We start from the raw sequence: 453983 nt of genomic DNA, 5'->3' as shown, positions 1-453983 counted from the left end.
GGGTTTGCATCTCCTGTTTGTCCTCGGCGCTGAGGGCTTGCTTGAGATAGCCGCTGATGTGCTGCAGCACGTTGGAATGGGTGCCACGGGTGGCGCACTTTTTCAGGGCACTCATCAGCTCGCTGAAATAGTCCCTGGCCAAGGCATGCAGGTCGCAGCCCTTGCCCATGCTGCCCAGCAGATGGCCGAGGCTTTTGTAGTGGGCCGGGCTGTGGGCCATCAGCAGGTATTTGTAGCGCGAGTGAAAGGCCAGCAGGCGGTGGCGGGTCAAGCCCTCGGCCAGTAGTTGCTGCCAGCTGGCATACACAAACACCCGGGTGAGGAAATTTTCGCGCAGCACCGGGTCATGCAGGCGGCCATCTTCTTCCACCGGCAGATTGGGGTGGCGGGCACAGAATGCCTGGGCATAGATGCCGCGCCCGCCGCCATCCACCGGGGTGCCGTTGTCGCGGTAGACCTTGACCCGTTCCAGGCCGCACGACGGTGACTTCTGCATGAAGATGTAGCCGCACAGGTCGGTGTGCTCGGCGGCCATGTCCTGGCCGTAGGTGTCCAGCGCGGCGGTCACGTTCAGTTCGCGGTGCACCGTGCCCACGGCCTGCGGTTGCTGCGGGTCGCCCACCAGGCGAATCGGCTCACGGGGGATGCCCAGGCCGATGGCCACTTCCGGGCACAGGGGCACGAAGTCGAAGTAGTCAGCGAGGGTCTGGCTGCACAGAGGGGATTGTTTGTGCCCGCCATTGAAGCGCACGTTCTCGCCGAGCAGGCAGGCGCTGATGGCGATCTTGGGTTTGCCGGTGGCGGACACAGGGGTGGACATGGCAAAACCTCTACAAGATTCCTGTACAGAATGTAATTCCTGTACAACTTAATCTCATCATAGGTCTGAAGCTATACAAGTCAAATTATTTGTACAGGTTTTTACTGCCAGCCGATTTTCCACTGCCCGGCATCTTGCAGGCTTTGCCAGGCCAGGCGCTCTGCGCGACGGGTCAGGACCGCTTGCAGTTCTATCTCCAGCACGCGGCCTTGTTCATCGCGAAACAACTCAGTGACCAGGAAATGCTTTTCCTTGTGCCGAGGCTGGGTGGCGGTCCATTTCGAGAGCAGCAATTTCGCCGGGTTGATGCGCTTCATTGCAGGTGCTCAAGCAGGCGCCGCGCGGCTTCCTGGCCGCTGAGCCATGCACCTTCGACCCTGCCTGACAGGCACCAGTCGCCGCATACGTAGAGGCCCAGGTCGGCATCCGCCAGCACTCCCCATTCATGGCTGCCCGCCGGGCGGGCGTACAGCCAGCGGTGGGCGAGGCTGAAGGAGGGCGCCGGCATGCTGCAATGCAGCAGTTCGGCAAAGGCGCCGTGGAGCAATTCGATGATGGCTTCCTTGGGCAGGTCCAGGTGCCTTTTGCTCCAGGCACTGGTGGCGTGCAGGATCCAGGTGTCTGGCGTGGCGTCACGCCCTGGTTTGCTGCGGTTGCGGGCCAGCCAGTCGAGGGGGCTGTCTTGTACGAAACAGCCTTCCATCGGCGTATCCAGCGGCGTGTCGAAGGCCAGGGCGACAGCCCAGGTCGGGTCCATTTTTACCCCGGCCGCCGTGCTCGCCAGTTTGGGCGCCGCCGCCAGCAATGCCGTGGCCTGGTGGGCCGGGGTGGCGATGATCACATGGCTGAAGGGGCCATGGTTGCCGCCGTCGGCGTCCAGCAGGTTCCAGTGTTGCTGGCCCTGGAACACTTCGGTGATCCGGCAGCCAAACTCCACCGGCAGGTCATCCAGCAATGCACGGGTGATGGCGCTCATGCGCGGGGTGCCGACCCAGCGGGTCTGTTCGTCGGGGGAGGGGCTCAGTTGGCCGGATTGGCAGTTGTAGAGTTGCGGCTCCCACTCGGCGGCCCAGCCATTGGCTTGCCAGCGTTGCACTTCATTGACGAAGCGCCGGTCGCGCGCAGTGAAGTACTGCGCGCCCAGGTCCAGTGCACCGGCCTCGCTGCGCTTGCTGGACATACGCCCGCCACTGCCACGGCTTTTATCGAAGAGTTGTACAACGTGCCCGGCATCTTTTAACGCTCGGGCGGCCGAAAGTCCGGCGATGCCGGTACCGATGATCGCGATGGGAACAGTCATGGGAGGCCTCGTTTTACCGTTGGGTACAGACTACGCCGACACCAATAGCTGTACAATATTGTTTTTTGGTATAAGTTTCGGCATGCCTGAATGTGTCGCGTGACCTATGGTTAAACCCAGGTCGCGGCCGATTAAAAAGATCCCTGTTTATAAAATAGACCAGCGATGCCCGGCCAACGTTACAGGAGGAAGATCTCATGCATATTTTGCTGACCGGCGGTACAGGTCTGATCGGCCGCCAGCTCTGCCAGCACTGGAGCGCCCAGGGGCATCGGTTGACGGTCTGGAGCCGCAACCCCGCGCAGGTCGCCACGTTGTGCGGTGCGCAGGTGCAGGGCGTGGCCCGTTTGCAGGACGTGACGCAGCCGGTGGATGCCGTTATCAACCTGGCCGGCGCGCCGATTGCCGACCGCCTCTGGACCCACAAACGCAAGGCGCTGCTGTGGAGCAGTCGCATCAGCCTGACGGAAACCCTGCTGGCCTGGCTTGAAGGCCTGGCGGTAAAACCTGCGGTATTGATCAGCGGTTCGGCGGTGGGCTGGTACGGCGATGGCGGTGAGCGCGAGCTGACCGAAGCCAGCGGCCCGGTGCAGGACGATTTCCCCAGCCAGTTATGCATTGCCTGGGAAGAAACCGCCCAGCGCGCCGAAGCCTTTGGCCTGCGGGTGGTGCTGGTGCGTACTGGCCTGGTGCTAGCGGCGCAGGGCGGCTTTTTGTCGCGGCTGTTGCTGCCCTTCAAGCTGGCGCTGGGCGGGCCTATCGGCAACGGTCGGCAGTGGATGCCGTGGGTGCATATCAAGGATCAAATCACCCTGATTGATTTTCTTCTGCACAAACCTGACGCCAGCGGTCCTTATAATGCCTGCGCGCCGCAGCCGGTGCGTAACCGCGAGTTCGCCAAGACCCTGGGCCAGGTGCTGCACCGCCCGGCGTTCATGCCGATGCCGGCGTTTGCCTTGCGGGTGGGTTTGGGCGAGTTGTCCGGGCTGTTGCTGGGCGGGCAGAAGGCGTTGCCCGAGCGGTTGTTGGCCGCCGGTTTCACTTTTCAGTTCACTGAGTTGCACGCGGCCCTGGACGACTTGTCCAGCCGCCTCTAGAGATAGGATGTTGCATGACGGATCACGCGTTGTTACTGGTCAACCTGGGCTCACCGGCGTCCACTTCGGTGGCCGATGTGCGCAGCTACCTCAATCAGTTTTTGATGGACCCGTATGTGATTGACCTGCCGTGGCCGGTCCGGCGCTTGCTGGTGTCGCTGATCCTGATCAAGCGTCCCGAGCAGTCGGCCCACGCCTACGCCTCGATCTGGTGGGATGAAGGCTCGCCGCTGGTGGTGCTCAGCCGTCGCCTGCAACAGCAGATGACTGCGCAGTGGACCCAGGGCCCGGTGGAGCTGGCGATGCGCTATGGCGAGCCGTCGATTGAGAGCGTGCTGACTCGCCTTGCTGGCCAAGGTATCCACAAAGTCACGCTGGCGCCGTTGTATCCACAGTTTGCCGACAGCACCGTGACCACGGTGATCGAAGAAGCGCGGCGTGTGGTGCGCGATCAGCAGCTCAACCTGCAGTTCTCGATCCTGCAACCGTTCTACGACCAGCCGGAATACCTCGACGCCCTGGTGGCCAGTGCCAAGCCGCATTTGCAGCAGGATTACGATCACCTGCTGTTCAGCTTCCACGGCCTGCCGGAGCGGCACCTGAACAAGCTCAACCCCGGGCATTCCCTGGAAGGCGCGGGCGACTGTTGCGCCAATGCGTCGCCGCAGGTGCGCACCACCTGTTATCGCGGGCAGTGCTTCAGCGTCGCCCGCGATTTTGCCGCGCGCATGGGCCTGGCGGACGATAAATGGTCGGTGGCGTTCCAGTCGCGCCTGGGCCGGGCGAAGTGGATCGAACCCTATACCGAGGCCCGCCTGGAGGCCTTGGCCCGGCAGGGGGTGAAGAAGTTGCTGGTGATGTGCCCGGCGTTTGTCGCCGATTGCATCGAGACCCTGGAAGAGATTGGTGATCGCGGCCTGGAGCAGTTCCGCGAAGCCGGCGGTGAGGAGTTGGTGCTGGTGCCGTGCCTCAATGATGATCCGCAATGGGCGGCGGCGCTCAATACCTTGTGCGAAAGAGCGCCTGTCAGCCTCTAGTGTGGGGGCTTGTGTAGGAGCTGGCTTGCCTGCGATGCAGGCACCTTGGTGTGTCATTCATACCAAGGTGATGCTATCGCAGGCAAGCCAGCTCCCACACAAGTCAGCCCCAGGCAAGTCCTACACAAGCAGGCTCCCACATGGCTTCAGTGGTGTTCACTCATGATGGGGCTGGCCGAGGAAGGTCAGTGAGCTGAACAGCGCGCGCGCCTGTACCTCGCTGTCACCCTTGACCGGCACTTCTGTCTGCGCCGCAATCACATTCAACGCCTCGTTGCGCACCAGTACCTGGGCCCGGCCATCCTTGTCGGTCTCGGTGCTCAGGGTATTGGGCGCGCTGCGGTAGTCACCAATCAACTTGATCCCGGCGGCAGGCTTGCCGTCGATCAGCACCCGTACGGGCAGCGATTGGCCGGGGCCGACGGTCAGCGGGTCGACCTCGGGCACAATCACCATTCTCAATTGATCCAGCTTGGGCAGCTTGGCCCCGGCCTGATAGATCGCCAGGCTGTACTTCAGGGCCTGGGTGGTTTCGACGGCGCCAGGTACCTGGCTGCGGCCCTTGTTCACCCACTTCTTGTCCGGGGTTTGCGACCACAAGCCGTTATCAAAGGCCACCGCCAGCACGGCAGGCGGCTTGAGCGGTTGCAGGCGCGCCTGATCGTCCAGGCGCTGCACGGTCACCGGGATCATCCGGCCACTGGAGTCGTAGGCCCAGGCGCCGCTGACTTTCCTCGCCTTGAAGGCTTCATCCTCGGCACCGTGGCCGTAGACCACCTCGACATGGCCCCGGCGTTGTTCGGTCCACAGGCCATGGGCCGAGACCTGGGTGGCGAACAGCAGGCCGAGCACGGCCAATGATTTGAGCGCTTGCATGGTGAGGTCCTTTTACAGGTTGAGGGTCAGGCTGACGGTGAAGTTGCGCGGCTCTCCGGGGTTGACCCAGTAGTTGCTGTAGGAGCGCTCGTAATACTTTTCGTCGAACAGGTTGTTGAGGTTCAGGCCCACGGTGACGTTATCGCTGGCCTTGTAATGGGCCAGCAGGTCGACGGTGTGGTAGGCCGGCAACTCGAAGCTTTTACCGGCCTCGCCCGAACGGTCGCCGACGTAGGTAAACGCCGCGCCCAGGTCCGAGCCACGCAGGGCGCCATCCTGGAACTCGTACACGCCCAACAGGCTGCCACTGCGCTTGGCCACGCCGAGAATGCGGCTGCCGGTGGGGATCTCTTTGTCGCCCTGGGTCACTTCGGCATCGATGTAGGCAAACGCGCCAATCACCCGTATGGCATCCGTCAGTTGCCCAGTCAGTTGCAGGTCGAAGCCCTGGCTGCGGGCCTTGCCGATGGCGCGCTTGGTGTCGGTGGTCGGGTCCGTGGCCAGGGTGTTTTCCTTTTCGATATGGAAGGCGGCCAGGGTAGTGCTCAGGCGGTCGTCGAACAGCTCGCTCTTGATCCCCACTTCATAGCCGATGCCTTCCTCGGGCTTGAGGAAATTGCCGGCTGCGTCCAGCTCACTTTGCGGTTTGAACGAGGTGGAGGCGTTGGCAAACAGGCCCACTTGCGGGGTCAGTTGATACAGCAGGCCCGCCCGTTGGGTCATGACATCGTGGGTTTTCTGGCTCTTGGCACCGTTCCGGGTGAAGTCCTCCGAGCGTTGCTCGACATGCTCCAGGCGCACGCCAACCACACCGCGCAGGCGGTCGGTAAAGACGATCTGGTCTTGCAGGTTCAGCGCCTGGCTTTTCACCTGGGTGAAAAAATCACTGCCGGTGCGCTCGCCATTGGGCTTGGGCTGGCCATAGACCGGACGGTAGATATCAATCGGGTAACGGCCGGCGATGGCGGTCACCCGTTCTTTCTTGCGGTAGTCCTCGTACTCGGTGCCGATCAGCAGTTCATGCTGCCAACTGCCCACCTCGAACAGGCCGCGCAACTCCAGTTGGGTGATGCTGTCGTGCCAACCCATGGAGCGTTGGCGGTAGCGGCGGTTGATAGTATGGCCGTCGGCATTCAGCGCGCGGTTTTCCGACGCTTCGCCCCACAGGCTGCCCTGTTTGTAGTGGCTGGCCAGGCGCAGCTTCCAGGCATCATTCAAGTGATGTTCGAGGGTGGCTTGCAGGCGGTTGTTGTGGTTGTCGATATCGCCGTCGTTGGGCTCGCCGAGGAAGGTCGAGCGGGACATGCCGCTCCAGCGGTTGTTGGGGGCGACGAGGCCGCGGTCGAAGGTCGAGCTGTGGCGCACGAACTCACTTTCCACCAGCAGGCTGGTGTCCGGGTCCAGTTGCCAACTGAACGAGGGCGCGACAAACACTCGCTTGCTCTGCACATGGTCGCGGAAGCTGTGGTTGTCCTCCACTGCCAGGTTGACCCGCGACAGCACATTGCCTTCGCTGTCCAGCGGGGTGTTCATGTCGATGGCGGTACGGTAGCGGTCCCAGCTGCCGGCGCTGGCCTGCACGGTGGTGAAGGCTTCGGCTTGGGGCTTCTTGGTGACAATGTTCACCGTGCCGCCGGGATCACCACGGCCATACAGGCTGGCGGCGGGGCCCTTGAGCACTTCGATGCGTTCGATATTGGCCACGTCCGGTGTGCTGGGGTAGCCGCGGTTGGCGCTGAAACCGTCCTGATAGAACTGCGAGGTGGTGAAGCCACGAATGCTGTATTCGTAAAGGGTCAGGCCACCAAAGTTGTTCTGCTTGGACACGCCGCCGGCAAATTCCAGGGCGCGCTCGACGTTGTTGCTGCCCAGGTCCTTGAGCACCGTGGCGGGAATCACACTGATCGATTGTGGGATATCGCGCAGGGCCGTGTCGGTCTTGGTCGCGCTGGCCGAGCGGGTTGCGCGGTAGCCCTTGACCGGGCCGGTGGCGGACTCATAGGCCTCGCCGGTGATGCTGGTGGTGCCCAGTTCAAGGGGGTGGGTGTCTTCGGCAAACACCGGGTCTACCAGCAATCCCAAGGCGAGACCGGCCAGGGGCGCAAACTTTCGAGACGTCATGGTCTAACATTCCAATATCAATATTGAAATAATATAACATGACTATTGAGAGTGTATCTCTTTAAGGATCGTCGTTTATTCCTGCTCTTTCACCGTTGCCGGTGCCGGCGGCGGGCGCAGGCCCACTTCGGCCAGCAGCTTGATTTCCTTGCCGTTGCGCATCACCTGGATCGCGACCTTTTCCGTTGGTTTGATTCGCGCCACCTGGTTCATCGAACGCCGGCCATCGCCCGCCGGTTCGCCGTCGATGCTGAGGATCACATCGCCCACCTGCATACCGGCCTTTTCCGCCGGGCCGCCGCGCAGGATGCCGGCAATCACGATGCCTGGGCGCCCGGTCAGGCCAAAGGACTCCGACAGCTCCTTGGTCAGCGGCTGCACTTCAATCCCCAGCCAGCCGCGAATCACCTGGCCGTGCTCGATGATCGACTTCATCACTTCCATCGCCAGCTTGACCGGGATCGCGAAGCCGATGCCTTGGGAGCCGCCGGATTTGGAGAAGATCGCGGTGTTGATGCCGGTCAGGTTGCCACTGGCATCCACCAGCGCGCCGCCGGAGTTGCCCGGGTTGATCGCCGCGTCGGTCTGGATGAAGTCTTCGTAGCTGTTGAGGCCCAGTTGATTGCGCCCGGTGGCGCTGATGATGCCCATGGTCACGGTCTGGCCAACGCCGAACGGGTTGCCGATCGCCAGCGCCACGTCACCCACGCGCAGGCCCTCGGAGCGGCCGATGGTGATGGATGGCAGGTTCTTCAGGTCGATCTTCAGGACGGCAAGGTCGGTTTCCGGGTCGCTGCCCACCACCCGCGCCAGGGTTTCGCGGCCATCACGCAGGGCCACGACAATCTGGTCGGCGCCGGTGCTCACATGGTTGTTGGTCAGGATGTAGCCTTGCGGGCTCATGATCACCCCGGAACCGAGGCTCGACTCCATGCGGCGCTGCTTGGGCGAGTTGTCGCCGAAAAAGCGCCGGAACTGTGGGTCTTCGAACAGTGGGTGCGCCGGTTTATTGATGACTTTGGTGGTGTACAGGTTGACCACCGCAGGCGCGGCCACCACTACCGCATCGGCGTAGGTCACCGGGCCCTGTTGCACCGCGCTGGTTTGCGGCGCCTGTTGCAGGTTGACGTCCAGGCTTGGCAGGCCGACCCATTGCGGATAACGCTGAATAATCAGCATCGCGATCAGCACGCCGGCCAACAATGGCCATCCAAAATAACGCAGTGCCTTGAGCATCAAGTAAGTCCTGACAGGTTGCAGGGGGCGCGGGAGCGCCCATAATGTCGCGCATTATACGAGGCCGCGAGCGCCTCTGAACGGGATATTTAGGAGTCTTTTATGGCCGTCGCCCTGAGCACCTTGGTTGAAGAAGCGGATCGCTACTTGAACAGCGCGAAAATTGCCGATTACTGCCCCAATGGCCTGCAGGTCGAAGGCCGGCCGCAGGTGTTGCGCATTGTCAGTGGCGTGACCGCCAGCCAAGCGCTGCTCGACGCGGCGGTGGAGGCCAAGGCCGACCTGGTGCTGGTGCATCACGGCTATTTCTGGAAAGGCGAAAGCCCGTGCATCACCGGCATGAAGCAGCGCCGCCTCAAGACCCTGCTCAAGCACGACATCAGCCTCTTGGCCTACCACCTGCCGCTGGACCTGCACCCGGAAGTGGGCAACAACGTGCAATTGGCCCGCCAGTTGGACATTACCGTCGAAGGCCCGCTGGACCCGGACAACCTCAAGGTCGTGGGGCTGGTGGGCTCCCTGGCCGAGCCGCTGTCGGCGCGGGATTTCGCCCGGCGCGTGCAGGAAGCCATGGGCCGCGAGCCGTTGCTGATCGAAGGCAGCGCGATGATCCGCCGCGTGGGCTGGTGCACCGGCGGCGGCCAGGGCTACATCGACCAGGCCGTGCTGGCCGGGGTGGATTTGTACCTCAGCGGCGAAGCCTCGGAGCAGACCTTCCACAGCGCCCGGGAAAACGACATCAGCTTTATCGCCGCCGGCCATCACGCCACCGAGCGTTATGGCGTGCAGGCCCTGGGCGAATACCTGGCCCGGCGCTTTGCCCTGGAACACCTGTTTATCGATTGCCCCAACCCGATCTAAGCCCCCATTGCGTCCACTGTAGGAGCCGGCTTGCCGGCGATGAGGCCCTTGAGTCATGCATTGATTTCAAGGACACCATCGCCGGCAAGCCGGCTCCTACGGGGCGATGTACGGCCAAACGAGGCGGTATATCCATATACCGTTTCGATCTAGCTGGCTCCCTGAATAGAAGAAGGTGCTGTGCTAGCATGCCCCGCTCGAACACGGCCCGCAGGCCGTCCAAAAAGAATCGTTTTTCCGTGAGTAGCCATGGTCGATAAACTGACGCATCTGAAACAGCTGGAGGCGGAGAGCATCCACATCATCCGTGAGGTTGCCGCCGAGTTCGACAACCCGGTGATGCTCTACTCCATCGGCAAAGACTCCGCCGTGATGCTGCATCTGGCGCGCAAGGCATTCTTCCCGGGCAAGCTGCCGTTTCCGGTGATGCATGTGGACACTCAGTGGAAATTCCAGGAAATGTACAAATTCCGCGACCGCATGGTCGAGGAACTGGGCCTGGAGCTGATCACCCACGTCAACCCGGACGGCGTGGCGCAGGGCATCAACCCGTTTACCCACGGCAGCGCCAAGCACACCGACATCATGAAGACCGAAGGCCTGAAACAAGCCTTGGACAAGTATGGTTTCGACGCAGCGTTCGGCGGCGCCCGTCGCGATGAAGAGAAATCCCGCGCCAAAGAGCGCGTGTACTCGTTCCGCGACAGCAAGCACCGCTGGGACCCGAAAAACCAGCGTCCGGAGCTGTGGAACGTCTACAACGGCAACGTCAACAAGGGCGAGTCGATCCGCGTGTTCCCGCTGTCCAACTGGACCGAGCTGGATATCTGGCAGTACATCTACCTGGAAGGTATCCCGATCGTGCCGCTGTACTTCGCCGCCGAACGCGAAGTGATCGAGAAGAACGGCACGCTGATCATGATCGACGACGAGCGCATCCTCGAGCACCTGTCCGACGAAGACAAAGCCCGTATCGTCAAGAAGAAAGTACGTTTCCGTACCCTTGGCTGCTACCCGTTGACGGGCGCGGTGGAGTCCGAAGCCGAGACGCTGACGGACATCATCCAGGAAATGCTCCTGACGCGAACTTCCGAGCGCCAGGGCCGTGTCATCGACCACGATGGCGCCGGCTCGATGGAAGACAAAAAACGTCAGGGTTATTTCTAAGGGGTTGTCATGTCGCACGTATCTGATTTGATCAGCGAGGACATCCTCGCCTACCTGGGCCAGCACGAACGCAAGGAAATGCTGCGCTTTCTGACCTGTGGCAACGTCGACGACGGCAAGAGCACCCTGATCGGGCGCCTGCTGCACGACTCGAAGATGATCTACGAAGACCATCTGGAAGCCATCACCCGCGATTCGAAGAAAGTCGGCACCACCGGTGACGATATCGACCTGGCATTGCTGGTCGACGGCCTGCAGGCCGAGCGTGAGCAGGGCATCACCATTGATGTGGCCTACCGCTATTTCTCCACCGCCAAGCGCAAATTCATCATCGCCGACACCCCCGGCCATGAGCAGTACACCCGCAACATGGCCACCGGTGCGTCCACCTGTGACCTGGCGATCATCCTGGTGGACGCGCGCTACGGCGTGCAGACCCAGACCCGTCGCCACAGCTTTATCGCCTCGCTGTTGGGCATCAAGCACATCGTCATCGCGATCAACAAGATGGACCTCAACGGTTTCGACGAGAGCATTTTCGAGTCGATCAAGGCCGATTACCTGAAGTTCGCCGATGGCATTGCGTTCAAGCCGAGCACCATGGCCTTTGTGCCGATGTCGGCGCTCAAGGGCGACAACGTGGTGAACAAAAGCGAGCGTTCGCCGTGGTACACCGGCCAGTCGCTGATGGAGATTCTCGAAACCGTCGAGATCGCCAACGACCGCAACTACACCGACCTGCGTTTCCCGGTGCAGTACGTCAACCGTCCGAACCTGAACTTCCGTGGTTTTGCCGGCACCCTGGCCAGCGGCATCGTGCACAAGGGCGACGAAGTCGTAGTGCTGCCGTCGGGCAAGAGCAGCCGCGTCAAATCCATCGTCACCTTCGAAGGTGAACTGGAGCACGCAGGCCCAGGCCAGGCCGTGACCCTGACCATGGAAGACGAGATCGACATCTCCCGTGGCGACCTGCTGGTGCATGCCGACAACGTGCCGCAAGTCACCGATGCCTTCGACGCCATGCTGGTGTGGATGGCCGAGGAGCCGATGCTGCCGGGCAAGAAATACGACATCAAGCGCGCCACCAGCTATGTGCCGGGTTCGATCACCAGCATCGTGCATCGTGTGGATGTGAACACCCTCGAGGAAGGCCCGGCCAGTGCCTTGCAGTTGAACGAGATCGGCCGGGTCAAGGTCAGCCTCGATGCGGCCATTGCCCTGGACGGTTACGCCAGCAACCGCACCACCGGCGCCTTTATCGTGATCGACCGTTTGACCAACGGCACCGTGGCTGCGGGCATGATCATCGCCCCGCCGGTCAGCCATGGCAGCGCCGCGCAGCACGGCAAGTTGGCCCATGTGGCCACCGAAGAACGCGCCCAGCGCTTCGGCCAGCAGCCGGCCACCGTGTTGTTCAGCGGCTTGTCGGGCGCTGGCAAGAGCACCCTGGCCTATGCGGTCGAGCGCAAACTGTTCGATATGGGCCGTGCGGTGTTTGTGCTGGATGGGCAGAACCTGCGCCATGACCTGAACAAAGGTCTGCCCCAGGATCGTGCCGGGCGTACCGAGAACTGGCGGCGTGCGGCCCACGTGGCGCGTCAGTTCAACGAAGCCGGCTTGCTGACCCTGGCGGCCTTCGTCGCACCGGATGCCGAAGGCCGGGAACAGGCCAAGGCGTTGATCGGCAGTGACCGTTTGCTGACCGTGTACGTGCAGGCCTCGCCGCTGGTGTGTGCCGAGCGTGACCCGCAAGGCCTGTACGCCGCCGGTGGGGATAACATCCCTGGCGAGTCGTTCCCGTACGACGTGCCGTTGAATGCTGACCTGGTGATCGATACCCAGGCACTGTCGCTGGACGACAGCGTCAAGCAAGTGCTGGAGCTGTTGCGCCAGCGCGGCGCGATCTAAACCTCGCCGCCACAAAAAAGCCCGCCACCGAGCACTCGGTGGCGGGCTTTTTTCACACTCTAAAGGTCAACACCGTCAATGTGGGAGCTGGCTTGCCTGCGATTGCAGGAGGCCAGGCAATGCACTTACCTCTGACAGACCGATGTCGCAGGCAAGCCAGCTCCCACATAGTGATCACCTATTGCCTGGGTACTCGATGTGAAGTCGGCTCAGCAGAGCATCCTTCTCTTCCCATAACTGGTTGATCCAGCCCTGGAACGCCAGCCGATATTCCCCATCCTGCTCATAATTCTTGCCAATGAACTCGGCCGGGATCTGCACCTCTTCAAACTGCACCACCACCTCCTGCACATTGCCGCACAGCAAGTCCCAGAAACCCGGGCGGCCGCCCGGATAGTGGATAGTCACGTTGACCAATGACTTCAACTGCTCACCCATGGCATCCAGCACAAACGCAATGCCACCAGCCTTGGGCTTGAGCAGGTAACGAAACGGCGACTGCTGCTGCGCATGTTTGCCTGGGGTGAAGCGCGTGCCTTCGGCAAAGTTGAAAATACCCACCGGGTTGTCGCGAAACTTCGCACAGGTCTTGCGGGTGGTTTCCAGGTCCTTGCCTTTCTTCTCCGGGTGTTTTTCCAGGTAGGCCTTGGTGTAGCGCTTCATGAAGGGGAAGCCCAGCGCCCACCAGGCCAGGCCAATCACCGGCACCCAGATCAGCTCCTGCTTGAGGAAAAACTTCAGCGGGCGGATCCGCCGATTGAGCACGTACTGCAGCACCATGATATCGACCCAGCTCTGGTGGTTGCTGGTCACCAGGTACGAGTGCTGGTAGTCCAGGCTTTCCAGGCCCTTGAGGTGCCAGCGTGTGCGGCGCACCAGGTTCATCCAGGTGTTGTTATTGCTGATCCAGGCCTCGTGGGTCTGGTTCATCAGCCATTCGCTGAAGCGCTTGGCGAAGGGCAGTGCCTTGAACAGCGCGACGATAAACAGGAATGAACACAGCAGAATTGTGTTCAACGCCAGCAACAGCGAGGCGATTACCCCACGCAGGGGGGCAGGCAGGAATTCCAGCATTTAGGCATCCATAGGTCGGTTGGCGGCTTGAATCGCGGTCAGGGCGATGGTGTAGACGATATCGTCCACCTGGGCCCCACGGGGCAGGTCGTTCACGGGTTTGCGCAGGCCTTGCAGCATGGGGCCGAGGCTGACGCAATCGGCACTGCGTTGCACCGCCTTGTGGGTGGTGTTGCCAGTGTTGAGGTCGGGGAATACAAAGACCGTGGCCTTGCCCGCCACCAGGCTGTTGGGCGCCAGTTGCCGGGCGACGTTTTCGTTGGCGGCGGCGTCGTACTGCAACGGGCCGTCGATCAGCAGCGAGCTTTGTTGCTCGTGGGCCAGCAGGGTGGCTTCGCGGACTTTCTCCACTTCCTCGCCACTGGCCGAGTCACCGCTGGAATAGCTGATCATCGCCACGCGTGGGGTGATGCCGAAGGCGGCGGCCGAGTCGGCGCTTTGCAGGGCGATTTCCGCCAGTTCCGCAGCGCTTGGGTGTGGGTTCATCACGCAGTCGCCGTAGACCAGCACCTGCTCGGGGAACAGCATGAAAAACACCGATGACACCAGGGTGCAGCCCGGCGCCGTTTTAATCAGCTGCAAGGCCGGGCGGATGGTATTGGCGGTGGAGTGGATGACCCCGGAGACCAGGCCGTCTACTTCATCCAGCGCCAGCATCATGGTGGCGATCACCACGGTGTCTTCCAGTTGCTGCTCGGCCATCGGTGCGTTGAGGCTTTTGCTCTTGCGCAGTGCCACCATGGGCTCGACATAGCGCTCGCGGATCAGGTCCGGGTCCAGAATTTCCAGGCCTTCAGGTAGCTCGATGCCATGGGCGCGGGCTACGGCTTGGACATCGGCCGGCTTGGCCAGCAGCACGCAACGGGCAATGCCGCGGGCCTGGCAGATGGCGGCGGCTTGCACGGTCAGCGGCTCGCTGCCTTCGGGCAACACAATGCGCTTGTTGGCGGCCTGGGCGCGCTGGATCAACTGGTAGCGGAACACCGCCGGCGACAGACGCATCTCCCGTGGCGTACCGCAACGCTGGTGCAGCCAGCGCGCATCCAGGTGGCTGGCGACGAAATCGGTGATGATCTCCGCACGTTCGCGGTCATCAATCGGGATTTCCTTGTTCAGGCTGTTGAGCTGGTTGGCGGTGTCATAGGAGCCGGTACTCACCGACAGCACCGGCAACCCGGCCTGGAATGCGCCACGGCACAGGTCCATGATCCGTGGGTCGGGCAGGGTGTCGCTGGTCAGCAGCAGGCCGGCCAGGGGCACGCCATTGATCGCGGCCAGGCTGACAGCGAGGATGATGTCGTCGCGATCCCCCGGCGTCACCACCAGCACGCCGGGCTTGAGCAGCTCCACGGTGTTGCGCATGGTGCGCGCGCAGATGATGATTTTGTTCATGCGCCGGGTTTCATAGTCGCCGGCGTTGAGCACTTGCGCGCCCATCAGGTCGGCCACATCGCGTGTGCGCGGGGCGTTGAGCTCGGGCTGGAACGGGATGCAGCCGAGCAGGCGGAAATCGCCACTGCGCAGCAACGGCGAATGCTCCTTGAGGCGGGCGGCGAAGGCCTCCATGCTCTCGTCGGTCTGCACCTTGTTGAGGATCACCCCCAGCACTTTCGGGTCTTTCGGGCCGCCGAACAGCTGCGCCTGCAATTCCACACGGCCGGACAGTTCGGTCAGCACCTCGTTTTCCGGGGCCGAGACGAGGATGACTTCGGCATCCAGGCTTTTTGCCAGGTGCAGGTTGACCCGTGCCGCATAGCTGGCGCTGCGGGTCGGCACCATGCCCTCGACAATCAGCACGTCCTTGCCCACGGCCGCCTGTTGATAAAGGGTGATGATTTCTTCGAGCAACTCATCGAGCTGGCCATCGCCGAGCATCCGCTCGACATGGGCCAGGCCCAATGGCTGCGGTGGTTTGAGGCCATGGGTACGGGCCACCAGCTCGGTGGAGCGCTCAGGCCCCGTGTCGCCGGGATGGGGCTGGGCAATGGGCTTGAAAAAGCCGACTTTCAGCCCGGCCCGTTCAAGGGTACGCACCAGCCCAAGGCTGATGGAGGTCAGACCCACACCAAAATCGGTGGGCGCGATAAAAAAAGTCTGCATGCGAATTCTCTGAAGGTGCATGGCTTCGGTGGTGCGCTATGGCTGCGCGCCGACCGGGAATCAGCTGCCAAGGGTATCGTTATCCGGGCGCTGCGCACACCAGCCACAGGCAAAGGGCTGGCCTATTTTTGCCAGGCGTTGCGCCGGATCCATCACCCAGCCCCGGGATTGCCAGGGCGGCTGGTGGCGCAGGTGCTGCGTATGGCCGCAGGACAGCGCGGCGACCCAGTGGCCATCTGCATCCTGGTGAAATCCGACGACCGTCGGGTCACCGGATCGACTCCGTCTGTCCGGGTTGTGTTCGCTTTCGGGCAAATCCTTGTTTAGACTTGTCCGTTCTTCATTCTTATGCAAAAGGTCTCGCCCCATGCCGATCGCCGCCAACAAGGCTGTCTCCATTGACTATACCCTGACCAACGACGCTGGTGAGGTCATCGACAGCTCCGCCGGCGGCGCGCCGCTGGTCTACCTGCAAGGCGCAGGTAACATCATCCCTGGCCTGGAAAAGGCCCTGGAAGGCAAAGAGGTTGGTGATGAACTGACCGTTGCCGTAGAACCTGAAGATGCCTACGGCGAGTACTCGGCCGAACTGGTCAGCACCCTGAGCCGCAGCATGTTCGAAGGCGTCGACGAACTGGAAGTGGGCATGCAGTTCCACGCCTCCGCTCCGGACGGCCAGATGCAGATCGTGACCATCCGCGACCTGGACGGCGATGACGTGACCGTCGACGGCAACCACCCGCTGGCAGGCCAGCGCCTGAACTTCCAGGTCAAGATCGTTGCCATCCGCGACGCTTCCCAGGAAGAAGTGGCTCACGGCCACGTACACGGCGAAGGTGGTCACCACCATTGATTGACGGGCCACGTCCAGTCAGTTGAAAAGAGAGGCGCCTTCGGGCGCCTTTTTTGATTGGCGGCTATTCTTGCCGACTTGGCGGCTGTAATCTCGAATGGCCGTTACACAGAATATGGGAAACCTGGAGTTCTTCATGAGTGCTTTCCACGACCTTAAACTCAAAGCCCTGGATGGTCAGGAGCTGCCTCTGGCGCCCTACAAGGGGCAAGTCGTGCTGGTGGTCAATGTCGCCTCCAAATGTGGGCTGACTCCACAATATGCCGCGCTGGAAAACCTCTACCAGCAATACAAGGGCCAGGGTTTCACCGTGCTGGGCCTGCCGTGCAATCAGTTCGCAGGCCAGGAGCCTGGGACCGAAGAAGAGATCCAGGAGTTCTGCAGCCTCAACTATGGCGTGAGCTTTCCCCTGGGCAGCAAGCTTTCGGTGAACGGCCCTGATCGCCATCAGTTGTACCGCCTGCTGGCGGGTGAGGGGGCAGAGTTCCCGGGGGATATCACCTGGAACTTCGAGAAATTTTTGCTGGGCAAGGATGGGCGAGTATTGGCGCGGTTTTCTCCGCGTACCGCGCCTGATGATCCGAGCGTGGTCCAGGCCATCGAAAAAGCCCTGGCCTGACCTGCTGTAGGCGCCGGCTTGCCGGCGACCCGCAGTAACGGCCATCGCCGGCAAGCCGGCTCCTACGGTGTTTTATGTGGCTCACGGCTTTTACCCCTTAATCACCGCAATCAATAGTGCTATCCGGCACTGCCCGCGTTCCATATTATCCGCATCATAAAATCCCTCTCGTGCGGAGTGCTCCCATGCCTGTCCAAGCCTTGTTCAAACCTTTCCAGCTCGGTGCGCTGCAATTGCCGTCCCGTGTGGTCATGGCGCCGATGACCCGTTCGTTTTCCCCGGGTGGCGTACCCAATTCCAAAGTGATCGAGTACTACCGCCGTCGCGCGGCGGCCGGCGTAGGTTTGATCATCACGGAGGGCACAGTGGTGGGCCACCAGGCTTCCAACGGTTATCCGAACGTGCCGCATTTCTACGGTGAAGCGGCATTGGCCGGCTGGAAGAAAGTGGTCGATGCGGTGCATGCCGAAGGCGGCAAGATCGTCCCGCAGTTGTGGCATGTCGGTAGCGTGCGGCGCATTGGCACCGAGCCGGATGCCAGCGTCCCGGCCTATGGCCCGATGGAAAAACTCAAGGATGGCAACGTGCTGGTCCATGGCATGACGGTCGAGGATATCAAGGAGGTGATTGCCGCCTTCGCCCAGGCCGCCAAGGATGCCCAGGCCATCGGCATGGACGGCGTGGAAATCCACGGCGCACACGGTTACCTGGTCGATCAGTTCTTCTGGGAAGGCAGCAACCAGCGTACGGACGAATACGGTGGCAGCCTGGCCAACCGTTCGCGCTTTGCCATTGAGTTGATCCAGGCCGTGCGGGCCGCCACAGGTCCTGGATTTCCGATCATTTTCCGTTTCTCCCAATGGAAGCAGCAGGATTACACCGCGCGCCTGGTGCAAACCCCCGAGGCGTTGGGTGAGTTTCTCAAGCCGTTGTCTGACGCGGGCGTGGATATTTTCCACTGCTCCACGCGGCGTTTCTGGGAGCCTGAGTTTGAGGGGGCCGAGCTGAACCTGGCGGGTTGGACCCGTAAGCTCACCGGCAAGCCGACCATCACCGTGGGCAGTGTCGGCCTGGATGGCGAGTTCCTGCAGTTCATGGTCAACACCGACAAAATCGCACAGCCGGCAAGCCTGGAAAAACTGCTGGAGCGCTTGAATAACGACGAGTTCGACCTGGTGGCCGTGGGGCGTGCGCTGCTGGTCGATCCGGATTGGGCGCTGAAAGTGCGTGAAGGGCGTGAGGGCGATATCTTGCCGTTCAGCCGTGAGGCGTTGACTACCCTGGTTTAAGGGGGGAATTGACGGGCTCTATCGCGGGCAAGCCCGCTCCCACATTGGAATGCAAGCAACCTGTGGGAGCGGGCTTGCCCGCGATAGGGCTCGTCAGGTCAGCTTCGAGCTGCCCGTCTCCAGCAAGTCCTCGCCACACGCCCCGCGCAGTTGATGTTCAAACCGCTCAATAATCGCCGGCCAGCCCTGGCGACTGGCATGCTGGCGCGCATTCAGGCGCACGCGGCGTAAACTCTCCGGCTCTTCCAGCAACCAACTGGCGGCATCGCAGAACGCATCCTCATCCCCCGGCATCGCCACGGCACCGCTGTAGCCGTGGCGGATATGCTGGGTGGCGGCCGCCTGGTCGTAGGCCACCACACCCAGGCCCGATGCCATGGCTTCCAGGACCACGTTGCCAAAGGTCTCGGTGAGGCTGGGGAATAGAAACAAATCCCCGGACGCATAGTGCCGGGCCAGCTCCTCGCCGCGTTGCGTGCCGCAGAACGCTGCTGCAGGGAGGGTCTTCGCCAGGGCTTCGCGCTGCGGCCCGTCGCCGACGACGATCAGCTTCAAGCGACGCTGTGGATAAGTCGCCTGCAACGCCTCGAAGCAACGTTTGAGCAAGCCGAGGTTTTTTTCCGGTGCCAGGCGTCCGACATGCAGGACGGCAATATCTTCATTACCCAGGCCCCATTGCTCACGCAAGTCATTGTCACGCCTGGCCGGGTGGAACAATTGGCTGTCGACGCCGCGTGACAGTAGGTCCAGGCGCTCGAAGTGGCGGCGCTCCAGCTCCAGGCGCTGGCTGACGCTGGGCACCAGGGTCAGGGTGGAGCGGTTGTGGAACCAGCGCAGGTAATGGGTCAGGAAGCGGCTGAGCATGCCCAGGCCGTATTGGCTGGAATACTGCTGGAAGTTGGTATGGAAACCGCTGACCACGCTGATCCCCAGGCGCCGTGCCGCACGCAAGGCGGACAAGCCCAGCGGGCCCTCGGTGGCAATGTACAGCACGTCCGGGCGCTGGCGTTTCCAGCGCCGCAGCAGCTTGTGCATCGAGGACTGGCCCCATTGCAGGCCGGGATAGCCCGGCAAAGGCCAGCCGCGACACAGCAGCAGGCCGTCGTCACTGATGCGACTCAAGTCGCCACCCTGGCGCGGGCGCACCAACTCCACCTGATGCCCACGCGCGCGCAGGCCATCACACAGGCGGCCAAGGGTGTTGGCCACGCCGTTGATTTCCGGTGGGAAGGTTTCGGTAATCAGGGTGATGTTCAGGAAGGCTGTCGTCATGCAGCCAGTGTCGGCGCGGGCCATGTCGCCATTGTGTCATCGCAATGACGGATTTATGACGACAGGGCCCGGCATTGGCTTAGTTGAACGGCGTAGGACGCGGGGTCTTGGCCGAGGACGGCGGCAGGATCGGCAGCTTGAAGTCCGGCTGGTCGCCGGTCAGGGTGTCGAGGAACGCGACAATCTGGCTGACCTCATCGGTGCTCAACTTGCGGCCCAATTGCAGGCGGGCCATGACGTCCACCGCTTCGCTCAGGTTCCAATAGGCACCGTCGTGGAAGTAGGGGTAGGTCAGGGCGACGTTACGCAAGGTCGGCACCTTGAACATCATCCGGTCCTGATCCTTGCCGGTCAGGCCGGCCACGCCCTGGGCCGGGTTCTTGGTGGCGTAGGGTTCGACCATGCCCATTTTCTGGAAGGTGCTGCCACCGACCGCCTCGCCGTTGTGGCAGGCCACGCAGCCGATGTTCTTGAACAGCTGGTAGCCCTGGGCAGCCGTGGCGCTGATGGCTTTTTTGTCGCCCAGCAGCCAGCGGTCGAATGGGGCGTTGGGGGTGACCAGGGTTTCTTCGAAGGCCGCGATGGCGTTGGTCACATCGTCGAACTTGATGCCGTCATCGCCATACACTTTCTTGAACGCGGCCTGGTACTGGGGGATCGAGCGCAGCACGTCCACCGCCAGGTCATGGGTGAAGCCCATTTCGCCCGGGTTGGCGATCGGGCCGCCGGCCTGCTCCTGCAGGGTCGCCGCGCGTCCGTCCCAGAACTGCGCGACGCTCATGCTCGAGTTGAGCACCGTCGGTGAGTTGATCGGCCCCTGGTGCCAGTTATGCCCGATGGAGGTGGGCAGATTGTCGCTGCCGCCCATGCTCAGGTTGTGGCACGAGTTGCAGGAAATGAAGCCGGACTTGGACAAGCGTGGGTCGAAGAACAATTGCTTGCCCAGTTCGACCTTGTCGGCATCGGTGATCTTCGCCGGTTGTACCGGCAATATGGGCTCATTGGCGGCGGCGGCCCCCCAGGCCCCACCGCCCAACATCAATCCGAACATCAGCATCAACGGTCTGTACATGGTGCGCTCCCCACAGGCTTATAGTTTTAATAACCATGTGCTCTGTATGGGCAAATCGCCATGATCCAGGTCAATCGAACAGCCTAGGGGTTTTTCGCCAGCATCGTTTCGGCGCCTTGCTCACGCACCCAGAACAACGTCGCCCCGGCCACCGCTGCTGGCATCATCAGCAGGTTGACTACCGGCACCAGCAGCACCAGGTAGACGATCCCGCCAAAGCTCATGCTCTGCCAGCGCTTCTGGCGCAGCCAGGCGAGCATTTCGTTCCAGCCCAGCTTGTGGTTGTCGGCCGGGTAGTCGATGTATTGGATCGCCATCATCCACACCCCGAACAGCAGCCACAGCGGTGCGGCAATCAGGTTGACCACCGGGATGAACGACAGGATAAACAGGCCGATGGCCCGGGGCAGGAAGTAGCCCAGTTTGCGCATTTCCCGGGCCAGGGTGCGCGGGACCATGGCAAACAGCTCGGCCCAGCTGAAGGCGGGGAAGTCATCGGTGCCGCGCACCACCACTTCGACTTTTTCCGCGAGGAAACCGTTGAAGGGTGCGGCGATGATATTGGCGAGCATGGTGAAGCTGAAAAACACCATAAACGCCACCAGCAGCACGAACAGCGGCCACAGGATGTAGCTGAGGAAACTCAGCCAACTGGGCAGCGTCGGCATCAAGGTGTCGACCCACAGGCTGAACTGATGGCCAGCAAAATAGATCAATCCGACGAACAGTATCAGGTTGATCGCCAGGGGCAGCAGGACGAACAGGCGCAGGCCTGGGCTCAAGACCAGTTTCAGGCCTTCACGCAGGTATTGTGGGCCTGACAGAACGGGGGCGGGCATGGATAACTCCGGGCAAAAGGGCGAACGCGCCGACCTTACCGGCTTTGCCGATACGGTGAAAGCACGGTCAGCAAGCCGACATTAACGGTAACAAACATGTTGATTAATAGGTGCCACGGAATAGAGACCGCCTATGAGCTGGATTGTTAATCCGTATTTCCTTAATCTTGCCCCCCTCTATACGCTGCACCCATTATTTTCAGGGCCTGCGAGTTCAAGCCTTCCCCAAGTGCTTCGCGGTCCTTTTTTATTCCAGCCGCCCTGTAGTCCGGGCGGTCGATAGGAGTGAGTCATGTCTGATACCCGTCATTCGCGAGTGATTATTCTCGGTTCCGGCCCTGCCGGTTACAGCGCTGCGGTCTACGCAGCCCGGGCCAACCTCAAGCCGTTGCTGATCACCGGCATGCAGGCGGGTGGTCAGTTGACCACCACCACTGAAGTCGACAACTGGCCGGGCGACGTCCACGGCCTGACCGGCCCGGTGTTGATGGAGCGCATGAAAGAACACGCCGAGCGTTTCGAGACCGAAATCGTCTTCGACCATATCAATACCGTGGATTTCTCGAAAAAGCCCTACAGCCTGACCGGCGACAGCGGCGTCTACACCTGTGACGCGCTGATCATCGCCACTGGCGCCAGCGCTCGCTACCTGGGCCTGCCATCGGAAGAAGCGTTCATGGGCAAGGGCGTTTCCGCCTGCGCGACCTGTGACGGTTTCTTCTACCGCAACAAGCCCGTGGCTGTGGTCGGTGGTGGTAACACCGCAGTGGAAGAGGCGCTGTACCTGGCCAACATCGCCAGCACCGTGACCCTGGTTCACCGCCGCGAAACTTTCCGCGCCGAGAAGATCCTGATCGACAAGCTGCACGCGCGGGTTGCCGAAGGCAAGATCATCCTCAAGCTCAACGCCACCCTGGATGAAGTCCTGGGCGACAACATGGGCGTGACCGGTGCGCGCTTGAAAAACAACGACGGCAGCTTCGACGAGCTGAAAGTCGACGGCGTGTTCATCGCCATCGGCCACACCCCGAACACCTCCCTGTTCGAAGGCAAGCTGACCGCCAAAGATGGTTACCTGGTGGTGCAGGGCGGCCGTGAAGGCAATGCCACTGCAACCAACATCGAAGGTATCTTTGCCGCTGGCGACGTGGCTGACCATGTCTACCGCCAGGCCATCACCTCGGCCGGCGCCGGTTGCATGGCGGCCCTGGATGCCGAGCGTTACCTCGACGGCTTGAAAGACGCTTCTTTCTAAACCGTTGCCATAAAAAAACCGGCCAAAAGGCCGGTTTTTTTTGTGTGTAACTGGACGAGCAGCGCAATCTCAATCTGGAAATCCAATCAATGTGGGAGCTGGCTTGCCTGCGATGGCGGTGTGACAGCCACTACCGCCATCGCGGGCAAGCCCGGCTCCCACATTGACCGGGTTTGCAAGCTGGATCAGCGGCGGGTCAAAGGCGGCTGGACAAACTTTACTCCCGCCAACCCATGCTCGATCAGCGCGCGGATATTGGCGTGATCTGTGCCCTCAGGTGTCGCCAGCACCGAACGATAATGCTCGCCAAACGCCAGCAAGGCATGCTGGTCGCTCAACCCTTCCAGCAGCGCCAGGCCCAGGGTCTTGCACGAGCCTTCGTTCTGCCCGGCGGCGTTTTCTACGCTGCCATTGGTGAAGGCTTGTGGCTGGTAGTCGTAGCCGGCGGCGATAAAGGCCAGGGTGTCGGCAAAGAGGTGTTCGCCGCTGTCGAGGCGGGTGCGCAGGGTGTTCAGGTCAGTCATGGGGTTTTCCTTTGGCAAACGCCGCTTGTTGTTCGGCGCTAGCTTCTTGCTGGTATTGGGCTTTCCACTCGGCGTACGGCATGCCGTACACCACTTCGCGGGCGTCATCGAGGCTGACCTCGATCTGGCGTTCGTCAGCCTCGGCTTTGTACCACTTGGACAGGCAGTTGCGGCAGAAACCGGCGAGGTTCATCAGGTCGATGTTCTGCACATCCTTGCGGCTGTCCAGGTGCGCTACCAGCCGGCGGAAGGCGGCGGCTTCGAGTTCCAGGCGTTGTTGGTCGGTCATGGGATTCACACAGATTCAGGGGGGTTAACGGCTGGCTGCCAGGGTGATCGACACCGACTCGGCAAAGCGCAGCGCATGGGGCTTGTCGACTTCGACTTCGGCGTACAGCACCGACTCGTTGCTCATCACCAGGTCCAGCAGCTCCTGGGTCAGGCGTTCGAGCAGGGCGAAGCGGTTGCCTTCGACGTGGGCGATGATGGCCTTGGTGATGGTGCGGTAGTTCAAGGCGTGGTCGATATCGTTGTCGCGCACGGCGTCTTGTGCGGCATACAGGATGGTCAGGTTGATCAACACATCCTGCTTGTTGAGGATCTCTTCCTCGTTGATGCCAATAAAGGTACGCAGACACAGGTCCTTGACCCGGATGCGCGCCATACCTGGTTGAAGTTGTGGCATTGCTACTTGCTCCGTCCAATCAGTTGCAGGAACCCCAGGCCGCTGGTGTTCGGGTTTACTTGACATGCCGCCCGCCATTGACGGTCAGGGTGGTGCCGGTCACATAAGGGTTGTCCAGCAGGTAACGCACGCTCTGGTAAATCACCTCGGGCCCGGGTTCGATACCCAGTGCCGACTTGGCCAGGACCTTGGCACGATAAGCCGCGTCGTCGCCGTCGTTGAACATCACCATCGCTGGCGCGATGCCATTGACCTTGATCCGGGGCGCGTATTGGGCGGCGAAGGACAGGGTCAGGCTGTCGAGCCCGGCCTTGGTGGCACAGTAGGCAATATGCTGGCGGCTGCCCTTGCGGGTCACGTCGTCGCTGATGTGCACAATGTCGGCCGGCGTCGAGCGCCGCAACAACTCAGCACAATGCAGGTTGATCAGGTACGGCGCAAGCATGTGCACGCTGAACATATCGATAAAGGCGTTGGCCTCGTCACCGGGTGTTTCTGGGGCCCAGGTCGAAGCATTGTGGATGATCGCCCGCAGGCTGTCGGTATGGGTCTTGAGTTCGCTAATGAACGCCAGGATACCGGCCTCGGACGAGAAGTCGGCAAACACGCCAATCGCCCCGCGCTCGCGCAGGGCCTGCACGCCTGGACGTTCACTGCGATAGCTGAAGATCACCGGTTGCTGTGCATCCAGCAGGCGCTGGGCGCAATGCAGGCCGACACGTTGGCCGGCGCCGGTAATCAGGATCGGTGCGGGAGAGGTCATGGGAGGCTCGGGTCACGGGCAAGCTAAAACTATACCAGCGACCGGCCTGTTGCGGATCGGCTCAAACGGCCGCTTCGGCAGGTTTTACCCGCGGCGGGGTAGGATTGAGCCAGCCTGCCAGCAAATGGGTCGACAGCGGAATGAACAGATAGACCATCAACGGCGTCAGGGCCAGGGTGCTGACCAGCACGCGGCTGAACATGCCCAACTCGGCGAGCAACGGCTCAAGGCCAAAGTTGAACAGCAGTGAAACCGGGAAAAACGCCAGCCAGATCGCCACGGCCTGTTTCCAGCGCGGCGGGCGCTGGCCCACGGCGCCAAACCAGCCCTCCATGCCGCTGACGCGATGCTCCATGGGGTCGGCGAACAATTCGCTGCCACGGCCCAGCCAGGCGCTGCGCGATGCCGAGAACTCCCAGGCATGCAGGGTCTGCTCGTCGGCGAAGCGGAAGATGATCTGGAATTCGCCGCCATCGGCAGGCGGCGCAAGTACGCCTGAACCCAGGTAGCCGGGGAAGTCCGTGGCCAATTGCTCGCCTTCGCGCAGCCAGCTCATCATGTCTTGATAACGGCCTTGGGCAGCACGGCGTGCAACCATCAAGGTGACGGGTTGGGTAGACATTGTGTATCTCCGAATGTGTGGGCGCGTTGCACCGGGTAGGTGGCGTCCCAGGCGAAGCCGCAGGGTAGGGCGGCGACGCAAAAAAACACGCAAGGATTATTCCTGATTTGACGAAATACGCCAGCGGCATTGGACGGCTGGGCAGATCCCTTGAAAAAGACAGGTATAAAAGCGTTAAATGGGATCCAACTACGTGCCAATCTTCGGTCCTTTGATGTCTGTAATCACAGCTCCATCCCCCGGTCTTGAGCAAGGTGCCCTACGCATTGGCGATGAGTTGTTCCCGATTCGTGAAGTCTCAAGATTGACAGGTATCAATCCGGTCACCCTGCGCGCGTGGGAGCGCCGTTATGGGTTGATCCAGCCGGTGCGCACCGAAAGTGGGCATCGCCTGTACACGCAGAAGGACATCGAGACCGTTCATCGCATTCTGGATTGGATCGAGCGTGGTGTGGCGGTCAGCAAAGTCGGCAAGATCCTCGCTCGGGACGATGGGCAATCGTCATCACTGCACCACCTGCAGGAAGGCAGCGACCATCATGAATGGGCCCAGTGGCAGCAGCAGATGCAAACTGCCATTGGTGCGTTTGATGAGCTGCAACTGGAGCGCCTGTACGGCCAGGTCTTTGCTGCGTACCCCGCTGCGGTGGTGTTCCAGGACATCCTGATGCCCCTTTGGCACCAGTTGTTGCGCCATCAGGGACGTTTCGGCCAAGCCAGCGAATGGCTGTTTTTCGACAGCTTCCTGCGTGCGCGGATCTCCCAGCGCCTGCAACTGGCCCGCGCTGGCCGCACGCCGCAGGTATTGCTGGCGGCGATTGCCGGTGAGTGCCGCGAACTGGAACTGCTGGTGGCCGGGCTCATGCTCGGTGGTGATGAACGGGTGGTGCATGTGCTGAGCGTCGGCCAGCCCCTGGATGAGTTGACGCTGATCTGCGAGAAGATCCGCCCGCAGGCCCTGGTGCTGTTCTCCAATCGCGCGCCAACCCACGAACTACCCAAGCGCCTAGGGCGCCTGGCCTTGACCCTGGACTGTCCGCTGCTGCTGGCCGGTGATGCCTCGGACATGGCCCAGCAGCAACTGGCCGGTAGCGTTATCGGTTGCCTGGGCAGTGAAGGAAGGTTGATGCAGCGGCGCTTGCAGCAGTTTCTCAGTGGAACCCTGGATACCTGAGATCAGGCATGCACTTCAGGGTGGGCCAGGCGATGCTGTTGCAGGATGAACTGGCGCAGGCGCTCGGTTTCATCCACATCGCCCTGGTTCAAGCGGTAGGCAAACAGCCCGCGCGCGGTCTCGCGTTCCAGGGTGCCACGCACCGCAATTCGCTCGTAGCCAGAGGGGCTGAACCACATCGAGAACGTCCTGGGTGGTTTGCTACGGCCTCGGGACTGCACCAGCAGGCCCTTGAACGACACTTCATGCACCCACAGTGAACCAGGCTGGCCCCTGACATTCTCCAGGGCCACCGGCTCTTCGAGCACCAGGCGCCACGGCCGGATCATCGGCCCGTCTTCGAAAATGCTCGGCACCCCAAGGCGCAAGTGCAGCGCATGGAACTCGTCTTCCACCAGTTGCAGAGGAAAGGTCATTTGCTGGTTATCGAACTGCGCCTGGATCGTCACCTGCTCATGGGCCGCGAGGCGCGTGAGCAGATCGCGGATCTGCGCGCCGCCGTTGACCGTCAGGCTCGACGACACATCCCGCACATTCAGTTGTGGGTTGTGGTGCATGTTCTGGATGAAGTCCAGTTCGTCCTGGGTCAAAAGGGCGTCGCGTTGCATTGATGTGGCTCAAGGAAATGCGTGATTAAACGGATTATCACCCTAAAGACCGTATTTTCTAAAGTTTGTTAGATCCGCTCGTCGCCCGGAGTGCGGCCAACTCGGCTGTAAGCTGCGCCACCTGGGCTTCCAGCTGGGCAACACGCTGTTGGGCCTTGACCTGAACCGTGACGTCTTTCTGCACGCCGACGAAGTAAGTCTGCCCATCCGCCTGGTTATAAACCGTCGATAATGACAGCTCATTCCAAAAGTGCGTGCCGTCCTTGCGGTAATTGCGCAGGATTTCCCGGCAGGCTCCGCCACTGTCCAGGGCTTCGCGAATGGCCATCAGCGCTGGCTGGTCACGGTCGCCTGACTGCAGGAAGCGGCAATCCTGATAAAGGATGTCGTCCAGGTTATAGCCGGTCATGCGTTCGAAGGCCGGGTTCACGTAAATCAGCGGCTTGTCCTTGCCTTCCCGTTCCGCCACGACAATCCCGTCGTTGGAGGCATTGACCACCATCTGCATCAGCTTGGCGTTGATCATTGAACGATCCATAGCGTGTTTGTGGATTTCTTAGTGTAGGGCAACCGAGCCGGCTGCCAGCTGTTAATATCCCAGGTTTTCACTCAACTACAGGATCAGATTGATGAAAGTCGCCATCCTTTCCGGCTCGGTCTATGGCACGGCAGAAGAAGTTGCACGCCACGCCATGGGTATCCTCAACGCAGCCGGTTTCCAGGCCTGGCATAACCCGCGGGCGACCCTGGCCGACGTGCAGGCCTTCGCCCCGGACGCCTTTCTGGCCGTCACTTCCACCACCGGCATGGGCGAACTGCCGGACAACCTGATGCCGCTGTATTCGACGATCCGCGACCAACTGCCCGCCGCCTGGCGCGGTTTGCCAGGTGCGGTGATCGGCCTGGGCGACGCCAGCTACGGCGACACCTTCTGTGGCGGCGGCGAGCAGATGCGCGAGCTGTTTGGCGAGTTGGGCGTGCGTGAAGTGCTGCCGATGCTGCGCCTGGATGCCAGCGAAAGCGTCACCCCGGAAGCGGATGCCGAGCCTTGGCTGGCGGAGCTGGTCACGGCACTGCGCGGCTGATCGGGTACTCGCGCAAAAGCGCGAGCCAGGCCTGGGCGGCTTTCGACAGATAGGCGCCTTTGCGCCAGATAAAGGCGATGTCCCAGCGTAGGAAATCGGGCGCCCTGAGTGTCAGGCGCACCACACCGGGGCGCCCAAGGCCGCGCGCGACCACACTGGGCAGCAGCACTACGCCCTGGCCTGCGGCCACCAGGGCGACGAGAAAATCCGCCTGGCCGCTGCGCCCACTTTCCCGTGGCGTGAAGCCCAGTTGCTGGCAGGCCTGGAGCAGCCGGTCATTGAGCACAAAGCTGCGCTGGTACATCAAGAACGGCGTGTCGGCCAACTCCTCCAGGCCAATCTGGGCCCGCTGTGCCAACGGGTGGTCCACGGGCAGCAGCGCATCCAGCGGTTCATCACAGAAGGCTTGCCAGGCGAAGGCCGGGTCGGTGGGCAACAGGCTGCCGCCGACGTCCAGTTCACCTGCGAGGATGGCCTGCTCAATATTGCGGCTACCGCCTTCAAGCAACTGGATGCTGACATTGGGGTAGCGCCGGCGATATTCGGCAAACAGCCCGGCAAACAGCGTATCGCCCCCCAGTTGCGGCAGGCCCATGCGCAACTCGCCACGGGTCATTTGATTCAGGTCGTCCAGCTCACTCACCAGCTCGGTCTGCAAGCGCAACATGGCTTCGGCCCGTTGCAGCACCACCTGCCCGGCGGCGGTCAGGTGCACGTGCGAACCGATGCGGTCGAGCAGGGGGGTACCGAGGCTCTGTTCCAGTTGCGCCACTTGCTTGCTCACGGCGGACTGGCTGATATGCAGGGTTTTCCCGGCCTGGGTAAAACCGCCACGGTGCACCACTTCGATAAAACTGCGCAGCTGTTTGAATTCCATTGCACCAATTCCAGTTTGGAATGGCTTGCAGTCTAACAATTCGCTTTGGGGATGCCAGAGGGCTCTTTAAAATGAGGGCCTGCGAGGAACCCATGTCGACTAAACGTTTCACCTTCAAACACCTGGGCCGGCTGCTGGTTGAGCTGCTGGTATTGCTGGCGATCTACCTGCTGGGCTGCCAACTGGCCGTATGGCTGGCCTGGCCGATCCCCGGCGGAGTGATTGGCCTGGGCCTGCTGTTGCTGGTGTTCGCCAGCGGGCTGATCAAGCCGGCGGCCCTGCAATTGGGCGCTGGCATGCTGATGGCAGAAATGCTGTTGTTTTTTATCCCGGCGCTGATGAGCCTGCTCGATTACGGTGGCCTGCTGCGCCATGACGGCTGGCGGATCATGCTGGTGATCGCCCTCAGTACCCTGATGGTGATGCTGGTCACGGCGTTTACCGTCGAACTGGTCTGCCGCTGGAAGCTGCGCCATGAAGCTTGAACTGATGCCGCTGTTCTGGCTGGCCCTGACCCTGCTGGCCTATGGTTTCAGCCGCTGGATCTACCGGCGCACCGGGCGCTACCTGCTGTCACCGCTGATTTTGGTGCCCGCGCTGCTACTGGCGGTGGCCGTACCGCTGAACACCGCCTATGCCGAGTACGCCACCGACACCCATTGGCTGATGCTGGTACTGGGCCCGGTCACGGTGGCATTCGCCATCCCGATCTGGCAGCAGCGCCAATTGTTGATGCGGCACTGGTCGGCGTTGCTCCTGGGGATGCTGGCCGGTAGCGCCGCGTCCATTGGCACCTCCTTTGGCTTGGCCAAGGCGCTGGCCCTGGACAGCGCGGTGACGATGTCGTTGGTGCCACGCTCGATCACCACCCCCTTTGCCATGCCCCTGGCCCACGATCTGGGCGGCGTACCGGAGCTCACGGCGGTGTTTGTGATGTTCACCGGTGTGTTCGGCGCCATGCTCGGCGGGGTCCTGCTCAAGTGGCTGCCGCTGCGCAGTGCCTTGGCGCGGGGCGCGTTGTTTGGGGTGGGCGCCCACGGAGCGGGCGTCAGCCGTGCCCACGAAGTGGGCGGCGAAGAAGGCTCGGTGGCCGGGCTGGTGATGGTCCTGACGGGCTTGCTCAACCTGTTTGCCGCACCTTTACTGGCGTCGCTTCTCTGACACCACATTGTACGAATCCGAACTATCCTCACGGTTGACTCGCTCGGTCATCAAGCTGGCTGCCAACGCAACTACGGCAGGCCTGTGGTCTGACTAGACTGGCCCTTCAGCCCAAAAATAATAAGAACACCACCGCGTCGAGGTCCTTGCCGTGAACCTAGCCCCCGTTCCATCGATACAGAGTGTAAAAGACCAGGTCAGCGCCGCCGAATGGCAGGCACGGATCGACCTGGCCGCCTGCTATCGCCTGGTGGCCATGCATGGCTGGGATGATCTGATTTTCACCCATATCTCGGCCAAGGTGCCGGGCACCGAAGACTTCCTGATCAACCCGTTCGGGCTGATGTTCCACGAAATCACCGCCTCCAGCCTGGTCAAGGTCGACCAGGCCGGCAACAAGCTGATGGACAGCCCCTACGAGATCAACCCGGCGGGCTATACCATCCACAGCGCGGTACACGAAGTACGCCACGACGTGGTCTGCGTGCTGCACACCCACACGGCGGCGGGCGTGGCCGTATCGGCGCAGAAGCAGGGCGTGCTGCCCATCAGCCAGCAGTCGCTGTTCGTGCTCTCGAGCCTGGCCTATCACGCCTACGAAGGTGTGGCGCTGAACCACGAGGAAAAGGCCCGCTTGCAAGCCGACCTGGGGCCGAGCAATTTTTTGATGCTGCACAACCATGGCCTGCTGACCTGCGGCGCGACCATTGCCGATACCTTCCTGATGATGTTCACCTTCCAGCGCGCCTGCGATATCCAGGTGCTGGCGCAAAACGGCGGGGCCGAATTGATCGCCATCGAGCCGCAGATTCTGGCGGGGGCCAAGGCGATGATTGCCGGTGTGACCAAGAGCGCCCAAGGCATGGGCGGCGCGCTGGCCTGGCCGGCGCTGCTGCGCAAGCTTGATCAACAAGACCCTGGATACCGACTCTGATGCCACTGGCCGAGATCCCCCTGAGCGCCTGGCGCAAGCGCGGGCAGAGTTTTGTCTTTCGCGGGCAGACCATCCGTTACTGGGTGGCCGGGCAGGGCGAGCCCTTGCTGCTGATCCACGGTTTCCCCAGCGCCAGTTGGGACTGGCATTACCTCTGGCAGCCGCTGGCCCAGCGCAACCTGGTGATTGCCTGCGACATGCTCGGCTTTGGCGACTCGGCCAAGCCCCTGGACCACACCTATTGCCTGTTGGAACAGGCCGACCTGCAACAGGCGCTGCTGGCCCATCTGCGGATTCAACAGCCGGTGCATGTCATGGCCCATGACTACGGCGACAGCGTGGCCCAGGAACTGCTCGCCCGGCACTATGAGGGGCGGTTCCAGCTGGCCAGTTGCGTGTTTCTCAATGGCGGGCTGTTCCCCGAGACCCACCGCGCGGCGCTGGTGCAAAAACTCTTGCTCAGCCCGTTGGGCTGGATGATCGGCCGCGCATTCGGGCGCAATGCCCTGGCCGACAGCTTCAAGCAGATCTTCGGCCCCGACACCCGCCCCAGCGAAAGTGCCCTGGATGACTTCTGGAGCCTGATCGAAAACAACGATGGCCCACGGATCCTGCACAAACTCATCGCCTACATCCCCCAGCGCCGCCGTCAACGCGAGCGCTGGGTGGCGGCGATGCAGCGCGGCGAAGTGCCGTTGCGGGTGATCGATGGCGAAGTCGACCCGATCTCCGGCGCGCATATGGTCGCGCGCTACCGCGAGCTGATACCGGATGCCGACACGGTGTTACTGGCCAACATCGGCCACTACCCGCAGATTGAAGCGCCGGTGCAGGTGCTCAAGCATTACCTGGCGTTTCGCGAGGGTATCGAGGCCAGCAAAGACCCGCTATGGGAACTGGCTTGTGTGGGAGCTGGCTTGCCTGCGATGGGTACACCTCGGTAAATCAGTTGTACCGAGGTGATGCAATCGCAGGCAAGCCAGCTCCCACACAAGCCAGCTCCTATACGAGCCGATCATCCCCGTGCCTTATTGCGCACCATTCACCCCCGCCCGTATTTATTGTGACCACAAGCCCCGTGCCTGACACTCAACCCATCGTCCACTGTCTTCGCTGGAGTTCCCTATGAGTGAGTCTGTGCAGTTCCAAGATAAAGTCGTGATCGTCACCGGTGCCGGGGGTGGCTTGGGGCGTGCCCATGCGCTGCTGTTCGCCAGGCACGGGGCCAAGGTGCTGGTCAACGACCTTGGCGGCTCGACTCAGGGCGAAGGCGCCAACGCTTCGGCGGCCGACCGTGTGGTGGCCGAGATCCGTGAGGCCGGCGGGATTGCCGAGGCCAACCACGATTCGGTGACCGACGGCGAAAAGATCGTGCAACACGCCCTCGAGGTGTTTGGCCGCATCGACGTGGTGGTGAACAACGCCGGGATCCTGCGTGACAAAACCTTCCACAAAATGGAGGACAGCGACTGGGACCTGGTGTACCGCGTGCATGTCGAAGGTGCCTACAAAGTCACCCGCGCCGCCTGGCCGCATCTGCGCGAGCAAGGCTACGGCCGGGTGATTTTCACCGCCTCCACGTCGGGCATCTACGGCAACTTCGGCCAGTCCAACTACGGCATGGCCAAGCTCGGCCTGTATGGCCTGACCCGCACCCTGGCGCTGGAGGGGCGCAAGCACAACATCCTGGTCAATGCCATCGCACCTACCGGCGGCACGCGCATGACCGAAGGCCTGATCCCGCCGCAGGTGTTCGAAAGGCTCAAGCCTGAACTGGTCAGCCCGCTGGTGGTGTACCTGGGCAGCGAGGCGTGCCAGGAAACTTCTGGGCTGTTTGAAGTGGGCGGCGGCTGGATCGGCAAGACCCGCTGGGAACGCAGCCTGGGCGTTGGGTTTGACCCCGAGGCGGGCTTCTCGCCAGAGGATGTGGCGGCGCATTGGCAGCAGATCTGCGACTTTGAAGGGGCGGCCCATCCCAAGGACAACATCGAAGCCTTGAAAGAGATGATGGACAACCTGCAGAAATACAGCCTGTGATCGTTACCTGAAAAACAGTCAATCCTGCGGGGCGCTTATGGCGTCCCGCTTTGTTTCAGGCATAAAAAAGGCCGCTGCATAAGCAGCGGCCGAAGTAAGACGTTGGATCAAGGAGCTACAAATCAACGTCAGTGAACACCGGTAACAGACTGAAAATACGCTTCAATCCGTCGAAAACTGGCTTTCGTGAAGCAGGCGGTTCGCCTTGAAAGCCCGGTAAGAATAGTCCGTTGTAACAGAATGAAAAACACTGATTCAGGACAAGGACTGTTACCAAAACAACAACAGTGGCGCGCCTGACGGGCGGGGTATCCATTCTCTTGATGGCGCTCCATCCACTGCGTCGATAGCCCCGCCAATACCCACGCTAGAGCCTGCGTTAATCCTTTGGAGCGACACAACGAATACCTCCTTGGTGCGCTTATCGCTCCTGATGGCGGGCAGTAGGGTGGGGCCTTCTGTCACACCACCGGGGAAGACGCATGACAAAAACAACAATGCGCGCCATCTTCAGGCCACAGGCGCTGGCCGCTGCGGTTGCTTTGGGTTGCTGCGTTCAGGCGCAGGCTGTTTCATTCAATATCGGCGAGATCGAGGGGCAGTTCGATTCGTCGCTGTCGGTGGGTGCCAGCTGGGGCATGCGCGATGCCGACCGCAAGCTGGTGGGCACGGTCAACGGCGGCAGTGGCCAGGCTTCCACCGGGGATGACGGGCGGCTGAACTTCAAGAAGGGCGAAACCTACTCGAAAATCTTCAAGGGCCTGCACGACCTGGAGCTCAAGTACGGCGATACCGGGGTGTTTGTACGGGGCAAGTACTGGTACGACTTCGAACTCAAGGACGAAGACCGTGAGTTCAAGCCGATCAGCGACCACAACCGCAAGGAAGGCTCCAAATCCAGCGGTGCACAGATCCTCGATGCCTTCGTCTATCACAACTATTCCCTGGGCGACCTGCCGGGCACCGTGCGTGCCGGCAAGCAGGTGGTCAGTTGGGGCGAAAGTACCTTCATCGGCAACTCCATCAACAGCATCAACCCCGTCGACGTCTCGGCCTTCCGCCGGCCTGGCGCCGAGATCAAGGAAGGCCTGATCCCGGTGAACATGCTGTTTGCCTCCCAGGGCCTGACCAACCAACTGACCGTGGAAGGCTTCTACCAGTTGGAATGGGACCAGACCGTACTGGATAACTGCGGCACCTTCTTTGGTGGCGACGTGGCGGCCGATGGCTGCACCAATAACTACACGGTCGGCAGCCCGGCGATTCGCCCGCTGCAACCTGTGGCCGCTGCGTTCGGCCAAGGCTTTGGCGTGACCAACGAAGGGGTGATCGTGCGCCGCGCTGCCGACCGTGATGCACGGGATTCCGGGCAGTTCGGCATGGCCTTGCGCTGGCTCGGCGATGACACCGAATACGGCCTGTACTTCATGAACTACCACAGCCGCACGCCGACCGTGGGCACCCTCACGGCCAACACTAACCTTGCGACCATCGGCAATATCATCAATACCGCCAACGGCATTGCCCCCGGCAGCGGCGCCGGCCTGGCGCAGAGCGTGATGCTCGGACGCGGCCAGTACTACCTGGATTACCCGGAAGACATCCGCCTGTACGGCGCCAGCTTTTCCACGACCCTGCCCACCGGCACCGCCTGGACCGGGGAAATCAGCTACCGCCCCAACGCCCCGGTGCAACTCAACACCACCGACCTGACCCTGGCCCTGGTCAACCCGATTGCCGGTAACACCGTGTCGCCGATCAAGAGCTCATTCGGCGCTGACAACACCGGCTACCGGCGCAAGGAAATCACCCAGTTCCAAACCACCATGACCCAGTTTTTCGACCAGGTGCTGGGCGCCGAACGCCTGACCGTAGTGGGCGAGGCGGCCATCGTGCGGGTGGGCGGGCTGGAGAACAAAACCAAGCTGCGCTACGGCCGTGATTCGGTCTACGGCCAATACGGTTTTGGCGGTGATACCGACGGCTTCGTCACGGCGACTTCCTGGGGTTATCGCGCCCGGGCGATCCTGGACTACAACAACGTGATCGCCGGGATCAACTTCAAGCCCAACCTGTCCTGGTCCCATGACGTCAAGGGTTACGGCCCCAATGGCCTGTTCAACGAAGGGGCCAAGGCGCTCAGCGTCGGGGTCGATGCGGACTACCGCAACACCTACACCGCGAGCCTGAGTTACACCGACTTTTTTGGCGGTGACTACAACACCCTGACCGACCGTGACTTCCTCGCCCTCAGCTTTGGCGTGAACTTCTGATTCGGCTAAAAAAGAACAAGGACAACAACCATGCGTAAGATGATTTTGCAGTGCGGTGTACTGGCCCTCAGCCTGGTGGCCGCCAACGTGATGGCCGCCGTGTCACCGCAAGAAGCAGCCAAGCTCGGTACGACCTTGACCCCAGTGGGCGCCGAGAAAGCCGGTAACGCCGATGGCTCGATCCCGGCCTGGACCGGTGGCATCCCGAAAAACGCCGGCGCGGTGGACAGCAAGGGCTTTTTGGCCGACCCGTTTGCCAATGAAAAACCGCTGTTCGTGATCACCGCGGCCACGGTCGACAAGTACAAGGACAAACTGTCGGACGGCCAGGTGGCGATGTTCAAGCGCTACCCAGAGACCTACAAAATCCCGGTCTACACCACCCACCGCACGGTCAACCTGCCCGACGATATCTACGAGTCGATCAAGCGCAGCGCGCTCAACGTCAAGTCGATCAACGACGGCAACGGCCTGGAGAATTTCACCGGCAACCGCTACTACGCCTTCCCGATCCCGAAAAATGGCGTCGAGGTGTTGTGGAACCACATCACTCGCTATCACGGCGGCAACCTGCGACGCATCATCACCCAGGCCACACCGCAGACCAACGGCAGCTACACGCCGATCCGCTTTGAAGAAGAAGTGGCAGTGCCACAACTGATCCCGGACATGGACCCGGCCAAGGGCGCCAACGTGCTGACCTTCTTCAAGCAGTCGGTCACCGCGCCCGCCCGCCTGGCGGGTAACGTGCTGCTGGTGCACGAAACCCTCGACCAGGTGAAAGAACCGCGCCTGGCATGGATCTACAACGCCGGCCAACGCCGCGTGCGCCGTGCACCGCAAGTGGCCTACGACGGGCCGGGCACTGCGTCCGACGGCCTGCGCACCTCGGATAACTTCGACATGTTCTCCGGTGCGCCAGACCGCTACGACTGGAAACTGGTGGGCAAGAAGGAAATGTACATTCCCTACAACGCCTACAAGCTCGATTCGCCGTCCCTTAAATATGACGACATCATCAAGGCCGGCCACATCAACCAGGACCTGACCCGCTACGAGCTGCACCGGGTCTGGGAAGTGGTGGGCACGGTGAAACCAAGCGAGCGGCACATCTACGCCAAGCGCCACATGTACATCGACGAAGACAGCTGGCAAGTGGCGCTGGTGGATCACTATGACGGCCGCGGCCAACTGTGGCGCGTTGCCGAAGGTCATGCGCAGTTCTACTACAACCACCAGACCCCGGCCTACACCGTCGAGACCCTGTACGACATCATCGCCGGCCGCTACATCGCCCTGGGCATGAAGAACGAAGAGAAGAGCAGCTTTGTATTCGGCTTCAACGCCAAGGCGGCGGACTACACCCCATCGGCCCTGCGCGCCTCGGGAGTACGCTGACCTAAGGTTGTAAACCCAATCACTGTGGGAGCAGGCAAGCCAGCTCCCACATAGGCTCGGGTTTTAACCTGCCAATCCTGTGCCGGGCTCAAATGAAGCCCGGCTTTTTTATGCCCGGCAATCAGCCCGCTGAATACTTCTTCAACAACGCCCATTGACAGGACTACGGTAGACCGCACGCCGCATAACAATAAAAAAGGGACGTTGTAATGACCGCCATGACCCGTCGCCTGGATCGCCCTGGATTCATGCCACGTCTGTCTTCCCACCATTTGCTGCGCCCACGCCTGGCCGAGCCGTTGCTGGGGGCCGAGGCGCGGGTCCGGTTGCTGTGCGCGCCGGCCGGTAGTGGCAAGAGTGCCTTGTTGGCCGAATGCGCCCTGCAGGCCCCGGCGAGTTGCCAAGTGTATTGGCTGCCCCTCAACGGTGCGGCCCTGGACCCGCTGGATTTCTGTCAGGGCCTGGCCCAAAGCCTGGGCCTGGTGTTTGTCGATCAAGCCAGCTTGTTGCTCGACCTGAGCCGCTGGCAAGCGCCGGCCTGGCTGTTTCTCGATGACTATTGCCGGGTGGCGGCGCCCGCATTGGATGCCTTGCTCGACCGGGTGCTGGCGGCCAGCAGCCCGGCCTTGGTCTGGTGGCTGGGCGCGCGGCGCCGGCCGGCCTGCAATTGGCCACGGCTGTTGCTCGATGATGAGTTGTGGGAGTGCGGCGGTACCGAGTTGGCGTTCGATCAGCGCGAGGTCCAGCAACTGCTCGAACATCACGCCGCGGGCGGGCAGGCCGCTGATAAAGTCCTGCAGTTCAGCGCCGGCTGGTGCGTCGGCGTGCGTATCGCCCTACTCGAAGGCGACAGCCATCCCGACAGCGGTGCCTGGCATGGGCGCTCCCAGACCTTGCTCGATTACCTGCAACACGAACTGTTCAGCACCTTGCCCGAAGAGTTGGAGGAGGCCTGGCGCGTGTTGGCGCACCTGCCGCGTTTCAACCCGGGGCTGTGCGAACACCTGTTCGGGTTTGGCGATGGCGCCGACTACCTGCGCGAGCTCCAGGCCCTCGGCGCGTTTATCGAGCCCTGGGAAGATTCGCCGGAGTGGCTGCAGGTCTTCGCGCCCCTGGCCCAGTTACTGCGCGACGAACCCTGGCCGGCCCGGCGTTCCTGGCACCGGCGCGCCTGCCAATGGTTTACCGCAGCCCAGGACTGGCAGGCGGCGTTTGAGCAGGCGCTGCTGGCTGAAGAGTACGAAGTGGCGGTCAGCCTGTTGGAGCACTTCAGCTTTGAAGACTTGTTCCGCCAGCAAAACGCCGTGCTGTTGTTGCGCCTGCATGAGCAACATGGCGACGAGTTGATGCTCGGCTCGGCGCAACTGGTGGGGCTGGTCACGGCGGCCTTGCTGTTTGCCGGGCGTTTCGACCAGGCCGCGCAATGCATCGATCAACTGGCGCGCTTCACCCCGCAACCCACCGCCGCGCTGCAACGCCATCTGCTGGCGCGCTGGCAGGCGCAGTGGGGTTGGTTATTGCACCTGGGGGGGGAAGCGGTGCCTGCGCGTGGGCATTTTCTGGAGGCATTGAATGACTTGCCGGACAGCGCCTGGACGTCGCGCCTGATGTGCCTGTCCGGGCTGACCCAGCAAGCGCTGTTGCGCGGCGAACTGGACGTGGCCCAGGCGCTCAATCGCGAGGCGCTGTGCCTGGCGCGGGCCCATGGTTCGTTGCTGCTGGAGGCGGTGCTGGAGCTTGATCATGCGCAACTGCTGGAACAGCGGGGCGCACCGTACCGGGCCCAGAGCCTGTTGGAAGGCGTGCAGGCCATGCTGGTGCAGCAGCGCCTCAAGGCCGGGCCGCTGATGGGCCGGATTGCCTTGCGCCGTGGGCACCTGGCACTGCGCCAGGGGCATGACGCGCTGGCCACCGACTGCCTCGAAGCCGGCCTGGGCATGTGCCTGCATAGCCAGGATAAGCGCGTGCTGTACGGCTTCCTCGGGTTGGCGATGCTGGCGGCCAACCGTGGCGACTACGCCCAGGCGTTTATCCAGTTGCGCGACGCCGAGCGCCTGATGCAGCGCCGGCAGGTGCCCGACACGGTGTACCGGGCGGTGTTGTTGTTGCTCAGTGGGCACTTTTGGTTGCAGCAGGGGCGCGCCGAACTGACCCTGGAGGCCGTCAGCCGGGTGCTGCGCCACTATCATGGCCCGCAGGCGAAACAGGCACCGCCGGCGACCCTGGAGCTGATCCCCCGGCTGGAATACTTGCTGGTGCTGGCCCAGGTCAAGCTGCGCCGGGCCGAGCAACCCATCCAGCGGCTCACGGCCTTGCTCGATACGGCCCGCGAGCGTGGCATGCAGTGCCTGGAAGTGGAGTTGCACCTGGTGTTGGGCGAGGTGGCCTGGCAACTGGGCGAGCGCGCGAACGCGGTGCGCGCGCTGCAAACCGGGCTGGCCCTGGCGGCGCGCTGCCAGGTGCAACAGGCGGTGCGCGAACTGCGTCTGCGCCAGCCGGGGTTGCTCAGTGAACTGGGGCTTGAACCTCAGGATGCAGTGGCGGCGCCAGGGGAAAACCCGTTGAGCCAACGGGAACTGGAGGTGCTGCAACTGATCGCGCTGGGTAACTCCAACCTGGAAATTGCCGACTTGTTGTTTATCTCGCTGCACACGGTGAAGACCCACGCGCGGCGGATTCACAGCAAGTTGGGGGTGGAGCGGCGCACCCAGGCCGTGGCCAAGGCCAAGACCCTGGGCCTGATGGCCTGATTACTCCCAGCAATGCCGATCAACAGGTGGGAGCTGGCTTGCCTGCGATGACGGTGTATCAGTCGCAGAATGTATCACCTGACCCACCGCCATCGCGGGCAAGCCCGCTCCCACAGGGGATCTCGGCTGGGCACAGGACTTTGCACACACCACTCACCAACTGTGGGAGCTGGCTTGCCTGCGATGACGGTGTATCAGTCGCAGAATGTATCAACTGACCCACCGCCATCGCGGGCAAGCCCGCTCCCACAGGGGATCTTGGCTGGGCACAGGACTTTGCACACACCACACACCAACTGTGGGAGCTGGCTTGCCTGCGATGGCGGTGTATCAGTAGGCAAATGCATTAACTGACCCACCGCCATCGCAGGCAAGCCAGCTCCCACATTTGCCCACATGCATTCAGTTGCAACGGGTCAGGGCTGGTAACCCATCCGCCAACTCACCGCCTGGCTCGCCGCCAGCAATTGCCGGGCCGCCGGTCCATCTTCATCGGCATGGAACAACGACGTCGGCCCCACCACCGTCATCACCGCCACCACCTGGCCCATGGCATTAAAGACCGGCGCCGACAGCGCATCGACCCCGGGCATCAGCAAGCCATGCACAAAGTGCAGGCCCCGCTGGCGAATCTGCGCACAGGCCTGCCCATACGCCTGGTCGTCCGCCAGCGCATGGGCGGTGCCGGCCTGGATCTCCTGCGTGCGCAGGTCCACGGTTTCGCGCTCTGGCAAAAAGGCGCTGAACACCAGGCCCGTGGATGAGCTGAGCAGCGGCAGCACCGACCCCAGTTGCGTCACCACCGTGACCGCGCGTACCGCCGGTTCGATATGCACCACCGTTGCGCCGTGGTTGCCCCACACCGCGAGAAAGCAGGTTTCATTCAACTCGTCGCGCAGCTGCGCCAGGGGCAGGGTGGCAACTTTCAGCACGTCCATGCTGCCCAGCGCCGCCAACCCCACGCGCAAGGCTTCGCGGCCCAGGCCGTAATGGTTGGTGGCCGTGTTCTGTTCGGCAAAACCCGAGGCAATCAACGCCTGCAAATAGCGGTGGACCTTGCTCGCGGGCATCTGCACATGTTCGGCCAGGCGCGACAGGGACGTGGCCGGCGACAGTTCGGCCAGGGCCTTGAGGATGTCGGTGCCGACTTCGGCCGAGCGGACTTTCTGTTTACCGGTGTCGCGGGGGGCGGGGGGCTTTTCCATGGAGAGCGTGTGTCCGAAAGACGAATGGCGGTCTTTATAGCTTGACGGTCGATACGGAGCAAATTACGTTATGCGTAACTGGATTACGATAAAAACAACTTCCTTACTGAGGACGATCCATGACCCTCGATTACCAATCGGGCTTTGGCAATGAATTCGCCAGCGAAGCCTTGCCAGGTGCACTGCCGGTCGGCCAGAACTCCCCGCAAAAAGCGCCCTACGGGCTGTACACCGAACTGTTCTCCGGCACCGCCTTCACCATGGTGCGCAGCGAAGCGCGGCGTACCTGGATGTATCGCATCCAACCGTCGGCCAATCACCCGGCATTCATCAAGCTGGAACGACAACTGGCCGGTGGCCCGCTGGGCGAGGTGACGCCCAACCGCCTGCGCTGGAACCCGTTGGATGTACCTGCAGAACCCACCGACTTTATCGACGGCCTGGTCGGCATGGTGGCCAACGCCGGCGCCGAGAAACCCTCCGGCATCAGCATCTATCACTACCGCGCCAACTGCTCCATGGAGCGGGTGTTCTTCAACGCCGACGGCGAACTGTTGATCGTTCCCGAGCAAGGCCGCCTGCGCATCGCTACTGAACTTGGGGTGCTGGAGGTCGAGCCGCTGGAAATCGTCGTGCTGCCACGGGGCCTGAAATTTCGCATCGAACTGCTGGATGCCCAGGCTCGCGGCTACGTCGCCGAAAACCATGGCGCGCCGCTGCGCCTGCCGGACCTGGGGCCGATTGGCAGCAATGGCCTGGCCAACCCCCGGGACTTCCTGACCCCGGTCGCCCACTACGAAGACCTTTCACGGCCCACGCCGCTGGTGCAGAAGTTCCTCGGCGAGCTGTGGGGCTGCACCCTCGATCACTCGCCGCTGAACGTGGTGGCCTGGCACGGCAATAACGTGCCGTACAAATATGACCTGCGCCGCTTCAACACTATCGGCACAGTGAGTTTCGATCACCCGGATCCGTCGATCTTTACCGTGTTGACCTCGCCTACCAGCGTCCACGGCCTGGCCAATCTCGACTTCGTGATCTTCCCGCCGCGCTGGATGGTGGCCGAAAACACCTTCCGGCCACCGTGGTTCCACCGCAACCTGATGAACGAATACATGGGCCTGATCCAGGGCGCCTACGACGCCAAGGCCGAAGGTTTCCTGCCCGGCGGCGCGTCGCTGCACAGTTGCATGAGCGCCCACGGCCCGGATGGCGAGACCTGCACCAAGGCCATCGCCGTGGACCTGGCGCCGCACAAAATCGATAACACCATGGCCTTCATGTTCGAGACCAGCCAGGTGCTGCGCCCGACCCGCTTCGCCCTGGACTGCCCGCAACTGCAAAACACTTACGACGCTTGCTGGGCCACGCTGCCGGCAACCTTCAACCCGAATCGGAGATAAACCATGACTCAGTCCACTCTCACCCGTAGTTGGGTGGCCTCGGCCAACGGTCACCCGGATTTCCCCCTGCAGAACCTGCCCCTGGGCATCTTCAGCCTCACCGGTTCGGCACCGCGCAGTGGCGTGGCGATTGGCGAGCATATTTTTGATCTGCAAGCGGCCCGTGACCTGTTTGACGGTGAAGCGCGCCGCGCCATCGATGCCATGGCGGACGGCCAACTGAACGCCTTCTTCGAGCTGGGCCGTGGCCCACGGGTGGCACTGCGCGAACGCCTGCTGGAACTGCTCGCCGAGGGCAGCAGCCAGCAAGCCAAGCTGCAAGCCCTGGGTACCCAAGTGTTGCCACTGGCCGCCGATTGCCAGATGCACCTGCCAGCGAAAATCAACGATTACACCGACTTCTACGTCGGCATCGAGCACGCGCAGAACGTCGGCAAACTGTTCCGCCCGGACAATCCGTTGTTGCCCAACTACAAGTACGTGCCAATTGGCTATCACGGCCGCGCGTCGACGATCCGCCCGTCCGGCACCGAGGTGCGCCGGCCCAAGGGCCAGACCCTGCCAGCCGGCCAGACCGAACCGACCTTCGGCCCGTGCGCACGCCTGGACTACGAACTGGAACTGGGCATCTGGATCGGCCAGGGCAATGCCATGGGCGACTCGATTGCCATTGGCGACGCCGCCGAGCATATCGCTGGCTTCTGCCTGCTCAACGACTGGTCGGCCCGCGATATCCAGGCCTGGGAGTACCAGCCGCTGGGGCCGTTCCTGTCGAAAAGCTTTATCACCAGCGTCTCGCCCTGGGTGGTCACGGCTGAAGCCCTGGAGCCGTTCCGCAAGGCCCAGCCCGCACGCCCGGCTGGCGATCCACAACCGCTGCCGTACCTGCTGGACACCCGCGACCAGGCCGCTGGCGGCTTTGATATCGAACTGGAAGTGCTGCTGACCACCGCCGCGATGCGCGAGCAGAACCTGGCGGCCCATCGCCTGACCCTGAGCAACACCCAACACATGTACTGGACCGTGGCGCAAATGGTCGCGCACCACAGCGTCAACGGCTGCCAGTTGCAGGCCGGCGACCTGTTTGGTTCGGGCACCTTGTCGGGCCCGGAAGCGGGGCAGTTCGGCAGCCTGCTGGAAATCACCGAAGGCGGCAAAAAGCCGATCGAGCTGGCCTCCGGCGAAGTGCGCAAGTTCCTTGAAGACGGCGACGAAATCATCCTGCGCGCCCGCTGCACGCGTGATGGATTTGCCTCCATCGGCTTCGGCGAATGCCGTGGCACTGTGGTCGCCGCGCGCTAAGGGGGCGAGGGGATGGAACTCTATACCTACTACCGTTCCACATCGTCCTACCGGGTGCGCATCGCCCTGGCGCTCAAGGGCCTGGACTTCACCGCGCTGCCGGTCAACCTGCTGGTGCCCAAGGGCGGCGCCAACCGCCAGCCCGAATACCTGGCGATCAACCCCCAGGGCCGTGTCCCGGCCTTGCGTACCGACGAGGGCGAACTGTTGATCCAGTCGCCGGCGATCATCGAGTACCTGGATGAACGTTATCCACAGGTGCCGCTGCTCGCCAAGGATCTGGCAGCCCGCGCCCATGAGCGCGCGGTGGCCTCGATCATCGGCTGTGACATTCACCCGTTGCACAACTCCAGCACCCAGAACCTGTTGCGCCAGTGGGGGCATGACGAGGCGCAATTGCTGGAGTGGATCGGGCACTGGATCAGCCAGGGCCTGGGCGCCGTGGAGCAATTGATCGGCGAGCAGGGTTACTGCCTTGGCGACCAGCCTGGGCTGGCGGATACGTTTCTGATCCCGCAGTTGTACGCGGCAGAGCGCTTCAAGGTGGCACTGGATGGCTACCCACGAATCCTGCGCGTCGCAGCCTTGGCTGCCAAACATCCTGCATTTATCCAGGCCCATCCCTCCAACCAACCTGACACCCCCTAACCCCTGCAGGAGCCGGCTTGCCGTCGATGGCGCTTCACCTGATACACCGCCATCGCCGGCAAGCCAGCTCCTACAGGCGGATATCCAATAAAAAAAACAGGTACCTTGCGATGCACAATCAGATTGCCAGCTTTCGCGCGGCACTCGACGCCCGTCCGGTGTCGCGCTACCAGTGGTTGATTCTCCTGTTGTTGGCGTTGTTGCTGGTCACCGATGGTTACGATGCCCAAGTGTTGGGCTACGTGGTCCCGGCCCTGGCCCAGGACTGGGGCCTGGAAAAAGCCGCCTTCGGCCCGGTGTTCAGTGCCAACCTGCTGGGGCTGACCTTAGGTTCCCTGGCCGTGACGCCCCTGGCGGACCGCTTCGGCGTGCGCCGCATCCTGCTCGCCTGCGTACTGATCTACGCCAGCCTCACGGTGCTGATGGTATTCGCCAATTCCCTGAACACGCTGATGGCCGCACGCTTTATTTGCGGCATTGGCATGGGTGGCGCGATGCCCAGTGCCATGGCCTTGATGTCGGAATATTCGCCACCGCGTATGCGCACGTTGATGGTGACGCTGGCGGCCTGTGGTTTCTCGTTCGGTGGCGCGGCGGGTGGTTTTGTCGCGGCGGGTTTTATCGACAGTTTCGGCTGGCAGGCCGTGTTCCTCGCCGGTGGTGTGACGCCGTTGCTGCTGTTTCCCTTCCTGGTATGGCTGCTGCCTGAATCCTTGCCACGTTTGTTGCGCGATGCGCCGCCCTATGCGCGCCTGCAGAAAGTCACGGCGCGCATGCTGCCTGGTTGGCAGGCGCCGGCGGCCAGCGAAGAACAGAATCGCCAGGAGCAGGGCAGCAAACTGACGGTGGTGGAGTTGTTTCGCAATGGCTATGCCCGGCCAACGCTGCTGATCTGGTCGACCTTTTTCGTCAGCCTGATCCTGCTGTATTTCATGATCAGTTGGTTGCCATCACTGTTGCTGGAAAGTGGCATGGCCTTGAACAAAGCCAACCTGGTGACCTCGATGTTCCTGTTCGCCGGCACGTTGGGCGCGATTGGCATGGCGTGGTTTGCCGACCGCCTGAAAAGCAAGGTCCGCCTGCTCTCCGGTGTGTTGGCGGCCGCGGCGGTGTGCACGATTCTGCTGGGGCTCAATCACGACAACCCGCGTTACCTGGTGGCGTTTGTGTTTGCGGCGGGCTTTTGCATCATCGGTGGCCAGTTGACCCTCAATGCGTTTGCCAGCAACTTTTACCCGGCCCATGTACGTGCGACGGGCACGGGCTGGGCGCTGGGTGTCGGGCGGTTTGGTTCGATCCTCGGGCCGCTGTTTGGCAGCATGTTGCTGGCGATGCAGGTACCGGTGCAGCAGATTTTCTTCTTCTGCGCGATTCCAGCGGTGATCGCCGCGCTGCTGATCATTCAGGTGCGCTCCCCCGAGCCCACGCCGCCGGTTGAGATCCTCCAGCACCCGCTTGAATCCTGAAGGGCAACCCCCTTATTTGTAGGAGCTGTCGAGCCCCGGCGAGGCGGCGATGAGGGCGACGCGGTTCACCGGTCGCCCCCTTTAATGCACCACCGCCCCAGGCGGCAAATGCCCCAGCCGTTCCGTCAGGCGCAGCCGCTGCACCGGGTCTTCACTGAGCAACAGCGCGTGCTCAAGATCGAAGCGCTCGGCATTCGGGCAATCCAGGTGCTTGTACAGACTGGCCCGCGCCAGATAGTCGGCGGCGCTGGCATCGCCCAGTTCCAGCACGCGCTCGGCGTCGATCAGCGCCGCGAGGTGATTGTCATTGGCCAGGTGCAGTTGCCGCAGGTTGCGCGACAGCCGTTGCAGGATCAGCCGTGGCTCGACGCTGCGCAGGTGCTCCGCTTGCAGCTTGAGATTGGGGCCGTACTGGCGTTGCAGCAATTCGCGGCAGTCGTTGGGGTACAGCCGCCGCCCGCCACAGGGGTCGAGCAAATGATCGGCACCGCTTACCCTTAGCAGGAAGTGCCCGGGGAAGTTGACCCCGACCATCGGGATCTCCAGGCGCCGCGCCAACTCCAGGGCAATCAGCCCCAGGGCCAGAGGCTGTCCGCGGCGGCGCTGCAACACCTTGTCCAACAGCGCGGCGGCGGGGCGCAAGGGGGTGAAGTCATCCTGGGCGAACCCCAGGTCGTTCAGTATCCGCAGCAACGGTTGGCCCAGCTCATCGGCCGGCAGCAGCGGCATGCCGAGGCTTACCTGCTGTTGCAGCACCGCGAAGTCAGCCAGGATCGCCCGTGGCTCCACGGCGGGGTCGTGCTCGGCAGCGATCCATAAGGCGGCTTCAAACAGCGCCGCAGGCGAGCGGTGCAGGCAGTCGAAAAAGGCTTGGCGGGGATTCATTGCATTCTCCGTCGGATGTCTCGTTTTAGCCTTGCCGAGAACTTTCGTCCAGCTTCTTGAGAACCAGCCTACTTGTTTATGTCACAAAGCCTGAAATTGCGGTCGGCTTATTCCCGCGTGCTCCGGCAATCTTTTACCGGCGGCCTATACTTGGCGACTACAAGAAGTGATTCGGGAGCTTGACGATGTTTGCTCTCATGCACAGCACCCGCCTTGAATCCCTGCACCTGAGCGTTGACCCGGTGAGCGGGTTGAAGGCGGTCATTGCCATTCACAGCAGTCGCCTGGGGCCGGCCCTGGGCGGCTGTCGCTACCTGGCCTACCCCGACGACGAAAGCGCCGTGGCCGACGCCGCGCGCCTGGCCCGAGGCATGAGCTACAAAGCCGCGCTGGCCGGCTTGCCGGTGGGCGGCGGCAACGCTGTAATCATCCGCCCGGCCCATGTGGAAAGCCGCGCCGCGTTGTTCGAAGCCTTCGGCCGGTGCATCGAGCAACTCGATGGCCGCTACATCACCGCCATCGACAGCGGCACCTCCGTGGCAGACATGGACTGCATCGCCCAGCACACGCGCTTTGTCACCAGCACCACCGCCGCCGGCGATCCGTCTCCCCATGCGGCCATGGGCGTATTCGCCGGCATCCGCACGGCCGCCATGGCCCGCCTGGGCAGCGACAACCTGGAAGGCCTGCGTGTGGCAATCCAGGGCCTGGGCAACGTCGGCTACGCCCTGGCCGAACAACTGCACGCTGCTGGCGCTGAATTGCTGGTGAGCGATATCGACCCTGGCAAAGTGCAACTAGCCATGGAGCAACTGGGCGCCCACCCGATTGCCAACGACGCCCTACTCAGTACCCCATGCGACATTCTCGCGCCGTGCGGCCTGGGCGCTGTCCTCAACCGCCAGAGCGTCGCCCAACTGCGCTGCGCCGCCGTGGCCGGTTCCGCCAGCGCGCAGCTGACCCACCTGCAAGTGGCCGACCAATTGGAAGCGCGCGGCATCCTCTACGCACCGGACTATGTGATCAACTCCGGCGGCCTGATCTACGTCGCCCTCAAGCACGGTGGCGCGGACCTGGCGACCATCACCGCGCACCTGTCCAACATCGGCACACGCCTGACCGAAATCTTCGGCCACGCTCAAGCTGAAAAACGCTCACCCGCCCGAGTGGCCGATGAACTGGCCGAGCGCCTGCTGTACGCCTAGCCCTTATTAAAAAGGCCCTGAATCAACGATCCAGGGCCTGTTCAATTCGGGCTTTATTCCGCCGCCGGGTTCAGCAACTCGGACAACGCATCCGGCTGGCTCTTGAACGCCTTGGCAAACACATCGCGATTCTTCGCCATGTAGATCCCGGCTTCCTCCACCTGCTGCTCGCTCAGGGACGGCACGGCTTTTTGCAACACTTCTGCCAGCAACTCAGCGAGTTCAAGCATCTTGTCATGACGGTCAGCTTCGGCTTTATCCATGAACAAACGCTCCAGATCTCGGCTGCTGCGGTATACCACTTCGACGGCCATTCACCACCTCACATGCCTTCACGATAGTTGTCTATTGCGACTACTGTATTTATATACAGCTAAAAGGATAAGCCAATCCAGGGGGTTTGGGTAGCAGCTTTTTAATGTAGTTGGGAAATGGGGTTTGTCAGATGTCAGTGCCGCAGTCGCAAACCCCAAAAGGCAAGAGTAAGTGTCTCATGTCATTCCACCATCATCTCATTCTGCAATCTCTGGCCTTCTTTCTGCATGCAGAGAAATCGTCATGCCAAACGGGCATTATCCCCCGCGAGTCGAAGCATGGCTTAGGCAGTGGCAAATAGTTGGCTATTTTTTAAACAGTGGTGGTGAGCAATGACAGAAATGAAGTGGGCCGACAAAGTGCGCAAAAGCCTGCACGCGAATGCAGATTCCCTGGGCAATCTGGCGGTGGAGGCGTTTCACTACCTCGCGCTTTTTGGTATCGGTGCAATCACCGCTTATGCGGCAATAATGACCTTTATCGACATGTTGCAAAAAGGCGGCATCAGCGTTGATGACATCCTGCTGCTGTTTATCTACCTGGAGCTGGGCGCCATGGTGGGGATCTATTTCAAGACCAACCACATGCCGATCCGCTTCCTGCTGTACGTGGCGATCACCGCATTGACCCGCCTGCTGATCGGCGACGTGTCCCACCACAATGCCCCGGACCTGGGGATTATTTACCTGTGTGGCGGGATTCTGTTGTTGGCGTTCGCCATCCTAGTGGTGCGTTTTGCCTCGTCGCGTTACCCATCAGTCAAGGAAAAGTCCGACTCCTGAGTCAGAGCCCGGCTGTGATTGGCGGCCGGGTGCTCGGCGGGCGCTGCAACAGCTTGTGACTGTCGCCGTCGGTCATCACTGCCAAAATCTCCATGGCGCTGTGCCCCTGTTCAATGGCAATGCCAAATTGCACGCTTTGCACCAGGCGTTTGAGCCGTTGTGGGTCGTTGCGCTGTTCGGCGCTGATCATGCGTTTGGCAACTACGCCGCTGTCGTCGGACAGGGTCAGCATGATGCTGCCGTCCAGGCGCTGGATGCTCAGGTTGACCCGGTATTGGGGGGTGAACGTGTCGGTGATCAGCTGAAAAGGATTGTCCATGGTGCGTTACCGCCTGATAAGAACATGCACTGATTGACGACCGGTATGGCGATTGGTTCGTGTTGCCTGACCACCGGTCGCAAGCTCCGTTTTCCTTCATGGGGTGTACAGCAAGGGCCGTGCCGTACAGCTATCTTTCTGACAACGAGTTGTCCCTGTGGGAGCGGGCTCGCCCGCGATAGCGGTGGATCAGCCAACCATTGCGTGACTGATGCAGCGCTATCGCGGACAAGCCCACTCCCACAGGTTGATCTGTGCAGTGGGCTGTTTCAGGGCACCAGCGAGAAAATGACCGCAGACAGCGCAATCAGCCCCACCAACACCACAAACACATTCGACACCTGGCCCGAATACTGGCGCAAAGATGGCACGCGCCGGATTGCGTACATCGGCATCAGGAACAGCAAACACGCAATGATCGGCCCGCCGAGGGTTTCGATCATGCCCAGGATGCTTGGGTTGAACGTGGCCACGGCCCAGCAGCTGAGGATCATGAACACCGCGGTGCAGCGTTCCAGCCAGCGCGCCGACAGGGTGCGGTTGCGGCCACGCAGGGATTTGACGATCAGGCCCTGGAAGCCTTCGCTGGCGCCGATGTAGTGGCCGAGGAAGGATTTGGTGATGGCCACCAGCGCGATCAATGGCGCGGCGTAGGCAATAACCGGGGTTTGGAAGTGGTTGGCCAGGTAGGACAGGATCGAAATGTTCTGCGCCTTGGCGGCGGCGAGGTCGGCGGGCGACAGTGCCAGTACGCAACTGAAGCAAAAGAACATCACCGTCAGCACCATCATGCCGTGGGCCATGGCCAGGATGCCGCTGCTCTTGCGTTCGGCTTGGGCGCCGTACACGCGTTTCTGGTCCACGGCGAAGGCCGAGATGATCGGCGAGTGGTTAAACGAAAACACCATCACCGGGATCGCCAGCCATAGGGTCTTGAAGAACACCGGCAGGGGCATGCCCTCGCTGGCCGAGGCGAAGAACGCGCCGTTCCAGTTGGGGATCAGGCTCAGCGCCAGCAGCAGCAAGGCGGCGACGAACGGGTAGACCAGCACGCTCATGGCCTTGACGATCACGCCCTGGCCGCACCGCACAATGGCCATCAGACCGAGGATCAGCACCAGGGACAGGATCGCCCGTGGCGGTGGGGTCATTTGCAGTTGGTGTTCCATGAAGCTGCCGAGGGTGTTGGTCAGCGCGACGCTGTACACCAGCAGGATCGGGAAGATGGCGAAGAAGTACAGCAGGGTGATCAGCTTGCCGGCACCGACGCCGAAATGTTCTTCCACTACGTCAGTGATGTCGCCGGATTTGCCTGACAGCACAAAGCGCGTCAGCCCACGGTGGGCGAAGAAAGTCATGGGGAAGGCCAGCAGCGCCAGCACGATCAGCGGCCAGAAGCCGCCGACCCCGGCGTTGATCGGCAGGAACAGGGTGCCAGCACCGATGGCGGTGCCGTAGAGGCCCAGCATCCAGGTGGTGTCGTGTTTGCTCCAGCCGCTCGTTACGGTTTGTGTGGCAGAAGCGGGATTTTCGGCAGCAGGTGTACGTACATCGGTCATCGTTATTGCCTCGTTATTATTTTTGCGCGGGCTCACGTATGGGGCGGGTAGGCGTGCTCCTCAGCACTCCACCCAGCTGACCGCCAGGCCGCCCCGTGAAGTTTCTTTGTATTTGTCATGCATATCGGCGCCGGTATCGCGCATGGTGCGGATCACCCGGTCGAGGGAAATGAAGTGCTTGCCATCGCCGCGCAGGGCCATTTGCGTGGCGTTGATGGCTTTGACGGCGGCAATGGCGTTGCGCTCGATACAGGGCACCTGGACCAGGCCGCCCACGGGGTCGCAGGTCAGGCCAAGGTTGTGCTCCAGGCCGATTTCGGCGGCGTTTTCCAGTTGCTCGGGGGTGGCGCCAAGGATATCTGCCAGGCCAGCGGCGGCCATGGCACAGGCCGAACCGACTTCACCCTGGCAGCCGACTTCGGCACCGGAGATCGAGGCGTTTTTCTTACACAGGATGCCGACGGCGGCTGCGGCCAGGAAGAAGTTGACTACATCGTCGTCGGACGCGTCGGCATTGAACTTCATGTAGTAGTGCAGCACTGCTGGGATGATCCCGGCCGCGCCGTTGGTCGGTGCGGTGACCATGCGCCCACCGGCGGCGTTTTCTTCGTTGACCGCAAGGGCGAACAGGTTGACCCATTCCATGGCCGACAAGGTCGAGGTGATCACATTCGGTTTGCCGATTTCCAGCAGGCTGCGGTGCAGCTTGGCGGCGCGGCGCGGCACATCCAAACCGCCGGGCAAGATGCCTTCATCGCGCAGGCCTTGCTCGACGCACTCGCGCATCACCGACCAGATATGCAGCAGGCCGCTACGGATTTCTTCGTCGCTGCGCCACGCGCGTTCGTTGGCCATCATCAATTCAGAAACACGCAGGTCATGCTTGTTGCACAGGGCCAGCAGTTCGACGGCGCTGGAAAAGTCGTAGGGCAGTTCTACATCGCTGGTGGGAGCAATACCCGACTCGGCTTCCGCAGCCTCGATAATGAAACCACCGCCCACCGAGTAGTAGGTCTGTTCGCTCAACAGGCCGTTTTTGCCGTAGGCATGCAGGGACATGGCGTTGGGGTGGTAGGGCAGGCTTTCCTCCAGCAGCAGGAGATCGTGCTGCCAGTTGAAGGAGATTTCTTGGGTGCCGGCAAGCAACAAGCGGCCAGATTCGCGCAACTGCTGGATGCGCGGCCCGATGGAGGTAGGGTCCACTCGATCGGGCCATTCTCCCATCAACCCCATTACGCAGGCACGGTCGGTGGCATGGCCCACGCCGGTAGCCGACAGTGAACCGTACAGGCGCACTTCCACGCGCTGGGTTTGCTCCAGCAACTGTTGGTCGGTGAGGGCCTGGGCGAAGGTTGCCGCTGCCCGCATGGGGCCGACGGTATGGGAGCTCGACGGGCCAATGCCCACCTTGAATAGATCAAAAACGCTGATAGCCATGCTAAAGCCTTACAAGCAATGGAGTAGGAATCGCTGCCATGTTTTGTAGGACAAGCGGAAGTGGCGCGATACTGAGCCTCTAGATCGGCACTGACCAACGAATTATCCTAAGACACCCTTTAGCAGGACTAAACTCTATGGCTCGCCCGCTTCATGCCCAGACCTATGTCTGGTTGCACGTATTTGCCTGCGCCGCACGGCATTTGTCCTTCACGCGTTGCGCCGAAGAACTGCACATCACGCCGGGGGCGGTCAGCCAGCAGATTCGCCAATTGGAAGAACGCCTGGGCTTTCGCCTGTTTCATCGCCGGGCGCGTGGCGTGGAGCTGAGTGCCGAGGGGCAGCGGTTGGCGATTACGGTGAGTGAGGCCTACGGCAGCATCGATGCCGAGTTGCAGCGCCTGGATGCGGGGATGATCAGCGGCACCTTGCGCCTGCGCTCGATTCCGTCATTTCTCGGTAAATGGCTGACACCGCGCCTGCCGCGTTTGCAGCAGCGTTTCCCGGATATCCAACTGCGCCTGGTGGCCGAAGACAGCAGCATTGCCCTGCACGAAGGCGACTTCGACCTGGCCATCGACCTTAACGACGGCAGCTATCCGGGTTTGTTATCCACAGCCTTGCTCGATGAGCAGATATTCCCGGTGTGCGCGCCGAGCCTGCTGCGCGGACGGCCGCCGTTGCACGGCCCGGCCGACCTGGCCCACTTCCCGCTGTTGCACGACATCACAGCCTGGCGTGGGAGTTATGAGTACGCCGAGTGGGAGTTTTACCTGAATGCTATCGGCTATCACGACGCCGACGTGCGGCGTGGGCATACCTTCAACCGCAACCACCTGACCATCGAGGCCGCCATTGCCGGCATGGGCGTGGCGATTGCCCGGCGCACCCTGCTCAATGACGAATTGGAGCGCGGCACCCTGATCGTGCCGTTCGGGCTCGCGGTGCCGAATCACAAGCGCTACGTGCTGTTGTATGCGCCAGGCGCGCTGAACCATCCCGGCGTGCGTGCGGTGCATGACTGGCTGGTGGAAGAGGCGGGGATTTTTCGCGGATTGCACCCCTTGGGAGAGGGGCAATTGTGAGGATTTGCCCGGGTGGGCGGGTGTACCCAACTCCCGACCATAACAGCGCTTTGGGCGATTGTCAGACTTAATTTGTAATGTAGGATTTATCTTTGAATAGGGGTTGAATTGTTCCCTCAGGTGCTCAATTGTGTAATCAAGAGGTCATGGTTTCACCGCATCGGTGTTGCAGTTGTGACCTCTGGCGAGCTAGCTGAAATAAGGGAAACACTATGCAAATCCTAGTCAACAGCGATAACCATATTGAAAGCAGCATCCGACTGGAGGAGTGGGTACGTACTACCATTGAGAGCACGCTCGAACGTTATGAAGAAGACTTGACCCGCATCGAAGTCTTTTTGAAGGATGAGAACGGCGACAAGCCGGGCCCACACGATTTAAGTTGCCGCCTGGAAGCGCGGCCAAAGGGTCATCAACCGATTTCGGTCATCCATAAAGCCGACACCCTGGAACAAGCCATCGACGGGGCGGCCACCAAGCTGGATAACGCGCTGGAGCATCTGTTCGGCAGATTGCAAGGCAAGCCGCGTGCAGAGAAACGCACGCCCAACAACCAAGTCGATGAAGCCGGGCTTGAAGAGGAATTCCTGGAAAACGAACAGGCTGCGCTTAACAGCTGATTGCTGAATGTTTTTCAACCCCATACAAAACGGGCCTGCAGATGCAGGCCCGTTTTTTTGTGGCGAATATATATCAAATGTGGGAGCTGTCTCGCCTGCGATGGCGATCTGCCATTTACTGAAGTTGCAGCTGACCCACCGCCATTGCAGGCAAGCCAGCTCCCACATAAGCCAAGAGTGTATTCAGGCTATTCGTCAGAACGCGACCGAGGTCTGCACATACACCGTGCGCGGCTCACCCACGTATTTGCCCTTGTTGTTATCGTCAAACGAACGGGTGAAGTACTGGGTGTTGAAGATGTTCTTCACCCCCACCGCCACATTCAAATCCGACAACTGCGGGCCGAAGTCGTACGCCGCGCGGCTGCTGAACAGCATGTAGCCGGGGATGCGCCCATTGCTGCCATCCACGCTTTCGGCCTGGGTGTTGGCGTTGTCGGCGAACTGGCTGCTCTGGTAGGTGCTGTCCAGGTTCAACTTCCATTGGCCCTCGGTGTAGCCCACGCCCAGGGTGCCTTTGTGCTTGGACGAGAAGGGCACGCGGTTGCCTTTGTTCGGGCCGTCTTCGCGGATGGTTGCATCGACATAGGCGTAGCTTGCGTACACATCAAAGCCGGCCAGCGCGGGGCTCAAGCCGTCGAGGGCGTAGTTGAGGCTGGATTCGATGCCCTGGTGCCGGGTTTCACCCCGGGCGATCACCGAGTCGTTGGTCTGGTTGCTTTCATACTGGTTGTCGAAGTTGATCAGGAACGCGCCGATTTCTGCGCGCAGCGCGCCATTGTCGTAGCGGGTGCCGACTTCCCAGGTGCGGGCCTTTTCCGGCTTGACCGCGCCGCTGCTCACACGGTTGGGCATCTGGCTGTACTGTACGCTGCCGAAGGAGCCTTCGGTGTTGGCGTACAGGTTCCAGTCGTCGGTCAGGTGATACAGCACGTTCAACGCCGGCAGGGCGGTGTTGTAGTCGCCCTTGTATTTGACGTCGGTCAGGTTGTTGGTTTGCTGGGACTTGATCATCTCGTAGCGGATGCCAGGGGTTACGGTCCACTTGCCGATATCGATGCGGTCGTCGATAAAGAATGCGTTGGCTTCGGTGCCGCCGCGGGTGTCGCGGTCGTTGCGGCTGTCGGTATTGGGCAGTTGCTGGTTGGCGCTGATCGGCGTGCGGTAGCGCAATTCGTGGCCAGCTTCGTTGATGTAGCGGTAACCCACGCCAACCTCCTGGCTGGTCGGGCCGAGGTCGAAGCCTTGGGCCAGGCGGGTTTCCAGGCCGCGTACCCAATACTCGCGCGGTGACAGCGAAAGGAAGCTGCCCTGGTCCAGATAGCCGCTGCGCAGGGTCTTGGTAAAGAAGCTGTTGACGGTGAATTCCCGGCGATCTTCCTGGTAGCGATAGCCCACGTTAAACATCGTACGGCGGCCCCAGAATTTGTCGTAGGGGCGGGTGGACTGATACGGGTCGGCCTTGTAGGCCGCCGTGCTCAAGCCACCGGGCATATCGGCCTGACCTTCGTAGTACTGGGCCATGGCATTGAAGCTGTTGGCTTCGTCCAGTTGGTAATTGCCCTTGAGGATCAGGTCGTCGATTTGTGTGTCGCTGTGTTCGCGCCAATCGCCGCCGCGGGTGCCGGAATACAGCAGCGCGCCGCCCAGGCCATTGTCGGCGGTGCCGCCGGCCAGCAGGTTGCCGGTGGTCTTGAAGCCATCGTGGCTGGAAGACGGGCTGGTCTCGGTCTGCAGGCCGCCCTTGACCGTCGGTGCATCGGGAATTGCCCGGGTCACGAAGTTGACCACGCCGCCGACGTTCTGCGGCCCGTAACGCACTGCGCCACCGCCGCGTACCACGTCCACTGCATCCATGTTGCCCATGCTGACCGGCGCGAACGACAACTGCGGCTGGCCATACGGCGCGAAAGGCACCGGAATGCCGTCCATCAATACCGTCGAACGCGACGCCAGGCGCGGGTTGAGCCCGCGAATACCGAAGTTCAGCGCCATATCGTGGCTGCCGGTGCCGTTGTTTTCCGGCGCGTTGACCCCGGGAATACGATTGAGCACGTCACGGGCCTGGGTCGCCCCCTGGCGCTCGAACTCTTCGCGGCGAATCACATCACGGGCGCCGGGGTGTTCGAAGACGTTGGTTTGCGCCGCGTCGCCCAGCCAGTCGCCCACCACATTGGAGGTGCCCAGCTCCAGGGTGGCCGGCGCGTTCAGTGGTTGCAGGCTGTAGGCATTGTTACCTTCGGCGCGGGCTTGCAGGCCGGTGCCCTTGAGCAATGCGTTCAAACCTTGCAAGGTGGTGTAGTTGCCCTGCAGGCCCTGGCTTTGCGCGCCGGCAGTCACTTCGGAGCCAAACGAAATCAGCACGCCGGCCTCGCGGCCAAACTGATTCAGCGCCGCCTCCAGGGATGCCGGGGCGATGTGATAAGGCTTGGCCTCGGCCGCCATGGCGTAGGGCAGGGCGCTGAAACTGAGGCTGGCGCCCAGCAGCAAGTGGCGCAGCGTACGGGCAAGTGGCGTCAGGCGAGTCGGTTGCTGGGGCATGAAGAACGTTCCTCAGAGGTGGGAAACAGGGTGGCTTTCCCTCTCTGTCACGCGAGGTACGGAAAACGGCTCACAGGTGCCTGAAAATAATTCAGGCGCGGGCTTCGACACTGACCCAATAGCGGGTAAAACGCCGAATTTTGACCGGCAGGCTGATTTGCAGCAGGTCGAGGATGCGTTCGCTGTCGTCCAGCGGGTAGCTGCCGGAGATCAGCAGGTTGGCCACCTGCGGATCACACTGCAATTGGCCCCGGCGATAACGGCTCAGTTCCTCTAAGAAATCTGCCAGGCGCATGTGCGACGCCACCAGCATGCCGTCGGCCCAGGCGCCGGTGTTGGCATCAGTGAGGCGCGGCGTATCCCAGCCTTTGCGGGTGAGGTTGGCCTGGCGGGATTTTTCCAGGGTCAGCGGTAAGCCGCTGTAGGACCTGGGTGCAATCTCGACCTGGCCATCCAGCACGGCGACCTGGGTGTGATCATTGAACTGGCGCACATTCACCTGCGCTGCCCGGGCGGTGACGATGCCCTGGCCGGTGATGATCTGCAACGGGGTGCTGGCGCGCAGCAGTATCTCGCCTTCGAGCAGGCGGATCAGGTGCTGTGGGCCATCGAATTGCACATCCACCGCACTGGCGGTGTTGAGTTGCAGTTGGCTGCCGTCGGCCAGTTGGACCTTGCGCCGCTGGCCGAAGGGGCTGCGGTAGTCGGCGGTCAATGGCGCGATCAAGTGCTGCTGGCGCAAGCCCCAGGTCGCTGCCGAGCCGGCGCCGAGGACCAGCAACAGCTTCAGCGCCTGGCGCCGACTGTTCGATTGCGGTGCGTTCAGCGCCGCGTGGGCCAGGGGCGAGGGCATTGCGCGCAAGCGCTGGTTGACCCGCTGTATATGCTCCCACGCCCGTTGATGCTCGCTGTGGGCATCCAGCCAGCGCTGCCAGTTTGCCTGCTGGCGCGGGTTGAGCGGGCCTTGCTGCATTTGCATCAGCCACTGCACCGCCTGTTCGGCGACCTGGGTCGAGAAGTTCGCGGCGCGGTTCATAGGGCGAAATAGCAGCGCATGGCGGCTTTATTCAAATGTCGTTTGACGGTGGCGATGGAGATCCCAAGTTCGGCAGCGATTTGCCCGTAGGTCAGGCCGTCGAGCTGGGCCAGCAGGAAGGCGCGCTTGACCGGCACGGGCAAACCGTCGAGCAACTGGTCGAGTTCCATCAGGGTTTGCAGGATGATCGCCCGCTCTTCTTCCGATGGTGCCGCAAGTTCCGGCATCTGCGCCAAGGCGTCGAGGTAGGCGCGCTCCAGGTCCTGGCGGCGGTAATGGTTGAACAACACGCGCTTGGCGATGGTGGTGAGGAAGGCGCGGGGCTCGATCAGTGTCGGGGTTTCGCGGCCGCTCAACACCCGGATAAACGTGTCCTGGGCCAGGTCGGCGGCGCTGTGCGGGCAGCCGAGCTTGCGTCGCAACCAGCCGGTCAGCCAGTGGTGATGGTCGTGATACAAGACTTCGACGGTATTGGACGGCCGCAACGCGAACACTCCGGCAGCATCAGCGTGCTTTAGATAACGAGAATTGTTCGCATTGTAGGGTGGGCGGGTGGCATTCGGCAATCAGCATAAGACCGATAGCCGCTTTTATCGCCACAGAACCCTGTGGGCTGGCTTGTGTGGGAGCTGGCTTGCCTGCGACAGCATCATCTTGTTCTGCCAGACACACCGAGGTGGCTGCATCGCAGGCAAGCCAGTTCCCACACAAGCCCCACCTCTGTTTTTGGTGCCCGCTTCATCCGTTCTCTTTTGCTTATGAGAATATTTATCATTAGACTCTCGCCCCTGACGAACCAGGCGCCACTGGCATGAAAAGCAAAGCATCACTTCCTCTTTCCTACCGGCTCGGTGTGACGTCGCGGCTGCTGGCGGCTGTTGTCGGCGGCTATGTGCTGGCGTCCCTGGCCAGCGTGTGCCTGACCTTCTGGCTGCCAATCTCCCGCGCCGATGCGGTGGTCAGCGGCATGCTCAGTTCCTTTGTGTTCTACCTGCTGGCGGTGATCTGGTGCTTTGCCTGCCGCAGTGCGGCCCGCGCCTGGTTCGGCGTGCTGGTGCCCTGCGCGATACTGGCCACCCTGGCTGGCCTGGCCTATTGGATGGCACGCCCATGAAAGAGGGTTTCCGTCAGGCCATGGCCTGGTTGCACACCTGGGCCGGGTTGATTTTCGGCTGGTTGCTGTTCGCGATTTTCCTCACCGGCACCCTGTCTTACTTCAAGGGTGAAATCACCCACTGGATGCAGCCCGAAGTGCCAGCCCATGCGGTGGACGATGCGCGCAGCGTGGCCGTGGCGCAAAGCTACCTGGAGCAGCACGCACCCACGGCGGCCCGTTGGTTTATCGGCTTGCCCAACAGCCGCGACCCTGGTTTATCGGTGATGTGGCAAGACAAGATCGACCCTGGCCGGCGCGGCAATTTCATCGAGAAAATGCTCGACCCGGTCTCCGGCGAACAACTCCAGGCCCGGGAAACCATGGGCGGCGAGTTCTTCTACCGGTTCCACTTCCAGTTGCAGATGCCTCATCCGTGGGGCCGCTGGTTGTCGACCATCGCGGCGATGGTGATGTTCGTCGCGCTGATCACCGGGATCATCACCCACAAGAAAATCTTCAAGGACTTCTTCACCTTCCGCCCGCGCAAGGGCCAGCGCTCCTGGCTCGATGGGCACAACGCGGTGGGCGTGCTGGTGTTGCCGTTCCACCTGATGATCACCTACAGCAGCTTGGTGATTTTCATGACCATGGTCATGCCTGCCAGCATCCTCGCGTCTTATGACGGCGACACCCGTGGGTTTTTCAATGAGTTGTTCCCGGCCACCGACAACGCCCCGGCCCTCGGCCAGCCGGGCAAGCTGCTGCCTTTGGCGCCGCTGGTGGAGCAGGCCCGGGCGCAGTGGGGCGGTGGTCATGTGGGGCGGCTGGCGGTGAACAACCCTGGCGATGTGAATGCCTCGGTCAACGTCTCCCGCGCCGGCTCTGACCGGGTGGTGCATGATTTCGGCAGCACCGTGTCCTTTAATGGCAGCACCGGCGAATTGCTGCGGGTCAGTGCCGAGCAGTCGCTGCCGATGGCAATCAGCGGCAGTTTCTACGGCCTGCATATGGGTCACTTCGCCGGCCCGGTGCTGCGGTGGTTGTACTTTATCTGCGGCCTGGCGGGCACGGCGATGATTGGCACCGGCCTGGTGATCTGGCTGGGCAAGCGTCAGCTCAAGCATGCCAAAACCGGGGTGATGCCGTTTGAGTTGCGCCTGGTGGAGGTGTTGAACCTTGCCAGCATGTCCGGGCTGGTCATCGCCATTGCTGTGTTTTTCTGGGCCAACCGCCTGCTGCCGGCGACCTTCGCCGAACGTTCGGACTGGGAGGTGCAGAGCTTCTTTATCGCCTGGGGCCTGACCTTGCTGCACGCCATGCTGCGCCGTGGCCGCCGCGCCTGGGTCGAGCAACTGGGCCTGGGCGCCGTGCTGTTTATGGCGGTGCCGCTGCTCAATGCGCTGACCACTTCCCAGCACCTGGGTGTGTCGCTGGCCAAGGGCGATTGGGCCATGGCCGGCTTTGACCTGACCTGCCTGGGCAGCGGCCTGTTCCTGGCCTGGGCCGCCTGGAAGATGCAGCACCGCAGCGCCGCCCAACCCCGTGCCGAGCGGGCCCGCCCACTGACCCTCAAAGGCGAGGTGCACTGATGTTGCTGGCCTTGTTGCTGTGCTACGCAGGCTTTGTTGCGCTGTGCCTGTCCCTGGACCGTCACCATGGCGAGTTGCTGCACAGCAAACCTTCGCCACGGCGGCGCCTGGGGTTGCGCGTGGGTGGCTGGCTGCTGTTGGGGCTGTCGATCTGGCCGGCGGTGCACCTGGCCGGCTGGAGCCGGGGCCTGGTGGACTGGTGTGCGGTGCTGATGCTCAGTGGGCTGTTGCTGGTGTTGCTGTTGCCGTATCGGCCAAGGCTGGCCTTGATCCTCGCGGGCGTTGGCCTGCTGGCCAGCCCCGTTGCGGCCTTCGCGACCCTCTGAGCACCTTTGATGATCACCACGCCGCCCGAGCCCCAGGATCACCCTCACGCTGAATCGTCGGGCGGGCGCGCACATTTCCTACAGGTGTTTTTGTCCCAGCGCTCACAGATGGAGGCGTTGGTCAGCCGCCGCGTAGGCTGCCGTGCGACGGCGGCGGACCTGGTGCAGGATTTGTTCCTGCGCTTCTGGCGCCGACCCCTGGTGCAGGTCGAAGAACTCAGCACCTACCTGCTGCGCTGCGCCGGCAATATCGCCATCGACCACCTGCGCAGCGAAAACGCGCGGGTGCGCGGCACTGAAGGCTGGTTGCCGGAGCAGCACGACCATCACAGCTCCGAGCCCCAGGCCGCGTTGGAAGCGGGCAACGATCTGCGCCATGTGGAAGCGGCGCTGCGCAGTTTGCCGGAGCGTACGCGGCAGATCTTTTTGCTCAACCGTATCCACGGGCGCAAATACGCAGAAATCGCCAAGGCCATGGGCCTGTCCCAAAGTGCCGTGGAAAAACATATGATGCGTGCCCTCGAAGCCTGCAAAGCCAGCCTTCGGCAAGCCCATCCGCCACGCTCGCCAGGGAAAGCACCGTGAACGTCACCCCGACGCCCGCCCAGGAACAGGCCGCCCTGGCCTGGCTCAGCCTGCTGCACGATGCGCCCAGCAGTGGTGACCAGGCCACTTTCAGCCACTGGTTGCGCGCCGACCCGGCCCACGTCGAGGCGTATGCCCAGGCCCAGGTGCTGTGGGAATTGAGCGAAGTGCCGGCGCGCACCCTGGCCGCCGAAGACGCGTTGGCCCTGCAGCGTTACCTCAAGGCCATGGACGGCGCAAAACGCTCCCGTATGCGCCGCTGGTCGGCGGCACTGGCGATGGCGGCGTGCCTGGTGCTGATGGTGTCGATGGGCGCCGGTTGGCAGCCACAGCGCTGGGTCGATGACCTGGGCGCCGATTACGTCAGTGCGCCGGGTGAGGTCAAAACCGTGACCCTGGCCGATCAAAGCCAAGTCACCCTGGATGCCGACAGCGCGATTGCCGTGGATTTCAGCCACGGCGAGCGGCACATCCAACTGCGCCGTGGCGCCGGCTTTTTCAGCGTGACCCACACCGGGCAAGCCTTTGTAGTGCACGCAGGCAGTGGCGAAGTGCGGGTGTTGGGCACGCAGTTCGAAGTGCGCCTGCAACCGGCGGGCGCCCAGGTGACGGTGTTGTCGGGGCGGGTCGGGGTTACACCCTCGGCCCAGGGTACTCAGCAAATTCTGACGGCCGGCCAGCAAGTGGCCTACGCGGAGGGTGTGGCTGATGAGCGGCACGCGGTGGACAGTGAATCGCGCCTGGGCTGGCGCGACGGCTGGCTCAACTACTACAAGACCCCGCTGGCCGATGTGCTCAAGGACCTTGGCCGTTACTACCCTGGCCGCATCCTGCTGCTTGATGACGACCTCGGCGCCCGCCGGGTCAGCGGCAGCTTCCCGAGCAAGGACCCCGAGGCGGTGCTCAAGGCATTGCAAGCGGTGCTGGGTTTTGAGCAGCACAATGTGTTGGGGCGGTTGATCGTCGTCCGCTGAAAACCAGCCACCCCCTGTGGGAGCGGGCTTGCCCGCGATGGCGTCTGTAAGAGCAGCGCAACCCTTCAGGGGCCATCGCAGCATGAGTATCGACACAACTCGCTCTGTGTACATATCCATTCCTGCGGTCACGGCCACTTAGGGTTCCGCCCTTACGGCGGGTCACTTTTGGGACCCAAAAGTAACCAAAAGGTCCTCGCCCCACCACTCGGTGCCTCGCCTAGGCTCGGCATGCCCGCAGTCAGGCAGTGCTCCGTGGGCCCGCCGCGATCGGCCATCCATGGCCGTGTCGCGGCTACCCCGGCATCCATGTCGGGGTGCCCACTGCGCAATACCTGCCTGCGGCCAGCGTGGTTTAGCGGGGCGCCTGAGATCAAAAGCCAGATCAAAAGCACAGCAACAGCAACAGCAACAGCAGAGCCAGAGCGCGAAGCTGCGTTCCTGTGGGAGCTGGTTTAGGGGATGGTCCGAACAAAGGTTGATAACTATTCTTATTTGCATTTATGATATGTTATTACATCCCTATCAAGGAGCCACCCCATGAAAGTCCTGTCCTCACTCAAAGAAGCCAAGAACCGCCATCGCGACTGTCAGATCGTCAAGCGCCGGGGGCGGATCTATGTGATCTGCAAATCCAACCCACGCTTCAAGGCCCGGCAGGGCGGGGCGAAAAACAAGAACAAAGGCTGAGGGTGAAATTATTTTCAATTTCACCTGAGGTAAAACCCCGCGCCATTCGTGTAGTGCTTGAAACTGCGATCAATTCGCATTAACAGCGTTCTCTACACGGGTTCTCAAGTATGAAGTCCAGGGCAAAGTCGGCGGCAGGCAGTTCGGTTAAACAGTGGCTGGGAGCCTCCCTTCTGGCCGCTTCCGGCCTGGCATTACAGCCCCTGAGCCTGGCGCAAGCGGCGCAGGAGCAGAGCGCAGTCTTCAGTTTTGCACTGCCGGCCAAGCCGTTGCCCCAGGCGCTGAGCGATTTCAGCCGGGTGACCGGCATCAGCGTGGTCTACACCGACGAAGCTCCCTACAACCTCAACGCCCCGGCCGTCAGTGGGCGGATGAGCGCCGCCCAGGCCATGCAGCGCCTGTTGGGTAACTCCGGCTTGACCTTCCGCCAGATCGACGCCCGCACCCTGGCCCTGGAACCGCTGCCTAGCGAAGGCGCGGTCAATCTTGGCGCCACCACCATCAGCGGCGTCAACCAGCAGCAAGCCACCAGCTACCAGCCACCGCCCACCAGCTCGGTCATGCGCTCCCAGGGCCTGCTGCTGGAAACCCCGCAAACCGTGAACATGGTGCCGGCCCAAGTGATGCGCGACCAGGTGCCGCGCAACCTCGACGATGCCTTGGCCAACGTCAGCGGCATCACCCAGGCCAACACCTTGGGCAGTACCCAGGATGCGGTGATGCTGCGGGGCTTTGGCGACAACCGCAATGGCTCGGTCATGCGCGACGGCATGCCTGTGGTGCAGGGCCGGGCGCTGAACGAAACCGCCGAGCGCGTCGAAGTGCTCAAGGGCCCGGCGTCGTTGCTGTATGGCATCCAGGACCCCGGCGGGGTGATCAATATCGTCAGCAAGAAACCCGAGCTGACCCCATCCACCGCCCTGACCGTGCGCGGCTCGACCTATGGCAGCGGTAAGAACGGCAGCGGCGGCAACCTCGACACCACCGGCCCGATTGGCGACAGTGGCCTGGCTTATCGTTTGATTCTCGACCACGAAGATGAGGATTACTGGCGCAATTTCGGCACTTACCGCGAAAGCCTGATCGCGCCATCCCTGGCCTGGTACGGCGACGCCACCAAGGTGTTGCTGGCCTACGAGCACCGCGAGTTTCTCTCGCCGTTCGACCGTGGCACGGCCATCGACCCCACGACCAATCACCCCCTGGATATCCCCGCCACGCGCCGCCTGGATGAGCCGTTCAACAATATGGAAGGCCGCTCCGACCTGTATCGCCTTGAGGTCGACCATGACCTGAACGACGACTGGAAGGCCCACTTCGGCTACAGCTGGAACCGCGAAACCTACGACGCCAGCCAGGTGCGCGTGAGCAAGGTCAACGCCAACGGCGTGCTGACGCGCAATATGGACGGCACCCAGGGCGCGCTGACCACCGACCGCTTCACCACCATCAGCCTCGAAGGCAAGGTGGACGTGGCCGGCATGCGCCATGACCTGGTGTTTGGCCTGGATGACGAATACCGCAAAATCTACCGCGCCGACCTGATCCGCCAGGCCAGCCGCAGCGTGTTCAACTACAACGACCCGGTGTACGGCCGCGAAGTGGCGGGCACCACCGTCAGCGCGCCGGACAGCAACCAGACTGACCTGCTGCGCAGCGACTCGGTGTTTTTCCAGGACGCTATCCACCTGACTGACCAGTGGATCCTGGTCGGCGGTGCGCGTTTCCAGACGTACGACCAGTACGCCGGCAAGGGCCGCCCGTTCACGGCCAACACCGACAGCAACGGCCAGAAGTGGGTGCCCCGCGCCGGCCTGGTGTACCGCTACACCGATGAGCTGTCGTTTTATGGCAGCTACACCGAATCGTTCAAACCCAACTCCACCATTGCGCCGCTGGACAACAAGATGGTGATCGACGGCAGCATCGCCCCGGAACAGTCAAAGTCCTGGGAGCTTGGGGCCAAGTTCGATATGCCGGGGCGCATTACCGCCAACGTGGCCTTGTTTGATATCCACAAACGCAACGTGCTGGTGTCGATCACCGAGGGCGCGACCTCGATCTACAGCGTCGCCGGCAAGGTGCGCTCCCGTGGCCTGGAAATGGACCTGAGCGGGCAGTTGACCGACCAGTGGAGCCTGATTGGCAGCTATGCCTACACCGATGCCGAAGTCACCGAGGACCCGGCCTACAAAGGCAAAGGCCTGCAAAACGTGGCGAAAAATTCCGGCTCTGTTTCAGCCGTGTACGACTTCGGCACTATCGTCGGCGGCGACCAGCTGCGCGTCGGTGCCGGTGCGCGTTACGTCGGCGAGCGGGCCGGCGATGCACTCAATAGCTTCGACCTGCCGGGCTACACCGTGGCCGATGCGTTTGCCACCTATGACACCAAGGTCGACGGGCAGAAGGTCAAGTTCCAGCTCAATGTGAAGAACCTGTTTGACCGCACCTACTACACCTCGGCCGTCAGCCGGTTGTTTGTGTCCATGGGCGATGCGCGCCAGGTGTCGTTGTCCAGCACGTTGGAGTTCTGACCGTCGGCGATGACGCTGGCGGCCTGAGCTGCTAGCGTTGCGCTCTTTGAGGATTGCCGGGACGGTTTGATGCAGTTGGGACGATGGATACACACCAGCGCCATGCTGGTGGGCGTAAGCCTGTTGTTGGGTGGCTGTGCCAGCCCTTCGAAAACCGGCGAGCAGGCGCTGGAGCAATTGCTGGCCGATCCGGCCCTGGCCGGGGCCAGCGTTTCGTTGGTGGTGCGTGACGCCCGCAGCGGCAGCACGCTGTACCAGCACAACCCCCGCACGCGGCTGGTGCCGGCCTCCAGCCTGAAACTGCTGACCACGGCGGCGGCCATGGATGTACTGGGCCCGCAGTATCGGTTTTCTACGCAGTTGCTGAGCACCGGCAGCCGACAAGGCTCGCGCCTGCTGGGCAATCTGTACCTGCGAGGCCTGGGCGACCCGACGATCCAGTGGGCGGATTACCAGGCCCTGGCGGCGAACCTGGCCGCGCAGGGCATCCGGCAGATCGACGGCGACCTGGTGTTCGATGACAGCTGGTTCGACGCCGAACGCCTGGGTGTGGATTGGGCCCACGACGACGAAGACAAGTATTACGGCGCGCAGATTTCCGCACTGACCGTGTCGCCCAATGCTGATTTTGATGCGGGCACCTTGATCGTCACGGCCAAGGCGCCCATGGCGGTCGGCCAACCGCTGGGCGTCACCCTCAGCCCGCCTACTGATTATGTGCAACTGAGCAACCTGGCGCTCAGCGGTCCGGGCAACAGCTATGGGCTCAATCGCCAGCATGGCAGCAACCTGCTGCGCCTCAGTGGCACGCTGACGCCGGGGACGCAAAGCCGGCAATGGGTCAGCGTGTGGGAGCCGACGCAACTGGTGGCCAATCTGTTCGCCCAGGCCTTGGCGCAGCAGGGGATCAGCGTGCAGGGTCGGCGCGTGATCGGTGGTGTCAGCCCGGCCACCGCCACGGTGTTGGCGACGCACCAGTCGGCGCCGTTGCAGGAGCTGATCCGGCCCTTGCTCAAACTGTCCAACAACAGCATGGCCGAAGCGTTGCTCAAGGCCATGGGACGTCAACAGGCCAACGCCGGCACGGCGGCGGCCGGGGTTGCGGCGGTGGCTGACTTTCTCAAGCGCCAGGGCCTGGACCCGGCAACATTAAGCCAGGTGGATGGCTCGGGTTTGTCGCGACGTAATCTGGTGTCGGCGCAGAACTTCACCGACCTGTTGCTGGCCATTAACAAGCAGCCGTGGTTCAACGCCTGGTACGACGCGCTGCCCATCGCCGGTAACCCGGATCGCCTCGGTGGCGGCAGCCTGCGTTACCGCCTGCGCGGGACTGCGGCGCAAAACAACCTGCAGGCCAAGACGGGGTCGATGGGTGGGGTGTCTTCGTTGACGGGCTACATCACCGATGCGGGTGGGCGGCGGTTGGTGTTTTCGATGCTGACCAACAACTATGTGGTGGAGGGGAGTCGGATCAAGGCGTTGGAAGATCGAGTGGCCGTGGTCCTGGCGCAAAGCCGCGATTGAACAATGTGGGAGCAAGCCCGCTCCCACAAAATCCCATGCCCTATTAGTTTTGTGTCAAGGCAACTAGGGTCGGAACGCCTGCCGATATTCCCCCGGTGTCGCTCCCATCGCCTGGCGAAACCGGTTGGTAAAGTGGCTGGCGCTGGAGAACCCGCATGCCAGGGCAATCTCCCCCAGCGGCATTGACCCGCTGCGCAACAGGGCCTGGGCCTGCGCGAGGCGGCGGGTCAGCACATATTGGTGGGGCGGCAGGCCAAAGCTTGTGCGAAACATCCGCGCAAAGTGGTATTCCGACAAGGCGCACAGCCCCGCCAGTTGCCCCAGGCTGATCGGCTCGGCCAGTTGCTGCTCGATGTAGTCCACTAACTGGCGGCGTTGATGCGCCGCCAATCCGCCCTTGAGCCGCAAGCTGTCGCGCAGGCCGACCTGGCTGAGCAGGGTGTGGCTGAGCATTTCATGGGCCAGGCTACTGGTCAGCAGGCGTTCGGCGGGTTCCTGCCAGTTCAGCCCGATGAGTTGGTGAAAGCGCCGGGCTTGCTGCGGGTCTTCCAAAAATGTGCTTTCGCGCAGTTGCAGCGCCCGGGGTTCGCGGTCCAGCAGGGTGATGCAACCCAGGGCAAATTGCTCTGGGCTGAAGTACACGTGGGCCAGGCGGATCTCGCCGTTGATCACCCAGGCCGACTGATGTTCGGCGGGCAGGATGCACAATTTATCGGGGCCGCCCTTGGTGCCGGGCTGGCCACGGCGAAATGTCTCGGTGCCACCGCCCACGTAGCAGGACAGGGTGTGATGGCTGGGCGCTTCGTAGTCCTGGGAGTCGTGGTGGTTGCTCCACAAAGCCGCAGACAAGCCGTCACCGAGCTCGGCGCACAGCTCAAGGCGAGCGTTGGGCGAACTGTTCAGGGCGTTGAAGACTTGTAGGTTTTCCAGTGCAGGCATGGGGTTCTCTCCGACGCCTTGCATCCTACTCCCGGCGGCCGGCGCTGTGATCCCTCGGCCCGACAAAAGCGCAAGAATCTGCAAGTGCCTGGCAGCAAGGCGGGGTGAAACTGTGGCTCAACCACCGGAGTGCGCCATGAACCTATCTTTGTATTTACTGACCGTGCTGATCTGGGGCACGACCTGGATCGCCCTCAAGTGGCAGTTGGGCGTGGTGCAGATTCCGGTCTCGATCGTCTATCGTTTCGGCCTGGCGGCGCTGGTGCTGTTTGTGTTGCTGCTGCTCAGCCGCAAACTGCAGGTGATGAACCGCCGTGGGCACCTGATCTGCCTGGCCCAGGGCTTGTGCCTGTTTTGCGTGAACTTCATGTGCTTCCTCACGGCCAGTCAGTGGATCCCCAGCGGCCTGGTGGCCGTGGTGTTCTCTACCGCGACGTTGTGGAATGCGCTGAATGCCCGGGTGTTCTTCGGCCAGAAAATCGCGCGCAATGTATTGCTGGGCGGTGGCCTTGGTTTGCTGGGCCTGGGGTTTTTGTTCTGGCCCGAACTTGCCGGGCACACCGCCAGCCCCGAGACACTGTTGGGCCTGGGCCTGGCGCTGTTGGGGACCCTGTGTTTCTCGGCGGGCAACATGCTGTCGAGCCTGCAACAGAAAGCCGGGCTCAGGCCGTTGACCACCAACGCCTGGGGCATGGCCTATGGCGCCTCGATGCTGGCGCTGTACTGCGTAGTGCAGGGCATTCCATTTGAGATGGAGTGGAACACCCGCTACATCGGCTCGTTGCTGTACCTGGTGATCCCCGGTTCGGTGATTGGCTTTACCGCCTACCTGACCCTGGTCGGCCGCATGGGCCCGGAGCGGGCGGCGTATTGCACCGTATTGTTCCCGGTGGTGGCGCTGAACGTCTCGGCGCTGGTCGAAGGCTACCAATGGACCGCCCCGGCGCTGGCCGGGTTGGTGCTGGTGATGCTGGGGAATGTGTTGGTGTTTCGTAAGCCCAGGGCGGTTGCAGCTGTGAGCCCACTTTTTCAGCCGAAGCAAACCTAATGTGTAAGAAGATCTAATGTGGGAGCTGGCTTGCCTGCGATAGCGGTGAATCAGCAATGCCTATGCTGACTGACCCACCGCTATCGCAGGCAAGCCAGCTCCCACAGGGTGATCCGCGTTACTTCAGGCCCAGGCGCTTGGCCATGCGCCCCAGGTTGGCGCGGTCCAGGCCCAGTTCGCGGGCGGCGCTGGCCCAGTTGTGCTGGTGGCGCTCCAGGCAAGCGCCGATGACTTGCCTTTGGTAGTGCGCGGTCGCCTGGCGCAGATCGCCGGCCACCGGTGCGAGTTCCACGGGCGCTTCGATCAATGGCGCAGACTCATTGGGTAGGTCGAGGTCCTTGGCACTGAGGCTGAGGATCTTCGGCCGCTCGCGGCAATTGCCCAGGGCCTTCAGCGCGCTGCGGCCAATCAAGTGTTCCAGCTCTCGTACATTCCCGGGCCAGCCATAGGCCAATAACGCCGCCTGGGCATCGCTGGTCAGGCGCAGGCTGCCCAGGCCCATGCGCGAGCGGTTCTGTTCAAGGAAAAAGCCTGCCAGCAGCAACACATCGCGCCCGCGTTCACGCAGGGCCGGCACTTGCAGGGGGTACACGCTCAAGCGGTGATAGAAGTCGGCGCGGTAGCGGCCGTTGCGTACTTCCTCGGCGAGATCGCGGTTGGTGGCGGCGATCAGGCGCACGTCCACTTGGTGCTCCTTATCCGAACCGAGCCGCTGCAACTGCCCGCTTTGCAGGACCCGCAGCAGCTTGGCCTGGACCGTCAGCGACAACTCACCCACTTCATCGAGGAACAGGGTGCCGCCATTGGCCAATTCAAACTTGCCCCGACGCTCATTCAGCGCGCCGGTAAACGCACCGCGCACATGGCCGAACAGCTCGCTTTCCACCAGGGTTTCGGGGAGGGCGGCGCAATTGAGGCTGATCAACGGTTTCTCGGCGCGGGGCGAGGCCGCGTGGATGGCCTGGGCCACCAGCTCCTTGCCAACCCCGGTCTCGCCGGTGATCAACACGGTCAGGTCGCTGCCGCCCACCAGTTTGATTTCTTCCACCAGGCGTTTGTGGGTCTTGCTCTGGCCGATCATTTCCTTGTGCTGCTGGCCGCTGGCCTGGCGATAGATTTCCGCGCGCTGGTGTTCGTCCTCGGCACGCAGGGCCAGGTGTTCCATGCGTTCGGCCACATTGACCGTGGCGGCGGCGAGGCTGGCGAAGGCCTGCAAGGCGTCCAGTTCGACGCGCTCGAAGCGTTCGGTGTCGAGGGCATCCAGGGTCAGCAGGCCCCAGGGATGATCGTCGACAAACAGCGGGCAGCCCATGCAGTCGTGGACTTCCAAGTGCCCGTGCAGGCCATCGACCAGGCCGTCGTAGGGGTCGGGCAGTTCGCTGTCGCTGTCGAAACGGGTCGGGCCGGGGCTGCTCAGCAGCACGGCAAAGCGCGGGTGTTCGCTGATCTTGAAGCGCCGGCCCAGGGTGTCCGGGCTCAGGCCGTCCACGGCCAGCGGCACCAGCCATTCGCCGTCCAGGCGCAACAGCGCGGCGGCGTCGCAGGGCAGCAGGGTGCGCATGGCTTGCAGCAGGCGTCGGTAACGTTCGCTTTCCGGCAGTTCGCGGGACAGGTCAGCCACCAGTGGCAGCAGGGTGGTGAGCAGGGAGTGTGCAGTCATAATGACTCCTTGTAGTCCTAATGACTATAAAGTGTAGGAGGTCATATTGACTACTTCTAAATTAACTCACTGATAAATATAGGTTTATTAGTTGGCACGAATACTGAGTGCTACAGGGTAATCATTCAGAAGCCCCAAAGGCTCAGGAGTCTCCCCATGCTTAGCGTTCAAGACCGTGCCATCGTCAAGTCCACTGTGCCGCTGCTGGAAAGCGGTGGCGAAGCCCTGATCACCCACTTCTACCGCATGATGCTGTCCGAATACCCCGAAGTGCGCCCGCTGTTCAACCAGGCCCACCAGGCCAGCGGCGACCAGCCCCGTGCCCTGGCCAACGGCGTGTTGATGTACGCGCGGCATATCGACCAGTTGGACCAGTTGGGCGACCTGGTGGCCAAGATCATCAACAAGCACGTGGCCCTGCAAATCCTCCCGGAGCACTACCCGATTGTCGGCAACTGCCTGCTGCGGGCGATTTCCGAGGTGCTGGGTGACGAAATCGCGACCCCAGAAGTGATGAGCGCGTGGGGCGCGGCCTATGGTCAGTTGGCCGACATCCTGATCGGCGCAGAAAGCGCGATCTACGACGAAAAAGCCCAGGCCGTTGGCGGCTGGCGTGGGGCGCGCCCGTTTTTGCTGGTCAAGCGTGTGGAGGAGAGCAGTGAAATCATCTCCCTGTACTTTGCCCCGGTGGACAACGGCCCAATCCTCGCTGCCGAGCCCGGCCAGTACATCGGCCTGAAGCTGATCCTCGATGGCGAAGAAGTGCGCCGCAACTATTCATTGTCGGCGCGCACCGACGCGGGCCTGTACCGCATCAGTGTCAAGCGCGAAGCGGGCGGGCGCGTGTCCAACTATCTGCATGATCAGATGCATGTGGGCGCGACCATCGACCTGTTCCCGCCATCGGGAGAATTCACCCTGGTGCCCAGCGACAAGCCCCTGGTGCTGATCAGCGGCGGGGTGGGCATCACTCCCACCCTGCCGATGCTGGAAGCGGCGCTGGCCACCGAGCGCCCGGTGCACTTTATCCACTGCGCGCGTAATGGCGGCGTGCATGCGTTTCGTGATTGGGTCGATGCCCTGGCTGCACGTCATCCGCAATTGCAGCGCTTTTACTGCTATGCCGAAGACGACGGCATCAGCCCGGCGGCGGACAAGCTCGGCATGCTGACCCAGGAGCAACTGGCGGCGTGGTTACCTGAGGAGCGTGATGTGGATGCCTACTTCCTGGGGCCGAAGGGCTTCATGAGTGCGATCAAGCGTCACCTCAAGGCTTTGGGTGTGCCTGAAAAGCAGAGCCGGTATGAGTTCTTCGGGCCGGCGGCGGCGCTGGAATAAGCGGCCGCTCTTCAGCACCGTATTGGCCTCTTCGCGAGCAAGCCCGCTCCCACATTTGATCTGTGAATACATTCAAATGTGGGAGCGGGCTTGCTCGCGAAGAGGCCCGAAAGACCACCACATTAATGTGTCGTTAACCCGCCTGCGCCTAAGATGCCGACGCCTACTGCTAAATTTTCACCTCCTGTGTGTAAACTTGCGGCCATTGGCACACCCATCATTAGGCAAAGGGAAACGGGGATGATTGACGAAATGCGGTTGGGGCGGGAGCGGCGCTTCCTGGTGTTGCTGGGGATCATCTGCCTGGCGCTGATCGGTGGCGCACTCTATATGCAGATAGTGCTGGGCGAAGCGCCATGCCCGCTGTGCATCCTGCAGCGCTATGCCTTGCTGCTGATTGCGCTCTTTGCCTTTATCGGCGCGGCCATGCGTACCCAACGCAGTGTCACGGTCTTTGAAGTGCTGGTCGTGCTCAGCGCCCTCGGCGGTGTCGCTGCCGCCGGGCATCATGTGTACACCCAGTTCTACCCGGCCATCAGTTGCGGCGTCGATGTGCTGCAGCCGATTGTCGATGACCTGCCCCTGGCGAAGATCTTCCCCCTGGGCTTCCAGGTCGATGGTTTCTGCAGCACGCCATACCCGCCGGTGCTGGGCTTGTCCCTGGCGCAGTGGGCGCTGGTGGCGTTCGTGTTGACGGTGATCCTGGTGCCCCTGGGCATTTACCGCAATCGCAAGCACAGCGCTTAAATCGTCCTACAAAACGCCCCGGTCCTGCTGATGCAGGCCGGGGCGTTTTTGTGTGCGGGGATTTTGTGAAAGGACCGTGACGCTGGACAAGATTGGCGGCGCGCAACGTGCGACACGTTGTCACACTGAGGGCGTCGCAGGACGTTTCCCACCCCGCGCCAGGGCGCTTAATCGACCATTGGTCGGGGGCTGCTGCCTGTCACTTTCCACCCCGGCCGACCCCGCGCACGGCGTGCTCTCGAGAACTTCCGGTGATCGGCGAATGCCTTGCTTTTAGCGGGCTTGCCTGGGGTTTGGCGACCCTGAAAGGGGCCTTGAGGTGCGACACATTAGGCAATAACACAGCATTTTTTGTGGTTTTTGTTGAGAATCAAACGCGATAGGATCCCGAACCTTTGCAACAATGGCGCAGGATTATTGCTGGAATCGATAAAAATTATTTCTTTATAAGTCATGGTTTATACATCGCTAGCTAACTACAATCGCCCGCACTGAGTGTCCGGTGCTGCTCAACCCTGAGCAAATAGGGCGGTCGAGAGGCGAAAACATTGCTTCATGCGACCCCAGGTGCCGGCAGCCTTTCAACTATCCGCACCAAATGGAATTGGTCTGTAACAAGGCCTTTGACCAACGAAATCGAATAAGAATTCACCGCCAGACCTGGACGTGTCGATCAGCGCATGAAGCGCCGGGCAGGCCCTTATTCAATCGAAGAGAAATGCCAACCCTTGGCAGGGTGAAGTGTTGGCGATCAAAACCCAACTGCATTGCGCAAGCTGCTTTAGAGGTCGTGAGATGAGTAAAAACAGGTACACCCGATTACTAGGCATAGTGCCGCTTTTCGGCATGTTATTGCTGGGAGGCTGCAACTGGACGCTGCTCGACCCTGTGGGTCAGGTCGGCGTGGAGCAACGTAACCTGATCATCACGGCCACTTTGCTGATGCTGTTGGTCGTGGTGCCGGTGATCGTGATGACCTTCGCGTTCGCCTGGAAATACCGCGCGTCCAACACCAAGGCCACCTACGCGCCGAAGTGGTCGCACTCCACCAAGATCGAGATCGCGGTGTGGCTGGTACCTGTACTTATCATCATCGCCCTGGGTTACATCACCTATAAGTCGACCCACGAGCTGGACCCTTACCGTCCGCTGGAATCCGACGTGCCGCCAATCACTATCGAAGTGGTCGCGCTGGACTGGAAGTGGCTGTTCATCTATCCCGAGCAAGGGATCGCCACCGTCAACAAGATCGTGTTCCCGGCCAACACCCCGATCAACTTCAAAGTGACCTCGGATGCGGTGATGAACTCGTTCTTCATCCCGGGCCTGGGTGGCCAGATCTACGCGATGGCGGGCATGCAGACCAAGCTGCACCTGATTGCCAACCAGAACGCCGAGCTCGACGGTATCTCCGCCAACTACAGTGGCGCGGGCTTTACCGGCATGAAATTCAAAGCAATCGCCACCACCCAGGAAGACTTCAACGCCTGGGTACAAGAAGCCAAGAGCTCACCAAAACAGCTTGAAAAAGCTGAATACGAAGCCCTTGCCAAGCCAAGCCAGAACAACCCTGTAGAGCTGTACTCCTCGTACACGCCGGACCTGTTTCAGAAAATCATCGATAAGTATGAAGGGATGAAGCCAGGCAAGCCGGTCAAGCACGAGAAGAAAGAAGTGGCTGCTGTGGAAGGGACGGACGCAAATTCGCATTCAGCTGCCGGGGCAGAGGAGTAAACGATGTTTGGTAAATTAAGTTGGGAAGCGGTCCCATTCCACGAGCCGATCGTGATGGTGACCATCGCCATGATCGCGCTGGGTGGTCTGGCGCTGTTTGCGGCAATCACCTACTTCAAGAAGTGGACCTACCTGTGGACCGAGTGGCTGACGTCGGTCGACCACAAGAAAATCGGCGTGATGTACATCATCGTCGCCATGGTCATGCTGCTGCGTGGTTTTGCCGACGCCATCATGATGCGTACCCAGTTGGCCATGGCCACCGAGGGTTCGCCTGGCTACCTGCCGCCTGAACACTATGACCAGATCTTCACCGCCCACGGTGTGATCATGATCATCTTCATGGCGATGCCTTTCTTCACCGGCCTGATGAACCTGGCAGTGCCGCTGCAGATCGGTGCGCGTGACGTTGCGTTCCCGTTCCTCAACTCCCTGAGCTTCTGGCTGCTGGTTTCCGGCGTCGTGCTGATCAACCTGTCCCTGGGCGTCGGCGAATTCGCCAAGACCGGTTGGGTTGCCTATCCGCCGTTGTCGGGGCTGCAATACAGTCCGGGCGTGGGGATGGATTACTACATCTGGGCGCTACAGCTATCCGGGCTGGGTACGACGCTGACGGGGGTCAACTTCCTGGCCACCGTGCTGAAAATGCGTACCCCAGGCATGAAGCTGATGGACATGCCGATCTTCACCTGGACCTGCACCTGGGCCAACGTCCTGATCGTGGCTTCGTTCCCGATCCTGACCGCTACCCTGGCCCTGCTGACGCTTGACCGTTACATGGATTTCCACATTTTCACCAATGAACTTGGTGGCAATCCAATGATGTACGTGAACCTGTTCTGGGCATGGGGTCACCCTGAGGTGTACATCCTGATCCTGCCAGCGTTCGGTATCTTCTCCGAAGTGATCTCGACCTTTACCGGCAAGCGCCTGTTCGGTCACCACTCGATGGTCTACGCCTCGGGCGCGATCTCCGTACTGGGCTTCATGGTCTGGCTGCACCACTTCTTCACCATGGGTTCGGGGGCCAGCGTCAACGCCTTCTTCGGCCTGGCGACGATGCTGATTTCGATCCCGACGGGGGTGAAGCTATTCAACTGGTTGTTCACCATCTACCACGGCCGCCTGCGCTTCACCAGCCAGGTTCTGTGGACCCTGGGCTTCATGGTGACCTTCGCCATCGGCGGCATGACCGGCGTACTGCTGGCCATCCCGGGTGCTGACTTCGTGCTGCACAACAGCCTGTTCGTGATCGCGCACTTCCACAACGTGATCATCGGTGGTGCGGTATTCGGCTACATCGCTGGCTTCAGCTTCTACTTCCCGAAAGCGTTCGGCTTCAAGCTGCACGAAGGCTGGGGCAAGGCTGCATTCTGGTTCTGGATCACCGGCTTCTTCGTCGCGTTCATGCCGCTCTATGCACTGGGCTTCATGGGCATGACCCGTCGTCTGAACGCCACTACCAACCCTGAGTGGGTGCCGTACCTGTACGTCGCCATGTTCGGTGCGGTGATGATCGCTGTCGGTATTGCCTGCCAGTTGATCCAGCTGTACGTGAGTATCCGTGACCGCAAGCAAAACGCCTGCGACTCCGGCGACCCATGGAATGCACACACCCTGGAATGGTCGACTTCGTCGCCACCGCCGTTCTACAACTTCGCCGTGCTGCCTAAGGCCGAGACCATCGATCCGTTCACCGAAGCCAAGGAAAACGGTACTGCGTACCAGCGTCCTGTGCGCTACGAGCCGATCCACATGCCGAACAACACCGCCACTGGCGTGGTGATGGGCGCGCTGTTGACGGTCTTCGGTTTCGCGATGATCTGGCACATCTGGTGGCTGGCCATCGCAAGCCTGGCTGGCACCGTGATCTATTTCGTGATCCACGCGGCTCGTGATGATCAAGGCTACATGGTGCCGGTCGACGTGATCGAGCGCATCGAAGCCGAGCAGCACGCTCGCCTGGTAGCCGAGAAGAAGATTCCGGCCAACCGTGTTGAAACCTCGTTGGAACAGGCTTAAACCATGTCGAACTTAGTGACCAATGCTGGACACGCCCATGTCGATGACCATGGGCACGATGACCATCACCACGACTCGGGCGAGATGACCGTATACGGTTTCTGGCTCTACCTGATGACCGACTGCATCCTGTTTGCATCGATCTTCGCGGTATACGCGGTACTGGTAAACAACGTAGCGGGTGGCCCATCGGGCCACGACATCTTCGAACTGAATTACGTACTGGGCGAAACCGCCTTGCTGCTGTTCAGTTCGATCACCTACGGCTTCGCCATGCTGGCGTTCTTCCGTGGCAACAAGGCGGGCGTGCTGAAGTGGCTGGGCCTGACCTTCCTGCTCGGCCTTGGCTTTATCGCCATGGAGATCAACGAGTTCCACCTGCTGATCTCCGAAGGCTACGGCCCTAGCCGTTCCGGCTTCCTGTCGGCGTTCTTCACCCTGGTCGGTACCCACGGTCTGCACGTCACCGCCGGTCTGATCTGGATGGCGATCATGATGTACCAGGTCAACAAGCATGGCCTGACGTCGACCAACAAGACCCGCCTGAGCTGCCTGAGCCTGTTCTGGCACTTCCTGGACGTGGTCTGGATCTGCGTCTTCACCGTTGTCTACTTGATGGGGACTCTGTAATGGCTAATGCACACTCCCATGACAGCCATGATGCGAGCCACGGCAGCGTAAAGTCTTACGCTATCGGCTTCATCCTGTCGGTGATCCTGACGATCATCCCGTTCGGCCTGGTGATGTACCCAACCTTGCCGAAGGCCACGACACTGGCCATCGTGCTGTTGTTCGCGGTGATCCAGGTGGTTGTCCACCTGTATTACTTCCTGCACCTGGATCGCTCCCAGGCCCAGCGCAACAACGTGATTGCGTTTGTGTTCACGGCCATTGTGATCCTGCTGCTGGTCGGCCTGTCGTTGTGGATCATGTTCAGCATCCACACCTACATGATGGCGAAGTGAGGTAAGACCCGATGTCGCTCAAGCACTTTATCCAAATCACCAAACCGGGGATCATTTTCGGTAACGTGCTTTCTGTGGCAGGCGGTTTCTTCCTGGCCTCCAAGGGGCATGTCGATCTGGCCATCTTCCTGGCGGCAATGATCGGCACTTCCCTTGTTGTGGCATCCGGTTGCGTGTTCAACAACTGCATCGACCGTGACATCGATATCAAGATGGAACGCACCAAGAATCGTGTGCTGGTCCAGGGCCTGATCTCCCTGAAACTGGCACTGATCTTCGCGACCGTCCTCGGTGTTGCCGGCGTGGCATTGCTGTACACGGTGGCCAATCCGCTGGCGGCGTTGTTTGCCGTGATCGGCTTTGTCATCTACGTCGGCCTCTACAGCCTGTACCTCAAGCGCAAGTCGGTTCACGGCACGCTGGTGGGCAGCCTGTCGGGGGCGATGCCGCCGGTGATTGGTTATGTCGCTGTGACCAATAGCTTCGACATGGCTGCGCTGGTGCTGCTGGTGATGTTCAGCCTGTGGCAGATGCCGCACTCCTACGCCATTGCGATCTTCCGTTTCAACGATTACCTGGCGGCTTCGATTCCGGTATTGCCGGTCAAGCGCGGCATCCAGGTGGCGAAGAAACACATCCTGCTCTACATCCTGGCCTTCCTTGTGGCGACCTTGATGTTGACCTTCAGTGGCTACGCCGGCATGAGCTACCTCGCCGTCGCCGCGGCCATGGGCATGTACTGGTTGTACATGGCCTGGACCGGCTACAAGGCGGTGGATGACACTGTCTGGGCGCGCAAGTTGTTCGTCTTCTCGATCTTCACCATCACGGCCTTGAGCGTGATGATGTCCCTGGATTTCCAGGTGCCGAAAGAGTTGCTGCTGACTTACGCCCACTGAGTTGGGATGCAATGAAAAGCCCCGCCTTCGAGAGAAGCGCGGGGCTTTTTTGTGGGGGTGGTTTGGTATGAGTACATATCCATTTCTGCGGTAACGGCGGCCTAGGGTTCCGCCCTGACGGCGGCTCACTTTGGAAAAGCCCCAAAGTAAGCAAAGGGCTCTTGCCCCACCACTCGGTGCCTCGCCTAGGCTCGGCATGCCCGCAGTCAGGCATTGCTCCGTGGGCCCGCCGCGATCGGCCATCCATGGCCGTGTCGCGGCTACCCCGGCATCCTGCCGGGGTGCCCACTGCGCAATACCTGCCTGCGGCCATCGTGATTTAACGGGGCGCCTGAGATCAAAAGCAACAGCAAAACCAGAGCGCGGAGCTGCTTACCTGTGGGAGCGGGCTTGCTCGCGAAAGCGGTGTATCAATCAACAAATAAGTGACTGACACTGCGCATTCGCGAGCAAGCCCGCTCCCACATTTAGAGGGGGGTAGGGCTTATTGCTGGGCGATGCTGTAACCGTCAAACGCAGTCTGCTGTTGCAGCGCGGTGACGATGCTCTTGCGCGTCAAAGGCTGCTCGACACCGGAGTTATCCACAAAGCTCTCACTCTCAAGCTCCGCTTCATCCCCTTCGCCCACAAAGCTGAACCCCAAAAACTCCAGCGCCTCGCGGTCAACATTGAGCTTGGAGCGCGGCGTGCGCAGCGGCAGGGTCACGCTGATCCCGTCCTTGCTGATCACAAACACTTCCACTTCCTTCTTCGCCCGGGCGGCCTTGCCCTTGCCGGCGCTCGGGTTGCTGATGGCCTGGTGGGTCTGGTTCAGCACCTTGAGCGCCAGGCCATACACCAGTTCCTGGAACTCGGGGTCGTCCTTGAAGCTGGACAGGATGCGGCTGATCGAAAACTTGCTGCTCAGGTCTTCCAGGGCGGCGTTGTCGGCCGCTTCGGCGTCCTTGAGCTGTTTGAGCTGGCCCATCAGGTCGTAGGCCTGGTCATCGTCGAAGGCGTCGTGGGCCTGGCGGATGGCGATGCGCAATTCGCGGATCTGGTCGCTTTCCTTGGAGGTATGGAACGCGTCCAGCACCATTTCACTGATGTTCTTGGCCGCTGGCACATGCTGTGAAAGATTGATGGCGTTTTCGTATTCAGCTTTGGATTGCAAGGTGACTACGGATTCTTCAGTACGGGAATCGGACATTGAAATTTCACTACTTCTGTAAGCGGGGAGACGAAAAAGCGTCGGGCATTTTCAAGGGCCAGGGTAGCAAGGTCAAGGCGGCACTCTGCCTTCATCGTCATCCGCGTCTACAGGCCCTGTATCTCTTGCAGTTGCGCCTCCAGCCGCTCCCGTAGCTCGCTGCCGCGTCGGGCGATGAACACCAGTTGCGATGAATCCTGCGCATGCTCGCCGCCGGCCAGGGTGAACTGGCTACGGTTGCCCACATGTTGCAACCAGAAGGGTTGGTCGTTGCCCTGTAAATGCACCAGGCCTTTGAGGCGGAACAAATCCTTGGGCAGTTGCCCCAGCCAATCGCGCAGGGCTTTGGCCGGCAGGGCCTGGGTGCCCTGCCAGGTCCAGCTTTCGAACAGTTCGTGGTGCGGCGCCGGCACCGGCGTCAGGCCGTTGCGTGGGTTGCGTTCGCCCAGCAGCAGGGCGTCGGGGATCTGCGCCTGGACGGTACTGATCACCCGCGTACGCGCCCCGATCTCGGCGCGCAGGCGCTGCAGTTCGGCGGCGCTGACCAGGTCGGCCTTGTTCAACAGCACCAGGTCGGCACACGCCACCTGAGCGCGGGACAAGCGCGCGAATTCACCTTCCAGGGTGCTGTAGCCGCTGGCGTCCACCAGGGTGATCACCGTATCCAGGTACAGGTGCGCCTTGAGTTGTGGATAACCCAGGGTTTGTACAATGCGTTGCGGGTCGGACACGCCGCTGCACTCGATCACGATCCGATCCAGGCGTGGGCGCATCTGGCTCAGGCTCACCAGTTGCGCCAGCAGGTCCTCTTGCACGGTGCAGCAGATGCAGCCGTTCTGCAGGCTGAACACGGCGTCGGTGACTTCGGCGATGATCGCCGCATCGATATTCAGCTCGCCGAAGTCATTGACGATCACCGCCATGCGCCCATGTTGCGGCTGCTGGGCGATACGGTTGAGCAGGGTGGTCTTGCCTGCGCCGAGAAAGCCCGAGACTACCGTGACCGCAATACGCTCGCTATTCATTCGATCACCGGCGGCAGGCCTTGCCACACGGCTTGCAGCGCCGTGCCTTCAAAAGTGTTGAGGCGGTCGTACACCGGCCGCCCATCGACCAGGGTCAGCAGCACCTGGGTCTGGTGGATGTAGTTGCGCGCGGGCTGGGCGAACAGGTCGCGGTCGATCACGATCAGGTCGGCGCACTTGCCCACCTCCAGGCTGCCGGTGGAGTGCTCCAGGCCCATGGCGTGGGCGCCGTTGAGGGTCGCCACTTGCAGTGCCTGCTCCAGGGTGATCGGCTCGCCGAAGCAGTCCGGTTCCTGGTTCCAGGGGTTTTGCCGGGTGACCATGGTTTCCAGGGCCAACCACGGGTCAATCGAGGCCACCGGCCAGTCGGTGCCCATCACCGCCAGGCCGCCTTCCGCCAGCACGCCTTTGAAGTCGTAGATGCGCTTGAGGCGCTCGGCGCCGTAACCGGAGCGGGCGCCGCTGGCAAACGGCGTCGGGTACCAGGCCGCCGGGGAGAACTCGGCGATCACATTCAGCGCCTTGAAGCGCTTGAGGTTGCCCGGATGTAGCAGGGTGCTGTGGGCACATTGGTGACGAATGCCGCTGTCACCGTTGACCCGCCGCGCCTCGGCTACCGCATCGAGAAATACATCGGAAGCGCCGTCGCCGGTGCAATGGGCGATCACCCGCAGGCCGCGCCGGTCCATGTCCACCACCATGTCGGTGATATGTTCCGGGGTCAGGTTGAGCTTGCCGCGCCAGGTGGAGTCGGCTGCCCAAGGGGTCATCAGGTACGAAGACTTGGGCTCCACGGTGCCGTCGAAGTGGAACTTCACCGCGTTGGCGTTCAGCCGCGCGCTGCGATAGTAGTGACGCTCGCCGCCGAGCAATTCCCAACGCCGGCGCACCGGGAAGATGTCGTCCTGCCAACTGATCGCGGCTTCCACGCGCAGGCTCAATTCGCCCGCGTCGTCCAGCTCCTTGAGGGCGTCCAGGCGTCGCTCGCAGACGTGAACATACTTGGTCGCGGTAACGCCACGCGAGCTCTGGAAATGCACGCCGTCGCGATAGGCCCGGCGCAGCACCGCCACCGGGGTCGGCGGCATGGCCGCGTGGATCAGCGCGTAGGCGCCGTCGATCATCAGGCCGTTGGGCTCGCCGCTGAGTTCGTCGCGCTCCATATAGCCGTTGCGCGGGTCGGCGGTGTTGCGGTCGATGCCGGCCAGTTTCAAGGCGCAGGAGTTGACCATCATGGTCCCCCACATACGGTCCAGAAGCGCCACCGGGCGGTCCGGCATGATGCTGTCGAGCCACTCGCGCCCTGGGGTCAGGCCGGCTTCGCGGAAGGTATAGCGCACCCAGTACTGGCCGTAGATCCAGCCATCGCCTGGGTGGGCATCGGCGTAGGCGTGGATCGCTGCCGCCAGTTGTTCGGGGGTGGGATCTTCGATGCCCACGTCCAGGTCATCGCTGTAGCGTGGCGCCAGGGCGAGGTCCGGATGGGTGTGCATGTCGTGCAGGCCGGGCATGCAGAATGCGCCCAGCAGGTCATGCTGGCGGGTCTGCGGGCCGATCAGGTGTTGCAGGTCGGCGAGTGTGCCGACTGCGATAAAACGTCCCCCGCGAATCGCCACCGCGTCGGCCCATGGCCGGGCCGGGTCGAGGGTGTAGAAACGGCCGTGGTGCAACACCAGGTCAGCGTGCTCGCCGACAACGGAGTGGGTGGAAGTGAATTGGTCGGAAGCGGTCACGGGGGAAACCTCAATATTCAGAAGCGGCGACGATCAAAGGGTGGGAGCTGGCTTGCCTGCGATGGCATCACCGTGGTGTGCCTGTGGGACCGAGTTGCCCGCATCGCGAGCAAGCTCGCTCCCACATAAAACTCAGCGGTTGGCGCGCAGGCCCTCGACAAACCCGGCAATCCGCTGGCAAGCGTCTTTGAGGGTGTCGTCGGCGACGGTAAAGGAGATGCGCACAAAGCCTTCGGCACTGGCGCCAAACGCCTGGGCATCGAGCACCGACACGCCGGTGGCGCGGAACAGCTGCCAGGCAAAGTCCATGCTCGACAGCCCCGTGCGGCGCACGTCCACCAGCATGAACATCCCGGCCTGCGGTACCCGGCAATCAAGGTCGGCGATGTCACCCAGGCCGGCCACCACCAGGTCACGCCGGCGGCGATACACGGTGCGCGCGTCGCTCACCACCTCGTCATCCAGTTCCAGGGCCTTGATCGCCGCTTCCTGGATAAACCCCGGCAAGCCATAGAGCATGCACAGCAACAGGTTATCCAGATGGCCGACCAATGTGGTCGGCGCCACCACCCAACCCACGCGCCAGCCGGTCATGGCGTGGGTTTTCGACAGGCTGTTGAGCACCACGGTGCGCTCGGCCATGCCCGGCAGCGAGGCGATGCTCAGGTGCGGCTGGTCGTAAGTGATCTGGCCGTAGACCTCATCGGAAATCACCCACAAGTCATGCTCGCGGGCGACTTCCGCCACCAACTCCAGCTCTTCACGGCTGTAGACGTTCCCGGTGGGGTTGCACGGCGTGGCCAGGGCAATGCCCCGGGTCTTGGCGCTAATGGCTTTTTCCAGGGCCGCGCGGGTCAGGCGAAAGCCGTTGGCCGCCGGTTGCTCGATGGTCGCGATGCGCGCACCGGAGGCGTGGATGCATGCCTCGTAGGTCAGGTACATCGGCTCCGGCACCAGCACTTCGTCGCCATGGCTGAACAGGCACAACGAGGTGGCGAACAGGCCGTTTTGCGCACCGGCCACCAGGGCCACGTTATCGGCGTGTACGGCGATGCCTTGCAGACGGCTTTGCTTGGCGGCAATCGCCTCGCGCAGGGCCGGTCGGCCGAGGACGTGGGTGTAATGGGTGTCGCCGGCGCGCAGGGCGTCGACGGCGGTTTCGCAGATGGCACTGGCGGTGGCGAAGTCGGGATCGCCGACGCTCAACACAATCACATCTTCGCCACGGCCACGGGCTTCGACTGCCGCGTAGTGAATATCCCAGGCGCTGACGGACTCGCCACTAATGCGCTCGACAAACGGTGAATAACGCATCCTTGTTCTCCTAAAATTGATTCAAGCCTGGCGCTGCGGGACTTTGCCCCAGCGCGAGAAGACGTGTTCGATCACGAACGCCAGGACAATGTAGATCACCGCCACCGCCAACAGGGGCTCATACACCCGCAGCGTCTGTGCCCGCACCAGGTTGGCGGCGCCGAGCAGGTCGGTGACGGCCACGGTGGAGGCCAGCGCAGTCGCCTTGAGCAGCAGCACGGTTTCGCCCACCAGCGTCGGCTTGACCAACTCCAGGGCCCGTGGCAACCAGACCCGGCGCAGCACCATCAGGCGCTTCATGCCAAACGCCCGCGCCGCTTCCAGTTCGCCCCGTGGCACGGCGCGCAGGGCACCGCGCAGCACTTCGCCGACATACGCACCGACACACAAAATCAGCGCCAGGGCCACGTACCAGAAACCTTCACGCAAGTACGGCCAGAGGAAACTGCCGCGAATCAGCGGGTAGCTGGCAAACACGCTGCCCACGCCGTAATACAGGATGTAGATCTGCACCAGCAGCGGCGTGCCCCGGAATACTGCGGTATAGGCGCGCAACGGCCCGCTGATCAGTGGGTTGGACGACAAGCGCCCCAACGCCACCAGCACCGCCAGCAAGAAGCCAAACACCCCGGACAAGGCCAGCAACTTCAGGGTGATGCCCAGGCCGTGCAGCAGTTCGTTGCCAAAACTGTTGATCCATGAAAAGTCCATCGGCTGCGCTCCTTAGTGCTGCGGCATCCAGCGGTTGATCCGTCGCTCGAACACCCGGAAGGCTCCGTTGGAAATCAGGGTGATGATGAAATACACCGCCGCCACCGCCAGGTAGAACACCAGGTAATGCTTGGTGGAACCGGCCGCCTGTTTGCCCACCGAGAGCAACTCGCTGTAGCCGACGATGCTGATCAGCGCGCTGTCCTTGACCAGCACCAGCCACAGGTTTGACAGGCCGGCCATGGCAAACGGCAACATGCTCGGCAGCAACACCCGGCGCACCAGCAGCCAGCGCTCAATGCCAAAGGCCCGCGCCGCTTCCAGTTGGCCCACGGGAATGGCCTGGATCGCGCCGCGAATGATCTCTGCCGAATACGCGCCCTGGACGATGCCCAGCACCAGCACGGCGGCGATAAAACCGTTGACCGTCACGCTCTCGCGGCCCATGGCGGCCATCGCCATGTTCAGCAGGTCGGTGCCGGCGTAATACAGCAGCAAAATCAGCAGCAGCTCCGGCACCGCGCGGTACAGCGTGGTGTACAGGTTGGCCAGGCGCACCATCCAGCGTGGGCCCTTGAGCTTGATCATGGCCACCAGCAGGCCGATGCCCAGGCCCAGCACAAAGGCCCCGGCGGAAATCTGTAAGGTCACCACCGCCCCCTGGAGCAGGGCGTTGAGCCAGCCATCGGCGACGAACAGCTGGGTGAGTTCGGACAAAGAAATCATGGCGCGTTCCGTTGGACGTTATTGCGCGGAAATATCGACGCTGAAATAGCGGCTGCGAATTTTGTCGTAGGTGCCGTCAGCCTTGAGCGCCGCCAGTGCGGTGTTGAGCTGCTCGCGCAGGCTGTCATCACCCTTGCGCACCGCGGCACCGATGCCGGACCCAAACAGCGGGTCTTTGGGCGCCAGGCCCTTGTCGGCCAGGCCGCTGCCGGCATCAGACTTGAGCATCGGCTCGATGGTCAGGGCGTCGGCGAGCATCACGTCGATCCGCCCGCTTTGCAGGTCGGCGGTCATGTCGTCCTGGGTGTTGTAGTAGCGCAGGGTCGAGCCCTTGGCGTAGTAGGCCTTGAGGTAAGTGGCGTTGGAGGTCGAGCCCTGCACGCCGATCAACTTGCCCTTGAGGCCTTCGGGGGTGGTGACCAGCTCCAGGCTTTTGTCGGCGACCCACATGGCCGGAGTCTGGTAGTACGGGGCGGTAAAGGCGATGACCTTTTCGCGCTCCTCGGTGATGCTCAGGGAGTTGAGGATCACGTCGATCTGGCTCGATTGCAGCGCCGGGATCAAACCGTCCCAGGACACTTCCTTGAGCGGACACTGGGCTTGCAGGCGTTCGCACAGGGCCTTGATCAGGTCCGGCTCGAAGCCGCTCCAGGCGCCATTGCCGGCTTTTTCGGAGAACGGCGGGTAGGGTTCCAGGGCGATGCCGAAGACGATTTTCTCGGCGGCAATTGCACTGTGGGACAGCACGGCGAGCACGCAGCCGGCGGCGAGGGATTTCAGAGAGTTATGCATGGCTTGACCCTTTCGAAGTTATTGTTTTGAAGGATGGAAGCGGCAGTTCAAACGCGATTGTCCTGGGCCATGACGAACTGGCGGCAACGCTCGCTGGTGGGGTTGTGGAAGACTTGCTGGGGCGTGCCTTCTTCTTCAACCAACCCTTGGTGCAAAAACATGACCTTGCTCGATACATCGCGGGCAAACGCCATTTCGTGGGTGACGAGGATCATGGTGCGGCCTTCTTCGGCGATGCCCTGGATCACCTTCAGCACTTCGCCGACCAGTTCCGGGTCGAGGGCCGAGGTGGGTTCATCCATCAGCAACACGCGCGGGCGCATGGCCAGGGCGCGGGCGATGGCCACGCGCTGTTGCTGGCCGCCGGACAGGAAGGCGGGGAAGGTATCGCGCTTGCTGGCCAGGCCGACTTTTTCCAGCAGGTGCTCGGCGTGGGCGATGGCGTCCTTGCGGTCTTCACCCAACACATACACCGGTGCTTCGATGACATTTTCCAGCACGGTGCGGTGGGGCCACAGGTTGAAGCTCTGGAACACCATGCCCAGTTGCGTGCGCAGGCGTGCCACCTGGTCAGGATCGGCGATCAGCGGGTTGCCGGCGCGGTCCTTTTTCAGGCGCACTTCTTCGCCGTTGATGCGCAGGCTGCCGCTGCAGGGTATTTCCAGGAGGTTGATGCAACGCAGCAGGGTGCTTTTGCCCGAACCGCTGGAGCCGATCAGCGACACCACATCGCCTTCATTGGCGCGCAGGGAAATGCCTTTGAGAACATGGTGCGCGGCATAGCTCTTGTGCAAAGCATCGATGGCGACCACCGGGGTGACTGGGTTCAAGGGTTTTCCCTCTTTATTTTTGTAAATTGATCAACCTGGACACCGCCCCCTGTAGGAGCTGGCTTGCCAGCGAAAAACGCCAGAACACCGCATTTATCCAGAATGCCCACGTCATCGCTGACGACCATCGCCGGCCAGTCTGGGAATGCCGTGATGCAGGTCGAGAATAGCCACTGGCCACTTGAGGTCAATCGAGCATTTTTCGCTCGATATTGAAATTTAATTCAACTGTCCCGCGCGCCGGCGGCTATGTCTCAGGCGCGATTGCGGCTATGGTGCGGGTATCTTTGAGCAGGTGAACATCCATGCGTTACCCCTCCATGACCGCCTTGCGCGCGCTGGACGCGGTGGCCCGGCTGGGCAGCGTGTCCGAGGCCGCGACCGAGCTGAACCTCACCCCCAGCGCCATCAGCCACCAGATCAAGAGCCTGGAACAGACCCTGGGTTTTGCCCTGACCGAGCGCACCGGGCGCAATATCCGCATCACCTGGCAGGGCGAGCGCTATGCCCGGGATATCCACGGGCTGCTGGCCAATATCCTCGAGGCCGGGCAGCGTTTCGATGGCCAGCAGGTCAGCGGGCGCCTGTGTATCAGCAGCCCGGCGGGGTTTGCCACCTATTGGTTGTGCACCCATATCGCCGACTTCCAGGCACTTTATCCACAGGTCGAACTGCACCTGATATCACCGCGCACCCCGGACGACACCAGCGACCACGGCGCCGACCTGTTTATCGCCTACGGCATGGGCGACTGGCCCAACCAGCATGTGCAGAAGATCGTCTCGCTGCGCTACTTCCCGGTGTGCAGCCCGCGCCTGGTCAACACCATGGGCGGCCTGAAGAACCCGGAGCACCTGGCCGGTGCGCCGTTGCTGCATATGATCGACTACTCCGACTGGCGCGTTTGGCTGGCCGCCGCCGGTGCACCGAATGTCGATGTGCAGCGCGGCATCGTGTTTGCCGATGCGCACTTTGTGCAGTCGGCGTGCATCGCCAGCCAGGGCATCGCCATGGGCGACAACCTGATCAGCGGCGAGGCCCTGGCCAGGGGCTTGCTGGTGCGGCCGTTCGAGACCGAGATTGAGTCCAACCGTGGCTATTACCTGGTGGCCGATCACCAGAAAGTCGAGCGCCCGGTGGTACAGGCATTTGGCGAGTGGGTGAAATCGCAGCTGGGTGGCGGGCTTTGACGCGCGGCAATCCGTGAATTTTTTTTGCCAATGGCCGGTAAATTTTTTGCTTGTCCGACCTCCGAGCGCGCCCTAAGGTCTGGCCAATCGACACAGAACAATAAGAAGGAAATGAGCAATGACCACCTGCGCCCAGTCCCTGGTTCGCCTGCTGGAAGGTTATGGGGTAGATACCGTGTTCGGCATCCCCGGCGTGCACACCGTCGAGCTCTATCGCGGCCTGCACGGCAGCCGCCTGCGCCATGTCAGCCCGCGCCATGAGCAGGGCGCCGGCTTTATGGCCGACGGCTACGCCCGCGCCAGCGGCAAGCCGGGGGTGTGTTTCATCATCACCGGCCCCGGCATGACCAATATTCTGACCGCCATGGGCCAGGCCTATGCCGACTCGGTGCCGATGCTGGTGATTTCCACCACCAACCGCCGCGAACACCTGCGCCTGGGCCACGGGCACCTGCACGAGCTGCCGGATCAGCGCGCGATGGTCGCTGGTGTGTGTGCGTTCAGCCATACCCTGCAATCGCCGGAGCAATTGCCGGAATTGCTGGCCCGCGCCTTCGCCGTGTTCAAGTGCGCGCGCCCACGTCCGGTGCATCTGGAAATCCCCCTGGATGTGCTGGACATGCCCGCCGTGGACCTCAACCTGATGCCCCGCAGCCTGCCAGGCGCCCCGGCCCCGGCGCCGGCCTCGCTGCGGGCGGCGTTGAGCCTGCTCAATGAGGCGCGGCGGCCGCTGATCCTCGCTGGCGGCGGCGCCCGTGATTGCGCCGAAGTCTTGCAGCAACTGGCCGAACGCCTGCAAGCGCCGGTGGCCCTGACAACCAATGCCCGTGGCTTGCTGCCCATGGGCCACCCGTTGTTGCTGGACGGCGTGCAGTCTTCCAGGCACGGCCGCTCGTTGTTTGACGAGGCCGATGTGATCCTCGCCGTGGGCACTGAACTGGGAGAGACCGACTACGACTTCTTCGGCCTTGGCCCACTGAAATTCAAGGCGCCGCTGATCCGCCTGGATATCGACCCGATGCAAGTCATGGGCGTGCAACGCGCCCATGTCGGGCTGGTGGGCGATGCCCGCGAAGGGTTGCAGGCGCTGCTGGATGAGGTCCGTCCGCCGGCGCCGAGCGGGCGTTGGGCGCAGGACAGCGTGCAGCGCGTCAACCGCCTGGAGCGCGAGACGTGGAATGCCAAGCAGCAGGGGCTGCAAGGCTTGCTGGACCTGCTGCGCGACAGCCTGGTCGACCCGCTGATCGTCGGCGATTCGACCCAGCCGGTGTACCAGGGCGCGGTGGGCTACCAGGCCCCGGCTGCCAACAGTTGGTTTAATGCCGGAACCGGCTACGGCACCCTCGGCTACGGATTGCCAGCGGCAATTGGCGCCAAGCTGGCCAAGCCCGAGCGGCCGGTGGTGGCGCTGGTGGGCGATGGCGGCCTGCAGTTTGCCAGCAACGAACTGATCGCGGCCCGCGAGGCCGGCATCGGCGTGATCCTGGTGGTGTGGAACAACCAGTGCTACGGCGAGATCCGGGACTATATGCAGGCCCGGGAAATCACGCCGCTGGGGGTGGATATCCTGACCCCGGACTTTGCCGCGATGGCCCGCAGTTGCCACGTCGCCCACCACACGGCCGACACGCCACAGGCCTTGCACGCGTTGTTGCAAAGCCTGGCCGCCACCCCTCAACCGGTGATGATCGAACTCGACGCTGCGCACTACCTGCAAAACGCCTGAAGCGCTTCGGCCCTGATCCATGTCAACGGGCCACCATCGAAAATCCGCTACAACACAACCGGGGCTTACCCAGCCCCGGTTATCCGCCTGATGACCTCATAAAAACGAAGACAAAACCTGTACCCAGGGGCCAACCCCCAGGCCAGGTTATTAAAGGAATAATGCGATGGCCCTTTCTCTGTCACGTTTGGCCTTGATGGGGGCGACGCTGTGTCTTGCGCTTCCCCTGCACGCCAACGAACCCGCCAAACCCGATACCGAACTGATCGCCCAGGGCAAATACGTTGCCCAACTGGGTGACTGCATCGCCTGCCACACCGCCAAGCAAGGCGCCGAGATGGCGGGTGGCCTGGAGCTGAACACGCCCATGGGCACCATCTACTCCAGCAACATCACCCCGGACCGTGAGACCGGGATTGGTCAATACAGCTTCGAACAGTTCGACCGCGTGATGCGCGAAGGCGTGACACCGGCCGGTATGAACCTGTACCCGGCGATGCCGTATCCGTCCTACGCGAAGATGAGCGAAGAGGACATGCGGGCCCTGTTCGCCTACCTGATGCAAGCCGTCGAGCCGGTGAAAAAGGCCAACCTTGAGGCAGACATGGGCTTCCCGTTCAACCAGCGCTGGGGCCTGGCGTTGTGGAATTTCATGTTCCTCGACAAACAACCGTTCCAGCCCGACCCGGCCCGGGATGCCGTGCTCAACCGTGGCGCCTATCTGGTCCAGGGCCTCGGCCACTGTGGCTCGTGCCATACCCCACGCGGTATCGCCTTCCAGGAAAAAGCCATGAGCGACGCCGGCAGCAGCGGCGAGCACTACCTGGGCGGGGAAACCGTCGAACACTGGCGTGCCTTGAGCCTGCGTAACCTGTGGACGGTGCCAGACACCGTGCAGTTGCTCAAGACCGGGCAGAACCGCTTTGCCACCGTGTCGGGCAACATGGTGGACGTGATCCGTCACAGCACCCAGCACTTCACGGATGCCGACCTGACGGCCATTGCGACGTATCTCAAATCCCTGCCACCGGGCAAGGACGACTTGCCGATGCCGGCTGTCGCCAAAGGCCCTGTCGAACTGCCCAAGGACTTGTTCACCAGCCGGGGCGGCCTGGGCTATATGCAGTTTTGCAGCGATTGCCACCGCAGCGACGGCGCGGGCGTGAAGGGCCTGTTCCCGGCATTGGCCGGCAACGCCGGCGTGGTGGCCAGCAACCCGACCTCGCTGCTGCACATCACCCTCACTGGTTGGGAAACCGCCGAGACCGCCGCCCATCCCCGGGTCTACACCATGCCGGGCTTCGCACGCCTGGGGAATAACGAAGTAGCGGAAATCCTCACTTTTGTGCGCGCGCGCTGGGGTAACGAAGGCACGCCGATCAGCACCGCCCAGGTGAAGAAAATGCGTGACCAGCTCAACCCGGTCAGCACCGACTCCTCGGCGTTCGAGACGCCGCGCCTGGCCAACCTGCTGGCGGCGCCGAATGCCGACCAGGTGGTACGCGGCATGCGCCTGCACCTGCAAACCAAGGAACTGCTGCCCGAGAATGTCGGCAACTCGCTGAACTGCACCAGTTGCCATCTCAACGCTGGCACTGTGGCTGATGGTTCGCCGTTCGTGGGTGTGTCGGCATTCTTCCCCAGCTACGCCCCGCGTGCTGGCAAGGTGGTGAGCCTGGAAGAGCGCATCAACGGTTGCTTCCGCCGCTCGATGAATGGCAAGCCCGTGCCACCACAATCGGCGGACATGCAGGCGATGGTGGCGTACTTCGACTGGATGAAAAACAACACCAAGCCCGAGGACAAAGTCCCCGGCCGTGGCGTAGGCAAGATCGACCCGGCCATCAAGCCCGACCTGGCCAATGGCGAGCAGGTCTACGCCAAGCAATGCGCGGTGTGCCACGGCAACGACGGCGAGGGCCTGGCCCGCGCCGACGGCAGCCTGGTGTACCCACCGTTGTGGGGCGATCAGTCCTTCAACATCGGCGCCGGCATGGCCCGCACCTACACGGCGGCAGCGTTCGTCAAACGCAACATGCCGATCGGCTTCCACGAGAAATTCCCACTGGGCCAGGGCGGCTTGTCGGACCAGGAAGCGGTAGACGTCGCCGCCTACTTCTCGCAAAAACCACGCCCGGACTTCCCGGACAAGGTGAAGGACTGGCCGAACGGCGGTAAGCCGGTGGACGCGCGTTACTGATCTGGGCTCCTACAGTCTGGTGTAGTGCGGACTGTCGGAGCCTGTGCGCGGTTACTGTGAAACCCGGTCCTTGCCCGCTGCCTTGGACCGGTACAGCGCCTGGTCTGCCCGGGCCATCAGGTTGGTGGGGGGCTCGTCAGGGAGGCGTTGCGCCAGCCCCAGGCTCAAGGTCACCTTGAAATCGCCCACGGGGGGAATGTCGTGAATGGCCTGGCGGATGCGCTCGGCCAGCTTCCTGGCGGTTTCCATGGTGCTTTTGGGCAGGACCACCATGAACTCATCACCTCCCCAACGCGCGAGCAGGTCGCCCTGGCGCACGCAGTGTTCCAGGCGTTCGACCACCCGCAACAGCGTGGCATCACCTACGGCGTGACCGTGCTGGTCGTTGATGGGCTTGAAGTCATCGACATCCATGGCAATCACCGCCAACGGCAGGCGAAACCGCTGGGCGCGCTCGCACTCCTCCAACAGGACTTTTTCCAGGCGATAGCGGTTGGCAATCCGGGTCAGGGTATCGCGCTCGGCCAGGGAGCGGTTTTCGTCCAGTTGCAACTGCAGTTGCTGGTTGACCCGCGACAGTTCGCGGGTGCGTTCGGCTACCAGCGCTTCAAGGGATTGGTTGCGCCGCTCTAGCTGTTCCAGGGAACGTTTGCGTTGATGAATGCTGCGGTGGGCGCCGACCATGCGCCACACCGAGCCATCGGGGTTGTGGGCGATGATGTAGCCTCGGTCTTCGATCCACAACCAGGTGCCGTCTTTTTTGCGACAGCGATATTCGGCCTGATAAAGGGGGGTGCGACTGTTGATGTAGTCGTCGAAGAGTTTCATCACATGGGGGTAATCGTCGGGGTGGATCACGCTTTCCCAGGTGAACACCGTGTTTTCCAGGGAGTGGTGATCGTAGCCCAGCATTTCGTACCAGCCGGGGTTGCGATAGACAAACCCGGTGTTGGCATCCCAGTCCCAGATTCCATCGCTGACCAGTTCCATGATGGCATGGACCAGGTCGGCGTTGACGTCGAAAAGCTCACTTTTCAACGGATCAAAATCGGATGTATCGCCCATCTGCGCGCTCCCTGCGAGGATGCTGGCTCACTGTGGCCAGTCAGGTGTTAACGCCGATACTCCGTGGCTGCGCGTACTGTACAACGAGGTTTGCCGGCTTAGAAGGGGCGATGAAAGTGTGGCTAAACGCCATTATTGGCGCCGGCCGGGCTATTGCGGTTCCAGCATGCGCGTGGGTGGCGTGCCGTTGGCGTTGTGCTGGTAAATCGCCTCGGGCTGGCCCTGCTCGTTGAAAAACACCTGGCCGATGCCCGCACTGTTCCACAGGCGCTCGCCGGCCTCGGCATGTTCCGGGATGTATGGCACCACTTGCATGCGGCGACGGCGGGTGAGCCAGTTCAGGGGCGAACGGGGTGAGTACAGCCAGCGATTGAGGCGATCGAACCATTCCAGCAGGCGGGGCGGGAATTGGTTCTTGATGCCACTGCTGGTGATCTGCCAGATGTGCGGCCCGGCATTGCGCTGGCGGATCAGTACTTTGTAGACGAACGAGTAATGCACATCCCCCGACAGAATCACGTAGTTACCCGGGGTTCGGGAGTGGCGGAAGATATTCAGGATCACCTGCGCGGCGCCACGGTGGGCCATCCAGTTTTCCGCATCGACCAACAGTGGGTAGCCGCACCAACTGAAGACTTTCTGCACCGTCTCGATCAGCTTGACGCCGAAGATCGGCGCGGGCGACACGATGATCGCCGAAGGGTGGTCGAGCAGTTCCTGTTGCAGCTCGCTCAAGGCTTCCCAGTCCAGCAGGCCGGAGGGTTGCTTGAGCGTGGATTCGCTGCGCCAGCGCCGTGTGCGGGTGTCGATGACCACCAGCGCCGGGGTGGTGGGCAGCACGTAGTGCCACTGCTGGAACTTCAGGAGGTCTTCGAGCAACTGGTCCTGGGCGGGCGCGGACAAATGGTTGCCGTGGTCCTGGGCAGTTGCTGCCAGGGCCAGGGTTTTTTCCACGAGTTGGGCGAAGGCATCGGGGTTATTGCCCCAGCCCTGGCAGAGCATATAGGCGAGCAGGGCGTTGCCGATGATGCGCTTGGAGAACGGGTGGCCATAGGCGGTCTGTTCCCATTGGGCGCTGAGGTTCCAGTCATCGGTGATGTCGTGATCATCGAAGATCATCAGGCATGGCACATGGGCGAACACCCGTGCCACTCCACCCAGGCCGTCGCGAAACTTATCCACAGGCACCTGCTCGCGGGCGTAGCGCTCCTGTTCCTTGGGCGTGAGCCCGCTGGGAGGTTGTGCGGCGATCAGGGTCCAGGGTGTCGGCGACCAGGCCAGCAGGTACATCGCCACGAGTTCGGCAAAAGTCACCAGGTGGTTGTCGGCGGTGCTGCTGGTGAAGATCGGCTTTTTCACCCCGCCAAAAAAGCGTTCGCGCAGGGTCTCGTTGCTTTCCAGGGCCGGCAGCAGGTCCGCGCGATGGTAGTAGCTGGCGGGGTGGTCGTAGAGCGTGGTGCTGTCGTCCACCACGGCGCCATCGAGGTGCTCGTCGAACAGGCCCAGGCGTGCAATCAGCCCGTGGATGGCGCGCAGCATCGGCCCGGCCACATCGTCGGCGTACACCTGGTCGCCACTCATCATCAACAGGGCTGGGCGCTGGGCCAGGCTGCGGTCTGCGGCCAGCAGGCGATCGGCACAAAGCAGACCTTCATCGGCGTAATGGTGCGGTTTGCGGCAAGAGCCGTGCAGCAACTGGTGGATACGGCTGTGCAGGATGAAATCCGGGGTCTTGGCACCTGGGTACAGCAGGTGCGGGGCCCACTGGGCGATGCCGGCTCCATCATTGATCAACAGGTCGTAGCTGATGGGTACGTCCTGGGGCAGCGGCGTGGCCAGCGGTACATCGATCAGGTGGATAAAGGCTGCGCGGCCCACGGGGATCACCTGGCAGCGGGTGGCGTCGAGTTCAATATCCAGAACGCATGGGTGCTGGTCCTGGCTGAACTGCAGCCGCAGGGTCAATGCCAGCGCGCGACTGCCCACCAGCCACAACACCAGGCGCCCCGGCTCCAGGCGGCGCAACAGGGGGCCGGCGAGGACGGCGGGCAAAGTCTCGGGTTGCAGCATGAAAACATGGCTCTGTGCGGGATTGGACTGGCTAGGTTAACGCAGTGGATGTCGGTGTTTTGTCAAAGCAACCAACACCTGTAGGAGCCGGCAAGCCGGCGCCTACAAAACGGTCAGCACAAGCCCGCCACCTTGGGTACGGTAAAGCGAAACTCGCTGCCGCGCCCCAGTTCGCTTTCGGCCTCGATCCGCCCGCCGTGGGCCTGGACGATGCCCTGGCTGATGTACAAGCCCAGGCCAGTGCCCGTAGGGTTGTTTTCGCCTTTGGTCCAATAGCGGTCAAACACGTGGGGCAGTTGGTCAGGGGCTATGCCTTCACCGGAGTCGCGCACCGCAAATACAATCTCCTCGCCATTGCTCATCGCCGAAATCCCGATATTGCCCAGGCGTGGGGTGAACTTGATGGCGTTGCCGATCAGGTTCGACAGCACCTGGAACAGGCGCTCCGGGTCGGCATTGATTTGCAGGCCGGGTTCGGCGTTGAACGACAGGTCGACGCCCTTTGCCAGAGCCAGGGGTGCGAGCAGCGCATAGGCCTCTTCAAAGATCTGGCTGACCTCCAGTTGCACGGGCCTGACGGTGTAGCGGCCGGCCTCGATCTTGGAGGTGTCGAGCAAATCTTCGAGCAACACATTCATGCGTCCGGCGGCTTGCTGCATGGTGTCGATGGCCGAGGAAATACGCCGCGAAGAATGGGTGCCATCGGAGCTGAAGGCCTTTTGCATCATGCCGCAGAGCATCGAAATGATGGTCATCGGGTTGCGCAGGTCGTGGGACACCACTGCCACCAATTCATCACGGGCACGCACTGCCTGCTGCTCGCGCAGGACCTGGCGTGACAGGTCGTTTTCCAGGGCTGAACGGCGCAGGTCGTTGGCGGCAAAACGGTCGCCGTGGCTCCACTTGGTGGAGATGCCGGCCATTTCCACTTTCCAGATTTCAAACGAGGTGCGTGGGCGAAGGCGCAGGCCCGTGTCGGATTTTTCCAGGGCCAACGGTTTCTTCGGGTCGCCACTCCACTGGATGTTCTCTTTGACTTCCGGACGGAACCACAGCACGCCATTGTCCACCGGCTTGGGCAGGCTCATGGCGAGGACGCCGCTGGCCACTGGCTGGTAGTCCGCCGCCGGCGGGTAGAGCGCTGACAGGTGGTGGCTGGCAAACACCGGTTGTCCGGTTTCCTGTAGCCATTTGTGCAGCGCGCGGATCTGCGCCGGCTCCGGGCAGTGGCCGTAGCGGTGCAATTGCTGGCCGTCAATGATCGCCACGCCACCGGCCTGCGCCAGGTCCATCAACACTTGCGGGTATTGGGCCAGGCCATCGAACACATTGTCGGTGGCAGCGCTCATCGCCTGGTTGAGCACGCCCAGTGCCGCGACCTTTTCCTCGCGCTGGCGGCTGGTGTCCAGGGCTTCCATGGCGCTGATCTGCAACGACAGCACCTGGCCGATGGTCTGGCAGGTGGTGCGCAAGTCGTTGGGCACGTGCAGTGGCGTGCGGTTGCCGCAACTGATCAGGCCCCACAGCTTGTCGCCCTTCATCAGGGAAATGCTCATGGACGACAGCACGCCCATGTTCTTCATGTATTGGCAGTGGATCGGCGACACGCTGCGCAGGGTCGAGAAACTCAAGTCCAAGGGTTGCCCGGTGTCCGGGCGTAGCTTGGGCAGCAGTGGCACCGGCTCGTAGTCGGCATTGGGGATGATCCGCAGCCAGTTGGTGCGGTACAGCTCGCGGGCCTGCTCCGGGATGTCGGACGCCGGGAAGAACAGGCCGTTGAACAGTTCCATGGACGGCGCGGATGCTTCAGCGATGACCTGGCCGTGGCCTTCCTCTTCGAAGCGATAAATCAGCACCCGGTCGTAGCCCGTCATGGCCTGGATTTCACTGACGCTGATTTCGTACAAGGCTTGCAGGGTTTTCGCCGACTGCAAACGTTGCAACATCTTGCCCAGGTTGCTGGTGCGGCCATTCTGGGGCTTGGGCTGGAAATGCTTGTGCAACGGCTCGAACTCCAGCACCAGCACGCCCTGGTGGCGATGCAGCAGGCCCTCGAACTCGGCACCGTTGAGTGTGACGTGCAGCGCCGGGGCGTCGATGAAACTGGATTGGCTGGCCATCTGCTTCACGAGGTTGGCATTTTCCGCTCCCAGCAGCGTGTCCAGTGTCTGGCCGAGCAAGGCATCGGGCTGGTGATTGAACAGGCTGGCGACGTTGGCACTGACCTGCACGATCTGCAGGTCCGGTTCGCGCAGGGTCAGCAGCACGCCATGGGGCTGGATCGCGCCGGGAAAACGAATGGGCTCGTCGGCGCAGTTGGCAAGTAATTCTTCAAAATCCTGGGGTTTCACAGCAATACCTCCTGGCCGTCGAGCCATTGCTCAAAGCAGCGGAATGTCGAGCAGGCCGCGTCCACCGCCTGCTGACGGCCGAGGTCGTCCAGCGGGACGTGGCCCAAATAGTCGAGAAAATCTTTCCAGCGCCGACCGGTCTCGGCACCGTATACATTGAGAAAGGCCCCGCCGTTGCTGGCGTCCAGCGCCAGGCGTTGGGCCATCTCCCGGCGCAGCACCTGGCCGCCGAGGGTCGCGCCTTCCAGCACATACAGCGCCCCCAGGCAGGCGGCCGGTGTGTCGAGGCGGGGTAGCGCAGGGCAGACGGGCAACCCGGCAATTGCCTGGTTGGCCAAGCCCAAGGCGTTCAGGTCGGTGTGCAAGGTCGGCGTCTTTACCCGCAGGGCCTGGTCGAATCCCACGGGAATCAAGCCACTGTCGTACAGTCGCGATTCCATTGGGCGGTAAAAACCGTAGTAAGCCTCAAGCAATCGCTGATACCAGCCGGCATCCAGTTGTGCAGAAAAGAACGGCAAGCGCTTTTCCAGGGCCACGTGTAGCAAACCTGTGCCTGAACGCAGGGCTTCAAGCAGGGAGGGCACACCAACGTCATGGGCCTGTGGATGCATTCAATAAGCTCGAGCTGGTGGGCCAGGGCAGGCCATGGCTGGCGCGTGGATAAGGGTGGGGCGCAATTCTATACAACCTATAGTCTTTATCTGATGGGATGTATTGATAAATCTGACATTGGCGTCAGAAATATCAAAACTTACCCAAAGAAAGACCTCACGGCTTAGCGCGAAGTTCGATTGTGTAGGTGTCGCGATGCCATTAGTGCAGGGAAGGGCCCTGTTCCAAGGCGGTTTGCACGCAGTGCAGCAGCCTTTCGGTGCTCCATGGCTTGGGCAGGAACTTCACCGTATTGCCCAACTGCGCCGCCATCACCGTATTGCCCGACGTCAGCACGACGGGCAAGGACGGCCAGCGATGGGCCACCACCTTGCTCAGGTCATAGCCATTGAGCAGGCCGGGCATCTGGATATCGCTGACAATCAGGTCCACCGGGTCACTGGTGCGCTCGAGGAAAATCATCCCTTCATCGGCTGAAGAAAAAGACGTCACCACCGCGCCGAACTCCTCCAGCACATCCACCATCAACGAGCGAATGATCTCGTCGTCTTCCAATACCAATATCGATGGCTGAGCCATGATCACTACTCCACCATCCGGGTTGAGTAAGGTGGAGTGGGCTGTCAGCGGATAGGTTCGATTGGATGTTTTTTATTCGATGGGTGGTCATTTGATCGTATTAGAGGGCGCGGTAAACCGCCGTTGCTTGCGGATTACGCGTGGGATAAGCCAGGATGTGCAGCGCGAAAATTCACCGCAAGGGATGCCAGTGTGAAAGAAATGATCGGGGCGTTGATCGTCGTTTCCACCGTTTTGTTCGGGTGTACCGGGGTGTTGGTCGCCGTTGCGTTCGGCACCAAGAAAAGTCGCCTGCAAATACTCAAGACCTTGAGTGGCATGAGCCTTGGTCGCGACCGGTTTATCGGGATCGCCCAGTTGTGGGCCAACCTCTTCCAGCGGGTGTTCGGGAGTACGTTCCTGGCCCGGCGCCAACTGATCAGCATCCCGCTGTACACCTTGCTGGTGTCGCTGGTGTTTTTTGTGGTGTGGCTGCTGGATCTCTACCTGTTTAAAAATCCCGAGCACGTGTTCAATGTGCCGCCGCCGCCGAACGTGCTGCAAGCCATCAAAGACTTCTATGGCAAGGGCCTGCTGGTGGCGATTGTGATCGACTGCGTGACCATCCAGTTGACCAAGTGGAGCATCAACGTGGGTATGCGCCGCGGGTTTGGCTCGTGGCGGTTCCTGTGGTGTTTTTCGGCGACGATTGCCTTGGCCTACGTGCTGTTCAGCGTGGCGGTCTACTGGTTTCGCTGGTCGGACGCGAACGAACTGTACGCCTTGCTGCCCGCTGACGAAGTGCGGCCGACCATAGCCTTCGACCCGTTGCGCAATGTGCTGTATGCGATAGCGCTGTTTCAGCCCGTGACGTTTATCTATGCCACGTCCGAAGGCTTTATCTCCAGTTACTTCATGCCCGAGCCGATCCTGTTTTACTGTGCAGTCACCGGAACACTCTCGCTGCTGACCATCACCGTGGCCTACCAGTTCGCCAGGGGCGCCGACCTGCTGCGACGGTTGTGCATGGGCTTTGTCAGCCACGTCGGCACGCCCCGGACCAACGCCATGAGTGTGGTGTTCATGATGCTGTTGGGGCTGGTGTTGGTGCCGTTGTGTCTGATGGCTATTTATTTGGCCGTCTGAAGATTCGGCTCATTCAGTCAGAAGCGCTCATCCATCAGGGCCGGCAAGGTCAGTTCCTTGACGAAACTGGCCGATGACAGGCTCAACGCCATGCGCACCACCTGCACCACGTCGTGTACCGGGATCAATTGCCCGTCGCCGCGCTGCTCGGCCTCAAGCCGGGAGGTGCTCAATGGATCCTCGGTATTCAGGTAACCCAGGTTCAGGCAGGTCACGCCCAGGCGCTGGTGCCGATAACCTTCGCGCAAGGCATCGGCCATGCCGCGCAAGGCGAACTTCGACGCACCGAACGTCACCTCCGGGCGCCCACTCTGGGGCAGGCCTGAGGTCGAGCCGGTAAAGATGATGCGTGGGTTGGAGCTTTTTAACAGCACGGGTAGCAGGCGCTTGATCAACAGCAGGGGGGCGGTGATGTTGCAACTGACGATGGCTTCCAACTGCGTGTCTTCATCCTTGAGGAAGCTGTAGGCCGCATCGAATGCCTGTTCTTCCCAGATACCCAGGTTATAGATCAGCGTGTCCAGGCCGTCCTGTGCCACTGCCTGCTCGATGAACTGCGCGGCCTGCGCCGGTTGGCCAAGATCGGCTTCTACCCACGACACTTCGGCGCCGGTGCTGGATAGCAGGTCGGTTGGACGGCTGCGCGAGACACCGATCAAGGTATCCCCCACGCCGCCCAGACCCTCCATAAAAGCCCTGCCCAAACCCTTGCTAGCACCGACCACCATGGTTCTCATCGATCTCTCCTGAACTGACGTGCTGATGGAAAGTGCGCATGCAAACAGAGGGCGAGAGTGATGGCAATTGAATGGCTGTATCCAAATGTTTACCGAGAGGCCCTTCAACAACCTGCACGAGGACAAGTAGATCTTAGGCATAATTGCCCCCTCTACTGCCTGAAGCCCCGACCTGGAGCCCCTGATGAAACCCGCTGCCTTACTGACCCTGTTGTTCACTGCCATGCTTTTCAACACTTGGGCGGCGGCAGCAGGCGACGCCGAGGCAGGCGCCAGGCTGTTCACCAAGACCTGTGGCGGTTGCCACAGTGTCGGGCTGAATGCCCGTGGCGGCTTCGGGCCACAGCTCAATGGGGTGATCGGGCGGCTGGCGGGCACCACGGCGGACTATCAGTATTCCGACGCGATGAAAAATTCGGGCGTGGTATGGACTAGGGAAAAGTTCGCGGCCTATATCGAGAACCCAAAGAAAGTGGTGAGTGGCACGCGCATGATTTTCTGGGGGATCAGCGATCAGGAGAAGATCGAGAATCTGCTGGCGTATCTTGAGACCTTCCAGGGGCAGTAGCCGGGTACAGCCAAATCCATTGTAGGAGCCAGCAAGCCGGCTCCTACAGGTCAGGTGTCGATTTCAACTGCCTTGTGGGGTTTCCCCGCGCGCCAGCCGCGCATTGATGTCGTCGATCACCGCCGGCAGGTCGACGATGGTATCGATCAGGTAATGCGGCCGCGACCCTTCAAACATCTGGCTAATACGCTCGCGCTCCTGCGCCAGCTCGGCGGCTGGCAGCGCCTGGTATTGCGCGTAGTTCAGGCCCAGGGCGTTACCGGAGCAGGTCAGCGCCACCGTCCACATGCCGGCACTGCGCCCTTCCAGGATCCCCGGCCAGGTGTCATCGACCTTGACGCACGCCGCCACATCGCTGATGCCCAGGGCAATCACGTTGGCCAGGGCCTGGGCCGGATGCGGGCGGCCATTGGGCACTTCGTCAGTGGCCACGACATGGTCGGCCACGTAGCCATTTTGCCGCGCCAGCTCGACCACCTTGGCCATCACCACCGCCGGGTAACCGGAGCACGAGCCAATCTTCAAGCCCTTGCCTCGCAGGGTTTCAATCGCCTCCAGCGCGCCGGGAATCACCGCCGAGTGCAGGGCGATCTTCTCGATCTGCAGCGGCATGAAGCGCTCATACAGGGCGGTGACGTCGTCGTCGGTCGGCTGGCGGTTGAACACCGCACGATAGCGCTCGGCAATCTGCGGCTGATTGCACAGGGTGCGGATGTGATCCCACTTGCCCATGCCCATCGGCCCGCGCGCTTCCTCCAGGGATACGGCGACGCCGAACTCGGCAAAGGCCTCGACGAAAATCTGCGTGGGCGCAAACGAGCCGAAGTCGACAACGGTGCCGGCCCAGTCCAGGACCACGGCTTGCAGCGTGGAAGGTGGTTGGTAGTTCATGGTGGATCTCCATTTTCGGGTATGAGCAGGCCGTCCCTCGATAAATGAGGTAAGCCGGTTGAGTGCAAAAAGGGTGAAGCCAATCAGGTAGCCGGTATGGGGCTGGCCTCGAACAGTTCGGCGATCATCGGGCGGTTGCGCCGGATGCCCAGGCAACACAGGTGGTAGTCGATGGAAAACGGGTGGTCGACAAAGGTGATCGGTGTGGTGCCCGGTGTTTGGGCATATTCCACCGCCGACACAAAGCCAATGCCGATGCCCTTGGCGATGGCGTGCACGATCGCCTCGCGGCTGTTGAGCTGCATCACGCAGTTGAGGTCCACCCCCAGGCGCTTGCAGCTTTCTTCCACCAGTTGCCGGGTACGCGAGCTGCGTTCACGCATGACCCAGCGCTCCTGGCTGATTTGCGCGACGTGCACCTCTTTCTGCGCTGCCCAGGGATGGTCGTCGCGCACCACGGCGATGATCGGGTAGCGCCGGTACAACTGCGTATCGAAGCGTTGGTCAAACTCCGAGAGGGCCAGGATTGCCACGTCGATATCAAAATTGAACAGGCGGTCGAGGGTCTCCTTCTCTGGGGAAAACGAGGTTTCCAGCTCGATATCCGGATGGCGCTGCATCAACTCGTACGTCAGGTTCATGGCGATCGGCGGCGAGACCGCGCCCAGGCGCAACATCCCGGTCTTGCGTTGCTTGAAGCTGTGCAGCAATTGCATGGCTTCATCCTCCTGGCCGAACAGGCCCTGGGTGATCCCGTAGAGCGCATGGCCGGCCGAACTCATCTCGATAAAGCGCCCACGGCGGTGGAACAACTCCACCGAGAACTGCTTTTCCAGGGCATTCACCTGTTCGCTGATCGTTGGCTGGCCGACGCTCAGATACTCGGCGGCGAGGGTGAAACTGCCGGTCTTCGCCACCGCATGAAAGGAACGTAGCCACTTGTGGTACTGGTACATAACGCATCCTGTTCCAGGGGCATCAACGGCGGATAAACAGGGCCACCACCGCGCTGCACAGGCAGGCCGAGGTGACGACGATGAAGATCAGCGACGTATTGCCGGTACTGTCGAGCATACTGCCGATCAGGGGTTCCGCCAGGCCAGCAAACAGATAAGACGAGAAGTTCATCACACCCGTGGCCGTGCCTGCGCGCTTGGCGCCCACCAGGTCCGGGCACAGCGCCCAGAAGCTGGACGCCGGGCCGTAGACAAAGAACCCGCAGAGAAACAGCGCCACCAGGCCGATCGCGCTATGGGGCGGCAGGCTCCACATCCACAGGCTGGTGGCGGCGCCGAGGAACATATAGAGCATGATCGCCAGGTAGCGTTTGGAGCCGAACAGCTTGTCCGACACCCAGCCATTGCTCAGGGCGCCGACGGCCATGCCCACCGGCAGGGCGACGGTGATCCACTTCGGATCGACCATGCTGTCGCCGCTTTTCCAGTTGGCGCCGAGGAAGTGCACCGGCACCCACACGATCAGGCCGTAGCGCGCAGCGTTCTGGAAACCCAGGGACACGGCGGCAATGATCAGGCGTGCGTTTTTCAGCACGGCTTTATAGCGCTGGGCCGAGGTTTCTTCTGCGCCGTGGGCCACTTCATGGCCCTTGTCCGCGGCGTTGGCCACACCGGTATCGGCCAGGGGTTCGAAGCCCAGGTCCTGCGGGCGTTCGCGGGCCACCAGGTAAAACAGGATGCCGCCGGCCAACATCAGCAGGACCGGCAGGCGGAAGATCCAGCGCCATTCCAGTTGCAGCACCTCCAGCACCACGATGGAGGTCACATAGGACAGCACCGACGCACAGCCCGCGGCGAATACATAGAAGCCATAGACCCGGCCGCGCTCGCTGGCACTCCACCAGTTGGAGATCAGGCGGCTGCCCGGCGCCCAGCCCAGGGCCTGGAAGTAACCGTTGATGCCCCACGGCAAAATCAACCCGGCAAAACCACTGGCAAAACTGGTGACCCAGTTCGCGCCACATGACAGCACGGCGCCCAGGGTCATGATGCGCCGGCCACCGAACTTGTCGGCCAGGTTGCCGTTGATCGCCTGGCCGATGGCATAGGACCAGAGCATGGCGGCCGAGATCCAGCCCAGCACTTCCTTGGTCAGGCCGAACTCGGCTTGTATCCCAGGGATGGCGAAACCAAACGTCTGGCGCCCGGTGTAGAAAAACAGGTAACAAAACATCGCCGCCAGCAGCATGCGCCACTGGGCAACACGGAACGACGCCGAGCGAACGGCAGGGACAGGCAGGGTGTGTGCACGATTCATGATGTTTTCCTTATTGTTATTCGCCCCCGAGGCCGCAGCGACGGGGAGGCACCCTTTACAGGTGCAAGAGGAAAGACTGAATTGCGTTGCCGCCTAGGCGGCTTGGGTACCGATAAAGTTCTTGCCGCGCGCGCCTTGCAGGGCGAAGCGGATCATCGCGGCGGCCTCGGTGGGCGTGACGCCGTAGTCGGCAAACTCGGTTTTTACCTCCAGGCTGTGCAGGAAGTTGCGCAACCGGGTCTGGGCTTTATCCAGGTCATCGCCGAACACCCGTTGCAGGGTGCGATCCCGGGACGCGTCATGCCCCCACGCCAAACCCAGGACCAGCGGCAGGGTGAAGGAGCAGGCGATGCCATGGGGCAGGCCGTGGTGCAGGGTCATCTCGTAGGAAATGGAGTGGGCCAGCGCAGTCTTGGTGTTGGAAAACGCCAGGCCGGCCTTGAGCGCGGCCAGGGCCATGCGTGAGCGTAATTCCTGATTGCTGAGGTCACGCCGCAGTTGCGGCAGGCACTCCAGGATGTCTTCGATGGCCGATACCGCGAAGGTGTCAGAAATCGGATTGGCGTTGATGTTCCAGATCGCCTCCAGGGCGTGGGACAAGGCGTCCAGCCCCGTCGATACCGTGACCCCGGCCGGTACGGTCAGCATTAGCTGTGGGTCGACAATCGCCACCTTCGGCCAGGTGCAATCCAGGTGCAGGGAATATTTCTTGTGGCTGGCCGAATCCCAGATTGTCGCCCAGGGCGTCACCTCACTGCCGGTGCCCGCGGTGGTCGGCGCTGCGATCAGGGTCTTGCAGTGTGCCGGCACAAACGGCTGGCCGGTCGCCAGCAATGCCAGCAACTCATCGAACTGCCCGGACTCGGTGCCGACAATCAGCGCTTTGGCCGTATCAATCGCACTGCCGCCACCGACGGCCAGCACCACATCGCAATCCCCGGCTTGCAGCCAGAAGCGCTCGTAGGTTTCACGCAACTGCGCGACATCGGGATTGGGCTGCACATCCTCGACGACATACACCAGACGCTCGCCCAGCAATGCCTGGATCCGCTCCACCAACCCCAGCCCACGGGCCTCCGGGAAGGTGACAAGGGCGACAGTCTGCTGGGCGGTGATACTGGCCAGGTCTTGCAGGCAGCCCCAGCCGAAGCGGGTGTCTACCGGGTTATGGAATCGGGCGGTCATGGCGGGTTCCTGGTTTTTGTTGTAGGAAGTGGCGCCAATAGTCGGGGAGGGTGGGGGAGAGCTCAAATCGATAGATTGGGGGGATGGATTGGTTGGGCCGATAGTGGGACACACAGCTGCACTGGGGCAGTGCCCAGGTCTTTTTAGCGGTTGACCTTCCAGGGCGGGTTCAAGCGGTTTTCACCTGCCCAATAGAGTTTGATGCAGTTGCCTGACGGGTCATGAAGGATTGCTTCGCGCCACAGGTAGGGCATATCGGTGGGTAGTTGATCGAAGGTTATCCCCTTACTGATCAGGTCACTCACCCAGCGATCCAGCGGTTCATGCTCGAAGTAGATTACCGCGTTGTTACCCCCTGCGGTTTCAACCAGGGATAAGGAAAATGTCGCTCCATTGCCGGGGCACGAAAATCGACAGTAGTGATCGGTGGAGACTATCTGGGTGAAACCCAGCGTTAAATAGAACGCGACGGCGGCCGGCATATCCGTCACGGGCAAGGTCACTTGGTTCATATTCATCGTTGATTCCTCAGGAAACGCTGAAAAGTCCAGCGATGACCGCTGACGACCTGTGTGCTTGCGAAGGTCGTATACCTCAGCTAGCTTGCTCAGCGTCGGTTCGCAATGATCAGGTTACATCAGGAGCTATGAGAGTGCATGGATGCGCAGTGCTTCGTAGAAATACAGGTACCACAAGGTACTGGCCTTCATCCTTCAGTGCACGAAGCAGTGCTGTTTCATCAGTGCAGTTGGCCATAATTCAAAGTCGTATTTATAGCCGTCATTATTAGGAATCCACCAGTGACTGGTCGGGTGATTACTACAATACCTAAGGTGATTATTAAATGGATTTTATTGATGAACTTGTGCGGTTGAATGAGTTGGAAACCCAGGATCAGTGGTTTTCAGCTATCGAAAAAATCAACGACAAGTATGGGTTTACCAAAGTCCTGATCGGGTTACTTCCCAAGTATGATGCCGATTTGAGTGCTGCGATGATTGTCAGTAACTATCCGATGGCCTGGCGAAGTCGTTATGACCAATTGCGTTATGCAACTATTGATCCTGTGGTTGTTTATTCGTTTAAAAATGTCAGGCCCGTTGTCTGGGATGAGTCATTGTATTGCACGCCCCGCCAACGAGAGTTTCGCGAAGAGGCCAACGCTTATGGACTTTCCAGGGGGATCACTTTTCCCCTGCATGGACCTCAGGGACAGTTCGGTACTTTCAGTCTGGCGGTAGACGCTCAAGACATTGCTGGAACGACACGTCATATCAATGCCATGATTCCAAAATTATCCATTCTCAAAGATGTCATTCTGCAAAGCGCTTTGGACGGTGCGGGCAAGTTGACTGGAGCAAGGGTGATTTCCCTGACGACTCGTGAGAAAGAGATTCTCAAGTGGTGCGCTGTCGGGAAAAGCTCCTGGGATATTTCCAGGATCTGTGGCTGTTCGGAAGCCAATATCAATTATCACTTTGCGAGCATCAACACCAAGTTTGGCGTTGCGTCCCGTCGGGCTGCCGCAGTGAAAGCTGTTTCGCTCGGGCTGATCAGCCTCTAGCGCTGCCACAATCTCCTTTCTATATCCAGGCACCCGCTCTGGCTTCACGGTCAGCGGGTTATCTGTGGTTTTTTGAAGGAGGGGCAACCGGCCATCATGCATTGGATCCAAAATCAATGCAACTGGTTACCCTACTAGTATGACCATTCTGTTAAGGCGGATAGATTGAGGTTTAAGTGTTCGTAGGGAAGGGAATCCAGTGCATTTCACAATCGGTCGGCGGGATGAAATAGATAGTGAACAACTGTGCGCCATGCATAGGCTGCGCGCAGATGTTTTTAAAAAGCGTAAGGGCTGGGATGTTGCAATCATTGCCGATATGGAAATTGATGGTTATGACGCACTGGAGCCTCTCTACATGCTGATCAAGGATGGCGGAGACAGTGAGATCAAAGGGTGCTGGCGTTTATTACCTACTACAGGCCCCTACATGCTCAGGGATACTTTCTCCGAATTGCTTGAAGGGCGACCAGCGCCTGTTTCTTCCCAGGTATGGGAACTCAGTCGATTTGCCGTAACCCCTCGATATCCCGGTAACAAGGGGTTTTCCGACTTTACCCTGGAGGCCGTAAAGGCCATCGTTGCCTATGGTGTCGAGCAACATATCCAGGGTTATGTGACGGTTACAACGGTAGCGGTAGAGCGAATGTTGATCAGGGCTGGCCTGGTGATCACCCGGCTTGGGCCGGTACGTGTCATTGGCCAGGAAAAGGCCATTGCCCTGGAAATAGATCTGGGTGCGGTGACTCAACGTGCGCTGTTTGGCGTATCCAGAAGTTGTTGTGGCGCTACGTTGCAGTAGCTAACGATCCGCAGGGTGGCGGCCAGAGCAATCTGTCGGCATCGCTAACCAGAGTACGAAACTTCAAGTCGTTCGAAGTGGTGTGCCCGGATTGGTTTGTCTTCGTAAATGTACTCTTCCTATAAAAAGCTGCAGGGCGAACTGCCTTGCCGAATAACTGTCGTCCAGGGAAACAATAAAATGGCTACGATTATTAAGGAAGTCGATATACCACTCATGTTGGACAGCGAAGTGGTTGCCACTTTCATTTCATTCGATGACTTGAAAGATCCTGTTGAGCATATTGCTATTCGCCTGGGCGGGTTCATGGCCGACGGTCAGAAGTTGCCGTTGGTCAGGTTGCATTCCGAGTGTTTGACCGGTGATATTTTTCACTCCATGAAGTGTGATTGTGGCGACCAACTTTCAGAGTCACTACGCCTGATTAACGAAGTAGGTGGGTATTTGATTTACCTGCGCCAGGAGGGCCGGGGCATCGGTTTGTATAAGAAGCTGGAGGCCTATGCACTGCAGCAGCATTCAGGTGTGGATACATATGAAGCCAACAATATGCTCGGATTTGCCGATGACTTGCGCGATTACTTTGATGCTGCACAGATGCTGCAAGCATTGGGTTGCCCGAAAATAATCTTGCTTACGAATAACCCGGAAAAAGAGTTGCAGCTAAGAAACCTGGGTATCGAAATTATCGAGGTCAAGTCCACTGCCATGCATATTGGCAAGCATAACGAAGGCTATATAAAAGCAAAAATAGAAGTAACCAATCACCAGTTCACTGCCCAGGCAGGGGGTACTCAATGATTCAGCATCAGGCACCTATCAGCGGTCTCTCACTGTTTGAGCAACAGTACATTGCAACGGCAGGCTACGATAACCAGATAATTTTGTGGAATGCACAAACACGCCAACCCCTGCAACGCGGCTGGCATGACCATTTGGCCAACTACTGTGATTTTTCCCCTGACGGCAGCCTGTTGGTGACGGCGAGCAGTGATGGTTCGACCCGGCTTTGGAGCGTGCCTGAGTTTAAATTGCAATGTGTCATGACCAGCCACAGTGATGACGTCATGCAGGCCAAGTTTTCTCCCGATGGTGAGAAAATCGCCAGTTGCTCTTACGACAGTAGTTTGTCGGTGCATCACAAAGATGGAAGTTTCATCTGCAAGATGCAAGGGCATAGTGGCCTGGTAGAGAGCTTCGATTGGACAGCCGACAGCCTGCAACTTTTGTCCTGCGGCACCGATGGGACCATTCGTGCCTGGGACGCGGCCACCGGGGAGTGCCTGGCGATCAAGGAGACGGAAGGCCACGATATGGACGCCTTGGTGACGCTCTCGGCGGGGGTCTTTATCGTTGGCAATAATGACGGTGAACTTCAGGTCATCAATGGCAATACGGTTGTAAATACCTATAAGGGGCACCGCTCCAGCGTCAAGAAGCTGGTGAAGTCAAAGTTCGACAATAGTCTGCTGAGCCTGGGGTATGACGGGATCGCGGTGCTGTGGTCGATCGAGGGGCAGACTCTGGTGGAGTGGAAACGTTCTGAGTATCCGAAGGAGATCTGGGCGCGCTCGGCGGAGTTTCAAAGACGCGACAAAATCTATTTCGCGACGTTTGGTTCTACGTTCGCCATTTGGGATATCGCCCGCAACCATTGGGACCTTGAGGGCTTTGTCCCTTCGGCCAGCTTGAACTCGGTGTATGCGGCAGAAGGCGTTATCTACAGTATTGGCGATGCGGGTCTATTGAAGGCCGATGGCAAAGATATGGGCGGGCCACAATCGCTGTGCAATTTTGTGGTGAAGACCGGACCGGTCCTGGTATGTGGCGGACAGACCGGACAAGTGTTTGATGTCCTGAAAAACCGTGTGGCTTATGCCCATCACGCCCCTCTCAACTGCGGGGTGAACTTTAAGTTGGATGGCGAGCAGCGCCTGGCGGTGGGGAGTTATTCCGGCGATATCATCATCTTCAAGGTTAACGATCGGCACTTGGAGTTTGTGTCCTGCCACAAGATTCATGAAAACGCGATCAAGGGCATTTCGTTGCATGGCAACTGCCTTTATACCGGGTGCGCCGATGGTGAAATCGGCGTAACCGATACCCGCTCCTATGAAGTGGTCAACAAGATCACGCATGCCCATGAGGGCATATTGAATGACCTCTGTTCCTATGCAAGCGGTGTTGCCACGGTGTCCCGGGATCTGACCCTGAAGTTATGGGGTGAGCCGAGGGCGGCGATTCCCAGTCGTCACACTCACTCCATCAAGTGCATCGCGTCGAACGACGACGGCAACTTTATCGCCACTGGCAGTTATGGAGGCACCGTCGATATTTACGACTGCACGGCCCGGGAGTGGTTGGGCAATGTGCGAAAAGTCAGTGCGGCAGGTATTTCCTCCCTCACCTGGGACGACGAAAAACAGCGTTTCCTGGCGTCGTCCTATGACGGGCGTATTTACGCCGTCGAGCTTGGCTGACCTTTAATTTTCAGCGTGGACTTATAACAATGAATGCACGAGAAAAAGTAGTTGTGGCAGAGAAATGTACGGTCACATCACCGCTCGATCCCTGTGAACAACCTGCAGTCTATCAACCTCAAACCGGGTTGCTTGAAACGTTGGAGCGGATGAACCGTTTCCGGGAAACGCCAGAAGCCGCTGCATTACTGCGCAGTTTCGAGGAGTCGACCGACTTGTCCCGGCGTTTGCAATTGGGCACGGAGTTGGCGATCAAGGGCGATCCCCGGATCATCGCGGGCGCGCTGAATAATCTGGTGTCGATTCCTGCGGGCGAGGCACATATTGGTATCGATGAGTCGAAAATCGATGCAGTCGTGCGTGAATATGCCGATGTGGGGGTTATTCGCGACTGGATTCTCAAGGAAGTACCTCGGCATACGGTGTCCCTGGCGGGCTTCAATATTTCGAAGTATCCGGTGACCAACCTGGAGTACCTGGCGTTTTTACGGGATTGCCCCAACGCTGAGGTGCCGACCTCCTGGCCTTTGCGGGCGTTTCCTCTGCACTACGCCAACCATCCGGTGTACTCGGTGAGTGCGGGCGCGGCGGATGCGTTCTGCGCCTGGCTTTCGGCCAGGACCGGCAGGACCGTGCGCTTGCCTGACGAGGCGCAATGGGAATACGCCGCCGGTGCCGGCGAGTTTGAGTACCCATGGGGCAACGAGGCCAGGACCGAAAACGCCAATACCGCCGAGCTTGGTCTGTTATCCACGACGCCGGTCGGTGTTTTCCCTCAGGGCGCATCGCCGTTCGGCCTAATGGACATGGGCGGGAACGTCGAGGAATACACATCGAATGATTACGACGCGTATCCCAATGGTCCTTTTGTCATGGACGACTTGATTTCCGAGAGCCGGCCGACCTATCGAATCACCCGGGGCGGTTGTTTTGGCCGTTTTGCCGATCTATGCCGGGTTTCCCGGCGGCACGGGCTGAGCATTACCCCCTATGCCTCGTTGTATGCCGTGGGTTTTCGAGTGGTTGCCGAGTGAGACTGCGCGCGTTCGGAGCCCAGGACTTGTGGCGGTTGAGCAAAGATATCAACAGCCAGGCCATGCACACCATGTTGTCGTTCAGCGCCCTGATGATCGCGAATGCCATCGACATGGTGTTCATCGCTCACCTTGGTCATGAGTCTCTGACGGCAGCAAGCCTGGCCAGCCCTTTCATGTGGTTGATGAACACGATTGCCATGGGCATTGCCCTGGCGATCAGTGTCCATGTGTCCAAAGGGCAGGAAAGGGCCGAGGGCAATACCGTTATCGATGTGTTGCTGCCTGGCCTGCTGATGGGTGCCGTGGTCTATGGGGTCGTGCTATTGGGCGCGGGCCTGAACCTTGAGGCAGTGCTTGGAGCGATGGGGGCAGCGCAATCCATTTATGAGCAAAGCGAAGGCTATTTAAAGACTTGGCTGTACGGCTTCATCATTACCCTCACGTTTGCCATTTCCACGGCATACCTGCGTGGTCTGTCATTGTTCAAAACCCAGGCCATCGTGGTTGCGGTGGTTTGCCTGATGAACATTGTGCTCGATCCACTGCTGATGTTTGGCGTGGGTGGTTTCGACGGATTTGGCCTGGTCGGTTCGGTGTATGCCGCCTGGCTGGCACAGGCCTTCGGGGCACTTGTATGCATTTACTTTGGCGTCAGGAAAACCCGTGCCACCGGTCCCCGCAATCTGGGGGTGGGCAAGATAATCAAGGCCGCCGCGAACATTTCCCGATTGGCCTGGGTGACCAGTTCCACCGCAACCTTCTGGCCCATTTCTGGAATCGTGGCCACTTATCTGATCTCTAAACTGGGAGACGCGGAAGTTGCAACCATGGGGGTTATTTCAAAACTGCAACCCTTGATCATGATTCCCGTGTGGGGTCTGTCAGCGGTCACCACGGTGCTGCTGAGCAAGGCATTCGTTCAACAGCAGCAGGGCCAGGTAGGGATGATTTTCAAGTCCGGCTATGGACTGGTCCTGGTGTGGCAAACCGTCGTGGCATTGCCGTTCATTGTATTTGCCCTGCCGGTGGCGCGTTTCATGTTGGGTGGATATGAAGATGCACTGCCCTTTGTAGTGACGTACTTGATGATCATCCCGATCACGGTATTCGGCAGAGGCATGCTGTACCTGGCCGTTCATGGGTTGCCAGCGATTGAAAGAGCCAGGACCGCCATGGCGATTGATGCGGTGTATGTCCTGTTGCTTCACACCGGCTGTTATTGGGTGGGTTATCTGTTTAACGATTTCAATCTGGCCCTGCTGATGTTGTTGGCGTTGAATCTGCTGGGAGGCGTGCTGGCTGTCTGGGTGGCTAGAGGCGCCCGGCGCTCCCTGCCCATGCCGAAAACGCAGCACCGGCCGATGGAAACTATTTGATATTTACCGACGGGTGCGACTATGGAAGTGCTGATTATCGCTGGTAGCCCAAGAATGGATTCGCAAAGTTCGAGGGTTAGTAGAATCCTGGAAGATTATTTACGTGACTATTCAGTATTTACACCGACAGTCCTGAATTTGGCAACACAACCCATCGGCCCTGAGAGTGATGAACTTGCAAGCAGGGCCGAGGCCTTCATTGTTATCGCGCCGGAGCACTCAGGCATGGCTCCGCCGGTACTCAAGGAGTTTTTTGTTTCCAGCGAGTACCCGGTGCTGGCGCACAAACCGGCATTGATTGTTTCAATTTCCAGCGGCATGGGGGGGAGTTACCCCGTCCTGGATCTACGTGCCACTACTTATAAAAATACAAAAATCTGCTACATGCCGGATCACCTGATTATTCGTGAAGTGCATAACTTTGGGGCGGATATGAGCAGCAGTCTTCATCCTGGTCTGGGGCGGCGTATCAGCGCCTGCGTGCAAATGCTGGAGTTGTACGCGCGCCAACTTTCGGTTGTTCGTGCTGCCCTGTTGGGGGTTGGTGCGGCGATCAGCTACGGCATGTAATCCTTATGGGCTGGATCGACTATGAAACCACAAGAACTTCACCAGTTGGTGTTCAACTTCAGGGCGGCTCGTGCTGTCATGTTCGCGGTACAGGCAGGCCTTTTTGAAGAGCTTTGCCAGGAAGACCTGACGATTGATGAACTCGTTGCCCGGCTTGAATTGCATCGTGTGTCTACAACGATCCTCCTGGAAACCCTTGTGCAACTCAACATCCTGAACAAACAAGGCATGCACTACAGCGTTGCGCAGGATCTTCGGGCCACGTTGCGCCGGGATACCGCGGGGTCGATCGCCAACTTGCTATTGCTGGACGCCAACCATTGGTCGAACTGGTCGGTGGCGGAGGACTTCTTCCGTCCGGGGCAGGCCACGTCGTTTGCCTATGACCGGCAGAGCAATTTTGCGGTGGCCATGCAACAGGGCGTCGGCGAGATGAATGTGCGTTTGGCCCAAGTGCTGCTAGCCCATGCCCCTCGGCATATCGTGGATGTGGGGAGCGGACCGGGATTGTTGATTGAACAGGTGTTGGGAACGGCGACTGATCTTAAGTACACGCTGGTGGATTTTGCGAGAACCCTGGACATAGCCAGGGGGAACCTGAGTGCTTATAAACAGTTTGATGTGAACTTTCTACCCCATGACGTCGTGCTCGGGAAGTTGCCGATAGAGGCCGATTGTATTGTTATTTCGCGACTGTTGATGGGCTTTGACGAAACCGAGGCGAAGCAGATTCTGGCGAATATCTGTCATGGCCTGGTACACAACGGTGTGCTGGTAATCAATGAGTTCGATACCGATACGAAAGTAGGCGCATTGATGTCGTTGGATATGCTGGTTAATTGTGGGGCGAGAGTCTATGGCCGGGATCAACTTGCGAAACTTCTGGATGAGTTGGGCTTCGAGATAGTTTCAGAGCAAGCCACTACGGTCTTCACTCGCGCGTTGTCTGCCAAAAGGAAAGGGATATGAGTCAAGAAAAACTTGGAAAGACCCCCCAGGTGTTTGTCGATCAGCTCTACGATGGACTTGAAGTGATTAATGACATTTTTACCGCCAATGGGCTCGAGTATTGCCTGGCGGCGGGTACTTTGCTGGGGGGCGTACGTCATACCGGTTTGATTCCTTGGGACGACGATGCTGATCTCTATATTCTCGAGGCCGATATCGAAAAGTTTTTTTCTTTGGAACAGCAATTTGCCGAACGGGGTTATCGCCTCAGTCAACAGCCTTGGGAACTATGGGGCGGTTATAAGGTGTTCTCGACAGCGGGCATTTCCACGCCGGAAGAGAACAATCGCGATTACTTATATCCCTCTGTGGACATCTTTCCGTTGTCCGAACAGGACGGGTATCTTCGCTATACCAGTCAGCTGGCATTGGCTAATTGGCCCCGCGAGTATCTGACAGTGGAGGATTGGCATTCCCGAGGCGCTATGCGTTTTGGGCATCTCGATTTACCGGCTCCTGACGCATTGGCCTCCAGGCGCTATCTGGAGCGTGCGTACGGTAACGAATGGAGTAGCCATGCAGCAAAGGGGTTTGACCATCGGTATGAAGTTGATCTGGATACCGAGAAAGTGACCCTGAGTGACTTTCGGTGTGCGGTAAAAACCCGAGCCTGAACCCAGGCCGTCCCTGTTGATAGTCCAGCGTTACAGGGCGCCTTTAGGTAATCAACAGGTTTCGCTACTTCGCTTTTGCTCTGCAACAGGTGAACTGTGATGAAAAAAGCTATTGTCCTTGCCGCAGGCATGGGGTCTCGTCTTGGACGAGCCTCTGACTCTACTCCCAAGCCACTGACTGAGGTCAATGGCCTTAGTATCCTGGCTAATGCACTGAATATTCTCGTCGAGGCGGGTTACCAGGAGGTTGTAGTGGTGATCGGCTACAAGGGGCTGAAGATACGGGCCTTTGTCGCGGCGCTGGAGTTGCCGGTGACCGTGCGATTTATCGAAAACGCAGAGTGGGCCACTACCAATAATTTGTATTCGTTGTATCTGGCCTCCCATGAACTGGAAGGCGAGGAGGGGGTCACGTTGCTGGAGGGCGATATTTTCTTTCGTGCCTCGGTGATTACGGCTTTGGACGCACAAAGCGGTCGCGAATGCCTGGCAGTTGTCTCACCACTTACCCCACTGATGGAAGGCACCTTTGCCGAGGTGGATGCCCATGGACTTATCCGACAGTTTGGTAGCAGCAAAGCTGATGATCATCTGACCGCCGATAGGCCACTCAAAACGGCCAATATCTATTACTTGTCAGCCCAATTCTGCAAAAATTATTTGATCGGAGAACTTGAACGGAACGTCAGGAACAACCGGTTGAATGACTATTACGAAGTGACTTTCAAAACTGCGTGTACGCAAGGTATGGGGTTCAAGGCAATTGAAGTCGATCCGGGCACCTGGATTGAAATAGATAACTTATATGACCTGCGTATCGCGTCTTATCAGTTTTCCGAGCATAAGCATGCGTTGCTTTCCAGCCAGCATGGGGGGTATTGGCGCTTCCCTGTGACCGACCACGCCCTCATCTACAACCTGCACTTCCCGCCTGCGGGGCTGAAGAAGCTGATGGTTGACCGCTTCGCTGACATCGCCCTCAACTATCCTGCCTCGGCGGGTGCGAGCCTGCCGCTATTGTCGGACTTCCTGGGGGTGCCTACCGAAAACCTGGTGATTGCCAACGGTGTCTCGGAAATCATTCGTCTGATGCCCAGGCTCTTTGGCGGCAATTTGCTGGTGTTCGAACCTTCGTTCAATGAATTTGCCAATGCCTTCCCCGTGGAGCGTGTTACGACGATCAGATTGACTGCGCAAAATCAGTTTGCGCTGGATATCGAGCACACGCTGCGCGTCATTGAGCAACAAAAGCCGAGTGCGATTGTGTTGGTGACGCCGAACAATCCCACGGGCGGGCTTATTCCCAAGGATACGATCCTGGAACTCTATAGGCGTACCCGGGATCAGGCGCCCTATCTGATAGTGGACGAGTCATTTCTTGATTTTTCCGGCGATGCACGGGATCAATCGTTGCTCCACGACCTCTTGGTTTTGCCAAGAATCATCGTACTAAGGAGCATGAGCAAAACCTTCGGTATTGGCGGCCTGAGGCTGGGGTACGCGGCCAGTGCGGACCAGGACTGGTTGGACGCTTTGCGTAAGGAACTGCCGATCTGGAACATCAACGGATTTGCCGAGGAGTTCATGCTCAACCTTCCGCAATACCGTAAAGAATATGCGGCCAGTTGCGCCCAGGTGCGCAGCGAGACGGATGATCTGGTTGCGCAGCTACGTGAAATCGAGGCCTTTGAGGTATTCGCTACGGCCAGCAACTTTGTGTTGTGCCGCTTGCAACCGGGCTACCCGTCGGCCCCGGAACTGGCTGCGTTGCTGGTTGATGACTTCAGCATCTTCATTAAGGAATGCAGCGGAAAAGTCATGGATGACGCCGATCGATACTTGCGCATTTCCTCCAGGAATCGTGAGCAGAACGACAGGCTTATTGACGCGTTAAAACATGTATTGCTTCTGGACGACTACACACTGTGCGTTCGAACTGGCGTCAAACTGACCCGCACAGCCCTCAGTCAAGATGCAGCGCTCAGCGAGTGATGACCCTATGAACCCGATTGAGTGCATGCAAAGGGCAATCGAGCTGGCGCAGTTGGGACTGTATTCCACCAGCCCCAACCCGCGCGTCGGGTGCGTCATCGTCAATTACGGGCGCATTGTCGGCGAGGGCTGGCATGTCCGGGCAGGGCACGCCCATGCTGAAGTGCACGCCCTGCGCCAGGCAGGCGCCGCCGCTGCCGGCGCAACGGCTTATGTGACGCTGGAGCCCTGTTGTCATTTTGGCGCCACTGCGCCTTGCGCCGATGCACTGATCAGCGCCGGGGTGAAACAGGTGGTTATCGCCATGGTCGATCCCAATCCGCAGGTTGCCGGCCAGGGCGTCAGGCGCCTGCGTGCTGCGGGTATCAGTGTCGCGTTTGGCCTGCTGGAGCAACAGGCACGGCAGCTCAATCGAGGGTTTATCAAACGAATGGTCACTGGCCTGCCACTGGTGCGGGTGAAAATGGGTGTCAGCCTGGATGGCCGAACCGCCATGCACAGCGGTGAAAGCCAATGGATTACCGGGCCGCTGGCGCGGGCAGAAACCCAGCGCCTGCGGGCGCAGTCGAGTGCCGTCATCACCGGTGCGGACACGGTGCTGCGGGATCAGGCGCGGTTGACGATACGTAAGGCCGAGTTGCAGTTGGAGGAGTCCCAGGCTTGCCTGGCCATGGAGCGACCGCCCCTGCGTGTGCTGATTGACAGCCAAAGACGAGTGCCCCCGAACGCTGCCTTTTTCACCGCCGGCCCGACGTTGGTGGCGACCACTTCGACCTCGCTGACCGATCCGGGCGAGGGCCAGGAGTTACTGATGTTTGACGCGGTCGACGGGCAGGTGCCGCTTGAAGCATTGCTCAAGACCTTGGCAAACCGTGGAGCCAACGAGGTACTGATCGAGGCCGGCTCGCGGCTGGTGGCGGCGTTCGCGCGTTTGAACCTGGTGGATGAGTACATATTCCATATTGCTGCCAAGTTCCTGGGTTCAACTGCCAAGCCTGCGTTGGAGTGGCCGATCGACAAACTGGGTGAAGCTGTGAGGCTTGAATTCACGAGTGTCAGACCGTTGGGGGATGATATTTGTGTGATTGCGCGGCCGGCGGGTTCTGCAGTGCTGCATCCGGATAACAAGGCGTGCCATCAGGATTGATGTAATAGAACGCCTCATGCACGCACTGTTTACCGTCCTCAATGAAGCAACGGAACGAGGTGTTGGCGGTCAAGGGCAAGTGTCCGGTATGGTTGACGGAGGAAGGAATTGAGCGCTGGGTGAGAGAGTTGGTGTAGGCGGGTAGTTCTAGGGTGCCGGCAAGCCAGCTCCCACATTTGATGGTATACAGCCGCTGAATCACACGGCTTGCGGTAAAAAGACCTTGCTTTTACCGGCCGATCAACCCAGCAGGTGCTTGGAAATCAGCCTGGAGATTTCCACCATCGAGGTCTTGCCCGTGAACTCGAACTTCACTTTGCCCAATGACGAGAAGTAGATCTCCAACTCCGAATCCAGGTCGAACGTGCCGGAGGTTTCCACCGAGTACGCGACAATGTTTTTGTACGGCAGGGAAGTGAAGTCCTTCTTGCTGCCGGTGATGCCTTGCACGTTCACAGCGATGATGCGCTTGGTGGTAAACACCACACCGTCGCGCATGGCTTTGTAGGCATCGACCACGTGTTCGTCATCGAGCAGCATGGATGCAACGCGTTCGGCGTATTCATTGTTTTGCTTGAGCTTGAAGAAGCCTTTGTTGTTGAAGTCGATCATTGGGCGGTCCTTGTGGTGGGGCAGGGAGGGTGCGTTACAAGATGGCCTTGAGGTAGTCCTTAAGTGCGGCGAGTGGGGGCTTTAGTTCCTCCAGCGTCGAGGCTTGCCGGACTTGGGCCGCCAGCTTTTGCAACTCGCGGCCCATTACCGTGTTGGCACCCCCCAACGTCTCCAAGGCCAACTTCATGCATTCATCCAACTTGCGTTGGATAGTTGCCAGGTCGCCACTGCGCACCAACAGCCCAAACACCTCCCGCTCGTACCCGTCCATCACCAGATCGTCGCGCAGGATCGGGCTGCCATCTTCCGTCTCATGCACCAGCTTGAGGGCGAACAGAGCAACGGCTTCGAGTGTCAATTCCATGGTCCTGGGGCCTCTACTGTCTGGTGCGGGGGGAGATGATCACTTTTCTACAGGCGAAAAAAAAGACCTTGAATTTCAAGGTCTTTTTTTAAGATGGTGCCCCGAGGGAGACTCGAACTCCCACTCCTTTCGAAAACGGATTTTGAATCCGCCGCGTCTACCAATTCCGCCATCAGGGCTCAATGGCGGCGAAGTATAGAGACGTGATTACCGTTGGTCAATCACGTTTCATGGTCTATTTTCACTATTTCCGCTAGACTTCCCGGCCCTGCTAGACGAACCCCATCATGCGCGTTGCTGACTTTACTTTTGAACTGCCGGATTCGCTGATCGCTCGCCACCCTTTGGCCGAGCGTCGCGCCAGCCGACTGTTGACCCTGGACGGGGTCAACGGTGCCCTTGCACACCGTCAATTTACTGATTTGCTTGAGCATTTACGCCCAGGCGACTTGATGGTCTTCAACAATACCCGGGTGATTCCGGCGCGGCTGTTTGGCCAGAAGGCTTCCGGCGGCAAGCTGGAAATCCTCGTGGAACGGGTGCTGGACAGCCATCGTGTGCTGGCCCATGTGCGCTCCAGCAAGTCGCCGAAACCGGGGTCGAGCATTCTGATTGATGGCGGTGGCGAGGCCGAGATGGTGGCGCGCCATGACGCGCTGTTCGAACTCAAGTTTGCCGAAGAAGTGTTGCCGCTGCTGGAGCGTGTCGGCCATATGCCGTTGCCTCCTTATATAGACCGCCCCGACGAAGATTCGGACCGCGAGCGCTATCAGACGGTTTACTCCGAGCGCCTCGGCGCCGTCGCCGCGCCGACGGCTGGGCTGCATTTTGACCAGCCGCTGCTTGAGGCGATTGCCGCCAAGGGTGTCGAGACGGCCTATGTGACCCTGCACGTGGGGGCCGGGACGTTTCAGCCGGTGCGTGTGGAGAACATCGAAGATCACCATATGCACAGCGAATGGCTGGAAGTCAGCCAGGCCGTGGTGGACGCGGTCAACGCGTGCAAGGCGCGTGGCGGGCGGGTGGTCGCGGTGGGCACCACCAGCGTGCGTTCCCTGGAGAGTGCCGCGCGCGATGGCGTGCTCAAGCCGTTCAGTGGCGACACCGATATCTTTATCTACCCAGGCCGGCCGTTCCATGTGGTCGATTGCCTGGTCACCAACTTCCATTTGCCGGAATCCACGCTGTTGATGCTGGTGTCGGCATTTGCCGGTTACCCCGAGACCATGGCCGCCTATCAGGCCGCCATCGATAATGGGTACCGTTTTTTCAGCTACGGTGATGCGATGTTTATCACCCGTAATCCGGCGCCGCGCGGCCCAGAGGAACAACTATGAGTCGTATGTCGTTTGAATTGTTGGCTACTGACGGTAAAGCCCGTCGCGGCCGCCTGACCTTCCCCCGTGGCACCGTGGAGACCCCGGCGTTCATGCCGGTCGGCACCTACGGCACGGTCAAGGGCATGCTGCCGCGTGACATTGTCGCCACCGGCGCCGAGATCATCCTCGGCAATACCTTCCACCTGTGGCTGCGCCCGGGCACCGAAGTGATCAAGAAGCATGGCGACCTGCATGACTTCATGAAGTGGCAAGGCCCGATCCTCACCGACTCCGGTGGTTTCCAGGTGTTCAGCCTGGGCGCCATGCGCAAGATCAAGGAGGAGGGCGTGACCTTCGCCTCGCCGGTGGACGGTTCCAAGGTGTTCATGGGGCCGGAAGAGTCGATGCAGGTCCAGCGTGACCTGGGCTCAGACATCGTGATGATTTTTGACGAGTGCACGCCGTACCCGGCCGATGAAGACGTGGCGCGGATCTCCATGGAGTTGTCGTTGCGCTGGGCCCAGCGTTCGAAGAATGCCCACGGCGACAACACTGCCGCGTTGTTCGGCATCGTCCAGGGCGGCATGCACGAAAGCCTGCGCAAGCGCTCGCTCGAAGGCCTGGACAAGATCGGCTTCGATGGCCTGGCCATTGGCGGCCTGTCGGTGGGCGAGCCCAAGCACGAAATGATCAAGGTGCTGGACTACCTGCCAGGCCTGATGCCTTCTGACAAACCTCGTTACCTTATGGGCGTTGGCAAACCAGAAGATCTCGTAGAGGGTGTGCGCCGCGGTGTGGACATGTTCGATTGCGTGATGCCAACCCGTAATGCCCGCAATGGGCATCTGTTCATTGATACAGGCGTGCTGAAGATCCGTAACGCGTTCCATCGCCATGATGATTCGCCGCTGGATCCCACCTGTGATTGCTACACCTGCCAGAACTTCTCCCGTGCTTATCTGCACCATCTGGACAAATGCGGGGAAATGCTGGGTAGCATGTTGAATACCATCCACAATTTGCGTCACTACCAAGTCCTGATGGCTGGTTTGCGCGAGGCTATTCAACAGGGTACATTGGCCGCCTTTGTCGATGCCTTCTATGCCAAGCGCGGGCTGCCTGTGCCGCCCTTGGACTGAGTTTCCCGACCCTAAGATTCACTATTTGCAACTGGAGTGCTAAATGAGCTTTTTTATCTCTAACGCTATGGCTGACGCCGCTGCACCGGCCGCTGCCGGTCCTATGGGCGGTGGTTTCGAGTGGATTTTCCTGGTCGGCTTCCTGGTCATCTTCTACCTGATGATCTGGCGTCCACAGGCCAAGCGCGCCAAAGAGCAGAAAAACCTGCTGGGCAGCCTGCAAAAAGGCGACGAAGTGGTCACCACCGGCGGTATCGCTGGCAAGATCACCAAGGTTTCCGATGCTTTCGTGGTACTGGAAGTCTCCGACACCGTTGAAATGAAGTTCCAGAAAGGCGCCATCGCCGCCACGCTGCCAAAAGGCACGCTCAAAGCGATCTGAGTAACAACTTTTACCAATCGACGGGGCGCGCAAGGCGCCCCGCGTCATAAGCGGGCGGCGTGATGCTGAACAAATACCCTCTGTGGAAATACGTACTGATCCTGGCGGTGCTGGCGATCGGTTTTATTTATTCCGCTCCCAATCTCTATCCAGATGACCCGGCGATCCAGATCAGCGGCGCTAGCACGTCGTTGCAAGTGACCGATGCCGACCTCGAGCGCGCGAGCAAGGCGCTTACCGAAGCCGGCTTGACGGTCAAGGCTTCCAGCCTGACGCCCAACGGCAAGGGCGGTTTGTTGCGCCTGGCCAAGCAAGAAGACCAATTGCCGGCCAAGGATGTTGTGCGCAAGGTATTGGGTGATGACTATGTAGTCGCACTGAACCTGGCACAAACCACTCCGCAATGGCTGCGCAGCCTCGGCGCGCACCCGATGAAGCTGGGCCTGGACTTGTCCGGTGGTGTGCACTTCCTGTTGGAAGTGGACATGGACAAAGCCCTCGATGCACGCATGAAAGTCTACGAAGGCGATGTGAAGAGCCTGCTGCGCAAAGAGCGCCTGCGTTATCGCAGCCTGCCGCAGCTCAACGGTGCCATCCAGCTGGGCTTTGCTGACGAAGCCACCCGTGAACAGGCACGCGCCCTGGTTCGCAAAAGCTTTAACGATTTCGACATTGTTCCTGCCGACCTCAATGGTCAGCCGGTGCTGCGTCTGGCGATGACCCCGGCCAAGCTGGCGGAAATCCGTGAATACTCCATCAAGCAGAACTTGACCACGGTACGTAACCGCGTCAACGAGCTGGGTGTGGCCGAGCCTCTGGTCCAGCGCCAGGGCGCCAACCGCATCGTGGTTGAGCTGCCAGGCGTGCAGGACACCGCTGAAGCCAAGCGGATTCTCGGTAAGACCGCCAACCTTGAGTTCCGCCTGGCTGCCGAGCCGGGCGCTTCCAAGGCTACTTCCGAAATGTTCGAGTTCCGCGAGGGCAATCGCCCAGCAGCGCAGATCGAGCGTGGCCTGATCATCACCGGTGACCAGGTGACGGATGCCAAGGCTGGTTTTGGCGAGCACGGCACGCCTGAAGTGAACATCCGCCTGGATGGTCATGGTGGCGAACTGATGAGCCGCGCCACCCGCAGCAACGTCGGTCGCAGCATGGCGGTGATCTTCATCGAGCAACGCCCGGTGACCACCTACACCAAGCAAATGGTCAATGGCGTCGAGAAAGACGTAGCCGTACAGACCTTCAAGGAAGAGAAGAAGATCATCAGCCTGGCGACCATCCAGTCGCCGTTGGGTGCTCAATTCCGTATCACCGGCCTGAACGGCCAGGGTGAGTCCTCCGAGCTGGCATTGCTGCTGCGGGCCGGTGGCCTGGCGGCACCGATGTACTTCGCCGAGGAGCGCACCATTGGTCCGAGCCTGGGTGCTGACAACATCACCAAGGGTATCGACGCTTCCCTGTGGGGCATGCTGTTCGTTTCGCTGTTCATCATCGCCATCTATCGCTTCTTCGGCATCATTGCCACGGTTGCGCTGGCGGTGAACATGGTGCTGCTGCTGGCCTTGATGTCGCTGCTGGGGGCTACACTGACCCTGCCGGGTATCGCCGGTATCGTACTCACCATGGGTATGGCGGTGGACGCCAACGTGCTGATCTTCTCGCGGATTCGTGAAGAGATCGCGGCGGGCATGAGCGTGCAACGGGCAATCAACGAAGGTTTCGGCCGGGCATTTACCGCGATTCTCGACTCCAACCTGACCACATTGCTGGTCGGCGGGATTCTCTTTGCCATGGGCACCGGCCCGGTCAAGGGTTTTGCGGTGACCATGTCCCTCGGTATCTTTACCTCGATGTTCACGGCCATCATGGTGACCCGCGCAATGGTCAACCTGATCTTTGGCGGGCGTGACTTCAAGAAGTTGTGGATTTAAGGGGCTGCCATGTTACGTACAATCAACTTCATGGGCGTTCGCAACGTTGCGTTCGGCGTCACTGTGCTCCTTACCGTCCTGGCGTTGTTCAGCTGGTTCCATAAGGGCCTGAACTACGGTCTGGACTTCACCGGCGGTACGCTCATCGAGCTGACCTACGAGAAGCCGGCCGATGTCACCAAGGTGCGTACCCAACTGAACGAGGCCGGTTACCACGAGGCGATCGTGCAGAGCTTTGGTGCGACCACCGACCTGCTGGTGCGGATGCCGGGTGAAGACCCGCAACTGGGCCACCAGGTGGCCGAGGCCTTGCTCAAGGTCGGTGGCGATAACCCGGCTTCGGTCAAGCGCGTCGAGTTCGTCGGCCCGCAGGTAGGTGAAGAGCTGCGCGACCAGGGCGGCCTCGGCATGCTGATGGCGCTGGCCGGCATCATGGTCTACCTGGCGTTCCGCTTTCAGTGGAAGTTCGGCGTCGGTGCCATTGTCTCGCTGATCCACGACGTGATCGTGACCGTGGGTATCCTGGCGTACTTCCAGATCACCTTCGATTTGACGGTATTGGCGGCGGTGCTGGCGATCATTGGTTACTCCCTCAACGACACCATCGTGGTATTCGACCGGGTTCGCGAGAACTTCCGGGTGCTGCGCAAGGCGACGTTGATCGAGAACATCAACATCTCCACCACCCAGACCCTGTTGCGCACCATGGCGACGTCGATTTCCACCTTGCTGGCGATTGCCGCGCTGATGATCTTCGGTGGCGACAACCTGTGGGGCTTCTCCCTGGCGCTGTTTATCGGCGTCCTGGCGGGCACCTACTCGTCGATCTACATCGCCAACGTGGTGTTGATCTGGCTGAACCTCAACAGCGAAGACCTGATTCCTCCTGTTGCGACCGACAAGGAGGTCGACGACCGCCCTTGATGGGTGTTTGTTGATCCACTGTTGCAAAGAAGGCGCGAGTATTGAACTCGCGCCTTTTTTTTTGCTCCAAGGCTGGGTATAGCGCGGACGTTTCAGTCCGCTTGTGATGGTCAGGAGGTTCACGTGAACAAGTCGTTACTGGTTGGTGCGGTATTGGGTGCTGTCGGTGTGACTGCCGGGGGTGCTGTTGCCACCTACAGCCTGGTAAAAAGCGGCCCTGAGTATGCGCAAGTGCTGGCGGTGCAGCCGGTCAAGACCCAGATCAAAACTCCCCGTGAGGTCTGCAAGGACGTCACCGTGACCCGGCAGCGTCCGGTGCAGGATCAGCATCAAATCGCCGGCACGGTGGTCGGCGCCCTGGCAGGCGGCCTGCTGGGTAACCAGATCGGCGGCGGTACTGGCAAGAAGATTGCCACCGTAGCCGGCGCAGTGGGTGGCGGTTATGCCGGTAACAAGGTTCAGGAAGGCATGCAGAACCGTGATACCTACACCACCACGCAAACTCGCTGTAACACCGTCAACGACATCAGCGACAAGGTGGTCGGGTATGACGTGCGTTACAACCTGGATGGCAAGGAAGGATCGGTGCGCATGGAGCGTGATCCGGGTAGCCAGATCCCTGTGGATAAAGAGGGTCGCCTGATCCTCGGCCAGAATCAGCAGTAACCGACATATCCTGTAGGAGCCGGCTTGCCGGCGATAGCGGCGGGTCAGTATTAAGCAAGTTGGCTGGCCAACCGCTATCGCAGGCAAGCCAGCTCCCACAGTGGGGTCAGTGGGCATTGGTTCTTGGCCAAATCCCGGGCACAAAAAAGCACCCCTAAGGGTGCTTTTTTGTGCTCGCTCGCTTAGCGCTTCAGCGAAGCCGGCAGGTGCGGCTGGATCGCCGTCAGGACTGCCTTGAAGCATTTGGTGTTGCCTGCAACCACGTGACCCTTCTCCAGGAAGTCGTGACCACCGGTGAAGTCGCTCACCAGGCCGCCGGCTTCTTGAATCAGCAGGGCGCCTGCAGCCATGTCCCACTCGGACAGGCCCGACTCCCAGAACGCATCAAAACGACCGGCGGCCACATACGCCAGGTCCAGGCTGGCGGCACCGGCGCGGCGGATGCCGGCGGTCTGGCCAACCAGGGCGCGGAACATGCCCAGGTAGTTTTCCAGGTTGTCCATCTGGTCGTCACGGAACGGGAAACCGGTGCCCAGCAGGGCGCCGTCCAGGCTGGTGCGACCGCTGACGCGAAGGCGACGACCGTTCAGTTGGGCGCCACGGCCACGGCTGGCGGTGAATTCTTCCTGGCGAACCGGGTCCAGGACCACGGCGTGCTCCAGGCGGCCACGGTATTTGCAGGCAATGCTTACGGCAAAGTGCGGGATGCCGCGCAGGAAGTTGGTGGTGCCATCCAGTGGGTCGATGATCCACAGGTAGTCTTCGCCTTCGCCGCTACCTTTGTGCAGGCCGGTTTCTTCACCGAGGATGCCGTGGGTAGGGTAGGCCTTGCGCAGGGCGTCGATGATTTTCTGTTCGGCGGCGCGATCCACCTCGGATACATAATCCTTGGCGTCTTTTTCGTCGACCTTGATGGTATCCAGGCGCTCGATGGAGCGGAAGATCAATTCACTGGCGCTGCGGGCGGCGCGCAGCGCGATATTCAGCATGGGCTGCATGGATGTGTCACCTAAGGTTGTTAAAGAAAGCCGAGCATTCTAGCAGAAACTTTCTTCAGGTGAAGGACGACGTTCGCTTTCATGGCATAACCTTAGGCTGTTCTGTAAGATTTGCTCCCCTTTCCCGTGTCCGCGAGCGCCTCCCTTGCTGCAAAACATTCGTGTCGTCCTCGTCAATACCAGTCACCCCGGCAATATCGGCGGGGTGGCGCGGGCCATGAAAAACATGGGGCTGACGCGCCTGGTGCTGGTGGAGCCGCGTGTGTTCCCGCACCACGAAGCCGACGCTCGTGCCTCCGGCGCCAATGACCTCCTGGAAAAAGCCCAGGTCGTCGCCACCCTGGAAGATGCCCTGGTGGGTTGCAATCTGGTGCTTGGCACCAGCGCCCGCGACCGCCGTATCCCCTGGCCGCTGCTCGATCCCCGCGAATGCGGGGCCAAAATGGTCGAAGAGGCGGCTGGCGGCGCCGAAATCGCCTTGGTGTTTGGTCGTGAAGACTCTGGCCTGACCAATGACGAGCTGCAGCGATGTCATTATCACGTGCACATCCCATCAGACCCCGAATTCAGCTCGCTGAACCTCGGGGCAGCGGTGCAGGTGTTGAGTTATGAAGTGCGCATGGCCTGGCTGGCAGCACAAGGCCAGCCGAGCAAAATGGAGAAGGACGAGGTTGCATCCACCAAAAGTGGCGAATTGGCCACCATGGATGAGCTGGAACGGTTCTATGAGCACTTGGAGCAAACCCTGGTGGCCATCGAATTCCTCGATCCGGAAAAACCGAGGCACTTGATGGCGCGCCTGCGAAGGCTTTACGGGCGTAGCTCGGTCAGCCGGGCAGAGATGAATATATTGCGTGGCATCCTCACGGAGACCCTGAAAGCGGCCCGTGGCGAGCTTCTGAAGCGGAAGGATTAAAAATGTTCGAGCGTCTGCGAGAAGATATCCAAAGTGTTTTCCATCGTGACCCGGCGGCGCGCAACGCCTTTGAAGTGCTGACCTGCTACCCGGGCATGCATGCGATCTGGATTCACCGCTTGTCCGGCGTCTTGTGGGGCATGGGCTGGAAGTGGTTAGCGCGGCTGGTGTCGAACTTTGGCCGCTGGCTGACCGGGATCGAGATTCATCCGGGGGCCAAGGTCGGTCGTCGCTTCTTCATCGACCATGGCATGGGCATCGTGATTGGTGAGACGGCCGAGATTGGTGATGACGTGACCCTGTACCAGGGCGTGACGCTGGGCGGCACCACCTGGAACAAGGGTAAGCGTCACCCGACCCTTGAGGATGGTGTGGTGGTCGGGGCGGGCGCCAAGGTCCTGGGCCCGTTTACGGTCGGTGCCGGTGCCAAGGTTGGCTCCAATGCCGTGGTCACCAAGGCTGTGCCGCCAGGCGCAACCGTAGTGGGGATTCCGGGGCGGATCATCGTCAAGCCGGAAGTCGGCACTGAGCAGGAGGCCAAGCGTAAGGCCATGGCCGAGAAGATCGGCTTCGACGCTTATGGCGTCAGCGAAGACATGCCGGATCCGGTGGCACGCGCCATTGGCCAGTTGCTCGACCACCTGCAGGCGGTGGACGGCAAGCTGGATGGCATGTGCGGCGCGTTGAAAGATCTGGGTAGTCCTTACTGTGCGAAAGATCTGCCTGAGTTGCGCGAAGAAGACTTCGCCGAGATCAAGGATGAGGCCGGTGCCAGCAAGGCCGGTTAGGTTTTAAGATCGATAAAATCCCCTGTGGGAGCTGGCTTGCCGGTGATAGCGGTCTGCCAGTCACCCCATGGGCGGCTGATCCACCGCCATTGCAGGCTAACCCGCTCACGCATTTGACCTCCGTTGGTCTTGAGGTTTGGCCCTCGCCAGGTTCCTGCTGTTCGATTCCACCCCACCCTGCTATGATTCGCGCGCCCTTTTTACGGGTATTCCTGACTAAAGTACTAGGTCTTATAGTTGACTTAAATACTCGGGAATCGCATACTTGCTCCCATTCTGAAACACCTTGGTACTTGTCCATGAGACTGACTACAAAAGGCCGATACGCGGTGACCGCCATGCTCGATCTGGCCTTGCACGCGCAAAACGGGCCGGTGTCCCTGGCCGATATCTCCGAGCGCCAAGGCATTTCCCTGTCTTATCTTGAGCAACTGTTCGCCAAGTTGCGCCGCAGCAACCTGGTTTCCAGTGTGCGTGGCCCGGGCGGCGGTTATCAATTGTCCCGCGACATGCAGGGCATCCAGGTTGCCCAGGTGATCGATGCGGTCAATGAATCCGTCGATGCCACCAAGTGCCAGGGCCTGGGTGATTGCCATGCCGGCGACACCTGCCTGACGCACCACTTGTGGTGTGACCTGAGCCTGCAGATCCATGAGTTTTTGAGCGGTATCAGCTTGGCTGATCTTGTGACTCGCCGTGAGGTGCAGGAAGTAGCCCAGCGTCAGGACCAGCGCCGATGCAATACCAAGGCGCCGCGTCTGGACAAGATTGAAGCGTCCGCCGTCGAGTGACAGCCGAAGAGCTAACGGCACGCCAGCCAGCCTGATTTAGGAGAAAGTCCATGAAATTGCCGATTTACCTTGATTACTCAGCGACCACCCCGGTTGATCCGCGTGTCGCGCAAAAGATGAGCGAATGCCTGCTGGTTGACGGAAACTTCGGCAACCCGGCGTCCCGTTCCCACGTTTTCGGCTGGAAAGCCGAGGAGGCGGTGGAAAACGCTCGTCGCCAGGTCGCCGACCTGGTCAATGCCGACCCGCGTGAAATCGTCTGGACGTCCGGTGCCACCGAGTCCGACAACCTGGCAATCAAGGGCGCCGCGCATTTCTACGCGACCAAGGGCAAGCACCTGATCACCACCAAGATTGAGCACAAGGCTGTCCTCGACACCATGCGCCAACTGGAGCGTGAAGGTTTCGAGGTGACTTACCTCGAGCCCACCACTGACGGTATCGTCACCCCGGCCATGATCGAAGCCGCGATGCGTGAAGACACCATCCTGGTTTCCGTGATCCACGTGAACAACGAAATCGGCACCATCAACGACATCGCCGCCATTGGCGAGCTGACCCGCTCCAAAGGCGTGTTGCTGCATGTCGATGCTGCCCAGTCTACCGGCAAGGTCGACATTGACCTGTCCAAGCTGAAAGTCGACCTGATGTCGTTCTCGGCCCACAAGACCTACGGCCCTAAAGGCATTGGTGCGCTGTACGTGAGCCGCAAGCCTCGCGTACGTATCGAAGCCACCATGCACGGCGGCGGTCACGAGCGCGGCATGCGTTCTGGCACCCTGGCGACCCACCAGATCGTCGGCATGGGTGAAGCCTTCCGCGTAGCCAAGGAAGACATGGCTGGCGAAAACGTGCGCATCAAGGCCCTCAGCGATCGCTTCTACAAGCAGGTCGAGAACCTTGAAGAGCTGTACATCAACGGCAGCATGACCGCCCGTGTACCGCACAACCTGAATTTGAGCTTCAACTACGTCGAAGGCGAGTCGCTGATCATGGCGCTCAAGGACCTGGCGGTTTCGTCCGGTTCGGCCTGCACCTCGGCCTCCCTCGAGCCGTCCTACGTCCTGCGTGCCCTGGGCCGCAACGACGAGTTGGCACACAGCTCGATCCGCTTTACGTTCGGCCGTTTCACCACCGAAGAAGAAGTCGACTACGCAGCGCAGAAAGTCTGCGAAGCGGTCACCAAGCTGCGCACCCTGTCGCCGCTGTGGGACATGTACAAAGACGGTGTCGATATTTCCAAGATCGAGTGGGCGGCACACTAAATATAGAAGCCGCCACCCAAGCTCTGTAGGAACGTGGCGGAAAACGCAGGCGTTTTTACAGGGTTCCAGAGCGGCCCTGATGAGTGAGGATTCAGTACCATGGCTTACAGCGAAAAGGTCATCGACCACTACGAAAACCCGCGCAACGTCGGCAAGATGGACGCGGAAGATCCTGATGTGGGCACCGGCATGGTCGGCGCCCCGGCGTGCGGCGACGTCATGCGCCTGCAGATCAAGGTCAACGACGCTGGCGTTATCGAAGACGCCAAGTTCAAGACCTACGGCTGCGGTTCAGCCATCGCCTCCAGTTCCCTGGCGACCGAATGGATGAAAGGCAAGACCCTGGATGAGGCTGTCACTATCAGCAACACCCAGTTGGCTGAAGAGCTGGCCCTGCCGCCCGTGAAAATTCACTGCTCGGTACTTGCAGAGGACGCCATCAAGGCGGCCGTTCGCGACTACAAGCAGAAGAAAGGCTTGATCTAAGCATTTGGCGACGAGTAAGGAGTCAACGATGGCTATCAGCATGACAGAAGCGGCTGCGCGGCACGTGCGACGCTCCCTGGATGGGCGCGGTAAAGGTGAGGGGATTCGTCTGGGTGTGCGCACCACAGGCTGTTCCGGCCTTGCCTATGTGCTGGAGTTCGTCGACGAGGTGGTTGCGGAAGATCAGGTGTTCGAAAGTCACGGCGAGAAAGTGATCATCGACCCGAAAAGCCTGACCTACCTGGACGGCACCGAGCTCGATTTCGTCAAGGAAGGGTTGAACGAAGGCTTCAAGTTCAACAACCCTAACGTGCGCGGTGAATGTGGCTGCGGCGAAAGCTTCAACATCTGAGGCTATTTGTGGGTACTCCTTGTCATTTCGCTTTATTCGAGTTGCAGCCGAGTTTTCGCCTGGACCTCGAGCAGCTTGCCACGCGCTACCGTGAATTGGCGCGTGGGGTGCATCCGGATCGCTTTGCCGACGCTTCCGAGCGTGAGCAGCGCCTGGCGCTGGAGCAGTCAGCCAGCCTCAACGAAGCCTATCAGACGCTCAAAAGCCCTCCCAAGCGCGCGCGTTACCTGCTCGCCATGGGTGGTGGCGAAATGCCGCTGGAAGTCACGGTCCATGACCCTGATTTCCTGATGCAGCAGATGCAATGGCGTGAAGAGCTCGAAGACCTGCAGGACGAGGCCGATCTGGCTGGCGTCGCGGTCTTCAAGCGGCGTCTGAAAGTGGCCCAGGATGCACTCAACGAAAGCTTCGCAGCCTGTTGGGACGATGCAGCGCAACGTGAGCAGGCCGAACGCCTGATGCGGCGCATGCAGTTCCTCGACAAGCTCACTTACGAAGTGCGCCAGCTAGAAGAGCGCCTCGACGATTAACCCAGTGCTGCACAGATTGCACGCCTGATAGACAGATAAGACCTGATTACCATGGCTCTACTGCAGATCGCCGAACCCGGCCAAAGTCCTCAACCGCACCAGCGTCGCCTGGCGGTTGGCATCGACTTGGGTACTACCAATTCACTGGTCGCCGCACTGCGCAGCGGTCTCTCCGAGCCGTTGCCCGATGCTGATGGCCAGGTGATCCTGCCGTCGGCGGTGCGCTATCACGCGGATCGCACCGAAGTGGGCGAGTCCGCTCGACTGGCGGCGTCTACCGACCCGCTCAATACCGTGCTGTCGGTCAAGCGCTTGATGGGTCGTGGGTTGTCCGACGTCAAGCAATTGGGCGACCAACTGCCATATCGCTTTGTCGGCGGCGAATCCCATATGCCGTTCATCGACACTATCCAGGGGCCGAAAAGCCCGGTGGAAGTATCGGCCGATATCCTCAAGGTGCTGCGCCAGCGTGCAGAAACCACCTTGGGCGGTGAATTGGTTGGCGCGGTAATCACTGTTCCTGCCTATTTCGACGATGCTCAGCGTCAAGCCACCAAGGATGCAGCGAAACTCGCTGGCCTCAATGTGTTGCGCCTGCTCAACGAGCCGACTGCGGCCGCCGTGGCATACGGCCTGGACCAGCACGCTGAAGGCCTGGTTGCGATTTACGACCTGGGCGGCGGCACCTTTGATATTTCGATCCTGCGCCTGACCGGCGGTGTGTTTGAAGTGCTGGCTACCGGTGGCGACAGTGCCCTGGGCGGTGATGACTTTGACCACGCCATCGCCGGTTGGATTATCACCAGCGCCGGCTTGTCCGCCGACTTGGATCCTGGCGCCCAGCGCAATCTGCTGCAAACCGCCTGCGCCGCCAAGGAAGCCCTGACCGACGCCGCATCTGTTGAAGTTTCCTACGGCTCCTGGTCGGCCCAACTGACCCGTGACGCCTTTGATGCGCTGATCGAGCCAATGGTTGCCCGCAGTCTGAAAGCCTGTCGTCGTGCGGTTCGTGATTCCGGCATTGAGCTGGAAGAAGTGGGTGCGGTGGTCATGGTTGGCGGCTCGACTCGTGTGCCACGGGTTCGCGAAGCGGTGGCTGAAGCCTTTGGCCGCCAGCCGTTGACCGAAATCGATCCGGATCAAGTGGTGGCCATTGGGGCTGCGATCCAGGCCGATACCCTGGCCGGCAACAAGCGTGACGGTGGCGAATTGTTGCTGCTCGACGTGATTCCGTTGTCCCTGGGCCTGGAAACCATGGGTGGCCTGATGGAGAAGGTGATTCCGCGCAACACCACCATTCCCGTCGCCCGCGCCCAGGACTTCACTACTTACAAAGATGGCCAGACGGCCATGATGATCCATGTGCTGCAGGGCGAGCGCGAGCTGATTAGCGACTGCCGCTCCCTGGCGCGTTTTGAATTGCGCGGCATCCCGGCCATGGTCGCGGGTGCGGCGAAGATCCGCGTGACCTTCCAGGTCGACGCCGACGGCCTGCTCAGCGTAGCTGCACGCGAACTAGGTTCGGGCGTTGAGGCCAGCATTCAGGTCAAGCCGTCCTACGGCCTGACTGACGGCGAAATCGCCAAGATGCTCAAGGATTCGTTCCAGTATGCCGGTGACGATAAGGTCGCCCGTGTGTTGCGTGAGCAGCAAGTCGATGCCCAGCGTCTGCTTGAAGCGGTGCAGGGCGCGCTTGAGGCGGACGGTGAGCGCCTGCTGGATGCTGAAGAACGCCTGGTCATCGACCTGCAGATGCAGGAGCTGGCCCAATTGATGAAAGGCACCGATGGCTATGCCATCGAACAACAGACCAAGCGCCTTTCACAAGTAACCGATGCCTTTGCCGCCCGTCGTATGAACCAGACGGTGAAAGCCGCCCTGGCGGGACGCAACCTGAATGAAATCGAGGAATAACTGATGCCGCAGGTCATTTTTCTGCCACACGCCGAGCATTGCCCGGACGGTATGGTCGTGGAGGCTGAGACCGGCAAGTCCATTCTCGAAGTTGCCCACGACAACCACATCGAGATCGAGAGTGCTTGTGGTGGCGTTAACGCCTGTACCACGTGTCACTGCATTATCCGCGAAGGTTTCAATAGCCTTGAAGAGGCCGATGAGCTGGAAGAGGACTATCTTGATAGGGCGTGGGGCCTGGAACCGACGTCGCGTCTGAGCTGTCAGGCCAAGGTGGGAACAGAGGACCTTACCGTCGAAATTCCGAAGTATTCGCTCAACCATGCGGCCGAAGCGCCGCACTGATTCAAGGAAGTGTCATGAGTCTTAAATGGGTTGATGTGCAAGAGATCGCTATTCTGCTGGCCGATGGCCATCCGGATACGGATCCCTATTCCGTGAACTTTGTAGCTTTGCGTGACATGGTCATGGCCTTGCCAGGGTTCGAAGACGAGCGGGATCGCGGCGGTGAAAAGGTTCTTGAAGCTATCCAGACTGCCTGGAAAGAAGAACAGGACTGAAGCCTCCCTCACGCAGTTAGGCAATACCCAAGAACCCGCGTATAATTCGCGGGTTTAATTTTTCGCAAATTACCGTTTCTGGAGTTACACCATGGCTGTTCAACGTACTTTCTCCATCATCAAGCCTGACGCTGTTGCAAAAAACGTCATCGGCGAGATCACCACTCGTTTCGAAAAAGCCGGCCTGAAGGTTGTAGCTTCGAAACTCAAGCAACTGTCCAAGGCTGAAGCTGAAGGCTTCTACGCTGAGCACAGCGCTCGTGGCTTCTTCGGCGACCTGGTTGCCTTCATGATCTCCGGTCCTGTTGTTGTACAGGTTCTGGAAGGCGAAAACGCTATCGCTCTGAACCGTGAGCTGATGGGCGCTACCAACCCTAAAGAAGCTGCTGCCGGCACCATCCGTGCTGACTTCGCTGACTCCATCGACGCCAACGCTGTACACGGTTCGGACTCCGAAGCCGCTGCTGCTCGCGAAATCTCGTACTTCTTCGCAGCTACTGAAGTAACCACTCGCTAAGCATTGGCTTAAAGAGTGAAGGTGAATCCATGACTACATCGACTGTAAAAACCAACCTGCTGGGTCTGACTCAACAGGAAATGGAAAAATTCTTCGACTCAATCGGGGAGAAGCGTTTCCGTGCCGGTCAGGTAATGAAGTGGATTCACCACTTTGGCGTCGACGATTTCGACGCCATGACGAACGTCAGCAAGGCCCTGCGCGACAAGCTCAAGGCGATTGCCGAGGTTCGTGGTCCCGAGGTTGTCAGCGAGGACATCTCCAGCGATGGCACCCGTAAGTGGGTGGTGCGCGTGGCGTCCGGCAGTTGCGTCGAGACCGTCTACATTCCCCAGGGCAAACGCGGCACCTTGTGCGTTTCGTCCCAGGCAGGCTGTGCCCTGGACTGCAGTTTCTGCTCCACCGGCAAGCAAGGCTTCAATAGCAACCTCACCGCCGCCGAAGTCATCGGCCAGGTGTGGATTGCCAACAAATCCTTTGGCAGCGTACCGGCGACCGTCGACCGTGCCATCACCAACGTGGTGATGATGGGCATGGGTGAGCCGCTGCTGAACTTCGACAACGTGATTGCGGCCATGCATCTGATGATGGACGACCTGGGCTACGGCATTTCCAAGCGCCGTGTGACCCTGTCGACCTCCGGCGTGGTCCCGATGATCGATGAGCTGGCCAAGCACATCGACGTCTCCCTGGCGTTGTCGCTGCATGCGCCCAATGACGCATTGCGTAACCAATTGGTGCCGATCAACAAGAAGTATCCGCTTAAGATGCTGCTCGAATCTTGCCAGCGTTATATGGCGACCTTGGGCGAGAAGCGCGTGCTGACTATTGAGTACACCATGCTCAAGGACATCAACGACAAGGTCGAACACGCGGTCGAGATGATCGAACTGCTTAAGAACACCCCGTGCAAGATCAACCTGATTCCGTTCAACCCGTTTCCCCATTCTGGCTACGAGCGGCCGAGCAACAACGCCATTCGTCGTTTCCAGGATCAACTGCACCAGGCAGGCTACAACGTCACTGTGCGCACCACCCGTGGTGAAGACATCGACGCCGCCTGTGGTCAATTGGTAGGACAGGTGCTGGATCGCACCCGTCGTAGCGAGCGTTATATCGCCGTGCGCGAGTTGAGCGCCGACAGCGATCTGGCGCAGAACGCCGCGACACGAACCTGAGAGAGGAACTCTATGCCCCTGCGCCTTGCGCTGCTTTTGCTTGTTGCCAGCCTCTCGGTTGGCTGTGTTTCATCGGGCTCTGACAGCCCGCTGCAAACTGGCAAGGGCCGCGACGAAGCGCGTGCTGCCTATGTGCAGCTGGGGTTGGGTTACTTGCGCCAGGGCTTGAGCGAGCAGGCCAAGGTTCCGCTGCAAAAGGCCCTGGCCCTCGATAATCAGGATGCCGACGCCAATGCTGCGCTAGCGCTGGTGTTCCAGGCCCAGGCCGAGCCCGAGCTGGCCGACCAGTATTTCCAGAAGGCCCTGGCGGTTCGCCCCCATGATCCGCGCCTGCTTAACAACTACGGCAGCTTCCTGTTTCAGCAGGAGCGTTATAAGCACGCGGCCGGTTATTTCCAGCAAGCAGCTACTGATACCCTATATCCTGAGCGTTCGCGGGTTTTCGAAAACCTGGGAGTGACCTCCATGCGCCTTGGCCAACGTGAAGACGCCCGCCGGCAACTGGAAAAAGCCCTGCACCTGAACCAGCGCCAGCCACGGGCCTTGCTTGAAATGGCCCAGTTGTCGTTTGAAGACAGGCATTATGTGCCGGCACGTGACTATTACGAGCGTTTTAGCCTGCTCAGTGGGCAAAATGCACGTAGTCTATTGCTTGGTGTGCGCCTGGCCACAGTTCATGAAGAACGCGACAAGGCCGCACGTTTTGGCCAGCAACTAGAACGACTCTATCCCGGTACGCCGGAATATCAGCAATACCTGTCGGAGCAATGATGAAAGCCGCGCACCCGGAAGTTGTAGCCGCTAATCGCGTAAACCCAGGCGAGACCTTGCATCAGGCCCGCGAAAGCAATGGTTGGTCGCTCGAAGAAGTGGCCCTCAAGCTCAATTTGACCACCACTTCCCTGGGCAACCTGGAAAACGGCGCGTTCGACAAACTGCCCGGGCATACCTTCGCCCGCGGTTATATCCGTGCCTACGCCAAGCTGCTGGGCACCGACCAGGCCATCCTGGTCCAGCAATTCGACCAGTTCACCGGTACTGATTCCCAGGGCAGCAACGTACACGGTCTTGGTCGTATTGAAGAGCCCGTGCGTGTTTCCCACACGATTTTGCGAATTGTCAGCCTGTTGCTGCTGATTGCGGTGATCGGTGGTGGTTTTGTCTGGTGGCAGGACCAGACCTCGCTGCGCAGCAAGGACTTGATCAGCAACGCTATGGAGCACGTCGAAGTCGAAAGCGCCGACGGCACCACCCAGATTCATCCCCTGGACGAGCCGGAAGACCAGGCTGTCGCCCAGGGCGAGGCCACGGCTGAAACCAATCTTGACCTGCAAGCAGGCCAACCGCCTGCCGAAGCCGGCACCGAGTCGGCCCCGGCCGTCGTTGCAGCCGCTCCAGCCGCGCCCGCAAGCCAGGTTCCGGCCACTGCGGCCCAGGCCCCCGTTGTGCCGGCACCGGTCGCACCCGTCGCTCCAACGGTCGCCGCACCTGCCGCCCAGGCGCCTGCCAGCGTGGCGGGCGATGGCCGTCTCCAGATTACCTACGTCGCTGACTGCTGGACACAAGTCACCGATGGCAATGGCAAGGTCCTGTTCAGTGCTTTGAAGCGTAAGGGAGATACGCTTGATCAGGTCGGCAAGCCTCCTTTGACGCTGCGTCTGGGCTTCGCCCGTGGCGCGCAAGTGGCCTACAACGGCCAGCCTGTGGACGTGGCGCCGTTCACCAGTGGCGAGACCGCTCGCCTGAAGTTGGGACAATAGTCATGCACGGCGAATCTCCAATCAAACGTCGCGTATCGCGCAAGATCTGGGTCGGCTCGGTGCCGGTGGGTGGCGATGCCCCCATCGCCGTACAGAGCATGACCAACAGCGACACCAATGATGTGGCTGCCACAGTGGCCCAGATCAACCGCTTGGAAGCCGCCGGCGTCGATATCGTGCGGGTTTCCGTGCCGGATATGGACGCTGCCGAGGCGTTTGGCCGCATCAAGCAATTGGTCAAGGTGCCACTGGTCGCCGATATCCACTTCGACTACAAGATCGCGTTGCGCGTGGCCGAACTGGGTGTCGACTGCCTACGGATCAACCCGGGCAACATCGGTCGCGAAGACCGCGTGCGTGCCGTGGTCGATGCGGCCCGTGATCGCGGGATCCCGATCCGTATCGGCGTCAACGCCGGTTCCCTGGAAAAAGACCTGCAAAAAAAATATGGCGAGCCTACCCCGGCAGCCCTGGTCGAGTCTGCACTGCGCCACGTCGAGCACCTTGAGCGCCTGAATTTCCAGGACTTCAAGGTCAGCGTAAAGGCTTCCGACGTGTTCATGGCGGTAGAAGCCTACCGCCTGCTGGCCAAGGAAATCGTGCAGCCGTTGCACCTGGGCATCACCGAAGCCGGTGGTTTGCGTTCAGGCACAGTGAAATCTGCGGTGGGTCTCGGTATGCTGCTGGCCGACGGGATTGGCGATACCATTCGCATCTCCTTGGCGGCGGACCCGGTAGAGGAAGTGAAAGTCGGCTACGACATTCTCAAATCCCTGCATTTACGCTCCCGTGGCATCAACTTTATTGCCTGCCCGAGTTGCTCGCGGCAGAACTTCGACGTGGTGAAAACCATGAACGAGTTGGAAGTACGCCTGGAAGACCTGCTGGTGCCGCTGGATGTCGCGGTTATCGGTTGCGTGGTCAACGGGCCGGGTGAGGCCAAGGAGGCGCATGTGGGCCTGACCGGCGGCACCCCGAACCTGATTTACATCGACGGCAAGCCGTCGCAGAAATTGACGAATGATAATCTGGTGGATCAGTTGGAACGGCTGATCCGCGAGAAAGCGGCCGAGAAGGTCGCCTCTGACGCAGCGCTTATCGCTCGCGGCTGATCGAACGAATTTAAGGATTTGATGTGAGCAAGTCTCTGCAAGCCATTCGTGGCATGAACGACATCCTGCCCGAGCAGACGCCCCTGTGGCGCTATTTCGAGAGCACGGTCGCGCGCCTGCTGGATAACTACGGTTACAAGCAGATCCGCATGCCAATCGTCGAGTTCACCGAGCTGTTCAAACGCTCCATCGGTGAAGTGACCGACATCGTCGAAAAAGAGATGTACACCTTCGAAGATCGCAACGGCGACTCCCTGACCCTGCGTCCGGAAGGTACCGCTGCGTGCGTGCGCGCTGTGCTTGAGCATGGCATCACCGGTGGCGGCCAGACCCAGAAGCTGTGGTACATCGGCCCGATGTTCCGCCACGAGCGCCCACAAAAAGGCCGTTATCGCCAATTCCACCAGATCGGTTGCGAAGTCTTCAACCTCGATGGTCCGGACATCGACGCCGAGCTGATCGTGCTGACCTGGCGCCTGTGGGGCCAATTGGGCATCCGCGACGCGGTCAAGCTCGAGCTCAACAGCCTGGGCACCAGTGAGTCCCGTGGCCGTTACCGTGAGGCCCTGGTCGAGTACCTGTCGGCCCACCTGGACAAGCTCGATGAAGACAGCCAGCGTCGCCTGAAGACCAACCCGTTGCGCGTCCTCGATACCAAGAACGCCGACACCCAGGCCGTGCTGGTCGACGCGCCGAAAATGGCCGACTACCTGGATGACGAATCCCGCACCCACTTCGAGGGCCTCAAGGCTCGCCTGGATGCGGCCGGTATTCCCTACGTGATCAACCCCAAGTTGGTGCGCGGCCTCGATTACTACAGCAAGACCGTGTTCGAGTGGGTCACCGACAAGCTCGGCGCCCAGGGCACCGTGTGTGCCGGTGGGCGCTACGACGGCCTGGTCGAGCAGATGGGCGGCAAGCCGACCACGGGCGTGGGTTTTGCCATGGGCATCGAGCGGCTGATCCTGTTGCTGGAAACCCTGGAGCAGATCCCTGAAGAAATTTCCCGTCAGGTGGACGTGTACCTGTGCGCCTTTGGCGAGGCAGCTGAATTGGCTGGCCTGGCCTTGAGCGAGCAACTGCGCGACCAACTGCCGAGCCTGCGCCTGCTGGTCAATGCCGGCGCTGGCAGCTTCAAGAGCCAATTTAAGAAAGCCGACAAGAGCGGCGCGTTGTACGCGCTGATCCTGGGCGACGATGAACTGGCCCAGCAAGTGGTAAGTGTCAAACCCCTGCGTGGCCAGGGCGAACAACAAAGCATTGCCTTTGATGCGCTTGCCGCGCACTTGGCCACCTGCATCGTGCAGGGTTGAAGCTGTCAAACAGCCGAATTTAGCGATTAAGGAGTATTGGGGTGTCGAGTACTGAAGATGATCAGCTGGCCGAGTTCAAAGACTGGTGGCAGCGTAACGGCAAACCCTTGGTAACTGGCGGCCTGCTGGCGCTGGTGGTGGTGTTCGGTTGGCAGGCGTTCCAGAAGTATCAGGGCAATCAGTCGCAAGGCGCCTCGATGCTCTATCAGCAACTGCTGGAAACCACGCTGACGCCCACTGGCAAGCCTGATCCTGCCCAAGTGGCGGACCTGGCCGGCAAGCTGAAAAACGAATTTGGTGGTAGCACCTACGCCCAATACGGCAGCCTGTTCGTCGCGAAAGTCGCGGTCGATACCGGTAAGCTGGATGATGCAGCCTCCGAGCTCAAAGCCATCGCCGACAAACCGAGCAACCCGACCCTGGGTGAAATCGCACGTCAGCGCCTGGCCCAGGTCCTGGCCGCACAGAACAAAGCCGACGAAGCACTGAAACTGCTCGACGGCGATGCTGACAAGGCATTTGTAGCCACTCGCGAAGAGCTCAAGGGCGACCTGCTGGTCCAATTGGGTCGTACCGACGAAGCCAATGCTGCGTACCAAAAAGCCAAGGCTGCGCTGTCTGATGAAGCAGCGGTCGGTGGCTTACAAATCAAGCTGGACGACTTGGCCAAAGGGGATGCGTGACGTGATCCGTTGGAAACATGCAGCATTGCTGGCTCTGGCCGTTTTGGCCGCGGGTTGCAGCAGCAACAGCAAAAAAGAACTGCCTCCGGCCGAGCTGACCAGCTTCAAGGAAGAAGTGGTCCTGCAAAAGCAGTGGAGCCGCTCCATCGGTGACGGCCAGGGCGACACCTACAACATGCTGGTACCGGCAATCGACGGTGACAACATTGTGGCCGCTGACGTGACGGGCGTGGTGATCTCCATGGATCGCATGAACGGCGACGTCAAGTGGAAGAAAGACCTCGAGCTCCCGGTTTCCGGCGCCGTCGGCGTGGGTTACGGCATGGTGATGATCGGCACGCTGAAAGGCGAAGTCGTGGCCCTGGATTCGAGCAACGGTGAAGAGAAATGGCGCGCTCGCGTGACCAGTGAAGTCCTCGCACCGCCTGCCACCAACGGCGACATCGTCGTGGTGCAGACCCAGGATGACCGTGTCATCGGCCTCGACGCCAACACCGGTGAGCAGCGCTGGCTGTATGACAGCACCCCTGCGGTGTTGACGTTGCGCGGTACCAGTGGTCCGGTTGTGACCAATAACCTGGCGCTGGCAGGTCTTTCGACCGGTAAAGTGGTCGCTCTGGATACCCAGAACGGCGTGCCGGCCTGGGAATCGCGGGTCGCCATTCCACAAGGTCGCTCCGAGCTGGACCGTGTCGTGGACATCGACGGCGGCTTGCTGCTGTCGGGCGAAACCCTGTACGTCGCCACTTACCAGGGCCGTGTTGCGGCGCTGGACCTGCAAAGCGGTCGTGTCCTCTGGCAGCGTGATGCTTCCAGCTACGCCGGTGTCGCCCAAGGGTTTGGCAGCGTCTACGTGAGCCTGGCATCCGGTACCGTTGAAAGCGTCGACGAACGTTCCACCACAGCCCTGTGGAGCAACGACTCGTTGGCTCGCCGTCAACTGTCGGCTCCGGAAGTATTCTCCAGCTATGTAGCGGTAGGCGACCTGGAAGGTTACCTGCACCTGCTGAGCCAGGTGGATGGCCGCTTTGTCGGCCGTGAGCGTATCGACAGCGACGGCCTGCGTGCGCGTCCGCTGGTAGTAGGCAACATGCTTTATGTGTTTGGTAACAGCGGCAAGCTGGAAGCCCTGACCATCAAGTAAGAACTATGCTTGGGGTAACCCCCAGGCGGCCCTGCTTCGGCAGGGCATGCGGCACCTTCGGGTGTTGCCCCGAGCACCAGCCGCTGCCTTGCAGCGGCTTTTGTATTTTCTGAAATAACGCAGTGGAGAGCCGCATGGTTCCCGTAATCGCCCTGGTGGGCCGACCTAACGTCGGCAAGTCCACCTTGTTCAACCGCCTGACCAGGACTCGCGACGCCATCGTCGGCGACTTGTCCGGTCTGACCCGTGATCGCCAATACGGTGAGGCAAAGTGGCAAGGGCGCTCCTACATTATTGTCGACACCGGTGGTATCTCCGGTGACGAGCATGGCATGGACGAAAAGATGGCCGAGCAGTCGCTGCTGGCCATTGAAGAAGCCGATGTCGTGTTGTTCCTGGTGGACGCCCGCGCGGGCTACACCGCTGCCGACCAAATGATCGGCGAGCACTTGCGCAAGCGTAACAAGCGCTCCTATTTGATCGCCAACAAGATTGACAACATCGATCCTGAGGCGGCCCGAGCCGAATTCAGCCCGATGGGCCTGGGTGACGCGATTCCCGTCGCCGGTGCCCACGGTCGCGGCATCACCCAGATGTTGGAAATCGCCCTGCGCGACTTCCCCAAGGATGACGCCGAAGAGGTTGAAGGTGAAGAAGAGATCGTCGCCGAAGGCGAGGAAGCCAAGCGCATTCCTGGCCCGAGTGAAAAAGACGGGATCAAGATCGCCATCATCGGCCGCCCGAACGTCGGCAAGTCGACCCTGGTCAACCGCATGCTCGGTGAAGACCGGGTAATCGTCTATGACCAGCCCGGCACCACCCGCGACAGTATCTACATCCCGTTCGAGCGTAACGACGAGAAGTACACGCTGATCGACACCGCCGGTGTGCGCAAGCGCGGCAAGATCCACGAGGAAGTTGAAAAGTTCTCGGTGGTCAAAACCCTGCAGGCGATCAAAGACGCCAACGTGGTGATCTTCGTCATGGACGCCCGCGAAGGCGTGGTCGACCACGACCTCAACCTGCTGGGCTTTGCCCTGGAGGCCGGTCGGGCATTGGTGATCGCGATTAACAAATGGGACGGCATGACCCCGAGCGAGCGCGACTTCGTCAAGGTCGAGCTGCAACGTCGGTTGTTCTTCGTCGACTTCGCCGATATCCACTTTATCTCGGCGCTGCACGGCACTGGCGTGGGCAACCTCTACGCTTCGGTACAGAACTCGTTCAAGTCGGCGGTCACCCGCTGGCCGACCAACCGTCTGACCCAGATCCTCGAAGACGCCGTGGGCGAACACGCGCCACCGATGGTCAACAACCGTCGGATCAAGCTGCGTTACGCCCACTTGGGTGGTGCCAACCCGCCGATTATCGTGATCCACGGTAACCAGATCGAGAAGGTGCCCAAGTCCTACGTGCGTTACCTGGAAAACACCTACCGCCGTGTCCTGAAGCTGGTCGGTACACCGATCCGCATCGAGTTCAAAGGTGGTGAAAACCCGTACGAAGGCAACAAGAACAGCCTGACTGACCGCCAAGTGAACAAGAAACGTCGCTTGATGAGCCACAACAAGAAGGCTGACAAAAAGCGTAAAGATCGCCGCTAGCCCTGGGAGCAGGCTTGTGTGGGAGCGGGCTTGCCCGCGATAGCGACAGGTCAGACACCGATGTGCTGACTGACCCAGCGCCAACCCAGGCAAGCCAGCTCTTATGTAAGTTAGGCGTTACCCAAGAAGGGGCTCTGAACGAGCCCTTTTTTGTGCCTCACGATTGACCCTTCGGCGCTTGCAGCTTACAACTTGTAACTCACCGCCAGGGGCCCACCGAATGATCACCAGCAAGCTGCCAAATGTCGGCACCACCATTTTCACCACCATGTCGCAACTCGCTGCCGAAACCGGCGCGTTGAACCTGTCCCAGGGATTTCCCGACTTCAATGGCCCCCAGGCCTTGCTCGACGCGGTGGGCAAACACGTTGCCAGCGGCCATAACCAATACGCGCCAATGACCGGCCTACCGGCCCTGCGCCAGCAAGTGGCGGCCAAGATCGCCCGCAGCTATGGCGTGCAGGTCAGTCCCGACAGCGAAGTGACCATCACCCCCGGCGCCACCCAGGCGATCTTCTGTGCGATCCAGGCGGTGATCCGCAGCGGTGATGAAGTGATTGTCTTCGACCCGTGCTACGACAGCTACGAACCTGCGGTGGAGCTGGCCGGTGGGCGTTGCGTGCATGTGCAGTTGGGGCTGACGGACTTCAGCCTGGATTTCGAGCAGATCGAGGCGGCGCTGTCACCGCGTACGCGGATGATCATCCTCAACACCCCGCACAACCCCAGCGGCGCCCTGATCAGCCGCGCCGAGCTGGACCAATTGGCCGAGCTGATCCGCGACCGCGATATCTACCTAGTCAGCGATGAAGTCTACGAACACCTGGTTTTCGATGGCGTGCCCCACGTCAGCGTCCTGGCCCACGAAGAGCTGTATCAGCGCGCGTTCGTGGTCAGCTCCTTTGGCAAGACCTACCACGTCACCGGCTGGAAGACCGGCTACGTGGTGGCCCCAGCGGCCTTGAGCGCCGAGCTGCGCAAGGTACATCAATACGTCAGCTTCTGCGGTGTGACGCCGTTGCAGTTCGCCCTGGCCGACTTTATGGCCGAGCACCCGGAACATGTCGAGGAACTGCCAGCCTTTTACCAGGCCAAGCGCGACCTGTTCTGCGATCTGCTGGCCCCCTCGGGTTTCAGTTTTACGCGGGTGGCCGGTACTTACTTTCAACTGGTGGATTACTCACAGATTCGCCCGGACCTGGATGACGTGGCCATGTCGCTGTGGATGACCCGCGAGCATGGCGTGGCGACAATTCCGGTCTCGGTGTTCTACCAGAACCCACCCCAAGGCCAGCGCCTGGTGCGCCTGTGCTTTGCCAAACGCGAGGAGACGCTGCGCCAAGCAGCCGAGAAACTATGCGTGATCTAAGTGCTTTACCCGACCTGAATATCGCCCTGGTACAGACCACCCTGGCCTGGCATGACCGCCAGGCCAACCTGGAGCATTTCGAGTTGCTGCTGGAGCAGACCGCGGGCGCCGACCTGATCGTGCTGCCGGAAATGTTCACCACCGGCTTTTCCATGGAATCCCAACTGCTAGCCGAAGCCGAAAACGGCCCGACCCATGAATGGCTCAAGGCTCAGGCACATAAGCACAACGCGGTGATTACCGGCAGCGTGATCATCCAGGCCGCCGATGGCAGTCACCGTAACCGCCTTTTGTGGGCGCGGCCCGATGGCGAGGTGTTGCACTACGATAAGCGCCACCTGTTTCGCATGGCCGGCGAGCACAATCACTACACGCCTGGCGAGCGTCAGGTGCAGTTCGAGCTCAAGGGTTGGCGGATACGCCCGCTGATCTGCTACGACCTGCGCTTCCCGGTGTGGAGCCGGGACGCCCAGGACACCGACCTGCTGCTGTACACCGCCAACTGGCCGGGGGCGCGGCGCCAGCACTGGAACCGCCTGTTGCCGGCCCGGGCCATCGAAAACCTGTGCTATGTGGCGGCGGTGAATCGGGTGGGGACGGATGGCAAGGGTTTTGCCTACACCGGGGACAGCCAGGTCCTGGACTTCCAGGGTGAAAGCCTGCTGAGCGCGGGGGAGGCGGACGGGGTGTTCCAGGTGTGCCTGGAGGCGGCGCAATTGGCGGAGTACCGCACGCGATTTCCGGCGAATCTGGATGCCGATAGCTTTCAGTTTGTCTGACAGGAGCCCGTTGCCAGTGAGGTAGCTATCGCGGGCAAGCCCGCTCCTACAGGGGACTGCATTGCAATGTGGGAGCGGGCTTGCCCGCGATAAGGCCATCAGCACCACCACAACCACAAATAAAAAAGGCCCCTGGGTTCTCACCCAGGGGCCTTTGCATTCCAGCAGGCAGTTACGCCGCTTTCGCTTCCAGCTGGCTCAACGAACGGTTCAGCGCGCTGAACACCGCCTTGAAGCTGGCCGTGGTGATGTTTTCATCAATCCCCACACCGTGCACCGGACGCTCGCCGTTCACGCGCAGTTCAATGTAAGCGGCAGCCTTGGCGTTAGTACCCGCGCCAATCGCGTGCTCGTTGTAGTCCATGATCTCAACCCCAATCGGCAGGCCGGCCACCAGCGCTTCCAGCGCGCCATTGCCCTTGCCGTGCCAGCGCAGGTTGGTTTCGCCCTGACCTTTGCCGGACACTTCAACTTCTACCGAGCTGTTGCCGTTCTCTTCCTGCAAGCGGTGGCTGACCAACGCGTACGGGGTGTTGGCCTGCAGGTATTCACGCTGCAACAATGCGTGGATCTGCGCGGCGGTCATTTCCAGGCCCACGCGATCGGTCTCGGCCTGTACCACCTGGCTGAACTCGATCTGCATGCGGCGTGGCAAGCTGATGCCGTATTCCTGCTCCAGCAAGTAGGCGATGCCGCCCTTGCCCGACTGGCTGTTGACGCGGATCACCGCCTCGTAGCTGCGGCCAATGTCGGCCGGGTCGATTGGCAAGTACGGTACTTCCCACAAGGTGTCCGGTTTCTGCTGGGCGAAGCCCTTGCGGATCGCGTCCTGGTGCGAGCCGGAGAACGCGGTGTGGACCAGGTCGCCAACATACGGGTGACGCGGGTGGACCGGGATCTGGTTGCATTCCTCGACCACTTTGCGCACGCCGTCGATGTCGGAGAAGTCCAGCTCAGGGTTCACGCCCTGGGTGTAGAGGTTCAACGCCACGGTGACGAGGTCGACGTTACCGGTACGCTCGCCGTTGCCGAACAGGCAGCCTTCGACACGATCGGCGCCGGCCATCAGGCCCAGTTCGGTCGCTGCAACACCAGTGCCACGGTCGTTGTGGGTGTGCAGGCTGATGATCACGCTGTCACGACGGTTGATATGGCGACCGAACCACTCGATCTGGTCGGCATAGATATTCGGCGTGGCGCATTCCACGGTGGCCGGCAGGTTGAGGATCATCTTGTGCTCGGGCGTCGGGTTCCACACCTCGATCACCGCGTCACACACTTCCTTGGCGAATTCCAGTTCAGTAGCGCTGAAGGTCTCCGGGGAGTACTCGAAGGTCCACTGGGTTTCCGGCTGCTGGGCAGCGTACTTGACGAACAGCTTGGCTGCGTCGACTGCGATGGCCTTGATCCCATCCTTGTCCTGGTTGAACACGATACGGCGGAACGACGGCGAAGTGGCGTTGTACAAGTGCACGATGGCTTTCTTGGCGCCGCGCAGGGATTCGAAGGTACGGGCGATCAAGTCTTCACGGCCCTGGGTCAGCACCTGGATGGTGGTGTCCTCGGGGATGTGGTTGTCTTCGATCAGGGTGCGCACGAAGTCGAAGTCGGTTTGCGACGCGGCCGGGAACGAGGCTTCGATCTCTTTCACGCCCACCGCGACCAGGGTTTTCCAGAAACGCAGTTTTTTCACCGCATCCATGGGCTCGATCAGCGACTGGTTACCGTCGCGCAAGTCGGAGCTGCACCAGATCGGCGCGGTGGTGATGGTCTTGGATGGCCAGGTGCGGTCCGGGATATCAATGGTCGGGAACGCGCGGTATTTCGAAGACGGGTCTTTGAGCATGCTCATCAGAAGAATCCTTGTTGTAGGGCCGAGAAGAGGCGGCCTGCCAGAAAGCGTTTATTAGGGATGCAAATCGGGGACGAGGCAGATCGATTCAGCCTGGCAGTCGTGCGCTGACGAGGCACAGGCTGCGGTGCTGGCGGAGCTGAATGAGGGTGTGAGAGGTTTTCATAAGCTCAACCCTAACCGCCGGGGTGAAAGATGGCAAGCAGTCGGAAAAAATTGAGAGAAGTTCTGCTATTGCTGTAGGAAACGAGATTTTATTGTGGAAAAAGTCGGGAGGCTTTGTTCTATTTGCGTTGGGGTTTCCAGATGCGCAATCAGTGGCGACTGATCGGGCGCCCTCGCATGCAAGCCCGCGATGGCGCCAGTAAGCTCAACGATCACATCAAGGTTGGAACGCGCCAATAAAGATCGCCGGATCCACCCGCGCATCATTCAAGCTGATATTCCAGTGCATATGCGGCCCGGTCGCCCGGCCCGTCGCCCCGACCTTGCCGACCACCGCCCCTCGCACCAATTGCTGGCCCACCTTCACGTCAATCTTCGACATATGGCAGAACATGCTGATAAAGCCCTGGCCGTGGTCGACGAACACCGTGTTGCCGTTGAAGAAGTAATTACCCACCAGGATCACCTTGCCATTGGCCGGCGTCTTGATCGGCGTGCCGGCAGGCACCGCGAAGTCCAGGCCCGAGTGCGGGTTGCGCTCTTCACCGTTGAAGAAGCGGCGCACGCCGAACCTGCTCGACAGCGGACCATTCACCGGCTTGTCCAGCACCAGGTTGCTCGGCAGGTTCGGGCTGAAGCTGCGGTAAGCCTTGAGCTGCACCGCCAACTCGCCCTCGATGCGCTTGAGTTGCGCCGGCTCAGGGTTGACCTGGCTTTTATTCTTCAGGGTGATGCGCTGTTCCGGATACTTCTTGAAACCAACGATAAACGGCAGGGTGCGCCCGCCACTGCTGATCCGCTCGTTACCGGGCTTGACCGTCAACGGGATGCCGACAATCGCCAGCCAGTTGTCCTGTTCCTTGACCACCAGCACCGGTTTGCCTTGGTAAGTGGCTTTCGGCGCGGCGGCTCCAGGGCCCAGGTCGACCACGGCCACACCGCCAGGCACCGGCTTGTTAAGAGTGCGGGTGATGTAGCTGTCGGCGTGGGCATTGAAGGTCAGGCACAGCAACATCAACAGGCTAAATAGACGAGGCATCAATCAATCCAGTAATGAAAGGGTGACGGGTGTCAGGTGGTTGTCTTCCACCCGCACTTGCAATTGGCCTTCACCGAGACGCGCGGTCAGGCGCTGGCCGGTGTGGGTTTGTGCGGCATTGCGAATGGCCTGGCCGCGCTCGTCCAGCAGGATGCTGTAGCCACGGCCCAAGGTCGCCAGCGGGCTGACCACCTGCAACGTCTGCACCTGGCTTTGCAGTTGCAGGCGGCGCGCCTTGAGGCCTTCGCGCATGGCCCGGGGCAGGCGTTCGGCGAGGCTGTCCAGCCTTTGGCGCAGTAGCGCCAATTGCCGCCCCGGATGCTGGCCGGCCAGGCGGGTTTCCAGGCGGATCAGGCGTTCGCGGCGGGTATTGAGGCTGCGCTCGAACGCGCGGCGCAGGCGCATATCCAGGTCATCCAGGCGCTGGGCCTGCTGGCGCAGGCGCTCACCGGGGTGGCGCAGGCGCCGGGCCATGCCTTCCAGGCGCAGGCGGTCGTGGGTCAGGCGATTGCGCATCAGCATCACCAGCCGGCGATGCAGGCTTTCGACCTGACGCACCAGGTTGCTCGCATCCGGCGCCAGCAGCTCAGCAGCCGCCGACGGCGTGGGCGCGCGTACGTCGGCCACGAAGTCGCTGATGGACACATCGGTCTCATGGCCCACGGCACTGACGATAGGCGTGACACAGGCATCGATGGCCCGCGCCACGGCTTCTTCGTTGAAGCACCAGAGGTCTTCCAGCGAGCCACCACCACGGGCCAGGATCAGTGCATCAAAACCACGGGCATCGGCCAACTTGAGGGCGCGGACAATCTGCGCCACGGCCTCGCGGCCCTGCACGGCGGTGGGGATCAGGGTCAGTTGCACATTCGGCGCGCGGCGGCCGAACACACTGATGATGTCGCGAATCACCGCGCCCGTAGGTGAGCTGATAATGCCGATGCGCCGCGGGTGGGCCGGCAGTGGCACTTTGCGCTCGGCGCTGAACAAGCCTTCGGCGCTGAGTTTTTCCTTCAGTGCATCGAAGGCCAGGCGCAGCGCACCATCACCGGCCGGCTCCACAGTGTCGAGAATCAACTGATAGTCGCCACGCCCCTCGAACAGCGAGACCTTGCCGCGCACCTTGACCGCCAGGCCATCCTTCAACGCCTGGCGCACCCGCGCAGCGTTATTGCGAAACAGTGCACAACGCACCTGCGCGCCACTGTCCTTGAGGGTGAAATACACATGGCCGGAGGCCGGGCGGGCGAGGTTGGAGATCTCGCCCTCGACCCAGATATTGGTGAACACGTCCTCCAGCAACACCCGCGCGCGGCCGTTGAGCTGGCTGACAGTCAGGACTTCGCGGTCCAGGCCCAGGCGGGCAAACGGGTCTTTAATCATGAGAGGCGATCTTTAGTCATGGGCGGCAGTTTATAGGCATTCGCCCAGTGTTTGACAGAACTGCGCAACCAGCGCGCTCGGCCCCTGCGCACAGGCCAGGGCCACAGTGCTGTGGCAGTCGGGGTCGGCCAGGGGCAGGAAGTGAATGTTGGCCGGGGCGATATCGCGCATCGACTCGGGCAGCAGGGCAATGCCAAACCCCGCCTGGATCAGTTGCAATTGGGTGGTCTTGCGCGACATCACCCGCGCCGCCTTGGGGAAAAATCCGGCGCGCATGCACAACTCGGCTGACAGGTAACTCAGGCCGCCGCGTTGCGGATGGGGGATCGAGATAAAGGCTTGGTCCTGCAACTGCGCCAGCTCAATGGCCGAGGAATGCCCGGCCAACGGATGGCCTGGCGGGACTGCCAGCAGCAGCGGCTCCTTATATAAAGGCAGGATGCGTACTCCCTCGCGCTGGCGCAGCACCGGCAGGCGCAGCAGGCCGACCTCCAGGCGACCCTCGGCAATGTCTTCCAACTGCGCTTCAGAGGACAGTTTGACGATATCCAGCGACACCCCGGGGCACTGTTCCAGCCAGGCGCTGATCCCGCGCAGCACACGTCCACTCATCGGCACTGTGCTGGAGTGGCTCAGGCGCAGGGTGCCGAGCTGGCCGTGGCCGACCTGGGTCGCCAGTTCACTGGCCTTGTGCAACTCGCCCAGCAGGTTGCGCGCCCGTGGATAAAACGCCTCGCCGGCGGCAGTCAGCCTGGGTTGGCGGGCGGTGCGCTCGAACAGCGGGGTTTGCAGGATAATTTCCAGCTCCTTGATCTGCCGGCTGAGGGCCGATTGCGCGACAAACAGGCGCTCGGCGGCGGCGCTGAAGCTGCCGCTCTCGGCGATTTCAACGAAGTAACGCAGTTGCCGGGTGGAAATCACGAGTCATGCCTTTTCGAGATAGGTGGAGGGCCTGGAAGATATTAGTCGCAACTCACCGGCTTGGCTAAAGTGAGGGCCATCGCTGACAAGGAATATTGCATGAGCCTGGTTGAATTGATGGAGCAGTGGTCGTTCGGGACGGTGGACTGGCTGGTAATCGGCCTGGGGATTGCCCTGGCTTATATCGTGTTTGGCATCGCCGGCTTTGGCACGGCGCTGGTGGCCGGGCCGATCCTGATTATGTTTATGCCGCTGTCGAAGATCATCCCGCTGCTGGTGCTGCTGGATTTCGTCGCGGCCTTTGGCAACCTGCTGCAATCGCGGCGGGATGTGGTCAAGCCGGAGCTGTTGCGGTTACTGCCGTGCATGGCGATTGGCTGCACGCTTGGCGTGATCTTCCTGCTCAACCTGCATTCGGATCTGCTCCTGCTGTTGATGGGCCTGTTTATCAGCGCCTATGCCATCTACAGCCTGACGGTAAGGGCCAAGCCCACAGCCCTGGCTGCCGGCTGGTCGGTGCCGATGGGCGTGGTGGGCGGACTGTTTGGTGCCTTGTTTGGCAGTGGCGGCTTTTTATATGCGATCTATCTGAACAGCCGCCTGCCCAAGGACGGGGCGCGAGCGACCCAAAGTGCGCTGATCAGCGCGAGCACGGTGGTACGCCTGAGCCTGTTTTTGATCGCCGGGGTGTATGCCGAGTTGCCGCTGCTGATGTTGGCCGTGTGCCTGCTGCCGGCGATGGCGCTGGGGCTGTGGGCGGGGCGGCGATTGACCCTGCGCATGTCCCGCGAGGCGTTTGTGCGGTTGGTGACGTGGCTGGTACTGGCCAGTGGCATTGCCTTGATTGGACGGTATTTGAGTACTTGACCTGTGTGGGGCAGAGATTAAGCTGCCAGCCTTCAGGGCCTCTTCGCGAGCAAGCCCGCTCCCACATTCGACTGCATTTCTCCTGTAGGAACGCAGTCGAATGTGGGAGCGGGCTTGCTCGCGAAGGCGTCAGACGCCACACCGCAGGACTCCCATGAATTCCCAAAGCATCCTTGTCCCGAAAATCTCCACCTTGCCCGTCCACGAACCCCGCGCCCGGGCCATCGTGCGCTGGCTGGTGCGCAAGAACATCATCAAGGAAGAACTGACCACCTGCGGGCGCACCGGCAACCGCATGGGCTATGCCCTGGCCGATGGTGCCCGCGCGGTGGTGCTGCACCCCGAGGCGCTGCCGTTCAACGAACCGGTCAACGGCCTGGAAATCATCTACAAACGCTGCATCTATACCCCCGCCAAGGGTTTTCTCGAAGAAGCCGGCTGCCCGCAATGCCTTAAAGAAGTTGGCGAGGCGCTGTTCGACAGCCTGGAAGACTGGATGCCCGGCCACACCGACAACTTCACCTGCCCGCTGTGTGGGCATGAAGATGACATCAACGGTTTCCTGTTCCTGCAGGAATGCGGCTTTTCCAACCTGGGCTTTATCTTCAACAACTGGGCGGAAGCGGGCTTCAAGCAGAGCTTTATCGACGAGTTTGCCGATTGGCTCGATCAGAAAATCAGTTGGGTCAAAGTCGAACTCTAAAACCACTGCCGCCCCCTACCTGTAGGAGCCGGCTTGCCGGCGATGGAGCCTGGGCCGTGCGCCAAACCAGAGACTGGTTTTACCCATCTATCAGTATTACCAAGTTTGTCAGAGTTTTACGTTGAGGCCCGAGGGGTGTCTGAGTATAATGACGCGCTTCCATTTTCCCGCTCGGGAGCCCCCGCGATGCTGCGTATCAGCCAAGAAGCTCTGACATTCGACGACATTCTCCTAGTGCCCGGTTATTCCGAGGTGCTTCCTAACGAAGTCAGTCTCAAGACCCGCCTAACCCGTGGCATCGAGCTGAATATTCCTCTGGTTTCCGCTGCCATGGACACCGTCACTGAAGCCCGTTTGGCAATCGCCATGGCTCAGGAAGGCGGCATCGGCATCATCCACAAGAACATGACCATCGAGCAGCAAGCTGCCGAAGTGCGCAAGGTCAAGCGTTACGAAGCCGGCGTGGTGAAAGATCCGATCACCATCGAAGCCGACGCTACCGTGCGCGACCTGTTCGACCTGACCCGCCTGCACAACATCTCCGGTGTTCCAGTGCTGCACGATGGCGACCTGGTCGGCATCGTCACTTCCCGTGACGTGCGCTTTGAAAACCGTCTTGAAGTCACCGTCCGTGAAGTGATGACGCCTAAAGAGCGCCTCGTTACTGTCAAGGAAGGCGCCGACAAGAACGATGTGCGTGAACTGCTGCACAAGCACCGCATCGAGCGCGTGCTGATCGTCGACGACAAATTCGCCCTCAAAGGCATGATGACCGTCAACGACATCGAAAAAGCCAAGGCTTACCCGCTGGCCAGCAAGGATGACCAAGGTCGTCTGCGCGTTGGCGCCGCCGTTGGTACCGGTAAAGACACCGGCGACCGCGTTTCGGCCCTGGTCGCTGCCGGGGTTGACGTGGTGGTGGTCGACACCGCCCACGGTCACTCCAAGGGCGTGATCGACCGCGTTCGCTGGGTCAAGCAGAACTTCCCTGACGTACAGGTGATCGGCGGCAACATCGCCACCGGCGCTGCCGCCAAGGCCCTGGCCGAAGCCGGCGCTGACGCGGTCAAGGTCGGTATCGGCCCTGGCTCGATCTGCACCACGCGGATCGTCGCCGGTGTGGGCGTGCCGCAAATCAGCGCCATCGCCAATGTTGCCGCTGCCCTCGAAGGCACTGGCGTACCGTTGATCGCCGACGGCGGCATCCGTTTCTCCGGTGACCTGTCCAAGGCCATCGTGGCCGGTGCTTCCTGCGTGATGATGGGCTCGATGTTTGCCGGCACTGAAGAAGCACCAGGCGAAATCGAACTGTTCCAGGGCCGTTCCTACAAGGCTTACCGTGGCATGGGTTCGCTGGGCGCCATGTCCCAGGCGCAAGGCTCTTCCGACCGCTACTTCCAGGACTCCTCGGCAGGCGCCGAGAAGCTCGTACCGGAAGGCATCGAAGGCCGTGTGCCGTACAAGGGCACCCTGAGCGCCATCATCCATCAACTGATGGGCGGCCTGCGTTCCTCGATGGGCTACACCGGCAGCGCCGACATCGAAGAAATGCGCACCAAGCCAGAGTTCGTACGGATCACCGGCGCCGGCATGGCTGAATCCCATGTCCACGACGTGCAGATCACCAAGGAAGCGCCAAACTACCGCGTAGGTTGAGGCTTCCAGCAAAACGTTAAGTAACCGGGGCTGTTCTTTCAGCCCCGAGTTGTTTCTGATTCATTAGACGAGACTGACTTCATGGCCCTCGACATTCACGCCCACCGCATCCTGATCCTCGACTTCGGTTCCCAGTACACCCAGCTGATCGCCCGCCGCGTGCGTGAAATCGGCGTGTACTGCGAACTGCATCCGTTCGACATGGATGACGAAGCGATCCGCGAATTCGCCCCTAAAGGCGTCATCCTCGCCGGTGGCCCCGAGTCCGTGCACGAAGCCAACAGCCCGCGCTGCCCACAAGCGGTATTCGACCTGGGCGTGCCGGTATTTGGTATCTGCTACGGCATGCAGACCATGGCCGAGCAACTGGGCGGCAAGGTTGAAGGTTCCGAGCTGCGTGAATTCGGTTATGCCCGTGTCGACGTGGTCGGCAAGAGCCGCCTGCTGGACGGCATCGAAGACCACGTCGACGCCGACGGCCTGTTCGGCCTCGATGTCTGGATGAGCCACGGTGACAAGGTCACCCGGATGCCGGAAGACTTCCACATCCTGGCCAGCACCCCGAGCTGCCCGATCGCCGGCATGTTCAGCGACGAGCGTCGTTACTACGGCGTGCAGTTCCACCCGGAAGTGACCCACACCAAGCAAGGCGGGCGCATCCTGTCGCGCTTCATCCTCGACATCTGCGAGTGTGAGGCCCTGTGGACTCCGTCGAAAATCGCTGAAGACGCCATCGCCAACGTGCGCGCCCAGGTCGGTACCGACAACGTCCTGCTCGGCCTGTCCGGCGGCGTTGACTCCTCCGTGGTTGCTGCGCTGCTGCACAAGGCTATCGGTGACCAACTGACCTGCGTGTTCGTCGACAACGGCCTGCTGCGCCTGCACGAAGGCGAGCAAGTGATGGCCATGTTCGCCGAGAACATGGGCGTCAAGGTGATCCGCGCCAACGCCGAAGATCAGTTCTTGAACAACCTGGCCGGCGAGTCCGACCCGGAGAAGAAGCGCAAGATCATCGGCCGCACCTTCATCGACGTCTTCGATGCCCAGTCCAACAAACTGGACAACATCAAGTACCTCGCCCAGGGCACCATCTACCCCGACGTGATCGAGTCGGCCGGCGCCAAGAGCGGCAAGGCCCACGTGATCAAGTCCCACCACAACGTGGGTGGCCTGCCTGAGGAAATGAACCTCAAGCTGGTAGAACCGCTGCGCGAACTGTTCAAGGACGAAGTCCGTCGCCTGGGCCTGGAACTGGGCCTGCCGTACGACATGGTCTACCGCCACCCATTCCCGGGCCCGGGCCTGGGCGTGCGCATCCTCGGTGAAGTGAAGAAGGAATACGCCGACCTGCTGCGTCGAGCCGACCACATCTTCATCGAAGAACTGCGCAAGGCCGACTGGTACCACAAAGTCAGCCAGGCCTTCGTCGTGTTCCAGCCGGTGAAATCGGTTGGCGTGGTTGGCGATGGCCGTCGCTACGCCTGGGTCGTGGCCCTGCGTGCCGTAGAAACCATCGACTTCATGACCGCCCGCTGGGCACACCTGCCGTACGAACTGCTGGAGACTGTCAGCGGCCGTATCATCAATGAAATCGAAGGCATCTCGCGCGTGACGTATGACGTGTCGAGCAAGCCGCCGGCGACGATTGAGTGGGAATGATTGGGCGTCCGGCATTGTCCGGCACCCTCTAGCAAAAAGTACCCTGAAGCCCGCTTAATTGCGGGCTTTTGGCTTTTTGGGGCTCGCCACAATGCCCGTCAGTTAAGCCTTTTTGTAGGAGCGAGCTTGCTCGCGAAGAACTTGAGAACGCCGCGTTTACCTAGCAAAAACGCGTTATTGTTGACGTCCTTCGCGAGCAAGCTCGCTCCTACAGAAAGCAGAATCCGCTTAACTGACTGGCATTAGGGTTCGCCAGGTTCCCCGGTGATGGCGGTCGAGAAGGCGCGACTGCCCAGCGCTACTACCACCAACCCCCCAATGGATTACCGGCGGCCTTCGCACACCGGTGATTCGCCGATGCGGCCTTCCTTGCACAGGTCAATGTTATCTGTGCGCTTGAAACCGGCGTCTTTCATGCAATAAAACCGCGTGAGTACCTGGTCAATTGGCGTCCTGTCCCCCGTCCCTATCAGGTTGGTATAGCCGCAGGCGGTCATAGCACTCTTGACGCCTTCTTCAGACACCCCGATTTTCTTCCAATTGGTAAATTCCGGCGGCGGAGGTTGAAAGCCCCTGCCCGTGCAGCCAACCAATAACACAGCGCAAAAACTCAGCAACAGGCTCTTGATGAGCATGGCGTTCTTCCTCATGGTTTGACGCGGATATCGTATGCGTCGTATCAGCGAGCTTGTCGAGGTAGTGTCGAGGGCTGCTCAGGAGTCATTAGAAAAATTCATCCAACAGGCAGTAAAAAGCCATTCGCTGCTCATCAGGCTCCACACCATACAGCTCAAAGAACGGCCTTACCCATTCCCGCCCCAAGTTGCGTTCGACACTGCGTGCCGCCAGGGCCAGGTCTTGATAGCGGTCGCTGACTCCAAGGCGACCGCAGTCGATAAAACCACTGAAGTGACCGCCCGCTGCCATGAAGTTTGGCAGGCACGCATCGCCGTGCGTCACCACCAGGTCGTGGGTGGTGGGCCGCGTCGACAGGAGTTCGGCAAACACATCGCGGACGCTGCGTCCCAGTCGCTCATCGTCGAAGTCCGTCCCATCAATCAGTCCGGCGTCGACGTGTTCCCGGGCGACGGTGATGCGCTGTTCCAGGTTGTGATCGAAGGGGCATTGCGCCACGGGGACCTGGTGCAATGTGCGCAAGGCGGTGGCCAGGACGTCGATGATCTGCGCGGCAGAAAGCGCGCTGCTGCTGGCCAGGTCCTGTCCCGGCATGGCGTTCATCAGCAGCCAGTGGTGATGGTTTTCCTGCACTTGGTCCAGTACCACTGGCGCTGGCAGGCCCTGTTGCTGCAGCCAGTGCAGGCGTTCGATTTCGTCGGCAAGCTCGGCGTGTTCGACCAGGGGCTCGGCTTTCAGGAACAGGTCTGGGCCGTTGTCCCTGCGCAGTCGAAACACGTCAGCCCGGGACTCGCCGATGGCCTGTTTTTCGATGAGTGCGAGGGGGAACTGTTCACGCCACTTTTCTGGAATGTTCACGGTGCTGTCCCGGTCCTCGCCTGAGCGTTGTCAAACGCCGATTAAACAACGTTTGGCCTCGGCTTGTCATGGGCGCCCCGCGCGGCAGGCGTTTTACTGCCTGGCGCGCGCGGGGGGCGTCAAGCGGGCAGCCGGCATTGCAGGTTCAAGCCCATATTGGTGAGGGCGCTGGACAGCTTTTCCAGGGTCGCGAAGTGCACGTTATGTACCCCGGGCCAGGCCGGCCGGTCGATGGAGAAGCTACCATCGGCCAATCGGTTGATGGGGGTGCGGACGACGCTCATGGCGCGGCTGTGATGCAGCAGGGTATAGCGGCCCTGGCTTGCATCGATCAGGTACATGCCCTTGCGAAACAGCAGCCGCTGGTTTTGCTCCAGGGTCCTGTGCACCAGCGGGGCCTCCACTTGCACCCGCAAGTCGGTATGCAAGGTGTCGAAGCTGTCACCGACGTGTTCGTGGGCAGGTGCACTGTCGCGGTCGATGTCGATGCCGGGGTCAATGCGTATGTCGCTGCCTTGCCCGGGAAGCACCTCCTCGACCCGCAGTCCGATGCCGCCGTGCAGTTCACTGATACCGGCAAAGCCATTGAAGGTATTGATGTTTCGCGCGCCAGTGAGCACCAGCCACTTGCCGCCGCCATTGAGGGCCTGGTCGGCCTGGATAATGGTATGGGCGAGGTAGTTACTCATCGCTTGCTCTGAAAGGTTGGCGGTGGGGTTGGGGTACTTGTAGTGGGCGACGCAGTCCAGAGCCTGCACGCGGATGCCATTGGCCCTGGCAGTCTTGACCAACTCCAGCTCGTTGTACTGGCCTGCCGGGTCGGTGCCCAGCCGGTTCAGGTAGCTTTCCAGGTCTTCGGACATCACCCCGGTGCGCGAATAGAGGTTCAAGTCATCCTGGACAAAATCGTTGAGCAGGCGGCGCAGATATAGGGTCTTCACACCTTTGCGCGCGAAGAGGGGCAGGTTGTCGATCACCAGGCGGGTGCTGGCGATGCGGTCCAGGGTTTCACCGATGACGTATCCGGGTATGTCTTCGGGCAGGCGCTCGATGATTTCGGCAAAGGGCGTAGTGGGCTCGAACGCGGGGATGTCCGGGCGCGCTGGAAGTCGGTTCCAGGGCAGTTCGGTAAAGAAGTCTTTCGCCGTTTGCAGCAGTTTGTCGTGAGTGACGCCGAAGTAATACGTGAAGCGGTCGATGCGCCCGAAGCGGCTTTGAACATGGGTTTCAGGCAGGCCCAGTACCCACTTTCTTATGTGCGTGCGGGTCGAGGGCGGGGTGTCGAAGGGGGTAGTGACCCGGCGCAGCGGGTTGACGGGGGCAGTCACCGGTTCCTCGCTAGGGGAGGGCGCTGGCGTGTGTGCGGCCTTGCTGGAGTTGCCGCCACCGCCTTTCAACCCTTTGCTGGCGCTGACGGGTTCCCATTCGTTGAGTTCGTTCAGGCGCACTGGCAGCGAGCCGGAAAAGCCATGGGGGTTACTTGGGTCGACGATCGCCCAGAAACCGTGGCCGTTGGGGTCGGCTTCGTAGCGTACGTAATAGGCTTCATCGTTGAGCATAATGGCGTGCTGCGGCATGCCGCTGGAGGTTTTGAGGGTATAGACCTGGTGAAACTTGCCGGGTGCGGTGTTGAGGGTTTCACCTTCCAGGATCAGGTTGCTTTGGTAGCTGGCAGGTACGGTCGGTTCTGGCGACACGGGTATAACGGCGGGCGTAGTGTGTTCAATCGCCACGGTATCGACTGTTTCGGCGATCTGCGGCATGACGCCGTCGGCCTTCAGCAGCGTCAGGTTGAACACCGCATCGATAGCACTGAGGACCGCGCCCAGCGCTCCCGCGCGGCGTTCGGCCGGGGTTTTGCCATTGATTGCCTGGTCGATATTCAGGCCCAGACTGGCCACGCTGGCGCCCATCACCACCAGGGCCACCGGCCAGCCTGCCACGGCCATTGGTCCGAAGGTCTTGCCAAAGGCGGCCAGGTAGCCGATCCACAGCTTCTTGCGCAGGTCGCCGTTGCTCTGCAGGGAGAACTGCGCATCGTTGTCCATGCGCGCACGGCTCGATTGTGCGAGCCAGGTAAAGGCGTCGCCGTCGAGGGGCTGGTCGGCTTGATTGATCAGGTGGTGGTCCCACGTGCCCCAGTCGATAAACAGCTGGTCGAGTTGGTGGTTCAGGCCTTTGTCCACCCAGTCTGGCGGCAGCGTGCCGGCCACGGCCTGGGCGGTGCGGTAGATCAGCACGGGCGTCAGCAGCATTTGCTTCCAGGTCACGGCGTCGGTGTCGTCCTGCTGGACCTGGGCCGACAAGGGGAAATGGGCCATGAAACGCGCGCGGTTATCGGCGCGGTTGGTCTGGTTCAACAGCCAGAAATGCAGGTCGGCAGGCGTCTCAAGGCAGTGGAAGGCCTGGGCCTCGCCGGGGACGTAGAGGATTTGTCGGCCATCGCCATCGACAATACGCAGGATGTCCGTGGCGATATGCCCGCCAATATCCAGTGCCGCCACGCGTAGCCCGCTTGCCGGGGTTGCCTCGGCTTGCAGGTCGGGCAGGGTCGGCGGCCAGCCCAGGTTGCCGGCAAGGGCCTTGATCACCTTCTGCAACTGCTCCTCGTCGAGGTGCCCGGCCTGTCGCGCTTGCAGGGCCTGGGCCAGGCAATTGACCTTGGCCAGGGTGCGGAAATGGTGGTGGTGGGTACTCCAGAATTGCTCCACGCGCGTGGTGTAGCGATCGCTGAAATTGATCGCCCAGAAATCATGGAGCACGGCGCTGGCGGACAGCTGCACTTCGTTGTGCTGATCGAACACTCGCGCCTGGGCACCCTCGCTGTAGAAGCCGCCATCGCCGTCGAGCAGGTCGGCATTATCCTGGTCATGCACCTCGAAGCGGTGCATGACCAACTGCGTCAGGGTCATCGATGCCTGGGGTTTTTCGTTATGGCTCCAGCCGGTAAAGGTCGCCGGATCACCGGTGCCGCGGTTGAAGCGGTGCCAGTACACCTGATCGGGATCCAGGTGCGCCAGGCCATGTTTCGTGAGGATTTCACCGGCGGCCTCGATGGCCATCGCCTGCATGTTCGGGCAGGCATCCAGTACCACGGGGGCCAGGGCGCGAAGTTGTTGCTGGGCGGCGGGGGATGTGTCGGCAAGTGGCATGCTGCTCTCCTTGAGGGGGGGAGGCGAGCATGCCAAGCGCTTCAGAGTGGGTGTGGGTAGATAATTAACGCCGGGCGATATCGGAGAAGTAGAACTTATCCAGGGTATGCCGCGACTCGGTGTACTCGAACTGGCGCCCATCCTGCAAAAACGTCTGGTTGCTCACCACGATCACATGGCTCTGGCCGTCGAGGTCCAGGTGCGCCTGGTCGTCCTTGCTGCGGGGCAGGGCTTCGATGGTGCGCTGGGCGTAGCTGATCTGCAGGTGCAGGGTTTGTTCGATGAAGGCGTAGATCGACTGTTCGGCAATCGTCTGGTCCAAGCCCGGGATCAGCTCGGCAACGAAGTGGTTGATATCGAGGATCACCCGTTTGCCGCCAATGCGCCGCACGCGCTTGATGCGGGTGATCAGGGTGCCGGGGTCGGCCTCGATGTGTTGCAGCAGCGAACCTTCCAGCGGGAGTTGGGTGAACTCAACCACTTCGGTGCGTACGTCATCGCCCAGGTCGGCGTGGGTTTCGTGGAAGCTGACGATGCCGCCCAGTTGAAACTCAATCGGGTTGGGCGACAGCACGAAGGTGCCCTTGCCGTGGATTTTTTGCGCAAACCCGCGCTCCTGCAACTGCTCGATGGCCCGGCGCACGGTGCCACGGCTGGCCTGGTAGGTCTGCATCAATTCGGTTTCAGAAGGCAGGCGCGTGCCGCGTTGCAGGCGTTCGGTGGTGATGCTGGCAAGCAGATCGGTGTAGATCTGGTTGTATTTACTCATGGAGAGGGCTCTGTGCCGCGTTTGCGTTCAAGGCAGGAACCTTAGTGGCACAGGTGGGCTTTGTCCATTGGACCCTTGGAAAGCGCTGGGCGAATATTTTTACAACTCGTACAGACGAGTTGTTGCTTTAACTCGTACAGACGAGTACTTTTGCCCTCGGCGTGCTGCCAATAACAAGAATCTAAAGTGGAAGACCAAGCATGAGCCACGACTATTCCAACATTGCCCGCGAGATTCTCCTGAACCTCGGCGGCAGCGATAACCTTGAGCAAGCGGCCCACTGCGTGACGCGCCTGCGCCTGGCGCTCAAGGACCCGAGCCTGGTCAACGCCAGTGCGTTGAACCAGGTCGACCTGGTCAAGGGCTCGTTCTTCACCGGCGGCCTGTTCCAGATCGTCATCGGCCCCGGCGAAGTAGAAAAGGTCTACGCCGCCCTGCGCGAACAGACCGGCCTGGCCGCCGCCACCATCGCCGACGTGAAGAAAAAGGGCGCCGACAAGACCAACGCCATGCAGCGCCTGGTGCGGGTGTTCTCCGATGTGTTCATGCCCATCCTGCCGGCGCTGATCATTGCCGGCCTGCTAATGGGCATCAACAACCTGATGGGCGCCAAGGGCATGTTCATCGAGGGCCAGACGTTGCTGGAGGCCTATCCGAACCTGGATGGCCTGTGGAGCCTGATCAACCTGATGGCCAACACCTCGTTTGTGTTCCTGCCGGCGCTGGTGGGCTGGTCGGCGGCCAAGCGTTTTGGTGGCAGTGAAATCCTCGGCATCGTGCTCGGCCTGATGCTAGTCCACCCGGACCTGCTCAATGCCTGGAACTACGGCAAGGCGGTGGCCGGGCTCGACGGCCAGAGCCTGCCGTACTTCGACATTCTGGGCTGGTTCCAGATCGAGAAGGTTGGCTATCAAGGCCAGATCCTGCCGATCCTGATGGCCGCCTACGTCATGAGCGTAATTGAAAAATGGCTGCGGGCGCGGGTGCCGAATGCCATTCAATTGCTTGTCGTGCCGATCACCACCATCGTCGTCACCGGCGTGCTGGCCCTGGCGATCATCGGCCCGGTCACCCGGCACCTCGGCATCCTGATCACCGAAGGCGTGGTCACCCTGTTTGACCTGGCGCCAATGGTGGGCGGGGCGATTTTCGGCCTGCTGTATGCACCGCTGGTGATTACCGGCATGCACCACATGTTCCTTGCCGTGGACCTGCAACTGATCTCGACCCAGGGTGGCACGTTTATCTGGCCGATGATCGTTATGTCCAACCTGGCCCAGGGCAGTGCAGCCCTCGGCGTGTTCTACATGAGCCGCAATGCGCGAGACAAAAGCATGGCCTCGACCTCGGCGATTTCCGCCTACTTCGGCATCACGGAGCCGGCGATGTTCGGGGTCAACCTGCGCTTCAAGTTTCCGTTCTATGCCGCGTTGCTGGGTTCGGCCCTGGGCAGCATTTTCCTCTCGCTGAACAAGGTCCAGGCCTCGGCCATCGGCGTCGGTGGTTTGCCTGGGTTTATCTCGATCATCCCGCAATACATCCCAAGCTTTGTGATCGGCATGGCCGTCGCGATTGTGGTGCCGTTTGTTCTGACCTGTGGGTTAAGCATGAAAATTGTGCGGCCGGGTTATCGCGTCGCCTGATAGATCGCTATCGCAGGCAAGCCAGCTCCCACAGAGGAATGCATTTCAACTGTGGGAGCCGGGCTTGCCCGCGATGAGGCCCGCAAGGCCGCTACAACACTCAATTGAAGGAACCCACCATGCAAGACTGGCAACACTCGGTGATCTACCAGATCTACCCCAAAAGCTTCCACAGCCACGCGGGTAACGCCACCGGTGACCTGCTGGGCATCGTGGACAAGCTCGACTACCTCCAGTGGCTGGGCGTCGATTACCTGTGGATCACCCCGTTCCTGCGCTCGCCCCAGCGCGACAACGGCTACGACATCAGCGACTACTACGCCATCGACCCCAGCTACGGGACCATGGCCGACTGCGACCTGCTGATCAGCGAAGCAGCCAAGCGCGGCATCAAGCTGATGCTTGATATTGTGGTCAACCACACCTCCATCGAGCACGAGTGGTTCCAGCAGGCACGCAGCAGCCTCGACAACCCGTACCGCGACTTCTACATCTGGCGCGACCAGCCGAACAACTGGCAATCCAAGTTCGGCGGTTCGGCCTGGGAATACGAGGCGCAGACCGGCCAGTATTTCCTGCACCTGTTCGACCACACCCAGGCCGACCTCAATTGGGACAACCCCAAGGTGCGCGCCGAGGTCTACAAACTCATGCGCTTTTGGCGTGACAAGGGCGTGGGCGGCTTCCGTCTGGACGTGATCAACCTGATCTCCAAGCCGGCGGATTTCCCCGAAGACAACAGCGACGGCCGGCGCTTCTACACCGACGGCCCGAACGTGCATGCCTACCTGCAGGAAATGCACCGCGAAGTGTTCGAGGGCCACGCGCTGATCAACGTCGGCGAGATGTCCTCCACCAGTCTCGAACATTGCATTCGCTACTCTCGCCCTGAGTCGAAAGAACTGTCGATGACCTTCAACTTTCATCACCTGAAAGTCGATTACCCCAACCTGCAAAAGTGGGTGCGCGCCGACTTCGATTTCCTGCAGCTCAAGCAGATTCTTTCCGATTGGCAAATGGGCATGCAGGCCGGTGGCGGCTGGAACGCGCTGTTCTGGTGTAACCACGACCAGCCGCGGGTGGTCTCGCGATTTGGCGATGACGGCGAGCACCGCGTGGTCTCGGCCAAGATGCTCGCCACCGCTTTGCACTTCCTGCAGGGCACGCCGTTTGTGTACCAGGGCGAAGAGCTGGGCATGACCAATCCGGGCTTTGACAGCATCGAGCAGTACCGTGATGTCGAGACCCTGAACATCTACCGCCTCAAGCGCGATGCCGGTGAGTCCGAGGCCTCGAGCATGGCCGCGATCATGCAGAAGTCCCGTGACAACGGGCGCACGCCGATGCAGTGGAACAGTCAGGCCAATGCCGGTTTCAGCCGCGCTGAACCGTGGATCGGCATCCCGGCCAATGCGGCGCAGATCAATGTCCAGAGCCAGCTGGATGACCCGGATTCGGTGCTGCATCACTACCGGGCCTTGATCGTTTTGCGGCGCCTTGAGCCGCTGATCCAGGAGGGTGTTTACCGCCAACTGCTACAGGACCACGACAAGGTCTGGGCGTACCTGCGCGAAGGCCATGGCGAACGCCTGCTGGTGCTGAACAACTTCTACGGCCAGCCCTGCGAAATCCAACTGCCTCACAGCGTGATTGGCTCGGCGAGCGCGCAACGCCTGCTGATCAGTAACTACCCCGACTGCCCGGTGCGCACCGACACGCTCATCTTGCGTCCTTACGAGTCTTTTGTGCTGCACCTGACCGACTGAAACATCCCCTTTTCAGGAGCCGGTTTGCCGGCTCCGACAGGGAAAAAATAAAAAAAATAATGGAGCGCTTCATGAAAACAACAATAAAGCTGGGCCTCGTCGCATCCTGCCTGACCCTGCCCCTGGCGGCCCACGCCCTGGAGTTTGCCGGCTACCTGCGCAGCGGCGCCGGCACCTCGACCGGCAGCGGCCCGCAGCAATGTTTCCAACTGCCGGGCGCCCAATCCAAGTACCGCCTGGGTAACGAATGCGAGCAATATGCGGAGCTGGAATTGCGCCAGGACCTGTTCACCCTGGACGACGGTTCGGTGCTGAGCGTGGATGCCATGGCCTCGCTGTATAACAAATACGACCGCGAACTGAAGTTCCAGGGCGAAAACAACGGCTCGGCGCGCATGCCGCAGATGTATGCGCAATGGTCGAACATGCCCAGCCTCAACGGCGGCTCACTGTGGGCCGGTCGGCGCTACTACAAACGTAACGACATCCATATTTCCGACTTCTACTACTGGAACCAGAGCGCCACCGGCGGCGGCATCGAGGACGTGCTGATCGGCGATCTGAAGTACAGCTACGCCCTGTCGCGCAAGGACAACCTGTACCAGAAGCAATACGCCACCCGTCACGACTTCAACGTCGCAGGCTTCAAGACCAACCCCGGCGGCGAACTGGAACTGGGCCTGAGCTATATCGAACAGGCGGGCGGGCGCGACACCCACAGCGGCTGGGCCCTCACTGCGCAGCATGTGCAGGCCGCGTTCCTCGGTGGCAAGAACAAGTTCGCCCTGCAGTACGGCGAAGGGCCGGGCACCGGCCTGGGCTACACCGGGAATACAGCTCTGGAGCGCAGTAGCAAAAGCTACCGTGCGGTGGAGTTTTTTGACTGGCAAGTGACCCCGCGTTTTGGCGGCCAGGTGGAGGCGGTGTACCAGAAAGACGTGCGCCCCGGCAGCCAGGACCAGACCTGGATGTCTGTCGGTGTGCGCCCGGCGTATGCCATCAGCGAACAGTTCAAGCTGGTCACCGAACTGGGCCACGATCAGGTCGATGCCAGCGGCGGTACGCGCAAACTCAGCAAGTTCACTTTCGCCCCGACCTGGTCGCCCAAGGGCCCGGATTTCTGGGCGCGGCCGGAGGTGCGCTTGTATTACACCTATGCCACCTGGAACCAAGCAGCCAAGCGCGCGGCCAATGAACTGGCGGCGGGTTCGGCGTTGTCCGACACCGGCTCCTATGGCACCGCGCGCCACGGTTCCAACTTCGGTGTGCAGGTCGAATACTGGTGGAAATAAACACCGGCTTTATGTGGGAGCCGGGCTTGCCCGCGATACAGGCGGCTCGGTATTCCAATGAGACCGCGTTGATGCAATCGCAGGCAAGCCAGCTCCCACAGGGGCCCATTTCACCCCGGGATGTGTACTCGGCCCATGTTTTTTACAGAACCAAACAGCAGGTGATGTCATGACCACAACTCAACCCCTGGAACTGCTGGCGCCCCTGGCGGGTGTGCTGTTGCCCCTGGACCAGGTGCCGGATCCGGTGTTCTCCAGCCGCCTGATTGGCGACGGCGTGTGTATCGATCCCACCTCGCAGACCCTCTGCGCGCCGCTGGCCGGGGTGATCAGCAATATCCAGGACAGCGGGCATGCGGTCAGCGTCACCGACGACCAGGGCGTGCAAGTGCTGATGCATATCGGCCTGGACACCGTGAACCTGGCGGGCAAGGGCTTCACCCGGCTGGTCGAGGAAGGCCAGCGGGTCGAGGCGGGCCAGCCTTTGATCGAATTCGATGGCGACTTTATCGCGCTTAATGCCCGTAGCTTGCTGACCCTGATGCTGGTGGTCAGCGGTGAGCCATTTGTGCTGCTGGCGGCGGGCGCGGGGTTGGTGGAAACCGGGCAACCGTTGTTGCGTGTGACGCCGGTAATACGCGCCGCCAACGATGACGAGGAGGAGGGTGACGCACTGTTCTCCAAGCCCCTGAAGCTGCCCAACGCCAACGGTTTGCATGCCCGCCCGGCGGCGGTGCTGGCCCAGGCGGCCAAGGCTTTTAAGGCGAGCATCTGCCTGCACAAGCAAACCCAGAGCGCCAACGCCAAGTCCCTGGTGGCGATCATGGGCTTGCAAACGGTACGGGGCGATACCCTGCAAGTGAGCGCGGCGGGGGAGGATGCCGCGGCGGCGATCCAGGCGCTGGTTACGCTGTTGACAGAAGGCTGTGGCGAAACCGTTGCGCTGGTGGCCGAGGTGGTTGAGCCAGTTGCGCCGCTGTCATCGGCAAGCGTGCTGCGCGGCGTATGTGCATCGCCGGGTTCGGCGTTTGGTCAGGTGGTGCAGGTGGCTGAGCCCGAGCTGAATGTGCCTGAGCAGGGGGCTGGCGAGACGCTGGAGCATGCCGCCCTGGCACGTGGCTTGCGCGCTGCAACCCAAGCGCTGCAAGTGTTGCAGGACAAGGCCGGTGGCAGTGCCCAGGCAGAGATTTTCCGCGCCCATCAGCAATTGCTCGAAGACCCGACCCTGCTTGAACAAGCCCACGGCCTGCTCGCCCAAGGCAAGAGCGCCGCCTTTGCCTGGAACAGCGCCACACTCGCCACCGCCGGGCTGTTCGAGCAATCCGGCAGCTCCCTGCTGGCCGAACGCGCCGCCGATATGGCGGATGTTGGCCAGCGTGTGCTCAAGCTGATCCTCGGGGTGCAGGACGGCGCCTGGGAGTTGCCGGAGCAGGCAATCCTGATTGCCGAGCAACTGACACCCTCGCAAACCGCCAGCCTCGACCCGCGCAAGGTGTTGGGATTTATCACCGTTGCCGGCGGCGCCACCAGCCATGTCGCCATCCTTGCGCGTGCTTTGGGCTTGCCAGCGATGTGCGGGGTGCCAGCCCAGGTCCTCGACTTGCCCGAGGGCAAGCAAGTGTTGCTGGACGCCGATAAAGGCGAACTGCACCTGGACCCGGACCCGACGGTAATCGAGCGGCTACGGGCCGTGCGCGCGCAACAGGTGTTGCGTCACCAGCGCGATGTGCAACAGGCCGCCTTGGCGGCTACCACGCGCGATGGTCATCATGTCGAGGTGACAGCCAACGTCGCTTCGCTGCAAGAAGTGCAGCAAGCCCTGGTCTTGGGGGCTGAGGGTGTGGGGCTGTTGCGCTCGGAGTTTCTCTACCTGGACCGCAACCGTGCGCCGAGCCCGCAGGAACAGGCCCAGACCTACAGCGCCATTGCCGGTGCCCTGGGCACCGAGCGCAACCTGGTGGTGCGCACCCTCGATGTGGGCGGTGACAAGCCTTTGGCCTATGTGCCGATGGACAGCGAGAGCAACCCCTTTCTTGGCCTACGTGGCATTCGCCTGTGCCTGGAGCGTCCGGAACTGTTGCGCGAGCAGTTGCGGGCAATCCTCGCCAGCGCGGGCTTGGCCCGGTTGCACATCATGTTGCCGATGGTCAGCCTGCTGTCGGAGCTGCGCCAGGCCCGCCAGATCCTCGAAGAGGAAGCGGCGGCCCTGGGGCTCACTGAATTGCCGAAACTGGGGATCATGATCGAGGTGCCGTCAGCGGCGTTGATGGCGGATGTGTTCGCGTCCCATGTGGATTTTTTCTCGATCGGCACCAATGACCTGACCCAATACACCCTGGCCATGGACCGCGACCACCCGCGCCTGGCCAGCCAGGCCGACAGCTTTCACCCGGCGGTGCTGCGCCTGATCGCCACCACGGTCAAGGCCGCCCATGCCCACGGCAAGTGGGTGGGGGTGTGTGGCGCGCTGGCGTCCGAAACGCTGGCGGTGCCGATGCTGATCGGGCTGGGGGTGGACGAGTTGTCCGTCAGCGTACCGCTGATCCCGAGCATCAAGGCCACGGTGCGTGAGCTGGACCTGGCGGACTGCCAACTGATCGCCCACCAGGTGTTGAACCTGGAAGAAGCCGCCCAGGTGCGCGAGGCCTTGAGCCAGTACCACGCGGCGACTGTGGAAACCTCACTGGTTGTGGAGAACTGAATATGTTCGAGAAATTGCAGCAGGCGTTCTGGAAAGCCCTGACCCCGGACCTGGTGGCAGAAACGGTGGTTGCCGAGCCGGCGGCTGATGCGATGCTGGCGCCTGAGGTGCTGAGTGCGTTGGGTGGAGCGAGTAATCTCAAGTCACAGCAGCGCGTGGCATTGACCCGGATCCGCGTGCAGCTACAGGACCCGGCGCGGGTGGACGAGGCGGCGCTGAAGGCGGCGGGTATCACGGCGGTGATGGTGCTGGCGGGCGGGGTAGTACATCTGATCACCGGCCTGTAGAACACCACAAAACAAATGTGGGAGCGGGCTTGCCCGCGATCGCGGTGGGTCAGTTGATGAGTATTTGACTGACCCACCGCGATCGCGGGCAAGCCCGCTCCCACATTGGGTTTTGTGGTGTCTGGTCGTTCCCAGGGGTCAGAGTTGGGGGGGATCTTGCGGCGGCTTGGTCTTGTCCACGCCCGGCACATGCAGATTGCCTTCCACCACCTGGTTGCCCTCCAGCTGTGGCTGGGTCACCCAGGTCAGGATGTCGTAGTAACGGCGGATGTTGGCCACGAAGTGCACCGGCTCACCGCCCCGGGCGTAGCCGTAGCGGGTCTTGCTGTACCACTGCTTCTGCGACAGGCGCGGCAGCATTTTCTTCACGTCCAGCCATTTGTTCGGGTTCAGGCCTTCCTTTTGCGCCAGCTTGCGCGCGTCATCCAGGTGACCGCCGCCGACGTTGTAGGCCGCCAGGGCAAACCAGGTGCGATCAGGTTCGAGAATCTTGTCGTCCAGTTCGCTCTTGATCATCGCCAGGTACTTGGCGCCACCCTTGATGCTCTGCCGGGCGTCGAGGCGGTTGGATACGCCCATGGCCTGGGCGGTGTTCTGGGTCAGCATCATCAGGCCACGCACGCCGGTCTTGGAGGTGACCGCCGGCTGCCACAATGACTCCTGATAACCAATGGCCGCCAACAGCCGCCAATCGACCTTTTCTTCCTTGGCCGATGTCTTGAAAAACTTCTCGTACTTGGGCAGGCGCTGCTGCAAGTGCTGGGCAAAGGTGTAGGCGCCCACGTAGCCCAGCACATCGACATGCCCGTAATAACGATCCTTGAGGCGCTGCAGGGTGCCGTTCTTCTCGACCTTGTCGAGGTAGCTGTTGACCTCGTTGAGCAGGCTGTTGTCTTCCCCGGCTGCCACGGCCCAGCTCTGGTTGCTGGCGTCGCCCAGGTCAAAGGCCACCCGCACGTTGGGGAAGTACACCTGGTTCATCGCCACTTCATTGGAGTCGACCAGGGTCAGGTCGATCTGCCCCTCATCGACCATGCGCAGCAGGTCGACTACTTCAACGGCGTCGGACTCTTCGTACTCAATCGCAGGATTCTGCTTTTTCAGCTCGGCCAGTTGCTCGGCGTGGGTGCTGCCCTTGAGCACCATGATCTTCTTGCCCACCAGGTCGGCCGCGTTGGTGGGGCGGGACTGGCCGTTGCGGTAAATGATCTGCGGGGTCACTTCCAGGTACGCATGGGAGAAGCGCACCTGCTGTTTACGCTGTTCGCTGCTGACCAGGCCGGCAGCGGCCAATACCGGGCCGTTGGGTTTGCCCAACTGGCCGAACAGGTCGTCGAGGTTGTCGGCAGTCTCGATTTCAAGCTTGACCCCCAGGTCGTCGGCAAAGCGCTTGACCAGTTCGTATTCGAAACCGGTTTCGCCGTTGCGGTCCTGGAAATAGGTGGCCGGACTGTTTCGAGTGACCACCCGCAATACGCCATCCTCCTTGATTCGCTCGAGCGTGCTGGGCTTATCAACACAGGCGCTGAGCATCAGGAAGAGTCCGGTGGCGAGGAGCCATTTGGCACATCGCGGGCGCAAAGCAGTTGGGGAGAACATCTGCGCAGTATACGCAAACGGCCCATGGCGCCATATCTCGACAGCATCGGCGTTGTCTGCTAGCGCCCGCGAAACTGTGCTGCAGCCCGCAGAAACGTGGCCTGGGGCGCGATTGTGACGGTTAAAATAACTGCGCCGCCGGCCCTGGAAAACGCCCTGATACCGTGCAATCGGTGCCAACTGACGTTCGGCAGCGGCCAGCGGTGCCGTTTCGGGTGCCGTTGGCGCAGGTTTACGCTAGAATGCACGGCCTCAAAGCACACCCCCTTCCCGAGGCTGTCCCGAAGATGTTGATCCTGCGCGGCGCTCCTGCCCTTTCTGCCTTTCGCCACAGCAAACTCCTTGAGCAACTGAGCCAGAAGGTTCCAGCTGTCACTGGCTTGTATGCTGAATTTGCTCACTTCGCCGACGTTAACGGCGTTTTGACCGCCGACGAACAGCAAGTGCTGGCACGCCTTCTGAAGTACGGCCCCAGCGTTCCCGTTCAAGAGCCGACCGGCCGCTTGTTCCTGGTTCTGCCGCGGTTCGGCACCATCTCGCCCTGGTCGAGCAAGGCCAGCGATATCGCCCGCAACTGCGGCCTGGAAAAAATCCAGCGTCTGGAACGCGGGATCGCCTTCTACGTGGCTGGCCAGTTCAGCGACGCCGAGGCCGAGCTGATCGCCAGCAGCCTGCACGACCGCATGACCCAGATCATCGTCAGCCAGCTGGAACAGGCTGGCGGCCTGTTCAGCCACGCCGAACCCAAGCCGCTCACCGCGATTGACGTGCTCGGCGGTGGCCGCGCCGCCCTCGAGAAGGCCAACACCGAGCTGGGCCTGGCCCTGGCCGAAGACGAGATTGACTACCTGGTCAACGCCTTCAACGGCTTGCAGCGCAACCCCCACGACATCGAACTGATGATGTTCGCCCAGGCCAACTCCGAGCACTGCCGCCACAAGATCTTCAACGCCAGTTGGGATATCGACGGCCAGAGCCAGGAAAAAAGCCTGTTCGGCATGATCAAGAACACCTACGTGATGCACAGCGAAGGCGTTCTGTCGGCTTATAAAGACAACGCCTCGGTGATCGTCGGCTCTGTCGCCGGCCGTTTCTTCCCGGACCCGCAGACCCGCCAGTACGGCGCGGTGCAGGAGCCGGTGCACATCCTGATGAAGGTCGAGACCCACAACCACCCGACCGCGATTGCCCCGTTCCCGGGCGCAGCCACCGGCTCGGGCGGCGAGATCCGCGACGAAGGTGCCACCGGTCGTGGCGCCAAGCCCAAGGCCGGCCTGACCGGTTTTACCGTGTCCAACCTGCAGATCCCAGGTTTCGAACAACCGTGGGAAGTGCCATACGGCAAGCCTGAGCGCATCGTCACCGCGCTGGACATCATGATCGAAGGCCCCCTGGGCGGCGCCGCGTTCAACAACGAATTCGGGCGTCCGGCCCTGACCGGTTACTTCCGTACCTTCGAGCAGTCCATCACCACCCCCCGTGGCGATGAAGTGCGCGGTTACCACAAGCCGATCATGTTGGCCGGCGGCATGGGCAACATCCGTGAAGACCACGTGCAGAAGGGCGAGATTCTCGTCGGCTCCAAGCTGATCGTCCTCGGCGGCCCGGCCATGCTGATCGGCCTGGGCGGCGGCGCGGCTTCCTCCATGGCCACCGGCACCAGCTCGGCGGACCTGGACTTCGCTTCGGTACAACGGGAAAACCCTGAGATGGAACGCCGTTGCCAGGAAGTCATCGACCGTTGCTGGCAGTTGGGTGACAAGAACCCCATCAGCTTCATCCACGACGTCGGCGCCGGCGGTCTGTCCAACGCCTTCCCGGAACTGGTCAACGATGGCGACCGTGGCGGCCGTTTCGAACTGCGCAATATTCCAAACGACGAGCCGGGCATGGCCCCGCACGAGATCTGGAGCAACGAATCCCAGGAACGCTACGTGTTGGCGGTGGGGCCTGCGGACTTCGAACGCTTCCAGGCGATCTGCGAGCGCGAGCGTTGCCCGTTTGCGGTCGTCGGCGAAGCAACCGCCGAGCCGCAACTGACCGTCACCGACAGCCACTTCGGCAACAGCCCGGTGGACATGCCGCTGGAAGTGCTGCTGGGCAAGGCTCCGCGCATGCACCGCTCGGCGGTACGTGAAGCCGAGTTGGGCGATGATTTCGACCCAAGCAGCCTCGACCTGGCCGACAGCATCGAGCGCGTGCTGCACCACCCGGCCGTGGCGAGCAAAAGCTTCCTGATCACCATCGGCGACCGCACCATCACCGGCCTGGTGGCCCGTGACCAAATGGTCGGCCCATGGCAGGTGCCGGTAGCTGACGTTGCCGTGACCGCCACCAGCTTTGACGTGTACACCGGTGAAGCCATGGCCATGGGCGAGCGCACGCCGCTGGCCTTGCTGGACGCCCCGGCGTCGGGCCGCATGGCCATTGGCGAAACCATCACCAACATCGCCGCGTCGCGCATTGGCAAGCTGTCCGATATCAAGCTGTCGGCCAACTGGATGTCTGCTGCCGGCCACCCCGGTGAAGATGCGCGCCTGTACGACACCGTCAAGGCGGTCGGCATGGAGCTGTGCCCGGAACTGGGAATCACCATTCCGGTGGGCAAGGACTCCATGTCCATGGCCACCCGTTGGAACGATGAGGGCACCGACAAGAGCGTCACTTCGCCGCTGTCGCTGATCGTCACCGGCTTTGCGCCGGTCACCGACATCCGCCAGACCCTGACCCCGCAACTGCGCATGGACAAGGGCACCACCGACCTGATCCTGGTTGACCTGGGCCGTGGCCAGAACCGTATGGGCGCCTCGATCCTCGCCCAGACCCACGGCAAGCTTGGCAAACAGGCGCCGGACGTCGATGACGCCGAAGACCTGAAAGCCTTCTTCGCCGTGATCCAGGGCCTGAACGCCGACGGCCACCTGCTGGCCTACCACGACCGTTCCGACGGTGGTTTGCTGACCAGCGTCGTGGAAATGGCCTTTGCCGGTCATTGCGGCCTGAGCCTGAACCTCGACGGTCTGGCGGAAACTTCCGCTGACATCGCCGCCATCCTGTTCAACGAAGAACTGGGCGCGGTGATCCAGGTGCGCCAGGACGCGACCCCGGACGTGCTTGCACAGTTCAGCGCTGCTGGCCTGGGCGACTGCGTGGCGGTGGTTGGCCAGCCGATCAACAACGGCGTGATCAACATCGTCTTCAACGGCGACACCGTGTTTGAAGGCCAGCGCCGCCTGCTGCAACGCCAGTGGGCCGAGACCAGCTACCAGATCCAGCGCCTGCGCGATAACGTCGACTGTGCCGAGCAGGAATTCGACGTGATCCTGGAAGAAGACAACCCGGGCCTGAGCACCAAGCTCAGCTTCGACGTCAACCAGGACATCGCCGCGCCGTACATCAAGAAAGGTATCCGGCCACAGGTTGCCGTACTGCGTGAGCAGGGCGTCAATGGCCAGGTGGAAATGGCGGCCGCGTTCGACCGTGCAGGCTTCAATGCGATCGACGTGCACATGAGCGATATCCTCGCCGGTCGCGTCGACCTCAATGAGTTCAAGGGCCTGGTGGCCTGCGGTGGTTTCTCCTACGGCGACGTATTGGGTGCAGGTGAAGGCTGGGCCAAATCGGCCCTGTTCAACAGCCGCGCGCGCGATGCGTTCCAGGGCTTCTTCGAACGCAACGACAGCTTCACCCTGGGTGTGTGCAACGGTTGCCAGATGATGTCCAACCTCAGCGAACTGATCCCGGGCAGCGAGTTCTGGCCGCACTTTGTGCGTAACCGTTCCGAGCAGTTCGAGGCCCGTGTGGCCATGGTGCAGGTGCAGGAATCGAACTCGATCTTCCTGCAAGGCATGGCCGGTTCGCGCATGCCGATTGCCATCGCCCACGGTGAAGGCCATGCCGAGTTCGAAAGCGAGGAAGCGTTGCTGGAAGCCGATCTGTCCGGCACCGTGGCCCTGCGTTTTGTCGACAACCACGGCAAGGTCACCGAAAGCTACCCGGCCAACCCGAACGGCTCGCCGCGCGGGATCACCGGGCTGACCAGCCGCGACGGTCGCGTGACCATCATGATGCCGCACCCGGAGCGGGTGTTCCGCGCCGTGCAGAACTCGTGGCGCCCGGAAGAGTGGAACGAAGACGGCGCGTGGATGCGCATGTTCCGTAACGCTCGTGTGTGGGTGAACTAAGGCGGTGTACAAGCTCAGCTTCTTTGTGCCCGACAGCCATGTGGAGACGGTGAAAAGCGCCGTCTTCGCGGCCGGTGGCGGGCGCATCGGCAACTACGACAACTGTGCCTGGCAAGTGCTGGGCCGCGGCCAGTTCCGCGCGATGGATGGCAGCCAGCCGTTTATCGGGCAGGTGGGACAGGTCGAGGTGGTTGCAGAATGGAAGGTTGAGCTGGTGGTGGCCGATGCGTTGATCGTGGCGGTAGTTGCTGCGTTGAAGCTGAGTCATCCCTACGAGACACCGGCTTATGAGGTCTGGCAATTGGCGGATTTCTGATCCGCTGGCCGCTAGAACAAGAAACCCGCTGGGCCAGATTGGCCAGCGGGTTTTTTTTGCCTGTCAGATCGCCGAAATCAAAGCCTCGTGATGTCTGGCGCAGGTTTTAGTCCCACCTCCACCTCCAGGGCGCTGATCAACGTGTTTTCGTAGCTGAAACGCTTGCCCTGCATCGGCGCCCAGCGTTCGACATAGAACAGGCCGTCGTGGTCGACCTTGATCGGCGTCGACACGATTTCGCCGCTGCGCGAGCGGTGCAGCAGGTTGGTCTGCGAAGGCGACGGGCGTTCGATCAAGTACAGGCCCGCGAGATTCAATCGACGACGGTCTACCGGGACAAAGGGCGCTGGCGCACGAATCCCCTCCACACCGGCTTCTAAAACAAGGTCGCCGCGTAACGCCCGCCTGAACGGCTTTATGCCCGAGGTCGAAACCTCCCAGGTCCCCGGGCGAATATTCTGCGCCAGCGCCGGGGCGGTATCCCGCACATGCAGGCTGACTGCACCTTGCAGTTCCGCAAGCCCGGCCACGCCCAGGTTGTTATTGGTGTGGGCGCTGCCAATAAAGGCCACCCATTTGTGCGGGCCCTGTGCTGCCTGGTCGGCCTGGATTACTTTTGACGCGAAGTAACTGAACATCTGGTTGCGCCCCAGATCGCCATCCTCCAGGCCCTTGACGTTATAGCTGGCGGTGCAGTCCAGGGCACGGATGCGCAGGCCATGCCTGGCAGCGACCTGGATCACTTCAGTGTAGGAATTTTTACCCTTGTAGTGCGGCATCTGGCCGCGATCAAGCATGGCCAGGTAGCGCTTGAGGTTGTCCGGCAGGTGTTGGGTGCGCAGGAACAGATCCAGATCTTGCTGATGCATATCGGTCAACAGGTGTTCTACGTACAGCGTCTTGAATGCCTGTTCCTTGAGCTTTTTCATATGTTCACGCAGCCAGCGCTTGCTCGACTGCGCCTGGTGCGCTTCACCGACCACCAGCCCGGAAAACTCGCTGCTCCCAACACGTTCGAGCAGCGCCTGCGGGGTGGCCGGTGTGCCCAGGGTGGAGGGATCGGGCCTGGCTGGCGGTACACGCTGCTCCAGGTAAGCCGCCGCATCGCGACTCAGGCGCTCTCGGGCGTCCAGAAAGACGCTGAAAGCCCTTTGCTCGGTGGCGATCGGTGAGGCGTAGTTGCTGTCCAGCCCACGGCCGGCGGTGCTTTGCCGGCTGATGCTGTCCCGGAAAGCGTGGGGGATATCGTAGTCGCTGAAGTGCGTCACGTCCGTCGTAGACGCGACGCTGGCAGAAGCGGCTTGCCCGGGCTCCTTGTACGCCGTGTGCAGGGCCAAGCGATAATCGCCCTTGGCCAACGGGTCACCGGCTATGGCGCCGGGCGTGTCGACCCAGAGGCCCACCGGCTGGCCCGCCGCCACATCCTCCACGCGCAGGGCCACTGCTTCTTGCAAGTCGGCCAGGCCCGGCGTGCCCTCGAACGTGCGCAGGCGGCTGTGATCCACCAGGGCCACCCAACGTTCGTCCTGTTCGACAAGGGCATCGGCCCCGATGGCTTTATGGGAGTAGAAATTCCTGATGCTGTTGCTGCGCGGGATGGTCGGCGGGGTGTCGCGCATTTGCAGGAAATCGTCCAGCAAGTAGGAGGTGGAAGCGTCCAGGGCCAGGATCTTCACGCCCTTGTCCTTGGCCTTGCGTACCAGGGCAAGGTAGGAGTATTCAGCGTCCGGGGCAAGACCAAAGCCCTTGTCGACCGCTTCGAGATGCTGGCGAATGTTTTCCCAGGTTTTACCCTGATGCAGGCGCTGCAGGCGTGTGCGGAATGCATCGGCGGGCAGGTACTCAATGTACAAGTGTTTGAAGCCGTTGCTGATCAAGGCATCCATCTGCGTGATCAGCAGCTGCTTACTGGCGATGGAGCCCGGTATTGCGCCAATGATCAGGTTTTTGTTGCCGCTGAACGCGTCGCTGGCGATCAGTTGCGCGAATGAGGTGCTGGCGTCCACGGCCGGGGGAGCGGGGCGCGCCGGTAAAGGCGCGAGCTGGGTGAAAAAGTCCTGGGCGTCAGTGCTCAGGCGTTCGACCTGTTGCAGGTAAACCGTACGCAGCGGGTTAAGGTCGAGGGCGAGCACGCCCCTGGCCACCCCCTCTGAGCCCACTAACTCACTCGTGTTCAGCAGCATCTGTGCGCGTGTATCCGGGTTGATGGCCTTACCCAGATCGCGGGCATAGCTCGGTAGCATCTCATAGGCTTTCAGCGGTTCGGGGGGCTCGGGTAGTTTTTCGTACTTGGGTGCGCCACCAGTGACCCCGGTGCGGCGCCACACACCTTGGCTATCTGGCGCGGCCACCCGAGTGGTGGAGACCAGCCTGCCGGTGACAGGATCCAGTCGATACAGCAGGTAACGGCCGATCGGGTCCGGAACGGTTTTGGCCCATAGCGCCTGGCCTTCGAACAGCACCGCTTGCATATTTTCCAGCGCCAGGGGCTTGGGTTGCAGGGGCTGCACCAGCCTCACCGCTTCGCTCGGTGCAGCGTGGCTCCTGGTGACCTGGCGCAGGCCCGGCCGGGCGAGCTGTTTGACCGAGGCCAGGGCCGGGCGCAGATCGGTGACGGCGGCCCCGGCACTGTTAAGCACGTAGCCGAGCAAGTGTTCCAGTGCCGCCCCGGTATCGCCCTGCTGGTACGCGTGCAGGGCCAGCATGCCGTCCTTGAATGCCAGCAGCATGCCCAGGCTCAGGCTGAGGCTGGGAAACGGCGCGGTGGCAATCGCGGTGACCCATTCCACGCAGTTCCACAAAATGGCGCTGATCATTTGGTTGCGATTGACCGTGGTGCCTTGCACGTCATCGATCTTGCGCTGCAACGGCATGTTGTACAGGGCCTCGCGTAGATCCTGCAGCGGGGGTTGCCCGTGGGTCGAGTCATAGCGTGCCGGGCTGGTGTCGGTCTGGCTCAGGTCTTCGGGTAATTGGGCCTTGGCGTTTTCCAGGAAGGCCCGGACCCGCACCTGGGACTGGGCGCCGACCCGCAGGGTGAAATAGCCCACCATGCCGGGAATCTTTTTCAACCGGTAATTGAACAGCCGCGCTTCGCGAAAGCTGATGCCGTCCGGTGCGTTTGGGGTGTAGAGCAACGTCGGAAAATCGCCATGGCTGAAGAGCAGGTTGCCCATCACCCATTCGCCGTCCACCAGCAGGCGATGGATAGCGTAGGTGCCACGGGTCTGGGCGGCGGTGTCGTGCATGCTCGCAATACTGCGTTGCAACCACGTCCAGTCTACCCCGGCGATATACCCCTCCAGCCGGCACTCCAGGGCGGCGTTCTGCAGTTGGTGCTGGGTGATGCTCAAGGTGGCATTGCGCCGCAGTGCATAGTCGGTGCTGCCGGTGTTGAGCAAGCGGGTCTTGACCTGGTTGATGTAGCGCTCGCCGACCCAGGTGCCGGTGACCGAGCGTGCAATTTTTTCTGCGCTTAATTGGCTCAAGTCAACGCCGGGCGGGCCTTTGAAACGAGCCGAACGCGAGAATTTCTCGTCGAGAAAACCTACGCCGTCGGCGTAGCCATCGCGGTACAGCTGGGTGTAAGTCAGGGGCGGCGGGGTCAGCGCGCCGAGCAACGACGGCGGTGAAAAGGCCCACACGGTGTCCGGGTCGACATCGTTCTGGGGGCGGTCCAGCAAGTCGTTGAGGCTTTTTCTCGCCTGTTCATGCAGGTAATGGGTAAAGCTGGGAAATCGGGCGTCAGACAACGGATGTTCATTGTAGGTGAGCAGCGCGCCCTCGCTGTCTTCGGCCAGTTTCAACAGCTTCTGGCGGTTGTCGACGCTGGCGGATCGGTACCAACTCGGGGTGCCGAATTCATAGTCGTCGATGCGGGTCGCCAGCACATGGGCCGACATCGCCTTGAGGCACATGGCGTGGCTGCCGATATTGCCAAAGCCGATCTCTTGGTATTCCTGGTCGTGGAACTTGAAGCTCAGGCCGCTCAAGACTTGCTTCATGGCCCCGCGAAAGCGCAGGGCGACGCGCTTGATCAGATAGTCGGTGAGGGTGCCCGGGGGGTGTTTGCTGCCATTGTCCAGGCTCCAGCCGAGGATGTGGTTCTGGCAGGCGAGTTCACTGTCAAACGCCATGAACTGCTGCGCGCGGGGCGCTTCGGGCGTGCACAGCAACAGGCGGATGATTGCGCCGCTCGCATCGCTTTGGCGCAGTACCCATAGGTCCTGCAATTGAGCGGCATGTAGCGACAGAGTGGCGGCGCTCAGGTGCGGGTTGGTGCCCTGGCGCAGGTCCTGCACCAATTGAAAGTCCTCGTCACTGAGGTGGCCTTGCAGCAGGGCGGTGTAGGCCAGTGCGTTGAGCCTTTGGTCGAGCATCCGTTCGATGCTACGGCTGACTTCTGGTTTGGCATGCATTTGCCGTTGCGCGTCGGCAAAGTCGATACGCGGCTGTAAGGTGGCCAGCGTCTGTGCGAGCCAGGTGGGTGTCAGGTCCTGGTAGGCGGTGGGCAGTGTCGCGCCCTGATAGGTGAGCGTGGTTTTGTTCAGGAAGTCCGAGCCCGGCAGGGCATCCCCGTCTTGCAACCCGCGCAGGGCCAGGTCGACCAGGCTGCGATCATGTTCATACTCGCCGATGGGGTAGACATAGCGCCGGGTGTTGATCAACAGGTGCTCTGGCGCCAGGTCCTGAATGTCCAGCTCGTCGCTCAGGCGTTCAAGCAACTGGTAGCGGGCCAGGGACTGCGGGGTGGTGACCGGGCCCAGCAGGTCGAGCAGGTCCTGGCGGGCTTCGTTGTAGTGCCAAAGGTGGGTGGCGAGGGTGGCGCGCCGCGCTTCGCTGGCGCTGCGATACCAGTCCGGCGCGCTGTGGCGCAGGTGGCGCTCCAGCAAGCGGCGCGCGCGCCACGCCAGGCGCGCGCGCAGGTCCGGCAAGGCGCCGGCAATGGCGCGGTCCAGGGCACTGATCAGTTGCGCGGGGCTCTGTGTGGGGTTGTCCACCAGGCTCAAGGCGTGCTCGATGTCCTGGGTGCGCTTGTCGATCAGGGCGTTGTAGGTGTGTTCAAACAGCGGCCTGTCGCTGATCGGTGCCAGTTGCAGCGGCCAGATGGCCTCGGGGCTGACATCGTGATAACGCACGGGCAGCAGTTGCATGAAGTCGCGACGTTGCTCGGCATCGTCCATTCCTTGCAGTAGATGCCGGTTGAGTTGGGCGAGGGAACTGAAGGATGCGATCCCGCGGGAGGGGGTGAACAGCATCACTTCACCCACCGCTGGCCCGGCGTCCAGGTCGGCGACCAGCGGGCTGGATTGCTGAGTCAGGACAAAGGCGCCGGCCAATTCGACGGTGCGCTCCTGGTATTGGAACGACAGGGCGTACAGGCCCGGGCGTTGCGTGCTGCCCAGGGGCACCCGCTCAAGCATGGCTTGTTGTTGCGGATGCAGAAGGCGGTCCTGGGCGCTGAGTTTGGTTTCATGGGCCAGGGCGCTGAACCCGGCTTCGAAGGTCATATAGGACTTGCGTGGTTTGCCGTCGATCTGCTCGTCGCGATCAAGTTGTTGCAGGTACGTGTTCAGGGTGGTCTTGAGTGTCGCCACACGGGCGGGCAGGACGTCGGCTTTGATACCGATATAGAGGACCTGGCTCTTGTTCATGTATTGCTGGCGGTAGCGCGTCAGCTGGCCATTGATTTTTTCCAGGTAGGCCAGTTCGGCAACAGGTTTTTGTTCGGGCAACAGCGGCGCTTCGACCTGGAGCAGGTGATGGCTGATCTGGTTGAGGTGGCCTTTGATGCCTTCAAAGGTCTGGGGTGTTGTGCTCACGGGCACGCTCTCCATGCTTGAGGTAAGAGCCCTCAGCATGGGGAGTTGTGCGTTTGGCTGGGCGGTAGATAAGTAGCGGTACGCCGCCCTGGACGCTCTGCGTCCGTTCGGATCAGGCGTTGACCGGGCGGCTAACCAACCGTTCCAAGGCCTCACCCAACCCCGCTGCCTTGTCACCGATCAACAGGTGCCAGACCCCACTTTCAAGCCGGCTCACGCCCTGGCAACCCAGTGCGGTCAACTGAGCTTCGGACAACACCGAATCATCCCCCAGTTCCACCCGCAACCGCGTCATCGCCACCGCTTCCAGCTGGCGTACATTCGCCCGGCCGCCCAAGGCGCCCAGCCATTGTTCGGCCTCCTGCACATTCACCATGACTGGCTTATCCACAGGCACAACCGCCACGGGCGCCGATGCAACAAACGACGGCATGGCCAGGCGAATCTCATCGGCAATGCTGTCGGCCATCGGCCCCACCACCACCTGTAAGCTGCCGCCATTGCCCGGGCGCACCACGGCCATCGCTCCCAGGGCCTTGAGTTCGGCGTCCATGGCCTTGTTGCGGTCCACCATGTCCAGGCGCAGGCGGGTGGTGCAGGCGCCGACGCTGAGCAGGTTGTCGGCACCGCCCAGGGCGCGGATATAGGCACTGGCCCGCTGGTTATCACTCATCGCTTCGGCCTGTGCCACCTGGCTATCTTCACGGCCCGGGGTCTTCAGGTTGAAGCGACGGATGCAGTAGTTGAACACGCTGTAGTAGATCACCGCGTAAGCCAGGCCCACCGGCAACACCAGCCAGCCATTGGTGGACTTGCCCCAGCCCAGGACCATGTCGATGAACCCTCCGGAGAAGGTAAAGCCCAGGTGAATATCCAGCAGGTTGGTGACCGCCATCGACAGGCCGGTGAGCAGCGCATGCAGCAGGTACAGGAACGGCGCGAGGAACATGAAGGCGAATTCGATCGGCTCGGTGACCCCGGTCAGGAACGACGTCAGGGCCATCGACAGGAAGATCCCGCCCATGATTTTGCGCCGCTGCGGCAGGGCGTTGCGGTACATCGCCAGGCACGCTGCGGGCAGGCCGAACAGCATCACCGGGAACATGCCGGTCATGAACTGGCCGCCTTTGGGGTCGCCGGCAAAATAGCGGGTCAGGTCGCCGGTGACCACCGCGCCGGTGGCGGGGTCGGTGAAGCTGCCGAACACAAACCAGGCCATGTTGTTGAGGATATGGTGTAGCCCGGTGACGATCAGCAAGCGGTTGAACACGCCGAACACAAAGGCGCCCAGGCTGCCGCTTTCCATCAGCAGCACGCCGAAGCTATTGATGCCGTGCTGCACCGGCGGCCAGATCAGCCCGAAGATTACCCCCAGGCCCACCGCCGAAAACCCGGTGACAATCGGCACAAAGCGTCGCCCGCCAAAGAATGCCAGGTACTCCGGCAGCTTGATGTCCTTGAAGCGGTTATACAGCGCCCCGGCCATCAGCCCGCTGACGATCCCGGCGAGCATGCCCATGTTGATGGTGCTGTCCATCACCTTGAGGGTGGAGACCATCACCAGGTAGCCAATGGCCCCGGCCAGCCCGGCCGTGCCGTTGTTGTCGCGGGCAAAACCCACGGCGATGCCGATGGCGAAGATCAGCGCCAGGTTGGCGAAGATCGCTTGCCCGGCGTCGTGCATCACCGCGATGTTCAGCAGGTCGGTATCACCCAGGCGCAGCAGCAGGCCGGCAATCGGCAGGATGGCGATGGGCAGCATCAGCGCACGGCCCAGGCGTTGCAGGCCTTCAATAAACAGTTGGTACATGGCGAGTCTCCTTTTTCTTGTTGTTGTCAGCTCAACGGCCAGTGGTGTTGACAGGCTTGGCGTACGGCCCTGGCGCTGCTCAGGTCGAGCAGGCCCTGGCTCAGCTGCCGGCATTGCGCGGCGTCCAGGTGGCGCACGCGGTCTTTGATTTCGGCAATTTGCGGCGGGCTGACAGACAGCTCGCGCACCCCCAGGCCCACCAGCACCGGGGTGGCCAGCGGGTCAGAGGCGAGGGCGCCGCACACCCCGACCCAGCGCCCGTGTTTCGCCGCGCCAATGCAGGTCTGGGCGATCAGGCGCAGCAGCGCCGGGTGCAGGGCGTCGACCCGCGCGGCCAGGCCGGCGTGGTCGCGGTCCATGGCCAGGGTGTACTGGGACAGGTCATTGGTGCCGATCGACAAAAAGTCCGCATGTTCGGCCAGTTGCTCGGCCATCAACGCGGCGGCCGGCACTTCGATCATCACCCCCAGTTCCGGGCGCTGGGTCAGTTCCAGCTCGGCGCACAGCTGATCGAGGCGCTGGCGGATGTGCAGCAATTCGTCGACTTCACTGACCATCGGCAACAGGATCCGGCAGCGCTGCAGCGGGCAGACCTGCAGCAGGGCGCGCAGTTGCTGGTCGAGCAACTCCGGGCGTACCTGGGCCATGCGAATACCGCGCAGGCCCAGCACCGGGTTGGCCTCGGCGGGCAAGGGCAGGTAGTCGAGTTGCTTGTCGCCGCCCACGTCGATGGTGCGGATGATCACGGATTTGTCGCCCATGGCATCCAGCACCGCCTGATAGGCCTGGCGTTGTTCCTGCTCGTCGGGTGCGGTGCGACGGTCGACAAACAGAAACTCGGTACGCAACAGCCCCACGCCATCGGCGCCGTTTGCCAAGGCAATCTGCGCCTCGCTGCTGGAGGCGACATTGGCGGCCACTTCAATGCCCACGCCATCCAGGGTGCTGGCCGCTGCCTGGGCCTGGGCCTGTTGCTGCTGGCGCCGCTGCTGTTGCGCCTCGCGAATCTGGTGGACCTGGGCGTGGCGGGCATCGTCCGGGGTGAGTTCCAGGCGCCCATTGCCGGCGTCCAGCACGACCCGTTGGCCTTGCGGCACCTCCAGCACTGCACTGCCCAGGGCGACCACGCATGGCATGCCTTTGCCCCGGGCCAGGATCGCCACGTGGGAGGTGGCGCCGCCTTCGGCCATGCAGATGCCGGCAGCATTTTGCGCGCTCAGTTGCAGCAGGTCCGAGGGCGTCAATTCATGGGCGACGACAATCGCCCCGGCAGGCATTTGGAACTGCCAGGCCTCACCCAGCAGGGCGCGTAGCACCCGTTGCTGCAAGTCCCGCAGGTCGTTGGCGCGTTCGGCAAACAACGGCTTGCCCAAGCCCAGCAACACCGCGCACTGGGCCTGGATCGCATCGCGCCAGGCATGGGTGGCGGCGCTGCCTTGCTCGATGGCGGCGGTGGCGGCCTCCAACAGGGTTGGGTCTTCCAGCAGGGCCAGGTGGGCGGCGAAGATCTCTTCTTCCTCGACGGCCTTGCGCTGGCGGGCGTGCTCCAGGGTGTTGCGGATTTCTCCGCGTACCTGCTCCAGGGCGCTGTCCAGGTACTGCAATTGCTCTTCGCGCGCATGGTTGCCCGGGTCTTGCGGCAACTCGATGGTGTGCAGCCGCAACAGCGGCCCGCAGACCAGGCCGGGTGCGGCACACACGCCCTGCAATACGCCCGCTTCGGTATTGAGCGGGCGCGCAGTCACGATCACCGGGGCCTGCTCGTGTTCGCGGGTGGTGACCGATAGGGCTGCGACCAATGCCTGTAACGCCGCGTCGCAATCCTTGCCCAGGCAGGTGACCTGTACCTCGTCCTGCTCACCAATGCCCAGCCCCATCAGGCCGATCAGGCTGGCGCACGACGCCGACTTGCCGGCGAAATGCAGCTGCGACTGGCTGCTGAAACCCTGGGCGGTCTTGCGAACCAGGGCTGCGGGACGCGCATGCAGGCCGCCGCGATGGGTAATGCGCACGCTGGCGCTGGCATGTGCCTGGGAGTTGTCGGACACAGACTGCACGGCGGCAGGCTGACGCGCGACGATGCGCAGCAGGGCTTCGCCGACCTTGACCGTATTGACGGCCACCGGGCGCAACTCGAACTGCCCGCCGTTGGTGAGGATGATCAGGCTGACCAGGCTTTTGCACTGGCGGGCGATGCGGTCCAGGTCAAAGCGCACCAGGGGCTGCCCGTTGCTGACCCGCGCGCCTTGCTTGACCAGCAGGGCAAAGCCTTCGCCATTCAATTGGACGGTATCGATGCCTACATGCAGCAGCACCTCGGCGCCATTGTCGGCGCGGATCGTCAGGGCGTGGCCGGTACGGGCAACGTGGATCACCACGCCCGCGCACGGCGCATGCAGGCAGTCGTTGAGGGGGTCGATGGCAATCCCGTCGCCCATGGCGCCACTGGCGAACACGTCGTCAGGCACGTTGCCCAGGGTCAGCACCGGCCCGCTGAGGGGGGCGCTGAGGGTAAGGTCATTATTATTGTCGGGCATGGGCACGGTACTCATCAGGAAACGACAGAAACCAACTCAGTGGGTGCGGGTGACTTTGCTCAGGTGGCGGGGTTGATCCGGGTCCATGCCCCGGGCCTGGGCCAGGCCTGCAGCCATCACATAGAAACTCTGGATTGCCAGGATCGGGTCCAGTGCCGGGTGCTCGGCGCGGCTGAGGGTCAGGTCGCGTTCGGCAATATCGTCGGGCGCGGCCAGCAGCACCCGGGCCCCGCGTTGGCGCATTTCCGTGGCCAGGGTCAGCAGGCCCGGCTGTTCGGCGCCGCGCGGGGCAAACACCAGCAGCGGGTAGTTGTCGTCGATCAACGCCATCGGCCCGTGGCGCACTTCGGCGCTGCTGAAGGCTTCGGCCTGGATCGCCGAGGTTTCCTTGAGCTTGAGCGCGGCTTCCTGGGCGATGGCAAACCCGGCACCACGGCCGATGACCATCAGACGCTGGCAATCGCGCAGGGCGTCGATGGCCAGGCTCCAGTCCTGGGTCGCCGCTTCGCGCAGGCCGGCGGGCAAGGCATGGCAGGCTTCGAGCAGGCCGTCTTCCTGGTTCCAGTGGCCGACCAACTGGGCGCTGGCGCTCAGGGTGGCGATAAAGCTCTTGGTCGCGGCCACGCTGCGTTCGGGGCCGGCGCACAGCGGCACATGGAATTCGCAGGCGGCTTCCAGGGGCGAATCTTCGGCATTGACCATCGACACGCTCAGCGCCCCGCGCTTGCGCAGCAGGCGCAGGCTGTTGACCAGGTCCGGGCTCTGCCCCGACTGGGAAAAACCAAAGGCTGCCTGGCCGCTGACTTTCAGCGGCGCCTGCGCCAGGGTCACCACCGACATCGGCAGCGACGCCACGGGCACGCCCACGTGCTGCATGGTCAGGTAGGCGAAGTAGCTGGCGGCGTGGTCCGAACTGCCACGGGCGACGGTCATCGCCACTTGCGGCGGCTGGCGGCGTAGGCGGCCGGCGACCTCGGCCAGCAGCGGGTCGAGGCATTGCAGTTGGGCCGCGACGGCCTCACAGGAGGACAGGGCCTCTTCAAGCATTTTTGAAGTCAATGGTTTCTCCTTCGACCATTACGTCGGTGAGGTGCAGGGAGCGGTCCAGGCGCACGCAGTCGGCAAAGCTGCCCGGTTGCAGGCGGCCGCGTTGTTCCAGGCCCAGGTAATCCGCAGGAAATTGCGACAGACGCTGTGAGGCTTCGCTGATGGGCAGGCCGATCTTCACCAAGTTGCGCAGCGCCTGATCCATGGTCAGGGTGCTGCCGGCCAGGGTGCCGTCGGCCAGGCGTACGCCGCCCAGGCATTTGGTCACGGTGTGGCTGCCCAGCTTGTATTCGCCGTCGGGCATGCCTGCCGCGGCGGTGGAGTCGGTGACGCAGTACAGGCAGGGAATCGAACGCAGGGCCACGCGCATGGCACCTGGGTGCACGTGCAGCAGGTCCGGGATCAGCTCGGCGTATTGCGCGTGGGCCAGTGCGGCACCGACGATGCCCGGCTCGCGGTGATGCAGCGGGCTCATGGCGTTGTACAGGTGGGTGAAGCTGGTGGCGCCGGCCGCCAGCGCAGCGACGCCTTCTTCATAGCTGCCCAGGGTATGGCCGATCTGCATGCGCACGCCGCGCTGGCTGAGGGCACGGATCAATGCGTCATGCCCGGCGATTTCCGGGGCAATGGTAATCACCCGGATCGGTGCCAGGCGCAGGTACTCCTCGACCTCGGCCATCAATGCGGTGTGGGCAAAGTTGGGCTGTGCGCCGAGCTTTCCTGGGTTGATGTAGGGGCCTTCCAGATGCACGCCCAGCACCCGGGCGCTGCCGGCCGGGCGCCGTTCGCAGAACTGGCCGAGTTCGCCGAGCACCCGGGAGATTTCCTCGACCGGCGCAGTCATGGTGGTGGCCAGCAGCGAGGTGGTGCCGAAGCGCACATGGGTGCGGGTGATGGTCTCGAAGGCGCTGCTGCCTTCCATGATGTCCTTGCCGCCACCGCCGTGCACATGCAGGTCGATAAAACCCGGCAGCAGGTAGGGCAGGTCATTGTCGGCCGGGTCGCAAGGCACGCCTTCGACGGCGCTGACCTTGCCTTCGTGGTGCACCAGGCGGCCGCGAATCCAGCCGTGGGGCGTGAGGATATTGTCTTCGGACATGGCAGTTCTCTAGGGCCGCAGTTCAGCGGAAAAATCGTACCTACGCAGCTCTGCGACAAAGTCGTAGTAGTCGTTGCGGCAGTAGGTGTCGGTGATCTCGATTGGCGTGTTGTCGGCGGTGTAGCCGACCCGAGTCATCAGCAGCATGGCGGTGCCGGGGGCGATGCCCACCAGGGCGGCGAACTCGTCCGAGGCGTTGATGGCCTGGATATGCTGCAGGGCTCGCACCACCGGTTTGCCGATGCCTTCCAAGTATTCGTAGAGCGAACTGCCGATGGCCTGGGGGTTGGGAATGATCGAGGCGGGCAAGGCGCTCATTTCGATGGCCATCACGGTGTCATCCGCCTTGCGCAGGCGTTTGAGCCGCGCCACTTTGTCGGTGGGCGACAGGCACAGGCGGATCAGCTCTTCATGGGTCGGCGGGGTGATTTCGCGCACCAGCCATTGCGAACTGGGGGCAAACCCCTTGAGCCGCAACATCTCGCTGAACCCCGAGAGGCGCGACAGCGGCTGTTCCAGGCGTGGCGTGATAAACGTGCCAGAGCCCTGGCTGCGGCGGATCAGGCCTTGGGCGAACAACACTTCCAGGGCTTTGCGGGCGGTTACCCGGGAGATGCTCAACTGCTCGCTGAGTACGCGCTCGGAGGGCAAGGCCTGCTCGGATTTCCACTGGCCGGCATGGATAGCCGCTTCGAGATTGCGGGCCAGTTGCAGGTACAGCGGCGTGGATTGCCGATCGTCAGGACGCAGGGTCTGGATGGGATTCATCTGTAGGGTTTCCGATGCGTTATTGGAGTGTTGTCGCCCGGTAATGGCCGGAAATTAATACCACTTAAATACCATGTCAATGCCGCCAAAAGCGGGCACATGCTTGTTTACAGGCACCCTAAAGGTGCCTGGTATCAAGTGGTATTAGAGAGGTCTTTATCGCGTGCAGAAAGACGCAGCCCCTGTCGGTGAAATGGTATTCATCGACAGGGGCTGTAGGAGAGGTAGATTTTTTTTGAATTATTTTACCAACGGTCGAGGTTACGGACGGATCTCGATCATCGTGCCGTCCTTGACCAGGTTCCACACTTCGCGCATGTCGACATTGCGCATGCCGATGCAGCCGTCGGTCCAGTCCAGGGTGTGGAACCACTGTTCCGGGTATTCCTCACTGTCTGGCGTGCCGTGGATCATGATCATGCTGCCGGGCTTGACCCCTTCGCGGCGGGCGCGGGCGGCATCGCTGATATTGGGGTAGGAGATATGCATCGACAGGTTGAAGCGGTCGCTGGTCTTGCGCCAGTCGATCCAGTAGAAGCCTTCTGGCGTGCGGCGGTCGCCTTCGATCAGCTTGTGGCCCTTGGGGTTCTTGCCCAGGGAAATGCGGTAGGTCTTCAGCGGTTTGCCATCGTTGATCAGTTGCAACTGGTGCGCGGACTTGAGTACCAGGATCTTCTCGACGGGTTTACCGCCCAGGGTTTGCAGGGTGGTGGCGCACGACAGCGTGGCGAACGACAGGCAGAGCAGAGCAAGCAACCAACGCATTGAAGCGATATCCCTTTGAAGGTGACCTTCGATTGTTATTGTGCAGGCTGAGTCAAGGGTGGCACCGATTCGCTGCGCACGGGAAACACCTGTTGCCGACGGTCGGCAAAAAAGCATTCTAAGGTACGCCTGACCGTGCGGAAAGCCAGCTCGGACCAAGGGATGTCCGCTTCATCGAACAGTCGGACTTCCAGGCTCTCGGGGCCGGCGGCAAAGTCCAGGTCGACCAGTTCGGCGCGGTAGAAGATATGCACCTGGCTGATGTGCGGTACGTCGATCAGCGTGTAGATACTCAGGTTGCGCACCCTGGCGCAGGCTTCCTCCAGGGTTTCGCGCAGGGCGCCCTGTTCGACGGTCTCGCCGTTTTCCATAAAGCCAGCAGGCAGGGTCCAGTAGCCCAGGCGCGGCTCGATGGCGCGCCGGCACAGCAGCACCTGATTGCCCCAGACGGGCAGGGTGCCGGCGACGATATTGGGATTCTGATAGTGAATGGTCTGACAGTGGTCGCACACATAACGCAGGCGTGTATCGCCTTCGGGAATGCGCTGGGTGACCGGTTTACCGCACTGGCTGCAGAAGTTCATGCTTGGGTTCCTGGGGACTGCGCCTATCTTGGCGTGCAGGGCAGTGGCCTGCAAGTTGTCGTTTAGCGACACCGCCGGGGTTTTGGGGTTGGGCACCCGTACGCTTTGGTGCATGATGCAAGGTAGCCAACAGATCGAGATGACTCATGCTGGACGAGCTACTTCGCCGGGTAAGCAATCACACGCCACGCACGCTGGAAACTGACGGACGTTTCCCCGAGGCCGCGGTGCTGGTGCCGATTACCCGCAGTGACGAACCCGAGCTGATCCTGACCCTGCGTGCCAGCGGCCTGTCGACCCATGGCGGCGAAGTGGCGTTCCCGGGTGGGCGCCGCGACCCCGAAGACCCCGACCTGGTGTTCACCGCGTTGCGCGAGGCCGAAGAAGAAATCGGCCTGCCACCGGGCCTGGTGGAAGTGATCGGGCCCTTGAGCCCCCTGATCTCCCTGCACGGCATCCGCGTGACCCCCTATGTGGGGGTGATCCCCGATTACGTCGAGTACCTGGCCAACGACGCCGAAATTGCCGCCGTGTTCAGCGTGCCGCTGGAGTTTTTCCGCCAGGACCCGCGCGAGCACACCCATCGCATCGATTACCAGGGCCGCAGTTGGTATGTGCCCAGCTATCGGTTTGGTGAATACAAGATCTGGGGCCTGACGGCGATCATGATCGTCGAGTTGATCAACCTGCTCTATGACGATGCCGACATCAGCCTGCATCGCCCGCCAAAAAGCTTTATCAATACTTAAGCCATCGTTTGAATGGCAAGCCGTGAGGGAAGACCATGAAATACCGCCTGGGCGAGGCCCGTGTCGAGACCCATCCACACAGCTGGGTGGCTCCCAATGCCACGCTGGTAGGCAAGGTCAAGCTCGAGGAGGGCGCCAACGTCTGGTTCAACGCGGTGTTGCGTGGCGACAACGAGCTGATCCTGATCGGCAAGAACAGCAACGTGCAGGACGGCAGCGTGATGCACACCGACATGGGCTACCCGCTGACCCTGGGCACCGGTGTGACGGTTGGGCATAACGCCATGCTGCATGGCTGCACCGTCGGCGACTACAGCCTGATTGGCATCAATGCGGTGATCCTCAACGGCGCCAAGATTGGCCGGCACTGCATCATCGGCGCCAATTCGTTGATCGGCGAGGGCAAGGAAATCCCCGATGGCTCGCTGGTAATGGGCTCGCCTGGCAAGGTGGTACGGGAGTTGACCGAGCAGCAGAAGAGGATGCTCGAAGCCAGTGCTGCGCACTATGTGCACAACTCTCAGCGCTATGCCCGTGACCTGGTCGAGCAGCCGGAATGAACCCGGTTGAACGCCCCGTCGCCTCGCCCTGCGTGAGTATTTGTGCTCTGGATGACGACGATATCTGCACCGGTTGCCAGCGCAATGTCGACGAAATCACCCGTTGGAGCCGCATGGACAACGCCGAGCGCCGGGTGGTGCTGGGGCTGTGTCATGAGCGGGCGAAGGCCAGTGGGGTGTTGTGGATGATTCCTGGGAAATCCGGAGCCTGAACCACCGCTATCGCGAGCAAGCCCGCTCCCACATTCGACCGTGTTTATCCAGCAGGAACGCGATCAAATGTGGGAGCGGGCTTGCTCGCGATGGGGCCCCTCCAGACGACATCCCTGTAATTGTGTACCCTGTGCGCATTACCCACAGGTCCCTCGCCCCATGCTCTTCCTGATCGCCTATATCAGCAGCGTCGTGCTGATCAACTTCGCCTTTTCCACCGCCCCGCACCTGGATGTCATCTGGTCCGCCTGGGGTGGCCTGGTGTTTATCCTGCGGGACATGGTGCAAACGCGCTTCGGCCACGGGGCGATCATCGCCATGCTCGCGGCGCTGGCGCTGTCCTATATCACCTCCGATCCGTCCATCGCCCTGGCCAGCGCCACGGCGTTCGCGGTGTCCGAGTGCATCGACTGGCTGGTCTTCAGCATCACCAAGCGCCCGTTGCACGACCGGCTGTGGATAAGTTCGGCACTGAGCATTCCCCTCGATACCTTTATCTTTTTTGGCCTGATCGGCGCGTTGACGCCCGCTGTGGTCGGCACCGCCCTGGCCTCGAAATTTGCCGGGGTCACCGTGGTGTGGCTGGCCATGGCCTGGCGTTTGCGGCGCCAGCGTGTCGCTAACTGAGGCCAATGCCCGCCGTTCATGTAAAATGCCGGCCTTTCTCCCCCTGATCCGCTCCCCTGAGGACCTGAGATGACCCGAATCGGAACTCCATTGTCGCCAACCGCGACCCGCGTATTGATGTGTGGCTGCGGTGAGCTGGGCAAGGAAGTGGTAATCGAACTGCAACGCCTGGGCGTTGAAGTGATTGCCGTGGATCGCTACGCCAACGCGCCGGCCATGCAGGTGGCGCATCGCAGCCACGTGATCAACATGCTCGACGGCGCGGCCCTGCGTGCGGTGATCGAGGCGGAAAAACCGCACTTCATCGTCCCGGAAATCGAAGCCATTGCCACCGGCACCCTGGTGGAGCTGGAGGCTGAAGGCTTTACCGTGATCCCCACCGCCCGCGCGGCGCTGTTGACCATGAACCGTGAAGGCATTCGCCGCCTGGCCGCTGAAGAGCTGGACCTGCCGACTTCGCCGTACCACTTCGCCGACACCGTGGAAGACTATCGCAAGGCCGTCGAAGACCTGGGCTTCCCGTGCGTGGTCAAGCCGGTGATGAGTTCGTCGGGCAAGGGCCAAAGCCTGTTGCGCAGCGTCGATGATGTGCAGAAAGCCTGGGACTACGCCCAGGAAGGCGGCCGCGCCGGCAAGGGCCGGGTGATCATCGAAGGGTTTATCGACTTTGATTACGAAATCACCCTGCTGACCGTGCGTCACGTGGGTGGCACCACCTTCTGCGCGCCTGTGGGCCATCGTCAGGAGAAGGGTGACTATCAGGAGTCGTGGCAGCCCCAGGCCATGAGCCCGGCGGCCCTGGCTGAATCCGAGCGCGTCGCCAAAGCCGTGACCGAGGCCCTGGGTGGCCGTGGCCTGTTTGGTGTCGAGCTGTTTATCAAGGGCGACCAGGTGTGGTTCAGCGAAGTCTCGCCGCGCCCCCACGACACTGGCCTGGTGACCTTGATTTCCCAGGACTTGTCGCAGTTTGCCCTGCATGCGCGGGCGATCCTGGGCTTGCCGATTCCGTTGATCCGCCAGTTCGGGCCTTCGGCTTCGGCGGTGATCCTGGTGGAAGGGCAGTCGACCCAGACAGCGTTCGCCAACCTCGGCGCGGCCCTGAGCGAGCCGGACACGGCATTGCGTCTGTTCGGCAAGCCAGAAGTGAATGGCCAGCGCCGCATGGGCGTGGCGCTGGCGCGGGATGAGTCTATCGAGGCTGCCCGGGCCAAGGCGACCCGTGCTTCCCAGGCGGTGGTTGTAGAGCTGTAAAAGCATCGCGGGCAAGCCCGCTCCCACATTGGAATGCATTGCACATGTGGGAGCGGGCTTGCCCGCGATAGCGGTCTATCAGGCGACCTTGTTCAAATCGTTATCCCGCGTCTCTTTCAGGCACAGCACCGCAATCAAACTGAGCAACGCTGCCGCCGACACATACCCGCCGACATAACTCAGCCCACCCATCGCCACCAGTTTGGTCGCGAAAAACGGTGCGGCCGAAGCGCCAACGATCCCGCCCAGGTTATACGCCGCCGACGCCCCGGTATAACGCACGCGTGTCGGAAACAGTTCCGGCAACAGCGCCCCCATCGGCGCAAAGGTCACGCCCATCAGGAACAGTTCCAGGCACAGGAACAGCGCCACCGCCCAGGTCGAGCCATGGGTCAGCAACGGTTCCATGGTGAACCCTGAAAGAATCGCCAGCACCGCACCGACGATCAGCACCGGTTTGCGCCCATAACGGTCGCTGGCCAGGGCTGCCAGTGGGGTGGCCGCGCCCATGAACAGCACGGCAAAGCACAACAGTGCGAGGAAGGTTTCGCGGCTGTAGCCCAGGGTGCTCACGCCGTAACTCAGGGAAAACGCCGTGGTGATATAGAACAGCGCATAGCACACCACCATCGCCGCCGCGCCCAGCAGCACCTGCAACCAATGCTGGCTGAACAGCTCGACCAGCGGCACTTTCACCGGTTTTTCCTTGGCCACGGCGTTGGCGAACACTGGGGTTTCGTGCAGTTTGAGGCGCGCATACAGGCCCACCATCACCAGCGCGGCGCTGAGCAGGAACGGAATGCGCCAGCCCCAGCTGCGAAATTGCTCATCGTCCAGGTTCATCGCCAGGATCAGGAACAGCCCGTTGGCCGCCAAAAAGCCAATGGAAGGCCCCAGTTGCGGGAACATGCCGAACCAGGCGCGCTTGCCCTTGGGCGCGTTCTCGGTGGCCAGCAGTGCGGCACCGCCCCATTCCCCACCCAGGCCAAGGCCCTGGCCGAAACGCAGCACGCACAGCAGGATCGGTGCCCAGGCGCCGATGCTGTCGTAACCCGGCAACAGGCCGATCAGGGTGGTACACACGCCCATCAGCAGCAATGAGGCGACCAGCGTCGACTTGCGCCCGATCCGGTCACCGAAATGGCCGAACAGCGCCGAGCCCAGGGGGCGGGCGATGAACGCGATACCGAAGGTCAGGAACGCCGCCAGCATCTGCGCGGTGCCGGAGCTCTGCGGGAAGAACACCGGGCCGATCACCAGCGCGGCGGCCGTGGCGTAGATATAGAAGTCGTAGAACTCGATGGCGGTGCCGATGATGCTCGCGGTCGCGACGCGGCTGGTCGAGTTGGTCGGGGCGGCGGGAGCGGCCTCGTTATAGGTGGTGCTCATTGAGGTATCCCTGATGGTCATTGCGCCTTTGGCGCGGATTATTATTGGTCTTGCACCCATGGATCAGGGCAGTGCGCGGAGTCGGCTCGGGATGGGAGCGAGTACCGGTCAGACACGATGACGCGGTGCCTGGACACGCTCAGTGCGGGTAGCACGCGGTCGGGCGGGGCTTGGGTAAGCGGGGTTGATTATAGGAAGGGGTTTGCGCTGCAAACAAGGGCTGGAGCGCGGTCTTTGGGGCTGGAAAGATCAAATGTGGGCTCGCCCGCGATCCTGGCGCGATGGTGTATCAGTGACACTGAGGTGATGCTATCGCGGGCAAGCCCGCTCCCACACAAGCCTGCTCTCGGATTTAGGTAGCAATCGGCGCTGAGCCGATATGCCAGATCAACACCTTGCTCACCCGGTTGTCTTCAGTTTCGAGGATTTCCAGGCGATAACGGCCGATCTTCACGCACACCGCGCAATCGGGAATGGTCTCCAGCGCTTCGGTCACCAGGCCGTTGAGGGTCTTGGGGCCGTCGCTGGGCAGGTGCCAGCCCAGGCATTTGTTCAGTTCGCGGATTGATACGGCGCCGTCAATCACGTAGCGGCCGTCTGGTTGGGGCTGGATCAGCGGGTTGTCCAGGCTCTGCTCGCTTTCGAATTCGCCGACGATCTCTTCCAGGATATCTTCCAGGGTGACGATGCCCAGCACCTCACCGTACTCGTCCACCACCATGCCCAGGCGGCGTTGTTGTTTGTGGAAATTCAGCAGTTGCAGTTGCAGCGGCGTGCTTTCCGGGACGAAGTACGGCTCGTGGCAGGCCGCGAGCAAGGCGTCCTTGGTCAGGCTGGCGTCGGGCAGCAGGTGCTGGATCTGCCGGGTGTTGAGCACCGCCTCGACCTGGTTGATATCACTGTGGAACACCGGCAGCCGCGTGCGCTGGGAGGTGCGCAGTTGTTCGATGATCTCTTCGATAGGGTCGTCGAGGTTGATGCCATCCACTTCGCTGCGCGGCACCAGGATGTCATTGACGGTGATGTTGTCCAGGGCGTGGATGCCCGGCATGCCTGACGTCGGGTCATCGTTCGCGTCTGACGCTTGCTCGTCGGACGGGTCGCTCTGTGGCTCGTCGCTTTTCTTGACGATCCCGGACTTGCGTGCGAAAGGGCGCAACAACAGCAGGCTGAGGCCATTGAGCACCCAGGCCAAGGGGTAGAGGATCTTCAGCGGCACGCCCAGCAGCGTATTGCCAAACCCCAGCACCGCCTGCGGGTAGCGGGTGGCGAGGGTGCGCGGCAGGTAATCGGCCAGCACCAGCAGCAGCCCGCTGGAGATCAGCCAGCCGAGCCAGGGACCGTTTTCGGCCCAGGCATGAAGCGCCAGCAGGGTGCAGAGAATCACTACCACCGCGCGGCATAAGGTATTGCACAGGATCAGGCTATTGCGCGGGAAGCTGAGGCGGGCGGCGGCCTTGTCGCCCTGGCGTGTACCGGGGCGCAGGGCCAGCAAATGGTGCTGGGCGGCTTCGATGGCGGTAAACAGCGCTGACCACAAGACCAGCAGCGCGACTACGGCGAGCATCGGCTCCAGGGGCAAATTGTCCATAATCGCTGCCCGTCAGATATGCAGGATGAATTCGCGAACCAGCTTGCTGCCGAAATACGCCAGCATCAGCAGGCAGAAACCGGCCAGGGTCCAGCGGATTGCCTTGTGCCCACGCCAACCCAGGCGATTGCGGCCCCACAGCAGTACGCTGAACACCACCCAGGCCAGGCATGCCAGCAGGGTCTTGTGCACCAGGTGCTGGGCGAACAGGTTCTCGACGAACAGCCAGCCGGAAATCAGCGACAGCGACAGCAGCGTCCAGCCGGCCCAGAGAAAGCCGAACAGCAGGCTTTCCATGGTCTGCAGCGGCGGGAAGTTCTTGATCAGCCCGGAAGGGTGCTTGTGTTTGAGCTGGTGGTCCTGCAAGAGCAGCAGCAATGCCTGGAACACGGCGATGGTAAACATGCCGTAAGCCAGGATCGACAACAGGATGTGCGCGAGGATGCCCGGCTCTTCATCAATTACCTGCACCGTGCCGGTGGGGGCGAATTGTGCCAGCAGCACCGTCAGCATGCCCAGGGGAAAGAGCAGCAACAGCAGGTTTTCCACCGGGATCCGCGCGCAGGCCAGCAGCGTCAAGGCGATGACCGCGGCGGCAATCAGGCTGGCGGCGCTGAAAAAATCCAGGCCCAGGCCCACTGGCGTCATCAGGTGGGTGAACAGGCTGGCAGCGTGGGCCACCAGGGCGAGCACGCCGAGGCCGGCCAGCAGGCGTTTGTCCGCCCTGGCGCGTTGGGCCAGGCGGGTGCCCTGATAGAGGGTCGCAGCGGCATACAAGAGTGCGGCGGCGAGACTGGGTAGCAAACTGGGTGACAAAGGGAGCATAAATCCTGTTAGGCAAGCCCGAAAGCCGATGAGTTTGGCACACACCTGCGTTCCACGAAAGACCACTGGGCCAGACAGCGGGTGTGCATGGCGGCAGTCTTCGCTATAATCCGCGACCTGCCCACGCCGCAGGCTCGCCGAGCGCTGTTTTTAATAGCGATTTATCACAGCCTGGGCCGCCATTACCTCGGTCTACCGATGCACTTCGATGAATAGGGCCTGAAAGGATCGCGCATGTTTGAAAACCTGACTGACCGTCTCTCGCAGACGCTGCGCCATGTCACCGGCAAGGCCAAGCTGACCGAGGACAATATTAAAGACACCCTGCGCGAAGTGCGCATGGCGTTGCTCGAAGCCGACGTTGCCTTGCCTGTGGTCAAGGATTTCGTCAACTCGGTCAAGGAGCGTGCGGTTGGCACTGAAGTGTCCCGCAGCCTGACGCCGGGCCAGGCCTTTGTGAAGGTCGTGCAGGCCGAACTCGAAAGCCTGATGGGCGCGGCCAACGAAGACCTGAACCTCAGCGCCGTGCCACCGGCCGTTGTGCTGATGGCCGGTTTGCAGGGGGCGGGCAAGACCACCACCGCTGCCAAGCTGGCGCGCTTCCTTAAAGAGCGCAAGAAAAAGTCGGTGATGGTGGTGTCGGCCGACGTCTACCGTCCGGCCGCGATCAAGCAGCTGGAAATGCTCGCCGGGGAAATCGGCGTGACCTTCTTCCCGTCCGACCTGAGCCAGAAGCCGGTCGACATTGCCAACGCTGCTATTAAAGAAGCCAAGCTCAAATTCATCGACGTGGTGATCGTCGATACCGCCGGTCGCCTGCACATCGATGAAGAGATGATGGGCGAGATCAAGGCGCTGCATGCTGCGATCAACCCGGTAGAAACCCTGTTCGTGGTCGACGCCATGACCGGCCAGGATGCGGCCAACACCGCCAAGGCCTTTGGTGATGCGCTGCCTTTGACCGGCGTGATCCTGACCAAGGTCGACGGTGATGCCCGTGGCGGTGCCGCACTGTCGGTGCGCGCAATTACCGGCAAGCCGATCAAGTTCATCGGCATGGGTGAGAAGACCGAAGCGCTCGAGCCGTTCCACCCGGAGCGGATCGCCTCGCGGATCCTCGGCATGGGCGACGTGCTCAGCCTGATCGAGCAGGCTGAACAAACCCTCGACAAGGACAAGGCCGACAAACTGGCCAAGAAGCTGAAGAAGGGCAAGGGCTTCGACCTCGAAGACTTCCGTGATCAGCTGCAACAGATGAAGAACATGGGCGGCCTCGGCGGCCTGATGGACAAGCTGCCGAACATCGGTGGTGTGAACCTGGCGCAAATGGGCAATGCCCAGGGCGCGGCAGAGAAGCAGTTCAAGCAGATGGAAGCCATCATCAACTCCATGACCCCGGCCGAGCGCCGTGACCCTGAGCTGATCAGCGGTTCGCGCAAACGTCGGATTGCCATGGGTTCCGGCACCCAGGTGCAGGACATCGGTCGCTTGATCAAGCAGCACAAGCAGATGCAAAAGATGATGAAGAAATTCTCGGCCAAAGGCGGCATGGCCAAAATGATGCGTGGCATGGGAGGTATGATGCCCGGTCGTGGCATGCCGAAGATGTAAAGAATTCGCGCAAGAGTTCGCTCTTGCGCAGACCCACAGGGATGTGGGATCTCCAGCAAACCCGCCGTTGGCGGGAGCTGACTCGCCGTTTTAACCGACGGCTCTATAGCAGATCTGAATGGCACGCGGTCAGGCGCCGGAAAAAGACATTTGCAAAAGTCCGGATATTCCTTAGAATATGCGGCCTTTCGGGCACCCATGCCCGCTGTGCATTTAGATTTGCAGCACCGACTACAGGAACGATGTTCACATGCTAACAATCCGTCTTGCCCTTGGCGGCTCCAAAAAGCGCCCGTTTTACCACTTGACCGTAACCGACAGCCGCAACCCGCGTGACGGTTCGCACAAGGAACAGGTTGGTTTCTTCAACCCTGTTGCTCGTGGTCAAGAAGTTCGTCTGTCCGTGAACCAAGAGCGCGTAGCCTACTGGCTGAGCGTTGGTGCACAGCCATCCGAGCGTGTTGCCAAGTTGTTGAAGGACTCGGCTAAGGCCGCAGCCTGAGCAATATGAACGCGACGCCAGCTGTTGCTGATGATTTGATCGTTATCGGCAAGATTTACTCTGTTCATGGCGTTCGCGGCGAAGTGAAGGTGTATTCCTTTACTGATCCGACTGAAAACCTGTTGCAGTACAAGACCTGGACGCTCAAGCGCGAAGGTAGTGTGAAACAGGTCGAGCTGGTCAGTGGACGCGGGAACGACAAGTTCCTGGTCGCAAAGCTCAAGGGTCTCGATGATCGTGAAGAAGCGCGTCTTCTGGCCGGTTATGAGATCTGTGTGCCGCGCAACCTGTTCCCTGAATTGACCGATGGCGAGTACTACTGGTACCAGCTGGAAGGTCTGAAGGTTATTGATCAACTCGGGCAATTGCTCGGGAAAATCGATCATCTTCTGGAAACCGGCGCCAATGATGTAATGGTGGTCAAGCCTTGCGCTGGCAGCCTGGATGATCGCGAACGCCTGTTGCCGTATACCGAGCAATGCGTGTTGGCCGTCGACCTGGCAGCGGGCGAGATGAAGGTGGAATGGGACGCGGACTTCTAAGCGTGGCTAATTTGCGCATTGAAGTGATCAGTTTGTTTCCCGAGATGTTTTCCGCCATCAGCGAGTACGGCATCACCCGTCGGGCGGTGAAACAAGGGCTCTTGCAGCTTACTTGTTGGAACCCGCGAGACTACACGACGGATCGACATCACACTGTGGATGATCGCCCTTTTGGCGGTGGCCCGGGCATGGTGATGAAGATCAAGCCCCTGGAAGACGCCCTGGTTCAGGCCAAGGCAGCAGCAGGGGAGAAGGCGAAGGTAATTTACCTGTCCCCTCAAGGCCGCCAGCTGAAACAGGCTGCGGTACGCGAACTGGCGAATGAGGAAGCACTGATCCTGATTGCCGGTCGCTATGAAGGCATTGACGAGCGTTTTATTGAAGCTCATGTCGATGAAGAGTGGTCGATTGGGGACTATGTCCTGTCTGGCGGTGAGCTGCCGGCGATGGTCCTGATAGATGCGGTTACACGACTGCTGCCTGGAGCTTTAGGGCATGCGGACTCCGCGGAGGAAGATTCCTTCACGGATGGTTTGCTGGATTGCCCGCACTACACCCGACCGGAGGTGTATGCGGATCAGCGTGTTCCCGACGTGTTGCTAAGTGGCAATCACGCACACATCCGGCGTTGGCGTTTACAGCAGTCCCTTGGTCGGACCTATGAACGACGCGCCGATCTTCTGGAAAGCCGCTCGCTTTCTGGAGAAGAGAAGAAGCTGCTCGAGGAATACATCCTCGCGCGGGACGATAGTTAACAACGTATCGATGGTAGATCCGACGATTTACCTTAGGAGCACAGCATGACTAACAAAATCATCCTTGCACTCGAAGCAGAGCAGATGACCAAAGAGATCCCTACCTTTGCCCCGGGCGACACCATTGTCGTTCAGGTGAAAGTGAAGGAAGGCGACCGTTCGCGTCTGCAAGCGTTCGAAGGCGTAGTAATCGCCAAGCGTAACCGTGGTGTGAACAGTGCTTTCACTGTTCGTAAAATCTCCAACGGTGTTGGCGTAGAGCGTACTTTCCAGACCTACAGCCCGCAAATCGACAGCATGGCCGTTAAACGTCGCGGTGACGTACGTAAAGCCAAGCTGTACTACCTGCGTGACCTGTCCGGTAAAGCAGCTCGCATCAAGGAAAAACTGGCTTAAGTCCAGCTTCCCGATGCAGAAAAAAGCAGCCTACGGGCTGCTTTTTTGTGCCTGAAATTTGCCCATTGCCCGGAACCCGTTCATGACCACCCGCCTCGAAGAAATCCAGCGCCGCACCGACCTGTCCGTGACCCACGTCACCAAGGCCGTATTCCCGCCGACCACCAACCACCACAACACCCTGTTTGGCGGCACTGCGTTGGCCTGGATGGACGAAGTGTCGTTCATCACCGCCACGCGTTTTTGCCGTTTGCCGCTGGTGACGGTGTCTACCGATCGTATCGACTTCAATCACGCGATACCGGCCGGTTCCATCGTCGAACTGATTGGCCGCGTGATCAAGGTTGGCAACACCAGCCTCAAGGTGGAAGTGGAAGTATTTGTCGAGAGCATGAGTGCCGATGGCCGCGAGAAGGCGATCCAGGGTGTGTTCAGCTTTGTCGCAATTGATGACGATAAGCGGCCGGTGCCGGTGTTGCCTGGGTTTGTGGATTGACCCGTAGGAGCCGGCTTGCCGGCGATGAGGACCGCAGCAACACCGCAGTACGTGAGACCGCCATCGCCGGCAAGCCGGCTCCTACACAGAGCGCGGCTGCGATAGGATCTACCCATTCTTTTCTCCGTTCGAGCGCCCATGCCCGCCATTGACCACCCCCTGATCGACCGCTTCCTCGATGCCCTCTGGCTGGAAAAAGGCCTGTCGGACAACACTCGCCAGTCCTACCGCAGCGACCTGGCCCTGTTCAATGGCTGGTTGCTGGAGAAAAACCTCGAACTGAGCCATGCCGGGCGCGAGTTGATTCTCGATCACCTGGCCTGGCGTCTTGAGCAAAACTACAAGCCGCGCTCCACTGCACGATTCCTCTCGGGAGTGCGTGGGTTTTATCGCTATTTGCTGCGGGAAAAGCTGATTGCTGTCGATCCGACCCTGCAGGTCGACATGCCGCAGCTCGGCAGGCCGTTGCCCAAGTCCTTGTCAGAAGCCGACGTCGAGGCCCTGCTGGCCGCGCCCGACCTGAGCGAAGCCATCGGCCAGCGTGACCGCGCCATGCTGGAAGTCTTATATGCCTGCGGCCTGCGCGTCACCGAGCTGATCAGCCTGACCCTGGAGCAGGTCAACCTGCGCCAGGGCGTGTTGCGGGTGATGGGCAAGGGCAGCAAGGAGCGCCTGGTACCCATGGGTGAAGAGGCGATCGTGTGGGTCGAGCGCTACATGCGCGATGCCCGCAGCGAGTTGCTCGGCGGGCGCCCCAGTGACGTGCTGTTTCCCAGCCTGCGCGGCGAACAGATGACCCGCCAGACCTTCTGGCATCGCATCAAGCACCAGGCCAAGGTGGCCGGGATCGGCAAGTCGCTGTCCCCCCATACCCTGCGCCATGCATTTGCCACCCATCTGCTCAACCATGGCGCGGATTTGCGCGTGGTGCAGATGTTGCTGGGCCACAGCGACCTGTCGACCACGCAGATTTATACCCACGTGGCGCGCGCACGGTTGCAGGACCTGCATGCCAAACATCACCCGAGGGGCTGACAGGCCCCAATTTGGCCGTCGGCGTCTGCCCTGGCGCCCAATTGTGGTAGGCTTTGCCGGTTTGCAAAGGGGACGGTCCCGAGCCGTGTTTCCAGATCGGCGTCCTGGCCTTCGTCCCTGCATCTGCCTTCAGGAGTTCCCATGCGCTTGACCCAGATTTTTGCCGCCGCAGCCATTGCGTTGGTCTCAACCTTTGCCGTCGCCGATGACGCCGCCGAGAAGACAATCCGTAAGAGTCTGGAAAGCCTCCAACTCGAAACTCCGGTCGAAAGCATCAGCGCCAGCCCCATGGCCGGCCTGTATGAAGTCAAGCTCAAGGGCAGCCGCGTGCTGTATGCCAGCGCCGACGGCCAGTACATCGTCCAGGGCTACCTGTTCCAATTGAAAGACGGCAAGCCGGTCAACCTCACCGAGAAGGCCGAGCGCCTGGGCGTGTCCAAGTTGATCAACGCCATCCCGGTTGCCGAAACCGTGGTGTACCCGGCCATTGGCGAGACCAAGACCCACATCACCGTGTTCACCGACACCACCTGCCCGTACTGCCACAAGCTGCACGCCGAAGTGCCTGAGCTGAACAAGATGGGCGTCGAAGTGCGCTACGTCGCGTTCCCGCGCCAGGGCCTGGGTTCGCCGGGTGACAAGCAGTTGCAGGCGGTGTGGTGCTCGGCTGACAAAAAAGGCGCCATGGACAAGATGGTCGACGGCAAGGACATCAAGGCTGCTGCCTGTGCCAACCCGGTCTCCAAGCAGTTCAACCTGGGCCAGTCGATTGGCGTGAGCGGTACGCCGGCCATCGTCTTGGCTGACGGCCAGGTCATTCCGGGCTACCAGCCGGCCCCACAAATCGCCAAACTGGCGCTGGGTGCCAAATAAACAGTATCGTCGAGCCTTTGACGGTCAGACCCGCCGACTCGTCGGCGGGTCATTAATAGCGAGCCGCAGTTGTGCGGCTGTTTTTCACGGCCGACCTTGAGTCGGCCGTTTCATGGGGAGTTCTTCAGTGAAACCGGTCAAAGTAGGCATCTGTGGGTTAGGGACCGTCGGTGGCGGCACCTTGAACGTACTTCAGCGTAATGCTGAGGAAATTTCCCGCCGTGCAGGGCGTGGGATTGAAGTGGCACAAATTGCCATGCGTACGCCAAAGCCTCAGTACCAAACGACCGGTATTGCGATTACCAACGATGTCTTCGACGTGGCCACAAACCCTGAAATCGATATCGTCATCGAACTGGTCGGCGGCTACACCGTCGCCCGTGAGTTGGTGCTCAAGGCCATCGAAAACGGCAAGCACGTGGTTACCGCCAACAAGGCGCTGATTGCCGTGCATGGCAACGAAATCTTCGCCAAGGCCCGCGAGAAGGGCGTGATCGTGGCGTTCGAAGCCGCAGTCGCTGGCGGTATCCCGGTGATCAAGGCGATCCGCGAAGGCCTGTCGGCCAACCGTATCAACTGGGTGGCCGGCATCATCAATGGCACCGGTAACTTCATCCTTACCGAAATGCGCGAGAAGGGCCGTACCTTCGAAGACGTACTGGCCGAGGCCCAGGCCCTGGGTTACGCCGAAGCCGACCCGACGTTTGACGTGGAAGGCATCGACGCAGCGCACAAGCTGACCATCCTGGCGTCCATCGCCTTTGGGATCCCGCTGCAGTTCGACAAGGCCTACACCGAAGGCATCACCAAGCTGACCACCGCCGACGTGAACTACGCCGAAGCCCTGGGCTACCGCATCAAGCACCTGGGCGTGGCGCGCAGCACCGCTGCCGGTATCGAATTGCGCGTGCACCCGACCCTGATCCCGGCCGACCGCCTGATCGCCAACGTCAATGGCGTGATGAACGCGGTGATGGTCAATGGTGATGCGGCCGGTTCGACCCTGTTCTACGGCGCTGGCGCCGGCATGGAACCCACCGCTTCGTCGGTGATCGCCGACCTGGTGGACGTGGTCCGCGCCATGACCAGCGACCCGGAAAACCGCGTGCCGCACCTGGCGTTCCAGCCGGATTCGCTGTCGGCCCACCCGATCCTGCCGATCGAAGCCTGCGAAAGCTCCTACTACCTGCGAATCCAGGCCAAGGATCATCCAGGCGTGTTGGCCCAGGTGGCCAGCATCCTCTCGGAGCGTGGCATCAATATTGAGTCGATCATGCAGAAGGAAGTCGAAGAACACGACGGCCTGGTGCCCATGATCCTACTGACCCACCGGGTGCTGGAACAGCACATGAACGATGCCATCGCCGCCCTGGAAGCCTTGCAAGGCGTGGTCGGGCCGGTGGTACGGATCCGTGTCGAACACCTGAACTAACGATAGGTTGCAGAGGCCCCGCAGGTTCGGCGGCCTCTGTTCAAGAATGTTGTAGAGGAGCCAGTCATGCGTTACATCAGCACCCGCGGCCAGGCACCGGCCCTGAATTTCGAAGACGTCCTGCTCGCAGGCCTCGCCACTGACGGCGGCCTGTACGTGCCGGAAAACCTGCCACGCTTCACCCAGGAAGAAATCGCCTCCTGGGCCGGCCTGCCATACCACGAGCTGGCGTTCCGGGTCATGCGCCCGTTCGTCACCGGCAGCATCCCCGATGCTGACTTCAAGAAGATCCTCGAAGAAACCTACGGCGTGTTTTCCCACAACGCCATCGCCCCGCTGCGCCAGTTGAACGGCAACGAATGGGTGCTGGAGCTGTTCCACGGCCCGACCCTGGCGTTCAAGGATTTTGCCCTGCAATTGCTCGGCCGCCTGCTGGACTACGTGCTGGAGAAACGCGGCGAGCGCGTGGTGATCATCGGTGCCACCTCCGGTGATACCGGCTCGGCGGCCATCGAAGGCTGCAAGCACTGCGAAAACGTCGACATCTTCATCCTGCACCCGCACAACCGTGTGTCGGACGTGCAGCGTCGGCAGATGACCACCATCTTTGGCGAGAACATCCACAACATCGCGGTCGAAGGCAACTTCGACGACTGCCAGGAAATGGTCAAGGCCAGCTTTGCTGACCAGAGCTTTCTCAAAGGCACGCGTCTGGTTGCGGTGAACTCGATCAACTGGGCGCGGATCATGGCCCAGATCGTCTACTACTTCCACGCCTCGCTGCAGTTGGGCGGGCCGGCGCGTTCGGTGTCGTTCTCGGTGCCGACCGGCAACTTCGGCGATATCTTCGCCGGCTACCTGGCGCGCAACATGGGCCTGCCGATCAACCAGTTGATCGTCGCCACCAACCGCAACGACATCCTGCACCGCTTCATGAGCGGCAACCAGTACGTCAAGGAAACCCTGCACGCGACCTTGTCGCCGTCGATGGACATCATGGTCTCGTCGAACTTCGAACGCCTGCTGTTCGACATGCACGGTCGTAACGGCGCGGCCCTGGCCGGCCTGATGGACAGCTTCAAGCAGGGTGGCGGTTTCAGCGTCGATCAGGAGCGTTGGACCGAAACCCGCAAGCTGTTCGACTCCCTGGCCGTGGACGATGCCCAAACCTGCGAGACCATCGCAGAAGTCTATGCCCAGACCGGCGAGCTGCTGGACCCGCACACCGCCATTGGCGTCAAGGCCGCACGCGAATGCCGGCGCAGCCTGGATATCCCGATGGTGATCCTCGGCACGGCCCACCCGGTGAAATTCCCTGAGGCGGTGCAGAAGGCCGGTGTCGGCAAGGCCTTGGAGCTGCCGCCGCACCTGGCTGACCTGTTTGAGCGGGAAGAGCGTTGCACGGTATTGCCTAATGATCTGAAGGCTATTCAGGCGTTCGTCAGCCAGCATGGCAATCGTGGTAAGCCGCTCTGAGTCTTGGCTGACTCAATGTTGTTTGCTTAAAAAAAACGGCGTTTACCCCGTGATGGGAAACGTCGTTTTTATTTGGGGTACATCGCTCACCGAAGCACCAATGTGGGAGCGGGCTTGCTCGCGATAGCCGTGTGCCAGGCGCAGTATGTGCTGGCTGACCCACCGCAATCGCGAGCAAGCCCGCTCCCACAGGGGGTGTCGCTTGGTGTAAGGCTATGCTGTGTGCGCAATAACCAACAAGGAAACCCCCACGGTGCGGTTCACGACCCGATGGCGCCAGTGCCTCCTGAGCATGCTCTTGCTCGGTCATCTGCCTGCAAGCCTGGCCGCCGTCAGCCTGCCGTTCAACCTGGTGCCGGCGTTTATCACCCTGGCGCCCATGCCCCTGGCACCCGCCGAGCAGCAGTGGCTGGCGCAGCATCCCAGCTTGAAAGTGGGGATCTCCATCGATGATTACCAACCCATCGATATCACCCGTGATCACAATCGCTACCAGGGCATCAGCGCCGACTACCTGAGCCTAGTGGGCGCGCGGCTTGGCGTGCCGATGCAAGTGATGGGTTTTGCCGAGCGGGCCCAGGCCGTGGAAGCGTTGCGCAGCGGGGCTATCGATATCCTCACCAGTGCCAACGGCTACGAGCGGGATGTGCCTGGCCTGGCCTTTACCCCGGACTATATGCCGGACCGTTCAGTGGTGGTGGTGCGCACTGACGAGGCCATGCAAGACGACCTCAAGGGCAAGAAAGTTGTGTTGCTTGATGGTTACGCCAACGTCAAGAACGTGCATGCGGCGTACCCGCAAAGCCATATCATGCTCGCGCCCAACCTCTACAGCGGCCTGGAGGCCTTGGCCCAGGGCGATGTGGATGCGTTTATCGGCAATGAAGTGATCGTGCGCGCCTACAAGTCCCTGCGGCCTTACCTGGGTATGCAGATCAAGGAGCAGAGCCGCCTGGCGCCGATTGGCTTTGCCTTCGCCACGCGCCAGGCCGACCCCTTGTTGGGCCGCATGCTGGACCGCGCGCTGCACAGCATCGATGACTCGGTCCGCCGCGAAATCCTCGCCCGCTGGACCACCGGCCTGGGGGTGGACGTTGACGGTGAGCGCATCCCCCTGACCGCCGCCGAGCAGGCCTGGATGCTGCGCCATCCCCAGGTGCTGGTGGCGGCCCAGCAATATTCGCCGTATGTATTCAAGGACAAGGACGGCCGCTGGGTCGGGCTGAACGTGGATCTGCTTAATCGCCTGTCGCGCATGACCGGTTTGCAGTTCGTCCTCGAGGAAGTGTTTTCCACCGCACAAACCCTTGAGCTCTTGGAAAACCACGCGGCGGACATGAGTACCACCCTGGTGGAAAACACCGAGCGCCGGCGCTTTCTGGATTTCAGCCATGGGTTTGGCGGCGCCGGCTGGGTGTTCGTCGAGCGGGCCGATGCACCGCCGGTGATCAACCTGCGCCAGCTCTCGGGCAGGGTCTTGGCGCTGCCCGCGCGGCATGTGTTGGAGGCTTATATCCGCCGCGAATACCCGACGATCCGCCTGCGCCTGGTGCCCAACTACACCGAGGCCCGCGCCCTGGTGGCCCGGGGAGACGCCGCCGCGACCATCCAGAGTGAAGTGGAAGTGCAGAGCTACCCGGCCGATGAATTGCGTGCCGGTCGCAGCGTCGATGGCAAGTGGTCCAGTGACAGCCTGGCGGTGCGCAAGGACCACCCCGAGCTGCTGAGTATTTTGAACAAGGCCCTGGAAGCCTTGCCGGTGGCCGAGTTGAGTGCCCTGCGCCTGCGCTGGATGGGCGCGGTGGCGGTGCCGGTGCCGGCTTGGCAGCGTGTGCCATCGTGGGCCTACTGGACGGTCGCCACGGCGCTGCTGTTTGTGCTGGTGTCGCTGGTCTGGAACAGCCGGCTCAAGCGCCAGATCCGCCAGCGCGTCGAGGCCGAGCGGCGGCTCAATGACCAGTTGGCCTTCAAGCGGGCCTTGCTCGACGGTATCCCCAACCCGGTATTTGTGCGCGACCTCGCTGGCCGCCTGGTCACCTGCAACAAAAGCTATGAACAACAGTTGGCCACCCGGCTTGACCAGATTCGCGGCCTGACCCTGCCGCAGAGCGCAGTGCTGCCCGCCGCCACGGCCTTGCGCCTGCATACCGGGCACATGGAGCAACTGGCCACGCAGCAGTCGCTGTTTATCGACCGCCAGCTGGAGTTCAATGGCGGCATCGCCCATGTCTATCAATGGACCGTGCCGTTTTATGATGCCCAGGGCCAGTTGCAGGGGCTGCTCGGCGGTTGGGTCGACATCAACGAGCGCAAGGTCCTGGAAACCCAGTTGATGGATGCGCGGCGCGCCGCCGATGAAGCGAACTTCGCCAAGAGTGCCTTTGTGTCGAACCTCAGCCATGAGATCCGCACGCCGATGACGGCGATTATCGGCCTGCTGGAACTGGAGCAGGAACGCGCCCTGGCCTCGGGCGCACCCGTCTCCGAGGCGCTGCAGGTGGCCCATCGTTCGGCGCGGGAGTTGATTGCCTTGATGGGCGATAGCCTGGACCTGGCGAAGATCGAGGCCGGCCACCTGCAACTGGCGCCACAGACCACCGACCTGAAAGGGTTCTTCGAGGGCATCCAGCGGCTGTTTGAAGCCACGGCGCAGAAAAAGGGCCTGCACCTGACCCTGGCTTTCGATCCCCAGGCGCAAGGCTTTTACTGGTTCGACCCGCTGCGCCTGCGCCAGGTCATGCATAACCTTTTGGGCAATGCGCTCAAGTTCACGCAGCACGGAGAAGTGCGCGTGCGTGTCGCCTGCCAGTTGGATGGCGAGGGGCATGAATACTTGCACCTGTGCGTCGAGGACACGGGCCCAGGTATCGGCGTCGACCAGCAGGCGCGGGTGTTCAAGCCGTTTATCCAGGGCAGCCCGCTGACGGCAGCCGAACATGGCGGTACCGGCTTGGGCTTGAGCATCTGCCAGCAACTGGTGGACTTGATGGGCGGGCAAATCACCCTGCACAGCGTCCTGGGCGAAGGCACCACCGTGTGTATCGACCTGCGCCTGGACCGGGTCGGCAGTGACGACCTGCCCGCGCCGGTGGCCGCAGCGTCTTTGCTGCCGGCAGATCGGGCATTGTCGGTGTTGATTGTCGACGACCTGTCGGCCAACCGCCTGGTGCTGGCCCAGCAGTTGCAGTTCCTCGGGCACCAGGTGGTCGCCGTGCACAGTGCCGAGGCAGCGTTGCAGCGCTGGCGCAGCGAGGCGTTCGATGTGCTGGTGACCGATTGTCATATGCCGGGCATGTCCGGTTTTGCCCTGGCCGAGGCCATTCGCCAGATAGAGGCCCAGGAGCAGCGCCCGCGCTGTGCGTTGGTCGGTTGCACCGCCGATGCCCAGGAAGACGAGGGCCAGCACGGCCAGCGGGCGGGTATGGATGCGCTGCTGGTCAAGCCGGTGACCCTGGAGCAGTGGAACCAGGTGCTGGCCCGGGTCACGGCGGTGCCTGCCTTCGACTTGCAGGCCTTGCGCAAGATGACCCAGGCCGACGGTCCGATCCTGCAAAGCATGTTGCAGGAGTTGGCCAATAACCTTGAGCACGAGCACCACCTGTTGGGCCACGCCATGGCCGAACACGACTTGGCGCAGTTGCGGGCCAGCCTGCACCGCCTCAAGGGTATTTGTTGCCTGGTGGATGCGCTGCCATTGGCCAAGGCCTGTATTGCCCTGGAAAGCAGTGCGCGCGAGTACCGTGAGGATGAGTTGGCGCAGCGCTGGCAAAATGTTTGCGTGGCCATACGGGTGTTGCAGGAGCAAATCCGGCCATATCTGAACAGGCAAGAATAGGACGCGTCCTATGGGGTCTTGTCGCAGTTTTGGCTAATGTGCAGCATCTTGCACGCAGCCCCAGAGTTTTCCATGCGCTCACTCAAAGTCCTGATTCTCGAAGATCACCCGTTCCAGCTGATGGCCCTGCACCAGATGCTCAACGCCAACGGCGTGTTCAACGTGCTGACGGCCGAAAGCGTCGAGGTCGCCCGCCAGTCGCTGGCGAGCAAGGGGCCGGTGGATATCGCCATCTGCGATCTGTACCTGGAGCATGGCGACTCACTGGGGCTGATTCGTGAAATGGCCGAGCAGAGCCAGGCCCAGGTGCTGGTCCTGTTGAGCGATGCCGATCCCGATGTGCTCGAAGGCGTGGCGAGCATGGCGCGCCAGGCGGGGCTCAACGTATTGGGGTGCATGCCCAAACCGGCTTCTGCCACGGCCATCGGGCAAATGCTCGATGCCTGCCGGCAACGCTTGCGGCCTAGCCCGCACGCATTGTCCTGGGAGCGCGTGCACCAGATGCTGGGGGTTAGTGAATTCGCGACCGAGAAACTCTGCGCCGAGGTCGGCGAGGCGGCCATCGAGCGTTACGCCAGTGTCTGCTACCAGCCCATTGTCAACCAGGCCGGTGATCTGCAAGGCGTGGAGGCATTGGCCCGCTGGCAAGACCCGGAGCATGGCCAGTTGATGCCCAGCGAGTTTCTGCCGCTGCTGGAGTTGGCGGGGCTAGAGCAGGCCTTTACCTGGTACGTGCTGGATCAGGTGTTGCGTCTTTGCGCCCAGGTGACCCGGGACACAGGTCGGGAACTGCCGGTATCGGTCAACATTCCCGGGCGGCTGCTGGAGCAGGAGCATTTCGCGCTTACGCTGCAAGGCCTGCTGCAACGCTTTGCCGTACCCGCGCGCAACCTGACCCTGGAGCTGGTGGAAACCTCGCGCCTGAAGACCGACAGCGCCCATGTCACCGGTTTGCTGCGCCTGCGGATGATCGGCTGCAAGTTGTCGATTGGTGATTTCGGCATCGGCGGAACCAGCTTGCAGCGTTTGCTGGAGTTGCCGTTCACCGAGCTGAAGATTCCCCCGGTGTTTGCCAGTGGGATGGCGGGTGACGAGCGCAAATGCGCGGTGGTTGCCGGGGCCATGAGCATGGCCCAGCACCTGGGCGTCGGCGTGGTCGTGACCGGAATCGAAACCCCCGGCGACCGCGACGCCGTGCGCGCGCTGGGGCCGGCCTGGCTGCAGGGTTGCCTGATTGCCCATCCGATGAGTGCCCAGATGCTGCAACACTGGCTCGCCCAGTCCGCCGCGATAGCCCTGTAGGCGCTGGCTTGCCGGTGCCTACACAATCTAGGCCAGCCCATGTTCCTGCACGTAGATAAACAGCGCAGCATCACTGATCAGCCCCAGTTTGCGCATGGCACTGACCTTCTGTGTGCTGACCGTCTGCTTGCTGCGATTGAGGTGCGCGGCAATCTCGCCCACCGTCTTACCCCCCGCCAGCAGGCGGATCACTTCCAGTTCCCGGGGGGATAGCTGGTCCTGCGAATGCAGGCGATCAGCCCCCACGGCGCCGGCCAGGGCCAGCGCCTGCTCAATGGTACGCGCCACATAGGGCCGCTGCTGGCGCACCTGGTCGATAGCTTCGGGCAACTCGTCGGCCAGGCTGGCCTTGCTCAACAGGCCCATGACCCCCAGTTCCAGGATCGAGTGAAACAGCCCCGCATTGTTGAGCATGGTCACCACCACTATGGGCAGGTCGGGGTAATGCCGGCGCAGGTGTTCGATCAGGCGCAGGCCGTCGGCCTGGGGTTCGGCGGGCATCATGAAGTCGGTGACCAGTACATCGCAGGGGCGGTCTTGCAGCAGGGCGGCCAGGGCCTGGGGCGAGTTGGCCTCACCGACGATGCGCACCTGGGCGTCGCGCTCCAGCACTGCGCGCAAACCGATCAGGAAAATCGGATGATCGTCGGCTATGACAATGCGCAGGGGCAGTTCAGACGCGTCTCTCACGGTGGACTCCGGCAATAATCAGGGGATTCTAGCCTGTCGGCGGCTGTTTTCTCTCTGTCATATTTGCCATGCATGCTCGATAAGCTCAGCTCAAGGGCGAACTTTGTGCTTTTGGCGTAGGTCACTTACCTGTAGGAGCGAGCGTGCTCCTACAGTGGTTATTTATTTTTCTCATGATTGAGTGGTGATCGAGATGGAAAGTATCAGCCTATTGCTCGGCGAAGCGCTGAGCCCTTATCAGGTCACGCTGACTGCCTCGGGTGTACACGGCGAATGCCTGGTGACGGTGAAGAGCCCGACGGGCGCGATCATGGTCGAACGCGAAGTGGATCGCGCACAACTGACCGACAAGCGAGCCCTGGTGGACGTTGTGGACTGCCTGCATCGCGACCTGAAAATCGCCGAAGGGCGCCTGGAACCTTCGGTGATCGCAGCCTTGCGCAACGCCGCCCAGGCGCGCGCTCCCGCCCAGGCATGAAGAAATTTTTATCTTTGGAACCTTCCTACAGGAAGGCGAGTCAGACCTTGTAACAGCAGGATCAAGCATTGTGCTCCGGTGCTTGTAGCTTGTTGTACTGGTCTTTGTAGGCCACGTTTAACCCCGAGTTGTCTCCCCACTGCTCGGGGTTTCTTTTTGCCAAAAATTTATCAGGGCGGCGGTGTTTCGCTGAAAAACTTCGGGTTGTCCTTGAGGTATTGCTCGCGCATCAGCGGGTCCAGCCTGTTGGCGTAGGACTCAAGTAGCGCCGCCTGGGGAATATTCTGCAATTCGCGGTTGATATGGCTGATGGCCTGGCGCCCCTGCGGGGTGTTCGAGCAGCCGATATGGATCCGTTGATAGCGCGTCGTGCCCTTGATCGGATAGAACATCAGGTCTTGTGGATCAATATCCTGTTGCGCTGCCTGATAGCGGATTTCCGTCCAGTAGCCCAACACGGCTTCCAGCCGCCCCAGGCGCTGCATCTGCAGCAAACTGCCCAGGGCATCGTTGCCGTAGTGTGGGGCCAGTTCGAGTGGGTCGGCGTGGATCAACTGTTCGTCAATCCCGGGGCCGTAGCTACGCTCGGCGACGATCCCAAGACGTGTCTGTCGCGCATCGAGAAACCTTGCCAGGTCGAACTGGCCGTCAACCACATAGCTTGCCAGGGCGTCCTGTCGGTTACGGCGATTCGCGATGCCATTGCTCAACACGGCAAACGCCGGTGTGGAAAAGACAATGTTCCTGGCTCGCGCGGGTGTCCATACCAGCGATGGATCGCAGGTGAAGGAGGGCGCATTGAGCATTTGCATGCCACGGGCGCGGTTAACGTGCAGGATCTGGTGGCGATACTGCGGCAGGCGCTCGATCAACAACGGTAGCAATTTATCGACGCTGCCCTGGCCCTTTTGCGGACCATCGAAAATGGTCATCGGCGGCAGGTCGCGCATCAGCCAGGTCAAGGTGTCCTGTGCTTGGCCCGATAGCGGCCACATCCCAAGCAGCGGGGCGATGAGCCATAGGCGCCGCAGCGCCCTGATGAAACGGCCGGCCATTATCTTGCGCATGCTCCGAGCGGCATCAGATCGCGCCATCCTTGCGCAAGCGGGCCACGGCGCTGCTGTCGTAGCCCAGAGTTTGCAGGATCACGGCATTGTGCTCGCCCAACTGCGGCCCGACCCACTCGCAACTGCCTGGGGTGTCGGAAAGCTTGGGTACGATGCCGGGCATCTTGAAATCCTTGCCGTCGGGCAACTGGGCCTTGAGGAACATTTCCCGGGCCAGGAATTGCGGGTCGCCCAACATATCTTCGGCGCTGTAGATCCGGCTGGCAGGCACTTGGGCCAGGTTCAACTGCTCCACCACCTGTTCCAGTGGCAAGCTGTTGACCCAGCGGTCGATCACGCCGTACAGCTCGTCGCGCCGGGTATCGCGGCCATCGTTGCTGGCCAGTTGCGGGTCATTGGCCAGGTCCTCCCGGCCAATGGTCAGCATGAAGCGCTTGAAGATTGCATCGCCATTGGCGCCAATCTGCACATGCTTGCCATCGGCGGTGGTATGGATCGACGACGGGGTGATGCCCGGCATGATGTTGCCGGTACGCTCGCGAATAAACCCGAACACATCGAACTCGGGGATCATGCTTTCCATCATCGCGAAGATCGCTTCATACAGCGCCACATCCACTACCTGGCCGAGGCCACCGTTGACCTCGCGATGGCGCAGGGCCATCAGTGCGCCGATCACCGCCCACAGCGCCGCGATGGAGTCGCCGATAGAGATCCCCGTGCGCACCGGCGGGCGGTCCTCGAAACCGGTGATGTAGCGCAGGCCCCCCATGGATTCACCGACCGCGCCGAAGCCCGGTTGATCCTTCATCGGCCCGGTCTGGCCAAAGCCCGAGAGCCGCACCATCACCAGCTTGGGGTTGAGGGCGTGCAGGGTGTCCCAGTCCAGGCCAAGTTTTTCCAGGACGCCAGGGCGAAAATTCTCGATCAGGATGTCGGCGTCTGCCAGCAATTGCTTGAGGATCGCCAGGCCATCGGGGTGCTTGAGGTTCAGGGTCAGGGACTGTTTATTGCGCGCCTGGACAAACCACCACAGCGACGTGCCTTCATACAGCTTGCGCCATTTGCGCAGCGGGTCGCCGCCGTCGGGGGATTCGACCTTGATCACCTGGGCGCCGAACTCGGCGCAGATGCGCGAGGCGAACGGGCCGGCAATCAGGGTGCCCAGTTCGATGACTTTCAGGCCGGCAAGCGGTTTGGCGGTAAACGACATGAGGATCCTTACTAGCGCAGGAAGGTTTGTATTGCCTTTTAACATAGGCGAGCGGTGCAGGGATAAGGATGATGCAGCGCAGGATTCGTTGAATGAGCCCGCCATCGGTTAGACTGGCCGCCTTTCCCTGTCTCTAGAAGTCCGTTCATGGCCCAGCCGTCCACGACCTACAAGTTTGAACTCAACCTGACCGACCTCGATCGTTCGGTGTACGAGAGCGTCAAGCAAACCATCGCCCGTCACCCCTCGGAAACCGAAGAACGCATGACCGTGCGTTTGCTGGCCTACGCCCTTTGGTACAACGAGCAGTTGTCGTTTGGTCGCGGACTGTCAGATGTGGACGAGCCAGCCCTGTGGGAAAAAAGCCTGGATGATCGGGTTTTGCACTGGATCGAAGTCGGCCAGCCCGATGCCGACCGCCTGACCTGGTGCTCACGCCGCACCGAACGGACCAGCCTGCTGGCCTACGGCAGCCTGCGGGTGTGGGAAGGCAAAGTGGTGCCGGTGGCCAACAACCTGAAAAACGTGCATATCGCCGCGGTGCCCCAGGAAATCCTGGAAACCCTGGCCAAGGACATGCCACGGGTGATCAAGTGGGATGTGATGATCAGCGAAGGCACGATCTTCGTCACCGACGACCGCGGCCAGCACGAAGTGCAGCTGCAGTGGCTGGTTGGCGAACGCGGCTGACCCTGTAGGCTGGCTTGTGTGGGAGCGGGCTTGCCCGCGATTGCGATGTGTCAGTCGGCTTATCTTTAACTGATCCACCGCTATCGCGGGCAAGCCCGCTCCCACATTTGATGTTTGTCGTTACTCATAGTGTTTTTTAACCGTTGTATTGCACAGAAGCCCCCATCACCCCATGCGCATCGATCCCCGCCCATTGCCCGCCGTCCTGCCGTTCCTCGGTGAATTGCCACCGTTGTTGACCCGTCTCTACGCCGCCCGTGGCGTGACTTCGCAGGATGAGCTGGATAAAAGCCTGGCGCGGCTGATTCCCTATCAGCAGCTCAAAGGGATCGATGCCGCCGTGGACTTGCTGGTGACGGCCCTGGAGCAGCGCCAGCGCATCCTGATCGTCGGTGACTTCGACGCCGATGGCGCCACCGCCAGCACCGTGGGCACCCTGGGCCTGCGCTTGCTCGGGGCGGCGCATGTGGATTACCTGGTGCCCAACCGCTTCGAATACGGCTACGGCCTGACCCCGGAAATCGTCGCCGTGGCCTTGCAGCGCGAGCCACAGTTGCTGATCACCGTGGACAACGGCATCTCCAGTGTCGAAGGCGTGGCGGCGGCGAAGGCGGCAGGGCTCAAGGTGCTGGTCACCGACCACCACTTGCCCGGTGATGAACTGCCGGCGGCCGATGCCATCGTCAACCCGAACCAGCCCGGTTGCGGGTTCCCCAGCAAGGCCCTGGCGGGCGTCGGGGTGATCTTCTATGTGCTGATGGCCTTGCGTGCGCGCCTGCGCAGCCTGGGCTGGTACGACAAGCAACCGCAGCCCAATATCGGCGAGTTGCTCGACCTGGTGGCCCTGGGCAGCGTGGCCGACGTGGTGCCGCTGGATGCCAACAACCGCATCCTGGTCTACCAGGGCCTGGAGCGGATTCGCGCCGGGCGTGCGCGGCCGGGCATCAAGGCGATCCTGGAAGTGGCCAAGCGCGACCACACGCGCATCACCTCCACCGACCTGGGCTTTATCCTCGGTCCACGGCTCAATGCGGCCGGGCGCCTGGATGACATGAGCCTGGGCATCGAATGCCTGCTCACCAGCGACTTCGCCCAGGCCCGGGAAATGGCCGCGCAACTGGATGGCATGAACCAGGACCGTAAGGCCATCGAGCAGGGCATGCAGCGCGAAGCCCTGGCCCAGCTCAAGGACTTGCCGCTGGACTCGATGCCGTTTGGCCTGTGCCTGTTCGACCCGGAGTGGCACCAGGGTGTGATCGGGATCCTCGCGTCGCGTATGAAAGAGCGCTATTTCCGCCCCACCATCGCCTTTGCCGACGCCGGTGATGGCCTGCTCAAGGGTTCCGGGCGCTCGGTGCCGGGCTTTCATATCCGTGATGCCCTGGCGGTGGTGGCCAGCCAGCACCCGAACCTGATCGCCAAATACGGCGGCCACGCCATGGCGGCGGGCCTGACCTTGCCTGAAGCCAACTTCCCGTTGTTCGCCGACGCCTTCGACGCCGAAGTGCGCCGACAACTGCGTGAAGAAGACCTCACCGGGCGCCTGCTGTCCGATGGCACCTTGGCGGTGGAAGAGTTCCACCTGGAACTGGCCCGCGCCCTGCGCAACGCCGGGCCCTGGGGCCAGCATTTTCCCGAGCCGCTGTTTCACGGGGTGTTTCAACTGGTGGAGCAACGGGTGGTGGGCGAGCGTCACCTCAAGGTGGTGCTCAAGAGTGAGTGTGGCGCGGTAGAGCTCGATGGCATTGCCTTTGGCATCGACCGCGAAGTGTGGCCGAACCCGACCATTCGCTGGGTGGAGCTGGCCTACAAGCTGGACGTCAATGAATTCCGTGGCCAGGAAACCGTGCAGCTGATGATTGCCCACATCGAACCACGCTGAACCCTGTGCAATCCCCGGTTGTCGACTAGTCTCTAAGCACTGTGTGATTGGTCTTGTGATCTTGTCTGTTTTTTAGCCCGAAGGGGACGGGCCTTTCATCTTTTCGTCACCCGCACCGGTCAGACAGAACCCTGGAGCCAATGCCCACCGGATACGAGAAGAGGTGCCCCATGAGTCTGTTGCTTGAACCCTATACCCTGCGCCAATTGACCCTGCTCAACCGCATTGCTGTGTCGCCGATGTGCCAGTACTCCGCCGTTGATGGTCTGGCCAATGACTGGCACCTGGTGCACTTGGGCAGCCGTGCCGTTGGCGGCGCCGGGCTGATTTTCAGCGAAGCCACCGCCGTCACTGCCGATGGCCGCATCACCGCCCAGGACCTGGGCCTGTGGAACGATGCCCAGATTGAGCCGCTGCAGCGTATCACCCGCTTTATCCGCGCCCAGGGCGCGGTGGCGGGGATCCAACTGGCCCACGCCGGGCGCAAGGCCAGTACCCATCGGCCATGGATCGGCAAGCACGGCAGCGTCAAGCCCGCAGACGGTGGCTGGGTGCCGGTAGGTCCGTCGCCCATCGCCTTCGACCCGCAGCACACCGCGCCCCGGCAGTTGGACGAAGGGCAAATCCAGCAAGTGATCGCCGACTTCGTGGCCGCTGCCAAGCGTGCCCTGGCTGCCGGATTCCAAGTGGTAGAAATCCATGCCGCCCATGGTTATTTGCTGCATCAATTTCTCTCGCCCTTGAGCAATCAGCGTCAGGATCAATACGGCGGATCCTTTGAAAACCGCATCCGTCTGGTGTTGCAAGTCACCCAGGCAGTGCGCGATGTGTGGCCGCAAGAGCTGCCGCTGTTTGTACGCGTCTCGGCCACCGACTGGGTGGAAGACGGCTGGAACCCCGACGAAACCGTGGAACTGGCACGCCGCCTCAAAGACCTGGGTGTGGACCTGATCGACGTGTCCTCCGGTGGCACCGCCGCCAATGCCGAAATCCCCATCGGGCCGGGTTATCAAACGCGCTTTGCCGAGCGTGTGCGCAAGGAGTCCGGCATGGCCACGGGCACGGTTGGCATGATTACCGAGCCGGCCCAGGCCGAGCATATTCTGCGCACCTGCCAGGCCGACATCATCTTCCTTGCCCGCGAACTGCTGCGTGACCCGTACTGGCCATTGCACGCCGATGACGACCTGGGCGGGCGTAAGGCGATCTGGCCGGCGCAATACCAGCGGGCTACCCACCGCGACCAGCCGATCCATGAGTCTGACTTGCGCGACTGATTTTTTACATTCGTCACCCAGACCCACCGCTGATCACGGTGGGTTTTTTCTTGCCTGTCGCCGGGGGAGTAGCGATCCTGAGCGTCCTGGACGCTGGAGGCCAAGATGCTGGTGGAACGTGATTTGAATGAAAGCGACATTCCCCTGCTGGCGTTGATTGACCGTACTGAGCAGATTGATGAGTGCTATCGCCTGGAACACGGCGAGTTGGTGCTCTATGCCGCTCACCACGACATGCGCGGCTGGCCCGAAGGCGAAGCCGAGCAGGATGCCCTGGAACTGCATGCCTGCTGGCTGCGCGGGGGGTGGTTGCATGGGGTGTTTGCTGGCCCGACGCTGCTGGCGGCAGCGGTGGTGGATAACCGGGTGATCCATAACCAGGGCCTGCGTATGCATCAGCTCAAGTTCCTGCATGTCAGCCACAGTGGCCGAGGGCATGGGCTGGGCGGGCGGCTGCTGGCGCTGGCCTGCGCGCACGGGGTAACGCTGGGTGCGCAGGCGCTGTATATCTCGGCCACCGAGTCGCGCAACACCGTGGATTTTTATCTGCATCACGGCTGTCGTTTGCTCAAGCAGCCCGACAGCGAGCTGTACCACCGGGAACCCACTGACATCCACTTGTATCGCCCGCTGCCCTGATCTGGCCGGCATCAGGCGCGTACACGGCCGTCGGTGCGTGAGGATTTTCTGAAGGTCTTTTGCCTCAAGGCAATTATTTAAGTGAATACTCTAAAAAAATCTCACACGCGCCAGGATAGTTTCTACGCTTGAAGTAAGGCGGCTTCTGGCCCAGGAAGTCAGTCTGTTTGCTCGCTGAGGCATTGCACTTCGCGGGCAGGGTTATGGGCATCAGGAGTTGTTGTTTACTACACGGAGAAACATTCCATGACCAAGTGCATTGGTGTAGCAGGGGTTCTGACGCTTTTTTTCAGGCGCAAGCTGTCATTGCATGGCCGCCGGCTGAGCTCGGACGAGACGCAACTGCTGGAGCAGTACCGGGCCTTGACGGAAAGCGATCAGGTTGCGATGCGTTATCTGATTGGCGCGATGAAGAGTATTTCGCGCTTTTGAACCGGCAGGGGCGTTCCCACGCCATGAGCGTGGGAACGCCTGGCATCAGCTGTACTTGCGCTTGTCCGGTGCGGGTGGGAAGTACTGGTACAACCAGGTTTCACTCAAGGTACGGTCATTGGTGCGAATGAACAGGCGCATCTCCACCGGCTCCACGCTGTCGCTGGTCGGGTACCAGTCGAAGAGGATGCGGTAGCCCTTGATGTCATCCAGCACCAGCACGCTGAAGTCTTTTACTTCGCCATGGGAGCAGGTGACCACCGGCTCGATCCCGGTGCCAGCGGGCAGGCGGTCGAGGCCGCCGCCCTTGAAGTCCACGGCAAAACGACGAGCCCAGACCGGTGGGTAATGCTCACCCGGTGCCCAGCCTTCGGTGAAGCCGCCCATGCCGGAACGGGTCGCGTTGACTTGCGCCAGCGGCGTGCTGACCGGGGGCAGGGCGCTCCAATAGAGCTTGTAGCCAAAGTTCAGGGAGTCGCCGGCGGCCACCGGTTTTTTCGGGGTCCAGAAGGCGACGATGTTGTCCATGGTCTCGCCGGTGGTAGGAATCTCCAACAGGTCGACAGAGCCTTCGCCCCACGCGGTGGTCGGTTCCACCCACAGGCTTGGGCGCTTGCTGTACCAGTCGACGGTGTCCTGGTAACTGGCGAACTCATGGTCGGTCTGCACCAGGCCGAAACCTTTCGGGTCTTTATCGGCGAAGGCATTGAATTGCAGGGTGGCCGGGTTGTTCAGCGGGCGGCAGATCCACTCGCCGTTGCCGCGCCACATCGCCAGGCGATCGGAGTCGTGGATCTGCGGGTGGATGGTGTCGCACATGCGCCGCTCATGGGTGCCGCAACTGAACATGCTGGTCATCGGTGCGATGCCCATCTGCTGGATCGCGGTGCGCGCGTTGATATGGGCGTCGATGGCCATCACCACCTGGGTGGCCTGGCAGTCGATATCGAAGCGATAGGCACCGGTGGCGCTCGGCGAGTCGAGCAGGGCGTAGACCACGAAACGGGTGCTGTCCTTGTCCGGCGTCTCGAACCAGAACTGGGTGAAATCGGGGAATTCTTCGCGTTTGTCGGCGTAGGTGTCGATGGCCAGGCCACGTGCCGAAAGGCCGTACTGGCCTGTGTTATCCACCGCGCGGAAATAGCTGGCGCCGAGGAAAGACACCACGTCGTGGCGGTCCAGTTCCGGGGCCTTGAACAGCTTGAAGCCGGAAAAACCCAGGTCGCCCTTGAGCTGCTTGGTATCGACCGTGGTTTTTTCATAGTTGAACAGCGACGGACGGAAATGCACCTCCCGCGCCTGGCGGGTCTTGGGGTCGACACTGTGCATGCGCACCGGGGTCTTGAAGCCCATGCCGACGTGGAAAAACTGCACGTCCAACTGGCCTTTGAGATCTTTCCACAGCGAATGATTGCCGTCGTAGCCGATGGCATTGAAATTCTGCGGGGTCATGGTCGCCAGGGTCGGCGGCAGCACCTGGCGGGTGTCCTGATACTGTTTGCCGGCCAGTTGCTTGGCTTGCAGCTTGAGCCAGTCGAAGTCGAACGCCTTGGCGTCGCCATCGGCTGCACGATTCCCGGCCCAGGCCTGGGCGGCCAGCAGGCCACTGGCCGACAGCCCGGTGTAGGCCGCGATGGCCATAGACGCTTTGAGCAAATTCCTGCGGTGCATAAATACAACCTGTGGTGAGCAATCCCGTGCCGTTCCTGGCGCGTGCTGGATCAGAAATAACGGTTCGGACATGCCTTCGGCCAAACGCAACGGACATTAAACAGATGCCAGATAGCTTAAGGGGTTCGGTAGGGAAGGAAAATTGATTGATAGCGGGATGATGGCGTTGCATATGAAACAAGACGTGTCAGCAGGGGAGGTTGCTGGGGATGGCTTTGGGTCGGTGTGTATATCCATTGCTGCGGTCAGGGCCGCTATTGGTTCCGCCCTTACGGCGGGTCACTTTCGAAGAGCGCGAAAGTAACCAAAGCGCTTTTGCCCCACCACTCGGTGCCTCGCCTAGGCTCGGCATGCCCGCAGTCAGGCATTGCTCCGTGGGCCCGCCGCGATCGGCCATCCATGGCCGTGTCGCGTCTACCCCGGCATCCATGCCGGGGTGCCCACTGCGCAATACCTGCCTGCGGCCATCGTGGTTTAACGGGGCGCCTGAGATCAAAAGCCAGATCAAAAACAGAGCAACAGCAACAGCAGAGATAGAGCGCGAAGCTGCATTCCCCTGTAGGAGCGGGCTTGCCCGCGATGGCGGTGTATCAGTCGATGAATCTGTTGGCAGACCTGCCGTCATCGCGGGCAAGCCCGCTCCTACAGGGGTACGCGCACGCTTCGATAACCAGGTCGGCTGTCAGGCCGCCTCGCTTTGCTTTAGATCTGAGGCGGCCCCCCAAATCAATGTCGGATGACGGGCACACCGAGCCTGGGCGAGGTGCCGAGTGGTGGGGCAGGTGCCCTTTTGGTTACTTTTGGGGCTCTTTTCCAAAAGTGACCCGCTGTAAGAGCGGAACCAATAGCGGCCCAGACCGCAGCAATGGATATACACACCGACCCAAAACCATCGCAGTTGAGTTACATCTGGAAGCACTCTATATCCAGGAATATTGGCACTTAGTTTTACGCTGACGGCCTATTAAACCTATGAACCCAAGTCTCTGGAGGCTATGAATGAATACCCGTGGATTGCTTGATCAATTGCTCAAGTCCGGCCAGGACATGTTGCAAAACAAGGCTGGCGGTCAACGTAAAGGTGATGACAAAGGCGCCCTGGGCGGCCTGCTCGGCGGTGGCGGGCTCGGCAGCCTGCTGGGCGGCGCAGGTGGTGGGGCGTTGGCGGCCGGGGCCATGGGCCTGCTGCTGGGCAACAAAAAAGCCCGCAACTTTGGCGGTAAAGCCCTCACTTATGGCGGCCTCGCAGCACTCGGCGTGATCGCCTACAAGGCATACGGCAACTGGCAGGCACAACAGGCCGGCGCGCCCAAAGGCGAGCCGCAGACCCTCGACCGCCTGCCACCGGCCCAGGTCGAACTGCATAGCCAGGCCATTCTCAAGGCGTTGGTAGCCGCCGCCAAGGCCGATGGCCATGTCGATGAGCGCGAGCGCGCCTTGATCGAAGGCGAGTTCGTCAAGCTGGACAACGACCAGGAGCTGCAACACTGGCTGCATGCCGAGCTCAACAAACCCCTGGACCCCAGCGATGTAGCGCGCGCCGCCAGCACCCCGGAAATGGCCGCCGAAATGTACATCGCCAGCGTCATGCTGGTGGACGAGGAAAACTTCATGGAGAAGTCCTACCTCGACGAACTGGCCCGCCAGCTCAAGCTGGAGCCAGGCCTGAAGACCGAGCTGGAAAAACAGGTGCGCCAAGCCACGCTCTGACCCGGCCGGTACAGAAAAACACCCCGCCGCCATCCAGGTTGCGGGGTGTTTTTGTATTCCTTGAGACTTGGCCCACAACCCATTGATAAATGATGGCACGGCCTCAGCTATACTCCCCGGCATTTGATCGGCCCTCGAGGAAATACTGTGAAGAACTGGACCTTGCGCCAACGCATATTGGCGAGCTTTGCGGTCATTATCGCCATCATGCTGCTGATGGTTGTGGTCTCGTACTCACGGTTGCTGAAGATCGAAACGAGCGAAAACTCGGTACGCGACGACGCCGTACCGGGGGTGTTTTTCAGCTCGATGATCCGCAGCGCCTGGGTCGACAGCTACCTGCAGACCCAGGAACTGATCGGGCTGCGTGAGCACCAGGGCATTTCCGACGCTGATCGCCAGGATTACAAGTCGTTCGAGGCACGCCTCGAGCAGCATATGGCCAGTTACGCCAATACGATCAATATCGACCAGGATCGTACCGAGTTCGACACCTTCGAAGCCCTGCACCAGAAGTACAACCAGGTGCTGGCCCAGGTCCTGGAACTGCACCAGGCCAACAAGGAAGCCGAGGCAGTCAAAATGTTCGACGAGCAACTGACCCCGGCCTGGACCGCAGGGCGCATGAAGCTCAATGACATCATCAACGAGAACAAGCAGGTGGCCGATAAAGCCACTGCGGCCATCGATGACGCCGTAGCTGCCGCGAAAATCAGTATGGGCGTGTCGCTGCTCCTCGCGATCCTTGCCGCCGGCCTGTGCGGGCTGCTGCTGATGCGCGCGATCATGGCGCCGATGAAACGCATCGTCGACATCCTCGAAACCATGCGCACCGGTGATCTGAGCAAGCGCCTGAACCTGGAGCGCAAGGACGAGTTCGGCGCCGTCGAGACCGGCTTCAACGACATGATGACCGAGCTGACCGCCCTGGTCTCCCAGGCCCAGCGTTCGTCGGTGCAGGTCACCACCTCGGTGACCGAGATTGCCGCCACCTCCAAGCAGCAACAGGCCACAGCCACCGAAACGGCCGCCACCACCACCGAAATCGGTGCGACCTCGCGGGAAATTGCCGCCACGTCCAAGGACCTGGTGCGCACCATGACCGAAGTGTCCACCGCCGCCGACCAGGCTTCGGTGGCCGCCGGTTCCGGCCAGCAGGGCCTGGCCCGCATGGAAGAAACCATGCACTCGGTGATGGGCGCCGCGGACCTGGTCAACGCCAAGCTGGCGATCCTCAACGAGAAGGCCGGCAACATCAACCAAGTGGTGGTGACCATTGTCAAGGTGGCCGACCAGACCAACCTGCTGTCCCTCAACGCCGCCATCGAGGCCGAGAAGGCCGGTGAATACGGGCGCGGCTTTGCCGTGGTCGCTACTGAAGTGCGGCGCCTGGCCGACCAGACTGCCGTGGCCACCTACGATATCGAGCAGATGGTGCGCGAGATCCAATCGGCGGTATCGGCCGGTGTGATGGGCATGGACAAGTTCTCCGAAGAGGTCCGGCGCGGCATGTTCGAAGTGCAGCAAGTGGGCGAGCAACTGTCGCAGATCATCCATCAGGTGCAGGCCCTGGCGCCGCGCGTGCTGATGGTCAACGAGGGCATGCAGGCCCAGGCCACCGGTGCCGAGCAGATCAACCATGCCTTGGTGCAGTTGGGCGATGCCAGCAGCCAGACCGTGGAGTCCCTGCGCCAGGCCAGCTTTGCCATTGATGAATTGAGCCAGGTTGCGGTGGGTCTGCGCAGCGGCGTGTCGCGTTTTAAAGTCTGATGAGTGATCCAGCGGCTAAACGCGGCGCGGTAACGGCAGCCAGAAAAGCCTTGTTCCTGGTATTTCATATCGGCAGCGAGCGCTACGCCCTCAAGGCCACGGAAGTGGCCGAGGTGTTGCCGCGCCTGCCGCTCAAGCCCATCGCCCATGCGCCGGTGTGGGTCGCCGGGATTTTCGCCCATCGCGCCAACATGGTGCCGGTGATCGATCTCAGTGCCCTGACCTTTGGTACACCGGCCCAAGCCCGTACCAGCACGCGGCTGGTACTGGTCAACTATCGCCCAGAGGCGTGGCTGGAGCCGCGCTGGCTGGGGCTGATCCTCGAACAGGCGACTGACACCCTGCGCTGCGATCCGGCGGATTTCCAACCCTACGGCCTGGACAATCGCCAGGCGCCGTACCTGGGCCCGGTGCGCGAAGACGAACGGGGCCTGACACAGTGGATTGGCGTCGCCGACCTGCTCACCGCCGAGGTCCGCGCCTTGCTGTTTGCCCCCGACCTGACTGTTGGGGAGGCGGGATGAGCAGTGACCAACGCTTTTTCGACTTCCTCAAGGAGCGTATCGGCCTGGATGTCGCCTCGGTGGGCGAAGCGATTATCGAGCGCGCCGTGCGCCAGCGCAGCCAGGCATTGCAGGGGCTGAGCGCCGATCAATACTGGCAGCGCCTGCAAACCAGCAGCGAGGAACAACAGGCGTTGATCGAAGCGGTCATCGTCCCCGAGACCTGGTTTTTCCGTTACCCCGAATCCTTCGCCACCCTGGCGCGGCTGGCCGTCACGCGACTGGGCGAGATCAAGCACATGCGCGCCCTGCGTATCCTCAGCCTGCCGTGCTCCACTGGCGAGGAACCCTATTCCATCGCCATGGCCCTGCTCGATGCGGGCCTTTCGCCCCACCAGTTCAAGGTGCAGGGCATGGACGTCAGCCCGCTGTCGGTGGAACGGGCGCGGCGTGGGGTGTATGGCAAGAATTCCTTTCGTGGCCAGGACATCGAGTTTCGTGAGCGGCATTTCAGCGCCGAAGATGACGGCTACCGCGTCGCTGATCGGGTGCGTGAACAGGTGCGCCTGCAAGTGGGCAACCTGCTGGATCCGCAGTTGCTGGCCAACGAGCCGACCTATGACTTTGTGTTTTGCCGCAACCTGTTGATCTATTTCGACCAGCCGACCCAGAAGCAGGTGTTTGAAGTGCTCAAGGGCCTGACCCATGTCGACGGTGTGCTGTTTATCGGCCCGGCCGAAGGCAGCCTGCTGGGGCGCCTGGGCATGCGTTCGATTGGGGTGCCGCAGTCGTTTGCCTTCAGTCGTCATGCCCAAACCACACCCGAACCGGTCTTCACCCCGACACCGCCTCCGGTGCCCCAGCGCAGCGCCGCGCCGATTGCGAGTAAACCCCGGCCATTCAGGGCATTCGCCACGCCGGTGCTGCCGACCAAGCCGGCACCCGTGCACTCGGATGCGGCGCAGCTGCTCGGGCAGATCGCAACCCTGGCCAATGAAGGCAAAAGCCTTGAGGCCCGTGCGGCCTGCGAGCGCTACCTGCAAAACCATCCACCGGCGGCCCAGGTGTTCTATTGGCTGGGCCTGCTTAGCGATGTAGCGGGTAGCGCCCTGGAAGCCCAGGGGTATTATCGAAAAGCCTTGTACCTGGAGCCCCAGCATCCGCAGGCCTTGATGCACCTGGCCGCGCTGCTGGAATCCCAGGGCGATACGGCGGGGGCGCGGCGCTTGCAAGCCCGTGCTGCCCGTAGCGAGCGAGCCGCCGACAGTGAGCCTAAACGATGAGTAGCTCCGCACTCCCGGACACCGACCTGGACCTGACGGTGGCCGATACCCAGGCCATCGACGATTGCTGGAACCGCATCGGGATCCACGGCGATAAATCCTGCCCGTTGCTGGCCGAGCACATCCACTGCCGCAACTGTGCAGTGTATTCCGCTGCCGCCACCCGCCTGCTGGATCGTTATGCCTTGCAGCAGGAAGACCATCGGCATGCCGCCGCCGCGCAGGCGGACGATGAGGTGGCCACCCGGTCGTTGCTGATGTTCCGCCTGGGCGAGGAGTGGCTGGGCATCGCCACCCGTTGCCTGGTGGAAGTGGCGCCGCTGCAGCCGATCCATTCCTTGCCCCACCAGCGCTCGCGGGCGCTGCTCGGGGTCGCCAATGTGCGCGGCGCGCTGGTGGCCTGCCTGTCCCTGGTGGAACTGCTCGGGCTCGACAGCACGGGCGGCGGCCCCAGCGGCGGGCGGATCATGCCGCGCATGTTGATCATCGCCGCGCAGGACGGCCCGGTGGTGGTGCCGGTGGATGAAGTGGATGGCATCCATGCCATCGATGAGCGCACCCTCAAAGCGGCGTCTGCGTCCGGCACCCAGGCCAGTGCGCGCTACACCCAGGGTGTGTTGCAGTTCAAGGGCCGCAGCCTGCGCTGGCTGGACGAGGCGCAATTGCTGTCTGCCGTGACCCGGAGCCTGTCATGACCCCCGACCAGATGCGCGACGCCTCGCTGCTGGAACTGTTCAGCCTGGAAGCCGATGCCCAGACCCAGGTCCTGAGTGCCGGCTTGCTGGCCCTGGAGCGCAACCCGACCCAGGCCGACCAGCTCGAAGCCTGCATGCGCGCGGCGCATTCGCTCAAGGGCGCGGCGCGGATTGTCGGGGTCGACGCTGGCGTCAGCGTGGCCCACGTGATGGAAGACTGCCTGGTCAGCGCCCAGGAAAGCCGGTTGTACCTGCAACCCGAACATATCGACGCGTTGTTGCAGGGCACCGACCTGCTGATGCGCATCGCCACACCGGGCAACAGCGTGGGCCCGGCCGATATCCAGGCGTATGTGGCGCTGATGGAGCGCTTGCTGGATCCGTCGCAACCCACGGCCAAAGTGGTTGCACCGCCGCCTGTGACTGCGCCGCCTGCGCAGCCGTTGCCGCCCCTTGAAGAGTCGCTGCTATTGCCCCCGGAACCGGAGGCCGCGCCGCCCGTCAGCAGTGATACGCCGCGCCAGAACAAACGCATGACCGAAGGCGGCGAGCGCGTGTTGCGGGTCACGGCCGAGCGCTTGAACAGCCTGTTGGACCTGTCCAGCAAATCCCTGGTGGAAACCCAGCGGCTCAAGCCGTACCTGTCCAGCCTGCAACGCCTCAAGCGCATCCAGAGCAACGGCGCCCGAGCCCTGGACAACCTCGACGGCCAGCTCAAGACGGTCGACCTGAACCTCGAAGCCCAGGAAGCCCTGGCCGATGCCCGCCGCCTGTTGAGCGAAGCGCAGTTGCTGCTGGCGGAAAAGACCGCCGAGCTCGATGAGTTCGGCTGGCAGGCCGGGCAACGTGCCCAGGTGCTATATGACACGGCGCTGGCGTGCCGCATGCGCCCGTTTGCCGATGTGCTGGCGGGGCAGGCGCGCATGGTGCGTGACCTGGGCCGCAGCCTGGGCAAACAGGTACGCCTGGAAATCGAAGGCGAGAAGACCCAGGTCGACCGCGATGTGCTGGAAAAACTCGAGGCGCCGCTGACCCATTTGTTGCGCAATGCCGTCGATCACGGCATCGAAATGCCCGAGCAGCGCCTGCTGGCGGGCAAGCCGGCCGAGGGCCTGATCCGCCTGCGCGCTTCGCACCAGGCTGGCCTGCTGGTGCTGGAGTTGAGCGATGACGGCAACGGCGTCGATCTGGAGCGCCTGCGCGGCAGTATTGTCGAGCGCAATCTGTCGCCGCTGGAAACCGCCTTGCGCCTGAGCGAAGAGGAATTGCTGACCTTCCTGTTCCTGCCGGGCTTCAGCCTGCGCGACAAGGTGACTGAAGTCTCCGGGCGCGGCGTCGGCCTGGATGCGGTGCAGCACATGGTCCGCCAACTGCGTGGTGCGGTGGTGCTGGAACAGACGGCGGGGCAGGGCAGCCGCTTCCATCTGGAGGTGCCGCTGACCTTGTCGGTGGTGCGCAGCCTGGTGGTGGAAGTTGGCGAAGAAGCCTACGCCTTTCCCCTGGCCCACATCGAACGCATGTGCGACCTGGAACCTGACGAAATCGTGCAGTTGGAAGGCCGCCAGCATTTCTGGCACGAAGGCCGGCATGTCGGCCTGGTCGCGGCCAGCCAGCTATTACAGCGCCCGCCCGGGCAGGCCAACCAGGACACCCTCAAGGTCGTGGTGATCCGCGAGCGCGATGCGGTGTACGGGATTGCCGTGGAGCGCTTTATCGGCGAACGCACCCTGGTGGTGTTGCCGCTGGATGATCGCCTGGGCAAGGTGCAGGATATTTCTGCCGGCGCGCTGCTGGACGACGGCTCGGTGGTGCTGATCGTCGATGTCGAGGACATGCTGCGTTCGGTGGACAAGCTGCTCAATACCGGTCGCCTGGAGCGCATTGCCCGCCGCGCGCAGCAAACCGTGGAGGCTGCACGCAAGCGCATTCTGGTGGTGGATGACTCACTGACCGTGCGCGAACTGCAGCGCAAGCTATTACTTAATCGTGGATATGACGTGGCGGTCGCCGTCGATGGCATGGATGGCTGGAATGCTCTGCGTTCCGAAGACTTCGACCTGCTGATCACTGACATTGATATGCCTCGCATGGACGGTATTGAATTGGTCACACTTTTGCGCCGAGACACTCGCCTGCAGTCGCTGCCGGTGATGGTGGTGTCCTACAAGGATCGCGAAGAAGACCGGCGTCGCGGCCTGGATGCCGGCGCCGACTATTACCTGGCCAAGGCCAGTTTCCATGACGATGCCCTGCTCGATGCAGTGGTAGAACTGATTGGAGGCGCCCGGGCATGAAGATCGCCATCGTCAATGACATGCCCCTGGCGGTCGAGGCCTTGCGCCGGGCCTTGAGCTTCGAGCCGGCCCACGAAGTGGTGTGGGTGGCCACCAATGGCCTGGAAGCGGTGCAGCGCTGCGCCGAGCTGACGCCGGACCTGATCCTGATGGACTTGATCATGCCGGTGATGGATGGCGTCGAGGCGACCCGGCAGATCATGGCCGAGACGCCATGCGCTATCGTTATCGTCACCGTGGATCGCCAGCAGAATGTCAGCCGCGTGTTCGAAGCCATGGGCCATGGCGCCCTGGACGTGGTGGACACCCCGGCCCTGGGGGTTGGCGATGCCAAGGAGGCGGCCGCGCCCCTGTTGCGCAAGATCCTCAATATCGGCTGGCTGATCGGCCAGCGCGGCAGCCGGGTGCGCGCCGAACCTGTGCATCCGCGAGGGACGGGCAAGCGCCAGAGCTTGGTGGCGATCGGCTCTTCGGCCGGTGGCCCGGCGGCGCTGGAAACCCTGCTCAAGGGCTTGCCTCGGGACTTTGCCGCAGCCATTGTGCTGGTGCAGCATGTGGACCAGGTGTTCGCCGCCGGCATGGCCGAGTGGCTGAGCAGCGCCTCGGGCCTGCCGGTGCGCCTGGCGCGTGAAGGGGAGCCGCCGCAAAGCGGCGTGGTGTTGCTGGCCGGCACCAATCATCATATCCGGCTGCTGAAAAACGGCACGCTGGCCTACACGGCGGAGCCCGTGAACGAGATTTATCGGCCGTCCATCGACGTGTTTTTCGAGAGCGTCGCCAGCCATTGGAACGGCGATGCCGTCGGCGTCTTGCTGACCGGCATGGGACGCGACGGAGCCCAGGGACTCAAATTGATGCGTCAGCAGGGCTATCTGACCATCGCTCAGGATCAGCAGAGCTGTGCGGTTTACGGCATGCCCAAAGCGGCAGCGGCGATTGATGCCGCTGTTGAGATTCGCCCATTGGACAGAATTGCGCCACGATTGCTGGAGGTATTCGCAAAATGACCGATATAACTCGCTGTCCTGGCCTGCACGTAGTAATTCAGGTGACCGCAAATGAATGATTTACAGCTCGACGACTTCAAGACCGACGAAAACGCCGCCATGGTGTTGCTGGTGGACGACCAGGCGATGATCGGCGAAGCCGTGCGGCGCGGTCTGGCCCATGAGGACAATATCGACTTCCACTTCTGTGCCGACCCCCACCAGGCCATCTCCCAGGCGATCCGCATCAAGCCGACGGTGATTCTCCAGGACCTGGTCATGCCCGGGCTGGACGGCCTGACCCTGGTGCGTGAATACCGTAACCATCCGGCGACCCAGAACATCCCGATCATTGTGCTTTCGACCAAGGAAGACCCGCTGATCAAGAGCGCCGCGTTTGCCGCCGGGGCCAATGACTACCTGGTGAAACTGCCGGACAACATCGAGCTGGTGGCGCGGATCCGCTACCACTCGCGCTCCTATATGACCCTGCTGCAGCGGGACGCGGCCTACCGTGCGCTGCGGGTCAGCCAGCAACAACTGCTGGACACCAACCTGGTGCTGCAACGCCTGATGAATTCCGACGGCTTGACCGGGTTGTCCAACCGCCGGCACTTCGACGAATACCTGGAGCTGGAATGGCGACGCGCCATGCGTGACCAGACCCAGTTGTCGTTGCTGATGATCGACGTGGACTTCTTCAAGACCTACAACGACAGCTTTGGCCACCTGGAAGGGGACGAAGCATTGCGCAAGGTGGCGGCGAGCATTCGCGACGCCAGCAGCCGTCCTTCGGACCTGCCGGCGCGCTACGGGGGCGAAGAGTTTGCCCTGGTGCTGCCCAACACCTCGCCGGGTGGTGCGCGGCTGGTGGCCGAGAAACTTCGCCAGGCCGTTGCCGCGCTGAAAATCCCGCACATCGCACCCTCTGAAGGGGCGAGCCTGACCATCAGCATTGGTCTTGCGACCATGACGCCACTGCTGGGGACCGATTGCCGGCAATTGATCTCGGCAGCGGACAAGGGGTTGTACCTGGCCAAGCACAATGGGCGCAACCAGGTGGGGATCGAATAGCCTGCGAACACCGCCAACCCAATGTAGGAGCTGGCTTGCCTGCGATGGCGTCTCCTCGGTCTACTTGATACACCTAGTCGTCTGTATCGCAGGCAAGCCAGCTCCTACATTTGATCTTTATCGGGCTGTAGATATCACACAAACCCAGCCTTTTCGGCCAAGCGGACTGCCGTTTCCAGCCTTTTGCCGTTATACTCGCCGGCTTTCAAAAGTTCGCCAACGAGTGCTGCCCGCCATGGAAATCAACCCGATCCTGAACACCATCAAGGACCTGTCCGAGCGCTCCGAAACTATTCGGGGGTATCTTTGACTACGATCAAAAGCATGAGCGTCTGACCGAAGTCAATCGCGAGCTTGAAGATCCGGCTGTCTGGAACAAACCTGAATACGCCCAGGAACTGGGCCGCGAGCGCGCTGCGCTGGCGCAGATCGTCGACACCCTCGACGAATTGAACACCGGTCTGGGCGACTGCCGCGACCTGCTGGACATGGCCGTCGAAGAAAACGACGAAGGCGCAGTGGGCGATGTCGTCGCCGAGCTGGCCCGTCTCGAGGACAACCTCGCCAAACTCGAATTCCGCCGCATGTTCAGCCACGAAATGGACCCGAACAACGCCTACCTGGATATCCAGGCCGGTTCCGGCGGCACCGAAGCCCAGGACTGGGCCAACATCCTGCTGCGCATGTACCTGCGCTGGGCTGACAAACGCGGTTTCGAAGCAACCATCATGGAACTGTCCGCCGGTGAAGTTGCCGGTATCAAGGGCGCGACCGTGCATATCAAGGGTGAATACGCCTTTGGCTGGTTGCGTACCGAGATCGGCGTACACCGCCTGGTGCGCAAGAGCCCGTTCGACTCCGGCAACCGTCGCCACACTTCGTTCTCTGCGGTTTTCGTCTCCCCCGAGATCGACGACAAGGTGGAAATCGAGATCAACCCGGCCGACCTGCGCATCGACACCTACCGCTCCTCCGGTGCCGGTGGCCAGCACGTAAACACCACCGACTCGGCCGTACGTATCACCCACGTACCGACCAACACCGTGGTCAGTTGCCAGAACGAACGTTCCCAGCACGCGAACAAGGACACCGCCATGAAAATGCTGCGGGCCAAGTTGTACGAGCAGGAAATGCAGAAGCGCAACGCCGCTTCCCAGGCACTGGAAGACACCAAGTCGGATATCGGCTGGGGCCACCAGATCCGTTCGTATGTGCTTGATGCGTCGCGGATCAAGGATCTGCGCACTAACATCGAACGCAGCGACTGCGACAAGGTACTCGACGGCGATATTGACGAATACCTGGAAGCCAGCCTGAAATCAGGCCTGTAATACATGCAACGCGGGATTGGCTGACACTCCTCGATCCCTGTGGGAGCGGGCTTGCCCGCGATCCCCAGCCGCAGGCTGGGGACAACGAACCAGATGGAATATTTAAAGACATGAGCGACCAACAACTCGATCAGGCCCTGCAACAGGAAGAAAACTCCTTGATCGCCCTGCGCAAGGAAAAGCTTGCTGCCGAGCGTGCCAAGGGTAACGCCTTCCCCAACGACTTCCGCCGCGAAAACTACTGCGATGCCTTGCAGAAGCAATACGCGGACAAGACCAAGGAAGAGCTGGCAGAAGCTGCGATCCCAGTCAAGGTGGCAGGTCGCATCATGCTCAACCGTGGCTCGTTCATGGTGATCCAGGACATGACCGGGCGCATCCAGGTCTACGTCAACCGCAAGACCCTCTCGGAAGAAACCCTGGCCTCGGTGAAAACCTGGGACATGGGCGACATCATTGCCGCCGAAGGCACCCTGGCCCGTTCCGGCAAGGGCGACCTGTACGTCGAAATGACCAACGTGCGCCTGCTGACCAAGTCGCTGCGCCCGCTGCCAGACAAGCACCACGGCCTGACCGACACCGAGCAGCGCTATCGCCAGCGCTACGTCGACCTGATCGTCAACGAAGAAGTGCGCCAGACGTTCCGCGTGCGCTCGCAAGTGATCGCGCACATCCGCAGCTTCCTGATGGCCCGTGACTTCCTCGAAGTCGAGACGCCGATGCTGCAGACCATTCCGGGCGGCGCGGCAGCCAAGCCGTTCGAAACCCACCACAATGCCCTGGACATGGAAATGTTCCTGCGTATCGCGCCAGAGTTGTACCTCAAGCGCCTGGTGGTCGGTGGTTTTGAAAAGGTGTTCGAGATCAACCGCAACTTCCGTAACGAAGGTGTCTCGACCCGTCACAACCCAGAATTCACCATGTTGGAGTTCTACCAGGCCTACGCCGACTACGAAGACAACATGGACCTGACCGAAGAACTGTTCCGCGAGCTGGCGCAACTGGTTCTCGGGACTACCGACGTGCCGTACGGCGACAAGGTGTTCCACTTCGGCGAGCCGTTCGTGCGCCTGTCGGTGTTCGATTCGATCCTCAAGTACAACCCCGAGCTGACCGCTGACGACCTGAACGACATCGACAAGGCTCGCGCCATTGCCAAGAAAGCCGGGGCCAAGGTCCTGGGCTTCGAAGGCCTGGGCAAGCTGCAGGTGATGATTTTCGAAGAACTGGTGGAGCACAAGCTGGAACAGCCGCACTTCATTACCCAGTACCCGTTCGAAGTGTCGCCGCTGGCCCGTCGCAACGACGACAACCCGAACGTCACCGACCGTTTCGAGCTGTTTATCGGTGGTCGCGAAATCGCCAACGCCTACTCCGAGCTTAACGATGCGGAAGACCAGGCCGAGCGTTTCATGGCCCAGGTGGCTGACAAGGACGCCGGTGACGACGAAGCCATGCACTACGACGCCGACTTTGTGCGGGCGCTGGAGTACGGCATGCCGCCAACGGCCGGTGAAGGTATCGGTATCGACCGCCTGGTGATGTTGTTGACCAACTCACCGTCGATCCGCGATGTCATCTTGTTCCCGCACATGCGGCCGCAAGCGTAACCTTAGCGAATCCCGAAGCCGCCTTTTATAAGGCGGCTTTTTTGTGTGGCCTGTACTAACGTCAAGCGTACGGCGCCAGACTTTTGTTGAGTGAGAGGACGATCTTTCGTGAAGCGCGTAATGGCTCAAGAAGGCGCCGCTGGCATCGCTGCCGCCGTGGCTGAAAGTGTTCAGTACCAGGGCCGCAAGGCCAGTCGCCAGGGCAGCGAACAGCGTCGCCAGGATATTCTCGACGCGGCCATGCGCATTGTCGTGCGCGATGGCGTGCGGGCGGTGCGCCATCGGGCGGTGGCGGCGGAGGCCGGCGTGCCGCTGTCGGCCACCACCTACTATTTCAAGGATATCGACGACCTGCTCACCGACACCTTTGCCCAGTATGTGGAGCGCAGTGCGGCGTTCATGGGCAAGTTGTGGGTGCGCAACGAAGGTTTGCTGCGCGAGATGGTGGCCTACGGTGATGGCAGTGCCGAGTCGCGCTCGCAACTGGCCGATGATATTGCGCGGCTGACTGCCGATTACGTCCTGCGCCAACTGCTCAACCGGCGTGAGTACCTGATGGCCGAACAGGCCTTTCGCCAGGAAGCCTTGTTGAACCCGCGCCTGGGCGAACTGGTACGTTCTCACCAGCAGATTTTGTTGCAGGGCACTTGCCAGTTTTTCCAGGTGCTGGGCTCCCGCGAGCCGCAACAAGATGCCAAAGTGTTGACGGCGATTATCAGTCGGATGGAATATCAGGGCCTGCTGTTCGAGCCCGAGGCCCTGACTGGCGAAGAAATGCTCGAGATTCTCAAGCGTTACATGCACCTGGTACTGGCCTCGGTCTAGTCATGTGGGGGCCAGGCTGCCCAAAACAGCTGTGGAGTGATGGATGAAAACCTGGCGTGTGTTAGTGACCGCGATGGTGTCGCTGCTCCTGAGCGGCTGCCTGGTGACCTTCAAGGAGCCCCTGCCGGCCAGCGAGGCCGCACCTGACGCGCTGCTGGGCAAGTGGGCCAGCAGGAACGCCTGGGGCGAGCCGCTCGACCTGCAGATCAGCCGGGTGGGCCAGCATCGCTACAAGGCAGTGAGCACCTCGCAGACCCAGCCGATCAAGCGCGACGAGTATTTGTTCAGTGTGTCCCGCCACGGCAACCGCTGGTACCTGTCGGCGCCGCTGCCAAACAAGCTGGGCGGGCACTTTATCCTCGCCGGGTTTGAATTGAATGAGGCCCGCGAACTGGTGGTCTACAACCTCGATCCCGAGGCGATCAACCAGGCCATCACGCACAAAACCCTGAGTGGCAGCAGTGTCGAGACCGTCGAAGGGGACGGGACATTGATCGACAGCCCCATGAGCCAGGTCTTGGCTTACCTGGATGATCCGGCCAACGCCGATGTGTTTGTCGAAGCCGTACGCTATAAACATGTGGGCAAATAACGTTTAAAGAGGAAGCACCGGGTGGACGATTACCAGCAGACGATACGCACCTTGTCCGATCGCATTGTGCTGGCGCAAACACCGATTCGCGTCCTCGACGCCGTGAAGTGGGACGACAACATTCGCAAGGGCTTCCTCCAGGGCAAGGGCAAGCACATGCCGGCCGTGGACCGCGACTATTACCTGAACCGGCCACTGTCGTTCGATTCCAGCAAGGTGAAGCTGGAGTTCCAGAACATTGAGCGTGATATCACTCGCCAATTGGGCCAGTTCAACCCGGTCGGGCAGATCATGCGGCGTATGTGCAAGGAATACCGCATGGTGGTGCGCATGCTCGAAGCCCGTGGCACCGAGGATTTCGGCCTGATTTCCCAGGAACTCTACGGCGCGGCCTCCGATGCATTCCATGCCGGCGACCCGACCCTGGCCGACCTGGGCCTGATGCTCTCCGATTACCTGAACAATATCGACGGCCGTGGCGATCTCAAGGACGAAGCCAAGACCCTGACTGCCAAGGACGCCGTCAGCCTGCTGCAAAGCCGCCTGAACAAGGTGTTTGGCGAGGCCGAGGAAACCATCCGCGTATTTGAGTCCGATGGCATCGTCGCCGACGCGGCGGCGGGTGCCGACTACATCAAGATCCGCACCGATGCGATGTTCAACGAGCGCGATGTGCGGGCCCTGGAAGTCCACGAAGGGCTGGTCCATGTGGGCACCACCCTCAACGGCCAGAACCAGCCGATCTGCACCTTCCTGTCCAAGGGCCCACCGTCGTCGACCGTGACCCAGGAGGGCCTGGCGATCCTGATGGAGATCATCACCTTCGCCTCCTACCCCAGCCGCCTGCGCAAACTGACCAACCGCACCCGCGCGATCCATATGGTGGAAGAGGGTGCCGATTTCCTGCAGGTGTTCGAGTTCTTCCGCGAGCAGGGCTTTGAAATGGCCGAGAGCTACGGCAACGCCAGCCGGGTGTTTCGCGGCTCGACGCCGACGGGCCTGCCGTTTACCAAGGATCTGTCCTACCTCAAGGGCTTTATCATGGTCTACAACTACATCCAGCTGGCCGTGCGCAAGGGCAAGCTGGAGCAGGTGCCGCTGTTGTTCTGCGGCAAGACCACCCTGGAAGACATGCGCACCTTGCGCCAACTGGTGGACGAAGGCCTGGTGGTGCCACCCAAGTACTTGCCGGAGCAGTTTCGCGATATGAACGCGTTGTCGGCGTGGATGTGCTTCTCCAACTTCCTCAATCACCTGAGCCTGGACCGGATCGAGGCGGACTACTCCAATATCCTCTGACCAAATCCCATCAACTGTAGGAGCTGGCTTGCCTGCGATCGCGGTCTGTCAGCCACCGGTGGAGTAACTGACAGCCAGCTCCGACAGTTAGTCTTCATTGATTATCAGGGTTGTGTCCCCACCCATTTACGAGGTTTCAACGGATGAGACTGCTCGGCATCCTATGCCTGCTCCTGACCCTCAACGGCTGCAGCTCGCTGCTGTTCTACCCCGAGCCTGGCCTGCCATTTACCCCGCAACAGGCGCGCCTGGAATACCGTGACGTCACCCTGACCACCGCCGATGGCCTCAAGCTGCGCGCCTGGTGGCTGCCGGCCAAGGCCGGTGTGCCGCTCAAGGGCACGGTGCTGCATTTGCACGGCAACGGGGGCAACCTGTCCGGGCACCTGGGGGGCAGTTGGTGGCTGCCGGCCCAGGGTTATCAAGTGCTGATGCTGGACTATCGCGGCTATGGCGTGTCCGAAGGCAAACCTTCGCTGCCGGCCATCTACCAGGACCTGGATGCGGCTTTTCAGTGGATTGACCAGGCCCCCGAGACCCAGGGCCAGCCGCTGGTGGTGCTCGGCCAGAGTCTGGGCGGGGCATTGGCGGTGCATTACCTGGCGGCACATCCCGAGCGCCAGCCCCGGCTCAAGGCGCTGGTGTTGGATGGCGTGCCCGCCAGTTATCGTGATGTAGGGCAATTCGCCCTGAGCACTTCCTGGCTAACATGGCCGTTTCAGGTGCCGTTGTCGTGGCTGGTGCCGGACGCCGACAGCGCGATCCACGGCATGCCGCAGCTGACCGGCGTGCCGAAACTGCTGTTCCACAGTCTGGATGATCCGATCGTGCCGCTTTCCAACGGCATCCGTCTGTATCAAGCTGCGCCGCCGCCAAGGGTGCTGCAATTGATCCGCGGTGGGCATGTGCAGACTTTTGCCGACAAGATCTGGCAAACCGTGATGCTGCGTTATCTTGACGACCCGCAGCATTTCAATGGCCTGCGCCGCCTGGGGGAAATCCCCAATTACCCGGCGGCCGCCACTCCTAAAGTTGAATCATCAGAGAGCCCGCAATGAGCGAAGAACGCAACATGATCCCCCTGATCCTCACCGGTATCGGCACCATCATCGGCACCGTTGGCTGTCTGTGGTACTACGGCTACCTGCACTTCGCCAAGCCCGAGGACGCGTTGCTGCTCAGTGATTTCACTATGCTCAAGACGGTGCCCGGCGAGGACTATAAAGTCTCCCTGACCCCGGCTCCCCAGGTGGCGCAGTGCGTCGACGGTGTGCTGGTGCTGTTTGATACCGAGCAGAAAGGGTTGACCGGTGTACTGGTGAACAACAAGAAGCAGGCGGTGCGTTGCATGGGCCAGGAAACCCCGCAATTGCAGGAGTAAGCACGCTGGTAGTTTTTGGAACCATATTTTGTGTGAAGCCACTGATTGGGTTGTCAGCAGCGCTGACGAGCAACCCCCTTAATTATGTGGAGTATCGCTATGAGTATTGGTGGAGTAGGTGGTGGTAGCGGGTTCGGTAACTTCGGCGGCGCCGGCATGGGCGATTCCGGCAATATGGTCGGCAAGGGCGTCGAAGGGGGCCAGCAGCAGGGTGGTGCAGACCCGGAAGCGCTGAAGAAACTCCTGGCGCAACTGTTGGGCGGCGCGGGCGGTGCAGGCGGCTCCCAGGGCAGTGGCGCAAATGGTGGTGGCGAGGATGAGCAAGACCCTCTGCGCAAGCAGATGGATCGCGACGGCCAGCAAGGCATGCAGATGCCCCAAGAGAACACCAACTCAGTCAACTTCGGCTGATCCAAAGCCATCTGCCGCAGTTCTTCTACAAAAAAAGCCCTGCCTGGAATCCAGGCAGGGCTTTTTTAGCGGTGTACGTCAGTCGGTTACTGAACCGAAGAACGTGGCTTGACCGGCTGGTTGTCGTTGGAGATGGTCACTTCAACGCGACGGTTCATGGCGCGGCCCGAAACGCTGGCGTTATCGGCAACCGGGTATGCCTTGCCGTAGCCAGCAGTCACGATGCGGCTTGGGTTAACGCCCATCTTGATCAGTGCAACCTGCACCGAAGTAGCACGGCGCTCGGACAAGGTCTGGTTGTAGGCATCGCTGCCGGTGCTGTCGGTGTAGCCTTCGATAATGACTTTACGATCTGGGTTTTCCTGGAGGAATTGCGCCAGTTTGTTGATGTTCACCAGGCCGCTGGATTTCAGGTCGGCCTTGTTGGTGGCGAACAGCACATCACCAAAGGTCACCAGGGTCCCGCGTTCAGTCTGCTTGGCGTTCAAGCTGTTTTGCAGCTGCTTGATCTGCGCGTCGCGGGCTTCGAGCAGGGCGCGGGCACGTTCGTCGCCGGCGTTTTTCAGCTTGGCTTCGGACTCGCGCAGGGCGATGGTGTCCTTGGCCACTTCAACGCGCTGGTTGGTCAGGTAGGCCAGTTGGTCGACCTTCTTCTCGTCTTCCTTGTCGCGGTACGCCTTGTCGGCCTTGTCCAGCCATTCGCTGGCGTCCTTGGTTTCCAGGGCGGCGATTTTGGTCGCTTGTGGGTTGGCTTGCAGGGCCGAGAAGTTGGTCCGTGCGTTTTCCAGGTTCGCGTTAGGCGGGGTGGAGCAAGCCGCCAATGCAACGCTCATCGCCAGCAGGGCAGGGATCATCAATTGTTTACGCATAGTGGTGTCGTCCTTTCAATTCGATTTCGGGTGCGATGCAAACAAGGGCGCTGCTTACTTCTGCTGGATCACAGCAGGACGCATGCCTTCGTTACGCAGCTCCTGAACAGCCTTCTGGGAATCCTTCAGCGCCAGGTCGGCCTTGGCAGCCTGGGCCTTGCGCTCTGCAACGCGAGCGTCCCACTCAGCCTGTTCGGCCAGACGACGGGCTTCGTCGTACTTCTTGTCGTGCATGGCCAGCTCGGCTTGCTTGAGCTTGTCCTGGGCAGCTTTCATTTCCACGGCAGCGTATTCGGTACCGCCAGCGCTTACAGCGCTGTTCACGGCCGATTGGGTCACCGCGTACTGCTCGGTCGGCGGGTTGCCGGCGCAGCCCGCGAGGACGAAGCTGGTGCCGATTGCCAACGCGGCCAATTTGAGCCCGCGCAGGTGGTTAAACGAGGATTTGGCAGTGCTGGTCTTCATCGTCTTCAACTCCATTGGATAACTCCAGAAAAACATCAAATCCATCTACGGTGTTCAGCGTCTGCGTTTTGGCGGTGAAGCTCAGTGTGCCTTTTCAAACGCCTGTTCCAAGTGATGGCTTACTGGCTGTGACCCGAGGCTTTTTTGAATAGTTCAGCCAAAGATGGCGATTTGCCCGAAAAAACATCTGAACAAATCTGACTGAGTGGTCAGTGTTTAAAAATCGGAACTTTTGCCATCCACAGCGGTATGCCGGGCCTATGAAAGGCCCGGTACGCTGGGGAATGGTTTTTTTCAGCGGATGTTTATCAGTGTTTCTGATCGTCAGGCGTGGCTGACATATCGTGCAGGTAGCGCCGTGACAACGACAGGAAGCGCGGTGTGGGGCCGACGTCTTCATACAACGGGTCACCCTCTTCATCAGTGGCAACCACATGCTGGCCCCGGATATAGGGAAAGCTGGCTTCCAGCTCTTCCAGGGCGGCGCCGATCAACTCGCCGAGCAATTCCTCGGTGCTGCGCTTGGGGTACATCTCGCGGATGGCCGCCAGCCGTGCGGCAGCCTCGACATCCAGGTGGATGGCATATTCGGTCTTGGTCAGGCGACCCTTGGCGGTTTCTTCCCATTGCTGGGCCAGTTCTCGGATTTTCATGGCAACCTCAGTGATGCCCAGGGTAGCGGGCGGTGATGAGTGACCGGTCGCGGCGTGGATAACGCGACGACGTATCCTTGAGACTAGCTGCAACCGCCAAGGTTTAAAGTTCCTTGTAAGAGCAAGGCTTGATCGGCACTCTTAAAGATCAAAGCGTCCCGGATTCCTGGCTGGAGATTGGCTGATGAGCGATATCGATGCACGTTTGCGTGAAGATGTTCACCTGCTGGGTGAACTGTTGGGCAACACGATTCGAGAACAGTACGGTGATGAGTTCCTCGCCAAGATCGAGCAGATCCGCAAGGGCGCCAAGGCCGATCGCCGGGGCGGGGCAACCGAGGCGGCAGCTGGCGAAGAGCTCAGCGCCAGCCTCAACCAGTTGCAGGAAGACGAGCTGTTGCCGGTGGCACGTGCGTTCAACCAGTTCCTCAACCTGGCTAATATCGCCGAGCAGTACCAACTGATTCACCGGCGCGATGAATCCCAGCCCGCCCCGTTCGAGTCGCGGGTACTGCCCGAGCTGCTGGCGCGCCTGCAGAGTGAGGGCCATAGCAGCGAATCCCTGGCCCGGCAGTTGGCGCGGCTGGAGATCGAACTGGTGCTCACCGCCCACCCCACCGAAGTTGCGCGCCGCACCTTGATCCAGAAATATGACGCCATCGCCGCCCAACTGGCGTTGCAGGATCACCGTGACTTGACCAGCGCCGAGCGCGAGCAGATTCGCCAGCGCTTGCAACGGCTGATCGCCGAAGCCTGGCACACCGAAGAAATCCGCCGCACCCGGCCCACCCCGGTGGACGAGGCCAAGTGGGGCTTTGCGGTGATCGAGCATTCGCTGTGGCACGCCATCCCCAACTACCTGCGCAAGGCCGATCACGCCTTGCACGCCGCGACCGGCCTGCGCCTGCCCCTGGAGGCGGCACCGATCCGCTTTGCCTCATGGATGGGCGGTGACCGTGACGGCAACCCCAACGTGACGGCACCCGTGACCCGCGAAGTATTGCTGCTGGCGCGCTGGATGGCCGCAGACCTGTATCTGCGTGATATCGATCACCTGGCATCCGAGCTGTCGATGCAGCAGGCCAGCCCCGAGTTGCAGGCCAAGGTCGGCGATAGCGTCGAACCTTATCGGGCCTTGCTCAAGCAACTGCGCGAACGCCTGCGCGCCACCCGCAATTGGGCGCACGCGGCGTTGACCGCCAGCCTCCCGGCGCCGGCTGATGTGCTGCAAAACAATCGCGACCTGCTGGAGCCGTTGGAGCTGTGCTACCAGTCCCTGCACGCCTGCGGCATGGGCGTGATTGCCGACGGCCCGCTGCTCGATTGCCTACGCCGTGCGGTAACGTTCGGCCTGTTCCTGGTGCGCCTGGATGTGCGCCAGGACTCCAGCCGTCACTCGGCGGCGATGACCGAGATCACCGACTACCTGGGCCTGGGCCGCTATGAGGATTGGGACGAAGACGCGCGCATCACCTTCCTGATGAAGGAGTTGGTCAACCGTCGCCCATTGTTGCCAGGCTATTTCAAGCCGTCGGCCGACACCGCCGAAGTGCTCAATACCTGTAAGGAAATTGCCGCCGCGCCAGCTGCATCCCTCGGTTCCTACGTCATCTCCATGGCGGGTGCGGCATCCGATGTGCTGGCGGTGCAGCTGCTGCTCAAGGAGTCCGGGGTGCAGCGGCCGATGCGTGTGGTGCCGCTGTTCGAGACCCTGGCCGACCTGGACAACGCCGGCCCGGTGATCGAGCGCCTGTTGCTGCTACCGGGCTATCGCGCGCGCCTGCAAGGCCCGCAGGAAGTGATGATCGGCTATTCGGACTCGGCCAAGGACGCCGGCACTACCGCTGCGGCCTGGGCGCAGTACCGGGCCCAGGAGCGGCTGGTGGATATCTGCCGCGAGCAGCAGGTGGAACTGTTGTTGTTCCATGGTCGTGGCGGCACCGTTGGCCGTGGCGGTGGCCCGGCCCACGCGGCGATCCTGTCGCAGCCACCGGGCTCGGTAGCCGGGCGTTTTCGCACCACCGAGCAGGGCGAGATGATTCGCTTCAAGTTCGGCTTGCCGGATATCGCCGAGCAGAACCTCAATCTGTATCTGGCCGCAGTGCTGGAGGCGACCTTATTGCCACCGCCGCCCCCGGAGCCGGCCTGGCGGCATTTGATGGACGAATTGGCCGCCGATGGCGTCAGCGCCTATCGCGCGGTAGTGCGGGAAAATCCGCAGTTCGTCGAGTACTTCCGCCAGTCCACGCCCGAGCAGGAACTGGGCCGCTTGCCCCTGGGCAGTCGCCCGGCCAAACGCCGTGCTGGGGGCATCGAAAGCCTGCGTGCGATCCCGTGGATTTTCGGCTGGACCCAGACGCGCCTGATGTTGCCGGCCTGGCTGGGCTGGGAAGCGGCATTGAGCAAGGCCCTGGAGCGGGGCGAAGGCGAGTTGCTGGGGCAGATGCGTGAGCAATGGCCGTTCTTCCGTACGCGCATCGACATGCTGGAAATGGTCCTGGCCAAGGCCGACGCCGATATCGCCCGCCTGTATGACGAGCGTCTGGTGCAGCCGGACCTGCTGCCATTGGGTGCGCATTTACGCGACCTATTGTCGCAGGCGTGTGCCGTGGTGCTTGGCCTGACCGGGCAGTCGCAACTGCTGGCCCACAGTCCCGACACCCTGGAGTTCATCCGCCTGCGCAACACCTACCTTGACCCATTGCACCTGCTGCAGGCCGAGTTGTTGGCGCGGTCCCGCCAGCAGGAAGCGACACAGGACAGCCCTCTGGAACAGGCGCTGCTGGTGTCCGTGGCCGGTATTGCCGCCGGGCTGCGTAATACCGGCTGACATTTGTCGCGTGTTCTCAAGGGCTTGCACGCAAAACCGCCGGTTGACCCGAAAGGGCTCTGCCGGCGGTTTTGGGTTTGGGTTGCACCAAGGGATACCGCGACCAAAAGGCTTGTGTGGTGCGGGTTCTTCCGACTTTTGGCGGCTTGTGTGGTTAGGGCTCGCTGTGTATCTTGATCAGCCTTTGGCCGTTTGGGCGGCCTGGATTCGTATTTTTACGAGCATATTCTACGAGATTGGCCCCACGCGGCGAATCCGAGCGTCATCTCTATAAAAAATTGAGGAGCACATCGATGCGCGTCATTCTGCTGGGAGCTCCCGGGGCCGGTAAAGGTACTCAGGCAAAGTTCATCACTGAAAAGTTCGGCATTCCACAAATCTCCACTGGCGACATGCTGCGCGCCGCCGTCAAGGCCGGTACCGAGTTGGGCCTGATCGCCAAGAGCGTGATGGACAGCGGTGGCCTGGTCTCCGACGACCTGATCATCAACCTGGTCAAGGAACGCATCAGCCAGGAAGACTGCAAGAACGGTTTCCTGTTCGACGGTTTCCCACGCACCATTCCCCAGGCCGAAGCCCTGGTGAAGGCCGGCGTCGAGTTGGATGCCGTGGTCGAAATCGCCGTTGAAGACGAAGAGATCGTCCAGCGTATCGCCGGTCGCCGCGTTCACGAAGCCTCGGGCCGCGTCTACCACATCGTCTACAACCCGCCAAAAGTGGCTGGCAAGGATGATGTAAGCGGTGACGACCTGGTGCAGCGCAAGGACGATACCGAAGAAACCGTGCGTCATCGCCTGTCGGTCTACCACTCCCAGACCAAGCCGCTGGTGGACTTCTACCAGAAGCTGTCGGCTGCCCAGGGCAAACCGAAATACAGCCACATCCCCGGCGTTGGCTCGGTGGAAGCCATCACCGCCAAGGTGCTGGAAGCGCTGAACTGATCTGACGATCGGCGTGATGTTCAACGGCCCGCTTGCGGGCCGTTGTTGTTTATACTGGCGCACTTTTTTTCGATTTGGACACCCACACCGATGAGCACCCTGCTGGCCCTGGACACCGCGACTGAAGCTTGCTCCGTTGCCCTGCTGCATAACGGCAAGGTCACGAGCCACTATGAGGTGATCCCGCGCCTGCACGCGCAAAAGCTGCTGCCAATGATCAAGCAGTTATTGCTCGATGCCGGCACCACCTTGTCGGCGGTGGACGCCATCGCCTTTGGTCGTGGCCCGGGCGCGTTCACCGGCGTGCGCATCGCCATCGGGGTGGTGCAGGGCCTGGCGTTTGCCCTGGAACGGCCAGTATTGCCGGTGTCCAACCTGGCCGTGCTGGCCCAGCGCGCCCTGCGTGAGCACGGCGCGGCCCAGGTCGCGGCAGCCATCGATGCGCGGATGGATGAGGTCTACTGGGGTTGCTACCGCGAGACCGCAGGCGAAATGCGCCTGGTCGGCGTTGAAGCCGTGCAGCCGCCCGAGGCCGCCGCGTTGCCGGCCGATGCCAGTGGCGACTGGTTTGGTGCCGGTACCGGTTGGGGGTATGGCCAGCGGATCGCCGTGCCCACGATGGGCCAGGATGCCACGATGCTGCCCCATGCCGAAGACCTGCTGGCCCTGGCGCGTTTTGCCTGGGAACGCGGCGAGGCGATTCCCGCCGACCAGGCCGCCCCGGTGTACCTGCGCGATAAAGTGGCGCAGACCAAGGCCGAACGCGGGCTCTAGGCTTATTGCGGTTAGCCTCTAATGTGGGAGCTGTCGAGCCCCAGCGAGGCTGCTATAGCGGTGTGTCAGGTGCCATGAATAGTGGCAGTGTCGCCGCCATCGCAGCCTCGCTGGGGCTCGACAGCTTCCACCGTTGATCGCCGGCAATTGGCGCCAATCGTCAGAATTTGCCCCCGGTTTTAAACCTTTGCCCGTTTATGTGTTCTAGTTATCACCAGAGCATTTGCGCGCCAAGGAAAGTGCCGCTAAATTGCCATCATTGATCACGGATCTGCATGCATGCGTATAGACGGCTTTTCCTCCCAGTCCTACCCCCTCAAGCGCAAGCCACGCAAGGCGAGCGTGAAGGTAGACGAGTCCGTCGAAGAATCCCCCGATTTTATTGAAATCCAGCCCGAAACCTCCCAGAGCGCAGCGGTTTCCGCCCGTGCCCAAGGTGCCAGCGGTGCGCGTATCGGCGGCGTTCCGGCCCGCCAGCAAGACATGGTCTTCCCGCGCTCCATGAGCAAGAACGTCGCCACGGCCCTGGCCAGCTACCTGACCACAGCAGGCTTTGTCGAATGGGATATGGAAGTGCTGGGTCTCGATATCCACATCTGATGTTGCTGCCTTATTTCCTCGGTTGCCCGTCCTGGAGTGAAAACGCCTGGCGCGAGTACCTGTATCCGCAAGACGCCCGCACCACGGATTTTCTCGGGCTGTATTGCCAGGTGTTCAATGCCTGCGAAGGCAACACCACGTTCTATGCGCGGCCCTCCGTCGCGACTGTGCAGCGCTGGGTCGAGATCATGCCCGCGCACTTTCGCTTTACCGCCAAGTTTCCCGGTGATATCAGCCACAGCGCTGACCTGCGCGAACAGTTGCCCGCCGCCGAAAGCTTCCTCGGTTTGATGAGCCCGCTGGGCGAGCGGGTTTCGCCACTGTGGCTGCAACTACCGGCCAGCTTCACCCCGCAACGGCTGGGGGAACTGGCAGGGTTTATCGACGGCCTGGAGCGGCCATTGGCGGTGGAGGTGCGTCACCGTGAGTTCTTCGCCAAAGGCGATGCCGAGCGCAGCCTCAACCGCCTGCTGCGTGACCGTGGTGTCGAGCGGATCTGCCTGGATCCTCGGGCGCTGTTCAGTTGCACGTCCACCTCGGCGGCGGTACTCCACGCCCAATCGAAAAAGCCCAAGGTACCGCCCCGGCCTGCGGCGTTGACCCAGTTTCCCCAGGTGCGTTTTATCGGCCACCCGGACCTGGAAGCCAACGATCCGTTCCTGGTGCCGTGGGTTGAAAAGGTCGCTGGCTGGATCGAGGAGGGCCGCACGCCCTATGTGTTCCTGCACACCTCGGACAACCGCCTGGCGGCCCAATTGGCCATGCGTTTTCATCAGCAATTGATGGTGCGATTGCCTGGGTTGCCGGCGTTGGCGCAGTTGCATCGGGAGCCCGCTGTGGAGCAACTGGGGTTACTCTAGGGTTCTTTTATGCCTGGAGTCAGTCATGGATGCCCAAACCCTTCGCGCCGAATCCTTTCGAGCCCTGCACGAGCGTGACCGTGCATTCGTGATGCCCAACCCGTGGGACGCCGGTTCCGCCAAGATGCTCGCCAGCCTCGGCTTTGAAGCCCTGGCCACTACCAGCGCGGGTTTTGCCTTCAGTCTGGGGCGTCCGGATGCCGAAGGTGCGCTGTCGCTGGAGGACACTTTGGGCAACGCCGGGATGATCGTTCAGGCCACCGCGCTGCCGGTGGCTGCGGACCTGGAAAACGGCTTCAGCGATACGCCTCAAGGTTGTGCCCAGAGCCTGTTGCGGGCCGCCGCTACCGGCATCGTCGGCGGTTCTATCGAAGACGCTACGGGGATTGCGGTCGACCCGATCTACCCCTTTGATCTGTCTGTTGAGCGCATCGAGGCTGCCGTCGCTGCGGCGCGCAGCTTGCCATTCCCCTTCATGCTGACGGCCCGTGCGGAAAACCTCCTACATGGTCGCCTGGATTTTCCCGACACTATTCGCCGTTTGCAGGCCTACGCCGAAGCGGGCGCCGACGTGTTGTATGCTCCGGGCCTGCGCAGTGCTGAGGAAGTACTGGCGGTGGTGCGGGCGGTGGCGCCAAAACCGGTGAATGTGCTGATGTCCGGTGGTCTCAAGCTCTCGGTGGCGCAACTGAGCGAGATGGGCGTCAAGCGCATCAGCGTCGGCTCGGCCATGGCCCTGGCGGCCTACGGGGAGTTCTTCAGGGCCGCGCGGGAGGTTCAGGAACTGGGAACCTTCACCTTTACCGAGCGCTCGATGCCGTTCAGCCAGGCAAATCAGTTGTTCAAAGGTTGAGTCGTGGCTTTTTTCAAAGTGTTGGGGGTGTTGCTGCTACTCGCGGGCGGCCTACTCGTAGGCATCTGGCGCGGCTGGGTGCCGTTGCCCGCCGAATGGAACCCCTGGGCGCCCTTGGATGTGCGCGCCGTGCCCAACCTGCTGACGCGGTTCAAACTCGGACGGTTGCAGGATGATCCGGCACTGTGCGACCAGGTGCTGAAAACCTCCGGGCTGCGGGTCAGCCATCAGGCGGACAGTCCCGCTGATGCGGCTTGCCCACTGCGCAATACCCTGCGGGTGCAGGGCGCGCAGGTGGGTTTGAGTAGCAGCTTTCTCGCCAGTTGCCCCTTGGCGGTGGCGTTTGCCCTGTTCGAGCGCCACAGCTTGCAGCCGGCCGCCCAGGCGGTGTTTGGCCAGGCGGTGACGCGGGTCGATCACCTGGGCAGTTTTGCCTGCCGCAATATGTATGGGCGTGCCGAAGGGCGGCTCAGCCAGCACGCCTCGGCCAATGCCCTGGATATCGCCGGGTTTCGCCTGGCGGATGGGCGCAGTATCAACGTGCTGAAGGATTGGCCTGGAGAGGGCGCCAACGCGCGCTTTTTGCGTCAGGTGCGCGACCGTGCGTGCAACGATTTCAACGTGGTCTTGAGCCCGGACTACAACGCTGCCCATCGCAACCATTTCCATCTGGACATGGGGCGTTGGTGGGTGTGCCGCTAAGGGTCAGGCCGCCAGGCGCAGGTTGTTGAGGATCAGTGGGCGGGCCCAGCCGCAATCGAAGTCCAGGGCCTTTTGCTGCTGCACCAGTTCTTCATTCGGATACGGTTCGGCCGCCGCTGGCAGCAGGTCCAGTTCGAACTCGGCAATCGGCAGGAACAGCGGCTTGGGTTGTGGCGCCGGGCCTGGCTCGGGCAGTGGCTGGCCAGCGGTCAGGACGATCGGGCGTACCCAGCCGCTCTCGAAGTTCTGCTGGCGTTGCTGGGCGACGATTTCATCATCCGGGAACGGCACGGCCGCGGGTGGCAGCAGGTCCAGCTCGAATTCGGCAATCGGCAGGAACAGCGGTTCAGGCGGGGCGACCTCGGTGTCCTGGACGTCGCAATGACGTTGGGTAACGATTTGGGTCAGCAGGTCGCTGCCGGCGCTGGGTTCGATCGAGGTATCCACCGGCACCGGATCTGCGGCCAGCTGCGCACCTGGCTCCTGGCCAAGTTGCTCGGCCAACGCCCGGGCGAAGAAGTCCTGCCACACATGACTGACGCCGGCCAGCGCTTGGGTATTGCGCAGGCCGAAGTGGTTGTGGGTCGGCAGGACACCGGTGAATAGGGAATGAATGTCTGACATTTCTCTCGGTCGACGCTCAGGGTCTGGCAAAATGCCTGATCCTTTTTTATCGGCCGCTTTTTGCCGATCCTTAATATTTTTGAGCGTAGTAAACGATGAGCGAACAACCCGCGGCCAGCCGCATTCGGGTCGAGGCCTTGGCCGAAGGTTTCCAGGCCCGTGCCCAGTACTGGGCCGAGCAGCTCGGCCTGCCGTTGCAGCTGGCGGATGCCGATTTTGCCCTGCAAGTGGGTGAGCACGGCCTGCAACTGCAACAGCTGGGCGCCGATGCGCCTGGGCCGGTGCGGGTGGATTTTGTCGAGGGCGGCGCGGCCCATCGCCGGCTTTACGGTGGTGGCAGCGGGCAGATGATCGCCAAGGCCGTAGGCGTGTCTCAAGGTGTGCGCCCCCGGGTGCTGGATGCCACGGCGGGCCTGGGCAAGGATGCGTTCGTGCTGGCCAGCCTGGGCTGTGAGATGAGCCTGATCGAGCGGCAACCGTTGATTGGTGCCTTGCTCGAAGATGGTCTGGCGCGTGGGGCCGATGATTTTGAAGTGGCGCCCATCGTTGGGCGGATGACCCTGCTCAAGGGCAACTCCATCGAGCTGATGCGTAACTGGGAAGGTGAGCCGCCGCAGGTGATCTACCTGGACCCGATGTTTCCTCATCGTGAGAAAACCGCCCTGGTGAAGAAGGAAATGCGCCTGTTCCGCCCGCTGGTGGGTGACGATCCGGATGCCCCGGCGTTGCTCGCGGCGGCCTTGGCCCTGGCCAGCCATCGGGTGGTGGTGAAGCGTGCGCGCAAGGCGCCGTGCATCGAAGGGCCCAAGCCGAGCCATGCGCTGGATGGCAAATCCAGCCGGTACGATATTTACCCTAAAAAAGCGCTCAAGGCCTGAGGGCCCCGTCGCCGGCAAGCCGGCTCCTACAATAAACGCAATCACCTGTAGGAGCCGACTTGCCGGCGATGGCGTCAGATCGATCAACGACTGTTCAAGGTCGATACGCCCGCATAAACAACCCCACCACTTCCTGCACATGCTCTTCGGCGGCCGCTTCGCTCAAGCGGTCGCCGCAGCCATACAGCAAGCAGAAGTTCGCCGTGCCCTTGAGCAGGCAAAAGAAGTGTTCGGCTGCGGTAAACGGCTTGTCGATGCTCAGCGCACCGCTCTGGTTGATCTTGCCCAGCAAGCGCTCCATCCCCTGCAGCATCCGCATGGGGCCGGCTTCGAAGAAAATCTGCGACAGCTTCGGATCCTGATTGCCCGACGTCATCATCAAACGGTGCAGGTTCACCGACTCCTCACTGTTGATCAGCAGGTGAAAGCCCCGGGCGATGTTGAGCAGCACCTTCTCCACCGGCACACCGTCGGGAAGCTCGAAATACATGACCGGCAGTTGCGCTTCGCACTTGGCCTCGACGGCGGCGGTGAATAGCGTTTCTTTGTCGGTGAAGTGGCTGTAGACCGTCAGTTTCGACACGCCAGCCTCAAGGGCCACGGCATCCATGCTGGTACTTGCATAACCGTTGCTCAAAAACAGGATTTTCGCCGCGTCGAGGATTGCCTGGCGTTTTGCCATGTCCTTGGGGCGCCCAGGGCTATTGGTGTTTACAGGATTGTCGGACATTTTCACTTTAATACTGGACTGGTGAGTTTGGTATTAATAACATACCGGCCAGTATAATTATTCCAAGCACCATTTGCGAAAGGTCCTTCAGCATGCGCAGCATCTTCCTGCACCTCGCGTTGCCTGCCAGCCTTGCTCTTTTACTGGCTGCCTGCGGCCATGAAGAAGCGGCCCAAACCACCGTCCGCCCGGCCATGGTGGTGCAGCCACAACCCTCTGCGTTGGCAATGGACAGTTATCCAGGCGAGGTGCGTGCCCGGTATGAACCGGACCTGGCCTTTCGCATCGGCGGCAAAGTCAGCCGTCGTCTGGTGGAGGAGGGCGAGCGCGTCAAGGCCAACCAGCCGCTGGCGGAGCTCGATCCCCAGGATGTGCGCCTGCAACTGCAGGCTACCCGTGCCCAAGTCACGGCGGCCGAGGCCAACCTGAGCCTGGTGCGGGCCGAGCGTGATCGCTACAAGACCCTGATGGACCGTCAGATGGTCAGCCGCTCCCAGTACGACAATTCCGAAAACCTCTACCGCGCAGGCGTCGCCCGCTTGCAGCAGATCAAGGCAGAATTCGACGTGGCCAACAACCAGGCCGGCTATGCCGTGTTGCGCGCGCCCCAGGACGGGGTGGTGGCCAAGCGTGCGGTGGAAGTCGGGCAAGTGGTGTCTGCGGGGCAGACCGTGTTCACCCTGGCTACCGATGGCGAGCGTGAAGTGTTGATCAGCTTCCCGGAGCAAAGCTTCGGCCGCTTCAAGGTCGGCCAGCCGGTCTCCGTGGAACTGTGGAGCCAGCCCGACCAGCGTTTCGAGGGGCGTATTCGCGAGCTGTCGCCGGCAGCCGATCCCAAGTCACGCACCTTCGCCGCCCGCGTCGCCTTCAACGCCGGCAAAGTCCCGGCCGAGCTGGGGCAGAGTGCGCGGGTTTTCATCCAGGCTGACGGCGTGGTTCCGTTGTCGGTGCCGCTGTCTGCCCTCAGCGCAGAGAACGGTGCGTCCTACGTCTGGTTGGTCAAGCCGGATAACACCCTCAAACGTACAGCGGTGCGCATCGGCGCCTTCGGCGAAAAAAGCGTGCCGGTGCTCGAAGGCCTGACCCCCTCCGACTGGGTGATTGCCGCCGGTGTGCATGTGCTCCATGAGGGCCAGCAAGTACGCCCGGTGGATCGCTCCAACCGGGTGGTGAATCTGGCGGCCAACAAGGAGTAGTTCCCGATGGGTTTCAATCTTTCCGAATGGGCGTTGCGTAATCGCCAGATCGTACTGTTCCTGATGCTGCTGCTGGCCGTTGTCGGTACGTTGTCCTACACCAAGCTGGGGCAAAGTGAAGACCCGCCGTTCACCTTCAAAGCCATGGTGATCAAGACTAACTGGCCAGGCGCCACGGCCCAGGAAGTCTCGCGCCAGGTCACCGAGCGTATTGAAAAGAAACTGATGGAAACCGGCGAGTACGAGCGCATCGTCTCGTTCTCCCGCCCGGGCGAATCCCAGGTCACGTTTATGGCGCGGGACTCGATGCACTCGGCGCAGATTCCCGACCTGTGGTACCAGGTGCGCAAGAAGATCAGCGATATCCGCCAGACCCTGCCCCCGGATATCCAGGGCCCGTTCTTCAACGATGAATTCGGCACCACCTTTGGCAATATCTACGCCCTGACCGGCGAGGGTTTTGACTACGCCGTGCTCAAGGACTACGCCGACCGCATCCAGATCCAGCTGCAACGGGTGCCGGATGTGGGCAAGGTCGAGCTGCTGGGATTGCAGGACGAGAAGATCTGGATCGAGCTGTCCAACCTCAAGCTCGCCACCCTCGGTCTGCCCCTGGCGGCGGTGCAACAGGCGTTGCAGGAGCAGAACGCGGTGTCCACCGCCGGCTTTTTTGAAACCCCGAGCGAGCGCGTGCAACTGCGGGTGTCGGGTAACTTCAAGGCGGTGGAGGAAATCCGCGATTTCCCGATCCGCGTGGGCGGCCGCACCTTCCGCATTGGCGACGTGGCCGAGATTCACCGTGGCTTCAACGACCCGCCCGCGCCGCGTATGCGCTACATGGGTGACGATGCGATCGGCCTGGCCGTGGCCATGCGCGATGGCGGGGACATCCTGGTACTGGGCAAGGCCCTTGAGGGCGAATTCGCACGCTTGCAGAAGAACCTCCCGGCAGGCATGGAGCTGCGCAAGGTCTCGGACCAGCCCGCTGCGGTGAAGACCAGCGTGGGCGAATTCGTCCAGGTGCTGGCCGAAGCATTGGCGATTGTATTGCTGGTGAGTTTCTTCTCCCTCGGCGTGCGTACCGGCATGGTGGTGGCCCTGGCGATTCCGTTGGTGTTGGCCATGACCTTTGCCTGCATGTATTACCTGGGGATCGGCCTGCACAAGATCTCCCTGGGTGCCTTGGTATTGGCTTTGGGCCTGCTGGTGGACGACGCGATCATCGCCGTGGAAATGATGGCGATCAAAATGGAGCAGGGCTACGACCGTCTCAAGGCCGCCAGTTTCGCCTGGACCAGTACGGCGTTTCCGATGCTTACCGGTACGTTGATCACCGCAGCCGGCTTCTTGCCGATTGCCACCGCGCAATCGAGTACCGGTGAGTACACCCGCTCGATCTTCCAGGTGGTGACCATCGCGCTGCTGGCCTCGTGGGTTGCCGCCGTGGTGTTTGTGCCGTACCTGGGGGAAAAACTCCTGCCGGACCTGGCGAAGATTCATGCGGCCAAGCACGGCACTGATGGCCCGGATCCTTACGGCACGCCGTTCTATCAGCGCGTAAGGCGCTGGGTGGAATGGTGCGTGCGCCGGCGCAAAACCGTGATTGTACTGACCGTGCTGCTGTTTATCGGCTCGGTGGCGCTGTTCCGCTTTGTCCCGCAACAGTTCTTCCCGGCGTCCGGGCGCCTGGAGCTGATGGTCGACCTGAAACTGGCGGAAGGCGCCTCGCTGAGCAACACCGCCGATCAGGTCAAGCGTCTCGAAGGCTTGCTCAAGGCGCATGGGGGGATCGAAAACTACGTGGCCTATGTCGGCACCGGTTCACCGCGCTTCTACCTGCCGTTGGACCAGCAGTTGCCGGCGGCCAGCTTTGCCCAGTTCGTGGTGCTGGCCAAGACCATCGAGGAGCGCGAAACCCTGCGCACCTGGTTGATCGAAACCCTCAACGAGCAATTCCCCGACCTGCGTTCGCGGGTCACCCGCCTGGAGAACGGCCCGCCGGTTGGCTACCCTGTGCAGTTTCGCGTGACTGGCGAGCACATCGAAGAAGTGCGGGCCCTGGCGCGCAAGGTCGCGGCCAAGGTGCGGGAAAACCCCCACGTGGTGAATGTGCATCTGGACTGGGAAGAACCGAGCAAGATCGTCTACCTCAATGTCGACCAGGACCGCGCCCGCGCCTTGGGGGTGAGCACGGCCAACCTGTCGAAATTTCTCCAGAGCTCCCTGACCGGTTCCAGCGTCAGCCAGTACCGGGAGGACAACGAGTTGATCGAAATTCTCCTGCGCGGCACCGTGCATGAGCGCACCGAGTTGTCGCTGCTGCCGAGCCTGGCGGTGCCGACCGACAACGGCACCAGCGTGGCGCTGTCGCAGATCGCCACCCTGGAGTATGGCTTCGAGGAAGGCATTATCTGGCATCGCAACCGCCTGCCCACGGTGACCGTACGCGCCGATATCTACGGCAAGGAGCAACCGGCGACCCTGGTCCAGCAGATCCTGCCGACCCTGGCCCAGGTGCGGGCCGAACTGCCGGACGGTTACCTGTTGGACGTGGGAGGTACCGTCGAAGACTCCGCCCGTGGCCAGAACTCGGTGAAGGCTGGCGTGCCGCTGTTCATCGTGGTGGTGCTGACCTTGCTGATGCTGCAACTGCGCAGCTTCTCGCGCACGGCCATGGTGTTTCTTACCGCGCCCCTGGGGCTGATTGGCGTGACGCTGTTCCTGTTGGTGTTCCGCCAGCCGTTTGGCTTTGTGGCCATGCTTGGGACCATCGCGTTGTCGGGGATGATCATGCGTAACTCGGTGATCCTGGTGGATCAGATCGAGCAGGACATCAAGGCGGGCCTGGAGCCGTGGCAGGCGATTATCGAAGCCACCGTACGGCGCTTCCGCCCGATTGTGCTGACGGCGCTGGCGGCAGTGCTGGCGATGATCCCGCTGTCGCGCAGCGTGTTCTTCGGGCCAATGGCGGTGGCGATCATGGGCGGCTTGATCGTGGCCACGGCCCTGACCTTGCTGTTTTTGCCGGCGTTGTATGCGGCGTGGTTCCGGGTCCAGCCTAAGTCGGCATAAACCTGCGTAAAGCGGCTACACGGTTCAGGAACTGTTTCTTGCGTGCCTGCCACTCAGGGGTTACCTGGGTTGCAGGTGCCTTTTCCTGACAACGAAGTTGCTACAGGAAGAGGTTTAATTAGACGTGAGGAATGACCTATGGGCTTGTTTGCGATGGGTGGTATAGGTATTGGTATCGGCGTGATGCCGATGATGGCGTTCAAAATGGGCAAAAAGCGCAACAAGTGCAAGCCCCCCTGCAAGCCTACGCCATGGCAGCCGACGCTGCCGCGGCCTTGCGCGAGTAACGTCAAGTTCGAAGGTAAAATCACCTACGGCTGATGACGCCCCTGGTGCAGTAACACAAACGCCCCGATTTTTCGGGGCGTTTGTATTTGTTGCCGGCGATGGATCTACAGCGCGCCGAACACTTTCTTCGCCAGGCTGGTCGCGGCGGCTGCCGGGTTCTGGCGGATGCTTTCTTCCTGTTGGGCAATCATCTTGAACAGGCCGTCCAGCGCTTGTTCAGTCACGTAGTTTTCGACGCTGTCACTCTTGCCACCCAGCAAGCCCATGGGCGCTTTTTTGGCCAGCGCGTTGTACTGCTGGGCTACACCGACCTTGTCCGTGGATTGCTTGACGATCGGCAGGAACTTGGCGCGGATCTGCTCGCGGCTGCTTTTGTCCAGATACTGGGTCGCCGAATCCTGGCCGCCGCTGAGGATGCCCTTGGCGTCGCTCACGCTCATGTTTTTCACGGCGTTCACCAGAATCGGCTGGGCCTGGGTCACGGCGGATTCGGCAGCCTTGTTCATGCTGGCTTCAAGCTGGGTGATCTGATCGCCCATGCCGAGCATTTTCAGGGCACCGGCGGCTTTTTCAAGCTTGCCCGGCAAACCGATCTTGACCTCGGGGTTGTTGCTGAAACCACCGGGAGCCCCCAGTTGCTTGACGGCAATCTGTGCGCCTTGGGTCAGGGCGTCCTTCAGGCCACCCGTGGCGTCGCCCTGGGACAGGTCACCGAGGGACAGGGCCATGGCGTTGGCGCCGAGCAGCAGGCCGGCGCACAGGGCGCTGAGGCGAAGAGAGTTACGGAGCATGGGCGCTTCCTTTTAATCGACTGGATCAGTGGGCAACGGCATCAACGCGCAGGCGAAGCGGCTGGGGATCCTGGCCGTTCAACTGCACCGAATGACGCTCGGTGGTAATAAACATTAGCTTGCCATCCAGCTCGATGCGAGCGCTGACCGAATAGCTGTGGCCAGGCTTGACCTGGGCCGGGTCGTAGCTCAGGTGGAAGGGCAGCGGCACCTGGCCGTTGACCGGGCCTTTCTGCTCGGCCAGGGTCACGGCGGGCGCATCGGCCAGGGACACGTCCAGAAGGCTGACGCTCAAGGTGGCGGCCGGTGGCAGGGCGATGCGCTGCAGGTAGAACACTTCGCCATCAAGGCTGGCTTTGGGCGCAGGATTCATTGAGTGACAGGCTCCCAGCAGGGCGGTCAGGCCCAGGAGAATGATCTTTTTCATGGTACAGCTCCTTGTCGACGGCGCCAGAAACACCCTGGCGCCCTGGTAAATCTAGCGGGTTTCGTCCGGCTCGACGTCTGGCGCGGGCGCTTCGTCGTTGCGGTGCAGCGCCACCTGGCGGATCGACAGGCGAATCTCTGCGGGCAACACCCGTTTGGCGGCGCCTTCGGCCAATTCGCCGAGCAGGTCGTGGTAGCTCAACTTGCCGGCTTCATCGCGGCGCAGCACATCTTGCTCGAGCAACGTCTGAATAAAATGTCGGAAAAGGCTCTTGTCGAAGAACTCCGGGGCATTCAGGCCATGCAGGATCGACAGGCGCTGGGCCATGACCGTGCACAGGTCTTCCAGCTCTTCGGCGCTGATGCTGTTCTGGCCGCTGTTAAGCAGCAGCGAAATGGCCATGTAGAAGCGTTGCAGGGTCTGGGCAATGCTCTTGGACAGCAGAGTCAGCAGCACAAAGTTGCGCGAGCTGGGGGCCGGGCGCAGGTAGATGTTGTTTTCAAAGCGCAGCAGGCCTTGTTCTACCAAGGCTTCGAGCCACTGGTCGACCACTGCGTCAAGTTCGTCCAGGGACCAGCGGATAAACAACTCCGATTGCAGGTACGGATACAGCGCGCGGGTATAGCGCAGGATCTGTTCGCGGCTCATGCGCGAACTGCTCTGGAAGAAGCTGGCCAACAACGCCGGCAGGGCGAAGATATGCAGCACGTTGTTGCGGTAATAGGTCATCAGGACCGCGTTTTGCTCGTCCAGATAGAGGATTTTGCCCAGGGCATCACTCTGTTCGGACAGCAGGTGCATGTCCTTGACGTGCTTGATCAAGGCCTGGCCGTCACCCTCGGGCAACGTGGTATGGGGCGAGTAGGGTACCCGGCGCAGCAGCGCCAGGTACAGGTCCAGCACCCGCGCCATGGCCTGGTCGTCCAGGGCCAGGCGGCTGGTGGACAGTAGCGCCAACGCCACCAGGTTCACCGGGTTGATCGCGGCGGCCTCGTTGAGGTGCTGGGCCACGCGCTCGCCGAGGCGGTTGGTGGTCTCGTTGAGCCAGGCGGGCTTGTAGTTGGGCGCCAGCTCCTGGGTACGCCAGTCCGGTTGCTCGTGGTCGAGGAACTCCGCCAGCTTGATCGGCTCGCCGAAGTTGACCGCCACCTGGCCAAAGCGCTGCTTGAGCGCGCCAATGACCTTGAAGATATCGAAGATCGACTCTTTCTTTTTCGTCGCCCCGCGCAATTCGCCCAGGTAGGTGCGACCTTCCAGCACCCGCTCGTAGCCGATATACACCGGCACAAACACGATTGGCATGCGCGAGGAGCGCAGGAAACTGCGCAGGGTAATCGCCAGCATCCCGGTCTTGGGCTGCAACATGCGCCCGGTCCGTGAGCGGCCGCCCTCGACGAAGTACTCCACCGGGAAGCCTTTGGTAAACAGGGTGTGCAGGTATTCGTTGAACACCGAGGTGTACAGCGGGTTGCCCTTGAACGTGCGACGCATGAAAAACGCCCCGCCCCGGCGCAGCAGGCTGCCGATCACCGGCATATTGAGGTTGATCCCGGCGGCGATGTGCGGCGGGGTCAGGCCGTTCTTGAATAGAAGGTAGGACAGCAGCAGGTAGTCGATGTGGCTGCGGTGGCAAGGCACGTAGATCACTTCGTAGCCCTGGGCGACCTTTTGCACACCTTCGATATTGTTGACCTTGATCCCGTCGTAGATTTTGTTCCAGAACCAGCTCAGCACCACTTCGAGGAAGCGGATGGCGGTGTAGGTGTAGTCCGAGGCGATCTCATTGCCATAGCGCAGGGCCTGGGCCTTGGCTTTTTCCGGGGTGATTTTTTCCCGCTCGGCCTCGTCGAGGATTGCCTGGCGCACCAGTGGCATGTTCACCAGGCCCTTGACCAGGTTGCGCCGGTGGGACAGGTCGGGGCCGATCACCGCGGTCTTCAGGTTGCGAAAGTGTACCCGCAGGATCCGTTGGGCCATGCGCACCGTACGTTCGTGACCTTTATTGTGCTCGATCAATTCACGCAGGTTGATTGGCGCAGAGAATTGCACCCGGGTCTTGCGCCCCAGGATCAGGATGCTCAACACCCGGCGCAGGCGCCCGGTGACTGCCCAGCTGTCGGCGAACAGCAGTTTCCAGGGGCTCGACTCGCTGGCCGGCGATTGGCCCCAGAACACGCTGACCGGGATGATCTGCGCGTTTTCTTCGGCGTGCTCGGTCAGGGTGTTGACCAGGCGCGTCAGGGTCGGCGGCGCGCCGCGCTTGTCCTGGCGGCCGAGCCAGTCCGGGTCGGGGGTCAGGTAAAAGAACGCCGCCGGTTCCATCAACGGGCCAACGGCCACCGGCAGCACCGGGCGCGGCAGGCCGGCCTTGGTGCACTCGGCATCCACCACGGCCAGTTCGGTCAGGGAGGGCGATTGCAGGACGTAGAACACCGGCCGGCTGCGGTCCAGGTTAAGGGTGAGGGACGACTGGTTGATCGTCTCCGAGCGAACCCAGAGGTACAACAGTCGGCGCAAGGTGCCAAATACCAGACGGCGGAACGGGGAGCGGGTCATAGGCGTGCTGCTTTGAGTGGAAAAAACCGAGCAGGCGCTCGGGCGGGTAGTGTGCCGTATTCGCCGAAAATCGGCAAAAAAGCAGCGAAGTAAAGTTGAGTTGATCGTTTTTGAGCCTGTCTTATACTCGGCAGTTCAATGCGACTGACTCAACAATAAAAACCAGTGGGAGCAAACAGATGACAACGCGCGAAACCGGCAATGTGAAGTGGTTCAACGACGCCAAGGGCTATGGCTTTATCCAGCGGGAAGACGGCAAGGATGTGTTTGTGCACTACCGCGCCATCCGTGGTGAAGGCCACCGCTCCCTGGCCGAGGGCCAGCAGGTGGAATACGCCGTGGTGACCGGCGAGAAGGGCTTGCAGGCGGAGGATGTGGTCGGTCTTTAAGGCAGATTTCTGCAACGCCGCTGAACCCATGTGGGAGCGGGCTTGTGTGGGGGCTGGCTTGCCTGCGATAGCATCACCGTGGTCTGACAGAGAGACCGAGGTGCCTGTATCGCAGGCAAGCCAGCTCCCACACAAGCCAGCTCCCACACAAACCAGCCCCCACACTGACCAGGTTGGGTCAGGCAGTTTTCCAGGTGATCTGTTCTTCACCATCGGTGCTGATCCGAATCCAGGTGTCGGCGCTTTCTTCGCCCTCTTCCTCGACCCACGTTCCCGGCGCGCAGCGCACTTCAACGTTCAGCGCGGCAAACGCCGCACGGGCGCAGGCGATGTCGTCTTCCCACGGGGTCTGGTCGCTTTCCAGGTACAGGCTGTTCCACTTGCCCACGGCCTTGGGCAGCCAGGTCACTGGCACATTGCCGGCCTTGCACTTGTAGGTCTGGCCCTTTTGTACCCAGTCGGTACACGGACCCAGGGCGGCGCCCAGCCAGGCGGCGATGGCCTTGTGGTCGACGTCGGCGTCCTTGAGGTAAATCTCGATATCGGGTTGGCGCATGGATGTTCCTCGTTGCGGGATTCGAAAATCCATTCGCGGATTCAGGGTGGGCGCGAACGCCCGGAAAAGTCGGTTATTGAAGCACGAAATAGTCGTAGCGCATCGAAACGGTGACCCGCAGCGGTTCGGCCTGCTCGATCACCTGGGCGCGGCGCTCGGCGCTGGCGCGCCAGCCGTGGGGTGTCATCGCCAGCAGATTGGCGCGGTCCTTGGGGTCGGCCAGGCTGAGCTTGAACTCCAGCACTTCGCTGTGTTGCAGGCTCATGCCGTCCGGCACCAGTGCCAGGTGCTTATCGTCGGTGTACTCGCGCACTTCGTCGTACAGGCGTTCGCGCAGCTCCATCAGGTGGCCGCTGGTCGGGCCAACCTTCATCAGGCCGCCGCCAGGGCTGAGCAGGCGCTTGGCTTCCTGCCAGTCCAGCGGGCTGAACACGCTGGCGAGGAACTGGCAACTGCCGTCGGCCAACGGTACCCGGGCCATGCTGGCGATCAGCCAGGTCAGCGTCGGGTTGCGCTTGCACGCACGCTTGACTGCTTCCTTGGAAATATCCAGGGCATAGCCATCAGCGCGCAGCAGGGCATCGGCGATTTGTGCAGTGTAATAGCCTTCGCCGCAGCCAATATCCAGCCAGCGCTGGGGTTTGCGTTCCGCCGCCAGTGCCGCCAGGCGCTTGGCCACTGGCGCGTAGTGCCCGGCGTTGAGGAAGTCGCGGCGCGCTTGCACCATGGCCAGGTTATCTCCCGGATCGCGGCTGTTCTTGTGCTGCACCGGCAACAGGTTCAGGTAACCCTGGCGGGCCCGGTCGAATCGGTGCCCGGCCGGGCATACCACGCCATGGTCCACCTCATTGAGGGGGGCGCTGCAAATGGGGCAGGCGAGCATCAGGCGAGCAACTTGATCAGGGTCTGGTAGTAGATTTCGGTCAGCACATCGAGGTCGCTGGCCAGGATACGCTCGTTGACCTGATGGATCGTCGCGTTGACCGGGCCCAGTTCCACCACTTGGGTGCCGAGGGTCGCGATAAAGCGCCCGTCGGACGTGCCGCCGCTGGTGGAGGCCTGGGTCTCGCGGCCGGTGATGGCCTTGATGCTGGCAGACACCGCATCGAGCAGCGCGCCCGGCTCGGTGAGGAACGGCAGGCCCGACAACGCCCACTCCACATGCCAGTCCAGGCCATGCTTGTCGAGAATCGCCGCGACCCGCTGCTGCAGGCCTTCGACGGTGGACTCGGTGGAGAAGCGGAAGTTGAACACCGCCGTCAGGTCACCGGGGATCACATTGGTGGCGCCAGTGCCGGAATTGAGGTTGGAAATCTGGAAACTGGTCGGCGGGAAGAAGGTGTTGCCATCATCCCAATGCTCGGCGGCCAATTCGGCCAGGGCCGGGGCGGCGAGGTGGATCGGGTTTTTCGCCAGGTGCGGGTAGGCCACATGGCCCTGCACACCGCGCACGGTCAGGGTCGCGCCGAGGGAGCCACGACGACCATTCTTCACCACGTCGCCCACCAGGGTGGTGCTCGACGGTTCGCCGACGATGCACCAGTCCAGGCGCTCCTTGCGTGCCGCCAGGCGCTCGATCACGGCCTTGGTGCCGTGGTGCGCCGGGCCTTCTTCGTCGCTGGTGATCAGGAAGGCGACCGAACCCTTGTGGTCCGGATAGTCCTTCACAAAGCGCTCGGAGGCCACCAGCATCGCGGCCAGGCTGCCTTTCATGTCGGCCGCGCCACGCCCGCACAACATGCCGTGTTCGTCGATCAATGCGTCGAACGGGTCATTCTGCCAGGCCTGCACCGGGCCGGTCGGGACCACGTCGGTATGGCCGGCGAAGCACAGTACCGGGCCTGCATGCTTGCCGTGGGTGGCCCAGAAGTTATCCACATCTTCGATGCGCATCGGCTCAAGCGCAAAGCCGGCGTCGCCCAGGCGCTGCATCATCAGCTTCTGGCAGTCGGCGTCGATCGGCGTCACCGACGGGCGGCGGATCAAGTCGATAGCGAGTTGGAGGGTCGGCGAAAGGTCGGCGTGGGCCGTCATGGGAAAACTCCGAAGGTGTGTCAGGGCGCAAGACGAGAGTGAAATATATCCAATGTGGGAGCGGGCTTGCCCGCGATGCAGGCGCCGCGGTGTAGCAGTTGCACCGCAGCGATGCCATCGCGGGCAAGCCCGCTCCCACAAGGGGGGGGCAGTGGCTGCTTGAACCCATAAAGGGCCGTTATCTTATAGCAAAACGGCGACCAGAGGCCGCCGTTTAGTGCATTGCGCAAGTTTTTACGCAGCGGTTGCAGGCTCCGCCACCGCTGCCGGTTTCGGCAGTGACGACAGGAACGCCATGATCAGCGCCGCCACATACGGCAGCGATTGCACCAGCAACATCACCACCCAGAAGCGCATGTCGTTGCTCGGCAGGCCCTGCACCAGGTAGATCCCCAGCGCCGCGCCCCACAGCAGCAACATGATGAACATCTCTTCCCGCGCTTCGGAAATTGCTACCCAGAAGCCGTGGTTATCCGCGTTTTTCGGTGTGCGAAAGAACGGAATACTGGTGGTAAAGAAACCATACAGCACCGCTTTGGCGATGGTGTGGGACAACGCCAGCCCGGCCAGGGCCGCGCAGAACGCATCCTTGAGGTTTACGCCAACGGCGCGGCGGTAGAGGAAGATGATCTTGCCGACCTTGAACACAAACAGCGCCAACGGCGGGATTGCGAAGATCAGCAGCGGCGGGTCGACCCGGGTCGGCACAATGATCATCGCCGCCGACCACAACAGGGCGCCGACGGTGAAGAAGATGTTCATGCCATCTGCCACCCACGGCAACCAGCCCGCGAGGAAGTGGTAGCGCTGGCCACGGGTCAGTTCGGTGTCCTTGCCGCGCAACAGGCTGGCGGTGTGGCGCTTGATGATCTGGATCGCGCCATAGGCCCAACGGAACCGCTGTTTCTTGAAGTCGATAAAGGTATCGGGCATCAGGCCCTTACCGTAGCTGGTGTGGTAGTACGCAGCCGACAGACCTTTCTCGAATACCCGTAGGCCCAGTTCGGCGTCCTCACAGATGCACCAGTCGGCCCAACCCAGCTCTTCGAGTACCGAACGACGGGTCATGGTCATGGTGCCATGCTGGATGATCGCGTCGCGGTCGTTGCGGGTGACCATGCCAATATGGAAGAAGCCTTTGTATTCGGCGTAGCAGAGCTTCTTGAAGGTGCTTTCGTTCTGGTCGCGGTAATCCTGGGGCGACTGCACCACGGCGATTTTCGGATCGGCGAAGTGCGGCACCATGTGCTTGAGCCAGTTGGGCGACACGCAGTAGTCCGAATCGATCACCGCGATCACTTCGGCATCCTTGGCGGTATGCGGGATCAGGTAGTTCAGCGCGCCGCCCTTGAAACCGGCCAGGGGCGCGACGTGGAAGAACTTGAAGCGCGGGCCCAGCGTCTCACAGTAGTCGCGCACCGGTTCCCACACGGCCGGGTCCTTGGTGTTGTTGTCGATGATCAGGACTTCGTAGTCCGGGTAATCGAGGGCTGCCAGGGCGTCTAGGGTCTGTTTGACCATCTCCGGTGGCTCGTTGTAGCACGGCACATGGATAGACACTTTCGGGCGGTAGTCCGAATCGCCTTCAACCGGTAGGAATTCGCGCCGGCGCTTGTGAGTCCAGACCGCTTCCGCCAGCTCATGGGCCTCGGTCAGCAGCACGATAAACACCCCGAGCGCACCGAGTGCCAGCAGGAAACCCACCGTCAGGCTGAACCAGGTGCTGTATTGCTGACTGTAGTCGTAGCCGATCCATACCAGCACCGACCCGCACAGGAACGCGATAAAGGTCAGGAAGGTGCGGCCACGCTGGCGCAGGGCCGAGCCGTCGATCATCAGCAGGGTCAGCGACAGCAGCGCCAGCACCACCGAGCCGATGGCCAGCACTCGCCACTGCGGGATCGCCACGACCGGCCCTTCAAAGTTGAATTTCTGCTGGCGCGCGGCGTTGAACACGCCCCAATAGGCGCCGACCGAGCCTTCGTCACTGGCTTTCCAGGGTTGGTCGAAGGCTTCGATCACGAAGTAGTTGTAGCCCTGGCGGTTCAGCTTGTTCACCAGGGTACGCAGGTAAATGGCCTGGTCGGCCGGGGAGGCGTCTGCGCCACCACGCATGCGGCCGTTGCTCGGCCAGCCGACTTCCGACAGCAGCAGTGGCTTTTTCGGGAAGGTCTTCTTCAGATCCTTGGCCCGGTCGAGGACGAATTGCCCGGCCTGGGCCATCGGCACATGTTCCCAGTACGGCAGCACGTGCGCGGCGATCAGGTCGACATGCTTGCCCAACTGCGGGTTGTGCTCCCAGATGTGCCACTGCTCGGAGGTGGTCACCGGCACTTTGACGGCAGCGCGCACCCGGTCCAGCAGGACAATCAGCTCCTCAGGGGTGATTTCCTTGCGAAAGATCGCCTCGTTGCCGACCACCACGCGCACTACGCTGCGCGAGGTGTTGGCGATCTCGATGGCCCGCTGGATTTCGCGCTCGTTGCGCTCCAGGTCCGGGCTGATCCAGATCCCCAGGGTCACGCGCAGGCCGAACTCTTCCGCCAGCTTGGGAATATCCCCCAGGGTGCCGTCGACCGAATAGGTCCGAATGTTGTCCGTCAGCTTGCTCATGATCGCCAGGTCCTGACGCATCTGCTCGTCGCTCGGATACTGGTCTTTCTGCGGGTACTGGCCCTGCTGGAACGGCGAGTAGGAAAAGCCGGAAATCTGCTGGGGCCAGTTGGGAGTAGTGACCGGGCGGTTGATCAGCGCCCAGAAACCAGTGAACAGCGCGGCAATTGCCAGCACCACCACCAGGTTGAGTCCAAATTTACGCGATGACATAGCTGTTTCGGGTTCCAAAGGGTGTGGAACGAATGGAGGTGTCGAACGGCGCGCATCCTACACCGGCCCTTCCCTGAGCGTACAGCAAGCCAGGAAAAACCGGGCATTGGGCAGCGAAAGCGCTGGTAAGTTCTTTACTTATAGCTTGTAGCTTAGAACTTATCGCTGCGTAGCCCTATAATGCGCGCCGGTTTTTGGGGTAATGGTCATGAGCACAGAAGATCCACGGTTTGCCGGTGTCGCCCGTCTATATGGCATTGAAGGTCTGGAACGCTTGAAAGCGGCCCATGTGGCCATCGTCGGCGTGGGCGGTGTTGGCTCGTGGGCGGCAGAAGCCATGGCCCGTTGCGGGGTGGGCGAGATTTCGCTGTTTGACCTGGACGACGTGTGCGTCAGCAACAGCAATCGCCAGTTGCACGCCCTGGACAGCACCGTGGGCAAGCCCAAGGTCGAGGTGATGGCTGAGCGCCTGCGCGCGATCAACCCCGATTGCACCGTGCACGCGGTGGCGGATTTCGTGACCCGCGACACCATGGCCGAGTACATCACGCCGACTATCGACTGCGTGATCGACTGCATCGACGCGGTCAACGCCAAGGCAGCGCTGATCGCCTGGTGCAAGCGCCGCAAGATCCAGATCATCACCACCGGTGGCGCTGGCGGGCAAATTGACCCGACGCTGATCCAGGTGTGCGACCTGAACCGCACGTTCAACGACCCGCTGGCCTCGAAAGTGCGCTCCACCTTGCGCCGCGACTACGGCTTCTCGCGCACCGTGACCCGTCACTACAGCGTGCCTTGCGTGTTCTCCACCGAACAGCTGCGTTATCCCAAGCCTGACGGCAGCATCTGTTTGCAGAAGAGTTTTGTGGGCGATGGCGTGAAGCTGGACTGCGCGGGTGGGTTTGGCGCAGTGATGATGGTGACGGCGACCTTTGGCATGGTGGCGGCGACCAAGGCGGTGGACAAGATCGTGGCCGGGGTGCGCAGGCCTTCCGAGCGGGTCAAGCCCACCTGATCTCACTGCTGGGCATAAAACAAAATGTGGGAGCGGGCTTGCCCGCGATAGCCATTCTTCAGTCACTGCAATATTGACTGATACATCGCTATCGCGGGCAAGCCCGCTCCCACAGTTAGTTTTGTGTTTGGCTCAAGTCGCGCATGCGCTGCAAAACTGCATTCAGGCCATTGCTGCGCGACGGCGACAGCTGGCGGGAGAGCCCCAGTTGGTTGAACCAGTCAGGCAAGTCGACTGCCTGTAACTCGGCCGCCGAGAGCCCATTGACCCGCGCCAGCAACAAGGCCACCAGCCCACGAATCATGCGCGCATCGCTGCTGGCGGCAAACTGCCAATGGCCGTCCTGCAGTCGCCCTACCAGCCACACCAGGCTTTCACAGCCCTGCACCAGGTTGGCGTCGACCTTGCCTTCATCCGCCAACGCCGGCAGCCGCTCGCCCCATTGCATCAGCAGGCGGGCGCGTTGCTCCCAACTGCCGACGGCCTGAAAGGCCAGCAGTGCGGCCTGCGCATCCACTGGCAGGCTCATCGCAGCATGTCCAGTGCCTGGTCCAGCGCTTCAAAAAAGCGCTCCAGGTCATCGGAGTCGTTGTACAGCGCCAAAGAAACCCGGATCGCGCCAGATAAATGCAGGCTCTTGAGCAGGGGCATTGCACAGTGATGGCCGGCGCGGACCGCGATGCCCTGCTCGGTCAGCAGGTGGGCGAGGTCGGCGTTGTGTACGCCGTCCACCACAAAGCTGGCCAGGGCCACCTGCGGCGCGCCCAGCAGGCGCACGCCATTGCGCGCCTGCAAGCCGCGCAACAGGTAGTCATGCAGCGCCGCTTCGTGGGCGAGCACCGCCTGTTGATCCAGGGAGTTGAGGTAGTCCAGGGTCGCCCCCAGGCCAATCACCCCGGCAATCGGCGGCGTGCCCGCTTCGAAACCCAGGGGCGCGGGGCGGAAGCTGGCGCTGTGGTAGTCGGCCTGTTGCACCATCTCGCCGCCAAACTGCCAGTGGCGTAGCCGATGCAGGGCTTCGGTGCGGCCATAAAGCACGCCGACGCCGTCCGGGCCGTAGAGCTTGTGACTGGAAAACACATAGAAGTCGCAGCCCAGGGCCTGCACGTCATGGCGCCCGTGGACGATACCCTGGGCGCCGTCCACCACGGTCAAGGCGTCGTGGGCCTGGGCCAGTGCTAGCAACTGTGCGAGGGGCTGCCAGGCGCCCAGCACGTTGGACAGCTGGCTCACCGCCAGTAGCCGGGTGCGAGGCCCGATCAGCGCGGCGGCGGCTTGCAGGTCGATCAAGCCCTCGTCGTCGAGGGGCAGCACCACCAGCGTGAGCCCACGGCGTTTGGCCAACTGCTGCCAGGGCAACAGGTTGGCGTGATGTTCCAGGGCGCTGATGACAATTTCATCGCCCGGATTGAAGAGGTGCTCAAGGCCATAGGCCAGGAGGTTCAGCGCAGACGTCGCGCCGTGGGTGAAGATGATCTGCCCGCTGTCACCTGCGTTGAGCCATTGCGCCACTTTGCTGCGACTGTCCTCGAACGCCTGGGTCGCATGGGCGCCCGGCAAATGCTGGGCACGGTGCACATTGGCTGCGCCATTGGCGTAGTAATGGCTAAGGGCGTCCAACAGGGCTTGAGGTTTTTGCGTGGTGGCGGCGTTGTCCAGGTAGGTCTGGTCTTGCCGTTGCAAGGTAGCGATGGCCGGGAAATCGGCGCGCCAGGGCGAGGGCACAAGCATGGGATTGAAGACTCATATGAACCGGCCGTGCTGCAAGGCACGGCCGGCTCCGGTGGCATCGAGTCGCTGCTTAGTTGTGAGCGTGCAGCGCTGCGTTCAGTTCGATGGCCGACTTGTGGGTTTTGCACTCCACGGCACCGGTCTCGGAGTTACGGCGGAACAGCAGGTCCGGCTGGCCAGCCAATTCACGGGCCTTGACCACCTTGACCAGTTGGTTCTGCTCATCGAGCAGCGCCACTTTAGTGCCAGCAGTCACGTACAGGCCGGATTCCACGGTGTTGCGGTCGCCCAATGGGATACCGATACCGGCGTTGGCGCCGATCAGGCAGCCTTCGCCGACCTTGATCACGATGTTGCCGCCGCCCGACAAGGTGCCCATGGTGGAGCAACCTCCGCCCAGGTCCGAACCCTTGCCGACGAATACGCCAGCCGATACACGGCCTTCGATCATGCCCGGGCCTTCGGTGCCTGCGTTGAAGTTGATGAAGCCTTCATGCATCACGGTGGTGCCTTCGCCCACATAGGCGCCCAGGCGCAGACGCGCGGCATCGGCGATCCGCACACCGGCCGGGACCACGTAGTCGGTCATTTTCGGGAACTTGTCCACCGAGAACACTTCCAGCAACTCGCCACGCAGGCGTGCTTCCAGCTGGCGTTCGGCCAGTTCGCCAATGTCGATCGCACCCTGGCTGGTCCAGGCTACGTTCGGCAATTGCGGGAACACACCGGCCAGGCTCAGGCCATGGGGCTTGACCAGGCGATGGGACAGCAGGTGCAACTTGAGGTAGGCCTCTGGCGTGGAGGTCAGTGCGGCGTCTTCAGCCAACAGCGTGGCGACCAGCGGCTTGTGGCTTTCGGCCAGGCGGGTCAGCAGGGCGGCCTGGGTGGCATCTACATTTTTCAGTGCGTCAGCCAGTTGCGAGGCTTGGGCAATGGTGAAGGTGATCGCCCGGTTGCCTTCGGTGTAGCCAAGGATCGGCGCGATGGCGGCGACGATTTCGGCCGAAGGGTTGAGCAATGGCTGCGCGTAAAACACTTCCAGCCAAGCACCTTGGCGGTTCTGGGTGCCGACGCCGAAGCCCAGGCTGAACAGGGAATTGGACATGCTGTTACCTCTACAAAAATGAAGTGGCTGGCCTACTTGAGGGCCGCCGAATAACTTTCTGGCTTGAAGCCAATCAGGGTTCTGTCACCGAGATCGAGCACTGGACGCTTGATCATCGAGGGTTGTGCGAGCATCAGTTCAATGGCTTTCGCCTGGTCGAGATCGGCTTTGCGTTCGTCTTCGAGTTTGCGAAAGGTCGTGCCTGCACGGTTCAAAACCACCTGCCAACCGTGCTCGTTGCACCATTGGGTCAAGTGTTCGCGGTCGATACCGGCTGTCTTGTAGTCATGAAACTCATAGCTGATTGCATTTTCATCGAGCCAGGTACGAGCCTTTTTCATGGTGTCGCAGGCTTTGATGCCGAAAATCTGTAACTGATTGTTTTTATTGGGCATATTTCATTCCTAAAAATCTCCCCAATAGGGTCGCAAAAATTCAGCCAAGGATTATGCCACGTAGAGCCACTGCGCGCAGGCTACCTGGTCCAAAGGTGGGCAGGTCATGCGTGGGCTGCTTGATCCTCTGGAACCAGGCGGATTTCCACGCGTTGGCCCAGGGCCCTGGCAGCGCTGGCCAAAGTGGCGAGGGTCATACCCGAGTCATTTTGATCCAGGGCACGGTCCACGGCGGTTCTGCTGGTGTGCATCCGCTCTGCCAGCGCTTTTTTGCTGACTCGTTGATGCTTCATCGCCTGCGCGATCTGCCAGGCGATGACACGCTTGAGGGCCGCCGCGCAGACTTCTTCGCCGAGCCCTTGCTCGGCGAGGAAATCATCGAAGTCAGAACCGATATGCTTGTTCATGTGTGGTACCTCATAACCTTGCCTTACGCTGCTTGGCGGTTGCCATGTCGTACGCCGGTGTCTTTTGGCTTTTCTTGATGAAACCGTGGAGTAGCACCATGTTGCTGCCGATCACCGTGAAGATAATGCGGGCGATGGTGCCCTCCAGTTCAACCCTGACCTCCCATAGCCCTGAATCGAGCTTTCGCACTACGGGCATGCCGATTGGCCATCCCAGTTGCACGGTTTTTATTTCTATCCCAATGATTCGCCGGTGTTCACGGGGCAGATCTATCAGCCATTCACGTACCGGCTCGTTACCTGCGTCAGTGCGAAAAAAGCTCACATGTAAAGTGAGTGAGTTTTTACTCATGTGCTGGAGTGTACCTAAAATGGTGCGTTTTTCAATGTGTCGCTCTGCGGTCCGCTATCCATTGGTCTAGGCCCTGGCTGCGACTTATGTGCAACGGTCATCCAGCAGCATAGGCAGCTAATATGGCACTTCAAAGGCGCGTTGTTGCCTCAAGTGTGTCATTGCAAGTCGATTGTCCAGGAACCCCGCTTTATGCAAACCGCCTATACCGTTCTTATCCTGCTGATGCTGGTCAGCGTTTCGCGTCTGGTCGGGCGTGTTATCCCGTTGCCGTTGCCCTTGGTGCAGATTGCCGCTGGTGCCTTGCTGGCGTGGCCGACCCTGGGACTGCACGTGGCACTGGACCCGGAGTTGTTTCTTTTTCTGTTCTTGCCGCCGCTGCTGTTCTCCGACGGCTGGCGCATGCCCAAGCGTGAATTGTGGCGCCTGCGCGGGCCGATCCTGACGTTGGCGGTGGGGCTGGTGCTGTTTACCGTGGTGGGCGCCGGTTACTTTATCCATTGGTTGCTGCCGAGTATTCCGCTGCCGGTGGCCTTCGCCCTGGCGGCCGTTTTATCGCCGACAGACGCGGTGGCGGTGTCGGCAATTTCCCAGAACCGCCTGCCCACACCCTTGATGCATATGCTCCAGGGCGAAGCCCTGATGAACGATGCGTCGGGCCTGGTGACCTTCAAGTTCGCCCTGGTGGCGGCGTTGACCGGGGTGTTTTCCCTGGCCGATGCCAGCCTTACGTTTGTGCTGGTGGCGCTCGGTGGCCTGGCCATCGGTGTGGCCCTGAGCTGGCTGGTGGGGCGCTTGCGGGCCTGGATGATTGCCCGGGGTTGGGATGACCCGGCGACCCACGTGGTGTTTATGTTGCTGCTGCCGTTTGCCGCCTATGTGCTGGCTGAGCGCCTGGGGGCGTCGGGGATTTTGTCGGCGGTGGCGGCGGGCATGATGCAGAGCTGGCTCGACCTGCTGCCACGCCAGACCAGTACGCGCTTGCTCAATCGCAGTGTCTGGTCACTGCTGGAGTTTGCCTTCAACGGGCTGATCTTCCTGCTGCTGGGCCTGCAATTGCCCGACATCATCAAGGCGGTGACCAGCCACGAGAGCATGCTGTGGCCGACCTTGTTCTATCGCTGCCTGGACGTGATCGCGATCTTCCTGGTGCTGCTGGTGCTGCGGTTTATCTGGGTGCAGAGCATCTGGCGCCTGTCCGGCCTTCTACGCCGCCTGCGCGGCAAAAGCGAGCTGACCCTGGTGCCAACGGCCCGATCCTGCTGGCTATTGACCGTCGGCGGGGTGCGCGGGGCGGTGACCCTGGCCGGTGTGATGTCGGTGCCGTTGCTGTTCGCCCCCGGCCAGGCATTTCCAGAGCGCGACCTGCTGATCTTCATTGCCGCCGGGGTCATCCTGTTGTCGTTGGTGGCCGCCTGTATTGCCTTGCCCCTGTTGCTGCGGGGCATCGAGAAGAGTCCGGATGACAAGCGTCGCGGCGAGGTGCGCGATGCCTGGAGGAAAACCGCCGAGGCCGCGATTCATGCCCTTGAGGTGGAGGAGGCGGCAGAGGCGCCCCTGGACGCGGCCCAGGCTGCGCTGGCAGCGGAGCTCAAGGCGCGGATCATGTCGGAATATCGCCATCAACTGGAGGTGTTCAATGACTCGGCCGAAGCCCAGGCGCTGGCGCTGCAGATGGATCAACTGGAGCGCAAGCTGCGGCTCAAGGCCCTGCGCGCGCAACGCCTGGAATTGTATAGCCTGAGCCGTCACCACCAGATTGGTGATGACGTGCTGCGCGAAGTGCTGGCGGACCTGGATATGAGCGAAGCCAACCTGGGCACGCAGAAGTAGGCCTGTGCGGTGCCGTCAGCTCACCCCGGGGATATTCGGCCGGTATAGCCTCCTGATGGCCTCCTGGTCACCCGGCGACAGAAAGAAGTTTTCCGAGGTGCCATGCCCCTTGCGGCTCAAGTGTGCGGGAAAGAGGTAATGCATCACAGACTGTGGATCGTAGGCTGTGCTCTGCACGTCGGGACCTGTGAGTGGGTCGAGTATTTGTTCCTGGACCAGTTCTGCGGGGAAACGCTCACTGACGAAATAGTCACGCACCGCCTGCTCGTCCCAATCCAAGGTGCTTTGCGGGTGCTGGTGTTCATGCAGTAAGCCCAGGGCATGGCCGAATTCGTGCAAGGCATGAGTGCGTAACTGCTTGGAGTTATCGGTTCGGTCCAGGTGCAGGGTGGGCTGGTCTTCATCGACCAGCAAGGCGTCGGTACCGATGACCGACCAACTGCCGGTAAAACCCTCGTCGTCGGAGACACGAATATCGCCGCGTTTGCCCTCGACGATTTCAAACTGCAGGCCGGGCGTGTGATGGGCCCACTCCTTGAGTGCATCGATGACCAGGGCTTGGCTTTTCTTGTTTGCCAGGTCCAGGCTCACCGTGATAACGCCGGGCGACCAGCGTTTTGAGCTGTCTGCGACACCTCTTCTGTTGCGCGCTGTGCGGTCGGCCGGCGAGTTGTCGCTGGAGGGTGCGAATTGTTGGATAGGGACGTTGGGGAATAACGGGGTTACTTGGCTCATGGACTCTACTCATGGGGCGGTTGTCAGATAGTGATGAGATGAAAAGGGCTTCAAGCACCTACTCCGATTGCTCTTGCGCCGACGACGATTGCGGGGCGGCCAGGGCCCATTCGTAAGTTGAGAGCGAACCACGTTGGTCAGTGATGAGGAATGCCTGGCGCAAGGAACTGTTTTTGGGCGGGTAGAGGCTGTCTGCCAGATACTTGTCGCTGGATGAAAGTTCGTAGGGTTCGCTGTTGGTTATTCCGTCCGCCATATGTTTTGCGGGGAGATGGTCGTGCGTGACGGAGTTCTTATCGTAGGGCGTTAGTTTGATTGAGTTGCTGGCGCTTAACTTTGTAAAAAGCTCATTTTTTCCAAAGTTATTAAGCTCGATAATAATAGGGGCGGGGTCGTACTTTAACGGGCTGTCGGGATGGGTTGTTGTTATTGAAGAGTTGCTCGGGGCGGTATCGTTTGTGCTCAGGCTAGGAAGTGGGAAAGGGGTTGAACTTGGGTTTGCGATCATAGGCACTCCGGCGCCAACGTAAGAAAGGCGAAGGCTCTTTGTAAAGTTTGTTGCCTCTACAAAGTGGGAATTTAGCCGGAGTAGTTCCGCAGTAATTATTTCTGCGTATGAGTCGAGGTGGGCCTGGAGTGCAACTAATTACCAAAGGTGGGCGAATGTTGGCCGCCCCCGAGGTGGGAGCGGCCCCGTGTTTCAACGACGGCGCTGGATAAAGTCGCGAATTCGTTCGGCCGCCTCGACGCATTCGGCCAATGGCGCAACCAAGGCCAGACGCACCCGTCCAGCTCCTGGATTGAAACCCTCGACTTCCCGCGACAGGTACGAGCCCGGCACCACGGTCACATGTTCCTCCACGAACAGGTCGCGGCAGAACGCGGCATCATCGCCCTCAACGTTGGGCCACAGGTAGAAGCCCCCGTCCGGGTTCTGTACGTCCAGTACCGGTTTGAGGATCGCCAGCACGGCGTCGAATTTCTGCCGGTACAGGTCGCGATTGGCCTGTACATGGGCTTCGTCCTGCCACGCGGCGATGCTCGCCAGTTGGGTTTGCACCGGCATCGCGCAGCCGTGGTAGGTGCGGTACAGCAGGAAGGCCTTGAGGATCTCGGCATCCCCGGCCACAAACCCGGAACGCAGGCCCGGCAAGTTGGAACGCTTGGACAGGCTGTGGAACACCACGCAGCGCTTGAAGTCCTGGCGACCCAGTTCGACACACGCGCTGAGCAGGCCCGGTGGTGGGGTTTGCTCGTCGAAGTACAGCTCGCTGTAGCACTCGTCGGCGGCGATCACGAAGTCGTATTGGTCGGCCAGGGCAATCAGTTTTTTCAGGGTGTCGACCGGGATCAGTGCGCCGGTCGGGTTGCCGGGAGAGCACAGGAACAGGATCTGGCAACGCTTCCAGATGTCAGGCGAGACCGCATCGAAATCCGGGTTGAAGCCGTTTTCATCCAGGCACGGCAAGTAATGCGGCTTGGCCCCGGCGAGGAACGCTGCGCCTTCGTAGATCTGGTAGAACGGATTCGGGCTGACCACCAGGGCATCGTCGCCGCGGTTGACCACGGTCTGGGTGAAGGCGAACAGCGCTTCACGAGTGCCATTGACCGGCAGGATATTGCGCGCCGGGTCGAGCCAGCCCTTGGGCACGTTGAAACGCCGTTCGCACCACGTGCCAATCGCCTCGCGCAAGGCGGGGATGCCCAGGGTGGTGGGGTACACCGCCATCTGGTCAAGGTTGTTGGCCAGGGCCTGGGCGACGAAATCCGGGGATTTGTGCTTGGGTTCGCCGATGGACAGGGCAATCGGGCGTTTGTCCGGGTTCGGCGTGACGCTGCCCAGCAGGGCTCGCAGTTTCTCGAACGGGTAGGGCTGCAGTTGGTTCAGGGCGTTGTTCATCGGGGCCTCTATCGTTGAGCACGGCCCTGTGGGAGCTGGCTTGCCTGCGATGGCATCGCCTCGGTGTACCAGATACACCGCGCCGCCCGCATCGCAGGCAAGCCAGCTCCTACAAGGTCCGCACCCCCAGGGAAATTAAATTCAACTCAAATGGTTATTCTGGACAACTCCGCGCCAGGCTCCTGGTTCACGCTCAATTGCGCAACGATGGCGTCCTGCAAGCGGCGGCATAGTTCAGGGTCGGACAGCGGCTGGTTATCGGCATCGGTGATAAAGAACACGTCTTCGACCCGCTCGCCCAGGGTGGCAATCTTGGCGTTTTGCAACGACAGGTCAAACTCCAGGAAAATCCCGCCGATCCGCGCCAGCAGGCCAGGGCGATCCGGCGCGCTGAGTTCCAGTACGGTCACCGGGCGCTGGGCATCGTTGTGGATCGTCACCTGGGGCGCAAAGGCAAAATGCTTGAGCTGGCGCGGCACCCGGCGCTGGATGATGGTTGGGTAGTCGTCGGGGTTGCGCAGGGCTTCGGTCAGGCCTGCGCGGATCTTTTTCACCCGCTCGGGGTTGTCGCCGATGGACTCGCCTTCGGTGTCGAGCACGATGTAGGTGTCGAGGGTGAACTGGCTGCTGGACGTAATGACCCGGGCGTCGTGAATGTTCAGATTGAGCTGGTCCATCGCAGCCACGGTCACGGCGAAGAAGTCGTGCTGGTCCGGGGCGTAGATGAATATCTGCGTGCCGCCTTCGAATTCACGCTGGGTGGTTTCCTTGATCAGCACCAGCGGGCCACCGTCGGCCGGCTGCTGGAGAATCGCGTCGGTGTGCCAGGCCACGTCGCCTGCGGTGTGGCGCAGGAAATAGTCGTCGCCCAACTGCGACCAGAGTTGCTCCACATCGTCCGGGTCGTTGCCGCCACGCACCAGGATATCCAGGGCTGCGTTCTGGGTGCGGCGGATCTGTTCTTCGCGGTCCACCGGGTTTTCCAGGCCCCGGCGCAAGGCGCGCTTGGTCTCGGTATACAGCTGGCGCAACAGGCTGGCGCGCCACGAATTCCAGAGGGTCGGGTTGGTGGCGTTAATGTCGGAGACGGTCAGTACGTACAGGTAGTCGAGGCGGGTTTCGTCGCCGACGATCTGCGCAAAATCATGGATCACCTGCGGGTCGGACAAGTCCTTGCGCTGGGCGGTGGTGGACATCACCAAGTGGTTCTGTACCAGCCAGACGATCAGGCGGCTGTCCCACTGCGGTAACTGGTGACGCTGGCAGAAGGCTTGCGCATCCACCGCGCCGATTTCCGAATGGTCGCCGTGCCGACCCTTGCCGATATCGTGATAAAGGCCGGCGAGGTAGATCAGCTCAGGCTTTGGCAGCCTGGCCATCAGCTTACTGGCCAGCGGGAATTTCTCTGACACCTGGGTGTATTGCAACTTACGCAGGTGTTTGATCAGGTTCAGGGTGTGGGCGTCGACTGTATAGATGTGGAACAGGTCGTGCTGCATCTGCCCGACAATAAAGCCGAACTCCGGCAGGTAGCGCCCAAGGATGCCGTAGCGGTTCATGCGCCGCAGGTTGCGGTGGATGCCGATCTTGCACTTGAACAGCTCGATAAACAGGCTGGTATTGCGGATGTCATGGCGAAATTCGTCATCGATCAGGTGACGGTTTTCCCGCAGCAAACGGATGGTGTCGGCGCGTACGCCCTTGATTTCCGGTTGCTGGGCCATCAGCACGAAAATTTCCAGCATGGCAAATGGCGTGCGCTTGAACACGTTGTCGTTGCGCGCCTCGATATAGCCATCGTGCAGTTGGAAGCGCGCGTTGATCGGTTGCGGCGGCGCTTCGTCTTCCGGGGCCAGGATCACTTCTTCAAAGTGCTGGATGATCAGGTCGCTGAGCTGGGCGATGCTCATGACCACCCGGTAGTACTGCTGCATGAAGCTTTCGATACTGGTCTTCGCGTCTTCGCCCTCGAAGCCCAGCAGGGCGGCGATGGAGCGTTGGTGGTCGAACAGCAGGCGGTCTTCGGAGCGTCCGGCCAGCATGTGCAGGGCGTAGCGCACCTTCCACAAAAACTCCTGGGACGAGGCCAGCAGGGCGTTTTCGCTCTCGACCAAAAAGCCTTCGCCGGCCAGGGCACGCAGGTTCAGGGTGCCGTACTGGCGCCTGGCTACCCACAAGATGGTCTGGATATCCCGCAGCCCGCCGGGCGAGCCCTTGACGTTGGGTTCCAGGTTGTATTCGGTGTCGTTGTACTTGTGATGCCGGGCTTTCTGCTCGGCGCGCTTGGCCAGGAAGAACTCCTTGCTCGGCCACATGTGTGCGGTGCTGGTGACTTCCAGCATGCGCTGGCGCAGGCGCTCGGGGCCGCAGATGGTACGGCTTTCCATCAGGTTGGTGACCACGGTCAGGTCGGCGCGGGCCTCTTCGGCGCATTCCGCCACCGAGCGCACGCTCTGGCCGACTTCCAGGCCGATGTCCCACAGCAGCGTCAGAAAACGCTCGATGGAATCACGAAAGATCTCATGGTCTGCACTGTCCAACAGGATCAGCAGGTCGATATCGGAGTAGGGGTGCAGTTCGCCCCGGCCATAGCCGCCGACGGCCACCAGGGCAATGTCGGCGTCTTCGCTCCAGTCGAACTGTTCCCAGGCCTTTTGCAGGATGTTATCGACGAACCAGGCGCGATCCTCGATCAGTCGGCGAATCTCCCGGCCGCTGCGAAAGCGCCCGTCGAGCACCTCGCGGGCCTGGCGGATGGCCTTTTTGAAGGCGGCAATCGGGCTTGCCTTCAGCGCCAGTTCCGCCTGGAACTGGCCTCGGTCGAAGAGTTCGGGATCCACCTGGGGCATCGATCGGCTTTCCTTTCTATCTAGGTGTAGGTCACAACGTCGCTATCTGGAAAGCCCGCTGCAAGCATCAGGCCGAAACGCGAGGGATCGTGTCATCGGCGCGCAGGGTGAAGATCTCGTAGCCCGTCTCGGTGACCAGCAGGGTGTGCTCCCACTGCGCCGAGAGCTTGCGGTCCTTGGTGATGGCGGTCCAGCCGTCGCCCAGCACCTTGGTGTCGGCCTTGCCCTGATTGATCATCGGCTCGATGGTAAAGGTCATGCCCGCCTTGAGCTCCATGCCGGTGCCGGCGCGGCCGTAGTGCAGGATCTGCGGCTCTTCGTGGAACACTTTGCCGATGCCGTGGCCACAGAATTCGCGGACCACCGAGAAACCGTTCTTTTCTGCGTGCTTCTGGATCACTTCGCCGATATCACCCAGGCGGCAGCCCGGCTTGACCAGCTCGATGGCCTTGTACATGCATTCCTGGGTGACCTGGGACAGGCGCTCGGCCCACACCGGGACGTTGCCGACGTGGAACATGCGACTGGTGTCGCCGTGGTAGCCGTCCTTGATCACCGTGACATCGATGTTCAGGGTATCGCCGTCCTTGAGCGGCTTGTCGCCCGGGATGCCGTGGCAGACCACGTGGTTGATCGAGGTGCAGATCGACTTGGGGAAGCCTTTGTAGTTCAGCGGCGCGGGGATGGCTTTCTGCACGTCGACAATATAGTCGTGGCAGATGCGGTCCAGGGCTTCAGTGGTGACGCCAGGCTTGACGTGTTCGGCAATCATTTCCAGCACGTCGGCCGCCAGTTTGCCGGCAACGCGCATGCCTGCGATGTCTTCGGCGGTTTTCAGGGTAACGGTCATACAGGCTCTCTCTAGCGCGACGCGCTGAAATCAATACGGTTTACGGGCGTGCGACAAAAAGGTGCAGCGTTCGCACAAGCCCAAAAAACGCGATTCTAACAGACGCAAGGTACAAACCATGAGTGTCTGGCTATCGCTTCTCTCTATAAGGTGTGGGTATTTTCACCCGATTCAATGGCTTGGGTGGCGGTGGCGGCAAGCAAATGCGATTGCGGGTTTCGTTTTTGTCGTTGCTGTGGTATAAAATGCGCCGCTTTCCGGGGATACCCCGCAAAGCTTAAATCCACACACGTGTCGACACGATGACCTGGGTGCCGGAGGCCTTGAAGCCGCTGGTTGGTCATTGGGATACGTGGAGGCCAAACCCGACTTATTAAGGAACTATCATGTCCCAAGTCAACATGCGCGATATGCTGAAGGCCGGTGTGCACTTCGGTCACCAGACCCGTTACTGGAACCCGAAAATGGGTAAATACATTTTCGGCGCGCGTAACAAGATCCACATCATCAACCTTGAAAAAACCCTGCCAATGTTCAACGAAGCTCTGACTTTCGTAGAGCGCCTGGCCCAGGGCAAAAACAAGATTCTGTTCGTCGGCACCAAGCGTTCCGCTGGCAAGATCGTTGCTGAAGAAGCAGCACGTTGCGGTTCGCCGTACGTCGATCACCGCTGGTTGGGCGGCATGCTGACCAACTTCAAAACCATCCGTGCTTCCATCAAGCGTCTGCGTGACCTTGAAGTGCAAGCCGAAGACGGTACTTTCGCCAAGCTGACCAAGAAAGAAGCGCTGATGCGCTCCCGTGACCTGGAAAAGCTCGATCGTTCCCTGGGTGGTATCAAGGACATGGGCGGTCTGCCTGACGCACTGTTCGTTATCGACGTTGATCACGAGCGCATCGCGATCACCGAAGCCAACAAGCTGGGTATCCCGGTTATCGGCGTAGTCGATACCAACAGCAGCCCGGAAGGCGTTGACTACATCATCCCAGGCAACGATGACGCAATCCGCGCTATCCAGCTGTACATGGGTTCGATGGCTGACGCTGTAATCCGTGGCCGCAACAATGTTGGCGGCGGCACCGTAGAGTTCGCTGCTGAAGAAGCACCGGTCGCTGCAGCTGAGTAATTGACGCCCTGGCGTTGACTCAGTAAGCAAAAAGGGGGCTTGGCCCCCTTTTTGCCACCTCGAAAACCATTTGTGAGCGGCACAGCTACAGCATCTGTAACGTGCAGCGGTTAACAAGGGTGGTTCGGGAAGAATTGAACGCCCGTACAAGTCGGGTGGAATGGTTGAAAACCTATCCAAGAGGAATTTGAAAATGGCAGCAATTACTGCAGCGTTGGTTAAAGAACTGCGTGAGCGTACTGGCGAAGGCATGATGGATTGCAAGAAAGCCCTGGAAAAGGCTGACGGCGACATCGAAAAAGCCATTGATGACATGCGTGCTTCGGGCGCGATCAAGGCTGCCAAGAAAGCAGGCAACGTAGCTGCTGAAGGCGCGATCGCTCTGAAAGAAGACGGCAAATCCGCCGTTCTGCTGGAAGTGAACTCGCAGACCGACTTCCTGGCCCTGCAAGACGACTTCAAGGCATTTGTTGCTGCCAGCGTTGAAAAAGCGTTCGCCGACAAACTGACTGACGCCGCTCCGCTGATCGCAGCCCAAGAAGCTGATCGTCTGGTACTGGTCGGCAAGGTTGGCGAAAACGTCAACATCCGTCGCCTGGTACGTGTTGAAGGTGACGTGGTTGGTGGTTACCTGCACGGCAACAAGATCGGTGTTGCAGTTGTCCTCAAGGGCGGCAACGTTGAACTGGCCAAAGACATCGCTATGCACGTAGCGGCCAGCAACCCAGAGTTCCTGCTGCCTTCGGAAGTTTCTGCCGAAGCGATCGAGCGCGAAAAAGCTGTGTTCCTGCAGCTGAACGAAGAAAAAATCAAAGGCAAGCCAGAAAACATTGTTGAGAACATGGTCAAAGGCCGTATCAGCAAGTTCCTGGCCGAAGCAAGCCTGGTTGAGCAGGCGTTCGTCAAGAACCCTGAAATCAAGGTTGGCGAACTGGCCAAGAAAGCCGGTGCTGAAATCGTTTCCTTCACCTACTTCAAAGTAGGCGACGGCATCGAGAAGCCGGTCGACAACTTCGCTGAAGAAGTTGCTGCCCAGCTGGCTGCCGCCAAGCAATAAGACAGTTTTCAACTGTCGCCCAAGAGAGGCTGCCCGCTCACGCGCGCAGCCTCTTTTCAAATGGGAGGCTCAATTTTATTTGGCTTCCCTTTGGAACTGGCTTACAAAGCCGTGTTCCGATGGCGCTGTGACAGCGTCCAGCTAGAGTGAACGCAAGCCGTAAACGGCTCGCCAAGAATTTTTTAAAAATACGCCGCAGGAGAGATTCGCAATGGCTCAGCAGGGCAGTGGTTATCAGGCTCGCTATAAACGCATTCTACTCAAGCTTAGCGGCGAGGCCCTGATGGGCTCGGAAGAGTTCGGGATCGATCCCAAGGTGCTTGATCGCATGGCGCTGGAAGTCGGCCAACTGGTCGGTATCGGCGTCCAGGTCGGCCTGGTGATCGGTGGTGGCAACCTGTTCCGTGGCGCGGCACTCAGTGCTGCTGGCATGGATCGGGTCACTGGCGACCACATGGGCATGCTGGCCACTGTGATGAACGCCCTGGCCATGCGCGACGCCCTGGAGCGTGCCAATATCTCGGCCATCGTGATGTCGGCCATCTCCATGGTTGGCGTGACCGATCACTATGATCGCCGCAAAGCCATGCGCCACCTGAATGCCAAAGAGGTGGTGATCTTTGCCGCCGGTACCGGCAACCCGTTCTTCACCACTGACTCGGCTGCCTGCCTGCGTGCCATCGAAATCGATGCTGACGTAGTGCTCAAGGCTACCAAGGTCGATGGTGTCTACACTGCCGATCCATTCAAAGACCCGCATGCCGAGAAGTTCGATCATCTGACTTATGATGAAGTGCTGGATCGCAAGCTGGGTGTGATGGACCTGACGGCAATCTGCCTGTGCCGCGACCACAAGATGCCGCTGCGCGTATTTAACATGAACAAGCCCGGCGCCCTGCTGAATATCGTACACGGCGGCGCAGAAGGGACTCTGATCGAGGAAGGCCAACAATGATCAACGAAATCAAGAAAGACGCCCAAGCGCGTATGCAGAAATCCCTGGAGTCTCTGAGCCACGCATTCGGCCAGATTCGTACCGGCAAGGCTCACCCAAGCATCCTGGGCAGCGTGATGGTGCCTTACTACGGTTCCGACACTCCGCTGAGCGGCGTGGCCAACGTGACTGTGAAAGACTCGCGCACCCTGCAGGTCGTGGCCTTCGAGCGCAACATGCTCGCTGCCGTCGACAAGGCTATCCAGAGTGCTGGCCTGAACCTCAACCCAACCAACCTGGGTGAGCTGCTGCTGATCTCCATGCCGGCCCTGACCGAAGAAACCCGCAAGGGCTTCACCAAGCAGGCGCGCAGCGCAGCGGAAGATGCCCGTGTTGCGGTGCGTAACATCCGTCGTGATGCCTTGGGTGACCTGAAGAAACTGGTCAAGGACAAGGAAATCAGCGAAGACGAAGAGCGTCGTGCCATTGCTGATATCGATAAGCTGACCAAGGAATCCGAGGCCATGATCACCAAGGCCACGGAAGAGAAAGAAAAGGACCTGATGGCCGTATAAGGGGTCAGGACGCTTTCATGGAAAAGACCAAGCAGACTGTGCCCTCCGCGGTGCCGCGCCATGTCGCGATCATCATGGATGGGAATAATCGCTGGGCGAAAAAACGCTTTATGCCAGGTGTCGCCGGGCATAAAGCGGGTGTCGATGCGGTACGGGCCGTGATCGAGGTGTGTGCCGAGGCCAAGGTCGAGGTATTGACCTTGTTTGCCTTCTCCAGTGAAAACTGGCAGCGCCCGGCCGACGAAGTCAGCGCCTTGATGGACCTGTTCTTCAAGGCCCTGCGTCGTGAGGCCAAGCGCCTGAACGACAACAACATCAGCTTGCGCATCATCGGCGATCGCTCGCGGTTCCATCCGGAGCTGCAGGCGGCCATGCGTGAAGCCGAGGCGATCACCGCTGGCAGCAACCGCTTCGTCCTGCAAATCGCCGCCAATTATGGCGGGCAATGGGATATCGCCCAGGCTGCGCAGCGCCTGGCGCGTGAAGTGCAGGCCGGCCATCTGCGCCCGGAAGACATCACGCCCGAGTTGTTGCAAACCTGCCTGGTGACTGGCGACCTGCCGTTGCCGGACCTGTGCATCCGTACCGGTGGCGAGCACCGCATCAGCAACTTCCTGTTGTGGCAGTTGGCCTATACCGAGCTGTACTTCTCCGACCTGTTCTGGCCGGACTTCAAACACGATGCCATGCGCAATGCGCTGGCCGATTTCGCTTCCCGTCAGCGTCGCTTCGGTAAAACGAGCGAGCAGATCGAAGCTGGAGCCCGGGTTTAATGCTTAAACAACGAATCATCACGGCACTGATCCTGCTGCCGATCGCTCTGTGCGGGTTTTTCCTGCTCGAAGGCGCAGGTTTTGCACTGTTCATTGGCCTGGTCGTGACCCTGGGCGCCTGGGAATGGGCGCGCCTGGCAGGGTTCGCCGAGCAACTACCGCGGGTGGTGTACGCCGCCGTTGTCGCGTTGTTGCTGTTCATGATGTACATCCTGCCGGATGTCGCACCCTGGGTGCTCGGGGCGGCGGTGCTGTGGTGGGCGTTGGCGACATTCCTGGTGTTGACCTACCCGCGTACCAGCAGCCAATGGTCCAGCGTCGCCTGCAAGCTGGTGATCGGCCTGCTGATCCTGCTGCCGGCCTGGCAGGGCCTGGTCTATATCAAGCACATGGCCCTGGGCAACTGGTTGATCATGGCGGTGATGGTACTGGTCTGGGGCGCGGATATCGGTGCGTACTTCTCCGGCCGTGCCTTTGGCAAGCGCAAGCTGGCCCCGGCGGTCAGTCCCGGCAAGAGCTGGGAAGGGGTGTACGGCGGGCTGGCGTTGACGTTGCTGATCACCCTGATTGTTGGCGTTGTGCGCGAGTGGGATGCCAAGCAAATCCTCCTGGCCCTGGTCGGTGCGGCGGTGGTGGTGCTGATCTCGGTGGTTGGCGATCTGACCGAAAGCATGTTCAAGCGCCAGGCAGGCATCAAGGACAGCAGTAACCTGCTGCCGGGCCATGGCGGCGTGCTGGACCGCATCGACAGCCTGACGGCGGCGATCCCGGTGTTTGCCGTGCTGTTGTGGATGGCCGCTTCGTGAGCCGCCTACAGCAAGTGACCGTGCTGGGAGCAACCGGCTCGGTCGGGTTGAGCACGCTGGATGTGATTGCCCGTCACCCTGAGCGCTATCAGGTATTCGCCCTGACCGGCTTCAGCCGCTTGAGCGAGCTATTGGCGTTGTGCGTGCGGCATGTGCCGCAGTTCGCGGTGGTGCCGGATGCAACTGCCGCCCGTGGTTTGCAGGACGACCTGCGGGCTGCGGGCCTGTCGACCGAGGTATTGGTCGGCGAGGAGGGCTTGTGCCAGGTGTCCGCCGCCTCTGAAGTGGATACTGTGGTCGCCGCCATCGTCGGCGCTGCTGGCTTGCGTCCAACCCTCGCAGCGGTTGATGCGGGCAAAAAAATCCTGTTGGCCAATAAAGAAGCGCTGGTGATGTCCGGTGCGCTGTTTATGCAGGCTGTGCGCAAGAGCGGCGCCGTGCTGTTGCCGCTGGACAGCGAACACAATGCGATTTTCCAGTGCATGCCGGGCGATTTTGCCCGCGGCCTGAGCCAGGTGGGCGTACGGCGTATCTTGCTGACCGCCTCCGGTGGCCCGTTCCGCCAGACCCCATTGGCCGAGCTGGAGCACGTTTCTCCCGATCAGGCCTGCGCCCATCCCAATTGGTCGATGGGGCGCAAGATCTCGGTGGATTCGGCGAGCATGATGAACAAGGGCCTGGAGCTGATCGAAGCCTGCTGGCTGTTTGATGCTCGGGCCGAGCAGGTCGAGGTGGTGATTCATCCGCAAAGCGTGATTCATTCCCTGGTCGACTATGTGGATGGTTCGGTGTTGGCCCAGTTGGGCAACCCGGACATGCGTACGCCAATCGCCAATGCCCTGGCCTGGCCCGAGCGGATCGATTCGGGGGTTGCACCCCTGGACCTGTTCGCCATCGCACGCCTGGATTTCGAAGCGCCGGATGACCAACGCTTCCCCTGCCTGCGCCTGGCGCGTGAGGCGGCAGAGGCGGGCAACAGCGCTCCGGCTATGTTGAATGCGGCCAATGAGGTCGCGGTTGCTGCGTTTCTTGATCGGCGCATCCGCTTTCCACAGATCGCGAGTATCATCGAGGAAATTTTGAGTCTCGAACCGGTGGTTGCCGTAAATGATTTGGGCGCCGTATTCGAGGCGGATGCCAAGGCCCGGGTCTTGGCCGAGCAATGGTTGAAACGCCACGCAGGTTAGTCGGCAGGCGCGGGATTGGAATGCGGAGAGATTAGATGAGTGCGCTCTACATGATTGTCGGCACCCTGGTTGCTCTGGGTGTGTTGGTCACTTTTCACGAATTTGGTCATTTCTGGGTGGCGCGCCGTTGTGGCGTCAAGGTCCTGCGTTTTTCCGTGGGTTTTGGCATGCCGCTGCTGCGCTGGCACGACCGCAAGGGCACCGAATTCGTGATCGCCGCCATTCCCCTGGGTGGCTACGTCAAGATGCTCGACGAGCGCGAAGGCGAAGTGCCGGCTGATCAACTGGACCAATCTTTCAATCGCAAGACCGTTCGTCAGCGTATTGCCATCGTGGCGGCTGGCCCGATCGCCAACTTCCTGTTGGCCATGGTGTTTTTCTGGGTCCTGGCAATGCTGGGCAGCCAGCAGGTGCGCCCGGTTATCGGTGCGGTGGAGGCGGGCAGCATTGCAGCCAAGGCTGGTTTGAGCGCCGGGCAGGAAATTGTTGCTATTGATGGTGAACCGACTACAGGCTGGGGGGCGGTCAATCTGCAGTTGGTTCGCCGCCTGGGTGAGAGTGGCACCGTACAGCTGGTGGTGCGCGAGCAGGACTCCACGGCCGAGACGCCGCGCGAGCTGGTACTGGACAAGTGGCTCAAGGGCGCTGACGAGCCTGACCCGATCAAATCCCTGGGGATTCGCCCATGGCGTCCGGCGCTGCCGCCGGTACTGGCGGAGCTCGATCCCAAGGGGCCGGCCCAGGCTGCCGGCCTGAAGACCGGTGATCGTTTGCTGGCCCTTGATGGTCAGGCGCTGGGCGACTGGCAGCAAGTGGTTGATCTGGTTCGTGTACGTCCTGATACGAAAATTGTGCTGAAAGTTGAGCGCGACGGTGCTCAAATCGACGTCCCTGTTACCCTTGCGGTGCGCGGAGAGGCCAAGGCGGCCGGCGGGTATCTGGGGGCGGGGGTCAAAGGTGTCGAATGGCCGCCATCGATGGTGCGCGAGGTCAGCTTCGGGCCGTTGGCGGCAATTGGCGAGGGTGCACGACGCACTTGGACCATGAGCGTACTGACCCTCGATTCGCTGAAGAAAATGTTGTTCGGCGAGCTCTCGGTAAAAAACTTGAGTGGACCGATAACCATTGCTAAAGTGGCGGGCGCTTCTGCCCAGTCGGGTGTTGCTGATTTCCTGAATTTCCTGGCTTATCTGAGTATTAGCCTTGGGGTTCTGAATTTGTTGCCCATTCCAGTACTGGATGGGGGGCATCTGTTGTTTTATCTCGTCGAGTGGGTGCGTGGTCGCCCCTTGTCGGATCGGGTGCAGGGTTGGGGGATACAGATCGGTATCAGTTTGGTGGTTGGGGTGATGTTGTTAGCCCTGGTCAACGATCTGGGACGTCTGTAACGCTTCGCTGAATTGCGAACCTGCCGCATTTTGCGGCAGTTTGTTTATTGCCAGTTGGAATAAGAAAGGACTTCATGAAACGTCTGCTGCTAACTGCGGTTCTCACCGTATTGATGATCGCCGAAGTTCACGCCGAGTCCTTCACCATCTCCGATATTCGCGTCAACGGCCTCCAGCGGGTTTCCGCGGGTAGCGTCTTTGGCGCCTTGCCGTTGAACGTTGGGGAACAGGCTGACGACCGTCGCCTGGTGGAATCCACTCGTGCGCTGTTCAAAACCGGCTTCTTTCAAGACATCCAACTGGGTCGTGAAGGCAACGTCCTGGTCATCACTGTCGTCGAGCGACCTTCTGTCGCCAGTATCGAGATCGAAGGCAACAAGGCGATCTCCACTGAAGACTTGATGAAAGGTCTCAAGCAATCCGGCCTGGCCGAAGGCGAGATCTTCCAGCGTGCCACCCTCGAAGGCGTGCGTAACGAGCTGCAACGTCAGTACGTTGCCCAAGGCCGCTACTCGGCTTCCGTGGAAACCGAAGTGGTGCCGCAGCCGCGCAACCGTGTTGGCCTGAAGGTCAACATCAACGAAGGCACCGTGGCGGCGATCCAGCACATCAACGTGGTGGGTAACACCAAGTTCGCCGACGAAGACCTGATCGACCTGTTCGAGCTCAAGACCACCAACTGGCTGTCGTTCTTCAAGAACGATGACAAGTACGCCCGTGAAAAACTCTCCGGTGACCTGGAGCGCTTGCGCTCCTATTACCTGGACCGTGGCTATATCAACATGGATATCGCTTCGACCCAGGTGTCCATCACCCCGGATAAGAAGCACGTGTACATCACCGTCAACGTCAACGAAGGCGAGAAGTACCGCGTTCGTGACGTGAAGCTCAGCGGCGACTTGAAAGTGCCTGAAGACCAGGTCAAGTCCCTGCTGCTGGTCCAGAAAGACCAGGTGTTCTCGCGCAAGCTGATGACCACCACTTCCGAACTGATCACCCGTCGCCTGGGTAACGAAGGCTATACCTTCGCCAACGTGAACGGCGTGCCGACCCCACATGATGATGACCACACCGTGGACATCACTTTTGTCGTCGATCCGGGCAAGCGTGCCTACGTCAACCGCATCAACTTCCGTGGCAACACCAAGTCCGAGGACGAAGTGCTGCGTCGTGAAATGCGCCAGATGGAAGGTGGCTGGGCTTCGACCTACCTGATCGACCAGTCCAAGACCCGTCTTGAGCGCCTGGGCTTCTTCAAGGAAGTCAACGTCGAAACCCCGGCCGTACCGGGTGTGGATGACCAGGTCGACGTGAACTACGCAGTGGAAGAGCAAGCTTCCGGTTCGATCACCGCCAGCGTCGGTTTTGCACAGAGTGCCGGCCTGATCCTCGGTGGTTCGATCACCCAGAACAACTTCCTGGGTACCGGTAACAAAGTATCCATCGGCCTGACCCGCAGCGAATACCAGAGCCGCTACAACTTCGGTTATGTGGACCCCTACTGGACTGCTGACGGTGTGAGCCTGGGCTACAACGCCTTCTACCGCACCACCGACTACAAAGACCTCGACGTCGACGTTGCAAGCTATGCGATCGACAGCCTGGGTGCCGGTGTGAACGTGGGCTACCCGATCAGTGAGACCTCGCGTCTGACCTTCGGCCTGACCGCGCAGCAGGATGAGATCAAGACCGGTGTCTACACCGTGGATGAGATCTTCGACTTCACCCGCCGCGAAGGTGACAAGTTCCTCAACTTCAAGGCCTCGGCCGGTTGGTCCGAGTCCACCCTGAACAAAGGCGTGCTGGCCACCCGTGGTCACTCCCAGAGCCTGACCCTGGAAGCCACCACACCAGGTAGCGACCTGTCGTTCTTCAAGCTCGACTACCGTGGCCAGTTGTTCACGCCGTTGAGCGATAACTACACCATGCGCCTGCACACGGAATTGGGCTATGGTGATGGCTACGGTTCGACCGATGGCTTGCCGTTCTACGAGAACTACTATGCCGGTGGCTTCAACTCGGTACGTGGCTTCAAGGACAGCACCCTGGGTCCACGTGGTACGCCAAGCCGTGGTGTTGCTGAAACTGGTAACGTCGGCACCGTACGTGACTCAGACAATGATCCGCTGCCGTTCGGTGGTAACGTGCTGATCCAAGGTGGTGCGGAAATTCTGTTCCCGCTGCCGTTCGTCAAGGACCAGCGCTCCCTGCGGACCTCGGTCTTCTGGGATGTGGGTAACGTATTCGACTCCAAGTGCGAGCAGATCCGTAACCCTAGCGGCTTGAAGTCCAACACCCAGTGCAACGACGTAAGCCTGAGCAATCTGGCCAGTTCCGTGGGTGTGGGTGTGACCTGGATTACCGCCCTGGGCCCGTTGAGCTTCGCCTTGGCGATGCCAGTCAAGAAACCGGATAACGCTGAAACCCAGATTTTCCAATTTTCCCTCGGCCAGACGTTCTAAGCGTCCGACCCAAGATAACGACAACGGATTCTGTAGGAGTGCATCGTGCGTAAGTTGACTCAATTGGTTCTTCTGGCAACCGTGCTGGTCGCAACCCCGGCGTTTGCCGAAATGAAAATCGCCGTCCTGAACTATCAGATGGCCCTGCTGGAATCCGATGCGGCCAAGAAGTACGCCGTGGATGCCGAGAAAAAATTTGGTCCGCAACTGACCAAGCTCAAGACCCTGGAAAGCAGTGCCAAGGGCATCCAGGACCGCCTGGTCGCCGGTGGCGATAAAATGCAGCAAGGCGAGCGCGAGCGTCTGGAGCTTGAGTTCAAGCAAAAGGCCCGTGACTATCAGTTCCAATCCAAGGAGCTGAACGAAGCCAAGGCTGTTGCTGACCGTGAAATGCTCAAGCAACTGAAGCCTAAACTCGACAGCGCCGTGGAAGAGGTCATCAAGAAAGGTGCCTTTGACCTGGTCTTCGAGCGTGGCGCCGTGATTGACGTCAAGCCTCAATACGACATCACCCGCCAGGTGATCGAGCGCATGAACCAGCTGAAGTAAGCCATGACCGCGACTATCAAACTCGGTCAATTGGCCGAGTTCCTGGGGGCTACCTTGCGTGGCTCCAAGGAGAAGGAAATCACTGGGCTAGCCACCTTGCAGGAGGCTGGCCCAGCTCAGTTGAGCTTCCTCGCAAATCCCCAATACCGTAAATACCTGGGCGACAGCCAGGCCGCAGCCGTATTGCTGAAGGCCGCTGACGCCGAGACGTTTGCCGGGGATGCGCTGGTGGTGGCCGACCCTTATGCCGCATACGCGCGGGTTTCCCACTTGTTCGACCCGAAACCCAAGGCTGCCCCTGGTATCCATCCTTCTGCGGTCATTGCCAATGATGCACAGGTGGATCCTGCGGCCAGCATCGGTGCTTTTGCGGTTATCGAAAGTGGTGCGCGCATTGGTGCCGGCGTGACTGTTGGTGCCCATTGCTTTATCGGTGCTCGCAGCGAAATCGGTGCAGGCGGCTGGCTCGCGCCGCGCGTGACCCTGTACCACGATGTGCGTATCGGGCAGCGGGTAGTGATTCAGTCGGGTGCCGTGATCGGCGGCGAAGGCTTCGGCTTTGCCAATGAGAAGGGCATCTGGCAGAAGATCGCCCAGGTCGGCGGTGTGCTGATCGGTGACGATGTGGAGATCGGTGTCAACACTGCTGTCGATCGCGGGGCCTTGGCCGATACGGTGATTGGCAATGGTGTGAAGTTGGATAACCAGATCCAGATCGCCCACAACGTACAGATTGGCGATCACACGGCCATGGCCGCGTGCGTCGGCATCTCCGGCAGCACCAAGATCGGCAAGCATTGCATGCTGGCCGGCGGTGTCGGCTTGGTGGGCCATATTGAAATCTGTGACAACGTATTCATTACCGGCATGACGATGGTGACCCACTCGATTACCGAGCCAGGGGCCTACTCTTCCGGTACAGCGATGCAACCCGCGGCCGAGTGGCGCAAGAGCGCGGCCCGTTTAAGGCAGCTCGACGACATGGCGCGGCGCCTGAAACATCTGGAAAAGCGTGTTGGGGACGTGACCCCTGGCAGTAATGTTTCATCAGATGGCTGATACCATTTCCATATCAAGTGTGCACAGCAGCTAGACTGCCTTCTTGATTTGCTAGAGGGGCGTGCCTTAGTCCGCGCGCTCCCAATCTTTATTACAGGCTTCCCCCCGAAATGATGGACATCAACGAGATTCGCGAATACCTGCCTCACCGTTACCCGTTCCTGCTGGTGGATCGTGTAGTGGAACTGAATGTTGAGGAAAAGCGCATTCGTGCCTACAAGAATGTCAGCATCAACGAACCATTCTTCAATGGTCATTTCCCCGCGCATCCAATCATGCCGGGCGTGTTGATCATTGAAGCGATGGCGCAGGCCGCTGGTATCCTCGGTTTTAAAATGCTCGACCTGAAGCCTGCCGACGGCACGCTTTACTATTTCGTGGGCTCCGACAAGCTGCGCTTTCGCAACCCGGTCACCCCAGGCGACCAGTTGATCCTGGAAGCCAAGTTCGTGAGCTGCAAGCGCCAGATCTGGAAATTCGAATGCCAGGCGTCCGTTGACGGCAAGCCTGTGTGTTCCGCCGAAATCATCTGTGCGGAACGCAAGCTATGAGTTTGATTGACCCTCGCGCAATCATCGATCCGACGGCCGTGCTGGCCGCCGACGTTGAGGTCGGCCCTTGGTCGATCATCGGCGCAGGTGTGGAAATCGGCGAGGGAACAGTCATCGGGCCGCACGTGATCCTCAAGGGTCCGACCCGCATTGGCAAACACAACCGCATCTACCAGTTCTCCTCGGTAGGCGAAGATACGCCGGACATGAAGTACAAGGGTGAAGAAACCCGCCTGGTAATCGGTGATCACAACATCATTCGTGAAGGCGTGACCATTCATCGTGGCACTGTGCAGGACCGGGCAGAAACTACCCTGGGTGATCACAATCTGGTGATGGCCTACGCGCATATCGGACACGACAGCGTTATTGGCAACCACTGCATCCTGGTCAACAACACTGCACTGGCCGGCCATGTGCATGTTGACGACTGGGCGATCCTGTCTGGTTTTACCCTGGTGCATCAGTACTGCCATATCGGCGCCCACAGCTTTTCCGGCATGGGCACTGCTATTGGCAAGGATGTGCCGGCGTTCGTCACGGTATTTGGCAACCCTGCCGAAGCCCGCAGCATGAACTTCGAAGGCATGCGCCGCCGGGGTTTCAGCGAAGAGGCCATTCACGCCCTGCGTCGCGCCTATAAGGTGGTGTATCGCCAGGGCCTGACGGTTGAGCAGGCATTGGCCGAACTGGCCGAGCCAGCGGCGCTGTTTCCAGAGGTTGCCATCTTCCGTGATTCGATCCAGGCATCGACTCGCGGCATCACCCGCTGATCATGGCCACGCTGCGTATTGCATTGGTGGCCGGAGAAGCTTCCGGCGATATCCTCGGCGCTGGCCTGATGCGCGCCATCAAGGCGCAGCATCCAGCCGTTGAGTTTATTGGGGTCGGCGGCCCGCTGATGCAGGCCGAAGGCCTGACTTCCTACTTTCCCATGGAGCGTTTGTCGGTCATGGGGCTGGTGGAAGTGCTGGGGCGCCTTCGCGAGCTGCTGGCTCGGCGCAAACTGCTGATCCAGACCCTGATTGCCGAAAAACCGGACGTCTTTATCGGTATCGACGCACCGGACTTCACCCTCAATATCGAACTCAAACTGCGTCAGGCCGGAATCAAGACCGTGCATTACGTCAGCCCGTCCGTGTGGGCGTGGCGGCAGAAGCGCGTGCTGAAGATCCGCGAAGGCTGCGACCTGATGCTGACCCTACTGCCTTTCGAGGCGCGGTTCTATGAAGAGAAGGGCGTGCCGGTAAGGTTTGTCGGCCATACCCTGGCCGACACCATCCCGCTACAGGCGGATCGCGCCGCTGCGCGCGCCGAGTTGGGCCTGCCCGACGGGCCGCTGGTGGCGTTGATGCCCGGCAGCCGTGGCGGTGAGGTCGGTCGCCTCGGCGCACTGTTTTTCGATGCGGCCCAGCGCCTGCAGGCGTTGAAGCCAGGAGTGCGATTTGTACTGCCGTGCGCCAGCCCGCAGCGCCGTGCACAGATCGAAGCCTTGCTGGTGGGGCGCGACTTGCCGTTGACGCTGCTCGATGGTGGTTCGCACCTGGCCCTGGCCGCCTGTGACGCGGTGTTGATCGCCTCTGGTACCGCCACGCTGGAGGCCTTGCTCTACAAGCGCCCGATGGTCGTGGCCTATCGCTTGGCGCCGCTGACCTACTGGATTCTCAAGCGCATGGTCAAAAGTCCCTACATCTCCTTGCCCAACCTGCTTGCCCAGCGCCTGTTGGTGCCGGAGTTGCTGCAGGACGCTGCAACCCCCGAAGCATTGGCCCAGACCATTCTGCCGTTGATCGACGGTGGTGAAGAGCAGACCCGTGGGTTCGACGAAATTCACCGTACCTTGCGCCGTGATGCGTCGAACCAGGCCGCAGATGCCGTATTGACCTTGATCGGCCGCCAGCAGGAAACCCTATGAAGACGCAAATAGGCCTGGATTTCAGCCTGGTCGCCCAAACCCACGAACTGGTTGCCGGTGTCGATGAAGTCGGGCGTGGTCCGCTGTGCGGTGCGGTGGTCACGGCGGCGGTGATCCTTGACCCGAATCGCCCGATTCTCGGCCTCAACGACTCGAAGAAACTCACCGAAGCCCGTCGTGAAAAACTTTTTGACGAAATTTGCGAAAAGGCCCTCAGCTGGCATATCGCCAGGGCTGAGGTCGAGGAAATCGACGAGTTGAACATCCTGCATGCCACGATGCTGGCCATGCAGCGCGCCGTCGAGGGCCTGCACATCACCCCGAAACTGGCGATGATCGACGGGAATCGCTGCCCGAAGCTGGCGATGCCGGCCGAAGCGGTGGTCAAGGGTGATAGCAAGGTTCCGGCGATTGCCGCTGCCTCGATTCTCGCCAAGGTCAGTCGCGACCGTGAAATGGCGGCGTTCGAGTTGATCTACCCAGGCTATGGCATCGGTGGCCATAAAGGCTACCCGACGCCCGTTCATCTGGAAGCCCTGGCCCGATTGGGCCCGACGCCGATCCACCGCCGCTCGTTTGCCCCGGTACGCCTGGCTTACGAGGTGCGCGAAAGCCTGGCCGAGATTTAGGCGCAGGCTGATGTTTTACTCAAGGCCCGGTACAATCCGGGCCTTGTTGTTTTCACACGTATCTAGACAGGATCACTATGCCGGCTTCATTCGTTCACCTGCGCCTGCACACTGAATACTCCCTGGTCGACGGCCTGGTACGGATCAAACCACTGGTCAAAACCCTGGTGGGCATGAACATGCCGGCCGTTGCGGTGACCGATCAGAACAACATGTGCTCCCTGGTCAAGTTCTACAAGAGCGCCATGGGCGCCGGCATCAAGCCGATTTGCGGCGCCGACTTGTGGCTGTCCAACAAAGATCCGGATAACGCCTTGAGCCGCATCAGCCTGCTGGCGATGAACGGCGTGGGCTATCGCAACCTGACCGAACTGATTTCCCGTGGTTTTATCGACGGCCAGCGCAATGGCTCGATCATCATCGAGCGCGAATGGGTGGCCGAGGCCAGCGAAGGGCTGATCATGCTGTCGGCCGCCAAAGAGGGCGAGATCGGGATCGCGTTGCTGGGCGGTAACCCGCACGAGGCCGAGGTGCTGGCCAGTGAGTGGATGCAAGTCTTTCCCGACCGCTTCTACCTGGAGGTCCAGCGCACCAATCGCCCCAACGATGAAGAACATCTGCACGCTGCCGTGGCCCTGGCCGAAAAGCTGGGTGCGCCGCTGGTAGCCACCAACGATGTCCGCTTTATCAAGAAGGAAGACTTCGAAGCCCACGAAACCCGCGTGTGCATCGGCGAAGGCCGGGCGCTGGACGATCCACGGCGCTCGAAGAACTACAGCGAAGAGCAGTACCTCAAAAGTGCCGAGGAAATGGCTGAGCTGTTCAGCGATTTGCCCGAGGCCCTGGAAAACTCCGTCGAAATTGCCAAGCGCTGCAATATCGAAGTGAAGCTGGGCAAGCACTTTTTGCCCAACTTCCCGATTCCCGATGGCATGACCATCGATGAATACTTTCGCAAGGTGTCCTTCGATGGCCTGGAGGAGCGCCTTGCCGTCCTGCTGCCCAAGGACACAACCGAAGACTACGAAGCCAAGCGCCAGGTGTATGTCGACCGGCTGAATTTCGAGCTGGATATCATTATCCAGATGGGGTTCCCCGGTTACTTCCTGATCGTAATGGACTTTATCCAGTGGGCCAAAAGCAACGGCGTGCCGGTGGGGCCTGGCCGGGGGTCGGGTGCTGGCTCGCTGGTAGCTTATGTGCAGAAGATCACTGACCTTGACCCGCTGGAATATGACCTGCTGTTCGAACGGTTCCTGAACCCGGAACGGGTATCGATGCCCGACTTCGACGTCGACTTCTGCATGGATGGTCGTGACCGGGTAATCGAATATGTGGCCGAGAAATACGGCCGTAACGCGGTAAGCCAGATCATCACCTTCGGCTCCATGGCGGCCAAGGCGGTAATCCGCGACGTGGCGCGGGTGCAGGGCAAGTCCTACGGCCTGGCGGATCGTCTGTCGAAGATGATCCCCTTTGAAGTCGGCATGACCCTGGAAAAGGCCTACGAGCAGGAAGAAATCCTGCGTGACTTCATCAAGGTCGATGAAGAAGCCGCCGAAATCTGGGACATGGCCCGCAAGCTCGAAGGCGTGGTGCGTAACGTCGGTAAGCACGCCGGTGGCGTGGTAATCGCTCCGACCAAGTTGACAGACTTTTCGCCGATCTATTGCGACGAAGAAGGCGATGGCCTGGTAACCCAGTTCGACAAGGACGACGTGGAGGCGGCCGGCCTGGTGAAGTTCGACTTCCTCGGCCTACGGACCCTGACGATCATCGACTGGGCGCTCAAGACCATCAACCGCGAGCGTGCCAAGGTCGATGAGGCGCCGCTGGATATCGCCTTTATCCCGCTGGACGACAAGCCGACCTACGCGCTGCTGCAAAAAGCTGAAACCACTGCGGTGTTCCAGCTTGAATCCCGCGGCATGAAGGAGCTGATCAAAAAGCTCAAGCCCGACTGCCTGGAAGACTTGATCGCACTGGTGGCCCTGTTCCGTCCGGGCCCACTGCAATCGGGCATGGTTGATGACTTTATCAACCGTAAGCACGGGCGCGCCGAACTGGCTTACCCGCACTCCGACTACCAGTACGAAGGCCTCAAGCCGGTACTGGCACCGACCTACGGCATCATCCTGTATCAGGAACAGGTGATGCAGATCGCCCAGGTCATGGCCGGCTACACCCTAGGCGGCGCGGACATGCTGCGCCGGGCCATGGGTAAGAAAAAGCCCGAGGAAATGGCTAAGCAGCGCGGCGGTTTCATTGAAGGTTGCGCCACCAACAACATTGACGCTGACCTGGCCGGTAACATCTTTGACCTGGTGGAAAAATTCGCCGGTTATGGCTTCAACAAATCCCACTCCGCCGCCTACGGCCTGGTGTCGTACCAGACTGCGTGGCTGAAGGCCCACTACCCGGCGCCGTTCATGGCGGCGGTGCTGTCGGCGGATATGCACAACACCGACAAGGTCGTGACCTTGATCGAAGAAGTGCGGACCATGAAGTTGCGGCTCGACGCGCCGGATGTGAACGCCTCGGAGTTCAAGTTCACCGTGAACGACGAAGGCCGCATCATCTATGGCCTGGGCGCGATCAAGGGGGTGGGCGAAGGCCCGGTCGAGGCAATCACCGAGGCGCGCCAGGATGGTCCGTTCAAGGACCTGTTCGACTTCTGCGCCCGGGTCGACCTCAAGCGCATCAACAAGCGTACCCTCGATGGCCTGATCCGCAGCGGTGCACTCGATCGTCTCGGTCCGTATTTCCATGACGAGCCGAAGGCCTACCAGGCCAATATCGACCGCAACCGCGCGGTGCTGCTGACCGCCATGGAAGAAGCGATCAAGGCCGCCGAGCAGACCGCCCGCACCCACGACAGCGGGCATGCCGACCTGTTTGGCGGGCTGTTCGTCGAAGAAGATGCCGATGTGTACGCTAACCACCGCAAGGCCAAGGAGCTGACCCTCAAGGAACGCCTCAAGGGTGAAAAAGACACCCTGGGCCTGTACCTCACCGGTCACCCGATTGACGAATATGAAGGCGAGATCCGTCGTTTTGCCCGCCAGCGCATCATCGACCTGAAGCCGGCGCGCGATACCCAGACTGTCGCCGGGATGATCATTGCCCTGCGGGTGATGAAGAACAAAAAGGGCGACAAGATGGGGTTCATCACCCTTGATGACCGCTCCGGGCGTATCGAGGCGTCGCTGTTTGCCGACGCGTTTCATTCTGCACAGTCGCTGTTGCAGACCGACGCGATGGTGGTGGTGGAAGGGGAGGTCAGCAATGATGATTTCTCCGGCGGCCTGCGCCTGCGGATCAAACGCGTAATGAGCATGGAAGATGCCCGCACCAACCTGGCCGAAAGCCTGCGCCTGAAGGTGAAAACCGAAGCGCTCAAGGGCGATCAGCTACGCTGGCTGGGGGACTTGCTCACGCGTCACCGTGGCGCGTGCCCGGTGACCATGGAGTACACCGGCAGCGATGCCAAGGCGATGTTGCAGTTCGGTGAGACGTGGCGAATTGACCCGGCCGATGGCTTGATTCAAGCATTGCGTGACCAGTTCGGGCGTGACAACGTCTTCCTCCAATACCGTTGACGGTCAGGGCTGCCCTTGTACCCCTGACCTCGACTCGACATTTAATCTCGACCTTGACGCGCCTCTCCCTTAAGGTAGGGCGCGAATAGACAACCGGCTGGCCAGGCACTCCCTGGCCGTCGACCCAAGACGGACGCTTATGAACCCGAATTTTCTTGATTTCGAACAGCCGATCGCTGACCTGCAAGCCAAGATCGAAGAGCTGCGCCTGGTCGGCAATGACAATTCGCTGAATATCGGCGATGAAATCTCCCGCCTGCAAGACAAGAGCAAGACGCTCACCGAAGACATCTTCGGCAAGCTGACCAGCTGGCAGATCGCGCGCCTGGCCCGCCACCCGCGCCGTCCGTACACCCTGGACTACATCGATCACATCTTCACCGAGTTCGACGAGTTGCATGGCGACCGTCACTTCTCCGATGACGCGGCGATTGTCGGCGGTATTGCTCGCCTGGACGACCAGCCGGTGATGGTGATTGGTCACCAGAAAGGCCGTGAAGTGCGCGAGAAAGTGCGTCGCAACTTCGGCATGCCGCGCCCGGAAGGCTACCGCAAGGCCTGCCGCCTGATGGAAATGGCTGAACGTTTCAAGATGCCGATCCTGACCTTTATCGACACCCCGGGCGCCTACCCAGGCATCGACGCTGAAGAGCGCAACCAGAGCGAAGCGATTGCCTGGAACCTGCGAGTGATGGCACGGCTGAAAACCCCGATTATCGCGACCGTGATCGGTGAAGGCGGTTCTGGCGGTGCGCTGGCCATTGGCGTCTGCGACCAACTGAACATGCTGCAGTATTCGACTTACGCTGTGATCTCGCCGGAAGGTTGCGCCTCGATCCTGTGGAAAACCGCAGAAAAGGCCCCGGATGCTGCCGAAGCCATGGGGATCACCGCTGATCGCCTGAAAGGCCTGGGCATCGTCGACAAAGTGATCGCCGAGCCCCTGGGCGGCGCACACCGCGACCCGGCTGCCGCATCGGCGACCATCCGCGCCGAACTCTGCGCACAGTTGGATATGCTCAAAAAATTCGACAACGAAGCGCTGCTGGCCCGTCGTTACGAGCGCCTGATGAGCTACGGCCTCTAAGCCACGGCATTACCCATGTGGGAGCGGGCTTGCCCGCGATAGCAATGTGTCAGTGCCAGATTGGTTGGCTGGTACACCGCTATCGCGGGCAGGCCCGCTCCCACATTTGCGTTGTGTATGCTTGGCTAACGTATTCCAGTTTTGCGGCGGTAACGTGCGATGAAACCAACTCTAACCGCCGAACTCCTGCAAGCCCTGGCCCCGTGGCGCAACGCCTCGGCCTGGCACATCGCTTTCTCTGGCGGACTCGACTCCACCGTCCTCCTGCACTTACTCGCTGATCTGGCAAAAAACCAATCCCTGCCACCTCTGCAGGCTATCCATGTCCATCACGGTCTCCAGGCTGTGGCTGACGGCTGGCCAGCCCATTGCCAGGCGGTTTGTGATGCCGCAGGTGTGCCGCTGCGGGTTATGCATGTGCAAGTGCAGTCAGGTGCAAGCCTTGAACGTGCGGCCCGTGACGCGCGGTACCAGGCGTTCGCCGAGATAATCGGCCCAAGTGAACTGCTACTCACCGGCCAGCACCGTGACGATCAGGCAGAAACCCTGCTGTTTCGCCTGCTGCGGGGCGCTGGGCTGCGGGGCCTCACCGGCATGCCAGCCCTGCGTCCCTTGGGTAAAGGGCACCTGGTGCGGCCGCTGCTGGACATGTCGCGAGCCGAGCTGGAAACCTACGCCCGCGAACAGCAGTTGAGTTGGATCGAGGACCCCTCCAACGGCGACTCACGTTTCTCCCGCAATTACCTGCGTCATCAAGTATTCCCACTGCTCACCGCCCGCTGGCCCCAGGCCGCGAATACCCTGGCGCGAACCGCTGGGCATCTGGCGCAGGCCCAAGAGCTGCTCGATGAATTGGCGCAATTGGATGTGCAGGCTGCGCAGCGGCCATCGGCGCTTGCCTGGCTACCGTTGCCATCATTGGCACTTGCGCCGCTGCGAGATCTTTCCGACGCTCGGCAGCGCAACGCCCTACGGTACTGGCTGGCGCCGCTGACGTTGTTGCCCGACAGCGAGCACTGGATTGGCTGGCACACCTTGCGCGATGCCAAGGCGGACGCACAGCCCGTGTGGCGTTTGGCCGATGGCCAATTGCACCGTTGCAACGATCGCATCTGGTGGATGCCTACCGATTGGTCGGAAATTTCTGATACGCCGCTAAGCTGGTCACACCCGCAAATCCCACTACAGTTACCGGGCAACGGGCAGTTGTATTTCAGCGGGCATGCCCCTGAAGGCCCTTTGAGCATCCGTTACCGCCAGGGTGGTGAAGTCATGGAAGTGCCAGGTCGTGGCCGGCGTGACCTCAAGCGTTTGCTCAACGAAAGTGCTGTGCCAGGCTTTATCCGTGGCAGATTGCCGCTGCTGTACCAAGGCACCCGTCTGGTGGCCGTGGCCAACCTGGCAAGGGCCTCGACAGGGCAGGGGGATGACTGGCAATTACATTGGGCGCCACCAACCTGCGATCAAGGTTTGAGCTGATAGCGCCTTTCCGGTAGACTACGCTCCCTTCTTGATACAACTTCTGTGGATTCTCCTGAAACACAGTCGTTGCCGATTACCAAGCAGTCTTTGCTGGGCGATTCCAAAAAATGTGTAGCGATCAACGTACCGGTGTTCCATTGCTGGTCTGTCACAACGCGGCGGTTTTTTTGAAAGGTGCACTGTGATTAATGCAGGTGATCGGGGGCTTCGGCCTTCCTTCGCTTTCCCCGGCGGCTCCGACCGCTTTAACGCAGACTTCTAGGGTTTTTCATGACGCGCTACATATTCGTCACGGGCGGTGTTGTTTCTTCATTGGGGAAAGGCATTGCCTCCGCTTCGTTGGCGGCCATCCTGGAGGCGCGGGGACTTAAGGTCACCATGCTCAAGCTGGACCCGTACATCAACGTCGACCCGGGCACCATGAGCCCGTTCCAGCACGGTGAAGTGTTCGTCACCCACGACGGCGCCGAGACCGACCTGGACCTGGGCCACTACGAGCGGTTCATCCGCACGACCATGACCCAGAACAACAACTTCACCACCGGCCGTGTCTACGAGCACGTGCTGCGCAAGGAGCGCCGTGGTGACTACCTGGGTGCAACCATCCAGGTGATCCCGCACATCACCGACGAAATCAAGCGCCGCATCATCAAGGGTGCAGGCGATGCCGACGTGGCGATGGTCGAGATCGGTGGCACCGTGGGTGACATCGAATCCCAACCGTTCCTCGAAGCCATCCGCCAGTTGCGTTTTGAAGTCGGCGCCAAGCGCGCGATGCTGATGCACCTGACGCTGGTGCCGTACATCGCCACCGCTGGCGAGACCAAAACCAAGCCTACCCAGCACTCGGTCAAGGAACTGCGTTCCATCGGCCTGCAGCCGGATGTGCTGGTGTGCCGTTCCGATCACCCGATCGACATTTCCTCGCGTCGCAAGATCGCCCAGTTCACCAACGTTGAAGAACGTGCGGTGATTGCCCTGGAAGACGCCGACACCATCTACAAGATCCCGGGCATTCTGCATTCCCAGGGCCTGGATGATTTTGTGGTCGAGCGTTTCGGCCTGCAGTGCAATGGCGCGGACCTGTCCGAGTGGGAAGCGGTGGTTGACGCCAAGCTCAATCCTGAGCACGAAGTCACCATCGCCATGGTCGGCAAGTACATGGAGCTGCTGGACGCGTACAAGTCGTTGATCGAAGCGATGAGTCACGCCGGTATCAGCAACCGTACCAAGGTCAACCTGCGTTACATCGACTCCGAAGACATCGAAAACCAGGGCACCGCGCTGCTCGAAGGCGTCGATGCGATCCTCGTGCCAGGCGGTTTCGGCCTGCGTGGCGTGGAAGGCAAGATCACTGCGGTACAGTACGCTCGTGAGAACAAGGTGCCGTACCTGGGTATCTGCCTGGGCATGCAAGTGGCCGTTATCGAGTTCGCTCGTAACGTGCTGGGCTGGAAAGACGCCAACTCCACCGAGTTCGATCACACCAGCGGCCACCCGGTCGTGGGCCTGATCACCGAGTGGGAAGATGCCACTGGCGCTGTCGAAACCCGTACCGAAAGTTCCGACCTGGGCGGCACCATGCGCCTTGGCGCACAGGATTGCCTGTTGGAGTCCGGCTCGCTGGTACACGACTGCTACGGCAAGGACGTGATCGTCGAGCGTCACCGTCATCGTTACGAAGTGAACAACAACCTGCTGCCGCAGATCAAAGAAGCCGGCCTGAAAGTCTCCGGTCGCTCCGGTGATGGCAAGCTGGTTGAAGTGGTTGAAGCCCCGGATCATCCCTGGTTCGTCGCTTGCCAGTTCCACCCTGAGTTCACCTCGACTCCGCGCGACGGTCACCCGTTGTTCAGCGGTTTCGTCAAGGCTGCACTGACGCAACATCAGAAGAAGGCGTAAACCTGATGGCCCAGAAGATCATTCGCGTAGGCGATATCGAAATTGCCAACGACAAGCCCATGGTGCTGTTTGGCGGCATGAACGTGCTGGAAAGCCGTGACATGGCGATGCAGGTCTGTGAAGAGTACGTAAAGGTTACCGAGAAACTGGGTATCCCTTATGTGTTCAAGGCCAGCTTCGACAAGGCCAACCGTTCGTCCGTGACCTCCTATCGCGGCCCGGGCCTTGAAGAAGGCATGCGGATCTTCCAGGACATCAAGCAAGCCTTCGGCGTGCCGATCATCACCGACGTCCACGAGCCCGAGCAGGCTGCAGTGGTCGCCGAGGTATGCGACATCATCCAGTTGCCGGCCTTCCTGTCGCGCCAGACCGACCTGGTCGTCGCGATGGCCAAGACCGGCGCTGTGATCAATATCAAGAAAGCCCAGTTCCTCGCGCCCCAGGAAATGAAACACATCCTGAACAAGTGCGTGGAAGCGGGTAATGACCAGTTGATCCTCTGCGAGCGTGGTTCGAGCTTCGGCTACAACAACCTCGTGGTGGATATGCTCGGTTTCGGCATCATGAAACAGTTCGAATACCCGGTATTCTTCGACGTGACCCATGCGCTGCAAATGCCGGGTGGCCGCGCCGATTCCGCCGGTGGCCGACGTGCCCAGGTACTGGACCTGGCCAAGGCCGGTATCAGCCAGTCCCTGGCTGGCCTGTTCCTGGAAGCCCACCCGGATCCGGACAACGCCAAGTGCGACGGTCCTTGCGCCCTGCGCCTGGACAAGCTGGAGCCATTCCTGGCCCAGCTCAAGCAATTGGACGAACTGGTCAAGAGTTTTCCGACGGTAGAGACCGCGTAACCCGCGTTTCTCCGGTAAACTTTCCGCGCTTTATGCTCAGGCCCCCGGGCCTGAGTCTTGTCGTCTGCAAGCCTGCCCCGTTGTTCCACCCTTGCGGTCGGTCAAAAGATTTCCTTCAGCTGCGTCGTTTTCGTCAACTTTGGAGTGTTTACAACAATGGCAAAAATCGTCGACATCAAAGGTCGTGAAGTTCTCGACTCCCGTGGCAACCCCACCGTCGAAGCCGACGTGCTTCTCGATAACGGCATCATCGGCAGCGCCTGCGCGCCGTCCGGTGCTTCCACAGGTTCGCGCGAAGCGCTGGAACTGCGTGATGGCGACAAGAGCCGTTACCTGGGCAAGGGTGTCCTCAAGGCAGTAGCCAACATCAACGGTCCGATCCGCGACCTGTTGCTGGGCAAGGACCCGCTGGACCAGAAAGCCCTCGATCACGCGATGATCAAGCTCGATGGCACTGAAAACAAAGGCAGCCTCGGCGCCAATGCGATCCTCGCTGTATCCCTGGCTGCTGCCAAGGCCGCTGCCCAGGACCAGGACCTGCCGCTGTACGCGCACATTGCCAACCTTAACGGTACCCCAGGCGTCTACTCGATGCCGGTGCCAATGATGAACATCATCAACGGTGGCGAGCACGCAGACAACAACGTCGATATCCAGGAATTCATGGTGCAGCCAGTTGGCGCCAAGACCTTCTCCGAAGGCCTGCGCATGGGCACCGAGATCTTCCACCACCTCAAAGCTGTGCTGAAGGCCCGTGGCCTGAGCACTGCGGTGGGTGACGAAGGTGGTTTCGCACCGAACCTTGCGTCCAACGAAGATGCACTGAAAGTGATCTCCGAAGCTGTGGCCAACGCTGGCTACAAGCTGGGCACCGACGTGACCCTGGCCCTGGACTGCGCGGCCAGCGAGTTCTTTGAGGACGGCAAGTACAACCTGTCCGGCGAAGGCCAGGTGTTCAACTCCGAAGGTTTTGCTGAATACCTCAAGGGCCTGACCCAGCGCTACCCGATCATTTCGATCGAAGACGGCCTGGACGAGTCCGACTGGGACGGCTGGAAAATCCTCACCGACAAGATCGGCGAGAAAATCCAACTGGTGGGCGACGACCTGTTCGTGACCAACACCAAGATCCTGAAAGAAGGCATCGACAAGAAGATCGCCAACTCGATCCTGATCAAGTTCAACCAGATCGGCACCTTGACCGAAACCCTGGAAGCGATCCAGATGGCCAAGGCTGCGGGCTACACTGCCGTAATCTCGCACCGCTCCGGCGAAACCGAAGATTCGACCATTGCCGACCTGGCCGTGGGCACCTCGGCGGGCCAGATCAAAACCGGTTCCCTGTGCCGCTCCGACCGCGTTTCCAAGTACAACCAACTGCTGCGTATCGAAGAGCAATTGGGCGGTAAAGCGAAATACAACGGCCGTGGTGAGTTTCGCGGCTGAGTAGTTGATGGTAAAAAGACAACGGATTGTGTCGGAAAACTCGCTATAGAGTGAATTTGCGCACTAATCTGATGCCTATCAAGCACAAGCCTGGGTCTTCCAGGCTTCGTGCTATCAGTTGCTTCAAAAGTTTTGCATGGCTGTCTTTTTTCACTGGATACCCGATATTCGATGCGCAGTCCCAATTGGTTGTTCCTCGTCTTGCTCTTGCTGCTGGCTGGCCTGCAGTACCGCCTTTGGGTGGGCAATGGCAGCCTGGCGCAGGTGACCGACCTGACCCAGCAAATTGCCGCGCAGCACGCCGAGAACGAGGTGTTGCTGGAGCGCAACCGTGTGCTCGATGCCGAAGTGCTTGAGTTGAAAAAAGGCATGGAGACCGTTGAAGAGCGGGCTCGTCATGAATTGGGCATGGTCAAGGAGGGTGAAACCCTCTACCAGTTGGCCCAATGAACGCCTGTTTGCCGGCCTTCTGGGCCGTGATTCCTGCCGCGGGCGTCGGTGCCCGCATGGCCGCGGACCGTCCCAAGCAGTATCTGCAGTTGGGCGGGCGCACTATTCTCGAACACAGCCTTGGCTGTTTCCTCGACCATCCGAGCCTCAAGGGGCTGGTGGTCAGTCTGGCTGTCGATGATCCTTACTGGCCCAACCTGGCGTGTGCCGGCGACCCGCGTATCCAGCGCGCGGACGGCGGGGCGGAGCGCTCAGGCTCGGTGCTCAATGCACTGCTGCAACTCAATGCCCTGGGCGCCAGCGATGACGACTGGGTGCTGGTGCACGATGCCGCACGGCCGAACCTGAGCCGCGAGGATCTCGACACGTTGTTGGCGCAGCTGGCGGATGACCCGGTGGGCGGCTTGCTGGCCGTACCGGCCCGCGACACCCTCAAGCGTGTCGACAAGCAGGGGCGGGTGGTGGAAACCATTGATCGCAGCCTGATCTGGCAAGCCTATACCCCGCAAATGTTCCGCCTGGGGGCCTTGCACCGCGCCTTGGCCGATAGCCTGGTGGCCGACGCGGTCATCACTGACGAAGCCTCGGCCATGGAATGGTCCGGCCAGGCGCCACGCCTGGTGGAAGGGCGCGCGGACAATATCAAGGTGACCCGGCCGGAGGATCTGGAGTGGCTCAGGTTGCGGTGGGCTAATCGCCGGTAGGCTGCTGGACCGAGGTGACTTCATCGCAGGCAAGCCAGCTCCCACACCTGACCGCATTCCAACAGGGGTACGCGGTCAGGTGTGGGAGCTGGCTTGCCTGTGATGAGGCCAGGCCTGACACCCCAGATCACCCGCCATACTCCGGCCGCCCAGCCAGCCCTTCCTTCAGGTAGTCCACCAACTTGCGCACCTTCGGCGACAAATGCCGCTGCTGCGGATACAGCGCCCACACTGCAGTATTCGGCGGTTGGTGGGACTCAAGTAGTGAAACCAGCGCGCCGCTGTGCAAGTGCTCCAGCACGTAATAATCCGGCAACTGGCATAACCCCACCCCTTGCAGCGCCGCATCCAGCACCGCCTGCCCACTGTTGCAGCGCCAGTTTCCCTGCACCCTTTGGGAAAATTCGCGCCCATCCTGGGCCAATTGCCAAATATCCGAGCTGCCGACCAGGCAGTTATGCCGGCTCAATTCCGACAAGCTATGGGGGCGCCCATACCGTTCCAGGTAGGACGGCGACGCACAGAGATACATGCGCCGGGGGGCCAGGCGGCTGGCGACCATTCGCGAGTCTTGCAGGCGGCCCAGGCGAATCGCCAGGTCCAGGCCTTCATGCACCAGGTCGAGGGGGCGGTTGCTCAGCTCGATATCCACCCGCAACTGCGGATACAGCCCCATGAAGCGCGTGACCAGCGGCACGATAAAGCGTTCGCCATAAGCCACGGCGCAGGTCATGCGCAACATACCCTTGGGTTCGCTGGTCAGGTCGCCTACGGCGCGCAGGGCCTCTTCGCGCCCATCCTGCAGGCGTTGGCAATGTTGCAGGAAGGTTTGCCCGGCCTCGGTCAGCGTAACGCGCCGGGTGCTGCGATACAGCAGGCGGGTTTGCAGGCGTTCTTCCAGGCGTGCGACCTGGCGGCTGATATGGGACGAGGACACGCCCAGGCGTTCGGCAGCCGCAGTAAATTGGCTGCATTCGGCGACGGCGACGAACTCATCGATGCCTTCCCAGCGGTTTTCCAGCATGGTGATTATCCCAGTACAGCAATAATGTTTTGCTTTTGCCTGGATTATTAATCAATGGGCCGTGTTTTACACTGTTCGTCTTACTTTTAAGCCCCAGGAGAAACCCGGATGATCAAGTCACGCGCCGCTGTCGCCTTTGAAGCCAAGAAACCACTGGAGATCGTGGAAGTGGATGTGGCCATGCCCAAGGCCGGTGAAGTCCTGTTGCGCGTGGTCGCTTCCGGGGTTTGCCACACTGACGCCTACACCCTGTCGGGCGCCGATCCGGAAGGCATCTTCCCATCGATCCTGGGCCACGAAGGCGGCGCGGTGGTCGAAGCGATTGGCGAGGGTGTGACTTCGGTGGCGGTGGGCGACCACGTGATCCCGCTGTACACCCCGGAATGTGGCAAGTGCAAGTTCTGCCTGTCGGGCAAGACCAACCTGTGCCAAGCCATCCGCGCGACCCAGGGCAAAGGCCTGATGCCAGACGGTACTACGCGTTTTTCCTACAAAGGGCAGCCGATCTTCCACTACATGGGGACTTCGACTTTTTCCGAGTACACAGTGTTGCCGGAAATCTCCGTGGCCAAGATTCCCAAAGAAGCGCCGCTGGAAAAAGTCTGCCTGCTGGGCTGTGGCGTCACCACTGGTATCGGTGCCGTGATTAACACCGCCAAGGTCAAGCCGGGTGACACCGTGGCCATTTTCGGCCTGGGCGGGATTGGTTTGTCGGCCGTGATCGGTGCAGTTAAAGCCAAGGCCGGTCGTATCATCGCCATCGACATCAACCCGGCCAAGTTCGAGATCGCCAAGCAGTTGGGTGCCACCGACTGTATCAACCCGAAAGACTACGACCGGCCGATCCAGGATGTGATTGTCGATTTGACCGACGGCGGTGTGGACTTTTCCTTCGAGTGCATCGGCAATGTCCAGCTGATGCGTGCGGCCCTAGAGTGCTGCCACAAAGGCTGGGGCGAGTCGGTAATCATTGGGGTCGCCGGGGCTGGCCAGGAAATATCCACCCGTCCATTCCAACTGGTGACCGGTCGTGTCTGGCGCGGTTCGGCCTTCGGTGGCGTGCGTGGCCGCAGCGAGTTGCCAAGCTACGTGGAAATGGCCCAGACCGGCGAAATCCCGTTGGATACCTTCATCACCCACACCATGGGCCTGGAAGATATCAATAAGGCATTCGACCTGATGCATGAAGGCAAGAGCATTCGTACCGTCATCCATTTCTGAGGTCGGCCATGAGTCTGGAAAACCTGTCATGCCATAAGAGCTTCGGCGGCTGGCACAAACGCTATAAGCATCATTCCGAGGTGCTTGATTGCGATATGACCTTCGCCGTCTACCTGCCACCGCAGGCGGAGCAAGGCGGCAAGTTGCCGGTGCTGTACTGGCTGTCGGGCTTGACCTGCACCGATGAGAATTTCATGCAAAAGGCCGGCGCGCAGCGTATGGCGGCTGAGCTGGGGTTGATCATCGTCGCCCCGGACACCAGCCCCCGTGGGCCGGGTGTGCCGGGCGACCCGGACAATGCCTGGGACTTTGGCCTGGGTGCCGGGTTTTACTTGAATGCCACGCAGCAACCGTGGAGCAAGCACTATCGGATGCATGACTATGTCGTGCAGGAATTGCCGGCGTTGGTTGAAGCGCATTTCCCGGCGTCCGACAAGCGCGGCATCAGCGGGCATTCAATGGGCGGCCACGGTGCGCTGGTATGCGCCTTGCGCAATCCGGGGCGCTACCAGTCGGTGTCGGCGTTTTCGCCGATCAACAATCCGATGGATTGCCCTTGGGGGCAGAAAGCTTTTTCCCGCTACCTGGGGGAAGAGCGCTCCAAGTGGCGTGAATGGGATACCTGCGTGCTGATCAGCGAAGCCTCGGAAAAACTGCCACTGCTGGTGGACCAGGGTGATCGCGACGACTTCCTCGCCACTCAACTCAAGCCCGAAGCCTTGCAACAAGCCGCCAAGGCCGCCGGCCATCCGCTGGAGCTGCGCCTGCAACCGGGCTACGACCACAGCTACTTCTTTATCGCCAGCTTCATCGATGACCACTTGCGTCATCATGGACGTGCTTTGCTCGGTTAATGTCTGGCAAAAGTAGGTAGAATCACGCCCTGAATTAACTCGGGGCGTTTTTTTATGCGTATTGGCCACGGCTATGATGTGCACCGTTTCGCCGAAGGCGACTTCATCACCCTGGGCGGCGTGCGCATTGCGCACCACCATGGGTTGCTGGCTCATTCCGACGGCGACGTTGTGCTGCATGCCTTGAGCGATGCCTTGCTCGGCGCGGCTGCATTGGGAGATATCGGCAAACACTTTCCGGACACCGATCCCACTTTCAAGGGCGCGGACAGTCGCGTGCTGCTGCGGCATGTGGTCGGCCTGATCCATGCCAAGGGCTGGAAGGTCGGCAACGTCGATAACACCATCGTTGCCCAGGCACCCAAAATGGCCCCGCATATCGAATCGATGCGCGCAGTGATTGCCGCCGATCTGCAAATAGAACTGGATCAAGTCAACGTGAAAGCCACCACCACCGAAAAACTCGGGTTTACCGGTCGTGAAGAGGGCATTGCGGTGCACTCTGTCGCCTTGTTGCTGCGCGCATGAACGAACTGCAACTGTTGGGCCCGCGGGCCTATGGCGAGGCGCTGGGCAGCGCGGTGCTCAAGGCGACTGCCGAAGATTTCCAAGTGGATGAAGTGCTGGATATCCCGCTGACCGGCGAGGGTGAGCACCTGTGGTTGTGGGTGGAAAAGCGCGGCCTGAACACTGAAGAGGCTGCGCGACGTATTGCCAAGGCTGCCGGCGTGCCCTTGCGCACGGTGAGCTATGCCGGCCTCAAGGATCGCCAGGCGCTGACGCGCCAGTGGTTCAGCGTGCAACTGCCGGGCAAGGCCGACCCAGACCTGAGTGCGGCGGAAAACGACACCCTGAAAATCCTCAAGGCCGCCCGTCATAAACGCAAGTTGCAGCGTGGCGCCCATGCGGCCAACGGTTTTACCCTGCGCCTGACCCAACTGGCCGGCGACCACGGCGCGATTGATGCGCGCCTGCAATTGATCGCCAAGCACGGTATCCCCAACTATTTCGGCGCCCAGCGTTTTGGCCATGATGGCGGTAACGTCGTCGATGCCCGCGACTGGGCGGCCCGCAAGGTGTTGCCGGAACAGCGCAACGTACGTTCGCGCCTGCTATCGACCGCGCGCAGCTTTGTGTTCAATAAGGTGTTGGCGGCGCGGGTTGCCGATGGATCATGGCAGCGCGCCCAGGTCGGTGACCTGCTGGCGTTCACCGACAGCCGCAGCTTTTTCCCGGCGGGGGAGGCGGAGTGCAGCGATCCGCGCCTGGCCATCCTCGACCTGCATCCCACCGGCCCACAGTGGGGTGAAGGCGATTCGCCCGCCGCTGGCGCAACCCATGAGCTGGAGCAAGCTGTCGCCGCGAGCGAGGCGCACCTGTGCGAGTGGCTGGCCAAAGCCGGCATGAGCCAGGAACGGCGCATTCTGCGACTGCCCATTGGCGGGTTGACGTGGCATTATCCCGAGACTGACATTCTGCAATTGGAATTCGTCCTGCCGGCCGGATGCTTCGCCACTGTCTTGGTGCGCGAGCTTGTTGATCTGGTGCCGGTGGGGCAGACGGACAGCCCATGCGTATTCTGATATCTAACGACGACGGGGTCACCGCACCCGGCCTTGCCGCGCTTCATGCTGCGCTGGCAGATTATGCCGAGTGCGTGGTGGTTGCCCCGGACCAGGACAAAAGTGGCGCCAGCAGTTCGCTGACGCTCGACCGTCCCTTGCACCCGCAGACCCTGGCCAACGGCTTTATCAGCGTTAATGGCACGCCGACCGATTGCGTGCACCTGGCCATCAACAGCTTGCTGGCCGATGAGCCGGACCTGGTGGTTTCCGGGATCAACCTGGGCGCCAACCTGGGCGATGACGTGCTGTATTCCGGCACCGTGGCGGCGGCCCTGGAAGGGCGCTTCCTGGGGCGGACGGCCTTTGCCTTTTCGCTGGCGTCGCGGCAGGTGGATAACCTGGCGACCGCCGCTTATTTTGCGCGCAAGCTGGTTGAGGCCCACGGCACCCTGGTGCTGCCACCGCGTACGGTGCTCAACGTCAATATTCCCAATCTGCCCCTGGACCATATTCGCGGCATCCAATTGACCCGCCTGGGCCACCGCGCCCGCGCTGCGGCACCGCTGAAAGTGGTGGATCCCCGTGGCAGGGAAGGCTACTGGATTGCCGCAGCGGGCGACGCCGAGGATGGCGGGCCGGGCACGGACTTTCATGCGGTGATGCAAGGTTATGTTTCGATTACCCCGCTGCAACTCGATCGCACCTTCAATGATGCCTTCGGTGGTCTCGATCCCTGGCTGGAGGGGCTGCGCTGATGGCTCGTGAACAGGACGACCTGTTGCGCCGGGGCATCGGCATGACCTCCCAACGCACCCGTGAACGTTTGATCCAGCGACTCTATGAAGAGGGACTGTCCAACGCCCAGGTGCTGGAAGTCATCCGCCGTACCCCGCGCCATCTGTTTGTCGATGAGGCCCTGGCCCATCGCGCCTACGAAGACACCGCGCTACCGATTGGCCACAACCAAACCATCTCCCAGCCCTATATGGTGGCGCGGATGAGTGAGCTGTTGTTGGCGGCGGGTCCCTTGGACAAAGTGCTGGAGATTGGCACCGGCTCCGGCTACCAGACTGCCGTGCTCTCGCAACTCGTGGAGCGGGTGTTTTCCGTCGAGCGGATCAAGGTCCTGCAGGACCGGGCCAAGGAGCGCCTGGTGGAGCTGAACCTGCGCAACGTAGTGTTTCGTTGGGGTGATGGCTGGGAAGGCTGGCCGGCCTTGGCGCCCTACAACGGCATCATCGTGACTGCGGTGGCCACCGATGTACCTCAGGCACTTCTGGACCAATTGGCTCCGGGCGGGCGCCTGGTGATTCCGGTGGGATCGGGCGAAGTGCAACAGTTGATGTTGATCGTGCGCGAAGAAGAGGGTTTTTCCCGGCATGTCCTGGGGGCAGTGCGTTTCGTTCCGTTACTTAATGGGCCGCTGGCCTGAACAATTGTCACGGTGTAGTGAATTCTATTGCTGGGTATGTGTCTTACAGCGGGGTTCATCGAGTCAACATCAAGTTGGGTAGTTATTAAACGAGATGAATTTTTCGTTTCTACCTTGTTGCCGGTTAAAGTCTGGCAGCCAGTTATACTTGCGACATATTTCAAGCCTGATACAGGCGTTCATGTTTCAGCCACCACAAAGGGAGCGGCGGGTGAGTCTCACAGTCATTGCGCAGCGTATGAGTAAAACTAGCTTTCAGCGACTGGTGATTGGCCTTGTCTTGAGTTCCTTGCTGGCTGCCTGCTCCAGCACAGGCAGCGGCGCGCGCGTGGTTGACCGCAATAATGCGGCACCGCAACGGCCGACGGTGACCACTGGGCAATACGTGGTGCGCAAGGGCGATACCATGTTCTCGATCGCCTTCCGTTATGGCTGGGACTACAAGGCGCTGGCCGCGCGTAACAACATTCCTGTGCCTTATACGATACATCCGGGGCAAACCATCCGTTTCGATGGGCGCACGGGTTCGGCGCCCACGGCAGTTGTGACAAAATCCGGTTCATCGGCCTCTTCTTCCAGCAAGACGACGGTCTTCACCCGGCCTGCAGGCACCGTTGCGCCTAAGGTTGCGAGCAAGCCGGCACCCGCGCCGTTGCCACCTGCGGGACCGGCACCGACCGGTTGGGGATGGCCCTCAAATGGCATTCTTATTGGAAAATTCTCTTCAAACGGTAGTTTGAATAAAGGCATTGATATCGCCGGAGATTTGGGACAGCCTGTTTTAGCTGCGTCTGATGGGACTGTTGTATACGCCGGGAGTGGTCTACGGGGCTACGGCGAATTAGTCATCATCAAACACAGCGATACCTACGTCAGTGCCTACGGTCATAACCGCAGGTTGTTGGTTCGGGAGGGGCAGCAGGTCAAAGTCGGACAGACAATTGCCGAAATGGGGTCGACTGGTACAGACCGGGTGAAACTGCACTTTGAGATTCGCCGCCAAGGTAAACCTGTAGATCCACTGCAATTCCTACCCCGGCGTTGATGTGTTGTCAGCCTGTTCCCTCACGTAGAAGGAGCAGGCTCCAGCGTTGCCAAGGATAAAGGCGTCGCTTGAGCTTGAGGTCGAACTCACCAAAGGACTATAACAATGGCTCTCAGTAAAGAAGCGCCGGAGTTTGACATCGACGATGAGGTTCTCCTTATGGAGACCGGCATCGGTACGGAATCGATGTCGAATGAGGGACCCGCTGTACCTTCAGTTCGTACCAAGTCCAAAAACTCCACAGCGTTAAAACAGCATAAGTATATTGATTACACCCGGGCGCTCGATGCGACCCAGTTGTACCTCAATGAAATCGGCTTTTCCCCCTTGCTCACTCCCGAAGAAGAAGTCCATTTTGCGCGACTGTCGCAAAAGGGAGATCCGGCTGGGCGCAAGCGCATGATTGAAAGCAACCTGCGCCTGGTGGTGAAAATCGCCCGACGCTACGTTAATCGTGGGCTTTCCCTGTTGGACCTGATCGAAGAGGGCAACCTCGGCTTGATCCGGGCGGTAGAGAAGTTTGACCCCGAGCGGGGTTTTCGCTTCTCGACCTACGCGACGTGGTGGATTCGCCAGACCATTGAGCGCGCAATCATGAATCAGACCCGGACTATCCGGTTGCCGATTCATGTCGTCAAGGAGCTTAACGTGTACCTGCGGGCGGCACGCGAGCTTACCCAGAAACTTGATCATGAACCTTCGCCTGAAGAGATCGCCAACCTGCTGGAAAAACCAGTGGGGGAGGTCAAGCGCATGCTCGGGCTTAACGAGCGTGTGTCTTCGGTCGATGTCTCGCTGGGTCCGGATTCGGATAAAACCCTGCTGGACACCCTTACGGATGACCGACCCACGGATCCGTGTGAGCTGTTGCAGGACGATGACTTGTCACAAAGTATCGATCAATGGCTTTCAGAGCTGACGGACAAGCAGCGCGAGGTGGTGATTCGCCGCTTTGGCCTGCGTGGCCATGAAAGCAGCACCCTGGAAGATGTTGGCCTGGAGATCGGCTTGACCCGTGAGCGGGTGCGGCAGATCCAGGTAGAGGGTCTTAAGCGCTTGCGGGAGATCCTGGAGAAAAATGGCTTGTCGAGTGAGTCGTTGTTTCAGTAGCGGCTTGTAAGGTAGCTATGAGAACGCCCGGTGCATGGGAATGCACCGGGCGTTTTGCGTTGTGCCAATCCCCTTGCGGGAGCCCGGCTTGCCGGCGATGGCGACCTTGAGGGCGGCCCTCGCTGGCAAGGTCAGTATCAAATCCCAGGCATAAAAAAACCCCGCTTTTAAGGGCGGGGTTCTTTCGACTAAGTCAGTACAAGTTAGATAACTTGAACTTCTTCAGCTTGCATGCCTTTCTGACCGCGGGTAGCGATGAAAGAAACCTGTTGGCCTTCTTTCAGGCTTTTGAAGCCGTCGGATTGGATAGCTTTGAAGTGAACGAACAGGTCGTCACCGGATTGTGGAGTGATGAAGCCGAAGCCTTTTTCATCGTTGAACCACTTAACGGTACCAGTTTGGCGATTAGACATGGTGTATCTCCTTGGACAAAGTTAACTGCGACTCAGGAAAAGCCCTGGCCGAGACTGAGTGCAAAGAGCAGGAAAAATTCTTGGAGATGGTTGGATCGAAATTCAACATATCGTGTAGAGATTCTCAGTGACACAAGCAGCACAGTGGCGCCACCTTAACCCTTTTTCCGGAACGTGCCAATGGTATTTCCGAAGGTTTCTCTATTTTCGTGACTGGCGGTGCCTTTTACAGGCCTGCGGCCCTTAAATTCTGGGCCAGGGCCCGCCCCGTACGGCTGACAGTTGCCCGGCGCAACTTAATCAAGAAAAACCCCCGCGTCCTTTGAACCGCGAGGCCAGCCCCGGTAAGATGCCCAACAGAATTTTCCACCTCGCTATTCAGGACACCCGCCATGAGCATCAAATCGGACAAGTGGATTCGCCGCATGGCGCAAGAGCACGGCATGATCGAACCCTTCGTCGAGCGCCAGATGCGCGGTGAAGGCGCCGAACGCCTGATTTCATTCGGGGTTTCCAGCTACGGCTACGATGTACGTTGCGCCGATGAGTTCAAGGTCTTCACCAACATCAACTCGGCCACCGTCGATCCGAAAAACTTCGATGAAAAGAGCTTCGTCGATGTGAAGAGCGACGTGTGCATCATCCCACCAAACTCCTTCGCCCTGGCGCGCACCGTCGAGTTCTTCCGGATCCCGCGTAACGTCCTGACCATCTGCCTGGGCAAGAGCACCTACGCGCGCTGCGGCATTATCGTCAACGTGACGCCGCTTGAGCCTGAGTGGGAAGGCCACGTGACCCTGGAGTTCTCCAACACCACCACCTTGCCGGCCAAGATCTACGCCAATGAAGGCGTGGCGCAGATGCTGTTCTTCGAATCCGACGAAGAGTGCGAAGTGTCCTATAAGGACCGTGGCGGCAAGTACCAGGGCCAGCGCGGCGTCACTCTGCCACGCACCTGATAGAAACGTCTTACAGCTCAAGGGAATTTGTCAGCGGGCAGGCACTCTATTGGGTGTACTGCCTCGGCGCGTGCACAGCGCGTCGAGCCACGCTTGAGGAGTACCCTATGAAGATCGACCCGCGAATCAGCGCCGAACTTGCTCGGCTGGAACCCAATCAGATTGGTGTTCTGGCCTGGTCCCTGATGGCCGACCCCGCCGCCGGCGGCATCCCAGGCCAGCCTGACCCCGATACCCCGGAACAACCTACCGAGCCTGGCGTACCCACCCTGCCGGACGAGCCACCACCCGCGCCAGTGGCCTGACGCCTCGCCCTTTGTAGGAGCCGGCTTGCCGGCGATGCGGTCTAAGTTTTTACAGCATCGGTACCTGAGACTCCGTTATCGCCGGCAAGCCGGCTCCTACAGGTTGCCGTGCAGGAACTGTTGCAGCCGCTCGCTTTTCGGATGGCCCAGCACGTCTTCCGGCGTGCCTTCCTCCTCCACCAGGCCTTGGTGCAAGAACAGCACCTGGCTGGACACTTTGCGCGCGAAACTCATCTCGTGGGTCACCATGATCATGGTCCGCCCCTCTTCGGCCAACCCCTGGATCACCTTCAGCACTTCGCCCACCAGCTCCGGGTCCAGGGCCGATGTCGGCTCGTCGAACAGCATCACCTCCGGCTCCATCGCCAGGGCACGGGCGATGGCCACCCGTTGCTGCTGACCACCCGACAGGAACGCCGGATACTGCTCCGCCACCCGTGCGGGCAGCCCAACCTTGTCCAGATAGCGCCGGGCACGGTCCTCCGCGTCCTTCTTGCTGCAACCTAAGACCCGGCGTGGGGCCATGGTGATGTTCTCCAGCACGCTCATATGGCTCCACAGGTTGAAGTGCTGGAACACCATCGCCAGGCGGGTGCGCAGGCGTTGTAGCTCGGCTTCGTCGGCCACGCGCATGCCGTGGCGGTCGCTGACCATGCGGATCGGCTGGCCATCAAGGCTCATGGCGCCGTCATTGGGTTGTTCAAGGAAGTTGATACAACGCAGGAACGTGCTTTTGCCAGAGCCGCTGGCGCCGATCAGGCTGATCACATCCCCGCTTTTGGCCTTGAGCGAAACCCCTTTGAGCACCTCATGGTCGCCATAGCTTTTATGCAGGCCTTCAACGGTCAGTTTGTACATGGGGCGTGCATCCTCAAGGCGATAGTAAATAGCCGCTGCGATAGGGCGTAAGGCCGGCGACATGGGCAATCACCATGCCCGCCGTGGCCATGCGCCGCAGCGAGCGGGCATACATCAGGCCGGCATGGCGGCAGTGGATGGGCGTGACGTGGTCGTGAATCGGGTCGATGATCTCGGCCACCAGTTCCCCGGCCTCCAGGTATTGCCCTGGCAACGCGTGGAACACCAGCAAGCCGCCCGCCGGGGTCGCCACTGGTTCGACGGCGGCCAGCGGCGTAGCGGGGTAGGGCAAGTCGGGCAGGGGCGCAGGATCGCCGCTGATCGCGCCAAATCGGATCAGGTAGTCGATGATCGCCTGGCAATCGAGGCTGGCCAGGCCGTGATTGACATCGCCCTGGCCGCGCAACTCCAGGGTCACGGAAAAGCTGCCCAGGGGGATCTGGAAACGCTCGCCAAAACGTTGCTGCAACTGCCACCAGAGCAGGGTGAAACACTCATCGAAGGATTGTCCGCCCGAATCGGTGGCCAACAGGCTGGCTTCGGCGCCGATATAACGGGCCAGCGGCTCGACCTGCGGCCAGGCCTCGGGGGTGGTGTAAAGGTGGGCCACGGCTTCGAAGTCGCAATGCAGGTCCAGCACCATATCGGCGTCACAGGCCAGGCGTTGCAGCACCAGGCGCTGGGATTGCAGTTGTGTGGCTGGTACATGGCGGTCGAGGGCCTGGCGCAGACTGTCGCGGATCAGTGCGACGTTGCGCCTGGGATCATCCCCCAACAGGCCCTCGACCTGATTGCCGACTTCTTCGCTGAGATCGAAGAACAGGCGATTGAAGTTCTGCCCGCTCTCCAGCTCGTAGCGGCCCAGGGGCATGTCCATCAGTACTTGCTCAAGGCCCGCCGGGTTGGCCACTGGCACCAGCACGATTTCGCTGCGCAGGCGGCCGGCCGCGGCCAGTTCCGCCAGGCGCACCTTCAAGTGCCAGGCCACCAGCATGCCAGGCAGTTCGTCGGCGTGTAGCGAGGATTGGATGTAGATTTTGCCTTCGGCCTGCTCTGGCCCGAAGTGGAAACTGTGGATCTGCCGTGCCGTGCCTGGCACCGGTGCGAGAAGGGGATGAATCTGTTGCCGCATAGGGGCTCCTTAATGGCTCGGCCCGAGAAAGGCCAGCCAGCGACGCTCCGCCAGACGAAACAGACCGACCAGGGCAAAGGTCACGGTCAGGTAGATCAGCGCAGCGATACCAAACGACTGGAAAGTGAGGAAGGTGGCCGAGTTTGCGTCCCGGGCCACTTTGAGGATGTCCGGGATCGTCGCGGTAAAGGCTACCGTCGTCGAGTGCAGCATCAGGATCACTTCATTACTGTAGTACGGCAACGAGCGGCGTAGGGCCGAGGGCATGATCACGTAGGCGTACAGTTTCCAGCCGCTCAGGCCATAGGCTTTCGCCGCCTCGACCTCGCCGTGGGCCATGCTGCGGATGGCCCCGGCGAAAATCTCCGTGGTGTAGGCGCAGGTGTTGAGGGCAAATGCGAGGAGCGTGCAGTTCATTGCGTCGCGAAAAAAACCATCCAGCACCGGTTGCGCGCGAACGGCGGCGAGGCTGTAGATGCCGGTGTAGCAGATCAGTAGTTGGATATACAGCGGTGTGCCGCGAAACAGGTAGGTATAGAACTGCACCGGCCAGCGCACCCAGCGGTTTCGCGAGACGCGGGCGATGGACAGCGGGATCGACACCACGAAGCCGATGCAGATCGAGGCCGTGAGCAGCCACATCGTCATGGCCAGCCCAGTCATGTGGTTGCCATCGCTGTAGAGGAAGGGGCGCCAGTACTCCTGCAACAATTCAATCATCGCACTGCCTCCCGTGAGCCTGCGGCGTAACGGGCTTCGAGCCTGCGCAGGACGAAGTTCGACGCGCTGGTGATGGCCAGGTAGATCAAGGCCGCGACCACCAGGAAAAAGAACAGTTGGTAGGTACTTTTGCCGGCATCCTGGGCGGCCTTGACCACATCAGCCAGGCCGATGATCGACACCAGCGCCGTGGCCTTGAGCATCACCATCCAGTTATTGCCGATGCCCGGCAGGGCGAAGCGCATCATTTGCGGGAAGGTCACGTAGCGAAAGCGCTGCCCGCGCTTGAGGCCATAGGCCGTGGCGGCTTCCAACTGGCCGCGGGGCACGGCGAGGATCGCACCGCGAAAAGTCTCGGTGAAATACGCACCGTAGATAAAACCCAGGGTAATCACCCCGGCGCCGAACGGGTTGATTTCGATGTATTCCCATTCCATGTAGTCGGTGAAACTGGTCAGCCAGGTTTGCAGGCTGTAGAAAATCAGCAGCATCAGCACCAGGTCCGGCACCCCGCGAATCAAGGTGGTGTAGAGCTGCGCGGGAATGCGCAACAGCGCCAGGCTCGACAACTTGGCACTGGCGCCGAGCAGGCCCAGTACAACGCTGACCGCCAGGGACAGCACTGACAATTTGATGGTCATCCAGGTGCCTTGCAGCAACAGTGGGCCAAACCCTTGCAGGCTGAACGCGCCAAGCCCGAGGGTCTGCAACAGGTCTTCAAACATGGGGTACGCCTTTGGCCATCGAGAGTGCGCCCACCCCGCTCCGGGGTGGGCGCCGCAGCGTTACTTGCCGCTGTAGAGGTTCAGATCGCCAAAGTGTTTTTTCTGGATAGTGGCGTAGGTGCCATCATCGTGTAACGCTTTGATACCTTTATCCAAGAGAGCTTTCAGCTCTTTGTTACCTTTTGCGATGCCCACGGCTGTCTTGGACGGCAGCATTTCGCTGTCCACCGGCTTGCTGACTTCGTAATCGGCACCTTGTGGCGATTTCAAAAAGCCCAGTTCGGCCTGCAGCATGTCCTGGATCGAGGCATCGAGGCGGCCCGAGGTCAGGTCGGCGTACACCTGGTCCTGGTTCTGGTAGGCCTGGGTTTTGATCCCGGCTTTGTCCAGCACGGCCTTGGCGTAGGCTTCCTGGATGGTGCCTTGTTCATACCCGACCGTCTTGCCCTTGAGGGACGCGATGTCTTCGCTCAGGCCGGAGCCTTTCTTGAACACGTAGGAAGTGGGGCCGGAAAACAGCTCGCTGGAGAAGTCGATGACCTTCTCGCGGGCCGGGGTCACGGTCATGGACGAAATCACACCGTCGAACTTCTTGGCCTTGAGGCCGGGGATCATGCCGTCAAAGTCACTTTCTACCCACTTGCAGGTGACCTTCAGCTCCGCACAAATGGCATTGCCCAGGTCGATATCGAAGCCCACCAGGCTGCCGTCGGCGGCCTTGGATTCAAACGGCGCGTAGGAAGGGTCCACACCAAAACGCAATTCTTTGTATTCCTTGGCCAAGGCGGTACCGGCGGCCATGCACAGCGCGAGTGCAGAAAGGGTCAGCAATGCTTTTTTCATTATGTAATCCCTGGAAACCAAGATAAGCGCTTGTGGCGCGATTAGGACTGTTACTGAACGGTGTCAGACGTATCGCAAGTAGCAATTTCTGCACCATAGTTCTGAATAGTCTTTTTAATTGGTGGGATTACACGAGGGGCGACGTGAGGCGCGCCCGATATCGGGCGCTACAGATCTTGCGCACCATTGCAGTGCGGGCCGCTCACGAACTGTAGGCGCTGGCAAGCCAGCGCCTACATGGGGTTATTTCCCTGGGACCAGGGTCAATCGGGTCTTGCCATACACCTTGTCAAAGTTCTGCGGCTGCATCGGGAAGCTCAGGTACTGCGCCTTGAGCCACGGATCGATGCCGTTGGCATAGTACGGGCTGGCAGGGTTGCCGGATTGGCCGATCCCGCCCTGGCCCATCATCGGTTCCACCTGGCCAAAATCCACGATCATGCGCAGGGCCTGGACCTGGGTGGTGGCGAAATCCTGCCCCCAGTTGTAGGGCGCAGCGTTCAACGTGGTGTGATCGCCACCTGCTGCCAATGGGCCGCGAATCGTCTGGCCGCTGGTGTTTTTCCAGGTGTAGCTGTGCAGTTTGCCCCACTGCCAGGCCTTGTGATCGGCGCCCAACTGGCTGTCGCCGGCGCTGATCGCGGCGGCCAGGCTGCGGGCGAGAATCGCCGGTTTGTCTTCTTTGCCAGGGGTACGCAGGTCATCCCAGAACGGGCTGTCTTCACGCCCCAGCAGATGGTCGGCCTGGGCCGCGTAGGACAGGTTGGCGTTGCTGACAAAGGCTTTCCAGGTGGCGCTGGACTCCGGGCCCAGTTCGTCGAGGAAAATCTGCCTGGCGCTTTCCTGCAGGAACAGTTGGTAGATCGCCGCGTCGGCCGAGGTGGCCGCCAGCCGCCCGTCGAACGCCATCAGACGGCCCAAAGCCTCCTGGGCCTTGGAACGTTCGGCGGCCGGCAGGGCATCGATCGCCTGTTTCAGAGGCTGGGCCATGCCCGGTGCCTGGAACATGCTTTTAAGTTTGGCGGCGAACAGCGTGGTCTGGTCGTACTGCATGGCAATCACGCTACGGCTGTCGTGCTTGCCGTTGCCGGCCAGCTGCGCCAGGCGCTCGCTGCGCTCCGGCGCGGCCCAGGAGTTGGACAGTTGCATGCCATAGCCATGGGGCACGCTGCGCTGGTTGGCCGTGCCGACCCAACCCTGTGGCGGGTCCTGGTCATAGGGGTGCAACATCGCATCGGCATAGCCGTCCCAGTCAAAGCGCCCGTCCCAACCTGGGGATGGCAACAGGCCTTCACCTTCGCGACGGTTGGGGAAGCGCCCGGTGACCTGCCAGCCGATATTGCTGGCGTCGGCAAACACCATGTTCAGCGGGATCGCACGAATCTCCCGGCTGGCGTCCGAGGCTTTTTCCACGTTCTGCGCCCGGGACAGGTCGAAAAACGCATCCAGGCTCTTGTCGTCCTTGAAGTCGGCGGTTTGCAGGGCCAGGCCGTAGCCGCTGGTCAGCGACTGGGCGCTGTTGAGCAGCGGGCCGTGGCGGGTTTCGTACACCGCCTCGCGAATTGGCCGCTGGCCCTTGGCGAAGAAGGTTTCGTTACGCACGATGGCCGGTAGCCATTTGCCGTTGTGCTCGTAGTACAGCGCGCTGCCCTGGCGCTTGACCTTCTCCAGGAACAGGTCCTGGGTATCGCCGGACACCTGGCTCATGCTCCAGGCCACTTTGCCGTTGAAACCTGACAGCAGCGTAGGAATCCCGGCAATCGACACCCCGACAGCCTGGTATTTCGGCGCGCGGATTTGTACGAAATTCCACAGGGAGGGTGCCTGCATCGGCGTCGACAGATCGTTCGCCAGCAGGCTGCGGCCACTGCGGCTGCGTTGCGGGGCGATGGCCCAGTTGCTGGAGGTGGAAACCCCAAGGGTGTTGAGGCTGGCCAGGTGCTCGTTGAGGCTGGTGAGCGCGGCAACGCCGGGAATCTGCCCTAGATTGATGCCCTTGAGCTTGTCGGACTCTGCCGTAGGCAGCGGTTCGTCCGGGTAGCTTGGGGTCAGCCAGGCGAGTTTGTCGGCGCCGACTTTTTGCGCCAGTACCAGGGCGGACAACTCTTCCTGCAAGTTGGCCGACTCGCTGAAATTGAGCAGGCAGAACAGCAGCGCCGAATCTTCCGGTTTCCAGTATTCGGGCTTGTAGCCGGTCTGGGTCAGGTCCGTCGGCAGTTTGTCGCGGTAGCGGAACAGGTAGGCGTTGACCCCGCGGGCATACACTTCAAAGAAGCGCTTGAGACGCGGCGAGGAGGCGTTGTACAGCTCGCTGGCGCTTTTCTTCAGGTTGACGGCGCGCATGAAGCGGTCGACATCCAGCACGTCCGGCCCGGACATCTCTGCCAGGCGGCCCTGGGCCAGCAGCCGTAGGGTGACCATCTGGTTGATCCGGTCGCTGGCGTGCACGTAACCGAGAGCGAACAGCGCGTCGTGGAAGGTATTGCTTTCAATCAGCGGCATGCCCTGGCTGTTGCGCCGCACGGAAACATTCTGCGCCAGGCCCTTGAGCGGCTGCACGCCGGAAACGGGGGGCAGGGTGTCCTGGCTGTTCAGTGACTGGCAACCGGCCAGGCCCAAGGCACTGGCCACTGCCGCGGCAACGCCGAACCGGGGAAGAAAACGTGAGAGGGCTGGCGAGGCCATGGCAAAGCTCCTGCGGGGGGTAGCGTCAGTAAAGGCGCTACGTTAGTGAGCGCGGCGAACCGACGCAAGCGGGAGGCGATGCTAATTTTTTCAAACACTCACAAAGCCTTGTAGGAACCGGCTTGCCGGCGAAAAACTGCCAGGCGCCACGCTTATCCAGGCACCCGGCGTTTTCGTTGACGATCTTCGCCGGCTAGCCAGTTCCTACAGGGCATGATCAGGATTTCGGCGGGTTGACCTTCTGCACCAGGTCGTAGGCCCGCACCGTCGCCGGACGTTCCTTGATCAGGTTGAACCAGCGGTGCAGATGGGGGAAGTCTTCCAGGCGTTGGCTCTGCCATTTGTGGGACACGATCCACGGGTAGATCGCCATATCGGCAATGCTGTAGGCCTCGCCAGCGACGAAACTGCGGTCGGCCAGGCGCCGGTCCAGCACGCCATAGAGGCGTGCGGTCTCATCCACGTAGCGTTTGATGGCGTAAGGGATCTTTTCCGGGGCGAACTGGCTGAAATGGTGGTTCTGCCCCGCCATCGGGCCCAGGCCGCCCATTTGCCAGAACAGCCATTGCAACGCTTCCTGGCGACCGCGCAGGTCCTTGGGCAGGAACTGGCCGGTTTTTTCCGCGAGGTACAGCAAGATGGCGCCGGATTCAAACAGGGAAATCGGTGCGCCCCCGTCGCTCGGTTGCCGGTCGACAATGGCGGGAATACGGTTGTTGGGAGCTATCTTCAGGAAATCTGGCTTGAACTGGTCGCCCTGGCCGATGTTGATCGGGTGCACCTCGTAGGGCAGGCCGGCTTCTTCCAGGAACAACGAAATCTTGTGACCGTTGGGAGTGGTCCAGTAATACAGGTCGATCATGAAGCTCTCCAGGATTGGTGATGCTTGAACGGACAGGGCGCCCGCTGATGTGCCTGTAGGTATAGGTAGTGTCCACCTGCCGAAAATTCAATGAAATATTTGCGTCTATCGATAGAACTGTAGGAGCCGGCTTGCCGGCTCCTGCGAGACGCGTATCAGGCGCCGTGGCACTTCTTGAACTTCTTCTCGCTGCCGCATGGGCATGGATCGTTGCGGCCAACGTCCTTCAGGGCGTTGCGCACCGGTTCCTGATGGGCATGGCCGCAGTTCGGGCCGTGGACATGGCCATGGTCGTGATCGTGGTGATCGTGATCGTGATCGTGGTTGCAGTCGGGACCATGGACATGGGGTTGCTGAGTCATTGGTGTCGCTCCGGAATAAAATCGCCGGGGATTATCTCGTCATTGCGCATCACGTGCACGTCGTTACCGATGAATAATCCGGTTTTCAGCTCACCTTCCAGGCGATAGGGGATGGGGCGGTCCGGGTTTTTCAACAGGTCGGCGATTTCCCGCACCTGCGGCCACAGGTTGGTGCGCACCGTGACCTTGAAAAATCCCCGGCCATTGGGCGGTATGGTCAGCCACTCGTTGGATTCGCCCTCGGTCAGCTCCACGTCAGCCAGGCTGATCTTGTAGATCAGCCCGCGCACGGTGAGGTCCGAGTCGTCACGGTTATCCACGCGAAAGTGCAGCTTGAACTTCTGCTCCAGCAGCTTGGCGCGCACCAACTCGACCTTGACCAGGTGGATTTGTGGCGCCGGTGTGTCATCGGCGAACCAGGACGCGCAGCCCGAGAGGCCAACGGTCAGTATCAGTAAACAGCTATAGGTTCGTAATCGGCTGACCATGACGCAATCCCTTGTAGGAGCCGGCTTGCCGGCGATGGTCGTCAACGATGACGAGAGTTGTGTGGTTTAGCGCGGTGTCCGTGGTTTTTACAGGTAACTGGAACAGCACTTCTTGAACTTCTGCCCACTGCCGCACAGGCAGGCATCATTACGCCCGGCCTTCACCTCCACCGTAGGATCAATAAAGTACCAGCGCCCGTCGTTCTGTACGAAAGACGACTGTTCCCGGTGGCTGTGTTCGCCGGTGCTGTCATGCCAGCGCGCGGTAAAGGTAACGAAGGCATGTTCCGGCTGCCCCCCAAACACCTCGGAACTTTCCACCTCCAGACCCAGCCAGGTGCTTTGCGCGCTCCAGGCCCCAATGGCATCACGGTCGAGGCCGTTCTGTTGTGCCGGTAGCGTAGTCGCCACCAGATAATCCACCAGCCCCAGCACATAGGCGCTGTAGCGTGAGCGCATCAACGCGGTGGCGCAGGGCGCGGGGTGGCCAGTGTGGTAATGGCCGCAGCAGGCATCCAGCAAGTTGCCGCTGCCGCAAGGGCAAATGGATGTACTCATGGTTACCACCAATACTTTCCGAAGTTTTCCGGGTTGGCCCAGAACCGGGCGTTCAGCCAGTCCGGCACCTGTTTGTATTCAAGCAGATCGTAGGTAAACAGCGTCAGTACCTGATTGTCGCGGCAAAAATGCTCGCTGGTCTGCAAGGCCAGGGAGAAAAAATCAGTGTCCTTCCAGCTGCAGGCCTCCAGGTCGGCGAGGACGGCGATGCGGCTGGCGTTGAGGTTGCGCACGCCGCCCAGCAGCTCCAACCCTGCACGTTTTGACAGGTGCTCCAGGCAGTCGACCACCAGGGCCAGGTCAAATCGCTGGGCGGCCAACTCGGGTGGCAATGGTCCAGGCCCTGCGGTGCAGACCACGGTGTCTGGGTGGGCCTGCTTGAATGCATCCAGCGCAGGGAAGTGGCCGGCGCCCAATACCAGCAGGCGTTTGGGGGCTTGGCGATCAAGCAGGGCAGCGAGTGCTTGCTGCGGCGTACGGGAAGAATTGCCGGCGGTCATCGAAGATCCTCACATCAGAACCGTGAAGACTAGCCTGCTTGAGCGTGCGGGCCTAGAGCGCACGCTGGCCTGTTGCTCGCCAGAAGCCACTTCGGCCAATGAATACGGGGGTTGGCGGCCTGGCGCAGATGAAAATCGCGGTCTTTACTCCACCCATCGGCTTGCGGCCGATCCCCTCAGGAGAAATCAAATGAGCATCATGCGGACAGCTCTACCTTTGGTTCTGCTAACCGGAGTATTGACAGGTTGCGCAGGCTTGCAAAAAACCGACTGGCCCACCTGTGCTGCCCTCGGCGGCGTGACGGGTGCTGCACTGGGCGCTACTGAAAGCTCTTCATGGGCCGGCGGTGGGGCGTTGTTGATCGGCGGCATGGCCGGCGCCTATTGCTGGGTGCATGGCGACGCTGACGAAGACGGCGACGGCGTGCCCGACAGCCGCGACCAGTGCCCGGGCACCCCCAAGGGCTTGCAGGTCGATGCCAATGGCTGCCCGCCAGTACCTGAGGCGGTCGTCGTCGAAGAAGTGGTGGTGGTCAAGGAAGAGACCATCGTGATTCGTGATGTGCACTTCGAATTCGACTCGGCCCGGCTGACGGCTGCCGATAAAACCAAGCTCGATACCATCGCCACACGCCTGAAACAGGAAGCGCCAAGCGCCCAACTGCGGGTTAGCGGGCACACCGACAGCGTCGGTAAAGATGCCTACAACCAAAGGCTCTCGGAAAAACGCGCGCATTCGGTCACTGATTACCTGGTCGGCGCCGGTGTGCCCCGTAGCAACTTTGTGTCGGTGACGGGCGCCGGTGAAACCCATCCAGTGGCCGACAACAAAACCGCCGACGGTCGTACCCTGAATCGCCGCGTGGAAATTCAAATCAACCGCTAAGACATTTCTGATATGCCCCTGGGTGTTGCCAGGGGCATTTCTTACGGCTGTGTCCGATGAATCTCGGCGATCTGGCCACCAAGTCGCCGCCTTCTCAAGTTTTTTAATCCTTCACTGGCAAATCGCCTGTAGAACTCGTTACTGTGCGCCCAAAGAATAATGTGCAGGGGGCGTAGGGCATGAAGCTGTTGTTGCGAGTGGGGAAATTGCTGGCGTTGCTGTTCTGGGCGGTTGTGCTGGTCAATCTGTTCAAACCGCTGACCAATCCATTTCATCTGTTGGTCAACCTGGTCGGCAGCCTGTTGTTGCTGGTCCATCTTCTGGAGTTGGTGTTGTTCAACGCCAGCGTCAAACATCGTTCCCACCCCTGGCGTGACCGCCTGCTGATCCTGTTGCTGGGGATGTTCCATATAAAGAGCCTGCCTGCGCCTGCGGCTGACCACGACAACAAGGATGCCAATCATGCGTAAGGTTTTACTCCTGGCCCTATTGGTCAGTCCCATCGCCCTGGCCGAAAGCGTCAGTGTCGAGACCAACTCGTTGCTGCGCTTGCCCAACAGCACCAGCGTGCTGCAGCTGGAGCGCCTGGAAGTGGCCGACTATGGCACTTTGCTGATTCCGGCCAATATCACCCAGGTCACTGTCGACGAATTGCACCTGGGCCGCGAAGCGCGGATCGCCATCGTGCCCAGCGCCAGGGCCTTGCAATTGCAGGTGCAGCATGCGCAGTTGGAACATGGCAGTCAGATCACCTCCCGTGGCGCGCCCGGCACCCATGAAAAACCGGCCCGGCCTGGGCGTGACCTGACCTTGCGGATCAACCAGTTGAGCGCGGCGGAACTGTCCGTCGATGCCCGTGGCGGCACCGGCGCCCAAGGTTATAGCGGCTTGGATGGCGCCAACGGTGAAGACCCGGGGTGCACCTGGGGCTCGGCCGGGCGTGGCGCCAATGGTGACAACGGCGGTGACGGCCTGCCGGGGGCCGCAGGCGCGGCGGTGCGTATCGAATTGCCGCAGGACTATCCGAGCGAGCAGATCAAGGTCTGGGTCGATGGCGGTGCAGGCGGCTTGCCAGGTGTGGCCGGCAAGCCGGGCAAGGGCGGGGTGTCCAAGGGCTGCCTGGTGTATCGCGCCGACGGCGGCGAGAAAGGCCGGCCGGGGTTGGAAGGCCAGGCTGGGCCGGCGGGGCCTGCCGGTTCAGTGAGCATCCAGCGGCTTTGAGCGATTGGCACCGGCCCTATCGCGGGCAAGCCCACTCCCACCTTTTTAAGGTATTCACAAATCAAAGTGTGGGAGCGGGCTTGCCCGCGATGAGGCACTGAGGAACACCCTCAGAACATCGGCCGGGCCGAAGCCACACCCACCACTACCAACCCAACAATCAGATTGATCCCTACCAACTTTCGGATTCTTCCCAGCGCCTGCGCGCCAGTCGCCCAGTCCTCGGCCGCCACGGCCGTGCGCAGTTCAGGCAGTTGTAACGCCTGGATGCGGATAAACAGCGCCGTCATCACCACATACAGGCCCATCATCACCTGTACATAACGCGGTGCGGTTTCAAACCCGTTGAAGCGCAACTGCAACAATCCAACGCCACTGATCGGCAAGATCAGCACCGCGACCCAAACCCACACGAAAAAACGCGGAAACACATTCATCCACAGTTTAAGTCGCGCCGGCCCCTCAAGCGCCGCCACAGCGGCTGGGCGCAGGATCATCCAGGCGAAAAACATACCACCGACCCAGACCAGGGCGGCCAATACATGCAGGGTGTAGGCAAGGCTAAACACGGTCATTGAGGTACTCCGTTCTGCGCGGGATTAATTAGCGGGGTATGATAGCGGCCGATCCGAACCACTGAAAATTTATCCAGCGTTTTTTGCGCCCGACTATCCATGATCAGCACTGAACTCAAAACCACGATCCAGGGCGCCTACTCGCGTTTTCTCGAAGCCAAGAGCTTGAAACCGCGCTACGGCCAGCGCCTGATGATCGCCGAAGTGGCCAAGGTCCTCGGGGATATCGACACCGACGATGAAGGCCGGCGCAGTGGCGACCCTGCGGTCGTGGCCGTCGAGGCCGGCACCGGTACTGGCAAGACCGTGGCCTACAGCCTGGCGGCGATTCCTACTGCCAAGGCCGCCGGCAAGCGCCTGGTGATTGCCACCGCCACCGTGGCCCTGCAAGAGCAGATCGTCTACAAAGACCTGCCGGACCTGATGCGCAACAGCGGCCTGAGCTTCACCTTTGCCCTGGCCAAGGGGCGTGGCCGCTATATGTGCCTGTCCAAGCTGGATGTGCTGCTGCAGGAAGGCCACGCGCAAACCGCCACGGCCTCGCTGTTCGAAGAAGAAGGTTTCAAGATCGAAGTCGATGAGGCCAGCCAGAAGCTGTTTACCAGCATGATCGAAAAGCTGGCCGGTAATAAGTGGGATGGTGACCGCGACAGCTGGCCCAACGCCCTGGAAGACGCCGACTGGGCGCGCCTGACCACCGATCATAGCCAGTGCACCAACCGGCATTGCCCCAACTTCGGCCAGTGCGCCTTCTACAAGGCCCGCGAAGGCATGGGCAAGGTCGACGTGATCGTCACCAACCACGACATGGTCCTCGCCGACCTGGCCCTGGGCGGCGGCGCTGTGCTGCCGGACCCGCGCGACACCCTGTATGTGTTCGACGAAGGCCACCACTTGCCGGACAAGGCCATCGGCCACTTTGCCCACTACACGCGCCTGCGTTCCACTGCCGACTGGCTGGAAACCACCGCCAAGAACCTCACCAAGCTGCTGGCCCAGCATCCGCTGCCGGGCGACCTGGGCAAGCTGATCGAGCAGGTGCCGGAGCTGGCGCGGGAGATCAAGACCCAGCAACAGTTCATGTTCAGCGCCTGCGAGCAGGTGGCGGACTTCAAGCCTGGCGAAGACGTCGAAGGCCGCGAACGGCCGCGCCATCGTTTTGTCGGCGGGCTGATCCCCGAGCATATGCGCGAGATGGGCGTGGAGCTGAAGAAGGGCTTCTCACGCCTCACCGATCTGTTCACGCGCCTGACCGACCTGCTCAAGGAAGGCATGGATGGCGAGGTCAATATCGGCATCGCCAGCAACCAGGCCGAAGAGTGGTATCCGTTGTTTGGCAGCCTGCTGTCCCGCGCCCAGGGCAACTGGGAGTTATGGACCGCCTTCACCGTTGAAGACCCGGAAGATAACCCGCCCATGGCCCGCTGGCTGACGCTGTCGGAGAGCGGCGCGCTGTTCGATATCGAGGTCAACGCCAGCCCGATCCTCGCCGCAGAAATGCTCCGACGCAACCTGTGGAACGTGGCCTACGGCGCCCTGGTGACTTCGGCCACCCTGACCGCCCTGGGCACCTTCGACCGATTCCGCATGCGCGCCGGCCTGCCGAAAAAAGCCGTCACCGCCGTGGTCCCCAGCCCGTTCCATCATGCCGACGCCGGTGTGCTGCGGGTGCCGGACCTCAAGGCCGACCCACGGGACGCGCCGGCCCATACCGCAGCAATCATTCGTGACCTGCCATCGCTGGTGGAAGGTTCCAAGGGCACCCTGGTGCTGTTTTCGTCACGCAAGCAGATGCAGGACGTGTTCGACGGCCTCGACCGTGACTGGCGCAAGCAGGTGTTTATCCAGGGCAACCTGTCGAAACAGGAAACCCTGAACAAGCACAAGGCACGGGTCGATGGCGGGGACTCCAGCGTGTTGTTCGGCCTGGCGAGCTTTGCCGAAGGTGTCGACTTGCCCGGCGCCTACTGTGAACACGTGGTGATCGCGAAGATCCCATTCTCGGTGCCGGACGATCCGGTCGAGGCGGCGCTGGCCGAATGGATCGAAGCCCGGGGCGGCAATCCGTTCATGGAAATCTCGGTGCCGGACGCCTCGTTGAAGCTGGTCCAGGCTTGTGGCCGCTTGCTGCGTACCGAAGAAGACCGGGGCACCATCACCTTGCTCGACCGCCGTCTGGTCACCCAGCGCTATGGCAAGGCTATCCTGAATGCCTTGCCGCCTTTCCGGCGCGAAATTTCTTAATCCACAGTGGGCGAATTCGCCCACTTCGTGGTCTATCTCATGTATGTCATCAGGCCATTCACCGGCCGATTGGGAGAACCTTGTTCGTATGATCCGCACGCTGCCTGCTCTTTTTGCCTTGTTGTTCGCCGCGCCATTGCTGGCCGCGCCGGCCGGGCAACAGACGCTGTTCAACTTTGTCCGGCCGGCCGATGTGGTCAAGGTAGCGACCCAGGACGCCAGCTTGCCGCAATACAACGCCGAACAGACCCCGGAGGGCGAGGTGCTGCGCCGCATCACCTTCAACCCGGCGGCACAGCCTAGCCTGGTGCTCAGCCCGCAGAGCGGGGTGTGGGACTGGTCGCAATCGACTGCCATGAGCCTGCGCATCCAGAGTGCGATGGACTGGGCGCTGACCTTGTATGTCAAGGTGCAGAGCAGCGACGGCAAGACCCTGGTCAGTCGTATCGATTTGCCGGCGGGGCCTGCGCAAACCCTGCTGGTGCCGCTGCAAGCCAATTCGCCCTTGAGCCAGGGCATGAAGGCCGGGCCGCCGATGCCGATCACCGTGGACGGGCAGCGTGTGATGCTGGCCGCCAGTGCTGGGGAAATCGACCGCAGCCAGGTGGTCTCGGTCACTTTGTCGATGATCCAGCCGGTCGCCCCGCAAAGCATCCTGCTGGAGCGCTTTGGCGTGCAGGGCAGCGAACCGGTGCTCAAGGCCGCCTACAGTGAGCTGGTGGATGCCTATGGGCAGTCCACCCGCGCGCGCTGGCCGGAAAAAGTCAGCAGCGACGAACAACTCAAGGCTGCGGCCGCCAAGGAGCAGCAACTGCTCAAGGGCTGGCTCGCGGAGCGTGACAAGGCCAATTTGGACAAGTTTGGCGGCTGGACCAAGGGCCCGGCCTTTGACGCCAGCGGTTTCTTTCGCACCGAAAAGCGCGACGGGCGCTGGTACCTGGTGACTCCGCTGGGGCATCCGTTCTACTCCCTGGGCGTCAACACCGTGAGCCCGGCCAACAGCCAGACCTATGTCGCCGGCCGCGAGTGGATGTTTGGCGCACTGCCCAAGGCGGGTGAACCCTTCGACAAATATTATGGCAGTGGCGATAACCGTGGCGGCAATGGCGCGGATGTCGGGCGCGGCTTCAATGTGGGGCGCTGGTACGATTTCTACGGGGCCAATCTGCAACGCACATATGGCTCCGAAGGTTTCGACCAGGCACGCTGGGTCGGCCACACCCTGGACCGCCTGCAGGCCTGGGGTTTCAATACCGTCGGCAACTGGAGCGCCCCGCAGCTGGTTGGCGCAGATCGCGTGCCTTACACCTTGGCGCTGTCGATCATTGGCGACTACACCAGTATCAGCACCGGGATCGACTGGTGGGGCGGCATGCCCGATCCTTTCGACCCGCGCTTTGCCATGGCCACCGAGCGGGCCGTGGCGATTGCCACCCGTGACCATCGCGACGATCCCTGGTTGATCGGCTTCTTTGCCGATAACGAACTGGCATGGGCCGGTCCTGGCAATGATGCGAAATCCCGTTATGCCCTGGCCTATGGCACCCTGCGCATGACTACCGATGTGCCGGCCAAACGTGCGTTCCTCAAGCAACTGCGCGATAAATATCGCAACGAAGACGGCCTGTCCAAAGCCTGGGGCATTCACCTGGCTGGCTGGGAGTTGATGGAAGATCCAGGCTTCGAGCCGCCGGTTCCCAACCCCGAGCATCCGGAAATCGAGGCTGATTTCCAGTATTTCCAGAAGACTTTCGCCGACGCCTACTTCAAGACCATCTCCGATGCGCTGAAATGGCACGCGCCCAACCAGTTGCTGCTGGGTGGCCGCTATGCGGTCAGCACGCCGGAAGCCGTGGCGTCCTGCGCCCAGTATTGCGATGTGCTGAGCTTCAACATGTACACCCTCAAGCCCCAGGACGGTCATGACTTCGCCGCCCTGCGCGCGCTGGACAAGCCGGTACTGATCAGCGAGTTCAACGTCGGCTCGGCCGACCGTGGCCCGTTCTGGGGCGGCTTGACGCCATTGGCCAGGGAAGAGGCGCGCGGCCCGGCCTATGCGACCTTCCTCAAGCAGGCCATGGCCGAGCCGTCGATTGTCGGTGTGCACTGGTTCCAGTACCTCGACCAGCCGGTGACCGGGCGTTTGCTGGACGGTGAAAATGGCCATTTCGGCCTGGTGGGGATCACCGATGTGCCGTTCCAGGGCTTCGTCGACAGTGTGCGTAAAAGCAATCTGGCGGCGATCCAGCAGTTGGGTCGGGAAGCCGAAAAAGCCAAGGTCGCCCACGCGGCAACGGGTTCCCAAACCCCGTAATGACTGGAACAATGGGCGCCATTTAACGCAAGTCTTTTCCGAGGGGGATGCAGGTGCAGATTCAGGGTCATTACGAGCTTCAATTCGAAGCAGTGCGTGAAGCCTTCGGCGCACTGTTTGACGACCCTCAGGAGCGTGGTGCGGCGCTGTGTGTGCAGATTGGCGGCGAAACCGTCCTCGACCTGTGGGCCGGCACCGCCGACAAGGACGGTGCCGAGGCCTGGCATAGCGACACTATTGCCAACCTGTTCTCCTGCACCAAGACCTTCACCGCCGTCACCGCCCTGCAACTGGTTGCCGAAGGCAAATTGCAGTTGGACGCCCCGGTTGCCAACTACTGGCCGGAGTTCGCCGCGGCAGGCAAGGAAAACATCACCTTGCGCCAACTACTGTGCCATAAGGCCGGGCTGCCAGCGCTGCGTGAAATATTGCCCGCCGAGGCCCTGTATGACTGGCCCTTGATGACCGCTGCCCTGGCCGCCGAGGCTCCCTGGTGGACACCCGGCGAGGGCCATGGCTACGCCGCCATCACCTATGGCTGGCTGGTCGGTGAACTGCTGCGTCGCGCCGATGGGCGTGGGCCGGGGGAGTCGATTGTGGCCCGGGTTGCCCGCCCGTTGGGCCTGGACTTCCATGTCGGGTTGGCCGACGCAGAGTTCTATCGCGTCGCCCACATTGCCCGGAGCAAAGGCAACATGGGGGATGAGGCAGCCCAGAGGCTATTACAGGTCACCCTGCGCGAACCTGCGGCAATGACTACCCGGGCGTTTACCAATCCGCCCTCTATACTAACCAGCACTAATAAACCCGAGTGGCGTCGTATGCAGCAGCCGGCGGCAAATGGGCATGGCAATGCGCGCAGTTTGGCCGGGTTTTATAGTGGTTTGTTGGATGGAAGTTTGTTGGAAGCCGAGATGCTTGAACAACTGACCCGCGAGCACAGTATCGGGCCGGATAAAACCTTATTGACGCAAACCCGTTTTGGCCTGGGTTGCATGTTGGACCAGCCAGATGTGCCCAATGCGACCTTCGGCCTTGGCCCACGTGCATTTGGGCATCCCGGGGCCGGTGGCTCTGTGGGCTTTGCCGATCCGGAACATGATGTAGCATTTGGTTTCGTGACCAATACTCTGGGGCCGTATGTACTTATGGACCCGCGCGCGCAAAAGTTGGTAAGAATATTGGCCGGTTGTCTGTAAATAGCTTGCTGTCTGGCGTTTTTTTGTTAAAAAGGCACCTACAAAAGGCGCTTGAAAAGTATTGTTACTTTAAACTTCGTGAAGCGTCTGTTTAACGGGTCATCCAGACCCCTGTGTTTTCTCATTTTGTGGATATCTCATGTTATCGAACAAGTCCTTGGCACTGGCGCTCTGCCTCACTATTACTGGCTGTGCACAAACTCCACAAAATGATGCGTCTGGCGAGCATTGGTGGTCATTCGGGTTCGACAAGTCGGCGACCAAGGATGTTACCGCCAAGGCCGATGCCAAGGCGGCTGATGCCAAGGCAGACCTCAAGGCCGATCTGCAGGCGGCAACGCCAGCCGCGGCTGCTGCCCCGGTGGTCGCCAAGACTGAAAGCGATACCAAATGGTGGTGGCCGTTTGAAAGCAAGCCAAAACCGCTGAGCAAAGTCGATGTGACCAACATCCCGATGCCCGACCCGAAAATCACCCAGGCCTGGCTGGACGACTACGAGCCGCGCCTGCGTGCCGCGATCAAGGACAGCAACCTGCAACTGGAACGTCGCGACAACGTGCTGGTGGTGATTGCCCCGGTCGATGGTTCGTACAACCCGAAACGCCCTGCAATGTTGTTGCCAGTGACCCTGGGCCCGTTCACCCGTGTCGCCAAGGCCGTTGAAAAGGATCCGAAGACTGCCGTGCTCGTCCTGGGTCACATCGATACCGTGCAGAACCAGCCCCTGACCAAGGAGCGTGCACAGTCCATTGCCTCGATCTTCAGCCTCAGCGGCCTGAAGCAGGACCGCCTGATGCTGCGTGGCATGGGTGACCTGATGCCCCGCGCCGCCAACGACAGCACCCAGGGCCGTGCCTTGAACCGTCGCATGGAGATCATGTTCACCCAGCGCACTACCATGCTGGCACTGCTGAGCAAGTACAACTCGCCAAACCCACCGAAGCCTGAGCTGGTTGCGGTACAGGACGTTGTTGCCCCAGCACCGGTCGCCAAGAAAGCCGTTGCCGCCAAGAAAGCACCTGCCAAGAAGGCCGCCGCCAAGCCAGCCGCGAAGAAAGCCGCCGCCAAGCCGGCTGCCAAAAAGCCAGCTGCCGCCAAGGATGCAACGCCAGCGAAAAAAGTAGCGGCAAACGACCAGGTAAAAAACTGAGTAGTTGAGCGAGAAGGATAAAGCCGCATGACCCAGGCACTGGCTGATATGCGCCGTGACTACACACGGGACGGTTTGAGCGAGGCCCAGGCCCCGGACGAGCCGTTTGCCTTGTTCCACCAGTGGTTCAACGATGCGGTCAAGACCGAGCAGCCACCGGTGGAGGCCAATGCCATGACCCTGGCGACCGTGGACCAGGAGGGCCGGCCTCACTGCCGCGTCCTGCTGCTCAAGGGGCTGGATGCCCAGGGCTTTACCTTCTTCACCAACTACCAGAGTGCCAAGGGCCAGCAATTGGCAGCCCGCCCGTTTGCTGCCATGACCTTCTTCTGGCCGACCCTGGAACGCCAGGTGCGTATCGAGGGGCGGGTGGTCAAGGTCACGCCTGAGGAGTCGGACGCCTACTATCAGGTGCGTCCCCTGGGTAGCCGCATCGGCGCCTGGGCTTCCCCGCAAAGCCAGGTGATCCGTGATCGCCAGCAATTGCAGGATTTGCTCACGCTGACCGAGCAGCGTTTCAGCGAGACCCAGCCGGATTGTCCGCAACACTGGGGTGGTTATCGCCTGCTGCCCGAGCGCATCGAGTTCTGGCAGGGTCGGGCGAGCCGCTTGCATGATCGCTTGAACTATCGTTTGCAGGGTGCCGACTGGACCCGCGAGCGACTGGCGCCCTGAGGGCCCTTTAAGCACCCGAGCCCGGGCAAGGCTGCGATGATGGCGGCGCTGCCCACTTCAGGTTGTCTGATACACCCCCTATCGCAGCCTCGCCAGGGCTCGACAGCTCTCACCTTTGATCTTGGTGTTCTTGCCGAGGTCTCTACTCCGGGGCTTGTGGTGTGTATTGCCGGGCCGCGTCCTGCAGCCACTGCGGCAAATCCTTACGCTTGACCTTCTCAGCCTTGGCGCGGTCCAACTGTTGCAGCATAAAGATGCGCTTGTGCTGATCGTCTCCAGCCAGGGACAGCGCCAGGTCGCGGTCCACCCAGCGCTTGATTCGCCGGTACAGCCACCAGTGGAAATACAGGCCGGCGGCGGTGGTAGCTACAATGATGAAGTAGTCCATGAAACTCCTTGTCTGGATGCGGTTGCTACCGTTCGTCGATTTTCGCGGTACAGCCTGTCTGTACTGGGGCTGAATGAAAGCAATTTTCTCCGGGCCTTGCCGTGACAGGCGTCAAGCAGCGGAGTCTAATTAAGATATGTCCTATGGAGTTGATGCTATGCGTAAGTCTGTTTTGCTGGTTGCCTGCTTTACCACCATGTCGTTGCTGCTGGGTGGCTGCGCCTCCAGTCTGACCGGCGACTCGTACTCCCGTGACGAAGCACGTCGTGTGCAGAGCGTGCGCATGGGCACCATTGAATCCCTGCGTCCGGTCAAGATCGAAGGCACCAAGACCCCAATCGGCGGCGCAGCAGGCGCAGTCATCGGCGGTGTTGGCGGTAGCGCCATCGGTGGCGGCCGTGGCAGCATCGTGACGGCTGTTATCGGTGCCGTGGCCGGCGGCCTGCTGGGCTCGGCCACCGAAGAAGGCCTGACCCGCACCCAGGGCGTGGAAATCACCGTGCGCGAAGACGACGGCAGCATGCGCGCCTACGTCCAGGCCGTGCAGGAAAACGAGATCTTCCGCATTGGTGACCGTGTGCGCATCATGACTGTAGACGGTACCAGCCGCGTTACCCGTTAAGGGGCCGGCGGTCAAAGAAAAACCCCGACCGGGTGACCGGGCGGGGTTTTTTATTGGGTGCTAAGTTGAGCGTGCCAGCGCGTTAAGCGCTGGTAGCCGCTTGCTTACGACTGGCCATCGCCGTCACTGCATAACCAATCAATGCCGCCAGGATCGAGCCCGTGAGAATACCCATCCGGTCCATCCCGGCGTATTCGCTACTGCCCGGCACGAACGCCAGCGAGCCGACAAACAGGCTCATGGTGAAGCCGATACCGCACAGGATGGCCACGCCCATGACCTGGCCCCAATTGGCGCCGGTCGGCAGGGCAGCCAGCCCGGTTTTCACCGCGAGCCAGGTCAGCCCAAACACACCGACCGTCTTGCCCACCAGTAGGCCGGCCGCGATACCCATTGGCACATGGTGGGTAAAGCTCTCCAGGTTGACCCCGGCCAGCGACACGCCGGCGTTGGCAAACGCGAACAGCGGCAGGATGCCGTAGGCCACCCACGGGTGCAGCGCGTGTTCCAGGCCCAGCAGGGGCGAGGGTTCGGCGTTCTTGGTGCGCAGCGGAATGCAGAACGCCAGGGTGACGCCAGCCAGGGTGGCATGAACCCCACTCTTGAGCACGCAGACCCACAGGATCAGGCCGATGATCAGGTACGGCCCGAGCTTGACCACCCCCAGGCGGTTCATGGCTATCAGCGCGACAAGGCAGGCACCTGCCCCTGCCAGCGACGCGGTGGACAGTTCGCTGGAATAGAAAATCGCGATGACGATGATGGCGCCCAGGTCATCGATGATCGCCAGGGTCATCAGGAACAGCTTCAGCGACACCGGTACACGCTTGCCCAGCAGGGCCAACACGCCAAGGGCAAAGGCGATATCGGTGGCCATCGGGATGGCCCAGCCGCCCAGCGCCGCCGGGTTATCCTTATTCAGCGCCCAGTAGATCAGCGCCGGCACCACCATGCCGCCGATGGCTGCAGCGCCTGGCAGCACGACCTGGGAAGGCTTGGACAAGTGGCCATCGAGCAACTCGCGCTTGACCTCCAGACCGATCAGCAGGAAGAACAGGGCCATCAGGCCGTCGTTGATCCATAGCAGCGACGGCTTGGCGATTTGCAGGGCGCCGATTTGTACGGCGACGGGCACGTCAAGAAAGCTGTTGTAGAGATGGGACAGCGGCGAGTTGTTGATGATCAGCGCCAAGGCGGCTGCAGCGATCAGTAACAGGCCGCTGGCCGCTTCAAGCTGGAAGAAACGGGTAAACGTGCTACGCAGAGGCAAGGGATGCTCTCCAATCAAAGTTCAATAGGGGCGTACCCTAACCCGTACTGTTAGTTGTTAAAACAAAAGTTATATTCTTTTTTGTTATATAAAAGCGTCGTGGTAGGGCTTGCGTCAAAGACTAGCAATTGTGTGTCGAATTGAGTCATGACTGTATCTGTGTGCAGTGTAGGAAAGACCCTAACATTCAGCCTGAAAACCTAATGGAACTTGAGCATGAGCGACCATCGTCCGTGGGCCCGAGAGGCCATCCGCATTATTGAGGCGGACTTCCAGCGCAGCGCCGACACCCACCTGATCCCGCTGCCTTTACCGGGCTTGCCGGGGATCGAGTTGTATTTCAAGGATGAGTCCAGCCACCCCACCGGCAGCCTCAAGCACCGGCTGGCTCGCTCCCTGTTCCTGTATGCGCTGTGCAACGGTTGGCTCAAGCCCGGCGCGCCAGTGATCGAAGCCTCCAGTGGCTCGACGGCGATCTCCGAGGCGTACTTCGCGCGTTTGCTGGGCCTGCCGTTCATTGCGGTGATGCCGGCCACCACGTCCCAGGAGAAAATTGCGCAGATCGCCTTCTACGGTGGCAAGAGCCACCTGGTGCAGGATCCCACGCAGATCTACGCCGAATCCGAGCGCCTGGCGCAGGAAAGTGGCGGGCACTTCATGGATCAGTTCACCTATGCCGAACGCGCGACGGACTGGCGGGCGAATAACAACATTGCCGAATCGATCTTCCAGCAACTGCGCTTCGAGCGCCATCCAGAGCCGAGCTGGCTGATTTCCAGCCCGGGTACCGGCGGGACCACGGCGACCCTGGGGCGCTATGTGCGTTATCGCCAGCATTGCACCCGAGTCTTGTGTGCCGATGCCGAGCGTTCGGTGTTCTTCGAGTATTACCAGAGCGGTGACGCCAGTTTGCGCCTGGACTGCGGTTCACGGATCGAGGGCATCGGCCGGCCGCGGGTGGAGGCATCGTTCCTGCCCAAGGTGATCGATGCGATGGTCAAGGTGCCGGATGCCTTGTCGCTGGCGGCCATGCATTACCTGGCGCAACGCTTGGGCCGGCGGGTCGGGGGTTCCAGCGGCACCAACCTGATCGGCGCGCTGGTTGCCGCGCAGCAGATGCAGGCGGCAGGGGAGTCCGGGTCTATCGTGGCGATTCTGTGTGATGGTGGCGAGCGCTATGCCACGACCTACTACGACGATGCGTGGCTGGTCGGGCAGGGGTATGAACTGGAAGAGTTGATCGACGCGGTTGCCGCCAGTGTCGAGCGGGGCGAGCCGTTGCCGGACAGTATCCTGCGCGCCAATATCTAAACCGTCTGGCGCACGATGATCACTGTGGGAGCCGGGCTTGCCCGCTCCCACAGTGGAGGGCGTTTGCTCAGGCTTCGATCCCGAGGATGTTGCGCGCCACGGCTTCGGCAATCCGAATCCCGTCAACGCCGGCCGACAGGATCCCACCTGCATAGCCAGCACCTTCGCCGGCCGGGAACAGGCCTTTGACATTCAAGCTTTGCATCGACGCGTCGCGGGTGATCCGCAGCGGCGATGAAGTGCGGGTCTCGATCCCGGTCAATACCGCGTCATGCAACGAGTAACCCTTGATCTGCTTCTCAAAGGCCGGCAACGCTTCGCGGATGGCCTCGATGGCGAAGTCTGGCAAGGCCAGGGCCAAGTCGCCCAGGGCTACGCCTGGCTTGTAGGAAGGTTCCACGCTACCAATAGCCGTGGACGGCTTGCCGGCGATGAAATCACCCACCAGTTGCGCCGGTGCTTCGTAGTTGCTGCCGCCGAGGATGAACGCGTGGGACTCCAGGCGCTCCTGCAACTCGATCCCGGCCAGCGGGCCGCCCGGGTAGTCCACTTCCGGCGTGATACCCACCACGATCCCGGAGTTGGCATTGCGTTCGTTACGCGAATACTGGCTCATGCCATTGGTCACGACTCGATTCGGCTCGGAGGTGGCTGCCACCACCGTGCCGCCTGGGCACATGCAGAAGCTGTACACCGAACGGCCGTTCTTGGCGTGGTGCACCAGCTTGTAGTCGGCTGCGCCCAGTTTCGGGTGCCCGGCATATTTGCCCAGGCGTGCGGCGTCGATCAGCGACTGCGGGTGTTCGATACGGAAACCCACCGAAAACGGCTTGGCTTCCATGTACACGCCACGGCCGTGGAGCATGCGGAAAGTGTCGCGGGCGCTGTGGCCGAGGGCGAGGATCACATGCTTGGAAAGGATCTGCTCGCCACCGGCGACCACCACGCCATTCAACTGGCCATCTTCGATCAGCACGTCGGTGACCCGCTGTTCAAAACGCACTTCACCGCCCAGGGCGATGATCTGCTGGCGCATGTTTTCCACCACGCCGGTCAGGCGGAAGGTACCGATGTGCGGTTTGCTGACGTAGAGGATCTCGTCTGGCGCGCCGGCCTTGACGAACTCGTGCAGGACCTTGCGCCCGTGAAATTTCGGGTCCTTGATCTGGCTGTAGAGCTTGCCGTCGGAAAAGGTCCCGGCACCGCCCTCGCCGAACTGCACGTTGGACTCGGGGTTGAGTACGCTTTTGCGCCACAGGCCCCAGGTGTCCTTGGTGCGCTGGCGCACTTCGCGGCCGCGCTCGAGGATGATCGGCTTGAAGCCCATTTGCGCCAGCAACAACCCGGCAAAGATCCCGCAAGGGCCGAAGCCGACCACAATCGGCCGCTCGCTCAGGTCGGCCGGTGCCTGGCCGACGACCTTGTAGCTGACATCGGGGGCGGCATTGATATTGCGGTCGTCAGCGAACTTGAGCAGCAGGGCGGCCTCGCCCTTGACCTCAAGGTCGACGGTGTAGATGAAACACAGCTCCGACGACTTCTTGCGCGCATCGTAGCTGCGTTTGAACAGGGTGAAATCGAGCAGATCATCACTGGCGATGCCCAGGCGCTGCACAATGGCAGGCCGCAGGTCTTCTTCGGGATGGTCGATGGGCAGCTTGAGTTCGGTGATTCGTAGCATGACAGGATCCGGTATGCGGCGTTTGGTAGGGCCGGCGGTTTTGCAAACCGGCGATTATAAGCCCCAACGGCGGTTTCCCGTCATGCTAAAACAGCGCAGGGCTGAATCAGTCGTCTCGCGAGCCGCCAAACGCCGCGCAGCCACGCTGCACCTGACCGTTGATCCGAAGTTCGGCGCTCATATGCTGCAGGCTGCCACTGACGCTATCGATGCAGCGTTGGGGCGCGACCCACAGTTCAATCTGCTGGCCGTTGGCTTCGGTGGTGAGGTTGAAGCGGCCGTCGCCCAGTTGTTCTTCGACATAAGGCACCGGCAACGGTGGCTGCCCCTCGCGTTGCAAGACCATGCCCTTATTGGTGACGTTCAATGCCCACGCCGGCTTGTGGCCATTGGCGCGCAGGATCATGCGCTTGAAGTCCGGGTCGTCGCAGGCCGAGGTCGAACGTTCGACGCGGTACAGTTGCTGCAGGTCCACCTGGCCCTGGGTGCCGCTGGCGACTCCGGAGAACTTGCCGCGCAGGTCGGCAAACAAGGCCCCTTGCTGGCCGGCCAGGGACGCAGCTTCCTGGAGGATGCTGGTGCCGCCGGTGTCGTTGACCACATAGTTGCGCTGATCATGGCAGGGCTGGAACAGCAATTTGTCGCCCACTGCGGTCAATTCGCCCTGCATGCGAGTCAGGCCCGTCATGGACGGCTTGGCCGCATCGCGGTCGAACAACTGGCAGGCGGTGAGCAGGGGCAACAGGGCAAACAGAGCAAGGGTACGGGCGGCAAGCATTATCGGGTCTCCTGATAAGTGCCGCCACGTTACGCAGGCTGGCGCTGCATCACAAGCCGGTGATGGGCGATTAGGTTGCAGCATTTTAACGGAGCCTGAAATTAAGCCTTTTCCGTGGATGTTACGGAAGCCTTATGCCAAGTTTAAGTTTTTCGAAAGGCGCATTCATATGAACATTCGATGGACCCTTTTCGCCCTGGCCTGCGTGGCACCCCTGGCCTGGGCCGAGGTGCCGGCCAAGCTGTTCTACACCTCACAGACCGACTTCTCCGATATGACCTTGACCCTGAAAAGAGCCGGCGCCCTCCAACCCGAGTTTATCGAGGTCGACGTGACGCTGACGCCGGAAGCCAGGGAGCGCACGAAAGCGCTGACCCAGGCGGCCATGCATAAGCAGATGACCCTGTACCTCAATGGCCGGCAGCTCAATACGGCGACGGTCCAAGGTGTGCTCTACGGTCCGGGCCTGAGGTTCTCCATCCCCCGCAACCAGTTGTTAGAGATGATGCCGTCGCTGCTCAAGTGATCAACCGACGATGTAGGTCTGTCCGGTCTGTAAACCTTCCACACTCTTGGCGTAGGCCAATGCCACATCCGTCGCAGGCACCGGCTTGAAGCCCCGGAAATACGGCGCATAACTGCCCATGGCCTCCACCAGCACGTTGGGGCTGACCGAGTTGATCCGCAGGCCCCGCGGCAATTCAATCGCTGCCGCTTTGACGAAAGCATCAATAGCGCCATTGACCAGCGCCGCCGAGGCGCCTGTGCGGATCGGGTCGCGGTTGAGAATGCCGCTGGTAAAGGTGAACGACGCACCGTCGTTGGCAAACTCGCGGCCGATCAGCAACAGATTGACCTGACCCATCAGCTTGTCTTGCAGGCCGAGGTCGAAATGGCTGGCCTCCATATCCCCCAGGGGCACGAAGTTGACGCTGCCGGCGGCGCACACCAAGGCATCGAACTGGCCGGTTTGCGCAAATAGTCGGCGGATCGATGCGCAGTCGCTGATGTCGACCTGCAAGTCGCCGCTCTTGCGCCCGATGCTGATCACTTCATGGCGCTGGGACAGTTCGGCCTTGACCGCCGAGCCCACAGTGCCGCTGGCGCCGATCAACAGGATTTTCATGGTGTGGTTCCTCAAGGGGTTTAGGTGAGCCTTGAGTCTAGAGTGGTTTTTTCTGCGGATAAGCGCACTAATAGGCAACCTTTGGTTTTCAAGTGGAAACAATCCATGAGCGAGATGGATGATCTGGCGGCGTTTGCGGTATTGATCGAGGCCGGCAGTTTTACCCTGGCCGCCCAGCAACTGGGGTGCAGCAAGGGGCAGTTGTCCAAGCGCATCAGCCAGTTGGAGGCGCAATACTCGGTGGTGTTGCTGCACCGCACCACCCGCCGCCTCAGCCTGACGGCGGCGGGTGCGGCATTGTTGCCCCAGGCCCAGGGGCTGGTGGTTCAGGTCGAGCGTGCCCGACAGGCATTGGCGCGGCTCAAGGATGATTTGGCCGGGCCCGTGCGTATGACGGTTCCGGTGTCCTTGGGCGAAACGTTTTTCGACGGCCTGCTGTTGGATTTTTCCAGGCAGTATCCACAAGTCCAGATCGAGTTGGACCTCAACAATAGCTATCGCGACCTGGCCAGGGATGGGTTTGACCTGGCAGTGCGCTCAGAGGTTGCCAATGATGAGCGCCTGGTCGCCAAGCCTCTGCTGGCCTGGCATGAAATGACCTGCGCCAGCCCGGCCTACCTGGAGCAAAATGGTGAACCGCTGGTGCCGGCTGACCTGGTTGGCCACCGTTGCTTGCTCAACAGCCACTACAGCGGTCGCGAGGAGTGGCTGTATCACCAGCAACACGAGTTGTTGCGAGTGCGGGTGGATGGCACCTTTGCCTCCAACCACTACAACCTGCTGAAAAAAGCCGCGCTGGTTGGCGCGGGTGTCGCGCGGCTGCCGTCCTACCTGTTGCAGATGGAATTGGCTGACGGCCGACTACGCTGGATCCTGCGCGATTATCAGACCCGCAGTATGCCGATGTACCTGGTCCACCCCTATCAGGGCGGGCTGCCACGCCGTACCCAAGTGCTGGCCGATTATCTGGTGGGCTGGTTCAAGCGCAACGGCGAGGCGTTGGACCGGCTTTAACGCCAGCGCCGTTCGATCCAGTGATCAATGGACACGCGTCCTGGCCCCTTGGCCATCAGCACCAGTAGCAACGCGATCCAAGTGCCGTGGGTCGGGTAGGCATCCGGGTAGACAAACAGCTGGATCACCAGGGTCATGCCCAGTAACGCCAAGGCTGAAAGACGCGTGGCAAGCCCCAGCAGAATCAGGACCGGAAAAAAGTGCTCGGCGCACGTGGCCATGTACGCGGCTGCTTCAGCTGGCACAAACGGTATCCGATATTCACTTTGAAACAACGGCACAGTGGAGCTTGCCAGGTGTGGCATACCCAGTTCGAAGGTGCCATCGACCAGGTCGATGGCCAAGCCCTCGACCTTGGTCTGGCCGGACTTCCAGAACACCGCGGCAATGGAAAAACGTGCGACAAGAGCGATCAGGCTGTAGGGGATTTTTTCAAAGGCCTGAATGACGCGGGACATCAGGCTCGGGGCGGTAGTGTTCATGGTTGTACCTTGATATGGGTGATGGCGCGGTGGCTGATCAGCAGTCCCAGGCATTGGTGCAGGTCAAATTCAGTGGCTGCGTCGAGGGCGTACGCCATCGCCATTTCCAGGGGCCATTGGTTGTTCAGGCTGTTGATAAACGCCACGCAGCCGCTGTCGATGCAAAACACCTCGACCTCCAGGCCATTGCGCAGGATCAGTGCGCATTGCCCGTGCCACGGGTCGAGTCTGGCGACGGTGTCGCTGGTTTGATGCGCGGCCCATAACGCCACCACGGCGTAGCTCGATTGCAGGGTGGTAACGGATGGATGCAATTGCAGGCGCACGTTGCCCAGGCTAGGCAACTGTTGCAGCTGGTTTATGACGGCCTGCGAGTCGGCGACGGGTGCGTCGGCGGCGTGATAGGCGTTGATCCGCAAGCGCTCCAGCCGCGCGACGTCAGCCAGGTACGGGACACTGGCGGCAGGGGCGAAGCCCTGGATAAAGTCGGCCAAGTCACTGCCGTACTCGTTGAGCAGCGGGCTGGTGGGCGGATACGCCTGGACATACATCCCGGCCATGGCCCGGAAAAATCGATCGCCCACCAGTTGCAGGGTCACGGGATAACTGTCGGCCAGGGCGTTGATCAACGAGCTGTGGACGTTGTTGCGATACACCGCAAAACGACTGGCAGGATCGGCGCCATTGCTGCTGAACAAACCATCCGGGCATGGTTGGTACGGCGCCAGCAGCGCCTGGGCAAACTGGCTTTGCAGGTTGTTCATGGGTGCACCGCCGCAGTCAGTAGATGCTGGTCGGCTTGCCGGGCTTCGGCGTGCAACACACTGAAGGCTGGCACATCGTTGTCGCGCTCAATCAGCGTCGCAACCGGTCCGGTGCGTTGTAAGGCTTGCTGATACAACTGCCACACCGCGTTGTCGATGGGGGCGCCATGATCGTCAATCAGCAGGCGATCACCCAAGCTGTCGGCGTCTTCGGCAAAGCCGGCCAGATGAATCTCACCCACGGTGTGCAAAGGCAAAGCATCGAGGTAGGCCAACGGATCCTGCTGATGATTGACGCAGGACACATACACATTGTTTACGTCCAGCAGCAAGCCGCAGCCGGTGCGCCGGATGACTTCGCTGATGAAGTCTGTTTCGTCCAGGGTGGAGCACTGGAACAGCAGGTAGGTCGACGGGTTCTCCAGCAACATGCGCCGCTTGAGCACGGTTTGTACCTGGTCAATGTGTGCGCACACGCGCTTGAGGGCGGCGTCGTCATAGGCCAGGGGCAGCAAGTCGTTGAGATACACCGGGCCGTGGCTTGACCAGGCCAGGTGCTCGGAAAAGGATTGGGGTTGATAGCGCGCCACCAGTGCTGCCAGGCGTGCAAGGTGCTCCTGGCTCAGCGGGCCCTCGCCGCCAATGGACAGGCCGACGCCGTGCAGCGACAGCGGGTACTGCTCGCGGATCAATCCCAGGTAATGATGAAAAGGCCCACCGGCCACCATGTAGTTTTCGGCGTGGACTTCAAAAAAACCAATGTCGGGCCGGGTGGCGAGCACTTCCTGGAAATGCTCGCTCTTGAGCCCCAGCCCGGCCCGCCGGGGCAGACCGGGTGCCTGAGCCCGGGAGATGTCAGGCAAGGATGAAAGAATCATCGTCGATACTCAGGCGTGGGAATGGTTCAGGACTTGGCTTTGAAGGCTTCCAGTTGACCAAAACCGGTCGACGAGGTTTTGCTTTCCATCTTCACGCAGGTGCCCTCGGGAACCAGCTTCCAGGCGTTGGCCTGGTAGTCGGTTTTGGAGGTGCCCGCACAGGTGGTGCCGGCGCCTGCAGCGCAATCGTTCTTGCCTTTGAGGGCGACGCCGAAGCATTTTTCCATTTTCGCCTCGTCGGCATGGGCGACAGTGGTCAGAGCGCTCAGGCTCAAGGCAGAACCCAGGGCCAGGGCGAGGGCGGCGACGGGCAGCGAGCGGGTGGTAGCGGTCATGGTGTTTCTCCAGCAGTGAGGTGGTAAGGAAGCGTTTGTGCTTGCTTACCCCACTAGAGAAAGGGGGGAGGGGATCGTTACAGGTGGATCGAAGAAAACTTTAAAACAGCGCGAAATCTACGATTCACACAAAGCAAATGTGGGAGCGGGCTTGCTCGCGATAGAGGCGTGTCAGCCAATACATCCAGCACTGACACACCGCCATCGCGGGCAAGCCCGCTCCCACATGTTGGTCCTGTTCATCCAGCAACCGTTTTTAGCCGCCCAGGTACGCCTCGCGCACTTTCGGATCGGTCAGCAGTTGTTCGCCGCTGCCCTGCATCACCACCCGGCCGTTTTCCAGCACATAGGCGCGGTCGGCAATTTTCAACGCCTGGTTGGCGTTCTGCTCCACCAAGAACACCGTCACACCGTCCTTGCGCAGCTGCTCGATGATATCGAAGATCTGCTGGATGATGATCGGCGCCAGGCCCAGGGAAGGCTCGTCCAGCAACAGCAGCTTGGGCTTGCTCATCAGCGCACGACCGATGGCAAGCATTTGCTGTTCGCCACCGGACATGGTGCCGCCGCGCTGGCTGAAGCGCTCCTTGAGCCGAGGGAACAGGTGCAGCACCTTGTCCATCTGCTCCTGGTAGTCGCCCTTGTCGGTGAAGAACCCGCCCATGGCCAGGTTCTCTTCCACGGTCAGGCGGGCAAACACCCGACGGCCTTCCGGGACCACGGCAATGCTCTTGCGCATGATCGCCGCCGAGTGCTGGCCCACCAGTTCCTCACCCATGTAGCGGATGCTGCCGCTGTGAGCCTGGGGCGAACCGCACAGGGTCATCAGCAGGGTGGACTTGCCGGCACCGTTGGCGCCGATCAGGGTGACGATTTCGCCCTGGCGCACTTCCACGTTGACGTCGTGCAGGGCCTGGATCTTGCCGTAGAAAGTGGAAACGTTTTCGAATTGCAGCATTTACGCTTCCCCCAAATAGGCTTTGATCACTTGCGGGTTGTCGCGGATCTGCTCCGGCGTCCCGTTGGCCAACGGCGTGCCCTGGTTGATCACGACGATATGGTCGGAAATGCTCATGACCAGTTTCATGTCGTGTTCGATCAGCAGCACGGTGGCGTTGTTTTCTTCACGCAGCACACCGATCAACGCCTTGAGGTCTTCGGTTTCCTTGGGGTTGAGGCCCGCAGCCGGTTCGTCGAGCATCAGGATCCGCGGGCGGGTCATCATGCAGCGGGCGATTTCCAGGCGACGTTGCTGACCATAGGCCAGGGTGCCGGCCGGGCGGTTGGCAAACTCGGTCAGGTTGACCTTGTCCAGCCAGTACGCGGCGTATTCCATGGCCTCGCGCTCGCTCTTGCGGAACGCCGGGGTCTTGAACAGGCCCGCGAAGAAATTGGTGTTCAGGTGCCGGTGCTGGGCGATCAGCAGGTTTTCCACGGCGGTCATGTCCTTGAACAACCGCACGTTCTGGAAGGTCCGCACCACGCCCTTGCGGGCAATCTGGTGACCGGCCAGGCCCTGGATCGGCTGGCCGTCCAGCAGGATGCTGCCACCGGCCGGCTTGTAGAAACCGGTCAGGCAGTTGAACACCGTAGTCTTGCCGGCGCCGTTGGGGCCGATCAACGCGACCACTTGTTTCTCTTTGACGGTCAGGGCGACGCCATTGACCGCCAGCAAGCCGCCGAAGCGCATGCTCAGGTTTTCGACTTTCAGGATCTCGCGGCTCATTTGCGCAGCTCCATATGTGGACGTTGCATGGGCAGCAGGCCTTGAGGGCGCCAGATCATCATCAGCACCATCATGGCGCCGAACATCAACATGCGGTACTCGCTGAATTCACGCATCAGTTCCGGCAGCAGGATCATCACGATGGCCGCGAGGATCACGCCCAACTGCGAGCCCATGCCACCCAATACCACGATGGCGAGGATGATTGCCGACTCGATGAAGGTGAACGACTCCGGTGTCACCAGGCCTTGGCGAGCGGCAAAGAAGCTGCCGGCGAAACCGGCGAACGCGGCACCCAGGGTGAAGGCGGAGAGCTTGATGATGGTCGGGTTCAGGCCCAGCGCACGGCAGGCGATTTCGTCTTCACGCAGCGCTTCCCAGGCACGCCCGATCGGCATGCGCAGCAGGCGGTTGATCACGAACAGCGCGGCCAGGGCCAGCAACAGGGCGACCAGGTACAGGAACACCACTTTGCTCACCGGGTTGTAGGCAATCCCGAAGTACTCGTGGAAGGTCTGCATGCCCTCGGCAGCGGAGCGATCAAACGACAAGCCGAAGAACGTTGGCTTGGGAATGCTGCTGATGCCGTTGGGGCCGCCGGTGATATCAGTGAGGTTACGCAGGAATAGACGGATGATCTCACCAAAACCCAGGGTCACGATGGCCAGGTAGTCACCGCGCAAGCGCAACACCGGGAAGCCCAGCAGGAAGCCGAACGTCGCCGCTGCCATGCCGGCCAATGGCAGGCAGATCCAGAAGCTCCAGCCCAGGTAGTGCGAGAGCAGCGCGTAGGTGTAGGCACCCACCGCGTAGAAACCCACATAACCCAGGTCGAGCAGGCCGGCCAGGCCCACCACGATGTTCAGGCCCAGGCCCAGCAGCACGTAGATCAGGATCAGGGTGGCGATATCCACCGCACCACGGGAGCCGAAGAATGGCCAGATCAACGCGGCCACGATCAGGCCGATGATGATGTAGCGCTGGGTGCGCGGCAGGGTCAGGAATTGGCTGACCTTGGGCGAGACCAGCGGGCCACGATTGGACTTGAGCAGCGCCCCGACCTGCTGGGTGAACAGCACCCGCAGGAACATCAGCACCGAGCACAGGGCAATGATGGTCAGCGTCACCGGCCCGGTGCCGTGTACTTCAAGGTTGATCCCGACAATGCTCAACTTGAGCCCGAGTACCGGAAAGGCCACGGCCCATACCAGCAAGGCGCTGAAAAACGCCGATTTAAGATATCTGCTCATACTTTCTCAACCTCCGGACGGCCCAGGATGCCGGTCGGCCGGAATAACAGCACCAGAACCAATAGACCGAAGGCCACCACGTCCTTGTACTGGTCGCCGAAGATATCGGCACCAAACGCTTCGGCCACACCCAGCACCAGCCCGCCGAGCATCGCGCCCGGAATACTGCCGATGCCGCCGAGGACCGCCGCAGTGAAGGCTTTGAGCCCCACCAGGAAGCCGGCGTTGGGGTTGATCACGCCATACTGCATGCTCAGCAACACGGCAGCGACGGCGGCCAGTGCGGCGCCGATGACGAAGGTCAGGGCAATGATGTTGTTGGTGTTGATGCCCAGCAGGTTGGCCATCTTGATGTCTTCGGCACAGGCCCGGCAGGCGCGCCCCAGACGGGAGCGGGAGATGAACAGGGTCAGGCCCAGCATGGCCACCAGGGTGACGACGAAGACCAGGATCTGCATGTAGGAAATCAGCACTTCTTGTGCGCCACCTGGACCGAAGGAAAAGCTCCCCGGGATCAGGTTGGGAATGGACTTGTCCTTGGAGTCCTGGGACAGCAATACGGTGTTCTGCAGGAAAATCGACATGCCGATGGCGGAAATCAACGGGATCAGGCGGTTGCTGCCACGCAGGGGGCGGTATGCAACGCGTTCGATACTGTAGCCGTAGGCACTGGTTACGACGATTGACGCAAGGAACGCGGCAGTCATCAACAGCGGCAGGGAGTGGATACCCATCATGGCCAGCCCGGCAATGGCGATGAACGCCACGTAGGAGCCAATCATGTACACCTCGCCGTGGGCGAAGTTGATCATTCCAATGATGCCGTAAACCATTGTGTAGCCAATGGCTATCAAGGCATAGGTGCTGCCAATGGTCAGGCCATTAACGAGCTGTTGGAAAAAATGATAGATCTCAGGCATTACAGCGCTCCTAAAAACCCGATACGCATTTCACTGGTGGAGTCATCTTCCAGCCTGGTGCTGTGTTCTGTGAGCACATTTGCACAAAGCATTTGCCAGCGAACCGCTGGTGACGGTTTTAAGATTTTCAGGTGAGCCAGCGCCCGGATCGCGGGTGCGTGGCCCATAAACCTCGTAAAACAAAACCCACTGCTTGCACAGTGGGCTTGTTGTCCAGTAACGCCTGGCTTACTGAGGGGATACTTCGGTTTTTGGTTGGCCGAAGTGCCATTCGTAGACCACGAACTTGAAGTCTTTCAGGTCGCCGTTCTTATCGAAGCTCAGGTCGCCGGTCGGGGTCTTGAAGGTACCCGCGTGGATGGCCTCGGCCACTTTGGTGGTGTCTTCGCTTTTTGCAGCAGCGATGCCGCCAGCGATGATTTCAACCGCCGAGTAGGCCGGGAACACGAACGGACCGCTTGGGTCTTTGCCGTCAGCCTTGAGTGCGTCGACGATGGCCTTGTTCGCAGGGTCGGCGTCGAAGGATTTCGGCAGGGTGACCAGCAGGCCTTCGGAGGCTTTCTGGGCGATTTGCGAGATGGAGTCGTTGCCCACGCCTTCCGGGCCCATGAACTTGGCTTTCAGGCCTTTTTCCTGGGCCTGGCGCAGGATCAAGCCCAGTTCTGGGTGGTAGCCGCCGTAGTAGACGAAGTCGACGTTGGCTTGCTTGAGCTTCTGGATAATCGAGGAGAAGTCCTTGTCGCCGGCGTTCAGGCCTTCGAACACGGCAACCTTGATGCCTTTGCCTTCGAGGGTCTGCTTGACCGCAGTGGCGATGCCTTCACCGTATTGTTGCTTGTCGTGCAGGACTGCGACGGCCTTTGGCTTGACGTGGTCGGCGATGTAGTTGCCGGCCGCAGGGCCCTGGGCGCTGTCCAGGCCGATGGTACGGAAGATCAGCTTGTAGCCACGGGCGGTGATTTCCGGGCTGGTGGCCGCCGGGGTGATCATGATCACGCCTTCGTCTTCGTAGATGTCGGTTGCAGGTTGAGTGGAGCTGGAGCAGAGGTGGCCGACCACGAACTTGACGCCGTCGTTGACCACTTTGTTGGCTACGGCAACGGCTTGTTTAGGGTCGCAAGCGTCGTCGTATTCCTTGGCTTCGAGCATTTTGCCGTCGACACCGCCCTTGGCGTTGATGTCCTTGATGGCTTGCTTGGCACCCATGAATTGCATATCGCCGTATTGGGTCACAGGGCCGGTTTTAGGGCCGGCAATACCGATCTTGATGGTGTCAGCTGCGAACGAATGGCCGGCAACCCCAGCCAGGACCATAGCGGCAAACAGTTTGGAAATCTGCTTAGTAGCCTTATTCATAGTGCTCCACTCTTACTGTTGTATTTTTTATAGTTCTAGCGGCCTTGTGGGCTACAGAACCGGATCAGATATCTCGGATATCCCCCCGGCAGCGGCCTGGCAACTGTACCGGTACAGTGTAGAGCGCCGGTTGATCGCTTGAAAAGCTAGCTGCTGGGGGCAAACCCCGGGTATGTCGCTTAAATGAAAGAAAAAGACAGAATTGCGGCGGGTGAATGCCAGAGTCTCGGGCAATCCTTGGCGTTCCTGACACTTTCAATCGGTGCCTCAATTGCAACTGGGTTTTTCTGGGGAAGCCTCGACGGTATGATTGCGCCGATTTTTTCCTCAGGTGAGTTCCCATGACGCAAGAACCTAGCACCCTCTATGCCAAGCTGCTCGGCGAAACCGCGGAAATTTCCTGGAAGGAGCTTGAACCGTTCTTCGCCAAGGGTGCCCTATTGTGGGTCGACGCCGGTCTGGATTTGATCGAAGCGGCCGAGGGGATGGCCGAGGACAGTCGGGACAAAGTGGCTGCCTGGCTGGCCTCTGGGAGCCTTGGCGAAGTGTCTGCGACGCGGGCATTGGACCTGGTGGAGCGTAATCCGAGCCTGTGGGCGGTGGTGGTTTCGCCGTGGATTCTGATCCAGGAAAGGGCATCCAACTAAACGCAGGCACCGAAATGGTGCGAGTTTCGCGCCTTTAAAAGTGTGTAGCGGAGTAACTGCTTTGCCCATGATGGCAACTGGCCGTGAAGAAAGGTCACAAGGGAGGGTGACGTAAACGTCATGGGAACAGTTTTGCGGGCCGTGAATGGCCGGGGGAATTGTTTCTTGGTGTGGCAAGGTTATGGATATTGTCGCCTGGCAGACCGCTTTCGCGAGCAAGCCCGCTCCCACAGTCGACCGCATTCCAAGGGTAGACCTCGGTCAACTGTGGGAGCGGGCTTGCTCGCGAAGGCCGCGCCGCGGTCTAGGCGGTCTTGCCCGTATGGTTATTCAAGGAAATAACCTTGGTCTTGCCAATCCGGTGACGATAAATCTCACGCAGGTACTTGATCGCCTTCTTCACGCAATCGCGCGACAGACGTATGTCGTTGATCGAGACAAACTTCTCCTTGTCGTTGATCAGCTCGCGGTACTTCTTCTCATACATCGGCTTGATCGCGTACCAGTTGGTATCGAGGATTTTCGCCGGGTTCTCGAATTCGTTGAGCAACTCGTCGATACGGTCCTCGTCGAAGTCTTCGTGGATGATGAAATCCAGGATCGAGTTGTCCAGCGTCTCGTCGAAACGGTACGGGTTGCGGGCAAAGCAGCGTTTGATAAAGGCCACGATCAACGTCAGGAAATCATCCGACAGGCACGGGCTCTTGGCGATCAGGGTGGTCAGCGACAGGTTGGCCGAAGCGCCGATCACCAGGGCGTAGCGCTTGAGCGTGGTGTTGGGGAACAGGCTGTTGAGGTGGGTCTTGAGCCGGTTCAGGTCCATATAGGACAGCTTGTAGTCCTTGGGCAGGGAGACGATAGACACCACCGACGAGCAGTTCTTGAAGAAGTGCAGGTCATGCAGGGCCGCCGCGTCATAGCCGGAATTCTTGTATTGCTCCAGGGACGCCTTATAGCGCTTGGATTCGATCGGCAACAGGCTGATGCCTTCGATGGCCTGGGTGACCTTATTGAAGTGGGGCAGGTCGATGGAGCGGAAGAACAGGTCATCGATGTTCAGGCGCTGGGGTTCTTTTTCAAACACCTTGAACTTGTCGTTGCTCGGCGCCGGGGTTTCCGGCACGACCGACTCGGCATAGGCAATTGCCACCGGCCCGGCCAGGCTCATGAACAGGTCGTTGGCGTCCAGGCGAATGGTTTCACCGATATCGATGCCGGCACGGCGGAAATAGTTCTGGTCGTAGTCGGTCGTCACCGCCTGGGCCGTCAGAATGTTGAAGATCTGCTGTGAGATGTACTGGTTGGCGTGTTTTTCCATGGCATTGACGTCAATGTTCTGGATGTTGCCGTCGTCGCTTTCTTCGGCGTAACGCATGATGTCGTTGGAGATCAGCATCATCGCGTTCCACGGGCGGATACGGCCTTTGACGCTGGCCTCGCTGCTGTCTTCATTGTCGAAGTTGTACGAGAAGTCCCATTCCTCTGACAGGTACTTGCACAGCAGCCGACCGGCGTTGATATGCAGCGCCTCGGACATTTCGCTGCGGTGATCGGAGATGTTCGGCAGCACACAGATGCCGCTGGTGAAGATCGGCTCGAACACGAAGGCATGGCCGCTCTTGCTGTCGTGCTCGTCGGCGGGCTTGGTGTCGAAGGTCTTGTTCATGTACGAGTGTTGCTGGGCCAGGCCAAACTCCGAGGCCATGCCCGAGCCGGTGCCACCGCCGGCGCTGAAAATCGAGAAATACAGGCGCGACTGGTTGGCCTTGATCCCGCAGGAGTCGATCAGGTACGAGTGGATCATCTTCCAGTCGGGGCTGGAAAACCGCTGGGTATCCTTATTGAGGATGATCTTGGCCAGGTACTGGCCCAGGATCGGGGCGTTACCGGCGCCGCCGGCATGCACTTCCGACAGGTCCATGATCTTCATCTTGCTGTAGTCGCGCAAAAAGCCGCTTTTCTCGCCCTTGCGCGAGAAGCGGATGCGCCCGGCAATGTCCTTATCCAGGTCGCCGAGCATCACCAATGGTTCTACCAGGAATACGGGCTTGCTGGCCTTGCTGGCGCCCAGGCGCAGGTTGTTGCGGATCCATTGGGCTGGGCTGTAGCCCTTTTCAACGTAGGATTTGTCTTCGGTGCTGAACTCGTTCAGGTAGAACTTGCGGGCGTTGTACACCAACTCCGCCACATCCAGGGCGATGTTGGAACCGCAGCGCCCTAGGCCGATCAGGCAGACCGAGGGAAACTCCTGCTCGCTGCGCAACTCGCTGTCACCCTCAAGGTGCGGCGGGCGCGGGAAGACCATGTCGCGCAGGCCGTCGAGGTTGTCGAGGATGCGGTCGGTGTTGGTCTCGGTGAAGTACAGGTATTGCTGGGTGCCCAGCGCACGTTGACTGTGCAATGACTTTGAGCCTGAGGGTTTTTCCGCAGGAGCTGTGAGCAACACGTCGGATACCGCAGTAACAGGGTTATTTTTAGAAGTCATTGTGCGCCATGTGCCTGGACGGATGGCTGGAAAGCATTAAAGAGCCATCACCGAGTGAGAGTTCGCGACTTTTACAGTGCGTTTTAGGCCTCGGCGATCAGTCTTAACCCTATTGTTTCTAGGGAAAAGCGACGCCGGACTCTCATGAATCGGCCGTTCGTCGGCGTTCTTTAATCAAAATGATGGCGATATGCCAAGGTTGCTGCGCTTCAGCGGATGGGACGTACAACCGAAGAGGCGTCCTTGCCGCCTGCCAGGCTTAGCGGTGTGAGCGGGTTGTGCTGGTCAAGCGCGGTAATCACAGCGCTGACTTCACTGGCCGGCACCGCCGCGCTGAGCAGGTAGCCCTGCACGTAATCGCAGCCATGCTTGACCAGCAGCTCCAGTTGCTGCGGGGTTTCCACGCCTTCGGTGATCACCTGCAAATGCAGGGTGTGGGCCATGCCGATGATCGCCTGGACAATCTCCATATCGGTGGTGGACTTGGGGATGTCCTGGATAAAGGAGCGATCGATCTTCAGTGTATTGAGGGGCAGGCGCTTGAGGTAGGAGAGCGAGGAATAGCCGGTGCCGAAGTCATCGATGGACAGCGCGACACCCAGCGCGCGGATTTGCCGCAGCAGGACCAGGGTGCTGCTGATGTTGCCCATCAAGGCATTTTCCGTGACTTCCAGCTCCAGGCGGCTGGCGGCGATGCCACTGCTGCGCAAGGCGTATTCGATCTCATCGGCCAACTCGTCACGGGCCAGGTTCAGGGCCGAACAGTTGACGGCCATGGTCAGGTCCGGGTGGCCCTGGTCCGTCAGCCAGCCCAGGTCGGCACAGGCCTGGCGCAGTACCCAGTTGTCCAGCTCGGCGATCAGGCCGTTGTTTTCGGCAATGCCGATAAACCGGTCTGGCGCCAGCAAGCCATGCAGGGGATGTTGCCAGCGCACCAGGGCTTCGAGCCGGGTGACCTTGCCTTTGCGCAGGTCCAGGATGGGTTGGTAGTGCAGGACCAGTTCTTTTTGGCTGCGTAACGCGTTACGCAGCTCCTCTTCCAACTGCAGTTCAAGAGAGGCCCGGGTTTTGAGGTTGGAACTGAAGAAGTTGAGGCTGTTGCGCCCGCCATCCTTGGACTGGTACAGCGCCAGGTCGGCGGTTTTCAGCAGTTCCTCGCTGGTGGTCCCGTCCTCGGGAAATACACTGATGCCGATGCTGGTGGTCATCACCATGCGTCGGCCGGCCAGTTCGATGGGCTCTTTCATTTTTTGCATGATGCGCTGGGCCATGTGCCGCGCTTCATCGCGATGATGGATGTTGATCAGGATGCAGAACTCATCGCCGCCGAACCGTGCCACCACATCATTGTGGCTGCGCACCGAACTCTTGATATGGCCAGCCAGCACCGTCAGCAGTTCGTCGCCGGCGTCGTGGCCCAGGCTGTCGTTGATCCGCTTGAAGTGGTCGATGTCGAGGAAGATCACCGCCAGCATGCCCCCAGCCTGGGTTTTCTGCGCGAGTTTTTCAGCGAAGATCTGGTTGAAGCCCCGGCGATTGAGCAGGCTGGTCAAGGCGTCGTAATGGGCCACTTGCTGCAGGGACGCCCGCGCCTGGTCCAGCTCGCTCAGCAAGGCATTGACTCGCCGCAGGTCGCGCTCCTTGTGCTGCAGTTTCTTGTCGGCGAGGGCCGCGCTGATGCTGCTGCCGATCACCAGCAACGTAATGACAGCCACCGACAGCCCCAGCTGCATGGGGTTGTTATCGATCGGCAACGACGGCGCGGCCCCGGTGGGCACCAGCAATTGCATGGCGGCCATGCCGGTGAAGTGCATGCTGATAATGCCGGCGCCCAGCACCAGGCTGGCACCGTACTTGAGCAATTGGTGGAACATCCCGCTGCCATTGCGCAGGTAGCGGGACAGCAGCAAGGCCGCGAGGCTGGCGCCAATGGCGATTGCTATCGATAACCCGAACAGCCCGCTGGAGAAATACACCTGGGCCTCGGAGCGCATGGCGGACATGCCCACGTAATGCATCAGGGCGATGCCCAGGCCCATCCAGATGGACGCCACCAGGTACTGATGAAAGCGCAGTTGTGCATGACTGAGGGTTTGCATGGCGAACATCGCCGCGATCATGGCGATCAGCAACGAAGCAAAGGTCATGAACAGTTCGTAATGGATGGCGATGGGCGCCTGGAACGCCAGCATGCTGATGAAGTGCGTCGACCAGATCCCGCCAGCCAGGCAACCGGCGCCGATCCAGCGCCAGCGGCGTTTTGCCGTCAGGTTGTCGACGTGGCCGACCCGTTCGGCCATGTCCAGGGTGCCGAAGCCCGCTGCGCAGGCAACCAGGTACGCCAGTAGCACCAGGAAGGGGTTATGGGTGCAATCGATTAATAAATGCCCGCTCTCGGGAAGGGGGGTAAAAAAATGCAGACCCAGCCATTCCATAGCATGTCCCGTTACAGAGTCATCTCGTGTCACTGCGCGCGGCGATGACCTATGGAATCGAGTATAGAAGGCTCAACGGAATCGCAAGCCGTAATGGCATTTTGATTTCTTCGATTTTGGCATGCTGGCCATAGCCAATGGTGCTAAGCGCTGATGGGCAGCTCAAACTCGTAAGGCGGCTGTTCCAGCGGCGCCAGGCCAAATGCCGCGCGTGCGGCGTCGCAATCGACGTTGACTTCACCCTGGCTCCACGACGCCTCGAACTCCCGGCACACGCTGGAACGCTGCTCATAGATTGAACAGCGGGTGCCGCTGCCCACTTCGCCCTCCAGGCTGCAACAGCGTGCCGGTTTCTGGTCGGTGCCGATCATCGCCACCCGGCTGGGGTTGATCTGTACCACCCGTTCATCGGGCACGGTGCCGCCTGATGAGGCGCATTCGCCCCAAAAGAAAGACACGCGAAAGTGTGAACAGCAGGCACCGCAATTCAGACACGGACTGGCATCGGACATGGCACGTCATCAATAAGAGGTAAGGGGGGAACTGCGGAAGGCTCGCTATTCTATTCCTGCCAAGGCGCTTGGGAAGGGGGTCGGGTGCTTATTTTTTTGCCGGGCAAAACCCCGCTGTCCTAAATGAAATTACGCCCTATCAGCTTTACGAATCATTACAGACAACCGCGCCGTGCCTGACTAGATTGCAGGTTCCGGGCAGGATGCGTCGGCATCGAGCCTCTATAACAATAAAAGAGACGGACCCATGCAGAACTCGACCCAAGCGGCGAATGCCTGGCGCATTCTGTTCCTGCTGTTCCTGGCCAACCTGTTCAACTTCTTTGATCGCACGATCCCGGCGATCATCATCGAGCCGATCCGCATGGAATGGCACCTCAGTGACTTCCAGCTCGGCATCATCGGCACCGCGTTCACCATCGTCTACGCCATTGCCGGCTTGCCCCTGGGGCGCCTGGCCGATACCGGTTCGCGCAGCAAGCTGATGGGCTGGGGCCTGGCGAGTTGGAGCGCGTTGACGGCAGTCAACGGCATGGTCGGCAGCTTCTGGACCTTCCTGCTGGTGCGCATGGGCATCGGCATTGGCGAAGCCAGTTATGCGCCGGCCGCCAACTCGCTGATCGGCGACCTGTTCCCGGCCCACCGTCGCGCCCGGGCCATGGGGATTTTCATGCTGGGCCTGCCCCTGGGGCTGTTGCTGGCGTTCTTCACCATCGGCGCGATGGTCAAGGCGTTCGACAGCTGGCGAGCGCCGTTCTTTATTGCGGCCATCCCGGGGCTGATCCTCGCGGTGTTCATGTTTTACATCAAGGAACCCAAGCGCGGTGCGGCCGAAACCGTGCAGGTTTCCCAGGAGAAAGTCGACCGGCCGATCCGCCGCGTGTTGGCGGTACCCACCTTCCTGTGGCTGGTGCTGGCGGGGCTGTGTTTCAACTTTGCGACCTATGCCTGCAACTCGTTCCTGGTGCCGATGCTGCAACGCTACTTTTTGATGCCACTGCAAGAAGCGGCCGTGGCGACCGGGGTGATTGTCGGCGTGACGGGCCTGTTCGGCCTGACCCTGGGCGGCCTGGTGGCGGACAAGATTCACCAGCGCATTGCCAACGGTCGGCTGCTGTTTGCCGCCTTCAGCCTGATTATCTCCACGGTATGCACGGCCTGGGCCCTGCATGCGGGGCGCATCGAGATTGGGGTGTTTGTCGCGGTGTTCAGTGTGGGCTGGCTGTTCGCCTATAACTTCTACACCTGTGTGTACACGGCGATCCAGGACGTGGTGGAGCCGCGCCTGCGGGCGACGGCCATGGCGTTGTTCTTCGCCGGCCTGTATCTGCTGGGCGGTGGCATGGGGCCGGTGGTGGTGGGCGCACTGTCTGATCACTTTGCCCATGCGGCGATGTACGCAGCGGGTGCCGAGCAAATGACCGAGGCGTTCAAGGCCGTGGGCCTGCATGACGCTATGTACCTGATTCCGGTAGCGTTGTTCCTGACCATGCTGTTTCTGTTCCAGGCTTCACGGTGTTTTGTGCGCGATGCCAAGCGGATGAAGGATGGGTTGGGGAGGGTTGAGGTGCCGGCAGCGGCGGCTACAGCTTGAAACCGAGGTGATGCCATCGCAGGCAAGCCAGCTCCCACAGTTAACCGAGTTGTCAGTTAGAGCACCGGTCACTGTGAGAGCTGGCTTGCCTGCGATGAGGCCCGCAAAACCCCATAAAAAAGGCCCGCATTGCGTGGGCCTTTTTGTTCATCAGGGCAGGGCGCGGATCAACCGGCGACCAACACCCGTATCGCCTCCAACCGCAGCGCCGCCTTGTCGAGCATGGCAAGGCCTTGCTCGCGCTGTTGGCGCAGGGCAACCAGTTCGCTGTCGCGCACGGTCGGGTTGACGGCTTGCAGGGCGGTCAGGCGCGCCAGTTCTTCGTCGGTGTCCGCTGCCAGGCGGCGTTGCGCCTCGGCCACACGTTCGGCGTGGCGCGGGGCGATTTTCTCTTCGCCGGCGTTGATCCGTGGCGTCAGCTGGTCGCGCTGGGCCTGTACGAACTTGTTGGCGCTGGCCCGGGGCACGCTTTCCAGCTGGTCGTTCAGAGTGGTGAAGGACACCCGGCCCGACAGGTCATTGCCATTGGCATCCAGCAGGCAGCGCAGTGCTGCCGGCGGCAGGTAGCGACCCAGTTGCAGCGAACGCGGCGCCACTACTTCGCTGACGTAGAGCAGCTCCAGCAACACGGTGCCCGGCTTGAGCGCCTTGTTCTTGATCAGCGCCACGGCGGTGTTACCCATGGAGCCGGACAGCACCAGATCCATGCCGCCCTGGACCATCGGGTGCTCCCAGGTAATGAACTGCATGTCTTCGCGCGACAGCGCCTGGTTGCGGTCGTAGGTGATGGTCACGCCTTCGTCGTCGCCGAGGGGGAAGCTGGCGTCGAGCATTTTTTCGCTGGGCTTGAGGATCAGCGCGTTTTCCGAATGGTCTTCGCTGTCGATGCCAAACGCATCGAACAGGGTTTCCATATAGATCGGCAGGGTGAACTGGTCGTCTTGCTCCAGGATATCCTCGACCAGTGCGTCACCTTCGCCAGCGCCACCGGAGTTGAGCTCCAGCAAACGGTCGCGGCCAGTGTGCAGCTCGGCTTCCAGACGCTCGCGTTCGGCGCGGGCTTCGTCGATCAGCGCTTGCCATTCGCCGTCGTCGGCATTTTCCAGCAGCGGCAGCAGGCGCGGGCCGAACTGGTGCTGCAAGGCGTTGCCGGTCGGGCAGGTATTGAGGAAGGCGTTCAGGGCTTCGTGGTACCACTGGAACAGCCGCTCTTGCGGGCTGGTTTCCAGGTACGGCACGTGCAGTTCGATCACATGCTTCTGGCCGATCCGGTCCAGACGCCCGATGCGTTGCTCCAGCAAGTCCGGGTGCGATGGCAGGTCGAACAGCACCAGGTGGTGGGCGAACTGGAAGTTGCGGCCTTCACTGCCGATTTCCGAACAGATCAGCACCTGGGCGCCGAACTCTTCATCGGCGAAGTAGGCAGCGGCGCGGTCCCGCTCGAGGATGTTCATGCCCTCGTGGAACACCGTGGCCGGGATGCCGGAACGCACGCGCAGGGCGTCTTCCAGGTCCATGGCGGTTTCGGCGTGGGCGCAGATCACCAGGACCTTGGTGCGCTTGAGCATCTTCAACTGGTCGATCAACCACTCGACGCGCGGATCGAAGCGCCACCAGCGGTTTTCTTCTTCGATATCGGGCTGCGACTGGAAGCTGACTTCCGGGTACAGCTCGGCATGCTCGCCCAACGGCAGTTCCAGGTACTCGTCCGGGCACGGCAACGGGTAGGCGTGCAGCTTGCGCTCAGGGAAGCCTTGCACCGCGGCGCGGGTGTTACGGAACAGCACGCGGCCGGTGCCGTGACGATCCAGCAGCTCACGCACCAGGCGCGCACTGGCTTCGGTGTCGCCATCGTTGACGGCAGCCAGCAGCGCTTCGCCTTCGTTGCCGAGGAAGCCCTGGATAGTCTTGTGCGCGGCCGGCGAGAGGCGGCCCTTGTCCATCAATTCCTGGACCGCTTCGGCCACCGGGCGATAGTTCTCGCTCTCGGCGCGGAAGGCTTTGACGTCGTGGAAACGGTTCGGGTCCAGCAGGCGCAGACGGGCGAAGTGGCTGTCCTGGCCCAGTTGTTCCGGGGTTGCGGTCAGCAGCAGCACGCCGGGAATGGTCTCGGCCAGTTGCTCGACCAGTTGGTATTCATCGCTGGCTTTTTCTTCGTGCCAGACCAGGTGGTGCGCTTCGTCGACCACCATCAAGTCCCAGCCGGCGGCGAACAGCGCGTCCTGGGCTTTTTCGTCGTCCACCAGCCATTCCAGGGCCACCAGCGCAAGCTGGGTGTCTTCGAACGGGTTGCTGGCATCGCTTTCGATAAAACGTTCTTCGTCGAACAGCGCGACCTGCAGGTTGAAACGCCGGCGCATCTCTACCAGCCATTGGTGCTGCAGGTTTTCCGGGACCAGGATCAGCACGCGATTGGCGCGCCCGGACAGCAGTTGGCGATGGATCACCAGGCCGGCTTCGATGGTCTTGCCCAGGCCCACTTCGTCGGCCAGCAGCACCCGTGGCGCGATACGGTCAGCGACTTCGCGGGCAATGTGCAATTGGTGTGCAATCGGCTGCGCACGTACGCCGCCCAGGCCCCAGAGCGCGGACTGCAATTGGCGGCTGGTGTGTTCCAGGGTGTGGTAGCGCAGGGAGAACCAGGCCAGCGGGTCGATCTGGCCGGCGAACAGACGGTCGCTGGCGAGGCGGAACTGGATGAAATTCGACAGTTGGGTTTCCGGCAGGGTGACCTGCTCGTTCTGCCCATTGAGGCCGTGGTAGACCAGCAGGCCGTCGACATCGTCGACCTCGCGCACGGTCATTTTCCAGCCTTCGAAGTGGGTGATGGTGTCACCCGGCGAAAACCTCACGCGAGTGAGGGGCGCATTCCGTAGCGCATACTGGCGGGTGTCGCCAGTGGCCGGATAGAGCACGGTCAACAAGCGGCCGTCCTGTGCGAGAACGGTGCCTAACCCCAGCTCTGCTTCGCTGTCACTAATCCAGCGTTGCCCCGGTTGATACTGCTGCGCCATGCTGCCTGACTCCCGCCGTGAAAAAGCCGACTATTCTAACGGAACAAGGCCCCCAGCCAAAGGACTCTGACAAAAACTACTCCGCTTGCAGGGATCAAAGAGGGCGATTCGACGGGTGGCAGGGCACGGGTAACTGACGACTGGGTCACAAGTTGGCGGCCCCAGGCTCAAGTCGCCAGTGCACCAGCCGACAGCCTGCTGACAGGAGACTAATAATTATGCTGCCACCGATCTTGCCCTTGAGTGTTGTGCCGGTCACGTCACAACTCGACCCCGTGCGCCCAAAGCCCGATATCCCGCCGGTGGTGCCTGCGCAGCCGAGCTCCAACGAAAGCACCATCGACCTCAAGCACCGCGACGCCGAGCAATCGACCCTGATGCTGCGCGAGGAACAACGACGCCAGCAGGAACAGCAGAAACGCCGGCGCGAGGCCGACGAAGATCCCGAGCAGCACCTGGCCATCCCGGGTGATGAGCTCAACGCCGACAATACGGTACCGGTCGCGCCGCTGATCGAGGACGCACCCCGCCAGGGGTTGTGGGTGGACGTCGAGGTTTGACCCCCGGGCGGGCCAGGCCGCATTATTGAGGCACTCCAGCCACCACGTAAGCCATGCCATGAGTGACGACAAGCTGATCGACCTGAATGCCGAGCGGGCCAAACGGGTCCATGACCTCAATGACAAGCGCCTTAATGACGTGCGCCAGGCGTTCGAGCAGGCCATGCCGTTGGGCAATGCGAAGAAAAAGTCGAAAAACAAAGGCAAAAAGCGCTGAAATGCCCTGAATCTGTTGATTCAGGTCAGTTATTTCCCTTCTTTACGCCCCGTTGCGGGCGACATTGATCCCCGTCAATTTCTCCCCCCGACTTCTTGGTTAACTTAGCCCCATCGCAACAGGGCAAGAGCAGGAGGCCGGTCATGTTTTTCGATAATGTGGTTTTTGCCGGGGTGCTGACTGTCGGCCTCATGGTGCTGTTTTTTGTAGGGTTTGGATTTTTTATCTGGAAAGACGCGAACAAGCGTAAAAAACCATAGGTTTTTCCGGGTTACATGAGCACGCAAGGCATTTTGGGCGACTTCGGTCGCCCTTTTTTTTGCCCGGTATTTAGCTCCCTGTCCCACAAAAGCACAAAAAAAGGCGCGACCCTCGCAGGTCACGCCTTTTTTAATTGCGTTGTCGGTTAACTGCCCAACGCCTTGGACGCCAGCCAGAACAACCCGGCCGACAGGCTCACCGTGGCCGGCAGAGTCAGGATCCAGGCCATCAGGATGGTCTTCACGGTGCCGCCTTGCAGGCCGCTCTTGTTCGCGACCATGGTCCCGGCCACACCCGAAGACAGCACGTGGGTGGTGGACACCGGCAGGGCGAAGATATTGGCAAAACCAATCATGGTGGCGGTGGTGATTTGCGCCGACATGCCCTGGGCATAGGTCATGCCCTGCTTGCCGATTTTCTCGCCGATGGTCAGTACCACGCGCTTCCAGCCCACCATGGTGCCCAGGCCAAGGGCCAGGGCTACGGCAAGGATCACCCAGAACGGGGCGTATTCGGTGGTGGCAGTCAGGTCTTTACGCAGTTTTTCCAGGTCCGACTTCTCGCGGGAATCAAGGCCTGGCAGCTTGCCGACTTTCTTCGCGGTATCGTCCAGGCACAGCAGGTAGCGACGGACTTCAATGCGCTGCTCGGAGGTCAAGGAGTGGTAGTCGGATACACCCTTCAATGTGCCAAGAAGGGCGTTGATGGTCGGTTCGGTCTGTTGCGGGTTGCAACGGAACTTGCCGGGCAGGTCGTCTCTGACACTTTTGCCCAGGGCAAGGAATTCGCCGAGGGTTTCGTGGTTGCGCTGGTAGAACTGGTTGAGGTGCAGGGTGGCGTCGCGGGTTCGCTCGATCTGGTAAGTGGTGCTGCCCAGATCGAGTACGAACTGCGCGGGCACGATACCAATCAGCACCAGCATGATCAGGCCGATACCTTTCTGACCGTCGTTGGAACCATGCACGAAACTCACGGCCATCGCGGAAATCACCAGTACCAGGCGGTTCCAGAACGGCGGGTGTTTCTTGTCGTCGAGCTTGCGGCGCTGGTCCGGAGTCTTGTGCATCTTGGACAGCGGACGCCACCATTTAAGGCCAATCAACACCAGGGCTGCGACCAGGAAGCCGGCCATGGGCGAGAACACCAGCGAGGCACCGATATCAATGGCTTTCTGCCAGTTGACCCCGTCTGCCAGCGGAATGTCGTTGATCAGGGCATTGGCCAGGCCAACACCGAGGATCGAACCGATCAGGGTGTGGGAACTGGATGCCGGGATCCCGAAGTACCAGGTGCCGAGATTCCAGGTGATGGCCGCGGCTAATAATGAAAACACCATGGCCAGGCCATGGCCGGTGTTGACATTGATCAGCAACTCCACCGGCAGCAGATGCACGATGGCATAGGCAACGCCTACCCCGCCGAGCAACACGCCAAGGAAGTTGAACACCCCGGAAAAGAATACGGCCAGGTGCGGCGGCATCGCTTTGGTATAGATGACTGTGGCCACCGCGTTAGCGGTGTCATGAAAGCCATTGATGAACTCGAAGGCGAGGACAAAGGCGAGGGCGAGCAATAGGCTCACAAGAACCCAGGCATCCAGTCCGCTGAATAAATCGATCATGAAGGTTTTATGACCCGGTCGTAAGGGGGCGCGATTATGCCAGAAAACCTCAGTAATCTATGCACTAGCTGCTCGCCGGTAACATTCTTCAACGAATTAGTTTGGCAGCGGGGTGCGGCTACCAGATATTTCGGGGGTTTGGCAACTCATTGATTTGTAAAGAATACAGGGGGCAGAGCGGGGTGCGACACTTTGGGTAAAGTGTCTGAAACGCTTGTATGAAATTTCGCAAGGTCGTCGAAACTGACGATTGGAGGGCATGCCCAAGGCGCCCCTGCCAGGAGGTGCTGGCAGGGCAATGACTTGCCAGGAAGGCTCAGTCCGACAGGCTTATGGCTCTTCGGTCTTGAGGTCCTTTTCGATCTTTTGGATTTCCTGGGCAAACGCCTGGTCGAGCAGGCTGGCTCGTTTGCGCCATGGTTTGCGCTCCGGCTCTGGTTGGGCGGCGTAGGTGGTGACTTCCCCGCCGTAAACATCCTTGTAACGTTGTTCCTGGCGCTCAAGTTCCGCGCGCAGTTCGTCTTTCGTCACATTGTTACCTAATTGAGTTGAGTTTGATTCCGGTGAAGCGCGATATCAGTAAAGGGCAACGATCACCACTTCTGTATTACACGCGGCCACGGCACCGGGGAAGAACAACTGTCGTAGCAACAGTTTTGATTTTCAGGGCTGGGTACTTGCGACCAAGGCCTGGACAAGGCAAAGGCCAGGTTCGGCGGGATCGAAAATCACGCGTCAGGCCAGCTCTACATTGTCACAGGGTGCATTATAGCGGCGCATTTGGATAAGACTATCGCCAACAAGTTAAAAATCGTCAACTTTGCCTTTTGAAACATCAGACCAATAGTGTCGAGAACTTGGCGCCACACTTGCTTAATTACCTGCATGTGACAGTTGAAATTAAGCTTGGCATTAATTGTTCAGTGCAGCGGCATCCCCGGCGCAACCTGGCTGTAAATTGCGATTATCGAATCACCGTCCGATAATCGCCCAATGTTGGCGCCCTTGCCTTGTACATCCGTTGCCTGCCGGCTTGTAATGGCGGTCGAAAATAAGAGAAAGGACCTGAAATGAACGATCAATTGCGCAACTCCTTTGCCTCAGTGGCGCCGCCGATCGTTGCGTCTCCGGCCAAGCGCATCCAGGCGTTTACCGGCGATCCGGATTTCATGACCTCCCTGGCCCGCGGATTGGCGGTGGTCCAGGCATTCCAAGAGCGCAAGCGCCACTTGACCATCGCGCAGATCAGCCACCGCACGGAAATCCCCCGCGCTGCCGTCAGACGTTGCCTGCACACCTTGATCAAGCTCGGCTACGCCACCACGGACGGGCGCACCTATTCCCTATTGCCCAAGGTCTTGACCCTGGGGCATGCCTATCTGTCTTCCACGCCCCTGGCGGTTTCGGCCCAGCCTTACCTGGACCGCATGAGCGAGCAACTGCACGAAGCCTGCAACATGGCGACCCTGGAAGGTGACGACATCCTTTACATCGCCCGTTCCGCCACGACCCAGCGCCTGATCTCGGTGGATCTGTCGGTCGGGGGCCGGCTGCCGGCCTATTGCACCTCCATGGGCCGGATCCTGCTGGCCGCCCTGGATGATGCGTCTTTGCAGGACTACCTCGACCATGCCGACCTGCAAACCAAGACCAGCCGCACCTTGACCACCCCCGAAGCCTTGCTTGAATGCCTGCAGCAAGTGCGCCAGCAAGGCTGGTGCATTGTCGACCAGGAACTGGAGCAGGGCCTGCGTTCCATTGCCGTGCCGGTGTATGACGCGTCTGGCCAGGTGCTGGCCGCGCTGAACGTCAGTACCCACGCCGGGCGGGTCAGCCGTAGCGAACTAGAGCAGCGCTTCCTGCCGAGCATGCTCTCTGCTAGCCAGGAGCTGAGCGCCCAGCTGTTTGCTTAAGCTGTTCGGTGACCGCACAGATCCCGGTTTGACGAATTGACGGTGTTTGCCCTGGCTTATTAATGTCGCGGCAGCGTGATTGACCGCGACGGCGCCTACCGCCGCAGTTCTGGTTTCGCCCCAATAATAATGACGACTCACCGTCGTCCGCCCGCCATCGGTGTGGAAATAAAAATAATGAATCAGCCTTCGCCTTCTGTTGGTACGTGTCTGGACGTGCAGTCCTTTATCAATGCGCAACCGCTGTCCCGCTATCAATGGCGGGTGGTGATCCTGTGTTTCCTGATTGTCTTTCTCGACGGCCTGGACACCGCGGCCATGGGCTTTATTGCGCCGGCGCTGTCCCAGGATTGGGGCATCGACCGTGCCAGCCTCGGCCCGGTGATGAGCGCCGCGTTGATCGGCATGGTGTTTGGTGCCCTGGGCTCCGGGCCCTTGGCCGACCGTTTCGGGCGCAAGGTGGTGCTGGTGGGCGCGGTGCTGGTGTTCGGCGCGTTCAGCCTGGCTTCGGCCTACAGCAGCAACGTTGATCAACTGCTGGTGTTGCGGTTCCTGACCGGCCTGGGCCTTGGCGCCGGTATGCCGAATGCGACGACCCTGCTGTCCGAATACACCCCGGAGCGTCACAAATCGTTGCTGGTGACCAGCATGTTCTGCGGCTTCAACCTGGGCATGGCCGGTGGCGGGTTTATCTCGGCCAAGCTGATCCCGATGTTCGGCTGGCACAGCCTGCTGCTGCTCGGCGGCATCCTGCCGTTGATCCTGGTAGGCGTACTGGTGCTGTGGTTGCCGGAATCGGCGCGCTACCTGGTGGTGCGCAATCGCGGCACGGACAAGGTGCGCAAGGCCCTGGCACCCATCGACCCGGTCACCGTCGCCCAGGCCGCCAGCTTCAGTGTCCCGGAACAAAAAACCGTCAAGGCGCGCAATGTGTTCGCGGTGATCTTCTCCGGCACCTACAGCGCCGGCACCCTGTTGCTGTGGCTGACTTACTTCATGGGCCTGGTGATTGTGTACCTGTTGACCAGTTGGTTGCCGACCCTGATGCGCGACAGCGGCGCCAGCATGGAACAGGCAGCGTTCATCGGAGCGCTGTTCCAGTTTGGTGGCGTGCTCAGCGCCGTGGGCGTGGGTTGGGCCATGGATCGGTTCAATCCGCACAAGGTCATCGGTACTTTCTACTTACTGGCGGGGGTGTTTGCCTACGCGGTGGGCCAGAGCCTGGGCAACATCACTCTCCTGGCGACCCTGGTGTTGATCGCCGGGATGTGTGTCAACGGCGCGCAATCGGCCATGCCTTCGCTGGCTGCGCGGTTTTACCCGACCCAGGGGCGGGCGACCGGGGTGTCCTGGATGCTGGGGATTGGGCGTTTTGGCGCGATCCTCGGCGCGTGGATGGGCGCCACGTTGTTGGGGTTGGGTTGGAATTTCGAGCAGGTACTGACGGCGTTGGTGATTCCCGCTGCATTGGCCACCACGGCGGTGCTGATCAAGGGCTTCGTCAGCCACGCCGACGCCACCTGATGTAGGAGCCGGCTTGCCGGCGATGAGGCCTTGGAGCCTTGCAGTGATTTCAGGATCGCCATCGCCGGCAAGCCGGCTCCTACAGGGGATTTGAGGTGATTGATAGCCAGGCAACAATCTGTTCGATTATCGAACGGTTAGTCGATTATCGGATTGTTTGGCCCCTGACCCCGGCTTACTCTTCAAGCACTTCGGCGCTGCCTCCAGCGCCTTTTTCGACCTACATCGGGAGCCCAACCCCATGGCTGAAATCCTTTCGCTGGCTGATGCGGTAAAGCAGTTCGTCAATGATGGCGACACCGTCGCGCTCGAAGGCTTTACCCACCTGATCCCTACAGCGGCAGGTCATGAAATCATTCGTCAGGGCAAGAAAGACCTGACGCTGGTACGCATGACGCCCGACCTGATCTACGACCAACTGATCGGGGCCGGCTGTGCGCGCAAGTTGATTTTCTCCTGGGGCGGCAACCCTGGCGTAGGGTCCCTGCACCGCCTGCGGGACGCGGTCGAGAAGCAATGGCCGCAACCGTTGGAGATCGAAGAGCACAGCCATGCGGACCTGGCCAACGCCTATGTGGCCGGCGCATCCGGCCTGCCGTTCGCTGTGCTGCGGGCGTATGCCGGTTCCGACTTGCCCAAGGTCAACCCGCTGATCAAGACCGTGACCTGTCCCTTCACTGGCGAAGTGCTGGCGGCAGTGCCGTCGGTGCGCCCGGACATCACCGTGATCCATGCGCAAAAGGCCGACCGCAAGGGCAACGTGCTGTTGTGGGGGATCCTCGGGGTGCAGAAAGAGGCGGCATTGGCGGCCAAGCGTTGCATCGTCACCGTCGAAGAAATCGTCGATGACCTCAACGCCCCGATGAACGCCTGCGTGCTGCCGACCTGGGCCCTGACCGCGGTGTGCCATGTCCCGGGTGGCGCGCATCCGTCCTACGCCCACGGTTACACCGAGCGTGACAATCGCTTCTATCAAGCCTGGGACCCAATCGCTCGGGACCGTGGGACGTTTACCGCCTGGATCGATGAATACATCCATGGCACCGCTGACTTCAGTCAATTCCAGGCCAAGCTGGCGGCCGTGCAGGAGGCCAAGTAATGACTTACTCGACCAATGAAATGATGACCGTCGCCGCCGCGCGCCGCCTGAAAAACGGCTCGGTATGCTTCGTCGGTATTGGCCTGCCGTCCAAGGCCGCCAACCTGGCACGCCTGACGTCTTCGCCGGATGTGGTGTTGATCTATGAGTCCGGTCCGATTGGCGCCAAGCCCTCGGTATTGCCGCTGTCCATTGGTGATGGCGAATTGGCGGAAACTGCTGACACGGTAGTCCCCACCGGTGAGATTTTTCGCTACTGGCTGCAAGGCGGGCGCATCGACGTCGGGTTTCTCGGTGCGGCCCAGGTCGACCGCTTCGGCAATATCAACACCACCGTGGTCGGTGACTATCACCAGCCCAAGGTGCGCCTGCCGGGTGCCGGTGGCGCGCCGGAAATCGCCGGTTCTGCCAAGAGCGTGCTGATCATCCTCAAGCAGTCGTCCCGTTCGTTTGTCGACAAACTGGACTTCATCACCTCGGTCGGTCATGGCGAAGGCGGCGATTCGCGCAAGCGCCTCGGCCTGCCGGGCGCAGGCCCCGTAGGAATCATTACCGACCTGTGCATCATGGAGCCGGAGGAGGGCACCCACGAATTCGTGGTCACCGCCCTGCATCCCGGCGTTACTCGCGAGCAAGTGGTCGCGGCCACTGGTTGGGCGATCCGCTTTGCCGACCAGCTCAGCATCAGCGCCGAACCCACCGACATCGAACTGAACGCCTTGCGCGACCTAGAAGCCCGTACGGCCGCCGCCCATGGCCAAACCCCAGGAGAAGCCTGATGCGCGACGTGTTTATCTGTGATGCCATCCGCACCCCCATCGGCCGCTTTGGCGGTGGCCTGTCCACGGTGCGCGCCGACGACCTGGCGGCCTTGCCGATCAAGGCACTGATGGCGCGCAACCCGTCGGTAGACTGGACCGCGGTCGACGAAGTGTTCCTCGGCTGCGCCAACCAGGCCGGCGAAGACAACCGCAACGTGGCGCGCATGGCCGCGCTGCTGGCCGGCCTGCCGCCGAGCATCCCTGGTGTCACGCTCAACCGTTTGTGCGCCTCGGGCATGGACGCCATCGGCACCGCCTTTCGCGCCATCGCCAGTGGCGAAATGGAGTTGGCGATTGCCGGTGGCGTCGAATCGATGTCCCGGGCGCCGTTCGTAATGGGCAAGGCGGATGCGGCGTTCTCGCGCAACATGAAGCTGGAAGACACCACCATCGGCTGGCGCTTTATCAACCCATTGATGAAGGCGCAGTACGGCGTGGATGCCATGCCGCAGACCGCTGACAACGTGGCGGATGACTACAGCGTCTCGCGCGCCGACCAGGACGCCTTTGCCTTGCGCAGCCAGCAGCGCACTGCCGCTGCCCAGGCCGCTGGCTTTTTTGCCGAAGAAATCGTACCGGTGCGGGTCGCCCATAAAAAAGGCGAGACCCTGGTGGAGCACGACGAACACCCGCGTGCCGACACCACCCTTGAAGCCCTGACCAAGCTCAAACCGGTCAACGGCCCGGACAAGACCGTCACTGCCGGCAACGCTTCCGGGGTCAACGACGGTGCGGCCGCCTTGATTTTGGCCAGTGCTGAAGCGGTGAAAAAACACGGCCTGACCGCCCGCGCCCGGGTGTTGGGCATGGCCAGTGCCGGGGTCGAACCCCGGGTGATGGGCATCGGCCCGGTGCCTGCGGTGCGCAAATTGGTGGAGCGCCTGGGCCTGGCGGTCAGCGACTTTGATGTGATCGAACTCAACGAAGCCTTCGCCAGCCAGGGCTTGGCGGTGCTGCGTGAACTGGGCCTGGCGGACGATGCGCCGCAGGTCAACCCGAACGGTGGCGCCATTGCCTTGGGCCACCCGTTGGGCATGAGCGGTGCGCGCCTGGTGTTGACCGCACTGCATCAACTGGAAAAAACCGGCGGCAGCAAAGGCCTGGCGACCATGTGTGTCGGCGTCGGCCAAGGCCTGGCGCTGGCGATCGAACGCGTTTGAGACCTACAAGAATAAAGAGGATTGCTCCATGAGTGACAAGCCCGGATACCGGCGCCCGCAAGCGGGTACTCAGCCTGATTACCTGCACCCGGCATACCAGTCGACGAACCTGCGTTCGCCGTCCAAGCCGCTGGTGTTTTTGCCCCATTCGCTGTCGGAAATCACCGGCCCGACTATCGGCGCCGAGCGCATTGCCGAGCACGACAACGACCTGACTGCACAGCACGATGGCGAGCCGCAAGGCGAGCGCATCATCATTCACGGTCGGGTCCTGGATGAAAACGGCCTGCCTGTGCCGGGCATCCTGGTGGAAATCTGGCAGGCCAACGCCGCCGGGCGCTACAACCACAAGCGCGACCAGCACGACGCGCCCCTGGACCCGAACTTCACCGGCACCGGTCGCACCGTCACCGATGCCGATGGCTGGTACCAGTTCCAGACCATCAAGCCCGGCGCCTATCCGTGGGGCAACCACCACAACGCGTGGCGCCCGGCGCATATCCACTTTTCGCTGTTCGGCCCCAGTGTGCTGACGCGCCTGGTGACCCAGATGTACTTTCCCGGCGACCCGCTGCTGGCCTACGACCCGATCTACAACTGCGTGCCGGACACCTCGGCCAAGGAACGCTTGATCGCCCGTTTCGACCTGGAAAAGACCGTGCCGCATTACGCCCTCGGCTACCGCTGGGACATCGTCCTGCGCGGCCGCGACGCCACGCCGATGGAGAAATGACATGACCCTCAACGCAACCACGTCCCACACCGTCGGACCGTATTACCACATCGGCCTGACCTGGCTGAACCGCGAAGACCTGGCGAATGCGGGCACCCTTGGCGAGCGCGTGGCCATCACCGGGCAAGTGCTCGATGGCAATGGCGAGGTGGTCAACGATGCGATGCTGGAAGTCTGGCAGGCCAACGCTGCCGGCAAATATGACCACCCCGAGGATGACCAGGACAAAGCCCTGGACCCTAACTTCGAAGGCTTTGGCCGGGTGCCGGTGGACGCGCAAGGGCGCTTTCGTTTCAGCACCATCAAGCCGGGCAGTGTGCCGGGCCTCAAGGGCACGACCCAGGCGCCACATCTGGTGGTGCTGGTGTTTGCCCGTGGTTTGGTCAAGCACTTGCTGACGCGGATCTATTTCGACGGCGAGGCAGCCAATGGCGATGACCCGTTGCTGGCGTGTGTGCCGGCAGAGCGGCGCCGCACCTTGGTTGCCAAGGCGGATGCGTCGGGGGTGTATCAGTGGAATGTGATTCTTCAGCGCACCGATGAAGAAACGGTGTTTTTCGATTACTGAGTTGGCTGCAAGGGCGCCATCGCGGGCAAGCCCGCTCCCACAGTGGAATGCGTTCGCCTGTGGGAGCTGGCTTGCCTGCGATAGGGCCGGCACAGGCAACTGCTATCCAAAGGTCTGCTTGCGGAACGAGGTTGTTGCAAAGTATGTCTAGACTCTAACCCGTTCCCCACGAGTGAAAACAACATGACAACCAATACCAGTCACTACACCGGAGAAGAACGCAGCAAACGGATTTTTGCGATTGTCGGGGCCTCTTCCGGCAACCTTGTCGAATGGTTCGACTTCTACGTCTACGCCTTCTGCGCCATCTACTTCGCCCCGGCGTTTTTCCCCTCCGACGACCCCACGGTGCAACTGCTCAACACCGCTGGCGTGTTCGCCGCAGGCTTTTTGATGCGCCCCATCGGCGGCTGGCTGTTTGGCCGGGTCGCCGACAAGCATGGGCGCAAGAATTCGATGATGATCTCGGTGCTGATGATGTGTGCCGGCTCCCTGGTCATCGCCTTTCTGCCCACCTACAAGGACATCGGCGCCTGGGCCCCGGCCCTGCTGCTGATGGCGCGACTGTTCCAGGGCCTGTCGGTGGGCGGCGAGTACGGCACCACGGCAACCTACATGAGCGAAGTCGCGCTCAAGGGCCAGCGTGGCTTCTTTGCCTCGTTCCAGTACGTGACCCTGATCGGCGGGCAACTGCTGGCGGTGTCGGTGGTGGTGATCCTGCAACAACTGCTCACCGAAGACGAACTGCGGGCCTGGGGCTGGCGCATTCCGTTTGTGATCGGGGCCGTGGCGGCGGTGATATCGCTGCTGCTGCGCCGCTCCCTGAAAGAAACCACCAGCAAGGAAATGCGTGAAAACAAGGACGCCGGCAGCATTGCCGCGCTGTTTCGCGATCACAAGGCTGCGTTTATCACCGTGCTCGGCTACACCGCTGGCGGCTCGCTGATTTTCTACACCTTCACCACCTACATGCAGAAGTACCTGGTGAACACCGCCGGCATGCACGCCAAGACCGCCAGCTACATCATGACCGGCGCGCTGTTTCTCTATATGTGCATGCAGCCGCTGTTCGGCATGCTCTCGGACAAGATCGGCCGCCGTAACTCGATGCTCTGGTTCGGCGCCCTCGGCACCCTGTGCACGGTGCCGATCCTGCTGACCCTGAAAACCGTGACCAGCCCGTTCCTGGCCTTTGTGCTGATTACCCTGGCGCTGGCGATTGTGAGTTTCTACACCTCCATCAGCGGCCTGGTAAAAGCGGAAATGTTCCCGCCACAAGTGCGCGCCCTCGGTGTGGGCCTGGCCTATGCGGTGGCCAACGCGATCTTCGGTGGTTCGGCGGAATACGTGGCCCTGGGCCTGAAATCCATCGGCCTGGAAAACACCTTTTATTGGTACGTGACCGGCATGATGGCCATCGCGTTCCTGTTCAGCCTGCGCCTGCCGAAACAGGCGGAGTACCTGCACCACGATCTGTAAGGGATGAGTTATGACACTGCGCACGAGCAACCAATTGTTCGACGCTTACTTCACCGCCGACAGCATGGCCGAGGTGTTCTGTGACCAGGGACGCTTGCAGGGCATGCTGGATTTCGAAGCCGGATTGGCCCGGGCGCAGGCCGGGGTCGGGTTGATTCCTCAGGCCGCCGTGGCGCCGATTGCCCAGGCGTGCCTGGCCTCGTTGTACGAGGTGGACGCCCTCGGCGCGGCGATTGCCACGGCGGGCAATTCGGCGATCCCGCTGGTCAAGGCCTTGGGCAAGTTGATTGCCAGTGAAGACGCCGGCGCCGAGCGCTATGTGCATCTGGGCGCCACCAGCCAGGATGTGATGGACACCGGCCTGGTCCTGCAACTGCGGCGGGCGCTGGAACTGCTCGATACGGACCTGGCCCGCCTGGGCACGGTGCTTGCGGCCCAGGCGCAGCGCTATGCCGATGTGCCATTGGCCGGGCGCACCTGGTTGCAGCACGCAACGCCGGTCACCCTGGGGATGAAAATCGCCGGTTGGCTGGGGGCGGTGACACGCAGTCGCCAACGGCTGCTGGAGTTGAAGCCGCGCTTGCTGGTCCTGCAGTTTGGTGGCGCATCCGGCACCTTGGCTGCACTGGGCGAACACGCCATGCCGGTGGCGCAAGCCCTGGCGGCAGAGTTGCAACTGACGCTGCCCGAGCAACCCTGGCACACCCAGCGTGACCGTTTGGTGGAATTTGCCGCCGTGCTGGGCCTGATCGCCGGCAGCCTGGGCAAGCTCGGGCGGGATATCAGCCTGTTGATGCAGACCGAAGCGGGGGAAGTGTTCGAACCTTCGGCGCCGGGCAAGGGCGGCTCCTCGACCATGCCGCACAAGCGCAACCCGGTTGGCGCGGCGGTGTTGATCAGCGCTGCCACGCGTGTGCCGGGCCTGGTGGCGACGATGTTCAGCGCCATGCCCCAGGAGCACGAGCGCAGCCTGGGCCTGTGGCATGCCGAATGGGAAACCCTGCCCGAGATCTGCCGCCTGGTGTCCGGGGCGTTGCATCAAGCGCTGCTGCTGGGCGAAGGCCTGGAAGTCGATGCGCAGCGCATGGCGCGCAATCTCGACCTGACCCAGGGCCTGGTGCTGGCCGAAGCCGTAAGCATCGTCTTGGCCCAGCGTTTGGGCCGTGAAACCGCCCATCACTTGCTGCAACAGTGCTGTAAACGCGCGGTCGCCGAACAGCGCCATTTGCGCGCAGTGTTGGCCGATGAGCCGCAAGTCACCGCCGAGCTGTCGGCGCTGGAATTGGATCGCCTGCTGGACCCGGCGCATTACCTGGGCCTGGCACAGACCTGGGTCAGCCGCGCCGTGGCCGAGCACTTTGCATTGTCTGCCTGAGGAGACTGCTGTGGGATTTGTACGACTCGCCGATGGCGAACTGAACTACCAACTGGAAGGCCCTGAAGGCGCACCGGTGCTGGTGCTGTCCAACTCATTGGGCACCGACCTGCAGATGTGGGATACCCAGATGCCGGCCTTCACCGAGCATTTTCGGGTGCTGCGCCTGGACACCCGTGGCCACGGCAAATCCCTGGTCACCGAGGGCCCCTACAGCATTGAACAACTGGGCCGTGACGTGCTGGCGTTGCTGGACGCCCTGGATATCCAGCGTGCGCATTTCTGTGGCCTGTCCATGGGCGGGTTGATTGGCCAGTGGCTGGGCATCAACGCCGGTGAGCGCTTGCTCAAGCTGGTGCTGTGCAATACGGCGGCCAAGATCGGCACCCCTGAAATCTGGAACCCGCGGATCGACATGGTCCTGCGCGATGGCCAGGCGGCAATGGTGGGCTTGCGTGATGCGTCGATTGCCCGCTGGTTCACTGCCGATTTTGCCCAGGCTCATCCCGACCAGGCCAAGCGCATCACCGACATGCTCGCGGCCACATCGCCCCAGGGCTATGCCGCCAACTGCGGCGCGGTGCGCGATGCGGATCTGCGCGAGCAACTGGCGTCCATCAAGGTGCCGACGTTGGTGATTGCCGGCACTGAAGATGCCGTCACACCCCCGGCGGGCGGGCACTTTATCCAGGCGCGTGTAGCGGGCGCCGAATACGCCGAGTTCTACGCGGCGCATCTGTCCAACGTACAAGCCGGGGCTGCGTTCAGCGACCGGGTACTGACCTTCCTGCTGGATCGCTGAGGGCGTTTTTGTGGACGAGAAACAACGTTATGCCGAGGGGCTCGAGGTGCGGCGTGCAGTGCTGGGCGATGCCCATGTCGATCGCAGTCTCAATGCCCTGACCGAGTTCAACAGCGAGTTCCAGGAAATGATCACCCGTCATGCCTGGGGCGATATCTGGACCCGCCCGGGCTTGCCCAGGCACACCCGCAGCCTGATCACCATCGCCATGCTGATCGGCATGAACCGCAGCGAAGAGCTGAAATTGCACCTGCGCGCCGCCGCCAGCAATGGCGTGACCCGCGCCGAGATCAAGGAAGTGCTGATGCAAAGTGCGATCTACTGCGGGATCCCGGCGGCCAATGCGACGTTTCACCTGGCAGAGTCGGTGTGGGACGAGTTGGGGGTGGAGTCGCGGGACTGACGACAATTTGCCCGCCCTTATGCCAAGTCACTCTTCAGCCGCTGGAATGTAGGTGTTACGCCGTGGAAAACCGGTTTCTTCACGCAGCGCATTTTCGGTAAAGGTCTTGGGGTTGGTGGGAGTGGGGGGCGTCGTGGGGTCGTTGTCAAAATCAAAGGCGGGAGCAGTGGTCTGCAACCCAACAGCTTGGCGCTCCATATTGGACTCGCCATCGGTTTTGCCTGGGAGGAAGGTGCCGTGGGCGCCGTTATAGGCATGGGCCATTTCATGGTAGAGGACAACGACCGGCGGCTCTCGGAAGATAAAACCAGGGTTGCTGTTGATTGCTGCGCTAGTTGCTACCGAGCCTTTGGTATTACCTTGGATGTAACCTATCAAGGGTGACTCTGCGAGGTCGTCATATTCTTTTAGTTGTTTGTCATGCTCTCTCGTGAAGTTGTTGCCGTATGAATAACTAGTGTTGCCGGTGGTCTCTCGAATAGTAACGGGGGAACCATTGAGTTCGGCTGCCTGGTCTAGTTCAGAGAGCATATTTTGTGCGGTCGGCGAGTTTCTGAAAAATTCAAGATTGTCTTGGGTGTGTTGCTTGAACTTGTCTGAACCTTCGACTTTAAAGGCTTTGTGCCCGGCGTCGCTTATGCGCACTTGTCTTAGGGTTGAGCCGGCAACCCTGGCAACCCGATCCCCCGCGTCGGCGTAGATCTGGTCGCTTGCATGGTTTGCCAGGACGATGTCCCGGCCTCGGCCGGTGTAGAAGGTGGTCGGCCTTGTGCTGTACATCACGTCTTCACCGGGGCCGCCATGCATCAGGTTAATCGGGCTGGCGCCGATCATGGTGTCGTTGCCCTTGCCACCATCCATGTAACTGAACGTTCCCTTGCTGCCGGGGCCGGAGAGCATCAGGTCATTGCCGTTGTTGCCATACATGACGGTCTTACCTGTGCCGCCGCGCATTGTGTCATTGCCGCTATTGCCTTCGGCGTAGCTGTTGGCGCTGCCCAGAGTGATATCGTCATCGCCCGCACCGCCATAGACACGGGTTTCACCACTGCCAAGGGCTTCAATCCTGTCTCGCCCCCTGCCGCCCTCAATGACAATCGGCATAGTGACGCGAGGATCAACCCTGATGTGATCATCACCGCCTTTGGACTTGATGTGCAGTTCTTCAGGGTAATCTTCGTGGTTGTTGATTTTTAATAGGTAATGAATGCCATTGACTTCCAAGTGAATGTTGTCGCCTGAAGCGGGATTAACCTTTATGACGTCTGAATGATTACCTGTAACGACTTGCAGCGCGTTGCTTCTGTTTAGATATCCATCATCCGTGGATTTCTCCCATGTGACTTGATGGGTTATTTTTATAGTGTTGTCGCTAAATAGGGCGAATGCGTTTGTATAGACGGGATATTTTTCAACGTAGTTCTGATCGATTGTCAATGTTGAATGTGGCGTAAAGAGCGTATGTGATTTTTTCAATGGCGGGCTTTGAATCGTAATGGGGTTCGATACGGAGTTACCCGCCAGTGTTACCGGGTGCGTGCTTGGTGGCGGTAGATTTAACGGTTGTAAGCCAGTTGATATTGCCATTACGTACTCTCGCTTTAGTGTGTGCGTTGAGTACTAGTGGCTGAGCGGTGGCCAAGGATTCCCAAGGGAACCAATGCCGGTTTTTTCGGGACCCGTAGCAGGGTGGCGTTCAGTGAGCGTCGGCGTCCCACACCCAGTTCCACACTCCCGGCAAGTGCACCACCTCGTTGGTATCCTTCACCGTGCGCGCCAGGGCTGCGCGTTCCAGGGTCGCGCGGTCGGTGTAGAAGGGAGCGGCGGCAGTCTTCAGGCCATTGGCCTGGGCACTGTCCATCAGGATCTGCAGGTATTCCGGCAGGTGCCGGGCGGTGTAGCGGTTGATGTCGTGAAAGGTCACCACGACCGGAATCACCCCGTCCACGGTCGGCAGTTCGCCCAGCGCAATGCGTTCGCGCACCAGCGATAGTTGCCGCAGCAGGTTGGCCCGCCGCCTCGGGCTGGCATTGAAGCCCCAGATCTTGCCGTCATTGGCACTCAAGTCGGTCAGCAGGATTTGCATGCCGTGGTGCTGATAGGCGGCGAAGGTGCGCTTGTCATAGTTCCAGAAGGGCGGGCGCACCAGGCTGGGGGCGGTGCCAGTGATCGAGGCAATGCTTGCGGCGCCCAGGCTCAGGGTCTGTGCCAGGTCTTCGTCGTTCATCAGGCGATGGTTGCTATGCCAGCGGGTGGCGGTGTGGAAGGCCAGGATATGCCCGGCGGCGTGTTCGCGTTCCATGGTCTTGCGCCCGCGCGGGCTGCCGCCGGAACGCCAGGCCTGGGTCTGCAAAAAGAAAATTGCCTTGATCCCCGGCAGCACCGGGTTTTGAGCCAGGTCCTGGATTACCGAGCGGCTGGGATTGGCGTAGCCCGAGGCGCTGGGGCCATCATCGAACGTCAGCAGGAAACGGATCGGTGCCTGGCTTTGCAGGCGTTGTGCGGTCTGCGGGGTCAATGCCACGGGCGCGCCGATGCAGCCGCTGAGGCTGATCAATAGTGTGGCAAGCAAGAGGGCAATGAGTTTCATGGGGCTCTGGGGTCAATGATGCACATCCTTGTGATCGGGGTATGGAGGCCGGCAACATACAGCAAGCGCGTACCCCGTTCACTGTCAGTCTGCGTAGTGCTCACGCGGGCCATAGCCCATTTCCTCACGCAAGCCGTTCTCGGTGAACGGCTTGGGATTGGTTGAAGTAGGCGGCGTGAGTGGGTCGTTGTCAAAGTCGAACGGTGCGGCAGTAGTCGGCAGGCCAACGGCCTGGCGCTCTACATTGGGTGTATCCACTGGAGGGTTTGCGCCTACCTGCTCTTGGGTGTGGCCGCTGAAAAAGGTGCCCGTGCCGGCGTTCCAGGCATGGGCCGATTCATGTTGCAGGGTGACGATGGGTGCGGCAGGGACATTGGGGTCGGCGTAGATATCGAACGGATTGTACTGCAGGGTGCCGCTGTTGATTCGGCGACCTGCAGCCCCTTCTTTGATATGGCTTTGTTTTGTCTGTTCTGGCGACAGATGGTCGTCAAAATGACTGCTGGAACCTTCGACAATCGGCAACGGCGCGCCGTTTTGTCGAGCCACGGCGTCCATCCCCGCGAGCATTTGCTGGCCCACGGGCGAGCCGCGCAGCAATTCAAGGTCATCTTCGACCCGTTGCTTGAACGCCTGCGTGCCCTGGGCCTGGAACCCTTCTTTACCGGCGTTGCTTGGCGTCACCGGGGTGATCGTTGCATCAGACCCGCCCAAGAGCCGATCAGTGGGTTTTGCATAGATGCGGTTGTCCGGCCGGTTGGACCAGATCGTGTCGTGGCCTTTGCCGCTGTAGAAGGTCGTGCGGTCGTGCCCCACCAGCACATCGTCACCTTGGCCGCCGTTTATCACCGTATGCCCATCGCCAGCGTATAGCTGGTCGTTACCGCTGCCGCCATCCAGGTAGCTTTGCTTCTGGGCGGCCCCGGCACCTGCGTACAGCCGGTCATTGCCGTTATTGCCATACATGACGTTGGAGCCCGTGCCTCCCACTATCGTGTCATCACCTTCGTTGCCCTCGACATACCCGTTGCCGCTGCCCAGGCGCAGGGTGTCGTTGCCCTTGCCGCCAAACAGCTGGGTGGGGCCGCCGCCCGCTTGCACGTCATCGTCGCCATCGCCGGCTTCGACCTTGACCGGGAGCATGACGCCGGGGTCGATTTTTATCTTGTCGTCACCGCCATGGCTTTTGATATGCAGGCTGGTGGGCGCACTGTCCTTGGGGTCTCTGACATTAAACAGGTAGGGCTTACCGTTGACCTCGACCTTGAGCCGGCCATCAGGGTGGTTGCTCAGATGAATAGTGTCGGCGCTGTTGCCGGTTTCAAATGTCAGGGCGTCGCTCACAATGATCGATTTTCCCGGCGCCAGAGGTACTTCGCTCAGGGACTGGCGGACTCTGAGGTTGCCGTCATCGACCAACGTCAGTTGCTTGTCCTGCGAGGAGAAATTCGGAAGCTCCGGTTGCGCCTGTGAAGGGGTTCGCACAGAAGGGAACGGCTGGTGTTGGCCTTTGCCTGGCACGGCGGCGGGCTCGGCCTGCGGCGTGTGAGGGGGGAGGGCAGGCATGGCGTGATGTGGCGCGATCGTGTTCATGGTCAGTACCTTTCAGTTCAACGCAAACGCCCCTCCAGGGGGGGAGGGGCGGTAGGTATGTCGTGCGATTGAATGAAAGTGTTCCGTCGCCGCCGTCGATCCTTTGTTACCGGGCGTAATAAAGTAGGCGCACCCGGTGCAGAAAAGTCGTCGGACGGCGCGGGCTTTTTGCCGTTCGCCCTGTCACTACAACAAGCTGATTGGATAGCTGACGATCAACCGGTTCTCATCAAACTCATTGTTGCTGTAGTCGCGGCGCATGCTGGAATTGCGCCAGCGCATTGTAAGATTTTTCAGGCTGCCGCTTTGCACGGTGTAGCCCACTTCGCTTTCCCGGCCCCATTCCTTGCCATCGTTGACAGTGGCGGTGTGCACGTTGCTGCCGCTGATGTAGCGGTTCATCAAGGTCAGGCCGGGCACGCCCAGGGCGGCGAAGTTGTAGTCATGGCGTACCTGCCAGGATTTTTCCTCGGCGTTGTCATAGCTGGCATTGAAGCTGTCGTTGGCCAGGGTGCCGCCGCTGGTGCCATTGACTCGCATCCACGCGCTGTTGCCGCTGAGCTTTTGCAGGCCGACGTAGAAGGTGTTGCCACCGTACCTGGCGGAGAACAGGCCGGACCAGGTCTTGTTGTCCAGGTTGCCGGCCCGGGCGCTGCCGTCGTCCTGGCCGTAGAAGAAGCCGAGGTTGGCCCCCAGGGTCCAGTCGCCCAGGGGCTGGCTGTGGGTCAGGTTGAGGTATTGCTGGCGGTAGATGTCCTTGAGCTGGGCATTCCACACGGCGACCTGGGTACGTTTGTCGTTGAACGCGTATTCGGCGCCCTGGAAGTTGAAGCGATCGGAGGTGAACGCGGTTTTCCCGAACATCGACATGTCCGTCATGCTGCTGTCGTCACGCGGGCTGTTGGCGCGGAACTGGCCGCCATACAGGGTCAGGCCGGCGATCTCTTTGGAGGTGATCTGCCCGCCGCGCAGGGTTTGCGGCAGGGAGCGGCCATCGTCCGAACGCAGGATCGGCAGTACCGGCATCCACTCGCCGACTTTCAACTCGGTCTGGGAAACCCGTGCCTTGAACGCCACCCCCAGGCGCCCGAAGTTATCGGCCGGCTTGCCATCGTGGTCCAGGGGCAGCAATTGGGTGCCGCCGGAGCCGCCGCCGCCGTCGAGCTTTTGCGAATACATGCCCAGCACATCCACCCCGAACCCCACGGTGCCCTGGGTGAAACCGGACTTGGCATCAAGGATGAAACTCTGCGTCCACTCCTGCGCGCCGCCCTGGGCCTTGGTCGGGTTGGTGAAATTGCGGTTGAAGAAGAAATTGCGCAGGTTGAGGTTGGCGCTGGCATCTTCCAGAAAGCCGTGTTCCTGGGCAACAACTGGGAGGGCAAGGCTGGCGACAGCGGTAGCCAGCAATAGCCGGCGAGGGTGCAAGGTGCTCATGGCATGGGACCTGTTGTTATTGGTGGTTTTCAGGTGCGGGCCATGGTGCGGGGCGTGTGTGGGGCGGTTCAATTGGGGGAGGGCGGGTTTTGGGCGGTGATCGCACGAAACTGTGCGCCCATGAAAAAGCCCACCAAAGGGTGGGCTTCATGTGTTGCTACGCCGATCAGAACAACTTGAGCTTCGGCGCTTCTTCTTTCACCGGCTCATTCTTCGCCGTCTGTTCGTTCCAACCGCCACCGAGGGCCTTGTACAAGGTCACTTCGCTGGTCAGTTGGGCCAGGCGGTCGGTGATCAGCGTTTGCTGGGCAGCGAACAGCTGGCGTTGGGCGTCGAGGAAGGTCAGGTTGCTATCAACCCCAATGCGGTAGCGACGCTCGGCCAGGCGGTAGTAGTCCTGGTTGGCCGCGACGAAATCACGCTGGGCCTGCAACTGTTGGTTGTAGGTCGCACGTGCCGCCAGGCCGTCGGAGACTTCCTGGAACGCGGTCTGGATCGACTTCTCGTAGGTCGCGACGTTGATCTCTTTCTGGATCTTCGAGTAGTCCAGGCTGGCGCGCAGGCTACCGGCGTTGAAGATCGGGATGTTGATCTGCGGCGCGAACGACCAGGTACCCGAGCCGCCCTTGAACAGGCCACCGAGGTCCGGGCTCAAGGTCCCGGCATTGGCGGTCAGGCTGATGCTCGGGAAGAACGCAGCCCGTGCCGCGCCGATGTTGGCGTTGGCAGCCTTGAGGTTGTGCTCGGCCTGCAGGATGTCGGGGCGACGTTGCAGCAGGTCTGAGGGCAGGCCGGCCGGTACTTCGCTCAACAGGTCGTCGGACAGCGGCTGAGTGGCGAGATTCGCCGGCAGGCCGGTGCCCAGCAGCAGGGTCAGGTTGTTTTCGTCCTGGGCCACCTGGCGGGTGTAGCGGGCCAGTTGCACACGGGCGCTTTCAACCGAGGTGCGCGCCTGGCTCAAGTCCAGGGCCGAGGCCACGCCGACTTCGTTGCTGCGCGAGGTGAGCTTGAAGCTCTGCTCGTAGGCGGCCAGGGTGTCCTGGGTCAGCTTGAGCAGTTCCTTGTCCGCTTGCCAGGTCAGGTAGGCATTGGCCACGCTGGCCACCAGGCTGATCTGCGTGCTGCGGCGTGCTTCTTCAGTGGCGAAGTATTTCTGCAACGCTTCTTCGCTCAGGCTGCGCACCCGGCCGAACAGGTCCAGTTCGTAGGCGTTGATCCCGAGGGTCGCCGAGTAGGAACTGGTGATGTTCGATTCGCCGGTTTGCGAGGCCCGTGCCGGAACGCGCTGGCGGCTGCCGCTGCCATTGGCGCCGACGGCCGGGAACAGGTCGGCACGCTGGATGCGGTACTGCGCGGCAAAGGCGTCGATGTTCAGCGCCGCGACACGCAGGTCACGGTTGTTGACCAGTGCGACCTGGATCAGTTGCTGCAGGGCAGGATCGTGGAAAAACTGCTTCCAGCCTTGCTCGGCAGCGGCCTGGCTCGGCGCCTGGGCCGACGAGTACGCCGGCCCCTGCGGGAACTGGGCGGCAACCGGCGCTTCAGGCTGCTGATAATCAGGGATCAGCGAGCAGCCACTGAGCACGAATGCCGTGACTGCCAGGGAGAGTAGCGACTTGCGCATTAGCCAGCCTCTTTAGGAGTATTCGGTGTATCGGACTTGTCAGTTTTTTTCCGGCTACCCATGGCGGACACGGTCACGAAGAACAGTGGCACCCAGAAGATCGCCAGGACGGTGGCAGTGATCATACCGCCAATCACCCCGGTACCGATTGCGTGTTGGCTGCCTGAACCTGCGCCCGAGGAGATCGCCAGCGGCAGTACGCCGAGGACGAACGCCATGGACGTCATGATGATCGGACGCAGACGCATGCGGGACGCCTCGATGGCCGCCTCGACGATGCCCTTGCCCTGCTCATGCAGCTCCTTGGCAAATTCCACGATCAGGATGGCGTTCTTCGAGGCCAGGCCCACGGTCACCAACAACCCCACCTGGAAGAACACGTCGTTGGACAGTCCTCGCAGGCTGGTGGCCATCAGTGCACCGATCACGCCCAGCGGGACTACCAACACCACCGCAATCGGGATCGACCAGCTTTCGTACAGCGCTGCCAGGCAGAGGAACACCACCAGCAACGACAGGGCATACAGCGCAGGCGCCTGGGAGCCGGACAAGCGTTCTTCATACGACAGACCGGTCCAGGCATAGCCCACACCCGCCGGCAATTGCTTGGCGATGCGCTCGACTTCCGCCATCGCGTCACCGGTGCTGTAGCCAGGCGCCGGGGTCCCGAGGACTTCCATCGCCGCTACGCCGTTGTACCGCGACAGTTTCGGCGAGCCGAAGATCCAGTTACCAGAGGCAATTGCTGATAATGGCACCATCTTCCCGTCGTTGGCGCGCACGAACCATTTGTTCAGGTCTTCAGGGGACATCCGGCCAGCGGCCTCACCCTGGATGTAGACCTTCTTCACTCGACCGCGGTCGATGAAGTCATTGACGTAGCTGCCACCCAAGGCAATCGCCAGGGTCTGGTTGATGCTCGACAGGCTGATGCCCTGGGCACTGGCCTTCTCGTCATCAATGGTCAGCTCGTACTGCGGCTCATCGTTGACGCCGTTGGGACGTACGCCGGCCAGGATCTTGCTCTGCGCGGCCATGCCGAGGAACTGGTTACGTGCGTTCATCAAGGCATCGTGACCCACACCGCCCTGGTCCTGCAGGAACACGTCGAAACCGGTGGCGTTACCCAACTCCAGTACCGATGGGGGCACGATGGCAAACACCATGGCGTCCTTGAAGGTCTGGAAGAAGTATCCCTGGGCACGCTTGGCCACTTCGAACACCGACATCGATGCGTCGCGCTGGTCCCATGGCTTGAGCATGACGAATGCCAGGCCCGAGCTTTGGCCACGACCGGCAAAGTTGAAGCCGTTTACGGTAAATACCGATTGCACGGCCTTGCCTTCACCGGGCTCACCTTCCTTGTCGTTCAACAGGAAGGCACGCATGTCGTCGATAACGGTCTGGGTGCGTTCGGCCGAAGAACCAACCGGTGTCTGCACCTGGGCGAAGATCACACCCTGGTCTTCCTCGGGCAGGAACGCGCTTGGAATACGGGTGAACAGCCAGATCATGCCGGCGAAGATGATCAGGTACACCAGGAACGAAGGCGCCTTGTGCTTGATCATGTTGCCCACGCCACGCTCGTAGCTCAGTACGCCACGGTCGAAGGTACGGTTGAACCAGCCGAAGAAACCACGCTTGGGTTGGCCGTGTTTCTCGGGGTCGATCGGCTTGAGCATGGTGGCGCACAAGGCTGGGGTGAAGATCAGTGCAACCAGCACCGACAGGGCCATCGCCGACACAATGGTGATGGAGAACTGTTTATAGATCACGCCGGTGGAGCCGCCGAAGAACGCCATCGGCAGCAATACCGCCGACAGGACCAGGGCAATACCCACCAGGGCGCCCTGGATCTGGCTCATGGACTTGACCGTCGCCTCCTTGGGCGACAGGTGCTCCTCGGCCATCACCCGCTCGACGTTTTCCACCACCACGATCGCATCGTCCACCAGCAAGCCGATGGCCAGGATCATGCCGAACATGGTCAAGGTGTTGATGGTGAAACCAAAGGCCGCGAGGATGCCGAACGTACCCAGCAACACCACCGGTACCGTCATGGTGGTGATGATGGTGGCGCGGAAGTTTTGCAGGAACAGGTACATCACCAGGAACACCAGGATGATCGCCTCGACCAGGGTATCGACTACCCCGGAAATCGATTCGGTCACCACCGGTGTGGTGTCATACGGAACCACGGCTTTCATGCCTGGCGGGAAGAACGGCTCCAGGGACGCGACCGTGGCACGGATGGCCTTGGCGGTGTCCAGGGCGTTGGCGCCCGATGCCAGTTTGATCGCCATGCCGGAAGCCGGCTTGCCGTTGAACTGGGCGCTGATGCTGTAGTTCTGGCCACCCAGCTCGACACGGGCGACATCGCCCAGGCGCACTTGGGAACCATCGCTGTTCACGCGCAGGAGGATCTTTTCAAACTGCTCGGCGCTTTGCAGGCGAGTCTTGCCGATGATGGTGGCGTTCAACTGAGTGCCGGGCAGGGCTGGCAGGCCACCCAACTGGCCGGTGGCCACCTGGACGTTCTGCGCCGCAATGGCACTGCTGACATCCACCGGGGTCATCTGGAAGTTGTTCAACTTGGCCGGGTCCAGCCAGATACGCATGGCGTACTGGGAACCGAAGACCTGGAAGTCACCCACCCCAGATGTCCGCGAAATCGGGTCCTGGATGTTGGAAACGATGTAGTTGGACAGGTCATCCTTGCTCATGGTGCCGTCTTCGGATACCAGGCCGATCACCATCAGGAAGTTCTTCACCGACTTGGTTACGCGGATCCCCTGCTGCTGCACTTCTTGCGGCAGCAATGGGGTCGCCAGGTTCAGCTTGTTCTGTACCTGAACCTGGGCGATGTCCGGGTTGGTACCCTGGTTGAACGTCGCGGTGATAGTCATGCTGCCGTCGGAGTTACTGTCCGAGGCGACATAACGCAGGTTGTCGATACCGTTGAGCTGCTGCTCGATCACCTGCACCACGGTGTCCTGCACGGTTTGTGCGGACGCGCCTGGGTAGGTCACCTGGATATCAATGGCGGTTGGCGCGATGGCCGGGTATTGGTTGATGGGCAACTTCAGGATCGACAGTGCCCCGACCAGCATGATCACCAGGGCTATTACCCAGGCGAAAATGGGACGGTCGATAAAAAATTTCGACATGTATTACTCCCCTTTGCCAGCGGCGGCGGCAGGAGCAGAACCGGCGGGCTTGGCGTTGGTGGCTTCCTTCGCTTCAACCGTGATGCCCGGCTTGATGAACTGCAAGCCTTCGGTGATCACACGGTCACCGGCATTCAGGCCCTTTTCCACCAGCCAGTAGGCGCCGGCGGTACGGTTGGCCACCAGCACGCGCTGTTCGACCTTGTTGTCGGCGGTGACGACCAGCGCAGTCGGGATGCCCCGGATGTCGCGGGTCACGCCTTGTTGTGGGGCGAGGATCGCCTTGCTGTTCACGCCGGCCTGCAATTGTGCGTGGACAAACATGCCCGGCAACAGGGTGTGATCAGGGTTGGGGAACACAGCGCGCAGGGTTACCGAGCCAGTGGTCTGGTCGACCGACACTTCGGAAAATTCCAGGCGGCCTTGCTGGGTGTATTCGCTGCCGTCTTCCAGGGTCAGCTTGACCATGGCCGCGTTTTCACCGGCTTTCTGCAGTTGGCCGCTTTCCAGGTCGCGACGCAGTTTCAGCATCTCGGCGGAGGATTGCGTGACGTCGACGTAGATCGGGTCCAGTTGCTGGATCACGGCCATGGCGTCTGCCTGGCCATTGCTGACCAATGCGCCTTCGGTGACCGAGGAACGCCCGATACGCCCGGAGATCGGGGCGAACACCTTGGTGTAGCGCACGTTGATCTGAGCCGTCTGCAGGTTGGCTTCGGAAGTCATGCGGTTGGATACGGCGGTGTCGTATTCCTGGCGGCTGACCGCCTGCTCGTTGACCAGTTGTTTGTAGCGGTCGGCAATCGACTTGGTCTGTTGCAGGTTGGCCTGGGCGCTTTTCAGGGTCGCCTCATACACCGACGGATCGATCTGATAGAGCTGCTGGCCTTCCTTGACGTCGCCGCCTTCCTTGAACAGGCGCTTGAGAATGATGCCATTGACCTGGGGGCGGACTTCCGCGATGCGGAACGCAGTGGTGCGGCCCGGCAATTCGGAGGTCAGGGTATAGGCTTGAGGTTGAAGGGTGACCACGCCGACCTGAGGGGTTTGAGCGGGCGGCGCCGCTTCTTCCTTTTTACATCCGCTGAGCAGCGATGCCAGGGCGACGGCAGTGACCAGAGCGGTAACAGCTGGCTTAAGTTGCATGAAGATCCTCGGGTCAGGCGCGCTTGATGCGCACAAGAAGTGTGGAAGGGTAAAAAACAGACAGTGAGTAGATAAGTAGCTTGCTAGGCAATATACTTACGTTCATGGTTGTTTGTAAACTCTTGACAGGCTTCACGGATTCCTTACAAAGCAATGCCCAAAGCCTCGATTCTAGTACGTTCGATGCCCATGAAGGCGTCGTCCCATAATTATTCAGAAGGTGGTTATCCACCACCGCCCGTGTCCTGATTGAGGTGTTACTGCCATGGTTCGTCGTACCAAAGAGGAAGCTCAGGAAACGCGCAGCCAGATACTTGAAGCCGCCGAGCAAGCCTTTTATGAGCGCGGTGTTGCGCGCACTACGCTGGCGGATATCGCGGCGCGGGCGGGGGTGACGCGGGGCGCGATCTATTGGCACTTCAGCAACAAGTCGGACTTGTTGCAGGCACTGCTCGACACGCTGCACGAACCCCTGGACGAATTGGCCAGGGCCAGTGAAAGCGAGGATGAGGTAGATCCGCTGGGCTGCATGCGCAAGCTGCTGATCCATCTTTTTCATCAGGTGGCCCTGGACCCGAAGACTCGGCGCATTAATGAGATCCTGTTCCATAAGTGCGAATTTACCGACGAAATGTGCGACATGCGCCGTCAACGCCAGACCCATAGCCTTGAGTGCAACCTGCGTATCGGCCTGACGCTGCGCAATGCAGTCCACCGCGGGCAACTTCCGGAAAACCTCGACACCGCTCGTGGGGCGGTGTGCATTCATGCCTACATCAACGGGCTTGTTGGCCAGTGGCTTCTGGTGCCTGACAGTTTCGAGCTGTATCAGCAGGCCGAGCGCCTGGTGGATATCGGGCTGGACATGCTGCGCTTGAGCCCCAGCCTGCGCAATTGATACAAAATGCGTAATTACGTCTGTTTGTGTCAATAGTAAAGCCCAAGGACGGTCAATCGTCCTTCCGGCTTATTTGTGGGGTGACTTTATATACGCGCTGGCGCCAGGTTGAAAGGTAGCCGGCTAAGTATTTTGTAGCGATATTGTTGCATTGCTGTGAAGGAATGTTACCGAACCTGTGGGAGCGAACTATCGCTAGGTGATGTGCTGGCTGGCCCACCGCTATCGCGGGCAAGCCCGCTCCTACATTGGGCAGCGGTGTTTTGAAGATCCAATAAAAAGCCCCGGCTCTTGTGAGCCGGGGCTTTTGCGTTGTTGCGGGTCAGAGCGCCAGGGTCGGGTAGTCGATATAGCCGACCGGGCCTGGGGTGTAGAAGGTTTGCGCAATGGCTTCGTTCAGCGGTGTATCGGCTTTGAGGCGCGCCGGCAGGTCCGGGTTGGCGATAAACGGAACGCCGAAGGCTACCGCGTCGGCCTTGCCAGCAGCCAGCCAGGCATTGGCGCTGTCCTTGGTGAAGCGCTCGTTGGCGATAAACGGGCCACCGAACGCAGCTTTCAAGTGCGGGCCCAGGCTGTCGTCGGCGTCTTTCTCGCGGGCGCTGATAAAGGCGATGCCACGCTTGCCCAATTCACGGGCGACGTAGGTAAAGGTTTCTGCCAGGTTGGCATCGCCCATGTCATGGAGGTCGGCCCGTGGCGACAAATGCATCCCCACACGGCCAGCGCCCCAGACTTCGATCACTGCATCGGTCACGTCCAGCAACAGCCGTGCGCGGTTCTCCACAGAGCCGCCATACTCGTCGGTGCGCTGGTTGGTGCTGCTTTGCAGGAACTGGTCGAGCAGGTAGCCATTGGCCCCATGCACTTGCACCCCGTCAAAGCCGGCGGCCTTGGCGTTCTCGGCGCCCACGCGGTAGGCATCGACGATATCGGCGATTTCTGCGGTTTCCAGGGCGCGTGGGGTCGGATAGTCGGCCAGCGGGCGCACCAGGCTGACGTGGCCGGCAGGCTGGATGGCGCTCGGTGCTACCGGGGTCTCGCCGTTCAGGTACGACGGGTGGGAGATCCGCCCCACATGCCACAGTTGCAGGAAGATCTTGCCGCCGGCGCCGTGCACGGCCTTGGTGATGTTGGTCCAGCCGCGCACCTGGTCGTTGGACCAGATGCCCGGGGTGTCCGGATAGCCCACGCCCATCGGCGTCACCGAGGTGGCCTCGCTGAGGATCAACCCGGCCGAGGCCCGCTGCACATAGTATTCAGCCATCAGCGCATTCGGCACGCGGCCGGCATCGGCACGGCAGCGGGTCAGCGGCGCCATGATGATGCGGTTCGACAGCTGCACATCACCCAGTTGGATTGGATCGAAAATAGTCGTCATCGCAAACACTCGTCTGTTCTAAGTGGTTAATTAGTGGCGGGGGCCAGGTCGGCATCGCCGCTCTGGCGGAACGTGATCAGCGTGACCAGCAGCGCCAGGATCGCCAGGGCCGCAGCCGCCAACGGCACGCTGGTCAGGCCGAAACCATGGGCAATCACACTGCCGCCAACCCAGGCGCCCAGGGCGTTGCCGATGTTGAAAGCGCCGATATTGAGGGTCGACACCAGGTTGGGCGCAGCCTTGCCGAAGGTCACCACGTTGATCTGCAATGCCGGCACGGCGGCAAACGACGCGGTGGCCCAGAGGAACAAGGTGATTTCGGTGGGGATGATGGCGACGCTGGTCCAGGTCAGTGCGGTGGACACCACGGCCATGCTGATGAACACGCCGATCAGGGTGGCCGCCAGGCGCTTGTCCGCCAGCTTGCCACCGATGATGTTGCCCACGGTCAGGCCCAGGCCGATCAGCAGCAGGGTCCAGGTCACGCCTTTGGGCGAGATGCCGGTGACATCACCGAGCAGCGGTGCGACGTAGGTGAAGAGGGTGAACATCGACGCGGCAAACAGCGCGGTCATGCTCAGCGACAACCAGATCCCGGCGCCCTTGAGGGCCGCCAGTTCGGCGCGCATATCGAGTTTCTCTTCATCACGCTTGGCCGGCAGGAAGCGGATCAGGCCGATCAGCGCAATCACACCAATCACCGTCACCGCCCAGAAGGTCGAGCGCCAGCCGGCTTCCTGGCCCAGCGCGGTGCCCAGGGGCACGCCGAGGACATTGGCCAGGGTCAGGCCGGTAAACATCAGGGCCACCGCCGAAGCGCGCTTGTTGGCCGGCACCAGGTTGGCGGCCACCACCGAGCCGATGCCGAAGAAGGCACCGTGGCACAGCGCGGTCACCACACGGGCAAACATCAGCACGTTGTAGTCACTGGCCAGGGCGCAGAGCAGGTTGCCGATGATGAAAATGCCCATCAGCGCTACCAGGGCAGCCTTGCGCGGCAGCTTGGCGGTGGCCAGTGCCATGAAGGGTGCACCGATGGCCACGCCCAGGGCATAGCCGGTCACCAGCCAGCCGGCGCCTGGAATCGACACACCGAGGTCGGCCGCCACATCGGGCAACAGGCCCATGATGACGAATTCGGTGGTACCGATGGCGAAGGCGCTTAAGGCCAGTATGAGTAGCGAGAGAGGCATTGTGGGGTCCTTTACAGCGGTGGGCTGAGTTCTTCGGTGATGGCTTGGATAAACGCTTGGATCACGTCTTCATTGCGGCGGAAAAAGTGCCACTGCCCGGCTTTCTGGCTGCTGATCAAGCCCGCCCGTTGCAGGGTGGCCAGGTGCGCCGAGACGGTAGACTGCGACAGGCCGCAGCGTTGATCGATCTGGCCGGCGCAGATGCCGTACTCGTGGTTGTGCACTTGTTCGGGGAACTGCACTTTCGGGTCTTTCAGCCAGTTGAGAATGTCTCGCCGTACTGGGTGTGCCAGGGCTTTTATTATTTCGTCGAGGTCAATGGACATGGCAGGGCTCGGTGTGGGTAAAACGTTATATCGCGATGAGGCGAACTTTAAATCGCTATATCCCGATATACCAATACGATTTTGATCTTGTTACCAGATAAATCGGTATATCGGGTTATAACGATACGTTGGCGGCAGTGCTAAACTGCGCGTCATGAATTATCTCGCACATCTACACCTCGGCGGCCAACTTCCTGCACAACTGCTGGGCAGCCTCTATGGCGATTTCGTCAAAGGCCGCCTGCAGGGCCAGTACCACCCGCAAATCGAGGCGGCGATCCAGCTGCATCGCTCCATTGACCGTTTCACCGACAGCCACCCGTTGGTCGGGCAGGCGTTGTCACGGTTCACCCTGACCCGGCGCCGCTATGCGGGGATCGTCCTCGACGTGTTCTTCGACCATTGCCTGGCGCGCGATTGGGCACAGTATGCCGACCAGCCGCTGGAACGCTTTACCTCCCAGGTGTACCGGGTGCTGGCGGCCGAACCGCAGCTGCCAGGGCGCCTGGCGCAGATTGCACCGTATATGGCGGCCGATGACTGGCTGGGTTCCTACCGCGAGTTCGCGGTGATGGAGCACGTGCTGCGGGGGATTGCCCGGCGCCTGAGCCAACCTCAGGAACTGGACCGGGCGATGCAGGAACTGCGGGTGCTGTATGAGCCGTTGAGCGAGGATTTCCGGGTGTTCTATCCCCAGTTGCAGGCCTATGCAGATAGTCAAATATCCACGCCGATCTAATGTGGGAGCTGGCTTGCCTGCGATAGCGGTGTATCAGTCGCCACTGCTATCGCAGGCAAGCCAGCGCCTACATTTTTTGCGTGTTTGCCTCAGGCCGCGTACGCCGGCCGAACCGGCACTTGCTCGCTTTGCGGCACCGCTCCAAACAACGCCTTCTGCACCGCCTGCTGCGCCTGGTACGCCAGCGCCGCACGCTCCTGCCCGGCGCAGGCAATGGGTTTGAGCAGATGAATCTCAACGTCGCCCTGATCGTTGCCAAACAGACGCATCAGGTGCGAGAGCAAATCATCGTCACCAATAAACGGCGCGAGCGGATCAATCTGCCCATCGCGCAGATAACGGATCGCCACCGGTTGCAGCGCCACATCGGCATCAATCGCACTGGCCAGCAGCCGGCCATGAAAGGTGCGCAGGCTACGGCCATCAGTGGTGGTGCCCTCGGGGAACATCAGCAGCGGGTGTTTTTGCTCTAGATGCCGGGTCATCTGCTTGCGGATTAATTGGCTGTCCCCCGAGCCCCGGCGGATAAACAGGCTGCCGGCCTTGGCGGCCAACCAACCCGCCACTGGCCAGGTGCGCACTTCGGCCTTGGACAGGAACGACAGCGGCGCCACCATCCCCAGCAGCGGGATATCGGTCCAGGACACATGGTTGCTGACCCACAGCATCGGCTGTTGCGGCAACTCACCGTGCACGCTCACGCGAAAGGGCAGGGCATTGCTCAGGCGCGCCATGAAAAACCGCGACCAGCGCTGGCGCCGCACCATGGAATTGGCCACGCCCAAGCGTTCGAACAGGCCAAACACCCCGGCCATGCTCAAGCCCAGCGCCACCACCAACAGCACGCGGGCGATCCGCCCGTAGACCCGCAGGCGGCCCATCACATGGCCGCCTTGAAGTGACGGGCATAACGCGGGCACAACTCGTCGCGCTTGAGCAGGATGAACACGTCGGCCACCTGGAAATCCTCGTCCCAGCACGGCTCGCCGCAGATCTTCGCGCCCAGGCGCATGTAGGCCTTGAGCAGCGGCGGCATTTCGGCGATGACGTTGGATGGCAAATCCAGGCTTGGCAGGGGCTTTTTCGGCTCGGCGCGCAGGTGTTCGTTGCACAAGTAGCGTTCGCGCAGGCGCTGCATGATTGCGTGGGCCTGGATGCCACCGTCATGCATCGGGATGCTCGCGCAGCCCATCAGGTAGCTGTAGCCGCCCTGGTTGAGGACTTCGGCCAACTCGCCCCACAGCACCGCGATAGTGCCGCCGTTGCGGTAGGCCGGGTCGACACAGGTACGGCCGATTTCCAGGATCGGCCCCTGCAAATGCAACAGGCCGTGGAGGCTGAATTCTTCTTCGCTGTAGAACCGGCCCAGGGTGCTGGCCGCCTGGTGATCCAGCAGCCGGGTGGTGGCAACCAGTCGCCCGGTGTTCAAGTCCCGTACGCCAATGTGGCTGCAGTGAACATCATAGTCATCCATGTCCAAGCCCAGTTCTGCGCCTTTGAGCTTGGCATTGAACTCGCCGCTGAAAACGCTGAAACGCAAGGCCTGGGCTTCCTGCAAAGCCTGGGCGCCGATCAGGCGTTCGGCTTGCAGACGGCGTTCATTGCCGGTGTCACTGATGCGGGCGATCTGAGTCATGGCGAGTCTCCAGGTGCCGGCCAGGGTTGCGGCCAGTCGACTTTGTTGTGCAAAGTCAGGCTATGTACCCCCGGTGTCATCTCCATGAATCTACGGTGACGCTTAGATGACAGCCCCCAAGGAGCCCTCCATGCCCTGGCACGCTTTGCTCGATCGACCCGACCGACTGCCCGTCCACGCCAACCTGGCCGAGGGCTACAGCGTTTTATTGCAACGCCTGGGGCAGGTGGCGCCCTTTGAGTTGGCGACCCAGGGCGCGCGGCTGATGGCCACGCCCGGCCTGGCGTTCCTGGTGGGCTATCAAGCGGCGTTGCGCGCGTTATGGCCCAGCGCGCCCCACAGCCTGGGCGCCTTGTGTGCGACCGAACAGCGCAGCCTGCGCCCGCTGGACATGCAAACGCGCCTGGACGACCTGCGCCTGAGCGGGCGCAAAGACTTCGTCACCGCCGGCGATGCGGCCGACTGGCTGTTGATCGCCGCCCGCTGCGAGGCCGCCGATGAAAAGCCACGCCTGACCCTGGCCGTGGTGCTGGCCGGCGAGCCCGGCGTACGCGTAGAACCCTTGCCCGCGATCGCCTTGATGCCCGACATCAGCCACGGCCGCGTCCACCTCGACCACGCCGCCTGCGAGCGCTTGCCGGGGGATGGTTGGGACGATTACGTCAAACCCTTCCGCACCCTGGAGGACAGCTATGTACTGAGCGCGATGACCGCCTGGCTACATGGCATCGGCCAGGAGTGCGACTGGCCCCAGGCCCTGCGCCTGCAGTTATTGGCGCTGCTGGCCGGCTGCGCCGAGGTCATTCGCCAGCCCAGCGCATCGGCGGCGGGGCATGTGTTGTTGGGAGGATTGTTTGCGCAGTTCGAAGCGCTGAAGCCGCAGGTCAATCAAGCGATGGCTCAAGGGACGTGGGCCGCCATGTGGCAGCGCGACCAAGCCGTGCTGGACCTCGCCGCCAGCGCCCGGGCCAAGCGCCTGGAAAAAGCCCTGAACCCAGGCCCCCGCTGACTGTGGGATGAGCGTGTGTGGGAGCGGGCTTGCCCGCGATAGCAGGGGGACAGGCAATACAGGCGGTGACTGATATACCGCCATCGGGGCATAGGTATCTACACACCTCTTTAGTGATTCTTAGGTTTGTGTACATATCCATTGCTGCGGTCATGGCCACTTGGGGTTCCGCCCTGAAGGCCAGCGTGGTTTAACGGGGCGCCTAAGATCAAAAGCAAAGCGAGGCGGCCTGACAGCCGACCTGATCATCGAAGCGTGCGCGGACTCTGTAGGAGCTGGCTTGCCTGCGATGACGGTGCATCAGCCAATACATTTATCGACTGATACACCGCCATCGCAGGCAAGCCAGCTCCTACAGGGGAATGCAGCTTCGCGTCCCGGCTTTGCTGTTGCTCTGCTTTTGATCTGGCTTTTGATCTTAAGCGCCCCGTTAAACCACGATGGCCGCAGGCAGGTATTGCGCAGTGGGCACCCCGGCATGGATGCCGGGGTAGCCGCGACACGGCCATGGATGGCCGATCGCGGCGGGCCCACGGAGCAATGCCTGACTGCGGGCATGCCGAGCCTAGGCGAGGTGCCGAGTGGTGGGGCAAGAGCGTTTTGCTTACTTTGGCGCTTCTCCAAAGTGAGCCGCCGTAAGGGCGGAACCAATAGCCGCCGTAACCGCAAAAACGGATATGTTCACCACCCCAAGAACCACGAAAGAGTTGTGTAGATACCTATGGCCATCGCGGGCAAGCCCGCCCCCACAGGAGCTATATAGTGGCTCCCAGGCCTGTCGCCAAACCGTCATTTATCTGCATTAGGCTCGCGGGCCTGAATGCCCCCGAGTGCTAGTCCATGGTCAAAGGCCTGTTGTGCGTCGCCTTGCTGCTGTTCACCGCTACCGCACATGCCCAGGCCTGGCCGGTGCGGGAGTGGTCCCTGGGCCCACAGTTGGCCGGTCCCGCCGTCAAGGCGCTGGAGGACTATGCGTTCCCGGCCCGCAATGACATCACCCGCGAAGGCATCCGCACCGACGCACTGTTGGTGATCCGCGACGGCGAAGTCATTTATGAACGCTACGCCGCACCCACTAGCGCAAGCACGCCGCACCTGACCTGGTCCATCAGCAAGAGCCTGCTGGCCACGGTGCTTGGCGTTGCCTACGGCGAAAACCGCTTCAAGCTCAGCGACCCGGTCGCGCGCTTTTATCCGCCGATGAAACAGCACCCGAACATCACCCTGGCGCACCTGCTGAACTGGACCTCGGGCCTGGACTGGCAGGAAGACTACGAATACGCGCCGCTGAAATCCTCGGTGGTGGCCATGCTCTACACCCGTGGCCGTGCCGACATGGCAGAGTTTGCCGCCGACACCCACGCCTTCAGCGCTGCGGGCCAGGCGTTTCGCTACTCCAGCGGCGACAGCAATCTGGCGTCCGCCGCCCTCAAGGGCATGCTCGGCCACAAGGCTTATGTCGATTACCCGTGGACCGCGCTGTTCACGCCCCTGGGCATTCGCAGCGCCACCTGGGAAAGCGACGCCAATGAAACCTTTGTTGCCTCGTCCTATGCCTATATGACCGCCCGCGACCTGGCACGAATTGGCTTGTTGATGGCGCGGGACGGGCGCTGGGGCGAGCGGCAGTTGCTACCCAAGGCCTGGGTCGACTTCAATCGCCAACCCCTGGCGCAGTACATCGCGGGTCAGGACGAAGCGGTGCCCGGCGGCCAATGGTGGCTCAACCGTCAAGTGCAGGGCGCAGCCCGACCCTGGCCGGATGCGCCCGACGATACCTTCGCGGCCCTGGGTCACTGGGGCCAGGCGTTGTATGTGTTGCCCGAGGCAAGGCTGGTGATCGTGCGCTATGGCGATGACCGCGACGCCAGCTATCACCACAACGAACTGCTCAAGCGCGTGCTCGCGGCGGTGCAACCATGATCCGGCGCCGTCCGTTTATCAGCCTGTTTCTCCTGCTGTTGCTCGCCTTGCTGGGGTGGGCCTGGCATGAGCGCGTCAACCTGCAAGCGTTCCCCGACATCATCGCGGCGTATACGGCCAAGGAGTATTGCTCGTGTCGGTATGTGGCGGGCAATCCTGCTGACTATTGCCTGGGGTATGTGAAGCAGTACGTGCCGACCAGTGCGTTGGTCGACACGCCCGAACGCAGTGAAGTGACGGCGAGTGGGTTGGGGCGCACGCATACGGCGCGGTGGATAGGGGAACGGCAGGGGTGTCGATTGTTGTGATGTTTAGCTCACCACTGCGCAAGGTAAAGAACTGCAGGCTCGGCGCTGACCAACAGCCAAGGGAAGCAGATTGGCGGACAGGATCGTAAATCGATGATGTGATTGTCCGATAGAAGGTTCTCAATATCGGTCATAAACCCGCACTTCCAAATATGTGATGTGGTGATTTACCTGACAGGCATGAGCAACTTGGTTTGTGAGTTTGAAAAGCCGCAGTAAGTGTCTATTACCGTAAACTTTCCGTGATAGTCACTTGCACGGATGGGGATTTTGTAAGTGTAGGTGTATTTGGTGGAAGAGATTAGTGTGAACTCTGGATGAAGCACTGGGGCAGGGGTTTCCATTTCCACACTAGGTACTTTTGATTTAGAAAGGTCAAAAGTGGCGGTGCCGCCTGCGGGTAAGGGATTTGGAAACGCAATATCGATGCTGATGGGTTTTTTGGTACCTACCATCTTATCGCTGCCATCGGGGTTTTTTAGCGGGGTGTCGCTGATACCTTTGGCGACCTGGATGTTGTCGTAACATTTCGGGTCTAGTGCTGCATTGGCGTTTGTGATTGCAGTCAAAACTACGAAGCAAGCCAATAGGCATTTTTCTGTGCTGAAGTTTTTCATGATGATTTTTCCTAGGTGTGGGTTGTGATGTTGTGGCTCGAAGGTAGTTTTATTTTTTTGTGCGTATTTTGAATACTGTGAAAAGTGACAGTTTTTTATATTGTTTTTTTGTTTTCTCTTGCGCCTTTAGAGTTTTTTGCTTGAGAGATTTGGATAACTTTCCTCCACGTGCCCATCGCTCCTGGTTGTTTGGTGCCCAGAACTCATGGTGTAGATGTTGCTACGTGAATAAACTGACTCTTTATCACTCTGATAGGCGATTCCGCAGTGAGGGATAAGCCTGTTGGGGGCACTTCGTACTTCAGTTCAAGCAAGCGTGCTCACCTATTGCCACAAGGTTCCACAGGGTGGAACCACCTTTGATTGTCCTCGCCCGCCCATCGCGGTTATCTGTGGCGGTGCCACAAAAAAGAACGGGAATACCCGCCTGCGAGGAGAGTCACCATGCGCCCACACCAGCACATCCTGGATTGGCTGAGCGATGTCGCCAGCGACCTGCACGCCGTACGCCAGGACATCCACGCCCACCCTGAACTTGGGTTCGAAGAAAACCGCACCTCGGCCCTGGTCGCCCAATCCCTAAAAAACTGGGGTTTTGAAGTACATACCGGCATCGGCCACACCGGCGTGGTCGGCGTGCTGCGCAATGGCAGCAGCCCGCGCACCCTGGGGATCCGTGCCGACATGGACGCCTTGCCGATTATCGAAAACACCGGCGTCGCCTACAGCAGCCAGCACGCCGGCTGCATGCATGCCTGCGGTCACGACGGTCACACCGCCATGCTGCTGGGCGCCGCGCGTTACCTGGCGGCGACGCGCCGGTTCGACGGCACCCTCAACCTGATTTTCCAGCCGGCCGAAGAAGGCCAGGGCGGCGCTGAAGCGATGCTCGCCGATGGCTTGCTGGAGCGCTTTCCCTGTGACGCCCTGTTCGGCATGCACAACATGCCCGGCTTGCCCGCCGGCCACCTGGGCCTGCGGACCGGGCCGATGATGGCTTCCCAGGACCTGCTCACCGTGACCCTCGAAGGCGTCGGCGGCCACGGTTCCATGCCGCACCTGACCGTGGACCCGCTGGTGGCCGCCGCCAGTACGGTGATGGCCTTGCAGACGGTGGTCGCGCGCAACATCAATGCCCAGGAAGCGGCGGTAGTCACGGTCGGCGCCCTGCAAGCAGGGCAGGCCGCCAACGTGATTCCCCAGCAGGCGATCCTGCGCCTGAGCCTGCGCGCCCTCAATGCGCCGGTGCGCGAGCAGATGCTGGAGCGGGTCAAGGCGATCATCCAGACCCAGGCCGCCAGCTTTGGCTGCACCGCGCAGATCCAACACCGCCCGGCCTATCCGGTGCTGGTCAACCATGCCGATGAAACCGAGTTCGCCCGCCAGGTCGGCGTTGCCTTGCTCGGTGAAGCGGCGGTTGACGCCAACACGCCCAAGCTGATGGGCAGCGAAGACTTCGCCTGGATGCTCCAACGCTGCCCCGGCAGCTACCTGTTTATCGGCAACGGCGTGTCGCGGCCGATGGTCCACAACCCCGCCTATGACTTCAACGACGAGATCCTGCTGACCGGTGCCGCCTACTGGGGCGCCCTGGCCGAGAGCTGGCTCAAGCCGGCCTGACCACCTGCCTTTTTCCTGCCGCTGGACCTTTCCTCAACAGGTTGAATGGAGTGTTCTCATGCAGACTTCAATAAAAGGCGTGTCCCGCACCCGGCAAGTGGTAGCGGCGGTGGTCGGCAACGCGCTGGAGTGGTACGACTTCATCGTCTACGGCTTTCTGGCCAGCATCATCGCCCGGCAGTTTTTCCCCTCGGATGATGAATACGCGTCGCTGCTGATGGCCCTGGCCACCTTCGGCGTGGGCTTTTTCATGCGCCCGGTGGGCGGCATCCTGCTCGGTATGTATGCCGACCGCAAAGGCCGCAAGGCCGCCATGCAGTTGATTATCCGCTTGATGACCGTGTCTATCGCGCTGATCGTGTTTGCGCCCAACTACGCCGCCATCGGCATGGGCGCGCCGCTGTTGATCGTGGTGGCGCGGATGCTCCAGGGCTTTGCCACCGGCGGCGAATATGCCAGCGCCACGGCGTTCCTGGTGGAAAGCGCACCGGCCCATCGCAAGGGCCTGTACGGCTCCTGGCAATTGGTCGGGCAGTGTTTGGCTGTGTTTGGCGGCGCGGCGATGGTGGCGTTGGTCACCCATTTCTTCTCCCCTGAGACCCTCGACCTGTGGGGCTGGCGCCTGCCGTTTGTGTTCGGCCTGCTGATCGGCCCGGTGGGCTTGTGGATTCGCCGGCACATGGAAGACCCCGAGGAATTTATCGAAGCACGTAAACAGGCCACCGGCCCGGCGCCAAGCCTGATGACAGTGCTGCGTGAGCATCGGCGCAGCATTCTGGTGAGCATGGGCCTGGCCTGTGGTGCGACGGTGTCGTTCTACGTGGTGCTGGTGAATATGCCGACCTTCGCCCACAAGAACCTCGGCCTGCCTCTGGACCAGGTGTTGATGGTGCAGATGTTCGCCGTGGCGCTGATGACCGTGGTCATCCCTTTGTCGGGCCTGCTCTCTGACCGATTGGGCCGGCGGCCGGTGCTGATGGCCTTCACCCTGGCGTTTTTCGTGATGGTCTACCCGCTGTATGTATGGGTCGCGGCGGCGCCGTCCATCGAGCGCTTGCTGGTGATGCAGGTGATGCTGTGCATCGCCATCGGCGGCTTCTTCGGCCCGGCGCCGACGGCCCTGGCCGAGCAGTTTCCCATCGAGGTGCGCTCCACCGGCGTGTCGGTGGCCTACAACGTGGCGGTGATGTTGTTCGGCGGTTTTGCCCCGCTGATTGTGACGTGGCTGAGCAAGGTGTTGGAGACACCGGTAGCTCCGGCGTTTTATGTGCTGTTCGCTTGCGTCCTGACGCTGCTGGGCACTTACTGCATGCATGAGGCGCCAAGGGCTGCAGCGCCGGCGCGGTTTGCCAAGGGGGTGAAACCTTGAACATCGTTGAACTGGATGCGCTGGAGCTGTCCCAGGCGATCCATGCCCGGCAGGTGTCCTGCCACGAAGTGATGCAGGCCTATCTGGCGCAGATCGCGCGCTTCAATCCATTGGTCAATGCCCTGGTGTCGCTGCGCGACGAAGCCGATGTGCTGGCCGAAGCCCGCGCCTGTGATCTTGAGCTCAAGCAGGGCCGTTCCCGCGGCTGGATGCACGGCATGCCCCAGGCCATCAAGGACCTGGCGGCGACCAAGGGCCTGCGCAGCACCCTGGGTTCGCCACTGTTCGCCGAACAGATTCCCACTGAAGACGCGATCGCCGTGGCACGGGTGCGGGCCAGCGGCGCGATTATCATCGGCAAGAGCAACGTGCCGGAGTTCGGCCTCGGCTCGCAGACTTACAACCGGGTGTTCGGCACCACCGGCAATGCCTACGACCCGACCCTGGTCGCGGGCGGCAGCAGCGGCGGGGCGGCGGTGGCCCTGGCGCTGCGCATGCTGCCGGTGGCCGATGGCAGCGACATGATGGGCTCGCTGCGCAACCCGGCGGCGTTCAACAACGTATTCGGCCTGCGCCCGTCCCAGGGCCGCGTGCCCCATGGCCCGGCGCCGGAGGTGTTTGTCCAGCAATTGGCCACCGAAGGCCCGATGGGGCGCAGTGTGGCGGACGTGGCGCGGCTGTTGGGCACCCAGGCCGGTTATGACCCGCGGGTGCCGTTGTCGCTCAAGGACGACCCCAGCGTATTCGGCGCGCCGTTGGCCCGTGATTTCAAGGGCGCGCGTCTGGGTTGGCTGGGTGACTACAACGGCTATCTGCCGATGGACGACGGCGTAATGGCGCTGTGTGAATCGGCCCTCGGCGACTTCAGCGCGTTGGGTTGCGAGGTGGAAAGCTGCCAGCCGGATTTCTCCATGGAGCGCCTGTGGCAAACCTGGCTGGTCCATCGCCATTGGCTGGTGCAGGGCACGCTGGGGGCGGCGTATGCCGATCCGCAAAAACGTGCGTTGCTCAAGCCTGAAGCGCAGTGGGAAGTCGAGGGCGGCCTGGGCCTGAGGGCGGCGGATGTGTATCAGGCGTCGCTGGCGCGCAGTGACTGGTACCGCGCCCTGGCCAGGTTGTTCGAACGTTACGATTTCCTGCTGCTGCCCACGGCACAAGTGTTCCCTTTCGATGCACAACAGCCCTGGCCACGCGTCGTCGGGGGGCAGGCCATGGACACTTATCACCGCTGGATGGAGGTGGTGATCGGCCCCACATTGGCTGGCCTGCCGAGCATGAGTGTGCCGGTGGGCTTCAACCCGCAAGGCTTGCCCATGGGCCTGCAAATCATCGGCCCGGCCCAGGCGGATCGCGCGGTGCTGCAACTGGCGTATGCCCACGAACAACTGACGCACTGGGTGCAGCGTCGCCCTCCGGAATGCTTGAGCGGGTGACGGCCTGTATCTTGCTGTGAAATTCGCTCAACCATCAGCAACCGGGAGGTCAGCCATGGGCAGCAACGTCGACACAGGGACTGTGCGCTCCGTGGAGCGGGCACTGGCCATCATCGAGTTGCTCGGTGAACACCAGGCCCTGGGGCTTGAGGAACTGCATTACCTGACACGCCTGCCCAAGGCCACGGTCTCGCGCATGCTGCTGACCCTACAAGAACAGGGCTGGATCTATCGCGGCCTGAGCGACCGGCGCTACCGTCTCAGCGCCCAGCGCTTGTTCGGCGATACCCAGCAACGCTTCAAGCGGCGCCTGGTGGAGTGCGCGGCGCCCTGGCTGCTGGAACTCAGCGAACGCACCGGGCTGGTGGCGGACTTGTCGAACTTTGACGGTGAACGCCTGGAAGTCATGGAAAGCGCGATCCCTACGGTGTTGCGCAAGCTGTACCCGAACAACTGCCAGATCGTTGGCCAGCATGCCAGCCTGTTTCATTCAGCCATGGGCAAGGCATGCCTGGCTGAACTTGCCGCAGAAGAAGTGCAGCGCCTGGCCAGCCGCGAGCATGTGGCGGCCGATGATCAATACCGCGCCTGCGAGCAATCCCAGCACCAGGGGTTTGGCCAGCGTACCGAAGGGTACTGGGAATACCCGGTGCGCCTGCCGTTCCTGATCCGCGCGGTGGCGCTGCCGGTGCGGGCCAATGGCCGATTGGTTGGGAGCATGGCGTTGCACTGGCCGATGCACCAGGCGCCGGTGGAGCGGGTGCTGAGTTTGCATCTGGCGAGCCTTGAGGCCACCGTGCAAGGCGTGCAGCAGGCACTGGCCTAAGGTGCAAGCTGGTTTGTGTGGGAGCGGGCTTGCTCGCGATAGCGGTGGGTCAGTCAAATATCCATTAACTGACCCACCGCTATCGCGAGCAAGCCCGCTCCCACAGTTAAATTGCCGGGACCGTTACATTGCGTGCAGCAAGCCGGCCAGTTAATGTTCGAGCAGGTTTTTCTGCGCGCGAGTGTTTAATGTTCAACACATCCATCCTCAAACCCCTGGCCCTCTTGCTGCTGGCCGCTGCCGCCATGCCCGCGCAGGCTGCGTGGTACCTGGATAACGAATCCTCACGGCTGTCGTTCGTCACCACCAAAAACACCGATATCTCCGAAGTCCAGCGCTTTTTGGTGCTGCATGGCAAGGTCGAAGAGAACGGCGCGGCGCAGTTGCAGGTTGAACTGGAGTCGGTCAACAGCGGCATCCCGCTGCGCGATGAGCGCATGCGCAACGACCTGTTCCAGATCAAGACCTACCCCGATGCGCTGATCAACGCGCAAATCAATCTGCAGCCGATCAACGACCTGGCTACCGGCGCACAACTGGAGTTGCGCCTGCCGCTGTCGGTCACCCTGCATGGCAAGACCCAGACCTACAACGCCGAACTGCTGGCAACGCGCCTGGACGACCGGCGGTTCCAGGTGGTGACCCTGGAACCACTGGTGCTGCACGCCAAGGATTTTGACTTGCTCACCGGTGTCGAGACTCTGCGCAAGGCCGCTGGCCTGGACGCGATCAGCCTGTCGGTGCCGGTGGGTGCGGTGCTGATTTTCACGGCGCGCTGACATGAGCGGCGCGGTGTTCCCCTGGCGCAGCGCCAACCGCTTCGAATTGCTGATCGACGGCCCGAATTTTTTCCCGCAGATGCTCGTGGCGATCGCCCGTGCCGAGCGCCAGGTAGAGCTTGAGCTGTATCTGGTGGAGGCGGGCGCCTGCGCCGAAGAGATGGTCAAGGCCCTGGTGCAGGCGGCCGAGCGCGGGGTGCAGGTGCGTTGCCTGTTCGATGACTACGGCAGCCTGGCATTTACCCTCAGCCTGCGGCGCCGCTTGCTCGAGGCCGGGGTGCAGTTGCGCTTTTACAATCGCCTGCGCTGGCGCCGCTGGATGCGCAACCTCTACCGCGACCACCGCAAGCTGTTGTTGGTCGACCAGAGCATCGCCGTGGTGGGCGGCACAGGGGTCACCGATGAGTTCTGGACCCCTGGGCAGGACACCTGTGAGTGGCACGAGGTCATGGTGCAGATCAGCGGCCCGCTGGTGCAGGACTGGCAAGCCCTGTTCGACCGCCAATGGCGGGTCAACGACCACCGTCGTGCCTGGAAGCCGGCGACGCATTTTGGCTTGCCGCGCCTGCCCAAAGTGCCGGCGACCGGCCCCGGCCTGGGGCGGGTGGCGTATGCCGACGCCGGCCAACACCGGGACATTTTGCAATCGCTGATCCGCGCCTTGAACAGCGGCCAGCGCCGTATCTGGCTAGCCACGCCGTACTTCCTGCCCACCTGGGGCGTACGCCGGGCCCTGCGCCGGGCGGCCGGGCGCGGTGTGGACGTGCGCCTGCTGCTCACCGGGCCGCGCACCGACCATCCTTCGGTGCGCTACGCCGGCCACCGCTACTACCCACGCCTGCTCAAGTCGGGGGTGAAGATCTTTGAATACCAGCCGTGTTTCCTGCACCTGAAGATGGTGCTGGTGGACGATTGGGTGAGCGTCGGCTCGTGCAATTTCGATCACTGGAACCTGCGCTTCAACCTGGAGGCCAACCTGGAAGCGCTGGACCCTGAGTTGACGCTGGCGGTGGCGGGCAGTTTCGAGCGTGATTTCGCCCAGAGCCAGGCGGTCAGCCTGGAGGCGTGGAAGGCCCGACCGTTGTGGCGGCGGGTCAAGCAGCGGGTGTGGGGGTGGATCGACCGGTTGGTGGTCAATCTGCTGGATCGAAGAGGGTAGGGAACACACCGCAATCAACTGTAGGAGCTGGCTTGCCAGCGATGGCAGCACCTCGGTGTAACTGATAGACCGAGGTGCCTGCAGCGCAGGCAAGCCAGCTCCTACATTGACCGTGTTTACAGCTCCAAGTCAGAGCAGTTCAAAGCTCTGCTGCTGCACATCCTGGGAGTCCAGCCCGATCTGCACATTGAACTGGCCAGGTTCGGCGGCGAACTTGAGCTGGGTGTTGTAGAACTTCAAGTCATCCTCGGTAATGCTGAAGTGCACCACCTTCGATTCACCGGCCTTGAGCAGGATCTTCTGGAAGTTCTTCAGTTCCTTGATCGGGCGGATCATCGAGCCGGCCACGTCCTGGATGTACAGCTGCACCACGGTCTCGCCGTCGAGCTTGCCGGTGTTTTTCAGGGTGACGCTGGCGTCGAGCTTGCCGGTCTTGTTCAAGGTGGTGGACGACAGCGCCATGTCCGACAGGCTGAAACGGGTGTAGCTCAGGCCATAACCGAACGGATACAGGGGAGCTGTGGTGTCGTCGAAGTACTGCGAGGTGTAGTTGCCCGGTTTGCCCGGGGTGAACGGCCGGCCAATGGTCAGGTGGTTGTAGTAGGTCGGAATCTGCCCCACGGAGCGTGGGAAAGTGATCGGCAGCTTGCCCGACGGGTTGTAGTCACCGAACAGCACATCGGCAATCGCGTTGCCGCCTTCGGTGCCGGCGAACCAGGTTTCCAGGATCGCGTCGGCTTGCTGGTGCTCTTCGAGGATCGACAGTGGCCGGCCGTTCATCAACACCAGCACCAGCGGCTTGCCCGTGGCTTTCAGGGCCTTGATCAGGTCGCGCTGGCTTTGCGGGATGTTCAGGTCGGTACGGCTCGAGGATTCGTGGGACATGCCACGGGACTCGCCCACGGCGGCCACCACCACATCGGCGCTTTTCGCGGCCTTGACCGCTTCGTCGATCAGCACCTGGGCCGAGCGCGGGTCATCCACCACTTCCGGGGCATCGAAGTTGAGGAAGTTCAGGTAGTCCACCACCGCCTTGTCACTGGTGATGTTGGCGCCACGGGCGTAGATCACCTGGCCCTTTTCGCCGATCACCGCGTTCATGCCGTCCAGCAGGGTCACCGATTGCGCGGGCTTACCGGCGGCGGCCCAACTGCCCATCATGTCGATGGGGGCCTTGGCCAGCGGGCCGACCAGGGCGATGGTCGCGGATTTTTTCAGCGGCAGGGTGTCGTTGTGGTTTTTCAGCAACACCAAGCTGCGCCGCGCGATGTCGCGGGCTTCGCTGCGGTGCAGGCGGCTTTCGGCATAGGTGTCGGCCGGATCATCCTCGGCCTTGCCGATACGCAGGTATGGGTCGGCAAACAGGCCCATGTCGTACTTGGCACCGAGCACTTCACGCACCGCGTTGTCGATGTCGCTTTGCTCGATCTCGCCGGATTTCAGCAGCCCTGGCAGTTCCTTGCCGTAGAGCTGGTCGTTCATGCTCATGTCGATGCCGGCCTTGATTGCCAGCTTGGCCGCTTCGCGACCGTCCTTGGCCACGCCGTGCTTGATCAGCTCGAAGATCGCACCGTGGTCGCTCACCGTCAGGCCCTTGAAGCCCCACTCCTTGCGCAACAGGTCGTTCATCAGCCAGGTGTTGGCGGTCGCAGGCACGCCGTTGATCGAGTTCAACGCCACCATCACCCCGCCGGCGCCGGCCTTGATTGCCGCGTGGTAGGGCGGCAGGTAGTCCTGGTACATCTTGACCGGGCTCATGTCGACCACGTTGTAGTCGCGCCCGCCTTCCACCGCGCCGTACAGGGCGAAGTGCTTGACGCTGGCCATGATGCTGTCGGCCTGGGCCGGGCTCGGGCCCTGGAAGGCCTTGACCATCACTTCGCTGATGCGCGACACCAGGTAGGTGTCTTCGCCAAACCCTTCGGAGGTCCGACCCCAGCGCGCGTCGCGGGAAATATCGACCATCGGCGCGAAGGTGATGTCGAGGCTGTCGGCGGCGGCTTCCTTGGCGGCAATGCGCCCGGAGCGGCTGATGGCGTCCATGTCCCAGCTCGAGGCCAGGGCCAGGCTGATCGGGAAAATAGTGCGGTGGCCGTGGATCACGTCATAGGCGAAGAACATCGGGATCTTCAAGCGGCTGCGCATCGCCGCGTCCTGCATCGGACGGTTTTCCGGGCGGGTGATGGAGTTGAACGTGCCACCAATGCGCCCGGCGGCGATTTCCTTGCGGATCATCTCGCGCGGCATTTCCGGGCCGATGCTGATCAGGCGCAACTGGCCGATCTTTTCATCCAGGGTCATCTGCCCGAGCAGGTCGCTGACGAACGCGTCCTTGTCCTTAAGCGCAGCGGGCTTGGTCTCGGCAACGACGGAGTGACTGGCCAGAGTGGCAACAAGGCCCAGCAAACACAGCTTTTTCATGAATATCCTTTTTCGGCGAACTGCGCAGTGTTCAGGTAAAAAACACGGCTCGGCCAAAATGTGGGGAGCGACTATTGTTGTTCGGGTGTTGTGTGGATAAATACCGCACACTTCTCAGCTCTTTATGAACTATCCATAAAGAAGGGCATCTTTTAGCTGATTGGCTCGCTGTAATCCAGTAGTGGCGGATTATGCCCCAAGCGCGTGATGTATAGGGTCAGTCGTCAAATTCCATAAGGTTGGTCAGGAGACACACCATGCAAGCAGCACAGACTATTCGATGGGGCTGGAAAGCCGCGGCCCTGCTACTGATCAGCAGCGTGCTGAGCGGTTGCGGCATCAACAAGATCCCGACCCTGGACGAACAGGTCAAGGCGGCCTGGGCCCAGGTGCAGAACCAGTATCAACGGCGTGCCGACCTGATCCCCAACCTGGTGGAAGTGGTCAAGGGCTATGCAGCCCATGAACAGGACACCCTCACCGCGGTGATCGAAGCGCGGGCCAAGGCGACCTCGATCCAGGTTGATGCCAGCACCCTCGACAACCCGGAAAAACTCAAGCAGTTCCAGCAGGCCCAGGAAGGCCTGAGCGGTGCTCTCAGCCGCCTGATGGTGGTGTCCGAGCGCTATCCGGACCTCAAGGCCAACCAGAACTTCTTGGCCCTGCAATCGCAGCTTGAAGGCACCGAAAACCGCATCAGCGTGGCCCGTCGCGACTTTATCGCCGCCGTGCAGGCCTTCAACACCGAGATCCGTACCTTCCCAGGCCGCCTGTGGCACAGCGTGATGTACAGCGATCTGCCGGTGCGCGCCAACTTCGAGGCCACCAGTGCCGATGCCGATAAAGCGCCGCAAGTGAAATTCTGATGACCTGGCGTGCTGGGTGGCTGGCGGCGCTGCTGCTGGCCTTTAGCCTGACTGCCCAGGCGGCGCCGGACTTCCCGGCGCTGACTGGGCGGGTGGTCGACAACGCGCAGATGATCGACCCGCCGGTGCGTGCGCAACTGAGCCAGCAATTGCAGGCGCTGGAGCAAACCAGCGGCGACCAGATCGTGATCGTCACGGTGCCCGACCTGCAAGGCCTGCCCATTGAAGACTTCGGTTATCAACTGGGCCGGCACTGGGGCATCGGCCAGAAGGGCAAGGACAACGGCGCGCTGTTGATCGTGGCCCGGGACGAGCGCCAGTTGCGCATCGAAGTGGGCTACGGCCTGGAGGGCGTGCTCACCGATGCGCAGTCGTGGGTGATCATCAATCAGGTGATTGCGCCCAAGTTCAAGGCGGGCAATTTCACCCAGGGCATCAGCGACGGCGTGGCGGCCATGATCCAGGTGGTCGGCGGCGAGCCGTTGGCGGTGCCCGCCCATGTGGCGGACCCCAACTTTGCCAAGGACAACCCGGTGTTTTCCATCGGCCTGTTCATCTTGTTGCTGGTGGTGTTGTGGCTGTGCAACCGCATGGGCCTGCCAGTGGGCGCCATCCTGCTGGCGATTCTCAGCAGCAGCGGGCGTGGCGGCGGCGGGGGCGGGGGCGGTGGCTTCAGGGGCGGCGGTGGCGGTTTTGGCGGCGGCGGGGCTTCGGGTGGCTGGTAATGACAATAACTAAAGAGCATCTACAACCATGGCTTTACTGACAGAACACGAGCAGCGCCAGGTCGCCGAAGCGATCGCCAGGGTCGAGCAACAGACCGACGCCGAACTGGTGACCGTACTCGCCGCCCGCGCCGACGACTACGCCTACATCCCGCTGCTGTGGGCCAGTGTGGTGGCGTTGGTGGTGCCGGGGATCGTGCATTACCTGTCGGGCTGGTTGACCATGCACACCTTGCTGCTGGCGCAATGGGCGACGTTCATTGTGCTGTGCCTGGTGTTCCGCCTGCCGGCCATCACCACTCGCCTGATCCCGCGCTCGGTGCGGCATTGGCGCGCATCGAACCTGGCGCGCCGGCAGTTCCTGGAGCAGAACCTGCACCACACCCTGGGCAGCACCGGGGTGTTGATTTTTGTCAGTGAGGCCGAGCGCTATGTGGAGATCCTGGTGGACGACGGGATTTCCAAGCGGCTGGATGACAGCAGTTGGGACGCTATCGTCAAGACGTTTACCCAGCAGGTGAAACAGGGGCAGACATTGGCGGGGTTTATCACATGCATTGAGGCCTGCGGCGAACTGCTCAAGGTGCATGTGCCCCAGACCCACACGCGCAATGAACTGCCCAACCGCCTGGTCGTCCTGAAATAACCTGTAGGAGCTGGCTTGTGTGGGAGCTGGCTTGCCTGCGATAGCATCAACCCGGTGTGACTGATAGACCGAGGTGCCCGCATCGCAGGCAAGCCAGCTCCCACACAAGCGGCATTTTCAATCGCACTGACCGTTGGGCAAATAACTCCGTGCCCTGGCGCGCCATCCCCCCTAAAATGCCCGGCATTCCCTGCCCGAGGCGTTTTTGTTCATGTCTGTCACCGCTAAACCTGCCAGCCCCGCGCCGGATCATCATGCCCAGTTCATCGAGTTGCTGCGCGCAAGCCTCGAGCAGAATGCCTTTATCAAGCTGGTGCTGGCCAAGTACGTGGGCGATGAGGTTGAGCTGCAACGCCTGATCATCAAGGCAGTGACGGTCAAGGAGCAGGCGTGCCTGTCCTTTGTCTACCGCTACAAGACCCGCGATATCACCAAGAACTTCGCCCTGGCAGACGGCGTCGCGACGATTGCCGCGCTGTTGCCGGCCTCGTTCAAGAACGCCCACCTGTTGTCGTTGACCGACGAAGCGCAGCTGGAATACAGCAAGAAGAACAAAAGCTCGCTGTTCAAAAGCAAACCCCAGCAGTTGCGTGAAGCGCCATCGGCCGAGCACAACCGTGAGAAAAACCGCTTCCTCGACCTTGGCCGGCCATTTCTCGCCGACCTGGGCGTGACCAACGCCAAGCACGAGCTGATCCCGGCGATGTCGCGCAAGTGGAAGCAGATCAACAAGTTCATCGAAGTGTTCAGCCACGCGCTGACCTCATCCCCCTTGCAACTGGACCGGCCGGTACGCGTCGCGGATTTTGGCTCGGGCAAGGGTTACCTGACGTTCGCCATCCACGACTACCTGCGCAACACCCTCAAGGCCGAGGGCCAGGTGACGGGCGTGGAGCTGCGCGAAGACATGGTGACCCTGTGCAACAACGCCGCCGCCCGCCTGGAGCACCCGGGGCTGGTGTTCAAGTGCGGTGACGTGCGCAGCGTGGCGCCCAGCGAGCTGGACGTGATGATCGCCCTGCATGCCTGCGACATCGCCACCGACTACGCGATCCATACCGGCATCCGCTCCGGGGCGTCGATCATCATGTGCTCGCCGTGCTGCCACAAACAGATCCGCTTGCAGATCCAGAGCCCGGCACTGCTCAAGCCGATGCTGCAATACGGCCTGCACCTGGGCCAGCAGGCCGAGATGGTCACCGACAGCTTGCGTGCGTTGTTCCTTGAGGCGTGCGGCTATGAGACCAAGGTGTTTGAGTTCATCTCGTTGGAACACACCAACAAGAACAAGATGATCCTGGCCGTGAAGCGTGCCGAGCAGGTGGACAACGCTCAGCTCCTGGAGAAAATCCAGGAGCTCAAGGCGTTCTACAACATCACCGAACACTGCCTGGAAACCCTGCTGCGGGCGGATGGTTACCTGGCCTGAGAATGACGCAAATCAAAATGTGGGAGCTGGCTTGCCTGCGATAGCATCACCTCGCTTGACCTGATACACCGAGGTGCCTGCATCGCAGGCAAGCCAGCTCCCACATCAGATCGTGCTCGCCTTGGAGGCCGGTGCAGGCTGCACAGCCGTCTTGCGCCCCAACATCACCGTGACGATCACCCCGCAGGCAAACAGCCAGGTAATCGGCTCGATGTGCTCGCCAAAAAACAGCGCGGAAAAGGCGATGGTGAAAAAGATCTGCAACAGCTGGATCTGGCTGACCCGCGCGATCCCGCCCATGGCCAGCCCGGCATACCAGGCAAAGAACCCCAGGAACTGCGAGAACAGCGAGACGTAGCCAAACGCCCACCAGGTGCGCGCCGAGATTGCGCCTTCATGTTGCAGCGCCAGGTACGTCACCGGCCCGATCAACAGCGGCGTCGACAGCACCAGCGCCCAGCAGATCACCTGCCAGCCGCCCATCTCCTTGGCCAGTCGGCCCCCTTCGGCATACCCCAGGCCGCCCACGGCAATCGCCCCGAGCATCAGCAGGTCGCCGGCCTGGATGCTGCCGGCACCCGTGATCAACGCATAGCCGAGCACCAACGCGCTGCCCAGTGCCGCGCAGGCCCAGAAAGCTTTTGACGGACGCTCATGGGACAGCCACGCCGCATACAGCGCCACGCACAGCGGTTGCAGGCCGTTGACCAGGGCGCCATGGGAGGCGGGCAGGGTTTGCATGGCCCAGGCCGACAACACCGGGAAGCCGAGGATCACCCCGGCAATCACCAGCGCCAGGCCGCGCACCTGGCGCCAGGTCGGCCAGGCTTCGCGGCGCCAGAGCAACAGCAGGGCCGCCGGCACCGCCGCGAACAAGGCGCGGCCCAGGCCATTGAGCAATGGATGGATTTCCTGCACCACGATGCGGGTGAAGGGCAGGGTCAGGCTGAAGATGATGACGCCGAGCAGGCCGAGGGCCATGCCGGTGTTTTCGCGCGAATTCATGGGAGCAACCGGATTGAATGGGCAGGCAGGTGCTGCCCATCTAGCCACAAAGCCCGCAGGACGCGGGCTTACAGCTGGGTGCAGATTGAACCGTACAGTTGGGCGGTTAGAAGAAGCGGGTCACGCTGATCTTGGCGTTGCGCCCGACGCTGGTGGCGCTGTCGCCGCTCAAGGCTGGCATGTAGCTGCGGTTGAACAGGTTGTCGACGGTGAAGTTGACTTCAGTGCCCTTGAGGTACGCCTGTTGCGGCGTCCATTTGGCGAACAGGCCCTGGGTGTCGTAGCTGTCGTTGGCGTACTGGTCGTAAAACAGGTCGCCAAAGCCACTGTTCAGGCCGCTCGAATATTTGTCGCTGGGCAGGCGATCGGTCTTGCGCACGAACTGGCCTTGCCAGCCCACTTGTGCGTCCCAGGCGGGAATTTTGGTGCCAAGCACAGCGACCCACTTGGCCGGTGGAATGTCCCGGGCCCAGACGTGGATGTCGCTGGCCCACGGGTTGGTGTAGGGGTTTTCGCGTTTGCCGGTGGCCCACGAGTAGCTCAGGGAGCCGAACAGATAGGTCGAGTCGTAGTAGCCTTCGAGCTCGAAGCCCTTGATGGTCATGCTGCCGATGTTGCGGTAGTTGGCCTTTGACGCCATGTCGGTGCAGACATCGGCGATGGAGCCGACCTGGGAGTTTTGTTCCTTGCAGCCAATCCCGGTGGCCTTGAAGATCTCGTCTTCGATCTTGTTGTGGAACAACGTCGTACGCAGTTGCAGGCTGTCGCCGCTGGCCATCACGTTGGCAAAGCTGGTGACGTTACCCACGGTGATGGCGGTGATGCGTTCCGGGTCCAGATTGCGGCTGGTGGAGGTGCGGCTGCCCAGGCCCTGGACTTCGTATTGCTCGTCGATCACCGGGGCGCGCCAGGTGCGGCTCCAGTTGGCGAACATCACCACGTCCGGGGTGACTTTCCAGAACGCTGCCAGGCGCGGCGACCAGCCGGCATAGGTGCGGTCGCTGTAGTCGTGGCCGTAGGCCGGGTCGGGGTTGCTGTAGTACGGCGCATCGTTGGCCTTGCCACGGTTGACCACGTGGTCATAACGCAGGGACGGGGTGATGGTCACGTCGCCCAGGGTCACCGCGTCCTGGATGTAGAACGCGTTGGTGTCGACCTTGCCGTGGGGCATGAAGGCCGGCTGGAAATGCCCGTAGTTGTATTTGGGCGTGTTGTAGGTTGCGCCGGGCATCCAGCTTTCTGTGTCGCGGATGTGCTTGCGGATCTGTACGCCGGTAGTCAAGGCATGGTCCAGCGGGCCGCTGTTGAAGCGGCTGATGTTGCGCAGCTCCAGGATCTTGTCGGTGTAGGCGGTGTCCATCTTGCGCCCGCCGGTGGACAGACCGACGACGGCCGTGGCGTCGCGTTCGTCGGTCTGGTCGGTATTGGACTCCGAATAGCTGAGCTTCATGTCGATCAGCGGGTTATCCAGGGGCTGGTATTCGTACTTGCCTGACCACGTGGTATCGACGGTGTGGCGGTTGGCCAGGAACCGTCTTACGGCCGCGTCGTAGCCATAGCGGTCGATATCGGTCTTGCGCGGTGGCGATGGGTAGCTTCTGGCCGAGAAAGGTGTCCAGCGTTCGCTGTTGGCCCGGGAGTAGGAGAAACCGAGGCTGTGCTCATCGGTCAGGTACATGTTCAGTTTGAACAGTTGACCGTCCACATCCTGGGCGCTGTTGGGCAGGCGCTGCGGGTTGATCGGGTATTCCTTGCTGTCATAGTCGCGCGCTGCGGCCAGCTTCATGTCGCCGCCGTCACGCTTGGTCAGGTAGGCCAGGGCGTCGATGCGCCCGTCATCGGTGCGGCCATACACGGCGCCGCTGTAGACCTGTTCGTGGTCGTTGCTGGCATAGCCGTACTTGAGCATCGCACCGCTGTTGCGCCCGTCCTTGAGCAGGTCCGGCGCATCCTTGGTGACCATGTTGACCGTACCGCCGAACCCGCCGTTACCGGTGAAGGCCGAGTGCGGGCCTTTTTCCACCTCGACACTCTTGATCATCTCGGGCTCGATAAACACGGTGCCCTGCTGATAGCGCTCGAAACCGCTTTTGGTCGCGCCATCGACCGTCATCGGTACGTCTTCGGCCTCGCCCATCCCGCGAATATTGATGATCTGCCCGCCCGGTTTCATCGAGCCGCCCATGGTCACCCCCGGCAGCGTCTGCACCAGGCTGGCGATGTTGTTGGGCTGCAGGCGGTCGATATCGGCCTGGGACAGGGTGGAGCGGCCGACGGTGCTGGCGTCGACCTGGTTACCGGTACCGATCACGCTCAAGGCGTCCAACTGCACGCTGGCGCTGTTGGTGGTGCGGCTTTCCTCGGGGCGCACGACATAGGTGCTGCCTACTTTGATCAGGGTGAACTCGCCGGTCTTGAGCAGGGTACGGATCGCCACTTCGGGGGTGAAATCACCGTTGAGCGCGGGCGCCTGGATATTCTTGAGCAGGTCTTCATCGAACAGCAGCTGGATTTTTGCCTGTTGCGCAACCTGGCTCAGGGACGTGGCCAAGGGTTGGGCCGGCAGTTGCAGGGTGAACGACTCGGCCTGGGCCGTGAGGCTGACGGTCAGGCAGGCGGCGATGAGTGTCGGTCGAACAAACAGGTGCTGGGCAAGGCAAGGCGCGCGAAACATGAAATCCCCCAAGGCGGCTAAATAGCCAAAAAAGGCATGCGTATCAAACGCAGACCGGAGGAAGACGCGGCAGGAAAAAAAATCCTCACATGCGAATGCAAAATATTCTCAAGTGGTGCTATTTGCGTGCTTCGATGCGGATCCTGCCGTCGGCCAGGGGCACGGTTTTCACCGGCAACAAGGCAGGCAGGGCGTTGAGCAGCGCGTCCGGGTCATTCACATCGAGGTTGCCGGAAACCTTCAGTTGCGCCACCGGGCCATCGGCCAACACCACGGCCTTGGGCCGGTACAGGCTCAGCTCATCCAGCAGGCTGGCCAGTTCACGGTTGCGAAAGGACAGGTGCCCGCTGCGCCAGTCGGCGACTTCGCCAACGGCCAGGCGTTGTTGCTGCACGGAGCCCTTGGCGTAGTTGTAGGTTGCCCGCTGCTGGGCGCCGAGCATGACGGCGCTGGCTTTTTGGTCGGGGGCGAAGGCAACCATCCCGTGGGCCACGCTGACCACCAACTGCTGCTGGCTGCGGCGCACATCAAACGCGGTGCCCACCACCCGCACATCGGCCTCGCCAGCGCGCACGAACAATGGCCGCTCCTTGTCGGGCGCCACCTCCACGTACAACTGGCCCTGGTCCAGATGGATCACGCGGCGATGGGCATCGAAGTCCACCCGCAACTGCGTGCTGGCGTTGACGTACAAGGTGCTGCCGTCCGGCAGGTCCAGGGTGCGCATGCCCTTATCCTGTGCCGCGACCTCGGTGTGGTAGAGCCCGCGCGGGGCGCCCAGGTTACTGGCGAGCAAGGCGCAGACCAGCGCGGCCGCCACTGCCAGGGCGGGGCGCCAGGGCGCGGGCTGGCGCGTGGGCAAGGGCACGGGTTTATTCAGTTGCTGCAGTTCGCCAAGGTCGGCCCACAGCTGTTCGAATTCGGCGTAGGCGCGCGCATGGGCCGGCACGGCATGCCAGGTGGCGAAGGCCTTGCGCTCCTGCGTGCTGCTTGCGTTGCGATTGCGCGCAAACCAACTGGCAGCCTGGGCATCGATGGTGTCGTGCTCATCAATTTCGTGGCCGTCGCGGTTGCTCAAGCGGGTCATTCTGGCTGCTCCTTGCCCGGGTCTTTTTGAAGTCGCTGCTTGCAGTGCAGCAGGGCAAAGGCAATGTGCTTTTCCACCATGCTGATCGAAACGCCCATGCGCTCGGCAATCTGCGCCTGGCTCAGGCCTTCGAAGCGGTGCAGCATAAGGGCTTCTCGCCTGCGGGGCGAGAGTTCGGCGAGGACTTCTTTCAACTGTTCCAGGCGTTGGAGGCGCAGGGCGGCGGCCATAGGATCGTTTTGCTCGTCGGTGACAGGCTCGGCATCCCATTCGCCCTGTTCATGATGGACGCTGTGCCGCACCTTCTGTTTGCGCCAGTGGTCGCGCAGCAGGTTGCGCGCCATCTGAAACAAAAAGGCCCGTGGCTGCTCGACCTTGCTCCGGTCGCGGTAGTCCAGCCATTGGGTAAAGACATCCTGGGTCATGTCCGCCGCGTCGCTGGCGTTGTCCGTGCGTTTGCGCAGGTAATGCAGGATATCTGCATAAAACCCGCGAAAGGCGTCGGCCGACAACGGGTCGGGCTTGAAACGAGACATGGATATCCTTCTTGACGCAGCACGCTGCAGAAAAGTCGCGAATGATATCGAGAATTATTGCTATTTGTCTCCGTAAATTTAGCGATGCATGCATTCCCCTGTGGGAGCGGGCTTGCCCGCGATGGCGGTATGTCTGATCCACCGCTATCGCGGGCAAGCCCGCTCCTACAGGGGGTGTTTTAGCGCAACGCGGCCAGCAGCTTCTGCAACTGCGCCTGACCCGCCATGTCCAGTGGGAACACCGGCAACCGCGGATCACCCACCTCCAGCCCGGTCATGCGCAAACCGGCCTTGATCGTCGCCGGCAAGCCACCCTTGAGGATGAAGTCCAGTACCGGCAACTGCCGATAGAACAGTTCGCGTGCCCGGTTCAGGTCGTTGGCCTGCACCGCCTGGTACAGATCCAGGTTGAGCTGCGGGATCAGGTTCGGCGCAGCGGTGCACCAACCCTTGGCCCCGGCGGCGAACGCTTCCAGGGCCAGTGGATTGCAGCCGTTGTAGAACGGCACCTGGCCTTCACCCTGGCGGTACAACTGGTGCATGCGCTGGATGTCGCCGGTGCTCTCCTTGACCATTGTCACGTTATCAACGCTGTTGACGATGCGCAGGATCAACTCCACCGACATATCCGTGCCGCTGGTGGCCGGGTTGTTGTAGAGCATGATCGGCACACCAACGCTGTCGCCGACGGCCGCGTAGTGCGCCAGGATCTGCGCTTCACTGAGCTTCCAGTACGACGTTGGCAGCACCATCACCACATCGGCACCTTCGGCTTCGGCAAAACGTGCGCGGCGCACGGCCTTGGCGGTGGTCAGGTCGGACACGCTGACGATGGTCGGCACGCGCCTGGCGACTTTTTGAATGCTGTAGGCGCTGACTTCATCCCACTCGGCATCGCTCAGGTAGGCGCCTTCACCGGTGCTGCCCAGCGGCGCGATGGCATGCACGCCGCTGTCGATCAAACGGTCGATGGAGTGGCCCAGGGCGTCGAGGTCAAGGGTGCTGCCGTCGGCGCTGAACGGGGTGATGGTGTAGCCGATGATGCCGTGAATTGTAGGGCTGGACATGGAATGTCTCCGGTCGAAAAAGGCTTCAGTTCAGGCAATCGGCGTGTTGGCGCAGGTTCTGCCGAGCGTAGTAGTTGAACGCGGCGCCGTGGCGCTTGGGCTTGGAGATCCAGTCATGGGCCTCGCGTCCCAACTGCGGCAGGATCGGCTTGACGGTCCCGGCGGCCATGGCCAGCAATTGCAGTTTGGCCGCCCGTTCGATCAATTGCGCGATCACGCAGGCTTCTTCGATGGTGCTTCCGGTGGACAACTGGCCGTGGTGCGACAGCAGGATGGCGCGCTTGTCGCCCAGGGCCTCGGTGATGATTTCGCCTTCTTCGTTACCCACCGGCACACCCGGCCAGGCTTCGAGGAACGCACAGTCTTCGTACAGCGGGCACAGGTCCATGTGTGACACCTGCAGCGGTACTTCGAGCATCGACAGCGCGGCGATGTGGGTCGGGTGGGTGTGGATGATGCAGTTCACATCCGGCCGGCCACGGTACACCCAGCTGTGAAAACGGTTGGCCGGGTTGGGCATGCCGTGGCCTTCCAACACTTCCAGGTCTTCGTTGACCAGCAGCAGGTTGCTGGCGGTGATTTCATCGAAACCCAGGCCCAGTTGCTGGGTGTAGTAGGTGCCAGGCTGCGGGCCGCGGGCGGTGATCTGCCCGGCCAGGCCCGAGTCGTGGCCGTTCTCGAACAGAATACGGCAGGTCAGGGCCAGCTTTTGCCGGTCGGTCCACGTATTATCCGCCAGGGTACTTTGCATCTGGGTCAGCGCTTGCTTGACCAGTTGTTCTTTGGGGAGTGCTAATGTCTTGGCCATATCGGTGTCCTTTGGGTGGTTCATTGGACGTCGATTTGCTGGTTCCCGCTGCTCGCAAGGTCGTTGGGTTCTGCAAATGACACTAAAGAGGCTATATGACACAATGTGTCATTGGCAAGCAATAATCATCGCCTCCTGCTTGGATTAATCGCTGCGCATGTCTATCCGTTTGAAATTATTGAGAAAAAAACTCGGTGTCACCTTGGAGGCATTGGCCGAAAAATCCGGGATGACCAAGAGCTACCTGTCCAAAGTCGAACGTGGCTTGAACACCCCGTCGATTGCCGCTGCGCTGAAACTGGCCAAGGCGCTGAACGTCAAGGTCGAGGAGCTGTTCAGCGAAGACAGCGTCAGCCTCGACAGCTACAGCCTGGTGCGCAGCCACGAGCGGCCCGACACTGCACCGGGTTACGCGGTGCTGGCCCACCAGGTCAGCGAGCGCAGCCTGTTGCCGTTCATCATCTACCCGCCGGCAGAATTCAGCGACAAGACCTTCAAGGAGCATTTGGGGGAGGAGTTTCTGTTTGTGCATGAAGGCCGGGTGGAAGTGGACTTCATGAACGAACGGGTGCTGCTCGAGCGCGGTGATGCGTTGCACTTCAATGCGCAAAAGCCCCACCGGATCCGCTCGGTGGGCGAGGTGCAGGCGCAGTTGCTGGTGGTGGTGCACAGCGCCGAGGAATAACGCCGATGCTGGGTTGGAACTCGGTCAATGTGGGAGCTGGCTTGTGTGGGAGCGGGCTTGCTCGCGAAAGCGGTGTGTCATTCAACACATCCAGCGTCTGACCCACCGCTATCGCGAGCAAGCCCGCTCCCACATGGGGTCTCCAGTTAGGCTGGGATCAGTGCTCGACCGGCACCGACAATGCCGGCTTGCCCAGCGCATGGCTGCGCGCCGCAAAGAACCTAAGCTCCACTTCCATCCCCTCAAACAGCCCGGCAAACCTGCGCTTTTGCTGCTGGATAAACCCGTCGCTGCGGCCAAATACCGAGATCGCCAGGGTCTTGATCTTCGACCGGCGAATCGCCTCCACCAGGTGCCCGTCCTGTTCGCTCAGGTGATGGCCGAAGATGCACAGCGCACCTGCCTGTCCCAGCAATTGCTCATAGCAGAACGCCAGGTAATCCGAACTGCGAATGCTCTTGAGTTTCTCGCTGCTGGGGCCTTCGTTGATGAACAGCGGTACATCGTCGAGGGTCTTGATGGTGTTGTTGATGGCAAAGCTGCTGAGCAACGTGCTGTCGGTGGACGGCAATTTGCGCGCCGAGCCATCCAGGTTGCGTACCAGGTGCAGGCCGCCGTGCAGGTACAGGATGCGCGTCGCGGCGGTTGCGGTATCGCGCAGGTCAAAACGTGATTCGGCGCCGCGAAACAGGTCGTCGATGCCCGGTGTGTGCAGAATCGACCAGTAGTTGAGCAGGTCGTAATTGCTGGTGAACACCGTCTTGTAGCTCGCCAGTTCCTGGTTGATCGTGGCCAGGGTCGACGGCTGCACCAGGCGCCAGGGGATATGCACGGCGTGGATGGTATTGATCAGCGCTTCCTTGATCGCGTAGTAGCGATTGCGCGGCGCGGCGGAGCTGACGGCCAGGGCTTTGTTGACGCGGCTGGTGGTTTTCAGGGCGCCCAGCACCTGCTCGAAGCTGCGGGTCTGCATCGCGTCAAACACGCTCAGTTCGGAAGCGCTCAGGGGCTTTTCTTCGACGGTGCGCGCGTTTTCAAACAGCGAGTCGTAGGCAAAATCTTCCCACACCGCGCGACTGGCACCGTTGCCGATCAGGATGGCGTCGAAGGCGATGCTGTTGCGCAGTGCGTTCCAGTCTTCAAGGGTGGCGTCGATATCCTGGAAATCCTTCATTGCGGCGGGTCTACTCAAAAACGGCTGGGTGGTGACTTTATCACGGGCGGGCGTTGATCTTGGTCAAGATGCCGCAGGCGGGTGGGGTTGATGCTGTAGGCATCAACGTATCCCCGAGGGTTCATCATGAGCAGCACGTTCTTCATTCCCGCCGTCAACATCATGGGCATCGACTGCCTCGACGAAGCCATGAGTGCGATCCGCAATTACGGCTTTCGCAAGGCGCTGATTGTCACCGACGCCGGCCTGGCCAGGGCGGGCGTGGCCAGCATGATTGCCGAGAAGCTGGCAATGCAGGACATCGATTCGGTGCTCTACGACGGCGCCAAACCCAACCCCAACGTGGAGAACGTCGAGAACGGCCTGGCGTTGCTGCAGCAAAGTGCCTGCGATTTCGTGGTGTCGTTGGGTGGTGGTTCGCCCCATGACTGCGCCAAGGGCATTGCCCTGTGTGCCACCAATGGCGGGCATATCGGCGACTACGAAGGGGTCGACCAGTCGAGCAAGCCGCAGCTGCCTTTGGTCGCGATCAACACCACCGCCGGCACCGCCAGCGAAATGACGCGTTTTTGCATCATCACCGACGAAACCCGCCACGTGAAAATGGCCATCGTCGACCGTAACGTCACGCCGCTGCTGTCGGTCAACGACCCGGCCCTGATGGTCGCCATGCCCAAGGGCCTGACCGCCGCCACCGGCATGGACGCGCTGACCCACGCCATCGAAGCCTATGTGTCCACGGCGGCCAACCCGATCACCGACGCCTGCGCGATCAAGGCCATCGAGCTGATCAGCGCCAACCTGCGCCTGGCCGTGCGCGACGGCAGCGATATGGCCGCCCGGGAAAACATGGCCTACGCGCAATTTCTCGCTGGCATGGCCTTCAACAACGCCTCCCTGGGTTTTGTCCACGCCATGGCTCACCAGTTGGGTGGCCTCTACGACCTGCCCCACGGCGTGTGCAACGCGGTGCTGTTGCCCCACGTGCAAAGCTTCAACGCCAGCGTCAGCGCGGCACGCCTGAGTGACGTTGGCCGCGCCCTGGGCGTGACCGACAAACACGCCACCTTCGAAGAGGGCGCGCAAGCGGCCATCGCGGCGATCCGCTGCCTGTCCCAGGACGTCGACATCCCCGCCGGCCTGCGCGAACTGGGCGCCAAGCTGCAAGACATCCCGCTGCTGGCCACCAACGCCCTCAAGGACGCGTGCGGCCTGACCAACCCACGGCGGGCGGATCAGCGCCAGATCGAGGAGATTTTCCGTAGCGCGTTTTGAGTGGGGCAGCGGCAAGTAGCAAGCTTCAAGCGACAAGCTGTTAACCTGAGCACCTCGTACAGCGCTTAACTTGAAGCTCGCCACTGAGGCCCCCTATGAGAGTTCTGCTATTTGGCGCCACCGGCATGGTCGGCCAGGGCGTGTTGCGTGAGTGTCTGCTGGCCGCTGATGTGCAGGAAGTGGTGGCCGTAGGGCGCACGGCGTTGACCCAGGAGCATGGCAAGCTGCACCAGGTGTTGCATGCCGATATGTTCGACTTCCAACCCCTGGAGCATCTGCTGCAAGGTTTTGATGCCTGCCTGTTTTGCCTGGGGGCATCGTCGGTGGGCATGGATGAAGCCACTTACACCCGCCAGACCTATGACCTGACCCTGGTCGCTGCCAGCACTCTGGCGCGGCTCAATCCGCAGATGACCTTTGTGTACGTGTCCGGTGCCGGCACCGACAGTTCCGAGCAGGGCAAGGTGATGTGGGCGCGGGTCAAGGGCAAGACCGAGAATGCCTTGCTGCGCCTGCCGTTCAAAGCGGTGTATGTGTTCCGGCCGGGGATCATCCAGCCGCTGCATGGCGTGCGCTCGAAAACCGCGCTGTACCAGACGATCTACAACCTGATCGGGCCGCTGCTGTCACTGGTGCGTCGCGTGCGGCCGGCCTGGGTGGTGAGTACCGAGACCGTGGGCCGGGCGATGCTCAGTGTGGTCCGCCATGGCGCACCGCAACCGGTGATCGAGCCTGCCGACATCCATCGCCTGGCCGCCGAGGGGCGGTGATGGCTGTGGCTCAGCCCGCAGCGGCCAGGGCCTTGGCGGGCGCGGTGCTGAACTGAATCAACGCCACCCCACCGATCAGCATCAGCACGCCGAGCAGGCGCGGCGCGGTCAGTTGTCGTTCCACCAAGCCAAACAAGCCAAAGTGATCGAGTAACAACGAGGCGAGGATTTGCCCGGTCATGGCCAGGGCGATAAATCCTGATGCCCCGAGTTTGGGCAAAAGGACCAGGGCCAGGGAGATAAAACACACACCGAATGCGCCTCCGGTCCACATCCACAGTGGCGCCTTGCTGATAAAACCGAGGCTTGGCAGCGGCAGGCGTAGCGCCAGGATCACTGGCAACAGCACCAGGATACTCACCAGCAGCGAGGCCAGGGTCGCCCACAACGGATGCCCGAGGCCGCGCCCGAGGTTGGCATTGATCGCGCTTTGAAACGGCACCACCGCCCCGGCAATCACCGCCAACAGCAACAAGCCCAGCCAATGCAACGTGGTCATGATCAATCTCCCAAAGGTTTTACTGGACTGTACGGTATTCGTCGCGCAGATTTAAATTCCAAGTTCTTATGCTGAACATGCATGCCATGAATGATTTGCGCCGCATCGACCTCAACCTGCTGGTGATCCTGGACGCCCTGCTCAGCGAGCAGCACGTCACCCGCGCCGCCGAGCGCCTGCATCTGAGCCAGCCGGCGGTCAGCCACGCGCTGGCGCGGTTGCGGGATCTGCTGGGCGACCCATTGCTGGTGCGCCAGGGTGGCGGCCTGGTCGCCACCGCCCGCGCGTTGGAGCTGGCGGCGCCGCTGGCCGATGCGCTGGCCCAGGTCCAGTCGTTGCTGGCGCCGAACCGCTTCGACCCGGCGTCGGCCAGGCGTACGTTTCGCCTGGCCATGTCCGATTACGGCGCGGCGCTGCTGTTGCCCGGGCTGGTACGGGCGCTGCGCGAGCAGGCGCCGGGGATTGACCTGGCCATCACCCACGCCAGTCGCGAAGGCATGCAGGAAGGGGTGCTCAGTGGTGAGATCGACCTCGCAGCCGGGGTATTTCCCGACCTGCCCGCCGAGCTGCGCAGCACGCCGTTGTTCGAGGAGCACTACGCCTGCCTGGTCGACCGCGACAGCTTGCCCGCAGGCGGTGTGCTCGACTTGCCCACTTATCTCGCGCGGCCCCATGTGCTGCTGGAAATGCGCGGTAGCGGCACTCCGGAAATCGAACGGGCACTGACCGCGATCCGTGAACGGCGCCACGTGGCAATCAGCTTGCCCCACTGGGGCATCGCACCGCAGTTGATCCAGGGCACTGACCTGATCCTCACCGTGTCTTCCCAGGGGCTGCTGAACATCGACTCCCGGCACTTGCTGGTGGTGCCGCCGCCGTTCCATATCCCGTCCTTCGGTTTTGTCTTGGCCTGGCATAAACGCCGTGGCGGGGATGGCGCCTTGCAGTGGTTGATCGCCCAAGTGCAAGACGTGTTGGCCAAACGCGCGGCCTAGCATTGCAGTGCCGGATGGATTGTGCACAATCGACGCGCCCCTCTTATTTATCTGAGCGTGTTACCCATGACTTCATCATTGCTGTTTGCCGTCATCGCCTCGGGCTTTATCTATGGCATCACGCCGGGGCCCGGGGTGCTGGCGGTATTTGGCATTGGGGCGGCGCGCGGGCGTCGGGCCGGCGCGGGTTTTCTGTGCGGGCACCTGTTGGGTGATGTGGTGTGGTGTAGCACCGCGTTGGTGGCGATTGTCGGTGCCCGGGAAATCGGCAGCAGTGCGTTTGATGTGTTGGGTGTGCTCAGCGCCCTGTATCTGTTTTGGCTGGGCATTCGGGCGATTCGAACCCGCAGCCGCAGCGGCGAGGCTGCCCAGGGCGCCGCGCGCCAACCGTTCTGGCATGGCATTTTGTTTGGCCTGACCAACCCCAAGGCGTACCCGGTAGCCGTGGCTACGTTCACCGCGTTGCTGTCGAGCCGGGCCGAGTTGCTGACCTGGGGTATGTTGCCGTGGTTGATTGTCCTGAGCTTTTTCGGTGGCCTGCTGGCTTACGGGATCCTGATCGGCGTCGTGGGCGCGCGGCAGGTGCGCACGGTGTATCAGCGCCATGAAGTGCTGATCACCAAGCTGTGCGGCGTGATGTTCATCGGATTTGCGATCAATGCCCTGGCCCACGCATTGCCGGGCCTGCTGGGCAGTAAAACCTCCTGAGCAGCGACGACCGTTCGTCGCACCAGCAAGTTTTTTCTAAACCTTTGCCGCCCTGAAAATTCAGATTCAGGGCGGGGCTCGTTCCCCGGCATGTCTTTATTACCTGGAGGAACCCATCATGAGCCGCATGGCTATCCGGTTACGCACCGCCACTTTCGCGATGCTGCTGGGCCTCGGCGCCAGCAATGCTTTCGCCCAAGGGCCCGCCGAATTCATCGAACAGGCCTCGGCCAAGGGCATGGCCGATATCGAAACCAGCCGCATGGCCCACGCCAAGACCTCGTCCCAGGAGATCAAGGACTACACCATCGAGGTCATCAACGAACGCACCCTGGCCAATCAACATTTGGCGGCCATTGCGAAAAAACTCGACCTGCCAGTGGCACCTCGCGACCAGATCGTCGACAAGGCCGAAACCCTGATGCCTGAACTGACCGATGGCGATTCCTTCGACGCCGCCTACACAGCCCAGCAGGTCAAGGCCAACGAAGATGCAATCGCGCTGTTCAAGCAGGAAGGCGCGGCTTCGGACATCCCCGAAATAAAGGCATTGGTTGACGAAACCCTGCCCAAGCTGGAAACCCGCCTGGAAAAAGCCCGGGCGCTGGCTTCATCCTATGGCAAGAGCCGTAACGGCGACGGTTGATCGCGGGCCTGGTCATGCAAGCGGCGGTTGGAGCTGATCCAGCCGCCGTTTTTTTATGCCTGGTTCAGGTCGGTCTTGACTGAGCCGCCTGGGTCCGCTGCTGTGCTGTCGCCGCCGAGGCTGACGGTTTGGCGCTCGCCCAGGGTACGGTATTCGCTGCGCAGTTTTTCCAGGGCTTTGAAGTCCAGGCCATCGAGGCTCAGTACCGCGTTCTGTGCATCCTTGGTCACCCGCAGCAACTCATCAATCTTGATATGCAACATGTCGCTGTCACGGTTCTGGGTGTTCTGGATCAGGAACACCATCAGGAAGGTGATGATGGTAGTGGACGTGTTGACCACCAATTGCCATGTGTCGTTGTAGTGAAACCAAGGGCCGCTGACGCCCCACAGCACAATCAACACCACTGCCGCAAAGAAGGTACGGGCGCTGCCTGCCCAGCGGGCAAGGGATTGGGAAAGGGTCGAGAACTTCATGGTGATGCTCCAGTTAGGTGCTGATGAAGTACTGACCGTGGCGGCACGCTGAAATTTCTTTTTACAATTGTTGACCTGCATGAATTTGACGGGGCCGTGCAACCGTTGGGCAGGTTCGAGGCGCAGGCATCGAACCCTGCTGGTGTAGACCGGTCACTATTTCATCACCCCGTCAAAATGGAAGCGTGATCATGAGCCTCTCTCGTACTCTCTGCCTGGCCTGCTGCCTGGTGCTGTTGCAAGGCTGTTTCGACAGTTCTAACAATGAAACCCAAGACAACACCGGCGGCAGCAAATCCTCGGTGCAATTGAAGGATTCCAAGGCTGATCAGCCCTAGCGCTTGGTGGCTGTCAGAACAACGACCTTGTAGCCTCGCCATCCTCGAGGGTCAGCAAATACTGCTTGGCTTCAAGCCCGCCGGCAAACCCGGTCAGCCCGCCCGAAGCACCGATCACCCGATGGCAGGGCGCGACGATCGAAATCGGATTGCGCCCGTTCGCCGCACCGACCGCGCGCACGGCCTTGGGGTTGCCGATCTGCGTAGCGATCTGGCTGTAGCTGCGGGTCTCACCGAAAGGAATGGTCAACAGTGCGCTCCAGACTTTTTTCTGGAACTCGGTACCGTCGAAGTCCAGTTCCAGCTCGAAGCGGTCGCGGGTGCCGGCAAAATACTCGTTCAACTGTCGCTCGGCCTCCAGCAGCACCGGGCTGTGGTTGACCTCTACCAGTTCGCCCAGGCGCACACGGTTGGCGCGCTCGGTTTCCCACAGGATGGCGGCGAGCTTGCCGTTGCGGGCAACCAGGGTCAGTTGGCCGACGGGGGAGGGCATCAGTTTGTATTCACACGGCATGAGTGGGCTCCTTGTTGCGCGGATCATTTAGCGGACAGGCCTGCACTTTAGCGCTCATCGCGGATGGGTGAACTACGTTTCTTGCGGTCAAATTCGGCGGTGTCACCGCTGTTGTTACAGTAACTTCAACGCTGGCGACGCGAGGAACCCCGAGCGGCTTTTTTCTTCCGGGGGATGCAGTACGTACCCGTCAATTCGGTTGAGCAAATAGCCAGGCAGCGTGATGTTGAGCTTCTGCGCCGGCAGGTGCTGCAAGCAAGCAGTGTATGAGCGCGGGACAAGGCTGCAGGAGGGGGGATTGCGGGTTTTACTGGCAAACTCCAGGCATAAAAAAACCGGCCACATGGGCCGGTTTTTTCTTCATCCCCAACCCCGGCGAAGCAGGTGGAGGAGGGCAATTGAGTGGAGCGGGTAGAGGGAATCGAACCCTCAACTAAAGCTTGGGAAGCTTTCGTTTTGCCACTAAACTATACCCGCTCAGAGCGGCTGACTTTGTACCAGAACTGCGCGGCGATTTGAAGTTTTTCTTTGAAAAATGTGCAAGTTGCGAGCGTCAGCCGAAATGTTCAGGCAACCCTGGGCAGTCGTGCCCACCCAGGTTGCATTCAAATCGCCAGTGCATGCAGGGCATGGCCCTGGTGATACCGCAGTCGATTCACCGACTGTTCCGGTTTCAAAAAGCTCATCAAAGCCTGGCGGCTGTCGTTGCACGCGGCCTTGTGCTCCATGTCCAGGAAGTGCCCGGTGGCCTGGATGGTGCCGAAGCTGCTTTTGGCCACATGTTGCCCGAACAGTTTGGCGTCTTCGGCGCTGGTGTATTCATCCCACTCGCCGTTCAAGAACAGCACTGGAATGTCGATCTGCCGTGCAGCCTTGAGGTAGCACTGGCGGTCGCTATTGAGCACCTGGCTGATGTGATAGTGCATCTGCCCGTACTCGTGCTCGGCCAGGGTGCTGACGTGCCGATAGTTGAAGCGCTTGAACAGCGGCGGCAGGTGTTTGCCGATGGTGCTGTTGACCAGGTTGCCGACGCTGTGGCGGTCGAGGTTGCCGAGGTAGTCGACGCCACGTTCCAGGTAGTCGCGCATCGGCGCGTTGATCAGCGGCGAGAACGAGCTGATCACGGCTTTTTCCACGCGGCGAGGGCGCTGGGACAAGGCGACGAGGGTGGCGACGCCGCCCCAGGAAAACGACAGCACATGCTCGGCGGCGAAGTGGTCGATGAGTTCCAGGAGGATCTGGCCTTCAATGTCCTTCGTCAGCATTTGCTCATGGCGGTTGTGGGCTTTGGAGCGACCGGCGTAGGGCTGATCGTACAAAACCACATTAAATTGCGGGTACAGGCTTTTCACGGTCTGGGCGAAAGACGCAGTGGTGGCCATGGAGCCGTTGACCAGGATGATGGTCTTTTGAGCAGCGTCCGCGCGATAGAACTCCGTGTAAACCCGATACTGACCCTGTATATCCAGCACAGCGATTTCTGGCCTCATGTCGTAAGACTCCTGGCAAGCGGGTGGTGCGCGCAGATCACTCTGCACGAGCTTTGTGACAGGTAGGCATACGCCTTGAAAGGAGGCCCATGTCGGTCCGATGAAACTGGCCGACGGGTGTTGTTATGGCGGGCAACTTGCCATGGCCCGCACGTCAAGCGGTGTGGGCAGGCACAGTGTTTCTTGGAAGGTTGGGTGACTCGCCAGTCAGAATGCGGCTGGCGTTTTGATTCAAGCAGGAGGCGGGCCAGGTCGCAAGCTTCACCCCGCAGTTTGGGCTATCACCGGCTGAACGGTCATATCTGGCAGATTTCCGCGTCGCTCAGCGGCCGATACTGGCCGGGAGCGAGCCGTTCATCCAGCACCAGCGGCCCCATGCATTCGCGATGCAGGCGTATCACCTTGTTGTCGAAGTGCCCGAACATGCGCTTTACCTGGTGATAACGCCCTTCAATGATGCTCAGGCGCGCGCTTTTGGGGCCCAGCACTTGCAGGTCGGCCGGTTGGGTGGTCAGGTCCTCGAAGGCGAAGTACAGGCCGGCGCGGAACGTCGCGGCATACTCCGGGCCAATCTCCTGTTCGGTCTCGACGTAGTAGACCTTGGGCAGCTTGGTGTGGGGCTGTGTCAGGCGTCGGGACCACTGGCCATCATTGGTGATCAGCATCAGCCCGGTGGTGTTGAAGTCCAGGCGGCCAGCGATATGCAGGTCGCTCTTGTCCGGCTCATCCAGCAGATCAAGGACAGTGGGATGCTGGGGATCGACAGTGGCACTCACGCAGCCTTGTGGCTTGTGCAGCATGAAATAACGTGCGGGTTTGCCCGCTTGCAGGATCTGGCCATCACACTCCACACGGCTGAACTCGCGAACGTCCTGGCGCGGGTCGGTAACCGGCTGCCCATCGACGCTGATCCGGCGCTCTGCCAGTAGCAGGCGCACTTGCTGGCGATTGAAGCGGGGCAGGTTACTGAGGAAGCGGTCGATACGCATTACCGGGGCTCGACCCCGCGCAATTGGGCGTCGACCTGGGCACAGCGCGGGCACAGGCAGGCCGTGTTGCGCAGTTCCGGCGCCAGGGCTTCGAGCAGCTTGGGGTCGATGGTGACGCTGTAGCACCAGCAGGCACGGTCAGCGGTGCGCGGGTCGGCCAAGGTGCAGTCGTTGCGGGCGCCGCAGGCGGGGCAAAGTGTGGGAGTGGTCATCGGTCGGTTCAGGCGTAATTCAGTCATGGTCCCGGTGAAACCCGGTGTCCCTGGCACGATACAGGCCTGGGCGGTTTATTGCGCCACAGATGTATCAATCTATGTCTAAGTCGCACCAGATTCGGTTTTTGATGTCTGATCTTCTGTCATTCAGCCAAAGCTGTGTGGCGCCCCCCAGCGTCGCTGGTGTGTGCTCTTCCGCGGTCCAGGAGGCCGCCATGTATCGTCGATTGCTCCTCAGCGCTGTGCTCGGCTTGACCCTTTCTGCCTGCGTGCCTTATTACGATGGAGGCTCCAGCTACTATCGATCCGAAGTCTATACCGCGCCCGCGCCGGTCTATTACTACGGCGGTGGCCCGTCCTACCAGTACCGGCGGGGCTATTACGCACCGCCACCCCGCTATTACCCGGCGCCGCGCTATTACCAGCCGGCCCCCCGTTACTATCAAGCCGGGCCAAGGCCGGGTTACCGGCCTTACCCCAGCCAGAGTTGGGGTGACCACCGGGGCAATGGTGGCCAGGGGCATAGAGGTGGCCGGGGCGGTGATCATGGAGGAGGCCGTGGCGGGCACAGGTAATCCGCTTCTCTTTGAAACGGCGCGTCATGCGCCGTTTTTTGTGGCTGGCCGCCACATGTCATCGATCCGACAGATCTGCCAGCGGATGCCGTCCTTCCCAGGCCTTGTGAAAGTGCGCCTCGACCACGGCCTCGGGAATGCGCTTGATATCCGGCCAATGCCAGTGGGGCTGCTGATCCTTGTCGATCAGGCGGGCCCGTACTCCCTCGCTGAATTCCGGATGCCGACAGCAATTGAGGCTCAAGGTGTATTCCATCTGGAAAACTTCTGACAGGGACAGGTGCCGCGCCCGTCGGATCTGTTCCCACACCAGGTGCGCGGTCAGCGGGCAGCCCTCGCTCAAGGTCTTGCCGGCCCGGCTGAAGAGCGGGTCGGCATGCTCGCGCAGTTGGCTCAAGGCGCGCCAGGCGCACTGCACGTCGCCTACATCCAGCCATTCGTCGATCTGTGGGCGTCGCGGCAGCCACTGTGGTTCTGGCTGCTGGCTGGCAGCTTCCTGGGCCAGGGCCTTGAACAAGCTGTTGAGCTGCATCGCGGTCTGCTCCTGCCAGTTCAATTGCAACAGGCCTTCGAGCATTTCGCCCTGTTGTTCGTCCAGCAGGAAACGGTCTGCCAGGCCCAGGTCGAGGGCGTCGCGCCCATTCATATGGGCGCCGGTGAGGCCCAGGAACAGCCCCAGTTTGCCGGGCAGGCGCGAGAGGAACCAACTGGCGCCCACATCCGGGTAGAGGCCGATGCTGATTTCCGGCATGGCCAGGCGGCTGCTCGGGGTGACGATGCGGATAGCGGCGCTTTGCAGCAACCCCATGCCCCCGCCCAGCACATAGCCATGGCCCCAGCAAATCAGCGGCTTGGGGTAGGTGTGCAGGTGGTAGTCCAGGCGGTACTCGGCCGCAAAAAACTGCGCGGCCAGCGCCGGCACTTCACCCGGGTGCTCTCGGCAGGCCTGGGCCAGGCTGCGCACTTCACCGCCGGCGCAAAACGCCTTGGCACCGTTGCCGCGCAGCAGCACGCAGACGATCTGCGGATTGCGCGCCCAACTGTCCAGGCGTTCGCCGAGGGCCTGGATCATCGGGAGCGAGAGGGCATTGAGGGACTTTTCCGCGTCCAGGCTGGCGATGCCGATACGGGCACCGTCTGTGCCAGTGAGCTCTTCGAAGTGCAGATTCATCATGACCTCAATCGGTAAATTGAACGTTGAGTATGATCCCTTCGGGGGAAAGTGCCGGTTCTGCGTCAGATCAATTGACAAGTGGAGTGGGCTTTCCTAGGGTTCGCCCATTCTTTTTACATGATGTGTTTGTGATGACTGCCGACGACCGTATCAAACTCGAACCGAGCTGGAAACACGCCCTGCGCGAAGAGTTCGAGCAACCGTACATGACCGAGCTGCGTGAGTTCCTGCGCCAGGAACATGCGGCGGGCAAGGAAATCTACCCGCCGGGCCCGCTGATCTTCAATGCGCTCAACTCCACGCCGCTGGACAAGGTCAAGGTGGTGATCCTCGGCCAGGACCCGTACCACGGCCCCGGCCAGGCCCATGGCCTGTGCTTCTCGGTACAACCGGGCGTGCCGACACCGCCGTCCCTGGTCAATATCTATAAAGAGCTCAAGCGCGACCTCAATATCGACATCCCCAGCCACGGCTGCCTGCAAAGCTGGGCCGACCAAGGTGTATTGATGCTCAACACCACCATGACCGTGGAGCGCGCGAATGCCAACGCCCATGCGGGCAAGGGCTGGCAGTTCTTCACCGACCGGGTGATCGAGTTGGTCAGCGAGCATCAGCCGCACCTGGTGTTCCTGCTGTGGGGCGCCCATGCCCAGGGCAAGCAAAAGCTGATCGACGCGACCAAACACCTGGTGCTGACCTCGGTGCATCCGTCACCGTTATCGGCTTATCGCGGGTTTTTGGGGTGTGGGCATTTCAGCCGGACGAACAAGTTTCTTGAGCAGAACGGCGAGACGCCGATCGAGTGGCGAGTGCCGCCGCTCTGATGTTCAACACCTGAGGAAGTGGGAGCGAGCAAGCCCGCTCCCACATTAGGCTGGTACCCGGTTCTAGAGGGTGCCCGGCTGGCGGTTCCAATGGCGGAATAACGGCTCCGCGAGGAACAACACAAACAACAGCCGCATCACCTGCATCGCCGTCACCAACGGCACCGACAGTTGCAAGGTTTCCGCCGTCAGACTCATCTCTGCAATTCCTCCTGGCATCATCCCCAGGGTCAGCGAACGCAAATCCAACTGCGTCAACGCACTCAGGCCTACCGCCGCCAGGGTGGCGATCAACATGGTCAGCAGCGTGCCGATCACCGTACGTCCCATGAACGACGGTGCCCGGCGGAAGAACTGCCGGTTGAAGTGGCAGCCCAGGCCGCTGCCGATCAACCATTGGCCGATCTGGCTGCCACCATCGGGCAGGCCGATGTGCAAATCCCAGGTGATGCTGGCGATGGCACTGACCAGCAACGGCCCGAACAACCAGGGGTTGGGTTGGCGCAGGCGCTGCCAGCCCCAGGCCACCAGGGCGCCGATCGGAAACAGCAAGGCCAGCCAGGCCCAATCCACGGGCGCCGGGTGAAACTGTGGCGCACCGCCGCCCAGCAAATACTTGAAGATCGCCGGCACGCACAGCACCACCAGCAACACCCGCAGACTCTGGCCAGCCGCCACGCGACTGAGCACCGCGCCATTGCGCGCGCCGAGGTTGACCATCTCCCCGGACCCGCCCGGCATGCTTGAGAAAAACGCCGTGGCGCGATCCTCACCGCTGCGGCGCATCAACCACACGCCGACAATGCTCGACAGGCTGGTGACCAGCGCGCCGAAGAAGATCAGGCCAAAGTGGCTCATCACCTGCTCGATCACCACCGGGGTGAAGTGCAGGCCGATGCCGATGCCCACCACCCATTGGCCGCATTTGCGCCCTCCGGGAATCTCGGCCAACTGCCAGGGTGTGAGGCAACGCACCAGGATGATCGCCAGCAGCGAGCCGACCATATACGGCAAAGGCCAGCCGATCAGGCTGGCCAGGTAACCGCCGGCCAGGCCGACCAGCGGTGTTCCCCACCATTGTTTAAAGGTGACTTCAGACATCGGCCACGGCGCGACGCTGCAGGGCCCGTTTGCGGTAGATGCGGATCAGCGGGAAGGCCAGCATCAATGCCGTCAGCACCCAGACACCAAAGGTGATCGGGCTCGACCAGAGGATCTGCAGGTCACCGTTGGAGATCGACAGCGCCCGGCGCAGGTTCTGCTCCATCAGGCCGCCGAGGATAAAGCCCAGCAACACCGGCGACAGCGGGAAGTCCAGCTTGCGCAGGATGTAGCCGAAGATACCGATGCCCACCATCAGGAACAGGTCGAAAGTGGTGGCGTGCACCGCGTACACACCAATCGCGGTGATGATGGCGATCACCGGCACCAGCGCCCAGTTCGGCACGGCAAGGATGCGGGTGAAGATGCGGATCATCGGGATGTTGAGGATCACCAGCATGATGTTGGCGATAAACAACGAGGCGATCAGGCCCCAGACGATATCCGGTTGCTGTTGGAACAACAGTGGGCCCGGCGTGATGTTGTACAGCGACAGCGCGCCGATCATCACGGCGGTGGTGCCCGAACCGGGTACGCCGAGGGTCAGCATGGGGACCAGGGCGCCGCAGGCGGAAGCGCCGATGGCGGTTTCCGGCGCTGCCAGGCCGCGCATGTCGCCCTGGCCGAATTTACCGCTGGCACCGGCCAGGCGTTTCTCGGTCATGTAGGCCACAGCTGACGCCAAGGTGGCGCCCGCACCGGGCAGTACGCCCATGATGAAACCCAGCAGGCCGCAACGGATATTGACGACGAATACCGAAGACGCTTCCTTCAGGTTAAACATCATCCGCCCGGTGGCCTTGACCGCTTCCTGGCCGCGGTGGGTTTTTTCCAGCAGCAACAGGATCTCGCTGATGGAGAACAGGCCCAGGACCAGCACTACAAACTGGATGCCGTCGGTCAGGTGAATGTTGTCCCCGGTAAAACGGTACACGCCGCTGTTGGCGTCGATACCGACTGCCGAGAGAAACAAGCCGATCAGCGCGGCCACAAACGTCTTCAGCGGTTTGTCACCGGCCATGCCGCCCAGGCAGACAATGGCAAATACCATCAGGACGAAATATTCCGCCGGGCCGAAGGCAATCGCCCATTTGGCCAGCAGCGGGGCAAACAGCACCATGCCGCAGGTGGCGATAAACGCGCCGATAAACGAACTCCATGCCGACAACGACAGCGCCACGCCGGCCAGGCCTTTGCGGGCCATTGGGTAGCCGTCGAGGGTGGTCATTACGGTGGAGGCTTCGCCGGGGATGTTCAGCAGGATCGAGCTGATACGCCCGCCATATTCACAGCCCAGGTACACGGCTGCCAGCAGGATCAGCGCCGATTCCGGCGGCAGGCCCAGGGCGAAGGCGATGGGGATCAACAACGCCACGCCGTTGATCGGGCCCAGGCCCGGCAACAGGCCGACCACGGTGCCGATCAGGGTGCCGCACAGTGCGGTCACCAGGTTGTAGGGGCTCAGCGCGACGCCGAAACCCTGGCCCAAATAGCCAAAAGTATCCATATCAGTTCTCCAGAACGTCGAGCAGGCCGAGGGGCAGCGGAACATCCATGGCTTTATCGAAGAGCAGATAAAGGCCGATGGCCATCAGGCTGACGATCACCACGCTGGGCATCCAGCGGCCGCCATACAGGCGCGCCATGGGGATGCCGATCAGCATGCTGCTGAGAATGAAACCCAAGGGTTCGAAGGTGCCGGCGAACACGATCAGCAGTGCCACGCAGATGCCGATCTTGACCAGGGTCTGGCGGTCCAGCGCGGGTTCTTCTTCGGTGTGCTTGGTCGGCTGCGGGCGAATCAGCATGTAGATCAATGCCAGGCTCATCAGCCCGAGCATCAACAGTGGGTAGGCCCGAGGTCCCACCGGCTCGTAGGAAAATGACGCCTGGTACGGCCAGGCCATCAGTGCCAGGCAGGCGCAGGCCAGCAGCAACACCGCGGCGAAAATGCGTTGTAAGAGCATAGGAAACTCCTTTGCGACTCTTGTAGGCGCAAGCTGGCTCACGAAGAACGCAAGGACATCGCGTGTATCCAGGCAGCACGCGTCATCGTTGCAGTTTTTCGCGAGCAAGCCCGCTCCCACAGAGGGGCGATTACTGGATCAGGCCGAACTCTTTGGCCAGCACTTTGTAGTCAGCCACTTGTTTCTTCACGTAGGTGTCCAGCTCCGGGCCGGTCAGGGCGAACGGGAACAACTCGCGCTGGTCACGCAGCTTGGCGAACTCTTCGGAGGCCAGCAGTTTGTCGAACGCCTCTTTCCACCAGGCGTAGTCGGCATCGCTGACTTTTGGCCCGAGGTAGAAGCCACGCACCACCGGCCAGACGATGTCGTAGCCTTGCTCTTTGGCGGTCGGAATATTCTTCATTTCCGGCTCGTCCAGGCGCTCTTCAGAGAACACCGCCAGCAGGCGCATGTCGCCGCTGAGGATGTGTGGCATGGAGTCGGAGATGTCGGTACTGCCCACCTGGATATGTCCACCGAGCAGGGCCGTGGCGATTTCACCGCCGCCTTCGAGGGCCACATAACGCAGGTCACGGGGGTTGATTCCGGCAGCCTTGGCGATCAGCGCGGTTTGCATCCAGTCCTGGCTGCCCACGGTGCCGCCGGAACCAATCACCACTTTGCTCGGATCTTTCTTCAGGGCCTGTACCAGGTCATCCAGGCTCTTGTAGGGAGAATCGGCTTTCACCGCAATCGCGCCATAGCTGGTGCCAACCGCCGCCAGCCATTTCACCGCGCTTTCATCAAACCGCCCGAACTTGCCCTGTGCCAGGTTCAGCAGCGAACCGCTGGACCACGCCACCAGCGTGCCGGCATCGGCAGGGCGCTGGGCCACCACGGCGTTGTAGGCCACCGCGCCCACGCCGCCGGGCATGTAGGTCACGCGCATCGGCTTGCTCAGCAGTTTTTCGTTGACCAGTGCGCTTTGCACCAGTTTGCAGGTCAGGTCAAAACCACCGCCGGGGGAGGCCGGTGCGATGCATTCCGGGCGCTTGGGTTCTTCGGCGGCCAGCAGTTGGCCGGCAAACAACATGCAGCCGGCGGCCAGGGCAAATTTACGCAGGGATGAGGACATGGGGAACTCCGTCATTGTTGTTATTGGGGTATGACTTTCAGGGTTACCACAGGGCGACGCTGTAACTGACCAGCACGCGCACTTCGTCTGCGTCCCGGGCCGAGTAGTTGGAGCGGTAGGTGGCATTACGCAGGCGCACGGCCACATCCTTGAGCGTGCCGCTTTGCACTACGTATTTGATCTCGGTGTTGCGTTCCCACTCTTTGCCGGTGTCGCCGTTCTTGAGTTGGATGTTGTCGCCGGACAGGTAGCGGCTCATGAAGCTCAGGCCGGGGATCCCCAGCTTGGCGAAGTCATAGTCATAGCGCGCCTGCCAGGAGCGTTCCTCGGCGCCGGCAAAGTCGTTGATCTGGACAAAGTTGACCAGGTACGGGTCGCTGCCATCCACATACGGGAATGCACTGTCGCCGGACATGTGCTGGTAGCCGGCGCTCAGTTTATGGCCGTTGAGGGCGTAGCTGAAAATGCCGTTGAGGGATTTGTTGTCAATGCTGCCGCCGCGTGCGCTGCCGGTGTCGTCACTGATGGCCAGGCGCAGATCGGTGCCGAAGGTGCCGGGACCCATCGGGGTGGAGGCGACCAGGCCGAGGAAGTGCTGGCGGTACACGTCGTCCAGTTGGGCGAAGTGGTAGCTGGCGGTGGCCTTCTCGGCAAACTTGTAGTCCACGCCGCCGAAGTTGAAGTGCTTGCCGGTGGCCCCGCCGACGAAGCGGCTGTTTTTGTTGTTGAGGGCGATGTCCTCGTAGTTGGTGTCATCGCGGTCCTTGGCCTTGTCCAGGCGCCCGCCGGTGAAGGTCAGGTTCTTGAACTCCTTGGAGGTCAGCAGGCCGCCGTTGAAGGTCTGCGGCAGGATGCGCCCGTCGTTGGGCTTGAGGATTGGCAGCTCGGGGATCAGCGAGCCGATTTTCAGCTCGGTGGCGGAGATTTTCACTTTGCCGGTCAACCCCAGCTTCGAGTACTCGTCAGCGGCGCGGCCATCATCGTGGGTGGGCAGCAGGCCAGTGCCGGTGCGGTCTGGGCTGGAGTCGAGCTTGACCCCGAGCATGCCCAGCGCATCCACGCCAAAACCGACGGTGCCGTCGGTGTAGCCCGATTGCAGGTTGAGCATGAAGCCCTGGGCCCATTCGTCGCGCTTGGATTGTTGCGCGCTGGTACCGTCGCGAAAGTCGCGGTTGAAGTACATGTTGCGGGTTTCCAGGGTCGCGCTACTGTCTTCGAAGAAGGCAGCCTGGCTAAGCGGCGAAAAGCCGGCAAGGGCAGCGGCACTGGCGAGGGCGGTCTGGGTCAGGCGGGAAAAACGAACAGGCGGGCAAGCCTGGGGCTGTGTCGACAGCATCGTGATGCACTCCGTTATTGTTCTTATGGGGCGAAAACGCTTCGAGGCGTTTTTCGGGCGCTATGGGTGAAATAGCTCGGAAGGTGTAACCGTCCGTTTCTGGATGCTAATGGGCGAACCTTTCACTAACCTTTCAGCGTCCTTTCAATGTTTTCGGGCTTCACAGCAGAGGCCGCGGCTGTAAACTGCGCCGCGAGTTGGTAAACAGAGGGCGGCATCGGCCACCCCTTAACGAGGTATGAATCCATGCGTGTCCTGCTCGTCGAAGACCATCTGCAACTGGCCGAAAGTGTGGCCCAGGCGCTCAAGAGCACGGGGTTGACGGTGGACGTGTTGCACGATGGCGTGGCGGCGGACCTGGCCTTGAGCAGCGAGGAATACGCCGTGGCGATTCTCGATGTGGGCCTGCCGCGCATGGATGGTTTCGAGGTACTGGCGCGCCTGCGGGCTCGTGGGAAAAATCTGCCGGTGTTGATGCTCACCGCCCGCAGCGATGTAAAGGATCGGGTGCATGGCCTTAACCTGGGCGCCGACGACTACCTGGCCAAGCCCTTCGAATTGACCGAACTGGAAGCCAGGGTCAAGGCGCTGTTGCGCCGCAGCGTGCTGGGCGGCGAGCGGCAGCAGACCTGTGGTGTGCTGGTGTATGACGTGGAAACCCGGCGTTTCACCCTCGCCGGTGAGCTGCTGACGTTGACCTCCCGCGAGCAGGCCGTGCTCGAAGCGTTGATCGCCCGCCCTGGCCGGGTCATGAGCAAGGAACAACTGGCATCCCAGGTGTTCGGCCTGGACGAGGAAGCGAGCCCCGACGCGATCGAAATCTATGTGCACCGCTTGCGCAAGAAGCTCGATGGCCAGCCGATCGCCATCGTCACCTTCCGCGGCCTTGGCTACCTGCTGGAAGCGCGCGATGCGTAAGCACAGCAGCCTGCGTTGGCGCCTGCTGTGGAACCTGGCACTGCTGTTGGTGGTGCTGATGCTGGCCAGCGGCCTGAGCGCCTACTGGAACGGTCGCGAGGCTGCAGACACCGCCTACGACCGCACCCTGCTGGCCTCGGCACGCACCATCGCCGCCGGCCTGTCCCAGCGCGACGGCACCTTGAGTGCCGATGTGCCCTACGTGGCGCTGGACACATTCGCCTATGACAGTGCCGGGCGGATTTACTACCAGGTCAATGATATTCACCAGAAGCTGATTTCTGGCTACGAACACCTGCCCGGCCCGCCGCCCGGTACGCCGCGCACCGACGATTACCCGGCCTTGGCGCGGTTCTATAACGCCAAGTACCAGGGGCAGAATGTACGGGTGGTGAGCCTGCTCAAGGCGGTGTCGGAGCCGAACATGAACGGCATGGCAGAAATCCGCGTGGCCGAAACCGACGAAGCCCGCGTCAGCATGGCCCGCAGCCTGATGGCCGACACCCTGTTACGCCTGGGAATGCTGGCCATCGGCGCCTTGCTGCTGGTGTGGTTTGCGGTGAGTGCTGCGCTACGCCCGCTGGAGCGTTTGCGCACGGCGGTGGAGGAGCGTCAGCCGGATGACCTGCGGCCGCTGCCGCTGGTTGAAGTGCAACACGAACTCGGGCCGCTGGTGCGGGCGTTGAACCACTTTACCGAGCGCCTGCGCGGGCAGTTCGAGCGCCAGGCACAGTTTATTGCCGACGCATCCCACGAGTTGCGCACTCCGCTGGCCGCCCTCAAGGCCCGGCTGGAATTGGGCCTGCGCGCCGAGGACCCAGCGGTTTGGCGCAGTACCCTGGAAACGGCGGCACAAGGCACGGATCGCTTGACCCACTTGGCCAATCAACTGCTGTCCCTGGCACGCATCGAAAACGGGGCGCGGGCAATTGCCGAAGGTGGCGCGCAGTTGCTCGACCTCAGTCAACTGGCCCGTGAGTTGGGCATGGCCATGGCGCCCCTGGCCCATGCGCGGGGTGTGGCGCTGGCGTTGGAGGCGGATGAGCCGGTGTGGCTGCGCGGCGAGCCGACCTTGCTGAACGAGCTGTTGAGCAACCTGGTGGATAACGCCCTGGCACACACGCCGTCAGGCGGCAATGTGATCCTGCGGGTGACGGCGCCAGCGGTACTGGAAGTGGAAGACGACGGCCCGGGTATTCCGCTGGATGAGCGCGACCGGGTGTTCGAGCGCTTCTATCGGCGTAACCAGCAGGGCGCGGGGTCGGGGCTGGGCTTGGCGATTGTCGGTGAAATCTGCCGCGCGCACCTGGCCCAGATCAGCCTGCATGATGGCGAGCTGAAAGGGCTCAAGGTGCGGGTGAGTTTTATCGCCGGCTGAGAGTGGCCCACCGCTATCGCCGGCAAGCCGGCTCAGTAGAACATCGAGCGCGCTTCGTCCAGCTCGGTACGTACCGCTGCGTTGAGCGGGTCGATGCGCAGTTTCTTGAATGACGGCAAGTTCGACAGCGCAGTGTTGGCCAACGGGTGATGGGTGTTCTTGTGGCAATACAGCACGGCCACTTGCACCAGGTCGACATAATCCAGGCTGGCCGAGTCGCGCTCAAGGTCCTGGTAGTGGGCGGGCACATTCACCAGCATTTCCGGGAAGTCCCAGCCGCGCAAGAGCTTGTCCCCCAGTAGCGGGTGGATGCTATCGATCACATGGTTGAGGCTGACCGGGTCGGAGAGCAGTTCATAGTGATCTTCGGCGTAGGTCAGGATCGGCAGCACGCCGATCTGGTGCACCAGCCCGCCGAGTGCCGCCTGGTCCGGCTTGAGCTGGCTGTGGTTACGGCACAAGGCATAGCAGACGCCGGCCACTTCCAGGCTGCGGCGCCATACTTCACGCATTTTTTGTTCCACGGCTTCTGAGCGGGCGTGGAATATCTGTTCCATCACCAGGCCAATCGCCAGGTTGCTGCTGTAGTTGGTGCCCAGGCGCGTGATGGCGGTATGCAGGTCGGTGACCTCCTGGGAGGCCCGCAACAATGGGCTGTTGACGACCTTGATCAGTCGCGCCGTCAGGGCGGTGTCGCGGCCGATGACTTTGCTCAAATGGCTGATGCTGACTTCGGGGTCTTCGGCGGCCTGACGAATTTTCAGGGCCACTTCCGGTAACGTGGGCAGAACCAGGTCATCGTTATCGATGGCCATCACCAACGCCTGTTGGACTTTTTCCGCCAGTTTGTTCATTCATGCTCTCTAGGGTGTTGCAAAAGGGTACGGCGATTACCGCTGGATCTCGCGATCACGGTCCAGTTGGTAAGGCAGGTCAAGCAACTTGAGGCCCGGGCCTTCCAGCGTACCTAAATGCACGTCGCCACTGTCGGCTGCTTCGGCTTGCAGCACCGCCAGAAGTTCAATCCCTTCGTCGGCCCGCGCAGCGATCACCACTTCGCCGATGGCACTGTTGTGGCTGGGCGCGAACAGTGGCGTACCAGGCTCGGGCAATGCACTGCCGTCCAGGCTCAGGTGGTAGAGGCGGCGCTTGAGCTTGCCCAGGTATTGCATGCGGGCGACGATCTCCTGGCCGGTGTAGCAGCCCTTTTTGAAGCTCACGCCACCGACTGCTTGCAGGTTGAGCATCTGCGGGATGAACAGCTCGCGGGTCTGGGCCATGACCTGGCCGATGCCGGCGCGGATCTGCCCCAGCAGCCAGCTATTGAGGTCGCCTTGGGCGAGTGTTGCGCCCAGTTGGCTGCGCAGGGTATCGGCTTGCGCGGCGGGCGCCCAGAGTTCGGCGCGGCCGGGGGAGACGCGAATGGCGATCAGTTCTGCATGGCGCGCCACACTGTCGGTCTCGGCTGGCAAGTCCAGGCCCAGGCTGGCGATTGCCTGATCGGCGTCGGCCAGGCCGAAGCGGACCCAGGCGGCGCTTTCGTCTGTCAGCTTGGACTTGGAAAACACCGCGTACTTCTTCAAGTCCGCCAGCTGTGGTTCAAGCAGTTCGCTGGCCATGGCCAGCAGCACGCCGTCACCTTGCAGCACGATGCGGAAGCTCGACTGCATGCGCCCCTTTTGGGTGCAGCGCGCGCCGAGGCTGGCGTGGGTGTCGTCGAGGTGGTTGAGGTTGCAGGTCAGTTGCCCCTGGAGGAACTTGGCCGCGTCAGCGCCGCGAACGGCCAGGACGCCTTCGTGGGACAGGGGGCAGAAGAAAGCAGAGTCAGCCATGGGTCATCGCAGTTGGAAAGTCATGGGTGCATCATAGAGGGGCGCCCGGCAAATGGGTAGTTTCATAAGCCCGACCAAAGCCGACTGTTCCGAGGGGCGTGGGCCTGTATACTTGCGCCCTATTTGAGGAGCGCTCCATGGTCGAAGATGTAGAAATCAATCGTCTGTACTGGCACAGCCGTCGCGGCATGCTGGAGTTGGATGTGTTGCTGGTGCCGTTCACCAAAGAGGTGTACGCCACCCTCGATAAGGTGGACCGCGACCTCTACGTCAGGCTGCTGACCTGCGAAGATCAGGATATGTTCGGCTGGTTCATGGAGCGTGCCGAATCAGAAGATCCGGAGCTGCAGCGCATGGTCCGGATGATCCTGGATCGTGTCCAGCCCAAGTAATACCTTCGAATGCCGCTGGCAGGCCTGCGGGCTTCTGCTGGCGGCGTATCTCCTCGCCCAGGTGCTTGCACTCGGTGCGCTGTGCCTGCTGGCTGTGCCTTTATCGATGGCTGCACTCGGTGTGCTGGTGTGCCTGGCCCATGCCGCGTGGGCGCTGCCGCGCCAGGTTCGCTTGACTCACCATTCGTCGGTTCGTGGCCTGCGGCGCAATGCCGACGGCTGGCAACTGTGGAGCGCGGCGCGGGGTTGGCACGCTGTGCAGTTGCGCCCCGACAGCCTGGCGTTGCCGCTGATCGTGGTGCTGCGCTACCGGTTGCCGGGGGAGTGGCGGGTACGCTCGGTGTGTGTGCCGCGCGGTTCGCAGGCCGCCGATGTGCATCGACGCCTGCGCGTGCGCTTGAAGTTCAGCCGCCGTAGGTGGTTGGCACCAGGATAGTGTCGAGGGCTTCGGGCAGCATCTGCGGGTAGTCGAGGGTGTAATGCAGGCCGCGGCTTTCCTTGCGCGCCATGGCCGAGCGGATCATCAGCTCGGCGACCTGGGCCAGGTTGCGCAACTCGATCAGGTCACGGCTGACCTTGTAGTTGCTGTAGAACTCATCGATCTCATCGAGCAGCAATCGAACCCGATGCTGCGCCCGCGCCAAGCGCTTGTTGGTGCGCACAATCCCCACGTAGTCCCACATGAAGCGCCGCAGTTCGTCCCAGTTGTGGGCGATGATCACGTCTTCGTCCGAGTCGGTGACCTGGCTGGCATCCCAGCGGGGCAGGGCGGCCGGCACCGGGATGCGCGGCAGTTGCTCGAGGATGTCGGCAGCGGCGGAACGGGCGTAGACGAAGCATTCGAGCAGTGAGTTGCTGGCCATGCGGTTGGCGCCGTGCAGGCCGGTGAAGCTGGTCTCGCCGATGGCGTACAGGCCAGGCACGTCGGTGCGCCCGTGTTGGTCGACCATCACCCCGCCGCAGGTGTAATGCGCCGCGGGGACCACTGGGATCGGCCCTTTGGTGATATCGATATTGAAGGCCAGGCAGCGCTCGTAGACCGTCGGGAAGTGGGTCTTGATGAAGTCGGCGGGCTTGTGGCTGATGTCCAGGTAGACGCAGTCGATGCCCAGGCGCTTCATTTCGTGGTCGATGGCGCGGGCCACGATATCCCGGGGGGCCAGCTCGGCGCGCGGGTCGAAGCGTTGCATGAAACGTTCACCGTTCGGCAGTTTCAAGTGTGCTCCTTCACCGCGCAGGGCCTCGGTGATCAGGAAGCTCTTGGCCTGGGGGTGATACAGGCAGGTGGGGTGGAACTGGTTGAACTCCAGGTTCGCCACCCGGCAGCCCGAACGCCAGGCCATGGCGATGCCATCCCCGCAGGCGCCATCGGGGTTGCTGGTGTAGAGGTAGACTTTGGCGGCGCCCCCTGAAGCGAGGATGGTAAAGCGTGCGCCGTAGGTATCGACTTCGCCGCTGGCGCGGTTGAGCACGTAGGCCCCGAGGCAGCGCTCGCCTGCCAGGCCCAGGCGTTTTTCGGTGATCAGGTCGACGGCGACCCGTTGTTCGAGCAGTTCGATGTTCGGTCGTTGCCGGGCCTGGGCGAGCAAGGTCTTGAAGATCGCAGCGCCGGTGGCATCGGCGGCATGGATGATGCGCCGGTGACTGTGGCCGCCTTCGCGGGTCAAGTGGAACTCGAAACCACCGTCATCACTGCCGGCATGTTCATCGCGGGTAAATGGAACCCCCTGGTCGATCAGCCATTGGATGGCTTCGCGGCTGTGTTCGACGGTGAAACGTACCGCTTCTTCATTGCACAGGCCGCCGCCGGCGTTGAGGGTGTCTTCAACGTGGGATTGCACCGTGTCGGTGTCATCCAGCACGGCGGCAACCCCGCCCTGGGCCCAGAACGTCGAGCCGTTGGCCAGGTCGCCCTTGCTCAGTACGGCTATGCGCAGATGGCTCGGCAGGGTCAGCGCAAGGCTCAAGCCGGCGGCACCGCTACCAATCACCAGGACATCGTGTTGAAACTGTTGGCTCATTTATGGGATTCCGCAAAAAGCGATCCGAGGGGTGGCGCAAACAGGACGCCTGGATCGGCGAATCAAAGGGTCACACGGCCCACTAGTATATAGAGGGGGCTATCGGCACAATAGCCGGGCATTCGTGGCATTGTGAAACTATGGTGAACGAACTGCACGGCTTTGATGAGGCGGTCCGGTGTCGAGATGGGAACTTTTGCATCACGCCCGACTCCATAACAGGATGCCCGAAAGCTGGGAAAACGTTGGTTTTACTGATTGGCCTGGAACATGGGAGTGTCAGAAAACCGGCGACAAGATTATTCACGCAGCCGGCTATGCCCGCGCTGCGTTTTTCGTGTGTGCCAAAACAGAGCCCACCGGAAACTTGCTTGAAGGGGGAGAACTTTTGCGAAAAGTCCTAGTCTATGTTTGCAAGCCTGATCGTTTAGTTATGCAAGCCTCCTTCAAGTACAACGAGGAGTGTTCATGCTAACCCAGGAAGAGGATCAGCAGCTGGTCGAGCGCGTTCAACGCGGCGACAAGCGCGCATTTGATCTGCTAGTGCTGAAATACCAGCACAAAATTCTCGGGTTGATCGTGCGGTTCGTGCACGACACCCATGAAGCGCAGGACGTTGCACAGGAAGCCTTTATCAAGGCCTACCGTGCACTCGGTAATTTTCGCGGTGACAGTGCGTTTTACACGTGGCTGTATCGCATCGCCATCAACACGGCGAAGAACTATCTGGTGTCTCGCGGACGCCGCCCACCTGATAGTGATGTGAGTTCGGAAGATGCAGAATTCTACGATGGTGATCACGGCCTCAAGGATCTCGAGTCGCCGGAGCGTGCATTGCTGCGCGACGAGATCGAAGGCACTGTCCATCGCACTATTCAGCAACTGCCAGAAGATTTACGTACGGCATTAACTTTACGTGAATTCGATGGTCTGAGTTACGAGGACATTGCGAGCGTCATGCAATGTCCGGTGGGGACCGTACGCTCCCGGATTTTCCGGGCTCGGGAAGCCATCGATAAAGCCCTGCAACCGTTGTTGCAGGAAAACTAAAGACAGCGGCGACAGCCAAGAGAGGAACCGCCATGAGTCGTGATGCCCTGCAGGAATCGCTGTCCGCAGTGATGGATAACGAAGCGGATGAACTGGAACTTCGTCGAGTGCTCAACGCATTTGATGATGCCCAAACCCGTGATACCTGGTCTCGTTACCAAGTCGCTCGGGCGGTGATGCATAAGGATCTACTAATCCCTCGTCTGGATATTGCTGCGGCCGTTTCTGCTGCGCTGGCCGATGAAGCCGTTCCGGCAAAAGCCACCCGCGGTCCTTGGCGTAGCCTCGGTCGCCTGGCGGTCGCTGCCTCGGTGACAGTGGCCGTACTGGCCGGTGTACGCCTGTACAACCAGGACGAAATCGCCGGTGCCGAACTGGCCCAGCAAACCCAGCAGCCGGTCATGGCTGGTCCGCAAGTCAAGGGCCCGGCTGTCCTGGCCGGCTACAAGGAAAGCTCTGACGCGACAGGCCCCATGGCCAACGGCGTGCTTCAAGGGCAATCCGGCTGGCAGGACCAGCGTCTGCCAGGTTACCTGCGCCAGCACGCTCAAGAGTCGGCTGTAAAGGGTACCGAAAGCGCACTGCCATACGCTCGCGCTGCAAGCCTGGAAAACCGCTAGACCGCTAAGGAGCCTTATGCGCGCCATACCGCTCCTTGCGCTTTTGCTCAGTGGCTGGTTTGCAGTACCTGCCCATGCCGATGAAGCCCAGGATTGGCTGAAGCGTCTTGGGCGGGCAGAGCAGCAGCAAAGCTACCAAGGCACGTTTATCTACGAGCGTAACGGTAGTTTCTCTACCCATGACATCTGGCATCGTGTCCAGAATGGCCAGGTTAGCGAACGACTGCTGCAGCTCGATGGCTCGGCCCAGGAAGTTGTCCGGGGCGATGGGCGCACCCAGTGCGTCAGTGGCAGCCTGGTGGCGGGGCTGGGCAGTCTGCCCGGCGCTCCGGCCCAAGTCCTTGATCCACAAAAACTCAGTTCTTTTTACGAACTTGCCGTTATCGGTAAATCGCGTGTGGCTGGTCGCAAGGCGGTGATCGTCTCGTTGGCGCCACGTGATCAATATCGTTACGGGTTCGAGCTGCATCTGGACCGTGAAACCGCGCTGCCGCTCAAGTCATTGCTGATCAATGACAAAGGCCAGTTGCTGGAACGTTTCCAGTTCACTCAACTGAGCACCAAAACCCCGGATGAAAGCGATTTGCAGCCCGGCCAGGACTGCAAGCCACTGTCGGTCGCCAGCAGCAAGGCCGATGAAGTAATAGAGCCCCAGGCCTGGCATCCAAGCTGGCTGCCGCCCGGCTTCCAATTAGCCCGCAGCACCGCGCGCAAGGACTCCCAGACTCAGGTGGTGGTCACCAGCCTGATGTATGAGGACGGGCTGGCGCGCTTTTCGCTGTTCCTCGAGCCCGTCAGTGGCGAAGCCGCGACCGAAAGCCGGGTGCAGTTGGGGCCTACGGTTGCTGTCTCTCGCCGCATGACCACCACTGAGGGCGAGGTCGTGGCCACGGTGGTCGGTGAGATTCCCCTGGGCACCGCCGAACGCATCGCCCTGTCGGTTCGCAGTGGCCCAGCACCCGAAAAGCCGTGAGCCGTTAATCCTATGCTCATCCAGATCGTTCACAGTGATGCAGGAAATGCCTGCTTTGCTGCGCAGAACATGAAATGTCTGGAGAGTATTTTCACTTGCAAAATCTCCTTATGTTTTTTATAGGTCAGAGCTTCTCGGCTCTGGCCTTGCGTTGTTCACGCAATATTGACGTCGCTAGTAGTAGTCTTCGGCGTTTATTGAACCCTGTCGCCCAACCCTGCTCGTCGTAACGGGAGCTGTATGTCGATACCACGTTTGAAATCTTACCTATCCATAGTCGCCACGGTGCTGGTGCTGGGTCAGGCCGTTGCCGCGCAAGCGGCGGAGTTGCCTGACTTCACCCAACTGGTAGAGCAGGCCTCGCCTGCCGTGGTGAATATCAGTACCACCCAGAAGCTGCCGGATCGTAAAGTCTCGAACCAGCAGATGCCTGATCTCGAAGGCCTGCCGCCGATGCTGCGGGAGTTCTTCGAGCGTGGCATGCCCCAGCCCCGTTCGCCCCGTGGCGGTGGTGGTGGCCAGCGCGAAGCCCAATCCCTGGGCTCGGGTTTTATCATTTCGCCTGACGGCTACATCCTGACCAACAATCATGTGATCGCCGACGCGGACGAGATCCTCGTGCGCCTGGCTGATCGTAGTGAACTGAAGGCCAAGTTGGTCGGCACCGATCCACGCTCCGACGTGGCCTTGCTGAAAATCGAAGGCAAGGACCTGCCCGTGCTGAAACTGGGCAAGTCCCAGGACCTGAAGGCCGGGCAGTGGGTGGTAGCCATTGGTTCGCCGTTTGGCTTCGACCACACCGTGACCCAAGGCATCGTCAGTGCCATCGGCCGCAGCCTGCCGAACGAGAACTACGTACCGTTCATCCAGACCGACGTACCGATCAACCCGGGTAACTCCGGTGGTCCGCTGTTCAACCTGGCGGGCGAAGTGGTGGGGATCAACTCGCAGATCTACACCCGTTCCGGCGGTTTCATGGGCGTCTCCTTCGCCATCCCGATTGATGTGGCCATGGACGTTTCCAACCAACTCAAAGCGGGTGGCAAGGTCAGCCGTGGCTGGTTGGGCGTGGTGATCCAGGAAGTGAACAAAGACCTGGCCGAATCCTTTGGCCTGGACAAGCCTGCCGGCGCCCTGGTTGCGCAGATCCAGGACGACGGCCCGGCGGCTAAAGGTGGCTTGCAGGTTGGCGATGTGATCCTGAGCATGAACGGCCAGCCAATTGTCATGTCGGCCGACCTGCCGCATCTGGTCGGTGCACTCAAGGCGGGCAGTAAGGCCAAGCTGGAAGTGATCCGCGAAGGCAAGCGCCAGAACGTCGAGCTGACCGTGGGCGCGATCCCTGAAGAAGGCCAGGAGCTTGGCGCGCTGGGTGGTAAATCGGGTGCAGAGCGCAGCAGCAACCGCCTGGGCATTGCCGTCGTCGAGTTGACCGACGAGCAGAAGAAGAGCTTCGACCTCAAGAGCGGTGTGGTGATCAAGGAAGTCCAGGACGGCCCGGCCGCCCTGATCGGCCTGCAGCCAGGCGACGTGATCACCCACTTGAACAACCAGGCCATCAACTCCACCAAGGAATTCACCGACATCGCCAAGGCGTTGCCGAAGAATCGCTCGGTGTCGATGCGGGTCCTGCGTCAAGGGCGTGCCAGCTTCATCACCTTCAAGCTGGCCGAGTAATCCGCTAGCCGTCGGTCAATAAAAAGCCCCGCTCTTGATAGTCGAGAGCGGGGCTTTTTTGTGGGCGCTGGATTTAGCTCATCATGCCTTTGACGATGCGTTCCTGTTCGATCAGCTCTCGCTGGCGCGCATCAATACGTGACGACAGCGGGAAGTTGCTGCCGGCCCGGCGCTTGGCAAAGTCCAGTTGCTGGATCGCCTGCTGGAAGTCGCCGACCAACGCAAAGTACTCGGCGCGGGCTTGATGCAGGCCGATGATATTGCCGGATAGCCCGCGGGTTTCGGCGACCTGGTACCACACGTCGGGATCGTCGGAGCGCGACTTGAGCAGGCCTTCCAGGGCTTTTTCCGCGTCGGCGGTGCGGTTCTGCTTGAGCAGCAAGTCCACGCGCACCTGGTTCAGCGGGTAGTTGCTGGGGTATTGGGCCAGCATGCGGTCGGTGCGTTGCTGCGCGTCGGGCATGCGATTGTTGGTGATATCCAACTCGATCTGCGCCAGGTTGTAGGTGATGTCGTTGGGCGCCTTGGCCAGCAGCGGCTTGAGGGTTTCCCGTGCCTCGTTGAGCTGGGTGCCCTTGATCTGGGCGATGGCCAGGCCATAACGCGCCACATCGCTCTTCGGGTTCTCATCCAGCTGGGCGCGGAAGCGCTTGGCGGCCAAGCCGGGCGTATCTTCGTAATACAGCTGGACCCTGGCGCGAATCAGTTGATAGCGCAGGCTGTCTTCGGTGCCGCCGGTCTTGGCCTGTTCGGCGCGGTTGCGCGTATCGGCGATCCGCGATTCGGTGACCGGGTGTGTCAGCAGGAATTCTGGAGGCTTGGCATCGAAGCGGTATTGGCGCATCAAGCGCTCGAACATGGTCGGCATCGAGCGCGGGTCGTAGCCGGCCTTGACCATATTGAGGATGCCGATGCGGTCGGCCTCTTGCTCATTCTGCCGGGAGAAGCGCCGCTGCTCCTGGATCGCGGCGGCCTGGCTGCCGGCAATCGCGGCAATCCCGGCATCCCCGGCGCCGGCGGCAGCAGCGATAATCCCGCCGAGCAGCGCGGCCATCATCGGGATCTGCATCCGTTGCTGGGCTTCCACGCCCCGGGCGAAGTGGCGCTGTGACAAGTGCGCCAGTTCGTGGGCCATCACCGAGGCGTACTCGCCTTCGGTCTGGGCATTGAGAAACAGGCCGCCGTTGACCCCGACAATCCCGCCCGGCGCAGCAAATGCGTTGAGCTGAGGGCTGTTGATCAGGATGAACTCCAGGCGCCGGTCATTGACCTGGCTGGTCTCCACCAGTTTGTAGACGCTGGTCTCGACGTAATCCTTGAGTTGCGGGTCATTGAGGACCGAGACCTGGCCGCGCAGAAATGCCAGCCACGCCCGGCCCAGTTGGTGTTCCTGTTGTGGCGAGACAATGGCAGAACTGGCGTCGCCAAGTGACGGCAGGTCGTCGGCGAAGCCTGGAGAGGCAAGCAGGCAAGCCAGCGTCAGCAGGGTAGGGCGCAAAAAAGTCATGCACAAAGCCTTTCGACAAAGACATTACTGTAGCCGGACACTGAGCTCGGGACCAGATATTCTAAGCGCCCCTTGACGCCGCCTGGAGCAAAACCATGACCGCTGCTGTAAACCACGACGCCGAGCTCGATGCCAGCGGCCTCAACTGCCCGTTGCCACTGCTCAAGGCCAAGATGGAACTCAATCGGCTGGCCAGCGGTGCGGTGCTCAAGGTGATCGCCACGGATGCGGGTTCGCAGCGGGACTTCCGCACGTTTGCCAAGCTGGCGGGGCATGCGCTGTTGCACGAGGAGGCCGATAACGGCGTCTATCGTTACTGGTTGCGCAAGGCCTGATGGCCCCATCGCGGGCAAGCCCGGCTCCCGCACTTACCGAGTTGTCTGGTCGAGCACCGAACCCATGTGGGAGCTGGCTTGCCTGCGATAGCTATCTAACTGCCACCAGCCGCATCAAGCCTTGTCCAGTGCCTGTGCCGCGGCCAATACCGCCTCCACATGCCCCGGCACTTTTACGCCACGCCATTCCTGGCGCAGCACGCCTTCCTTGTCGATCAGGAAGGTGCTGCGATCAACGCCCAGGTATTCCTTGCCGTACAACTTCTTCAGCTTGATTACATCAAACAGCTGGCAAACTGCCTCGTCCTTGTCGCTGATCAGCTCAAAGGGGAAAGCTTGCTTGGCCTTGAAGTTCTCGTGGGACTTCACGCTGTCCCGGGACACGCCAAACACTTCGGTGTTGGCGGCCTGGAACGCGGCGTAGTGATCGCGAAACCCCTGGCCTTCGGTGGTGCAGCCCGGGGTGCTGTCTTTAGGGTAAAAGTAGATCACCACTTGCTTGCCCTTGAGGCCGGCAAGGCTGAACGTCTGCCCGCTGGTCGCCGGGGCTTGGAAATCGGCGACCGGTGTGTCGATGACTACCGCCATGAAAAACTTCCTTACATTGGATTCTGTGGGCGCCAGGGCTCGATCAGTGCATCCAGGTTCAGCGCATCGGCGAAATCCAGGAACTGGTCGCGCAACCAACTGATCTGCACGCCGGCCGGCAAGGTCACGGTAAAGGTGGCGTTGAGCATGGTGCCGCCGGTCTGGGGGGCCTGATAGGTGTCGCAGGTCAGGTTTTCCAGCTCGACGTTATGGTCGATAAAGAACTGGCACAGTTCATTAACGATGTCCGAACGGTACGCCGAACTGACATAAGCCACGTACGGTAGCGCCTGGGGACGGTTCTCCAGGGCGGCACTGCGTACCACATTGACGGTGAAATCGTGCTTCTTGGCCAGGGTCGGCAAGCCAGCTTCCAGGCGCGCCAGGGCGTCCCAGCTGCCGGAAATCTGCAGGACCAGCGCGCTGCACTCGCCATGGCGAGTCAGGCGTGAGGTCACGACGGCGCAGCGGTTTTCATGGCTGGCGCGGCACAGGACGTTAGTCAGCTCCATGGGGTTGGCGCCAAGGGCACTGATAACAAGGAATTGTTCGCGGACTGTGGGGGTGGACATGCAGCATTCCTAAAGCGATGAGCGGTCGATACGAACGTGCGGTACCGATCAAAGGATCAAGGGTAGCGAAAAGCGCCGCCAAGGGCTAGGACGTGGCGTTTTCATTGCATATTCAGTGGCAGTTGGCCGTGCTTTGGCCCAATGATGGCATTGCCGGCAACTAAGTTGATCCAGAACGCGTCCTCGGAGGGTACTTCGCTTGTGCAAGCATCTTGGCGCCAGTACCATTACGGCTCTCTTTTTCCGGCAGGAGCGGTTGCATGATTGCGGGCAGTATGGTGGCACTGGTCACACCCATGGATGCACAAGGTAATCTCGACTGGGACAGCCTGGGCAAACTGGTGGACTTTCACCTGCAAGAAGGCACCAACGCCATTGTGGCCGTCGGCACCACGGGTGAATCGGCCACGCTTGATGTGGAAGAACACATCGAGGTGATCGAGTTTGTGGTCAAGCGCGTTGCAGGGCGTATCGCGGTGATTGCCGGTACGGGCGCCAACTCGACGCGCGAAGCGATCGAACTGACCAAGAACGCCAAGAAAGCCGGTGCCGATGCTTGCCTGCTGGTGACGCCGTACTACAACAAGCCGACCCAGGAAGGCTTGTACCAGCACTTCAAGGCCATCGCCGAAGCTGTCGACATCCCGCAGATCCTCTACAACGTGCCAGGTCGCACGGCGTGCGACATGCAGGCCGCGACCGTGATCCGCCTGTCGACCGTGCCGAACATCATCGGTATCAAGGAAGCCACGGGTGACCTGCAGCGCGCCAAGGACATCCTGGCCGGCGTGAGCAGCGACTTCCTGCTGTACTCCGGCGACGACGCCACGGCTGTGGAGCTGATCCTGCTGGGTGGCAAGGGCAATATCTCGGTGACCGCCAACGTGGCCCCGCGAGCCATGAGCGAACTGTGTGCCGCTGCAATCGCCGGTGATGCCGTCAAGGCCCGCGCGATTCACGAAAAGCTGATGCCGCTCAACAAAACCCTGTTTATCGAATCCAACCCTATTCCCGTGAAATGGGCGCTGCACGAGATGGGCCTGATGCCGGACGGTATTCGTCTGCCGCTCACCCAACTCAGCCCAGCCTGTCACGAACCGCTGCGACAGGCCCTGCGCCAGTCCGGCGTCCTGGTTTAATTGAGGAAGCACTACGCATGAAGCGATTGGCCGGACTTTCCGCACTTGCCTTGATTATCTCCAGCACTAGTGGCTGCGGTTGGATCTGGGGCCCGGAAGGCTACTTCCGTGACCGCGGTAGCGATTACCTGGAAGCACAACAAACCGCACCGATGCAATTGCCGCCGGACGTCAACGTCGCCAAGCGCCTTGACCCGTTGCTGCCGATTCCGCGCAATGTGGCCGACGACACCGTCAAGGGCGAGTACGAAGTACCGCGTCCACAGCCGATTTCGGCCCTGGCCGATGCCAGTGACTACAGCCTGCAGAAAAGCGGCGACTCGCGTTGGATCATGGCCCAGCGCCCACCTGCCGAAGTCTGGCCGGTGGCTGTGCAGTTCTTCCAGGACAACGGTTTTCGTATCGACGAGCAACGCCCGCAGACCGGTGAATTCACCACTGCATGGCAGCAGTCGAACGAACTGTCGGCCAACATGGCCAAGCGCCTGCAGGCCGGTGGCGTCGCCGCTGATGGCGAAAGCCGCATCCGCGTACGCATCGAGCCAGGCGTGCAGCGCAACACCAGTGAAGTCTATGTGGTCAGTGCCGAGCGTCCTGCCGGCAGTACCGCCAACGTCGAATTCACCAATCGCTCGGTCAACAGCGGTGTCGATGCTGCGCTGGTCGACGAGATGCTTGCCAGCATGAGCCGTATTTCCGAGAAGGGCGGTTCCGTATCCCTGCTCGCTGCCCGTGATTACGACACCCCTAACCGTGTCAGCCTCACCGAAGACGGTAGCGGCAACGTCGTGCTCAACCTGGGTGAAGACCTGGATCGAGCCTGGGCCAGCGTCGGCCGTGCCCTGGAGCAAGGTCCATGGCGCGTTGAAGACATCAACCGCAGCCTGGGCCTGTACTACATCAACGTGGCTGAAAAGGCCGAGAAGAAAGACGAAGAGCGTGGTTTCTTCAGCAAGTTGTTCGGCAGCGAGCCGACCAAGGAAGAGATCGAGACTCGCGCCGAGCGTTATCAGGTTCGCCTGAGCAAGGTTGGCGACAACGTGCAAGTCACCGTCGAGAAGAACATCAACACCGTAGCGCCTGCAGAAACGGCGCGCAAAGTGTTGGGCGTGATTCAGGACAACCTGGGCTGATCCGATGCGTTTTGCTGTTCTCGGCAGCGGTAGCCAAGGGAACGGCACGCTTGTAGCCCACGACGACACGTACGTCCTGGTGGATTGTGGTTTCTCCCTGCGGGAAACCGAGCGACGCCTGCTGCGCCTGGGGGTTCACCCGGCGCAGTTGAGCGCGATCCTAGTGACCCACGAACATGCCGACCACGTGCATGGCGTGGGTTTGCTGTCTCGGCGCTACAATCTTCCGGTGTACCTGAGTCGCGGCACCTTGCGCGGGATGCGCAAACCCATTGAACCCGCAGGTTTCCTGGCCGGTGGCGAGCAACTGCAGATCGGTGCCTTGAGCATTTCTGTGATTGCCGTGGCGCATGATGCCCACGAGCCCACGCAATATGTATTCAGTGATGGCGAGCGTCGCTTCGGCCTGCTTACCGACCTGGGTTCCTATTGTGCCAAGGTGCTTGAAGGCTATCGGGATCTCGATGCATTGATGATCGAGTCCAATCATTGCCGAGACCTGCTGGCGCGCGGTCACTATCCGTACTTTCTCAAGCAACGGGTTGGCGGCGAACTGGGACATTTGAACAACCACCAGGCGGCGTACCTGGTGTATGAGTTGGGCTGGCAAGACCTGCAACATCTGGTCCTGGCCCACCTGAGCAGCAAGAACAACCTGCCGCAGCTTGCCCGGCAATGTTTTGTCGACACCCTCGGGTGCGACCCGGACTGGCTGCAACTGGCCGATCAAGATTCAGGGCTCGACTGGCGACATATCGCCTAGCCCATCTACTTACCAAGCGGAGCCCATCATGGAAAAACGTGAAGAACTCTACCGCGGCAAAGCCAAGTCGGTTTACAAGACCGACGACGCCAACCGCTTGATCCTGCTGTTTCGCAACGACACCTCGGCGTTCGACGGCAAGCGCATCGAACAGCTCGACCGCAAGGGTATGGTGAACAACAAGTTCAACGCCTTCATCATGCAGAAACTCGAAGCGGCCGGCATCCCGACCCAATTCGATAAACTGCTGGGCGACAACGAATGCCTGGTGAAGAAACTCGACATGATCCCGGTCGAGTGCGTCGTGCGTAACTACGCCGCCGGCAGCCTGGTCAAGCGCCTGGGCGTGGAAGAGGGCCTCAAGCTCAACCCTTACACGTTCGAGCTGTTCCTCAAGGATGATGCCAAGGGCGATCCATTCATCAACGAATCCCACGTGGTGGCATTTGGCTGGGGCACCGCTGAACAACTGGCGCGCATGAAGGAGTTGTCGCTCAAGGTTAACGACGTGCTGAGCAAGCTGTTCGACGACGCCGGGCTGCTGTTGGTGGACTTCAAGCTGGAATTCGGCGTATTCCACGACGGCTCCATCGTCCTGGGCGACGAATTCAGCCCGGACGGCTGCCGCCTGTGGGACAAGGACACCCGTAAGAAGATGGACAAAGACCGCTTCCGCCAGGGCCTCGGTGACGTTATCGAAGCCTACGAAGAAGTCGCCAACCGCCTCGGCGTACCGCTGTAATCGACGCAAGCATCTGATAGCACGGAAAAAAATTGCTTCGGCGCTTTGCTTCCACGAAACAGGCTGTTATGATGCGCGCCGTTGGAGAGATGCCAGAGTGGCCGAATGGGACGGATTCGAAATCCGTTGTACCTTCACCGGTACCTAGGGTTCGAATCCCTATCTCTCCGCCATTATTTGTACTTGAAGGCCCCATTTATGGGGCCTTTTTGCATTCTGCAGGTTCTGTTTCTCCTTTCCGCCTTTATGTGCTGGTTAGGCATCTTATATAAGGCGTTCTATGAAATCTGAGGGGTGTTGGGTCCTTGGAGGCTTTCATAGTGGCGGCCTGGGTTCTTTGCTCTGAAAAAGAATTTCCAGTTTGGGGTTGACCGGGTATTTTAATACTGTAGTATTCGCCTCCCGCTGACGAGAGATCGAAAGCGCAAGTGGTTGAAGTTGTTGAGGAAAATCTCGAAGCTTCTGAAAATAATCACTTGACAGCAAATGAGGCTGCTGTAGAATGCGCGCCTCGGTTGAGACGAAAGATCTTAACCAGCCGCTCTTTAACAACTGAATCAAGCAATTCGTGTGGGTGCTTGTGGAG

421 protein-coding genes, 3 tRNA genes and 4 pseudogenes (1 of these 428 running past the window's edge) are annotated in these 453983 nt (G+C 61.2%); 250 read left to right on the top strand and 178 right to left on the bottom strand.

Annotation, left to right across the window (positions count from 1 at the left end; all coding sequences use genetic code 11):
* The 3 genes from HBO12_RS20105 to HBO12_RS20095 all read right to left on the bottom strand — a co-directional run.
* On the bottom strand, nucleotides 1-808 hold the 5' portion of the coding sequence (locus HBO12_RS20105) for a YbgA family protein (protein WP_407073427.1). 152 nt of this gene lie to the left of the window's left edge; only the first 808 of its 960 coding nucleotides appear in the window; the start codon lies at nucleotides 806-808; the stop codon falls past the left edge of the window.
* Nucleotides 809-921: 113 nt separating this feature from the next.
* Nucleotides 922-1137, bottom strand: coding sequence for a TIGR02450 family Trp-rich protein (locus HBO12_RS20100; protein WP_169954872.1), 216 nt, complete (start codon nucleotides 1135-1137; stop codon nucleotides 922-924).
* Nucleotides 1134-2120, bottom strand: a complete 987-nt coding sequence (locus HBO12_RS20095; protein ID WP_169954873.1) for an NAD(P)/FAD-dependent oxidoreductase — start codon at nucleotides 2118-2120, stop codon at nucleotides 1134-1136. The genes HBO12_RS20100 and HBO12_RS20095 overlap by 4 nt, the downstream gene beginning before the upstream one ends.
* 197 nt (nucleotides 2121-2317) lie before the next feature.
* Here HBO12_RS20095 and HBO12_RS20090 point away from each other — a divergent pair, with 197 nt between their 5' ends.
* Together HBO12_RS20090 and hemH are read left to right on the top strand one after the other, a co-directional pair.
* Nucleotides 2318-3217, top strand: a complete 900-nt coding sequence (locus HBO12_RS20090; RefSeq protein ID WP_170043030.1) for a TIGR01777 family oxidoreductase — start codon at nucleotides 2318-2320, stop codon at nucleotides 3215-3217.
* A gap of 14 nt (nucleotides 3218-3231) precedes the next feature.
* Nucleotides 3232-4254, top strand: a complete 1023-nt coding sequence (gene hemH, locus HBO12_RS20085) for a ferrochelatase (RefSeq protein ID WP_169954875.1) — start codon at nucleotides 3232-3234, stop codon at nucleotides 4252-4254.
* 156 nt (nucleotides 4255-4410) lie between these two features.
* Here the strand turns inward: hemH and HBO12_RS20080 are convergent, their stop codons facing one another.
* The 3 genes from HBO12_RS20080 to algW all read right to left on the bottom strand — a co-directional run bounded on the left by HBO12_RS20080 (nucleotide 4411) and on the right by algW (nucleotide 8487).
* A complete protein-coding gene (locus tag HBO12_RS20080) occupies nucleotides 4411-5130 on the bottom strand; it encodes a DUF4198 domain-containing protein (protein ID WP_170043029.1) in 720 nt (239 codons plus the stop codon).
* A 12-nt stretch (nucleotides 5131-5142) separates the two neighbouring features.
* Nucleotides 5143-7251, bottom strand: a complete 2109-nt coding sequence (locus HBO12_RS20075; protein ID WP_170043028.1) for a TonB-dependent siderophore receptor — start codon at nucleotides 7249-7251, stop codon at nucleotides 5143-5145.
* A 75-nt stretch (nucleotides 7252-7326) separates the two neighbouring features.
* Nucleotides 7327-8487, bottom strand: a complete 1161-nt coding sequence (algW, locus tag HBO12_RS20070) for a Do family serine endopeptidase AlgW (RefSeq protein ID WP_169954878.1) — start codon at nucleotides 8485-8487, stop codon at nucleotides 7327-7329.
* 102 nt (nucleotides 8488-8589) lie between these two features.
* On the opposite strand from algW, the gene HBO12_RS20065 reads away from it, so the two are divergent.
* The 3 genes from HBO12_RS20065 (at nucleotide 8590) to cysN (ending at nucleotide 12423) form a co-directional block, all read left to right on the top strand.
* Nucleotides 8590-9348 (top strand): Nif3-like dinuclear metal center hexameric protein, encoded by a 759-nt coding sequence (locus HBO12_RS20065; protein WP_170043027.1) that lies wholly within the window; start codon nucleotides 8590-8592, stop codon nucleotides 9346-9348.
* Nucleotides 9349-9597: 249 nt separating this feature from the next.
* Nucleotides 9598-10515, top strand: coding sequence for a sulfate adenylyltransferase subunit CysD (gene cysD / locus HBO12_RS20060; RefSeq protein WP_029295601.1), 918 nt, complete (start codon nucleotides 9598-9600; stop codon nucleotides 10513-10515).
* Nucleotides 10516-10524: 9 nt separating this feature from the next.
* Nucleotides 10525-12423 carry a sulfate adenylyltransferase subunit CysN gene (cysN, locus tag HBO12_RS20055; RefSeq protein ID WP_169954880.1) on the top strand — a complete coding sequence of 633 codons (1899 nt, stop codon included), beginning with the start codon at nucleotides 10525-10527 and terminating at the stop codon, nucleotides 12421-12423.
* A gap of 174 nt (nucleotides 12424-12597) precedes the next feature.
* Here the strand turns inward: cysN and HBO12_RS20050 are convergent, their stop codons facing one another.
* The 3 genes from HBO12_RS20050 to HBO12_RS20040 are packed head-to-tail and all read right to left on the bottom strand — an operon-like array spanning nucleotide 12598 to nucleotide 15996.
* Nucleotides 12598-13497 (bottom strand): acyltransferase, encoded by a 900-nt coding sequence (locus tag HBO12_RS20050; RefSeq protein WP_170043026.1) that lies wholly within the window; start codon nucleotides 13495-13497, stop codon nucleotides 12598-12600.
* Nucleotides 13498-15597, bottom strand: coding sequence for a phosphate acetyltransferase (gene pta / locus HBO12_RS20045; RefSeq protein WP_169954882.1), 2100 nt, complete (start codon nucleotides 15595-15597; stop codon nucleotides 13498-13500).
* Between the two features lie 60 nt (nucleotides 15598-15657).
* The gene (locus tag HBO12_RS20040) at nucleotides 15658-15996 is read right to left on the bottom strand and encodes a DUF3565 domain-containing protein (RefSeq protein ID WP_169954883.1); all 339 of its coding nucleotides are present in this window, start codon (nucleotides 15994-15996) and stop codon (nucleotides 15658-15660) included.
* Between HBO12_RS20040 and HBO12_RS20035 the strand changes: the two genes are divergently transcribed.
* The 3 genes from HBO12_RS20035 (at nucleotide 15965) to HBO12_RS20025 (ending at nucleotide 18358) form a co-directional block, all read left to right on the top strand.
* Nucleotides 15965-16450 (top strand): FKBP-type peptidyl-prolyl cis-trans isomerase, encoded by a 486-nt coding sequence (locus tag HBO12_RS20035; RefSeq protein WP_017476012.1) that lies wholly within the window; start codon nucleotides 15965-15967, stop codon nucleotides 16448-16450. The two genes, HBO12_RS20040 and HBO12_RS20035, sit on opposite strands and share 32 nt — an antisense overlap.
* Nucleotides 16451-16586: 136 nt before the next feature.
* A complete protein-coding gene (locus HBO12_RS20030) occupies nucleotides 16587-17069 on the top strand; it encodes a glutathione peroxidase (RefSeq protein WP_169954884.1) in 483 nt (160 codons plus the stop codon).
* A gap of 185 nt (nucleotides 17070-17254) precedes the next feature.
* Nucleotides 17255-18358, top strand: coding sequence for an NADH:flavin oxidoreductase (locus HBO12_RS20025; RefSeq protein WP_170043025.1), 1104 nt, complete (start codon nucleotides 17255-17257; stop codon nucleotides 18356-18358).
* Between the two features lie 93 nt (nucleotides 18359-18451).
* Here HBO12_RS20025 and HBO12_RS20020 read toward each other — a convergent pair whose 3' ends face one another.
* From HBO12_RS20020 to cysZ, 3 genes are all read right to left on the bottom strand, one after another.
* Nucleotides 18452-19654 (bottom strand): glycosyltransferase family 4 protein, encoded by a 1203-nt coding sequence (locus HBO12_RS20020; RefSeq protein ID WP_170043024.1) that lies wholly within the window; start codon nucleotides 19652-19654, stop codon nucleotides 18452-18454.
* Between the two features lie 55 nt (nucleotides 19655-19709).
* On the bottom strand, nucleotides 19710-20702 hold the full coding sequence (locus HBO12_RS20015; RefSeq protein WP_170043023.1) for a cytochrome-c peroxidase: 993 nt from the start codon (nucleotides 20700-20702) through the stop codon (nucleotides 19710-19712).
* Nucleotides 20703-20785: 83 nt separating this feature from the next.
* Nucleotides 20786-21541: a sulfate transporter CysZ gene (cysZ, locus tag HBO12_RS20010; protein WP_169954888.1), complete on the bottom strand. Its 756-nt coding sequence runs from the start codon at nucleotides 21539-21541 to the stop codon at nucleotides 20786-20788.
* A gap of 292 nt (nucleotides 21542-21833) precedes the next feature.
* On the opposite strand from cysZ, the gene trxB reads away from it, so the two are divergent.
* Entirely contained in the window at nucleotides 21834-22796 is a 963-nt protein-coding gene (gene trxB, locus HBO12_RS20005; RefSeq protein ID WP_170043022.1) for a thioredoxin-disulfide reductase, read from the top strand.
* A gap of 185 nt (nucleotides 22797-22981) precedes the next feature.
* On the opposite strand, the gene HBO12_RS20000 is transcribed toward trxB, so the two are convergent.
* The 5 genes from HBO12_RS20000 to HBO12_RS19980 form a co-directional block, all read right to left on the bottom strand.
* A complete protein-coding gene (locus HBO12_RS20000; RefSeq protein ID WP_170043021.1) occupies nucleotides 22982-23320 on the bottom strand; it encodes a HopJ type III effector protein in 339 nt (112 codons plus the stop codon).
* Nucleotides 23313-23609, bottom strand: a complete 297-nt coding sequence (locus tag HBO12_RS19995; RefSeq protein ID WP_057437796.1) for a DUF1244 domain-containing protein — start codon at nucleotides 23607-23609, stop codon at nucleotides 23313-23315. Before HBO12_RS19995 ends, HBO12_RS20000 begins: the two co-directional genes overlap by 8 nt.
* A gap of 24 nt (nucleotides 23610-23633) precedes the next feature.
* Nucleotides 23634-24005 carry a dihydroneopterin triphosphate 2'-epimerase gene (folX, locus tag HBO12_RS19990; RefSeq protein ID WP_057437798.1) on the bottom strand — a complete coding sequence of 124 codons (372 nt, stop codon included), beginning with the start codon at nucleotides 24003-24005 and terminating at the stop codon, nucleotides 23634-23636.
* Between the two features lie 55 nt (nucleotides 24006-24060).
* On the bottom strand, nucleotides 24061-24768 hold the full coding sequence (folM, locus tag HBO12_RS19985; protein ID WP_169954891.1) for a dihydromonapterin reductase: 708 nt from the start codon (nucleotides 24766-24768) through the stop codon (nucleotides 24061-24063).
* Between the two features lie 61 nt (nucleotides 24769-24829).
* The gene (locus tag HBO12_RS19980) at nucleotides 24830-25390 is read right to left on the bottom strand and encodes a putative antibiotic biosynthesis monooxygenase (RefSeq protein ID WP_170043020.1); all 561 of its coding nucleotides are present in this window, start codon (nucleotides 25388-25390) and stop codon (nucleotides 24830-24832) included.
* 214 nt (nucleotides 25391-25604) lie between these two features.
* Between HBO12_RS19980 and HBO12_RS19975 the strand changes: the two genes are divergently transcribed.
* On the top strand, nucleotides 25605-26564 hold the full coding sequence (locus tag HBO12_RS19975) for a MerR family transcriptional regulator (protein ID WP_170043019.1): 960 nt from the start codon (nucleotides 25605-25607) through the stop codon (nucleotides 26562-26564).
* A gap of 2 nt (nucleotides 26565-26566) precedes the next feature.
* On the opposite strand, the gene HBO12_RS19970 is transcribed toward HBO12_RS19975, so the two are convergent.
* Nucleotides 26567-27172 carry a hypothetical protein gene (locus HBO12_RS19970; protein ID WP_169954894.1) on the bottom strand — a complete coding sequence of 202 codons (606 nt, stop codon included), beginning with the start codon at nucleotides 27170-27172 and terminating at the stop codon, nucleotides 26567-26569.
* A gap of 58 nt (nucleotides 27173-27230) precedes the next feature.
* Nucleotides 27231-27698 (bottom strand): PAS domain-containing protein, encoded by a 468-nt coding sequence (locus HBO12_RS19965; RefSeq protein WP_169954895.1) that lies wholly within the window; start codon nucleotides 27696-27698, stop codon nucleotides 27231-27233.
* A 103-nt stretch (nucleotides 27699-27801) separates the two neighbouring features.
* Here HBO12_RS19965 and HBO12_RS19960 point away from each other — a divergent pair, with 103 nt between their 5' ends.
* Complete coding sequence (locus tag HBO12_RS19960; RefSeq protein WP_169954896.1) at nucleotides 27802-28257, top strand: flavodoxin; 456 nt, start codon at nucleotides 27802-27804, stop codon at nucleotides 28255-28257.
* Here the strand turns inward: HBO12_RS19960 and HBO12_RS19955 are convergent.
* Complete coding sequence (locus HBO12_RS19955) at nucleotides 28238-29134, bottom strand: LysR family transcriptional regulator (protein ID WP_170043018.1); 897 nt, start codon at nucleotides 29132-29134, stop codon at nucleotides 28238-28240. The genes HBO12_RS19960 and HBO12_RS19955 overlap by 20 nt on opposite strands.
* Before the next feature lie 92 nt (nucleotides 29135-29226).
* Between HBO12_RS19955 and HBO12_RS19950 the strand changes: the two genes are divergently transcribed.
* From HBO12_RS19950 to HBO12_RS19915, 8 genes are all read left to right on the top strand, one after another.
* The gene (locus tag HBO12_RS19950) at nucleotides 29227-29619 is read left to right on the top strand and encodes a CidA/LrgA family protein (RefSeq protein WP_169954898.1); all 393 of its coding nucleotides are present in this window, start codon (nucleotides 29227-29229) and stop codon (nucleotides 29617-29619) included.
* Nucleotides 29609-30295, top strand: coding sequence for an LrgB family protein (locus HBO12_RS19945; protein ID WP_169954899.1), 687 nt, complete (start codon nucleotides 29609-29611; stop codon nucleotides 30293-30295). Before HBO12_RS19950 ends, HBO12_RS19945 begins: the two co-directional genes overlap by 11 nt.
* Nucleotides 30296-30446: 151 nt before the next feature.
* Nucleotides 30447-31229 (top strand): class II aldolase/adducin family protein, encoded by a 783-nt coding sequence (locus HBO12_RS19940; protein WP_169954900.1) that lies wholly within the window; start codon nucleotides 30447-30449, stop codon nucleotides 31227-31229.
* Nucleotides 31229-32173, top strand: a complete 945-nt coding sequence (locus HBO12_RS19935; protein WP_170043017.1) for an alpha/beta fold hydrolase — start codon at nucleotides 31229-31231, stop codon at nucleotides 32171-32173. The genes HBO12_RS19940 and HBO12_RS19935 overlap by 1 nt, the downstream gene beginning before the upstream one ends.
* A gap of 181 nt (nucleotides 32174-32354) precedes the next feature.
* The gene (locus HBO12_RS19930) at nucleotides 32355-33266 is read left to right on the top strand and encodes an SDR family oxidoreductase (protein ID WP_169954902.1); all 912 of its coding nucleotides are present in this window, start codon (nucleotides 32355-32357) and stop codon (nucleotides 33264-33266) included.
* Between the two features lie 482 nt (nucleotides 33267-33748).
* A complete protein-coding gene (locus HBO12_RS19925; RefSeq protein WP_169954903.1) occupies nucleotides 33749-35539 on the top strand; it encodes a DUF1302 domain-containing protein in 1791 nt (596 codons plus the stop codon).
* A gap of 30 nt (nucleotides 35540-35569) precedes the next feature.
* A complete protein-coding gene (locus HBO12_RS19920) occupies nucleotides 35570-36937 on the top strand; it encodes a DUF1329 domain-containing protein (protein WP_169954904.1) in 1368 nt (455 codons plus the stop codon).
* Between the two features lie 209 nt (nucleotides 36938-37146).
* The gene (locus tag HBO12_RS19915) at nucleotides 37147-39687 is read left to right on the top strand and encodes a LuxR C-terminal-related transcriptional regulator (protein ID WP_170043016.1); all 2541 of its coding nucleotides are present in this window, start codon (nucleotides 37147-37149) and stop codon (nucleotides 39685-39687) included.
* A 416-nt stretch (nucleotides 39688-40103) separates the two neighbouring features.
* Here the strand turns inward: HBO12_RS19915 and HBO12_RS19910 are convergent, their stop codons facing one another.
* Entirely contained in the window at nucleotides 40104-40892 is a 789-nt protein-coding gene (locus HBO12_RS19910; protein WP_170043015.1) for an IclR family transcriptional regulator, read from the bottom strand.
* 119 nt (nucleotides 40893-41011) lie between these two features.
* On the opposite strand from HBO12_RS19910, the gene hmgA reads away from it, so the two are divergent.
* The 4 genes from hmgA to HBO12_RS19890 all read left to right on the top strand — a co-directional run bounded on the left by hmgA (nucleotide 41012) and on the right by HBO12_RS19890 (nucleotide 45711).
* Nucleotides 41012-42295, top strand: coding sequence for a homogentisate 1,2-dioxygenase (gene hmgA / locus HBO12_RS19905; protein ID WP_169954907.1), 1284 nt, complete (start codon nucleotides 41012-41014; stop codon nucleotides 42293-42295).
* A 3-nt stretch (nucleotides 42296-42298) separates the two neighbouring features.
* Nucleotides 42299-43597 carry a fumarylacetoacetase gene (gene fahA, locus HBO12_RS19900; RefSeq protein ID WP_170043014.1) on the top strand — a complete coding sequence of 433 codons (1299 nt, stop codon included), beginning with the start codon at nucleotides 42299-42301 and terminating at the stop codon, nucleotides 43595-43597.
* Between the two features lie 12 nt (nucleotides 43598-43609).
* The gene (gene maiA / locus HBO12_RS19895; RefSeq protein ID WP_170043013.1) at nucleotides 43610-44245 is read left to right on the top strand and encodes a maleylacetoacetate isomerase; all 636 of its coding nucleotides are present in this window, start codon (nucleotides 43610-43612) and stop codon (nucleotides 44243-44245) included.
* Nucleotides 44246-44355: 110 nt separating this feature from the next.
* The gene (locus HBO12_RS19890; RefSeq protein ID WP_170043012.1) at nucleotides 44356-45711 is read left to right on the top strand and encodes an MFS transporter; all 1356 of its coding nucleotides are present in this window, start codon (nucleotides 44356-44358) and stop codon (nucleotides 45709-45711) included.
* 81 nt (nucleotides 45712-45792) lie between these two features.
* Here the strand turns inward: HBO12_RS19890 and HBO12_RS19885 are convergent, their stop codons facing one another.
* Entirely contained in the window at nucleotides 45793-46596 is an 804-nt protein-coding gene (locus tag HBO12_RS19885) for a SirB1 family protein (protein WP_170043011.1), read from the bottom strand.
* Between the two features lie 185 nt (nucleotides 46597-46781).
* Here HBO12_RS19885 and HBO12_RS19880 point away from each other — a divergent pair, with 185 nt between their 5' ends.
* Entirely contained in the window at nucleotides 46782-47801 is a 1020-nt protein-coding gene (locus HBO12_RS19880) for a Leu/Phe/Val dehydrogenase (protein WP_170043010.1), read from the top strand.
* A gap of 53 nt (nucleotides 47802-47854) precedes the next feature.
* Here HBO12_RS19880 and HBO12_RS19875 read toward each other — a convergent pair whose 3' ends face one another.
* A complete protein-coding gene (locus HBO12_RS19875; RefSeq protein WP_003188807.1) occupies nucleotides 47855-48115 on the bottom strand; it encodes a YebG family protein in 261 nt (86 codons plus the stop codon).
* 333 nt (nucleotides 48116-48448) lie between these two features.
* Between HBO12_RS19875 and HBO12_RS19870 the strand changes: the two genes are divergently transcribed.
* Entirely contained in the window at nucleotides 48449-48898 is a 450-nt protein-coding gene (locus tag HBO12_RS19870; protein WP_169954913.1) for a phosphate-starvation-inducible protein PsiE, read from the top strand.
* Nucleotide 48899: 1 nt separating this feature from the next.
* Here HBO12_RS19870 and HBO12_RS19865 read toward each other — a convergent pair whose 3' ends face one another.
* The 3 genes from HBO12_RS19865 to HBO12_RS19855 form a co-directional block, all read right to left on the bottom strand.
* A complete protein-coding gene (locus HBO12_RS19865; RefSeq protein WP_169954914.1) occupies nucleotides 48900-49217 on the bottom strand; it encodes a DUF3509 domain-containing protein in 318 nt (105 codons plus the stop codon).
* Between the two features lie 269 nt (nucleotides 49218-49486).
* Nucleotides 49487-50776, bottom strand: a complete 1290-nt coding sequence (locus HBO12_RS19860; RefSeq protein WP_169954915.1) for a serine/threonine transporter — start codon at nucleotides 50774-50776, stop codon at nucleotides 49487-49489.
* 60 nt (nucleotides 50777-50836) lie between these two features.
* Nucleotides 50837-52213 carry an L-serine ammonia-lyase gene (locus HBO12_RS19855; RefSeq protein ID WP_170043009.1) on the bottom strand — a complete coding sequence of 459 codons (1377 nt, stop codon included), beginning with the start codon at nucleotides 52211-52213 and terminating at the stop codon, nucleotides 50837-50839.
* A gap of 137 nt (nucleotides 52214-52350) precedes the next feature.
* Between HBO12_RS19855 and HBO12_RS19850 the strand changes: the two genes are divergently transcribed.
* Together HBO12_RS19850 and HBO12_RS19845 are read left to right on the top strand one after the other, a co-directional pair.
* Complete coding sequence (locus HBO12_RS19850) at nucleotides 52351-53298, top strand: LysR substrate-binding domain-containing protein (RefSeq protein ID WP_032857665.1); 948 nt, start codon at nucleotides 52351-52353, stop codon at nucleotides 53296-53298.
* A gap of 212 nt (nucleotides 53299-53510) precedes the next feature.
* Nucleotides 53511-53918 (top strand): HPF/RaiA family ribosome-associated protein, encoded by a 408-nt coding sequence (locus HBO12_RS19845; RefSeq protein WP_099167987.1) that lies wholly within the window; start codon nucleotides 53511-53513, stop codon nucleotides 53916-53918.
* Nucleotides 53919-54113: 195 nt separating this feature from the next.
* Here the strand turns inward: HBO12_RS19845 and fecA are convergent, their stop codons facing one another.
* The 3 genes from fecA to HBO12_RS19830 form a co-directional block, all read right to left on the bottom strand.
* Nucleotides 54114-56459 carry a TonB-dependent Fe(3+) dicitrate receptor FecA gene (fecA, locus tag HBO12_RS19840; protein ID WP_170043008.1) on the bottom strand — a complete coding sequence of 782 codons (2346 nt, stop codon included), beginning with the start codon at nucleotides 56457-56459 and terminating at the stop codon, nucleotides 54114-54116.
* Between the two features lie 91 nt (nucleotides 56460-56550).
* Nucleotides 56551-57495, bottom strand: coding sequence for a FecR domain-containing protein (locus tag HBO12_RS19835; RefSeq protein WP_170043007.1), 945 nt, complete (start codon nucleotides 57493-57495; stop codon nucleotides 56551-56553).
* On the bottom strand, nucleotides 57492-57980 hold the full coding sequence (locus HBO12_RS19830; RefSeq protein ID WP_170043006.1) for a sigma-70 family RNA polymerase sigma factor: 489 nt from the start codon (nucleotides 57978-57980) through the stop codon (nucleotides 57492-57494). The genes HBO12_RS19835 and HBO12_RS19830 overlap by 4 nt, the downstream gene beginning before the upstream one ends.
* 326 nt (nucleotides 57981-58306) lie before the next feature.
* On the opposite strand from HBO12_RS19830, the gene HBO12_RS19825 reads away from it, so the two are divergent.
* The 8 genes from HBO12_RS19825 to dacB all read left to right on the top strand — a co-directional run bounded on the left by HBO12_RS19825 (nucleotide 58307) and on the right by dacB (nucleotide 66813).
* Nucleotides 58307-58609, top strand: a complete 303-nt coding sequence (locus tag HBO12_RS19825; protein WP_169954920.1) for a DUF3649 domain-containing protein — start codon at nucleotides 58307-58309, stop codon at nucleotides 58607-58609.
* Nucleotides 58606-60180: a PepSY-associated TM helix domain-containing protein gene (locus HBO12_RS19820; protein ID WP_170043005.1), complete on the top strand. Its 1575-nt coding sequence runs from the start codon at nucleotides 58606-58608 to the stop codon at nucleotides 60178-60180. Before HBO12_RS19825 ends, HBO12_RS19820 begins: the two co-directional genes overlap by 4 nt.
* The gene (locus tag HBO12_RS19815; RefSeq protein ID WP_170043004.1) at nucleotides 60180-60506 is read left to right on the top strand and encodes a DUF3325 domain-containing protein; all 327 of its coding nucleotides are present in this window, start codon (nucleotides 60180-60182) and stop codon (nucleotides 60504-60506) included. The genes HBO12_RS19820 and HBO12_RS19815 overlap by 1 nt, the downstream gene beginning before the upstream one ends.
* 6 nt (nucleotides 60507-60512) lie before the next feature.
* On the top strand, nucleotides 60513-61091 hold the full coding sequence (locus tag HBO12_RS19810; protein ID WP_170043003.1) for an RNA polymerase sigma factor: 579 nt from the start codon (nucleotides 60513-60515) through the stop codon (nucleotides 61089-61091).
* A complete protein-coding gene (locus HBO12_RS19805; protein ID WP_170043002.1) occupies nucleotides 61088-62065 on the top strand; it encodes a FecR domain-containing protein in 978 nt (325 codons plus the stop codon). Before HBO12_RS19810 ends, HBO12_RS19805 begins: the two co-directional genes overlap by 4 nt.
* Nucleotides 62066-62605: 540 nt before the next feature.
* The gene (gene ykgO / locus HBO12_RS19800; protein ID WP_020297337.1) at nucleotides 62606-62755 is read left to right on the top strand and encodes a type B 50S ribosomal protein L36; all 150 of its coding nucleotides are present in this window, start codon (nucleotides 62606-62608) and stop codon (nucleotides 62753-62755) included.
* Between the two features lie 110 nt (nucleotides 62756-62865).
* On the top strand, nucleotides 62866-65289 hold the full coding sequence (locus HBO12_RS19795; protein WP_170043001.1) for a TonB-dependent siderophore receptor: 2424 nt from the start codon (nucleotides 62866-62868) through the stop codon (nucleotides 65287-65289).
* Between the two features lie 69 nt (nucleotides 65290-65358).
* A complete protein-coding gene (gene dacB, locus HBO12_RS19790; protein WP_170043000.1) occupies nucleotides 65359-66813 on the top strand; it encodes a D-alanyl-D-alanine carboxypeptidase/D-alanyl-D-alanine endopeptidase in 1455 nt (484 codons plus the stop codon).
* Between the two features lie 63 nt (nucleotides 66814-66876).
* Here dacB and HBO12_RS19785 read toward each other — a convergent pair whose 3' ends face one another.
* The gene (locus tag HBO12_RS19785) at nucleotides 66877-67752 is read right to left on the bottom strand and encodes a helix-turn-helix domain-containing protein (RefSeq protein WP_170042999.1); all 876 of its coding nucleotides are present in this window, start codon (nucleotides 67750-67752) and stop codon (nucleotides 66877-66879) included.
* A gap of 136 nt (nucleotides 67753-67888) precedes the next feature.
* Between HBO12_RS19785 and HBO12_RS19780 the strand changes: the two genes are divergently transcribed.
* On the top strand, nucleotides 67889-68800 hold the full coding sequence (locus HBO12_RS19780) for a DMT family transporter (protein WP_169954928.1): 912 nt from the start codon (nucleotides 67889-67891) through the stop codon (nucleotides 68798-68800).
* Nucleotides 68801-68918: 118 nt separating this feature from the next.
* Here HBO12_RS19780 and norR read toward each other — a convergent pair whose 3' ends face one another.
* A complete protein-coding gene (norR, locus tag HBO12_RS19775) occupies nucleotides 68919-70460 on the bottom strand; it encodes a nitric oxide reductase transcriptional regulator NorR (RefSeq protein ID WP_170042998.1) in 1542 nt (513 codons plus the stop codon).
* Nucleotides 70461-70616: 156 nt separating this feature from the next.
* On the opposite strand from norR, the gene hmpA reads away from it, so the two are divergent.
* Nucleotides 70617-71798 carry an NO-inducible flavohemoprotein gene (gene hmpA / locus HBO12_RS19770; RefSeq protein ID WP_169954930.1) on the top strand — a complete coding sequence of 394 codons (1182 nt, stop codon included), beginning with the start codon at nucleotides 70617-70619 and terminating at the stop codon, nucleotides 71796-71798.
* Nucleotides 71799-72038: 240 nt separating this feature from the next.
* Nucleotides 72039-72545, top strand: a complete 507-nt coding sequence (locus HBO12_RS19765) for a disulfide bond formation protein B (protein ID WP_170042997.1) — start codon at nucleotides 72039-72041, stop codon at nucleotides 72543-72545.
* Between the two features lie 553 nt (nucleotides 72546-73098).
* On the opposite strand, the pseudogene HBO12_RS28620 reads toward HBO12_RS19765, so the two are convergent.
* Nucleotides 73099-73313: pseudogene (locus tag HBO12_RS28620) on the bottom strand (hypothetical protein).
* Nucleotides 73314-73340: 27 nt separating this feature from the next.
* On the opposite strand from HBO12_RS28620, the gene cyoA reads away from it, so the two are divergent.
* From cyoA to cyoE, 5 genes are read left to right on the top strand one after another with little or no spacing between them, the layout of a single operon-like run.
* On the top strand, nucleotides 73341-74279 hold the full coding sequence (gene cyoA, locus HBO12_RS19760; RefSeq protein WP_029300208.1) for a ubiquinol oxidase subunit II: 939 nt from the start codon (nucleotides 73341-73343) through the stop codon (nucleotides 74277-74279).
* Nucleotides 74280-74282: 3 nt separating this feature from the next.
* Nucleotides 74283-76301 (top strand): cytochrome o ubiquinol oxidase subunit I, encoded by a 2019-nt coding sequence (gene cyoB / locus HBO12_RS19755; RefSeq protein ID WP_057444528.1) that lies wholly within the window; start codon nucleotides 74283-74285, stop codon nucleotides 76299-76301.
* Between the two features lie 3 nt (nucleotides 76302-76304).
* A complete protein-coding gene (gene cyoC / locus HBO12_RS19750; protein WP_038446230.1) occupies nucleotides 76305-76931 on the top strand; it encodes a cytochrome o ubiquinol oxidase subunit III in 627 nt (208 codons plus the stop codon).
* Nucleotides 76931-77266: a cytochrome o ubiquinol oxidase subunit IV gene (cyoD, locus tag HBO12_RS19745; RefSeq protein ID WP_029300215.1), complete on the top strand. Its 336-nt coding sequence runs from the start codon at nucleotides 76931-76933 to the stop codon at nucleotides 77264-77266. The genes cyoC and cyoD overlap by 1 nt, the downstream gene beginning before the upstream one ends.
* Before the next feature lie 11 nt (nucleotides 77267-77277).
* Nucleotides 77278-78165: a heme o synthase gene (gene cyoE / locus HBO12_RS19740; protein ID WP_029300217.1), complete on the top strand. Its 888-nt coding sequence runs from the start codon at nucleotides 77278-77280 to the stop codon at nucleotides 78163-78165.
* Between the two features lie 484 nt (nucleotides 78166-78649).
* Here cyoE and HBO12_RS19735 read toward each other — a convergent pair whose 3' ends face one another.
* From HBO12_RS19735 to HBO12_RS19700, 8 genes are all read right to left on the bottom strand, one after another.
* A complete protein-coding gene (locus tag HBO12_RS19735; RefSeq protein ID WP_170042996.1) occupies nucleotides 78650-79354 on the bottom strand; it encodes a hypothetical protein in 705 nt (234 codons plus the stop codon).
* A gap of 107 nt (nucleotides 79355-79461) precedes the next feature.
* On the bottom strand, nucleotides 79462-80379 hold the full coding sequence (locus tag HBO12_RS19730; protein WP_170042995.1) for a CobW family GTP-binding protein: 918 nt from the start codon (nucleotides 80377-80379) through the stop codon (nucleotides 79462-79464).
* On the bottom strand, nucleotides 80376-82112 hold the full coding sequence (locus HBO12_RS19725; RefSeq protein WP_170042994.1) for an amidohydrolase family protein: 1737 nt from the start codon (nucleotides 82110-82112) through the stop codon (nucleotides 80376-80378). The genes HBO12_RS19730 and HBO12_RS19725 overlap by 4 nt, the downstream gene beginning before the upstream one ends.
* Before the next feature lie 132 nt (nucleotides 82113-82244).
* A complete protein-coding gene (locus HBO12_RS19720; protein WP_170042993.1) occupies nucleotides 82245-83426 on the bottom strand; it encodes a pyridoxal phosphate-dependent aminotransferase in 1182 nt (393 codons plus the stop codon).
* A 21-nt stretch (nucleotides 83427-83447) separates the two neighbouring features.
* The gene (locus tag HBO12_RS19715; protein ID WP_057437876.1) at nucleotides 83448-84137 is read right to left on the bottom strand and encodes an ABC transporter permease; all 690 of its coding nucleotides are present in this window, start codon (nucleotides 84135-84137) and stop codon (nucleotides 83448-83450) included.
* A 12-nt stretch (nucleotides 84138-84149) separates the two neighbouring features.
* A complete protein-coding gene (locus HBO12_RS19710; RefSeq protein ID WP_169902072.1) occupies nucleotides 84150-84863 on the bottom strand; it encodes an ABC transporter permease in 714 nt (237 codons plus the stop codon).
* 18 nt (nucleotides 84864-84881) lie between these two features.
* Entirely contained in the window at nucleotides 84882-85655 is a 774-nt protein-coding gene (locus HBO12_RS19705; RefSeq protein ID WP_169956230.1) for a transporter substrate-binding domain-containing protein, read from the bottom strand.
* A 47-nt stretch (nucleotides 85656-85702) separates the two neighbouring features.
* A complete protein-coding gene (locus tag HBO12_RS19700) occupies nucleotides 85703-86485 on the bottom strand; it encodes an ABC transporter ATP-binding protein (RefSeq protein ID WP_076962773.1) in 783 nt (260 codons plus the stop codon).
* A 305-nt stretch (nucleotides 86486-86790) separates the two neighbouring features.
* On the opposite strand from HBO12_RS19700, the gene HBO12_RS19695 reads away from it, so the two are divergent.
* From HBO12_RS19695 to HBO12_RS19685, 3 genes are all read left to right on the top strand, one after another.
* The gene (locus tag HBO12_RS19695) at nucleotides 86791-87675 is read left to right on the top strand and encodes a LysR substrate-binding domain-containing protein (RefSeq protein WP_029300234.1); all 885 of its coding nucleotides are present in this window, start codon (nucleotides 86791-86793) and stop codon (nucleotides 87673-87675) included.
* 118 nt (nucleotides 87676-87793) lie between these two features.
* The gene (locus tag HBO12_RS19690; RefSeq protein ID WP_170042992.1) at nucleotides 87794-89401 is read left to right on the top strand and encodes a 5-guanidino-2-oxopentanoate decarboxylase; all 1608 of its coding nucleotides are present in this window, start codon (nucleotides 87794-87796) and stop codon (nucleotides 89399-89401) included.
* A gap of 166 nt (nucleotides 89402-89567) precedes the next feature.
* Complete coding sequence (locus tag HBO12_RS19685) at nucleotides 89568-91601, top strand: c-type cytochrome (protein WP_170042991.1); 2034 nt, start codon at nucleotides 89568-89570, stop codon at nucleotides 91599-91601.
* Between the two features lie 51 nt (nucleotides 91602-91652).
* Here HBO12_RS19685 and HBO12_RS19680 read toward each other — a convergent pair whose 3' ends face one another.
* From HBO12_RS19680 to HBO12_RS19660, 5 genes are all read right to left on the bottom strand, one after another.
* The gene (locus tag HBO12_RS19680) at nucleotides 91653-92666 is read right to left on the bottom strand and encodes a sensor domain-containing diguanylate cyclase (protein ID WP_170042990.1); all 1014 of its coding nucleotides are present in this window, start codon (nucleotides 92664-92666) and stop codon (nucleotides 91653-91655) included.
* A gap of 150 nt (nucleotides 92667-92816) precedes the next feature.
* A complete protein-coding gene (locus HBO12_RS19675) occupies nucleotides 92817-94736 on the bottom strand; it encodes an alkaline phosphatase D family protein (protein WP_170042989.1) in 1920 nt (639 codons plus the stop codon).
* 113 nt (nucleotides 94737-94849) lie between these two features.
* A complete protein-coding gene (locus tag HBO12_RS19670; protein ID WP_170042988.1) occupies nucleotides 94850-97087 on the bottom strand; it encodes an ATP-binding protein in 2238 nt (745 codons plus the stop codon).
* The gene (locus HBO12_RS19665; protein WP_170042987.1) at nucleotides 97084-97698 is read right to left on the bottom strand and encodes a biliverdin-producing heme oxygenase; all 615 of its coding nucleotides are present in this window, start codon (nucleotides 97696-97698) and stop codon (nucleotides 97084-97086) included. Before HBO12_RS19665 ends, HBO12_RS19670 begins: the two co-directional genes overlap by 4 nt.
* A gap of 202 nt (nucleotides 97699-97900) precedes the next feature.
* The gene (locus tag HBO12_RS19660) at nucleotides 97901-98278 is read right to left on the bottom strand and encodes a response regulator (RefSeq protein ID WP_170042986.1); all 378 of its coding nucleotides are present in this window, start codon (nucleotides 98276-98278) and stop codon (nucleotides 97901-97903) included.
* Between the two features lie 192 nt (nucleotides 98279-98470).
* On the opposite strand from HBO12_RS19660, the gene HBO12_RS19655 reads away from it, so the two are divergent.
* A complete protein-coding gene (locus HBO12_RS19655; RefSeq protein ID WP_170042985.1) occupies nucleotides 98471-99403 on the top strand; it encodes a hypothetical protein in 933 nt (310 codons plus the stop codon).
* 17 nt (nucleotides 99404-99420) lie between these two features.
* On the opposite strand, the gene HBO12_RS19650 is transcribed toward HBO12_RS19655, so the two are convergent.
* Entirely contained in the window at nucleotides 99421-100140 is a 720-nt protein-coding gene (locus HBO12_RS19650; RefSeq protein WP_170042984.1) for an SDR family NAD(P)-dependent oxidoreductase, read from the bottom strand.
* Between the two features lie 184 nt (nucleotides 100141-100324).
* Here HBO12_RS19650 and HBO12_RS19645 point away from each other — a divergent pair, with 184 nt between their 5' ends.
* Nucleotides 100325-100708: a c-type cytochrome gene (locus HBO12_RS19645; RefSeq protein ID WP_170042983.1), complete on the top strand. Its 384-nt coding sequence runs from the start codon at nucleotides 100325-100327 to the stop codon at nucleotides 100706-100708.
* 63 nt (nucleotides 100709-100771) lie between these two features.
* Here HBO12_RS19645 and phnX read toward each other — a convergent pair whose 3' ends face one another.
* The 5 genes from phnX to HBO12_RS19620 form a co-directional block, all read right to left on the bottom strand.
* Complete coding sequence (gene phnX / locus HBO12_RS19640) at nucleotides 100772-101599, bottom strand: phosphonoacetaldehyde hydrolase (protein ID WP_170042982.1); 828 nt, start codon at nucleotides 101597-101599, stop codon at nucleotides 100772-100774.
* 83 nt (nucleotides 101600-101682) lie between these two features.
* Entirely contained in the window at nucleotides 101683-102555 is an 873-nt protein-coding gene (locus HBO12_RS19635) for a LysR substrate-binding domain-containing protein (protein ID WP_170042981.1), read from the bottom strand.
* Nucleotides 102556-102577: 22 nt separating this feature from the next.
* A complete protein-coding gene (locus HBO12_RS19630; protein WP_169956267.1) occupies nucleotides 102578-103873 on the bottom strand; it encodes an MFS transporter in 1296 nt (431 codons plus the stop codon).
* 93 nt (nucleotides 103874-103966) lie between these two features.
* On the bottom strand, nucleotides 103967-105058 hold the full coding sequence (psrA, locus tag HBO12_RS19625; RefSeq protein ID WP_169956269.1) for an iron-containing alcohol dehydrogenase PsrA: 1092 nt from the start codon (nucleotides 105056-105058) through the stop codon (nucleotides 103967-103969).
* A 143-nt stretch (nucleotides 105059-105201) separates the two neighbouring features.
* Nucleotides 105202-105576, bottom strand: a complete 375-nt coding sequence (locus HBO12_RS19620; RefSeq protein WP_169956271.1) for a VOC family protein — start codon at nucleotides 105574-105576, stop codon at nucleotides 105202-105204.
* A gap of 326 nt (nucleotides 105577-105902) precedes the next feature.
* On the opposite strand from HBO12_RS19620, the gene HBO12_RS19615 reads away from it, so the two are divergent.
* The 11 genes from HBO12_RS19615 to ribD all read left to right on the top strand — a co-directional run bounded on the left by HBO12_RS19615 (nucleotide 105903) and on the right by ribD (nucleotide 117648).
* Nucleotides 105903-106622, top strand: a complete 720-nt coding sequence (locus tag HBO12_RS19615; RefSeq protein WP_169956273.1) for a helix-turn-helix transcriptional regulator — start codon at nucleotides 105903-105905, stop codon at nucleotides 106620-106622.
* A gap of 199 nt (nucleotides 106623-106821) precedes the next feature.
* Nucleotides 106822-107424, top strand: coding sequence for an acyl-homoserine-lactone synthase (locus HBO12_RS19610; protein ID WP_169956275.1), 603 nt, complete (start codon nucleotides 106822-106824; stop codon nucleotides 107422-107424).
* 180 nt (nucleotides 107425-107604) lie between these two features.
* On the top strand, nucleotides 107605-108225 hold the full coding sequence (gene ribA / locus HBO12_RS19605) for a GTP cyclohydrolase II RibA (RefSeq protein WP_169956276.1): 621 nt from the start codon (nucleotides 107605-107607) through the stop codon (nucleotides 108223-108225).
* On the top strand, nucleotides 108222-109904 hold the full coding sequence (locus tag HBO12_RS19600; RefSeq protein ID WP_170042980.1) for a WD40 repeat domain-containing protein: 1683 nt from the start codon (nucleotides 108222-108224) through the stop codon (nucleotides 109902-109904). Before ribA ends, HBO12_RS19600 begins: the two co-directional genes overlap by 4 nt.
* Nucleotides 109905-109933: 29 nt before the next feature.
* Complete coding sequence (locus tag HBO12_RS19595) at nucleotides 109934-110938, top strand: formylglycine-generating enzyme family protein (protein ID WP_170042979.1); 1005 nt, start codon at nucleotides 109934-109936, stop codon at nucleotides 110936-110938.
* 35 nt (nucleotides 110939-110973) lie between these two features.
* Nucleotides 110974-112317, top strand: coding sequence for an MATE family efflux transporter (locus tag HBO12_RS19590; protein WP_169956282.1), 1344 nt, complete (start codon nucleotides 110974-110976; stop codon nucleotides 112315-112317).
* 21 nt (nucleotides 112318-112338) lie between these two features.
* A complete protein-coding gene (locus HBO12_RS19585; RefSeq protein WP_169956284.1) occupies nucleotides 112339-112887 on the top strand; it encodes an NAD(P)H-dependent oxidoreductase in 549 nt (182 codons plus the stop codon).
* Between the two features lie 21 nt (nucleotides 112888-112908).
* Nucleotides 112909-113856 carry a methyltransferase gene (locus HBO12_RS19580; protein ID WP_170042978.1) on the top strand — a complete coding sequence of 316 codons (948 nt, stop codon included), beginning with the start codon at nucleotides 112909-112911 and terminating at the stop codon, nucleotides 113854-113856.
* A complete protein-coding gene (locus tag HBO12_RS19575; RefSeq protein ID WP_170042977.1) occupies nucleotides 113853-114509 on the top strand; it encodes a LicD family protein in 657 nt (218 codons plus the stop codon). The genes HBO12_RS19580 and HBO12_RS19575 overlap by 4 nt, the downstream gene beginning before the upstream one ends.
* A 99-nt stretch (nucleotides 114510-114608) precedes the next feature.
* Entirely contained in the window at nucleotides 114609-116501 is a 1893-nt protein-coding gene (locus tag HBO12_RS19570) for an aminotransferase class I/II-fold pyridoxal phosphate-dependent enzyme (protein WP_170042976.1), read from the top strand.
* The gene (gene ribD, locus HBO12_RS19565; protein WP_463671618.1) at nucleotides 116482-117648 is read left to right on the top strand and encodes a bifunctional diaminohydroxyphosphoribosylaminopyrimidine deaminase/5-amino-6-(5-phosphoribosylamino)uracil reductase RibD; all 1167 of its coding nucleotides are present in this window, start codon (nucleotides 116482-116484) and stop codon (nucleotides 117646-117648) included. The genes HBO12_RS19570 and ribD overlap by 20 nt, the downstream gene beginning before the upstream one ends.
* A gap of 240 nt (nucleotides 117649-117888) precedes the next feature.
* On the opposite strand, the gene HBO12_RS19560 is transcribed toward ribD, so the two are convergent.
* The 3 genes from HBO12_RS19560 to HBO12_RS19550 all read right to left on the bottom strand — a co-directional run bounded on the left by HBO12_RS19560 (nucleotide 117889) and on the right by HBO12_RS19550 (nucleotide 118803).
* A complete protein-coding gene (locus tag HBO12_RS19560) occupies nucleotides 117889-118260 on the bottom strand; it encodes a PH domain-containing protein (protein WP_169956294.1) in 372 nt (123 codons plus the stop codon).
* Nucleotides 118261-118294: 34 nt separating this feature from the next.
* Nucleotides 118295-118624, bottom strand: a complete 330-nt coding sequence (locus tag HBO12_RS19555) for a hypothetical protein (protein WP_169956296.1) — start codon at nucleotides 118622-118624, stop codon at nucleotides 118295-118297.
* A 94-nt stretch (nucleotides 118625-118718) separates the two neighbouring features.
* A tRNA-Leu gene (locus HBO12_RS19550) sits at nucleotides 118719-118803 on the bottom strand.
* 108 nt (nucleotides 118804-118911) lie between these two features.
* On the opposite strand from HBO12_RS19550, the gene queA reads away from it, so the two are divergent.
* The 6 genes from queA (at nucleotide 118912) to HBO12_RS19520 (ending at nucleotide 124985) form a co-directional block, all read left to right on the top strand.
* Nucleotides 118912-119961, top strand: a complete 1050-nt coding sequence (queA, locus tag HBO12_RS19545) for a tRNA preQ1(34) S-adenosylmethionine ribosyltransferase-isomerase QueA (protein WP_170042975.1) — start codon at nucleotides 118912-118914, stop codon at nucleotides 119959-119961.
* 5 nt (nucleotides 119962-119966) lie between these two features.
* On the top strand, nucleotides 119967-121082 hold the full coding sequence (gene tgt, locus HBO12_RS19540) for a tRNA guanosine(34) transglycosylase Tgt (protein ID WP_032858353.1): 1116 nt from the start codon (nucleotides 119967-119969) through the stop codon (nucleotides 121080-121082).
* Between the two features lie 43 nt (nucleotides 121083-121125).
* Nucleotides 121126-121464: a preprotein translocase subunit YajC gene (yajC, locus tag HBO12_RS19535; RefSeq protein WP_003175975.1), complete on the top strand. Its 339-nt coding sequence runs from the start codon at nucleotides 121126-121128 to the stop codon at nucleotides 121462-121464.
* 62 nt (nucleotides 121465-121526) lie between these two features.
* The gene (secD, locus tag HBO12_RS19530) at nucleotides 121527-123395 is read left to right on the top strand and encodes a protein translocase subunit SecD (RefSeq protein WP_169956300.1); all 1869 of its coding nucleotides are present in this window, start codon (nucleotides 121527-121529) and stop codon (nucleotides 123393-123395) included.
* Between the two features lie 9 nt (nucleotides 123396-123404).
* The gene (gene secF, locus HBO12_RS19525) at nucleotides 123405-124319 is read left to right on the top strand and encodes a protein translocase subunit SecF (RefSeq protein ID WP_169956302.1); all 915 of its coding nucleotides are present in this window, start codon (nucleotides 123405-123407) and stop codon (nucleotides 124317-124319) included.
* Between the two features lie 123 nt (nucleotides 124320-124442).
* Nucleotides 124443-124985 (top strand): glycine zipper 2TM domain-containing protein, encoded by a 543-nt coding sequence (locus HBO12_RS19520; protein WP_029298576.1) that lies wholly within the window; start codon nucleotides 124443-124445, stop codon nucleotides 124983-124985.
* A 182-nt stretch (nucleotides 124986-125167) separates the two neighbouring features.
* Here the strand turns inward: HBO12_RS19520 and suhB are convergent, their stop codons facing one another.
* The gene (gene suhB / locus HBO12_RS19515; protein WP_003175971.1) at nucleotides 125168-125983 is read right to left on the bottom strand and encodes a type III secretion system regulator SuhB; all 816 of its coding nucleotides are present in this window, start codon (nucleotides 125981-125983) and stop codon (nucleotides 125168-125170) included.
* 145 nt (nucleotides 125984-126128) lie between these two features.
* On the opposite strand from suhB, the gene trmJ reads away from it, so the two are divergent.
* The 21 genes from trmJ to HBO12_RS19410 all read left to right on the top strand — a co-directional run bounded on the left by trmJ (nucleotide 126129) and on the right by HBO12_RS19410 (nucleotide 145044).
* On the top strand, nucleotides 126129-126899 hold the full coding sequence (gene trmJ / locus HBO12_RS19510; RefSeq protein ID WP_170042974.1) for a tRNA (cytosine(32)/uridine(32)-2'-O)-methyltransferase TrmJ: 771 nt from the start codon (nucleotides 126129-126131) through the stop codon (nucleotides 126897-126899).
* Between the two features lie 2 nt (nucleotides 126900-126901).
* Nucleotides 126902-127687, top strand: a complete 786-nt coding sequence (gene cysE, locus HBO12_RS19505; RefSeq protein WP_170042973.1) for a serine O-acetyltransferase — start codon at nucleotides 126902-126904, stop codon at nucleotides 127685-127687.
* A 299-nt stretch (nucleotides 127688-127986) separates the two neighbouring features.
* Nucleotides 127987-128478, top strand: a complete 492-nt coding sequence (iscR, locus tag HBO12_RS19500) for a Fe-S cluster assembly transcriptional regulator IscR (RefSeq protein ID WP_003210305.1) — start codon at nucleotides 127987-127989, stop codon at nucleotides 128476-128478.
* A gap of 50 nt (nucleotides 128479-128528) precedes the next feature.
* A complete protein-coding gene (locus HBO12_RS19495) occupies nucleotides 128529-129743 on the top strand; it encodes an IscS subfamily cysteine desulfurase (protein ID WP_169956307.1) in 1215 nt (404 codons plus the stop codon).
* Nucleotides 129744-129842: 99 nt separating this feature from the next.
* A complete protein-coding gene (gene iscU, locus HBO12_RS19490; RefSeq protein ID WP_028617851.1) occupies nucleotides 129843-130229 on the top strand; it encodes a Fe-S cluster assembly scaffold IscU in 387 nt (128 codons plus the stop codon).
* Nucleotides 130230-130257: 28 nt separating this feature from the next.
* The gene (gene iscA, locus HBO12_RS19485) at nucleotides 130258-130581 is read left to right on the top strand and encodes an iron-sulfur cluster assembly protein IscA (RefSeq protein ID WP_010565230.1); all 324 of its coding nucleotides are present in this window, start codon (nucleotides 130258-130260) and stop codon (nucleotides 130579-130581) included.
* Between the two features lie 8 nt (nucleotides 130582-130589).
* On the top strand, nucleotides 130590-131111 hold the full coding sequence (hscB, locus tag HBO12_RS19480; RefSeq protein ID WP_169956309.1) for a co-chaperone HscB: 522 nt from the start codon (nucleotides 130590-130592) through the stop codon (nucleotides 131109-131111).
* Nucleotides 131112-131162: 51 nt separating this feature from the next.
* Nucleotides 131163-133025 (top strand): Fe-S protein assembly chaperone HscA, encoded by a 1863-nt coding sequence (gene hscA / locus HBO12_RS19475; RefSeq protein WP_170042972.1) that lies wholly within the window; start codon nucleotides 131163-131165, stop codon nucleotides 133023-133025.
* Between the two features lie 3 nt (nucleotides 133026-133028).
* Nucleotides 133029-133370 carry an ISC system 2Fe-2S type ferredoxin gene (fdx, locus tag HBO12_RS19470; RefSeq protein WP_016977666.1) on the top strand — a complete coding sequence of 114 codons (342 nt, stop codon included), beginning with the start codon at nucleotides 133029-133031 and terminating at the stop codon, nucleotides 133368-133370.
* Nucleotides 133371-133384: 14 nt separating this feature from the next.
* Nucleotides 133385-133585: a Fe-S cluster assembly protein IscX gene (gene iscX / locus HBO12_RS19465; protein WP_057437937.1), complete on the top strand. Its 201-nt coding sequence runs from the start codon at nucleotides 133385-133387 to the stop codon at nucleotides 133583-133585.
* Between the two features lie 91 nt (nucleotides 133586-133676).
* The gene (ndk, locus tag HBO12_RS19460; protein ID WP_017846179.1) at nucleotides 133677-134102 is read left to right on the top strand and encodes a nucleoside-diphosphate kinase; all 426 of its coding nucleotides are present in this window, start codon (nucleotides 133677-133679) and stop codon (nucleotides 134100-134102) included.
* A 29-nt stretch (nucleotides 134103-134131) separates the two neighbouring features.
* Nucleotides 134132-135280, top strand: a complete 1149-nt coding sequence (gene rlmN / locus HBO12_RS19455) for a dual-specificity RNA methyltransferase RlmN (protein WP_169956313.1) — start codon at nucleotides 134132-134134, stop codon at nucleotides 135278-135280.
* A gap of 12 nt (nucleotides 135281-135292) precedes the next feature.
* Nucleotides 135293-136051 carry a type IV pilus biogenesis/stability protein PilW gene (gene pilW / locus HBO12_RS19450; RefSeq protein WP_169956315.1) on the top strand — a complete coding sequence of 253 codons (759 nt, stop codon included), beginning with the start codon at nucleotides 135293-135295 and terminating at the stop codon, nucleotides 136049-136051.
* On the top strand, nucleotides 136051-137040 hold the full coding sequence (locus tag HBO12_RS19445) for a RodZ domain-containing protein (RefSeq protein WP_170042971.1): 990 nt from the start codon (nucleotides 136051-136053) through the stop codon (nucleotides 137038-137040). The genes pilW and HBO12_RS19445 overlap by 1 nt, the downstream gene beginning before the upstream one ends.
* A 2-nt stretch (nucleotides 137041-137042) precedes the next feature.
* Nucleotides 137043-138152, top strand: coding sequence for a flavodoxin-dependent (E)-4-hydroxy-3-methylbut-2-enyl-diphosphate synthase (gene ispG, locus HBO12_RS19440; RefSeq protein WP_057437947.1), 1110 nt, complete (start codon nucleotides 137043-137045; stop codon nucleotides 138150-138152).
* A gap of 23 nt (nucleotides 138153-138175) precedes the next feature.
* The gene (gene hisS, locus HBO12_RS19435; protein ID WP_099169878.1) at nucleotides 138176-139465 is read left to right on the top strand and encodes a histidine--tRNA ligase; all 1290 of its coding nucleotides are present in this window, start codon (nucleotides 138176-138178) and stop codon (nucleotides 139463-139465) included.
* Between the two features lie 41 nt (nucleotides 139466-139506).
* The gene (locus tag HBO12_RS19430; RefSeq protein ID WP_057437951.1) at nucleotides 139507-140148 is read left to right on the top strand and encodes a YfgM family protein; all 642 of its coding nucleotides are present in this window, start codon (nucleotides 139507-139509) and stop codon (nucleotides 140146-140148) included.
* Nucleotides 140141-141292 (top strand): outer membrane protein assembly factor BamB, encoded by a 1152-nt coding sequence (bamB, locus tag HBO12_RS19425; RefSeq protein WP_032858293.1) that lies wholly within the window; start codon nucleotides 140141-140143, stop codon nucleotides 141290-141292. Before HBO12_RS19430 ends, bamB begins: the two co-directional genes overlap by 8 nt.
* A 134-nt stretch (nucleotides 141293-141426) precedes the next feature.
* On the top strand, nucleotides 141427-142896 hold the full coding sequence (der, locus tag HBO12_RS19420; RefSeq protein ID WP_057437955.1) for a ribosome biogenesis GTPase Der: 1470 nt from the start codon (nucleotides 141427-141429) through the stop codon (nucleotides 142894-142896).
* A 220-nt stretch (nucleotides 142897-143116) separates the two neighbouring features.
* Nucleotides 143117-144265, top strand: coding sequence for a pyridoxal phosphate-dependent aminotransferase (locus tag HBO12_RS19415; protein ID WP_170042970.1), 1149 nt, complete (start codon nucleotides 143117-143119; stop codon nucleotides 144263-144265).
* Nucleotides 144253-145044 carry an amidohydrolase gene (locus HBO12_RS19410; RefSeq protein WP_170042969.1) on the top strand — a complete coding sequence of 264 codons (792 nt, stop codon included), beginning with the start codon at nucleotides 144253-144255 and terminating at the stop codon, nucleotides 145042-145044. Before HBO12_RS19415 ends, HBO12_RS19410 begins: the two co-directional genes overlap by 13 nt.
* A 172-nt stretch (nucleotides 145045-145216) precedes the next feature.
* Here the strand turns inward: HBO12_RS19410 and leuA are convergent, their stop codons facing one another.
* From leuA to HBO12_RS19390, 4 genes are all read right to left on the bottom strand, one after another.
* On the bottom strand, nucleotides 145217-146896 hold the full coding sequence (gene leuA, locus HBO12_RS19405; protein ID WP_169956696.1) for a 2-isopropylmalate synthase: 1680 nt from the start codon (nucleotides 146894-146896) through the stop codon (nucleotides 145217-145219).
* A gap of 382 nt (nucleotides 146897-147278) precedes the next feature.
* A complete protein-coding gene (locus tag HBO12_RS19400; RefSeq protein ID WP_170042968.1) occupies nucleotides 147279-148100 on the bottom strand; it encodes a M23 family metallopeptidase in 822 nt (273 codons plus the stop codon).
* Nucleotides 148101-148103: 3 nt separating this feature from the next.
* Nucleotides 148104-149483, bottom strand: coding sequence for an exodeoxyribonuclease VII large subunit (xseA, locus tag HBO12_RS19395; protein WP_169956692.1), 1380 nt, complete (start codon nucleotides 149481-149483; stop codon nucleotides 148104-148106).
* A gap of 30 nt (nucleotides 149484-149513) precedes the next feature.
* Complete coding sequence (locus HBO12_RS19390; protein ID WP_170042967.1) at nucleotides 149514-150404, bottom strand: LysR substrate-binding domain-containing protein; 891 nt, start codon at nucleotides 150402-150404, stop codon at nucleotides 149514-149516.
* A 99-nt stretch (nucleotides 150405-150503) separates the two neighbouring features.
* Here HBO12_RS19390 and HBO12_RS19385 point away from each other — a divergent pair, with 99 nt between their 5' ends.
* From HBO12_RS19385 to guaA, 4 genes are all read left to right on the top strand, one after another.
* Nucleotides 150504-151271 carry a sulfite exporter TauE/SafE family protein gene (locus HBO12_RS19385; protein WP_170042966.1) on the top strand — a complete coding sequence of 256 codons (768 nt, stop codon included), beginning with the start codon at nucleotides 150504-150506 and terminating at the stop codon, nucleotides 151269-151271.
* A 154-nt stretch (nucleotides 151272-151425) separates the two neighbouring features.
* Nucleotides 151426-151974, top strand: coding sequence for a sugar ABC transporter ATPase (locus tag HBO12_RS19380; RefSeq protein WP_169956685.1), 549 nt, complete (start codon nucleotides 151426-151428; stop codon nucleotides 151972-151974).
* 186 nt (nucleotides 151975-152160) lie between these two features.
* Nucleotides 152161-153630 (top strand): IMP dehydrogenase, encoded by a 1470-nt coding sequence (guaB, locus tag HBO12_RS19375; protein WP_016977684.1) that lies wholly within the window; start codon nucleotides 152161-152163, stop codon nucleotides 153628-153630.
* An 81-nt stretch (nucleotides 153631-153711) separates the two neighbouring features.
* Entirely contained in the window at nucleotides 153712-155289 is a 1578-nt protein-coding gene (gene guaA / locus HBO12_RS19370; protein ID WP_029298509.1) for a glutamine-hydrolyzing GMP synthase, read from the top strand.
* A 323-nt stretch (nucleotides 155290-155612) separates the two neighbouring features.
* Here guaA and HBO12_RS19365 read toward each other — a convergent pair whose 3' ends face one another.
* The 4 genes from HBO12_RS19365 to treR all read right to left on the bottom strand — a co-directional run bounded on the left by HBO12_RS19365 (nucleotide 155613) and on the right by treR (nucleotide 160704).
* The gene (locus HBO12_RS19365) at nucleotides 155613-155924 is read right to left on the bottom strand and encodes a hypothetical protein (protein ID WP_169956683.1); all 312 of its coding nucleotides are present in this window, start codon (nucleotides 155922-155924) and stop codon (nucleotides 155613-155615) included.
* A gap of 88 nt (nucleotides 155925-156012) precedes the next feature.
* Entirely contained in the window at nucleotides 156013-156783 is a 771-nt protein-coding gene (locus HBO12_RS19360) for an APH(3')-II family aminoglycoside O-phosphotransferase (RefSeq protein ID WP_170042965.1), read from the bottom strand.
* A 119-nt stretch (nucleotides 156784-156902) separates the two neighbouring features.
* Nucleotides 156903-159935, bottom strand: coding sequence for a membrane-targeted effector domain-containing toxin (locus HBO12_RS19355; RefSeq protein ID WP_170042964.1), 3033 nt, complete (start codon nucleotides 159933-159935; stop codon nucleotides 156903-156905).
* Nucleotides 159936-159999: 64 nt separating this feature from the next.
* Nucleotides 160000-160704 carry a trehalose operon repressor gene (treR, locus tag HBO12_RS19350; protein ID WP_169956677.1) on the bottom strand — a complete coding sequence of 235 codons (705 nt, stop codon included), beginning with the start codon at nucleotides 160702-160704 and terminating at the stop codon, nucleotides 160000-160002.
* A 200-nt stretch (nucleotides 160705-160904) separates the two neighbouring features.
* Between treR and treP the strand changes: the two genes are divergently transcribed.
* The 5 genes from treP (at nucleotide 160905) to HBO12_RS19325 (ending at nucleotide 168393) form a co-directional block, all read left to right on the top strand.
* Nucleotides 160905-162347: a PTS system trehalose-specific EIIBC component gene (gene treP, locus HBO12_RS19345; protein WP_170042963.1), complete on the top strand. Its 1443-nt coding sequence runs from the start codon at nucleotides 160905-160907 to the stop codon at nucleotides 162345-162347.
* A gap of 119 nt (nucleotides 162348-162466) precedes the next feature.
* Entirely contained in the window at nucleotides 162467-164113 is a 1647-nt protein-coding gene (gene treC / locus HBO12_RS19340) for an alpha,alpha-phosphotrehalase (RefSeq protein WP_170042962.1), read from the top strand.
* A gap of 71 nt (nucleotides 164114-164184) precedes the next feature.
* Nucleotides 164185-165405 carry a maltoporin gene (locus tag HBO12_RS19335; RefSeq protein WP_170042961.1) on the top strand — a complete coding sequence of 407 codons (1221 nt, stop codon included), beginning with the start codon at nucleotides 164185-164187 and terminating at the stop codon, nucleotides 165403-165405.
* Nucleotides 165406-165574: 169 nt separating this feature from the next.
* Nucleotides 165575-168106 (top strand): phosphoenolpyruvate--protein phosphotransferase, encoded by a 2532-nt coding sequence (gene ptsP / locus HBO12_RS19330; protein ID WP_170042960.1) that lies wholly within the window; start codon nucleotides 165575-165577, stop codon nucleotides 168104-168106.
* Between the two features lie 2 nt (nucleotides 168107-168108).
* Entirely contained in the window at nucleotides 168109-168393 is a 285-nt protein-coding gene (locus tag HBO12_RS19325; RefSeq protein ID WP_169956669.1) for a PTS transporter subunit EIIB, read from the top strand.
* A gap of 138 nt (nucleotides 168394-168531) precedes the next feature.
* Here the strand turns inward: HBO12_RS19325 and mltF are convergent, their stop codons facing one another.
* Complete coding sequence (gene mltF, locus HBO12_RS19320) at nucleotides 168532-169992, bottom strand: membrane-bound lytic murein transglycosylase MltF (protein WP_170042959.1); 1461 nt, start codon at nucleotides 169990-169992, stop codon at nucleotides 168532-168534.
* Nucleotides 169993-170279: 287 nt separating this feature from the next.
* Between mltF and purL the strand changes: the two genes are divergently transcribed.
* Nucleotides 170280-174176 (top strand): phosphoribosylformylglycinamidine synthase, encoded by a 3897-nt coding sequence (gene purL / locus HBO12_RS19315; protein WP_169956698.1) that lies wholly within the window; start codon nucleotides 170280-170282, stop codon nucleotides 174174-174176.
* Nucleotides 174177-174180: 4 nt separating this feature from the next.
* Nucleotides 174181-174492: a YqfO family protein gene (locus tag HBO12_RS19310; RefSeq protein WP_169956665.1), complete on the top strand. Its 312-nt coding sequence runs from the start codon at nucleotides 174181-174183 to the stop codon at nucleotides 174490-174492.
* A gap of 77 nt (nucleotides 174493-174569) precedes the next feature.
* On the opposite strand, the gene HBO12_RS19305 is transcribed toward HBO12_RS19310, so the two are convergent.
* The 8 genes from HBO12_RS19305 to HBO12_RS19270 form a co-directional block, all read right to left on the bottom strand.
* Entirely contained in the window at nucleotides 174570-180314 is a 5745-nt protein-coding gene (locus tag HBO12_RS19305; protein ID WP_170042958.1) for a membrane-targeted effector domain-containing toxin, read from the bottom strand.
* Between the two features lie 112 nt (nucleotides 180315-180426).
* Nucleotides 180427-182124 carry an N-acetylglucosamine-specific PTS transporter subunit IIBC gene (gene nagE, locus HBO12_RS19300; protein WP_170042957.1) on the bottom strand — a complete coding sequence of 566 codons (1698 nt, stop codon included), beginning with the start codon at nucleotides 182122-182124 and terminating at the stop codon, nucleotides 180427-180429.
* 26 nt (nucleotides 182125-182150) lie between these two features.
* The gene (gene ptsP / locus HBO12_RS19295) at nucleotides 182151-184661 is read right to left on the bottom strand and encodes a phosphoenolpyruvate--protein phosphotransferase (RefSeq protein WP_170042956.1); all 2511 of its coding nucleotides are present in this window, start codon (nucleotides 184659-184661) and stop codon (nucleotides 182151-182153) included.
* 36 nt (nucleotides 184662-184697) lie between these two features.
* Nucleotides 184698-185720 carry an SIS domain-containing protein gene (locus tag HBO12_RS19290; protein ID WP_169956649.1) on the bottom strand — a complete coding sequence of 341 codons (1023 nt, stop codon included), beginning with the start codon at nucleotides 185718-185720 and terminating at the stop codon, nucleotides 184698-184700.
* Nucleotides 185701-186807: an N-acetylglucosamine-6-phosphate deacetylase gene (gene nagA / locus HBO12_RS19285; RefSeq protein WP_170042955.1), complete on the bottom strand. Its 1107-nt coding sequence runs from the start codon at nucleotides 186805-186807 to the stop codon at nucleotides 185701-185703. Before nagA ends, HBO12_RS19290 begins: the two co-directional genes overlap by 20 nt.
* 9 nt (nucleotides 186808-186816) lie before the next feature.
* On the bottom strand, nucleotides 186817-187575 hold the full coding sequence (locus HBO12_RS19280) for a GntR family transcriptional regulator (protein WP_169956645.1): 759 nt from the start codon (nucleotides 187573-187575) through the stop codon (nucleotides 186817-186819).
* Nucleotides 187576-187836: 261 nt separating this feature from the next.
* Nucleotides 187837-188340, bottom strand: a complete 504-nt coding sequence (locus tag HBO12_RS19275) for a L,D-transpeptidase family protein (protein ID WP_169956643.1) — start codon at nucleotides 188338-188340, stop codon at nucleotides 187837-187839.
* Between the two features lie 35 nt (nucleotides 188341-188375).
* Nucleotides 188376-188924 carry an NUDIX hydrolase gene (locus HBO12_RS19270; protein WP_169956641.1) on the bottom strand — a complete coding sequence of 183 codons (549 nt, stop codon included), beginning with the start codon at nucleotides 188922-188924 and terminating at the stop codon, nucleotides 188376-188378.
* Between the two features lie 146 nt (nucleotides 188925-189070).
* Here HBO12_RS19270 and HBO12_RS19265 point away from each other — a divergent pair, with 146 nt between their 5' ends.
* The 5 genes from HBO12_RS19265 (at nucleotide 189071) to purT (ending at nucleotide 192324) form a co-directional block, all read left to right on the top strand.
* Complete coding sequence (locus tag HBO12_RS19265) at nucleotides 189071-189673, top strand: CoA pyrophosphatase (RefSeq protein ID WP_029296164.1); 603 nt, start codon at nucleotides 189071-189073, stop codon at nucleotides 189671-189673.
* Nucleotides 189674-189708: 35 nt separating this feature from the next.
* Entirely contained in the window at nucleotides 189709-190233 is a 525-nt protein-coding gene (locus tag HBO12_RS19260) for a gamma carbonic anhydrase family protein (protein WP_170042954.1), read from the top strand.
* Entirely contained in the window at nucleotides 190230-190445 is a 216-nt protein-coding gene (locus HBO12_RS19255; RefSeq protein WP_057437987.1) for a DUF1289 domain-containing protein, read from the top strand. The genes HBO12_RS19260 and HBO12_RS19255 overlap by 4 nt, the downstream gene beginning before the upstream one ends.
* Before the next feature lie 160 nt (nucleotides 190446-190605).
* Nucleotides 190606-191073, top strand: a complete 468-nt coding sequence (locus HBO12_RS19250) for a VUT family protein (RefSeq protein WP_169956637.1) — start codon at nucleotides 190606-190608, stop codon at nucleotides 191071-191073.
* 69 nt (nucleotides 191074-191142) lie between these two features.
* Nucleotides 191143-192324, top strand: coding sequence for a formate-dependent phosphoribosylglycinamide formyltransferase (gene purT, locus HBO12_RS19245; protein WP_076962107.1), 1182 nt, complete (start codon nucleotides 191143-191145; stop codon nucleotides 192322-192324).
* Nucleotides 192325-192402: 78 nt separating this feature from the next.
* Here purT and HBO12_RS19240 read toward each other — a convergent pair whose 3' ends face one another.
* The 3 genes from HBO12_RS19240 to HBO12_RS19230 all read right to left on the bottom strand — a co-directional run bounded on the left by HBO12_RS19240 (nucleotide 192403) and on the right by HBO12_RS19230 (nucleotide 196129).
* Nucleotides 192403-193713: an MFS transporter gene (locus tag HBO12_RS19240; RefSeq protein ID WP_169878379.1), complete on the bottom strand. Its 1311-nt coding sequence runs from the start codon at nucleotides 193711-193713 to the stop codon at nucleotides 192403-192405.
* Between the two features lie 352 nt (nucleotides 193714-194065).
* On the bottom strand, nucleotides 194066-195304 hold the full coding sequence (locus HBO12_RS19235; RefSeq protein ID WP_170042953.1) for a transporter associated domain-containing protein: 1239 nt from the start codon (nucleotides 195302-195304) through the stop codon (nucleotides 194066-194068).
* 12 nt (nucleotides 195305-195316) lie between these two features.
* Nucleotides 195317-196129: a cytochrome C assembly family protein gene (locus HBO12_RS19230; protein ID WP_407073441.1), complete on the bottom strand. Its 813-nt coding sequence runs from the start codon at nucleotides 196127-196129 to the stop codon at nucleotides 195317-195319.
* A 234-nt stretch (nucleotides 196130-196363) separates the two neighbouring features.
* On the opposite strand from HBO12_RS19230, the gene ffh reads away from it, so the two are divergent.
* The 12 genes from ffh (at nucleotide 196364) to HBO12_RS19170 (ending at nucleotide 210384) form a co-directional block, all read left to right on the top strand.
* A complete protein-coding gene (gene ffh / locus HBO12_RS19225; protein ID WP_029296179.1) occupies nucleotides 196364-197740 on the top strand; it encodes a signal recognition particle protein in 1377 nt (458 codons plus the stop codon).
* 250 nt (nucleotides 197741-197990) lie between these two features.
* Complete coding sequence (gene rpsP / locus HBO12_RS19220; RefSeq protein WP_003175899.1) at nucleotides 197991-198242, top strand: 30S ribosomal protein S16; 252 nt, start codon at nucleotides 197991-197993, stop codon at nucleotides 198240-198242.
* Between the two features lie 5 nt (nucleotides 198243-198247).
* Nucleotides 198248-198784 (top strand): ribosome maturation factor RimM, encoded by a 537-nt coding sequence (rimM, locus tag HBO12_RS19215; RefSeq protein WP_010565276.1) that lies wholly within the window; start codon nucleotides 198248-198250, stop codon nucleotides 198782-198784.
* Nucleotides 198766-199539: a tRNA (guanosine(37)-N1)-methyltransferase TrmD gene (gene trmD / locus HBO12_RS19210; protein ID WP_170042952.1), complete on the top strand. Its 774-nt coding sequence runs from the start codon at nucleotides 198766-198768 to the stop codon at nucleotides 199537-199539. The genes rimM and trmD overlap by 19 nt, the downstream gene beginning before the upstream one ends.
* 45 nt (nucleotides 199540-199584) lie before the next feature.
* Entirely contained in the window at nucleotides 199585-199935 is a 351-nt protein-coding gene (gene rplS, locus HBO12_RS19205) for a 50S ribosomal protein L19 (RefSeq protein WP_003175895.1), read from the top strand.
* 82 nt (nucleotides 199936-200017) lie between these two features.
* On the top strand, nucleotides 200018-200431 hold the full coding sequence (locus HBO12_RS19200; protein ID WP_057437995.1) for an acyl-CoA thioesterase: 414 nt from the start codon (nucleotides 200018-200020) through the stop codon (nucleotides 200429-200431).
* A 138-nt stretch (nucleotides 200432-200569) separates the two neighbouring features.
* Complete coding sequence (gene xerD / locus HBO12_RS19195; RefSeq protein ID WP_169955682.1) at nucleotides 200570-201466, top strand: site-specific tyrosine recombinase XerD; 897 nt, start codon at nucleotides 200570-200572, stop codon at nucleotides 201464-201466.
* Nucleotides 201467-201607: 141 nt separating this feature from the next.
* A complete protein-coding gene (gene dsbC / locus HBO12_RS19190; protein WP_170042951.1) occupies nucleotides 201608-202339 on the top strand; it encodes a bifunctional protein-disulfide isomerase/oxidoreductase DsbC in 732 nt (243 codons plus the stop codon).
* A 127-nt stretch (nucleotides 202340-202466) separates the two neighbouring features.
* A complete protein-coding gene (locus HBO12_RS19185; protein WP_029296281.1) occupies nucleotides 202467-203771 on the top strand; it encodes a homoserine dehydrogenase in 1305 nt (434 codons plus the stop codon).
* A 66-nt stretch (nucleotides 203772-203837) separates the two neighbouring features.
* The gene (gene thrC, locus HBO12_RS19180) at nucleotides 203838-205247 is read left to right on the top strand and encodes a threonine synthase (protein ID WP_029296283.1); all 1410 of its coding nucleotides are present in this window, start codon (nucleotides 203838-203840) and stop codon (nucleotides 205245-205247) included.
* Between the two features lie 292 nt (nucleotides 205248-205539).
* Entirely contained in the window at nucleotides 205540-209082 is a 3543-nt protein-coding gene (locus tag HBO12_RS19175; protein ID WP_170043066.1) for a transporter substrate-binding domain-containing protein, read from the top strand.
* Between the two features lie 72 nt (nucleotides 209083-209154).
* Nucleotides 209155-210384, top strand: a complete 1230-nt coding sequence (locus HBO12_RS19170) for an EAL domain-containing response regulator (RefSeq protein ID WP_169955685.1) — start codon at nucleotides 209155-209157, stop codon at nucleotides 210382-210384.
* Between the two features lie 27 nt (nucleotides 210385-210411).
* Here HBO12_RS19170 and HBO12_RS19165 read toward each other — a convergent pair whose 3' ends face one another.
* The gene (locus HBO12_RS19165; RefSeq protein WP_169955686.1) at nucleotides 210412-211074 is read right to left on the bottom strand and encodes a response regulator; all 663 of its coding nucleotides are present in this window, start codon (nucleotides 211072-211074) and stop codon (nucleotides 210412-210414) included.
* 193 nt (nucleotides 211075-211267) lie between these two features.
* Here HBO12_RS19165 and HBO12_RS19160 point away from each other — a divergent pair, with 193 nt between their 5' ends.
* Nucleotides 211268-211552 (top strand): DUF3509 domain-containing protein, encoded by a 285-nt coding sequence (locus HBO12_RS19160; protein WP_169955687.1) that lies wholly within the window; start codon nucleotides 211268-211270, stop codon nucleotides 211550-211552.
* A 170-nt stretch (nucleotides 211553-211722) separates the two neighbouring features.
* Here HBO12_RS19160 and HBO12_RS19155 read toward each other — a convergent pair whose 3' ends face one another.
* Together HBO12_RS19155 and HBO12_RS19150 are read right to left on the bottom strand one after the other, a co-directional pair.
* Complete coding sequence (locus tag HBO12_RS19155) at nucleotides 211723-212607, bottom strand: TIGR02285 family protein (protein WP_170043065.1); 885 nt, start codon at nucleotides 212605-212607, stop codon at nucleotides 211723-211725.
* Nucleotides 212608-212632: 25 nt separating this feature from the next.
* Nucleotides 212633-213832, bottom strand: coding sequence for a CaiB/BaiF CoA transferase family protein (locus HBO12_RS19150; protein ID WP_169955689.1), 1200 nt, complete (start codon nucleotides 213830-213832; stop codon nucleotides 212633-212635).
* Between the two features lie 147 nt (nucleotides 213833-213979).
* Here HBO12_RS19150 and HBO12_RS19145 point away from each other — a divergent pair, with 147 nt between their 5' ends.
* The 5 genes from HBO12_RS19145 (at nucleotide 213980) to HBO12_RS19125 (ending at nucleotide 218752) form a co-directional block, all read left to right on the top strand.
* On the top strand, nucleotides 213980-214522 hold the full coding sequence (locus tag HBO12_RS19145) for a YaeQ family protein (protein WP_057438005.1): 543 nt from the start codon (nucleotides 213980-213982) through the stop codon (nucleotides 214520-214522).
* Between the two features lie 172 nt (nucleotides 214523-214694).
* Nucleotides 214695-216404: a single-stranded-DNA-specific exonuclease RecJ gene (gene recJ / locus HBO12_RS19140; protein ID WP_170042950.1), complete on the top strand. Its 1710-nt coding sequence runs from the start codon at nucleotides 214695-214697 to the stop codon at nucleotides 216402-216404.
* A 170-nt stretch (nucleotides 216405-216574) separates the two neighbouring features.
* Nucleotides 216575-217681 carry an NADH:flavin oxidoreductase/NADH oxidase gene (locus HBO12_RS19135; RefSeq protein ID WP_170042949.1) on the top strand — a complete coding sequence of 369 codons (1107 nt, stop codon included), beginning with the start codon at nucleotides 216575-216577 and terminating at the stop codon, nucleotides 217679-217681.
* A 105-nt stretch (nucleotides 217682-217786) separates the two neighbouring features.
* A complete protein-coding gene (locus HBO12_RS19130; protein ID WP_169955692.1) occupies nucleotides 217787-218320 on the top strand; it encodes a GNAT family N-acetyltransferase in 534 nt (177 codons plus the stop codon).
* Between the two features lie 246 nt (nucleotides 218321-218566).
* A complete protein-coding gene (locus HBO12_RS19125; protein WP_169955693.1) occupies nucleotides 218567-218752 on the top strand; it encodes a hypothetical protein in 186 nt (61 codons plus the stop codon).
* Nucleotides 218753-218797: 45 nt separating this feature from the next.
* On the opposite strand, the gene HBO12_RS19120 is transcribed toward HBO12_RS19125, so the two are convergent.
* Complete coding sequence (locus tag HBO12_RS19120; RefSeq protein WP_169955694.1) at nucleotides 218798-220423, bottom strand: glucan biosynthesis protein D; 1626 nt, start codon at nucleotides 220421-220423, stop codon at nucleotides 218798-218800.
* 999 nt (nucleotides 220424-221422) lie between these two features.
* Between HBO12_RS19120 and HBO12_RS19115 the strand changes: the two genes are divergently transcribed.
* From HBO12_RS19115 to HBO12_RS19040, 16 genes are all read left to right on the top strand, one after another.
* Nucleotides 221423-222133: a tellurite resistance TerB family protein gene (locus tag HBO12_RS19115; protein WP_169955695.1), complete on the top strand. Its 711-nt coding sequence runs from the start codon at nucleotides 221423-221425 to the stop codon at nucleotides 222131-222133.
* Nucleotides 222134-222280: 147 nt separating this feature from the next.
* Nucleotides 222281-223903: a methyl-accepting chemotaxis protein gene (locus HBO12_RS19110; protein ID WP_169955696.1), complete on the top strand. Its 1623-nt coding sequence runs from the start codon at nucleotides 222281-222283 to the stop codon at nucleotides 223901-223903.
* Nucleotides 223903-224427 carry a chemotaxis protein CheW gene (locus HBO12_RS19105; protein ID WP_170042948.1) on the top strand — a complete coding sequence of 175 codons (525 nt, stop codon included), beginning with the start codon at nucleotides 223903-223905 and terminating at the stop codon, nucleotides 224425-224427. The genes HBO12_RS19110 and HBO12_RS19105 overlap by 1 nt, the downstream gene beginning before the upstream one ends.
* Nucleotides 224424-225689, top strand: a complete 1266-nt coding sequence (locus HBO12_RS19100) for a CheR family methyltransferase (RefSeq protein ID WP_170042947.1) — start codon at nucleotides 224424-224426, stop codon at nucleotides 225687-225689. The genes HBO12_RS19105 and HBO12_RS19100 overlap by 4 nt, the downstream gene beginning before the upstream one ends.
* Nucleotides 225686-226384 carry a chemotaxis protein CheW gene (locus HBO12_RS19095; RefSeq protein WP_170042946.1) on the top strand — a complete coding sequence of 233 codons (699 nt, stop codon included), beginning with the start codon at nucleotides 225686-225688 and terminating at the stop codon, nucleotides 226382-226384. The genes HBO12_RS19100 and HBO12_RS19095 overlap by 4 nt, the downstream gene beginning before the upstream one ends.
* Nucleotides 226381-228678, top strand: coding sequence for a hybrid sensor histidine kinase/response regulator (locus HBO12_RS19090; protein ID WP_170042945.1), 2298 nt, complete (start codon nucleotides 226381-226383; stop codon nucleotides 228676-228678). The genes HBO12_RS19095 and HBO12_RS19090 overlap by 4 nt, the downstream gene beginning before the upstream one ends.
* Entirely contained in the window at nucleotides 228675-229685 is a 1011-nt protein-coding gene (gene cheB / locus HBO12_RS19085; RefSeq protein WP_169955701.1) for a chemotaxis response regulator protein-glutamate methylesterase, read from the top strand. Before HBO12_RS19090 ends, cheB begins: the two co-directional genes overlap by 4 nt.
* A gap of 51 nt (nucleotides 229686-229736) precedes the next feature.
* Nucleotides 229737-230738: a diguanylate cyclase gene (locus HBO12_RS19080; protein ID WP_169865341.1), complete on the top strand. Its 1002-nt coding sequence runs from the start codon at nucleotides 229737-229739 to the stop codon at nucleotides 230736-230738.
* 235 nt (nucleotides 230739-230973) lie between these two features.
* Nucleotides 230974-232069, top strand: a protein-coding gene (gene prfB, locus HBO12_RS19075) for a peptide chain release factor 2 (RefSeq protein WP_104911704.1) whose coding sequence is annotated in 2 segments (ribosomal slippage) — nucleotides 230974-231045 and nucleotides 231047-232069 — 1095 coding nt in all. Because the reading frame shifts where the segments join, the coding sequence is not laid out codon by codon here.
* A 110-nt stretch (nucleotides 232070-232179) separates the two neighbouring features.
* Nucleotides 232180-233679 carry a lysine--tRNA ligase gene (gene lysS / locus HBO12_RS19070; protein WP_170042944.1) on the top strand — a complete coding sequence of 500 codons (1500 nt, stop codon included), beginning with the start codon at nucleotides 232180-232182 and terminating at the stop codon, nucleotides 233677-233679.
* Nucleotides 233680-233787: 108 nt separating this feature from the next.
* Nucleotides 233788-234504, top strand: coding sequence for a TetR/AcrR family transcriptional regulator (locus HBO12_RS19065; protein WP_029300174.1), 717 nt, complete (start codon nucleotides 233788-233790; stop codon nucleotides 234502-234504).
* A 43-nt stretch (nucleotides 234505-234547) separates the two neighbouring features.
* Complete coding sequence (locus HBO12_RS19060; protein WP_170042943.1) at nucleotides 234548-235096, top strand: hypothetical protein; 549 nt, start codon at nucleotides 234548-234550, stop codon at nucleotides 235094-235096.
* A 21-nt stretch (nucleotides 235097-235117) separates the two neighbouring features.
* On the top strand, nucleotides 235118-236395 hold the full coding sequence (locus HBO12_RS19055) for a flavohemoglobin expression-modulating QEGLA motif protein (protein ID WP_169955704.1): 1278 nt from the start codon (nucleotides 235118-235120) through the stop codon (nucleotides 236393-236395).
* Between the two features lie 143 nt (nucleotides 236396-236538).
* A complete protein-coding gene (locus HBO12_RS19050) occupies nucleotides 236539-237453 on the top strand; it encodes an alpha/beta hydrolase (protein WP_170042942.1) in 915 nt (304 codons plus the stop codon).
* The gene (locus HBO12_RS19045; RefSeq protein WP_032858203.1) at nucleotides 237450-237776 is read left to right on the top strand and encodes a hypothetical protein; all 327 of its coding nucleotides are present in this window, start codon (nucleotides 237450-237452) and stop codon (nucleotides 237774-237776) included. The genes HBO12_RS19050 and HBO12_RS19045 overlap by 4 nt, the downstream gene beginning before the upstream one ends.
* A gap of 99 nt (nucleotides 237777-237875) precedes the next feature.
* Nucleotides 237876-238187, top strand: coding sequence for a hypothetical protein (locus tag HBO12_RS19040; protein ID WP_169955706.1), 312 nt, complete (start codon nucleotides 237876-237878; stop codon nucleotides 238185-238187).
* Nucleotides 238188-238273: 86 nt separating this feature from the next.
* Here the strand turns inward: HBO12_RS19040 and HBO12_RS19035 are convergent, their stop codons facing one another.
* The 3 genes from HBO12_RS19035 to HBO12_RS19025 all read right to left on the bottom strand — a co-directional run bounded on the left by HBO12_RS19035 (nucleotide 238274) and on the right by HBO12_RS19025 (nucleotide 240174).
* Nucleotides 238274-239056 carry a lipotoxin F family OmpA-related protein LptF gene (locus tag HBO12_RS19035; RefSeq protein ID WP_169955707.1) on the bottom strand — a complete coding sequence of 261 codons (783 nt, stop codon included), beginning with the start codon at nucleotides 239054-239056 and terminating at the stop codon, nucleotides 238274-238276.
* A gap of 54 nt (nucleotides 239057-239110) precedes the next feature.
* Nucleotides 239111-239536 (bottom strand): DUF4398 domain-containing protein, encoded by a 426-nt coding sequence (locus HBO12_RS19030; RefSeq protein WP_029300159.1) that lies wholly within the window; start codon nucleotides 239534-239536, stop codon nucleotides 239111-239113.
* Nucleotides 239537-239829: 293 nt separating this feature from the next.
* A complete protein-coding gene (locus HBO12_RS19025; RefSeq protein ID WP_057441782.1) occupies nucleotides 239830-240174 on the bottom strand; it encodes a hypothetical protein in 345 nt (114 codons plus the stop codon).
* Nucleotides 240175-240358: 184 nt separating this feature from the next.
* Here HBO12_RS19025 and ppc point away from each other — a divergent pair, with 184 nt between their 5' ends.
* The 7 genes from ppc to HBO12_RS18990 all read left to right on the top strand — a co-directional run bounded on the left by ppc (nucleotide 240359) and on the right by HBO12_RS18990 (nucleotide 247734).
* Entirely contained in the window at nucleotides 240359-243004 is a 2646-nt protein-coding gene (ppc, locus tag HBO12_RS19020) for a phosphoenolpyruvate carboxylase (RefSeq protein ID WP_170042941.1), read from the top strand.
* A 293-nt stretch (nucleotides 243005-243297) separates the two neighbouring features.
* On the top strand, nucleotides 243298-243945 hold the full coding sequence (gene adk / locus HBO12_RS19015; RefSeq protein ID WP_170042940.1) for an adenylate kinase: 648 nt from the start codon (nucleotides 243298-243300) through the stop codon (nucleotides 243943-243945).
* A gap of 90 nt (nucleotides 243946-244035) precedes the next feature.
* Nucleotides 244036-244719 (top strand): tRNA (adenosine(37)-N6)-threonylcarbamoyltransferase complex dimerization subunit type 1 TsaB, encoded by a 684-nt coding sequence (gene tsaB, locus HBO12_RS19010; protein ID WP_169955710.1) that lies wholly within the window; start codon nucleotides 244036-244038, stop codon nucleotides 244717-244719.
* Between the two features lie 279 nt (nucleotides 244720-244998).
* Entirely contained in the window at nucleotides 244999-245319 is a 321-nt protein-coding gene (locus HBO12_RS19005) for a hypothetical protein (protein WP_170042939.1), read from the top strand.
* Entirely contained in the window at nucleotides 245319-246179 is an 861-nt protein-coding gene (locus HBO12_RS19000; protein WP_170042938.1) for a DUF72 domain-containing protein, read from the top strand. Before HBO12_RS19005 ends, HBO12_RS19000 begins: the two co-directional genes overlap by 1 nt.
* A gap of 25 nt (nucleotides 246180-246204) precedes the next feature.
* Nucleotides 246205-247032, top strand: coding sequence for an isocitrate lyase/PEP mutase family protein (locus tag HBO12_RS18995; protein WP_170042937.1), 828 nt, complete (start codon nucleotides 246205-246207; stop codon nucleotides 247030-247032).
* A 3-nt stretch (nucleotides 247033-247035) separates the two neighbouring features.
* On the top strand, nucleotides 247036-247734 hold the full coding sequence (locus HBO12_RS18990) for an extensin family protein (protein ID WP_170042936.1): 699 nt from the start codon (nucleotides 247036-247038) through the stop codon (nucleotides 247732-247734).
* A 3-nt stretch (nucleotides 247735-247737) separates the two neighbouring features.
* Here the strand turns inward: HBO12_RS18990 and HBO12_RS18985 are convergent, their stop codons facing one another.
* Complete coding sequence (locus HBO12_RS18985) at nucleotides 247738-248358, bottom strand: energy transducer TonB (RefSeq protein WP_169955715.1); 621 nt, start codon at nucleotides 248356-248358, stop codon at nucleotides 247738-247740.
* Nucleotides 248359-248453: 95 nt separating this feature from the next.
* Here HBO12_RS18985 and HBO12_RS18980 point away from each other — a divergent pair, with 95 nt between their 5' ends.
* On the top strand, nucleotides 248454-249236 hold the full coding sequence (locus tag HBO12_RS18980) for a class I SAM-dependent methyltransferase (RefSeq protein WP_170042935.1): 783 nt from the start codon (nucleotides 248454-248456) through the stop codon (nucleotides 249234-249236).
* Between the two features lie 94 nt (nucleotides 249237-249330).
* Here HBO12_RS18980 and HBO12_RS18975 read toward each other — a convergent pair whose 3' ends face one another.
* Nucleotides 249331-249966 (bottom strand): TetR/AcrR family transcriptional regulator, encoded by a 636-nt coding sequence (locus HBO12_RS18975; RefSeq protein WP_169955717.1) that lies wholly within the window; start codon nucleotides 249964-249966, stop codon nucleotides 249331-249333.
* Nucleotides 249967-250058: 92 nt separating this feature from the next.
* Between HBO12_RS18975 and HBO12_RS18970 the strand changes: the two genes are divergently transcribed.
* From HBO12_RS18970 to HBO12_RS18960, 3 genes are all read left to right on the top strand, one after another.
* Entirely contained in the window at nucleotides 250059-251162 is a 1104-nt protein-coding gene (locus tag HBO12_RS18970) for an efflux RND transporter periplasmic adaptor subunit (protein ID WP_170042934.1), read from the top strand.
* Nucleotides 251163-251168: 6 nt separating this feature from the next.
* Nucleotides 251169-254234 (top strand): efflux RND transporter permease subunit, encoded by a 3066-nt coding sequence (locus tag HBO12_RS18965; protein ID WP_169955719.1) that lies wholly within the window; start codon nucleotides 251169-251171, stop codon nucleotides 254232-254234.
* A gap of 138 nt (nucleotides 254235-254372) precedes the next feature.
* Entirely contained in the window at nucleotides 254373-254555 is a 183-nt protein-coding gene (locus HBO12_RS18960; protein ID WP_169955720.1) for a hypothetical protein, read from the top strand.
* Nucleotides 254556-254626: 71 nt separating this feature from the next.
* On the opposite strand, the gene HBO12_RS18955 is transcribed toward HBO12_RS18960, so the two are convergent.
* The 3 genes from HBO12_RS18955 to plsB are packed head-to-tail and all read right to left on the bottom strand — an operon-like array spanning nucleotide 254627 to nucleotide 258296.
* Complete coding sequence (locus HBO12_RS18955) at nucleotides 254627-255313, bottom strand: DUF4197 domain-containing protein (RefSeq protein ID WP_169955721.1); 687 nt, start codon at nucleotides 255311-255313, stop codon at nucleotides 254627-254629.
* Nucleotides 255314-255338: 25 nt separating this feature from the next.
* Nucleotides 255339-255740, bottom strand: coding sequence for a YbaY family lipoprotein (locus HBO12_RS18950; protein ID WP_169955722.1), 402 nt, complete (start codon nucleotides 255738-255740; stop codon nucleotides 255339-255341).
* A 51-nt stretch (nucleotides 255741-255791) separates the two neighbouring features.
* Nucleotides 255792-258296, bottom strand: a complete 2505-nt coding sequence (gene plsB, locus HBO12_RS18945) for a glycerol-3-phosphate 1-O-acyltransferase PlsB (protein WP_170042933.1) — start codon at nucleotides 258294-258296, stop codon at nucleotides 255792-255794.
* A gap of 179 nt (nucleotides 258297-258475) precedes the next feature.
* Between plsB and HBO12_RS18940 the strand changes: the two genes are divergently transcribed.
* Nucleotides 258476-258685, top strand: coding sequence for a cold-shock protein (locus HBO12_RS18940; protein WP_003189131.1), 210 nt, complete (start codon nucleotides 258476-258478; stop codon nucleotides 258683-258685).
* A gap of 178 nt (nucleotides 258686-258863) precedes the next feature.
* On the opposite strand, the gene HBO12_RS18935 is transcribed toward HBO12_RS18940, so the two are convergent.
* The 4 genes from HBO12_RS18935 to HBO12_RS18920 form a co-directional block, all read right to left on the bottom strand.
* Entirely contained in the window at nucleotides 258864-259241 is a 378-nt protein-coding gene (locus HBO12_RS18935; protein WP_029300131.1) for a hypothetical protein, read from the bottom strand.
* A 73-nt stretch (nucleotides 259242-259314) separates the two neighbouring features.
* Nucleotides 259315-260124 (bottom strand): putative RNA methyltransferase, encoded by an 810-nt coding sequence (locus HBO12_RS18930; RefSeq protein WP_170042932.1) that lies wholly within the window; start codon nucleotides 260122-260124, stop codon nucleotides 259315-259317.
* Nucleotides 260124-261275 (bottom strand): succinyl-diaminopimelate desuccinylase, encoded by a 1152-nt coding sequence (gene dapE / locus HBO12_RS18925; protein WP_169955725.1) that lies wholly within the window; start codon nucleotides 261273-261275, stop codon nucleotides 260124-260126. Before dapE ends, HBO12_RS18930 begins: the two co-directional genes overlap by 1 nt.
* 234 nt (nucleotides 261276-261509) lie before the next feature.
* On the bottom strand, nucleotides 261510-264101 hold the full coding sequence (locus HBO12_RS18920; protein ID WP_169955726.1) for a glycosyltransferase: 2592 nt from the start codon (nucleotides 264099-264101) through the stop codon (nucleotides 261510-261512).
* Nucleotides 264102-264309: 208 nt separating this feature from the next.
* On the opposite strand from HBO12_RS18920, the gene tcdA reads away from it, so the two are divergent.
* On the top strand, nucleotides 264310-265119 hold the full coding sequence (gene tcdA / locus HBO12_RS18915) for a tRNA cyclic N6-threonylcarbamoyladenosine(37) synthase TcdA (protein WP_390620680.1): 810 nt from the start codon (nucleotides 264310-264312) through the stop codon (nucleotides 265117-265119).
* A 115-nt stretch (nucleotides 265120-265234) separates the two neighbouring features.
* Here the strand turns inward: tcdA and HBO12_RS18910 are convergent, their stop codons facing one another.
* From HBO12_RS18910 to HBO12_RS18885, 6 genes are all read right to left on the bottom strand, one after another.
* Nucleotides 265235-265648, bottom strand: coding sequence for a SufE family protein (locus tag HBO12_RS18910; RefSeq protein ID WP_170042931.1), 414 nt, complete (start codon nucleotides 265646-265648; stop codon nucleotides 265235-265237).
* Entirely contained in the window at nucleotides 265645-266850 is a 1206-nt protein-coding gene (locus tag HBO12_RS18905) for an aminotransferase class V-fold PLP-dependent enzyme (RefSeq protein WP_170042930.1), read from the bottom strand. The genes HBO12_RS18910 and HBO12_RS18905 overlap by 4 nt, the downstream gene beginning before the upstream one ends.
* Nucleotides 266851-266920: 70 nt before the next feature.
* Nucleotides 266921-267955 (bottom strand): 2,3,4,5-tetrahydropyridine-2,6-dicarboxylate N-succinyltransferase, encoded by a 1035-nt coding sequence (dapD, locus tag HBO12_RS18900; RefSeq protein WP_169955730.1) that lies wholly within the window; start codon nucleotides 267953-267955, stop codon nucleotides 266921-266923.
* 32 nt (nucleotides 267956-267987) lie between these two features.
* Complete coding sequence (locus HBO12_RS18895; RefSeq protein ID WP_169955731.1) at nucleotides 267988-268350, bottom strand: ArsC family reductase; 363 nt, start codon at nucleotides 268348-268350, stop codon at nucleotides 267988-267990.
* Between the two features lie 104 nt (nucleotides 268351-268454).
* Complete coding sequence (locus tag HBO12_RS18890; protein ID WP_070995736.1) at nucleotides 268455-268757, bottom strand: XRE family transcriptional regulator; 303 nt, start codon at nucleotides 268755-268757, stop codon at nucleotides 268455-268457.
* Nucleotides 268758-268767: 10 nt separating this feature from the next.
* Nucleotides 268768-269109: a type II toxin-antitoxin system RelE/ParE family toxin gene (locus HBO12_RS18885; protein ID WP_169955732.1), complete on the bottom strand. Its 342-nt coding sequence runs from the start codon at nucleotides 269107-269109 to the stop codon at nucleotides 268768-268770.
* 192 nt (nucleotides 269110-269301) lie between these two features.
* On the opposite strand from HBO12_RS18885, the gene HBO12_RS18880 reads away from it, so the two are divergent.
* The gene (locus HBO12_RS18880) at nucleotides 269302-270942 is read left to right on the top strand and encodes a Na+/H+ antiporter (RefSeq protein ID WP_170042929.1); all 1641 of its coding nucleotides are present in this window, start codon (nucleotides 269302-269304) and stop codon (nucleotides 270940-270942) included.
* 15 nt (nucleotides 270943-270957) lie between these two features.
* Here HBO12_RS18880 and HBO12_RS18875 read toward each other — a convergent pair whose 3' ends face one another.
* The 5 genes from HBO12_RS18875 to map form a co-directional block, all read right to left on the bottom strand.
* Entirely contained in the window at nucleotides 270958-271677 is a 720-nt protein-coding gene (locus HBO12_RS18875) for a matrixin family metalloprotease (protein WP_170042928.1), read from the bottom strand.
* A gap of 58 nt (nucleotides 271678-271735) precedes the next feature.
* Nucleotides 271736-272185, bottom strand: a complete 450-nt coding sequence (locus HBO12_RS18870) for a hypothetical protein (protein ID WP_170042927.1) — start codon at nucleotides 272183-272185, stop codon at nucleotides 271736-271738.
* A 192-nt stretch (nucleotides 272186-272377) separates the two neighbouring features.
* On the bottom strand, nucleotides 272378-273577 hold the full coding sequence (gene dapC, locus HBO12_RS18865) for a succinyldiaminopimelate transaminase (protein WP_170042926.1): 1200 nt from the start codon (nucleotides 273575-273577) through the stop codon (nucleotides 272378-272380).
* A 146-nt stretch (nucleotides 273578-273723) separates the two neighbouring features.
* Nucleotides 273724-276426 carry a [protein-PII] uridylyltransferase gene (locus HBO12_RS18860; protein WP_169955737.1) on the bottom strand — a complete coding sequence of 901 codons (2703 nt, stop codon included), beginning with the start codon at nucleotides 276424-276426 and terminating at the stop codon, nucleotides 273724-273726.
* A 67-nt stretch (nucleotides 276427-276493) separates the two neighbouring features.
* On the bottom strand, nucleotides 276494-277276 hold the full coding sequence (gene map / locus HBO12_RS18855; protein WP_032858167.1) for a type I methionyl aminopeptidase: 783 nt from the start codon (nucleotides 277274-277276) through the stop codon (nucleotides 276494-276496).
* Between the two features lie 386 nt (nucleotides 277277-277662).
* Here map and rpsB point away from each other — a divergent pair, with 386 nt between their 5' ends.
* The 23 genes from rpsB to ispD all read left to right on the top strand — a co-directional run bounded on the left by rpsB (nucleotide 277663) and on the right by ispD (nucleotide 303809).
* Entirely contained in the window at nucleotides 277663-278403 is a 741-nt protein-coding gene (gene rpsB, locus HBO12_RS18850; protein ID WP_029297291.1) for a 30S ribosomal protein S2, read from the top strand.
* A 193-nt stretch (nucleotides 278404-278596) separates the two neighbouring features.
* Complete coding sequence (tsf, locus tag HBO12_RS18845; RefSeq protein ID WP_003172264.1) at nucleotides 278597-279460, top strand: translation elongation factor Ts; 864 nt, start codon at nucleotides 278597-278599, stop codon at nucleotides 279458-279460.
* Nucleotides 279461-279671: 211 nt separating this feature from the next.
* The gene (gene pyrH / locus HBO12_RS18840; RefSeq protein ID WP_003172271.1) at nucleotides 279672-280415 is read left to right on the top strand and encodes a UMP kinase; all 744 of its coding nucleotides are present in this window, start codon (nucleotides 279672-279674) and stop codon (nucleotides 280413-280415) included.
* Entirely contained in the window at nucleotides 280412-280969 is a 558-nt protein-coding gene (gene frr / locus HBO12_RS18835) for a ribosome recycling factor (RefSeq protein ID WP_169955738.1), read from the top strand. The genes pyrH and frr overlap by 4 nt, the downstream gene beginning before the upstream one ends.
* A gap of 17 nt (nucleotides 280970-280986) precedes the next feature.
* A complete protein-coding gene (uppS, locus tag HBO12_RS18830; RefSeq protein ID WP_169955739.1) occupies nucleotides 280987-281742 on the top strand; it encodes a polyprenyl diphosphate synthase in 756 nt (251 codons plus the stop codon).
* Nucleotides 281742-282548 (top strand): phosphatidate cytidylyltransferase, encoded by an 807-nt coding sequence (locus tag HBO12_RS18825; RefSeq protein ID WP_170042925.1) that lies wholly within the window; start codon nucleotides 281742-281744, stop codon nucleotides 282546-282548. Before uppS ends, HBO12_RS18825 begins: the two co-directional genes overlap by 1 nt.
* On the top strand, nucleotides 282545-283735 hold the full coding sequence (gene ispC / locus HBO12_RS18820) for a 1-deoxy-D-xylulose-5-phosphate reductoisomerase (RefSeq protein ID WP_170042924.1): 1191 nt from the start codon (nucleotides 282545-282547) through the stop codon (nucleotides 283733-283735). Before HBO12_RS18825 ends, ispC begins: the two co-directional genes overlap by 4 nt.
* 35 nt (nucleotides 283736-283770) lie before the next feature.
* Nucleotides 283771-285123, top strand: a complete 1353-nt coding sequence (gene rseP, locus HBO12_RS18815) for a sigma E protease regulator RseP (RefSeq protein ID WP_169955455.1) — start codon at nucleotides 283771-283773, stop codon at nucleotides 285121-285123.
* A 74-nt stretch (nucleotides 285124-285197) separates the two neighbouring features.
* A complete protein-coding gene (bamA, locus tag HBO12_RS18810; RefSeq protein ID WP_169955456.1) occupies nucleotides 285198-287585 on the top strand; it encodes an outer membrane protein assembly factor BamA in 2388 nt (795 codons plus the stop codon).
* Nucleotides 287586-287630: 45 nt separating this feature from the next.
* A complete protein-coding gene (locus HBO12_RS18805; protein ID WP_003219314.1) occupies nucleotides 287631-288134 on the top strand; it encodes an OmpH/Skp family outer membrane protein in 504 nt (167 codons plus the stop codon).
* 3 nt (nucleotides 288135-288137) lie between these two features.
* Nucleotides 288138-289193 carry a UDP-3-O-(3-hydroxymyristoyl)glucosamine N-acyltransferase gene (lpxD, locus tag HBO12_RS18800; RefSeq protein ID WP_169955457.1) on the top strand — a complete coding sequence of 352 codons (1056 nt, stop codon included), beginning with the start codon at nucleotides 288138-288140 and terminating at the stop codon, nucleotides 289191-289193.
* Nucleotides 289194-289303: 110 nt separating this feature from the next.
* Complete coding sequence (fabZ, locus tag HBO12_RS18795) at nucleotides 289304-289744, top strand: 3-hydroxyacyl-ACP dehydratase FabZ (protein ID WP_029297270.1); 441 nt, start codon at nucleotides 289304-289306, stop codon at nucleotides 289742-289744.
* Nucleotides 289741-290517, top strand: a complete 777-nt coding sequence (gene lpxA / locus HBO12_RS18790; RefSeq protein WP_169955458.1) for an acyl-ACP--UDP-N-acetylglucosamine O-acyltransferase — start codon at nucleotides 289741-289743, stop codon at nucleotides 290515-290517. The genes fabZ and lpxA overlap by 4 nt, the downstream gene beginning before the upstream one ends.
* Before the next feature lie 2 nt (nucleotides 290518-290519).
* Nucleotides 290520-291659 (top strand): lipid-A-disaccharide synthase, encoded by a 1140-nt coding sequence (gene lpxB, locus HBO12_RS18785; RefSeq protein ID WP_170042923.1) that lies wholly within the window; start codon nucleotides 290520-290522, stop codon nucleotides 291657-291659.
* Nucleotides 291656-292288 carry a ribonuclease HII gene (gene rnhB / locus HBO12_RS18780; protein WP_170042922.1) on the top strand — a complete coding sequence of 211 codons (633 nt, stop codon included), beginning with the start codon at nucleotides 291656-291658 and terminating at the stop codon, nucleotides 292286-292288. The genes lpxB and rnhB overlap by 4 nt, the downstream gene beginning before the upstream one ends.
* Nucleotides 292289-292365: 77 nt before the next feature.
* Nucleotides 292366-295887 (top strand): DNA polymerase III subunit alpha, encoded by a 3522-nt coding sequence (gene dnaE / locus HBO12_RS18775; protein WP_170042921.1) that lies wholly within the window; start codon nucleotides 292366-292368, stop codon nucleotides 295885-295887.
* Nucleotides 295888-296026: 139 nt separating this feature from the next.
* Complete coding sequence (locus tag HBO12_RS18770) at nucleotides 296027-296974, top strand: acetyl-CoA carboxylase carboxyltransferase subunit alpha (protein ID WP_029297260.1); 948 nt, start codon at nucleotides 296027-296029, stop codon at nucleotides 296972-296974.
* A 159-nt stretch (nucleotides 296975-297133) separates the two neighbouring features.
* The gene (gene tilS, locus HBO12_RS18765) at nucleotides 297134-298453 is read left to right on the top strand and encodes a tRNA lysidine(34) synthetase TilS (RefSeq protein WP_170042920.1); all 1320 of its coding nucleotides are present in this window, start codon (nucleotides 297134-297136) and stop codon (nucleotides 298451-298453) included.
* A gap of 273 nt (nucleotides 298454-298726) precedes the next feature.
* Complete coding sequence (locus HBO12_RS18760) at nucleotides 298727-300358, top strand: CTP synthase (RefSeq protein ID WP_169955463.1); 1632 nt, start codon at nucleotides 298727-298729, stop codon at nucleotides 300356-300358.
* Between the two features lie 5 nt (nucleotides 300359-300363).
* Nucleotides 300364-301209, top strand: a complete 846-nt coding sequence (gene kdsA, locus HBO12_RS18755) for a 3-deoxy-8-phosphooctulonate synthase (RefSeq protein ID WP_010212442.1) — start codon at nucleotides 300364-300366, stop codon at nucleotides 301207-301209.
* A 156-nt stretch (nucleotides 301210-301365) separates the two neighbouring features.
* Nucleotides 301366-302655, top strand: coding sequence for a phosphopyruvate hydratase (gene eno / locus HBO12_RS18750; protein WP_169955464.1), 1290 nt, complete (start codon nucleotides 301366-301368; stop codon nucleotides 302653-302655).
* Nucleotides 302656-302826: 171 nt separating this feature from the next.
* Nucleotides 302827-303105: a cell division protein FtsB gene (gene ftsB, locus HBO12_RS18745; RefSeq protein ID WP_029297251.1), complete on the top strand. Its 279-nt coding sequence runs from the start codon at nucleotides 302827-302829 to the stop codon at nucleotides 303103-303105.
* Complete coding sequence (gene ispD, locus HBO12_RS18740; protein WP_169955465.1) at nucleotides 303102-303809, top strand: 2-C-methyl-D-erythritol 4-phosphate cytidylyltransferase; 708 nt, start codon at nucleotides 303102-303104, stop codon at nucleotides 303807-303809. Before ftsB ends, ispD begins: the two co-directional genes overlap by 4 nt.
* A gap of 127 nt (nucleotides 303810-303936) precedes the next feature.
* Here ispD and HBO12_RS18735 read toward each other — a convergent pair whose 3' ends face one another.
* Nucleotides 303937-304833 carry a LysR substrate-binding domain-containing protein gene (locus HBO12_RS18735; protein ID WP_169955466.1) on the bottom strand — a complete coding sequence of 299 codons (897 nt, stop codon included), beginning with the start codon at nucleotides 304831-304833 and terminating at the stop codon, nucleotides 303937-303939.
* A gap of 108 nt (nucleotides 304834-304941) precedes the next feature.
* Between HBO12_RS18735 and HBO12_RS18730 the strand changes: the two genes are divergently transcribed.
* From HBO12_RS18730 to rpoS, 8 genes are all read left to right on the top strand, one after another.
* On the top strand, nucleotides 304942-306054 hold the full coding sequence (locus HBO12_RS18730; protein WP_169955467.1) for an S-(hydroxymethyl)glutathione dehydrogenase/class III alcohol dehydrogenase: 1113 nt from the start codon (nucleotides 304942-304944) through the stop codon (nucleotides 306052-306054).
* A gap of 8 nt (nucleotides 306055-306062) precedes the next feature.
* On the top strand, nucleotides 306063-306908 hold the full coding sequence (gene fghA, locus HBO12_RS18725) for an S-formylglutathione hydrolase (RefSeq protein WP_170042919.1): 846 nt from the start codon (nucleotides 306063-306065) through the stop codon (nucleotides 306906-306908).
* Nucleotides 306909-306962: 54 nt separating this feature from the next.
* Nucleotides 306963-307436, top strand: a complete 474-nt coding sequence (ispF, locus tag HBO12_RS18720; protein ID WP_029297241.1) for a 2-C-methyl-D-erythritol 2,4-cyclodiphosphate synthase — start codon at nucleotides 306963-306965, stop codon at nucleotides 307434-307436.
* Nucleotides 307433-308491, top strand: a complete 1059-nt coding sequence (truD, locus tag HBO12_RS18715) for a tRNA pseudouridine(13) synthase TruD (protein ID WP_170042918.1) — start codon at nucleotides 307433-307435, stop codon at nucleotides 308489-308491. The genes ispF and truD overlap by 4 nt, the downstream gene beginning before the upstream one ends.
* Nucleotides 308479-309228: a 5'/3'-nucleotidase SurE gene (surE, locus tag HBO12_RS18710; protein WP_029297237.1), complete on the top strand. Its 750-nt coding sequence runs from the start codon at nucleotides 308479-308481 to the stop codon at nucleotides 309226-309228. Before truD ends, surE begins: the two co-directional genes overlap by 13 nt.
* 41 nt (nucleotides 309229-309269) lie before the next feature.
* Complete coding sequence (locus tag HBO12_RS18705; protein ID WP_169865481.1) at nucleotides 309270-309905, top strand: protein-L-isoaspartate(D-aspartate) O-methyltransferase; 636 nt, start codon at nucleotides 309270-309272, stop codon at nucleotides 309903-309905.
* A 211-nt stretch (nucleotides 309906-310116) separates the two neighbouring features.
* Nucleotides 310117-310950, top strand: a complete 834-nt coding sequence (locus tag HBO12_RS18700) for a peptidoglycan DD-metalloendopeptidase family protein (protein WP_169955470.1) — start codon at nucleotides 310117-310119, stop codon at nucleotides 310948-310950.
* A 105-nt stretch (nucleotides 310951-311055) separates the two neighbouring features.
* Nucleotides 311056-312060, top strand: a complete 1005-nt coding sequence (rpoS, locus tag HBO12_RS18695; protein WP_038446486.1) for an RNA polymerase sigma factor RpoS — start codon at nucleotides 311056-311058, stop codon at nucleotides 312058-312060.
* 203 nt (nucleotides 312061-312263) lie between these two features.
* Here the strand turns inward: rpoS and HBO12_RS18690 are convergent, their stop codons facing one another.
* A complete protein-coding gene (locus HBO12_RS18690; protein WP_002554837.1) occupies nucleotides 312264-312473 on the bottom strand; it encodes a cold-shock protein in 210 nt (69 codons plus the stop codon).
* A 392-nt stretch (nucleotides 312474-312865) separates the two neighbouring features.
* Between HBO12_RS18690 and dcd the strand changes: the two genes are divergently transcribed.
* Nucleotides 312866-313432, top strand: a complete 567-nt coding sequence (gene dcd, locus HBO12_RS18685; protein WP_003219273.1) for a dCTP deaminase — start codon at nucleotides 312866-312868, stop codon at nucleotides 313430-313432.
* A 107-nt stretch (nucleotides 313433-313539) separates the two neighbouring features.
* Nucleotides 313540-313737: a hypothetical protein gene (locus tag HBO12_RS18680; RefSeq protein WP_029297182.1), complete on the top strand. Its 198-nt coding sequence runs from the start codon at nucleotides 313540-313542 to the stop codon at nucleotides 313735-313737.
* 96 nt (nucleotides 313738-313833) lie between these two features.
* Here the strand turns inward: HBO12_RS18680 and HBO12_RS18675 are convergent, their stop codons facing one another.
* The 11 genes from HBO12_RS18675 to HBO12_RS18625 all read right to left on the bottom strand — a co-directional run bounded on the left by HBO12_RS18675 (nucleotide 313834) and on the right by HBO12_RS18625 (nucleotide 323470).
* On the bottom strand, nucleotides 313834-314595 hold the full coding sequence (locus HBO12_RS18675; protein ID WP_169955471.1) for an ABC transporter ATP-binding protein: 762 nt from the start codon (nucleotides 314593-314595) through the stop codon (nucleotides 313834-313836).
* 13 nt (nucleotides 314596-314608) lie between these two features.
* On the bottom strand, nucleotides 314609-315727 hold the full coding sequence (locus tag HBO12_RS18670; protein WP_170042917.1) for a succinylglutamate desuccinylase/aspartoacylase family protein: 1119 nt from the start codon (nucleotides 315725-315727) through the stop codon (nucleotides 314609-314611).
* A 9-nt stretch (nucleotides 315728-315736) separates the two neighbouring features.
* Nucleotides 315737-316447, bottom strand: a complete 711-nt coding sequence (locus HBO12_RS18665; protein WP_169955473.1) for an ABC transporter permease — start codon at nucleotides 316445-316447, stop codon at nucleotides 315737-315739.
* Nucleotides 316444-317172, bottom strand: a complete 729-nt coding sequence (locus HBO12_RS18660) for an ABC transporter permease (protein ID WP_169955474.1) — start codon at nucleotides 317170-317172, stop codon at nucleotides 316444-316446. Before HBO12_RS18660 ends, HBO12_RS18665 begins: the two co-directional genes overlap by 4 nt.
* 60 nt (nucleotides 317173-317232) lie before the next feature.
* Complete coding sequence (locus HBO12_RS18655; protein WP_169955475.1) at nucleotides 317233-318015, bottom strand: transporter substrate-binding domain-containing protein; 783 nt, start codon at nucleotides 318013-318015, stop codon at nucleotides 317233-317235.
* A gap of 243 nt (nucleotides 318016-318258) precedes the next feature.
* Nucleotides 318259-320700: a penicillin acylase family protein gene (locus tag HBO12_RS18650; RefSeq protein ID WP_170042916.1), complete on the bottom strand. Its 2442-nt coding sequence runs from the start codon at nucleotides 320698-320700 to the stop codon at nucleotides 318259-318261.
* A gap of 217 nt (nucleotides 320701-320917) precedes the next feature.
* Nucleotides 320918-321562 carry a glutathione S-transferase N-terminal domain-containing protein gene (locus tag HBO12_RS18645; protein WP_169955477.1) on the bottom strand — a complete coding sequence of 215 codons (645 nt, stop codon included), beginning with the start codon at nucleotides 321560-321562 and terminating at the stop codon, nucleotides 320918-320920.
* Nucleotides 321563-321717: 155 nt separating this feature from the next.
* Entirely contained in the window at nucleotides 321718-321924 is a 207-nt protein-coding gene (locus HBO12_RS18640) for an SEC-C metal-binding domain-containing protein (RefSeq protein ID WP_034137262.1), read from the bottom strand.
* Entirely contained in the window at nucleotides 321921-322412 is a 492-nt protein-coding gene (locus tag HBO12_RS18635) for an LEA/WHy family protein (RefSeq protein ID WP_169955478.1), read from the bottom strand. The genes HBO12_RS18640 and HBO12_RS18635 overlap by 4 nt, the downstream gene beginning before the upstream one ends.
* Nucleotides 322413-322499: 87 nt before the next feature.
* A complete protein-coding gene (locus tag HBO12_RS18630) occupies nucleotides 322500-322970 on the bottom strand; it encodes a YchJ family protein (protein ID WP_057439866.1) in 471 nt (156 codons plus the stop codon).
* 2 nt (nucleotides 322971-322972) lie between these two features.
* Entirely contained in the window at nucleotides 322973-323470 is a 498-nt protein-coding gene (locus HBO12_RS18625; RefSeq protein ID WP_170042915.1) for a DUF6231 family protein, read from the bottom strand.
* 190 nt (nucleotides 323471-323660) lie between these two features.
* Here HBO12_RS18625 and HBO12_RS18620 point away from each other — a divergent pair, with 190 nt between their 5' ends.
* The 3 genes from HBO12_RS18620 to HBO12_RS18610 all read left to right on the top strand — a co-directional run bounded on the left by HBO12_RS18620 (nucleotide 323661) and on the right by HBO12_RS18610 (nucleotide 325577).
* Complete coding sequence (locus HBO12_RS18620) at nucleotides 323661-324356, top strand: PA1041 family peptidoglycan-binding anchor lipoprotein (protein WP_170042914.1); 696 nt, start codon at nucleotides 323661-323663, stop codon at nucleotides 324354-324356.
* A 179-nt stretch (nucleotides 324357-324535) separates the two neighbouring features.
* Nucleotides 324536-324826 (top strand): DUF1145 domain-containing protein, encoded by a 291-nt coding sequence (locus tag HBO12_RS18615; RefSeq protein ID WP_170042913.1) that lies wholly within the window; start codon nucleotides 324536-324538, stop codon nucleotides 324824-324826.
* The gene (locus HBO12_RS18610; RefSeq protein ID WP_169955482.1) at nucleotides 324819-325577 is read left to right on the top strand and encodes a collagen-like domain-containing protein; all 759 of its coding nucleotides are present in this window, start codon (nucleotides 324819-324821) and stop codon (nucleotides 325575-325577) included. Before HBO12_RS18615 ends, HBO12_RS18610 begins: the two co-directional genes overlap by 8 nt.
* A 110-nt stretch (nucleotides 325578-325687) precedes the next feature.
* On the opposite strand, the gene HBO12_RS18605 is transcribed toward HBO12_RS18610, so the two are convergent.
* Entirely contained in the window at nucleotides 325688-326152 is a 465-nt protein-coding gene (locus tag HBO12_RS18605; RefSeq protein WP_170042912.1) for a CopD family protein, read from the bottom strand.
* 99 nt (nucleotides 326153-326251) lie between these two features.
* On the opposite strand from HBO12_RS18605, the gene dinG reads away from it, so the two are divergent.
* The 5 genes and pseudogenes from dinG to pdxH all read left to right on the top strand — a co-directional run bounded on the left by dinG (nucleotide 326252) and on the right by pdxH (nucleotide 333734).
* Nucleotides 326252-328396 (top strand): ATP-dependent DNA helicase DinG, encoded by a 2145-nt coding sequence (gene dinG / locus HBO12_RS18600; protein ID WP_032858113.1) that lies wholly within the window; start codon nucleotides 326252-326254, stop codon nucleotides 328394-328396.
* Nucleotides 328397-328484: 88 nt separating this feature from the next.
* Nucleotides 328485-330698 (top strand): annotated as a pseudogene (locus HBO12_RS18595) (beta-galactosidase); the annotation flags it as partial.
* Between the two features lie 65 nt (nucleotides 330699-330763).
* Nucleotides 330764-331909: a serine hydrolase gene (locus tag HBO12_RS18590; RefSeq protein ID WP_170042910.1), complete on the top strand. Its 1146-nt coding sequence runs from the start codon at nucleotides 330764-330766 to the stop codon at nucleotides 331907-331909.
* A gap of 139 nt (nucleotides 331910-332048) precedes the next feature.
* Nucleotides 332049-333059, top strand: a complete 1011-nt coding sequence (locus HBO12_RS18585) for an OmpA family protein (protein ID WP_170042909.1) — start codon at nucleotides 332049-332051, stop codon at nucleotides 333057-333059.
* Nucleotides 333060-333086: 27 nt separating this feature from the next.
* Nucleotides 333087-333734, top strand: coding sequence for a pyridoxamine 5'-phosphate oxidase (gene pdxH / locus HBO12_RS18580; RefSeq protein ID WP_169955488.1), 648 nt, complete (start codon nucleotides 333087-333089; stop codon nucleotides 333732-333734).
* Nucleotides 333735-333876: 142 nt separating this feature from the next.
* On the opposite strand, the gene HBO12_RS18575 is transcribed toward pdxH, so the two are convergent.
* Nucleotides 333877-334122, bottom strand: a complete 246-nt coding sequence (locus HBO12_RS18575; RefSeq protein WP_169955489.1) for a hypothetical protein — start codon at nucleotides 334120-334122, stop codon at nucleotides 333877-333879.
* Between the two features lie 157 nt (nucleotides 334123-334279).
* On the opposite strand from HBO12_RS18575, the gene HBO12_RS18570 reads away from it, so the two are divergent.
* Nucleotides 334280-334744 carry an outer membrane lipoprotein gene (locus tag HBO12_RS18570; protein ID WP_029297142.1) on the top strand — a complete coding sequence of 155 codons (465 nt, stop codon included), beginning with the start codon at nucleotides 334280-334282 and terminating at the stop codon, nucleotides 334742-334744.
* 82 nt (nucleotides 334745-334826) lie between these two features.
* Here HBO12_RS18570 and nhaA read toward each other — a convergent pair whose 3' ends face one another.
* Nucleotides 334827-336014 (bottom strand): Na+/H+ antiporter NhaA, encoded by a 1188-nt coding sequence (gene nhaA / locus HBO12_RS18565; RefSeq protein ID WP_169955490.1) that lies wholly within the window; start codon nucleotides 336012-336014, stop codon nucleotides 334827-334829.
* A 216-nt stretch (nucleotides 336015-336230) separates the two neighbouring features.
* Here nhaA and HBO12_RS18560 point away from each other — a divergent pair, with 216 nt between their 5' ends.
* The gene (locus HBO12_RS18560; RefSeq protein ID WP_169955491.1) at nucleotides 336231-337325 is read left to right on the top strand and encodes a PLP-dependent cysteine synthase family protein; all 1095 of its coding nucleotides are present in this window, start codon (nucleotides 336231-336233) and stop codon (nucleotides 337323-337325) included.
* A gap of 67 nt (nucleotides 337326-337392) precedes the next feature.
* On the opposite strand, the gene HBO12_RS18555 is transcribed toward HBO12_RS18560, so the two are convergent.
* Nucleotides 337393-339006 (bottom strand): NAD(P)/FAD-dependent oxidoreductase, encoded by a 1614-nt coding sequence (locus HBO12_RS18555; RefSeq protein ID WP_169955492.1) that lies wholly within the window; start codon nucleotides 339004-339006, stop codon nucleotides 337393-337395.
* 106 nt (nucleotides 339007-339112) lie between these two features.
* Nucleotides 339113-339784: a COG3650 family protein gene (locus HBO12_RS18550; protein WP_169955493.1), complete on the bottom strand. Its 672-nt coding sequence runs from the start codon at nucleotides 339782-339784 to the stop codon at nucleotides 339113-339115.
* Between the two features lie 169 nt (nucleotides 339785-339953).
* Between HBO12_RS18550 and HBO12_RS18545 the strand changes: the two genes are divergently transcribed.
* Nucleotides 339954-340310 (top strand): hypothetical protein, encoded by a 357-nt coding sequence (locus HBO12_RS18545; RefSeq protein WP_169955494.1) that lies wholly within the window; start codon nucleotides 339954-339956, stop codon nucleotides 340308-340310.
* On the opposite strand, the gene HBO12_RS18540 is transcribed toward HBO12_RS18545, so the two are convergent.
* A complete protein-coding gene (locus HBO12_RS18540; RefSeq protein WP_170042908.1) occupies nucleotides 340311-340910 on the bottom strand; it encodes a short chain dehydrogenase in 600 nt (199 codons plus the stop codon).
* A 105-nt stretch (nucleotides 340911-341015) separates the two neighbouring features.
* Here HBO12_RS18540 and HBO12_RS18535 point away from each other — a divergent pair, with 105 nt between their 5' ends.
* Nucleotides 341016-341924, top strand: a complete 909-nt coding sequence (locus tag HBO12_RS18535) for a LysR family transcriptional regulator (RefSeq protein WP_169955496.1) — start codon at nucleotides 341016-341018, stop codon at nucleotides 341922-341924.
* On the opposite strand, the gene HBO12_RS18530 is transcribed toward HBO12_RS18535, so the two are convergent.
* The 9 genes from HBO12_RS18530 to HBO12_RS18490 form a co-directional block, all read right to left on the bottom strand.
* Complete coding sequence (locus HBO12_RS18530; protein ID WP_170042907.1) at nucleotides 341921-342406, bottom strand: DoxX family protein; 486 nt, start codon at nucleotides 342404-342406, stop codon at nucleotides 341921-341923. The two genes, HBO12_RS18535 and HBO12_RS18530, sit on opposite strands and share 4 nt — an antisense overlap.
* The gene (locus tag HBO12_RS18525) at nucleotides 342403-343170 is read right to left on the bottom strand and encodes an HvfC/BufC N-terminal domain-containing protein (RefSeq protein WP_170042906.1); all 768 of its coding nucleotides are present in this window, start codon (nucleotides 343168-343170) and stop codon (nucleotides 342403-342405) included. Before HBO12_RS18525 ends, HBO12_RS18530 begins: the two co-directional genes overlap by 4 nt.
* Nucleotides 343167-344048, bottom strand: coding sequence for an MNIO family bufferin maturase (gene bufB, locus HBO12_RS18520; protein WP_170042905.1), 882 nt, complete (start codon nucleotides 344046-344048; stop codon nucleotides 343167-343169). The genes HBO12_RS18525 and bufB overlap by 4 nt, the downstream gene beginning before the upstream one ends.
* A 26-nt stretch (nucleotides 344049-344074) precedes the next feature.
* The gene (locus HBO12_RS18515) at nucleotides 344075-344383 is read right to left on the bottom strand and encodes a BufA1 family periplasmic bufferin-type metallophore (protein WP_170042904.1); all 309 of its coding nucleotides are present in this window, start codon (nucleotides 344381-344383) and stop codon (nucleotides 344075-344077) included.
* 256 nt (nucleotides 344384-344639) lie between these two features.
* A complete protein-coding gene (locus tag HBO12_RS18510) occupies nucleotides 344640-345341 on the bottom strand; it encodes an ABC transporter ATP-binding protein (RefSeq protein WP_029297115.1) in 702 nt (233 codons plus the stop codon).
* Complete coding sequence (livG, locus tag HBO12_RS18505; protein WP_169955501.1) at nucleotides 345342-346109, bottom strand: high-affinity branched-chain amino acid ABC transporter ATP-binding protein LivG; 768 nt, start codon at nucleotides 346107-346109, stop codon at nucleotides 345342-345344.
* On the bottom strand, nucleotides 346106-347359 hold the full coding sequence (locus tag HBO12_RS18500) for a high-affinity branched-chain amino acid ABC transporter permease LivM (RefSeq protein WP_029297111.1): 1254 nt from the start codon (nucleotides 347357-347359) through the stop codon (nucleotides 346106-346108). The genes livG and HBO12_RS18500 overlap by 4 nt, the downstream gene beginning before the upstream one ends.
* On the bottom strand, nucleotides 347356-348279 hold the full coding sequence (gene livH, locus HBO12_RS18495) for a high-affinity branched-chain amino acid ABC transporter permease LivH (RefSeq protein ID WP_169955502.1): 924 nt from the start codon (nucleotides 348277-348279) through the stop codon (nucleotides 347356-347358). Before livH ends, HBO12_RS18500 begins: the two co-directional genes overlap by 4 nt.
* Before the next feature lie 228 nt (nucleotides 348280-348507).
* A complete protein-coding gene (locus HBO12_RS18490) occupies nucleotides 348508-349635 on the bottom strand; it encodes a branched-chain amino acid ABC transporter substrate-binding protein (RefSeq protein ID WP_169955503.1) in 1128 nt (375 codons plus the stop codon).
* Between the two features lie 183 nt (nucleotides 349636-349818).
* Here HBO12_RS18490 and HBO12_RS18485 point away from each other — a divergent pair, with 183 nt between their 5' ends.
* Nucleotides 349819-349980, top strand: a complete 162-nt coding sequence (locus HBO12_RS18485) for a hypothetical protein (RefSeq protein ID WP_169955504.1) — start codon at nucleotides 349819-349821, stop codon at nucleotides 349978-349980.
* Nucleotides 349977-350282, top strand: a complete 306-nt coding sequence (locus HBO12_RS18480; protein ID WP_170042903.1) for a DUF2288 domain-containing protein — start codon at nucleotides 349977-349979, stop codon at nucleotides 350280-350282. Before HBO12_RS18485 ends, HBO12_RS18480 begins: the two co-directional genes overlap by 4 nt.
* A 304-nt stretch (nucleotides 350283-350586) precedes the next feature.
* On the opposite strand, the gene HBO12_RS18475 is transcribed toward HBO12_RS18480, so the two are convergent.
* From HBO12_RS18475 to HBO12_RS18465, 3 genes are all read right to left on the bottom strand, one after another.
* A complete protein-coding gene (locus HBO12_RS18475; RefSeq protein WP_169955506.1) occupies nucleotides 350587-352767 on the bottom strand; it encodes a hypothetical protein in 2181 nt (726 codons plus the stop codon).
* A 209-nt stretch (nucleotides 352768-352976) separates the two neighbouring features.
* Nucleotides 352977-355202, bottom strand: coding sequence for a putative bifunctional diguanylate cyclase/phosphodiesterase (locus tag HBO12_RS18470; protein ID WP_170042902.1), 2226 nt, complete (start codon nucleotides 355200-355202; stop codon nucleotides 352977-352979).
* A gap of 143 nt (nucleotides 355203-355345) precedes the next feature.
* The gene (locus HBO12_RS18465) at nucleotides 355346-355714 is read right to left on the bottom strand and encodes a YkgJ family cysteine cluster protein (RefSeq protein ID WP_169955508.1); all 369 of its coding nucleotides are present in this window, start codon (nucleotides 355712-355714) and stop codon (nucleotides 355346-355348) included.
* Between the two features lie 247 nt (nucleotides 355715-355961).
* Here HBO12_RS18465 and HBO12_RS18460 point away from each other — a divergent pair, with 247 nt between their 5' ends.
* Nucleotides 355962-357308 (top strand): MFS transporter, encoded by a 1347-nt coding sequence (locus HBO12_RS18460; protein ID WP_115127555.1) that lies wholly within the window; start codon nucleotides 355962-355964, stop codon nucleotides 357306-357308.
* A gap of 167 nt (nucleotides 357309-357475) precedes the next feature.
* Here HBO12_RS18460 and rapA read toward each other — a convergent pair whose 3' ends face one another.
* On the bottom strand, nucleotides 357476-360322 hold the full coding sequence (rapA, locus tag HBO12_RS18455) for an RNA polymerase-associated protein RapA (RefSeq protein ID WP_170042901.1): 2847 nt from the start codon (nucleotides 360320-360322) through the stop codon (nucleotides 357476-357478).
* Between the two features lie 218 nt (nucleotides 360323-360540).
* Between rapA and HBO12_RS18450 the strand changes: the two genes are divergently transcribed.
* The 3 genes from HBO12_RS18450 (at nucleotide 360541) to ccoM (ending at nucleotide 361359) form a co-directional block, all read left to right on the top strand.
* Nucleotides 360541-360882, top strand: a complete 342-nt coding sequence (locus HBO12_RS18450) for a hypothetical protein (RefSeq protein WP_029297088.1) — start codon at nucleotides 360541-360543, stop codon at nucleotides 360880-360882.
* A gap of 58 nt (nucleotides 360883-360940) precedes the next feature.
* A complete protein-coding gene (locus HBO12_RS18445; protein ID WP_170042900.1) occupies nucleotides 360941-361099 on the top strand; it encodes a hypothetical protein in 159 nt (52 codons plus the stop codon).
* A gap of 143 nt (nucleotides 361100-361242) precedes the next feature.
* Nucleotides 361243-361359: a cytochrome c oxidase subunit CcoM gene (ccoM, locus tag HBO12_RS28580; RefSeq protein WP_029297086.1), complete on the top strand. Its 117-nt coding sequence runs from the start codon at nucleotides 361243-361245 to the stop codon at nucleotides 361357-361359.
* 146 nt (nucleotides 361360-361505) lie between these two features.
* Here ccoM and HBO12_RS18440 read toward each other — a convergent pair whose 3' ends face one another.
* The gene (locus HBO12_RS18440; RefSeq protein ID WP_115127556.1) at nucleotides 361506-362981 is read right to left on the bottom strand and encodes an inorganic phosphate transporter; all 1476 of its coding nucleotides are present in this window, start codon (nucleotides 362979-362981) and stop codon (nucleotides 361506-361508) included.
* A 330-nt stretch (nucleotides 362982-363311) separates the two neighbouring features.
* Complete coding sequence (locus HBO12_RS18435; protein WP_169955512.1) at nucleotides 363312-363512, bottom strand: hypothetical protein; 201 nt, start codon at nucleotides 363510-363512, stop codon at nucleotides 363312-363314.
* Between the two features lie 539 nt (nucleotides 363513-364051).
* Here HBO12_RS18435 and pcaR point away from each other — a divergent pair.
* The 11 genes from pcaR to pcaC all read left to right on the top strand — a co-directional run bounded on the left by pcaR (nucleotide 364052) and on the right by pcaC (nucleotide 374858).
* Nucleotides 364052-364894, top strand: a complete 843-nt coding sequence (gene pcaR / locus HBO12_RS18430) for a pca regulon transcriptional regulator PcaR (RefSeq protein ID WP_029297080.1) — start codon at nucleotides 364052-364054, stop codon at nucleotides 364892-364894.
* A 177-nt stretch (nucleotides 364895-365071) separates the two neighbouring features.
* Nucleotides 365072-366418, top strand: a complete 1347-nt coding sequence (gene pcaK, locus HBO12_RS18425) for a 4-hydroxybenzoate transporter PcaK (RefSeq protein WP_170042899.1) — start codon at nucleotides 365072-365074, stop codon at nucleotides 366416-366418.
* Between the two features lie 241 nt (nucleotides 366419-366659).
* Nucleotides 366660-367517, top strand: a complete 858-nt coding sequence (locus HBO12_RS18420; RefSeq protein WP_169955514.1) for a CoA transferase subunit A — start codon at nucleotides 366660-366662, stop codon at nucleotides 367515-367517.
* Nucleotides 367517-368296 carry a CoA-transferase subunit beta gene (locus HBO12_RS18415; protein ID WP_169955515.1) on the top strand — a complete coding sequence of 260 codons (780 nt, stop codon included), beginning with the start codon at nucleotides 367517-367519 and terminating at the stop codon, nucleotides 368294-368296. The genes HBO12_RS18420 and HBO12_RS18415 overlap by 1 nt, the downstream gene beginning before the upstream one ends.
* The gene (pcaF, locus tag HBO12_RS18410) at nucleotides 368293-369498 is read left to right on the top strand and encodes a 3-oxoadipyl-CoA thiolase (protein WP_170043064.1); all 1206 of its coding nucleotides are present in this window, start codon (nucleotides 368293-368295) and stop codon (nucleotides 369496-369498) included. The genes HBO12_RS18415 and pcaF overlap by 4 nt, the downstream gene beginning before the upstream one ends.
* Before the next feature lie 28 nt (nucleotides 369499-369526).
* Complete coding sequence (gene pcaH / locus HBO12_RS18405) at nucleotides 369527-370231, top strand: protocatechuate 3,4-dioxygenase subunit beta (RefSeq protein WP_169955516.1); 705 nt, start codon at nucleotides 369527-369529, stop codon at nucleotides 370229-370231.
* A gap of 1 nt (nucleotide 370232) precedes the next feature.
* A complete protein-coding gene (gene pcaG, locus HBO12_RS18400; protein ID WP_170042898.1) occupies nucleotides 370233-370799 on the top strand; it encodes a protocatechuate 3,4-dioxygenase subunit alpha in 567 nt (188 codons plus the stop codon).
* Nucleotides 370800-370982: 183 nt separating this feature from the next.
* A complete protein-coding gene (locus HBO12_RS18395; protein WP_169955518.1) occupies nucleotides 370983-372278 on the top strand; it encodes an MFS family transporter in 1296 nt (431 codons plus the stop codon).
* Between the two features lie 10 nt (nucleotides 372279-372288).
* The gene (locus HBO12_RS18390) at nucleotides 372289-373653 is read left to right on the top strand and encodes a 3-carboxy-cis,cis-muconate cycloisomerase (protein ID WP_170042897.1); all 1365 of its coding nucleotides are present in this window, start codon (nucleotides 372289-372291) and stop codon (nucleotides 373651-373653) included.
* A 10-nt stretch (nucleotides 373654-373663) separates the two neighbouring features.
* The gene (pcaD, locus tag HBO12_RS18385) at nucleotides 373664-374455 is read left to right on the top strand and encodes a 3-oxoadipate enol-lactonase (RefSeq protein WP_169955520.1); all 792 of its coding nucleotides are present in this window, start codon (nucleotides 373664-373666) and stop codon (nucleotides 374453-374455) included.
* Nucleotides 374456-374465: 10 nt separating this feature from the next.
* Nucleotides 374466-374858, top strand: a complete 393-nt coding sequence (pcaC, locus tag HBO12_RS18380) for a 4-carboxymuconolactone decarboxylase (protein ID WP_169955521.1) — start codon at nucleotides 374466-374468, stop codon at nucleotides 374856-374858.
* Between the two features lie 27 nt (nucleotides 374859-374885).
* On the opposite strand, the gene HBO12_RS18375 is transcribed toward pcaC, so the two are convergent.
* The 7 genes from HBO12_RS18375 to HBO12_RS18345 form a co-directional block, all read right to left on the bottom strand.
* Nucleotides 374886-376445, bottom strand: a complete 1560-nt coding sequence (locus HBO12_RS18375; protein WP_170042896.1) for a M91 family zinc metallopeptidase — start codon at nucleotides 376443-376445, stop codon at nucleotides 374886-374888.
* Between the two features lie 109 nt (nucleotides 376446-376554).
* Nucleotides 376555-377448, bottom strand: coding sequence for a polysaccharide deacetylase family protein (locus HBO12_RS18370; protein WP_170042895.1), 894 nt, complete (start codon nucleotides 377446-377448; stop codon nucleotides 376555-376557).
* 84 nt (nucleotides 377449-377532) lie between these two features.
* On the bottom strand, nucleotides 377533-379041 hold the full coding sequence (locus HBO12_RS18365; RefSeq protein WP_262377041.1) for a M91 family zinc metallopeptidase: 1509 nt from the start codon (nucleotides 379039-379041) through the stop codon (nucleotides 377533-377535).
* A gap of 186 nt (nucleotides 379042-379227) precedes the next feature.
* Entirely contained in the window at nucleotides 379228-380478 is a 1251-nt protein-coding gene (locus HBO12_RS18360) for an OprD family porin (protein ID WP_170042894.1), read from the bottom strand.
* 166 nt (nucleotides 380479-380644) lie between these two features.
* Complete coding sequence (adeC, locus tag HBO12_RS18355) at nucleotides 380645-382102, bottom strand: AdeC/AdeK/OprM family multidrug efflux complex outer membrane factor (protein WP_170042893.1); 1458 nt, start codon at nucleotides 382100-382102, stop codon at nucleotides 380645-380647.
* Nucleotides 382102-385269 carry an efflux RND transporter permease subunit gene (locus tag HBO12_RS18350; RefSeq protein ID WP_169955526.1) on the bottom strand — a complete coding sequence of 1056 codons (3168 nt, stop codon included), beginning with the start codon at nucleotides 385267-385269 and terminating at the stop codon, nucleotides 382102-382104. The genes adeC and HBO12_RS18350 overlap by 1 nt, the downstream gene beginning before the upstream one ends.
* Before the next feature lie 3 nt (nucleotides 385270-385272).
* The gene (locus HBO12_RS18345; protein WP_169955527.1) at nucleotides 385273-386415 is read right to left on the bottom strand and encodes an efflux RND transporter periplasmic adaptor subunit; all 1143 of its coding nucleotides are present in this window, start codon (nucleotides 386413-386415) and stop codon (nucleotides 385273-385275) included.
* Between the two features lie 265 nt (nucleotides 386416-386680).
* On the opposite strand from HBO12_RS18345, the gene HBO12_RS18340 reads away from it, so the two are divergent.
* Entirely contained in the window at nucleotides 386681-387313 is a 633-nt protein-coding gene (locus tag HBO12_RS18340; protein ID WP_032858025.1) for a TetR family transcriptional regulator, read from the top strand.
* A 322-nt stretch (nucleotides 387314-387635) separates the two neighbouring features.
* On the opposite strand, the gene HBO12_RS18335 is transcribed toward HBO12_RS18340, so the two are convergent.
* Genes HBO12_RS18335 through HBO12_RS18325 form a run of 3 tightly spaced genes read right to left on the bottom strand, consistent with a single transcriptional unit; the run spans nucleotide 387636 to nucleotide 390210 of the window.
* Nucleotides 387636-388691, bottom strand: a complete 1056-nt coding sequence (locus HBO12_RS18335) for an alkene reductase (protein ID WP_170042892.1) — start codon at nucleotides 388689-388691, stop codon at nucleotides 387636-387638.
* A 26-nt stretch (nucleotides 388692-388717) separates the two neighbouring features.
* Entirely contained in the window at nucleotides 388718-389884 is a 1167-nt protein-coding gene (locus tag HBO12_RS18330; protein WP_169955529.1) for an MFS transporter, read from the bottom strand.
* Between the two features lie 11 nt (nucleotides 389885-389895).
* Nucleotides 389896-390210: an ArsR/SmtB family transcription factor gene (locus HBO12_RS18325; RefSeq protein WP_029297039.1), complete on the bottom strand. Its 315-nt coding sequence runs from the start codon at nucleotides 390208-390210 to the stop codon at nucleotides 389896-389898.
* A gap of 154 nt (nucleotides 390211-390364) precedes the next feature.
* Here HBO12_RS18325 and HBO12_RS18320 point away from each other — a divergent pair, with 154 nt between their 5' ends.
* On the top strand, nucleotides 390365-390949 hold the full coding sequence (locus HBO12_RS18320) for an acyl carrier protein phosphodiesterase (RefSeq protein ID WP_169955530.1): 585 nt from the start codon (nucleotides 390365-390367) through the stop codon (nucleotides 390947-390949).
* Nucleotides 390950-391038: 89 nt separating this feature from the next.
* Here the strand turns inward: HBO12_RS18320 and HBO12_RS18315 are convergent, their stop codons facing one another.
* On the bottom strand, nucleotides 391039-391830 hold the full coding sequence (locus tag HBO12_RS18315; protein ID WP_170042891.1) for a lysophospholipid acyltransferase family protein: 792 nt from the start codon (nucleotides 391828-391830) through the stop codon (nucleotides 391039-391041).
* The gene (gene olsB, locus HBO12_RS18310; RefSeq protein WP_057439788.1) at nucleotides 391830-392585 is read right to left on the bottom strand and encodes an L-ornithine N(alpha)-acyltransferase; all 756 of its coding nucleotides are present in this window, start codon (nucleotides 392583-392585) and stop codon (nucleotides 391830-391832) included. The genes HBO12_RS18315 and olsB overlap by 1 nt, the downstream gene beginning before the upstream one ends.
* Nucleotides 392586-392715: 130 nt before the next feature.
* On the opposite strand from olsB, the gene HBO12_RS18305 reads away from it, so the two are divergent.
* From HBO12_RS18305 to HBO12_RS18295, 3 genes are all read left to right on the top strand, one after another.
* Complete coding sequence (locus HBO12_RS18305) at nucleotides 392716-393594, top strand: acyl-CoA dehydrogenase family protein (RefSeq protein ID WP_170042890.1); 879 nt, start codon at nucleotides 392716-392718, stop codon at nucleotides 393592-393594.
* Between the two features lie 840 nt (nucleotides 393595-394434).
* Complete coding sequence (locus tag HBO12_RS18300; protein ID WP_170042889.1) at nucleotides 394435-395517, top strand: serine hydrolase domain-containing protein; 1083 nt, start codon at nucleotides 394435-394437, stop codon at nucleotides 395515-395517.
* Nucleotides 395514-395825: an amidase gene (locus tag HBO12_RS18295; RefSeq protein WP_169955534.1), complete on the top strand. Its 312-nt coding sequence runs from the start codon at nucleotides 395514-395516 to the stop codon at nucleotides 395823-395825. Before HBO12_RS18300 ends, HBO12_RS18295 begins: the two co-directional genes overlap by 4 nt.
* A 167-nt stretch (nucleotides 395826-395992) precedes the next feature.
* Here HBO12_RS18295 and HBO12_RS18290 read toward each other — a convergent pair whose 3' ends face one another.
* Complete coding sequence (locus tag HBO12_RS18290) at nucleotides 395993-396442, bottom strand: hypothetical protein (protein ID WP_169955535.1); 450 nt, start codon at nucleotides 396440-396442, stop codon at nucleotides 395993-395995.
* A 444-nt stretch (nucleotides 396443-396886) separates the two neighbouring features.
* Here HBO12_RS18290 and HBO12_RS18285 point away from each other — a divergent pair, with 444 nt between their 5' ends.
* The 6 genes from HBO12_RS18285 (at nucleotide 396887) to HBO12_RS18260 (ending at nucleotide 403628) form a co-directional block, all read left to right on the top strand.
* Nucleotides 396887-398062 carry a M20 aminoacylase family protein gene (locus HBO12_RS18285; protein WP_170042888.1) on the top strand — a complete coding sequence of 392 codons (1176 nt, stop codon included), beginning with the start codon at nucleotides 396887-396889 and terminating at the stop codon, nucleotides 398060-398062.
* A 58-nt stretch (nucleotides 398063-398120) separates the two neighbouring features.
* Complete coding sequence (locus HBO12_RS18280) at nucleotides 398121-399431, top strand: citrate-proton symporter (protein WP_169955537.1); 1311 nt, start codon at nucleotides 398121-398123, stop codon at nucleotides 399429-399431.
* Nucleotides 399428-400864 carry an amidase gene (locus tag HBO12_RS18275; RefSeq protein ID WP_170042887.1) on the top strand — a complete coding sequence of 479 codons (1437 nt, stop codon included), beginning with the start codon at nucleotides 399428-399430 and terminating at the stop codon, nucleotides 400862-400864. The genes HBO12_RS18280 and HBO12_RS18275 overlap by 4 nt, the downstream gene beginning before the upstream one ends.
* 55 nt (nucleotides 400865-400919) lie before the next feature.
* Nucleotides 400920-401690: an IclR family transcriptional regulator gene (locus HBO12_RS18270; protein ID WP_169955539.1), complete on the top strand. Its 771-nt coding sequence runs from the start codon at nucleotides 400920-400922 to the stop codon at nucleotides 401688-401690.
* Between the two features lie 188 nt (nucleotides 401691-401878).
* Complete coding sequence (locus tag HBO12_RS18265) at nucleotides 401879-402469, top strand: YceI family protein (RefSeq protein ID WP_169956797.1); 591 nt, start codon at nucleotides 401879-401881, stop codon at nucleotides 402467-402469.
* 1 nt (nucleotide 402470) lies between these two features.
* On the top strand, nucleotides 402471-403628 hold the full coding sequence (locus tag HBO12_RS18260; RefSeq protein ID WP_169956795.1) for a phospholipase D-like domain-containing protein: 1158 nt from the start codon (nucleotides 402471-402473) through the stop codon (nucleotides 403626-403628).
* A gap of 129 nt (nucleotides 403629-403757) precedes the next feature.
* On the opposite strand, the gene bglX is transcribed toward HBO12_RS18260, so the two are convergent.
* Nucleotides 403758-406049: a beta-glucosidase BglX gene (gene bglX / locus HBO12_RS18255; protein ID WP_170042886.1), complete on the bottom strand. Its 2292-nt coding sequence runs from the start codon at nucleotides 406047-406049 to the stop codon at nucleotides 403758-403760.
* Nucleotides 406050-406306: 257 nt separating this feature from the next.
* On the opposite strand from bglX, the gene HBO12_RS18250 reads away from it, so the two are divergent.
* From HBO12_RS18250 to HBO12_RS18235, 4 genes are all read left to right on the top strand, one after another.
* Nucleotides 406307-406915, top strand: a complete 609-nt coding sequence (locus HBO12_RS18250; protein ID WP_029297013.1) for a LemA family protein — start codon at nucleotides 406307-406309, stop codon at nucleotides 406913-406915.
* Nucleotides 406915-407640, top strand: coding sequence for a TPM domain-containing protein (locus HBO12_RS18245; RefSeq protein WP_170042885.1), 726 nt, complete (start codon nucleotides 406915-406917; stop codon nucleotides 407638-407640). Before HBO12_RS18250 ends, HBO12_RS18245 begins: the two co-directional genes overlap by 1 nt.
* 28 nt (nucleotides 407641-407668) lie before the next feature.
* Complete coding sequence (locus HBO12_RS18240) at nucleotides 407669-408286, top strand: TPM domain-containing protein (protein WP_169956789.1); 618 nt, start codon at nucleotides 407669-407671, stop codon at nucleotides 408284-408286.
* Between the two features lie 211 nt (nucleotides 408287-408497).
* On the top strand, nucleotides 408498-409715 hold the full coding sequence (locus HBO12_RS18235) for a class I SAM-dependent methyltransferase (RefSeq protein WP_170042884.1): 1218 nt from the start codon (nucleotides 408498-408500) through the stop codon (nucleotides 409713-409715).
* Nucleotides 409716-409820: 105 nt separating this feature from the next.
* Here HBO12_RS18235 and HBO12_RS18230 read toward each other — a convergent pair whose 3' ends face one another.
* From HBO12_RS18230 to HBO12_RS18205, 6 genes are all read right to left on the bottom strand, one after another.
* Nucleotides 409821-410720, bottom strand: a complete 900-nt coding sequence (locus HBO12_RS18230; protein ID WP_170042883.1) for a DMT family transporter — start codon at nucleotides 410718-410720, stop codon at nucleotides 409821-409823.
* Nucleotides 410721-410826: 106 nt separating this feature from the next.
* Nucleotides 410827-413394: a TonB-dependent receptor gene (locus HBO12_RS18225; protein WP_170042882.1), complete on the bottom strand. Its 2568-nt coding sequence runs from the start codon at nucleotides 413392-413394 to the stop codon at nucleotides 410827-410829.
* A gap of 118 nt (nucleotides 413395-413512) precedes the next feature.
* Nucleotides 413513-414481, bottom strand: a complete 969-nt coding sequence (locus tag HBO12_RS18220; protein ID WP_170042881.1) for a FecR family protein — start codon at nucleotides 414479-414481, stop codon at nucleotides 413513-413515.
* Complete coding sequence (locus HBO12_RS18215) at nucleotides 414478-415017, bottom strand: RNA polymerase sigma factor (protein ID WP_169956781.1); 540 nt, start codon at nucleotides 415015-415017, stop codon at nucleotides 414478-414480. The genes HBO12_RS18220 and HBO12_RS18215 overlap by 4 nt, the downstream gene beginning before the upstream one ends.
* Before the next feature lie 179 nt (nucleotides 415018-415196).
* Entirely contained in the window at nucleotides 415197-416084 is an 888-nt protein-coding gene (locus HBO12_RS18210; RefSeq protein WP_169956779.1) for a dihydrodipicolinate synthase family protein, read from the bottom strand.
* Between the two features lie 25 nt (nucleotides 416085-416109).
* Nucleotides 416110-416892, bottom strand: a complete 783-nt coding sequence (locus HBO12_RS18205) for an aldolase (protein WP_169956777.1) — start codon at nucleotides 416890-416892, stop codon at nucleotides 416110-416112.
* A 157-nt stretch (nucleotides 416893-417049) separates the two neighbouring features.
* Here HBO12_RS18205 and HBO12_RS18200 point away from each other — a divergent pair, with 157 nt between their 5' ends.
* Nucleotides 417050-417577 (top strand): helix-turn-helix domain-containing protein, encoded by a 528-nt coding sequence (locus tag HBO12_RS18200; protein WP_169956775.1) that lies wholly within the window; start codon nucleotides 417050-417052, stop codon nucleotides 417575-417577.
* 157 nt (nucleotides 417578-417734) lie between these two features.
* Here HBO12_RS18200 and HBO12_RS18195 read toward each other — a convergent pair whose 3' ends face one another.
* Complete coding sequence (locus tag HBO12_RS18195; protein WP_170042880.1) at nucleotides 417735-418751, bottom strand: DUF4917 family protein; 1017 nt, start codon at nucleotides 418749-418751, stop codon at nucleotides 417735-417737.
* 126 nt (nucleotides 418752-418877) lie between these two features.
* Here HBO12_RS18195 and yiaY point away from each other — a divergent pair, with 126 nt between their 5' ends.
* Both yiaY and HBO12_RS18185 read left to right on the top strand, forming a co-directional pair.
* Nucleotides 418878-420026, top strand: coding sequence for an L-threonine dehydrogenase (gene yiaY, locus HBO12_RS18190; protein WP_170042879.1), 1149 nt, complete (start codon nucleotides 418878-418880; stop codon nucleotides 420024-420026).
* Nucleotides 420027-420121: 95 nt separating this feature from the next.
* Nucleotides 420122-420796 (top strand): NAD(P)H-binding protein, encoded by a 675-nt coding sequence (locus HBO12_RS18185; protein WP_170042878.1) that lies wholly within the window; start codon nucleotides 420122-420124, stop codon nucleotides 420794-420796.
* A gap of 10 nt (nucleotides 420797-420806) precedes the next feature.
* On the opposite strand, the gene HBO12_RS18180 is transcribed toward HBO12_RS18185, so the two are convergent.
* Nucleotides 420807-421295, bottom strand: a complete 489-nt coding sequence (locus tag HBO12_RS18180; RefSeq protein WP_169956768.1) for a DMT family transporter — start codon at nucleotides 421293-421295, stop codon at nucleotides 420807-420809.
* 77 nt (nucleotides 421296-421372) lie between these two features.
* Between HBO12_RS18180 and HBO12_RS18175 the strand changes: the two genes are divergently transcribed.
* The 3 genes from HBO12_RS18175 to HBO12_RS18165 all read left to right on the top strand — a co-directional run bounded on the left by HBO12_RS18175 (nucleotide 421373) and on the right by HBO12_RS18165 (nucleotide 423644).
* Nucleotides 421373-422290, top strand: coding sequence for a LysR family transcriptional regulator (locus tag HBO12_RS18175; protein WP_407073442.1), 918 nt, complete (start codon nucleotides 421373-421375; stop codon nucleotides 422288-422290).
* 66 nt (nucleotides 422291-422356) lie between these two features.
* Nucleotides 422357-422998: a LysE family translocator gene (locus HBO12_RS18170; RefSeq protein ID WP_170042877.1), complete on the top strand. Its 642-nt coding sequence runs from the start codon at nucleotides 422357-422359 to the stop codon at nucleotides 422996-422998.
* Between the two features lie 118 nt (nucleotides 422999-423116).
* Nucleotides 423117-423644 (top strand): DUF4142 domain-containing protein, encoded by a 528-nt coding sequence (locus HBO12_RS18165; protein WP_169956762.1) that lies wholly within the window; start codon nucleotides 423117-423119, stop codon nucleotides 423642-423644.
* Between the two features lie 53 nt (nucleotides 423645-423697).
* Here HBO12_RS18165 and HBO12_RS18160 read toward each other — a convergent pair whose 3' ends face one another.
* Nucleotides 423698-424120, bottom strand: coding sequence for a low affinity iron permease family protein (locus tag HBO12_RS18160; RefSeq protein WP_170042876.1), 423 nt, complete (start codon nucleotides 424118-424120; stop codon nucleotides 423698-423700).
* Nucleotides 424121-424311: 191 nt separating this feature from the next.
* Between HBO12_RS18160 and HBO12_RS18155 the strand changes: the two genes are divergently transcribed.
* Nucleotides 424312-424458, top strand: coding sequence for a hypothetical protein (locus tag HBO12_RS18155; protein ID WP_170042875.1), 147 nt, complete (start codon nucleotides 424312-424314; stop codon nucleotides 424456-424458).
* 13 nt (nucleotides 424459-424471) lie between these two features.
* Here the strand turns inward: HBO12_RS18155 and HBO12_RS18150 are convergent, their stop codons facing one another.
* The 6 genes and pseudogenes from HBO12_RS18150 to HBO12_RS18125 form a co-directional block, all read right to left on the bottom strand.
* Nucleotides 424472-424972: a methylated-DNA--[protein]-cysteine S-methyltransferase gene (locus HBO12_RS18150; RefSeq protein ID WP_169956756.1), complete on the bottom strand. Its 501-nt coding sequence runs from the start codon at nucleotides 424970-424972 to the stop codon at nucleotides 424472-424474.
* Between the two features lie 114 nt (nucleotides 424973-425086).
* Nucleotides 425087-425212 (bottom strand): annotated as a pseudogene (locus HBO12_RS18145) (type II toxin-antitoxin system HicB family antitoxin); the annotation flags it as partial.
* Nucleotides 425213-425375: 163 nt separating this feature from the next.
* Nucleotides 425376-425449, bottom strand: a tRNA-Gly gene (locus tag HBO12_RS18140).
* Between the two features lie 128 nt (nucleotides 425450-425577).
* The gene (locus HBO12_RS18135) at nucleotides 425578-426462 is read right to left on the bottom strand and encodes an alpha/beta fold hydrolase (RefSeq protein ID WP_170042874.1); all 885 of its coding nucleotides are present in this window, start codon (nucleotides 426460-426462) and stop codon (nucleotides 425578-425580) included.
* Nucleotides 426463-426758: 296 nt separating this feature from the next.
* A complete protein-coding gene (locus HBO12_RS18130; protein ID WP_170042873.1) occupies nucleotides 426759-427451 on the bottom strand; it encodes a pseudouridine synthase in 693 nt (230 codons plus the stop codon).
* Nucleotides 427451-427663 carry a cysteine-rich CWC family protein gene (locus HBO12_RS18125; RefSeq protein ID WP_169956749.1) on the bottom strand — a complete coding sequence of 71 codons (213 nt, stop codon included), beginning with the start codon at nucleotides 427661-427663 and terminating at the stop codon, nucleotides 427451-427453. The genes HBO12_RS18130 and HBO12_RS18125 overlap by 1 nt, the downstream gene beginning before the upstream one ends.
* Nucleotides 427664-427881: 218 nt before the next feature.
* On the opposite strand from HBO12_RS18125, the gene HBO12_RS28425 reads away from it, so the two are divergent.
* A complete protein-coding gene (locus tag HBO12_RS28425) occupies nucleotides 427882-428241 on the top strand; it encodes a hypothetical protein (RefSeq protein WP_170058375.1) in 360 nt (119 codons plus the stop codon).
* Nucleotides 428242-428299: 58 nt separating this feature from the next.
* Here the strand turns inward: HBO12_RS28425 and HBO12_RS18120 are convergent, their stop codons facing one another.
* The gene (locus HBO12_RS18120; RefSeq protein ID WP_169956745.1) at nucleotides 428300-429412 is read right to left on the bottom strand and encodes an enoyl-CoA hydratase/isomerase family protein; all 1113 of its coding nucleotides are present in this window, start codon (nucleotides 429410-429412) and stop codon (nucleotides 428300-428302) included.
* A 131-nt stretch (nucleotides 429413-429543) separates the two neighbouring features.
* On the opposite strand from HBO12_RS18120, the gene ung reads away from it, so the two are divergent.
* The gene (gene ung, locus HBO12_RS18115; RefSeq protein ID WP_170042872.1) at nucleotides 429544-430239 is read left to right on the top strand and encodes a uracil-DNA glycosylase; all 696 of its coding nucleotides are present in this window, start codon (nucleotides 429544-429546) and stop codon (nucleotides 430237-430239) included.
* A gap of 63 nt (nucleotides 430240-430302) precedes the next feature.
* On the opposite strand, the gene HBO12_RS18110 is transcribed toward ung, so the two are convergent.
* The 5 genes from HBO12_RS18110 to HBO12_RS18090 all read right to left on the bottom strand — a co-directional run bounded on the left by HBO12_RS18110 (nucleotide 430303) and on the right by HBO12_RS18090 (nucleotide 435757).
* A complete protein-coding gene (locus HBO12_RS18110; protein WP_169956741.1) occupies nucleotides 430303-431340 on the bottom strand; it encodes an AbrB family transcriptional regulator in 1038 nt (345 codons plus the stop codon).
* The gene (locus HBO12_RS18105; RefSeq protein WP_169956739.1) at nucleotides 431333-432847 is read right to left on the bottom strand and encodes a tripartite tricarboxylate transporter permease; all 1515 of its coding nucleotides are present in this window, start codon (nucleotides 432845-432847) and stop codon (nucleotides 431333-431335) included. Before HBO12_RS18105 ends, HBO12_RS18110 begins: the two co-directional genes overlap by 8 nt.
* Nucleotide 432848: 1 nt before the next feature.
* Nucleotides 432849-433307, bottom strand: a complete 459-nt coding sequence (locus HBO12_RS18100) for a tripartite tricarboxylate transporter TctB family protein (RefSeq protein ID WP_170042871.1) — start codon at nucleotides 433305-433307, stop codon at nucleotides 432849-432851.
* A 130-nt stretch (nucleotides 433308-433437) separates the two neighbouring features.
* Entirely contained in the window at nucleotides 433438-434421 is a 984-nt protein-coding gene (locus HBO12_RS18095) for a Bug family tripartite tricarboxylate transporter substrate binding protein (protein WP_169956735.1), read from the bottom strand.
* A 43-nt stretch (nucleotides 434422-434464) separates the two neighbouring features.
* A complete protein-coding gene (locus HBO12_RS18090) occupies nucleotides 434465-435757 on the bottom strand; it encodes an OprD family porin (protein ID WP_169956733.1) in 1293 nt (430 codons plus the stop codon).
* 246 nt (nucleotides 435758-436003) lie between these two features.
* Here HBO12_RS18090 and HBO12_RS18085 point away from each other — a divergent pair, with 246 nt between their 5' ends.
* Together HBO12_RS18085 and HBO12_RS18080 are read left to right on the top strand one after the other, a co-directional pair.
* Nucleotides 436004-436675: a response regulator gene (locus HBO12_RS18085; RefSeq protein ID WP_170042870.1), complete on the top strand. Its 672-nt coding sequence runs from the start codon at nucleotides 436004-436006 to the stop codon at nucleotides 436673-436675.
* Entirely contained in the window at nucleotides 436668-438053 is a 1386-nt protein-coding gene (locus HBO12_RS18080) for a sensor histidine kinase (protein WP_169956729.1), read from the top strand. The genes HBO12_RS18085 and HBO12_RS18080 overlap by 8 nt, the downstream gene beginning before the upstream one ends.
* A 32-nt stretch (nucleotides 438054-438085) precedes the next feature.
* Here HBO12_RS18080 and HBO12_RS18075 read toward each other — a convergent pair whose 3' ends face one another.
* Together HBO12_RS18075 and ygfZ are read right to left on the bottom strand one after the other, a co-directional pair.
* A complete protein-coding gene (locus HBO12_RS18075) occupies nucleotides 438086-438907 on the bottom strand; it encodes an HDOD domain-containing protein (RefSeq protein WP_169956727.1) in 822 nt (273 codons plus the stop codon).
* A gap of 36 nt (nucleotides 438908-438943) precedes the next feature.
* Complete coding sequence (ygfZ, locus tag HBO12_RS18070) at nucleotides 438944-439885, bottom strand: CAF17-like 4Fe-4S cluster assembly/insertion protein YgfZ (RefSeq protein ID WP_170042869.1); 942 nt, start codon at nucleotides 439883-439885, stop codon at nucleotides 438944-438946.
* 137 nt (nucleotides 439886-440022) lie between these two features.
* On the opposite strand from ygfZ, the gene HBO12_RS18065 reads away from it, so the two are divergent.
* Nucleotides 440023-440277 carry an FAD assembly factor SdhE gene (locus HBO12_RS18065; RefSeq protein ID WP_017736358.1) on the top strand — a complete coding sequence of 85 codons (255 nt, stop codon included), beginning with the start codon at nucleotides 440023-440025 and terminating at the stop codon, nucleotides 440275-440277.
* Nucleotides 440261-440713 (top strand): hypothetical protein, encoded by a 453-nt coding sequence (locus tag HBO12_RS18060; protein ID WP_169956723.1) that lies wholly within the window; start codon nucleotides 440261-440263, stop codon nucleotides 440711-440713. Before HBO12_RS18065 ends, HBO12_RS18060 begins: the two co-directional genes overlap by 17 nt.
* On the opposite strand, the gene nadB is transcribed toward HBO12_RS18060, so the two are convergent.
* Complete coding sequence (gene nadB / locus HBO12_RS18055; protein WP_169956721.1) at nucleotides 440682-442298, bottom strand: L-aspartate oxidase; 1617 nt, start codon at nucleotides 442296-442298, stop codon at nucleotides 440682-440684. The two genes, HBO12_RS18060 and nadB, sit on opposite strands and share 32 nt — an antisense overlap.
* Before the next feature lie 468 nt (nucleotides 442299-442766).
* On the opposite strand from nadB, the gene rpoE reads away from it, so the two are divergent.
* From rpoE to HBO12_RS18035, 4 genes are all read left to right on the top strand, one after another.
* Nucleotides 442767-443348, top strand: coding sequence for an RNA polymerase sigma factor RpoE (gene rpoE, locus HBO12_RS18050; protein WP_003172477.1), 582 nt, complete (start codon nucleotides 442767-442769; stop codon nucleotides 443346-443348).
* 32 nt (nucleotides 443349-443380) lie between these two features.
* A complete protein-coding gene (locus HBO12_RS18045) occupies nucleotides 443381-443968 on the top strand; it encodes a sigma-E factor negative regulatory protein (RefSeq protein ID WP_169956719.1) in 588 nt (195 codons plus the stop codon).
* A gap of 16 nt (nucleotides 443969-443984) precedes the next feature.
* Nucleotides 443985-444941, top strand: a complete 957-nt coding sequence (locus tag HBO12_RS18040; RefSeq protein WP_169956716.1) for a MucB/RseB C-terminal domain-containing protein — start codon at nucleotides 443985-443987, stop codon at nucleotides 444939-444941.
* A gap of 240 nt (nucleotides 444942-445181) precedes the next feature.
* Nucleotides 445182-446618 (top strand): DegQ family serine endoprotease, encoded by a 1437-nt coding sequence (locus tag HBO12_RS18035; RefSeq protein WP_169956714.1) that lies wholly within the window; start codon nucleotides 445182-445184, stop codon nucleotides 446616-446618.
* 73 nt (nucleotides 446619-446691) lie between these two features.
* Here the strand turns inward: HBO12_RS18035 and HBO12_RS18030 are convergent, their stop codons facing one another.
* Nucleotides 446692-448125, bottom strand: a complete 1434-nt coding sequence (locus HBO12_RS18030; RefSeq protein WP_029299078.1) for a M48 family metalloprotease — start codon at nucleotides 448123-448125, stop codon at nucleotides 446692-446694.
* Nucleotides 448126-448220: 95 nt separating this feature from the next.
* Between HBO12_RS18030 and HBO12_RS18025 the strand changes: the two genes are divergently transcribed.
* A complete protein-coding gene (locus HBO12_RS18025; RefSeq protein ID WP_169956710.1) occupies nucleotides 448221-448460 on the top strand; it encodes a sulfurtransferase TusA family protein in 240 nt (79 codons plus the stop codon).
* A 114-nt stretch (nucleotides 448461-448574) separates the two neighbouring features.
* On the opposite strand, the gene HBO12_RS18020 is transcribed toward HBO12_RS18025, so the two are convergent.
* Together HBO12_RS18020 and HBO12_RS18015 are read right to left on the bottom strand one after the other, a co-directional pair.
* Nucleotides 448575-449048, bottom strand: a complete 474-nt coding sequence (locus HBO12_RS18020; protein WP_169956708.1) for a peroxiredoxin — start codon at nucleotides 449046-449048, stop codon at nucleotides 448575-448577.
* An 11-nt stretch (nucleotides 449049-449059) separates the two neighbouring features.
* The gene (locus HBO12_RS18015) at nucleotides 449060-449620 is read right to left on the bottom strand and encodes a glycine cleavage system transcriptional repressor (RefSeq protein ID WP_032857877.1); all 561 of its coding nucleotides are present in this window, start codon (nucleotides 449618-449620) and stop codon (nucleotides 449060-449062) included.
* A gap of 260 nt (nucleotides 449621-449880) precedes the next feature.
* Between HBO12_RS18015 and dapA the strand changes: the two genes are divergently transcribed.
* From dapA to HBO12_RS17990, 5 genes are all read left to right on the top strand, one after another.
* Nucleotides 449881-450759: a 4-hydroxy-tetrahydrodipicolinate synthase gene (gene dapA / locus HBO12_RS18010; protein ID WP_169956704.1), complete on the top strand. Its 879-nt coding sequence runs from the start codon at nucleotides 449881-449883 to the stop codon at nucleotides 450757-450759.
* A gap of 17 nt (nucleotides 450760-450776) precedes the next feature.
* A complete protein-coding gene (bamC, locus tag HBO12_RS18005; protein ID WP_169956702.1) occupies nucleotides 450777-451892 on the top strand; it encodes an outer membrane protein assembly factor BamC in 1116 nt (371 codons plus the stop codon).
* A gap of 4 nt (nucleotides 451893-451896) precedes the next feature.
* Nucleotides 451897-452655 carry an MBL fold metallo-hydrolase gene (locus tag HBO12_RS18000; RefSeq protein ID WP_170042868.1) on the top strand — a complete coding sequence of 253 codons (759 nt, stop codon included), beginning with the start codon at nucleotides 451897-451899 and terminating at the stop codon, nucleotides 452653-452655.
* Between the two features lie 28 nt (nucleotides 452656-452683).
* On the top strand, nucleotides 452684-453397 hold the full coding sequence (gene purC / locus HBO12_RS17995; protein WP_003211975.1) for a phosphoribosylaminoimidazolesuccinocarboxamide synthase: 714 nt from the start codon (nucleotides 452684-452686) through the stop codon (nucleotides 453395-453397).
* An 83-nt stretch (nucleotides 453398-453480) separates the two neighbouring features.
* Nucleotides 453481-453570, top strand: a tRNA-Ser gene (locus HBO12_RS17990).
* Between the two features lie 142 nt (nucleotides 453571-453712).
* On the opposite strand, the pseudogene HBO12_RS28235 reads toward HBO12_RS17990, so the two are convergent.
* Nucleotides 453713-453983, bottom strand: a pseudogene (locus HBO12_RS28235) (hypothetical protein); the annotation flags it as partial.

The sequence above is a fragment of the Pseudomonas sp. WS 5059 genome (genome assembly GCF_012985525.1).
Classification (GTDB): domain Bacteria; phylum Pseudomonadota; class Gammaproteobacteria; order Pseudomonadales; family Pseudomonadaceae; genus Aquipseudomonas.
The sequence above is the reverse complement of the archived record's forward strand: the minus strand, read 5'-3'. Positions and strand labels throughout refer to the sequence as shown.

Bases quoted from the DNA above. Each gene is read 5' to 3' on its own strand.
- HBO12_RS19630 (WP_169956267.1), bottom strand. From the start codon at position 103,873: ATGAATCGTGCACACACCCTGCCTGTCCCTGCCGTTCGCTCGGCGTCG.
- HBO12_RS19720 (WP_170042993.1), bottom strand. From the start codon at position 83,426: ATGCGTTATTCACCGTTTGTCGAGCGCATTAGTGGCGAGTCCGTCAGC.
- HBO12_RS19615 (WP_169956273.1), top strand. From the start codon at position 105,903: ATGGATTTTATTGATGAACTTGTGCGGTTGAATGAGTTGGAAACCCAG.
- cysN (WP_169954880.1), top strand. From the start codon at position 10,525: ATGTCGCACGTATCTGATTTGATCAGCGAGGACATCCTCGCCTACCTG.
- tcdA (WP_390620680.1), top strand. From the start codon at position 264,310: ATGAGCACAGAAGATCCACGGTTTGCCGGTGTCGCCCGTCTATATGGC.
- HBO12_RS18640 (WP_034137262.1), bottom strand. From the start codon at position 321,924: ATGACTCAGCAACCCCATGTCCATGGTCCCGACTGCAACCACGATCAC.
- eno (WP_169955464.1), top strand. From the start codon at position 301,366: ATGGCAAAAATCGTCGACATCAAAGGTCGTGAAGTTCTCGACTCCCGT.
- HBO12_RS19735 (WP_170042996.1), bottom strand. From the start codon at position 79,354: ATGTCCGATTCCCGTACTGAAGAATCCGTAGTCACCTTGCAATCCAAA.
- fabZ (WP_029297270.1), top strand. From the start codon at position 289,304: ATGATGGACATCAACGAGATTCGCGAATACCTGCCTCACCGTTACCCG.
- HBO12_RS19385 (WP_170042966.1), top strand. From the start codon at position 150,504: ATGAGCCTGGTTGAATTGATGGAGCAGTGGTCGTTCGGGACGGTGGAC.
- hmpA (WP_169954930.1), top strand. From the start codon at position 70,617: ATGCTTAGCGTTCAAGACCGTGCCATCGTCAAGTCCACTGTGCCGCTG.
- HBO12_RS18155 (WP_170042875.1), top strand. From the start codon at position 424,312: ATGAGCCTCTCTCGTACTCTCTGCCTGGCCTGCTGCCTGGTGCTGTTG.
- rpsP (WP_003175899.1), top strand. From the start codon at position 197,991: ATGCTAACAATCCGTCTTGCCCTTGGCGGCTCCAAAAAGCGCCCGTTT.
- treR (WP_169956677.1), bottom strand. From the start codon at position 160,704: ATGAGTAAATACAACCAGATCTACACCGATCTGCTTGCCAGCATCACC.
- pcaR (WP_029297080.1), top strand. From the start codon at position 364,052: ATGAACGATCAATTGCGCAACTCCTTTGCCTCAGTGGCGCCGCCGATC.
- HBO12_RS18110 (WP_169956741.1), bottom strand. From the start codon at position 431,340: ATGTCTGAAGTCACCTTTAAACAATGGTGGGGAACACCGCTGGTCGGC.
- HBO12_RS18500 (WP_029297111.1), bottom strand. From the start codon at position 347,359: ATGAGCAGATATCTTAAATCGGCGTTTTTCAGCGCCTTGCTGGTATGG.
- HBO12_RS18620 (WP_170042914.1), top strand. From the start codon at position 323,661: ATGAGCATCATGCGGACAGCTCTACCTTTGGTTCTGCTAACCGGAGTA.
- HBO12_RS19765 (WP_170042997.1), top strand. From the start codon at position 72,039: ATGATTGACGAAATGCGGTTGGGGCGGGAGCGGCGCTTCCTGGTGTTG.
- HBO12_RS18125 (WP_169956749.1), bottom strand. From the start codon at position 427,663: ATGACCACTCCCACACTTTGCCCCGCCTGCGGCGCCCGCAACGACTGC.
- HBO12_RS18970 (WP_170042934.1), top strand. From the start codon at position 250,059: ATGCGCAGCATCTTCCTGCACCTCGCGTTGCCTGCCAGCCTTGCTCTT.
- HBO12_RS19920 (WP_169954904.1), top strand. From the start codon at position 35,570: ATGCGTAAGATGATTTTGCAGTGCGGTGTACTGGCCCTCAGCCTGGTG.
- HBO12_RS18975 (WP_169955717.1), bottom strand. From the start codon at position 249,966: ATGTCCGACAATCCTGTAAACACCAATAGCCCTGGGCGCCCCAAGGAC.
- ffh (WP_029296179.1), top strand. From the start codon at position 196,364: ATGTTTGAAAACCTGACTGACCGTCTCTCGCAGACGCTGCGCCATGTC.
- HBO12_RS18470 (WP_170042902.1), bottom strand. From the start codon at position 355,202: ATGGAATGGCTGGGTCTGCATTTTTTTACCCCCCTTCCCGAGAGCGGG.
- HBO12_RS20025 (WP_170043025.1), top strand. From the start codon at position 17,255: ATGCCTGTCCAAGCCTTGTTCAAACCTTTCCAGCTCGGTGCGCTGCAA.
- nagA (WP_170042955.1), bottom strand. From the start codon at position 186,807: ATGTCCGAAGACAATATCCTCACGCCCCACGGCTGGATTCGCGGCCGC.
- cyoC (WP_038446230.1), top strand. From the start codon at position 76,305: ATGTCGAACTTAGTGACCAATGCTGGACACGCCCATGTCGATGACCAT.
- HBO12_RS18690 (WP_002554837.1), bottom strand. From the start codon at position 312,473: ATGTCTAATCGCCAAACTGGTACCGTTAAGTGGTTCAACGATGAAAAA.
- bamA (WP_169955456.1), top strand. From the start codon at position 285,198: ATGAAACGTCTGCTGCTAACTGCGGTTCTCACCGTATTGATGATCGCC.
- HBO12_RS18575 (WP_169955489.1), bottom strand. From the start codon at position 334,122: ATGGACTACTTCATCATTGTAGCTACCACCGCCGCCGGCCTGTATTTC.
- ygfZ (WP_170042869.1), bottom strand. From the start codon at position 439,885: ATGGCTGACTCTGCTTTCTTCTGCCCCCTGTCCCACGAAGGCGTCCTG.
- bglX (WP_170042886.1), bottom strand. From the start codon at position 406,049: ATGAAAAAGCTGTGTTTGCTGGGCCTTGTTGCCACTCTGGCCAGTCAC.
- HBO12_RS19040 (WP_169955706.1), top strand. From the start codon at position 237,876: ATGAGTATTGGTGGAGTAGGTGGTGGTAGCGGGTTCGGTAACTTCGGC.
- HBO12_RS20015 (WP_170043023.1), bottom strand. From the start codon at position 20,702: ATGTACAGACCGTTGATGCTGATGTTCGGATTGATGTTGGGCGGTGGG.
- cyoD (WP_029300215.1), top strand. From the start codon at position 76,931: ATGGCTAATGCACACTCCCATGACAGCCATGATGCGAGCCACGGCAGC.
- HBO12_RS19365 (WP_169956683.1), bottom strand. From the start codon at position 155,924: ATGCTCATCAAGAGCCTGTTGCTGAGTTTTTGCGCTGTGTTATTGGTT.
- HBO12_RS18875 (WP_170042928.1), bottom strand. From the start codon at position 271,677: ATGAGCCAAGTAACCCCGTTATTCCCCAACGTCCCTATCCAACAATTC.
- HBO12_RS19730 (WP_170042995.1), bottom strand. From the start codon at position 80,379: ATGAATAGCGAGCGTATTGCGGTCACGGTAGTCTCGGGCTTTCTCGGC.
- HBO12_RS18095 (WP_169956735.1), bottom strand. From the start codon at position 434,421: ATGTCCTCATCCCTGCGTAAATTTGCCCTGGCCGCCGGCTGCATGTTG.
- HBO12_RS18880 (WP_170042929.1), top strand. From the start codon at position 269,302: ATGCAAACCGCCTATACCGTTCTTATCCTGCTGATGCTGGTCAGCGTT.
- HBO12_RS18675 (WP_169955471.1), bottom strand. From the start codon at position 314,595: ATGTACAAACTGACCGTTGAAGGCCTGCATAAAAGCTATGGCGACCAT.
- HBO12_RS19145 (WP_057438005.1), top strand. From the start codon at position 213,980: ATGGCCCAGCCGTCCACGACCTACAAGTTTGAACTCAACCTGACCGAC.
- HBO12_RS19660 (WP_170042986.1), bottom strand. From the start codon at position 98,278: ATGGCTCAGCCATCGATATTGGTATTGGAAGACGACGAGATCATTCGC.
- HBO12_RS19380 (WP_169956685.1), top strand. From the start codon at position 151,426: ATGAATTCCCAAAGCATCCTTGTCCCGAAAATCTCCACCTTGCCCGTC.
- HBO12_RS19910 (WP_170043015.1), bottom strand. From the start codon at position 40,892: ATGGAAAAGCCCCCCGCCCCCCGCGACACCGGTAAACAGAAAGTCCGC.
- HBO12_RS18655 (WP_169955475.1), bottom strand. From the start codon at position 318,015: ATGAAAAAAGCATTGCTGACCCTTTCTGCACTCGCGCTGTGCATGGCC.
- HBO12_RS20095 (WP_169954873.1), bottom strand. From the start codon at position 2,120: ATGACTGTTCCCATCGCGATCATCGGTACCGGCATCGCCGGACTTTCG.
- HBO12_RS18360 (WP_170042894.1), bottom strand. From the start codon at position 380,478: ATGAGCACCTTGCACCCTCGCCGGCTATTGCTGGCTACCGCTGTCGCC.
- HBO12_RS19050 (WP_170042942.1), top strand. From the start codon at position 236,539: ATGAGACTGCTCGGCATCCTATGCCTGCTCCTGACCCTCAACGGCTGC.
- HBO12_RS19570 (WP_170042976.1), top strand. From the start codon at position 114,609: ATGAAAAAAGCTATTGTCCTTGCCGCAGGCATGGGGTCTCGTCTTGGA.
- yiaY (WP_170042879.1), top strand. From the start codon at position 418,878: ATGAGCAGCACGTTCTTCATTCCCGCCGTCAACATCATGGGCATCGAC.
- HBO12_RS18535 (WP_169955496.1), top strand. From the start codon at position 341,016: ATGAGCGAGATGGATGATCTGGCGGCGTTTGCGGTATTGATCGAGGCC.
- HBO12_RS18320 (WP_169955530.1), top strand. From the start codon at position 390,365: ATGAATTATCTCGCACATCTACACCTCGGCGGCCAACTTCCTGCACAA.
- HBO12_RS20100 (WP_169954872.1), bottom strand. From the start codon at position 1,137: ATGAAGCGCATCAACCCGGCGAAATTGCTGCTCTCGAAATGGACCGCC.
- HBO12_RS18285 (WP_170042888.1), top strand. From the start codon at position 396,887: ATGCGCCCACACCAGCACATCCTGGATTGGCTGAGCGATGTCGCCAGC.
- HBO12_RS18705 (WP_169865481.1), top strand. From the start codon at position 309,270: ATGACCTCCCAACGCACCCGTGAACGTTTGATCCAGCGACTCTATGAA.
- tilS (WP_170042920.1), top strand. From the start codon at position 297,134: ATGAAACCAACTCTAACCGCCGAACTCCTGCAAGCCCTGGCCCCGTGG.
- HBO12_RS19125 (WP_169955693.1), top strand. From the start codon at position 218,567: ATGACCAAGTGCATTGGTGTAGCAGGGGTTCTGACGCTTTTTTTCAGG.
- HBO12_RS18015 (WP_032857877.1), bottom strand. From the start codon at position 449,620: ATGTCCACCCCCACAGTCCGCGAACAATTCCTTGTTATCAGTGCCCTT.
- HBO12_RS19835 (WP_170043007.1), bottom strand. From the start codon at position 57,495: ATGAACCGCGCCGCGAACTTCTCGACCCAGGTCGCCGAACAGGCGGTG.
- HBO12_RS18215 (WP_169956781.1), bottom strand. From the start codon at position 415,017: ATGTCTCGTTTCAAGCCCGACCCGTTGTCGGCCGACGCCTTTCGCGGG.
- HBO12_RS18135 (WP_170042874.1), bottom strand. From the start codon at position 426,462: ATGAGGCCAGAAATCGCTGTGCTGGATATACAGGGTCAGTATCGGGTT.
- leuA (WP_169956696.1), bottom strand. From the start codon at position 146,896: ATGAGCATGCTCAAAGACCCGTCTTCGAAATACCGCGCGTTCCCGACC.
- HBO12_RS19170 (WP_169955685.1), top strand. From the start codon at position 209,155: ATGCGCTCACTCAAAGTCCTGATTCTCGAAGATCACCCGTTCCAGCTG.
- cysD (WP_029295601.1), top strand. From the start codon at position 9,598: ATGGTCGATAAACTGACGCATCTGAAACAGCTGGAGGCGGAGAGCATC.
- HBO12_RS18665 (WP_169955473.1), bottom strand. From the start codon at position 316,447: ATGATTGAATTGTTGCAGGAGTACTGGCGCCCCTTCCTCTACAGCGAT.
- HBO12_RS19260 (WP_170042954.1), top strand. From the start codon at position 189,709: ATGAAATACCGCCTGGGCGAGGCCCGTGTCGAGACCCATCCACACAGC.
- HBO12_RS19780 (WP_169954928.1), top strand. From the start codon at position 67,889: ATGAACCTATCTTTGTATTTACTGACCGTGCTGATCTGGGGCACGACC.
- HBO12_RS19995 (WP_057437796.1), bottom strand. From the start codon at position 23,609: ATGACCGACCAACAACGCCTGGAACTCGAAGCCGCCGCCTTCCGCCGG.
- HBO12_RS18525 (WP_170042906.1), bottom strand. From the start codon at position 343,170: ATGAACAACCTGCAAAGCCAGTTTGCCCAGGCGCTGCTGGCGCCGTAC.
- dcd (WP_003219273.1), top strand. From the start codon at position 312,866: ATGAGCATCAAATCGGACAAGTGGATTCGCCGCATGGCGCAAGAGCAC.
- HBO12_RS19850 (WP_032857665.1), top strand. From the start codon at position 52,351: ATGGCTCGCCCGCTTCATGCCCAGACCTATGTCTGGTTGCACGTATTT.
- HBO12_RS18000 (WP_170042868.1), top strand. From the start codon at position 451,897: ATGCGTTTTGCTGTTCTCGGCAGCGGTAGCCAAGGGAACGGCACGCTT.
- HBO12_RS19130 (WP_169955692.1), top strand. From the start codon at position 217,787: ATGCTGGTGGAACGTGATTTGAATGAAAGCGACATTCCCCTGCTGGCG.
- HBO12_RS19855 (WP_170043009.1), bottom strand. From the start codon at position 52,213: ATGGCTATCAGCGTTTTTGATCTATTCAAGGTGGGCATTGGCCCGTCG.
- pdxH (WP_169955488.1), top strand. From the start codon at position 333,087: ATGACCCAGGCACTGGCTGATATGCGCCGTGACTACACACGGGACGGT.
- cysZ (WP_169954888.1), bottom strand. From the start codon at position 21,541: ATGCCCGCCCCCGTTCTGTCAGGCCCACAATACCTGCGTGAAGGCCTG.
- HBO12_RS18440 (WP_115127556.1), bottom strand. From the start codon at position 362,981: ATGATCGATTTATTCAGCGGACTGGATGCCTGGGTTCTTGTGAGCCTA.
- rlmN (WP_169956313.1), top strand. From the start codon at position 134,132: ATGACTACATCGACTGTAAAAACCAACCTGCTGGGTCTGACTCAACAG.
- trxB (WP_170043022.1), top strand. From the start codon at position 21,834: ATGTCTGATACCCGTCATTCGCGAGTGATTATTCTCGGTTCCGGCCCT.
- HBO12_RS18270 (WP_169955539.1), top strand. From the start codon at position 400,920: ATGGGCAGCAACGTCGACACAGGGACTGTGCGCTCCGTGGAGCGGGCA.
- HBO12_RS18735 (WP_169955466.1), bottom strand. From the start codon at position 304,833: ATGCTGGAAAACCGCTGGGAAGGCATCGATGAGTTCGTCGCCGTCGCC.
- HBO12_RS19585 (WP_169956284.1), top strand. From the start codon at position 112,339: ATGGAAGTGCTGATTATCGCTGGTAGCCCAAGAATGGATTCGCAAAGT.
- HBO12_RS19870 (WP_169954913.1), top strand. From the start codon at position 48,449: ATGACAGAAATGAAGTGGGCCGACAAAGTGCGCAAAAGCCTGCACGCG.
- fecA (WP_170043008.1), bottom strand. From the start codon at position 56,459: ATGCCCCAGCAACCGACTCGCCTGACGCCACTTGCCCGTACGCTGCGC.
- HBO12_RS19200 (WP_057437995.1), top strand. From the start codon at position 200,018: ATGACCACCCGCCTCGAAGAAATCCAGCGCCGCACCGACCTGTCCGTG.
- HBO12_RS18825 (WP_170042925.1), top strand. From the start codon at position 281,742: ATGCTTAAACAACGAATCATCACGGCACTGATCCTGCTGCCGATCGCT.
- HBO12_RS18540 (WP_170042908.1), bottom strand. From the start codon at position 340,910: ATGAAAATCCTGTTGATCGGCGCCAGCGGCACTGTGGGCTCGGCGGTC.
- pcaH (WP_169955516.1), top strand. From the start codon at position 369,527: ATGAGTGACAAGCCCGGATACCGGCGCCCGCAAGCGGGTACTCAGCCT.
- HBO12_RS19820 (WP_170043005.1), top strand. From the start codon at position 58,606: ATGAAAGAGGGTTTCCGTCAGGCCATGGCCTGGTTGCACACCTGGGCC.
- HBO12_RS18995 (WP_170042937.1), top strand. From the start codon at position 246,205: ATGGATGCCCAAACCCTTCGCGCCGAATCCTTTCGAGCCCTGCACGAG.
- dapC (WP_170042926.1), bottom strand. From the start codon at position 273,577: ATGAACAACGCCCTGAACCAACTGCAGCCCTACCCGTTCGAGAAACTG.
- kdsA (WP_010212442.1), top strand. From the start codon at position 300,364: ATGGCCCAGAAGATCATTCGCGTAGGCGATATCGAAATTGCCAACGAC.
- HBO12_RS18300 (WP_170042889.1), top strand. From the start codon at position 394,435: ATGGTCAAAGGCCTGTTGTGCGTCGCCTTGCTGCTGTTCACCGCTACC.
- HBO12_RS19255 (WP_057437987.1), top strand. From the start codon at position 190,230: ATGAACCCGGTTGAACGCCCCGTCGCCTCGCCCTGCGTGAGTATTTGT.
- HBO12_RS18265 (WP_169956797.1), top strand. From the start codon at position 401,879: ATGTTCAACACATCCATCCTCAAACCCCTGGCCCTCTTGCTGCTGGCC.
- HBO12_RS18200 (WP_169956775.1), top strand. From the start codon at position 417,050: ATGTCTATCCGTTTGAAATTATTGAGAAAAAAACTCGGTGTCACCTTG.
- HBO12_RS18375 (WP_170042896.1), bottom strand. From the start codon at position 376,445: ATGGCAATATCAACTGGCTTACAACCGTTAAATCTACCGCCACCAAGC.
- HBO12_RS19945 (WP_169954899.1), top strand. From the start codon at position 29,609: ATGAAGCTTGAACTGATGCCGCTGTTCTGGCTGGCCCTGACCCTGCTG.
- frr (WP_169955738.1), top strand. From the start codon at position 280,412: ATGATCAACGAAATCAAGAAAGACGCCCAAGCGCGTATGCAGAAATCC.
- cheB (WP_169955701.1), top strand. From the start codon at position 228,675: ATGAAGATCGCCATCGTCAATGACATGCCCCTGGCGGTCGAGGCCTTG.
- dapA (WP_169956704.1), top strand. From the start codon at position 449,881: ATGATTGCGGGCAGTATGGTGGCACTGGTCACACCCATGGATGCACAA.
- HBO12_RS19635 (WP_170042981.1), bottom strand. From the start codon at position 102,555: ATGTACCAGTACCACAAGTGGCTACGTTCCTTTCATGCGGTGGCGAAG.
- purT (WP_076962107.1), top strand. From the start codon at position 191,143: ATGACCCGAATCGGAACTCCATTGTCGCCAACCGCGACCCGCGTATTG.
- ptsP (WP_170042956.1), bottom strand. From the start codon at position 184,661: ATGCCCGACAATAATAATGACCTTACCCTCAGCGCCCCCCTCAGCGGG.
- HBO12_RS18570 (WP_029297142.1), top strand. From the start codon at position 334,280: ATGCGTAAGTCTGTTTTGCTGGTTGCCTGCTTTACCACCATGTCGTTG.
- HBO12_RS19955 (WP_170043018.1), bottom strand. From the start codon at position 29,134: ATGGAATTCAAACAGCTGCGCAGTTTTATCGAAGTGGTGCACCGTGGC.
- HBO12_RS19575 (WP_170042977.1), top strand. From the start codon at position 113,853: ATGAGTCAAGAAAAACTTGGAAAGACCCCCCAGGTGTTTGTCGATCAG.
- HBO12_RS19080 (WP_169865341.1), top strand. From the start codon at position 229,737: ATGAATGATTTACAGCTCGACGACTTCAAGACCGACGAAAACGCCGCC.
- HBO12_RS19650 (WP_170042984.1), bottom strand. From the start codon at position 100,140: ATGAGAACCATGGTGGTCGGTGCTAGCAAGGGTTTGGGCAGGGCTTTT.
- HBO12_RS19035 (WP_169955707.1), bottom strand. From the start codon at position 239,056: ATGCGTAAACAATTGATGATCCCTGCCCTGCTGGCGATGAGCGTTGCA.
- HBO12_RS19815 (WP_170043004.1), top strand. From the start codon at position 60,180: ATGTTGCTGGCCTTGTTGCTGTGCTACGCAGGCTTTGTTGCGCTGTGC.
- HBO12_RS18210 (WP_169956779.1), bottom strand. From the start codon at position 416,084: ATGTCCAGCCCTACAATTCACGGCATCATCGGCTACACCATCACCCCG.
- HBO12_RS18045 (WP_169956719.1), top strand. From the start codon at position 443,381: ATGAGTCGTGATGCCCTGCAGGAATCGCTGTCCGCAGTGATGGATAAC.
- HBO12_RS19175 (WP_170043066.1), top strand. From the start codon at position 205,540: ATGCTCTTGCTCGGTCATCTGCCTGCAAGCCTGGCCGCCGTCAGCCTG.
- HBO12_RS18330 (WP_169955529.1), bottom strand. From the start codon at position 389,884: ATGCCTCTCTCGCTACTCATACTGGCCTTAAGCGCCTTCGCCATCGGT.
- HBO12_RS18770 (WP_029297260.1), top strand. From the start codon at position 296,027: ATGAACCCGAATTTTCTTGATTTCGAACAGCCGATCGCTGACCTGCAA.
- HBO12_RS19915 (WP_170043016.1), top strand. From the start codon at position 37,147: ATGACCGCCATGACCCGTCGCCTGGATCGCCCTGGATTCATGCCACGT.
- HBO12_RS18365 (WP_262377041.1), bottom strand. From the start codon at position 379,041: ATGAACACGATCGCGCCACATCACGCCATGCCTGCCCTCCCCCCTCAC.
- HBO12_RS18450 (WP_029297088.1), top strand. From the start codon at position 360,541: ATGCTGCCACCGATCTTGCCCTTGAGTGTTGTGCCGGTCACGTCACAA.
- HBO12_RS19235 (WP_170042953.1), bottom strand. From the start codon at position 195,304: ATGGACAATTTGCCCCTGGAGCCGATGCTCGCCGTAGTCGCGCTGCTG.
- HBO12_RS18515 (WP_170042904.1), bottom strand. From the start codon at position 344,383: ATGACCGCTACCACCCGCTCGCTGCCCGTCGCCGCCCTCGCCCTGGCC.
- HBO12_RS18390 (WP_170042897.1), top strand. From the start codon at position 372,289: ATGACACTGCGCACGAGCAACCAATTGTTCGACGCTTACTTCACCGCC.
- HBO12_RS18985 (WP_169955715.1), bottom strand. From the start codon at position 248,358: ATGTCAGACATTCATTCCCTATTCACCGGTGTCCTGCCGACCCACAAC.
- HBO12_RS19970 (WP_169954894.1), bottom strand. From the start codon at position 27,172: ATGCAACGCGACGCCCTTTTGACCCAGGACGAACTGGACTTCATCCAG.
- lpxA (WP_169955458.1), top strand. From the start codon at position 289,741: ATGAGTTTGATTGACCCTCGCGCAATCATCGATCCGACGGCCGTGCTG.
- HBO12_RS19595 (WP_170042979.1), top strand. From the start codon at position 109,934: ATGAATGCACGAGAAAAAGTAGTTGTGGCAGAGAAATGTACGGTCACA.
- HBO12_RS18510 (WP_029297115.1), bottom strand. From the start codon at position 345,341: ATGCTGCAATTCGAAAACGTTTCCACTTTCTACGGCAAGATCCAGGCC.
- HBO12_RS18415 (WP_169955515.1), top strand. From the start codon at position 367,517: ATGACTTACTCGACCAATGAAATGATGACCGTCGCCGCCGCGCGCCGC.
- truD (WP_170042918.1), top strand. From the start codon at position 307,433: ATGAACGAACTGCAACTGTTGGGCCCGCGGGCCTATGGCGAGGCGCTG.
- HBO12_RS18065 (WP_017736358.1), top strand. From the start codon at position 440,023: ATGGTCGAAGATGTAGAAATCAATCGTCTGTACTGGCACAGCCGTCGC.
- HBO12_RS20065 (WP_170043027.1), top strand. From the start codon at position 8,590: ATGGCCGTCGCCCTGAGCACCTTGGTTGAAGAAGCGGATCGCTACTTG.
- HBO12_RS20020 (WP_170043024.1), bottom strand. From the start codon at position 19,654: ATGGCCCGCGCCGACACTGGCTGCATGACGACAGCCTTCCTGAACATC.
- xerD (WP_169955682.1), top strand. From the start codon at position 200,570: ATGCCCGCCATTGACCACCCCCTGATCGACCGCTTCCTCGATGCCCTC.
- mltF (WP_170042959.1), bottom strand. From the start codon at position 169,992: ATGTTCTCCCCAACTGCTTTGCGCCCGCGATGTGCCAAATGGCTCCTC.
- iscU (WP_028617851.1), top strand. From the start codon at position 129,843: ATGGCTTACAGCGAAAAGGTCATCGACCACTACGAAAACCCGCGCAAC.
- HBO12_RS19865 (WP_169954914.1), bottom strand. From the start codon at position 49,217: ATGGACAATCCTTTTCAGCTGATCACCGACACGTTCACCCCCCAATAC.
- rseP (WP_169955455.1), top strand. From the start codon at position 283,771: ATGAGTGCGCTCTACATGATTGTCGGCACCCTGGTTGCTCTGGGTGTG.
- iscR (WP_003210305.1), top strand. From the start codon at position 127,987: ATGAGACTGACTACAAAAGGCCGATACGCGGTGACCGCCATGCTCGAT.
- HBO12_RS18650 (WP_170042916.1), bottom strand. From the start codon at position 320,700: ATGGCCTCGCCAGCCCTCTCACGTTTTCTTCCCCGGTTCGGCGTTGCC.
- HBO12_RS18950 (WP_169955722.1), bottom strand. From the start codon at position 255,740: ATGAAAAAGATCATTCTCCTGGGCCTGACCGCCCTGCTGGGAGCCTGT.
- fahA (WP_170043014.1), top strand. From the start codon at position 42,299: ATGACTCAGTCCACTCTCACCCGTAGTTGGGTGGCCTCGGCCAACGGT.
- HBO12_RS18225 (WP_170042882.1), bottom strand. From the start codon at position 413,394: ATGTTTCGCGCGCCTTGCCTTGCCCAGCACCTGTTTGTTCGACCGACA.
- HBO12_RS19355 (WP_170042964.1), bottom strand. From the start codon at position 159,935: ATGCCACTTGCCGACACATCCCCCGCCGCCCAGCAACAACTTCGCGCC.
- HBO12_RS18090 (WP_169956733.1), bottom strand. From the start codon at position 435,757: ATGCTGTCGACACAGCCCCAGGCTTGCCCGCCTGTTCGTTTTTCCCGC.
- HBO12_RS19275 (WP_169956643.1), bottom strand. From the start codon at position 188,340: ATGCGTTGGTTGCTTGCTCTGCTCTGCCTGTCGTTCGCCACGCTGTCG.
- tgt (WP_032858353.1), top strand. From the start codon at position 119,967: ATGTCGTTTGAATTGTTGGCTACTGACGGTAAAGCCCGTCGCGGCCGC.
- hmgA (WP_169954907.1), top strand. From the start codon at position 41,012: ATGACCCTCGATTACCAATCGGGCTTTGGCAATGAATTCGCCAGCGAA.
- pta (WP_169954882.1), bottom strand. From the start codon at position 15,597: ATGCAGACTTTTTTTATCGCGCCCACCGATTTTGGTGTGGGTCTGACC.
- adeC (WP_170042893.1), bottom strand. From the start codon at position 382,102: ATGCGCAAGTCGCTACTCTCCCTGGCAGTCACGGCATTCGTGCTCAGT.
- HBO12_RS18670 (WP_170042917.1), bottom strand. From the start codon at position 315,727: ATGCGGCAACAGATTCATCCCCTTCTCGCACCGGTGCCAGGCACGGCA.
- HBO12_RS18475 (WP_169955506.1), bottom strand. From the start codon at position 352,767: ATGACTTCTAAAAATAACCCTGTTACTGCGGTATCCGACGTGTTGCTC.
- map (WP_032858167.1), bottom strand. From the start codon at position 277,276: ATGACCGTTACCCTGAAAACCGCCGAAGACATCGCAGGCATGCGCGTT.
- HBO12_RS19095 (WP_170042946.1), top strand. From the start codon at position 225,686: ATGAGTAGCTCCGCACTCCCGGACACCGACCTGGACCTGACGGTGGCC.
- lpxD (WP_169955457.1), top strand. From the start codon at position 288,138: ATGACCGCGACTATCAAACTCGGTCAATTGGCCGAGTTCCTGGGGGCT.
- HBO12_RS18885 (WP_169955732.1), bottom strand. From the start codon at position 269,109: ATGAGTAAAAACTCACTCACTTTACATGTGAGCTTTTTTCGCACTGAC.
- HBO12_RS18165 (WP_169956762.1), top strand. From the start codon at position 423,117: ATGAGCCGCATGGCTATCCGGTTACGCACCGCCACTTTCGCGATGCTG.
- xseA (WP_169956692.1), bottom strand. From the start codon at position 149,483: ATGATTAAAGACCCGTTTGCCCGCCTGGGCCTGGACCGCGAAGTCCTG.
- nagE (WP_170042957.1), bottom strand. From the start codon at position 182,124: ATGTACCAACTGTTTATTGAAGGCCTGCAACGCCTGGGCCGTGCGCTG.
- bamC (WP_169956702.1), top strand. From the start codon at position 450,777: ATGAAGCGATTGGCCGGACTTTCCGCACTTGCCTTGATTATCTCCAGC.
- HBO12_RS18625 (WP_170042915.1), bottom strand. From the start codon at position 323,470: ATGACCGCCGGCAATTCTTCCCGTACGCCGCAGCAAGCACTCGCTGCC.
- HBO12_RS18030 (WP_029299078.1), bottom strand. From the start codon at position 448,125: ATGACTTTTTTGCGCCCTACCCTGCTGACGCTGGCTTGCCTGCTTGCC.
- HBO12_RS18930 (WP_170042932.1), bottom strand. From the start codon at position 260,124: ATGCTCGCCTGCCCCATTTGCAGCGCCCCCCTCAATGAGGTGGACCAT.
- HBO12_RS18080 (WP_169956729.1), top strand. From the start codon at position 436,668: ATGCGTAAGCACAGCAGCCTGCGTTGGCGCCTGCTGTGGAACCTGGCA.
- HBO12_RS19795 (WP_170043001.1), top strand. From the start codon at position 62,866: ATGAAGTCCAGGGCAAAGTCGGCGGCAGGCAGTTCGGTTAAACAGTGG.
- HBO12_RS18250 (WP_029297013.1), top strand. From the start codon at position 406,307: ATGCAAGCAGCACAGACTATTCGATGGGGCTGGAAAGCCGCGGCCCTG.
- queA (WP_170042975.1), top strand. From the start codon at position 118,912: ATGCGCGTTGCTGACTTTACTTTTGAACTGCCGGATTCGCTGATCGCT.
- HBO12_RS18550 (WP_169955493.1), bottom strand. From the start codon at position 339,784: ATGCTTGCCGCCCGTACCCTTGCTCTGTTTGCCCTGTTGCCCCTGCTC.
- HBO12_RS19935 (WP_170043017.1), top strand. From the start codon at position 31,229: ATGCCACTGGCCGAGATCCCCCTGAGCGCCTGGCGCAAGCGCGGGCAG.
- HBO12_RS19680 (WP_170042990.1), bottom strand. From the start codon at position 92,666: ATGGGCGATACATCCGATTTTGATCCGTTGAAAAGTGAGCTTTTCGAC.
- cysE (WP_170042973.1), top strand. From the start codon at position 126,902: ATGTTCGAGCGTCTGCGAGAAGATATCCAAAGTGTTTTCCATCGTGAC.
- folM (WP_169954891.1), bottom strand. From the start codon at position 24,768: ATGACCTCTCCCGCACCGATCCTGATTACCGGCGCCGGCCAACGTGTC.
- HBO12_RS18240 (WP_169956789.1), top strand. From the start codon at position 407,669: ATGGCTTTACTGACAGAACACGAGCAGCGCCAGGTCGCCGAAGCGATC.
- HBO12_RS18585 (WP_170042909.1), top strand. From the start codon at position 332,049: ATGTTATCGAACAAGTCCTTGGCACTGGCGCTCTGCCTCACTATTACT.
- nadB (WP_169956721.1), bottom strand. From the start codon at position 442,298: ATGAGCCAACAGTTTCAACACGATGTCCTGGTGATTGGTAGCGGTGCC.
- HBO12_RS18530 (WP_170042907.1), bottom strand. From the start codon at position 342,406: ATGAACACTACCGCCCCGAGCCTGATGTCCCGCGTCATTCAGGCCTTT.
- HBO12_RS19335 (WP_170042961.1), top strand. From the start codon at position 164,185: ATGAAAACAACAATAAAGCTGGGCCTCGTCGCATCCTGCCTGACCCTG.
- HBO12_RS18860 (WP_169955737.1), bottom strand. From the start codon at position 276,426: ATGCCCCAGGTGGATCCCGAACTCTTCGACCGAGGCCAGTTCCAGGCG.
- HBO12_RS18480 (WP_170042903.1), top strand. From the start codon at position 349,977: ATGACGCAAGAACCTAGCACCCTCTATGCCAAGCTGCTCGGCGAAACC.
- HBO12_RS18660 (WP_169955474.1), bottom strand. From the start codon at position 317,172: ATGTTTGAAGACCTGTTGCAGACCCTCGGGCTTGGCGCGTTCAGCCTG.
- HBO12_RS19950 (WP_169954898.1), top strand. From the start codon at position 29,227: ATGTCGACTAAACGTTTCACCTTCAAACACCTGGGCCGGCTGCTGGTT.
- HBO12_RS19265 (WP_029296164.1), top strand. From the start codon at position 189,071: ATGCTGGACGAGCTACTTCGCCGGGTAAGCAATCACACGCCACGCACG.
- HBO12_RS19250 (WP_169956637.1), top strand. From the start codon at position 190,606: ATGCTCTTCCTGATCGCCTATATCAGCAGCGTCGTGCTGATCAACTTC.
- iscA (WP_010565230.1), top strand. From the start codon at position 130,258: ATGGCTATCAGCATGACAGAAGCGGCTGCGCGGCACGTGCGACGCTCC.
- psrA (WP_169956269.1), bottom strand. From the start codon at position 105,058: ATGACCGCCCGATTCCATAACCCGGTAGACACCCGCTTCGGCTGGGGC.
- treP (WP_170042963.1), top strand. From the start codon at position 160,905: ATGAGCCACGACTATTCCAACATTGCCCGCGAGATTCTCCTGAACCTC.
- HBO12_RS19025 (WP_057441782.1), bottom strand. From the start codon at position 240,174: ATGAAAATCCGAGAACTGGCCCAGCAATGGGAAGAAACCGCCAAGGGT.
- HBO12_RS18730 (WP_169955467.1), top strand. From the start codon at position 304,942: ATGATCAAGTCACGCGCCGCTGTCGCCTTTGAAGCCAAGAAACCACTG.
- lysS (WP_170042944.1), top strand. From the start codon at position 232,180: ATGAGCGACCAACAACTCGATCAGGCCCTGCAACAGGAAGAAAACTCC.
- HBO12_RS18195 (WP_170042880.1), bottom strand. From the start codon at position 418,751: ATGAAGGATTTCCAGGATATCGACGCCACCCTTGAAGACTGGAACGCA.
- HBO12_RS18965 (WP_169955719.1), top strand. From the start codon at position 251,169: ATGGGTTTCAATCTTTCCGAATGGGCGTTGCGTAATCGCCAGATCGTA.
- HBO12_RS18235 (WP_170042884.1), top strand. From the start codon at position 408,498: ATGTCTGTCACCGCTAAACCTGCCAGCCCCGCGCCGGATCATCATGCC.
- dnaE (WP_170042921.1), top strand. From the start codon at position 292,366: ATGCCGGCTTCATTCGTTCACCTGCGCCTGCACACTGAATACTCCCTG.
- purC (WP_003211975.1), top strand. From the start codon at position 452,684: ATGGAAAAACGTGAAGAACTCTACCGCGGCAAAGCCAAGTCGGTTTAC.
- HBO12_RS18040 (WP_169956716.1), top strand. From the start codon at position 443,985: ATGCGCGCCATACCGCTCCTTGCGCTTTTGCTCAGTGGCTGGTTTGCA.
- dacB (WP_170043000.1), top strand. From the start codon at position 65,359: ATGCAGTTGGGACGATGGATACACACCAGCGCCATGCTGGTGGGCGTA.
- trmD (WP_170042952.1), top strand. From the start codon at position 198,766: ATGGGACGCGGACTTCTAAGCGTGGCTAATTTGCGCATTGAAGTGATC.
- olsB (WP_057439788.1), bottom strand. From the start codon at position 392,585: ATGACTCAGATCGCCCGCATCAGTGACACCGGCAATGAACGCCGTCTG.
- HBO12_RS19600 (WP_170042980.1), top strand. From the start codon at position 108,222: ATGATTCAGCATCAGGCACCTATCAGCGGTCTCTCACTGTTTGAGCAA.
- bufB (WP_170042905.1), bottom strand. From the start codon at position 344,048: ATGATTCTTTCATCCTTGCCTGACATCTCCCGGGCTCAGGCACCCGGT.
- HBO12_RS18290 (WP_169955535.1), bottom strand. From the start codon at position 396,442: ATGAAAAACTTCAGCACAGAAAAATGCCTATTGGCTTGCTTCGTAGTT.
- phnX (WP_170042982.1), bottom strand. From the start codon at position 101,599: ATGAACTACCAACCACCTTCCACGCTGCAAGCCGTGGTCCTGGACTGG.
- HBO12_RS18335 (WP_170042892.1), bottom strand. From the start codon at position 388,691: ATGACGACTATTTTCGATCCAATCCAACTGGGTGATGTGCAGCTGTCG.
- HBO12_RS18895 (WP_169955731.1), bottom strand. From the start codon at position 268,350: ATGCCCAATAAAAACAATCAGTTACAGATTTTCGGCATCAAAGCCTGC.
- HBO12_RS18160 (WP_170042876.1), bottom strand. From the start codon at position 424,120: ATGAAGTTCTCGACCCTTTCCCAATCCCTTGCCCGCTGGGCAGGCAGC.
- HBO12_RS18610 (WP_169955482.1), top strand. From the start codon at position 324,819: ATGCGTAAGGTTTTACTCCTGGCCCTATTGGTCAGTCCCATCGCCCTG.
- HBO12_RS18075 (WP_169956727.1), bottom strand. From the start codon at position 438,907: ATGAACAAACTGGCGGAAAAAGTCCAACAGGCGTTGGTGATGGCCATC.
- HBO12_RS18890 (WP_070995736.1), bottom strand. From the start codon at position 268,757: ATGAACAAGCATATCGGTTCTGACTTCGATGATTTCCTCGCCGAGCAA.
- HBO12_RS18940 (WP_003189131.1), top strand. From the start codon at position 258,476: ATGACAACGCGCGAAACCGGCAATGTGAAGTGGTTCAACGACGCCAAG.
- HBO12_RS19580 (WP_170042978.1), top strand. From the start codon at position 112,909: ATGAAACCACAAGAACTTCACCAGTTGGTGTTCAACTTCAGGGCGGCT.
- HBO12_RS19325 (WP_169956669.1), top strand. From the start codon at position 168,109: ATGTTCGAGAAATTGCAGCAGGCGTTCTGGAAAGCCCTGACCCCGGAC.
- HBO12_RS18120 (WP_169956745.1), bottom strand. From the start codon at position 429,412: ATGAATCTGCACTTCGAAGAGCTCACTGGCACAGACGGTGCCCGTATC.
- rpsB (WP_029297291.1), top strand. From the start codon at position 277,663: ATGTCCCAAGTCAACATGCGCGATATGCTGAAGGCCGGTGTGCACTTC.
- fghA (WP_170042919.1), top strand. From the start codon at position 306,063: ATGAGTCTGGAAAACCTGTCATGCCATAAGAGCTTCGGCGGCTGGCAC.
- HBO12_RS18340 (WP_032858025.1), top strand. From the start codon at position 386,681: ATGGTTCGTCGTACCAAAGAGGAAGCTCAGGAAACGCGCAGCCAGATA.
- HBO12_RS19230 (WP_407073441.1), bottom strand. From the start codon at position 196,129: ATGCTCCCTTTGTCACCCAGTTTGCTACCCAGTCTCGCCGCCGCACTC.
- HBO12_RS19885 (WP_170043011.1), bottom strand. From the start codon at position 46,596: ATGAATCCCCGCCAAGCCTTTTTCGACTGCCTGCACCGCTCGCCTGCG.
- HBO12_RS19410 (WP_170042969.1), top strand. From the start codon at position 144,253: ATGCGTGATCTAAGTGCTTTACCCGACCTGAATATCGCCCTGGTACAG.
- ispF (WP_029297241.1), top strand. From the start codon at position 306,963: ATGCGTATTGGCCACGGCTATGATGTGCACCGTTTCGCCGAAGGCGAC.
- HBO12_RS18130 (WP_170042873.1), bottom strand. From the start codon at position 427,451: ATGCGTATCGACCGCTTCCTCAGTAACCTGCCCCGCTTCAATCGCCAG.
- HBO12_RS18605 (WP_170042912.1), bottom strand. From the start codon at position 326,152: ATGACCGTGTTTAGCCTTGCCTACACCCTGCATGTATTGGCCGCCCTG.
- hscA (WP_170042972.1), top strand. From the start codon at position 131,163: ATGGCTCTACTGCAGATCGCCGAACCCGGCCAAAGTCCTCAACCGCAC.
- HBO12_RS18635 (WP_169955478.1), bottom strand. From the start codon at position 322,412: ATGGTCAGCCGATTACGAACCTATAGCTGTTTACTGATACTGACCGTT.
- HBO12_RS18370 (WP_170042895.1), bottom strand. From the start codon at position 377,448: ATGAAACTCATTGCCCTCTTGCTTGCCACACTATTGATCAGCCTCAGC.
- rpoE (WP_003172477.1), top strand. From the start codon at position 442,767: ATGCTAACCCAGGAAGAGGATCAGCAGCTGGTCGAGCGCGTTCAACGC.
- HBO12_RS19705 (WP_169956230.1), bottom strand. From the start codon at position 85,655: ATGCATAACTCTCTGAAATCCCTCGCCGCCGGCTGCGTGCTCGCCGTG.
- HBO12_RS19115 (WP_169955695.1), top strand. From the start codon at position 221,423: ATGAATACCCGTGGATTGCTTGATCAATTGCTCAAGTCCGGCCAGGAC.
- HBO12_RS18035 (WP_169956714.1), top strand. From the start codon at position 445,182: ATGTCGATACCACGTTTGAAATCTTACCTATCCATAGTCGCCACGGTG.
- HBO12_RS19645 (WP_170042983.1), top strand. From the start codon at position 100,325: ATGAAACCCGCTGCCTTACTGACCCTGTTGTTCACTGCCATGCTTTTC.
- HBO12_RS18150 (WP_169956756.1), bottom strand. From the start codon at position 424,972: ATGCCGTGTGAATACAAACTGATGCCCTCCCCCGTCGGCCAACTGACC.
- HBO12_RS20075 (WP_170043028.1), bottom strand. From the start codon at position 7,251: ATGACGTCTCGAAAGTTTGCGCCCCTGGCCGGTCTCGCCTTGGGATTG.
- HBO12_RS19005 (WP_170042939.1), top strand. From the start codon at position 244,999: ATGCGTATAGACGGCTTTTCCTCCCAGTCCTACCCCCTCAAGCGCAAG.
- HBO12_RS20030 (WP_169954884.1), top strand. From the start codon at position 16,587: ATGAGTGCTTTCCACGACCTTAAACTCAAAGCCCTGGATGGTCAGGAG.
- HBO12_RS18555 (WP_169955492.1), bottom strand. From the start codon at position 339,006: ATGCTACGAATCACCGAACTCAAGCTGCCCATCGACCATCCCGAAGAA.
- rimM (WP_010565276.1), top strand. From the start codon at position 198,248: ATGAACGCGACGCCAGCTGTTGCTGATGATTTGATCGTTATCGGCAAG.
- HBO12_RS19400 (WP_170042968.1), bottom strand. From the start codon at position 148,100: ATGCCTCGTCTATTTAGCCTGTTGATGTTGCTGTGCCTGACCTTCAAT.
- HBO12_RS18545 (WP_169955494.1), top strand. From the start codon at position 339,954: ATGAACATTCGATGGACCCTTTTCGCCCTGGCCTGCGTGGCACCCCTG.
- pcaK (WP_170042899.1), top strand. From the start codon at position 365,072: ATGAATCAGCCTTCGCCTTCTGTTGGTACGTGTCTGGACGTGCAGTCC.
- HBO12_RS19925 (WP_169954903.1), top strand. From the start codon at position 33,749: ATGACAAAAACAACAATGCGCGCCATCTTCAGGCCACAGGCGCTGGCC.
- HBO12_RS18870 (WP_170042927.1), bottom strand. From the start codon at position 272,185: ATGATCGCAAACCCAAGTTCAACCCCTTTCCCACTTCCTAGCCTGAGC.
- HBO12_RS19845 (WP_099167987.1), top strand. From the start codon at position 53,511: ATGCAAATCCTAGTCAACAGCGATAACCATATTGAAAGCAGCATCCGA.
- HBO12_RS18920 (WP_169955726.1), bottom strand. From the start codon at position 264,101: ATGTCATCGCGTAAATTTGGACTCAACCTGGTGGTGGTGCTGGCAATT.
- pcaG (WP_170042898.1), top strand. From the start codon at position 370,233: ATGACCCTCAACGCAACCACGTCCCACACCGTCGGACCGTATTACCAC.
- HBO12_RS18185 (WP_170042878.1), top strand. From the start codon at position 420,122: ATGAGAGTTCTGCTATTTGGCGCCACCGGCATGGTCGGCCAGGGCGTG.
- HBO12_RS19135 (WP_170042949.1), top strand. From the start codon at position 216,575: ATGAGTCTGTTGCTTGAACCCTATACCCTGCGCCAATTGACCCTGCTC.
- HBO12_RS19105 (WP_170042948.1), top strand. From the start codon at position 223,903: ATGAGTGATCCAGCGGCTAAACGCGGCGCGGTAACGGCAGCCAGAAAA.
- HBO12_RS18230 (WP_170042883.1), bottom strand. From the start codon at position 410,720: ATGAATTCGCGCGAAAACACCGGCATGGCCCTCGGCCTGCTCGGCGTC.
- rplS (WP_003175895.1), top strand. From the start codon at position 199,585: ATGACTAACAAAATCATCCTTGCACTCGAAGCAGAGCAGATGACCAAA.
- cyoE (WP_029300217.1), top strand. From the start codon at position 77,278: ATGTCGCTCAAGCACTTTATCCAAATCACCAAACCGGGGATCATTTTC.
- yajC (WP_003175975.1), top strand. From the start codon at position 121,126: ATGAGCTTTTTTATCTCTAACGCTATGGCTGACGCCGCTGCACCGGCC.
- suhB (WP_003175971.1), bottom strand. From the start codon at position 125,983: ATGCAGCCCATGCTGAATATCGCGCTGCGCGCCGCCCGCAGCGCCAGT.
- HBO12_RS18935 (WP_029300131.1), bottom strand. From the start codon at position 259,241: ATGCGCCAACCCGATATCGAGATTTACCTCAAGGACGCCGACGTCGAC.
- HBO12_RS19030 (WP_029300159.1), bottom strand. From the start codon at position 239,536: ATGGAGTTGAAGACGATGAAGACCAGCACTGCCAAATCCTCGTTTAAC.
- HBO12_RS19620 (WP_169956271.1), bottom strand. From the start codon at position 105,576: ATGAATATGAACCAAGTGACCTTGCCCGTGACGGATATGCCGGCCGCC.
- HBO12_RS19665 (WP_170042987.1), bottom strand. From the start codon at position 97,698: ATGCATCCACAGGCCCATGACGTTGGTGTGCCCTCCCTGCTTGAAGCC.
- HBO12_RS18680 (WP_029297182.1), top strand. From the start codon at position 313,540: ATGAAGATCGACCCGCGAATCAGCGCCGAACTTGCTCGGCTGGAACCC.
- HBO12_RS19150 (WP_169955689.1), bottom strand. From the start codon at position 213,832: ATGTCGTTTACCGCCAAACCGCTTGCCGGCCTGAAAGTCATCGAACTG.
- tsaB (WP_169955710.1), top strand. From the start codon at position 244,036: ATGAGCACCCTGCTGGCCCTGGACACCGCGACTGAAGCTTGCTCCGTT.
- livH (WP_169955502.1), bottom strand. From the start codon at position 348,279: ATGCCTGAGATCTATCATTTTTTCCAACAGCTCGTTAATGGCCTGACC.
- ccoM (WP_029297086.1), top strand. From the start codon at position 361,243: ATGTTTTTCGATAATGTGGTTTTTGCCGGGGTGCTGACTGTCGGCCTC.
- HBO12_RS19880 (WP_170043010.1), top strand. From the start codon at position 46,782: ATGTTTGCTCTCATGCACAGCACCCGCCTTGAATCCCTGCACCTGAGC.
- HBO12_RS18465 (WP_169955508.1), bottom strand. From the start codon at position 355,714: ATGTCCGATGCCAGTCCGTGTCTGAATTGCGGTGCCTGCTGTTCACAC.
- livG (WP_169955501.1), bottom strand. From the start codon at position 346,109: ATGAGCCGCGAGATCCTGAAAGTCGAAAACCTGAGCATGCGCTTCGGC.
- HBO12_RS19710 (WP_169902072.1), bottom strand. From the start codon at position 84,863: ATGATTTCTTTGTCCGAACTCACCCAGCTGTTCGTCGCCGATGGCTGG.
- ptsP (WP_170042960.1), top strand. From the start codon at position 165,575: ATGACCACAACTCAACCCCTGGAACTGCTGGCGCCCCTGGCGGGTGTG.
- HBO12_RS18260 (WP_169956795.1), top strand. From the start codon at position 402,471: ATGAGCGGCGCGGTGTTCCCCTGGCGCAGCGCCAACCGCTTCGAATTG.
- HBO12_RS18175 (WP_407073442.1), top strand. From the start codon at position 421,373: ATGCATGCCATGAATGATTTGCGCCGCATCGACCTCAACCTGCTGGTG.
- purL (WP_169956698.1), top strand. From the start codon at position 170,280: ATGTTGATCCTGCGCGGCGCTCCTGCCCTTTCTGCCTTTCGCCACAGC.
- HBO12_RS19675 (WP_170042989.1), bottom strand. From the start codon at position 94,736: ATGCTGCAACCCGAGACTTTGCCCGCCGTCCTCGCCGGCCCCCTGTTG.
- der (WP_057437955.1), top strand. From the start codon at position 141,427: ATGGTTCCCGTAATCGCCCTGGTGGGCCGACCTAACGTCGGCAAGTCC.
- HBO12_RS18220 (WP_170042881.1), bottom strand. From the start codon at position 414,481: ATGACCCGCTTGAGCAACCGCGACGGCCACGAAATTGATGAGCACGAC.
- HBO12_RS19090 (WP_170042945.1), top strand. From the start codon at position 226,381: ATGACCCCCGACCAGATGCGCGACGCCTCGCTGCTGGAACTGTTCAGC.
- ykgO (WP_020297337.1), top strand. From the start codon at position 62,606: ATGAAAGTCCTGTCCTCACTCAAAGAAGCCAAGAACCGCCATCGCGAC.
- dapD (WP_169955730.1), bottom strand. From the start codon at position 267,955: ATGTCCAATTCCCTGTTCAGCCTGGGCTTCGGCGTCGGCACCCAGAAC.
- norR (WP_170042998.1), bottom strand. From the start codon at position 70,460: ATGACTGCACACTCCCTGCTCACCACCCTGCTGCCACTGGTGGCTGAC.
- HBO12_RS18485 (WP_169955504.1), top strand. From the start codon at position 349,819: ATGAAAGAAAAAGACAGAATTGCGGCGGGTGAATGCCAGAGTCTCGGG.
- folX (WP_057437798.1), bottom strand. From the start codon at position 24,005: ATGCCACAACTTCAACCAGGTATGGCGCGCATCCGGGTCAAGGACCTG.
- HBO12_RS18955 (WP_169955721.1), bottom strand. From the start codon at position 255,313: ATGCTCCGTAACTCTCTTCGCCTCAGCGCCCTGTGCGCCGGCCTGCTG.
- HBO12_RS19280 (WP_169956645.1), bottom strand. From the start codon at position 187,575: ATGAATCCCATCCAGACCCTGCGTCCTGACGATCGGCAATCCACGCCG.
- recJ (WP_170042950.1), top strand. From the start codon at position 214,695: ATGCGCATCGATCCCCGCCCATTGCCCGCCGTCCTGCCGTTCCTCGGT.
- ndk (WP_017846179.1), top strand. From the start codon at position 133,677: ATGGCTGTTCAACGTACTTTCTCCATCATCAAGCCTGACGCTGTTGCA.
- uppS (WP_169955739.1), top strand. From the start codon at position 280,987: ATGGAAAAGACCAAGCAGACTGTGCCCTCCGCGGTGCCGCGCCATGTC.
- HBO12_RS18980 (WP_170042935.1), top strand. From the start codon at position 248,454: ATGAGCGAACAACCCGCGGCCAGCCGCATTCGGGTCGAGGCCTTGGCC.
- HBO12_RS19445 (WP_170042971.1), top strand. From the start codon at position 136,051: ATGAAAGCCGCGCACCCGGAAGTTGTAGCCGCTAATCGCGTAAACCCA.
- HBO12_RS19495 (WP_169956307.1), top strand. From the start codon at position 128,529: ATGAAATTGCCGATTTACCTTGATTACTCAGCGACCACCCCGGTTGAT.
- HBO12_RS19160 (WP_169955687.1), top strand. From the start codon at position 211,268: ATGGAAAGTATCAGCCTATTGCTCGGCGAAGCGCTGAGCCCTTATCAG.
- bamB (WP_032858293.1), top strand. From the start codon at position 140,141: ATGCGTGACGTGATCCGTTGGAAACATGCAGCATTGCTGGCTCTGGCC.
- HBO12_RS19000 (WP_170042938.1), top strand. From the start codon at position 245,319: ATGTTGCTGCCTTATTTCCTCGGTTGCCCGTCCTGGAGTGAAAACGCC.
- dinG (WP_032858113.1), top strand. From the start codon at position 326,252: ATGATCAGCACTGAACTCAAAACCACGATCCAGGGCGCCTACTCGCGT.
- cyoB (WP_057444528.1), top strand. From the start codon at position 74,283: ATGTTTGGTAAATTAAGTTGGGAAGCGGTCCCATTCCACGAGCCGATC.
- HBO12_RS18445 (WP_170042900.1), top strand. From the start codon at position 360,941: ATGAGTGACGACAAGCTGATCGACCTGAATGCCGAGCGGGCCAAACGG.
- HBO12_RS18345 (WP_169955527.1), bottom strand. From the start codon at position 386,415: ATGCAACTTAAGCCAGCTGTTACCGCTCTGGTCACTGCCGTCGCCCTG.
- HBO12_RS20000 (WP_170043021.1), bottom strand. From the start codon at position 23,320: ATGACTGACCTGAACACCCTGCGCACCCGCCTCGACAGCGGCGAACAC.
- HBO12_RS19155 (WP_170043065.1), bottom strand. From the start codon at position 212,607: ATGGCCGGCCGTTTCATCAGGGCGCTGCGGCGCCTATGGCTCATCGCC.
- HBO12_RS18280 (WP_169955537.1), top strand. From the start codon at position 398,121: ATGCAGACTTCAATAAAAGGCGTGTCCCGCACCCGGCAAGTGGTAGCG.
- ispD (WP_169955465.1), top strand. From the start codon at position 303,102: ATGAACGCCTGTTTGCCGGCCTTCTGGGCCGTGATTCCTGCCGCGGGC.
- HBO12_RS19100 (WP_170042947.1), top strand. From the start codon at position 224,424: ATGAGCAGTGACCAACGCTTTTTCGACTTCCTCAAGGAGCGTATCGGC.
- HBO12_RS20050 (WP_170043026.1), bottom strand. From the start codon at position 13,497: ATGCTGGAATTCCTGCCTGCCCCCCTGCGTGGGGTAATCGCCTCGCTG.
- cyoA (WP_029300208.1), top strand. From the start codon at position 73,341: ATGAGTAAAAACAGGTACACCCGATTACTAGGCATAGTGCCGCTTTTC.
- HBO12_RS18460 (WP_115127555.1), top strand. From the start codon at position 355,962: ATGCAGAACTCGACCCAAGCGGCGAATGCCTGGCGCATTCTGTTCCTG.
- HBO12_RS18020 (WP_169956708.1), bottom strand. From the start codon at position 449,048: ATGGCGGTAGTCATCGACACACCGGTCGCCGATTTCCAAGCCCCGGCG.
- HBO12_RS18910 (WP_170042931.1), bottom strand. From the start codon at position 265,648: ATGAGCCTGCCAGTGGATGCGCAGGCCGCACTGCTGGCCTTTCAGGCC.
- HBO12_RS19695 (WP_029300234.1), top strand. From the start codon at position 86,791: ATGCGTTACCCCTCCATGACCGCCTTGCGCGCGCTGGACGCGGTGGCC.
- HBO12_RS19930 (WP_169954902.1), top strand. From the start codon at position 32,355: ATGAGTGAGTCTGTGCAGTTCCAAGATAAAGTCGTGATCGTCACCGGT.
- HBO12_RS18205 (WP_169956777.1), bottom strand. From the start codon at position 416,892: ATGGCCAAGACATTAGCACTCCCCAAAGAACAACTGGTCAAGCAAGCG.
- HBO12_RS18100 (WP_170042871.1), bottom strand. From the start codon at position 433,307: ATGCTCTTACAACGCATTTTCGCCGCGGTGTTGCTGCTGGCCTGCGCC.
- HBO12_RS20035 (WP_017476012.1), top strand. From the start codon at position 15,965: ATGCCGATCGCCGCCAACAAGGCTGTCTCCATTGACTATACCCTGACC.
- secF (WP_169956302.1), top strand. From the start codon at position 123,405: ATGTTACGTACAATCAACTTCATGGGCGTTCGCAACGTTGCGTTCGGC.
- HBO12_RS19120 (WP_169955694.1), bottom strand. From the start codon at position 220,423: ATGCACCGCAGGAATTTGCTCAAAGCGTCTATGGCCATCGCGGCCTAC.
- HBO12_RS19785 (WP_170042999.1), bottom strand. From the start codon at position 67,752: ATGCCTGCACTGGAAAACCTACAAGTCTTCAACGCCCTGAACAGTTCG.
- HBO12_RS19875 (WP_003188807.1), bottom strand. From the start codon at position 48,115: ATGGCCGTCGAAGTGGTATACCGCAGCAGCCGAGATCTGGAGCGTTTG.
- HBO12_RS19860 (WP_169954915.1), bottom strand. From the start codon at position 50,776: ATGACCGATGTACGTACACCTGCTGCCGAAAATCCCGCTTCTGCCACA.
- dapE (WP_169955725.1), bottom strand. From the start codon at position 261,275: ATGACGGCCCACGCCGACCTTTCGCCGACCCTCCAACTCGCTATCGAC.
- HBO12_RS18245 (WP_170042885.1), top strand. From the start codon at position 406,915: ATGACCTGGCGTGCTGGGTGGCTGGCGGCGCTGCTGCTGGCCTTTAGC.
- HBO12_RS18490 (WP_169955503.1), bottom strand. From the start codon at position 349,635: ATGAATAAGGCTACTAAGCAGATTTCCAAACTGTTTGCCGCTATGGTC.
- thrC (WP_029296283.1), top strand. From the start codon at position 203,838: ATGCGTTACATCAGCACCCGCGGCCAGGCACCGGCCCTGAATTTCGAA.
- maiA (WP_170043013.1), top strand. From the start codon at position 43,610: ATGGAACTCTATACCTACTACCGTTCCACATCGTCCTACCGGGTGCGC.
- ribD (WP_463671618.1), top strand. From the start codon at position 116,482: ATGCAGCGCTCAGCGAGTGATGACCCTATGAACCCGATTGAGTGCATG.
- ppc (WP_170042941.1), top strand. From the start codon at position 240,359: ATGAGCGATATCGATGCACGTTTGCGTGAAGATGTTCACCTGCTGGGT.
- tsf (WP_003172264.1), top strand. From the start codon at position 278,597: ATGGCAGCAATTACTGCAGCGTTGGTTAAAGAACTGCGTGAGCGTACT.
- iscX (WP_057437937.1), top strand. From the start codon at position 133,385: ATGAGTCTTAAATGGGTTGATGTGCAAGAGATCGCTATTCTGCTGGCC.
- ispG (WP_057437947.1), top strand. From the start codon at position 137,043: ATGCACGGCGAATCTCCAATCAAACGTCGCGTATCGCGCAAGATCTGG.
- HBO12_RS18350 (WP_169955526.1), bottom strand. From the start codon at position 385,269: ATGTCGAAATTTTTTATCGACCGTCCCATTTTCGCCTGGGTAATAGCC.
- HBO12_RS19965 (WP_169954895.1), bottom strand. From the start codon at position 27,698: ATGATCAACGCCAAGCTGATGCAGATGGTGGTCAATGCCTCCAACGAC.
- lpxB (WP_170042923.1), top strand. From the start codon at position 290,520: ATGGCCACGCTGCGTATTGCATTGGTGGCCGGAGAAGCTTCCGGCGAT.
- HBO12_RS19715 (WP_057437876.1), bottom strand. From the start codon at position 84,137: ATGGACTTTTCATGGATCAACAGTTTTGGCAACGAACTGCTGCACGGC.
- HBO12_RS18085 (WP_170042870.1), top strand. From the start codon at position 436,004: ATGCGTGTCCTGCTCGTCGAAGACCATCTGCAACTGGCCGAAAGTGTG.
- HBO12_RS19270 (WP_169956641.1), bottom strand. From the start codon at position 188,924: ATGAACTTCTGCAGCCAGTGCGGTAAACCGGTCACCCAGCGCATTCCC.
- HBO12_RS19825 (WP_169954920.1), top strand. From the start codon at position 58,307: ATGAAAAGCAAAGCATCACTTCCTCTTTCCTACCGGCTCGGTGTGACG.
- HBO12_RS18395 (WP_169955518.1), top strand. From the start codon at position 370,983: ATGACAACCAATACCAGTCACTACACCGGAGAAGAACGCAGCAAACGG.
- pyrH (WP_003172271.1), top strand. From the start codon at position 279,672: ATGGCTCAGCAGGGCAGTGGTTATCAGGCTCGCTATAAACGCATTCTA.
- secD (WP_169956300.1), top strand. From the start codon at position 121,527: ATGCTGAACAAATACCCTCTGTGGAAATACGTACTGATCCTGGCGGTG.
- HBO12_RS19240 (WP_169878379.1), bottom strand. From the start codon at position 193,713: ATGAGCACCACCTATAACGAGGCCGCTCCCGCCGCCCCGACCAACTCG.
- HBO12_RS20090 (WP_170043030.1), top strand. From the start codon at position 2,318: ATGCATATTTTGCTGACCGGCGGTACAGGTCTGATCGGCCGCCAGCTC.
- rapA (WP_170042901.1), bottom strand. From the start codon at position 360,322: ATGGCGCAGCAGTATCAACCGGGGCAACGCTGGATTAGTGACAGCGAA.
- treC (WP_170042962.1), top strand. From the start codon at position 162,467: ATGCAAGACTGGCAACACTCGGTGATCTACCAGATCTACCCCAAAAGC.
- HBO12_RS18170 (WP_170042877.1), top strand. From the start codon at position 422,357: ATGACTTCATCATTGCTGTTTGCCGTCATCGCCTCGGGCTTTATCTAT.
- HBO12_RS18315 (WP_170042891.1), bottom strand. From the start codon at position 391,830: ATGGGCCGCCTGCGGGTCTACGGGCGGATCGCCCGCGTGCTGTTGGTG.
- plsB (WP_170042933.1), bottom strand. From the start codon at position 258,296: ATGACCCGCTCCCCGTTCCGCCGTCTGGTATTTGGCACCTTGCGCCGA.
- adk (WP_170042940.1), top strand. From the start codon at position 243,298: ATGCGCGTCATTCTGCTGGGAGCTCCCGGGGCCGGTAAAGGTACTCAG.
- HBO12_RS19960 (WP_169954896.1), top strand. From the start codon at position 27,802: ATGAAAGTCGCCATCCTTTCCGGCTCGGTCTATGGCACGGCAGAAGAA.
- HBO12_RS19045 (WP_032858203.1), top strand. From the start codon at position 237,450: ATGAGCGAAGAACGCAACATGATCCCCCTGATCCTCACCGGTATCGGC.
- HBO12_RS18295 (WP_169955534.1), top strand. From the start codon at position 395,514: ATGATCCGGCGCCGTCCGTTTATCAGCCTGTTTCTCCTGCTGTTGCTC.
- dsbC (WP_170042951.1), top strand. From the start codon at position 201,608: ATGCGCTTGACCCAGATTTTTGCCGCCGCAGCCATTGCGTTGGTCTCA.
- HBO12_RS20040 (WP_169954883.1), bottom strand. From the start codon at position 15,996: ATGGAGACAGCCTTGTTGGCGGCGATCGGCATGGGGCGAGACCTTTTG.
- ftsB (WP_029297251.1), top strand. From the start codon at position 302,827: ATGCGCAGTCCCAATTGGTTGTTCCTCGTCTTGCTCTTGCTGCTGGCT.
- hemH (WP_169954875.1), top strand. From the start codon at position 3,232: ATGACGGATCACGCGTTGTTACTGGTCAACCTGGGCTCACCGGCGTCC.
- HBO12_RS18960 (WP_169955720.1), top strand. From the start codon at position 254,373: ATGGGCTTGTTTGCGATGGGTGGTATAGGTATTGGTATCGGCGTGATG.
- rnhB (WP_170042922.1), top strand. From the start codon at position 291,656: ATGAAGACGCAAATAGGCCTGGATTTCAGCCTGGTCGCCCAAACCCAC.
- HBO12_RS19060 (WP_170042943.1), top strand. From the start codon at position 234,548: ATGAAAACCTGGCGTGTGTTAGTGACCGCGATGGTGTCGCTGCTCCTG.
- surE (WP_029297237.1), top strand. From the start codon at position 308,479: ATGCGTATTCTGATATCTAACGACGACGGGGTCACCGCACCCGGCCTT.
- HBO12_RS18420 (WP_169955514.1), top strand. From the start codon at position 366,660: ATGGCTGAAATCCTTTCGCTGGCTGATGCGGTAAAGCAGTTCGTCAAT.
- HBO12_RS18305 (WP_170042890.1), top strand. From the start codon at position 392,716: ATGCCCTGGCACGCTTTGCTCGATCGACCCGACCGACTGCCCGTCCAC.
- HBO12_RS19690 (WP_170042992.1), top strand. From the start codon at position 87,794: ATGACCACCTGCGCCCAGTCCCTGGTTCGCCTGCTGGAAGGTTATGGG.
- algW (WP_169954878.1), bottom strand. From the start codon at position 8,487: ATGCTCAAGGCACTGCGTTATTTTGGATGGCCATTGTTGGCCGGCGTG.
- HBO12_RS18180 (WP_169956768.1), bottom strand. From the start codon at position 421,295: ATGACCACGTTGCATTGGCTGGGCTTGTTGCTGTTGGCGGTGATTGCC.
- HBO12_RS28425 (WP_170058375.1), top strand. From the start codon at position 427,882: ATGTATCGTCGATTGCTCCTCAGCGCTGTGCTCGGCTTGACCCTTTCT.
- HBO12_RS18615 (WP_170042913.1), top strand. From the start codon at position 324,536: ATGAAGCTGTTGTTGCGAGTGGGGAAATTGCTGGCGTTGCTGTTCTGG.
- HBO12_RS18325 (WP_029297039.1), bottom strand. From the start codon at position 390,210: ATGTCCATTGACCTCGACGAAATAATAAAAGCCCTGGCACACCCAGTA.
- HBO12_RS19975 (WP_170043019.1), top strand. From the start codon at position 25,605: ATGTCTGTAATCACAGCTCCATCCCCCGGTCTTGAGCAAGGTGCCCTA.
- guaB (WP_016977684.1), top strand. From the start codon at position 152,161: ATGCTGCGTATCAGCCAAGAAGCTCTGACATTCGACGACATTCTCCTA.
- guaA (WP_029298509.1), top strand. From the start codon at position 153,712: ATGGCCCTCGACATTCACGCCCACCGCATCCTGATCCTCGACTTCGGT.
- fdx (WP_016977666.1), top strand. From the start codon at position 133,029: ATGCCGCAGGTCATTTTTCTGCCACACGCCGAGCATTGCCCGGACGGT.
- HBO12_RS19980 (WP_170043020.1), bottom strand. From the start codon at position 25,390: ATGTCTACCCAACCCGTCACCTTGATGGTTGCACGCCGTGCTGCCCAA.
- HBO12_RS19555 (WP_169956296.1), bottom strand. From the start codon at position 118,624: ATGGAATTGACACTCGAAGCCGTTGCTCTGTTCGCCCTCAAGCTGGTG.
- HBO12_RS19415 (WP_170042970.1), top strand. From the start codon at position 143,117: ATGATCACCAGCAAGCTGCCAAATGTCGGCACCACCATTTTCACCACC.
- ribA (WP_169956276.1), top strand. From the start codon at position 107,605: ATGGCTACGATTATTAAGGAAGTCGATATACCACTCATGTTGGACAGC.
- HBO12_RS18560 (WP_169955491.1), top strand. From the start codon at position 336,231: ATGAGCGACCATCGTCCGTGGGCCCGAGAGGCCATCCGCATTATTGAG.
- HBO12_RS19890 (WP_170043012.1), top strand. From the start codon at position 44,356: ATGCACAATCAGATTGCCAGCTTTCGCGCGGCACTCGACGCCCGTCCG.
- pilW (WP_169956315.1), top strand. From the start codon at position 135,293: ATGCCCCTGCGCCTTGCGCTGCTTTTGCTTGTTGCCAGCCTCTCGGTT.
- HBO12_RS18645 (WP_169955477.1), bottom strand. From the start codon at position 321,562: ATGATCGACCTGTATTACTGGACCACTCCCAACGGTCACAAGATTTCG.
- HBO12_RS18025 (WP_169956710.1), top strand. From the start codon at position 448,221: ATGACCGCTGCTGTAAACCACGACGCCGAGCTCGATGCCAGCGGCCTC.
- rpoS (WP_038446486.1), top strand. From the start codon at position 311,056: ATGGCTCTCAGTAAAGAAGCGCCGGAGTTTGACATCGACGATGAGGTT.
- HBO12_RS19685 (WP_170042991.1), top strand. From the start codon at position 89,568: ATGGCCCTTTCTCTGTCACGTTTGGCCTTGATGGGGGCGACGCTGTGT.
- HBO12_RS18760 (WP_169955463.1), top strand. From the start codon at position 298,727: ATGACGCGCTACATATTCGTCACGGGCGGTGTTGTTTCTTCATTGGGG.
- HBO12_RS18630 (WP_057439866.1), bottom strand. From the start codon at position 322,970: ATGAGTACATCCATTTGCCCTTGCGGCAGCGGCAACTTGCTGGATGCC.
- HBO12_RS18905 (WP_170042930.1), bottom strand. From the start codon at position 266,850: ATGCTTGTGCCCTCGCCCTGGCGCGCCGATTTCCCGGCCATCGCTACC.
- HBO12_RS19560 (WP_169956294.1), bottom strand. From the start codon at position 118,260: ATGATCGACTTCAACAACAAAGGCTTCTTCAAGCTCAAGCAAAACAAT.
- HBO12_RS20080 (WP_170043029.1), bottom strand. From the start codon at position 5,130: ATGCAAGCGCTCAAATCATTGGCCGTGCTCGGCCTGCTGTTCGCCACC.
- HBO12_RS18105 (WP_169956739.1), bottom strand. From the start codon at position 432,847: ATGGATACTTTTGGCTATTTGGGCCAGGGTTTCGGCGTCGCGCTGAGC.